The sequence below is a fragment of the Flavivirga aquatica genome (assembly GCF_001747085.1).
In the GTDB taxonomy this organism is placed as follows: Bacteria; Bacteroidota; Bacteroidia; order Flavobacteriales; family Flavobacteriaceae; genus Algibacter_C; species Algibacter_C aquatica.
Genome location: NZ_MDJD01000034.1, coordinates 230,686 through 692,058 on the forward strand (window position 1 = coordinate 230,686; position 461,373 = coordinate 692,058).

General features: G+C 29.7%; 378 protein-coding genes, 1 tRNA gene, 2 other RNA genes and 8 pseudogenes (2 of these 389 cut by a window edge). 187 read left to right on the plus strand and 202 right to left on the minus strand.

The features are described 5' to 3' along the window. Positions 1-33: the 5' portion of a type VI secretion system amidase effector protein Tae4 gene (locus tag A8C32_RS07275; RefSeq protein WP_083253282.1), read on the minus strand. 378 nt of this gene lie to the left of the window's left edge; 33 of the gene's 411 nt are visible here — the first part of the coding sequence; its start codon is at positions 31-33; its stop codon lies beyond the left edge, outside the window. 355 nt (positions 34-388) lie between these two features. Here A8C32_RS07275 and A8C32_RS20555 point away from each other — a divergent pair, with 355 nt between their 5' ends. Then, entirely contained in the window at positions 389-565 is a 177-nt protein-coding gene (locus tag A8C32_RS20555; RefSeq protein WP_165605806.1) for a hypothetical protein, read from the plus strand. A 79-nt stretch (positions 566-644) separates the two neighbouring features. On the opposite strand, the gene A8C32_RS07280 is transcribed toward A8C32_RS20555, so the two are convergent. From A8C32_RS07280 to A8C32_RS07290, 3 genes are all read right to left on the minus strand, one after another. Continuing rightward, a complete protein-coding gene (locus A8C32_RS07280; protein ID WP_069829777.1) occupies positions 645-1,508 on the minus strand; it encodes a hypothetical protein in 864 nt (287 codons plus the stop codon). Positions 1,509-1,516: 8 nt separating this feature from the next. Next, the gene (locus A8C32_RS07285; protein WP_069829778.1) at positions 1,517-2,227 is read right to left on the minus strand and encodes a hypothetical protein; all 711 of its coding nucleotides are present in this window, start codon (positions 2,225-2,227) and stop codon (positions 1,517-1,519) included. Positions 2,228-2,594: 367 nt separating this feature from the next. Then, positions 2,595-8,324, minus strand: a complete 5,730-nt coding sequence (locus tag A8C32_RS07290; protein WP_069829779.1) for a cellulose binding domain-containing protein — start codon at positions 8,322-8,324, stop codon at positions 2,595-2,597. A 440-nt stretch (positions 8,325-8,764) separates the two neighbouring features. Between A8C32_RS07290 and A8C32_RS07295 the strand changes: the two genes are divergently transcribed. The 7 genes and pseudogenes from A8C32_RS07295 to A8C32_RS21060 all read left to right on the plus strand — a co-directional run. Next, positions 8,765-9,388: a GntR family transcriptional regulator gene (locus A8C32_RS07295; protein ID WP_069829780.1), complete on the plus strand. Its 624-nt coding sequence runs from the start codon at positions 8,765-8,767 to the stop codon at positions 9,386-9,388. Positions 9,389-9,406: 18 nt separating this feature from the next. Next, positions 9,407-10,453: an isocitrate/isopropylmalate dehydrogenase family protein gene (locus A8C32_RS07300; RefSeq protein WP_069829781.1), complete on the plus strand. Its 1,047-nt coding sequence runs from the start codon at positions 9,407-9,409 to the stop codon at positions 10,451-10,453. Between the two features lie 6 nt (positions 10,454-10,459). Then, positions 10,460-11,092, plus strand: a complete 633-nt coding sequence (locus A8C32_RS07305) for a cyclase family protein (RefSeq protein ID WP_069829782.1) — start codon at positions 10,460-10,462, stop codon at positions 11,090-11,092. Between the two features lie 2 nt (positions 11,093-11,094). Continuing rightward, positions 11,095-12,495 carry a four-carbon acid sugar kinase family protein gene (locus A8C32_RS07310; protein ID WP_069829783.1) on the plus strand — a complete coding sequence of 467 codons (1,401 nt, stop codon included), beginning with the start codon at positions 11,095-11,097 and terminating at the stop codon, positions 12,493-12,495. A gap of 1 nt (position 12,496) precedes the next feature. Further along, on the plus strand, positions 12,497-13,753 hold the full coding sequence (locus A8C32_RS07315; RefSeq protein WP_069829784.1) for an MFS transporter: 1,257 nt from the start codon (positions 12,497-12,499) through the stop codon (positions 13,751-13,753). A gap of 7 nt (positions 13,754-13,760) precedes the next feature. Further along, the gene (locus A8C32_RS07320) at positions 13,761-14,786 is read left to right on the plus strand and encodes a Gfo/Idh/MocA family protein (protein WP_069829785.1); all 1,026 of its coding nucleotides are present in this window, start codon (positions 13,761-13,763) and stop codon (positions 14,784-14,786) included. A gap of 72 nt (positions 14,787-14,858) precedes the next feature. After that, positions 14,859-15,103 (plus strand): annotated as a pseudogene (locus A8C32_RS21060) (IS1595 family transposase); the annotation flags it as partial. A 216-nt stretch (positions 15,104-15,319) separates the two neighbouring features. On the opposite strand, the gene A8C32_RS07325 reads toward A8C32_RS21060, so the two are convergent. Next, on the minus strand, positions 15,320-16,015 hold the full coding sequence (locus tag A8C32_RS07325) for an HAD family hydrolase (RefSeq protein ID WP_069829786.1): 696 nt from the start codon (positions 16,013-16,015) through the stop codon (positions 15,320-15,322). 162 nt (positions 16,016-16,177) lie between these two features. On the opposite strand from A8C32_RS07325, the gene A8C32_RS07330 reads away from it, so the two are divergent. Further along, positions 16,178-16,978, plus strand: coding sequence for a nuclear transport factor 2 family protein (locus A8C32_RS07330; protein WP_069829787.1), 801 nt, complete (start codon positions 16,178-16,180; stop codon positions 16,976-16,978). Between the two features lie 194 nt (positions 16,979-17,172). Here A8C32_RS07330 and dmpI read toward each other — a convergent pair whose 3' ends face one another. From dmpI to A8C32_RS07370, 8 genes are all read right to left on the minus strand, one after another. Further along, on the minus strand, positions 17,173-17,370 hold the full coding sequence (gene dmpI / locus A8C32_RS07335) for a 4-oxalocrotonate tautomerase DmpI (protein ID WP_069829788.1): 198 nt from the start codon (positions 17,368-17,370) through the stop codon (positions 17,173-17,175). Positions 17,371-17,781: 411 nt separating this feature from the next. Then, positions 17,782-19,260: an FAD-binding protein gene (locus tag A8C32_RS07340; protein WP_069829789.1), complete on the minus strand. Its 1,479-nt coding sequence runs from the start codon at positions 19,258-19,260 to the stop codon at positions 17,782-17,784. After that, a complete protein-coding gene (locus tag A8C32_RS07345) occupies positions 19,257-20,090 on the minus strand; it encodes a TauD/TfdA dioxygenase family protein (RefSeq protein WP_069829790.1) in 834 nt (277 codons plus the stop codon). The genes A8C32_RS07340 and A8C32_RS07345 overlap by 4 nt, the downstream gene beginning before the upstream one ends. A gap of 10 nt (positions 20,091-20,100) precedes the next feature. Next, positions 20,101-21,024 carry an L-tyrosine/L-tryptophan isonitrile synthase family protein gene (locus A8C32_RS07350; protein WP_205635380.1) on the minus strand — a complete coding sequence of 308 codons (924 nt, stop codon included), beginning with the start codon at positions 21,022-21,024 and terminating at the stop codon, positions 20,101-20,103. A gap of 200 nt (positions 21,025-21,224) precedes the next feature. After that, positions 21,225-21,626 carry a hypothetical protein gene (locus A8C32_RS07355; RefSeq protein WP_069829792.1) on the minus strand — a complete coding sequence of 134 codons (402 nt, stop codon included), beginning with the start codon at positions 21,624-21,626 and terminating at the stop codon, positions 21,225-21,227. Between the two features lie 596 nt (positions 21,627-22,222). Then, the gene (locus A8C32_RS07360) at positions 22,223-22,693 is read right to left on the minus strand and encodes a Crp/Fnr family transcriptional regulator (protein ID WP_069829793.1); all 471 of its coding nucleotides are present in this window, start codon (positions 22,691-22,693) and stop codon (positions 22,223-22,225) included. A 545-nt stretch (positions 22,694-23,238) separates the two neighbouring features. Continuing rightward, complete coding sequence (locus A8C32_RS07365) at positions 23,239-23,664, minus strand: VOC family protein (RefSeq protein WP_069829794.1); 426 nt, start codon at positions 23,662-23,664, stop codon at positions 23,239-23,241. Between the two features lie 61 nt (positions 23,665-23,725). Beyond that, the gene (locus A8C32_RS07370; protein WP_240491708.1) at positions 23,726-24,679 is read right to left on the minus strand and encodes a DNA alkylation repair protein; all 954 of its coding nucleotides are present in this window, start codon (positions 24,677-24,679) and stop codon (positions 23,726-23,728) included. Between the two features lie 1,484 nt (positions 24,680-26,163). Here A8C32_RS07370 and A8C32_RS19885 point away from each other — a divergent pair. Next, a complete protein-coding gene (locus A8C32_RS19885; RefSeq protein WP_083253284.1) occupies positions 26,164-26,430 on the plus strand; it encodes an integrase core domain-containing protein in 267 nt (88 codons plus the stop codon). A gap of 139 nt (positions 26,431-26,569) precedes the next feature. Here A8C32_RS19885 and A8C32_RS07380 read toward each other — a convergent pair whose 3' ends face one another. Continuing rightward, entirely contained in the window at positions 26,570-31,642 is a 5,073-nt protein-coding gene (locus tag A8C32_RS07380) for a glycoside hydrolase family 48 protein (RefSeq protein WP_069829795.1), read from the minus strand. 791 nt (positions 31,643-32,433) lie between these two features. On the opposite strand from A8C32_RS07380, the gene A8C32_RS21450 reads away from it, so the two are divergent. Next, complete coding sequence (locus tag A8C32_RS21450; RefSeq protein ID WP_123803372.1) at positions 32,434-32,553, plus strand: phosphoadenosine phosphosulfate reductase domain-containing protein; 120 nt, start codon at positions 32,434-32,436, stop codon at positions 32,551-32,553. Positions 32,554-32,837: 284 nt separating this feature from the next. On the opposite strand, the gene A8C32_RS07385 is transcribed toward A8C32_RS21450, so the two are convergent. The 4 genes from A8C32_RS07385 to A8C32_RS07400 all read right to left on the minus strand — a co-directional run bounded on the left by A8C32_RS07385 (position 32,838) and on the right by A8C32_RS07400 (position 40,115). Further along, the gene (locus A8C32_RS07385; RefSeq protein ID WP_165605807.1) at positions 32,838-34,196 is read right to left on the minus strand and encodes an FG-GAP repeat domain-containing protein; all 1,359 of its coding nucleotides are present in this window, start codon (positions 34,194-34,196) and stop codon (positions 32,838-32,840) included. Positions 34,197-34,258: 62 nt separating this feature from the next. Continuing rightward, entirely contained in the window at positions 34,259-36,304 is a 2,046-nt protein-coding gene (locus tag A8C32_RS07390; protein ID WP_069829797.1) for a glycoside hydrolase family 127 protein, read from the minus strand. A 52-nt stretch (positions 36,305-36,356) separates the two neighbouring features. Further along, complete coding sequence (locus A8C32_RS07395) at positions 36,357-38,915, minus strand: glycoside hydrolase family 2 TIM barrel-domain containing protein (RefSeq protein WP_069829798.1); 2,559 nt, start codon at positions 38,913-38,915, stop codon at positions 36,357-36,359. A gap of 6 nt (positions 38,916-38,921) precedes the next feature. Beyond that, positions 38,922-40,115 carry a glycoside hydrolase family 88 protein gene (locus tag A8C32_RS07400; RefSeq protein ID WP_069829799.1) on the minus strand — a complete coding sequence of 398 codons (1,194 nt, stop codon included), beginning with the start codon at positions 40,113-40,115 and terminating at the stop codon, positions 38,922-38,924. A 384-nt stretch (positions 40,116-40,499) separates the two neighbouring features. Here A8C32_RS07400 and A8C32_RS07405 point away from each other — a divergent pair, with 384 nt between their 5' ends. Further along, positions 40,500-41,651, plus strand: coding sequence for a hypothetical protein (locus A8C32_RS07405; RefSeq protein WP_069829800.1), 1,152 nt, complete (start codon positions 40,500-40,502; stop codon positions 41,649-41,651). A gap of 250 nt (positions 41,652-41,901) precedes the next feature. Here the strand turns inward: A8C32_RS07405 and A8C32_RS07410 are convergent. Further along, a tRNA-Ser gene (locus tag A8C32_RS07410) sits at positions 41,902-41,986 on the minus strand. Between the two features lie 218 nt (positions 41,987-42,204). On the opposite strand from A8C32_RS07410, the gene A8C32_RS07415 reads away from it, so the two are divergent. Next, a complete protein-coding gene (locus A8C32_RS07415) occupies positions 42,205-42,834 on the plus strand; it encodes an NAD(P)H-dependent oxidoreductase (protein ID WP_069829801.1) in 630 nt (209 codons plus the stop codon). A gap of 193 nt (positions 42,835-43,027) precedes the next feature. Continuing rightward, positions 43,028-44,221: a DegT/DnrJ/EryC1/StrS family aminotransferase gene (locus tag A8C32_RS07420; protein WP_069829802.1), complete on the plus strand. Its 1,194-nt coding sequence runs from the start codon at positions 43,028-43,030 to the stop codon at positions 44,219-44,221. Positions 44,222-44,303: 82 nt separating this feature from the next. Here A8C32_RS07420 and ribB read toward each other — a convergent pair whose 3' ends face one another. From ribB to tpx, 6 genes are all read right to left on the minus strand, one after another. Then, positions 44,304-45,470 (minus strand): 3,4-dihydroxy-2-butanone-4-phosphate synthase, encoded by a 1,167-nt coding sequence (gene ribB, locus A8C32_RS07425; RefSeq protein ID WP_240491709.1) that lies wholly within the window; start codon positions 45,468-45,470, stop codon positions 44,304-44,306. 16 nt (positions 45,471-45,486) lie between these two features. Then, positions 45,487-47,496, minus strand: coding sequence for an LptF/LptG family permease (locus tag A8C32_RS07430; protein WP_349267233.1), 2,010 nt, complete (start codon positions 47,494-47,496; stop codon positions 45,487-45,489). A 155-nt stretch (positions 47,497-47,651) separates the two neighbouring features. After that, on the minus strand, positions 47,652-48,293 hold the full coding sequence (gene lolA1, locus A8C32_RS07435) for an outer membrane lipoprotein periplasmic chaperone LolA1 (protein ID WP_093455610.1): 642 nt from the start codon (positions 48,291-48,293) through the stop codon (positions 47,652-47,654). Between the two features lie 18 nt (positions 48,294-48,311). Then, the gene (locus A8C32_RS07440) at positions 48,312-50,705 is read right to left on the minus strand and encodes an FtsK/SpoIIIE family DNA translocase (RefSeq protein WP_069830184.1); all 2,394 of its coding nucleotides are present in this window, start codon (positions 50,703-50,705) and stop codon (positions 48,312-48,314) included. A gap of 208 nt (positions 50,706-50,913) precedes the next feature. Next, positions 50,914-51,282, minus strand: a complete 369-nt coding sequence (locus tag A8C32_RS07445; protein WP_069829804.1) for a diacylglycerol kinase — start codon at positions 51,280-51,282, stop codon at positions 50,914-50,916. A gap of 26 nt (positions 51,283-51,308) precedes the next feature. Then, entirely contained in the window at positions 51,309-51,812 is a 504-nt protein-coding gene (gene tpx / locus A8C32_RS07450) for a thiol peroxidase (protein WP_069830186.1), read from the minus strand. Positions 51,813-52,033: 221 nt separating this feature from the next. Between tpx and katG the strand changes: the two genes are divergently transcribed. Continuing rightward, positions 52,034-54,232: a catalase/peroxidase HPI gene (gene katG, locus A8C32_RS07455; RefSeq protein ID WP_069829805.1), complete on the plus strand. Its 2,199-nt coding sequence runs from the start codon at positions 52,034-52,036 to the stop codon at positions 54,230-54,232. 140 nt (positions 54,233-54,372) lie between these two features. Further along, on the plus strand, positions 54,373-54,846 hold the full coding sequence (locus A8C32_RS07460; RefSeq protein WP_069829806.1) for an ankyrin repeat domain-containing protein: 474 nt from the start codon (positions 54,373-54,375) through the stop codon (positions 54,844-54,846). 106 nt (positions 54,847-54,952) lie between these two features. Here the strand turns inward: A8C32_RS07460 and A8C32_RS07465 are convergent, their stop codons facing one another. From A8C32_RS07465 to nhaC, 4 genes are all read right to left on the minus strand, one after another. Further along, the gene (locus A8C32_RS07465) at positions 54,953-55,210 is read right to left on the minus strand and encodes a DUF6952 family protein (RefSeq protein ID WP_069829807.1); all 258 of its coding nucleotides are present in this window, start codon (positions 55,208-55,210) and stop codon (positions 54,953-54,955) included. Between the two features lie 69 nt (positions 55,211-55,279). Further along, positions 55,280-55,588 carry a thioredoxin family protein gene (locus A8C32_RS07470; protein WP_069829808.1) on the minus strand — a complete coding sequence of 103 codons (309 nt, stop codon included), beginning with the start codon at positions 55,586-55,588 and terminating at the stop codon, positions 55,280-55,282. A 10-nt stretch (positions 55,589-55,598) separates the two neighbouring features. Then, positions 55,599-56,243 (minus strand): peroxiredoxin, encoded by a 645-nt coding sequence (locus A8C32_RS07475; RefSeq protein ID WP_069829809.1) that lies wholly within the window; start codon positions 56,241-56,243, stop codon positions 55,599-55,601. 145 nt (positions 56,244-56,388) lie between these two features. Next, positions 56,389-57,882: a Na+/H+ antiporter NhaC gene (gene nhaC / locus A8C32_RS07480; protein WP_069829810.1), complete on the minus strand. Its 1,494-nt coding sequence runs from the start codon at positions 57,880-57,882 to the stop codon at positions 56,389-56,391. A gap of 195 nt (positions 57,883-58,077) precedes the next feature. Between nhaC and A8C32_RS07485 the strand changes: the two genes are divergently transcribed. Together A8C32_RS07485 and A8C32_RS07490 are read left to right on the plus strand one after the other, a co-directional pair. Further along, positions 58,078-58,527 (plus strand): hypothetical protein, encoded by a 450-nt coding sequence (locus tag A8C32_RS07485; protein ID WP_069829811.1) that lies wholly within the window; start codon positions 58,078-58,080, stop codon positions 58,525-58,527. 105 nt (positions 58,528-58,632) lie between these two features. Then, positions 58,633-59,577, plus strand: coding sequence for a metal-dependent hydrolase (locus A8C32_RS07490; RefSeq protein ID WP_240491710.1), 945 nt, complete (start codon positions 58,633-58,635; stop codon positions 59,575-59,577). 171 nt (positions 59,578-59,748) lie between these two features. Here A8C32_RS07490 and A8C32_RS07495 read toward each other — a convergent pair whose 3' ends face one another. Then, positions 59,749-60,978: an aminotransferase class I/II-fold pyridoxal phosphate-dependent enzyme gene (locus tag A8C32_RS07495; RefSeq protein ID WP_069829812.1), complete on the minus strand. Its 1,230-nt coding sequence runs from the start codon at positions 60,976-60,978 to the stop codon at positions 59,749-59,751. A 188-nt stretch (positions 60,979-61,166) separates the two neighbouring features. Between A8C32_RS07495 and A8C32_RS07500 the strand changes: the two genes are divergently transcribed. The 5 genes from A8C32_RS07500 to A8C32_RS07520 all read left to right on the plus strand — a co-directional run bounded on the left by A8C32_RS07500 (position 61,167) and on the right by A8C32_RS07520 (position 64,495). Then, on the plus strand, positions 61,167-61,625 hold the full coding sequence (locus A8C32_RS07500; RefSeq protein ID WP_069830187.1) for an Lrp/AsnC family transcriptional regulator: 459 nt from the start codon (positions 61,167-61,169) through the stop codon (positions 61,623-61,625). A gap of 48 nt (positions 61,626-61,673) precedes the next feature. Next, the gene (locus tag A8C32_RS07505; protein ID WP_240491711.1) at positions 61,674-62,303 is read left to right on the plus strand and encodes a CPBP family intramembrane glutamic endopeptidase; all 630 of its coding nucleotides are present in this window, start codon (positions 61,674-61,676) and stop codon (positions 62,301-62,303) included. A 102-nt stretch (positions 62,304-62,405) separates the two neighbouring features. After that, positions 62,406-62,954: a hypothetical protein gene (locus tag A8C32_RS07510; protein ID WP_069829814.1), complete on the plus strand. Its 549-nt coding sequence runs from the start codon at positions 62,406-62,408 to the stop codon at positions 62,952-62,954. A gap of 45 nt (positions 62,955-62,999) precedes the next feature. Then, positions 63,000-63,704, plus strand: a complete 705-nt coding sequence (locus tag A8C32_RS07515; RefSeq protein ID WP_069829815.1) for a hypothetical protein — start codon at positions 63,000-63,002, stop codon at positions 63,702-63,704. Continuing rightward, on the plus strand, positions 63,680-64,495 hold the full coding sequence (locus tag A8C32_RS07520; RefSeq protein ID WP_069829816.1) for a sensor histidine kinase: 816 nt from the start codon (positions 63,680-63,682) through the stop codon (positions 64,493-64,495). The genes A8C32_RS07515 and A8C32_RS07520 overlap by 25 nt, the downstream gene beginning before the upstream one ends. 154 nt (positions 64,496-64,649) lie before the next feature. Here A8C32_RS07520 and A8C32_RS07525 read toward each other — a convergent pair whose 3' ends face one another. Continuing rightward, positions 64,650-65,354: an RluA family pseudouridine synthase gene (locus tag A8C32_RS07525; protein ID WP_069829817.1), complete on the minus strand. Its 705-nt coding sequence runs from the start codon at positions 65,352-65,354 to the stop codon at positions 64,650-64,652. Between the two features lie 61 nt (positions 65,355-65,415). Further along, positions 65,416-66,234 (minus strand): 3-methyl-2-oxobutanoate hydroxymethyltransferase, encoded by an 819-nt coding sequence (panB, locus tag A8C32_RS07530; RefSeq protein ID WP_069829818.1) that lies wholly within the window; start codon positions 66,232-66,234, stop codon positions 65,416-65,418. A gap of 266 nt (positions 66,235-66,500) precedes the next feature. Here panB and A8C32_RS07535 point away from each other — a divergent pair, with 266 nt between their 5' ends. From A8C32_RS07535 to A8C32_RS07550, 4 genes are all read left to right on the plus strand, one after another. After that, positions 66,501-66,959, plus strand: a complete 459-nt coding sequence (locus tag A8C32_RS07535) for a nuclear transport factor 2 family protein (protein WP_069829819.1) — start codon at positions 66,501-66,503, stop codon at positions 66,957-66,959. 478 nt (positions 66,960-67,437) lie between these two features. Then, positions 67,438-69,342, plus strand: a complete 1,905-nt coding sequence (gene dnaK, locus A8C32_RS07540; protein WP_069829820.1) for a molecular chaperone DnaK — start codon at positions 67,438-67,440, stop codon at positions 69,340-69,342. Positions 69,343-69,523: 181 nt separating this feature from the next. Beyond that, positions 69,524-70,753, plus strand: a complete 1,230-nt coding sequence (locus A8C32_RS07545; RefSeq protein ID WP_069829821.1) for a class I SAM-dependent rRNA methyltransferase — start codon at positions 69,524-69,526, stop codon at positions 70,751-70,753. Positions 70,754-70,944: 191 nt separating this feature from the next. Next, positions 70,945-71,892: an NAD(P)H-dependent flavin oxidoreductase gene (locus A8C32_RS07550; RefSeq protein WP_069829822.1), complete on the plus strand. Its 948-nt coding sequence runs from the start codon at positions 70,945-70,947 to the stop codon at positions 71,890-71,892. Here the strand turns inward: A8C32_RS07550 and A8C32_RS07555 are convergent. Further along, complete coding sequence (locus A8C32_RS07555; protein ID WP_069829823.1) at positions 71,885-72,226, minus strand: hypothetical protein; 342 nt, start codon at positions 72,224-72,226, stop codon at positions 71,885-71,887. The two genes, A8C32_RS07550 and A8C32_RS07555, sit on opposite strands and share 8 nt — an antisense overlap. 105 nt (positions 72,227-72,331) lie before the next feature. Here A8C32_RS07555 and A8C32_RS07560 point away from each other — a divergent pair, with 105 nt between their 5' ends. Next, positions 72,332-72,937 (plus strand): MSMEG_1061 family FMN-dependent PPOX-type flavoprotein, encoded by a 606-nt coding sequence (locus A8C32_RS07560; protein ID WP_069829824.1) that lies wholly within the window; start codon positions 72,332-72,334, stop codon positions 72,935-72,937. 155 nt (positions 72,938-73,092) lie between these two features. Here A8C32_RS07560 and A8C32_RS07565 read toward each other — a convergent pair whose 3' ends face one another. Beyond that, positions 73,093-73,728, minus strand: coding sequence for an alpha/beta hydrolase (locus A8C32_RS07565; RefSeq protein WP_069829825.1), 636 nt, complete (start codon positions 73,726-73,728; stop codon positions 73,093-73,095). A 52-nt stretch (positions 73,729-73,780) separates the two neighbouring features. Between A8C32_RS07565 and A8C32_RS07570 the strand changes: the two genes are divergently transcribed. The 5 genes from A8C32_RS07570 (at position 73,781) to A8C32_RS07590 (ending at position 78,789) form a co-directional block, all read left to right on the plus strand. Further along, the gene (locus A8C32_RS07570; RefSeq protein WP_069829826.1) at positions 73,781-74,206 is read left to right on the plus strand and encodes a PaaI family thioesterase; all 426 of its coding nucleotides are present in this window, start codon (positions 73,781-73,783) and stop codon (positions 74,204-74,206) included. After that, on the plus strand, positions 74,206-75,321 hold the full coding sequence (locus tag A8C32_RS07575; RefSeq protein ID WP_069829827.1) for a chorismate-binding protein: 1,116 nt from the start codon (positions 74,206-74,208) through the stop codon (positions 75,319-75,321). The genes A8C32_RS07570 and A8C32_RS07575 overlap by 1 nt, the downstream gene beginning before the upstream one ends. 60 nt (positions 75,322-75,381) lie before the next feature. After that, positions 75,382-77,139: a 2-succinyl-5-enolpyruvyl-6-hydroxy-3-cyclohexene-1-carboxylic-acid synthase gene (gene menD, locus A8C32_RS07580; protein WP_069829828.1), complete on the plus strand. Its 1,758-nt coding sequence runs from the start codon at positions 75,382-75,384 to the stop codon at positions 77,137-77,139. Between the two features lie 86 nt (positions 77,140-77,225). Then, positions 77,226-77,564: a DUF2853 family protein gene (locus A8C32_RS07585; protein WP_069829829.1), complete on the plus strand. Its 339-nt coding sequence runs from the start codon at positions 77,226-77,228 to the stop codon at positions 77,562-77,564. A gap of 394 nt (positions 77,565-77,958) precedes the next feature. After that, positions 77,959-78,789: a CvfB family protein gene (locus A8C32_RS07590; protein ID WP_069829830.1), complete on the plus strand. Its 831-nt coding sequence runs from the start codon at positions 77,959-77,961 to the stop codon at positions 78,787-78,789. Here A8C32_RS07590 and A8C32_RS07595 read toward each other — a convergent pair. After that, on the minus strand, positions 78,766-79,209 hold the full coding sequence (locus A8C32_RS07595; protein ID WP_069829831.1) for a hypothetical protein: 444 nt from the start codon (positions 79,207-79,209) through the stop codon (positions 78,766-78,768). The two genes, A8C32_RS07590 and A8C32_RS07595, sit on opposite strands and share 24 nt — an antisense overlap. Before the next feature lie 383 nt (positions 79,210-79,592). Here A8C32_RS07595 and mnmE point away from each other — a divergent pair, with 383 nt between their 5' ends. After that, on the plus strand, positions 79,593-80,981 hold the full coding sequence (gene mnmE / locus A8C32_RS07600) for a tRNA uridine-5-carboxymethylaminomethyl(34) synthesis GTPase MnmE (protein WP_069829832.1): 1,389 nt from the start codon (positions 79,593-79,595) through the stop codon (positions 80,979-80,981). A gap of 70 nt (positions 80,982-81,051) precedes the next feature. Here the strand turns inward: mnmE and A8C32_RS07605 are convergent, their stop codons facing one another. Continuing rightward, a complete protein-coding gene (locus A8C32_RS07605) occupies positions 81,052-81,429 on the minus strand; it encodes a Fur family transcriptional regulator (RefSeq protein WP_069829833.1) in 378 nt (125 codons plus the stop codon). 79 nt (positions 81,430-81,508) lie between these two features. On the opposite strand from A8C32_RS07605, the gene A8C32_RS07610 reads away from it, so the two are divergent. The 6 genes from A8C32_RS07610 (at position 81,509) to A8C32_RS07635 (ending at position 88,415) form a co-directional block, all read left to right on the plus strand. Then, a complete protein-coding gene (locus A8C32_RS07610; RefSeq protein WP_069829834.1) occupies positions 81,509-81,919 on the plus strand; it encodes a MerC domain-containing protein in 411 nt (136 codons plus the stop codon). Continuing rightward, on the plus strand, positions 81,919-82,254 hold the full coding sequence (locus A8C32_RS07615) for a hypothetical protein (RefSeq protein ID WP_069829835.1): 336 nt from the start codon (positions 81,919-81,921) through the stop codon (positions 82,252-82,254). Before A8C32_RS07610 ends, A8C32_RS07615 begins: the two co-directional genes overlap by 1 nt. A gap of 143 nt (positions 82,255-82,397) precedes the next feature. Then, positions 82,398-83,090 carry an ABC transporter ATP-binding protein gene (locus A8C32_RS07620; protein WP_069829836.1) on the plus strand — a complete coding sequence of 231 codons (693 nt, stop codon included), beginning with the start codon at positions 82,398-82,400 and terminating at the stop codon, positions 83,088-83,090. A gap of 23 nt (positions 83,091-83,113) precedes the next feature. Beyond that, a complete protein-coding gene (locus tag A8C32_RS07625; RefSeq protein WP_069829837.1) occupies positions 83,114-85,615 on the plus strand; it encodes a TonB-dependent receptor in 2,502 nt (833 codons plus the stop codon). A 5-nt stretch (positions 85,616-85,620) separates the two neighbouring features. After that, entirely contained in the window at positions 85,621-87,066 is a 1,446-nt protein-coding gene (locus tag A8C32_RS07630; protein WP_069829838.1) for an ABC transporter permease, read from the plus strand. Between the two features lie 2 nt (positions 87,067-87,068). After that, positions 87,069-88,415: a DUF3526 domain-containing protein gene (locus A8C32_RS07635; RefSeq protein WP_069829839.1), complete on the plus strand. Its 1,347-nt coding sequence runs from the start codon at positions 87,069-87,071 to the stop codon at positions 88,413-88,415. A gap of 42 nt (positions 88,416-88,457) precedes the next feature. On the opposite strand, the gene A8C32_RS21265 is transcribed toward A8C32_RS07635, so the two are convergent. Further along, on the minus strand, positions 88,458-88,583 hold the full coding sequence (locus A8C32_RS21265; protein ID WP_276205019.1) for a hypothetical protein: 126 nt from the start codon (positions 88,581-88,583) through the stop codon (positions 88,458-88,460). An 812-nt stretch (positions 88,584-89,395) separates the two neighbouring features. Here A8C32_RS21265 and A8C32_RS07640 point away from each other — a divergent pair. From A8C32_RS07640 to A8C32_RS07695, 13 genes and pseudogenes are all read left to right on the plus strand, one after another. Further along, a complete protein-coding gene (locus tag A8C32_RS07640; RefSeq protein WP_349267234.1) occupies positions 89,396-89,836 on the plus strand; it encodes a hypothetical protein in 441 nt (146 codons plus the stop codon). Positions 89,837-90,753: 917 nt separating this feature from the next. Then, positions 90,754-92,073, plus strand: coding sequence for a hypothetical protein (locus A8C32_RS07645; RefSeq protein ID WP_069829841.1), 1,320 nt, complete (start codon positions 90,754-90,756; stop codon positions 92,071-92,073). 282 nt (positions 92,074-92,355) lie between these two features. Further along, positions 92,356-93,807 (plus strand): T9SS type B sorting domain-containing protein, encoded by a 1,452-nt coding sequence (locus tag A8C32_RS07650; RefSeq protein ID WP_069829842.1) that lies wholly within the window; start codon positions 92,356-92,358, stop codon positions 93,805-93,807. A 43-nt stretch (positions 93,808-93,850) separates the two neighbouring features. Continuing rightward, entirely contained in the window at positions 93,851-95,086 is a 1,236-nt protein-coding gene (locus tag A8C32_RS21065) for a PorP/SprF family type IX secretion system membrane protein (protein ID WP_240491712.1), read from the plus strand. Continuing rightward, complete coding sequence (locus tag A8C32_RS21070; RefSeq protein WP_069829844.1) at positions 95,031-95,990, plus strand: coiled-coil domain-containing protein; 960 nt, start codon at positions 95,031-95,033, stop codon at positions 95,988-95,990. The genes A8C32_RS21065 and A8C32_RS21070 overlap by 56 nt, the downstream gene beginning before the upstream one ends. Before the next feature lie 59 nt (positions 95,991-96,049). Further along, positions 96,050-109,213 (plus strand): T9SS type B sorting domain-containing protein, encoded by a 13,164-nt coding sequence (locus tag A8C32_RS07665; protein ID WP_069829845.1) that lies wholly within the window; start codon positions 96,050-96,052, stop codon positions 109,211-109,213. A 47-nt stretch (positions 109,214-109,260) separates the two neighbouring features. Then, a complete protein-coding gene (locus A8C32_RS07670; RefSeq protein WP_069829846.1) occupies positions 109,261-110,247 on the plus strand; it encodes a PorP/SprF family type IX secretion system membrane protein in 987 nt (328 codons plus the stop codon). 100 nt (positions 110,248-110,347) lie between these two features. Beyond that, positions 110,348-110,785: pseudogene (tnpA, locus tag A8C32_RS19895) on the plus strand (IS200/IS605 family transposase). Positions 110,786-111,685: 900 nt separating this feature from the next. Further along, the gene (locus tag A8C32_RS07675; RefSeq protein WP_069829847.1) at positions 111,686-114,490 is read left to right on the plus strand and encodes a M16 family metallopeptidase; all 2,805 of its coding nucleotides are present in this window, start codon (positions 111,686-111,688) and stop codon (positions 114,488-114,490) included. 354 nt (positions 114,491-114,844) lie between these two features. After that, on the plus strand, positions 114,845-115,291 hold the full coding sequence (locus A8C32_RS07680) for a protein-disulfide reductase DsbD domain-containing protein (RefSeq protein WP_069829848.1): 447 nt from the start codon (positions 114,845-114,847) through the stop codon (positions 115,289-115,291). A gap of 22 nt (positions 115,292-115,313) precedes the next feature. Next, a complete protein-coding gene (locus A8C32_RS07685) occupies positions 115,314-117,296 on the plus strand; it encodes a protein-disulfide reductase DsbD family protein (RefSeq protein ID WP_069829849.1) in 1,983 nt (660 codons plus the stop codon). A gap of 18 nt (positions 117,297-117,314) precedes the next feature. Then, positions 117,315-118,316 (plus strand): TlpA family protein disulfide reductase, encoded by a 1,002-nt coding sequence (locus A8C32_RS07690; protein ID WP_069829850.1) that lies wholly within the window; start codon positions 117,315-117,317, stop codon positions 118,314-118,316. Positions 118,317-118,359: 43 nt separating this feature from the next. Next, a complete protein-coding gene (locus tag A8C32_RS07695; RefSeq protein ID WP_069829851.1) occupies positions 118,360-119,871 on the plus strand; it encodes an aminotransferase class V-fold PLP-dependent enzyme in 1,512 nt (503 codons plus the stop codon). 107 nt (positions 119,872-119,978) lie between these two features. Here A8C32_RS07695 and A8C32_RS07700 read toward each other — a convergent pair whose 3' ends face one another. After that, the gene (locus tag A8C32_RS07700; protein WP_069829852.1) at positions 119,979-121,019 is read right to left on the minus strand and encodes a glutaminyl-peptide cyclotransferase; all 1,041 of its coding nucleotides are present in this window, start codon (positions 121,017-121,019) and stop codon (positions 119,979-119,981) included. An 87-nt stretch (positions 121,020-121,106) separates the two neighbouring features. Here A8C32_RS07700 and ffs point away from each other — a divergent pair. Both ffs and A8C32_RS07710 read left to right on the plus strand, forming a co-directional pair. Next, positions 121,107-121,205, plus strand: an RNA gene (gene ffs, locus A8C32_RS07705) — signal recognition particle sRNA small type. A gap of 149 nt (positions 121,206-121,354) precedes the next feature. Next, on the plus strand, positions 121,355-122,158 hold the full coding sequence (locus A8C32_RS07710; protein WP_069829853.1) for an SDR family oxidoreductase: 804 nt from the start codon (positions 121,355-121,357) through the stop codon (positions 122,156-122,158). A gap of 114 nt (positions 122,159-122,272) precedes the next feature. On the opposite strand, the gene A8C32_RS21345 is transcribed toward A8C32_RS07710, so the two are convergent. From A8C32_RS21345 to A8C32_RS07730, 6 genes are all read right to left on the minus strand, one after another. Then, complete coding sequence (locus A8C32_RS21345; RefSeq protein ID WP_349267238.1) at positions 122,273-122,533, minus strand: PepSY domain-containing protein; 261 nt, start codon at positions 122,531-122,533, stop codon at positions 122,273-122,275. After that, positions 122,505-122,666, minus strand: coding sequence for a hypothetical protein (locus A8C32_RS20560; protein WP_165605808.1), 162 nt, complete (start codon positions 122,664-122,666; stop codon positions 122,505-122,507). The genes A8C32_RS21345 and A8C32_RS20560 overlap by 29 nt, the downstream gene beginning before the upstream one ends. Next, positions 122,647-122,976: a hypothetical protein gene (locus A8C32_RS07715; RefSeq protein WP_123803352.1), complete on the minus strand. Its 330-nt coding sequence runs from the start codon at positions 122,974-122,976 to the stop codon at positions 122,647-122,649. The genes A8C32_RS20560 and A8C32_RS07715 overlap by 20 nt, the downstream gene beginning before the upstream one ends. Continuing rightward, entirely contained in the window at positions 122,973-123,191 is a 219-nt protein-coding gene (locus A8C32_RS07720) for a zinc metalloprotease (RefSeq protein WP_069829855.1), read from the minus strand. Before A8C32_RS07720 ends, A8C32_RS07715 begins: the two co-directional genes overlap by 4 nt. A gap of 155 nt (positions 123,192-123,346) precedes the next feature. Then, positions 123,347-123,919, minus strand: coding sequence for a hypothetical protein (locus A8C32_RS07725; RefSeq protein ID WP_069829856.1), 573 nt, complete (start codon positions 123,917-123,919; stop codon positions 123,347-123,349). A 25-nt stretch (positions 123,920-123,944) separates the two neighbouring features. Continuing rightward, on the minus strand, positions 123,945-124,454 hold the full coding sequence (locus A8C32_RS07730) for a hypothetical protein (protein ID WP_069829857.1): 510 nt from the start codon (positions 124,452-124,454) through the stop codon (positions 123,945-123,947). Between the two features lie 542 nt (positions 124,455-124,996). Between A8C32_RS07730 and tnpA (A8C32_RS21455) the strand changes: the two are divergent. Both tnpA (A8C32_RS21455) and A8C32_RS07745 read left to right on the plus strand, forming a co-directional pair. After that, positions 124,997-125,283: pseudogene (gene tnpA, locus A8C32_RS21455) on the plus strand (IS200/IS605 family transposase); the annotation flags it as partial. A 42-nt stretch (positions 125,284-125,325) separates the two neighbouring features. Beyond that, positions 125,326-126,491 (plus strand): IS3 family transposase gene (locus A8C32_RS07745; RefSeq protein ID WP_093455612.1). Its coding sequence is split into 2 segments (ribosomal slippage): positions 125,326-125,569 and positions 125,569-126,491, totalling 1,167 coding nucleotides; the frame shifts between segments, so codons are not numbered across the junction. A 407-nt stretch (positions 126,492-126,898) separates the two neighbouring features. Here the strand turns inward: A8C32_RS07745 and A8C32_RS07750 are convergent. Beyond that, positions 126,899-128,320: a TlpA family protein disulfide reductase gene (locus A8C32_RS07750; protein ID WP_083253286.1), complete on the minus strand. Its 1,422-nt coding sequence runs from the start codon at positions 128,318-128,320 to the stop codon at positions 126,899-126,901. Between the two features lie 198 nt (positions 128,321-128,518). On the opposite strand from A8C32_RS07750, the gene A8C32_RS07755 reads away from it, so the two are divergent. Beyond that, positions 128,519-130,144, plus strand: coding sequence for an ABC-F family ATP-binding cassette domain-containing protein (locus tag A8C32_RS07755; RefSeq protein ID WP_069829859.1), 1,626 nt, complete (start codon positions 128,519-128,521; stop codon positions 130,142-130,144). 85 nt (positions 130,145-130,229) lie between these two features. Here the strand turns inward: A8C32_RS07755 and A8C32_RS07760 are convergent, their stop codons facing one another. Continuing rightward, the gene (locus tag A8C32_RS07760) at positions 130,230-131,639 is read right to left on the minus strand and encodes a T9SS type A sorting domain-containing protein (RefSeq protein WP_069829860.1); all 1,410 of its coding nucleotides are present in this window, start codon (positions 131,637-131,639) and stop codon (positions 130,230-130,232) included. 448 nt (positions 131,640-132,087) lie between these two features. Between A8C32_RS07760 and A8C32_RS07765 the strand changes: the two genes are divergently transcribed. Beyond that, on the plus strand, positions 132,088-136,179 hold the full coding sequence (locus tag A8C32_RS07765) for a hybrid sensor histidine kinase/response regulator transcription factor (protein ID WP_069829861.1): 4,092 nt from the start codon (positions 132,088-132,090) through the stop codon (positions 136,177-136,179). Positions 136,180-136,203: 24 nt separating this feature from the next. Here A8C32_RS07765 and A8C32_RS07770 read toward each other — a convergent pair whose 3' ends face one another. The 9 genes from A8C32_RS07770 to A8C32_RS07810 form a co-directional block, all read right to left on the minus strand. After that, positions 136,204-136,440, minus strand: coding sequence for a putative signal transducing protein (locus A8C32_RS07770; protein WP_069829862.1), 237 nt, complete (start codon positions 136,438-136,440; stop codon positions 136,204-136,206). A 194-nt stretch (positions 136,441-136,634) separates the two neighbouring features. Then, positions 136,635-138,518 carry a T9SS type A sorting domain-containing protein gene (locus A8C32_RS07775; protein ID WP_069829863.1) on the minus strand — a complete coding sequence of 628 codons (1,884 nt, stop codon included), beginning with the start codon at positions 138,516-138,518 and terminating at the stop codon, positions 136,635-136,637. Between the two features lie 682 nt (positions 138,519-139,200). Beyond that, a complete protein-coding gene (locus A8C32_RS07780) occupies positions 139,201-140,052 on the minus strand; it encodes a phosphatase PAP2 family protein (protein ID WP_069829864.1) in 852 nt (283 codons plus the stop codon). A 5-nt stretch (positions 140,053-140,057) separates the two neighbouring features. Next, positions 140,058-142,484, minus strand: a complete 2,427-nt coding sequence (gene pheT / locus A8C32_RS07785; protein WP_069829865.1) for a phenylalanine--tRNA ligase subunit beta — start codon at positions 142,482-142,484, stop codon at positions 140,058-140,060. A 121-nt stretch (positions 142,485-142,605) separates the two neighbouring features. Continuing rightward, positions 142,606-143,013 carry an RDD family protein gene (locus A8C32_RS07790; RefSeq protein WP_069829866.1) on the minus strand — a complete coding sequence of 136 codons (408 nt, stop codon included), beginning with the start codon at positions 143,011-143,013 and terminating at the stop codon, positions 142,606-142,608. Between the two features lie 10 nt (positions 143,014-143,023). Further along, on the minus strand, positions 143,024-143,494 hold the full coding sequence (locus tag A8C32_RS07795) for a hypothetical protein (protein WP_069829867.1): 471 nt from the start codon (positions 143,492-143,494) through the stop codon (positions 143,024-143,026). Between the two features lie 80 nt (positions 143,495-143,574). Continuing rightward, positions 143,575-145,986 carry an alpha-ketoacid dehydrogenase subunit alpha/beta gene (locus tag A8C32_RS07800; protein ID WP_069829868.1) on the minus strand — a complete coding sequence of 804 codons (2,412 nt, stop codon included), beginning with the start codon at positions 145,984-145,986 and terminating at the stop codon, positions 143,575-143,577. A gap of 168 nt (positions 145,987-146,154) precedes the next feature. Further along, entirely contained in the window at positions 146,155-148,986 is a 2,832-nt protein-coding gene (locus tag A8C32_RS07805) for a gluzincin family metallopeptidase (protein WP_069829869.1), read from the minus strand. A gap of 119 nt (positions 148,987-149,105) precedes the next feature. Further along, positions 149,106-149,795, minus strand: a complete 690-nt coding sequence (locus tag A8C32_RS07810) for an LOG family protein (RefSeq protein ID WP_069829870.1) — start codon at positions 149,793-149,795, stop codon at positions 149,106-149,108. Positions 149,796-150,077: 282 nt separating this feature from the next. Between A8C32_RS07810 and A8C32_RS07815 the strand changes: the two genes are divergently transcribed. Continuing rightward, positions 150,078-150,581, plus strand: a complete 504-nt coding sequence (locus tag A8C32_RS07815) for a hypothetical protein (protein WP_069829871.1) — start codon at positions 150,078-150,080, stop codon at positions 150,579-150,581. Positions 150,582-150,586: 5 nt separating this feature from the next. Here A8C32_RS07815 and uvrA (A8C32_RS07820) read toward each other — a convergent pair whose 3' ends face one another. Beyond that, entirely contained in the window at positions 150,587-153,418 is a 2,832-nt protein-coding gene (gene uvrA, locus A8C32_RS07820; protein WP_069829872.1) for an excinuclease ABC subunit UvrA, read from the minus strand. A gap of 251 nt (positions 153,419-153,669) precedes the next feature. On the opposite strand from uvrA (A8C32_RS07820), the gene A8C32_RS07825 reads away from it, so the two are divergent. After that, entirely contained in the window at positions 153,670-154,194 is a 525-nt protein-coding gene (locus tag A8C32_RS07825; RefSeq protein ID WP_069829873.1) for a DUF8685 domain-containing protein, read from the plus strand. Between the two features lie 110 nt (positions 154,195-154,304). Here A8C32_RS07825 and A8C32_RS07830 read toward each other — a convergent pair whose 3' ends face one another. From A8C32_RS07830 to A8C32_RS07840, 3 genes are all read right to left on the minus strand, one after another. Further along, positions 154,305-155,027: a hypothetical protein gene (locus tag A8C32_RS07830; RefSeq protein ID WP_069829874.1), complete on the minus strand. Its 723-nt coding sequence runs from the start codon at positions 155,025-155,027 to the stop codon at positions 154,305-154,307. Positions 155,028-155,101: 74 nt separating this feature from the next. After that, on the minus strand, positions 155,102-156,808 hold the full coding sequence (ggt, locus tag A8C32_RS07835) for a gamma-glutamyltransferase (RefSeq protein WP_069829875.1): 1,707 nt from the start codon (positions 156,806-156,808) through the stop codon (positions 155,102-155,104). After that, the gene (locus A8C32_RS07840) at positions 156,805-157,401 is read right to left on the minus strand and encodes an acyl carrier protein phosphodiesterase (RefSeq protein WP_069829876.1); all 597 of its coding nucleotides are present in this window, start codon (positions 157,399-157,401) and stop codon (positions 156,805-156,807) included. The genes ggt and A8C32_RS07840 overlap by 4 nt, the downstream gene beginning before the upstream one ends. Before the next feature lie 78 nt (positions 157,402-157,479). Between A8C32_RS07840 and glmM the strand changes: the two genes are divergently transcribed. Together glmM and A8C32_RS07850 are read left to right on the plus strand one after the other, a co-directional pair. Continuing rightward, a complete protein-coding gene (gene glmM, locus A8C32_RS07845; protein ID WP_069829877.1) occupies positions 157,480-158,868 on the plus strand; it encodes a phosphoglucosamine mutase in 1,389 nt (462 codons plus the stop codon). Positions 158,869-158,983: 115 nt separating this feature from the next. Next, positions 158,984-160,436 (plus strand): annotated as a pseudogene (locus A8C32_RS07850) (IS1182 family transposase). A 185-nt stretch (positions 160,437-160,621) separates the two neighbouring features. On the opposite strand, the gene A8C32_RS07855 reads toward A8C32_RS07850, so the two are convergent. Further along, the gene (locus A8C32_RS07855) at positions 160,622-161,503 is read right to left on the minus strand and encodes a lysophospholipid acyltransferase family protein (protein WP_069829878.1); all 882 of its coding nucleotides are present in this window, start codon (positions 161,501-161,503) and stop codon (positions 160,622-160,624) included. Positions 161,504-161,565: 62 nt separating this feature from the next. Here A8C32_RS07855 and A8C32_RS07860 point away from each other — a divergent pair, with 62 nt between their 5' ends. Beyond that, entirely contained in the window at positions 161,566-162,201 is a 636-nt protein-coding gene (locus tag A8C32_RS07860) for a rhomboid family intramembrane serine protease (protein WP_069829879.1), read from the plus strand. 73 nt (positions 162,202-162,274) lie between these two features. Here A8C32_RS07860 and A8C32_RS07865 read toward each other — a convergent pair whose 3' ends face one another. After that, complete coding sequence (locus tag A8C32_RS07865; RefSeq protein ID WP_069829880.1) at positions 162,275-163,015, minus strand: hypothetical protein; 741 nt, start codon at positions 163,013-163,015, stop codon at positions 162,275-162,277. A gap of 246 nt (positions 163,016-163,261) precedes the next feature. On the opposite strand from A8C32_RS07865, the gene lon reads away from it, so the two are divergent. From lon to A8C32_RS07885, 4 genes are all read left to right on the plus strand, one after another. Then, positions 163,262-165,712: an endopeptidase La gene (gene lon, locus A8C32_RS07870; RefSeq protein ID WP_069829881.1), complete on the plus strand. Its 2,451-nt coding sequence runs from the start codon at positions 163,262-163,264 to the stop codon at positions 165,710-165,712. A 100-nt stretch (positions 165,713-165,812) separates the two neighbouring features. Next, on the plus strand, positions 165,813-166,832 hold the full coding sequence (gene porQ / locus A8C32_RS07875; protein WP_069829882.1) for a type IX secretion system protein PorQ: 1,020 nt from the start codon (positions 165,813-165,815) through the stop codon (positions 166,830-166,832). Between the two features lie 120 nt (positions 166,833-166,952). Continuing rightward, complete coding sequence (cmk, locus tag A8C32_RS07880; RefSeq protein WP_069829883.1) at positions 166,953-167,648, plus strand: (d)CMP kinase; 696 nt, start codon at positions 166,953-166,955, stop codon at positions 167,646-167,648. Positions 167,649-167,794: 146 nt separating this feature from the next. After that, on the plus strand, positions 167,795-168,499 hold the full coding sequence (locus A8C32_RS07885) for a DUF547 domain-containing protein (protein ID WP_083253288.1): 705 nt from the start codon (positions 167,795-167,797) through the stop codon (positions 168,497-168,499). A 67-nt stretch (positions 168,500-168,566) separates the two neighbouring features. Here the strand turns inward: A8C32_RS07885 and A8C32_RS07890 are convergent, their stop codons facing one another. Further along, positions 168,567-168,947: a LysM peptidoglycan-binding domain-containing protein gene (locus tag A8C32_RS07890; protein WP_069829885.1), complete on the minus strand. Its 381-nt coding sequence runs from the start codon at positions 168,945-168,947 to the stop codon at positions 168,567-168,569. 344 nt (positions 168,948-169,291) lie between these two features. On the opposite strand from A8C32_RS07890, the gene rpsA reads away from it, so the two are divergent. Beyond that, positions 169,292-171,124, plus strand: a complete 1,833-nt coding sequence (gene rpsA / locus A8C32_RS07895; protein ID WP_069829886.1) for a 30S ribosomal protein S1 — start codon at positions 169,292-169,294, stop codon at positions 171,122-171,124. 137 nt (positions 171,125-171,261) lie between these two features. Here the strand turns inward: rpsA and A8C32_RS07900 are convergent, their stop codons facing one another. After that, entirely contained in the window at positions 171,262-171,861 is a 600-nt protein-coding gene (locus tag A8C32_RS07900) for a TMEM175 family protein (protein WP_069829887.1), read from the minus strand. Positions 171,862-172,482: 621 nt separating this feature from the next. Here A8C32_RS07900 and pyrR point away from each other — a divergent pair. From pyrR to A8C32_RS07925, 5 genes are all read left to right on the plus strand, one after another. Then, positions 172,483-173,022, plus strand: coding sequence for a bifunctional pyr operon transcriptional regulator/uracil phosphoribosyltransferase PyrR (gene pyrR, locus A8C32_RS07905; protein ID WP_069829888.1), 540 nt, complete (start codon positions 172,483-172,485; stop codon positions 173,020-173,022). 94 nt (positions 173,023-173,116) lie between these two features. After that, the gene (locus A8C32_RS07910; protein WP_069829889.1) at positions 173,117-174,046 is read left to right on the plus strand and encodes an aspartate carbamoyltransferase catalytic subunit; all 930 of its coding nucleotides are present in this window, start codon (positions 173,117-173,119) and stop codon (positions 174,044-174,046) included. Positions 174,047-174,049: 3 nt separating this feature from the next. Then, positions 174,050-174,382, plus strand: a complete 333-nt coding sequence (locus A8C32_RS07915; protein ID WP_069829890.1) for a ribonuclease Z — start codon at positions 174,050-174,052, stop codon at positions 174,380-174,382. Between the two features lie 2 nt (positions 174,383-174,384). Continuing rightward, positions 174,385-174,855 (plus strand): DUF3291 domain-containing protein, encoded by a 471-nt coding sequence (locus A8C32_RS07920; RefSeq protein WP_069829891.1) that lies wholly within the window; start codon positions 174,385-174,387, stop codon positions 174,853-174,855. A 4-nt stretch (positions 174,856-174,859) separates the two neighbouring features. After that, complete coding sequence (locus A8C32_RS07925) at positions 174,860-175,768, plus strand: ribonuclease Z (RefSeq protein ID WP_069829892.1); 909 nt, start codon at positions 174,860-174,862, stop codon at positions 175,766-175,768. Here the strand turns inward: A8C32_RS07925 and A8C32_RS07930 are convergent. After that, positions 175,755-176,174 (minus strand): hypothetical protein, encoded by a 420-nt coding sequence (locus A8C32_RS07930; protein WP_123803358.1) that lies wholly within the window; start codon positions 176,172-176,174, stop codon positions 175,755-175,757. The two genes, A8C32_RS07925 and A8C32_RS07930, sit on opposite strands and share 14 nt — an antisense overlap. A 157-nt stretch (positions 176,175-176,331) precedes the next feature. Continuing rightward, complete coding sequence (locus tag A8C32_RS07935; RefSeq protein WP_069829894.1) at positions 176,332-176,736, minus strand: hypothetical protein; 405 nt, start codon at positions 176,734-176,736, stop codon at positions 176,332-176,334. An 86-nt stretch (positions 176,737-176,822) separates the two neighbouring features. Here A8C32_RS07935 and pdxH point away from each other — a divergent pair, with 86 nt between their 5' ends. Both pdxH and A8C32_RS07945 read left to right on the plus strand, forming a co-directional pair. Further along, on the plus strand, positions 176,823-177,470 hold the full coding sequence (pdxH, locus tag A8C32_RS07940; RefSeq protein ID WP_069829895.1) for a pyridoxamine 5'-phosphate oxidase: 648 nt from the start codon (positions 176,823-176,825) through the stop codon (positions 177,468-177,470). A gap of 168 nt (positions 177,471-177,638) precedes the next feature. Then, entirely contained in the window at positions 177,639-178,133 is a 495-nt protein-coding gene (locus A8C32_RS07945; RefSeq protein ID WP_069830189.1) for a CAP domain-containing protein, read from the plus strand. Between the two features lie 62 nt (positions 178,134-178,195). Here the strand turns inward: A8C32_RS07945 and A8C32_RS07950 are convergent, their stop codons facing one another. Genes A8C32_RS07950 through A8C32_RS07965 form a run of 4 tightly spaced genes read right to left on the minus strand, consistent with a single transcriptional unit; the run spans position 178,196 to position 188,925 of the window. Beyond that, on the minus strand, positions 178,196-180,130 hold the full coding sequence (locus A8C32_RS07950; RefSeq protein WP_069829896.1) for an OmpA family protein: 1,935 nt from the start codon (positions 180,128-180,130) through the stop codon (positions 178,196-178,198). A 43-nt stretch (positions 180,131-180,173) separates the two neighbouring features. Continuing rightward, on the minus strand, positions 180,174-182,090 hold the full coding sequence (locus A8C32_RS07955) for an OmpA family protein (protein ID WP_069829897.1): 1,917 nt from the start codon (positions 182,088-182,090) through the stop codon (positions 180,174-180,176). A 12-nt stretch (positions 182,091-182,102) separates the two neighbouring features. Beyond that, a complete protein-coding gene (locus A8C32_RS07960) occupies positions 182,103-183,029 on the minus strand; it encodes a PorP/SprF family type IX secretion system membrane protein (RefSeq protein ID WP_069829898.1) in 927 nt (308 codons plus the stop codon). Between the two features lie 19 nt (positions 183,030-183,048). Further along, positions 183,049-188,925 carry a T9SS type B sorting domain-containing protein gene (locus A8C32_RS07965; RefSeq protein WP_083253289.1) on the minus strand — a complete coding sequence of 1,959 codons (5,877 nt, stop codon included), beginning with the start codon at positions 188,923-188,925 and terminating at the stop codon, positions 183,049-183,051. Positions 188,926-189,401: 476 nt separating this feature from the next. Between A8C32_RS07965 and A8C32_RS07970 the strand changes: the two genes are divergently transcribed. The 4 genes from A8C32_RS07970 (at position 189,402) to A8C32_RS07985 (ending at position 193,750) form a co-directional block, all read left to right on the plus strand. After that, a complete protein-coding gene (locus tag A8C32_RS07970; RefSeq protein ID WP_069829900.1) occupies positions 189,402-189,887 on the plus strand; it encodes a SixA phosphatase family protein in 486 nt (161 codons plus the stop codon). A 177-nt stretch (positions 189,888-190,064) separates the two neighbouring features. Then, on the plus strand, positions 190,065-192,128 hold the full coding sequence (gene ppk1, locus A8C32_RS07975; protein ID WP_069829901.1) for a polyphosphate kinase 1: 2,064 nt from the start codon (positions 190,065-190,067) through the stop codon (positions 192,126-192,128). 1 nt (position 192,129) lies between these two features. Further along, positions 192,130-193,035 carry a Ppx/GppA phosphatase family protein gene (locus tag A8C32_RS07980; protein WP_069829902.1) on the plus strand — a complete coding sequence of 302 codons (906 nt, stop codon included), beginning with the start codon at positions 192,130-192,132 and terminating at the stop codon, positions 193,033-193,035. A 187-nt stretch (positions 193,036-193,222) separates the two neighbouring features. Further along, positions 193,223-193,750, plus strand: coding sequence for a porin family protein (locus A8C32_RS07985; protein ID WP_069829903.1), 528 nt, complete (start codon positions 193,223-193,225; stop codon positions 193,748-193,750). Here the strand turns inward: A8C32_RS07985 and A8C32_RS07990 are convergent. From A8C32_RS07990 to dnaX, 3 genes are read right to left on the minus strand one after another with little or no spacing between them, the layout of a single operon-like run. After that, complete coding sequence (locus tag A8C32_RS07990) at positions 193,747-194,328, minus strand: MiaE family protein (protein ID WP_069829904.1); 582 nt, start codon at positions 194,326-194,328, stop codon at positions 193,747-193,749. The two genes, A8C32_RS07985 and A8C32_RS07990, sit on opposite strands and share 4 nt — an antisense overlap. A gap of 1 nt (position 194,329) precedes the next feature. Further along, entirely contained in the window at positions 194,330-194,884 is a 555-nt protein-coding gene (locus A8C32_RS07995) for a DUF4738 domain-containing protein (RefSeq protein ID WP_069829905.1), read from the minus strand. Positions 194,885-194,909: 25 nt separating this feature from the next. Beyond that, a complete protein-coding gene (gene dnaX, locus A8C32_RS08000; RefSeq protein ID WP_069829906.1) occupies positions 194,910-196,622 on the minus strand; it encodes a DNA polymerase III subunit gamma/tau in 1,713 nt (570 codons plus the stop codon). A gap of 338 nt (positions 196,623-196,960) precedes the next feature. Here dnaX and A8C32_RS08005 point away from each other — a divergent pair, with 338 nt between their 5' ends. The 5 genes from A8C32_RS08005 (at position 196,961) to rnpB (ending at position 201,978) form a co-directional block, all read left to right on the plus strand. Next, on the plus strand, positions 196,961-198,607 hold the full coding sequence (locus A8C32_RS08005; protein ID WP_083253291.1) for an amino acid adenylation domain-containing protein: 1,647 nt from the start codon (positions 196,961-196,963) through the stop codon (positions 198,605-198,607). Further along, a complete protein-coding gene (locus A8C32_RS08010) occupies positions 198,591-199,991 on the plus strand; it encodes a hypothetical protein (RefSeq protein ID WP_205635381.1) in 1,401 nt (466 codons plus the stop codon). Before A8C32_RS08005 ends, A8C32_RS08010 begins: the two co-directional genes overlap by 17 nt. A 28-nt stretch (positions 199,992-200,019) precedes the next feature. Further along, positions 200,020-200,805 carry an enoyl-CoA hydratase-related protein gene (locus tag A8C32_RS08015; protein WP_069829907.1) on the plus strand — a complete coding sequence of 262 codons (786 nt, stop codon included), beginning with the start codon at positions 200,020-200,022 and terminating at the stop codon, positions 200,803-200,805. 22 nt (positions 200,806-200,827) lie between these two features. After that, entirely contained in the window at positions 200,828-201,556 is a 729-nt protein-coding gene (locus tag A8C32_RS08020) for a DUF6733 family protein (protein ID WP_069829908.1), read from the plus strand. A 70-nt stretch (positions 201,557-201,626) separates the two neighbouring features. Next, an RNA gene (rnpB, locus tag A8C32_RS08025) (RNase P RNA component class A) lies at positions 201,627-201,978 on the plus strand. 68 nt (positions 201,979-202,046) lie between these two features. Here the strand turns inward: rnpB and rsmD are convergent. The 3 genes from rsmD to A8C32_RS08040 are packed head-to-tail and all read right to left on the minus strand — an operon-like array spanning position 202,047 to position 204,158. Next, the gene (gene rsmD / locus A8C32_RS08030) at positions 202,047-202,604 is read right to left on the minus strand and encodes a 16S rRNA (guanine(966)-N(2))-methyltransferase RsmD (protein ID WP_069829909.1); all 558 of its coding nucleotides are present in this window, start codon (positions 202,602-202,604) and stop codon (positions 202,047-202,049) included. Beyond that, entirely contained in the window at positions 202,604-203,437 is an 834-nt protein-coding gene (locus tag A8C32_RS08035) for a DUF3822 family protein (RefSeq protein WP_069829910.1), read from the minus strand. The genes rsmD and A8C32_RS08035 overlap by 1 nt, the downstream gene beginning before the upstream one ends. Next, complete coding sequence (locus A8C32_RS08040; RefSeq protein ID WP_205635382.1) at positions 203,418-204,158, minus strand: hypothetical protein; 741 nt, start codon at positions 204,156-204,158, stop codon at positions 203,418-203,420. The genes A8C32_RS08035 and A8C32_RS08040 overlap by 20 nt, the downstream gene beginning before the upstream one ends. A 129-nt stretch (positions 204,159-204,287) precedes the next feature. Between A8C32_RS08040 and A8C32_RS08045 the strand changes: the two genes are divergently transcribed. From A8C32_RS08045 to A8C32_RS08070, 6 genes and pseudogenes are all read left to right on the plus strand, one after another. Then, on the plus strand, positions 204,288-205,715 hold the full coding sequence (locus tag A8C32_RS08045) for an ATP-dependent DNA helicase (RefSeq protein WP_069829911.1): 1,428 nt from the start codon (positions 204,288-204,290) through the stop codon (positions 205,713-205,715). 257 nt (positions 205,716-205,972) lie between these two features. Then, a complete protein-coding gene (gene kdsB, locus A8C32_RS08050) occupies positions 205,973-206,701 on the plus strand; it encodes a 3-deoxy-manno-octulosonate cytidylyltransferase (RefSeq protein ID WP_069829912.1) in 729 nt (242 codons plus the stop codon). Positions 206,702-206,733: 32 nt separating this feature from the next. Further along, the gene (locus A8C32_RS08055) at positions 206,734-207,438 is read left to right on the plus strand and encodes an HAD family hydrolase (protein WP_069829913.1); all 705 of its coding nucleotides are present in this window, start codon (positions 206,734-206,736) and stop codon (positions 207,436-207,438) included. A gap of 1 nt (position 207,439) precedes the next feature. Continuing rightward, a pseudogene (locus tag A8C32_RS08060) lies at positions 207,440-208,069 on the plus strand (CatA-like O-acetyltransferase). A 36-nt stretch (positions 208,070-208,105) separates the two neighbouring features. After that, complete coding sequence (locus A8C32_RS08065) at positions 208,106-209,188, plus strand: iron-containing alcohol dehydrogenase family protein (RefSeq protein ID WP_069829914.1); 1,083 nt, start codon at positions 208,106-208,108, stop codon at positions 209,186-209,188. A 1-nt stretch (position 209,189) separates the two neighbouring features. Beyond that, positions 209,190-209,738: a 1-acyl-sn-glycerol-3-phosphate acyltransferase gene (locus A8C32_RS08070; RefSeq protein WP_069829915.1), complete on the plus strand. Its 549-nt coding sequence runs from the start codon at positions 209,190-209,192 to the stop codon at positions 209,736-209,738. Positions 209,739-209,909: 171 nt separating this feature from the next. On the opposite strand, the gene A8C32_RS08075 is transcribed toward A8C32_RS08070, so the two are convergent. Next, positions 209,910-212,504, minus strand: a complete 2,595-nt coding sequence (locus A8C32_RS08075; RefSeq protein WP_069829916.1) for a zinc-dependent metalloprotease — start codon at positions 212,502-212,504, stop codon at positions 209,910-209,912. A gap of 179 nt (positions 212,505-212,683) precedes the next feature. Here A8C32_RS08075 and A8C32_RS08080 point away from each other — a divergent pair, with 179 nt between their 5' ends. Next, complete coding sequence (locus A8C32_RS08080) at positions 212,684-213,424, plus strand: NYN domain-containing protein (RefSeq protein WP_069829917.1); 741 nt, start codon at positions 212,684-212,686, stop codon at positions 213,422-213,424. Positions 213,425-213,505: 81 nt separating this feature from the next. On the opposite strand, the gene A8C32_RS20565 is transcribed toward A8C32_RS08080, so the two are convergent. After that, entirely contained in the window at positions 213,506-213,670 is a 165-nt protein-coding gene (locus A8C32_RS20565) for a hypothetical protein (protein ID WP_165605810.1), read from the minus strand. Continuing rightward, positions 213,670-213,800 (minus strand): annotated as a pseudogene (locus A8C32_RS20285) (ISAs1-like element ISPto5 family transposase); the annotation flags it as partial. The pseudogene A8C32_RS20285 and the gene A8C32_RS20565, both read right to left, overlap by 1 nt. Positions 213,801-214,186: 386 nt before the next feature. Between A8C32_RS20285 and A8C32_RS08085 the strand changes: the two are divergent. Beyond that, on the plus strand, positions 214,187-215,068 hold the full coding sequence (locus A8C32_RS08085; RefSeq protein WP_123803360.1) for a transporter: 882 nt from the start codon (positions 214,187-214,189) through the stop codon (positions 215,066-215,068). Positions 215,069-215,528: 460 nt separating this feature from the next. On the opposite strand, the gene A8C32_RS08090 is transcribed toward A8C32_RS08085, so the two are convergent. The 10 genes from A8C32_RS08090 to thrA form a co-directional block, all read right to left on the minus strand. Beyond that, positions 215,529-216,503, minus strand: a complete 975-nt coding sequence (locus A8C32_RS08090) for a Gfo/Idh/MocA family protein (RefSeq protein WP_069829919.1) — start codon at positions 216,501-216,503, stop codon at positions 215,529-215,531. A 74-nt stretch (positions 216,504-216,577) separates the two neighbouring features. Further along, entirely contained in the window at positions 216,578-217,294 is a 717-nt protein-coding gene (locus A8C32_RS08095) for a YebC/PmpR family DNA-binding transcriptional regulator (protein WP_069829920.1), read from the minus strand. Between the two features lie 95 nt (positions 217,295-217,389). Then, positions 217,390-217,683: a 4a-hydroxytetrahydrobiopterin dehydratase gene (locus A8C32_RS08100; protein WP_069829921.1), complete on the minus strand. Its 294-nt coding sequence runs from the start codon at positions 217,681-217,683 to the stop codon at positions 217,390-217,392. A 65-nt stretch (positions 217,684-217,748) separates the two neighbouring features. Continuing rightward, positions 217,749-218,588 carry a sugar nucleotide-binding protein gene (locus tag A8C32_RS08105; RefSeq protein ID WP_069829922.1) on the minus strand — a complete coding sequence of 280 codons (840 nt, stop codon included), beginning with the start codon at positions 218,586-218,588 and terminating at the stop codon, positions 217,749-217,751. 16 nt (positions 218,589-218,604) lie between these two features. After that, a complete protein-coding gene (gene gcvT, locus A8C32_RS08110) occupies positions 218,605-219,687 on the minus strand; it encodes a glycine cleavage system aminomethyltransferase GcvT (protein ID WP_069829923.1) in 1,083 nt (360 codons plus the stop codon). A gap of 175 nt (positions 219,688-219,862) precedes the next feature. Beyond that, entirely contained in the window at positions 219,863-220,573 is a 711-nt protein-coding gene (locus tag A8C32_RS08115; RefSeq protein WP_069829924.1) for a T9SS type A sorting domain-containing protein, read from the minus strand. Between the two features lie 413 nt (positions 220,574-220,986). Next, positions 220,987-221,550, minus strand: a complete 564-nt coding sequence (locus A8C32_RS08120; protein WP_069829925.1) for a DUF922 domain-containing protein — start codon at positions 221,548-221,550, stop codon at positions 220,987-220,989. An 8-nt stretch (positions 221,551-221,558) separates the two neighbouring features. Beyond that, entirely contained in the window at positions 221,559-222,851 is a 1,293-nt protein-coding gene (gene thrC, locus A8C32_RS08125; protein ID WP_069829926.1) for a threonine synthase, read from the minus strand. A gap of 113 nt (positions 222,852-222,964) precedes the next feature. Then, positions 222,965-223,891 (minus strand): homoserine kinase, encoded by a 927-nt coding sequence (locus A8C32_RS08130; RefSeq protein ID WP_069829927.1) that lies wholly within the window; start codon positions 223,889-223,891, stop codon positions 222,965-222,967. A gap of 64 nt (positions 223,892-223,955) precedes the next feature. Next, the gene (gene thrA / locus A8C32_RS08135; protein ID WP_069829928.1) at positions 223,956-226,400 is read right to left on the minus strand and encodes a bifunctional aspartate kinase/homoserine dehydrogenase I; all 2,445 of its coding nucleotides are present in this window, start codon (positions 226,398-226,400) and stop codon (positions 223,956-223,958) included. Between the two features lie 350 nt (positions 226,401-226,750). Here thrA and A8C32_RS08140 point away from each other — a divergent pair, with 350 nt between their 5' ends. Next, positions 226,751-228,313: a bifunctional ADP-dependent NAD(P)H-hydrate dehydratase/NAD(P)H-hydrate epimerase gene (locus tag A8C32_RS08140; protein ID WP_069829929.1), complete on the plus strand. Its 1,563-nt coding sequence runs from the start codon at positions 226,751-226,753 to the stop codon at positions 228,311-228,313. Between the two features lie 50 nt (positions 228,314-228,363). Here the strand turns inward: A8C32_RS08140 and A8C32_RS08145 are convergent, their stop codons facing one another. From A8C32_RS08145 to A8C32_RS08165, 5 genes are all read right to left on the minus strand, one after another. Beyond that, on the minus strand, positions 228,364-229,737 hold the full coding sequence (locus A8C32_RS08145) for a TlpA family protein disulfide reductase (RefSeq protein ID WP_069829930.1): 1,374 nt from the start codon (positions 229,735-229,737) through the stop codon (positions 228,364-228,366). 69 nt (positions 229,738-229,806) lie between these two features. Further along, complete coding sequence (locus A8C32_RS08150; RefSeq protein ID WP_069829931.1) at positions 229,807-230,661, minus strand: substrate-binding domain-containing protein; 855 nt, start codon at positions 230,659-230,661, stop codon at positions 229,807-229,809. 12 nt (positions 230,662-230,673) lie between these two features. Next, on the minus strand, positions 230,674-231,543 hold the full coding sequence (locus A8C32_RS08155; protein ID WP_069829932.1) for a nucleoside phosphorylase: 870 nt from the start codon (positions 231,541-231,543) through the stop codon (positions 230,674-230,676). A 30-nt stretch (positions 231,544-231,573) separates the two neighbouring features. Continuing rightward, entirely contained in the window at positions 231,574-231,903 is a 330-nt protein-coding gene (locus tag A8C32_RS08160; protein ID WP_069829933.1) for a translation initiation factor, read from the minus strand. Between the two features lie 71 nt (positions 231,904-231,974). Beyond that, complete coding sequence (locus A8C32_RS08165) at positions 231,975-232,925, minus strand: isopenicillin N synthase family dioxygenase (protein ID WP_069829934.1); 951 nt, start codon at positions 232,923-232,925, stop codon at positions 231,975-231,977. A gap of 134 nt (positions 232,926-233,059) precedes the next feature. Between A8C32_RS08165 and A8C32_RS08170 the strand changes: the two genes are divergently transcribed. Further along, positions 233,060-235,063, plus strand: coding sequence for an alpha-ketoacid dehydrogenase subunit alpha/beta (locus A8C32_RS08170; RefSeq protein WP_069830193.1), 2,004 nt, complete (start codon positions 233,060-233,062; stop codon positions 235,061-235,063). Positions 235,064-235,166: 103 nt separating this feature from the next. Here the strand turns inward: A8C32_RS08170 and A8C32_RS08175 are convergent, their stop codons facing one another. Beyond that, a complete protein-coding gene (locus tag A8C32_RS08175) occupies positions 235,167-235,724 on the minus strand; it encodes an ExbD/TolR family protein (RefSeq protein ID WP_069829935.1) in 558 nt (185 codons plus the stop codon). Positions 235,725-236,054: 330 nt separating this feature from the next. Between A8C32_RS08175 and A8C32_RS08180 the strand changes: the two genes are divergently transcribed. After that, positions 236,055-236,732 (plus strand): hypothetical protein, encoded by a 678-nt coding sequence (locus tag A8C32_RS08180; protein ID WP_069829936.1) that lies wholly within the window; start codon positions 236,055-236,057, stop codon positions 236,730-236,732. Between the two features lie 217 nt (positions 236,733-236,949). Here A8C32_RS08180 and mgrA read toward each other — a convergent pair whose 3' ends face one another. From mgrA to A8C32_RS08195, 3 genes are all read right to left on the minus strand, one after another. Beyond that, complete coding sequence (gene mgrA, locus A8C32_RS08185) at positions 236,950-237,963, minus strand: L-glyceraldehyde 3-phosphate reductase (protein ID WP_069829937.1); 1,014 nt, start codon at positions 237,961-237,963, stop codon at positions 236,950-236,952. A 143-nt stretch (positions 237,964-238,106) separates the two neighbouring features. Then, the gene (locus A8C32_RS08190) at positions 238,107-240,386 is read right to left on the minus strand and encodes a S9 family peptidase (protein WP_083253292.1); all 2,280 of its coding nucleotides are present in this window, start codon (positions 240,384-240,386) and stop codon (positions 238,107-238,109) included. 163 nt (positions 240,387-240,549) lie between these two features. Beyond that, positions 240,550-241,866, minus strand: coding sequence for a sulfatase-like hydrolase/transferase (locus A8C32_RS08195; RefSeq protein WP_069829938.1), 1,317 nt, complete (start codon positions 241,864-241,866; stop codon positions 240,550-240,552). Between the two features lie 140 nt (positions 241,867-242,006). Here A8C32_RS08195 and A8C32_RS08200 point away from each other — a divergent pair, with 140 nt between their 5' ends. Both A8C32_RS08200 and A8C32_RS08205 read left to right on the plus strand, forming a co-directional pair. Then, complete coding sequence (locus tag A8C32_RS08200) at positions 242,007-243,560, plus strand: DEAD/DEAH box helicase (RefSeq protein WP_069829939.1); 1,554 nt, start codon at positions 242,007-242,009, stop codon at positions 243,558-243,560. Positions 243,561-243,665: 105 nt separating this feature from the next. Then, the gene (locus tag A8C32_RS08205; protein ID WP_069829940.1) at positions 243,666-244,118 is read left to right on the plus strand and encodes a cold-shock protein; all 453 of its coding nucleotides are present in this window, start codon (positions 243,666-243,668) and stop codon (positions 244,116-244,118) included. 308 nt (positions 244,119-244,426) lie between these two features. On the opposite strand, the gene A8C32_RS08210 is transcribed toward A8C32_RS08205, so the two are convergent. Then, complete coding sequence (locus A8C32_RS08210) at positions 244,427-246,244, minus strand: OmpA family protein (RefSeq protein ID WP_069829941.1); 1,818 nt, start codon at positions 246,242-246,244, stop codon at positions 244,427-244,429. A 17-nt stretch (positions 246,245-246,261) separates the two neighbouring features. After that, positions 246,262-247,188: a PorP/SprF family type IX secretion system membrane protein gene (locus A8C32_RS08215; RefSeq protein ID WP_069829942.1), complete on the minus strand. Its 927-nt coding sequence runs from the start codon at positions 247,186-247,188 to the stop codon at positions 246,262-246,264. Positions 247,189-247,701: 513 nt separating this feature from the next. Here A8C32_RS08215 and A8C32_RS08220 point away from each other — a divergent pair. The 5 genes from A8C32_RS08220 to A8C32_RS08240 all read left to right on the plus strand — a co-directional run bounded on the left by A8C32_RS08220 (position 247,702) and on the right by A8C32_RS08240 (position 252,850). Then, on the plus strand, positions 247,702-248,670 hold the full coding sequence (locus tag A8C32_RS08220; RefSeq protein WP_069829943.1) for a T9SS type A sorting domain-containing protein: 969 nt from the start codon (positions 247,702-247,704) through the stop codon (positions 248,668-248,670). A 924-nt stretch (positions 248,671-249,594) separates the two neighbouring features. Beyond that, positions 249,595-250,455: a helix-turn-helix domain-containing protein gene (locus A8C32_RS08225; protein ID WP_069829944.1), complete on the plus strand. Its 861-nt coding sequence runs from the start codon at positions 249,595-249,597 to the stop codon at positions 250,453-250,455. Positions 250,456-250,554: 99 nt separating this feature from the next. Then, positions 250,555-251,211 (plus strand): peroxiredoxin-like family protein, encoded by a 657-nt coding sequence (locus tag A8C32_RS08230; protein ID WP_069829945.1) that lies wholly within the window; start codon positions 250,555-250,557, stop codon positions 251,209-251,211. A 6-nt stretch (positions 251,212-251,217) separates the two neighbouring features. Further along, on the plus strand, positions 251,218-251,613 hold the full coding sequence (locus A8C32_RS08235) for a DoxX family protein (RefSeq protein ID WP_069829946.1): 396 nt from the start codon (positions 251,218-251,220) through the stop codon (positions 251,611-251,613). Between the two features lie 610 nt (positions 251,614-252,223). Next, complete coding sequence (locus A8C32_RS08240) at positions 252,224-252,850, plus strand: hypothetical protein (RefSeq protein ID WP_069829947.1); 627 nt, start codon at positions 252,224-252,226, stop codon at positions 252,848-252,850. On the opposite strand, the gene A8C32_RS08245 is transcribed toward A8C32_RS08240, so the two are convergent. Beyond that, positions 252,847-253,728 (minus strand): AraC family transcriptional regulator, encoded by an 882-nt coding sequence (locus A8C32_RS08245; protein ID WP_069829948.1) that lies wholly within the window; start codon positions 253,726-253,728, stop codon positions 252,847-252,849. The genes A8C32_RS08240 and A8C32_RS08245 overlap by 4 nt on opposite strands. Positions 253,729-253,952: 224 nt before the next feature. Between A8C32_RS08245 and A8C32_RS08250 the strand changes: the two genes are divergently transcribed. After that, positions 253,953-254,627, plus strand: coding sequence for an NAD(P)H-dependent oxidoreductase (locus A8C32_RS08250; protein ID WP_069829949.1), 675 nt, complete (start codon positions 253,953-253,955; stop codon positions 254,625-254,627). A 129-nt stretch (positions 254,628-254,756) separates the two neighbouring features. On the opposite strand, the gene A8C32_RS08255 is transcribed toward A8C32_RS08250, so the two are convergent. The 3 genes from A8C32_RS08255 to A8C32_RS08265 form a co-directional block, all read right to left on the minus strand. Beyond that, a complete protein-coding gene (locus A8C32_RS08255; RefSeq protein WP_069829950.1) occupies positions 254,757-256,376 on the minus strand; it encodes a DUF1501 domain-containing protein in 1,620 nt (539 codons plus the stop codon). A gap of 9 nt (positions 256,377-256,385) precedes the next feature. Beyond that, positions 256,386-257,837, minus strand: coding sequence for a DUF1800 domain-containing protein (locus A8C32_RS08260; RefSeq protein ID WP_069829951.1), 1,452 nt, complete (start codon positions 257,835-257,837; stop codon positions 256,386-256,388). Positions 257,838-258,174: 337 nt separating this feature from the next. After that, positions 258,175-259,080 carry an STAG domain-containing protein gene (locus A8C32_RS08265; protein ID WP_069829952.1) on the minus strand — a complete coding sequence of 302 codons (906 nt, stop codon included), beginning with the start codon at positions 259,078-259,080 and terminating at the stop codon, positions 258,175-258,177. A gap of 205 nt (positions 259,081-259,285) precedes the next feature. On the opposite strand from A8C32_RS08265, the gene A8C32_RS08270 reads away from it, so the two are divergent. Then, a complete protein-coding gene (locus A8C32_RS08270) occupies positions 259,286-262,750 on the plus strand; it encodes an Ig-like domain-containing protein (RefSeq protein WP_069829953.1) in 3,465 nt (1,154 codons plus the stop codon). 113 nt (positions 262,751-262,863) lie between these two features. Here the strand turns inward: A8C32_RS08270 and A8C32_RS08275 are convergent, their stop codons facing one another. From A8C32_RS08275 to A8C32_RS08380, 22 genes are all read right to left on the minus strand, one after another. Continuing rightward, positions 262,864-263,610: a slipin family protein gene (locus tag A8C32_RS08275; protein ID WP_069829954.1), complete on the minus strand. Its 747-nt coding sequence runs from the start codon at positions 263,608-263,610 to the stop codon at positions 262,864-262,866. Positions 263,611-263,802: 192 nt separating this feature from the next. Continuing rightward, entirely contained in the window at positions 263,803-264,189 is a 387-nt protein-coding gene (locus A8C32_RS08280) for a group III truncated hemoglobin (protein ID WP_069829955.1), read from the minus strand. 8 nt (positions 264,190-264,197) lie between these two features. Continuing rightward, complete coding sequence (locus A8C32_RS08285) at positions 264,198-266,426, minus strand: nitric-oxide reductase large subunit (RefSeq protein WP_069829956.1); 2,229 nt, start codon at positions 266,424-266,426, stop codon at positions 264,198-264,200. Positions 266,427-266,763: 337 nt separating this feature from the next. After that, the gene (locus tag A8C32_RS08290) at positions 266,764-266,946 is read right to left on the minus strand and encodes a hypothetical protein (RefSeq protein ID WP_069829957.1); all 183 of its coding nucleotides are present in this window, start codon (positions 266,944-266,946) and stop codon (positions 266,764-266,766) included. Between the two features lie 87 nt (positions 266,947-267,033). After that, positions 267,034-267,468, minus strand: a complete 435-nt coding sequence (locus tag A8C32_RS08295; RefSeq protein WP_069829958.1) for an RrF2 family transcriptional regulator — start codon at positions 267,466-267,468, stop codon at positions 267,034-267,036. A gap of 288 nt (positions 267,469-267,756) precedes the next feature. Beyond that, positions 267,757-270,336: a peptidase associated/transthyretin-like domain-containing protein gene (locus A8C32_RS08300; protein WP_069829959.1), complete on the minus strand. Its 2,580-nt coding sequence runs from the start codon at positions 270,334-270,336 to the stop codon at positions 267,757-267,759. Then, the gene (locus tag A8C32_RS08305; RefSeq protein ID WP_123803361.1) at positions 270,320-271,090 is read right to left on the minus strand and encodes an HTTM domain-containing protein; all 771 of its coding nucleotides are present in this window, start codon (positions 271,088-271,090) and stop codon (positions 270,320-270,322) included. The genes A8C32_RS08300 and A8C32_RS08305 overlap by 17 nt, the downstream gene beginning before the upstream one ends. Positions 271,091-271,187: 97 nt before the next feature. Next, entirely contained in the window at positions 271,188-271,799 is a 612-nt protein-coding gene (locus A8C32_RS08310; RefSeq protein ID WP_123803363.1) for a hypothetical protein, read from the minus strand. A 49-nt stretch (positions 271,800-271,848) separates the two neighbouring features. Then, entirely contained in the window at positions 271,849-272,625 is a 777-nt protein-coding gene (locus A8C32_RS08315; RefSeq protein ID WP_165605811.1) for a GLPGLI family protein, read from the minus strand. Positions 272,626-272,701: 76 nt separating this feature from the next. After that, the gene (locus tag A8C32_RS08320) at positions 272,702-272,944 is read right to left on the minus strand and encodes a hypothetical protein (protein WP_069829963.1); all 243 of its coding nucleotides are present in this window, start codon (positions 272,942-272,944) and stop codon (positions 272,702-272,704) included. A 589-nt stretch (positions 272,945-273,533) separates the two neighbouring features. Further along, the gene (locus tag A8C32_RS08325) at positions 273,534-274,259 is read right to left on the minus strand and encodes a DUF2334 domain-containing protein (protein ID WP_069829964.1); all 726 of its coding nucleotides are present in this window, start codon (positions 274,257-274,259) and stop codon (positions 273,534-273,536) included. Next, positions 274,256-275,350: a glycosyltransferase gene (locus A8C32_RS08330; protein WP_069829965.1), complete on the minus strand. Its 1,095-nt coding sequence runs from the start codon at positions 275,348-275,350 to the stop codon at positions 274,256-274,258. Before A8C32_RS08330 ends, A8C32_RS08325 begins: the two co-directional genes overlap by 4 nt. Beyond that, entirely contained in the window at positions 275,347-276,228 is an 882-nt protein-coding gene (locus A8C32_RS08335) for a glycosyltransferase family 2 protein (RefSeq protein WP_069829966.1), read from the minus strand. Before A8C32_RS08335 ends, A8C32_RS08330 begins: the two co-directional genes overlap by 4 nt. Before the next feature lie 7 nt (positions 276,229-276,235). Further along, positions 276,236-277,255, minus strand: coding sequence for an EpsG family protein (locus A8C32_RS08340; RefSeq protein ID WP_240491713.1), 1,020 nt, complete (start codon positions 277,253-277,255; stop codon positions 276,236-276,238). 92 nt (positions 277,256-277,347) lie between these two features. Continuing rightward, entirely contained in the window at positions 277,348-277,926 is a 579-nt protein-coding gene (locus A8C32_RS08345) for a serine O-acetyltransferase (protein WP_069829968.1), read from the minus strand. Continuing rightward, positions 277,926-279,050 carry a glycosyltransferase family 4 protein gene (locus tag A8C32_RS08350; protein ID WP_069829969.1) on the minus strand — a complete coding sequence of 375 codons (1,125 nt, stop codon included), beginning with the start codon at positions 279,048-279,050 and terminating at the stop codon, positions 277,926-277,928. Before A8C32_RS08350 ends, A8C32_RS08345 begins: the two co-directional genes overlap by 1 nt. Then, complete coding sequence (locus tag A8C32_RS08355; protein ID WP_069829970.1) at positions 279,050-280,174, minus strand: glycosyltransferase family 4 protein; 1,125 nt, start codon at positions 280,172-280,174, stop codon at positions 279,050-279,052. Before A8C32_RS08355 ends, A8C32_RS08350 begins: the two co-directional genes overlap by 1 nt. Continuing rightward, positions 280,164-281,141 carry a polysaccharide pyruvyl transferase family protein gene (locus tag A8C32_RS08360; protein ID WP_069829971.1) on the minus strand — a complete coding sequence of 326 codons (978 nt, stop codon included), beginning with the start codon at positions 281,139-281,141 and terminating at the stop codon, positions 280,164-280,166. The genes A8C32_RS08355 and A8C32_RS08360 overlap by 11 nt, the downstream gene beginning before the upstream one ends. 2 nt (positions 281,142-281,143) lie before the next feature. Then, positions 281,144-282,424, minus strand: coding sequence for a hypothetical protein (locus A8C32_RS08365; protein ID WP_069829972.1), 1,281 nt, complete (start codon positions 282,422-282,424; stop codon positions 281,144-281,146). Next, positions 282,424-283,956 carry a lipopolysaccharide biosynthesis protein gene (locus A8C32_RS08370; protein WP_069829973.1) on the minus strand — a complete coding sequence of 511 codons (1,533 nt, stop codon included), beginning with the start codon at positions 283,954-283,956 and terminating at the stop codon, positions 282,424-282,426. Before A8C32_RS08370 ends, A8C32_RS08365 begins: the two co-directional genes overlap by 1 nt. Before the next feature lie 45 nt (positions 283,957-284,001). Further along, positions 284,002-285,282 carry a nucleotide sugar dehydrogenase gene (locus tag A8C32_RS08375; RefSeq protein WP_069829974.1) on the minus strand — a complete coding sequence of 427 codons (1,281 nt, stop codon included), beginning with the start codon at positions 285,280-285,282 and terminating at the stop codon, positions 284,002-284,004. Positions 285,283-285,306: 24 nt separating this feature from the next. Continuing rightward, positions 285,307-286,305, minus strand: a complete 999-nt coding sequence (locus A8C32_RS08380) for an SDR family oxidoreductase (RefSeq protein WP_069829975.1) — start codon at positions 286,303-286,305, stop codon at positions 285,307-285,309. Positions 286,306-286,981: 676 nt separating this feature from the next. Between A8C32_RS08380 and A8C32_RS08385 the strand changes: the two genes are divergently transcribed. The 4 genes from A8C32_RS08385 to A8C32_RS08400 are packed head-to-tail and all read left to right on the plus strand — an operon-like array spanning position 286,982 to position 293,269. After that, the gene (locus A8C32_RS08385; RefSeq protein WP_069829976.1) at positions 286,982-288,112 is read left to right on the plus strand and encodes a DegT/DnrJ/EryC1/StrS family aminotransferase; all 1,131 of its coding nucleotides are present in this window, start codon (positions 286,982-286,984) and stop codon (positions 288,110-288,112) included. Next, complete coding sequence (locus tag A8C32_RS08390; RefSeq protein ID WP_069829977.1) at positions 288,109-290,058, plus strand: polysaccharide biosynthesis protein; 1,950 nt, start codon at positions 288,109-288,111, stop codon at positions 290,056-290,058. Before A8C32_RS08385 ends, A8C32_RS08390 begins: the two co-directional genes overlap by 4 nt. Before the next feature lie 47 nt (positions 290,059-290,105). Then, positions 290,106-290,882: a polysaccharide biosynthesis/export family protein gene (locus A8C32_RS08395; protein ID WP_069829978.1), complete on the plus strand. Its 777-nt coding sequence runs from the start codon at positions 290,106-290,108 to the stop codon at positions 290,880-290,882. 8 nt (positions 290,883-290,890) lie between these two features. Continuing rightward, the gene (locus A8C32_RS08400) at positions 290,891-293,269 is read left to right on the plus strand and encodes a GumC family protein (protein WP_069829979.1); all 2,379 of its coding nucleotides are present in this window, start codon (positions 290,891-290,893) and stop codon (positions 293,267-293,269) included. Between the two features lie 88 nt (positions 293,270-293,357). On the opposite strand, the gene aroB is transcribed toward A8C32_RS08400, so the two are convergent. After that, on the minus strand, positions 293,358-294,425 hold the full coding sequence (gene aroB / locus A8C32_RS08405) for a 3-dehydroquinate synthase (RefSeq protein WP_069829980.1): 1,068 nt from the start codon (positions 294,423-294,425) through the stop codon (positions 293,358-293,360). A 96-nt stretch (positions 294,426-294,521) separates the two neighbouring features. On the opposite strand from aroB, the gene A8C32_RS08410 reads away from it, so the two are divergent. After that, positions 294,522-295,700: a proline dehydrogenase family protein gene (locus A8C32_RS08410; protein WP_069829981.1), complete on the plus strand. Its 1,179-nt coding sequence runs from the start codon at positions 294,522-294,524 to the stop codon at positions 295,698-295,700. Here the strand turns inward: A8C32_RS08410 and A8C32_RS08415 are convergent. The 4 genes from A8C32_RS08415 to A8C32_RS08430 form a co-directional block, all read right to left on the minus strand. Continuing rightward, positions 295,695-296,765 carry a polysaccharide biosynthesis protein gene (locus tag A8C32_RS08415; RefSeq protein WP_069829982.1) on the minus strand — a complete coding sequence of 357 codons (1,071 nt, stop codon included), beginning with the start codon at positions 296,763-296,765 and terminating at the stop codon, positions 295,695-295,697. The genes A8C32_RS08410 and A8C32_RS08415 overlap by 6 nt on opposite strands. Before the next feature lie 110 nt (positions 296,766-296,875). Then, positions 296,876-297,469 carry a sugar transferase gene (locus A8C32_RS08420; RefSeq protein ID WP_069829983.1) on the minus strand — a complete coding sequence of 198 codons (594 nt, stop codon included), beginning with the start codon at positions 297,467-297,469 and terminating at the stop codon, positions 296,876-296,878. Positions 297,470-297,474: 5 nt separating this feature from the next. Continuing rightward, positions 297,475-297,846: a hypothetical protein gene (locus tag A8C32_RS08425; RefSeq protein ID WP_069829984.1), complete on the minus strand. Its 372-nt coding sequence runs from the start codon at positions 297,844-297,846 to the stop codon at positions 297,475-297,477. A gap of 37 nt (positions 297,847-297,883) precedes the next feature. Continuing rightward, complete coding sequence (locus A8C32_RS08430) at positions 297,884-299,083, minus strand: alanine dehydrogenase (protein WP_069829985.1); 1,200 nt, start codon at positions 299,081-299,083, stop codon at positions 297,884-297,886. Positions 299,084-299,271: 188 nt separating this feature from the next. Between A8C32_RS08430 and A8C32_RS08435 the strand changes: the two genes are divergently transcribed. Continuing rightward, on the plus strand, positions 299,272-301,695 hold the full coding sequence (locus tag A8C32_RS08435) for a TonB-dependent receptor domain-containing protein (protein ID WP_069829986.1): 2,424 nt from the start codon (positions 299,272-299,274) through the stop codon (positions 301,693-301,695). Between the two features lie 663 nt (positions 301,696-302,358). On the opposite strand, the gene A8C32_RS08440 is transcribed toward A8C32_RS08435, so the two are convergent. The 4 genes from A8C32_RS08440 to porX all read right to left on the minus strand — a co-directional run bounded on the left by A8C32_RS08440 (position 302,359) and on the right by porX (position 305,229). Next, positions 302,359-302,787, minus strand: a complete 429-nt coding sequence (locus tag A8C32_RS08440; protein WP_240491714.1) for a hypothetical protein — start codon at positions 302,785-302,787, stop codon at positions 302,359-302,361. Between the two features lie 52 nt (positions 302,788-302,839). Continuing rightward, on the minus strand, positions 302,840-302,983 hold the full coding sequence (locus tag A8C32_RS20570) for a hypothetical protein (RefSeq protein ID WP_165605812.1): 144 nt from the start codon (positions 302,981-302,983) through the stop codon (positions 302,840-302,842). 190 nt (positions 302,984-303,173) lie between these two features. Continuing rightward, a complete protein-coding gene (gene tsaE / locus A8C32_RS08445) occupies positions 303,174-303,584 on the minus strand; it encodes a tRNA (adenosine(37)-N6)-threonylcarbamoyltransferase complex ATPase subunit type 1 TsaE (protein ID WP_069829988.1) in 411 nt (136 codons plus the stop codon). Positions 303,585-303,675: 91 nt separating this feature from the next. Beyond that, the gene (gene porX, locus A8C32_RS08450) at positions 303,676-305,229 is read right to left on the minus strand and encodes a T9SS response regulator signal transducer PorX (RefSeq protein WP_069829989.1); all 1,554 of its coding nucleotides are present in this window, start codon (positions 305,227-305,229) and stop codon (positions 303,676-303,678) included. Positions 305,230-305,332: 103 nt separating this feature from the next. Here porX and A8C32_RS08455 point away from each other — a divergent pair, with 103 nt between their 5' ends. The 25 genes from A8C32_RS08455 to A8C32_RS08575 all read left to right on the plus strand — a co-directional run bounded on the left by A8C32_RS08455 (position 305,333) and on the right by A8C32_RS08575 (position 331,680). Then, complete coding sequence (locus A8C32_RS08455) at positions 305,333-306,553, plus strand: HD domain-containing protein (protein WP_069829990.1); 1,221 nt, start codon at positions 305,333-305,335, stop codon at positions 306,551-306,553. 144 nt (positions 306,554-306,697) lie between these two features. Beyond that, positions 306,698-307,720, plus strand: a complete 1,023-nt coding sequence (gene lpxD, locus A8C32_RS08460; protein WP_069829991.1) for a UDP-3-O-(3-hydroxymyristoyl)glucosamine N-acyltransferase — start codon at positions 306,698-306,700, stop codon at positions 307,718-307,720. Then, positions 307,711-309,117 carry a bifunctional UDP-3-O-[3-hydroxymyristoyl] N-acetylglucosamine deacetylase/3-hydroxyacyl-ACP dehydratase gene (locus tag A8C32_RS08465; protein ID WP_069829992.1) on the plus strand — a complete coding sequence of 469 codons (1,407 nt, stop codon included), beginning with the start codon at positions 307,711-307,713 and terminating at the stop codon, positions 309,115-309,117. The genes lpxD and A8C32_RS08465 overlap by 10 nt, the downstream gene beginning before the upstream one ends. Before the next feature lie 2 nt (positions 309,118-309,119). After that, positions 309,120-309,905 (plus strand): acyl-ACP--UDP-N-acetylglucosamine O-acyltransferase, encoded by a 786-nt coding sequence (lpxA, locus tag A8C32_RS08470; protein WP_069829993.1) that lies wholly within the window; start codon positions 309,120-309,122, stop codon positions 309,903-309,905. 49 nt (positions 309,906-309,954) lie between these two features. Then, positions 309,955-310,521 carry an elongation factor P gene (gene efp / locus A8C32_RS08475; RefSeq protein WP_069829994.1) on the plus strand — a complete coding sequence of 189 codons (567 nt, stop codon included), beginning with the start codon at positions 309,955-309,957 and terminating at the stop codon, positions 310,519-310,521. Positions 310,522-310,527: 6 nt separating this feature from the next. Next, complete coding sequence (locus tag A8C32_RS08480) at positions 310,528-311,472, plus strand: UDP-3-O-(3-hydroxymyristoyl)glucosamine N-acyltransferase (protein ID WP_069829995.1); 945 nt, start codon at positions 310,528-310,530, stop codon at positions 311,470-311,472. Positions 311,473-311,576: 104 nt separating this feature from the next. Beyond that, positions 311,577-312,449, plus strand: a complete 873-nt coding sequence (gene sucD / locus A8C32_RS08485; protein ID WP_069829996.1) for a succinate--CoA ligase subunit alpha — start codon at positions 311,577-311,579, stop codon at positions 312,447-312,449. A 105-nt stretch (positions 312,450-312,554) separates the two neighbouring features. Then, positions 312,555-315,536, plus strand: coding sequence for a M16 family metallopeptidase (locus tag A8C32_RS08490; protein ID WP_069829997.1), 2,982 nt, complete (start codon positions 312,555-312,557; stop codon positions 315,534-315,536). 149 nt (positions 315,537-315,685) lie between these two features. Further along, a complete protein-coding gene (locus A8C32_RS08495; RefSeq protein WP_069829998.1) occupies positions 315,686-316,270 on the plus strand; it encodes a DUF4082 domain-containing protein in 585 nt (194 codons plus the stop codon). A gap of 123 nt (positions 316,271-316,393) precedes the next feature. Beyond that, positions 316,394-317,140 carry a 3-oxoacyl-[acyl-carrier-protein] reductase gene (fabG, locus tag A8C32_RS08500; RefSeq protein WP_069829999.1) on the plus strand — a complete coding sequence of 249 codons (747 nt, stop codon included), beginning with the start codon at positions 316,394-316,396 and terminating at the stop codon, positions 317,138-317,140. A gap of 58 nt (positions 317,141-317,198) precedes the next feature. Then, positions 317,199-319,232: a hypothetical protein gene (locus A8C32_RS08505; protein WP_069830000.1), complete on the plus strand. Its 2,034-nt coding sequence runs from the start codon at positions 317,199-317,201 to the stop codon at positions 319,230-319,232. A gap of 11 nt (positions 319,233-319,243) precedes the next feature. Beyond that, the gene (locus tag A8C32_RS08510; protein ID WP_069830001.1) at positions 319,244-320,062 is read left to right on the plus strand and encodes a prohibitin family protein; all 819 of its coding nucleotides are present in this window, start codon (positions 319,244-319,246) and stop codon (positions 320,060-320,062) included. 322 nt (positions 320,063-320,384) lie between these two features. Next, the gene (gene hisG, locus A8C32_RS08515) at positions 320,385-321,242 is read left to right on the plus strand and encodes an ATP phosphoribosyltransferase (RefSeq protein ID WP_069830002.1); all 858 of its coding nucleotides are present in this window, start codon (positions 320,385-320,387) and stop codon (positions 321,240-321,242) included. 15 nt (positions 321,243-321,257) lie between these two features. Beyond that, positions 321,258-322,544, plus strand: a complete 1,287-nt coding sequence (gene hisD, locus A8C32_RS08520; RefSeq protein ID WP_069830003.1) for a histidinol dehydrogenase — start codon at positions 321,258-321,260, stop codon at positions 322,542-322,544. Continuing rightward, positions 322,541-323,593, plus strand: coding sequence for a histidinol-phosphate transaminase (gene hisC, locus A8C32_RS08525; protein ID WP_093455615.1), 1,053 nt, complete (start codon positions 322,541-322,543; stop codon positions 323,591-323,593). The genes hisD and hisC overlap by 4 nt, the downstream gene beginning before the upstream one ends. Positions 323,594-323,595: 2 nt before the next feature. Then, positions 323,596-324,732 (plus strand): bifunctional histidinol-phosphatase/imidazoleglycerol-phosphate dehydratase HisB, encoded by a 1,137-nt coding sequence (gene hisB / locus A8C32_RS08530; RefSeq protein ID WP_069830005.1) that lies wholly within the window; start codon positions 323,596-323,598, stop codon positions 324,730-324,732. 67 nt (positions 324,733-324,799) lie between these two features. Next, complete coding sequence (hisH, locus tag A8C32_RS08535) at positions 324,800-325,381, plus strand: imidazole glycerol phosphate synthase subunit HisH (RefSeq protein ID WP_069830006.1); 582 nt, start codon at positions 324,800-324,802, stop codon at positions 325,379-325,381. Positions 325,382-325,383: 2 nt separating this feature from the next. Then, positions 325,384-325,710, plus strand: coding sequence for a cupin domain-containing protein (locus A8C32_RS08540; RefSeq protein WP_069830007.1), 327 nt, complete (start codon positions 325,384-325,386; stop codon positions 325,708-325,710). Between the two features lie 11 nt (positions 325,711-325,721). Further along, positions 325,722-326,450, plus strand: coding sequence for a 1-(5-phosphoribosyl)-5-[(5-phosphoribosylamino)methylideneamino]imidazole-4-carboxamide isomerase (gene hisA, locus A8C32_RS08545; protein ID WP_069830008.1), 729 nt, complete (start codon positions 325,722-325,724; stop codon positions 326,448-326,450). 18 nt (positions 326,451-326,468) lie between these two features. Continuing rightward, complete coding sequence (locus A8C32_RS08550) at positions 326,469-326,978, plus strand: DinB family protein (RefSeq protein WP_069830009.1); 510 nt, start codon at positions 326,469-326,471, stop codon at positions 326,976-326,978. Between the two features lie 5 nt (positions 326,979-326,983). Then, complete coding sequence (gene hisF, locus A8C32_RS08555; protein ID WP_069830010.1) at positions 326,984-327,739, plus strand: imidazole glycerol phosphate synthase subunit HisF; 756 nt, start codon at positions 326,984-326,986, stop codon at positions 327,737-327,739. 33 nt (positions 327,740-327,772) lie between these two features. Further along, positions 327,773-328,369 (plus strand): bifunctional phosphoribosyl-AMP cyclohydrolase/phosphoribosyl-ATP diphosphatase HisIE, encoded by a 597-nt coding sequence (gene hisIE / locus A8C32_RS08560; RefSeq protein ID WP_276205024.1) that lies wholly within the window; start codon positions 327,773-327,775, stop codon positions 328,367-328,369. Between the two features lie 57 nt (positions 328,370-328,426). Further along, positions 328,427-329,839: a right-handed parallel beta-helix repeat-containing protein gene (locus tag A8C32_RS08565; RefSeq protein ID WP_069830012.1), complete on the plus strand. Its 1,413-nt coding sequence runs from the start codon at positions 328,427-328,429 to the stop codon at positions 329,837-329,839. A gap of 343 nt (positions 329,840-330,182) precedes the next feature. Then, positions 330,183-330,959, plus strand: a complete 777-nt coding sequence (locus A8C32_RS08570; RefSeq protein ID WP_069830013.1) for a tRNA pseudouridine synthase A — start codon at positions 330,183-330,185, stop codon at positions 330,957-330,959. A 43-nt stretch (positions 330,960-331,002) separates the two neighbouring features. After that, entirely contained in the window at positions 331,003-331,680 is a 678-nt protein-coding gene (locus A8C32_RS08575; RefSeq protein ID WP_069830014.1) for a DUF2461 domain-containing protein, read from the plus strand. 84 nt (positions 331,681-331,764) lie between these two features. Here the strand turns inward: A8C32_RS08575 and A8C32_RS08580 are convergent, their stop codons facing one another. Further along, a complete protein-coding gene (locus tag A8C32_RS08580; RefSeq protein WP_069830015.1) occupies positions 331,765-332,181 on the minus strand; it encodes a glyoxalase in 417 nt (138 codons plus the stop codon). 429 nt (positions 332,182-332,610) lie between these two features. On the opposite strand from A8C32_RS08580, the gene A8C32_RS08585 reads away from it, so the two are divergent. The 8 genes and pseudogenes from A8C32_RS08585 (at position 332,611) to A8C32_RS08615 (ending at position 340,437) form a co-directional block, all read left to right on the plus strand. Continuing rightward, entirely contained in the window at positions 332,611-333,498 is an 888-nt protein-coding gene (locus A8C32_RS08585; protein WP_069830016.1) for a DUF72 domain-containing protein, read from the plus strand. A 19-nt stretch (positions 333,499-333,517) separates the two neighbouring features. Further along, positions 333,518-333,904, plus strand: coding sequence for an acyl-CoA thioesterase (locus A8C32_RS08590; RefSeq protein ID WP_069830017.1), 387 nt, complete (start codon positions 333,518-333,520; stop codon positions 333,902-333,904). A gap of 231 nt (positions 333,905-334,135) precedes the next feature. After that, positions 334,136-335,530 (plus strand): 3-isopropylmalate dehydratase large subunit, encoded by a 1,395-nt coding sequence (gene leuC, locus A8C32_RS08595; RefSeq protein WP_069830018.1) that lies wholly within the window; start codon positions 334,136-334,138, stop codon positions 335,528-335,530. Between the two features lie 19 nt (positions 335,531-335,549). After that, entirely contained in the window at positions 335,550-336,146 is a 597-nt protein-coding gene (gene leuD, locus A8C32_RS08600; protein ID WP_069830019.1) for a 3-isopropylmalate dehydratase small subunit, read from the plus strand. Positions 336,147-336,149: 3 nt separating this feature from the next. Beyond that, a complete protein-coding gene (locus A8C32_RS08605) occupies positions 336,150-337,670 on the plus strand; it encodes an alpha-isopropylmalate synthase regulatory domain-containing protein (RefSeq protein ID WP_069830020.1) in 1,521 nt (506 codons plus the stop codon). A 190-nt stretch (positions 337,671-337,860) separates the two neighbouring features. Next, on the plus strand, positions 337,861-338,919 hold the full coding sequence (gene leuB, locus A8C32_RS08610; RefSeq protein ID WP_069830021.1) for a 3-isopropylmalate dehydrogenase: 1,059 nt from the start codon (positions 337,861-337,863) through the stop codon (positions 338,917-338,919). Between the two features lie 197 nt (positions 338,920-339,116). Further along, positions 339,117-339,302, plus strand: a pseudogene (locus A8C32_RS21460) (transposase); the annotation flags it as partial. A 331-nt stretch (positions 339,303-339,633) separates the two neighbouring features. Beyond that, the gene (locus tag A8C32_RS08615; RefSeq protein ID WP_069830022.1) at positions 339,634-340,437 is read left to right on the plus strand and encodes a T9SS type A sorting domain-containing protein; all 804 of its coding nucleotides are present in this window, start codon (positions 339,634-339,636) and stop codon (positions 340,435-340,437) included. Between the two features lie 468 nt (positions 340,438-340,905). On the opposite strand, the gene A8C32_RS08625 is transcribed toward A8C32_RS08615, so the two are convergent. The 6 genes from A8C32_RS08625 to A8C32_RS08650 form a co-directional block, all read right to left on the minus strand. Further along, positions 340,906-342,150, minus strand: a complete 1,245-nt coding sequence (locus A8C32_RS08625; protein WP_240491715.1) for a mechanosensitive ion channel family protein — start codon at positions 342,148-342,150, stop codon at positions 340,906-340,908. 4 nt (positions 342,151-342,154) lie between these two features. After that, positions 342,155-342,439 (minus strand): DUF3817 domain-containing protein, encoded by a 285-nt coding sequence (locus A8C32_RS08630; RefSeq protein ID WP_069830025.1) that lies wholly within the window; start codon positions 342,437-342,439, stop codon positions 342,155-342,157. Positions 342,440-342,505: 66 nt separating this feature from the next. Beyond that, positions 342,506-343,123 (minus strand): YqaA family protein, encoded by a 618-nt coding sequence (locus A8C32_RS08635; protein WP_069830026.1) that lies wholly within the window; start codon positions 343,121-343,123, stop codon positions 342,506-342,508. Positions 343,124-344,076: 953 nt separating this feature from the next. After that, entirely contained in the window at positions 344,077-345,351 is a 1,275-nt protein-coding gene (locus A8C32_RS08640; protein WP_069830027.1) for a purine-cytosine permease family protein, read from the minus strand. A gap of 5 nt (positions 345,352-345,356) precedes the next feature. Continuing rightward, positions 345,357-346,397: a 2,5-dihydroxypyridine 5,6-dioxygenase NicX family protein gene (locus A8C32_RS08645; protein WP_123803365.1), complete on the minus strand. Its 1,041-nt coding sequence runs from the start codon at positions 346,395-346,397 to the stop codon at positions 345,357-345,359. Between the two features lie 82 nt (positions 346,398-346,479). After that, positions 346,480-348,837, minus strand: coding sequence for a TonB-dependent receptor (locus tag A8C32_RS08650; RefSeq protein WP_069830029.1), 2,358 nt, complete (start codon positions 348,835-348,837; stop codon positions 346,480-346,482). 122 nt (positions 348,838-348,959) lie between these two features. Between A8C32_RS08650 and A8C32_RS08655 the strand changes: the two genes are divergently transcribed. Continuing rightward, complete coding sequence (locus tag A8C32_RS08655) at positions 348,960-350,186, plus strand: hypothetical protein (RefSeq protein ID WP_069830030.1); 1,227 nt, start codon at positions 348,960-348,962, stop codon at positions 350,184-350,186. Between the two features lie 57 nt (positions 350,187-350,243). Here the strand turns inward: A8C32_RS08655 and A8C32_RS08660 are convergent, their stop codons facing one another. Both A8C32_RS08660 and A8C32_RS08665 read right to left on the minus strand, forming a co-directional pair. Then, positions 350,244-351,353: an alanine racemase gene (locus A8C32_RS08660; protein WP_069830031.1), complete on the minus strand. Its 1,110-nt coding sequence runs from the start codon at positions 351,351-351,353 to the stop codon at positions 350,244-350,246. Positions 351,354-351,360: 7 nt separating this feature from the next. Further along, positions 351,361-352,854, minus strand: coding sequence for a serine hydrolase domain-containing protein (locus A8C32_RS08665; protein ID WP_069830032.1), 1,494 nt, complete (start codon positions 352,852-352,854; stop codon positions 351,361-351,363). Positions 352,855-352,961: 107 nt separating this feature from the next. On the opposite strand from A8C32_RS08665, the gene A8C32_RS08670 reads away from it, so the two are divergent. From A8C32_RS08670 to A8C32_RS19905, 3 genes and pseudogenes are all read left to right on the plus strand, one after another. Continuing rightward, positions 352,962-353,465, plus strand: a complete 504-nt coding sequence (locus A8C32_RS08670; protein ID WP_069830033.1) for a MarR family winged helix-turn-helix transcriptional regulator — start codon at positions 352,962-352,964, stop codon at positions 353,463-353,465. Between the two features lie 715 nt (positions 353,466-354,180). After that, positions 354,181-357,423, plus strand: coding sequence for a S8 family serine peptidase (locus A8C32_RS08675; RefSeq protein ID WP_069830034.1), 3,243 nt, complete (start codon positions 354,181-354,183; stop codon positions 357,421-357,423). Between the two features lie 235 nt (positions 357,424-357,658). After that, a pseudogene (locus A8C32_RS19905) lies at positions 357,659-358,605 on the plus strand (integrase core domain-containing protein). Between the two features lie 402 nt (positions 358,606-359,007). Here A8C32_RS19905 and A8C32_RS21465 read toward each other — a convergent pair. Further along, complete coding sequence (locus tag A8C32_RS21465; protein WP_083253294.1) at positions 359,008-359,232, minus strand: transposase; 225 nt, start codon at positions 359,230-359,232, stop codon at positions 359,008-359,010. 165 nt (positions 359,233-359,397) lie between these two features. Continuing rightward, a complete protein-coding gene (locus tag A8C32_RS08690; protein WP_083253295.1) occupies positions 359,398-361,359 on the minus strand; it encodes a right-handed parallel beta-helix repeat-containing protein in 1,962 nt (653 codons plus the stop codon). A gap of 677 nt (positions 361,360-362,036) precedes the next feature. Here A8C32_RS08690 and A8C32_RS08695 point away from each other — a divergent pair. The 18 genes from A8C32_RS08695 (at position 362,037) to A8C32_RS19915 (ending at position 383,473) form a co-directional block, all read left to right on the plus strand. Then, positions 362,037-363,293 carry an MBOAT family O-acyltransferase gene (locus A8C32_RS08695; RefSeq protein ID WP_240491716.1) on the plus strand — a complete coding sequence of 419 codons (1,257 nt, stop codon included), beginning with the start codon at positions 362,037-362,039 and terminating at the stop codon, positions 363,291-363,293. A gap of 10 nt (positions 363,294-363,303) precedes the next feature. After that, positions 363,304-364,248 (plus strand): hypothetical protein, encoded by a 945-nt coding sequence (locus A8C32_RS08700; RefSeq protein ID WP_069830039.1) that lies wholly within the window; start codon positions 363,304-363,306, stop codon positions 364,246-364,248. Continuing rightward, positions 364,248-365,261 (plus strand): GNAT family N-acetyltransferase, encoded by a 1,014-nt coding sequence (locus tag A8C32_RS08705; protein WP_069830040.1) that lies wholly within the window; start codon positions 364,248-364,250, stop codon positions 365,259-365,261. The genes A8C32_RS08700 and A8C32_RS08705 overlap by 1 nt, the downstream gene beginning before the upstream one ends. 33 nt (positions 365,262-365,294) lie before the next feature. Further along, on the plus strand, positions 365,295-366,239 hold the full coding sequence (locus tag A8C32_RS08710; protein ID WP_069830041.1) for a GNAT family N-acetyltransferase: 945 nt from the start codon (positions 365,295-365,297) through the stop codon (positions 366,237-366,239). Between the two features lie 4 nt (positions 366,240-366,243). Beyond that, positions 366,244-367,437, plus strand: coding sequence for a GNAT family N-acetyltransferase (locus tag A8C32_RS08715; RefSeq protein ID WP_069830042.1), 1,194 nt, complete (start codon positions 366,244-366,246; stop codon positions 367,435-367,437). Positions 367,438-367,439: 2 nt separating this feature from the next. Then, on the plus strand, positions 367,440-368,621 hold the full coding sequence (locus tag A8C32_RS08720) for a GNAT family N-acetyltransferase (RefSeq protein WP_069830043.1): 1,182 nt from the start codon (positions 367,440-367,442) through the stop codon (positions 368,619-368,621). A 30-nt stretch (positions 368,622-368,651) separates the two neighbouring features. Then, positions 368,652-369,857: a GNAT family N-acetyltransferase gene (locus tag A8C32_RS08725; protein WP_069830044.1), complete on the plus strand. Its 1,206-nt coding sequence runs from the start codon at positions 368,652-368,654 to the stop codon at positions 369,855-369,857. Between the two features lie 23 nt (positions 369,858-369,880). Next, entirely contained in the window at positions 369,881-371,011 is a 1,131-nt protein-coding gene (locus A8C32_RS08730) for a GNAT family N-acetyltransferase (protein ID WP_069830045.1), read from the plus strand. A gap of 143 nt (positions 371,012-371,154) precedes the next feature. Next, entirely contained in the window at positions 371,155-372,312 is a 1,158-nt protein-coding gene (locus tag A8C32_RS08735) for a glycosyltransferase family 4 protein (protein WP_069830046.1), read from the plus strand. Positions 372,313-372,372: 60 nt separating this feature from the next. Then, positions 372,373-373,416 (plus strand): sugar-transfer associated ATP-grasp domain-containing protein, encoded by a 1,044-nt coding sequence (locus tag A8C32_RS08740; RefSeq protein WP_069830047.1) that lies wholly within the window; start codon positions 372,373-372,375, stop codon positions 373,414-373,416. 1 nt (position 373,417) lies between these two features. Then, on the plus strand, positions 373,418-374,722 hold the full coding sequence (locus A8C32_RS08745) for an acyl-CoA synthetase family protein (RefSeq protein ID WP_069830048.1): 1,305 nt from the start codon (positions 373,418-373,420) through the stop codon (positions 374,720-374,722). A 157-nt stretch (positions 374,723-374,879) separates the two neighbouring features. After that, positions 374,880-375,977 (plus strand): hypothetical protein, encoded by a 1,098-nt coding sequence (locus tag A8C32_RS08750; protein ID WP_069830049.1) that lies wholly within the window; start codon positions 374,880-374,882, stop codon positions 375,975-375,977. Positions 375,978-375,991: 14 nt separating this feature from the next. Then, complete coding sequence (locus tag A8C32_RS08755) at positions 375,992-377,485, plus strand: AMP-binding protein (protein ID WP_069830050.1); 1,494 nt, start codon at positions 375,992-375,994, stop codon at positions 377,483-377,485. 5 nt (positions 377,486-377,490) lie between these two features. After that, positions 377,491-377,733 (plus strand): acyl carrier protein, encoded by a 243-nt coding sequence (locus tag A8C32_RS08760; RefSeq protein ID WP_069830051.1) that lies wholly within the window; start codon positions 377,491-377,493, stop codon positions 377,731-377,733. A gap of 21 nt (positions 377,734-377,754) precedes the next feature. After that, positions 377,755-378,387 (plus strand): sugar transferase, encoded by a 633-nt coding sequence (locus A8C32_RS08765; RefSeq protein WP_069830052.1) that lies wholly within the window; start codon positions 377,755-377,757, stop codon positions 378,385-378,387. A gap of 22 nt (positions 378,388-378,409) precedes the next feature. Then, complete coding sequence (locus A8C32_RS08770) at positions 378,410-379,075, plus strand: acetyltransferase (protein WP_069830053.1); 666 nt, start codon at positions 378,410-378,412, stop codon at positions 379,073-379,075. A 52-nt stretch (positions 379,076-379,127) separates the two neighbouring features. Next, the gene (locus A8C32_RS08775; RefSeq protein ID WP_083253297.1) at positions 379,128-379,775 is read left to right on the plus strand and encodes an acetyltransferase; all 648 of its coding nucleotides are present in this window, start codon (positions 379,128-379,130) and stop codon (positions 379,773-379,775) included. 8 nt (positions 379,776-379,783) lie between these two features. After that, entirely contained in the window at positions 379,784-383,473 is a 3,690-nt protein-coding gene (locus A8C32_RS19915; protein ID WP_083253298.1) for a GNAT family N-acetyltransferase, read from the plus strand. Here the strand turns inward: A8C32_RS19915 and A8C32_RS08785 are convergent. Beyond that, positions 383,470-384,438, minus strand: a complete 969-nt coding sequence (locus A8C32_RS08785) for a hypothetical protein (RefSeq protein WP_069830054.1) — start codon at positions 384,436-384,438, stop codon at positions 383,470-383,472. The two genes, A8C32_RS19915 and A8C32_RS08785, sit on opposite strands and share 4 nt — an antisense overlap. Positions 384,439-384,443: 5 nt before the next feature. Then, positions 384,444-385,736, minus strand: a complete 1,293-nt coding sequence (locus A8C32_RS08790) for an MBOAT family O-acyltransferase (RefSeq protein WP_349267236.1) — start codon at positions 385,734-385,736, stop codon at positions 384,444-384,446. Between the two features lie 527 nt (positions 385,737-386,263). On the opposite strand from A8C32_RS08790, the gene A8C32_RS08795 reads away from it, so the two are divergent. Continuing rightward, positions 386,264-387,382, plus strand: a complete 1,119-nt coding sequence (locus A8C32_RS08795) for a carboxylate--amine ligase (RefSeq protein ID WP_069830056.1) — start codon at positions 386,264-386,266, stop codon at positions 387,380-387,382. 74 nt (positions 387,383-387,456) lie between these two features. Here the strand turns inward: A8C32_RS08795 and A8C32_RS08800 are convergent, their stop codons facing one another. The 3 genes from A8C32_RS08800 to A8C32_RS08810 all read right to left on the minus strand — a co-directional run bounded on the left by A8C32_RS08800 (position 387,457) and on the right by A8C32_RS08810 (position 390,280). Next, positions 387,457-388,347 carry a transposase gene (locus A8C32_RS08800; RefSeq protein WP_349267239.1) on the minus strand — a complete coding sequence of 297 codons (891 nt, stop codon included), beginning with the start codon at positions 388,345-388,347 and terminating at the stop codon, positions 387,457-387,459. Positions 388,348-388,578: 231 nt separating this feature from the next. Next, positions 388,579-389,058, minus strand: a complete 480-nt coding sequence (locus tag A8C32_RS08805) for an Lrp/AsnC family transcriptional regulator (protein WP_069830057.1) — start codon at positions 389,056-389,058, stop codon at positions 388,579-388,581. 70 nt (positions 389,059-389,128) lie between these two features. Further along, the gene (locus tag A8C32_RS08810) at positions 389,129-390,280 is read right to left on the minus strand and encodes a M14 family metallopeptidase (protein WP_069830197.1); all 1,152 of its coding nucleotides are present in this window, start codon (positions 390,278-390,280) and stop codon (positions 389,129-389,131) included. Positions 390,281-390,952: 672 nt separating this feature from the next. Here A8C32_RS08810 and A8C32_RS08815 point away from each other — a divergent pair. Both A8C32_RS08815 and A8C32_RS08820 read left to right on the plus strand, forming a co-directional pair. Then, positions 390,953-391,348 (plus strand): helix-turn-helix domain-containing protein, encoded by a 396-nt coding sequence (locus A8C32_RS08815; protein ID WP_069830058.1) that lies wholly within the window; start codon positions 390,953-390,955, stop codon positions 391,346-391,348. A 39-nt stretch (positions 391,349-391,387) separates the two neighbouring features. Then, positions 391,388-391,756, plus strand: coding sequence for a DNA topoisomerase IV (locus A8C32_RS08820; RefSeq protein WP_069830059.1), 369 nt, complete (start codon positions 391,388-391,390; stop codon positions 391,754-391,756). Between the two features lie 15 nt (positions 391,757-391,771). Here the strand turns inward: A8C32_RS08820 and A8C32_RS08825 are convergent, their stop codons facing one another. Further along, positions 391,772-392,275 carry a hydrolase gene (locus tag A8C32_RS08825; protein ID WP_069830060.1) on the minus strand — a complete coding sequence of 168 codons (504 nt, stop codon included), beginning with the start codon at positions 392,273-392,275 and terminating at the stop codon, positions 391,772-391,774. Between the two features lie 11 nt (positions 392,276-392,286). After that, on the minus strand, positions 392,287-393,048 hold the full coding sequence (locus tag A8C32_RS08830; RefSeq protein WP_069830198.1) for an MBL fold metallo-hydrolase: 762 nt from the start codon (positions 393,046-393,048) through the stop codon (positions 392,287-392,289). Between the two features lie 93 nt (positions 393,049-393,141). Between A8C32_RS08830 and A8C32_RS08835 the strand changes: the two genes are divergently transcribed. Beyond that, complete coding sequence (locus A8C32_RS08835) at positions 393,142-394,605, plus strand: nicotinate-nucleotide adenylyltransferase (protein ID WP_069830061.1); 1,464 nt, start codon at positions 393,142-393,144, stop codon at positions 394,603-394,605. A 59-nt stretch (positions 394,606-394,664) separates the two neighbouring features. On the opposite strand, the gene bcp is transcribed toward A8C32_RS08835, so the two are convergent. Beyond that, positions 394,665-395,117, minus strand: coding sequence for a thioredoxin-dependent thiol peroxidase (gene bcp / locus A8C32_RS08840; RefSeq protein ID WP_069830062.1), 453 nt, complete (start codon positions 395,115-395,117; stop codon positions 394,665-394,667). 129 nt (positions 395,118-395,246) lie between these two features. Between bcp and A8C32_RS08845 the strand changes: the two genes are divergently transcribed. Beyond that, positions 395,247-395,906 (plus strand): endonuclease III domain-containing protein, encoded by a 660-nt coding sequence (locus A8C32_RS08845; RefSeq protein ID WP_069830063.1) that lies wholly within the window; start codon positions 395,247-395,249, stop codon positions 395,904-395,906. A gap of 27 nt (positions 395,907-395,933) precedes the next feature. Here the strand turns inward: A8C32_RS08845 and A8C32_RS20575 are convergent, their stop codons facing one another. After that, entirely contained in the window at positions 395,934-396,083 is a 150-nt protein-coding gene (locus A8C32_RS20575; RefSeq protein ID WP_165605813.1) for a hypothetical protein, read from the minus strand. Positions 396,084-396,143: 60 nt separating this feature from the next. After that, positions 396,144-396,728 (minus strand): RNA polymerase sigma factor, encoded by a 585-nt coding sequence (locus A8C32_RS08850; RefSeq protein WP_069830064.1) that lies wholly within the window; start codon positions 396,726-396,728, stop codon positions 396,144-396,146. A gap of 245 nt (positions 396,729-396,973) precedes the next feature. Between A8C32_RS08850 and uvrA (A8C32_RS08855) the strand changes: the two genes are divergently transcribed. The 3 genes from uvrA (A8C32_RS08855) to A8C32_RS08865 all read left to right on the plus strand — a co-directional run bounded on the left by uvrA (A8C32_RS08855) (position 396,974) and on the right by A8C32_RS08865 (position 401,820). After that, a complete protein-coding gene (uvrA, locus tag A8C32_RS08855) occupies positions 396,974-399,757 on the plus strand; it encodes an excinuclease ABC subunit UvrA (protein ID WP_069830065.1) in 2,784 nt (927 codons plus the stop codon). Positions 399,758-399,987: 230 nt separating this feature from the next. Next, positions 399,988-400,677, plus strand: coding sequence for a hypothetical protein (locus A8C32_RS08860; RefSeq protein WP_069830066.1), 690 nt, complete (start codon positions 399,988-399,990; stop codon positions 400,675-400,677). A gap of 234 nt (positions 400,678-400,911) precedes the next feature. Then, on the plus strand, positions 400,912-401,820 hold the full coding sequence (locus A8C32_RS08865) for an IS1595-like element ISAlg2 family transposase (protein WP_069828596.1): 909 nt from the start codon (positions 400,912-400,914) through the stop codon (positions 401,818-401,820). Between the two features lie 252 nt (positions 401,821-402,072). Here the strand turns inward: A8C32_RS08865 and A8C32_RS21075 are convergent, their stop codons facing one another. The 19 genes from A8C32_RS21075 to tssD all read right to left on the minus strand — a co-directional run bounded on the left by A8C32_RS21075 (position 402,073) and on the right by tssD (position 420,951). After that, a complete protein-coding gene (locus tag A8C32_RS21075; RefSeq protein WP_069830067.1) occupies positions 402,073-402,618 on the minus strand; it encodes a hypothetical protein in 546 nt (181 codons plus the stop codon). A gap of 239 nt (positions 402,619-402,857) precedes the next feature. Then, positions 402,858-403,451: a hypothetical protein gene (locus tag A8C32_RS08875; RefSeq protein WP_069830068.1), complete on the minus strand. Its 594-nt coding sequence runs from the start codon at positions 403,449-403,451 to the stop codon at positions 402,858-402,860. Continuing rightward, positions 403,448-403,855, minus strand: coding sequence for a hypothetical protein (locus tag A8C32_RS08880; RefSeq protein ID WP_069830069.1), 408 nt, complete (start codon positions 403,853-403,855; stop codon positions 403,448-403,450). The genes A8C32_RS08875 and A8C32_RS08880 overlap by 4 nt, the downstream gene beginning before the upstream one ends. Then, positions 403,840-404,079, minus strand: a complete 240-nt coding sequence (locus A8C32_RS20915; protein WP_069830070.1) for a hypothetical protein — start codon at positions 404,077-404,079, stop codon at positions 403,840-403,842. The genes A8C32_RS08880 and A8C32_RS20915 overlap by 16 nt, the downstream gene beginning before the upstream one ends. Before the next feature lie 264 nt (positions 404,080-404,343). After that, on the minus strand, positions 404,344-405,204 hold the full coding sequence (locus A8C32_RS08890; protein WP_069830071.1) for a tetratricopeptide repeat protein: 861 nt from the start codon (positions 405,202-405,204) through the stop codon (positions 404,344-404,346). Between the two features lie 181 nt (positions 405,205-405,385). Continuing rightward, positions 405,386-406,294 (minus strand): IS1595-like element ISAlg2 family transposase, encoded by a 909-nt coding sequence (locus A8C32_RS08895; protein ID WP_069828596.1) that lies wholly within the window; start codon positions 406,292-406,294, stop codon positions 405,386-405,388. A gap of 605 nt (positions 406,295-406,899) precedes the next feature. Then, entirely contained in the window at positions 406,900-407,712 is an 813-nt protein-coding gene (locus tag A8C32_RS08905; protein WP_069830073.1) for an SH3 domain-containing protein, read from the minus strand. Between the two features lie 122 nt (positions 407,713-407,834). Beyond that, on the minus strand, positions 407,835-408,482 hold the full coding sequence (locus A8C32_RS08910; RefSeq protein WP_069830074.1) for a hypothetical protein: 648 nt from the start codon (positions 408,480-408,482) through the stop codon (positions 407,835-407,837). A gap of 147 nt (positions 408,483-408,629) precedes the next feature. Continuing rightward, positions 408,630-410,102, minus strand: coding sequence for an SH3 domain-containing protein (locus A8C32_RS08915; RefSeq protein ID WP_069830075.1), 1,473 nt, complete (start codon positions 410,100-410,102; stop codon positions 408,630-408,632). After that, positions 410,089-412,428, minus strand: coding sequence for a DUF5675 family protein (locus tag A8C32_RS08920; protein WP_069830076.1), 2,340 nt, complete (start codon positions 412,426-412,428; stop codon positions 410,089-410,091). The genes A8C32_RS08915 and A8C32_RS08920 overlap by 14 nt, the downstream gene beginning before the upstream one ends. A 12-nt stretch (positions 412,429-412,440) precedes the next feature. Next, a complete protein-coding gene (locus A8C32_RS08925) occupies positions 412,441-412,701 on the minus strand; it encodes a hypothetical protein (RefSeq protein WP_069830077.1) in 261 nt (86 codons plus the stop codon). A 30-nt stretch (positions 412,702-412,731) separates the two neighbouring features. Next, the gene (locus tag A8C32_RS08930; RefSeq protein ID WP_069830078.1) at positions 412,732-413,589 is read right to left on the minus strand and encodes an N-acetylmuramoyl-L-alanine amidase; all 858 of its coding nucleotides are present in this window, start codon (positions 413,587-413,589) and stop codon (positions 412,732-412,734) included. A 117-nt stretch (positions 413,590-413,706) separates the two neighbouring features. Beyond that, positions 413,707-414,234 carry a hypothetical protein gene (locus A8C32_RS08935; RefSeq protein WP_069830079.1) on the minus strand — a complete coding sequence of 176 codons (528 nt, stop codon included), beginning with the start codon at positions 414,232-414,234 and terminating at the stop codon, positions 413,707-413,709. 467 nt (positions 414,235-414,701) lie between these two features. After that, a complete protein-coding gene (locus A8C32_RS08940) occupies positions 414,702-415,256 on the minus strand; it encodes a hypothetical protein (protein ID WP_123803367.1) in 555 nt (184 codons plus the stop codon). 4 nt (positions 415,257-415,260) lie between these two features. Continuing rightward, positions 415,261-417,177, minus strand: a complete 1,917-nt coding sequence (locus tag A8C32_RS08945) for a DUF3289 family protein (RefSeq protein ID WP_069830081.1) — start codon at positions 417,175-417,177, stop codon at positions 415,261-415,263. Positions 417,178-417,186: 9 nt separating this feature from the next. Continuing rightward, the gene (locus tag A8C32_RS08950; protein ID WP_069830082.1) at positions 417,187-417,660 is read right to left on the minus strand and encodes a DUF4280 domain-containing protein; all 474 of its coding nucleotides are present in this window, start codon (positions 417,658-417,660) and stop codon (positions 417,187-417,189) included. A gap of 5 nt (positions 417,661-417,665) precedes the next feature. Beyond that, complete coding sequence (locus A8C32_RS08955; RefSeq protein WP_069830083.1) at positions 417,666-418,526, minus strand: hypothetical protein; 861 nt, start codon at positions 418,524-418,526, stop codon at positions 417,666-417,668. A gap of 4 nt (positions 418,527-418,530) precedes the next feature. Then, positions 418,531-420,360 carry a type VI secretion system Vgr family protein gene (locus tag A8C32_RS08960; RefSeq protein ID WP_069830084.1) on the minus strand — a complete coding sequence of 610 codons (1,830 nt, stop codon included), beginning with the start codon at positions 420,358-420,360 and terminating at the stop codon, positions 418,531-418,533. A gap of 192 nt (positions 420,361-420,552) precedes the next feature. Further along, entirely contained in the window at positions 420,553-420,951 is a 399-nt protein-coding gene (gene tssD / locus A8C32_RS08965; protein WP_069830085.1) for a type VI secretion system tube protein TssD, read from the minus strand. A gap of 537 nt (positions 420,952-421,488) precedes the next feature. Between tssD and A8C32_RS08970 the strand changes: the two genes are divergently transcribed. Next, the gene (locus tag A8C32_RS08970) at positions 421,489-422,688 is read left to right on the plus strand and encodes a hypothetical protein (RefSeq protein WP_069830086.1); all 1,200 of its coding nucleotides are present in this window, start codon (positions 421,489-421,491) and stop codon (positions 422,686-422,688) included. Positions 422,689-422,824: 136 nt separating this feature from the next. On the opposite strand, the gene A8C32_RS08975 is transcribed toward A8C32_RS08970, so the two are convergent. The 4 genes from A8C32_RS08975 to A8C32_RS08990 form a co-directional block, all read right to left on the minus strand. Next, positions 422,825-424,282: a lipopolysaccharide biosynthesis protein gene (locus tag A8C32_RS08975; protein WP_069830087.1), complete on the minus strand. Its 1,458-nt coding sequence runs from the start codon at positions 424,280-424,282 to the stop codon at positions 422,825-422,827. Continuing rightward, positions 424,282-425,562, minus strand: coding sequence for a glycosyltransferase (locus A8C32_RS08980; RefSeq protein ID WP_069830088.1), 1,281 nt, complete (start codon positions 425,560-425,562; stop codon positions 424,282-424,284). Before A8C32_RS08980 ends, A8C32_RS08975 begins: the two co-directional genes overlap by 1 nt. A gap of 53 nt (positions 425,563-425,615) precedes the next feature. Beyond that, the gene (locus tag A8C32_RS08985; protein ID WP_069830089.1) at positions 425,616-428,039 is read right to left on the minus strand and encodes a YfhO family protein; all 2,424 of its coding nucleotides are present in this window, start codon (positions 428,037-428,039) and stop codon (positions 425,616-425,618) included. A gap of 145 nt (positions 428,040-428,184) precedes the next feature. Next, positions 428,185-428,460 carry a DUF4834 family protein gene (locus A8C32_RS08990; protein ID WP_069830090.1) on the minus strand — a complete coding sequence of 92 codons (276 nt, stop codon included), beginning with the start codon at positions 428,458-428,460 and terminating at the stop codon, positions 428,185-428,187. A gap of 133 nt (positions 428,461-428,593) precedes the next feature. Between A8C32_RS08990 and A8C32_RS08995 the strand changes: the two genes are divergently transcribed. Together A8C32_RS08995 and A8C32_RS09000 are read left to right on the plus strand one after the other, a co-directional pair. Continuing rightward, positions 428,594-429,619 (plus strand): transporter, encoded by a 1,026-nt coding sequence (locus tag A8C32_RS08995; protein ID WP_069830199.1) that lies wholly within the window; start codon positions 428,594-428,596, stop codon positions 429,617-429,619. Between the two features lie 28 nt (positions 429,620-429,647). Then, positions 429,648-430,769, plus strand: a complete 1,122-nt coding sequence (locus A8C32_RS09000; protein ID WP_069830091.1) for a GNAT family N-acetyltransferase — start codon at positions 429,648-429,650, stop codon at positions 430,767-430,769. A gap of 53 nt (positions 430,770-430,822) precedes the next feature. Here A8C32_RS09000 and capB read toward each other — a convergent pair whose 3' ends face one another. The 3 genes from capB to A8C32_RS09015 form a co-directional block, all read right to left on the minus strand. Then, the gene (capB, locus tag A8C32_RS09005; RefSeq protein WP_069830092.1) at positions 430,823-432,082 is read right to left on the minus strand and encodes a cysteate-C-fatty acyltransferase; all 1,260 of its coding nucleotides are present in this window, start codon (positions 432,080-432,082) and stop codon (positions 430,823-430,825) included. A gap of 395 nt (positions 432,083-432,477) precedes the next feature. Continuing rightward, complete coding sequence (gene capA / locus A8C32_RS09010) at positions 432,478-433,518, minus strand: cysteate synthase (protein ID WP_069830093.1); 1,041 nt, start codon at positions 433,516-433,518, stop codon at positions 432,478-432,480. Positions 433,519-433,597: 79 nt separating this feature from the next. Beyond that, positions 433,598-435,736, minus strand: a complete 2,139-nt coding sequence (locus A8C32_RS09015; protein ID WP_083253299.1) for a S9 family peptidase — start codon at positions 435,734-435,736, stop codon at positions 433,598-433,600. A 69-nt stretch (positions 435,737-435,805) separates the two neighbouring features. Between A8C32_RS09015 and A8C32_RS09020 the strand changes: the two genes are divergently transcribed. Continuing rightward, positions 435,806-436,129 carry a YbaB/EbfC family nucleoid-associated protein gene (locus tag A8C32_RS09020; RefSeq protein WP_069830094.1) on the plus strand — a complete coding sequence of 108 codons (324 nt, stop codon included), beginning with the start codon at positions 435,806-435,808 and terminating at the stop codon, positions 436,127-436,129. Positions 436,130-436,174: 45 nt separating this feature from the next. On the opposite strand, the gene A8C32_RS09025 is transcribed toward A8C32_RS09020, so the two are convergent. The 4 genes from A8C32_RS09025 to A8C32_RS09040 are packed head-to-tail and all read right to left on the minus strand — an operon-like array spanning position 436,175 to position 439,888. Next, a complete protein-coding gene (locus tag A8C32_RS09025; RefSeq protein WP_069830095.1) occupies positions 436,175-437,191 on the minus strand; it encodes a threonine aldolase family protein in 1,017 nt (338 codons plus the stop codon). A gap of 29 nt (positions 437,192-437,220) precedes the next feature. After that, entirely contained in the window at positions 437,221-437,892 is a 672-nt protein-coding gene (locus A8C32_RS09030) for an HAD family hydrolase (RefSeq protein WP_069830096.1), read from the minus strand. Continuing rightward, complete coding sequence (locus tag A8C32_RS09035) at positions 437,876-438,844, minus strand: ATP-grasp domain-containing protein (RefSeq protein ID WP_069830097.1); 969 nt, start codon at positions 438,842-438,844, stop codon at positions 437,876-437,878. Before A8C32_RS09035 ends, A8C32_RS09030 begins: the two co-directional genes overlap by 17 nt. Positions 438,845-438,865: 21 nt before the next feature. Then, positions 438,866-439,888 carry a glycosyltransferase gene (locus A8C32_RS09040; protein ID WP_069830098.1) on the minus strand — a complete coding sequence of 341 codons (1,023 nt, stop codon included), beginning with the start codon at positions 439,886-439,888 and terminating at the stop codon, positions 438,866-438,868. A gap of 379 nt (positions 439,889-440,267) precedes the next feature. On the opposite strand from A8C32_RS09040, the gene A8C32_RS09045 reads away from it, so the two are divergent. Then, on the plus strand, positions 440,268-440,828 hold the full coding sequence (locus A8C32_RS09045; protein ID WP_069830099.1) for a DUF8692 domain-containing protein: 561 nt from the start codon (positions 440,268-440,270) through the stop codon (positions 440,826-440,828). Here the strand turns inward: A8C32_RS09045 and A8C32_RS09050 are convergent. The 3 genes from A8C32_RS09050 to A8C32_RS09060 are packed head-to-tail and all read right to left on the minus strand — an operon-like array spanning position 440,809 to position 443,023. Further along, positions 440,809-441,534: a hypothetical protein gene (locus A8C32_RS09050; RefSeq protein ID WP_069830100.1), complete on the minus strand. Its 726-nt coding sequence runs from the start codon at positions 441,532-441,534 to the stop codon at positions 440,809-440,811. The two genes, A8C32_RS09045 and A8C32_RS09050, sit on opposite strands and share 20 nt — an antisense overlap. Positions 441,535-441,567: 33 nt before the next feature. Further along, a complete protein-coding gene (locus A8C32_RS09055; protein ID WP_069830101.1) occupies positions 441,568-442,275 on the minus strand; it encodes a hypothetical protein in 708 nt (235 codons plus the stop codon). A 31-nt stretch (positions 442,276-442,306) separates the two neighbouring features. After that, entirely contained in the window at positions 442,307-443,023 is a 717-nt protein-coding gene (locus A8C32_RS09060; protein WP_123803369.1) for a hypothetical protein, read from the minus strand. Between the two features lie 139 nt (positions 443,024-443,162). Between A8C32_RS09060 and A8C32_RS09065 the strand changes: the two genes are divergently transcribed. Then, positions 443,163-444,197 (plus strand): glycosyltransferase family 2 protein, encoded by a 1,035-nt coding sequence (locus A8C32_RS09065; RefSeq protein ID WP_069830103.1) that lies wholly within the window; start codon positions 443,163-443,165, stop codon positions 444,195-444,197. A 24-nt stretch (positions 444,198-444,221) separates the two neighbouring features. Here A8C32_RS09065 and A8C32_RS09070 read toward each other — a convergent pair whose 3' ends face one another. After that, a complete protein-coding gene (locus A8C32_RS09070; RefSeq protein ID WP_069830104.1) occupies positions 444,222-445,232 on the minus strand; it encodes a glycosyltransferase in 1,011 nt (336 codons plus the stop codon). A 183-nt stretch (positions 445,233-445,415) separates the two neighbouring features. Between A8C32_RS09070 and prfB the strand changes: the two genes are divergently transcribed. The 4 genes from prfB to A8C32_RS09090 all read left to right on the plus strand — a co-directional run bounded on the left by prfB (position 445,416) and on the right by A8C32_RS09090 (position 450,192). Then, a protein-coding gene (gene prfB / locus A8C32_RS09075) for a peptide chain release factor 2 (protein WP_123803371.1) occupies positions 445,416-446,526 on the plus strand; the annotation gives its coding sequence in 2 pieces (ribosomal slippage) (positions 445,416-445,478 and positions 445,480-446,526; 1,110 coding nt in all). After that, a complete protein-coding gene (locus tag A8C32_RS09080; RefSeq protein WP_069830106.1) occupies positions 446,523-447,140 on the plus strand; it encodes an HAD family hydrolase in 618 nt (205 codons plus the stop codon). The genes prfB and A8C32_RS09080 overlap by 4 nt, the downstream gene beginning before the upstream one ends. Next, a complete protein-coding gene (gene arsC / locus A8C32_RS09085; RefSeq protein WP_069830107.1) occupies positions 447,140-447,481 on the plus strand; it encodes an arsenate reductase (glutaredoxin) in 342 nt (113 codons plus the stop codon). Before A8C32_RS09080 ends, arsC begins: the two co-directional genes overlap by 1 nt. 290 nt (positions 447,482-447,771) lie before the next feature. Next, positions 447,772-450,192: a TonB-dependent receptor gene (locus A8C32_RS09090; protein WP_069830108.1), complete on the plus strand. Its 2,421-nt coding sequence runs from the start codon at positions 447,772-447,774 to the stop codon at positions 450,190-450,192. A gap of 112 nt (positions 450,193-450,304) precedes the next feature. Here the strand turns inward: A8C32_RS09090 and A8C32_RS20580 are convergent, their stop codons facing one another. Then, a complete protein-coding gene (locus tag A8C32_RS20580; protein WP_165605814.1) occupies positions 450,305-450,478 on the minus strand; it encodes a hypothetical protein in 174 nt (57 codons plus the stop codon). Positions 450,479-450,572: 94 nt separating this feature from the next. Further along, positions 450,573-451,214 carry a peroxiredoxin gene (locus A8C32_RS09095; RefSeq protein ID WP_069830109.1) on the minus strand — a complete coding sequence of 214 codons (642 nt, stop codon included), beginning with the start codon at positions 451,212-451,214 and terminating at the stop codon, positions 450,573-450,575. Positions 451,215-451,421: 207 nt separating this feature from the next. On the opposite strand from A8C32_RS09095, the gene fumC reads away from it, so the two are divergent. Beyond that, on the plus strand, positions 451,422-452,819 hold the full coding sequence (gene fumC, locus A8C32_RS09100) for a class II fumarate hydratase (protein ID WP_069830110.1): 1,398 nt from the start codon (positions 451,422-451,424) through the stop codon (positions 452,817-452,819). A gap of 316 nt (positions 452,820-453,135) precedes the next feature. Here fumC and A8C32_RS09105 read toward each other — a convergent pair whose 3' ends face one another. Continuing rightward, entirely contained in the window at positions 453,136-454,023 is an 888-nt protein-coding gene (locus tag A8C32_RS09105; RefSeq protein ID WP_069830111.1) for a DUF8428 domain-containing protein, read from the minus strand. A 122-nt stretch (positions 454,024-454,145) separates the two neighbouring features. Here A8C32_RS09105 and A8C32_RS09110 point away from each other — a divergent pair, with 122 nt between their 5' ends. Beyond that, positions 454,146-455,156 carry a formimidoylglutamase gene (locus A8C32_RS09110; RefSeq protein ID WP_069830112.1) on the plus strand — a complete coding sequence of 337 codons (1,011 nt, stop codon included), beginning with the start codon at positions 454,146-454,148 and terminating at the stop codon, positions 455,154-455,156. A gap of 63 nt (positions 455,157-455,219) precedes the next feature. Then, positions 455,220-456,173, plus strand: coding sequence for a bifunctional helix-turn-helix transcriptional regulator/GNAT family N-acetyltransferase (locus A8C32_RS21350; protein ID WP_349267237.1), 954 nt, complete (start codon positions 455,220-455,222; stop codon positions 456,171-456,173). Between the two features lie 30 nt (positions 456,174-456,203). Here A8C32_RS21350 and A8C32_RS09120 read toward each other — a convergent pair whose 3' ends face one another. The 10 genes from A8C32_RS09120 to A8C32_RS09165 all read right to left on the minus strand — a co-directional run. Next, complete coding sequence (locus A8C32_RS09120) at positions 456,204-456,665, minus strand: hypothetical protein (RefSeq protein ID WP_069830113.1); 462 nt, start codon at positions 456,663-456,665, stop codon at positions 456,204-456,206. After that, positions 456,658-456,966, minus strand: coding sequence for a hypothetical protein (locus A8C32_RS09125; protein WP_069830114.1), 309 nt, complete (start codon positions 456,964-456,966; stop codon positions 456,658-456,660). The genes A8C32_RS09120 and A8C32_RS09125 overlap by 8 nt, the downstream gene beginning before the upstream one ends. A gap of 43 nt (positions 456,967-457,009) precedes the next feature. Then, positions 457,010-457,582: a hypothetical protein gene (locus tag A8C32_RS09130; RefSeq protein WP_069830115.1), complete on the minus strand. Its 573-nt coding sequence runs from the start codon at positions 457,580-457,582 to the stop codon at positions 457,010-457,012. Between the two features lie 42 nt (positions 457,583-457,624). After that, the gene (locus A8C32_RS09135) at positions 457,625-458,533 is read right to left on the minus strand and encodes an IS1595-like element ISAlg2 family transposase (protein ID WP_069828596.1); all 909 of its coding nucleotides are present in this window, start codon (positions 458,531-458,533) and stop codon (positions 457,625-457,627) included. 47 nt (positions 458,534-458,580) lie between these two features. Next, positions 458,581-458,889, minus strand: a complete 309-nt coding sequence (locus tag A8C32_RS09140) for a hypothetical protein (protein ID WP_069830116.1) — start codon at positions 458,887-458,889, stop codon at positions 458,581-458,583. Between the two features lie 42 nt (positions 458,890-458,931). Further along, positions 458,932-459,522 (minus strand): hypothetical protein, encoded by a 591-nt coding sequence (locus A8C32_RS09145; RefSeq protein WP_069830117.1) that lies wholly within the window; start codon positions 459,520-459,522, stop codon positions 458,932-458,934. 158 nt (positions 459,523-459,680) lie between these two features. Further along, positions 459,681-460,253: a hypothetical protein gene (locus A8C32_RS09150; RefSeq protein ID WP_069830118.1), complete on the minus strand. Its 573-nt coding sequence runs from the start codon at positions 460,251-460,253 to the stop codon at positions 459,681-459,683. Then, complete coding sequence (locus A8C32_RS09155) at positions 460,246-460,563, minus strand: hypothetical protein (protein WP_069830119.1); 318 nt, start codon at positions 460,561-460,563, stop codon at positions 460,246-460,248. The genes A8C32_RS09150 and A8C32_RS09155 overlap by 8 nt, the downstream gene beginning before the upstream one ends. Positions 460,564-460,651: 88 nt before the next feature. Beyond that, positions 460,652-461,209 (minus strand): hypothetical protein, encoded by a 558-nt coding sequence (locus A8C32_RS09160; RefSeq protein ID WP_069830120.1) that lies wholly within the window; start codon positions 461,207-461,209, stop codon positions 460,652-460,654. Then, positions 461,202-461,373, minus strand: the 3' portion of a protein-coding gene (locus A8C32_RS09165; RefSeq protein WP_069830121.1) for a hypothetical protein. It continues 134 nt past the right edge of the window; the window shows 172 of its 306 coding nt (coding positions 135-306); its start codon lies beyond the right edge, outside the window; it ends in the stop codon at positions 461,202-461,204. The genes A8C32_RS09160 and A8C32_RS09165 overlap by 8 nt, the downstream gene beginning before the upstream one ends.

Below are 461,373 nucleotides of genomic sequence, written 5' to 3' on the forward strand. Positions count from 1 at the left end.
ATGATTGTTCCAAACTGTAATAAAATTCACCATAGTTTTAATTGTTTTTTTCGTTAATATATTTTTTATCTGTTTAAAAATTCGATTCCACAAACTTGGTCATCAATGAATGCCAACGATAGCAGTATGAATAGTGACACCCATAAGGTGTTATTATTTATACTGCGTGTTATGTTTAGTTTATTTGTTCAAATCTAAGAAATTTTATCATCCATCCAATGGAACAAAGAAACGGTGTTTTAAAAAGCGCTCAAAATAAACCCCGCCAAAAGACTTATAATTGTCAGTGTTAGCTATTGCTTATATATTTAATATGGGGAGTCGATAACAATGGGACTGAGTGGTGAAAAATGCAAATATCTCGTCAGCTTTTTATACAGTACTATCAATGAGTGAATTACATTATGTGTTCCGTTTCCTGAATAAGCGACTTGCAAAATGGGTACGCAACAAATATCGGAGATTTAGGCGTAAACATTGGTTTGCAGCTTACAAATGGTTACAGGAAACTGCTAAGCAGTACCCAAATATGTTTGTACATTGGCAATATGGATTTACACCTTGACTTGACTTGTTAAGAAGAGCCGTATGATGGGAGACTATCACGTACGGTTCTGTGAGAGGTTTAGGGGTGAGATTCCCCTTTACCTACTCGACTTTTTTATGTCATACTTAAACTGTAATACTCTTAAACTCCATAAAGTTAAAGTTTGTATCGCTGTTATTCTTTCATTTTCAGAGCTGACAACCAGTTTATCCTTAAATGACATAATGAATTTAGTCCACAAGTTTCCTTTAGAATCTTTTAATAAAAAGTAAAAACCACTATCTCCAATTTTTCTACCTGATGAATTTAAAATGAGTTCGCCATTTTCTCCAACGATTGGATTTAAAATAACTGTTGCGTTTCCGTTTGGTAAAGGGAAAATAGCTTTTATACAACTTTGTCCTTTTGGGATTGTACAAGCTTCATAAATTCCAGAATAAACAACTTGTTTAGATTTTTTAAAAGTCCTTAACCATATAGTTCGTTTAACTTCTTTGGTGTTTTCGTTTACTAAATGAATTATTTCACTGTTTAAAGCAGTGGAATCTTTACTATTATTCATCGGAATATTTAATTGTTCAATGCGATTACTAAATAATATTTTTAATAAAATTCCAAATACTTTAAATAGGGGATTCCATTTTACCTTTAAGTCAAAATCATAATTACTTGTGTTTTCGTAAAAGTCAATTACATTTTTAGACAATTTGTTAAGCTCTTTTTCTGTTAAGTTTAATTGGTTAATTGAATTCAATAAACCTTTATTAGTCTGCTTTTTGTCTATTATTAACTGTTCTTTTTTTGCTAACTGCTCTATGAATTTTAAGCCAATTCCGTTAGTTTTTCCAAAAGGACCTAATAACCATTGGTTATCATTAGGAAGGATTTTTTTTCCGAATATTATAACCCATTGTTGAGTTACCCAATCTTGAAATTTTTGTCTTAAAGATGCAATTCCCATTTATCTAGCTAATTGCGTTTAAGGTTTGGGATGAAGTTTTCTTGTCCGTTCCAAAATCCAAATTCAGAAATAGGTTTAAAACGTAGAGTCGTGAATTCAAAATGAAAGCTTTTTCGTTCTCTTTCCTTCATTGCATTTGAATGTCTTTTCGGTTTTGACATATCACTATGTCCGTGAACCATATTAGTCATTTCTTTCTCAGTTTTCCATATAGAAAACGTGGATACCGTATTGGGTAATCTAATCGAAGCTAATGAAAGTAGCGTTCCGGAATGGTCTCTTACTAACTTTTCAACAGGTCTTCCCCAACGTAAGAATCTTGGAATAGCAAAAGGCTTCATTCTCGCGATTGTAACGGCAACAACTGGAGATGATTCGTTTTCTAATATTGCTTTTTGTTTAGGAATTTTATATCCACTTATTTTTCCCCACTCCCTGATAAATTCTAATCGAACGTGCCAACCTTTAGCTAAAATTTTACCAAATTTTTCTTCTCTTAAGTAGTTTTCTAGAGCGTATTCATTTTCCCATTGTGCAAAAATTGCGACTTGTTTTATTAGAAATCTAGAAGACGATATTATTGGAGAGCCTAATGTCATTGCTGTCATATATTCAGAATGTATGAGACCTTTTGTTTTTTTGTTAATCGAGTCAGAGAACAATCCTTTTATCGCCAAATTATATGGTATTTTGACAAGATGATATGAGAATATGTTCATTATATATTGATGATTTTTGTTGTGCTCCGAAATTACATACAACGATAGCAGTATGAATAGTGACACCCATAAGGTGTTATTATTTATACTGCGTGTTATGTTTAGTTTATTTGTTCAAATCTAAGAAATTTTATCATCCATCCAATGGAACAAAGAAACGGTGTTTTAAAAAGCGCTCAAAATAAACCCCGCCAAAAGACTTATAATTGTCAGTGTTAGCTATTGCTTATATATTTAATATATGATTAACCAATATAGTAAATATCTTATGTTTCACACGTAAAATCTTATTTAATATTTTTCCGTCTATTTATATAAATAACTTGTTTGTAGTCTTTAATATTAGTTTATGGAATATATCAATATTCTAATCACAAATTACAATTTTCTTTGATTTTATCCCTTTAGCTGTATGGTGGTATACTAGATAGATGCCAGCATTTAGATGAGATACATCTATAATTGTTTTTTTAGAATTAAGCATAAAGTTTTTTACAATGCGACCATTTAAATCACTTATAAAAAAAGGTTTCGATAATTTAGTTAATGAGCTATTGTTAGTAACAGTAAGGGAATTATTAAAACATTCATATTGAATTTTTAATCTTATAGATTCATTTTCATTAACAGAAAGTGAAAACGAATTATTTTCAAGTTGTATAGGCTCAATGCCCCAAACTAATGTTCCAGACTTATAAAGTGTTATTTTAGGGTTGAGACCTAATGATTTTTGTTTTTCTATAAATGAATAATCATTTGACTGGTCAAAGGGTTTGTAGTTTGTTAAATGGGAACGTGTTTGGATAATCCCTGTTTTTGAATTTGGCGGAATAGAACCAGAGGCATCCGTAAAATTTAATTCTAAATAACTATTATTTCCTGTTTCTACAAAAGTACCTTGAACACCTGGAATTTGCGAATAATTAAGATTAAACTTCATACTTCTTGATGTTTCAGGTGTAAACCAATATTTTATAGTAAAGTTTTTTAGTAATTCTGTATTGTCGGTCGCATTTTCTATTTGAAAAACAGGGTTCATTGAAGATCCAGAACTATTAGGAGAGTTGTTAGAATAATGAATTTTATGTTTAGAATTAACAATTTGATCGATATCCTTAATGACTGTTATAGATATTTCCGATTCGTCTCCAAATTCATTTCCAGTAGCATCTAATAGCTTGATTTTTAGAGTATGATTACCTTCATCTAAAGATGTAACAGGAATAGGGGCTAAAGAGGTGTATGTGCCTTGAGATTCATTATCAATAAAAAACTCTACGGCGTTACCATCTTTTAATTCAAACTTCAATAATGAAAATATAAGATCAAAATCTTGTCCAACTAAGTTTCCATTTGTAGGATATTTAAAAATAGCACTTGGGTCTTTTGGTAGCGCAGCACTAGTCACTTTTATAGTTATAGTTTCTCCAAGATTGGTAATTGATCCGTCTGTTCTTTCCATTTGTAGGGTAAGCTTATGTTCTCCATCAGAAAGGTTTGTTCTATCTATAAATTTGCCTTCGGAGCTTACAAAACCTCTATCATTATTATCTATTAAAAAACGTAACCTGTATGAGTTAGAAGGTATATTCCATCCTAATGTTGTAAAATCTATTTCTATTGGTAAATTTATTAAGTCACCATCTAAAGGTTGTTTAAAAAAAGTATCAGGTAAAGGAAATATGGGGGTATTTGCATTACCGCCATGTAGGGTCCATATTACTGCTGCCTCGAAAAGTTTCCAACCTTCTTCACTTACTAAATGTACGAATTGATCGCGCAGGGGAAAGGCTAATCGCCTAGAAAGTATTTGATCATGACCAGCTTCGTACCCAAAAATTATGGGTTTTCCATCAGTTTCAGCAAAAATTAAAGCTTCAGTTTCGGGTACTCCAAATGGTAAGGTTAAATTTAGGTTATATATGTTAGCAGTATTCCCAAGGTTAGAAGATATTGGATGCTCTGGAAGGTTTAGAGTAACTAGGTTTGTTGCATTTTGGGTAAAACCATAGCCTTCATTAAAAGATCCTTTTACCATTTTTAGTTTTCCGTACATAAATGGATCCCATGTTATTAAAGGTACTCTGGAGGCTTCAAGATCATTTCCAAGTATTTCTGGATCTACTGTAGACGATATAAGTACGATATTAAATGGATTTGCAATACTGGGTCTTGTGGCATCATCATCGCTAATTAATGTTGTTTTAAAACCTATCTTTTGCTCTAATCTAGACTTTATTTGTAAATCATCTGCCGATAAATTGTTTTTATCTCCAACTACAAATAGTGCTTTAACGGTGCTTTTAAATTTAAAGTTTACCTGTGGTGTTACCGAGGCAGTATGACCGTTATTATAATAAACTTTAGCCCGTATTTTATAGTCTTTCCAAATGATGGGTTTCCATACATCTTCGAAAGGTGCTGTTGTAACTTCAGAAAACAATTCGTTATCTATAAAATATTGAATCTTGGTAATTCCATTAATATTAGTTTTTACGGATAAAGGAATGTCTTGATCTTTGGTTACATGTTGATTGTTTTTAGGGGAATTCATTTCTAGTTCCATGGTATTGGTAAACCCTTGTTCGTTATGATCCAGTTGAAGAAGGTATGCTTCTAAATCTGAAATTTGCTTTGAGCTTAATCTCGATAACGTATGTGAATTGGAGGCATTTTTTGCTGTAAATATTTCGGCTATAGTTTTTGCAGAACCATCATGTAAATAAGGAGCTGAATTCCATAAACCTTTTAAAGAAGGAACATCTATTCCTATGAGTTCTTTTCGTAATCTATTTCCACTGCTACTTGTAATGGTACCTACATCGTGCATTCTATCAAGAGCACTATCTGTAAAGTCTTTTCCGCCATGACATGATGCGCATTTAAGCGTTTCAAACAGTGCTTTTCCAGTGTTGCCATTGGTGGTTAGGGATTCATTAGCATCTCTAAAAGGACTGGTTTCGTAATTTTCCAACGAAGTTACGTAAGCAGCTAATGCATCTAAATCTAACGATTTTCCTGCCTTATTAAGACCTAAAGTTAAGGCTCTAGTACTTTCGTTAAAATCGGAATTGCTTAGAAACCCTTGTCCTTTAAAATGAAATCTAATATCGTTTTCAAAATCTTGAACTTCATCAAAATTAGCCGACCAATGTAAATTTCCATGTCCAGTACCTTTTCTGCCAATTAATGTAATGGTATTTCTTAATCCTTCGCCTCTATCTGTAAAATCCCAAACTCTACCATCTTGTTCGCCGTCAATATGGCAAGTAGCACAACTAGTATAACCATCGGATCCCATTCTAATATCTGAGGCATCATAAAAAATTTGTTTTCCTTTTAAAATTTCGGAAGTTAATTTTTCAGATGAAACTGTAGATATTGTTTTTATTAAATTAAGTGTATTACTTCCATTAGTAATCATATCCTGAGCATCAAAAACAGAAACAGATCTATCCATAAAGTTCTTAACAAAAACATGATTATTACTAGTATCTATAGCGATCCCTTGAGGAGCTTTGCCTACTTGTTGTTTTTGAATCTCTTCACCTGTGTATGGGTTTATAACTATAAGTTCGTTATTCCCTTGCATGGTTATAAAAACATAATTTCCATTTGGGGAATATAATGCAGACGATGGTTGTGAGTGGTTATCTATATCTATACGATTGCTAAAAAGTTCTGTATTAGTGCTAATATCTATTTTTGATATTGCTGTCCGTACAGTATTATCAAAGGTTAATGCTTTTCCATCTCTATTTAATCCTCTTAAAATGTTATCTTTTTTGGCGACACTCCAAGCTATGTTTTCTGTAGGGTGTATGGTAATACCTGAAACATAATTAGGAAGCCCTCTGGCTTGATTTCCATTGTCTGAAGTTGTGGTATCTAGATCTAATTCTATAGTATTATTAAGGGTGAAATTATCTACGTTTATATGCCATACTTCTCCATGACTAGCAGAAGAAATGAACTTGGTTACTAAAAGTTGTTTACCATTAGCTGTAATAGCCAATGCTCTAGGAGTGCTTCCTATTTTTAAAGTGTTTTTAACAGACTGTGTATTTACATCTAAATTTACGATGTTATTATAGCCATAATTAGAAACAAAAGCTTTATCCTTTTTTGGTGTAAAAACGATTCCGTAGGGTTGTGATCCTTTTTTTAACTGAATTTTTTTGAGAAGTGTACCTGTTGGTGAGATAATTGAAATGTTGTCGTCACCTCTTAAGGTAACCCAAGCATTTCCTAGTTTATCTATGGCTATATTAATAGGGTTTTTACCAACAGCTATTTCTTTTTTTACTTTAAGCGTTGTATTATCAATTTGTGTTACTGTGTTATTATCTGGGTTGGCAACCCAAACTGTATTGCGTGTTTCGTCAATGGCTATGGGTTCAGACTGTGTTGGCAGGTCTGTTATTGCCTTATTAATCACAATTATAGATTTAGAAAACACAGAAAAACCACCGTTTCCATCTGAAACTTGAACTTGAATGCTATAATTTCCTGGTTTTGAAAATGTATGTAGTGTTGTATTTGAATTATTAAAAGGTATATCATTACTACCATCGTTAAAACGCCAGCGGTATTTTAACGAATTCCCTTCGGGGTCTAATGCTATTGCTTTAAAAGTAACAGAACTACCTTTAACAATAGGGGATGGTGTACTAATTTCTAAATCTGAAATTTCTGGAGATTTATTTGTTGCATCGCCACCAGTTGTAAAATAAAAAATAGATTCTTTAATGCCGTTACCAACTGCATCTTTAATACCTCCTTCAATAAATTTCACCTGATAAGTCGTATTAGGTAATAAAAGTTGCTTAGGAGCGTAATTAATAACTTGATAAGAGCTAGAAGATACATCCCCTTCAATAGGACTTCCTCCTAAGGGGCTTACCTCAATGGTTTTATCGTTTAGAGTTAAATCATCTAAAGTTTCATTAATTACAAATCCAATGGTACTGGTTATAGGTAAATTAATTTCATCTGCTTTAGGAAAATGATGACTTACATAGGGTGGGTTAGTGTCCAATCCATCTTGGTGTGCAAAAATGGATGTTTTATTATCACCACTGGCTACTAAAATATGACCTATTGGCATCCATTGATTATCTATAAACTGAACTATTTCATCTCCAGAAGGTGGTGAAAATTCATGTTCAATTTCCATTTTTTCAAAATTATATTTAACACCTCTATCAAAGCGTCCTGTAAAACCAAATTCATCTTGAAAAATCATATACCTACCCAATGTAATATCATCTGAATGTAATGAAAAGCTTTCTTTTACATTAGTTGGATCGCTAATATCAAAACCTACTAAGTTGCTAGGACCATTATTTCCCGACATAAAAACTAAATTATTTCGCCATACTTGGAAGCCTGTACTATACTGCTCATGAGGTACATTTTCTCCAAAAGCACCTAAAAACTTAATATTCTGCGGGTTTCCAAAATCGAAAACACTAATTTTTCCTGTTTGTGGCGCATAAAAAACGTAATTTCCCATTCTTAATACCACATCAGGGGTCGAAATATCAATAGGTATTTCACCAACTTCCTCACCAGATCTCATATCGAAAACCCTTTTCCCCACAATGGTATGTGGAAAGGTTTCTAGGTTATCGTAATGTGCATTTCCTTCTTCAACAGTATATAAAACATCCGAATCTGTTATGGGTTTTGGATCAAGCATATCGGATAAATCCAAATATTTATACCCTGTGCCTTGTACTTCTGGAACCGAATATTCACGATAGTATAGATCGTTAATTTTCCACCATCTGTGTCCATTATTTGCGGCATCTCTATCTTGAATTTTTTTTGGAGCGGTAGGGTTGGAGATATCCCAAATTCCTGTTCCTGCTTGTCCAGATATCATCATCCAATTCCGGTGGTAAGTATTTATACGATCTCCCTCTGGGAAGTTTGATAAAAAAGTGCCTGCAGGCCATGTCTGTGTAGTCATTTCTGGACCCTTTTTACCATCAAAAAATAGTACTTTAAATTTTATAAAAGCTACAAATGTAAAGGAGCATAAAAGTATGGTTATTAATATGCCAATTCTCTTTTTTAATATTAGTGCCTCCATTTTATTTAGTTATTAGTTTTAATTATAAAAAACCATAAATATAAGAAAAAACCTTCTTAAACAATACGTAAAATGTTATTTTTTAATATTTTATGAGAGTGTTAAGTGATTTTAACCAAGTGGTTATATTATTTAAGATATTTTTTGAAGACAAATTCATTATTAAATATAATCCATGATTATAAAGGTTAGAGTTATATAAAAATAAACTTCAAAATGATTGGTATGTTGTTGTTTTTACCTTTAGTGGTAGGTTTACAGAAAATGTAAGCAAGAAAAAAATCTTGTTTTGGGAATGTTTTAACTTACAAGACTATTTTATATCTATAAATAATTAACCTATAGTAGGTTATAATAAGTATCAAAAACAAAATATAATTGTGTATTTAATATAAAAGTCTATTTTTGTATTTTGTATACAAAATGTAATGTGTGTAAATATGATAGAATACAAGAATCTTAATGAACCTATTTATTTGAAATTGAAAGAAATGATTCTTAACGGAGAACTTAAACAAGGTGAAAAAATAATACAGGAAAAAATAGCAGAAACACTTGGTGTAAGTAGAACACCTTTAATGAAGGCTTTATTAGCATTAGAAAACGAATATTTGGTAGAAAGTATACCAAGAAGAGGCATGTATGTACGTGCTTTAGGTAAGAAAGAAATCATTGATATTTATGTGTGTAGAGAAGCCTTAGAGGGTATGGCTGCACGTTTATTAGCATTGTCTAAAGATACTAAAGTTATAGAAGCCCTTAAAGCATGTTTTTATCCATTTTCATCACATAAAAAAATAAATATAGATGCGTACTCTAAAGCAGATGAAAAATTTCATTCATTATTAATAAAACTTACAGGAAACGAACCTTTAGATAAGATATATTTCTTTGGTAATATTCATGAAAAAGTAATAGGACACGGTTTGGTAAGGCCTCCAGAAGAAACTTTGGAAGAACATTTTAAAATTATTAATGCCATAGAAGAAGAGGATCCAGATAGGGCAGAACAATATGCTAGGGAGCATATTAAAAAGTCAAGAGCATTATTATTAGATCAATAAATATTTAAAACAATAAAAGTGAAGAATTATAACATTGCAGTAGTACCAGGAGATGGTATAGGAAATGAAATTGTACCAGAAGGATATAGAGTTTTAGAGGCAGTTGCTAAAAAACATAATTTTAATATAACTTCAAAAACCTTCGATTGGGGTGCTGGCTATTATTTAAAAAACGAACAGTTTTTACCAGAAGATGGGTTAGAAACACTAAAAGAATTTGATGCTATATATTTTGGATCTGTAGGTTTACCTGCTGTCGATGATACGCTTCCTGCTAAAGATTATACTTTTAAAGTACGTACAAGTTTCGATCAATATGTAAATTATAGACCCGTAAGAACCTATGCTGGAGTACAAAGGCCTTTAAGAACAGAAAAGCACATAGATTTTGTTATTGTTAGAGAAAATACAGAAGGAGAGTTTGTGCAAATGGGTGGACAGTACTTACCAGATGAAGCAAATGGTATGGGCTTAGATACAAGTATTTTTACTAGAAAAGGAATAGAAAGAGTTGCTCATTATGCCTTTAAATTGGCTAGAAAAAGACGAAACAAAGTAACACATATAACAAAATCTAATACTTTAATTAATAGTTTGTCTTATTGGGATCGTGTTATTAAAGAAGTAGCAACTCAATATCCAGATGTAGTACATGACCAAATGTATATTGATAATTCTACAGCTAGTTTTGTTTTAAAACCAGAGGTTTTTGATGTGGTACTAACAACAAATCTTTTTGGAGATATTTTAAGTGACTTAGGCGGAGCGATAATGGGAAGTCTAGGTCTTGGAGGTAGTGGTAATATTAATCCAGAAAAAGATTTTCCTTCTATGTTCGAACCTATTCATGGTTCTGCTCCAGATATTGCTGGGCAAAATATAGCAAATCCTTATGGACAAATATGGTCTGCTGCTATTATGTTAGAGCATTTAGATGAATTTGAAGCTGCTAATAACATTATGGAAGCTATTGATAAGAGTACTTTAGAAGGCGCGCTTACTAAAGATTTGGGAGGTAATGCAAGTACTTCAGATGTTGCAGATGCAGTAATTAAAAACCTATAGATTTAAATGGATACTATTATTGATCTTACATTAACTTATACTAATGGTTTTACGGGTTTTTCAAAAAAGATTAGTAATACCATTAGCACACATGGATGGAATGCGAGTACATTAACGCTTTATTCGCATTGTGGTACGCATATGGATGCCCCTATTCATTTTAATGTAAGCAATCAAACAATAGATGAAATTCCGGTTTCAGACTTTGTGGGTAGAGCATGGGTTATAGATGTACGCCATATAGGAGCAAAGGGATTGATTAATCCAGAACATATTCCACAAGCTATTCAAGACAAATTTACTTCTGGTGATAGCCTTATTTTTTGGACAGATTGGTCTCAATATATAAATACGTCCAAATATAGAGATGAATTACCAAGAGTAAGTGAAACACTTGCTTTATGGTGTCTCGAAAATGGCGTGAAAATGATAGGTGTAGAGCCGCCATCTGTAGCAGATGTTAATAATATAGATGAAGTCACTAAAATTCATCAAATCTTGCTAAAAGGGGTCGTTATTATTGAAGGACTTACCAATATTGATAAGCTTAAATCTAATTGTGTCAAATTAATAGCATTGCCCTTAAAAGTAGGAGCAGGAGATGGGGCGCCAGCTAGAGTTATAGCCATAGAAAAATAACCATGAGCATACTTTTATCTAATATATTAAATGAACTTCCTAAAGAAGATACTTTTAACTATAGAAGTTCAAATCGTATTCTTTTTAAAGAATTAAATAGAACTTGTGTGGTTATTGATGATGATCCAACAGGTAATCAAACGGTTTATGATGTTCCGCTTCTAACGCAGTGGGATTTGGATGCTATAATTAATGAGTTTAAAAGCGAAACACCTGTATTTTTTTTACTTACAAATTCAAGAAGTTTACCCGAAGAAGAATCATTAAATATTTATAAAGAAGTTATAGAAAATATTTCGAAAGCTTCAAAGCTTGTTAACCGAGAGTTTACAATTATTAGTAGAAGCGATTCAACATTACGGGGTCATTTTTCAGAAATAGAAAAAGTTAAACAAACAGGGGATTTTGATGAAGCTATTACCGTTTTTATTCCAGTTATGTTCGAAGGCGGTAGAGTAACAATTAATGATACACATTATGTTGCTAATGAAGATGTATTAACCCCTGTAAATGAAACACCATTTTCTAGAGATCATACTTTTGGATATTCTAAAGCAAATTTAAAAGAATGGATAGAAGAAAAAACAGAAGGAAGAATAAAAGCTTCAGAAGTTTTTTCATTACCAATAGAAGTTATTAGAAGTCAAAATGTACTAACGCTTTGTAATGAAATCATGACTTTACAGGCTAGATCATTTTGTATTTCAAACACATTAAATTATAATGATTTAGATAAAGTATCGCACGCTTTATTATTAGCTGAGAAATTAGGAAAAACTATTATTTATAGAACATCAAGTTCGTTTGTGCCATCTTACATTGGCTTAAAATCTAAACCATTACTAACTTTAAAAAACTTAATAAATGTAAGTGATAAGGGGGGAGGTTTAACTATTGTAGGTTCTTATGTCCATAAATCTTCAGTACAACTCAATTACGCTTTAGCGAGTTATAATGAAAACGGTATTATTAAAGTAGATGTAGAACGCGTATTAGGAAAAGAATCAAGTTTATATTTAATATCCATTATTTCTAAAATAAATGAAAGTTTACAGAAGGGAATTGATGTTATTGTTTACACTAGTCGTAAAATAGTAACTGGAGAAGATGCATACTCTAATATAAATATAGCATCAAAAGTATCCAATGCCTTGGTCACTTTAGTTCAAGGTTTACAAGTACGTCCTAAATATTTATTAGCAAAGGGAGGTATTACGTCTCATGATTTAGCTATAAAGGGATTAGGTATGAAACGCTCTAAAGTTTTAGGCCAAATAGAAGCGGGTATCCCTGTTTGGGAAATGGGAGAAGAAACAAAGTTTCCTAAATTGTTATATATCGTATTTCCAGGAAATGTAGGGCATGGAAAATCACTTTTAACATTAATACAAAAACTAATATAATATGAGTATAGGCATCCCATCCAGAAGATATGGTTTCTTCGCAGGTTCTTTTTTTATTACATTGTTATTGTACATTGACCGTGTATGTATTTCGTCTGCAAAGGATTCCATTACAGGTGATTTAAATCTTACCGATATTCAAATGGGGTGGGTGTTAAGTGCTTTTGCATTAGGTTATGCATTATTTCAAGTACCTGGAGGTGCTTTGGGAGATAAATATGGTGTGCGTAAAGTTATGACCACAATAATGGTGCTATGGTCTATTTTTACGGCTTTAACTGGGGTAGCATGGAATTATATTTCTATGCTTTTTTTCAGGTTTGTTTTTGGAGCTGGTGAAGCTGGTGCATTTCCTAATATTTCTAGAGCGGCATATTCTTGGGTGCCTTTAAAAGAACGCGGTATTTTTCAAGGTATAAATTTTTCTGGTTCTAGGCTTGGTGCTGCATTTGCTCTTCCTTTGGTTGCTTATTTGATTGATGCTTGGGGGTGGAGGACTATTTTCTATTTCTTTGGAGCCATAGGTATATTATGTTCTATATTGTTTTTTATTCTTTTTAGAAATAAACCAGAAGATCATAATGGTATATCTAATGTTGAAAAAAATTATATAGTAAAAAACCGTCAGCAAAAAGAAGAAAGTACAATAGTAGAATTGCCTTTAAGCCAAATTTTAAAATCTAAAAATGTGATTTTGGCAATGATTCAATATGTTGGAAGTAATTTTATTTTCTTTTTTATGTTAACTTGGTTATTCCCATATATTAAAACAAAATATAATTTAAATTTAGTAACAACGGGATTTTATGCTATGCTTCCATTATTAGCAGGAGCAGTAGGGAATTGGGTATCTGGTTTTACTGTTGATGTAATTTATAAAAAAGGCAAGTGGAAACTTTCAAGACAGACTCCAGCAATAACAGGTTTTAGTCTTGTAGTAATTGGAATTTTATCAAGTTTATATATGGAAACTGCTTTAAGTGCTGTTTTATGTTTATCGGTGGCTATATTTGGAGCAGATATGACATTGAGTCCTTCATGGTCATTCTGTATTGATATAGGAAAAGAGAACTCAGGAAAGGTTTCTGGAATGATGAATATGGCTGGTAATTTGGGGTCTTTTTCTACAGCATTAGCATTTCCGTACTTAATGGAATGGACAGGATCTGAAGAGCCATTCTTTTATGTTGCTGCACTTTTAGGAGGTATTGCTATAGTATGTTGGTTATTTATGGATTCTACTAAAGAAATAAGTTAAGGAGTTTATGAAGAAAAAATTAAAAGGAGTAGCTATAGGAGCTGGTTATTTTAGCTTGTTTCAATATGAAGCTTGGACACGCATTCCTGAAGTAGAAATTACTGCGCTTTGCAATTTAAATTTGGAAAGAGCTAAAGGTATTATGGAATCTTATAGTGTGAAAAAACATTATACGGATTATAAAGAAATGATCCTTAAAGAAAAACCAGATTTTGTAGATATTATAACGCCTCCAGAAACTCATTTTGAAATGTGTGCTTTTGCCGCAGATCATGGTGTACATATTATTTGTCAGAAACCATTAGCTCCAACTTTTAAAGAATCTCAAAAAATAGTAGACTATGTATCTAAAAAAGACGTACGGTTTGTAGTTCATGAGAATTTCAGGTTTCAGCCTTGGCATAGAGAAATAAAAAACATTATAAATGATGGTGTTATTGGAGATTTATTTAGTTTAAATTTTAGATCCCGTATGGGAGATGGCTGGGGAGAAGATGCTTATTTAGCAAGACAGCCTTATTTTAGAGATTACAAAAAGTTACTCATTTATGAAACAGGTGTTCATTTTATAGATACATTTCGTTATCATGCAGGAGAAGTGAAAAGTGTTTATGCGATGCTTAAAAGACTAAACCCTGTTATAAAAGGTGAAGATTCTGGACTGATGATACTTAATTTCGAGAATAATGCGCATGCTATTTGGGATGCCAATCGTTATAACGAAAATAATTTTAAAACTAAAAGATATACGTTTGGTGAGTATTTAATAGATGGTTCTAAAGGCTCTATTCGTTTACATCCTGGAGGACAAATTACGATTCAAAAACTAGGTGAGTTAGAAACCCAACATAATTATATCCATAATGATATTGGGTTTGCTGGGGACTGTTGTTATATTTTTCAACGTGATGTTATTAACCAATTAATATCTGGAGATCCTTTTGAAACTAGTGGTGAAGATTATTTAAAAACATTAATAACACAAGAAGCTGTTTATAAATCTGCGGAGCTTAATTTACCTGTTGTTTTATAGGATACAATATTGAGGTATTTTATACAAAAAGTTATAAAAGCAATGGAAATTAGCCAGCAATATCATTATATTAGAGTTATTACAGATAAATCGAGAGAATATCACCTCTTAAAAGCAAAATATAGTATTGAACAAGAGTTGAGTAGTTAAAGAAAAAACTTTAAAGAATTGCACATTGAATAATACAACTCAAATATTGGTTAAGAGTTATACTAACACATGTTAGTAAGTGGCATATCCAAGCTTGTTTTAATGAGTTTTATTTTAGAATAAACAGGTCTCAGTTTAAACAAAGTATTTTTTATAAAGCTATATAAAGAATCGTCAGAGCCAAAACTATATATTGTAAGGATATAAAACAGAAGCTAAGCGTATAACTCAATAAAATTATTTGAAGTAACATTCTTAATTATATTTATTATTAAGAATGTTACTTCAATACTAAAACGAATCAATGGGAGAAGAGACTCGAGTTATGAGGATATATTTTAATTTTTTGAATTTATTTAAATATAATTTACTGGCATTCAATATTATTTAAGATTCAATTCTTGATTCGCATTATTAGTCAAAAAAGCAGTTTTTAAATCACTTGGAGTGTTTATTATATAATTAGGAGATAGGGTAATCAAATCTTCTTCATTTCTAAAACCCCAAGTAACGGCTATGCTATCAATACCTGCATTTTTGGCAGTTATTATATCTACTTCTGTATCACCAACCAATATCAATCGATCTAAGGGAACTTTGAGCGAATGTGAAATATCCAAAACTCCTTTTGGATCAGGTTTTTTGTGCATATCTGATTGACCTATAATATGGTTAAACTTAATATTTGAGAAAAAATGCTTAGCACATTTGTGCGTTAAATCATGAAATTTATTAGATAACAAACCTAATTGTATCTTAGCTGATTGTAACTCTTCTAAAAGATCTAAAATACCTGTATATATTTCAGAATATTGAGTATACATGTTTTCATACATCAAACAAAATTCACTCAGTAAATTTTCTATAACTTTTTCATTTCTATGTTTTACTGGAATTGATTGTGTTATAAGATTTTTAGTTCCATTTCCAATAAACTCACGATAACTGTTTATTGTATGAGTTGGAAAATTATTTTTTTTCATAAGCTCATTCATGATATGAGTGTATATCCCTAAAGTATTTAAGAGCGTTCCATCCAAATCAAAAATTATTCCTTCGTATTTTTTTTTTATCAACATAAACTATTCTTTTTACTATCCAAAGATAGATACTTTTGTCTATGTGAAATTATACTTTTGATGTTAAATTGTTAGTTTTAACAAAGTATGATTTTATTTCTAAATTTTTAAATAATTAGCTTTATTTTACTGTTTAAAATAGTAATTTTACTACATAAAAAGATGATATTTATAAAGGAAAAGAAAATGAATAATAAAGAAAAAGCTAAAGCATATCATACTGCTGTTAGCGAGTATAATGAATCAACTATTAAGAAAATGGTTCATGAAAACTATATCCAACACAATCCAAAAGTTCCGTCGGGAAGAACTGCTTTTATTTCTATGCTACCTAAGCTGAAAATGCATGGTAGTAAGATTGAAAATATTCGTATGTTAGAAGATGGTCAGTACATAATCATGCATCATAAATGGACAAATGCAGTTCCTTTTGGTTTTGATGAAACGGCTGCTTTTCACATCATTCGTTTTGATAAGAATGGTTTAATTGCCGAGCACTGGAATGTTATGACAAAAATGGCTTCTTCTAATATATCTGGTAGGTCTTTACTTAGCGGTGAGACTGAGGTAAAAGATTTAAATAAAACGGAAAGTAATAAGTCTAAAATCAATACGTTATTTAATAAGCTAATTAATGAAGGTGTAGAAAAAATAGTAGATACCCTACCACAATTTTTTCATGCTGATTTTCACCAACATAATGTACTATTAACAGACGGGATTAAAGGTCTTATTCAAGCTATTCCAGATGATTCACTTTTTCCTCGTTATAAAAAACAGCATGCTGTTTTTGGAGAAGGAAATTTTGTGCTTTCTATTAGTGAAGGGCTACTCTCAGGAAAAAACTCTGTGCTATATGATCTATTTAGATTAGAAGAAGGAAAAATTGCAGCACATTGGAATATTTATGAAGATATCCCAACACAAAACCTCGCTAATAATAATACAATGTTTAACTTTTAATAAGCTTGTTCTATATGGATATGGCTCCTTGTTTTTTGTATTATTTTTTTTGGAAAGATGAATTGTAATAAGCAAGATATGTAAAAACATAATTCATAAAAACCCTTGAAACTATAAAATTTTCAAGGGTTTTATGAATAATGCTAATTTTAAACTTGTACTATATTATTAATTTTTCATATCCTAATTTGAGTTTATTTTTTTTCTTTCTTCATTTCTGTTACAGTTTTTCCTCCAATAGCTATATCATCATCTGGAAGTTCATTTATTGAAATAAAAAAGAACTCTTTAGGAATACCTGTAATATCTGCTGATGTTTCTGTTAATTTCTCAATTAGTTTTTGTTTAACTTCTTTTTCAAGTTTACTTGTTTCAAATAAAATGTATGGCATATTATTTATATTTTATTAAGTTTTTAGTTATATTCTTCGATTTCATTATATGAACTTATCTTGACTTTTTTATTTCCTAAAAAATGTCTGAAATTTTGCTGATATTTCATTACTTTTTTTAAACGTAGCGATGTTGTTTTCAAAAAGTGCTTAATCTGAACAAACTTCAATTCATTTTCAGTTAAAAACAAAAAGTCAAGATGAGTTATATGTTTTGTATAATATTTATATTTCAATCAAAACTGTTTCTTTCTAATTTATTCTTTTTTTGAAAGTAAAAACAGTACGCTGTTCCTTCTGGAATATAACTTTATTCTCTATTATATGATCTGTTAAAATTAGAAGAGGATAAAGTTATATTCTTTTTGAGCTTTTACTAAACCCCAATACACGTTTTTTTAATAAAAATGCCTAACTAAGATTAACTTCTACTTCTGGTTTAGAATACTTAGAAAGAAAGTCTTTAATTAAGGAGTCTGTTTCGCTTAGTGGTCCTAAAGATTCGATATAAGAATCTGGTCTAACTAAAACGATTTGATTCTTGTAGTGTTCACTTTCAGTCCAAAGTTCATGTTTCGAGTCATTTGAGTGAATTTGTATTAACTTTACAAAATCGGGTAACTCCAAATCTATTTTTTGATCACTAAAATAAAGAAGCGTGAACTTAGTATAATCAAGAAGCGTATAAAGTCTATTTTTCTCTTTTCCTTTGTTCACTTTGATATCATAAACTCTTGTTCCTGCTAATCCTTTCTCGCTATAGCGAATTCCCATACCTGTAATATTTCCAGCTCTCTTCTCAACAATTTCAACATAATCTTTAGCGTGAGTTCCTGATTTTGAGTACTTTGTAGATCGTACAAGCTCTCCGGAACTCTGAATTACACTTAAAGCAATTGGTTTTCTTTCATTTTCATACGAGTTAAGCAGGCTTTTATTAGCACCGTAATTTTTTATCATACTTAATTTCCAAATTAAGTTAAATGAATCAGCTAACCCTGTATTTAAACCTTGACCTCCATTTACCGAGTGAATATGGCAAGCATCTCCAGCCAGAATGACGCGATCTTGAATGAGAAATTTCTCTGCAACAGATTCTTTTACAGAAAATTGAGAAAACCAAACAAGTTCTTTTATCTTGACTATATATGGAGACATTGCGATGTTAACCCTTTCCATAGCGTCTTCTATGGTAAAATCTTTTCGATCCATTCTAACATAAAATCTATCAATATTGCCTTCTCTTGGAATCCAAGCAACATCTGACGTTTCTGCTTGGAAAACAATGATTTCTGGTACCTTTGTAAAATCAGTATCCAATACAGCATCGATTACTGCCCATACAATTTGAGGACGTGTAATTTCAAAAGGTACATTAAAGTGTTTTCGAACAAAAGAATGAGAACCATCTGATCCAATAAGATAATCAGATTTTATTACATCTCCATTGGAAAGTATACTAATACATCCTTCATCTGTAACTAGAATATCTTCTAATGTTGTTTGTCTTAATACAGAAGCATTAAGTGCGTTAAGTTTTTCATCTAAGAGTTTCTCTACAAATGATTGACCCAACATCAAAAAATGTTTATGAAAACAACCTTCGAGTTCATCCCACCAAGAAGATTGACGAGACACAAATTTTCCATTTTCCCATATTGAACTTGTATTACAAGGCAAACCTAAAGGATACAGTTCTTCGAAAAGATTAGCAACTTCAAGTAATTGGAGTGTTCTTCCATTAAGAGCATCTGCTCTTCCTACTTTTAGCGGGCCTTCAGATTTATCTATAATAATTGTTTTTAATCCTGAAAGTTCAGCTAGATAAGCACAAGCTAGTCCAACAGGACCAGCTCCTACAATAAAAATATCAGTTTCTTTTGTTATCATTTGGTATATATTAAATGAGGATTATCCAGCGGCGTTTTTCCTAGTATATGTACGCGTCTGAGATGTCTAGGAGCTCCTTTAGTAAAAGGCTCTCGACCATGTAATAACGTGTAATTATCGGTAAATACGATATCACCAGTTTTCCATTGATGCGTGTATAAATTTTCAGGGCTATAAAGTGCATTATTTAGATTTTTAATAAAATCACCAGCCTCCTGTTTAGGAATGCCCTTGAGTTCGAAACTAGGATGATTAATAAAGCCGTCATCTTGGCTAGGTGTTTCGCAGTAACGAATTACAGAGAAATCTTTTTCAGGGTGTTTATTAATAATTGGAGCAATAGTTTTACTATCATAATATTCCATTTTTCGCGAATAAATACAAGTTACTTTATCCCAATATTCTCGAACATTTTTTGGAATTCTCTCCAAAACCATTTTTGTATTGGTAAAAGTTGTTCCTCCTCCATTAGAAATACCAGGAGCGCTTACACAATGAAACACTTGGATTTCAGGAATTTGTTTTCGATACATACCGTCCCAGTGGAGAGGCATATAGGTATTGTCATAAACATGGTCTTTGGGGTTGTCATGCTCAACAAGCTCTAAAACTTTTCCAAAAGGCCATAAACTAATTTCTCCAAATTTCTCGCAATATTCAGAAAAGTCCTCGGCACTATCAAAGCTTTTAAACCCTCTCAAAGAAATTATATGTTCATTAGATAAGATATCTTTTAATTCATCTGTATCTAAATCTCGAATATCCTCTTTTCCATTAACGGGTTCTATTAATAGACCGAATGGATTTAATTTTGTTATTTTAAAATTCATATTCTATTCTTTAATTCTGTGAAATAAGTTCATAGTGACTTGAACGTCCATTTTCATCTTGTACTAATTTTGTGTTCAATTTTTTAGCTTCTTTGTTCTTCATTAGTATAAATTCTTTACCCGTATTTACTGCTACTGCATGCCAAGGAGTTGTCCATGTCTCAATACCTAGGAGCTGGATTCCAATTTTTTGTGAACCACAGATCTGTGGATGAATGGATAAACGAATGGCTTCAGGAAATTTTTCGGCAATCAAATCTGTCCAAGCATTACTTCTTATAATTGCTAAATAGGCTTTTTCTTTACATTCTTTTTGAATAGAACTTTTAGACCTTGTTTGTTCAGGGTGCATTAAATCTTCTACTAGAAAACGTGTAAGACCACAATACATACGATTAGCCTCTACCTCTTCTGGACTGTTTGATCCTGTTCCTCCTTTTTTTACTCTATCTTTTAAACCGTCCAAATCTTGACCGTAACTATCTACAAGTTCGATACGGGCTTGATCAAAGTTATTGTTAACATTTACATCATCGAGGTTAAAAGTAGAAAGAGCTGTTAGATCTAATTCTTTAATAATATCATCTATTTCAGCTTGATAAGCCGTTACATGTTTTTCAGAAATCCCTACTACATCGCTAAAAACTCTACCGTCTGAGCATATAATGACAGCTGCTCCTGGTTCGTAAATTTCTTGAATTTGTTTGCAGAGATTATTTAAAAATTTGAGGGCTTGTCTTTCTGCCATATCGGGAAGGTATCCTAAAACTTTTGCTGGGTTAGGAGATTTTCCTGGAAATGCAGGTAAGACAAATGTAATTTTCTTTTTTTGCATAATCGCCTTAGAAACTTTATCTATATGGGGCTTATGACATTTTGGACAAGTTGCAGAATCACAGCTATTTTCAGGATTTACCATTCTCCGAAATTTCAAAACTTTAGTCAGAATATCTCTAGCTAGACTTAAAGTTTCATCAAAATCAATAGGTTTACTTTGTTTGTTGTTTAAAATTTTCATAATAATTTATTTGGGGTTTTTATTAACATGGAAAACTTAGGTGAACTCTATTTACCTTTGGATTAACATTAACATCTTTTATAATTACCATTTGATAGTTTGAACCTTGTATGAATTCAACTATTTTCATGTAATGTTAGTAAAGAATAAGAACGAGTGTTATCTATAATTTTATTAGCTCGAGATTGCAATGTAGAATTGTATGTTAAGCTATGTAATATAAAGTTAAAGGCTTGATAATTTAGTAGAGTTACAAGCGTTGTTAACCATAATTTTTTAATTGATTTTTTCTCTTTCTGATTTGTTTTAAAAAGATTTACCATTGTTATTATAGATAATAAATCAATTAAAGACAGAAATTGTGAAGATGTATAAGACAAACATTTTTGAATTGCTATACTAGATAATTTATGTAAATAAGGAATGAATGCTATACTTACAAGTAGATAAGCAAAAGTAATTGCTGTTACAAAAGTAGGAAGGGAAATATAGGCAGATGCTTGCTTTTTTGTTATCATAATTAATTTGATAAATAATATTTTATAATGTTATTTCTAAATAAAAGAAGCTAATAAGCATGAAACATTAATTTCTGAGTTTCTAACTTATAGGTTTTTTCCTATGTCTTAAGATTTTTTTTAATTAGAAAATAAAAATCTGAATAAAGAATCAATTAAGAGTAAGGAGTGTTACCATCAAATATTTGTCATGTGGATAGGTTATTTTATATTATGGTTCTAATCCCATAGTCGATATTAAAATTGTTATCCCTTTTATAGTTTTTAGTTGAATCATAAAATTTATTTTTTTATTTAAGACAAAGGTTTAGTTTTTTGTTTTCCTACGCATTGATGTAGGTCAATAATTACTTTTTTTGATGAAAAAACTATAAATGATTTATAACCACATGAATACTTTAAATGAATAATTATTCTACTTTGAAGAAGATTTTTTGTTTCTCGGAAAACAAGGTGAAATGAAAAAATTATCAAAATTGCATCAAAAAAAGAATGAAGAAATATATTCGTATGCTCCTGATGCTGTTAAAAACAAAAATTAATTAACGTATAACATGTTTAAAATCAAATTGATATAATTTAATATAGTGATGTTGTTACTTAGTTTGTGATATTTTATGCCTAACTCTACTTAGTGCTTCTGGAGTAATTCCTAAATAAGAGGCCACCATTTTTTGAGTAGTACGGAGAACAATATTTGGATAAGTTTCTTGAAAATGTATATAACGCTCTAAAGCTGAAGAACTCATTAGCATAATGATTCTATTTTGTAGTACTTTCATTCTATTTTTTAACTTAACCTCGTCAACAAAACTAATCTGTGGGTCTTTTTGAATAACAGTTATTTCAGAATTTTCTAAAGCATCAATAAAGAGTTGGCAAGGTTCTGTTGGAGACGATAAATCTGCAATTATCCATTTTTCAGGTGCGAACTGATAAATATATTCTTTGCCTTTATCATCAATTGTATAACTTCTTAGTAAACCAGTATTTACAAAATAAATCTTAGTATTTAAATCACCACTTCTCTGTATTATTTCTCCTTTGCTAACTTTTATGATATTCATTTTGTTATTTAATTCGAGTTTTATTTTTTAGATTAAATACCAAACTAATTAAATAGTAAACTTTATTATAGATAGAAGGTGAAACTTTCATTTATAGCTAAATTCTTATATTTTATGAGCAAAAATAAGAATTTAGCTACTTATTAAAAAGTTTTAATTTGTTAAAACATGATGATCCAATGGTTATGACAGATTAAATATTTTTTAATTTTTAAGAAGCAATGGTTTTTACTTCTTCCTAGGTAAAAGAAAAGCTATTAATTAAATGTCTATATTGTTTTTACATATTCAATAAAATATGTGGTTCAAGTTTTTTTAATATATTTTATGTACTGTTTGTTTATTGAGTATTGTCTATAGATAATGATACAATATTACTAATTGAGTATATAGAGACGTAAAAATTTAACAAATTAAAACGGAATAAAAGATTCTTGCAGATTTTTGTGACTAAGCTAATGACTTTGAAATAATAATTGAATCAATTTAGATGGTTTATGTTTTGGAGTTAAAAAAGAATGCTAATTTAGATAGGTATAAATTTTTTATTCATCAAGAATATTGCCTTTTTCATCTAAAGAAAGAAATGGATTAAAAGCGATTTCCCAAAGGTTATTATCTGGGTCACTTACATAACTACTATAACCACCCCAAAATGCTTCTTGAGGTCTTTTTATAATTTTTACTCCTTTATTTTCTAAGGTTTCAATCATTATATCGACTTCTTCTTTTGTTCTGGTGTTATAAGCTAAAGAAAAGGCATTAAATCCATTTCCTTTAGAGCTAATACCAGCATCTTCTGCTAATTTTTCACGTGGGTATAGTGATAAGAGTATACCATTTAATTGAAAAAAGGAGATGGATTCATTACTGGCTTTAGTCTTTTTCCAACCAAACTTGTTTTCGTAAAATGCTGTTAGTTGTTTTAAATTTGATACGCCTAAACCTATAATTGTTAATCGTTGTTCCATGATAATTGATATTTATATTAAAAATGATGCCTATAAGATAGCTTAAGAATCAAAATTGTATTTAATTTTTTATTAATTCAAAATCTAATATTTCAAATTCTTTTCCATTTATTATTATGGATAATTGATGTTTGCCTAAATGAAATTTCCGTGTCGTTATAATTTTAAAAGGTTGTTTTCTATTAATCGATGTTGTCGAATTTTTTGAATATTCTTTTTCGCTTATTTTGAATACTTTTTTAGATAATGTACTATTTGCTTTTTGGTAATACAAACCATATTCAAGTCTTATTTTTGAACTTAAGTTACTTAGATTATTAAGTTTAAATTCTAAAAAAGCTCCAAGCTTAACTTTAGGAGTAATTATTTTAAAGTAGGTTATATTTATTTTATCAATAGAACCAAAACCAAAAAGAGGCATTAATTCTTGGTTTCCTTGTTTTAAAAGCGTTCTGCAAGCATGTTTAACAAGTTTATCTGTCTCTCTTGTTTTTCCTAGCCATTTTTTTGCAATATTAATAACTGTTTTAGGGTTGTCCTTAGAAATATCATTTAAATTATTAGCTACACTTCTTCTTACATATTCAGATGGATCATTTTTTAGATTTTCTAGAATGGGTAGGATAGGAGTTGGATCTGCTTTTAACATTGGAATAGCCATTGCCCAAGGCAACCTAGGTCTGCAACCCTCAGAAGCTAATCTTCTTACTGTTGAATAATTGTGCTTTGACCACTTTTTCATTTCTTCAATCATTTTATCTTGATATTTAATAATAAAAGGTCTCACTGCAAATTCACAGCTTGTAAACTGTGTTATTTGTTCGAATGCTTTTATTGATATATCGTAGTCCTTTATGCCATAGACTTCAATAAAATCTGGAAAAAACATAAACTCAAGCCTATCTTCTTTAAATTTAATTTTTTGTAATTGTTGAATAATTTGCAATATTAAATTAGCCTTCTTACTATAATTACCAGATAGGCATTTGTTAAGCACAATTGATATATGTCGCATGCGTTGTTTTAACTCTTTGTTATTCCATTCATCATTATATATTTCGGTTAAAAATAATGTCGAATTAAAGTTTGGTATAATCTCTTTAACGGAAGTTATAAATTTATTAAAAAAGGTTTAGTTATATACGTTTTTGAATAATTCTGCCATAATATATTATTATAGTTGCTTAAAACCCTTTTCAAGTATTATAATTGATATTATTAAAAAAGAGATTTAATTATTTTATCTTTCTGTATCTATTTCGATATTGAAACGATCAAATTTTATGGTGCTTTGATTTATCATTTTAAAGTACACTTTCCTTAGATTATTTTTAATATATGATTGCTGATTTTTTTGCATTTTGTATACTTGTCCAATATACTAAATCCATCCATTGATTATCTTTTGTAGAGTTAGTTTTTTTGAAATATATCTACTATAATTTTTCTTTGAAATAGGTTTTTTCTTATTATTATACTATGTATATCGAGAATCTTGATAAGATCTAGTATTTCAATGTGTACGTTACCATATAATTTTATCACTTAACCAAGTATTTTCTGTTTTTATAAGAAATAAATAATCGTACCCCTTTTTATTTAAAGCCCAACCCATTTGAATTTTTACAATGGTTATTCTTTCTTGAAAATCAATAATTTTGGTATTATTTCATAATCAGGCATTATGTTTTGCTTATTATATTTAATGATCCATTGTTTGATTTCGTCAATACCTACACGGTAGACATATCCACCCAATTGTTGGAATTGTAATTGAACAAAAATTCAGTTTTGGTTACTTGCTTTGAAAAAAACGATCGATTAAGTTAATATCCCAATTAGCAAAAACTCAGATCCCAAGTAATCGATATGTTTAAATCAAATTATAGAGAAAGTATATCATCGACCTGTGAGTTACTTGGGATTAGTAGGCAGGTGCACTACAGAGCTATTCGTTCTAGAGATAAACGACAGTCTACAGCAGACAACGTCATTGAACTGGTTAGAGAGGTGCGTATGGAGATGCCCAGAATAGGCGCTCGCAAGTTGTACCATCTTTTAAAGGTACCTCTAAGAGAGTTAGGAGTTGGAAGGGATAGGTATCTTTGCTATTCTAAAAGCCAACCATATGCTTATAAAACCTAAGAAGAGCTATCACCTGACCACCAATTCCCATCATCGTTTTAGAAAGCACAAGAACCAGATAGAGGATATTGATATCGTCAGACCGGAACAGGTATGGGTATCAGACATCACATATATAGGGACTAGACAAAATCCGATGTATTTATCATTGATTACAGATGCTTATTCTAAAAAGATTTTAGGATATTATGTTATCCAATACCCTAGAAACAAATAGTTCTATTAAGGCTTTAAAACAAGCTATAAATAATAGAAGCTATCCTAAAGAAGCATTGATACATCATTCCGATAGAGGGCTACAGTTGTAGTAATGATTATCAAAAACAACTTAGTAAAATCAAATTTAACTGTAGCATGACGGAGCAATATGATCCTTATCAGAATGCCATAGCAGAACGCATTAATGGTATCTTAAAACATGAATTTTTAATGAATACGGATAAGGTTGATATAAATATGATGAGGAAAATAGTAGCTCAAAGTATTAAAATATACAATACTAAAAGACCGCATCTATCCTGTAATTTGCTAACACCAGAACAAATGCATAAACAGAATGAAATCAGACCAAGATCATATAAAAGAAAAAACACTGAAGAGTTGCAACTCTGCAGTTTTTAAATTATTTTTAAACTAATCTAAAAACTGTAACGCTATTTCAGGACTAGTCAACTAATAGAAATAAAGAGAGAGGTATTTTATATACCTCTCTCTTTTAGACTTAAAATTCAAATAAAATTTTAAATAAATTGTTTATTCGTTATTCAATAACGATTTTTTGGATATGTTTTTCACCTATTTTAGTTGTTACAGTTACGATATACATCCCTGTAGGTAATGCGTCAACTGATAACTGGTATTTTGAATTTTTTGTATCAACAGTTATAGATTTTACAGTTCTACCAACTAAACTAACTACATTAATGTGGGCTCCTTTTAAACTAGAATCACTCTCAATAGTTACCGTAGTTTTTTTAGATTGATTTACAGGATTTGGATATAGTCTTATAGTATTATTTTTAGTTTCAGTTTGAACTTTTTCAGAAGATTTGGCTGAATCTTCCCCAAAAAAGAAGCCATACTCTGCATTAGCTAATGCAACTTCTATTTGTGCCCAACTTCTGTGGTAGTTTTGTGTAAAAGCTTCTCCAGCATCGTATGCTGCTTTTAATCTAGCATATTCTGGATCATCCTTGTATTTAGAACGAATATCGAGGAAACTAACTCCTGGTTGAATAAGGTCTCCATTTGCCATAACACCAGAGTATCCAGCTGGAATGTATACTTCTTGATCAAACATTCTGTTGAAATCTTCTCTAATTTCTGTTGAAGATACACCTTTGGAATCTCTATATTTAATCCACATTCTATCTAGAATTTCTTTTGCTAATGTTTTTGCTCCATTATCAAGAGTTCCATATTTTTCAGTAGCTGCAGCATAATAAATTAAAGTTTTTGCTGTTGAGGCCGCTATACCAAGATCTGTATTGTATGATGTTACTGTTACACTAAGGTTGTTATTAGCACCAGGACTTGCGGGATTCCAGGTATCTGGTTCTCCAGTCCATTCTAATCCAGCAGGAATTAGGAAATCATCTGTACCAACAAGTTGAACGATTCCTTCAACCCAAGTTGACCATTTATCCATTAGTGTTTTTGCAGTAGGGTCGTTGGTAATATAATAGTATTCAGCTACACGTTCCATAGACCAAGCTTGCCATCCAAACCATGTTCCACTTCCTGGATCAAGATAAACAGGGTTAGTATCGAATGCCATATCATAGAAAGTAGACTTTCCAGAAGGGTAAGTGCTATAATCACCATTCCAACTATTTGTAGCTCCACCTGCTATAGCACCTTCTTTAGATTGTAGGTATTGGTAGAATTCCATTTGTCTTTCTAAACTATCTCCCCAATCACGTTTTCCATTTGTTGATTTTGGTGCGAATTCATTTAGTTGAGACATCGCATAGGCTGCAACTGGATTTTGATATCCAAAATGACAATGACTTGAACTAATTCTAAAAGCCCAAGGTGCAGAAGTATCGGTGGCTCCTCCCCAAGAAACATACCAAGACATTAGGTAATGTGCACTATCGTAACCTGTTCCAGCCCCAGAAGTAGCACTTTGAACGCCCATAGGTTTAAAATACTTGTCAAACATGGATAATCTTAAATAATCACCCATTTTTGTGGCTTTATTTAATAATGTTCCATCGATAGTTGTACCCTGTTCTTTGGCATATTCTACAGCCCAATACATAGCTTGTACAGCTCTTGCATCTGCATCTGGAGCACTTGTGTAACGCCATTGTTTTGCGTAGTTATTATCATCTATAAATATAGGTAAGAACCCATTTGTTCCTCCCCAATTAAAGCCTTCCCATGATGGGTGCGGTACTGTTTCGAAAACAGATTCTTGTGGTCCTCTTTGAAAGGTATTAATATATGATGGGGTACTAACACCATCTCCACGATTTCCATAACCGTAGAAGTTATCATTATCTAATAACCAGTGCATTTGATAAATATCTTCACCATATGCTGCTGTAAGTTCTGGAGACACAGGGTCTATACCAACTGGAGCGCTTAGGTTAAGTAGAGCAGGGTAGTTCTGTGGTAAAGGAAGTTCGCCAGCATATCCTGCTGGTGAACTAGGATTGTAAGCACTATTTGTTGGTTGATCTGCTTTAGTAGGAATAATTAATTCCTCTATTTTATCCCATACGTTAGCAACAGGAGACCAGTCGTTAGTAACACGACCATTCATGACTTCTAACCATAACCAATACGAATATAACTCAGATGTAGACTCATGACCATAGTCTGGAGCTTCTACTATTAATGTCTCTATAGAATGGTGAGGTGATCCGTCTGGACTAAAATAACCATTAGCAGGATCTAAGAATTTGCTACGCATTTCTACGAAACGATCAATATATTCATTGTTTGTAGGTGGTGGAGGTGTAATACTACCAGTAGAAGTGATAGATACAGAAGCGGTATCTGTACCACCATTACCATCACTTACAGTTACAGTAGCAGTAAAAGTATTTGCCGTAGTATATGTGTGGCTAGTAGATGCACCTGTACCAGAAGTACCATCACCATAGTCAATAGCATAAGTAAGCGTATCTCCATTGGCGTCTGTACCAGAAGCTGTGAAGTTTACTGCCAAAGGAACTGTACCAGAAGTAGGTGTTGCTGTTAAGGTTGCAACAGGCGGTGTATTTGTTGTCGAACCACCACAATCTGGAGCTGTAGCAGAATCACTAAAATAAATACTGTGACTCCCTGTTTTAGATACGATAGCAAAATTGCTACCATCTTTTGTAACCCAATAATTACCATCAAGTCCACTAATTCCAGAGCCACTTATTGTAAGCTCAGGTTGCGCAGAATTAAGGTTTTTAGTGATTTTAGGTAATAAATTTACATACCAACTAGGTTGCCCGTTGTTGGTATTAAACGAGAATTGGTATAAACCATTGTTATTTAAGTTCCAATTAATAGTAAATCTGTGAACGTTATCAAGATTAGGACCACCGCTACCAAGTACGTGAATATGATTATATGATTGTTTGATAGTACTAAGCGAAGTTGCTAATGGTGTACCAAAAGTACAGTCACCTCCTGGAGGATTTGTACTACCAATTGTATTAATAAATACCGAAGCAGTATCTGTACCACCATTACCATCACTTACAGTTACTATTGCAGTATAAGTTCCAGTTGTAGTATACGTATGACTAGAAGTGGCTCCTGTACCAGAGGTACCATCTCCATAATTAATTGTATAGTTAAGTGTATCTCCATCGGCATCTGTTCCAGAAGCGGTAAAAGTTACTGAAAGAGGAGCTATTCCATTAGTTGTTGATGCTGTAAGAGATGCTACAGGAGCGTTGTTTGTAGGGACTTGTGTGCCATCTGACTCATTTCCAAAAACTAATACACCATCATCATATACTGGAATATTAATACTCTCTACATCTGAAGAATTATTAAGTCCAGCCGCAGACCAATCGTTAGATATGTCGTATGGCGTACCATTTTTCACTCTAATATTCAGTTGCGCTTCTCTTCTAAACTGAGGATCTCCAACTGGTGCTATTTGCTCACCAAGCATAGATACTTCTGCATAATATACAGAACCATTCCATTGATTTATTGTTAGAGAACTACTTCCTTGTACCGAGTTTAGTTGAATGTCGTAATCTGCAATAGTTTTTCCTGCAGCTATACCTTCAGAAATATCAAAGAAATATCTAAAAGATAATTTATCTGTAATACGTGCTGGCCAAGCAGTTCTATTTTGAACTAAAACCCTAATAGTACTTCCATATTGGTTATTATTATTGAATTTTGCTATGGTACGAACCTCAGATCGTGTTGGAGTTTCTTGAATAGGGAAGTTAGATAATGGAGCACCTCCGTATTGAGAATACATTTTAGCTAAAGCACCTGTAAGTCCTGCATTATAATCGCAAGCAACTTCATTAGCTTTAAAATCACCTCTGTCATCAACGAATTGATCATTAGGTGCTGCAGGACCACCAGCTAATGCGCCATATAATATATGACTTGGTAGTACTGGTCGATCAATTAAAGTATTTGCCCATGGACCATGTGCCGATCTGTGGTGTACATTATTAGCTGGATTGTTACCAAAACCAACCATGTAACTTCTGTTAATAGGATTGTCTCCTAATGCATAATTAATTTGTTTAACAGCAAAATCATGATACTTTGTTTTATTAGCAGCAGAAGTGTTTACTTTATCACTATATATAAAAGCTAAAAAAGCTGTATTGGATGAGTGACGTAAAGAACCCCATTCTGTTAAGTGAGCTTGTCCACCTGGACTATAAGAAATTCTCTGTCCATTGTATCCACTAGTCCAATAATCTAGATGACGCTCTGCATCTGTCATGTATTGTGCATCTCCAACAAGTTGAGACATTAGTACGTAGCAACCATAAGATTTGTCGTCCCATGCGATTCCCCATTTATATGCTTTTACATTCTCACCTTGTTGATTACTAAGGTTAGCATATTCAGTTTCTGCCTTGGTAAGGTAAGAAGGTGTATTAGTGGCTCTATATAACCATGCAGCTCCCCAAACTAATTCATCTTGGTAACCACTAAAAGACCTATAATATCCTCCTACATCTGTAATAGCATCAGAATACTTTCCTCTATAAGAGTCTGCAAAATTATAAAGTTCAATAGCATGCCTTTTAAGTAAATTGCTATATGCTGGATCATCTTCAAAAACAATACTAGCGGCTGCTAAGGCTGCTGCTGTTTCTCCAGCCAAATCTGAACCTGGAGCGGAGGTATCAATTTTGTAAGCGGGTCTTGCTGGAGGATAAACTTCTGGAGCTCCCCAATAGGCATGATCTAAGCCTCCATTTCCTACTTGACCCCATAGTTCATTTGGAGCTGTATGACATTTTACAAAGTAATCGCATACAAAACGTAAATTTCGTTTTGCTATATCAAGTTGTCCACTTTGAATATAAGCATCCTTATATTCAATGATTCCCCAAGCTAGCATAGTAGTGGAAAATGCCATTGGAAAATTAAATTTAACATGATCTCCAGCATCGTACCATCCGCCAGTTAAATCGTGTCCTACATTACTGCCGTCTTTAAGGGCAGAATTTCCTCGCCATTTTACGCGGTTCCAACTGGGTAATTCACCAGATTGCTGGGCTTCATAAAAGAACCACGATTTTTGTAGTGCTTCTCCATAATTAAAATTTTGAGCAGTTAGCTGATTAATGTTAATTGCTATTAATAGCAAAAATAGTTTTAATGGGTTGTGTCTCATCTCATTTAAAATTTAGATTTGTTAAATACACTTAGTACTAAGTGTATAATTATTCATTTTTAGGTAGAATTAATAAAAGTTTATGTTAGATCATTGTTGGTTAAACAGTATTTTTTTAACATTAATATGATTCATTTTTTAACTTAAGAGTTAAAAAATGAATCATATTAATAGCAAAAATACCTTATATTCAAAAGAATGAATAATACTATACTTACAAAAAGTTAGCTTTTTTTTACGATAATTGAGAATTAGCTTGGTAGAAGTAAAAGCATATAGAGAAAATTAAATGTTATTTATAAGTAAGTAAATTATATGGTAATAATATTGTGGTAATTGATGTTTGATATGATATTTTTTTAGGAAGAATACTGTAAAAAAGAGTAGATTTACTAATATTAGTGAAGGAACTAGAAAAAAGAGGATGAATTTGATTATAATAAAGGTGCAGACATGTTTGTTTATCCTGCGAGATATAAGATTATCAAAATTTTATGCAAAAACCAAATATTACATAGGCACCAGATTATGCATAGACTATAGAGAAGACCAGAAAGATTAGTTTTATTACCAATAATACCTTGTTGCAGGAAAATGGAGTAGTGGTATTTTCTATATCATGGTAGAATAAATAATAAAAAATCAAACAGACTATGTTATTGCGGAGTAACGAAGCAACCTCAATAAATATTAATAAATAAAAACATGCCCAAAAACTATTTACACAAAAATGTCTATACCGCAACTAGAAAACGTTTGCAAGACATTTTAATACGTTTCCAAAAACATACATAGCCTTTAGTGGAGGAAAAGACAGTACAGTTATGATGCATTTGGCACTTAAAGTAGCAAAATCAGAAAATTGTTTGCCTTTTAATGGCGTTACCGAATTAGATGAAGCAAATGGATAGTGTCTTAACTAATTATAAATTTATAAGAGTAGGGCGAGATGATGGAAAAGCATTAGGAGAGTATTCTGCATTTTTTATAAAAAATATAAATTTTAAGGCACTAGAAATAACTACATTTTGATTTTCAGAAACACTAAACAAAGTCTCCATGGGTTGGGCTTATGCTTTATTTGAAGAAATAAAAACTAAAAATAAATTCTGAGTATTTAATACCCATTTTGACCATGTTGGTAAGCCGTCAAGGTAGGAAAGCCCTAAAATTTTTCAGTATAAAAACAGAAAAATCATTGATTTATAAAAGGCATTTTTTCACTATCTTTAATTCTTTCACTCTTAAAAAAAACTGTAGGATTTTCTTTTGAGCGTATTTGCTCTATCCAATAAACACCATCAAAAGGGTGACTGTTACCGCGTGTATATACAAAATCTAAATCTCCATCTTTATCCATATCATAAGCGATAAATTTATCATACATTCCCCTTTTTCTTCTCACGATAGGGTGAAAAATCCATTTTTTTGATAGATTAGTAGGTTGCTCAAACCAAGCAAGACTTCCTAAATGATCATTAACTGTTACATTTCCATCTTTTGTTCTTGCACCTTTGCTATAACTACCTACAATGATATCCATTAACTGATTACCATTAATGTCAGCAGTAACAAAACCAACTAAAATATCAGGTGATATTGAACCTATATTATGAGGAATCCATTCTTTAGAGAATATGGGTGGCTGTTCAAGCCAAATCAAATTTTCTTGATTATCCTTTATAATGATGTCTAATAAAGTATCTTTATTTATATCATAAAAGTCAAGGTTAAAACCTGAAACCTCAACGTTAGGTAAGTTTAAATTGGCTATTTTAGAAATATTAATATTATGTGCTTGGAATTGTATGGAATCTTGACTAATATTTTCCATTAAAACAATTCGATTCTCACCTCTAGACCCAACTAATATGTCTAAATCCCCATCATTGTCAATATCTATTGGTTGAGCGTTAATTGGAACCAATACATTTAATAAAACCGTTTCTTTCCAAGAGCTATTATTTAAAGGATTACCTATTATCTCAAAGTAAGAAATAGGTTTAGGAGTGGCACCTTTAGCATATCCAGCCTGACTCCCTTTATTAGCAGTAATAATTTCTGATTGTCCATCTTTATTCAAATCTGCTGTAAATACTCGAATAAAGGAACCTCTGTTTTTAGTGATTTCAGGTATAAGTCTTTTCCAATAATGTGTTCTTATATTTTTGCCAGGATTTTCAAAATAGGTGATATGCGATAATTCACAAGCAGCTATGATATCTAAAAACCCGTCTTTATTAAGATCTACAACGGCTACATCTTCTATTCCTCCAACTTCCTGACCTTCTCCAATAGTTGTTAAATAAAAAATATCTGGATCATTACTGCCAAATGCGATTCTTAAATGCCCTCTTGGAATTCCATCATATTTCCAGTCTGATTCGTGAACAGAAATAATATCTTCAAACCCATCCATATCAATATCAGCCATTACCAACCCATCTCCACCACTAATCTTATTTCCGCTTAATTCATAGTCATCAATTGTATGCTCTTTCCAACTTATATAATTTGATTCTGATGATTCTTTTTTGTAAGAATTACAATTCAAAATAGAAAAGCTAATTATTAAAATAAATATAAGTAGTATAGGTTGTTTCAAAATAATAAACTTTATTCCCATATAATTGGTAACCAAACAGTCATTTCACTTAATCCTCTATTTGCCCATGAAAAATAAGGTATAAATTTAGTCTTTACAGTTTCCCACTCTGGTTTTTTTACTTCATAATACATACCGTTGGTTTTTTCTTTACGTAGCTTAATATCTCCTGAAATAGTTGTAACACCGCCTAATAAATTAGGAATATAATTTGCTTTTAATTCTGATGATTGCGGTAAATAAATATCTAAAATTTTTGAATACTTAGGAAGGTCTGTTGATTCAGCACAATAAACAATAGGGCCGCGTTTGATGGCTACTTGATTGCGTACTTCTTCAATTTCTGAATGTCCTCCAATTAATTTGATATCCATTGGCATATCTAGAGAAACTGAATCTCCTTTTTTCCATTTTCGATTAATAACAGTAAATTTACCAGGTGTTATCTTAGAGACAGTCTCCATTCCATTTACGGTTATCTTAGATCCAGTAGCCCATTCCGGAATTCGAAGCATTAAATCAAATGGTTCTTTCTTACACTTGTTTATTGTAATATTAATTTTTCCTTTCCAGGGATATTGTGTGCTTTGTGATAATTTAAGTTCTGAGCCATCTAGCATTTTTGTATTAAGTTTATTCCCTCCATATAAATTTACAGCTACGCCATTTTTAGATAGACTATAAGCCCACCCAGAAACTTTTGCGATAGTACGTACAATGTTTGGTGGACAACAAAAACAATCTAAATATGCTTGACGTTGATGATCTTGTTTATGTATTTGATGCGCTTGTTTATCATTTTCATCTACAGTTGTTTTTCCAGAAATTGCTCGTAGTGGGTTTTGATAGAAGTAGTTCTTCCCATCCACACTTATACCTGAAAGTGCACTATTTAACATTACTAATTCCATAATATCTGCATATTTAGACTCTCCTTTTAAACCTAACATTCGCCAATTGAACATAGCATTTCCAATATTAGCACAGGTTTCACAATAAGCACTTGCATTTGGCATTGCATAATCAGCATCAAAGGCTTCATGAACCATATCTCCATACCCATAAGCACCATGGTCTACTTGACCGCAGGCACCAGTTATATACATCTTTTTATCTACCACACTAGCTCTTATCTTCTCTAAAGCATCTAATAAAGCTTTCTCTCCCGTTTCAGCATAAACATCTGCAGCTCCTGAATATAGGTATAAAGCTAATACTGCATGTCCCACTGCTTCCGTTTCTTCACGTAGAGGGGTTCTATCTTGAAAAGCATCTCCGACAAACCAAAATGGCACAGAAGAATGATCTGTTCCCCATTTCATTTTTTCTTTCCCTCTATTATTAATAAAGATCTCAGACAATTCTAAATATCTTTTATCTTTAGTTGTTCGGTACAATTCTACTAATCCCATAATTTGAGACGGATTAAATCCAAAATGGACTAATTCTTCAGATGGAGACTGAAAAATATTATACAAATTATCAGCGTGTTTAATAGCTATATTTAGAAAATTAGTTTTACCCGTAATGCGATTATGAATACACGCACTGGTTAATAAATGTCCACTATTATATAATTCATGATTTGTGATTTTTGAAAATGGCTCTATTTTTCTAATTTGTATATGTGTAGATAGGTAACCGTTATCTTCCTGTGCTTTGGCTATAACTTCAATAATTTCATCAAGCTCATTATTTATTTTTTCATCTTTGTTTTGAGCATAGACATACATAGCAGATTCCATCCATTTGTAAAAATCGCCATCGTGCCAAAGCTTTCCTTTTGCTTCTCCTTCTTTTAATCCAGCAGCAATTTTAAAGTTATTGTATGCATGACCAGTATCACCTTTTAAAATAGTTCCCATATGAGGAACCATGGTAGATGAACAGACATTAAATTTATCAGCCCAAAAACCTTCAGTCCATACGCAATCTCCAATGTTAATACTTTTTAGCTTTACATTGGGACTATCTGAGTTATTTGCTATTCCATGTAATTGAGCATGTGAATAACCAATCGTAAGAAGTGTAGAGATTATTGTTATTAGATTTTTCATGTGGTTCTAATTTATTTAGTTTTCATTGCTTTATATAATTAACAAGCACGTTTTATTCTATGTTAAATAATAATTTCTTAGATTCTTTTATATCATTACTGGTTGCTGTAATAGTTAAGGAGGATTCCATTTTTGTTGCTTGTAACACAAGCAAGCATTTACCAAATTCAGTTGTAACTGTTTTATTTTTAAAGTTGTTTATTTTGGCTGAGTTTCCACAGTCTGTGCCTAAAAATCTATATAAACCTTCTATTTCAAAAGTTATGTTTTTATCTACATTTTTAACTTCACGTCCGTTTTTATCAATCAATTGTGCAATTACATGTAAGACATCAGTATTATTAGCAGTCATATTTTTTCTATCAGGACTTAGACGAATTGCTACAGGATTACCAACTGATTCTAAGTAAGTTTGTACCTTTAATTTTCCTTTGACTCCTTTAGCAACAAGTTTTCCTTTTTTATAATCTACAGCCCATTTAAAAGTACGATCATCTTGGTCTTTTAAATATTGTTTTCCCAATGATTTTCCATTTTGAAATAATTCTACAACTTCACAATTTGAATACACTTCAACTATTGTAGCTTCACCATTTTTATAATTCCAGTAAGGATTCACATCTTGCCAGGTACGTGGCGCAAGTTTCCAATAGTCTTTTTCCTTTTCAATTACACCACGTTTTTTATCATTTCTATAAATGGATTTTTCTTCAGTTTGTGAGTAAATAGATATTACTGCTTCATCATTTTTCCATAAAGATTTAAACATATAGTATGATGCCCGAGGGAATCCTGCTAAATCTAAAGGTCCATCAACAGTTGCTTTAAGTGGCCAATGACTAGATCTACGTTCGCCTATATAATCAATTCCTGTCCATAAAAATAACCCAGGAATAAAATCACGATCAATAACTGCTTTCCATTCATACCAACGAGGTACATTTTCAGTTCCCATCATTGGTTTATCTGGATAGGTTTCTTTGAAATAATCATACTTATGGGGTTTATAACTAAGCCCAATAACATCTAAAGCATCCGTATATCCATTTTCAAAGCTAGAAGTTGGCAATATACAATTAGCCGTTACAGGGCGACTTACATCCATCTCCCTTGTCCATTGAGCTAATTTTTGAGCTGTATTTTGAATATAAAAAGTTTGTTTTGGGAAATTCTCCCAGTATTCTCGAACCTGTTTGGGTGTATGTGGTGGAACTACAGTTCGCCAAAGTGTCCAATCTATTTTGTCATCTTTGTTTGTTTCTTTGAATATACCTGTTGCACCACGGTTTCCAGGATACGTCCATTCTATTTCATTTCCAATACTCCACTGAAAAACACTAGGGTGGTTGCGACTAGAAAGCATAGTATTTTTTAAATCTTTTTCAGCCCACAATTGAAAATGCTCCGAATGTCCACGTGTAATATAATCAACCTCTTTATCGTGCATATTATATCGTTTGTCTTTTGGTAAATCCCACTCATCATAAAACTCATTTTGTACTAAAATCCCAAGTTCATCACATAAATCTAAAAACTCATCAGAAGCTGGATTATGTGCTGTTCGTATAGCATTACAGCCTCCATCTTTTAATTTTTGCAAGCGTCTTTTCCATACATCTTTAGGAACAGCTGTTCCAACCAGTCCAGCATCATGATGCAAGCAAACACCTTTAATTTTCATATTCTCATCATTCAAGAAAAAGCCTTTATTTTTATCGAATCGGATGGATCGTATACCAAATCTTGTTGTTCGCTTTTTAGATGCCTTATTGTTTGCTATAATGTAAGTTTTAGCAGTATATAAATGTGGAGATTCCAGTTTCCACATTATGGGTTTTGAAATTTGTACGTTTTGAGTAACAACTGAATCCTTATTTTCATTTAAAGAAAAAGGATTACGTATTGTTGTTACTTTAGTATTTTGCATATCAAATATTTCACTGATAATTGCCCCCTTTTTAATAGTTGAGGTGTCATTTTTTAGCGAGACCTTGATTTCCACAGATGCACTTTCGTTTGATACTTTTGGTGTTGTAATAAAAGTGCCCCAAACAGGGATATGCAATTTATCAGTAATTAAAACATGTACGTTTCGGTAAATACCTGAACCCGTATACCAACGCGAGTCGGCATATCTGCTGTGATCAACACGAACCGAAATCCTATTCTTTTTTCCCTTTGGAGCAAGTAGGTTTGTTAAATCATAATAAACTGGGGCATATCCGTAAGGGTGATTTCCAATTCGTATTCCATTTATCCAGAATTCGGCATTGTTATATATCCCATCAAATATTATATAAAACTTCTGATTTTTATTGATTTTGGTATTAAACATTTTACTATACCAGCCAATTCCACCTGGTGTAAACCCGGTACAACCTTCTAAATCTTGCGAAAAACCTTGTTCAATTGTCCAGTCATGTGGCACATCAATTTTTTGCCAATTTTTCGGTTGATAGTTTGTTAGACTATATTCTACTGAGTCGGATAAAGTAAAAATCCAGTCATTATTAAAATTTTCAAGACCATTGTTTTGGGCTGTTCCGTTAAAAACTACAGTAAAAAAAAAGACTTGAATAAAAAGAGTTTTAATTTGTTTAAATAATACCATAATTTTTTATTGCTTATTTTTAAACATTTTAATTTGCAGTTTTTTTAAGCGTATAAGTGCCTCAATAAAATAGTAATCGGCATAATTAATATTTACATTAACTTCTGAATTTATTGGTTTGTATCCAACGCTATGCAATAAAACACATGAATAATTGTCTGTTTTCGCTAAGTACTTGTCCGATGCGAGCTCATTTAAGATACTTATTGCTTGGTTATAATACATTTTCTTTTCTGTAAGTTCGAATAATTCTAAGCAGGCTGAAGCTACAATAGCCGCTGAAGAGGCATCACGGGGTTCGTTAGGTATATTAGGCGCATTAAAATCCCAATAAGCAATATTATCAATGGGTAAGCTTTCAAAGTATGTTTTTGCTAGATTTTCTGAGGTTTTTAGATATTTTTTAATGGCTGTTTCACGATACATCATTATAAATCCATAAATGCCCCAAGCTTGCCCTCTTGACCACATAGAATCATCAGCAAAACCTTGAACAGTGGATTTATTTTGAACTTTGCCTGTGTTAGGGTTATATTCTACTAAATGATAGGAGCTGAAGTCTTTTCTAAAATGATTTTTTAAAGTAGTATTTGCATGATTACGTGAAATTTTATCAAATTTTTTACTTCCTCCATTTTTAGATGCCCATTCCAACATTTCAAGGTTCATCATATTATCTATAATTACCTTATGTGTTTTTGGGTTTTTCTCATTAATATCTCCCCAAGAGAGTATTGTTTTTGTTGTTGGGCGATATCGAGTAGCTAGTGTATTAGATGTTTGTAAAATAATTTCCTTATAGTTTTTATTTTGTGTTAAACGATATCCATTTCCGTAACTACAATAAACCATAAAACCAATATCATGGTGCTTATTAAAAAGCTTTAGGGGTTCTAAAGGTGCCGTCCATTTTTGAGCAGCTTTTAACCATTTTTCATTTTTACTATTTTCATATAAATACCATAATGTACCTGGGAAAAAACCGCTAGTCCAATCTTCAATAGGTTTTTGATTCCAACTTCCATCAGAATGACCGTTTCTTGGCATCCCGTTTTCAATTTTTAATTGATTTATAGCCTTTTCATACTGAGATTCTGCAAATAATAGGACTTCATCTGGGTCGAATTTCAATAAAACTTGAGATTCAATTGTATGAGAAAAACAATAAAGGATGATTAATAGAGCTTTTTTTCTGTACATTATAATTTTATAGTTTAAATAGTATAGAATATGCTGAACTGAGATTGTTTAAAGCATACCTTATGTTTTATGTAAATATGATGAATCTATCGACAAATGAAAGTAAATAAATCCTTAAAACACTACTGAAACTATAGTTAGACGGTAGGCTTAACGGTTAATAATTAAAAACAATTCTCTGGAATTCAGTTTCTTATATTTTTAGTGTGATTTTAGGTTTTTTCTCATTTAAAAAGATAAACTTGCCTATATTCTTTATATTTGTTTGCTTTTTCAACTTGATTTTAATATCTAATTTCTTTTTCAAAAAAAATCAGTATAAAAATTATTTGTGATATGAAGAGGGGTATTAGAAATTAACTTATAATTATGTAATTTTATCAAATGAAATTATCTTCTGAAAAGAAACAAGTACTTTTTGCTGAATTAATAAAAAGCAAAGCATTTTCTAAACCAACAACAAGTACATCTTTATTGAAATACCTTTTTGATGCTACAGAAAAAGGCACTAACTTAAAAGAGAGCGTAATTGAGCTTGAATTTTTTAAAAATGAAATAAAAGATGATAAAAACACGACTAAAGTTCGTGTTCATGTCTATAACCTTAGAAAGAAACTTCTAAATCATTATCAAAAAGAAGGAAAAAATTCTGAATATCAGCTTATTATTGAAAAGGGGCAATATGAAGTCAAATTTATAAAACCAAATTCAACTAAATTATCTCTTAATAAAATAAGCATTTCTAATTATATACTATTTTTTTTACTTTGTGTAACTACTTTATTTTTAATAATTTCCATTTGGCCAGCAAAAAAGCCTGGTTTATGGAGTTCATTTCTGGATAAAGAGCAAAAAACAACATTATATATTGGTGATTTTTTTGGGTTTTCTGGTCCCACGATTACAGGTAGCCTAGGTTGGACTAGAGATTATAGTATTAATTCTATTGAAGAGTTTTATGCGAAAAGTGAAGAATTGCCAGAATTGAAGAAATTTCATAGGCCCGCCAAATATTCATATGCTACAGGTATGGCAGCTGGAGCAACACAAAATTTACATGCACTTTTTCAAAATCATAAACAGTCGTTTGATATTCGTTTGTCTTCCAAAACTTCTATTTCTGAAATAAAAAGTGGTAATTCAATTTACGTTGGACCTCTAAGGAACTATAATCCATTTATTCATTTTTTTAATGAGGGGAATCCATACTTTGAAATAAATGAACAGACTTTAAAGTTTCATAAACACCCAGTACTTAAAGATACTATCTTTCAATTAAATTCTACAGGCTTAAAATATGAATACTCCATAGTCTCTAAAATTTCAGGACCAGATAATACGGATCAGTTTATTTTTTTTTCGAATCATGATATAGGAATTGAAGCTACTATAAAATATTTCACTAGATTTAATACGTGTGAGGAGTTTTCAGATTATCACTTAAATAATCATGAATATTTTACTTCAATATTCTATGCTAGTGGGGTAGATAGAACAAATACTAGTTTAAAAGAAATATTTACAGTAAGTTTTTGAAGGCATCTAGTCTCAAAAGAAGCACAAATGCTTTAGCGGAAGCTTTCAATGCTAAAGTTAAAGCATTTAGAGCTCAGTTTAGAGCTGTTAAAAATGTAGAATTCTTTCTATTTAGGGTAGAACTAGTTTTACCTAAACACAACATTTAGGAATGATCCCAATTTTTGCTATTATTTAGTAATTGATAAAATTAAAAAAGCCCATAAACATAATGTTTACGGGCTTTTAGTAGAATTTAGTAAATTCTCAGCGGAGAAAGAGGGATTCGAACCCCCGGAGGTGTGACCCTCAACAGTTTTCAAGACTGCCGCATTCGACCACTCTGCCATTTCTCCAAGTGTCTCATCAAGTATTCCCTGAATGCGGGTGCAAATATAGAACCCTTTTTCAATTCTATCAAATAAAAAACTACTTTTTTTTATACTTTTTTTTTATAGTATTGTTTTTGAGTTTAATAGCTAATAATTAATTTAAAAGGATAATTTATTTTATTTAATAAGATAGTGAAAAACACATTTCAAACCTTATTTTTGCAGGTAATAGAATATTAAGCATGGATACTATAAAACAATTGCAATGGCGTTATGCCACAAAAAAGTTTAATAATAACAAGAAACTATCTAATGCTAAATTAGATGTTTTAAAAGAAGCATTTAATTTAACAGCGACTTCTTTTGGTCTTCAAACTATAAAGTTAATTGTAATTGAAGATAAAACATTAAGAAAGTCATTAGTTGAATTATCATATAATCAAAAGCAAGTAGAAGAAGCATCACATTTATTGGTTATATGTATTCAAAAAAATATTATAACAGAAGATGTTAATAATTACTATGATAATATAAAAGACATAAGAAAAACTTCAGAATCTATACTAAAACCATTTAGAGAAGACCTTACTCAAATGATGAGCAAAAAATCTGTTAACGAGCGTCAAGAATGGTCTAAAAAGCAAGCTTACATAGCATTAGGTAATTTAATGACTGTCTGTGCTATAGAAGGTATAGATTCATGCCCAATGGAGGGGTTCTTGCCAGAAAAATATGATGAGATTCTTAAATTAGGAGATAAAGAATTAAAATCGGTACTATTATTACCAGTAGGTTATCGTGCAGACGATGATATATTTGCAGATTTTAAAAAAGTTAGAAAACCCATAGAAGAAGCCGTTATAGAATTATAAAGAATATTAAATATTTGGACGTTACCACAAGGAGCGGGCTTTATTCGTAATTTAATATTTAGAATTATTGAACTTATGAATATAAATATTTCAACAGTCGCTTTTTTTAGAAATACAAAAAAGAGCTTCAGTAAAGTCTCAATCCTTAATGCAAAAACTATCCAAAAACAACTTTAAAAAATAAAAATAGTATATGCCAGGATTCGAATTATTTGGAGATTTAGAACGAAAAGAAGTTAATGATGTATTAGACAATGGTGTCCTAATGCGTTATGGGTTCGACGGTATGCGAAATGGTCATTGGAAAGCCAAAGCATTAGAAGAAGAGCTAGGAAGTTTTTTTAAAACAAAACATGTACAATTAGTATCAAGCGGTACGGCAGCAGTTTCTGTAGCACTTGCGGCAGCAGGAGTAGGAGCTGGGGATGAAGTTATCATGCCTACTTTTACATTTGTAGCCAGTTTTGAAGCGATTATGATGTTAGGAGCCATACCTGTGTTAGTAGATATAGATGATACATTGGCATTAGATCCTAAAGCTGTAGAAGCGGCAATTACGCGAAAAACAAAAGCCGTTATGTTGGTGCAGATGTGCGGTAGTATGGGAGACATGGAAGCGCTACAAGCAATTTGTGATACACATAATTTGTTATTGGTAGAAGATGCTTGTCAAGCCATAGGAGGTAGTTATAAAGGAAAAGCACTTGGTAGTATTGGAGATTTAGGTTGTTTTTCGTTTGATTTCGTTAAAACAATAACTTGTGGAGAAGGTGGAGCAGTTATAACTAACAATAATGACTATTATACAAATGCAGATCATTACAGCGATCATGGGCATGATCATGTAGGTAACGATAGAGGTGCAGAAACACATCCTTTTTTAGGTTATAACTTTAGGATTTCGGAATTACATGCAGCTGTAGGTTTAGCTCAAATAAAGCGTTTACCAGACTTTTTAGGTATTCAGAAGAGAAACTATACCATATTAAGAGAAGCGTTAGCAGAAATCCCAGAAGTCACTTTTAGAACAGTTCCAGAAGGTGGTGAAGAAAGTTATGCTTTTTTAAACTTCTTTTTGCCAGATTTAGAAATTGCTCGTAAAGTTTCTGGAGAATTTAAAGAAAATGGAATAGACGTATGTTTCCATTATTACGATAATACCTGGCACTATATACGTAAATGGGATCATTTAAAGGATTTAAAATCCCTATTTCCTATTTCTACCGAAGTTAAAGAAGGATTAAAATATCTTGAAACAAAAACATTTAATCAATCTGATAGTTATATTGCTAGAAATATATCTTGTTTAATAAAATTGTCTTGGACAGAAGAACAGGTTAAGGCAAGAGCGAATAAAATGGTTGAAACCATTAAAGCTTCCCTATAATTATAAAAACCTCCAAGATTTTAAATCTTGGAGGTTTTTATAAATTAATTTGTACTTATTCTACTAAAAGACAAAAATATTTTTAATACTTAACATATTCTAAAATCTCTAAACCATAACCAATTAAACCAACACGTTTAGTTTGTTCTGTATTAGAAATTAAACGAAGCTTATGTATGTTTAAATCATGTAGTATTTGAGCACCAATACCAAAATCTCTAGAATCCATATTTATTTTAGGTGCCTTAATTATAGTATTTTCTTTTTGATTGTTACTTAAAAAAGACAAACGTTTTAATATATTCATAGATTGAGATTCTTGATTAATAAAGATAATAGCGCCCTTACCAGCTTCATTAACAAGTCTAAACATATTGTCTAACTGCTTATCTACATTATTTGTAAGTGTACCTAAAATATCGTTATTAATTAAGGTTGAATTTATTCTTGTAAGAATAGCTTCGTTGTCTTTCCATTGTCCTTTGGTTAAAGCAATGTGAACTTGGTTATTTGTAGTTTGCTTATAAGCTCTTAATCTAAAACTTCCAAACCTAGTTTCAATTTGAAAATCCTCTTTTTTATCAATCAAAGAATCATGCTGCATTCTATATGCTACTAAATCTTCAATAGATACAATTTTTAAATCAAGTTTTTTGGCTACTTTAATAAGTTGAGGTAACCTAGCCATTGTGCCATCCTCATTCATAATCTCTACGATCACACCAGCAGGATTTAAACCCGCTAATCTTGCAAAATCTATAGCAGCCTCGGTATGTCCAGTTCTACGTAAAACACCACCTTCTTTAGCTACCAAAGGAAAAATATGTCCAGGTCGTGCTAAATCAAGAGGTTTAGTATCATTACTAATTAAAGCTTTAACTGTTTTAGATCTGTCACTTGCAGAAATTCCTGTAGTAACACCATTACCCCTTAAATCTACTGATACAGTAAAGGCAGTCTCCATAGGATCTGTGTTATTACGAACCATCAGATTAAGTTCCAATTCTTTACACCTAGTTTCAGTTAAAGGTGTGCATATAAGACCTCTACCATGTGTAGCCATAAAGTTTATCATTTCTGGAGTTACTTTATCGGCAGCAGCTAAAAAATCACCTTCATTTTCACGATTTTCATCATCAACAACTATAATAACTTTTCCATTTCTTATATCGTCAATAGCCTCATGTATCGTATTTAGCTTAAACTTTGGATCATTTTTTTGTGTCATGCTATCTGTATCTGCTATCATTATGCAAAGATATTGCTTATTTTAAAGATTCTAAACAATTTTGTTTTAAGTCTTCTTTTATTTTAACATTTAAAAACATATAAGTTATCATATGTAAAGGAATTCCTAATATTAAAAGTAATAGCTTAGGTTTTTTCTCTTGCATATTTATATGCTTATAGAATTTGAATGTATTAACTAATGATTTTATATAGTAAATTATAAATAAGAGAAATGAACCAATACTAATTTTTATAGAAACATCAGCTACAGATGGTAGTTTGTTATTTTTACAAACAAAGAAAAGTACCAATAAAACAATAGCAATACCATATAAAACAACAGCAAACTTGGAGTATTTTTTATAACCCTTAGCTAAAGCTTGAGATATCTCATAACCTTTATCGATTGTTATGCCTTTTTCACGTAATTGATCTATTGAAACACCATTAGTATTTAAAATATTAAGAGCTTCATATCTGGTTCCTTCTCCATGTCCAAGCGTTTTATAGTTTTGAATAAGGTCTATTAATGCTTCATGCTTATATGATGATAAGAATTTATAGTCTACACTGTCTTTTTCTTTTATCTTAAATATTTTCTTTAGAGGTACAGTAATAGAACCAAAAGATACTAAACCTTTATCGGCGGTAGCTCTCTTTGTTAAAAAGACACCCAGAGGTAACATAATAAGGGTAGAAAACCAACTGGCGAGTATAGGATTGAAGCTTCCGTTTTTAGCACTATTAATAGCAAAAATACCAATAAAGTGATAGCTTAAAAATAAAATTATGGCTATAACCATGGGTAATCCAATGCCCCCTTTGCGTATTAGAGCACCTAATGGAGCACCTACAAAAAACAAAATTATACAAGCAAAACCTAATGCAAATTTTTCGTGAAGTGAAATAATATGTCTATTCAACCATGCTTTTTGTGTTTTTCTAGTGTTTTCTTTAGATGTGATAACTTGTTTTGAACTCTTCATGGCTTTTGCTACGGCATCAACTAATTCTAATTTGTCTTTAGTACTAAAAATATCTAAAAGATATTTTGGAGCAATAATAGAGTCATTAACAATTTCTTTTTTATCTACAGGCTTTAAAAGTCCAGATCTTAGATGTAAATTTTTAGAAAATGATTCATAATCAGACTCACTTTTTATAATAAGAGAGTCAATAGTTTTAGTCAAACCAATAACATCTAACATGTTGTATTTATCGGTTTTCGATTGTTCATCAAAATCGACTTTATTAAGCTGAGATAAATCTATATTAATAATCTTTTTTTCGAATGCACTTTTTATAAAAGGTTTTCTCTTTTTAGCTTTTGAATCTTTTGGATATTCATCTCTATAAAAATAGCCATCGAGTAAAATAAGTTTTAAAACATCTGAGTTTTTTTCACTAAAAAGCTCTCCTTTTTTAGATATTATCGTCGTCTGGTTTCTTCTTCCATCTACAGATTTAAGATGGATAATTACATCCTCTAAATATTGCCCTCGGTCACCACTTTTCTTTTTTACTTTTATGTTATAGGGGGTAGATTCTATTTGATTAAATTGCCCCTCGGCAATAGCCATACTAGGTTTTACTTTTGCTATATTTCTACGTAAGTTATAAGAGTTTAGTTCAGCCCAAGGAATCACATTATTTGAAAAGAAAAATGTAGTAGTTGCTAAAATGACAATAAAAATACTGAGACCAGACATAGCACGTTGTAAAGAAATCCCTGTAGATTTCATGGCTGCGAATTCATAGTTTTCTGCAAAGCTACCAAATACCATAATAGAAGATAATAGTATAGTAAGAGGTAATACCAGCGGTATTAATTTGGGCATAAAGTAGACTAAAAACTTTACTATAATCATAATATCAAGTTCCTTGCCAGCAAGTTCTTTTATATACAACCAAATAGTTTGTAAAATAAATATCAGCATGAGTATAAGAAACACGCTGATAAAAGTTTTAAGGTATGAGGTAATTATGTAACGGTCTAATATTTTCATCTGATCAAACTTATTGTTTTTTATAGTAAGATTCAGCATTTATATGATAATCCTTGTAGGTGATTAAATTTTTAGTCATAAATGTTTTAAACATATAAATTTTACTAATAAATTGTTTAACAAGCTAATTCAAAAAAATTAAGAGCACATGCATAAACAGCATTCTTATTTTTTTTATAAAGTTTGTTAAATACCTAATCTAATTTGTTGATGTAATAATCTTTATATTTATTAGCATCAAAGGTAAATAAGGTTTTTGATAAAGGCGTATTCGTTTTAAAAGAATTAACAGTAAGTGTGGTTTTTGTACCGTTTTTACCAACTTGAATTAAATTATAGATGTGTTTAGTTTGCGCATCAATACCCAAAAGAATATTCTTAATTTCAGAATTAGAATCAATTGGTGTAAGCTTTACATATTGAATTTTTCTGCCTTTTATATTTTGTTCAATATCTAAGTTATACATATAACCATCTTCATAAAAAGAGAGCATCTTACTTGGTGTTATAGCATCATTTTCATCATTAATTAGAGAAGAAATCGTTACTTCTTCGTCTTCAGGACTAATTGAATAAAGTGCTTTTCCGTCGAATAAGCGTGTCACTCCAAGAATATTTAATCTGTACTTATCACCTTGCATTACAACATCTCCCTTAGTTTCTTGTTTGATGTTCTCTGCAACATTCTCTAATGTATATTTAAAATCTAAAGAAATATTATCATAGCTTTTTACTTTTTTTGAAACTTCATTTAGTAAGGCTTTTCCTTTATTTTGAGAAAATCCAGTTAAGCTAATAGTAATACATAATATGGTTATAAAGTTTTTAATCGTCATAGTGTTGTTCTAAATAAGTTATATTTCGTTTTCTAAATGTTGATCTAAAGCTATTAAATCTGGAACTAAAACTTGTCTTGCTTTACTACCTTCAAAAGGTCCAACTATTCCTGCGGCTTCTAATTGATCAATTAATCTACCAGCTCTATTATAACCTAATTTTAATTTTCGTTGTAATAATGAAGCAGAACCTTGTTGAGCTGTTACAATAACAATAGCAGCGTCTTTAAATAGTTTATCTCTATCGGAGATGTCTATATCAAGACTTGTGCCACTTTCTTCTCCAACATACTCAGGAAGTAAATAAGCTTCAGGATATGCCTTTTGAGAACCAATAAAATCTGTAATTTTTTCAACCTCGGGTGTGTCTACAAAGGCACATTGTACACGAATTAGATCATTTCCTTGTGTATATAGCATATCACCTCGACCAATAAGTTGATCTGCTCCAGAACCGTCTAAAATAGTACGTGAATCAATTTTTGAAGTTACTCTAAAAGCAATACGAGCAGGGAAATTTGCTTTTATAATACCAGTAATTACATTTACAGATGGACGTTGTGTAGCAATAATAAGATGAATACCAATGGCACGAGCTAATTGAGCTAAACGCGCAATAGGTGTTTCAACTTCCTTTCCAGCAGTCATTATTAAATCTGCAAACTCATCAACAACTAAAACTATATATGGTAAAAATTGATGGCCATCATTGGGGTTTAATTTACGAGCTTTAAATTTTGCGTTATATTCGGCTAAATTTCTACATAGTGCATTTTTAAGTAGCTCATAACGGTTATCCATTTCAATACACAAAGAGTTTAATGTATTGATAACTTTAGTGTTATCTGTGATAATGGCATCTTCGCTATCTGGTAATTTTGCTAAGTAATGACGCTCAATTTTATTAAAAAGTGTTAGTTCTACTTTTTTAGGATCTACTAAAACAAATTTAACTTCTGCAGGATGTTTTTTATAAAGTAATGATGTTAAAACAGCATTTAATCCAACAGATTTTCCTTGTCCTGTAGCACCAGCCATAAGTAAGTGAGGCATTTTAGCTAAATCTACTACGAAGGTTTCATTGCTAATTGTTTTTCCTAAAGCAATAGGAAGTAACATGTCTGATGTTTGAAACTTTTTTGAAGCAATTACAGAGCGCATAGATACAATGGTAGAGTTATTATTTGGTACTTCAATACCAATAGTACCCTTACCTGGTATAGGCGCTATAATACGAATACCAAGAGCAGAAAGAGACAATGCAATATCGTCCTCTAAATTTTTAATTTTTGAAATTCTAACACCTGCTTCTGGTACAATTTCATATAATGTAACTGTTGGTCCTATGGTTGCTTTAATGCTAGAAATACCTATTTTATAGTTGTTTAAAGTTTCAACAATTTTATTTTTATTCTCTTCAAGTTCTTCTTGATTTATAGTGATACCTTCTGTATCGTATTTTTTTAATAAATCTAATGTTGGAAATTGGAATTTTGCTAATTCTAGAGTTGGGTCGAATTGTCCAAAATCTTCTACCAATTTATTAGCTAAATTATCAGTTTCAGATTGTTCTTCTGGAACTTCTTTTACTTCCATTTCTAAAATAGATAAATCTTCTTCCTCTTCTTGTGCTACTTTTACCTCTAGAGTCGCTATGCTTACATCAGCTTTAACTTTTACTTCCTTTTTTACTGGAGTCTTATTATTCTCTAAAGGTACTTCAATAGTGGACTTAATGGCTTCAGCTTCTTCAGATAAATTGTTATCTATAGGGACAACAAGATCGTTTTTTAATTCTGAAAATTCATTTTTTATATCCTTTTTAGCTGATTTAAAAATATTTTTAAAACTTTCAAAAGTAAATTTAAAACGAATAGCCAGATAGGTTATTAACCCAAATAAGAGCAAGAGAGAAGTTCCTATTTTTCCTATATAATCTTGTAGGTAAGTATTTAATTCATAACCAACAGTACCTCCTAAAATATCATTCTTTTTGCTAAAAAATCCTAAAAGAATAGATGCCCAAATAATAATAAATATACCCCAGAACCAGTGTTTTCTTAGTTTGGCTTTATTAATATCCATTAAAACATATACACCAGATAAGAAAATTAATCCAGAATATATAAAAGAAGCAATACCAAAGCCACGTTGAATAAAAAAGTGACTTAACCATGCTCCAAATTGACTAATCCAGTTTTGGGTTTCAGATTTTCTAGAAGGAAGAGAATTTATAACGCTTTGATCTGCTTTTCCTGTAAAAAAGAAAGAGATAAAAGCAATACAAAGTATAATACCTAAAATTATGAGAAAGCTACCTAAAACCAGTTTTTGCTGACTAGACAGCTTAAGATTAGGTTTTTTAAATTTTTTTCTAGGTGCTTTTTTAGCTTTGGGTTTGCTTTTCGCCATTAATGGTATATTGTTTTCAAATTTAAATCCTGAAATAATTTCAGGGTTGAATTGTTTTTCACAATGCAACAAAAATACAAATTACTAACGTTAACGAAACTTTATTTTAAAAAATTGCAGAGCGATAATTTCAAAACAGGAGTCAAGTCTACTATTTCTTTAAATACGAGGAAACAGCTTAATTAGTTCTATATGTATATACAGTAGTTTAAAAAATCTTGGGAATATAAATAATTAATCCAATTATTGTAGCAAAAACAGCAGCTATAAAAACGGCACCAGCAGCTATATCTTTTATTAAGCCTATTTTATTATGACGCTCTGGGTGAATAAAATTAGCAACTTCTTCAATGGCAGTATTAACACCTTCAATACTCATAACCAAACCAATGGCTAACATTTGTATAATCCATTCGTTTGAAGAAATATTAAAAAAGAATCCTGTTCCTGTAACCAGTAGTGCAATTACAAATTGAATTTTAATACTAGATTCTGTTTTTAGTAATAAAACAGCACCTTTAAAAGCGTATCCTACGCTTTTAAGGCGGTTAACTAAGAAGGATTCTTTTTTAGACATTTTTGTGAGGCTAAACTAATAAAATGTTATGAATATAAAGCTTCTAATGCAGCTTTGTAGTTTGGTTCATCAACAATTTCTGGAACTTGCTCTGTGTATAATATAGTACCGTTCTCGTCTAAAACTATAACAGATCTAGAGTGTAATGTTTCTAAAGGACCATCAATAAAATCTAAACCATAAGCTTTACCAAATTCTCCAGTTTTATAGTCAGATAAGCTAATGACATTATCTAAACCTTCAGCACCACAAAAACGTGCATGAGCAAATGGTAAATCGTGAGAAATACAAAGCACTTTAGTGTTTTCTAATTCGCTAGCTTCTGTATTAAATTGTCTAACAGACTGCGCACATGTTCCAGTGTCTATACTAGGAAAAATGTTTAATACCACTTTACTACCAGAAAAATCACTTAAACTTTTAGATGATAAATCGTTTGCTGTTAATGTAAAGTCTGGAGCTTTAGTTCCAACTTTTGGTAAGTTTCCTGATGTATTTATTGCATTTCCTTTTAAAGTAACTGTTGCCATTTTTTCGGTTTTATATTGAAAGTTAAAAATAGACATTATACTTATAAGTTATCTAATTAATAAAGCACAAATTTCCTTTATTAAAATAATAAATATTTATTGATTTTTTTTTTACTATAGCAAAAACTTATAATAAAATAAGGACAATCAATTTTTTATACGTTGAGTTGGCTTCATAATTTATTAATTTTAAGGAATAAATAAATTAAAAAACTAAAACTATGGATAATAACAGTCATATGAGTGGTGATGCTAATAAATGCCCGTTTATGGGAGGTACTCAAAAAAAAAGTGCAGGAAATGGTACAAGAAATAGAGATTGGTGGCCAAATGAGCTAAAACTAAATATACTTCGTCAAAATGCAATAAAGTCTAACCCTATGGGAGAGGATTTTAATTATGTTAAAGCATTTAATAGTATTGATTTTCCTAGACTAAAACAAGAAGTTATAGATTTAATGACAGACTCCCAAGATTGGTGGCCTGCAGATTATGGAAATTATGGACCATTAATGATTCGTATGGCTTGGCATAGCGCAGGTACATATCGTGTTGGTGATGGTCGTGGTGGAGCAAGTTCTGGAACACAACGTTTTGCTCCTCTAAACAGTTGGCCAGATAATGGGAATTTAGATAAAGCACGTTTATTATTGTGGCCAATTAAAAAGAAGTATGGGAAAAAACTGTCTTGGGCAGATTTAATGATTTTGGCAGGAAATTGTGCATTGGAATCTATGGGATTTAAAACATTTGGCTTTGCAGGTGGTCGAGTAGATGTTTGGGAACCAGAACAAGATATTTATTGGGGTGCAGAAACAGAATGGCTAGGTAATAAAGTACGTTATGAAGATGGTGAACTGGAAGGTCATTTAGGAGCTACTCACATGGGATTAATTTACGTGAATCCAGAGGGACCTAACGGAAAGCCTGATCCATTAGAATCTGCTCGCCATATGAGAGAAACATTTAGACGTATGGCTATGAACGATGAAGAAACTGTAGCGCTTACAGCTGGAGGTCATACTTTCGGTAAAGCTCATGGAGCTGCAAATCCTGATGAATATGTTGGTGCAGAACCGCATGGAGCTTCTATAGAAGAAATGAGTACAGGATGGAAGAATAGTTTTGGAACAGGAGTACTTGATGATACAGTTACAAGTGGGCTTGAGGGTGCTTGGACACCTAATCCGATACAATGGGATCATGATTTTTTTAACGTTTTATTAAATTATGATTGGGAGTTAACAAAAAGTCCTGCAGGGGCAAGTCAATGGACGCCAACAAAAGAATCTCAAGCTAGAATGGCTCCAATGGCTGGCGATGCATCAAAAAAACAAGCATTAATGATGACTGATGCAGATATGGCATTAAAATTAGATCCAGAATATTTAAAAATATCTAAGCACTTTCAAGAAAATCCAAAAGAGTTAGAAGAAGCTTTTGCTCGTGCTTGGTATAAATTAACACATCGAGATATGGGACCTATATCTCGTTATTTAGGACCAGAAGTTCCTAAAGAAGAATTATTATGGCAGGATCCTGTTCCTGTTGTTGATTATAAGCTAAGTGATGCTGATATTATATCATTAAAGAATATGATTTTTGCTTCTGGCTTAAATGTATCACAATTGGTAACTACTGCTTGGGCTTCTGCGTCTACATATAGAGGCTCAGATATGCGAGGAGGAGCTAATGGTGGTCGTATTCGTTTAGCACCTCAAAAAGATTGGACAGTTAATAACCCTAAAGCATTAGAAAAAGTTCTAGATGTTTATTATGGTATTCAAAAAGACTTTAGTGGAACAATCTCAATTGCAGATTTAATAGTTTTAGGAGGTTCTGTTGGTATTGAGCAAGCTGCTAAAAAGGCAGGAAGTGATATAAATGTACCTTTTGTAGGAGGCAGAGGAGATGCTTCTCAAGAACAAACGGATGTAGAATCTTTTACTCATTTAGAGCCTCTTGCAGATGGTTTTAGAAACTATATAAAATCGAACATAAAAATTGCTGCCGAAGATTTACTTATAGATCGTGCAAATTTATTAACGCTTTCTATTCCAGAAATGACAGTCCTTATAGGTGGTTTGCGTGTGTTGGAAACTAATTATGATGGTTCTAAACATGGTGTGCTTACAGATAATGTAGGAAGTCTTACAAATGATTTTTTTAGCAATATTCTAGATTTCACTTATACGTGGAAAGCGACAACAGCTGATGATACTGTATTTGAAGGTAGGGATCGAAGAACAGGAGTCGTTAAGTTTACGGGGACTCGTGCAGATTTAATTTTTGGTTCGAATACAGAGTTAAGAGCAATTGCTGAAGTTTATGGAGCTGATGATGCTCAAGAAAAGTTTATAAGTGACTTTGTTGCTGCATGGACTAAAGTGATGAACTTAGATCGTTTTGATCTTAATTAATTTTATATTATTTAATGTTATAGAAAATAATGAGCTAGTTGAAATTGAGATAAGTATGTTTTTATACTTGTCTCAATTTTTTATTAGTATGAAATTATTTTTAAAAATATTAGATTTAATTGGTACGAAAGAATAAAAGTATGAATAAAATAGACCGTTTTTTTGATGCTATTCGTTCAAATGAAAATGAACAGGTAGCACTTATGTTAAAATCAAACCCGGAATTAATAAACTCAAAAGATTCTAGAGGTTTTACTCCTTTAATTTTTGCTTCTTATTTTGATAAAGATACTATAGTGGAAACATTGTTAGAAAATAATGCATTAATTGATGCTAGGGATGCATCTGGAAATACAGCGCTAATAGGGGTTTCTTTTAAAGGGAATAGCTTATTAGCTAGACGTTTTATAGAAAACGGTGCAGATATTAATGCTAAAAATGGTAGCAGTGTAACGCCTATTACATTTGCATCTATGTATAATCAAAAAACTATTGTAGAATTATTACTTGATCATAACGCTGATAAGACTATTAAAGATAGTCAAGGTAAAACAGCTATAGATTATGCTAGAGAAAAAGGATTTGATACTATTGTTACTTTATTAAATGATTAGTTTTCATTTCAAGTATTTTTGTGTAATAAATGTCAGGACGAGACAATTTTAAAATAGAAAAACCACTTCAATTGAAGTGGTTTTTTATCATACTATTATTTCTTTTCTATTTATCTATAGAACCCATGACACGTTTCATAAAACTATTTAAAGCTTCTTTTTGCGGTGTACCTTCTTTAATCGTTTTATTGACTTCAATGGCACCATACATATTAGAGATTAATTCTCCAATAACGTCAAGTTCTTCATCTTTAAGAGAAGGTATTTCGGTTAAAGCTTCTAAAGTTTCAATAGTTTCAACAATGTAATCTTCATCATTTTTTGCTATAAACTGTGTTAAGTGTTTTATTACTGGTAATTTCATAGAAATTTTTTTTAATTTCCGTTCTTATATATTCTTTTTTAGAATAAACTTTATAAGGAAACTTCTAGTTTATAATACTTCGTCAACTAATTCTTTTAAAACGTCAAATTTGTTAGTCTGTACTTGATTAACAAAAGCACCGTCTTTAAAAGTAGCAAAAGTTGGTAAATTGTCAACTGTAGCTAATTGTCTCGATTCAGGAAATTTTTCCGCGTCAGCGATAATAAAAGTTATGTTTTCTAACTCTGAAGCTAATTTTTTAACTTTAGGTTTCATAATACGACAGTTACCACACCATGTTGCAGAATATTGTACTACAACAGTTTTGTTATTGGAAACGAATTCACTTAAATTATCTTGACTTAATTCTTGTATCATGATTTTAAGACTAGTTTACGTGAGCAGCTAAATATTCAGCAGTTCCTTTTGCATTAGGAGCCATAGCTGTTTTTCCTTCTTCCCAGTTGGCAGGACAAACCTCACCGTTTTCTTGTACATGCGTTAAAGCATCAACTAAACGAATGTATTCATTTACATTTCTACCTAATGGCATATTGTTAATACTTTCGTGTTGTACAATACCGTTTTCATCTATAATATAAGTCGCTCTATAAGTTACGTTGTCTCCTTCTACTTGAACAGTACCAGTTTCTTCATCAAAAGTTTCATTGGTAATATCTAAAATACCTAAGATGCTAGATAAGTTTCTGTTGCTATCAGCAAGAAGTGGGTAAGTAACACCTTCTATACCACCATTATCTTTTCCAGCACTTAACCATGCAAAGTGAACTTCTGGTGTATCACAAGATGCACCAATTACAATAGTATTACGTTTTTCAAATTCTGGTAATGCTGCTTGAAATGCGTGTAATTCTGTAGGGCAAACAAATGTAAAATCTTTAGGGTACCAAAAAAGTACTACTTTTTTCTTGTTTTTTACTGCTTCTTCTAGAACGTTTACTTTAAAAGTATCGCCCATTTCATTCATTGCGTCTACGTTTAAATCTGGAAATTTTTTTCCTACTAATGCCATTTGTGTTTTCTTTTATAATTAATGATTAAATTTTCGAAAGCACAAAAATACATACTAAACTAAAGGTTTTAATAGGAATAAAATCTTTAATTCTTATTGAATAATAGATTTAAACTATGTGATCTGATTTTTAGATAATTAGATCTTATTTTGAAGATTTTAATTGTTTGATTTTAATATTTAAACCAGCAAAAAGAAGTGTCATAAAAGGACTTAAAATACTAAAAAACAGATAAGGTATATATGCAGTTGCTCCTGCATAACCAAATAATACTTTAGAATGATATGCGCCGCAAGTATTCCAAGGAATTAAAACTGAGGTCACTGTGCCAGAGTCTTCAAGAGTTCTGCTTAAATTTTCAGGAGCTAAGCCTTTATCTTGGTAGGCTTGTTTAAACATTTTTCCAGGAACAACTAAAGCTAAATATTGATCTGAAGCAGTAAGGTTTAATGCTAAGCAGCTAGCTACTGTACTTGCAAATAAGCCAAATGTAGTTGTTGCTAAATTTAATAAGGATTTTGTAATTCTAGATAATGCACCTATAGCATCCATGACACCTCCAAAAACCATTGCACATACTATCAACCAAATGGTGCCTAGCATACCTTTCATTCCTCCCGCGGTAAATAAATCGTTTAATTCTGGACTAGTAGTTTTAACAACTGTATCTACAGTTAGAGCATTCATAATGCCTTGGTATCCAGATTGAAATGTTAATGAATCTGCTCCAGCAATTTTTACAACAATATCAGGTTGTGCAATTAATGCAGCGGTTCCTCCAAGTAAAGATCCTGTTAATAAGGCGATTAACGGCGGAGTTTTCTTTACAATCATTATAATAACTAAAGCGGGAACGATAAATAGCCAAGGACTTATATTAAAAGCACCTTTTATAGCAGATAGTTTATCATCTATTTGTGGCGTACCAGTTGTATCTATGTTTAGTCCTATTATAATAAAAATAATAAGCGTTATTGCTATTGTAGGTATTGTGGTTAATGACATGTATTTAATATGGCTGAATAATTCACCACCAGCCATAGCAGGGGCTAGGTTTGTTGTATCACTAAGAGGTGACATTTTATCTCCAAAGTAAGCCCCAGATAAAACAGCTCCAGCTGTCATGCCAACCGATATACCCAATGTTTCTCCAATACCTACAAGAGCAATACCAACAGTAGCAGAAGTTGTCCAAGAACTACCTGTCGCTATTGATATTATAGAACATATAATTACACATGCTGCTAAAAATATAGTTGGATTTAATATCTGTAAACCATAATAAATCATAGTTGGTATAATACCACTAATTAACCAAGTTCCAGCTAATGAGCCTACCATTAAGAGTATTAATAATGCACCAGTTGTAGATTTTATATTTTCTGCAACTTCTTCAAGCATTCTATCGTAAGATACTTTATTCCTAAAGCCAACAATTGCAGCAACTGCAGCTCCTAGTAACAAGACAAATTGATTACTACCACTTAAGGCATCATCTCCATAAACGTATATGTTATAAGCTAACATACTAACTAAAGCAAATACAGGAATTAATGCTTCCCAAATATTTAGCTCTTTATTATCAATAATTTTTTGATTTTCTATATTTATTTCAGAGATATTGCTTTTGTCTTGCATTTATTTTTAATTTAATCCTGTAATGTTACGATAATCTTATTTTTTGAACAAATAAGAGGCGTATCTTTTTTGTGTTAAAAAAAATGCCTTTAGTCGAAAAATTGTTAAATTATATAAAATAATGTGACTTTTTATACTTAATTATGTGTCATAGGGGTAATCAAACCATATTTATCAATTTTACCCTAAAACAAAATGACATATTTTATTTATTTAAATCTTTTTGAAATTTTTATTTTTTCACTAACAAGTTTTGCGTATCGTTTTAATACTAATGGAATGGTATTAAACTTTAAACCTATTAAAAACACCATGATAAAACCATTAATATTTGATAATTTCAATTATATGGAGGGCGCATTTATGCCTAGGAAAACCAATAATTTTAATAGGCATAAGGAGAAAATAAAGCTTGAAGATATAGAGATTATTTTGAAACTTAAAAAGTATAATGAACAACTGATTTGGAGTTTAAAAACTCTGGAATATATTTCATTTATAGAAGTTAATTCGGTAACTAAAGATAATCTAGATCAGTTATTTGAAATTTTAAATTTAAAAACTAATATCCAGCGTGATGTGATTGAAATTACGAAAAAAGTAAGTTATTATAAATCATTTCAAAATAAAATAAGACGTACTTAGTATTAGTTGTATTTTTATCCATTATATATGGATTCATTAACTCAGATTGTTTTAGGAGCTGCTTGTGGAGAAGCAGTTTTAGGAAATAAAATAGGTAATTGAGCTTTGTTGTTTGCAGCTATTGGGGGAACTGTGCCAGATTTAGATGTCTATTTTGGAAGTTTACTTTATAATAACGAAATTGATGCAATGCTTTTTCATAGAGGCTTTATGCATTCTATTTTATTTTCTGTTTTAGGAGCATTTCTTTTTGGTTGGTTAGTACATAAATTATATAATTCAGGTAAACGTTTGCATTCCACTACTCAAAAGGATTGGATAAGTTTATTTTTCTGGTCACTATTTACGCATCCTATTTTAGATTGTTTTACACCTTATGGAACGCAATTATTTGCGCCTTTTAGTAGTTATAGAGTGGCTATAAATAATATAGCGGTTGCAGACCCTATATACACACTTCCTTTTCTTATTTGTATGATTGTTTTGATGTTTTTTAATAGAGCATCAAATAAAAGACGTTTTTGGTTGAATTTGGGGTTAGGAATAAGTTCTGCTTATATGCTATTTACTTTAGGGAATAAGCTATATGTTGATACTATTTTTAAGAAGTCTTTGGTGGAAAATAATATTCAGTTTAAAAGATATAGTAGTCAGCCATCTATTTTGAATAATATATTATGGTTTGGTGTTGCTGAAACCGATACATCATATGCGGTAACTAATTATTCCTTATTTGATACTAAAAATAGATTTTTAAATTTTAAACTAATCTCTAAACAGCGAGATTTAAAGCCTTCGGAATTTAAGGATATTGAAGAGTTATCATCGTTTAGTAATGGTTATTATAGTGTTTACAAGATTACTGAAAATGAATATGAGTATAATGATTTGCGTTATCCGCTTTTAGATGGAGAAAATTCAAATACGTCTATATTTAGTTTGTCTTTGTATAAGGAAGAAAAAAGACTTAACATGAAGCCTTTCGAACCAAATTTTGATGATTTTGGAGAGGTTATATCTAGACTTTGGAAGCGTTTAAAAGGAATTTAGAATGCTTGGTTTATAAAAACAGTGTTTTATTTATTTTGAAATAGAAGAAACTGTATAATAAGTATGATTTATTAGGAAAGTGAGATGTTTTAATTACAATCCAATTTTAACATGACTAGAAAGGAGGACATCTAGTCATGTTGATATAGGGAAAAACAATAATAGTATTTGTTAATTACATTCTTTTTCGATTTGATTAAGATGTAAAATTCCAATTTTAACCATACATTCTTTCATCATTTGGTAAGTACGTTTAATATCTGCATCCAGACCAATAGAAAAACGAATTAAGCCATCACTTAAGCCCATTACTTTTTGTTCTTCTTCGGGTATTTCTGATGATGTCGAAGACCCAGGTGCACTAAATAATGTTTTGTAAAAACCTAAGCTAACTGCTAAATATCCTAAATTTTTATCTTGCATCATTTCCATAAGTTCATTAGCTTTTTCTAAAGAACCAGCATCGATAGTTAGCATACCTCCAAAACCATATTGTTTGTTCATCATGCTTTTAAAGAGATTATGAGAAGGATGCGATTTTAGCCCTGGATATACCGTTTTTAAACCATCGTTTTCAAATTTTTCGGCTAAAAACATGGCATTTTTGCTATGTTTTTGCATCCTAATGTGTAATGTTCTTAAGTTTTTTAAAATAGATGAAGCTCTTAAGCTATCCATAGTCGACCCTAAAAGCATACAAGCTCCGTTGTTTACATTACGTAAATCGTTTATAAATTCTTGAGTACCGCAAACGACGCCACCAACAGTATCACTTGATCCATTTATAAATTTTGTTAAACTATGTATAACAATATCTGCTCCTAAAATAGCAGGTGAAATGGACAATGGTGAAAACGTATTATCTACTACTAATTTTAAATCATGTTTTTTTGCTATATCTGCTAAACCTTTAATATCTGCTATTTCTAATAATGGGTTGCTTACAGACTCACAGTACAGTACTTTAGTGTTTTCTGTAATAGCAGCTTCGACAGCATCAAGTTTTGTAATATCTACGAAAGATGTTTTAATGTTAAACCTAGGGGTGAAATTTTTTAAAAAGGCATAAGTTCCACCGTAAATAGTTCTACTAGATACAATATGATCATTGGCATCACAAAGCTGTAAAAGAACAGGGGTAATAGCTCCCATACCAGAAGCAGATACATTTGCCGTTTCTGTACCTTCCATAGCGGCTAAAGCCTCACCAAGATATAAATTAGAAGGTGTAGTATGACGAGAATATAGGTAACACCCGTCTGCATTACCTTCAAAAGTATCGAACATGGTTTTTGCAGATAAAAAGGTATAGGTAGATGAATCTGATATAGAAGGATTCACGCCTCCAAATTCTCCAAAGTATTGCAAGTCTTGTATATTGTTTGCGGGTTCTAAAGCCATAATTATTGTTTTTTTAATATTAAACCTGCCCCATTTTTAGGATGTGGTTAAACAAAATTCAGAATAACTAGATTAAAAAACAATTGATATAATTATATGTAGAAAATAAAACTATTTATGTGTATTTTTTTAGATTTTTTTATGTATATTTTATGAAAAGCATATGTTTTAATGAAAAATTTTCAATTATGATATTTGATAAAACAGACAAGAAGTTATTAGAATATCTTCAAAAGGACAGTAAACAAACTAATAAAGAATTGTCTAATAAACTTAATCTTTCTGTTACAGCAGTTTATGAGCGAATTAAAAAACTTGAAAAGGAAGGGTTTATTAATGGCTATACAGTATTAGTTAATAAAGAAAAAATTGATAGGAATTTTGTGGTTTTTTGTCATATTAAACTAGTAAAACATAGTCAAGACTATGTAGTTAGTTTTGAAAAAGAAGTAACAAAATTAAATGAAGTACTAGAATGTTATCATATTAGTGGAGATTACGACTATTTACTAAAAGTTTTAGTGAAAGATATAGCCGCTTTTAGAGAATTTATGGTAAAAAAGTTAACCACAATTAATCATATTGGTAGTACGCATAGTATGTTTGTAATTAATGAAGTAAAGCATACACATATTATAGGGTTTTAAATAGAGGTTGCTAATAAAAAAGGAATATATTTATAAATTATTAAAGACATGATGGAATCCACAGCTTATAAATTAACAGAGTTCTTTATAATTTTCATCATAATACCTATTAGTTTTACTATAAATTATTCTCCTTGGCTAAAATTGGCTATTGGTTTTATAGGGTTCATTTATATTGTTTATGTGTTATTAAAAGTTGAAAAAGAAAAAATAAAAATAGCTCCAAATTTAAATTGGAAATTTTTCTGGAAAGAAACCATGATTAAGTTATTAGTTATTGTTATTCTTACAGTTTTTTTTGTTTTTATAACAGATAAACCTGCGCTTTTTAATGTTTTATTAAATAAACCCAAATTATGGGTGCTTATACTATTTATATATAGCTTCTTTTCAGTTTATCCTCAAGAGTTAATTTATAGGACTTTATATTTTAAGCGTTACAGAAGTCTATTTAAAGATAACACACTCTTTATTTTTGTAAATGCTATAGTATTTGCCTTAGCTCATTTGTTTTTTAGAAACACTTTAGTACTTGCATTAACTTTTTTAGGAGGAGTGTTATTTGCAGTAACCTTTAATAAAACAAAATCTACACTTTTAGTATCTATTGAACATGCTATTTATGGTTGTTGGTTATTTACTGTGGGTATGGGAGAAATGCTAGGTTTTCCTGCATAAATACCTGACGAAATTTGTGTAAAACATATAAAATCTTACGTGAGTTAAATATTTTCTCTATTTTTGATCGCTATTATTTATTAACCTAAACTAACAAAAGGGATGAAAAAATTAATTTACATTATTTTAGGGATTATTATTGGTGCGTTAGGTATGCATTATTTTAGTCCAAAAGAATTTGAATTAGATGATTATAAAACTGAATTTGGCGATTTTGAGAAAGGCACTAAAAAACCAAGAGGAGTCATTAAAAAAGAATATGCCGAGGCGTTAAGTAAAAACTGGACCAAGTATAGAAAACCAGCAGTGGACTCTTGTGCTGCAATGGGAGGACACAAACAAGACGATCGTTCTGTGTGGTGGTCTGCTAAAGAAATTAGAAACTATTTAAGATATTCTAGAAAACAAGCCGATAGCTTAAATTATAAAATTACAGGATACCGCGTATATTTAGGTGTTTATGGAGAAGAAGCTGGCTCTGCAAAATGTGATTTAACAACGATGTTTATGGTGCCAACTGGTATTAAAAAGAAAAATGGAAAACAAGATATTATGACTAATAATTTTGCTCCATTAACCATGCAAAATCGCCGAGATTTACCTATAGGTCCTTTGAATGATGGTTCTGGAGGACAAGGCTCGTATCCTTGATTAAAATAATCGAGTGTTTTTATTTTTAGGAGTTATTATTATTTTATGAATGATTTTTTATTACAATATAATAGATTAATTACTTCTTGTATTGAAGCTTTTGCAGCCATAGTTGGTTTGTTTGTATTAAAAAAATATGTAAATACGCCTGCTAAATATTTTATTTATTTTTTAGTTTACCTTTTAATTTGTGATTTTATTGGTAACTACGTAAAATATATTGATAATGATGGTTTATTTGGTTTTTTAAAAGGAACCAAACTAGTAAAAAACTTTTGGTGGTCTACATTGTTTTGGAAAATAGGTGCTATAATATTTTTTGTGTTTTATTATCATAAGGTTATACAAACAGATTTATTTAAAGCAATAATTAAATATTCAGGCTATAGTTTTCTTGTATTTTCATTTACCTATATTACCTTACATTGGGAAGAGTATTTTATTCGTTTTTTTCCTATTATTAGCATTTTAGGAGCAGTAATTATATTTTTATGTACAGTATTTTATTTTATTGAAATATTACAGAGTGAAAGGATATTAACTTTTTATAGATCTTTAAATTTCTATATTAGTTTTGCGGTGTTTATTTGGTGGCTTATAATAACACCTTTAGTGTTCTATGATATTTATAATTCCCATAAAGATTTATATTTTATTTTTTTAAAATGGGAAATTTATTTATTTGCTAATATCTTCATGTATTCAACTTTTACATTTGCTTTAATATGGTGCAGACCTCAGAACGATTAGCTAGCACAGCTGCAGAACGGTATTTACTAGTATATATGATAGCTGTATTGGTTATTGTTACCTCGTTAGTTATTGTGTTTTTTGTAGTGTTTTTAAAACGTAAAAATAAAATACTTTTAGATAAAGTAAAGCAACAACAGGCTTTTGAGGCTGAAATTGCTCAAGCACAAACAGAAACTCAAGAACAGACCTTAAAGAATATTGGCTGGGAGTTACATGATAATGTAGGTCAATTATTGTCTTTTGCAAGTATGCAATTAAGTATATTAAAAATGCAGGTGGCAGACGATGTTAAAGATAAGTTTAAAGATACTTCTGATGCGCTTAAAGATAGTTTATCTGAAGTGCGCTCACTTTCAAGAACCTTAAATAACGAAGTGGTTTTAAATATTGGTTTTGAAAAATCAATTACCAATGAGTTAAACAGATTAAAAAAGATGAAATTTACATCTGCAGAACTTAAAATTATTGGCGAAAAAGTAGATTTTAAGGATAAGAAACATGAAATTATTATTTTTAGAATTCTTCAAGAGTTTTTATCAAATTCTGTTAAATATTCTGAAGCAAAAAATTTAAATATTATTTTAGATTATCAACCAGAAAATTTGGTTATTACAGCAAAAGACGATGGTAAGGGATTTAATGTAAATGAAATAGAAAAAGGTTCTGGTTTAATTAATATGAAAAGTAGAGCAACTCTAGTTAATGCTACTTTAAATTTAGCTTCTAAGCCTAACGAAGGTGTTGAGTTGACACTTTGTTATCCTCTTTATTCTTTTTTAGAGAAATAGTTTCTGTATCATTTCGAGAATATTAAGAAGTATTTTTCGTTTTTTGTCATTTCTGCGTTAGAAGAAATCACATAAGAGTAAGTTTTTTGCATTGACTCTTGTTGTGATTTGATGTATCAATCGTACCTAATTTCGATCTAAGTTAGAAGAAAAATTAAGTATAATTTATACATGCATTCCAAATAGTATCGTTAGGTAATGGGGCTTCAATATTTATAGGTTCCTTTTTTACAGGGTGTATAAACGAAATATAACGCGCATGTAAGCTTATACTAGAATCTTTATTACTTCTATCGAAACCATATTTTAAATCTCCTTTAATAGGGCTACCAATATTAGATAGTTGAGATCTTATCTGGTGATGCCTACCTGTTTCTAAATTAATTTCGAGTAAATAGTAATTATCTAATGTTTTTATTAATTTATAATGAAGAATGGCTTTTTTACTGTCTTTTATTTCTTTAGAATATGCTGAAGATTTATTGTTTTTAGGATTCTTTTTTAACCAATTGATTAAAGTATCTTCTTTTTTTGTAGGAGCATTTTTTACAAGTGCCCAATAGGTTTTTTTTATTTCTTTGGAGAGGAATAATTTGTTAAGTCTAGGTAATACCTTACTAGTTTTTGCAAAAATAACAAGACCTGTTGTTGGTCTGTCTAGCCTGTGTACAGTTCCTAAATAAACATTGCCTGGTTTATTGTATTTGTTTTTAATATATTCTTTAACAACGTCACTTAAGGGTTTGTCTCCTGTTTTATCACCTTGTACTATATCACCTGCGCGTTTATTTACGACAATAATGTGATTGTCTTCGAAAAGAACTTGTAAGTTGTTTTTATTGGAGAAGGTTTTCGACATTTTATTTTTTGAGACGAATTTTTACCTTTTACTTAAGAAAATATTCGTAGGACAATGAGGATTAATACTGTTCGTTATCATTAGGGAAATCTTGACTTTTTACATCACAAACATATTGGGAAATGGCATTAGTCATATCTTCATATAAATTTAGATATCTACGTAGAAAACGTGGATTAAATTCGTGTGTCATACCAAGCATATCATGTAATACTAATACTTGTCCATCTACGCCGTTACCAGCTCCAATACCAATAATTGGTATGTTTACGCTTTCGGCTACTTGTTTTGCTAGTTTTGCAGGAATTTTTTCAAGTACAATAGCAAAACAACCAACACGTTCAAGCATTTTAGCATCTTGTATAAGTCGTATAGCTTCTTCTTCTTCTTTAGCTCTTACGGTATAGGTTCCAAACTTATATATAGATTGTGGTGTTAAGCCTAAATGTCCCATTACTGGGATACCTGCATTTAAAATACGCTTAATAGATTCTTTTATTTCTTTACCACCTTCTAATTTTACAGAATGTGCTCCACTTTCTTTCATTATTCTAATAGCAGAACGCAAAGCTTCTTTAGGGTCGCTTTGGTAGCTTCCAAAAGGTAAATCTACAACTATTAAAGCTCTATCTATTGCCCGTATTACCGAAGAGGCATGATATATCATTTGGTCTAAAGTAATAGGTAGTGTTGTTTCATGTCCAGCCATTACATTACTAGCAGAATCACCGACAAGAATAACATCTATACCCGCACCATCAACAATTTTCGCCATGGTATAGTCGTAAGCTGTTAACATAGAAATTTTCTCTCCAGAAGCTTTCATATCTACTAATGATTTAACAGTGACGCGCTTATACTCTTTTTTAGCTAGAGACATATCTTTTTTTTATTTAAAATAGTATGTAAAAGTACTAAATTATACCAGATTTGTTTTTATAATATTATATAAATTAATTTTAACTAGTTAGATACTTAATGCTTAACTAGTATTTGATTTAAAGATGCAGAAGCAGTAAAAAGTAATGTAGACTTTATGTTGCATTTTAAGAAGATAGGCGTGATTAAATAGATTTTGTTAAATTTTTCTTTAAGTGTTAAAAAGAATGAATTGTATAATCTATTTTAGTTAAAAATCTTTGAATTATGGTACGTATTATATTGTTTTTAGTAATTATTGTAACTTCATCTATTGAGGCTCAAATTGATGAAAAAGCAGAAGTGAAAGCTGCTGTAGATACTTTTTTTGAGGGCTTTCATAAAGGAGATACTTTAATAATGAAATCTGTTATGATGGATAATATATTGTTGCAAACCGCTTATAGAAATAAAGAAGGAAAAGATATTCTGGTGACCGATGACCTTAAAAAATTATTTGATGCTATTGCTACTAGAACTAAAGACCAGAAATGGGATGAACGCTTGTTAGATTATAATATTCAGGTTGATGGCAATATGGCAAATGCTTGGACGCCTTATGAATTTTGGTTTAATGATATGTTTAGTCATTGTGGAGTGAATTCATTTCAGTTGTTTAAGGATGGAGATCAATGGAAAATTATTTACTTAATTGATACGAGACGTAAGTCTACTTGTGGGAAGTGATTTTTTGTTACGCAGAAATTATATTGTATACTTTATTACTGAATATTATAGACTGTATGATGTTTACTTTAGGATTGTGAAAGATTAAGATAGTTGTGTTAACTGAGCTAGTGACTGAAAGCTAAATATATTTAGAAAAGTTGCAAGAACTCATTTTTTTAAATTTTAGAGCAGGTAATTTTCTTATTGAAAAAAGGAAAATTGCTTATTGAGTCTTTATTTGCGCAAGGGATTGAACGGTATGTTTGAGCTCACCGACGTAGGAGGAAGCGAGTAGTGAAAGCCCGACCCTGAAGGGATGCGCCACAATTATTATTCACGATTTAATATTTTTATTGATTTTTTTGTGAAACTGTTTATTATAATTACTTATTCTAACTGATATCTGACACTGTGTCAGATATTTTTAGTTGGCATAATGATTGACTTAAATAAATCGAAATAAAAAATGAACATTCAACGCTATAAATAAAATATTATGAGTAAAATTATTGGAATCGATTTAGGAACAACCAACTCTTGCGTTTCAGTGATGGAAGGTAACGAACCAGTTGTAATTCCAAATGCTGAGGGTAAACGTACAACACCATCGGTTATCGCTTTTGTAGAAGGTGGTGAGATTAAAGTTGGTGATCCAGCAAAAAGACAAGCTGTTACTAACCCAACTAAAACAGTTTATTCTATTAAACGTTTTATGGGTAATAAATATTCTGAATCTAGTAAGGAGGCAGAACGTGTACCATATAAAGTAGTAAAAGGTGATAATGATACACCTAGAGTTGATATTGATGGTCGTTTATATACGCCTCAAGAATTATCTGCTATGATTCTTCAAAAAATGAAGAAAACTGCTGAAGATTATTTAGGTCAAGATGTTAGTGAGGCTGTTATTACTGTTCCAGCTTATTTTAACGATAGCCAACGTCAAGCTACTAAGGAAGCTGGTGAGATTGCAGGTTTAAAAGTTCGTAGAATTATTAACGAACCTACAGCTGCAGCTTTAGCTTATGGTATGGACAAAAAAGGTACAGACCAAAAAATCGTTGTTTTTGATTTTGGTGGTGGTACACATGATGTATCTATCTTAGAATTAGGTGATGGTGTATTTGAAGTATTATCTACAGATGGTGATACACACTTAGGTGGTGATGATGTTGATGAAAAAATTATTAACTGGTTAGCTGATGAGTTTCAAGCTGAAGAAAGCATGGATTTAAGACAAGATCCTATGTCTCTTCAACGTTTAAAAGAGGCTGCAGAAAAGGCTAAGATTGAATTATCGTCTTCTGAGCAAACAGAAATTAATTTACCATATATTACTGCTACTGCTAGTGGACCAAAACACTTAGTACGCACATTAACACGTTCTAAATTTGAGCAATTAATTGACGATTTAGTAAAACGTACTATCGAGCCTTGCCAATCTGCATTAAAAGCAGCTGGTTTAAGCAAAAGTGATATTGATGAAGTGATTTTAGTAGGTGGTTCTACACGTATTCCAGCTGTACAAAAAGCAGTTGAAGCATTTTTTGGAAAAACGCCAAGTAAAGGAGTTAACCCTGATGAAGTTGTATCTTTAGGTGCAGGTATTCAAGGTGGTGTTTTAACAGGAGATGTTAAGGATGTATTACTTTTAGATGTAACACCATTATCTCTTGGTATTGAAACTATGGGTAATGTATTTACTAAGCTTATTGAAGCGAATACAACGATTCCTACTAAGAAATCTCAAGTATTCTCTACTGCGGCAGATAATCAGCCTTCTGTAGAAATTCATGTTTTACAAGGAGAACGTGCTATGGCAGCAGATAATAAAACGATTGGTCGTTTTCATTTAGATGGTATTCCACCAGCACAACGTGGTACGCCACAAATTGAAGTAACGTTCGATATTGATGCTAATGGTATTATTAAAGTATCTGCTACAGATAAAGCTACAAATAAAACACAAGATATTCGTATTGAAGCATCTTCTGGTTTAACTGAAGAGGAAATCGAAAAAATGAAAGCAGATGCTGAAGCTAATGCTGAAGCAGATGCTAAAGCTGCTGAAAGTGCTAAAACTTTAAATGAAGCAGATTCAATGATTTTCCAAACGGAAAAACAATTGGCAGAGTTTGGTGATAAATTATCTGATGATAAAAAGCAACCAGTTGTTGATGCTTTAGAAGAACTTAAAAAAGCTTACGAAACTAAAGATTTAGAAGTTATAACGCCTGCTTTAGAAAAAATAAACGAAGCTTGGAAAGTAGCCTCTGAAGAAATGTACAAAGCACAAGCAGAAGCTCAAGGTGGAGCAGCAGGACCAGAAGCTGGAAATGCAGAACCTCAAGCAGAAGAAGCTAGTGATGTTGAAGATGTAGATTTCGAGGAAGTGAAATAAGTTGAAGGATACATAAAGCATGAAGTTGGAAGGCTTTAGCTAAAAATAAAAAAACGCAATCAGAAATGATTGCGTTTTTTGTATGATAAGGTCGAATTTTGTCATTTAAGAGAAGGAGTTTAAAAATACAGTTTTTTTATCCTTATAAAACCTATACTTTTACCATAAATTTCACTAAAACATGTCCTTTTCAGCTCAAATAAAATCGAATTATAAACCTAAAAACTTAGCAGTAAAACTAAATGCAAAAGGAGAACAATTTGTTATTCAGGGACATCCTTGGGTATTTTCCAATAATATTACTAAAATAAACGATAATGCACGCTCTGGAGATTTAGCAATTATTTTTGGTAAAAATAAAAATCGAGTTATAGGCTTAGGGTTTTACGATGCTAATTCCCCCATACGTATTAAAATGTTACATCATGGTACTAAAAAAGTAACCATTGATGAACAGTACTTTGAAAATAAAATACAAGAAGCCTATACTAAAAGGTCACGTTTACTAAAAACAAATACTAATAGTTACCGTTTGTTATTTGGAGAAAATGATGGTTTTCCAGGATTAATAGCAGATGTTTATGCGGCTGTTTTAGTAGTGAAAATTTATTCTGAAATCTGGTTACCTTATTTAGATAGTATTATTCCAATTTTACAAGAGGTAAGTCATATAGAAACTGTTGTAGTACGTTTAAGCAGAGCTTTAGAGCAATCTAAATTACATAATATAAAAAACGGTGAAGTGGTTTATGGAACGCTTGAAAACGAAGTTGTACAATTTGTAGAACATGATGTAAAGTTTTCGGCAAATGTTATTAAAGGGCATAAAACAGGTTATTTTTTAGATCATCGTGCTAACAGAAAACAGGTAGGAGAGTGGAGTAGAGGTAAAACCGTTTTAGATGTGTTCTCTTATGCCGGTGGATTTTCGGTACATGCACTTTATAATGGAGCTAAAGAAGTTACAAGTTTAGATATAAGTAAACAGGCGTTGAAAATAGCTGTTCAAAATGGAAAGTTAAATAATTATGTAGGAATCCATAAAACTATAGCAGGTGATGCTTTTGAGGAACTTAAAGAACTCATTAAAAATAACATTTCTTTCGATGTTGTAGTTATAGACCCTCCAAGTTTTGCAAAACAAGCTTCAGAAATTGATTTGGCTAAAAAAAAATATGCACAGTTAGCTCAACTTGGTGAGAAACTAACATCTAAGAATGGCTTATTGGTTTTAGCATCTTGTTCTTCTAGAATTGTTTCCCAAACTTTTTTTGACATTAATAGCCAACTTTTATCTTCTTGTAATCGAGCATATAAAGTTATTTTAAAAACAGATCATGATACAGATCATCCCATTGGTTTTGAAGAAGGTGCTTATTTAAAATGTGGATATTATAGGTTTTTAGACTGATTGATTTATAGTAAAATATTTTTTAATACAATGATAATCATTGTGTTATTTTTTTTGTAAGAATAAAAGAAAGATTGTAATTAAAATTTATTATTATGCGTGCATAATAATTTATTATATTTGGCTATAAATACAAAAGGAAAAGTTATTGTTTAATTAATAAGTTTCCTGCCTTTGTAGGAATAGTACATATGAAAACGAAACTCACAGAACTTCTAAATATAAAATATCCTATTATTCAAGCACCAATGTTTTTGGTATCAAATGTAGATATGGTTAAAGAAGCTATGCGAAGTGGTATAGCAGGGTGTATTCCTGCATTAAACTACAGAATGATTGATGAGTTAAAAGTAGCTTTAAGAGAATTGAAAGCAGCTAAAGTTGAAGGAGGTTCTTTTGGATTTAATTTAATTGTAAACAAATCGAATTTAAAGTATAGAGGGCAGTTAGAAGTCATTTGCGATATCGGGTGTGATTTTATAATAACATCTTTAGGAAGTCCAGAAGAAACTATAAAGGAAGCTCATAAAGTAGGTATAAAAGTATTTTGTGATGTTACCGATTTAAAGTTTGCTAAAAAAGTTGAAGCTTTAGGAGCAGATGCTATTATTGCTGTGAATAATGAAGCTGGCGGACATAGAGGGAATAAATCGCCAGAAGAACTAATTAAAGAGCTCAATGAGAAATGTAGTATTCCAATAATTTCGGCAGGAGGTGTAGGATGTAAGTCTGATATTGATAAAATGATAAGTTATGGAGCTCAAGGGGTTTCTGTAGGGAGTCCGTTTATAGCTTCAATAGAAGCAGGAGTTATTGAAGAATATAAACAAGCTTGTGTTGATTATGGTGCAAAAGATATTGTAATGACAGAGCGTATTTCTGGAACACCCTGTACTGTTATTAATACGCCTTATGTACAAAAAATAGGTACTAAACAGACTTGGTTAGAGTCTATCTTAAACAAAAATCGAAATCTGAAAAAATGGGTAAAAATGATTCGTTTTTCGATAGGTATGAATGCTACAAAAAATGCAGCAACTAAAGCGACTTATAAAACTGTTTGGGTTGCAGGTCCAAGTATAGAACATACTAATAAAATATTGCCAACTAAGGAAATAATTAGACGTTTAATTAATTAACTAAGGCAACTCTTTTTTTCTTTTTTCCAACAAACAAATTAATGGTTGTACTTGCTGTTAAACCTCCTATGGTTGTTGCTACTATTTCACCAGTATCAAAACGTTCATTTTCACTAACATCAATAAGCTCTTTGGTAACTCCAGCCAGAACAGAAGTACCTAAACTCATCCAAAATGCCTTTTTTTTGTTTTTTGTAGCTGTATAAACTACGATATAAGTTGTAGCAGAAATTAAAGCTCCAGCTCCTAGATGTAGTTTATCATCTGCAGATACAAATTGAGCGCTACATATATTACTTAAAAAGAGTATTAGAGTTGTTGTAATTATTTTCATTTTAGAAGGTTGATCTTTGGTTATTTTAATGTAATTTTAATCAATATTTGTAATACGACTTATAAATACCTGATGAAATACTCTTTTATTTGATTATATGGCATTATGAAAATTAATAACCTATCTCAACTTCTTGATTTATACGGTTTTCCAAACGGAAGGGCCAAGGATAAAGTTTTATCTAGTTTAGAAAAGCATGCCATTAATTTTATTGAAATGGCTCCATTTTTGGTGCTGTCTACATCTAGTTCTGAAGGGAAATTGGACGCTTCTCCAAGAGGTGGTGTTCCAGGGTTTGTACAAGTGACTAGCGCCACAGAAATAGTTATTCCAGATGCTAAAGGGAATAATATTGTGGATAGTATCTCAAATATTGTAGAAACAGGTAATGTAGGTTTATTATTTTTAATTCCTGGGATTGATGAAACCTTGCGTTTAAATGGAAGTGCTTATGTGAGTATAGATAAATCGTATTTAGACTTATTTACTTTTGAGAAGACTCCACCAAAAGCTTGCATAGTCGTTACAGTTAAAGAGGTGTTTTTACATTGTGCTAAAGCTTTTATGCGTTCTAAATTATGGGACGAATCTGTAAAAATAAATCAAGATACGTTTCCTAGTATGGGGCAGATGTTAAAAGATCAATTGGGATCTAATAAAGTTCCAGAACCTCGTAAAGAAATGATAGAGCGCTATAAGAGAGATTTGTAGAGTTTATTCTTTACTATTTAAATGATTCTTTTTTATGTATTGTAAAGGCTTTTTCTTTTTAGATAACCATTCTTTTTAAAAATCCTGAAATATATAAGACATTTTATGTTTTGACTAAATAAAGAGAGGTATTCAAAAAATAAAGTAGAAATGTTTTAAGCCAATTCATTAATAGCCTTAATATTTACCTCATGCATACCATCAAATATTATAGTATTCAAATGAGTTTTAAATAATTTTTTAGCTTTATCAATTTCTAATGTTAACCTTTCCTTTGTTATATACTTATCTTTGGTTCCGCAAATTAAATGTGCTTTTCCAGTGTAAAATGCTAAATCTTCAACATTCAATTCTTTAGGTATTCCTCCAGAATGCAAAATAAGTTGTTGACATTGTATTTGTCTCGAAGAGACATAACGCATAGCTACGCTAACGCCTTGTGAATATCCAAATACTATAAGATTAACTGTTTTTGGTAAGTTTTCGTTTTGAAAAACAGTATCAAAATATTTCATAATGTTTTCCGTTTCAATTTTAGTATTTTCTTTAGTTAGCCAGCTAGCACCAACATGTCTAAAATTTGAGTTTATATAATATTTACTTGCAGCTTGCGGAGCAATAATATAATTTGTTTTTGGATCTAATCCTTTAAAATATTTTAAGAAGTATCTACTTAAATAGCCCATACCGTGGCAAACAAACCATACATTTTTAGTTGTTTCTGTAAGTGTATTTAAAGTAGAATAGGAATTGGTTATAGTATATAATATTTCTTTTTCTTGAGATTTCATTTACACTTATCTTTTGTATTTTTGTTAACGAGATTAAAAATACACTATTTCTATGACCTTATCTAAAGAAGCTGTTTTGGAACAAGCCAATTCAGCCTGTAAAAATACCTTAATGGAAACTTTAAACATTGAAGTTGTAGATTTTGGCGATGACTTTTTAATAGCAAAGATGCCTGTGAATTCAAGAGTACATCAACCTGATGGTGTATTACACGGAGGAGCTACAGCAGCTTTAGCAGAAAGTGTAGGTAGTTTTGCATCTCATATTTTTGTTGATACCGAAAAATTCTTTATTCGAGGTTTAGAAATAACAGCCAATCATTTAAAAAGTGTTAAAGAAGGATTTGTTTATGCTAAGGCTACTTTTTTACATAAAGGAAGAACTACGCAATTATTAGATATACGTGTAACTGATGACGTTGATAATTTAATTTCAATATGTAGGCTATCTACCATTTCGTTGCCAAAAAATAAATAATGATTTCGGAAGATTTTTTTAAGCGTATTGATGCGCAATATAAGTCGCAATATCCTTTTGTAGTTTATAGAAAACCAAATAGTATTAAAGTTAATGGTTTACTTCAAAACAATGATAATCTCTTTTTTACTGAAGACTTTATAGAAAAAGGTTTTGTGTTTTCGCCTTTTGATGATGAAAAGAAAACAGTATTAATTCCTGTAGAAGTTTCAGAAAGTATATCTACACGCTTTGATTTGTCAATAAGTATTGAAAACTCTCAATTAGAAACTTCAATAAATAAAGAAGAAAAAGAATTTCATATCAATCTCGTAAAAAAAGGAGTTGATGAAATTAAAAATTCAATATTTAAAAAAGTAGTTTTGTCAAGGAAGGAAATAGTGAGTATTTCGGGTACGAACCCTTTTACTATTTTTAAAAAACTTTTAAATAATTACACTTCCGCATTTGTATATTGTTGGTATCACCCAAAAGTAGGCTTATGGTTAGGAGCAACTCCAGAGACCTTAATTAAAATAGAAGGGAATCGATTTTCTATTATGGCATTGGCGGGTACCCAAGATTATAAAGGATCGTTAAATGTATTTTGGAAAGAAAAAGAAAAGCAAGAACAACAATTTGTAACCGATTTTATATTAGAAAATTTAAAACCATCGGTTGAGAATTTTAAAGTATCAGATGTTGAGACAGTTAAGGCAGGTAATTTGGTGCATTTAAAAACTATGATTTCAGCACAATTAAGACAGAATACTAATTTAAGGGAAATAATAACAGCTTTACATCCAACACCAGCTGTTTGCGGATTACCAAAATTGCCTGCAAAGCAATTTATTTTAAAAAATGAAGGTTATAATCGTGAGTTTTATACAGGTTTTTTGGGCGAATTAAATATAGAAACAATAGTTGCTCCGAGGTCTGGTAGGCGTAATATTGAAAATAGAGCATATGCTGTGACTAAAAAAAGCACGCAATTATATGTAAACTTACGCTGTATGCAAGTTAAAGAAGAAGATGCTATCATTTATGTAGGAGGAGGAATTACAAAAAGTTCGAACGCAGAAAGTGAATGGAAGGAAACAATTAGTAAAGCTTTAGTTATTAAAAAGGTTTTATAGGTATTAGGTTTGAGGTTAGTGTCCTAATTTGTTACTTTTGGTACTCATTATATCCAGTACATGATTTATCCAAAAATTCCACTTGCACAAACTGTAATTCAACTGTGTGAGGCTAAGGGCATAAAACATATTATTCTCTCTCCAGGTAGTAGAAATGCACCTTTAACTATTGGTTTTACAAATAACGCTTATTTTAAGTGTTATAGTATTGTTGACGAGCGTTGCGCAGCTTTTTTTGCATTAGGTATTGCACAACAATTACAAGAACCAACAGCAGTAGTTTGTACTTCTGGAAGTGCTCTTTTAAATTATTATCCAGCTATTGCAGAGGCGTTTTATAGTAATATCCCTTTAGTTGTATTATCTGCAGATAGACCTAAGCATTTAATTGGAGTAGGAGATGGACAAACGATTAATCAAAAAAATGTATTTGAAAATCACATTTTATATTCGACTAATCTAAAATTAGATTTAAAAGAAACCGACGGTGAAATAGAGGAGGAGTTGCCTATTTTTAAAAATATTGAAAATAAACTAGAAAATTTATTGGGGTTAAAACAGGGCATTCAAGAATTTAATGAATTAGAGATAAATAAAGCAATTAATGTATCGGTATTAAAACAAGGTCCTGTTCATATTAACATTCCTTTTGATGAACCATTATATGAAACGGTAGATGAATTGTATGTTAACCCTAAAGTTATAGAGGTAGATAGTCCTTTTATAGGTATTGAACCTAGTGTTTTTGACGCATGTATAGAATCATGGAATGCTTCATCTAAAAAAATGATTCTAGTTGGTGTTAATTATCCAAATCAAATCAATGAAGAATGGTTAAATGTTTTAGCTAAAGATGAAAGTATTGTTGTGTTTACAGAAACCACATCAAATTTACATCACGATAGTTTTTTTCCTAGTATAGATCAAATTATAGCACCATTAACTATTGAAGAACAACAAGATTTACAACCTGATATTCTTATTACATTTGGAGGCTTAATAGTTTCTAAAAAAATAAAAATACTGTTAAGAAAATATAAGCCTAATCAGCATTGGCATATCGATAAAAATAAAGCAAACGATACTTTTTTTAGCTTAAAACATCATATTAAATCTACACCAAATCAATTTTTTGAAGCCTTTTTTCTAAAAGTACCAAACGCTATAAAAAGTAATTATAAATCGACTTGGAGCAGTGTAAAGGCAAAGAGAATACATAAACATCAAGACTATATAAATCAAATCCCTTTTTCAGATTTTGTAGTTTTTAATAGTCTTTTAAAATCTATTCCTAATAATTATACTTTGCAAGTTTCTAATAGCTCTGCAATTCGTTATACACAATTGTTTAGCTTAAATAATACTCTTAAAGTATTTTGTAATAGAGGAACAAGCGGTATTGATGGAAGTACTTCTACAGCTATTGGAAGTGCTGTAGTTAATACTAAACCCACTTTATTGATTACGGGAGATTTAAGTTTTTTATATGATAGTAATGCACTTTGGAATAATCATTTACCAAAAAGTTTTAGAATAATTGTTATAAATAATCAAGGAGGCGGGATATTTAGAATATTACCAGGACATAAAAACACCGAAAATTTTGATACTTATTTTGAAACTAACCATAATTATACAGCAGAACATTTATGTAAAATGTATAATTTTAAGTATGAATGTGTTTCTAATGGAAATGAATTAGATGAAACTTTACAATCATTTTATGTAAAAGGTGATCAACCAAAGCTTTTAGAAGTCTTTACTCCAAAAGAAGTAAACGATGAAGTACTTTTAAATTATTTTAAATTTATAAAGTAAATATGTGACTACAAAAGATTTATTGTGTCTAAATAATAGTTAACTTTAAAACAGATATTAATTAAACAATTAAAAAGTAAATAATTATGAGTAAAAGAGATGAACTTATTGTAAAATATGCAGCCGATTTAAAAGATAAATGTGGTGTTATACCAGACATGGATTTATTGACTAAGGTAACTATTGGTTGTGGACCATCAATTTATAATGCCGATGCTTCGACAGTTTCTGGATCTGATGAATCTGAATTAGCAACAGTGAAAAATAATTTTTTAATTAAGAAATTAGGATTAAGTGACAGCTCAGATTTAGATAAAGGTATAGAGATGGTTATTGAGCAATATGGAAAATCTAATCGTAATAAATATAGAGTAGTTGTATATTATTTACTAGCAAAACATTTTGGAAAAGAATCTATTTATTAAAATATAAATTTATTGAGTTGTCCTAAAAAGGGTGACAATTTTAATAAAATTAAATCAAACCTGCGGAGGCTAACTTCACAGGTTTTTTTATTGTGCATAAAGTTAGGTGTTTTCTTATTAAGGTTTTAATGAGATGTTTTATTTAGATGAAGTTTTAAGAAGAAAGTAACCTTTCTGAGATTTCGATATTTCAAAATTTTTAAGAGTAAGTCTTGAATATGGAAAATATACGCTTTAATGAAAATAGCATTTTAGTATATAATTACTATATGTTTTTTAAATTAAGTACTTTTTAACACTTTTCGTTACGTTTGATTTTCTAATTTTAAAAAAAGGACTATTAGTTTTATATTTATTAATAAAGCTTCTCCTTCTAATATATTACCTTTGCAGAATGATACATTTAGGACAAGTAAATACATTAGAAATACTCCGTGAAACAGATCATGGCGTATATTTAATTGATAATGAAGATAACGAGGTATTGTTACCAAATAGATATGTTCCGCAAACATTTAAAATTTGGGATAAGATTGATGTTTTCGTGTATTTAGATAACGAAGAACGTCCAGTTGCTACTACAGATATGCCATATATCAAGCTCAATGATTTTGCTTTGTTACGATGTAACCAAGTGACTGATTATGGTGCTTTTTTAGATTGGGGATTGGTTAAAGAATTATTTTGCCCTTTTAAAGAGCAAGCCTTTAAAATGAAACCAGGAGGTTGGTATTTAGTACATTGCTATTTAGATGAAAGAACAAATAGATTAGTAGCATCAAGTAAAACGAATAGTTTTTTAGATAACAAAGATCTTACGGTTAGTGAATTTGACGAAGTTGATTTAATTGTATCACACCCCTCAGACATAGGTATGAATGTTATTGTAAACAAAATACATATGGGGTTAATTTATAAAGACAGTATTTATAAAGATATTAGTGTTGGAGATAAGCTAAAAGGTATTGTTAAAAAAGTGCGGCCTGGGAATAAATTAGATATTGTTTTAGGACAAATTGGTTATAGAAATATAGAACCTAATGCAGAGCGTATTATGCATGAGTTACATGATAATAGTGGATATTTAAATCTTACAGATAAATCTAACCCTGAAACTATTAAAGAGACCCTTCAAATGAGTAAGAAAAACTTCAAGAAAGCTATAGGTACGCTATATAAACAGAGGCAGATAGAAATTAAATCAGATGGTATTTATTTGGTCTAAAATAGATACCTCTTTTTTCTTAACTTTAGTGTAAACTATATTGATAGCTTCATATAGATTATCATAATTAATTTTACAACCTACGCAAAAATTATTTTCTATTTCTGCATTCATCCTACTTGCAGTATTATGACCAATCACAGCGTAAGCAGATAAATTATTTAGTTTTTTTCTAAATAGTCTCATGTCCATTAATTTTACAGAGTATGAGTTAACCCTGTTTGCTATAACACCAAATGGCTTTGATATTCCATAATAATCTTTTAATTCATTAAAAATGACTGAAGAGTTATTTATATCTATATCTACACCTTCATTAAACTCTATTATAGCTATTTGCTTTAGAAAAAAGATATTTCCTAATTCTTTTTCTACAGATTTTTGAATATGTTTTGAAAAATCAGATTCAATAATTTTCATACTTATATAACTTTTTTATTAATGAATTTGGGATTATGAAGCTATAATTTTTTTGTTTTAAACCTGGTTATGATTATAAGAACAGAATACAAAGATACTATGTCTCGATATTAAATTTAATCAAAAAATTGATCACTAAAATTATTATGATATATGTTATTTAAAGTTCTGAGGTTTAAAATATTCGTTTTTTTTTAATATCAATTTTATTAAATGTATGAGTTGAATGTTTTTTTGTTGAATTATTGTAATCTATACATAGTATATACTTACATATTGAGTAGGTAATATTTTCTTTTTTAAGGCGAGTAATATTTTGAAATCACTTTTTTTGTATTAAAAATTTATTGGTGCTAGCATTTCAAATTTAGTATTTTTGCTATATGATTAATCAAGATACCATAATTGCTTTAGCTACACCATCAGGGGCTGGAGCTATAGCTATTATAAGACTATCTGGAAAAGATGCAATAGGTTTAGTAGAGAGCCATTTTAGATCTATTTCTGGTAAGACTTTAGTAAAGCAAAAAACACATACAATACATTTAGGGCATATTATAGATAAAAATAGAACTATTGATGAAGTATTAATATCTATTTTTAAAAACCCAAATTCGTATACAGGTGAGGATGTAATTGAAATTTCGTGCCATGGTTCTAATTATATACAACAAGAAATTATACAATTATTTTTAAGAAAGGGCTGTCGTATGGCTACAGCTGGGGAGTTTACATTACGCGCTTTTTTAAATGGTAAGCTAGATTTGTCTCAGGCCGAGGCAGTAGCAGATTTAATCTCTAGCGATAATGAAGCATCACATCAGATTGCGATGCAACAAATGCGAGGTGGTTTTTCATCTGAAATAGCTAAACTCCGTGAAGAACTTTTAAATTTTGCATCTCTTATAGAGTTAGAACTTGATTTTGCTGAAGAGGATGTGGAGTTTGCAGATAGAATTCAGTTTAAAGATTTAATAGAACGTATTGTATTTGTTTTAAAACGATTAATAGATTCTTTTGCTGTTGGAAATGTTATTAAAAATGGTATTCCAGTGGCTATAGTTGGAGAGCCTAATGTTGGAAAATCAACACTTTTAAATGCGCTTTTAAATGAAGAACGTGCTATTGTTTCAGACATTGCAGGAACAACAAGAGATACTATTGAGGATGAAATTTCAATAGGAGGTATGGGGTTTCGATTTATAGATACAGCAGGTATTCGTGATACGAAAGATGTAGTTGAAAGCATAGGTATAAAAAAAACTTTCGAAAAAATTGATCAAGCTCAAGTTGTTATATATTTATTTGATGCATTGGATTTTAAAGTATCAAGCTCTAGATTTCAAGTTGAAATAGAAAAAATAAAAAATAAATACCCACAAAAGCCACTTTTAGTTATTGCTAATAAAATTGATAAGTTATCAGAGGAAGAAATTTTTAGTCTAAAATCTAAAATTTCATATGTAGAATTATTATCAGCAAAAACAAATATTGGTGTTGATACTTTACAAGAAAAGCTACTCAGTTTTGTAAATACTGGAGCATTGAGGAATAATGATACAATAGTTACTAACTCACGTCATTATGATTCTTTATTAAAGGCATTTGAAGGTATAGAAAAAGTAAAAGAAGGATTAGAGTTTGGTTTGTCTGGAGATTTATTAGCGATAGACATTAGACAAGCACTATATCATTTTGGTGAAATTACTGGCGAGATTACTAATGATGATTTACTTGGTAATATTTTTGCTAATTTCTGTATCGGTAAATAAGGGTATATCTATGATAATTAACTATTTATAATGTTAATAGCTTAGACCCTTTTGGAGATATTAAGTCAATTTACAAGCAGTTACTACATACGCCTACAATAAACAAACTTGCAGATTCAACCATATAACCATTTATGGGAGGTAGCGTAAAGCTTACCGATAGACATTCAACCTCACCACATGTTTTACATTGGAAGTGCGGATGCACGTCATTATGTGTTTCGCAAGAGCAGTCCTGACATTTCGCATACCACTTAAGACCTCCTTTACCAACAAAAGAATGCACAACACCATCATCCATAAGTTTATCCAATATACGATAAACAGTGGTTTTGTTCATTTGTGCTTCCAATAATTTAATTAAATCTACAACGGAAATTGCTTTTTCATTATTATCGAAAATATTAAGCAAGGTTTTAACCTGTTTTGTTTGTCTCGTGATACCCATAATACAAATATAACGCAACTTAGTTGCATTATGAAATAATATATTGTACTATTGCATCTCAGTTGCATTAAAATTAATTATGGCATTATTTATTACTAAATCAGATTCCATTGGGGTGCTATCTAGCGGTCTATGTTTATTACATTGTCTAGCTACACCATTTTTGTTTGTTTCGCAAACGCATATTTCACAATGTTTTGAAACAAAGCCTATTTGGTGGTCGAGCATTGATTTTATATTTATAATAGTTTCTGCTGTAGCAATATATAGAACGGTAAAAACCACGACAAGACAATGGATAAAAATTGCACTTTGGATAAATTGGTTTATAGTATTGGTTCTTATAATAAATGAAAAAATGGGATGGTTACACTTATCCGAAAGTTTTATTTATTTTCCAGCAGGTGGTTTAATATTTTTTCATATTTATAATAGTAAATACTGTCAATGTAAAAATGGAGAATGCTGCGTAAATAAAGTTTTTGAGTAATGAAAAAAATTAAAAGATTTTCTAGTTTTCTTTTAGTGGTGTTCATCTTTATGAATCACCTCATTTCATTTATTCATGCATTTGAACATCAGAATGATACTATAATAACTATTTCTTCAAATGAATTAGAGTATGACCAAAATTCTGATGTTAATGAACGTTGTTGTTTTTGTGATATATATTTTAACCTAAAGTATTCTCAACTTCAGCCTTTATCATATTCGTTAATTGTTCCTAATTATATTTCTTATCATATTATAGATAAGCAAAAGGGCATAAAAGGCATTGTTTTATTTAGGAAAAAATCAAGGTCTCCACCTTTTTCTATTACCTAGAAATTTGAGCACCTAACATATTCTGGTAGCTATATTGAAAATAGTTTGCTATGAACCTGTTTAGTTTTTTATTTATTTAGATGCTCGTTTGCCCTTTCCTTTATTAAGGCAATTCCATATATCAATTCTTTTTAATATTTACTATGCTACAAGCAAAAAACCTTAGTATGCGCTATGAAGGCAAATTAGCGCTCAAAAATCTAAGTTTTACGGTAGCTCCTGGAGAAATTTTTTGTCTATTAGGGCAAAACGGAGCTGGTAAAACTACCACAATTAATATTTTTTTAGGATTAATAGAGCCAACTTCTGGTGAGGCCTTAATAGGTAATTCTTCTATAATAAAAAACAAATCGTCAAGAAGTGCTATTGCTTATATCCCAGAAATAGTACAATTATATGGCAACTTATCTGGTTTAGAGAATTTAGAATTTTTCAGTCGATTAGCAGGGTTTGTCTATAGCCAAGAAGAACTTGCTAGTTTTTTGCAATGTGCTAATCTACAAGAGGAAGCACATAAAAAACGATTGTCAACCTATTCTAAAGGTATGCGTCAAAAAGTAGGTATAGCAATTGCCTTAGCTAAAAATGCAAACTACATTTTAATGGATGAACCTACCTCTGGTTTAGACCCCAAAGCTTCGGTGGAATTTGCAAAAATATGTAAAGAATTATCGACCAATGGCGTTGCTATTCTTATGGCTACGCATGACATTTTCAATGCCGTTAATATAGGCTCAAAAATAGGAATAATGCGAGAAGGTACTTTGGTTCATACTACCGAAACCTCAAAAATATCTGCTCAAGAACTTCAAGATTTATATATAAAAACAATTTAATCAAACTTAAATAAAAACTAAAAATGAACTTTAAAAACATCGTATTTGTAATTATTCTTTTAGCTATACAAATAGGTTTTTCACAATCTAAGGTCAGTGGAAAGATTGTAGACGAAAAGAATGCTCCAATACCAGGAGCCAATATAATTATTACAAATAAAGCTTCTGAAAAAAAAGGAGCTTCCACAGATTTTGAAGGAAATTTTAGCCTTCAACTAGATGAAAGTGGAACGTACAATTTAAAAGTAACTTTCATTGGTTTTAAAACGTATAAAATCTCAATTGAAGCCATAGCAAATCAGAATATAAACTTAGGAGTCATAACACTTAATGAGTCTCTTGAATCTTTACAATCTGTTGAAATTATTGGAAGAAAACGTAAAGATTATAATAGCGATTATTCCTTTTCGGCTACAAAAACAGCTATTAAAAATAAAGAGCTTCCGCAAGCAGTTGCAACTGTAACAAAAGAACTTCTTTCAGATCGTTTAGCCTTTCAACTACCAGATGCTGTAAAAACAGTAAGTAGCGTATCGGCTACGGGTTTATATAATCATTATAATATTAGAGGTATAACTCAAGGTGATGATGGACAAGTGCTTAATGGAATGCGTACACGACAGTATTACTTTTTACAACCCATTACCTCACACTTAGAACGTGTAGAAGTTATTAAAGGTCCAGCTTCGGTAACGTTTTCTAGTGCCGATCCTGGAGGAACTGTAAACATGGTAACTAAAAAGCCATTAGCAGAAAAAAGAAGTTCAATAGGTTTTACTACAGGGAGTTTTGGTACTCTTAGAGCGACTACAGATTTTACAGGACCATTAAATGATTCTAAAACTCTTTTATACCGTTTCAATGCAGCGTTTCAAGAAGCAGATTCTTTTAGAGATGTTGTAAATAACAATGCTATTTTAATTTCACCATCTTTTAGTTATGTGCCAAACGAGAACACATCGCTTAACGTTGAAATGATTTACAATGATGCTGAAGGAAATTTAGATAGAGGTCAGCCAATTTTTGGAGCCATTAATGGTGAGTTTGATTTGAATAGTACACCAATTACAAGGAATGTTGGTGCTTCAAACGACCATTACAAAACTAAAGAGGTTATATTTATGGCTAAATTTAATCAAAAGTTTACTGAAAACTTTGGTTTTAATGCTCAGTTTATGAAACAAACTTGGGATGAAGATTTAGCCGAGCATAGAGTGGATGGAACAGCAGTTAATATTGATGGCGATGTGATTCCTACACTTGCAAGAATGCGATACGATAGAAGACAACAATTTTGGGAAACAGATAACTTTAGTACTTATTTTAATTATGACATCAAAAAAGGCAACATTACCAATAAACTATTAGTTGGATATGATGCTACGCGATGGGAAAGGCAAATTGGAGCTGGATTTCTTCGAGCTAGGAGATATTTAACCGTTAGCGGTAGACAGTCTAATTTTGATGCAAGTAATCCAGATAATTTTCAACAAATGGTTGTAGATGGTGTAGTTATGCCAGTACCAGCTGTTCCGCATTTTAATTTAGAAAATCCTTTCAACGGCGCTAGAAATACAGATAGTTATAACCTTGCTGAATTAACAATACCAGCAAATTTAAATACTTCAAATGGTATATATATTCAAAATCAATTCAAAGTTGGGAAATTTTCAGCTTTAGTAAACTTAAGATATGAATGGTTTACAGACATATTTGATTATAAAGGTAATGAAGAAGAATTTAAGACTAGTGCTTTTGTTCCTAGACTTGGTTTAACCTGTGAAATAACAGATGAGATCAGTGCCTATGCAACTTATTTAGTTGGTTTTCAGCCGCATACTAACACCGTATCGTTATCACCTACAGCAGAAGGATTTTTCTGGGCAGCTTCACCAGGGAGATTTGATCCTTTAGAAAGTACCTTAACAGAAGTAGGTGCTAAAGGCGAATTTTTAAATGGTAAAATATTTGCCAACTTCGCAATTTTTGAAGTTACACAAAAAAATATATTACTTGGAGATACTTATAATTTAGATAACTTAACCACAAGAGGTGAGCAAAGAAGTAGAGGTTTTGAAACTGATATTTCAGGTTATGTATTACCTAATTTACAATTAACAATTTCCTATGGGTACACAGATGCTACCATTGAAGAAGATGCTGTTGAAGAATTTATAGGTGAACGCATAGGTGGAGCCCCAAAACATAATGCAAATTTTTGGGGTAGATACGATTTTAATTCAAACTCTATGTTAAAAGGAATAGGAATTGGTTTAGGCGCTCAATATGTAGACGATAAATATACTTGGTATAATCCAACATATGCTACTGCTAGAATATTATTACCCGAATATACAGTATTTGAAGGCGCTATATATTACAAGCCAAATAATACAAATATGCAGTTAACCATTAAAATAAACAATTTATTTAATAAAACGCATTGGTTAGGTGGTCTTAATCCTTCTAGATTAGGACCGGGTGTACCAAGAAATGTTTTACTAAATGCAACCTATAATTTTTAGTTTTCATGAAGAATACTATTGTTGTTTTATTAGGGAGGCAGTTTTTCAAGAAGACCTTTTTCACTAAAGGTCTTTTTGTACTGTTGTTGCTATTTTTAATAGTTTTAACTTATGTAACCATAAATGGTTGGAATGCTTTTGAAATGCATCACGATAGTGTAGAGCATCATCAAGAAGAATCAAGGGATAGTTGGGAGTCTAATCCCGATAAGCATCCACATAGAATGGCACATTTTGGTTCTTTTGTTTTTCGTATACAACACCCGTTGAGTATTTTCGACTCTGGTCTAGAAAGTTATACTGGAAATTCTATTTATTTAGAAGCGCATAAACAAAATACTGCAAATTTTTCTGAAGCAGCCTTGTCTACTGGTTTAGTGCGTTTTGGCGATTTAAATATTGCGTTATTATTGCAACTAATTTTGCCGTTAATTATCTTTTTTATTGGTTATGCGTCTATCACTTCAGAAAAAGAAAATAGGACATTAAAAATAATTTACCTTCAAGGCGCATCGATGAAACATATACTTTTAGGTAAAGCTTTAGGTTTGTTTTTGGTATCGACATTGTTTTTTGTGCCAGCTCTAATCGCTTTATGGGGGATCACTATTATAGAAAACCATAATATACATAGCGAAATTATTATGCGAGTATTTTTAATTACGGTTAGTTATGTGCTGTTTTTTATGGTGCTATGTTTTATAACGGTAATCATTTCTGCCAAAAGTGAAAACTCTAATAAATCTTTATTGAGTTTATTGGGGGGATGGTTGTTATTCTTTATAATTATCCCCAAAACAGCTCAAGTAGTTGGTAACTACCTACATCCAAATTTATCTAAAATTGAATTTAGGGAAGTGATTGAAACCGAAGTTGCTAAACAAGGAGATAGTCATAATCCAGACGATCCATATTTTAATAAAATACGTGATTCAATTTTAAAGGTGAATAATGTTACCAATGTAAAAGACTTACCATTTAATTACAGTGGATTTTTAATGAGCAAAGGCGAAGAACAAACGGCTAAAATTTATGCAAATCAGCATGACAAATTAATTAAAACCTATGAAAATCAAAATAGTATTACTACTAGTTTAGTGCTGTTTAATCCTTATCTAGCCATCAAAAATTTATCTATGGGGTTGTCAGGAACAGACTTTCATACATATACCAATTTTTTATCGCAAACAGAGCGTTATAGGTATGAACAATCACAATATATGAATAACCTTCAAATGAAATTTATTAGTAATAAAGCTAAAAGTAGCGAAGGAAAAGTACACGTTGTGGATAAAAGTTATTGGAAAGCTGCACCAAAGTTTAATTATGAATTTTTAGCTATTTCTGAAATTATGAAACATCAAGTTTTTTCAATATTAGCCTTGGGTATTTGGTTATTACTTACTATCGTTATTATGACAAATTTTTCTAACCGTTTTAAAATTATTTAATAATGTATATCTTATTGATTAAACAATTTTTCAGGTCGAAAACGGTATGGTTAGCATTCGGGATACTAATGATTTTGGGTGTTTTAAGCATTAGCACCGGAAAACGATTTTTATCTCAAAAAGAAGTAGCAATTACTAAGACCATTGCACAGCAGCAAAAACATCTTGAAACACAACAGCGTTTTCATAAAGACGATATTGGTTTACTGTCTTATTATCTAAAGTTTTCGTTTATAAATCCAATAAACCCTTTGGCAGGAATTTCAATTGGACAAAGTGATTTAAATTCGCATATACAAAGTGTAGGTATTGTGGCACTTGAAGGGCAAAAACATAATACTGATTTGGTAAACCCAATGCAACAACAAGTTGGAAATTTAGATATTAGCTTTCTTATTATTTTTCTTTTCCCATTGGTTGTTATTGCTTTAAATTTTAATCTGCTCTCAGATGAAGAAGAAAAAGGTACTTGGAAAATGATTACCATTCAGTCTAAATCTTCTTTTAGATTTTTACTAACCAAATTTTCTATTCGGTTAATGTTTGTTTTTCTCGTTTTAGGATTATTATTTATTGGCGCTAAAATTGTTTTGAATATTCCGTTTTCTAGCTATTTTTTCGCTATTGTGAGTATGAGTAGCTTATATCTTTTGTTCTGGTTTGCACTTTGCTTTTTTGTGATACTTTTACGAAAATCTTCAAATACCAATGCCATTGTATTATTGGCTAGCTGGTTATTACTAGTAGTTTTTCTACCTGTATTTGCGAGTAATTATATTAACAATAAATATCCTATTGATGAAGCATTTACTATGGTTATAAAACAAAGAGACGCTTACCATAAAAAATGGGACACCGATAAAAAGGAAACTTTAGAACGCTTTTATAAACATTACCCAAAATTGCGGAAATACGGATTTAAAACCGAAGGATTTTCATGGTTGTGGTATTTTGCAATGCAACAAATGGGAGATGACGACTCTAAAACCGAGAGAGATGCTCTGTATAATAAGATTAAGCAACGAGAGAAATTAAGCTATAAAATAAGCCGCTTCTTTCCGCCGTTACAGTTGCAACTTTCTATGAACGAGATAGCCAAAACCAGTTTGTCTAATCATGTAGATTTTTTAAATGCTACTACCGAGTTTCATGAAGCTATTCGCTTAGATTTATATCCTAAAATTTTTGAAGAGCACCATCCAGATACGATAGATTTTGAAAAATATAAACCTGAATTTTTCATACCTAAATCTAATTTTAGTTGGATAAAAAACATATTGCCAATGACTTTAATAACGATAATTATAGCTGGTTTTGCAGTTTTTAGAAACTTAAAGTATTTTAGATGATATGAAATCGAAAATAACCCTAGTTTTAAAATATCTGGACTATCATTCTATGTTATTTGTTTGAAGATCTTCTAAAGGGATAGATTCTGCCATAATATCTGCATTTTGTTTTCCTACTGCCCAATGACATCTTGCTCCATTGGATTTCTCTAACTCTGAGGACGCCATAGTAAAATACCCTAGTTTAGTTCTATCATACCTTCAAAGGCATAGTTGTTATCTCTATTAACCATGATCTTTCTTAAGTTGTTAATATTTTTATTTTAAGAAATAGATATCTACGGTTTCAAATTCCTAAGTCTGTATATTTTTTATTATATGGTATATAAGATGTAACTGTGTTATTGGATATAGATTTAACTAAATTAAATATTATAAATAAGGTTGGAACTTTTGGAGAAATAGTTATACCTAGATATAAAATAGGAAAGAAGGGATACTATAATAAAAATAAATAATATATTTGTAATAAAATAATATTTAAATGAAGGAATAAGTAACTTCGATTTAACTTGTCTTGAGTTTTTCATTTCTATTTAGACAAGCTAGACATATACTTATTATCTATTTTCTATGAAGAAACTAGATATTGAAAAGAATAAAATTTTGATTATAATGACTAAGCTTTTAATCTATGGATATTCCTTAAATATATAATTAAGTGTTATTTAAATTTAGAAAATATATTTATTCGATGAAATGCATATTAAAAATTATTAAAATTAAAAACTATAATAAATAACCTTGTATAAATAACTTTCCTGAATCTAGGTTGTCTTAATTCACTGTATTTCAGTAATTTATTTTGGCACGAGTTTTGTTTAGTTAACTAATGTAATTATAAATAATATTAATCAAGATTGGGTAAAACAAACCTTTATAATAGAAATTAATTATTAAAAATATTGAAATAAAATTGTATATTACAATAAATTGTATAGTTTTGTTACTCCAAATCATTAAAATTTAACCGTATGAAAATGAAAATTATTTTTTTAAGCTTTAGCCTTTTTTTAATAACAGGTATTAGTTTTGGTCAAAAGGGAAAAGAACCTAAAAGCATTATTACTAGAGGTAATTCAATTAAAAAATACCATAATAAGGAAGATCTTGAACGTATGAAAAAAGGTCAGCTCTTGGTATTATATAATGAGCGTATAGAAACACTTATTAGAACTTTACCTTATATTGCATTTGCAACTAAGCCAGGAGTTACAATGGTTACTTTAGGTATTCCAAATACTGATGATAATGTTAAAGCATTAGATAATCAGTTCGAAGCAACAGATAGTTTTATTGAAACGAACATGGAATTTCAAGGAAGATTATTACCGTATTCAGATAAAAGCGATTTAATGGCAGCTATTTTATTTTACGAAGAAATAATGAAATCATTACATGAATATAGTGAATATCATTAAAAACTAATTTATTAGTGATTTTGATTTGGTAAAATAAATTATCATTTTAAGTTAATTTGTTTTAAATAAAGTTATTTATCTTAAAATACATGAATTTATAATAATATAAGAAACACAAACCAATAGTTTGTGTTTCTTTGTTTTATATTATTTTTGTTAGGCTTTAAATTAAGTTAGTTAACGATTATATTTTGTAATTAATTTATTATATACAAAATATTTTTTTAGATTGTATTAATTATATTTAATTTTAAACATAAATCGTAGTTACTTTTTTGATTTATTTGTGTAATTATTTCCTTGATTTAGGTTTGCGACAAATTTTTAGTAGTGAATTCTCATTTTGGCTTTTTCGTTTTTAACCGAAAATGAGTTGAAATTTGTTCAGATTACGAATAGCATCACTATGTGTAAAAAGTAATAAAATATGAACGAATTTTAGACGTTTTTTATGAAATAGAAAAAGTCAATATAGCTTCATTATATATAAAGGTGTAAAATATTATTTATAGAGTTTTCTTATGTTTAAAAGATAATATATAAAATTGATTTTGCTTTTAACTTTGTTTTTGATATTACAACCTTGATTATGAAATAATAAAAATATTACAACAATTTTTTCTTTGTAATAATATTTTTAATTTTTTACGTTCTATCATTAATATAAAATGGAGAAATCCTTTCTTTTATATAAAAAAAATAAAACATAAAACTCTTTGAGAATATCCCTTATAATAAGCTGCTTTACAGTGGTTTGTTGTTTAAAATATATTGATAACTATGTGTCTTTAAAAATAAAACTCATTGTTTTTTTTGTGTATTTTGTCGAAATTATTGGTATTTCATGGATTTTTTTATATTTTTGAACATTATTAAGAATAAACCCTTATTTACTTTTAACAATAAATTACTTAACTATGAAAAACTTTACTAGAACAATATGGGTATTCCTTTTAGCAATAGGAACTGCTTTTGGTCAACAAGAAAAAGGAATAATAGGAGCCAATAACTGGTTAAATAACTGGACAGAATTTAATCCTAGTAAAAAAGAGTATAGCGAAGCTACGCAAATATTGACAGGTAATATAACAGAGGACACAAAGTTATATAAAAAGCACGTCTATTTATTATTAGGAAGTGTTTTTGTAACAAACAATGCTGTTCTTTCAATAGAGCCTGGTACTGTAATTATGGGAGATTTTGAATCTAAAGCATCTCTTACTATTACTAGAGGAGCTTCTATAGATGCACATGGCTTAGAAACAGATCCTATAGTGTTTACTTCAAATAGAAGTGTTAAAAGAGCTGGTGACTGGGGAGGTATAATAATATTAGGAGAAGCACCTATTAATAAATTTGGAGATGGCTCAGTAGCATCTTTTTATTCACAACTTGATCCTGCGTCTTATCAAAACACAAATTACGGAGGTACTAATGTTAATAGTAATTCAGGTATCTTAAGATATGTTAGGATTGAATATGCAGGAAAAAAAGTAAAAACTGCAGGTAATTTAAATGGTTTATTGTTAGCAGGTGTAGGGTATGCAACTATGCTGGAAAATATTATGGTGAGTTATTCAGAAGGAAATTCATTTGAGATTTTAGGCGGTAAAGTAGGTTTAGAGAAACTTGTTTCGTACAAATCAAGTGGTAATGATTTTAGATTTAACTTAGGGACACAATCTAAAATAAAAAATTCATTAGCTGTACGTTCACCTTATGTTTCTGGTCGTAATGGATCAAGATGTTTACAAGTTGTATCGTATGATAAGAAAGAAGGTATAGATTTTTCTAAAAGTGGAACATCAGTAGTTGCTAGAAACTTAACATTAGTAAATTATAGTGATAATATTAAGGATGATATTAAACAAGGTTTAGTTAAAGAAGCTATCTTTATAGGAGAAAATACTAAACTTGATATAAATAAAAGTGTTATTTCTGGTTTTAATCCAGCTGTATTGTTAGATGATAAAATTTGGATTAATCAAGAGAATTTAGATAGAATAAAATTTACCGACATGTATTTCAATAATTGTAATGGAAATATATTTACAGAATACAACTCTAATAATGAGGATTTAGAAAATTGGTATGGTAATAGTGCCTTTTTCAATGTTTATCATTCTAATGCAGATAATTCTGAAACGTTTATTGATTTAAATAATGATAGAAGACCAGATTTTAGGTTAAGAATTAACAAAATAATAGCATTAAACGATGTTAACTCAGAGGATTAATTATAAATAAAATGGTATATAAGAATAATTGATATTAAATTAATACAAAAAAACAACCAAAAAAACAAACCCCAAAAACTCTAACTCTCTAGAATCTTTATAACTTTCCTGTTATTATTCCTCCACTATAAAATAAATTTTCAGGAATTCCTTTTTGATTAAAAAATTTAGCAAATTAATGTTTTAATTTAAATACTATAAAACTTATAGTTTTATAGTATTTAAATGAGAAGAATAATTGTTTTATTATAGGAGTTTTGTTTTGTAAAGAAACAATATCTAATGAGAAAATTCACTGTAATATGCATTGCTGCTTTTGTTTTTATATCTCTAACAGGAAGTATGAATGCACAAATAGTAATTGATAGGCCTGTCATGGAGACTGTTAATGTTTGTGCTAGTGAAATTTTTAATAGCTATAAAGTTGAATTCGGTATTACTCCATCAGACTTTAATGCTAATAATCAATTTATTATAGAACTTTCAGATGCTTCGGGGAGTTTTGCTACACCTACTACAATATATACATCAAAAGAAGGGGAGTTTACAGAAGAAGATGTTGTTTTATATTTTTCGGTACCAAAAACTATAGGAGGCGTAGCTTATAAAATAAGAGTAAAAAGCACATCTCCAGCAGTTTTTAGTCAAAATTCAAGAGCTTTTTCTGCATATTTTAAAATTCATGACGAGCCCTTCACTATTAATAATTTTATTTCAACAGCCGTTTATTGTGCAGGAGGTAGTTATGTATTAACTATAGATGAATCTGGACCTGATAATAATTCGCCTTTAGATTATCCTGGTCTAACGTATAATTGGTATAGAGAAATAACTCTAACGACATCAGATTTTATCTCTACAGGGGAAACCTTAACAGTTAATGAACCAGGAACTTATTTTGTTGAAACCAATTATGGATCATGTACTTCAAGGTCTTTATCAAAATCAACTAGAGTAACCGTTAGTGAAGCAACTACAGCTACGGTTAGCTCTATAAATTCTAGTTTAGGAAATCCTTTTTGTTTAGGAGACGGTTCTACAACATTAAGTACAACTGCAGGTGATACTTATCAATGGTTTAAAGATGGCACTCCAATTTCAGGAGCAACAAACCAAACACATGTAACGAATGAATCAGGTGTATATTCTGTAAATATTAATTTTGGAGGCTGTTCGGCAAGTGCGACTATAGATTTAAATAGTAATGAATTTACAAGTAGTATTGATGTAGATACATCAGAGCCTAATATTGTTGAAGCAGGAGAAAGTCTGATTGCTACGGTTATAACTACAGCAAATAGCCCTGAGTATGAGTGGTATTTAAATGGTTCTATAATTTCGGGAGCAACTAATAATAGTTTTGAGGCGACAGAAGAAGGTAATTATAAAGCTGTAGTAACTCAAACGGTAGGATGTATATCATCAAGTGAATTTATTTTTGAAATAACAGAAGCTATAGATCCATTTCCAGATGTAGCTAACATACCAAATTTGATAAGTCCTAATAATGATGGAGTCAATGATACTTGGGTTATACCTAAAGAATATATAAGTGGAACTAACACAGAAATAATGATATTAACTCCTCAAGGAGAAATAGTTTTTCAAACAAATGATTACCAAAATAATTGGCCTGAAGATTTAGATTTTAAAGAAATAAATCCAGTGTATTACTATATAATAATGCCACAGGATCAAAAAATAAAAAAAGGCACTATAACCATAATTAAGTAAAGTGAAAAAATATTTGTTACATATTGTTCTATTTTTCTGCTTGGTGCAGATCTCTCACTCTCAAGAAGAACAAGATGGTGTTATTGCTTTTTCCTTACCTGTAAGAAATTCATTAAAGTTTAATAGATATGCTATCAATCCTACTTTTAGCTTTGTAAGAGAGCAAAATAAATATATTAGTATATATAATAAAAGAGAATGGACTCCATTTGATGATGCTCCGCAGACTTATTTATTTAGTTATGCAGGAAGATTTAGAGAAAATATAGGTGTTGGCGTTGCATTATTTCAGCAAAACTATGGTCTATTAACAACTTTTGGAGGTATATTAAATTTCGCTTATAATGCTGTTTTAGAAAGAGAAAGTAATTTGACTTTTGGAGTCAATTTAGGTGTTTATAATAGTGGAATAAATGAAGGTAAAATTATTGTGAATGATGTTAACGATCCATCACTGCAAAATATCCCTTCAAATTTATTACTTACGGCAAACCCAGGAATAAATTACGGAACAGATTTTTTCGATTTTGGTATATCTGTAAATAACCTCGTTTTATATAATATTAACACATCTACACTTATAGAAGATAACCCAGAACAAAATGTTCAAGCTCATGTAATGTACACAGGGTATGTTAATAGCAGAGGCTTTTTTGACGAAAGTAAATTTACTGGATTAGTAAGATCTGAATTTAAAAAAGATATAACAGTTATATCGGGAGGTATGATGTTAACAGTTCCAAAGGGTATTTGGGGACAAGCAGGATATAATACTTTATATGGTATATCAGCAGGCGTAGGTTTCAATATTAGTTCTCAAATTGCTGTAGAATATAATTATGAAAAGGCTGTTGGTGACTTAACAGCTTTTGGTAATTCTCATGAAATTACTTTAGCATATAAATTTAAAAATAGATATAGATATAATTATAGTGGTGATGATGAAGAAGAAGGAATTATAATTCCTACTAAAAGAAAAAGAAAGGTTAATGCAGTAAGACAGAGTGTTTCTTCAGCGTCTAAAGTAGATAGAAAAGCTATAGCAGAAGCTAAAGCTAAAGAAAGAGCAGCAGCAGCAGCAAGATTGAAAGCTAAGTCGGAAACTAGAGCTAAATTAGCAGCAGCAGCTAAAGAAAGAAACGAAGCAAAAATAAATCAAGATAAAGCAGAACAAGATGCTAAGGCAGCCGCAGAAGAAGCAGCAAGATTAAAAGCAGAGCAAGATGCTAAGGGCAGCCGCAGAAGAAGCAGCAAGATTGAAAGCAGAACAAGATGCTAAGGCTAATAAATTACGTAGTGTACCAGTACCAACAGATCAGGTAACAGTAGAAATGAATAACATAACAAGATTAACTGAAGGTGCTAAAACGAGACAGAAAGATTTATTAATTAGGTTACAGGAAACAGTAGCAAGTAAAGAGAAAGATCTTAAAGATTTAAAAGAGGAAAATGATTTAAGCGAAAGAGGTATCGTTAAAGGTCCTAAACCATTTAGAAGTGTAACAGCAGAAAAACGAGTTCTTGAAGCCTTAAAAGTAGAAATTGATGAAGCTATTAAATCTCAAAATGAACAGGTTAGAGAATTAGAGGGATTATATAAAGAAAGGCTTGAAAAGGTATCTAGTCCAACAGACGAAACCAATATTTTTTATAAAGCAAAGATTCAAGAATTAAAGACTGAACAATTTCAGACTATAAAATTAAAATTAGACTTAATTTCTAAATTAGACGAAATTAAAGTAGAGACTGAAATAGAAAGAAAAAGAAGAATTAAAAAAGCTTCTTTCGATAATGAACAGGACAAATATTTAAAGGATAGAGCTACTTTAAATAAAATAAAACAAAATACAGCTATAAGTAGTACACCTTTAACATCTAAAGATTTTGATTTTGGTCAAAAGCAAAGTGGAAACATTCAAATTATTAAAAATGTTAAAAATGTAGAAAGCGGTTATTATTTAGTAATTGCTGTACATAGTAATGTAACAAAAAGAGATGACTTTTTAAGAAAAACGGTAGCATCAGGACAAGCTAACATAAACTTTTTCTATGATGTTACAACAAGTAAATATTTCATCTATTATGATAAATTTGATAACCTAAGTCAGGCTCAAAAAGCTATGATATCGAAAGGTAGTAAACCATACAATAGTGAAATGTCTATGGTTAAAATTGAAAATTAGAAATAAAATTAAAAAAGAGATAAGCTAAACATTTTTTATCAATACCCAATAGAAAAAAAATGGAAAATAAAAAACCGCCAGCCATGAAAAAACCTACTTTTTTAAACAATTGGATAGTTGTTTTAGGATTACTGTTTACTGTACAATCATTTGCTCAGAATTTTGTGCCTTTTGGTGCACCTACATTTGATAAAGATTTAAGGGGAGATATCCTTTTAATAGGTAATAATATTTTAGGTGAAAATAATAATAACTTTAATGATAATGTGACGACAAATGATGATGTTAATATGCAGTATATTGATATTGATGGTGATCCAACAACATTCAGTTCAAGTAGTTCAAATCTGGTTATTCCCCCTGCATCATCATCATGTTATAAAATAGCCTATGCTGGTTTATATTGGAGTGCTGTTACTAAGGGAACGGCGCCTTTTAGAAATGTTAAATTTAAGGGACCTAGTGGAGGATATAATGATATTACAGGAACAGTAATTTACGATGCAGGTAGCGTGACTGCAGATACGGGTAATAGTTTTCCTTATGTTTGTTATGCAGATGTAACAAGTATAGTACAAGGTTTAACGCTTAATTCAGGAACATATACAGTGGCAAATGTATCAAGTGCACTAGGTCAAACAAATAACTTTAGACCACGAAATTATACAGGATACTCGGCAGGCTGGTCCCTTTTTATAGTATATGAAGATCCTAATTTAACTGGTAAATCTATTACTACTTTTGATGGTTTTAGTGCTATTAGTGCTGCTGCTAACCCAACGTTAGATATTCCTCTTTCTGGATTTAGAACCATACCAACAGGTCCTGTTCGAGCAAAATTTGCATTTGCGGCATTAGAAGGAGATAAACCACTTGCTGGAGATTATTTAAGGATTAATGGAACAAATTTATTTAATGGTACACAACGTCCATCAAATAATTTCTTTAATAGTAATATAACCCAAAGTGGTAGTAGAATACCAAATAGTAGTAATACTTTAGGTTTCGACACAGGTATAATAACTGTGCCAAATCCATCAAATAATGTTATTGCAAATAATGATACTTCTGCAACAATTAGGTTAGGAACGAATCAAGATACTTATTTTGAATATTTTGTGGCTTTTGCAGTAGATATTATTGAACCTAATATTGTTCTTACTAAAATAGTTGAGGACGAGTTTGGGAATGATATTGGTGGTGATGTAGTTAACTTAGGCCAAGAATTAAATTATGTTATTGGGTTTAAAAATACAGGTAACGATGATGCAAGAGGTTTAACAATAAGAGATGTACTTCCTGTAAATGTGGATTTTGATTATCCTGCAGATTTAGATGTATTACCTCCAGGTGTTACCGTACAAAGTTATAATGCATCAACAAGAGAGATTGTTTTTAGAGTAAACAACTCAGTTGTAGAAATTAATGATCCGACACTTGAAATACGTTTTAAAGTGAATGTTGTAACATCTTGTAGTGAGTTGAGTGATGTATGTTCTAACCTCGTCGATAATCAAGCTTTTGCTACTTATAGAGGGACGCAGAATCCAGATTTTTTAATTTCAGACGATCCAAGTTTTGATACAAATACAGGGTGTTTGTTAACTCCAAAAGCTACCAATATTTTAGCAGATATAGATGCATGTTCATTTGTTGAGAATGTATCTCTTTGTGGGGCAAGTACAATTTTAGAAGCTGCCGAAGGATATACGACGTATTCATGGTCAACTAACCCTTCTGGGACATCACCAATTGGAAATGAAAGAGAATTGACAATTACAAGTCCGGGAACATATTATGTTCACAATACAGCACCAGCGCCTTGTTTATCTATTGTTCAAGAATTCAGGGTAACAATTTTTGGATCTGGTGTAATAAATCCTATAGAAGCTTTTGCTGACGAAGTTGCTATATGTCCAGATGGTGGAGCGCGTTTGCCTTATATATTTTTATGTGGGGCTAGTGATTCTAGGTTTATTCAAACAGGTATTACGGATACTTCAGATATAGTATGGGACAGATTAAATGAAGGTTCATGTACGGCAGTAACAGATATAAGATGTGCTAATGTTAGTGATTCTTGTACATGGATTCGAGAAGCTACAGGGCCAGATTTTACAGCAGATACTGCAGGTCAATACAGGTTAACTTTAAGGTACTTAGGGAGTTGTGTTAGTGAGTTTTATTTTAATGTATATGAAAACATATTAGAACCTACATTTACATCAAGAGACATTGTTTGTACAACACCAGGGCAAATAGTTGTAGGTGATGTACCCAGTGGTTATGAATATAGCCTTGATGGAGTTACTTACCAATCAAGTAATACATTTTCTGTTACTACACCAAATAATTATACTGTTTATATAAGACAAACAGGAATTTTAGCAAACCCTTGTATATTTACAATACCAAGTGTTCAAATAAGACAAAGAAACTTTACTGTTTCAACAACAATAATACAGCCTTTATGTAGTGGAGATACTGGTAGTGTAGTAGTAGCGGCAAATGATGTTGAGCCACAATATTCTTTTGCAATATATGATGACACCTCAACATTGGTAAATAGTGTAGGCCCTATTACTCCTAGTAGTTATACGTTTCCAAGTTTAAATCCAGGAATATATGAAGTAAGAGTATCTACGGAAGATGGTTGTACACATAGTGAGTCTATTGAAATTGAAGATCCAGATCCTCTAACTGTGACTTCCGCACTTACAACACCATTAACATGTACAGATGGAGAAATTACAATATATCCTGTTGGAGGAACAGCACCGTATTTTTATTATATTAATAGTCCAACTGTTTTTCAAGGGACACCTGAGTATGTTGTGACAACTCCTGGAGTATATAATATTAGAGTCGTTGATAGTAATAACTGTGAAGCAACTACATCTATAACGGTAGATGCAACTTTACCACCAGATTTTAACGTTATAAAAACAGATATTCTATGTTCAGGTTCTGGTAATACAGGAATAATAAATGTAAATGTTAATAATGCCAATGGTAATACATTACAATATAGTATTAATAATGGGGTTACATTTTCTAATGCTCCGCTTTTCCCAAACCTTTCAGCAGGAAATTATGAAGTAGTTGTACAGTATACTACAGGAACTAGCACCTGTGTAACACCACCACAAACAATACGAATTGATGCAATTTCTGCTGTAACAGGAACAGCAACATTAACTACGCCTTATACATGTGATAATGATGGTGTTATAACAGTTTCTGGAGTCACTGGAGGTACAGGATCTTATACATATAGTATAGATGGTGTGACATTTCAATCTGGAAATACATTTGCAGGTTTAACAGATGGTACTTACACGGTAACGATAGCAGATAGTAATAACTGTGCGTTTACAGTAAGCCCAGCTATAGTTATAGATCCGTTAAATCCTCCAACAGATTTAACTTTCGCTAATACTGCTTTAACTTGTCCAACAAATACAACTACAGTTACCATAACACCAACAGGAGGTACTGGAACATTAGAATATAGAATTACAGCCCCATCAGGAGCAGCAACAGTATTCCAAAACTCAAATACTTTTCCAGGATTAGTACCAAATGTTTATACTTTTGAAGTTAGAGACGAAAATAATTGTATCTATAGTGAATCTTATAATATTGTAGCTTTACCTACTATAACTGCTGTAGGACAATTAATAAATAATATTAGTTGTTTAACGTCATCAGATGGAGCAGTACGTTTTACTATATCAGGATCAACAAATTATAGTTATGTATTTGATTCAGATCCAATAGTAACAGGACACTCAGCATCAGTGATTCCATTTACAGGGTTAACTGCTGGAGATCATACTATTACCATAACAGATGATGATACAAATTGTACTGTCACAGAAACAGTACGAGTAGAAGAACCAGCATTATCATTAAGTGTCTCAGCTGTAGCATCACCAATAACATGTAATGTAGATGGCAGTGTAGAAATAACAGCTGTAGGCGGATGGGGAGGTTATGAGTATAGTTTAACCCAACCCGATGCAACAGTTTTAGCATTCCAAGCAAGTAATACATTTACAGGATTAATTCAAACAGGATCTTATACAGTAACAGTTAGAGACACAAATGGATGTGAAGAAACAACAACATTTACTTTAGCAACACCAATAGCTCCAACAGCAAATATAGATGGCGCATCAAATTTATGTTATGATCCATCAACTAGCGGAGCAACATTAGTTGTTTCAGCAATGGGGGGGCAACCACCATATGACTATAATATAAATGGCGGTGCCTTTAATTCTAATAATACGTTTACAGGATTAACACCAGGAAGTTATACAATAATAGTAAGAGATGCTTATGGTTGTACATTTACTTTACCAGCACAAACCATAGCACCAGAACTAACATTAAGTACAGTATTAACAAAAGACTTAGACTGTACAGTATCACCAGATGCAGTAATAACAGGAACAATTACAGGAGGAACAGCACCGTATACCTTGGAATTATCTACAGGAGGAGGAGCTTATGCAGCAATAACACCACCAACAGGATTAAGTTTTACAGATACACAAACTACAGATAATACGTATCAATATAGAATTACAGACGCTAATGGTTGTCAAGTAGAATCTGGAGTTGTAACAATTAATGCATTGGTTCCTGTAGCAGTTACAGTAACACCAGTAGATCCAACATGTAATGGAGCAGCAGATGGTTCAGTGCAGCTTGTCGCTACAGGAGGAGAAGGCTCTTATACATATAGTTTTAATGGTAGTGCTTTTACAACAACATCATTATATAATGGTTTAAGTGCAGGAGTATCATATTCATATGAAGTAAGAGATAGTGAGAATTGTTCGTTTACAGGAACAATAACATTAACAGAGCCAACAGTATTATTAACAACAGCAACAATAACGACTCCTTTTAGTTGCGATGTGAGTAATGTAAATCAACCAGCTACAATAACAGTAACTGCAAGTCAAGGTACGGCACCATATCAATATAATTTTAATGCATCAGGTTATAGTACGACTAATACATTAACAATTAATGATACAGGAGTAGATCAAACAATTTCATACTCAGTAAGAGATGCACAGGGTTGTATAACAAATAACAGCATAATAGTACCTGCATTAAATCCACCAACAGATTTATCTTTTACGCCATCAGGTTCAGTTACATGTGCAATTACAACAACAGATATAACATTAGTAGCAACAAATGGTGTAGGATCGTTAACTTATGAAATTACATCACCTGTAGCTTCAGCAGTATCAAATACAACAGGTAATTTTACAGGATTAACACCAAACACTTATATTTTTAGAGTAACAGATGCCAACGGATGTTATTACGAAGAGTCTTATAGAGTAGAACCAGTAACAAATATTACAGTATCAGGATCTTTAGGAAGTAATATATCTTGTATAGGAAGTTCGGATGGATCTGTAAACTTTACCGTAGGAGATTTTTCAGGAACTTACAGTTATGTATTTGATGGTAATCCTAGTGTAACAGGACAAACAGGACTCATTATACCAACTTTTACAGGGTTATCTGCAGGAAATCATACTATTACAATAACTGATGAAGTTACAGGTTGTACAGCGACAGCTACAGTACGTGTAGAAGCACCAGCCGTAGCTTTAAGTGTAACAACGATTGCATCACCAATAACCTGTGATGCTTCAGGAAGTGTAGAAATTACAGCTTTAGGAGGTTGGGGAGGCTATGAGTACAGTTTAACACAGCCAGATGCAAGTGTTCTAGCTTTTCAAACAAGTAATACGTTTACAGGATTAACTCAAACAGGCTCTTATACAGTAACAGTTAGAGACACAAATGGATGTGAAGAAACAACAACATTTACTTTAGCAACACCAATAGCTCCAACAGCAAGTATAGATGCCGCATCAAATTTATGTTATGATCCATCAACTAGTGGCGCAACATTAGTTGTTTCAGCAACAGGGGGGCAACCACCATATGACTATAATATAAATGGAGGGGCATTTAATTCAAGTAATACATTTACAGCCTTAACACCAGGAAGTTATACAATAATAGTAAGAGATGCTTATGGTTGTACATTTACTTTACCAGCACAAACCATAGCACCAGAACTAACATTAAGTACAGTATTAACAAAAGACTTAGACTGTACAGTATCACCAGATGCAGTAATAACAGGAACAATTACAGGAGGAACAGCACCGTATACCTTGGAATTATCTACAGGAGGAGGAGCTTATGCAGCAATAACACCACCAACAGGATTAAGTTTTACAGATACACAAACTACAGATAATACGTATCAATATAGAATTACAGACGCTAATGGTTGTCAAGTAGAATCATCTGTGATAACTATTAATCCATTAATAAGCCCATTAACAGCAACAACTACGCTAGTAAATCCAACATGTAATGGAGATTCAGATGGTTCAATAAGATTAGATGCTACTACAGGAGAGTTACCTTTTACTTACAGCATAGATGGCGGTACAACATTTGTATCTTCAAATGTATTTGGAGGTTTAACAGCAGGTAGTTATAATTATGTCGTAAGAGATAGTAAAAGTTGTGAAGCAACAGGAACTGTTACTCTAATAGATCCTGCACCTATAGATGTTACTATAACTTCAACTCCAATAGTATGTAATGTAAATACACTAGGTAGTTTTGATGCTGTAATAACATCAGGAGGTCAAGCTCCGTTTACCTATACACTTTATGATAGAAGTTTTAACCAATTGTCAACATCTGGAGCAACACCAGCAACATCTTTTAATTTTCCTGGGTTAACTTTTGGAGATTACTATATTACAGTAGTGGATAATTTAGGATGTGAATTTAACAGTGGTATACAAAGAATAGAGACGCCACCAATTTTAACTTTAACAGGTTTTGTAGATTCTAATAATTGTGCTACAGGAGTAGATTATACAGTGTCAACATCAGGAGGAGCAAGTCCATTTGTATTCTCTATTTTTGGACAACCTGGAACAGCATCTCCAGCACAAGTAAGTCCTATTTATACTTTTACAGGCTTGATGCATAATACAACTTACTTTTTACAAGTACAGGATGTAAATAATTGTATTTCAATTTTAGAAATAACAACACCATCAGCGCCATCATCTATAGAAATTACAGGAACTACAGCTACAAATGTAACTTGTAATGGCGCTTCAAATGGTAGATTAGATTTTACAGTTCAAAACTATGATGGAACGGTTACAGATATAAATTATCAAATTTTAGATGCTCTTTCTTTAGTCCCAATAGCACCAGCTATTAATGGAACATTAACAGGTGTAGCAGGAGGTCCAGTTTCAGGAAGCATTACAACACTACCTGCAGGAAGTTATGTGTTAAATGTTACAGAAGTTGGAGGAACGGCTTGTTCTGATAATTTTAGCTTTATAATAACTCAACCTATAGAACCTGTTACTGCAACAGTTACAGCTAATGTAAATGCAAATTGTAATTCAGGAGCTCAAGTAACAGTAAGAGCGATAGGAGGTACAGGTCCATATTTATACGAAGCAGGTTCAGTAGGATTTATTACAGGAACAGGAGAGGTGACTCCTACTAATAATAATGTGTTAATTTTAGATCCAGTTACTAGAACAAACTGGGAAATATTAGTTACCGATAGTAATGGTTGTACATTTAGATTTAATGAGTCTGTTACAAGTGACCCAAGTCCTATACTTGATGCTATACCAGCACAATGTTACACTGGTAGCCCTTTAACATATACTTTATCATCATCATCACCAATAGTAGGTACACCAACGTATTCAGTAGGAAATGGTTTTCAAGCTAGTCCAACTTTTACGATAAGTGCGCCAGGAACTTATACATTTACAATAAGAGATGGTAATGGATGTAGAGATTCGGAAACAATAACAATTAATCCAGCCTTAGATGTTATTTCTTTAATAACAACATTGCCATCATGTAGTGATGACGATGGTGTATTTGAAGTAACAGGAGCAGGAGGTTCAGGATCTTATACATATTCTATACTACCAAGTCCAGGAACAGTTACTTTAACAGGAAATACTTTTAGTGGTGTACCATCAGGAAGTTATACAGTAACCATAGAAGATACAGTTACAAGTTGTACAGATACAGTAGTTGTAGATTTAGAGTCTGCAACACCAGTAACATTTACAGCTACACCAAGTGATGTAAGTTGTAATGGCGGTAATGATGGAGTAATAACGGTAGATTTGCCAGCAAGTAATGATAATCCATTATATAGTTATGCTATTACCGCAGGTCCATCTACAGTAGCAGCACAAGGTTCAAATATATTTACAGGATTAGCAGCTGGATCTTACACAGTTGAAGTCACTTCAGGAAGAGGTTGTGTTTCAACACAAGCTGTGGTTGTAGGAGAGCCAATTCTTTTAAATGCAACAGCAGCAGTAAGTACAGCGTTTAGTTGTAGTGTAACCAATGCAAGTGTATCAGGAGAAATAACAGTAACGGTAACAGCAGGAACAGGAACAGCACCTTATCAATACAGTATAAATGGTTCAGGCTTTAGCGGAAGTAATACTTTAACATTAAATGATACAGGAGTAGATCAAATTATTCCATATTCAGTATTAGATACAAATGGATGTACATTTAATGATACAGTTACAATATTAGCATTAGATCCACCAACAGATTTAGATTTTTCAGCATCAGGTCCAATTACATGTTTAGCATTAACGACTGATGTTACATTAACAGCAACGGACGGTATAGGCACTTTAACTTATGAAATTACATCACCAGCATCAGCAGTAACATCTAATGCTACAGGTATTTTTACAGGGTTAACTCCAAATAATTATATATTTAGAGTCACTGATGCCAATGGATGTTATTATGAAGAATCATATATAATAGATTCAGTAACTAATATAACAGTGTCAGGTTCATTAGTAAATGATGTAAATTGTAATGGAGCAGGAGATGGAGCTGTAAGTTTTACAGTTGGAGATTTTGCAGGAACTTACAGTTATGTATTTGATGGAAACCCTGCAGTAACAGCACAATCTGCGACAACAATTTCATTTGGAAGTTTAACACCAGGAAACCATACAATAACAATAACGGATGAAGCGACAGGCTGTACAGCTACAGAAACAATAAATGTATCCGAACCAGCAGCAGCTTTATCGTATACAACGGTAGCTACTAATGTATTTTGTAGTAATGATGAATCACTTATAACAGTAACAACATCAGGAGGTACACCAAACTATAGATATGCAGTAGTTATATCAGGAAGTGCAGCTCCAGGGTTAGTAGCTTATGGTAATAGTAATGTACTAACAGTAGATACTAATTCAGCAACAAACTTAGCATGGGATGTTTATGTAATAGATGCTAATGAATGTCTTGAAATGCAAACAGTTACTATAATTAATGATCCATTACCAACAGTAACGGTTCCAGCATTGGCTTCTAATCAATGTGATTTAACAGGCGTACCATATGAGTTTACAGTAACAGCAAGTACAGGAGTGGGACCTTTTACCTACTCAATAGATGGCGTAAATTTCCAATCAAGTGATACTTTTACAGTATCAACACCAGGAAATTATACAGTAACTATTAAAGATGTTCATGGCTGTACAGCAGTTAGTCCAACATCAGTAACAATTTATCCAGCCTTAGATGTAACACCAACGATTACGACATTACCATCATGTAATGATGATGACGGAGAGTTTACAGTAACAGGCTCAGGAGGATCAGGAGCAGGGAATTATACATATTCTATACTTCCAAGACCAGGCCCAGTAACAGACACGGCAACAGGTTTTGCAGGCGTACCATCGGGAAGCTACACAGTAACTATTACGGATACAGTTACAGGATGTACCGATACAGTTGTAGTAAATTTAGAATCAGCAACTCGAGTAACATTTACAGCTACACCAAGTGATGTAAGTTGTAATGGCGGATCAGATGGTGTTATCACAGTTAATTTACCAGTAAGTAATGATAATCCAATATACAGTTATGCTATTACAGCAGGACCAATAACACGAGGATCACAAAACTCAAATATATTTACAGGGTTATTAGCAGGATCTTATACCGTTGAAGTGACCTCAGGAAGAGGCTGTATTTTAACAGATGTTGTAATTGTAGGAGAGCCAAACCCATTAATAATAGACGATGCTAGTGCTACTCCTTTTGGATGTACACCAGATAATTCTGTGAACACCTCTTTACTTACAATTACAGCTAGCGGAGGAACAGCTCCATATACATATAGTATAGACGGAGTAAATTATTTCACTACGAATACTTTTGATATTATTGATACAGGAGCCGTTCAAAGTATTATAGCATATGTAAAAGATGCAAATAATTGTACTGAACCAAGTGCTATTCCTGTTATAATAGCGCCGTTACCAGAATTAACAGCAGCAGTAGCAGCTATTGCAACACCTATAGATTGTAATAACACAGGTTCTGTAGTTATAAATGTAATGGGAGGATCTGGTAATTTTACTTATAGAATGTTACCAGGAGGGACAGCACAACCAGGAAATACATTTAGTATTCCTGGATCTGGAACTTACCATTTTGAAGTGATTGACGGAGATACAGGGTGTACTATAGAGACATTGCCTTTTGAGGTATTACCTTTTGATACTATTGATGTTGTAGCAACCCCAACATCGGGAGTTACTTGTTTTGGAGACACTAATGGTGCTTTTGAAATTAATGTTACAGGTTATACGGGGGGGTATGATTATGAAGTGTTTGATGGATCTGGTACATCTGTAAGAGTTGTTACTGGAGCCAATACCATAACAAATCCATTATCAATAAATGGGCTTTCTGGAGGTAATTATACAGTTGTAGTTAGAGAAACTGATAGTCCTTTCTGTGATACAGCATCTAATGTAATTACAATAGAATCTCCTTCAGAAGTTCTAGATTTAGCACATTTTGAAACCTCTGTGACTTGTGATAATAATGCAGGTACAATTACAGCTATTCCTAGCGGTGGTTGGGGAAGTTATGAGTATCAATTAGTAGGAGCAATAACAGGTTTAAATAGAGCATTTTCTTCAAACCCAGTTTTTACAGACTTGGAGGCAGATGATTATACTCTTACTGTTAGAGATTTAAGAGGATGTCAAGAGTTTACAAGTATTTTAATGAGTATTCCTACTGCAATAAATGCAACAGTAATGCCAGATATAACATTGTTAACATGTTTTGGTGATACTAATGCAACGATAACGGCAAGTAGCGTAACTGGAGGTCAAGGAAGTAATTATACTTACACACTAAATACCTTCAATGCTTTAGGTGCTTTAGTAAGTTCATCTGGACCTCAAACAGATCCAAATTTTAGTGGATTAGGAGCAGGTACTTATAATATAGTTATTACAGATGGGTATAATTGTACATTTACTTCAGCGGATATTGTTATATCTGAGCCAACAGAAGTACAAGTAAGCTTAGTAAAAGAAACTTCACAAACGTGTTTAACAGACGCTCAACTTACATTAAGTGCTATTGGAGGTACACCGCCATATGAATATAGTACTGACGCATCATTTACAACAGTTTTTGGTTCTTTTACAACATCGACAACATTTCCTGTAGCTATTGGAAACTATACTTACTATGTTAGAGATGCTAATAATTGTGTATCTAATGTATCTAATCAAATAAATATAGATCCGTTACCAACATTGGTAGTTGAGATTGATGTAGATGCAAGTGATATTGTTATTAACTGTGCAGGAGAAACTACAGGAGTTATTGTAGCGACTGCTCAAGGTGGTTTAGGTAATTATGTTTATACATTACAAAATGGATCTGGAGTTGATATAACTCCAATTCCTACTCAAGTTTCTCCAGGTGTCTTTACAGATTTACCAGCTGGCGTTTATCAAGTAAGAGTAGATAGTGACGATTGTATTGCATCATCTAATTCAGTTTCTATAATAGAGCCACTTACACAATTTACAGCAAGTTTCACAGAGACAGATGTAACATGTAATGGTGCTGACAATGGAAGGTTAGAGATTTCAGCTCAAGGAGGAACAGGTATCATAAAGTATGCGATATCTCCACAATTAAATCAGTTTTTCGATACACCAGTATTTGAAGATTTAGAAGTAGGTACTTATCAAGCTATAGCTCAAGATGAGTCTGGTTGTTTTGTCCTTTATGACTTTACAATTGGAGAACCAACACCTATCATTGTAGGAGTTGTTACTGGATCAATTGTTCCAGAAGTATGTAGTGGAGACAATGATGGTATGTTTAGTGTTACCATTTCAGGAGGATTTGCACCATACCGTGTAAGTCTAGATGGTATTAATTTTACTAATGGAACTCCAACACAAACACAATTTGATTTTACAGGATTAAGTGGTGGTGATAAAACAATTTATGTTTTTGATGCTCTAGGTTGTGATTATGAAAGCGGTATTCCTTTCCCTGTATCTGTAACTATTAACCCAGAGGTTACTATTGACTATGGTTGTGTAAATAATACTTCTATTAATACGGTTACAGTTACTGTAGATGATAGTATAACTAATCTTACAGATTTAGATTATTCATTAAATGGAGCACCTTATCAAGCTAGTAATGAATTTACAAACGTAGTATCAGGACTTAATTTTATTGATGTAAGACATACTGACGGATGTATTCAAAGAACATTAGAGTTTAATGTAGATCAAATAGATCCATTGCAGTTAGTTTTAACAGGTGGCGAGTTAAACGAGATTTTAGCTACTGCCGATGGTGGTGTAGAGCCTTATGAATATACATTTATACTTGAAAATGGTGAACCATTATACACAGGTAGAGAGAATACGTTTATTATTCGTGAATCTGGAGAATATACTGTTATTGTAACAGATAGAAATGGTTGTGAATTTAGTGCAACAAGGTTCTTTGAATTTGTGGATGTATGTATTCCAAATTACTTTACTCCAAATGGAGATGGTGTTTTAGATCAATGGGGGCCTGGTTGTACAACAAATTATAAAGACCTTACGTTTGCTATTTTTGATAGATATGGACGTAAGATAGTAGACTATCGTTTTGGACAGAAGTGGGATGGTACATATAATGGAGCAGAATTACCTACAGGAGACTACTGGTATACATTAAAACTGAATGATCCAAGGGATGATCGTGAATTTGTAGGGAATTTTACACTTTACAGATAATAACTAGAATAAATAGTTAAAACTCTCAAAAATAAAAAACTATTAATATGCAGAAACTAATAAAATATATATTCATCTTGGCTATAACTACAAGTTATAGTCAAGAACTGAATTTACCTGTATTTACCCAATATTTGGCGGATAATAACTTTGTGGTTTCTCCAACTTATGCTGGAATTGGTGATAATTTAAGAGTTAGAGTTAATGGTTTATCACAATGGGTTGGTGTAAAGGATGCTCCAGAAAACCAAGCACTTTACGCAGATGTTAGAATTGCTGATCGTACAGGAGTAGGAGTATCTTTATATAATGATAGCAATGGTTTTACGCTTCAAAAAGGAGCTAAAATTTCTTTTGCTCATCACCTTATTTTAGATTATTATTCTAAACAATATTTATCTTTTGGTATCTCTTATAATCATAACAGTTTTAAAATTGATATTAATAAATTTGAAGGGTTAGATCCAGAAAGCGGTATTGAGATACCAGTAGATCAAGCTGTGACTAATGATAGAGCTAATTCAAATAACAATTTTGATGCAGGTTTTTTATATAGAAACAGAGGTTTATTTTTTAGTTTTAATGCTAACAATATTTTAAAAAAGAAAATTGATAGTGATATTAGAAAATTGGAACCTAACTTGATTTTAAATTATCAAATATTTTCTGGAATTACATTTCGTGGGAGATATAATAGAAGAATAGAATTAGAGCCATCTGTTTACTATCAATTATTTAGTAGTGACAACCGTTCAAGTACAGATGTAAACTTTAAGTTTAGAAAGTTTAATAGGTACGAAGATTATTATTGGATGGGAATATCCTACCGTTTTCTAAACGATCAGTTTTTTAGACCTTTAAATATAGGTCCTATGGCTGGTTTTAAGAAACGAGATTTCTATTTTGGTTATGCATATCAAATTACAACTAATGACCTATCAGGCTTTAATTCTGGAACGCATATGCTTACATTAGGGTTCGACTTTTTAGAAAGTATTAGTAATTGTCCATGTACACAAAGTCCTATTCACTAATCATGTTATAAAATCAAGTTTTATTGGTCTCAAAAATAGTTAAAACTATGCACTTTAGTGCATTTAGCTTTAGCTTCTAAAAATCTTTACTTTTGTTTTTATGACAGAAGAAAGATCAAATGATCATAGTGTTTCTTTTTTGACAGAGCATATAGTTTGGAGTACATAATATTGCTATTACGTTTTAAGAGGAGATATTCACACACGACACCGTTACTTACTGATGGAAGATGTTCAGGTTTTAAAAGGAGTGATATCTAAAGATCATGTCCATATGCCCTCTTAAAAAGTGAGTGATTTGGTTAAGAAATTGAAGGGAAGAAGTTCAAGAATTTCCTGAATTACAAAAGAAATATTGGGTAGGCATTTTTGGGGAATAAGATATGGTTGTTTTAGTACTGGTAATATTACCGATAAAATGATTAATGAGTATTTGGAGCATTATCGAAGGCCAGATGATGATGATACAACGAATTTAATAATTGAGAAATGGCCATGGGGAGACTTTAAATCACCAGCCCGAACCTATGGACTTTGATCCATAGTGGTTCAGTTAAATTATTTGTATTAATATAAAACCATACTGAATTCAGGATGTTTTTTTGCTTTTTAATATGTTAATATAATGTTTAAATTGTAATAAAAAGATTATGAATATTTTCAGTTTTACAGCAAATTTTGATAGTGAAGATGCATACGTCAGTTATTAAATAAAAATAAAGCCTTTAAAAAAGAATTGTTAGAGATGACTTTTAATAAAGCAGAAAATTATTTATATTCTTCAGATTATCAAAGCATAGTAGCTAAAAACATTCAACAGAAAGTTTATAATTTTTATCAAAAAACTCATTACCTTATTTAGAAGCCCAAGCAAAAGCTATTTCAGAAATAAAAATAAAATTATTAGAAATGTGGGCTATTTAAAGGAATTTTAATGAGCATAGCAATGTCTATAGATAAAGACTTAAGTAATTTTTTAAATGCATCTTCCAATGAAAAACATAAAGCAAGTGTTAAAGCATTGTACGAATCATTAAAGGTTTTAGATTAAGGGACAACCTTCACCTAATCCTTGTAAGTATGAAATACCATTTGTACAGAAAGTTGAAAAAACAATACTATAACAAAAATATACATTTTGTAAGCCTATCTGTAGGTAAACAAAAGTATCGAAGAGAAAGGTTTAGGTGGTATTTAATTTATTACAGATAATGACTTTAATACATCATTAGTAAGTTGTTATAATATTATGAGAATTTCTCAATTTATTCTTTTAGATCCAAAAAAGACGTATAGTAAAAGCAAATGTATCTCTAGACCCTCAGATGAAAAGTTGATTGAATTATTTAAAGAATTAAATATTTAACATTTTATTAATAGTGGTAAATAGCATTTTTATATTCTTAACTCATAAACAATAACTAATTAATTTAAAAAAATGATAATAAAAGCATCTTTAAAAACAATTGTTTTTTTAGTATTTATAGCAGCTTTAAATGTTAATGCTCAATATATTACTAAAAAATTTACAAAAGTTCAAGAATTATCTGGTATTCAAGAATATTTATACGAACCAAATGGAATGAATATACTGTTAGTTCAAGATAATTCAGCTCCAGTAGTAACCGTTCAAGTTGTTTATCGAGTGGGATCTAAGCATGAAGTTCCAGGTAATACAGGTTCAACACATTTATTAGAGCATTTAAACTTTAAAGGAACGCCTACTTTTAACAAAAAAAATGGAAATGCCATTTTTAATGTTTTGCAGGGTATGGGGGCTCAAATGAATGCGACTACTTGGAATGATAGAACTAATTATTATGAAACCATTCCTAGCGATAAAATAGAAACAGCACTTCATATAGAGTCTGATAGAATGCGTAATTCTTTGCTTTTAAAAGAAGATAAAGATGCAGAAATGACTGTTGTTAGGAATGAATTTGAGCGTGGGGATAATAATCCAAACACTTTATTAAGTAAAGAAATGTGGGCTACAGCTTATATGGCACACCCATATCACCATTCTACTATTGGATGGCGATCTGATATTGAAAATATGCCAATTGAAACGTTACGTAAATTCTATAACACTTATTATTGGCCTAATAATGCAACTTTAACAATTATTGGTGATTTTCAAAAAGATTCTCTTTTTAAATTAATAGATAAGTATTTTGGCAAAATAACAAAGGCTCCGCATAGTTTGCCTCAACCATATACTAAAGAACCAAAACAATCAGGACCTAGAAGGATTGTAATAAAAAAACCAGGGCAACAAGGCATAGTTTCCATAGGTTATAAAATACCAGGTAGATTACATGAAGATTTACCAGCCTTAAATGTTTTAAGTCAAATTATAGGATCAGGAACATCTTCAATAATCAATAAAACATTTGTAGATACAGGTGTAGCTATTTTTGGCTTATCAAGAGCGTCAAACTTTAAAGAGGTAGGCATATTTGAAATATCATTAGGATTTAGTCCAGATAAAGACCATGAAGAGATTAATGATCAAATGATTGAGATGATTAATAAAATAAAAAATGAAGGTGTTTCTCAAGAAGATGTTAATCGTATTGTAGCAAAACTTAATACGCAAACCATTTTGTCTAGAGATGGTTCTGGTAGCATTGCAAGTCAATTAAATGAAGCTATAGCTGGTGGAGATTGGAAAGATTATATTAATGGAAGTGATAGGCTAAGTAAAGTTACTGCAGAAGATGTAAAACGAGTAGCAAATAAGTATTTACAGGAAGACCAAAGTACAACAGGTTATTTTGTACCAAAAATTGCAGGAGGAAATAATCCGTCATCACGAAAAGCTGCTAATTATATAGAAAATAATAACAACAAGTATTTTTATAGAAACCCAGAACATAAAGATGAGAATCATTATAATTCAAATATAGTTTCTCAAAAAGCACTTATAGAAACAGCTTCAGCTTACGAAACAATTAAAGTAACTAACAAAGGTGAAAAATTCACTAGAGAACAAGTTGCAAATATAGACGTAATTACAGCAAAAACTGGTGCTAAAGATTTTTTAACGGTAACCGCTAGTTTTCCAATAGGCGATTATTTAAATACAAAAGGAAACGAAATGGTACCCTCTTTAGCAGTACAAATGCTTAGCAAAGGAACTGTAAGTAATAATAAATTTCAATTTTCTCAAAAGTTAGAAAAACTTGGAGTTTATTTAATAGTTAATGCAGAAACACATAAAGTTAGTATTAAATTTAAATGTCTTAAAAAAGATTTAAATACGGTTATTAATTTGTTAGCAGAAGAATTGCGTAATCCTTTATTTGACGAAAAAGAATTTGAATTATTAAAACAGCAAAATACAGGTAATATGAAACGCGGGTTAACAGACCCTGAAACTCAGGGGGCTATTGCGCTTTCGCAGACTATATACCCTAAAGGGCATCCTAATTATGTTACAGATATTCAAAGCTCTATAGATGATTTAAAGAAAGTGACTTTAAAAGATTTAAAAGCATTTCATAAAAGATATTTCGGATCAGAAGGTATGCATTTAGTTGCTGTAGGAGATGTTGATACTAAAGCTTTGTATTCAGCACTTAAAAAAGCCTTCAAAGGATGGAAAGGTGGTATAAAGACTAAAGCTCAATTTGAAAAACCAAATAAAGTAAACGCTTTAACTAAAGTTGTAACAATACCTCAAAAGCCAAGTGCTGAAATGTATATTGGTCAATACACAGGAATCCAGAGAATGGATAATGATTACTTACCTTTTTATATGGGAACTAGCATTTTAGGTGGTGGTTTTTCTGATAGGTTAATGCAAACTGTTAGAGATAATGATGGGTTAACATATAATATAAGTGCTAGTCATTCTGGACACACATATGCTGGAGGTTATTGGTCTATAAAGGCATCCTTTAATCCAAACCTTTTTCAAAAAGGCTTAGACGCAACGATGGTACAAATTAAAAAATGGGTTGATGGAGGTATTACCAAAGATGAGTTGGCAGCTAAGAAAACAAATATAACAGGAAGTTTTAAAGTTAGTCTTTCAACTACAGGAGGTTTAGCAAGAACTATTTTAAGTTTTGTTGAACGAGGCTTAGAGCCTAGTTATATTGATCAATATTCTAAAGATATAGAAGCTGTAACAGTAAGTCAAGTTAATACAGTTATTAAAAAATATATAGATATAGACAAATTAATCATTATAAAATCTGGTTCGTTGGATGAGAACGGAGCGCTTTTAAAACAATAAATATAAAACTATCTTTCTATAGTATACATCGGCTTTTAGTGTTTTTGAGTTAGTCACTTACTAAACATAATAGAAAGGTAATTGGAAGGGCTGTTTAAAATGGCCCTTCTAATTTATACAAGCTGGTTAATGTTATTAAAAAATTAAAATAAGTAAATATACTTTTAGTTAGGGAACTCTGTTAGTTTCAAATAGAAGGAATTATCTCATATTTATTGAAGTAATTATAATAAATAATAGCATTATTTAAATATTTAAGAAGGATTTAACAGTTTGAAATTAAGGGGAAGTTAGATTTGCAACGTCTTAGTATAAAATGTTACTGTTCATTACATTTATTAAAATTGAAATAAAATGAAGTATATTATAAGGTTATTAATTATTTTATGGGGTATCAACTCATTTTCTCAAATTCTAGAGCCAGTAAAATGGTCTACTGAAGTTAAGAAAATATCTGATGCAGAATATAATTTAATTGCAAAAGCGACTATAGAACCAGGATGGCATTTATACTCTCAAAATGTTCCAGAAGACGGACCTATACCAACAAGTTTTATTTTTGCAGGAAATGCTAATTATTTAAAAAAAGGAAATACAAAAGAAGAGGAAGGACATACTATAGACGATCCAATTTTTGGTATGAGAATTAAGTATTTTGAAAAAAGAGCCTCTTTTAAACAACACGTAAAGTTAAAAACAAAACCGCCATTCAAAGTTAATGCAACAGTCGAGTTTATGGTATGTGATGATTCTAGATGTTTACCTCCAACAGAAGAAGAATTAACATTTGAATTGGAATAATTTATAACCAACAACTATTATAATGAGAAAAAAGTTTATTTTTCTAATAGCTTTAATGGCTTTTACATTAGGCAATTCACAAGTTTTAGAACCCGTTAAGTGGATAACTTCTATTGAAAAAATATCTGAGACAGAGTATAATTTAATTGCAAAAGCTTCTATAGAGACAGGATGGCATCTATACTCTCAAAACGTTCCAGAAGATGGACCTATTCCAACAACATTTACATTTGATGATGCCGAAGGTGCTATTAAAATAGTTGGTAACACTAGTGAGGAAGAAGGTCATACAGTTAAAGATCCTGTTTTTGAGATGGAAATAACTTTTTTTGAAAACAATGCAACTTTTAAACAAAAAGTAAAAGTTTTAGGAGATAAAACACAAGTTAATGCTATAGTAGAGTTTATGGTATGTGACGATACTAGATGTTTGCCACCAACTGAAGTAGATTTGGTGTTTAATTTATCAACTAATAAAAATGCTAATTCTGAAAATAAAAAAGAAGCTTCTGCAGTAACGATTGAAGAAGATACCACAGGTAATTCTTCTTCAAATAATTCTAAAAAAGGACTTTGGGGGATATTTTTTATAGCATTTTTATCTGGTTTTGCAGCTTTATTAACGCCATGCGTTTTCCCAATGATACCAATGACTGTCAGCTTCTTTACAAAACAAAGTAAAAGTAAAGCAGCAGGAATAAGAAATGCCATTATTTATGGGATATCTATTATTGTAATTTATGTAGTATTAGGGATTCTAGTTAGTTTACTATTTGGTGCAGATGCATTAAATGCATTATCAACTAATGTATGGTTTAACATAGCATTCTTTATACTACTAATAGTTTTTGCAGCTTCGTTTTTAGGTGCTTTTGAAATTATGTTACCTAATTCTTGGGCAAATAAAGTAGATTCTCAAGCAGATAGAGGAGGTTTAATAGGAATCTTTTTTATGGCATTAGCCTTGGCAATAGTATCTTTCTCTTGTACAGGACCTATTGTAGGAACGTTACTTGTAGAAGCAGCTTCAGGAGGAAGCCAAATAGGACCAATTGTTGGTATGTTAGGGTTTTCTTTAGCAATAGCTTTACCGTTTGCTTTATTCGCAGCTTTTCCAGGTTGGTTAAATTCACTACCAAAATCTGGTGGATGGTTAAATACTGTCAAAGTAGTATTGGGTTTTTTAGAATTAGCTTTAGCTTTTAAATTCTTATCGAATGCCGATTTAGTATTACAGATGCATTTATTAGAGAGAGAAGTATTTATAGCTATTTGGATTGCTGTTTTTGGAGCGCTAGCTTTTTACCTTTTCGGAAAAATACAATTACCACATGATTCTCCTTTAACGCATATTTCGGTGGGACGCTTAGGTCTTGGTTTATTAGTATTATCTTTTACAATATATATGATTCCGGGGCTTTGGGGGGCACCTTTAAATTTAATTAGTGCTTTTCCGCCACCACAACATTATAGTGAATCTCCTTATGGTGTAGGGTTTACACAATTAGGTTCTGGTTCGGCTTCAACTAATCATGATAACCTTCCAGAGGGAGCTCATTTAATGCCTCCACATGATATTTTAGCTTTTAATGATTACAATAAAGGGTTGGCTTATGCTAAAAAAATAGGTAAACCTGTAATGATAGATTTTACAGGACATGCTTGTGTTAATTGTAGAAAAATGGAGCAAAATGTTTGGGTGAAACCTGAAATTTTAGAAAAGTTAAAAAACGATGTTGTACTCATTTCTTTATATGTAGATGATAAGCGTAAATTGGAAGATAATGAAGTTGTAGATTCAAAATTGAAACCAGGTAAAAAATTAAAATACATTGGACAAAAATGGAGTGAATTACAAACCATTAAATATAAAGCAAATACACAACCCATGTATGTGCTTATGGATCATAATGAAGAAAATCTTATTGATCCAGTAGCTTACACACCAGATGTTCAAGAATATAATACTTGGTTAAAAAATGGTATTAAAAACTTTAAGAAATAACTTTAAAATAATTGCCTCATGAAAAAAATAATATACATATTATCAATTGCCTTAGCGTTTGTATCTTGTAAAAAAGAAGTAACTAAAGATTATGTAACACTATCTGGAACTATAATAAATCAAAATTCAGATTCTTTAGTAGTTGCGCAACGTGGTATAATAAAAACGCTTAAAGTAAATGCAGATGGAACATTTTTAGATACTTTAAAAGTAGAAGCAGGAAGCTATATTCTATTTGATGGCGTAGAGCAAGCCAAATTATATTTAAAGAATGGCTATGATTTGAAAGTAAGTATTGATACTAAAGCTTTTGATGAAACTTTAAAGTTTACAGGAAATGGATCTGAAGCTAATAATTACTTAGCAAAAAAAGGTTTACTATCAGAAAAAATAGTTGATTACGCTGGGATATTAAAGATGGATAAGTTAAGCTTTAATAAAAGAATTGAATCAAATAAAGAAGAGTTCTTAACTTTATTAAAAACTACTAAAAATTTAGATTCAACATTTATCAAAGAAGAAGAAAAACAAGTAGAGATTATTACAAAACAGCTAGGTATGATGTATAGTGAAAAAGAGGCTATATTGGCTTTAAAAGGAAAGGCATCACCTAAGTTTGTTGATTATGAAAATCATGCAGGTGGACTAACTTCTTTAGATGATTTAAAGGAGAAATATGTTTATATAGATTTATGGGCAACATGGTGTGGTCCTTGTAAGGCTGAAATACCTTTTTTGAAAAAAGTAGAAAAAGAATACCATGGAAAAAATATTGAATTTGTAAGTATTTCTATTGACAGAGAAAATGCTTATGAAACTTGGAGAAAAATGGTTACCGATAAAGAATTAACAGGTATTCAATTATATGCTAAAGGAGATAAAACCTTTACAGAAGCCTATAAAGTTACAGGTATTCCTCGATTTATTTTAATAGATCCACAAGGAAATATTGTATCTGCAGATGCGCCAAGACCATCTGATTCTGAATTAATAGACTTATTTAAGGAATTAAGTATTTAATTAATTTATTGAACAAATATGGTTCAATATAATATCATATCATATGAGCGTTAAAAGTCTTTTTAATTTTAACCCTAAAGAAGAAGTATCACATTTAGAACGTTATTTTGAATCATTTCGTAACAACATTGTAGGTGCTGATCAATATTTTACATCACCGTATGGGAGAAAAAAGGTAATTTATGCAGACTGGACAGCTAGCGGAAGACTTTATAGACCTATTGAAGAAAAATTACTTAATGAAATAGGTCCCTATGTAGCTAATACGCATACAGAAACCTCTATAACAGGTTCTGCAATGACCTTAGCTTACCATGATGCTAGAAGTATCATTAAAAAACATGTTAATGCCTCAGCAGATGATGTACTTATTACTGTAGGTACTGGAATGACAGGAGCCATTAATAAGTTTCAAAGGATATTAGGTTTAAAGGTTAATGAAAGCTTGAAGGATTATACAAAAGTTCCTGAAGCTTTAAGACCTATCATTTTTGTTTCTCATATGGAGCACCATTCTAATCAAACATCTTGGTTAGAGACTATTGCTAGAGTTAAGGTGATTCCTTCTAATGAAGAAGGGCTACCATGTATAAAAAAATTAGAAAACTTAATTGAAGAGCACAAAGATTGTCCCATAAAAATTGCAGCAATAACAGGCTGTTCTAATGTAACAGGTATTAGGACTAATTACCAGGAAGTAGCAAGAGTAATGCATAAGAATAATGGGTTATGTTTTGTAGATTTCGCATGTTCGGCACCTTATATAGACATAAATATGCATCCAGAAAGCGAAGATGAATATTTGGATGCCATCACCTTTTCTCCTCATAAGTTTTTGGGTGGACCAGGTTCATCTGGTGTTTTAATTTTTAATAAAAAATTATATAAAAATTTAGTTCCAGATAATCCAGGAGGAGGTACTGTAAGTTATACGAACCCTTGGGGAGATCATGATTATATTGATGATATTGAGACTCGTGAAGATGGTGGAACTCCAGGGTTTTTGCAGGCCATTAGAATAGCATTAGCTATTCAATTGAAAGAGGAAATGGGGGTTCAAAATATTTTAGATAGAGAGCATGAACTTAATAAGGTTGTCTTTGATAGATTGTCTGCAATAGATAATTTACGTATTTTAGCACCAAAGCATACAGATAGGCTAGGGGTCTATTCTTTTTATATTGAAAATGCACATTATAATTTAGTAGTAAAGCTTTTAAATGACCGTTTTGGAGTGCAAACAAGAGGAGGTTGTTCTTGTGCTGGAACCTATGGACATTATTTATTAAATGTAGACCAACCAACATCTAAATCTATTGAAAAGAAAATACTTGAAGGCTGCTTAATTGAGCGTCCAGGTTGGGTACGTATGTCTATTCATCCAACAATAACAAATAATGAAATTAAACTAATTTGTGATGCTATAGAAGCCGTTGCAAAAAATTTTAAAGCTTGGGCTAAAGATTATGAATATAACGCTATTAAAAATGAGTTTATTCATAAAGGAAACCATGATATAGCAAAAGAAATAACTCAAAAATGGTTTAAGTTGTAAAGTTAAAACCATTTTTGAAGTGTTGATTAGTTGTAAAAAACCACCGCGATAGGCGGTGGTTTTTGTTTTAATAGCTTTGGAAAATATAATTATTATTAGAAAATATTTTATTTCTCAATAATTTCCACTTCAAATAATTTATCCCAACGTTTTCCTGTTACAAAAATAGTATTGGTTTTTGGGTTAAACGCTATACCATTTAGAACTTCATCGTTTTCCTTTAAAGGTTTTTCAATTCTTGCTTTTAAAGGAGAGAAATCAATAACACCTACAACAGCACCATTTTTTGGATTTATAATTGCTACTCCGTTTTTTTGATAACGATTTGCATATATTTTTCCATCTATCCATTCCATTTCATTAATACCAACAATTTTACCTTTATTGGTATATACTTGAATAAATTCTTGTTCAGCTAAAGTTTCAGGGTTTAAAAGCCATATTTTTTCAGTACCGTCACTTTTATATATAGTGTTCTCATTATTACATAAACCCCATCCTTCTTTACTATTTCCATATTTAAAACTACTTAGTTTATCAAAAGTATTAACATCATATACAAAACCAGTTCCCTTTTGCCATGTAAGTTGATAAATCTTGTTATTTAAAATAGTAAGCCCTTCACCAAAATATTCATTTGCTAAATCGATGTTTTTAAGAACGGTTCCAGTTTTATAATCAATTTTTCTAAGCTTTGATTCTTTATATTGACCTGTACTTTCATAAAGTGTATCATTAAAAAATTCTATGCCTTGTGTATATGATGTAACATCATGTGGGTACTCATTAATAATTTTATAAGTATAAACTTTAGGAGTTGCATTATTTAGTATAGTTATTGAAGAAGTTGCTATTTGTTTTTCATTATTATAAAATACATTGGCTTCAATAGTATGTTTTCCTAATTTAAAGTTATTTAATTCAGAATTTTCTTTAATAGGATTTCCGTCTAGAGTATAAACAACAGAGTCTATAATGTGGTTTTTTTTGCTTTCTATATTAAGTTTTAAAGCCTCATTATTGGAAATATTGCCCTTTATAGCATTAGTTTTAATAGTGAAATCATTTTTTTTCTTGCTAGAGTTAGAACCGCAAGAAAAAAATAATCCACTTAAAAATATGACTGTTAGATATTTAAATATATTCATGTTAGTTTTTTAATTTAAAGCAAGATATTTATTTAAAATCAGTTTAAAAAATCATTGTGTACATTTTAAAAGATTGTATCTTTGCAGTGGCAAGTCCTACACAACCAGCTCCTGTTGAATCCTCCAGGTCGGGAACGAAGCAAAGGTAAATGGTCGTAGCGGTGTGATGTAGGTAGCTTGCCTTTTTTGAGAAAAACTCAATCCTTTTATAAATAGAAAAGGATTTTAAATATAGAAAAAGATTTGTTGGTATAATTTACACGCAAATCTTTTTTGTTTTATAAGGTTTCACTAAATTCATTATTAATTTTATATTCTAATTATTAAAATATAATATGTCTAAAATTGTATTAATAACTGGAGGTTCTTCTGGTATAGGTAAATCTATTGGTGAGTTTTTAAATGAAAAGGGTTTTATTGTTTATGGTACTAGTAGGAATCCTGATAATTATAAAGAAAGCAAATTTCCCATTTTAGCTTTAGACGTTAAAGATGTTGAATCAATAAACAATACTGTTCATGCTATTATAGAAAAAGAAGCTAGATTAGATATTCTAATAAATAATGCCGGAGCAGGTATAACAGGTCCCATAGAAGAAATACCAGATGTAGAAATTAAAAACAATTTTGAAACAAATTTTTTTGGTCCTATTAATGTGATTAAATCTGTATTACCACAAATGCGTAAACAGCAATCTGGTTTAATTATAAATGTAACTTCTATTGCTGGGTATATGGGATTACCTTATAGAGGTATTTATAGCGCTAGTAAAGGGGCTTTAGAACTGCTTACAGAGGCTTTTAGAATGGAATTAAAGGGCTTTAACATTAAAATGACTAATGTTGCGCCAGGAGATTTTGCTACCAATATCGCAGCAGGGAGATATCATGCTCCACTTCTAGATAATTCAGCTTATAAAAAGCCTTATGGAGATACTTTATCACTTATGGATACTCATGTAGACAATGGCAGCGATCCTAATATTATGGCTGAAGCAATTTATAAAATTATAAATACTAAAAATCCTAAAGGTCATTATAAAGTAGGGGAGTTTATGCAGAAATTTTCTATTGTTTTAAAACGGATATTACCAGATAAAATGTATGAAATGCTTTTGATGAATCACTACAAATTATAAAGTTATAGGCTATTTATTCATGCTTTTTTTGTTTTCAGATGTTGTACGCCTTGCTTTATATGAATAAGCATTGTAATAAAAGTAAAATATAGTAAAGGCATAGTGTATTTATAATTAGTCATACTCAACTGCTGTTCTTCTTATTTTTCGCCTGTAGTCTTTTAATATTTCACCAGTTTCTGCATCTATTATAATATAGCGTTCACCTTTATCTTTTCCTTCTCCGCCTTGCTCATACAAATAATCGTAATAGCTATCTAAGGTTTCTTTACCATCAGGGATTAATTTTATAGACCATTTTGGTTTATTATTTTCTATATATCCCGATAAATTAAAATCGGTAATATTAAAACGTTCTATTTCTTTTTGCTTTATGTTTGGCTATAACTAATGCTTCTTTCCAACAGATGTTATAGTTATTATATATAGTATCTTTTATAATTGATCCTTGTTTGTTGTATTCGATATGTTTATAAATATTGTCTCCATTAACATAAAAAAACTTCATATATTTTATCCCCCCCTTCTTCATAATAACGTATTAGTTTCCTTATTTTTATTATTTTATCATTTATATGTACTCCATCATAAACATATTGATATGTGTATATGTCAGTCTCTTTTATTAATTCTTTATATTTAGATTGGTTCACACTATCTATGATTTTTTGAGACAAAAACCTTTCATTGTTTTTCATTCTAAATATTTCATCATCAAAACAATTGGAATTATAGTTAGAAGCATAGCCCATAAAATTTTTATAGCTTGTACAAGACTCTATTATTAAAAATAGTAGCAGTATAATTAAGTTTTTCATTTTGTATAAGGACTTTTATGTAGCTCTTCCCATTGCCATTTTTCGGTATGATACTTTTCACCTTTATGCTCCCTATAGTCCATATAATTATTGGTTGTTCCTTTTTTATATACTATAGGTTCTGCTGTTTTAAAGGTATGTTCTAACCCTATGCCATGTAATACTTCATGTGCAATGTTTTCTGAGCGTATTTTACCTTCTTGATTTAAAGGCATATATGCTTTACCCTTTTTACTAGGTGATAAACCGGCAGGGTATTTAAAGCTTTCTCCAGTTTTAATACCTGTACCTAATGGTAAATTCCCAAGGTTTACAAAATAGATATCTATGTTATTTGTACTTAATTTACTAAGTTTGTCTTCGTTTTCAGCTAAAATAAAAACGTTTTTATATTACGATTTTGTGCTCTTACGGTTTTTTCTTTGGGTAAGTATATCGCATGGTATTTTACATTTTGAACTTCTAATATATCACTAGTTTTAGCAAAAAAATTATGTTTTAATAAATTTTTCTTTTTGTTTTGTATATCTACAACTTCTGCTATTTTATTAACCATTGTTACATCAATTAATGCTGGATTTAGTGAATGTTCCAAAGATTTTAATATTTTAGAGGCTTCTATTTTAGGAGTTTCATCTCTTAGAAAAAATTTATCATCTCCAAAAATCTCAACAAATACCCACTTTATATGTGCTATTTTAGGCTTTGGGTAAAAAACATTTATAGCGCCTAGAATATCTTTATTGTCGCCTTTTACCAATAATTGTATACCATTAATATTTGTACCAGCATCGTTAATACAAGTTATTTCTACTTCTTTTTGTCCTTTTAAGTTAGTAAGATTAAACGAAAAGTCGGGATGATTATTGAAAACTATTGCCGAATAATTTTCATCTTTTCCAGACCAAATAAGTTTTAACTTTATCGTTTGGCCTTTACGCATGCTTAACCAATGTGGTTCGTAATCTTTACCCTGTAATTTTATCTTTTAATACTTTATGTATGCTTTTAAGTGTGCCTAATTGGTTTTTGTCTACTAATTTTCGTTCTGGGGTTATTTTATGAAACCCAAATTCTCCTTTTCTCCATTTTTCTTTGTCTATGATGTCAAAATCTAATCGGCATTCTTTTTTCTTGGAACCTTCTACTTCTTGAACAGGAGCATGGTATCCTTCTTCTTTATACTCAGAATGATGCCATCTGTATACATTTAAGGCTTTTTTATTTATGCGTTGTATTGCAGATAATATTTTCATTTCCATAAACAGGCTGGTTTCACGTCCGCCTTTATGGTCTTGAAATGTTTTAAAACATTCTCTACTAAATTTTACATGAGTATCTATTAGCTCAACATATCTTATTAAATATCCTGAGGCATCATAAACTTTTAAGGTAAAGAACTTGTATACATCTGTAGGTAATGGGTTTTCTTTACTTCGGTCTTTAAACTGCTCGTCTACCCTTATCATTTCTTCCATAAAGCTAAGCCCAGCTGCATCACTTGGTATTTTAAAGGTTAAACCATTAAAAAAGATATCTGAGGCTGGCTAGCCATTCTTTCTTGTGTCCATTTCGAATTCATAGGATGCTTGAGTAATTTCTGTAGTAAAGCCTAAGTATGTTATTTCGCTTCTCATTTTAGTTCTTGGGGATAGTGAAGAAGTATCTAAATCTATTAATTTTAATTTAAAACTTTGTTTAATAATACATTATTTTGATTGGAAAAGTGTTTTTTATAAAATACCTAAGAGTTTTAATAGTTGTTTTAAATATTTGATTGAAAACTAGGTTTCTGGGGCTTGTATATTCCGTGTAAAAAGACTATGTTTTTGTCATACAAATCTAACAAATAAATATTGGTATTTCTAAATTAATTTCAAATTCGGGGAATGGGAGAAAATCCCTTGCCTTTAGGCGAAGACTTTAGTTTGATTATCTTTGTGATATGTAGCATTATCGTAAAACATTTCATACTGTTTATGATATAAAATATCATTTAGTCTAGAAAACAAAATACCGTAAAAGATTATTAACAGGAGTATTGGCAGAGCGAGTACGTTCCCTTATCCGAGAGGTTTGTAAAGCAAATGAAGTAGAAATAATAAAGGGACATATTTCATCAGATCACGTTCATTTGTTTCTGTTCCTACCCATATTTCAGTAAGTAAGTTGATGAAGTATATAAAAGGGAAAAGTTCAAGGGAAGTGATGTCAGATTTTAACGGGGTATCAAAGATGTATTGGGGGTGTTATTTTTGGGCACGAGGATATTTTGTAGTAAGTTCAGGGACAATATGGAATGTCTAGTTTTGTTGGTACGAATTTATGCGATTGAATTAGATTTGTATTCTGGGAAAAAAGCTTTATGACCAAGAGTTTAAAAAAACTATTGTCGACTTATTAGAATCAGGAAAAACACCTAAAGAACTATTGACTGAATATGGAGTTAGTTTAGCTTCAATAAATAGATGGAGAAACGAATTTAGTAGCACTACAAATAATCGCGAAGATTTATCTGTATTAGAAACTGAAAAGCAAAAAGTTAAAGCTTTAGAAAAAGAGTTGAAAGAAATGAAGTTAGAACGTGATATATTAAAAAAGGCGGTAAGCATCTTTTCCAAGAGCGACAGGTAAGGTATAGTTTTATAAAAACTCATACAGGAGTATTTCCAGTTGAAAAGATGTGTAGTATTATGAATGTTAGTAAAAACTCTTATTATACATGGGTTAGGACTGATAACAAACAAAAAGACTCTTTAATTTATTTAAAGCAAAGAATAACAGGTATTTATAATGATAGCAATCAAGTATATGGAAGCTTACGTGTTCAAAAAATGTTAGAAAGAGAGAATTTGTTTTATAGTAGATCCTATATAGCCTTTTTAATGAAAGAATTAGGTTTAAAAAGTGTGTTAAGTAAAAAGTATAAAGTAATGACTACTAATTCTAATCACGATTTTCCAATAGCGGAAAATATATTAAATAGGGGTTTTACTAGTAGTCAATTAGGCGAAAAATGGGTCTCAGATATTACTTATATTAAAGTAGGAAGCGGGTGGAATTACCTAACAACTATTTTAGATTTAGCGGATAGAAAAATAGTAGCTTGGACTTTAAGTGCAGACATGACTACGAAAAACATGGTTTATAAAGCTTGGGTATTAGCTAGAGAAAAAAGAAAAATAACTAATAACCATATTTTTCATTCAGATAGAGGTGTGCAATATGCATCTAATAAGATGGTTAGTTTATTAAACCTAAGCTCTAAAATAACACAGAGTATGAGTAGGAAAGGAAATTGTTGGGATAATGCTGTATCTGAGTCCTTTTTTAAAACTATAAAATATGAATGTACTAATAGATATAATTTTAAGTCCTATTTACATACTTATCACATTATTAATCAATATATAAACTGGTATAACAATAGCAGAATACATTCTGCCTTAGATTATAAAACTCCAGCAGAAAAAGAACTAGAATTAAGAATTATAAACAATAAAAAAGTAGCATAAAAAATAGTACCAAATTTATTGGGTAGTCCAATAACGGATGAAATGATAATTGAGTATATAGAAAACAAGATGTAGAGGATAAGGATTTTAAAATATCGAGAGAGTAACTTTAACCGCCTTAAGGCGGAATCAAATCTACCGGCTTAAAGACGGTAGTAGTTTAATAAAGATGGTTAAAAAGTGGGTTAGCACTGTAGATTATAAGAAAAAATTAAATACTTAATTTATTAATCGAGGCGAAGTACAATTGTTTTCGAAAAAAAATAAAAAGTCTTTTTTGAGAGTTGTTTGAAATGGATACGGGTGTGCTTTTTTTTAGGTTAACCAATACTCTTTTTTGATGCTAATCCTTTTTCATCTAATCAGAAAGGCGCTAAAGCTGTATTTCTAATATTTGAAATAGAAACTTATTTATTTATTACCCCAAGAAGTTGATTTTCAAAATGAACTGAAAAAATATTTGCATTACTATTCATTATCTTTTTGTTACCATCAATAATAATAGCTTTAGTTATAGGGTGAATAGCAAAAACAGCGATACCTTTTTCTGATGATTTAAATTGATATTCATTAGTAATATCAAATCGATGGCTGTTCATCATCTTTTTTGATTTATCTAAGCCACAACCATCTGTATTTATTATTATAAATTCAATTTCAGGGTACTTTTCCTTTAATTCATTTATTTTATTGTGACTATCTTTAAAATGATCATAATAGTCATGAGACCAAAAACTAACAACTGTAGGTTTATTTATTAGTGAATTAATAGCGAATTCTGTATCGTTATAATTGACAAGTTTAACATTAGGTAACTTTAGACCTTTTCTTAAATTATTTAATGATTTTGTATAGCTAGTCACCTGTTTTTTATCATCTTCATCATTACTTTTATTTAAAAAAGATTTTAAAATAGCATTGTTCTTTTTTTGACTCTTACCATTAGAAAGGTAATTAATAGTGAAGTGATAAAGTAAATGATTTTTAATAGTAACATTTGTTACTAAACTATCTATTAATTTAAGTCTATCTAAATTATAACATAAAGAGTTTCTATTAAAAGCTTCTTGATTAGAATGTACATTATGCCTTTTAAGAGATAAATTACTAAAATTATGTCTTAAAAATGTATTATAATTATAATAGTTGCTTAAAAAAGCATCGTTATAATTGATGTCTTTTCTATAATCATAAAAATCATCTGGTAACGACTTTAAAATATCCGCTTTATTTTTATCATAACGAAAGAATGGATAGACTTCTTTATTTGAGTAGTAACTATAATCTATATTTAGTTGAGCAATTTTTTTAAATAGAGTTGAAGTTTCATATTTTTCTTTAAAAGTTTCAAATATTTTTGTTTTAACATTTTTTAAAGAATCAATATGCTTTTGATATTCAATAGGGTTTAATTGACAAAGTTTTACAATGTATTTTTCTTCCTTTTCATTTGCCAAAAAATCATTAATTAAATAGTTGTTCTTTTTATCACCTTGACCAGTAAATACTAATGAACCATCAAAGTCTAAAGTATTTAATCTGAAAAGAATACTATCTTTTTGTTCAAGTAAAATCATTTGATATTCGCCAGCATGTCTAAATTTATAAATACCCTCTTGCAAATTATCTATTTTATAAAGAAACCTATTTCTTCCATCTAGTTTTATTGTATCAAGAATTGTTTCACCCTTGGATAGTACAACAAAGTTTGTTCCAGGATTAATTATTTCACCTCCTATGTATGCATAATTGATAGCGTTTTTGCTACTATCCTTTTTACAACTAAAAAATGATATAAGAATTAATATAAATGAAAAACAATACTTCATAAATCTCTAAATGTATATTATACAAAAATATATGTTGTATTTATAAAGTGCTGTTAATGCGTTGTTAAATATTATAATTTACTAAGAATGATATATAATGTACTGTTTTGGAGTTATTAAAATGCTTAAAAATAGGTAAACTAAGTTTCGTCTTACCGATTGAATTTTCTACTTTTGCAAAAATTAAAAATATCCTTTATGCTATCAGTTTCAAATCTTTCAGTTCAATTTGGTAAACGTATTCTTTTTGATGAAGTAAATACAACCTTTAATAATGGTAATTGCTATGGTATTATTGGTGCTAATGGTTCTGGGAAGTCCACATTTTTAAAGATTATTTCTGGTAAACAAGAAGCTACTTCTGGACATGTGTCTTTAGAAGCAGGTAAACGTATGTCTGTATTAGAACAGAATCATAATTTGTATGATGAGCATACTGTTTTAGAAACTATCTTAATGGGAAATAAGCCATTATTTGAGATTAAATCTGAAATGGATGCACTTTATGCTGATTATTCCGATGAAAATGCAGATAGAATAGGGGAGCTTCAAGTACAATTTGAAGAAATGAATGGTTGGAATGCAGATAGTGATGCAGCATCCATGTTATCCAATTTAGGCATAAAAGAAGAGCTTCATTATACTTTAATGAAAGATTTAGATGGAAAGCAAAAGGTACGTGTGCTTCTTGCTCAAGCTTTATTTGGTAATCCAGACGTACTCATTATGGATGAGCCTACCAATGATTTAGATTATGAAACTATTTCATGGCTAGAAAACTTTTTAGCTAATTATGATAACTGTGTTATAGTAGTGTCTCATGATCGTCACTTTTTAGATGCTGTTTGTACGCATATTTCTGATATCGATTTTGGAAAAATTAATCATTTTTCAGGGAATTATACTTTTTGGTATGAATCCTCTCAATTAGCAGCAAGACAACATGCCCAACAGAATAAAAAAGCTGAAGAGAAAAAGAAAGAATTAGAAGAATTTATACGTCGTTTTTCTGCCAATGTAGCTAAAAGTAAACAAGCTACTAGTAGAAAGAAAATGATTGATAAATTAAATATTGCAGATATTAGAAGAACAAGTCGTCGTTACCCTGCTATTATTTTTGAGCGTGATAGAGAGGCTGGTGATCAAATATTAAATGTACAGGGATTAGCAGCATCTATAGACGGGGAGGTTTTATTTAAGAATATTGATCTTAATTTAAATAAAGGGGATAAAGTTGTTGTTTTTTCAAGAGATTCTAGAGCAACTAGTGCGTTCTATCAGATATTAAATAATAACGAAAAGGCTGATGCAGGCAAATTTGCATGGGGAGTAACAACAACGCAATCATATTTACCACTAGATAATAGTGCGTTTTTTAATAATGATTTAACCTTGATAGATTGGTTAAGACAATGGGCGCAAACAGAAGAGGAGCGTGAAGAAGTTAATATTCGAGGGTTTTTAGGTAAAATGATTTTTAGTGGAGAAGAAGCTTTTAAGAAATCTTCTGTTTTGTCTGGAGGAGAAAAAGTACGTTGTATGTTATCTCGAATGATGATGACTAGAGCTAATGTTTTACTATTAGATGAGCCAACTAACCATTTAGATCTAGAAAGTATTACGGCTTTTAATAATTCATTAAAAAACTTTAAAGGAACTGTATTATTCACAACTCATGATCATGAGTTTGCGCAAACAGTTGCTAATAGAGTCGTAGAATTAACACCTAATGGTGTAATAGATAGACACACTACTTTCGATGAGTATATGCAAGATTCAAAAGTTAAAGAGTTACGTAATAAAATGTACAATGTAAAGGTTTAAATTATTATTATATTACATATTATATAAAATTTAAAAGCCCTGTGATTGACAGGGCTTTTTGATTATGAGAGGATGTAATTAATATTTACAAGGATATTTTTTTAGTTATTCCTGAAACTTCATTTGATATTTTAACTATATATATGCCTTTAGGTAAACTACTAATGTTTAAGTTAGTTCTATCTTGAAATTCTTGATCAAGTACTTTTGCTCCTAGTAAGTTATACATAGATATTTTAGTTATTCCATCTGACTCAATGTTTAAAATATTTTTAGTTGAATTATGGCTCATTTCTATATTAGCTGAAGGTCCCCAACCAATAATATTGTTAACTTCGTCTCCAATAGGGCCGTTTCCAATAAAATCTGAACTGTTATTGTTTTCAGCGCCATTATTTTTAGTTTGGTCGTTTTTAGATGTAGATCTATTACTAGTACAGTTTCCTAAATCTTTCCATCTACCACAAGCTCCAGGTGTACAGTTGCCTCTTTTCTTAGCTTTCCATCTCCATTTTTTTCCATTATGAGATACTATTGCTTTTAGAGCATATTTAGCGTTAGGGTTCCAAGTAGCACCACAGTTAGTACCACCGCTATTATTTCCACCATTGTTATTTCCGCCGCCGCCGCCAGCTCTTTTCCATGTTCTAACATATTGTACTTCCATAGTAGAAGGAAAACCAGATGGACGTGCGTTTGTTTCTGTAGCTATTCTACCTCCGTTAACATATTCATAGTAAGGCTCACGTAGCCCTAATGAAATAACTAAACGTTGCTTATGTTTTTGAAATCTAGATTCAGAAGCATCTGCAGTTCCTACTAAGTTTCCATCAATATAGAATTTAATGCTGTTTTCTTCCCATAAACATCCATATACATGGAACGCGTTTCTTGGGTCAAAATTAGGTGCTCCATTTGGACCTCCAGTACTTACTCTTCTAGTTGTTCTTTTTTGAGGTCTAGCATCATCTGCTCTAATAATGTTCCAATCTATTATGTTTACGTTTCTTCGACGTTGTTGTATTTCTGGAAAATCTATTTCGTTATACTTTACACGCTGTCCGTTAATAACCATAGTAGATTGCCCTATGCTATAAGTCCAGAAAGCAGGACAAGCACCAGGATGTCTAGGGTTACCTTTCATTTTTATTTCAAAATATCCATACTTAATATCTTTTCTACTACGTATAATACCGGAAGTAAAATAAAGTTGTTTACCAGCTCTTGTGTGTTTATCCCAGTCTATGGTTAAATTTAGGTTTCCACCTCTAACTTTAGTATGTCTAGGTTCCCATGACCAAGGTCCCCAATCGTTTGGATTATGATCCCATTTAGCGGTATCGAGTCCTCCGCTAAATTCATCAGAAAAATCAGGTTGTAATGTCCAGTTTCCAGATATTCCTACAGGATTTTGAGCATAAATTTGAAGTGACAATCCAATAATTAAGAGTATTAAAAATTGAACCTTGTTAATGCCTTGTTTGTTTTTTTTCATTTTTAGTGATTTAGTTGTTAATAAATAAAAGTCCCTCAACTTTATTTTATTTAAGTCTAGCAATAGATTGTTTAGTTAGTTCCAAAAGTAAATGGATCGACTAAAATCAGTTTGTCTTATAGTCTGAAAATAATATCTCTAAGTCTGGTTGGCTGTATAGCAAGGGTTTTGAAGGTTTTTTTTGTCGAAAACACTAAAAAAATCTTTCTTAACAATGTGATTTAATTAAAAAAAAGGGTTTATTTTTGATAATATTGTAGTTTTATCATGAAAAAATAATAGTTTTTTTATGGGAAAACCATATTTGTAAAGTTTATTCGTAATGAAAAATTTGACCTTGTTTTAGTTCGAAAAATTTAAGTATAAGGGTAATTTTCTCATGCGTTTAGTTTTTTAATGCCTATATAAAACCAAATTTTTTCAAATATGTATATTAAAAATGTTTTACATGACTAAAATTAAATACCTCTTTATATTATTATTTACAATTAATTCATTTCAATCTATAAGCCAAGAATGTTTTTTTAAACCTATTAAACAATTTTCTACTATAGATAATTTATCTCATAATGGAGTAACAACAGTTTTTGAAGATAGCTATGGTTTTGTTTGGGTAGGTACTTATGATGGTTTAAATAAATATGATGGGTATTCTTTTAAAAAGTATAGAAATACATTAAAAAATAGTTTATTATTAAGTAACCGTATTTTATCCTTAAATGAAGATACCAATAAAAAATTGTGGATTGGTACCGAAAATGGTGTAAACATATTGGATTTAACTACAGAGAAAATTTCTACTATTTATACTAATAAAGATAGTAGCGAAAAAGTACCTATGGTAAAAAAAATAATACTTGGTTCCAATAGTACTGTCCTTTGTATGTTAGAAAATCACACTTTATTACATTTTAACAATAATTATAAATTAATAGGGACTTATCAACCTAATGAAGTATTATTAGATCAAATGCTCTTTAGAGATATTATAAAACTATCTGCTACAAAATACGCTATAACAACATCTAGAGGCCTTTTAATATTTGATTTTGTATCTAAAATGTTTAAATTAACATTAGCTAATGATATAGAATCATGTTTCAATTTACTTAGAGTTGATAATGAAAATTTATATGTTGTAAAATCACATGGTATAGCACATTTACATTTTGACGAAGAGATTGAATATGTATCTACTTTATTTAAAGATAAAAGATTTAAGTACATGTCATTAGATGATAATAATACATTATGGTTAGGTGCTGTATCTGGCGTGAGTAAAATATTTAATTTTACACCTAATACTCCTGAGGGAAATATAGAATTATGTCATCTTAAGACATTTTCTAACGAAATTTATGTTAGTTCTATAGTCAGTAATATTAAGAATAGGTGCTGGGTTACTACATATAACAAAGGAATTTTTCAATTTGATATATTAAATAACCCTTTTCATAGTTATAATAAAAATTATGGAAAGCCCTATGGTATAGAAACTAATACAGTAGTTAGTTTAGCTCCTTATAAAGAAAATCAAATATTTGTGTCTACTTATTTTGGTAAAATCTCATTGTTTGATGTTGCTAAGAAGAAATTTTTACCACTCCCTTTTAATAAGCCACCAACTAACATAGAGTACAAAGGAATTATTTTTACAGATTCAAAAAATAATATATGGTTTTCTCCTAGAGGAATACAAATGGGGTTGTACCTTAAAAAAGCGCATGAAAAAGATTTTAAAAAAATTAATGCAGAGAAAATTAATTCTTTTAATAATGCTGAAATTAAATTAATAACAGAAGACAAATATGGAGCCATATGGGCAGCAGATCGTGAAGATGTGTACCGTATAGAATTAAAAGAAAATGATGAAGAATATATTATAGAAAGTTTGAATGAGAAGACCTTATTTACTCCTAAATTTTCTTTTATTAGATATATATATTGCGATCCATTACATGATTTTATTTGGTTAGGTTCTGGCACCAATGGCTTATATCGAATTAATATTGAATGTAATACTGAATTAGACAAAGCAGATATCCAAAATTATCAGTATACAAAAAAAGATTATGCTATTTCTAGTAATTATATATCACATATTATTAGAGATGCAGAAAATAGTTTATGGATAGCTACAGATCAAGGAGGAATATGTAATGTAGTTAATGAGACTAGTATATCACCTAAATTTATAACATATTCAGAAAAAGATGGTTTAATAAATAATGGAGTAAAACGTATTGAGTATGATGGAGATAATAATTTATGGCTTTCAACTAATGCTGGGATAAATAAATTCATTACAAAAACTAAAGAATTTAGAAAATATCAAAAAGATGACGGATTACCTTTTCTTCAATTTGAATTTTCATCAACAAAACTTTCAGACGGAACTATGGTTTTTGGCGGAAGAGAGGGCTTTATTTATTTTGATCCAAAGGATATAAAGAAAACTAATGAGGTTCCTAATATAGTGTTTGGAGAATTTAAACTTTTCAATAAAACAATTGCTCCAGGAGATACTACACAAGGTAAAATTATTTTAAATAAAAATATTTCACTTTTAGATGATATTGAATTAGAATACGATCAAAATGTATTTTCAATTGAGGTTATTTCGTTACATTTTAAAAGTCCTAAAAATCATTTTATTAAGCATAAATTATTTCCTATTGATAAAGATTGGGTTGTTAATCCTTCCTCAAATAAAACCATTCACTATAGTGGACTACCAGCAGGAGATTATATGTTTGAAGTTATGTCATCTAACAGTGATAATATGTGGAGTCAACATAAAAAAATTAAAATACACATCTCTCCTCATTTTCTAAAAACTAATCTAGCGTATATTATATATACTATATTAATAATAGCCATAATAACATTAATTATAGTTACAGCATTACGATTTTATAAATTAGAATATGATTTAGAAATTGAACAGTTAGAAAAAAAACAAGAAAATAAAATAAGTGATGCTAAATTGCAGTTTTTTACTAATATTTCTCACGAATTTAGAACGCCATTAACTTTGATTAATGGTCCATTAGAATTGTTTCTTGAAAAGTTTAAAAAAGAAAAATTTATTGTAGACTATTTAAAGCTAGTCAAACGTCAATCGAAAAAAATATTACAATTAGTAGAGCAAGCTCATGATTTTAGAAAAGCAGAAAAAGATTTATTAAAATTAAATAGTACAAAATTTAATTTTTCAAGGTTTATTAAAGAGCTCACTATAGATTTTGAATATTTAGCTTCAAAAAGTGATAAGAAATTGTTTTTAAAAGCTTTTAGTGACGAGGTATATATAGTTGCAGATAAAGGTAAAGTCGAGAAAGTACTAAATAACTTAATAAACAATGCTTTCAAATTTACAGATAAAGGAGATCATATTACCTTGTCTTATAAAGTTGAGGATTCAAAATTGATTTGTAGTGTAATAGATACAGGTAGAGGTATAAACAAAGAAGATTTACCTCATGTTTTTCAGCGTTTTTATCAATCAAAAAATGATTATTTAGAGCATTCTGGAGGTTCAGGAATAGGACTGGCTTTTTCTAAAAAATTAGTAACATTACATGAAGGACAAATATATGTACAGAGTGAAAAGGGAGTAGGAGCATCTTTTACATTTGAAATACCAATAGGTAATTTAAAGAATGCTGAATTTAAAGATGAAAAAATAGAAGAGATAATTGCCGAAGAATTAGCTAATGATAGTTCGCTATCATTAGTTAATGAAGAGTTCAATACAAAAGAATTTGAAATTGAGGAATCATTAAAGAAATCAAATGTTTTTATTGTTGAAGATAATGATGAAATGCGATTATTTTTAGAAGATATTTTTGCTAAATATTTTAAAGTAACTTCTTTTTCAAATGGTAAAGAATGTTCTAGTGTTTTAGAAAGGGAATGGCCAGATTTAATAATTAGTGATGTTATGATGCCAGTAATGAATGGTATTGAACTATGCGAGTATGTCAAGTCCGATATGAAAACTAGCCATATACCAATGATTTTGTTAACAGCAGTCTCTACTATGGAAAATAAATTACAAGGACTTGGTGTGGGGGCAGATGCCTATATAAATAAACCATTTCAAGTTAAACATTTGGTATTACAATCTATAATGCTATTAAAAAACAGAAAAAGGCTTAGAGAGCGTTTTCAAATTGATTTTCCTTATGGTATCGAAAAACACTATGAAAACGAAAACGATACTGCATTTATAGAGAGAATGTTTGATATAGTAGATAAAAACCTACATGACTCTGAACTTGATATTGATTATCTATCTAAAGAAATGTGCATAAGTAGATCACATTTTTTTCAAAAAGTAAAGGCTCTAACAAATCAGACACCATATGAGTTATTAAAAACATATAGGCTTAAAAAAGCAGCAGAAATGTTAGTTCAAAATAATATACAAGTGTCAGATGTTTTTTCTAACGTAGGTTTTAAAAATATCTCTCATTTTAGTAGAGTATTTAAGAAAAAGTATGGCGTATCTCCAGGGAAATATAAAAAAAAAGGATAATTTATAGTTTAATAAGAACTAAGGTTAGACTTTGAATTCTGATATTACGTTTCCAACAGCTAAAATAGCTTCATCAAATTCATCTTTGTTAACATAAATTTCCTGTTGGCCTTGTATAGATGCACCAAAACCTGCTAATCTACCAGATTCAGATTCATCTTTTATAACAGCGCTGATATTTATATTTTTGAGAACACTTACAATACGTTGAACAGTAATAAAATTACCCGTGTATATTTTTATATAATTTGAATGATTCATAACATTATTGTTTTAATAGCTATTCTTGAATATACAAAAAAATGAATAAAAAAGCCAGAAATCGCTGGCTTTTTTATTCATTTTTAACCAGGAGAATTTCTCGAGGTTCTTCTGCGGTTTTCATTTGGTTTTTTGGTAAACCCCTACACGAAAAGTGTAAGGGTTTTAAATTAAGGGTAACTAATTATAAATTTTTATTTAATGATTTTCATCATTTTAATTTGCCCTTCAATATTAGTTAAGTTTAGAAAATAAATACCTTTACTCAAATGATTAAGAGATTCTATCTTTAATTGATTAGTGTTTTTAGATAGTTTCTTAGAGTAAACTATTTGACCATGTATATTCATGATGTTAACTTTTTGTACGCTTCCTTTGTTAAAACGGATGTTAAGTTCATCATTAAAAGGAGTTGGATAAATAGAAGCATCAAGGTTCTTTATTTCAGCTTTTGTATTTAGTACTTTGGAGCTTGTTCCTGATGATTCGTAAGTAATCTCTAGTTGAGGAGCAGTAGTAGTACCTTCTTTAGAGGAAAAGGCAACATCATTACCGTCAATTTGAGTTATAATTAAACTCAATTTTCCTCCTGTAGTTAATGCATTGGCATCTAAAGTCCAGGTATATGTAGTTCCTACAGAATAGGTAGAATTTTTAGTTGCTAGTGTAGACGTTGAACTTGGCTTGTTACTAGATGATAAATTACTCTCAGTCCAGCTGTTACTGTTACCTAAGGCTATGTTTATTGTACCATTTCCTTTATCCCCGTTACATTTTAACTTCAATTTTGCACTAGTAATAGTACCTGAGATACCACTCAAATCATATTGTAAGTATCCAACTCGTTTACCAGCCTCTACTCTTATTAATGCATTATCGTTTCTTGATGTTCCTTGTAGATAGGCATCATGGATCGGTGAAAATGTTGTTGTAGCTGTTGTACCGCTACCACCTCCAGCTGTTACTGTTATCACACTTGTAGCTGTCTTATTACCATCATTAGTCTTCACAGTAATTGTTGCTATTCCTGCTGACACAGCTTTAACCAGTCCATTGTTGCTTACTGTAGCAACAGAAGTATTGCTTGAACTCCAAGTTACCGATTTGTTTGTAGCATTGCTAGGTGAAATAGTCTTGTTTAGTTTTTTTGTACCATTTACTGCTATTGAAGCTGAAGTTGAATTAACAGAAATTCCCGTAACAGAGATGTCATTGGTACCGTTTAAATACAATTTAAAATCATCAATTCTTACATGACCAGTCTCGCGAATTGTGTTTGGCCCACCATTATAATAGTTGAACCAATAAGCATATATTTTTAGATCTTTAGTTCTTCTAAAATTGATATCTGTAAATTCATTAGCCAGTTTTCCATTTACCCATACACGCAGTATACCATTGTTTTGACCAGGTGTATTTAATTTAATGTACTGCTTCACACTATACCATTGATTAAATTGCATATCTCCTTTATTACCCCAGCTTAAACCAGATCCCCAGGTTTTTGTACTTGCATGGGGTTGAGATTTAGGGTTAGATACATCATATGGAAAGGGGTTACAACTTCTGTAGTTGGTGCTTCCTGGACAGTTAGATGCATCATAATTTGTATAAGTATGATATACGTACCATGAGTTTTTTGTGTAAGGTTGATTGTCACAATTTACACCACCTCTGGCAGACCATCCAGCCTTTCCATAACCTGGTTCGTTACCCCATCCAGCTTTATCATAAGTTCCTGAAAACCCTGGTCCTTTACCTCCGTATGTTTTCATATCTCCATCGTACATTACTCGATACTCTGCATAAAGTTCTTCTGGTTCATATCCTAAGTTTTCCATTAACATGTAACGCATAGATCCCCCATGGTGGCTACCTTTATTGATAGTGATTTCTACACAACCGCTGCCGTCAGAGCTGCCTGTTGGTAAATATTTGAAATTACTAGGGTGAGATATGTCATAGTTCTTTTGCCAATTTGAGGCACTAAAATCATCTTCCCATAATACTTGACCATTTATACTTTCTGGTATAAGTGATATTAAAAAAATGCCTAATAATAATAGTTTGTTTTTCATGATAATTGTTTTGAGTTTATATGTTTAGTTATACGTAATAACTACAAAAATAGATTATATTTCACTTACTAAAGGGTAGTAATTATCTTATTTAAAGGGGTATATTATTTAAAACTAAACATTCCAAGGTGTTATTATCTGACTATTTTCTAATGTAGAAGAGACTATATAATAACATTAATTATTTGGTTTTGTTTATTAATTCGTAGTATAAAAATTAATAATAGCTAAATTTCAGACGGGCTCAATATAAGGAGCTATTTTTAAGCTTCAATGTGTTATAATGTTTACTATTATTGAATATATTTTTATAGCCATTTAGTTTATAAGTAAATTTTATATTAGTTATAGTTAAAGTTGTATAAGAAAATAAACTGATTTTTACTTTAGATTAAAAAGAAAAATAAGGTCTAGTTGAAACTATGGTTTTTATTTTGATGTAATTAGAAGAAAAGATGCATTTTGTTGAATAAACTTAAATAAAGAAGTGTAACTAATCTATAAAATTATAGGTTAGTCATAAAAATCACGAAAAATAGAAGCCTCATTAGCTTTATTATCGATGAGATTTAGAAGAAAATAATACGTGTTATTATTAAAGAAATAGTTTGTTTATTATAGTCATTTTTAAATTATAAATGTATAACCATTAAGATGTAATTTATTAAATAGATATAAAGAGTTAAAATGTTCCGATAACACCAATTTGGTTACCTGTAAAGCTTAGGTTCCAGCTTATACGTTTTTCTTTTTTATATTTATAGGCCTTGGTTTGGAACATAAATTTATCAATACCGTCAACTACAACAATGCTTAATACAGCTGCTAAACCAACATCTGTAGGCCAATGTGCTCCAGAAAAAAGTCTTGAAATTGGTGCTACAGATCCTAAAGCATAAACCCCTATTTTTGACCAGATATTATTAAATTGTTTAGCAATAGCGTGAGCCATGGTTACAGATAATACTGTATGTCCAGAGGGAAATGAGTGAAAACCTGGCTCGTTAGACCAAAACCTGAATTCTGTACTTTTAAACCCATTACCAGGTCGAGCTCTACCAAAAGTTGTTTTACTTAAACTTTGTATTAAGCCAGTGGTAAATGAAGATGATATAATAAGAATACTAGTTTTTCTTATTTTTTCATTTTTAGTGAATAACCCAAACCCATACAATCCAGCATTGGCTATGAAATATACTTGAGGACTTCCAAAGCGTGTTCCTGCTTCTTGAAAGACATTTGGAACATCTGGTTCTTGGCGTATAAAAAAGGCACTACCTTCATCGTCTATTGTAGAGAGAGCTAAGGCACCAACAAGAACAGTGCCTAAAGTCATGAAATCTTTCTTTTTCCAGTGTAAAGGTCTAGAGAAAGAATGACCAACATTTTTAATACCTTGTTTTAAATCATATAATGCTAAATTACCTATAGATGTAGAGTCTGATATTTTTTCAGACTCTACAAAATGTTGTGCATTTAATTTAGAAATATAAAAAAGTATGAAAATTGAAATTAAGAGTTTTTGCGATTTCATAAAAATTATCTTAATTCTGCTCCAAGTTGTTTTTCAAAATTAACTTGAAGTTTTTTCATTATTTTGTCTATTTGCTTATCATTAAGTGTTTTGTTTTCGTCTTGTAACATAAAACTAACAGCATAACTTTTTTTACCTTTTGCTAAGTTTTTACCTTGATAAACATCAAATAGATTTACACTTTTAAGTAATTTTTTTTCGCTTTGTTTTGCAATTTTATAAATAGACTCGAAAGTAACATTTTCATCTAATAATAGAGCAAAATCACGACGTACTTCAGGGTATTTAGGTATGGCTTTAAATTTAATTTTATTATGTTTTACTAGATCTAAAATGGCATCCCAATTAAAGTCTGCAAATAATACTTCTTGATTAATATCAAAATGTTTTAGAATTGTTTTTTTTACTAAACCAAAATCTATAAGTTTTGTTTTTCCTAAGCTTAGAGTTAAACCTTCAGCAAATAAATCGTTATTTACAGGAGTTTCATTAAATCTAGATATGCTCAATCGTTCTAGTATAGCAATTAAAATTCCTTTCATTAAAAAGAAATCACTCTTTTTGCTATTATCATGCCAATTCTCAGAGGATTGATTACCTGTTAAAAAAAGAGATAAGTGTTTAAATTCTTCTCTTTTATCATTATAGCCATGATAAGTTTTACCAAATTCGAATAATTTTAAGTCTGAGCGTTTTCTATTAATATTAAAAGAAACAGCTTCTAATCCAGAAAATAATAATGATTGTCTTAATACGGACAAATCACTACTTAAAGGATTAAGCATACTAATATTGTGTTCTTCTTTTAATTGTTCGCTTAAACCAACATAGTTAGCAGTTGTTAGCGAGTTTGAAAGTATTTCAAAAAAGCCTTGAGAAGCTAATTGGTTTCCAATAATATTTTGAATTTTATAGTCTTCAAAACGTGATGTTGTAGAAATAGAAGCATTTAATTTTTCTGTGGTCTTAATGTTATTATAACCATATACTCTTAAAATCTCTTCAATTATATCAGCTTCACGCTGTACGTCATTGCGATAAGCAGGTACAGTTAATCCTAAACCAGTTTCTGTGACATTATTTACTTTTATGTCTAAAGAAGTTAAAATGCGCTTAATAACTTCTTTTGGTATTTCTTCACCTATTAGTTTTTTTGCATTGTCAAAACTTAGTCTAACTTCGAAATCTTTAATTTTGTTTGAGTATACATCTGTTATTTCACTAGTAATTTCACCACCAGCAATTTCTTGAATTAATAAAACTGCTCGTTTTAGTGCATATTCTGTGATGTTAGGATCTATACCACGTTCAAATCTAAATGATGCATCTGTATTTAAGCCATGGCGTTTGGCTGTTTTTCTAATGCTTATAGGATTAAAATATGCGCTCTCTAGAAAAATACTTGTTGTACTTTCTGAAACTCCAGAATGCATTCCACCAAAAACTCCAGCAATACACATTGGTACTTCTTCATCGCATATCATTAAGTCATCTTCATGTAGTTCTCTTTCTATGCCATCTAAAGTCACAAATTTTGTTCCAGCAGCTAGGGTTTTAACTTCTATTTTATTTCCTGAAATTTTAGCAGCATCAAATGCATGAAGAGGTTGTCCTAAATCATGTAATACATAATTAGTAGCGTCTACAATATTGTTTATTGGGGTTAAGCCAATAGCCTTTAAACGGTGTTGCAACCATGAAGGAGATTCTTTTACTTTTAACCCAGAAATTGTAACACCACAATAGCGAGGTGCTAAATCTTTATTTTTTACATCGACATCAATCTTTAATGTACGATTATCTACATGAAAAGCACTTATAGAAGGTGTAATAAGCTCTAAATTAATATCTTTTTGTATTAAACCAGCTTTTAAATCTCGAGCAGTACCTAAATGACTCATAGCATCGGCTCTGTTTGGTGTTAAACCTATTTCAAAAACTTGATCATTTTCAATATTAAAAATATCAGAAGCTAGAGCACCAATTTCAATAGTATTATCTAAAACCATGATACCGTCGTGAGATTTACCCAAACCTAATTCATCTTCTGCACAAATCATTCCGTGGCTTTCCTCGCCACGAATTTTACCTTTTTTAATGGTCCATGCTTCACCTTCTTCAGTATATAAAGTTGTTCCAATAGTAGCTACAGGTACTTTTTGTCCAGCAGCAACATTTGGTGCACCACAAACAATTTGTATAGGATTGTCTAGACCAATATTAACTGTTGTTACTTTTAATTTATCTGCATTAGGGTGTTTTTCGCAGGTTAATACCTCTCCAACAACAACACCTTCTAATCCACCTTTTATGGATTGATATGGTTCAAGTCCTTCAACTTCAAGTCCTAAATCTGTAAGTAATTCGCTAGTTTGTTCTGGTGTCCAATCTGTATTTAAAAACTGTTTTAACCAGTTATATGAAATCTTCATAAATCATTTGCTATTTAAGACTGCAAACCTACATATTTTTTTTCATTTTTCCTTTTAGAAGATTGAACTAAAGTAGGAGGTAAAGTGTTCTATTTTTAAGAATGAAATGTTAGGTAAATGATTATTCTTTAATTTTACGATATGGTAAAACTACAGATTTAGCAATATAATCGTGAATAGCTTTCTTTTTATCATTTCCATTTACAATAATAAGTGAAATCCAACCTAATAAAGATTTGGTTATAAATCTAGCTACAGCAAAAACTATGTTAATATTTTTTGTTTCATCATTTTCTTGCTTTACAACAATATCATTAAAAAAATGACCTACGGTAGCACCGTATAAAGAAATAAGAATAGGTTCATAAAGAAGAAATAGAGCAAAAAATATAATTATTCTTATATAATCTGGAGTGTTTTCAATAAGATTAAAAATTTCGGATGCAGAATACATTAATATTATAAGTACAATTGTATCTATTACTAATGCTTTTATTCTAGTTGATATGGGAGCGTATTGATTTTCCATAAATTATTTACTATAATTCATTTATTAAAAGGTTGTAATCGTATTGTAAATCTTCATGTAAAGCATTAATAGTCTTTTTAACTAATATTAGCTGTCTATTGTACATGTTTTGCAATTGTACGCTATTTTTAATGCTAGGAGTGAAATTTTTTAATTTACTACAGAAATAAATAAGTAATTCGACTTCTGTTTCTTTTTTTTGAGAATAACGAATATACTTTTTTATATTTCTCAATATTTTACGAGTACTTTTTCTAATGTAAAAATAACTATCTCTATTTACGAGTTCAAATTCCTCGTCTATATAGCCTTTTACACTTTCTATATAACCACTTTCATTATGAGATTCGAATAGTAAATAGGTGAGCAGCTCTTTATTTTCTTTTTTAAACCTTGATAAGCGGAGACAGAGTTCTTGTATTTCTTGGGGTGAAAGCGTATTTAATTCTTGTTTTATTTCTCTTAAAGCTACAGCTTTCATTAAAAATTTGATTTAATTAATAAATATAAAAAAACCATTACAATTGTAATGGTTAAAATAGTATTTTGTTAAAGGTTATATTATCTTAATTTAGGAAAAGTATTTGGGTTCGACTCGTGCATAACATCATAAATAGCCTCAAAAATATCTTCAGCCGATGGTTTAGAAAAATAATCCCCATCATTGCCATAAGCAGGTCTATGCGCTTTTGCTGTTAGTGTTTTTGGTTGGCTATCTAGATATTGAAAAGCATTTTGATTATTTAAAACTTCATTTAAAATATATGCTGAAGCTCCCCCGGGAACATCTTCATCAATAATCATTAAACGATTTGTTTTTGCTACACTTTTTACTATATCATGATTTATATCGAATGGAATTAATGATTGTACATCAATAACTTCTGCACTAATACCAATAGTTAAGAGATCTTTAGCTGTTTGCTCAACAATACGTAATGTAGAGCCATAAGAAACTAAAGTAATATCTGTACCATCTTTTACTGTTTCAACAACACCAATGGGTGTTTTTATATTACTTAAATTATTAGGCATCTTTTCCTTTAGTCGATAGCCATTTAAACATTCTACAACTATAGCTGGGTCATCACTTAATAAAAGTGTGTTGTAAAATCCAGCAGCTTTAGTCATGTTTCTTGGTACTAATAAATTTACGCCTTTTATTAAATTTAAAATGCCACCCATTTGAGAACCGGAATGCCATATGCCTTCAAGCCTATGTCCTCTAGTTCTTATTATTAATGGTGCTTTTTGCTTGCCTTTAGTTCTATAATGTGTGGTTGCTAAATCATCACTTATAATTTGTAATGCGTATAATATATAATCTAAGTATTGAATTTCTGCAATAGGTCTCAAACCACGCAAAGCCATTCCAATACCTTGACCTATAATGGTAGCTTCTCTAATGCCTACATCGGCAACACGAAGTTCTCCATATTTTTCTTGTAAGCCTTCAAGCCCTTGGTTTACGTCTCCAATATTACCTGTGTCTTCTCCAAATACCAAAGTTTTAGGATAATTGCTAAAAATGGTATCAAAATTATCACGTAATATGATACGGCCATCTACTAGTTCTGCATCATCATTATAAGTTGGTTTTATTTCAGGTATGCGTATACTAGACTTTTCGGTTTCTGAGTATAAGTGAGAGCTAAATTTAGGTTGGATAAGTTCGAAATAAGAATTAATCCAGTCATTAAGAATTTGCTTTTCATTAGTGTCTTCTCCAATAGTATGTCTTAAAGCTTTTCTAGCATGAGATAAAATATCTCTTCTTGTAGGCTCTTCTATGGCTTTTAAATTTTCTTTTAATTTTGATATAAAAACACCATTAGCACTAGTTGTAGCAACTTGTTTTAGAATAGTTATTAATTCTAAATGCTCTTTTTTTATAGGTCTAACAAAAGTATTCCAAGCATTGTTTTTTGCTTCTCTTACCTCTCTTTTTATTGTTCTTTCTATTTCAATGAGACCTTCATTTGTAGCAATGCCACTTTCTATAATCCATTGACGCATTTTTTTATTGCAATCATGATTAGATTCCCATTCTAAGCGTTCTGCATTTTTGTAACGTTCGTGTGAACCTGAAGTAGAATGACCTTGAGGTTGTGTGAGTTCTAATACATGAATTAAAACAGGAACATGTTCTTCTCTAGCAATAGAAGCAGCTTCTTGATATGTTTCTACAAGGTTAGCATAATCCCAGCCTTTTACGCGTAGAATTTCGAATCCTTTTTGTTCTTTATCTCGTTGAAATCCTTTTAAAATTTCAGAAATATTTTCTTTTGTTGTTTGATGTTTTGCATGTACTGAAATACCATATTCATCATCCCAAACACTTATTACCATAGGAACTTGTAATACACCAGCTGCATTTATGGTTTCGAAAAATAAGCCTTCACTAGTACTAGCGTTCCCAATGGTTCCCCAAGCAATTTCATTGCCATTTTTTGAAAATTTTTCGGTATTTATACCTTTTACTTCTCTAAATATTTTTGATGCTTGAGCTAAACCTAATAATCGAGGCATTTGCCCTGCAGTAGGGGATATGTCTGCACTAGAATTGTATTGATTTGTAAGGTCTTTCCAACTACCGTTATCATTTAAACTATGAGTTACAAAATGTCCACCCATTTGACGACCAGCAGACATCGGTTCGAACTCTAAATTAGTATTGGCATATAAACCAGCAAAAAATTGTTCCATAGTTAGTTCTCCAATAGCCATCATAAAAGTTTGATCTCGGTAATAACCAGATCTCCAATCGCCTTTTAAAAAGGCTTTGGCCATTGCTAATTGAGGAATTTCTTTTCCATCACCAAAAATCCCAAATTTGGCTTTACCAGTTAAAACTTCACGTCGTCCTAATAAACTACATTCACGACTAATTACAGCAATTTTGTAGTCATTTATAACTTCTGCTTTAAAGTCCTTGAATGATAAGTTGTTTTTCAAATCAGGTATTGTTTGCATAGAAAAATGCTTTTAGGTTTTGCAAAAATAGTTAAAAATTACCTTTTTTGCAATTATATGGACTTGTAAAAAAATACGAATTATATAAAAAAATAAAAGGTGTTTTATGTTATTTTTATTTTTTTGACAAAAAAAAGATAAATTAGCAATAATTATTTAATTTTTACTTTAAAACCACCTTCTTCTAAATAAACCTAAAAGTGCTTGTGGATCTACTGTAAATTTGAATCTTATTTTCTGGTCATAATTTGGTTGTCCAATTTCCCAGCCAAGATTCGAGTATATAGGAAGGTAAATTTCAAAATAATCTGTTACTAAATTAACTCTTATACCAGAATCATATACGAATTTAGGAGAGCGAAGCTTATTTTTTATGAAACCAATATCTCCATATGCTAATATATATCTCCAAAGTGTTGTACTTGTGTTAAGTGTAGTAATCCACTGATTTGCATATGGTTCTTCTAATTTAGATTTAAAACCTCCCTCTGCATCAATATATTGTTGACTAAAAATACCTGTAGATTCAGAACGCCCTAAATATGAATAATCAAATAAATAGTCTGTAGGCCTGTCTAGTGCGAAGCTAAAAAAATCTGAATTGATGTCTGTACTGTTTTTCAAAAAAGTACCAGCAAACAGACGTACATTTAATTGTCTATTACTTTCAAATAAGCGTCTATATTCATAATTAAATGCTAATTTGCTGAATTTTTTTCCTATTTGAAAATCTGCATACCACTTATTAAAATTTATAAGATTGTCATTTGAATATATGTAGCGCATATTAAAAACGCTATAGTTTGGTTCGTTTGTGGTTAAGATATTGTTAAGATCTTCATCTCTATGAATATCTACATATCTAAAAGATAATGATTTAATTTTGTTTGAGCGTAAATCGTCTTTTTCTCTAAATTGTAATTTTAATGATGGTGTTATTTTTCTAACAAATAGATCTTCTGCATATGATGTATAACTACTTACGATACCATAATTGATGAAATAGAGGTTGTTGTTTTCTAAATAATGTGTTTTAGATATTGATGCAGAACCTGTTAGTGATTTTGATTTGAATGCATATTGAGGAGCTATTTTATAATTAAAGAGTTTTCTTAAAATAGTTTTATTATAAGCTCGCATGCCTAGAGTAAATCCATCATATATATTATTGAATTCTGCGATAGGCATAAAAAATACTTGGCTGTAGTTGGGGTTTTCAAGATCTTTAAAAAGCTTGAACTGTAAGGGTTTATTATTAAAAAAGAAGCCTTTTAGTGATTTCCAATTATCTCTTAAATTAATTTCAGGGATGACACTGTTATAGTTTAAAACGAGTTTGTTAGCATTGTTTCTTGGTAAGGTAACTGTTTTGCTTCCATTTATGTTTTCAATCCATGTTTTTGATATTATACTGTCATTATTTAAAGAATACAATGAAATAGGCATATTATTATCACGTTTATTTTTTATAGTAAGCGTAATAGAGTCTTTTGTTTTTGTAACTTTTTTAATTTTAAAATCTATTTTTTTTCTAGTAGTTAGATAGTCATTAAAAAACCAATTGATATCCTTGTTAGTTTTAGACTTTAGAAAGGATTCAAACTCTTTAGAAGTGGTTGGTTTTAATTTATTTTCACTTAAAAAAGCCTCAATACTATTTTCAATTATGTTACTATTTACGAAGTCATCAAGATATTTAAAGCCAATACCAGCCTTATATTTATTAGCTATATTTTTATTAAATTTTAATAAAGAATCTTTTTGCATTGATAAGGGCTGGTCTTTATTAGTTCTTGCCATTAACATGAATGCTAAAATGTATTTATCATTAAACTTCATATCTGCTGCATGAAAAGAACGAACTCCCCAGATATTAGCTATAGAGCCCAAAAACTTCATATTAGGGTAGTGCTCATCAACATAACTCATTAGATAATATATTTGAATACCATCTATTAGCCATTGTTCTTTTCTTGGGTTTATTAGAAGTGTATTTTCTAGATAATTGTGTAATGCTGTTTTTAGAAGTTTTAACTCGTATTGAAAATGACGAGGATACGGTTTTATAAATTTCGGTAAAAAATTTAAGCCATAAATAGGCGCTTTATCGTAATCAATTTGAGTTAATAATAATCTTTTATGAGGGTATTCTCCAAAGTTATCAAAAATAAATTTTGTGATTTTTTCAGTAATTAAAACTTTATCTATAACTTGAATGCCTCCATCTTTTATGTTAGAAACAATTGAAAAATTATCAGATTGCAGTGTGTTAAAATTTGAGTTTTTAGTTAAGAATAACTTGTTATTTATTCTGTTTTTCCCTTCTAATTTTACTATTTGTTTGTTTGTTAATTGGAATATTTCGTTTGTATCTAATTCTGAAATTAATGTGAATCCATTTGGATGTTCGATTTCAAGAGTAATATCAGATTTAGGAATAAATAAATCATCTAAATTTTTATTACTATAATATTGCCATTTGCCATTATAGACAACAGGAGTTATATACCAATATCTTAAATTGATATCACCATCATTTGTCAAACCATAGCTGGTGAATTTAGAATTTGGAATTTGTACTGTGTATTCTAAATGTATTGTGTAAGAATTATTAGGTTTTAAAGGTGTTATAAGGTCTACTTTAATGATGTCAACTTGATCTTTAAGTTGTTCAAATATTAAATTTTGATTATTTTGTTTTATTGAAGCTATTGTAGAATATCCTCTATCCTTATTTTTTGCTAAGTGAAAGTCATTATTATATTCATCGGCAATACGAATAGCTAATGGTGTTTTTTTTGATGAATAGCTATTATTCCAATCGTTTAAATAAATAGTTTGTAGTTCATGCTGTGTCTCATTATAGTATTTAATAGTTTGAGATATTTTTATTTGCTTATTTTCTGTGTCGAAAATAGCTTTAACATCAATTTTATTTTGACTAAAACTAGCAAAACATATTAAAAAGAATAAAATACAATTAAGAAGACGTAATTTCAATTTTTATAGCATTAAACGGTTTGTAAAGTGTGTTTATGGAGTGTTAAATATTAATGGCTTAAAAATTAGTGTGTTAAAAAATGAAAACTTACAATTATTAAGCCAAAAATACTTTCATACTAGAAATTAGGACTTAAGCCTGATTCTTTATAGAAGTTATCTAATATATTTATCACTTCGTCTTCTGTGTCTACTAAGTGTATTAAATCTAAGTCTTTAGGACTTATATTTTGAAAAGTATCTAACAAAGTTTGTTTTATCCAATCGAGTAAACCTTTCCAAAAGTCTGTTCCAACAAGAATAATAGGAAATTTTTCAATTTTATATGTTTGTATTAGTGTAATGGCTTCAAATAATTCATCTAGTGTACCAAAACCACCTGGCATAACTACAAATCCTTGAGAATATTTTACAAACATAACTTTTCTAACAAAAAAGTAATCAAAATCTAAGCTTTTGTCATGGTCTATGTATGGATTATCATGTTGTTCAAAGGGTAAATCAATATTAAGGCCTACAGAGGTTCCTCCACCTAAGTGTGCTCCTTTATTACCGGCTTCCATAATTCCTGGACCTCCACCTGTTATAACACCGTAACCAGCTTCTACAATTGTTTTTGCAATGCTTTCTGATAGCTTATAATATTTGTTATCTGGTTTTGTTCTTGCAGATCCAAAAATAGAAACACAAGGTCCTATTTTACTCATTTTTTCAAACCCATTGACAAATTCGCCCATGATTTTAAAAATAGCCCAAGAATCGTTAGTTTTTATTTCATTCCAACCTTTGTGATGTTGTTCTTTTCTCATGTAATTCTCTTTATTTTATACGTCTTGAAAGATAATATTTTAAATTATCTTATTAAACATCAAGAACGAATTTTAACGGTAATTGTTGTTAGTCGTGCATTTCTAAATTTAATAACATAGAAATACGATAAACCTTACGTGAACTAGGGTGTTTTTCCTTTCGTATTAATTAGTTCATTTCCTCTTGACTTACAGTTTGTTATTTGCTTTTTTTGTATTCACAGTACTTGGTTTTAGTGTTAAGCTTAAGGGTATTGTTAATTATAATAAAATATTTGAATTATGGAAAGTATGATTTACTACACATCTGTTAAGGGGCTTTCTAATTGTAATTTGGTTGGATTTAAGCAAGGTATAGCTAAAGAATCTGATGTTTTTATTTTAGATGCATTAAAAAAAACACATCATGCTTTTTTTAAAAGAAGATGTAGTGTAAATGAGCAAATTGAATTATTGCTTGTTTTTAGTAGAAATAAGAATGATTCTGTCTCTATTAAGGATTCCGCGAAGCTACATGAAAATTTATCTATAAACAGTGTAGCGTTAGAGTGTCCAAAATCGGATACTATTAACATTTTGAAAAACGAAACTAAGGAAGTTGTGTTTAGAATATATACAACAGATGAGGATTATTTAGATATTACTTTAATAGTTACTAATAATAATTTTAGATATTCTAAATGTATTACTAGCATCCAAAATGGATTATACACTAAAAAAGATGTTACTAAAAGCATCTACGTATATAAAATTCCTGTTTATTATAAATTAGTTAGTGGCTTTTAAGTTATTTATTCTAGTTCTTTTTTTAGAAATTTAGCGGTGTAGCTCTTTTTATGTTTTGCAACAACTTCTGGAGTACCTTCTACAATAACTTGTCCGCCACCTTTACCGCCCTCATAACCAATATCAATAATATGATCTACGGTTTTTATAACATCTAAATTATGTTCAATGATTAGTACCGTATTTCCTTTATCCGCTAATTTGTTAAGCACAATCATGAGAACACGTATGTCTTCAAAATGTAAACCCGTAGTTGGTTCGTCTAAGATATAAAAAGTATTACCTGTATCTCGTTTACTTAATTCTGTAGCTAATTTAATACGTTGTGCTTCTCCTCCAGATAAGGTAGTGCTTTGTTGTCCTAGAGTAATATAACCTAAACCTACATCTTTTATAGTTTTAAGTTTTTTATGAATTTTTGGAATGTGCTCAAAGAAATTAACAGCTTCATTAATCGTCATGTTTAGTACATCACTAATACTTTTGCCTTTATAGCGAATTTCTAAAGTTTCACGATTAAAACGTTTTCCTTGACAGGTTTCACATTCGACATATACATCTGGAAGAAAATTCATTTCAATAACGCGTAAGCCTCCACCTTGGCAGGTTTCGCAACGCCCTCCTTTTACATTAAAACTAAATCGCCCTGCTTTATAACCACGAATCATAGCTTCGGGAATTTTTGCAAATAGCGCTCTAATTTCACTAAATGTGCCAGTATAAGTTACTGGGTTACTTCGTGGCGTTCTTCCAATGGGAGATTGATTGATATCTATTATTTTATCAATGTGCTCTAAACCTTTTATGCTTTTATAAGGCATAGGTTTTTTAACACCATTAAAATAGTGCGCATTTAAAATTGGGTATAAGGTTTCATTAATTAGAGTAGATTTCCCACTACCAGATACTCCTGTAACTCCAATCATTTTTCCTAGAGGAAATTTAACCGATATATTTTTTAAATTATTACCAGTACATCCTTTTAATATTAAGGTGTTACCATTACCTTTTCTACGTTTTTTAGGAACTTCAATTTCTTTATTACCGTTAAGGTAGTCTGCAGTTAAGGTGTTTTGTGTTTTAAGTTCGTCGGGGTTTCCTATACTTATAATGTCTCCTCCATGTTTCCCTGCTTTTGGTCCGATATCAATTACGTAATCGGCACGTTCTATCATGTCTTTGTCATGCTCAACTACAATGACTGAGTTGCCAATATCTCGAAGTGAAACTAATGAGTTTATGAGTTTCTCATTATCTCTCTGGTGTAGACCAATACTTGGTTCATCTAAAATATATAAAACACCCACTAATTGTGAGCCAATTTGTGTTGCTAAGCGAATTCGTTGTGCTTCGCCTCCAGATAGCGATTTAGAACTTCTGTTTAATGATAAGTAATCTAGTCCAACATCTAATAAAAATTGAAGTCGCGATTTTATTTCTTTTACAACTTCTTCAGCTATTTTTAATTGTTTGTCTGATAGTTTATCATTTAAATTATTAAACCAATCTGCTAATTCAACAATATCAGTATTAGCAAGTTCTGCTATGTTTTTATTATTTATTTTAAAGTAAAGTGATTCTTTTTTTAAACGAGAACCTTCACATATAGGGCATTTAACTTTGTCCATGTAATCTTTTGCCCAACGTTTAAGAGAGGTAGATTCTGCTGTTTTGTATTGGTTTTCAATAAAATTTGCAACACCTTCAAAATCTATTTTATAATCTCTGGTAACTCCTAATGTTTTACTTTCAATAGAAAATTTTTCATTCCCACCATACAAAATCATTTGTTTAGCTTCTTTAGGGATGTCTTTGTAGGCATCTGTTAATTCAAAGTTGAAGCGTTGAGCAATGGTTTCAAATTGTTTAAATATCCAGCTGTTTTTCTCTGTGCCATGTGGAGCTAGTGCTCCATTTTTTATAGAAAGTGTATCGTCTGGAATAATTTTATCTTCATTGATTTGATAAAGCATTCCTATACCATTACAATTATCGCAAGCTCCTTTAGGTGAGTTGAATGAAAAATTATTTGGTTCGGGATTAGGGTATGATATACCTGAAGAGGGACACATTAAACTTCTACTAAAATAACGTGCCTCATTAGTATCTTGATCTATAATTAATAATACATCTTCACCGTGATACATGGCGGTATTAATGGTTTCGGTAAGTCGTTTGTCATTGTCCGCCGAACCATCAATAACTAATCTGTCAATTACAATTTCAATATCGTGTGTTTTGTAGCGGTCTAATTTCATACCTTTTACAATATCACGAATTTCACCATCGGTTCTTACTTTTACAAAACCTTGTTTTGCAATTTGTTCGAATAATTCGCGATAGTGTCCTTTTCTAGAGCGAATTACTGGAGCTAAAATATTGATACGCTTCCCTTTAAAATCGGTATTAATAAGCTCCTTGATTTGCTCGTCGCTATAGCTAATCATTTTATCGCCAGTATTGTAGCTGTATGCATCACTAGCACGAGCAAATAATAAGCGCATAAAATCGTAAATTTCTGTAATGGTACCAACGGTAGATCTAGGAGATTTACTAGTTGTTTTTTGTTCTATAGCAATAACAGGGGAGAGACCGTCAATTTTATCGACATCTGGACGTTCTAAACCACCTAAAAATTGTCTAGCGTAGGCTGAAAATGTTTCAATATACCTTCGTTGTCCTTCAGCATAAATAGTATCGAAAGCCAGAGATGATTTTCCGCTACCAGATAACCCTGTAATAACTACAAGTTTATCTCTAGGGATAGATACATCAATGTTTTTCAGGTTATGTACTCTGGCTCCTTTTACTTCAATAAAATCGTTGAATTGGCTCATAAAATCGTAAAAAGGCAAATGTACAATATTAGTTATTAAATTATTGTGAAGTTTATTCAAGATTTGTAGGATTGTTACCAGTTAGATTTAAAGTTATAAATCTTTATGTATTGATATATAAATTTTAGGTTTTTGACTTTATATTGAATCTATTTTATATATTTATTTTCGATAAAATTTTGTTTAACAATTAACAGAACCCTACAATAATTTATCTTGAATGATAATTTTATGGTGGGAATATAATATTTATGAAATTATTAGGAATAGGATCTAGAATTAATCACACAGAATATGGAAAAGGAGTTGTTACTAATGTAACTTCTGAGCATTATTGGGTTACTTTTATTGAAAACGGATTAGAAACCATCGATTTAGATAGTGATTTTGAAGTTATTGAAGCAGCGGAGAATGATGTTGATACAGTTAGTTTTTTTGATATTGAAAGTAGTTTAGTTTCTATTTTAAAGAAATGGAGTGATGTTACAGAAGTGGTTCCTATTTCTGATAAATATAAAGGAGGGAAACTTATATTGGAACCAGCGGATACTAATTTAAAATCTTATGAATTACCTATCGATAAATTTTTTCATAAAATAATTATGGTTAGAGATCGTCTGCGTGTTATGGAACAACGTATTAATTCAAGTGATTTAGACGAGCAAGGTAAAATAGATTTACAACAATATATTACAAGAATTTATGGGAGTTTAACTAGTTTTAATGTATTGTTTAAGTCTAAGAATCATAATTTTGTAGGACAGAAGAGAAAGTAGTTATTTATTGATTTTTATAGAAAATCTGTGCTGATTTTAGTATTTGAGAAATTAGAAAATTTAAATAAGTCTAAAAATTCATACCTATTTTTATTCTAAAACCAAACGTACTACTCCGTCCCTTTAATCTCATCAATATCTAAAGCAAAAAATATAAGCTTATGGAAGTTTGGTAATTGTGCACCACTTTCTGTGGTTATCCAGTTAGCCCAAGAGGCTTCTATACCATCAATAGGTAGGAGGGAAGTCCACATTTTAAATGCTTTAGGCTTATTGCTTTTATCAAGTAACCATAAATACGAATCGCCTGGAGTAGTACCTCCAGTAGTATGCGTGACAAGTAAGGCTTCTTCATTATTTTCTAGAGTAACTAACCTGCGTTCAACACCATCATCAAAAACTTTATACGGAGCTACAAGCCAAAAAGAATCATTATTAAAATATTTCAAAGCCTTATTTATTAACTCTGTTTGAATCTCTCCATCTGTATTGAAACTATGGATATAAGCTTTACTCTGTGTATTATCATTTAAATCTAATTTTACTCTATATTCTTTCCAGTAGACTTCACAGCTATTATTAGCTTTATTCCACCTGTAGTGATGTCGTTTTTTAAACGTCCACTCAATATAATCAGTATTTTTAAAAGCTTCATAATTTAAAGCATCTAACATTTTGTGTGCTAAAATATCTGCTTTTTCCCCTTTAACTCCATAAGGTAACTCTTCATTATATTTAAAGTACAGGAAAGTAAAAAATAATAAGCTTGGTAAGGTTATAAATATGATACTTCCTATTATTATTTTAAAAGTTTTTTTAGGTCTTTTTTTCATGAGAGTTGTAGTCTAGTTTTGAATAGATTATTATCTAAGTTACTAAAAACTATGGTTCTATATAAACATAAAACTCAAAAACCGACAGCCGTATCATCTCCTCGATGATCTGCACCACCCTCATACGATTTATCATCTAAAACAAGTATTCCATCGACTTTACCAATAACGGGAGAATTCTTTTCATTAATTGAATAGCCTAGTTTTTCGAGTTGTTCTATTATAGATGTATTAAACGTATTTGGTTCCATTAATATTTCATCTGGTAACCATTGATGATGAAATCGAGGGGCGTCTACTGCCTCTTGCATGGTCATTTTAAATTCATGAACATTTAAAATGGTTTGTAAAACAGAAGTCATAATAGTGGAACCTCCTGGTGTACCTAAAGACATGAATAATTCTCCATTTTTTTCAACAATAGTAGGTGTCATAGAGCTGAGCATGCGTTTTTCTGGCGCAATACTATTTGCCTCTCCGCCAATAAGTCCAAACATATTAGGTTGTCCTGGTTTACTACTAAAATCGTCCATTTCATTATTTAGAAAAAAACCTAATTCAGAGCAGTATAGTTTTGATCCATAAGCGCCATTTAAAGTTGTAGTTACTGAAATTGCATTACCAAATTGATCGATTATAGAGTAGTGCGTAGTCTCATTACTTTCAATTATTTGTATATTACCATGGGAAATATTATTTGATGAAGTAGCATTTTTTAACGTAAAATCGGACATTCTTTCGCTTAAATATGTTTCACTTATAAGTGTATTTATTGGCACTTCTACAAAATCGGGATCACCTAAATAAAAACTTCTATCTGCGTAGGCGCGACGTTCAGCTTCAGTAATTGTTTGAATTGCTTTAAGAGAGTTGTGACCATATTCATCAAGATGGTATGGTTCTATCATTTTCATCATTTGTGCTAAGCAAACTCCACCACTTGAAGGCGGAGACATAGAGATTACTTTTAAATCATCATAAGTAAAGGTTATTGGAATCCTCCATTTAGCTTCATATTTAGCCAAATCTTCTTCAGTAATAATACCTCCGTTATCTTTTATAAATTTCACAAGTATTTTTGATGTCTCGCCTTTGTAAAATTCATCTTTCCCATATTTTAAAATACGTTCTAAGGTTTTTGCAAGTTTTGGGTATTTTATAGTATCGTTGGCTTTCCAATCTTTATCAAATAGTATAGAGTCTTTATTAACTTTTGTAAAAAGAGGCTGATATTTTTTAATTCTATGCTCTTGTTTTTTAGTAACAACTACACCTTTATTAGCCAAAGCTATAACAGGTTTAAGAATATTTTCGATAGGAAGCGATCCTAATTTTTCATGAACAGCAAATACACCAGCAATTGTGCCAGGAACTCCAACAGCCATAGCTCCTAAAGTGCTTTTTTCTGGTATGGTATTTTTGTTATCATCTAAAAACATGTCTTTTGTGGCAGAAAGTGGTGCTTTTTCTCTATAATCAATAGCTCCAATTTCTCCATTTGTTTTTCGATAAACCATAAAACCACCACCACCAAGATTACCAGCATAAGGATAAGATACAGCCAAAGCTAATTCGGTAGCTACCATAGCATCAAATGCATTGCCTCCTTTTTTAAGGATATCGTTTCCTATTTTAGAAGCTTCAGCACGAGCTGAAACTACCATAGCATGTTTGGTAATTAATCCTCGTTTGCTAGTTGTGTTATTACATGAGTTATTTGTTTCTTTACATGAAATTATTAGCATTAAAAATAAGGCTAAATATACAAGGTGTTTTATCATTTAATTAGGTTTAATTCAATTAACTTTTCTTTCGAAGATATAATTAATTCATCAAAAAAAATAGAGAATTCTCTTTCAAATTCCTTATAAAACTCTTCCAGCTCATATATTGCTTCGTTCATATTCGATCTATTTTTAGTTCGTCTATTCATACCTTCTAAAACTTTTGATATACCTTTGGTAGATGCATAACTAAGAAGCCAATTATCTGCTATCATGTATGGCATTATTTTTTGAATACGTATAGGAAGTAAATCGTAATGATTTTCTAAAGAATCGTAAAAAGTGTCTATATATTTTTCTAAAGGAATATTACTATAGTTTTTCCAGTTTTTAGCAAGAAAATGATCGTAAAGAATATCTACTATAACTCCAGAATAATGTCCATATTTTTTATGCAAACGCTTTGTACTTTGTCTTACTGTTTGGTGAGCGTCTGTATATGTATCGATATGTCTATGTAGTAATATGCCAATCTGTATGTCTTTTGAGTATTTTTTGTAATCTTTTCCTTTAATACCATCTGCAATAAAATTACCAATGGTAATTAAATTGTTTTCGCCAGATAAATATATGTGAGCTAAGTAATTCATTCGTGAAATTTACGAATTACGTTTTAAGAATTCCAATTTTGAAATACTATATTTGTGTTTTAATTTGAAAACTATACTATGACACTTATAAAATCAATTTCAGGAATTAGAGGAACTATTGGAGGATCTGTTGGGGAGAACCTAACACCTGTAGATGCAGTAAAATTTGCTGCTGCATATGGCGTTTGGTTAAAACAACAACGTGAAAAAGAAAATTACCGTGTAGTAGTAGGTAGAGATGCGCGTATTTCAGGAAAGATGATTCAAAATTTGGTAATGAATACGCTTATTGGCTTAGGTATAGATGTGATTGATGTAGGACTATCTACAACCCCAACAGTTGAACTAGCGGTACCTATGGAGCATGCAGATGGCGGTATTATTTTAACGGCAAGCCATAATCCAAAACAATGGAATGCTTTAAAATTATTAAATGAAAAAGGGGAATTTTTAGATGCTGTTGAAGGTGCTAAAATTTTAGACATTGCAGAAAGTGATAATATGAGTTTTGCAGATGTAGATAGCTTAGGTAAGATAACAAAAAATAAGGCATATATAGATTTACATATTATTGAAGTACTAGATTTACCTTTAGTAACAGTAAAACCAATTGAAGAAGCCCGTTTCAAGGTGGTAGTAGATGGTGTTAATTCTACAGGAGGTATTGCTATTCCATTGCTTTTAGAACGTTTAGGTGTAGAAGTTGTTAAATTATATTGTGAGCCAAATGGGCAATTCCCTCATAATCCAGAACCTTTAAAAGAACATTTAGGTGATTTATCTGCAGAGGTAAAAAAGCATAATGCTGATTTTGGTATTGTAGTTGATCCAGATGTAGATCGATTAGCCTTTATGGATGAAAATGGAGATATGTTTGGAGAGGAATATACATTGGTAGCTTGCGCAGATTATGTGTTAAGTAAAACACCTGGTAATACAGTAAGTAATATGAGTTCTACAAGAGCATTAAGAGATGTCACAGAAAAGCATGGTGGTACTTATGAGGCTAGTGCTGTAGGAGAGGTTAATGTAGTAAATTTAATGAAAAAAAATAAAGTAGTTATTGGAGGAGAAGGTAATGGAGGTATTATTTACCCAGATTCGCATTATGGTCGTGATGCATTGGTAGGCATAGCATTATTTTTAAGCTTGTTAGCGGAAAATAAAATGAGTGTAAGTGAACTTAGAAAAACTTATCCAAACTATTTTATGAGTAAAAAGAAAATTCAATTAACACCAGGTTTAGATGTTGATGGTATTTTAAGAACCATGGAAGATCGTTATAAAAATGAAGAACTAACGACTATTGATGGTGTTAAAATTGATTTTTCAGAAAGTTGGGTGCATTTACGTAAAAGTAATACAGAACCAATTATTAGAATTTATACTGAAGCGAAGTCTCAAAAAGAAGCAGATGAATTAGCAGATAAATTTATAGAAGAAATTGGAGTAATAGCCAATAGCTAAGCTAAAAAAAATGTAAAAAAAAGCACCTATTATTTAGAGGCCCCTGAAAAAGTAGCACAATATTATTAAAATCGGTAAGTATTTGAAAACACTTACCGATTTTGTATTTTGAGGTATGATAGTCCAACAGGAATCTCTTCGGTTAAGCGAGTACAGTTCTTTATATGATTTAATTGTTCCTAACACTAATTTGTTAAGGCGTATCAATGATTTAATAGATTTTAATTTCATCTATGAAGAACTTCAATCAAAATATTCTAAAACTCAAGGCAGAAAAGCAGAAAGTCCCATAAGACTATTCAAATATCTTCTGCTAAAAGTAATTTATACCATTTCAGATGTATATGTAGTTGAGCGTTCACGCTATGACATGTCCTTCAAATACTTTTTAGAGATGTTACCAGAAGAAGATGATTGCCCCAAGTACTTTAACAAAGTTTCGTAGGCAACATTTAAAGGACACCAATTTGCTGGATATGCTTATCAATAGAACAGTTAGCATTGCTGTTGAACAAGGCATCATAAAATCCAGATCAATTATTGTAGATGCTACCTATAGTTTATCAAAATCGAACCCCATTTTAGCTATAGACGTTTTACGGGAACGTTCAAAACAACTTCGCAAATCAGTTTATGCTTACCAAGAAGATTGGACCTGTAAGATGCCGGTCAAGAATCAGGGCAATGATTTAGAAAAAGAACTAGCTTACTGCAAGGAATTAGGAACCTTATTAGATGGCACTCCTACACTTAGCGAAGTTCCAGCAATAAAAGAAAAATTGAACTTACTTAAAGAATCTGTTGATGATATTGAACACGCGGCTCAAGATGTTGTTTCAAAAGATAAGGATGCAAAGATTGGCCACAAATCACAGGACAGCCCATTTTTTGGTTACAAAACCCATTTGGCAATGACTGAAGAGAGAATTATCACAGGAGCAGTTGTTACTTCAGGAGAAAAAGGAGATGGTCCAATTTTACCAGAATTAATAACACAAAGTGAACAACATGGGATTGATGTGGATACTGTTATAGGGGATGCTGCCTATTCGGGCAAAAAGAATTTGGAACTGGCCAAAGAAAAAGATATTAAAATTGTAGCTAGATTAAATCCAGCTATCAGCCAAGGTTTTAGAAAAAAAGAAGATGAATTTGATTATAATAAAGATGCCGACATGTTTGTTTGTCCAGCAGGTCATTTAGCTATAAGAAAAGCGAAACAAGGCAAAAAGAATGTTGCTAAAAATCAAGTAATCACTTATTATTTTGATGTTGAAAAATGCAAAAGCTGTCCTTTAAAAGAGGGGTGTTATAAAGAAGGAGCAAAAACAAAATCGTACTCCATTACTTTAAAGTCAGACATCCATAAAGAACAGATGGAGTTTGAAACTTCTGATCGTTTTAAAGAGAAATACAAACAGCGTTATAAAATCGAAGCCAAAAACGGAGAATTAAAAAACGCTCATGGCTATGGAAGAGCTATATCTTATGGTATAGAAAATATGCAAATGCAGAGTGCTTTAACCATATTTACTGTGAATTTGAAAAGAATTCTAAAATTAAGCTAGTCAAAATAAAGAAAATAAGACCAAGGAAGCAATAAGCATTATTTGAGCCAAAATAGAGAGTATAAAAGTGCAAATTGAATTATAAAAAGCTTAAAATCAAAAAGAGATTTCACAAAATTAATTCGTGAAATCTCTTATAATGAAGTTCGCGTTTTCAAAATACGATTACTTTTTCAGTAGCCTCATTATTTAGGTGCTTTTTTTTGATGCTTCCATCGTTTATGAGTCCAGAAATAGTATTCGGGAGCTTCATAAATTTGTTTTTCAACTTCATGTAAAAACATATCAGTTAGCTCGTAATCTTTATATTGATTAGAATCTTCTGCAAGTACCATAATTTCTGCTTCATAATAACCTCGTTTTAATTTTGTTACTTTTAAAAAAGCAGTAGTTAAATCTAATTTTTTTGCTAAGCGTTCAGCTCCTGTAAAACAAGGTGTTTTAATTCCCATAAACTCACTCCAATAAGCATCTTTGCTGGCTTTTGGAGATTGATCGCTTAAAAAACCTGTAATGCTTTTAACACCTAAAGCTTCATTTTTATTTATAATGTTTATAGTTTCTTTTGTGCTAATTAAAGTCGTTTTAAATTTAGATCGAATATCTCTAACTAGTTTATCAAAATGTTTGTTAGCTAGTTTTTTATAAACAGCTAACCCTTTAAAATTTATGTTGTTTTGAAGTACAATAGACCATTCCCAACTAGCATAATGTCCAAACATTAGAATGATACTTTTGTTAAGACTTTCTAAGCGTTTAAACTCTTCTGGGTTTTTAATCTTAAAACGTTTTTTTAATGATTTTTCTGAAATAGACATCGTTTTTGCCATTTCTAAAAACATATCACATAAATGTTTATAGAATTTTTTTCTAATAGTAGCAATTTCTTTTTCTGTTTTATTAGGGAAAACAAGTGTTAAATTGCTAGTAACCACTTTTTTTCTATAACCTACAATGTAGTAGAGTAATATGTATAATCCATCAGAAATCAGGTATAATAATTTAAAAGGTAATATAGAAATAAACCATAAAAAAGGATAAACCAGAATATAAATTAGAAATTGCATTAATTAATTTTAGATTTGTAGCAGCAAATATATGCTAATTTGACCTTAAACATTTACACCTAATGGGTAATTTAGATTTAATCACTATTATAATAATAGCAGCAAACGTTATCATATCTTATAAAGGATTTGATGATTATAGTTTTTTCGACAAGTATAAGTTTCACATTGGAGGAGTTCAAAGAGGCGAGCAAATGCGACTGTTTAGTGCTGGTTTTTTGCATGTTGATCAGCAACATCTTCTGTTTAATATGATAACCTTATACTTTTTTTCTAGTAGAGTTATTTTCGAACTTGGCAATATGGGGTTTTTAATGATTTATGTGGGGAGTTTACTTTTTGGAAATTTATTGTCTTTATATTTTCATAAAAATGAATATAACTACAGTGCAGTTGGAGCAAGTGGAGCAGTTATGGGCGTTATTTATTCTGCTATTTTATTTGACCCTTGGATGAAGATTAATTTTTTTATTCCTGGTTTTGTTTTTGGAATAGGTTATTTACTATATTCTATTTACGGAATGAAAAAAAGAGTAGGAAACATTGGTCATGATGCTCATTTTGGAGGTGCCATTGGTGGTTATGTTATTACGCTTATTTTGTCTCCTTGGTTATTTGAAGCTGATTTATTAATAGTTGGCTTATTAGCAGTTCCAATAGTAATATTATTTCTTTTGAAGAAAATGGGGAAAATGTAGTATTAGTTCTTTTTTAATTAAACAAGGAGCCATACGGGTTTTTAATATAACTCCTTGTTTTGTTTATAAACAACTAGTAAAAATATTCTTTACTGGATTCGAACTTACCATCATTATAGCATTCTACTATTTTTGGATAATCATTTTTATAAGTATATTCGTATACTTTTGTCGTAGTAAAACCATTCTCTATATCGGTTTTTTTAGTTGTATTGTTACTATAACTTTCTAACCCTCCAAAATCTAGACTTAAAAGGTTAATGATTCCTATTGAATGAATGTTTCTATAAGGCCCATTTTTATCATCATATTCATATGATAGTTCATAATCAGTCTCGACTTCTTTTAATATGTTTTGTCCTTTGTAAGTCATTGTGTAACTTCTGTTTAAAGTTGTTTGTGAGTTTAAATCGCCAATGTATACTTCAACAGAAACGGTGTTATCTACATTTTTTTGGAAATCATACCTAAAGGTATTGTCACCTATTATGTGGAGGATATAACTAGCAATTCCACCGTTTTCATTATAGGTTAATATTGTGTAAGCGTTTTGTTCTCCATCTCTGTAACTATCTACTCTTGTTAATTTATTATTATCGTAAGTGTATTCAGTTTTATAATCATCAGAAGATATGATACTTAAAAGTTTATTTCCATCGTAGTTGTAATTTGTAGTAATAACTTCATCATCAATATCAGTTTCAATAATTTTTTTTAATAAGGTGTTGTTGTCTTGTGGATTTTTAGAATCATCACTAGAACATGAGAAAATAGCAATGCTTAATGTGAAAAATAAGAAAAAGTTTAATTTCATTTTATATGATTTAAGTTTATCGTGCGAATATATGTATAATTAGAAAAGATGAATCTTTATTTATTTAAGTTTGCTTAAAATTTTTGGAATAATAAATTTACTTATGGCATAGCTATTGAATTTATAATAAAGATGAATATATTTGATAGGTTGTAATCTATTGATATATAGATCTTTAAAATGATTAATGTAAATTATAATGAATGATCGATCTTGTTTTAATGACAGATTGACCTAAATATATATATGAAGAAATCTAATTTTATTACCCTTGACAGTTTGTCATTGCAGGAATTTGATGAAAATTCAGAATTAATTCCTTTAATGACTCCTGAGGATGAAGAAGCAATAAATAATGAAGAGTTACCAGAAACACTTCCTATTTTATCATTAAGAAATACTGTATTATTTCCAGGTGTTGTTATACCAATAACTGCTGGTAGAGATAAATCTATTAAGTTGATAAATGACGCTAATAAAGGCAGAAAAATAATAGGAGTAGTGGCTCAAAAAGACGAATCTATTGAAGATCCGTCTGCTAAAGAAATAAATGAAACAGGAACGGTTGCTACGATATTACGAGTTTTAAAAATGCCTGATGGAAATGTAACAGTTATTATTCAAGGTAAAAAACGCTTTAAAGTAGCAGAAGTTCTTACAGAAGAACCATACATGAATGCTACTGTAAGAGAGATTCCTGAGGCCAAACCTGTTGTTAATGATAAAGAGTTCTCAGCTATAATTGATTCTATTAAAGAACTAGCTTTAGATATTATTAAGGAAAGTCCAAACATTCCTAGCGAAGCTTCTTTTGCTATAAAAAATATTGAAAGTAATTCTTTTTTAGTAAACTTTGTGTCTTCTAATATGAACCTTTCGGTTTCAGAAAAACAATCTCTTTTAGAAATTAATGATTTGCAACAACGGGCTTTAGCTACATTAAAGTATATGAATGTTGAATTTCAAAAGTTAGAGCTAAAGAATGATATTCAGTCTAAGGTTCAAATGGATATGAGTCAACAACAGCGTGAATATTTCTTGCATCAACAAATGAAAACCATCCAAGAAGAGTTAGGTGGTGTTAGTCATGATGAAGAAATTGAAGAAATGAAAGCTAAGGCAGTTGAAAAACAATGGGACGAAAAGATTGCTAAGCATTTCGATAAAGAAATAGCTAAAATGCAACGTATGAATCCGCAAGTAGCAGAATACTCTATTCAACGTAATTATTTAGAATTGTTTTTAGATTTACCTTGGAATGAATTTAGCGAAGATAAGTTTGATTTAAAGCGCGCTATGAAAATTCTTGATAGAGATCATTTTGGATTGGAAGATGTAAAACGCAGAATTATTGAATATTTGGCAGTTTTAAAACTTCGTAACGACATGAAGTCACCTATTCTGTGTTTATATGGACCTCCAGGTGTTGGTAAAACATCATTAGGGAAATCTATAGCTGAAGCCTTAGGAAGAGAATATGTACGTATCTCGTTAGGCGGTTTACGTGATGAGGCAGAAATACGTGGACATAGAAAGACTTATATAGGAGCTATGCCAGGACGTATTATACAAAGCTTGAAAAAAGCGGGTACATCTAACCCCGTTTTTGTTTTAGATGAAATAGATAAATTATCTAATTCGCATCAAGGAGATCCTTCTTCAGCTATGCTGGAAGTTTTAGACCCTGAACAAAATAATGAGTTTTATGATAACTTTTTAGAAATGGGTTATGACTTATCTAAAGTCATGTTTGTAGCTACTTCAAATAGCTTAGCAACTATTCAACCTGCATTGTTAGATAGAATGGAGATTATAAATGTATCTGGCTATACTATTGAAGAAAAAGTCGAGATAGCAAAGCGTCATTTATTACCAAAACAATTAAAAGAACACGGTTTAACAGAAACTAATTTAAAAATTGGAAAAGCCCAATTAGAGAAGATAGTAGAAGGGTATACTCGTGAGTCTGGTGTTCGTGGTTTAGAGAAACAAATAGCAAAAATGGTGCGATACGCAGCAAAAAATATTGCTATGGAAGAAGATTATGATGTTAAAGTTTCTAATGATGATGTCATTGAAGTTTTAGGAGGACCAAAATTAGAACGTGATAAATATGAAAACAATAATGTAGCAGGAGTAGTTACAGGCTTAGCATGGACACGTGTTGGCGGAGATATTTTATTTATAGAATCTATTTTATCAAAAGGAAAAGGAACCCTTAGTATTACAGGAAACCTTGGTAAAGTGATGAAAGAATCTGCAACTATTGCTATGGAATATATCAAATCTAATGCTGATGAGTTTGGAATTGATACTGCTGTTTTTGATAAGCATAATGTACATATTCATGTTCCTGAAGGAGCAACACCAAAGGATGGTCCAAGTGCAGGTGTAACCATGTTAACTTCTTTAGTTTCTTTATTTACTCAGAAAAAAGTTAAAAAGAGTTTAGCAATGACTGGAGAAATTACGCTTCGAGGAAAAGTACTTCCTGTAGGAGGAATAAAAGAAAAGATTTTAGCAGCTAAACGAGCTAAAATTAAAGAAATTTTATTGTGTGAAGATAACCGTCGAGATATTGAAGAAATAAAAGAAGAATATTTAAAAGGGTTAACCTTTCATTATGTAACAGATATGAGTGATGTTGTGAAAATAGCAATCACAAGTCAAAAAGTGAAAAACCCTAAAAAAATATAATTATATATCGTAAAAAGCCTCTATTTATATAGAGGTTTTTTTGTTATATAAAATAAAAGATATATGTCTTCGTTTTAAGCTTATCCTGTCTTTATAAAATATGTTAAGAAAAATTATAACGTTTTTTTGTTTGCCTATTTGTGCTCTATCTTTTGCGCAAGTTGGGGGAGAAACTACATATCAATTTTTAAATTTAGTATCATCACCACGTCAAGCATCACTTGGTGGTAAAGTTCTAACAAATGTTGATTATGATGTTACCCAAGCTCTTTTTAATCCAGCCACTATAAATGTAGAAATGGATAATCAATTAGCTGTAAATTATACAAGTTATTTAGGGGGTATCGGTTATGGTACTGCTGCTTATGCTTATACTGTAGATAGACGTACACAAACATTTCATGCAGGAATTACTTATATAAATTATGGATCGTTTGATGGTTATGATGAAAATGGAAATGCCACAGGATCTTTTAGAGGAAATGAAGCTGCTTTGTCTTTGGGTTATGCATTACAAATAGGGTATACAGATTTTTATTTTGGAGCTAATGTTAAACTTATAACATCTAAATTAGAACAATATAACTCTCTTGGGGCTGCTGTAGATTTAGGATTAATATATATAAATGAAGATATAGATTTTAATGTAGCTCTAGCTGTTAGGAATTTGGGAACCCAAATAACTACCTATGCAGGACTTAATGAGCGCTTACCTTTTGAGGTCGATTTTGGTATGTCGCAACGTTTAGAAAATGTTCCAATTCGTTGGCACCTTACTTTAGAAAACTTACAAGAATGGCCTATCGCAAGACCAAACCCAGCTAGGTCTGTTAACGATTTAGGAGGTGGGCAAACAGATGAGAAGATAGGTTTTATAGGTCAAATAGTTAGGCATGCTATTATTGGTGCCGAGATATTTCCAGAAGGAGGCTTTAATATTCGTTTAGGATATAATTTTCGTAGAGCTGAAGAATTAAGAATTATAGAACAACGTAACTTTTCTGGTTTATCTGGTGGTATTTCAATAAAAATGAATAAAATGCGCTTCAGTTATACGCATGCTAAATACACAAGTGCCGCTAATGCAAACTTTTTTGGATTGCAAATAGATTTGCAATAAGAAATATTTTAATAAATTAAATTTAAGATTTTCTAGTAAAATAAGTAATTAAATTAAAAGTGTTTTACTTTTTGTGCGTTATACATTTTAAGTATTTTTGATACTTAAAACAAAATCTTTATGACTAAAATTACCATTGCAATAGATGGTTTTTCCTCTACAGGTAAAAGCACTGTTGCTAAACAATTAGCAAAGCACCTAGGTTATGTATATGTAGATACAGGAGCTATGTATAGAGCAGTAACATATTATGCTATTCAAAATGGACTTATAAATAAAGAAGATTTTAATAAAGAAACACTAGTATATCAATTACAAAATATTCAGGTAAATTTTAAGTTTAATGAGACTCTTGGTTTTGCTGAAGTTTATTTAAATGGGGTGAATATTGAAAACGAGATTCGAACCCTAGAAGTATCTAGTTTTGTTAGTAAAGTTGCTGCTATTACAGAAGTTAGACGCAAGCTTGTCGAGCAGCAGCAAGAAATGGGGAAAAATAAGGGTGTGGTTATGGATGGTCGAGATATTGGAACTGTAGTTTTCCCAAAGGCTAATCTTAAATTATTCATGACAGCCTCTGCAGAAACACGAGGAAAAAGACGTTACGATGAGCTTATTAGTAGAGGAGATCGGGTTAAATATGAAGATGTCTTAAAAAATGTTCAAGATCGTGATTATTTAGATTCTAATAGAGAAGATTCTCCATTAGTTAAAGCTAAAGATGCTATTGAAATAGATAATTCCAATATGACTTTAGATGAACAGTTTGACAAAATTTTGAATTTAGTTAAAATGGCACTTAAGGAAATAGAATAAAAATAACTTCTAGATAATGTTTTTTATATTTTATAGAATTACTAAATAGGTTAGTAACTGCAAAATATTTATCATTATAGTTAAGTGTGTTAGTTTTTAATAAAATGACGACTTAATGTTTCATATTAACCAAAACAATAATTATAATGAAAAGTATTTTGTCCCTATTACTACTTGTTTGTTTAAGTGGATTTTCGCAAACAATCGATTTAACAGCATATGATAAATTTTTAAAAGATCATGTGTCATCTAAAGGTGTTGTGGATTTCGATAAAGTTTTAGAAAATATAGATGAGTTACATGAAATTACTCGTAGTTTTTCTAAAATATCTCCAAATAATGGATGGAGCATAAGTGAAAAAAAAGCATATTGGATTAATTTTTATAATGCTAATGTAATAAAACTGTTAGCTAAACATTACCCTATTAAAAGTATTAATTATGTACAAAATGCTTTTAGTATAAAAGATATTGATTATGCAGGAAGTAAGATATCTCTGGATGATGTGGAACATGATATTTTACGAAAATTAGAAGACCCTAGAATACATTTTGCTTTATATTCAACAGCAATGTCATCTCCTATATTAAAAAGAACGGCATACGAAAATGACTCTGTAGAACGAGATTTAGGATTAGCAACTAGTAATTTTTTAAATGATCCTACAAAGAATAAAATTGGATCGAGTTTAAGTAAGTTGTCAAAAATTTTTCAATGGTATAGCGATGATTTTGCTAATTTAAAGGACATGATAAGTTTTATTAATAAACATTCAGGAGGTGCCAAAATTAATGCAAAAACTAAAGTGCTATATATGGATTATGATTGGAATTTACATCGTAAAATATAATGTAGAAGTAAAAAAGACTATTAGGTAACTAATAGTCTTTTTTGTTTTATTTGTAAATTATTAAGATTTATAAATTTGGGATAATTAATTCTTGATCTGGATGAATTACATCTGGATTTTTTAGAATATTAGAATTAGCTTTAAAAATTTCTTGATATTTTGAAGCATTTCCGTAGTATTGTTTAGCTATTTTACCCAAAGTTTCTCCACTTTTAACAGTATGTCTATGAAAAATACTATCATCAGCTACTTCAATGTTAGCCATAATATCTGAAGGGTTTTCACCACCTATTTCTTTAATTTTATCCCAAAGAAGATTTTTCTCATAAGGAGTACTAGCAGTTCCTTTAATTTTTAGAACACCATTTTCTTCTTTAACGTCACCGTTTTGAATATTAAGTGATTCTCCTAGATCTAATACTTTTTGGTATTTTGCTTTCATAATGATTTATAAGTTTTAATGATTAATTGTATTGAACAATATAGCAATTATTTTATTTTTTTATACTAAAATAATGTTTAAGATATTGTTTCTATTTAATAAGACACAAGAAAAGTAAAAAGTCACACTAATTATAATTACTCATTTTTAGGTAATTATCTCAATAATGTTTATTTTTGCACTCCTTTTAGCGAATTATCGGAAAGATAAGAGGAATGAAATCATAAAATAATTTAACGCTTCTGTGTGTTAATCGCTCAAATCTTCCGAAAGCATGCAGAATACAAAACGTAATATAATTAAGTTTCTCAAACGTGGAAATTTTAAATTATAATTACACAATATTTTAAATGGCTGAAAAAGCAAAACAAGCTGAAGTTGAAGCAACAGAAGCTCCAGCAGTACAAGCTCCAGTAATTTCTGAAGCAAAAGCTAATCCTGAAAAATTCTTAAAAGAGTTCAACTGGCACAATTACCAAGAAGGTATTGATGAAGTTGACGATTTACAACTTAAAGAATTTGAAAAATTAGTAGCAGAAAATTTCGTTGATACTTTAAATGACGAAGTTGTTGAAGGTACAGTAGTACACATTTCTGATAGAGATGCTATTATTGACATCAACGCAAAATCTGAGGGTGTTATTTCTTTAAACGAATTCCGTTACAACCCTAACTTATCAGTTGGTGATAAAGTAGAAGTATTAATTGATGTACGTGAAGATGCAACAGGACAATTAGTATTATCTCACAGAAAAGCACGTGTAATAAAAGCATGGGATCGTGTTAATGCGGCTCATGATACTGGAGAAATCGTTAATGGTTTTGTTAAATGCAGAACTAAAGGTGGTATGATTGTAGATGTTTTTGGAATTGAAGCATTCTTACCAGGTTCTCAAATTGATGTTAAACCAATTAGAGATTACGATCAATATGTAAATAAAACTATGGAATTCAAAGTTGTTAAAATCAACCACGAATTTAAGAATGTAGTAGTTTCTCATAAAGCACTTATTGAGGCTGATATTGAAGAACAAAAGAAAGAAATTATTGGTCAATTAGAAAAAGGTCAAGTATTAGAAGGTGTTGTTAAAAACATTACTTCTTATGGTGTATTTATTGATCTTGGTGGTGTTGACGGATTAGTTCACATTACAGATTTATCTTGGTCAAGAATCAATCATCCAAATGAGATTGTTGAATTAGATCAAAAACTTAATGTTGTAATCCTTGACTTTGATGAAAACAAATCAAGAATCCAATTAGGATTAAAACAATTAAGCAAACATCCATGGGAAGCTCTTGCAGAAGAGGTGAAAGTTGGTGATAAAGTAAAAGGTAAAGTAGTTGTCATTGCAGATTACGGTGCATTTATTGAAGTAGCTGATGGTGTTGAAGGATTAATTCACGTATCTGAAATGTCTTGGTCTACACATTTACGCTCTGCTCAAGATTTCGTTTCTGTAGGAGATGAAGTTGAAGCAGTAATCTTAACTTTAGATAGAGAAGATCGTAAAATGTCACTTGGTATCAAACAATTAACTCCAGATCCATGGACAGATATTACAGGTAAATACCCATTAGGGTCTAAACATACTGGTGTTGTACGTAACTTTACAAACTTTGGTGTTTTTGTTGAATTAGAAGAAGGTATTGACGGATTAATTTATATCTCAGATTTATCTTGGACTAAGAAAATCAAGCATCCAAGTGAGTTCTGCGCAGTTGGTGATAAATTAGACATTAATGTATTAGAATTAGATGTTGAAGGACGTAAATTAAGTTTAGGTCACAAACAAACTACAGAAAATCCTTGGGATAAGTATGAAACTGAATTCGCTTTAGAAACAGTTCATACAGCTGTATTAGCTGAAATAGTTGATAAAGGAGCTACTGTAGAGTTTAATGAAGATATCGTTGCATTTGTACCAACTCGTCATCTTGAAAAAGAAGATGGTAACAAACTTAAAAAGGGAGATACTGCAGAATTTAAAATCATTGAGTTTAACAAAGATTTTAAACGTGTTGTAGCATCTCATACAGCAATCTTTAAAGAAGAAGAGATTAAAAATGTAAAAGCAGCAGCTAAAAAAGCAGCTACTGCAGCAGCTGAGGCTAAACCAACTTTAGGTGATGCTAATGATGCTTTACAAGCTCTTAAAGATAAAATGGATGGAAAAGCATAATTTTCTAAACATTATATAATATGAAAGCCTTCAATTTCTTGAAGGCTTTTTTTTATTTGTAAATCTCGTATCAAAATAGTACTAAGACCAAGTATGGCTTAAAAGTATTAAAACTAGTAATGAGTTTGAATATAAGGTTATATACTAGGCTGTACAGTAGGTTGTATTTTCTTTGATATAGAATTTAATTCAGAGGCTTTAAGTATGCCAACTATTATAAATAATACCATAGATATAAATGTGTGATGATTTGCAAGCCATAAACCAATAATATATATAAATACACAAATAAAACCCATTTTATTTTTATTTAAATAGATTGATGTTTTTGAGGTCGTTCCGTGAAGTTTAATAATAGAATTTCTTAGAAACATAAATGACAATTGACTCATAAGAAGTACAAAACCGTACAATACAACAGGAACTATATCTGTATGGTGATCACCATCTCCAATCCAATTAGTAGTAAACGGAATTACAGATAACCAAAACAGAAAGTTTAAATTTGCCCATAAAATTTTATTGTTTATTTTTTCTGTAATCTTAAATAATTGATGATGTTCAAGCCAATAAATACTGACATAAAAAAAGCTAACAAAATAACTAATAAACGTTGGAATTATTTCAAAAAAAGCTTTTAAGGTATATTCTTTAGGGGCTTCTAATTCTAAAACCATGATAGTAATAATGATTGCTATTACACCATCACTAAATGCTTCTAACCTTTCTGATGTCATTTTTTAGGATTTATAAATTAATAGTTATAATTAATCAATACTTAAACTTTAAATTGTATGAATTTGCTTTCAAATTTAATTTTATTATTTATAACATCAAAAAATAAATATCTTATTTTTTGATGTTTAGGAAGTTATTAATTTATTTCCATTTTGATATATAGTTACAAGTTCAAGTATGTCCAGCTTTTATGCAAAAGTGTTTTGGTGTAGATTTGTATACATATTTAAGTACGAGGGGAAAATGGACATCCAACGATGATGATAGTAATTTATTGATAATTTAAGGTATACAAATGGTGAATATTAATCAGAATATCTACCAACAAATTATTTTAAGGAGCTATTTTATTAAAGTAGTTTCAACTTCTGGAAGTGAGTATAAAGCCTTTATTTAAAAATAACTTTTTATAATGGATAGTTTTAGTTGAATACTATCTAAATATTTCATGTAAGTGCGCAAGGAATAGAAATGAAAAGCCCACAGCGAGGTACGTAGCGAGGACTTGTAATGTATAGCCCGACCCGATAGGGATGTGCTATAATAAAGTTTGGTATTAATGGTTTTTACTTCTAAAATTTTGCCTTACCTTTGTTTACCACAATATGTTTGGATAGTATATGAGTCAAAAAGTTTTACTTAACGCAAAAGAGGTAAACATCATTCTTCATAGATTGGCTTGTCAGCTTATTGAGAAACACAACGATTTTTCTAATACGGTTTTAATAGGATTACAACCACGAGGTGTTTTTTTAGCAGATAGATTAGCTAAAATATTAGAGGAAGATTATAAAATAAAGAATATTCAATTAGGGCATTTAGATATCACTTTTTATAGAGATGATTTTCGTAGAGGTGAAAAAACGCTTGAAGCCAATACCACAAAAATTAATTTTATTGTTGAAGATAAAAATATTGTTTTTATTGACGATGTACTTTATACGGGTAGAAGTATTCGAGCAGCGTTAACTGCGATACAATCTTTTGGAAGGCCTAATGAAATAGAATTACTAACGTTAATAGATAGACGTTTTAGTAGACATTTACCTATTCAGCCTGATTATAGAGGTAGACAAGTAGATGTTATAAATAATGAAAAAGTAAAGGTAAACTGGAAGGAACATGATAATGAGGATTCTGTTTACTTGATTGAGAAGTAATAGTTTTACTAGAGAGTATAAAGTTAGGCGTATCCAGACCTAAATGAATTAAATAACAGGCATTAATAATTGCCATTAGAATATTAAAAAAAACATGAGTGAGTTAAGTGTCAATCACTTATTAGGAATTAAATATCTTAAAGAGGAAGATATTCAACTTATTTTTGAAACTGCAGATCATTTTAAAGAAGTGATTAACAGACCTATTAAAAAAGTGCCTTCGCTTAGAGATATAACCATTGCAAATTTATTTTTTGAGAATTCAACAAGAACGAAATTGTCTTTTGAACTTGCAGAGAAACGTTTGTCTGCAGATGTTATTAATTTTTCTTCGGCGCAATCTTCAGTAAAAAAAGGAGAATCTTTAATAGATACTGTAAACAACATTTTATCTATGAAAGTAGATATGGTTGTTATGCGTCACCCAAATCCTGGAGCAGGTGTATTTTTATCTAAACATGTAAATGCAAGTATTGTTAATGCTGGTGATGGAGCCCACGAACACCCTACACAAGCTTTATTAGATTCTTATTCTATAAGAGAAAGGCTAGGGGATGTTAAAGGGAAAAAGGTAGTTATTGTTGGTGATATATTACATAGTCGGGTAGCGCTATCAAATATTTATGCATTACAACTTCAAGGCGCTCAGGTTATGGTATGTGGGCCAAAGACTTTGATACCAAAATATATAGATAAATTAGGTGTAAAAGTAGAAACAAATTTACGAAAAGCTCTTAATTGGTGTGATGTAGCAAATATGCTTCGTGTACAAAATGAACGTATGGATATTAGTTATTTTCCTTCAACTAGAGAATATACACAACAATTTGGGGTTAGTAAAGATTTGTTAAATTCTTTAGATAAAGAGATTACAATAATGCACCCTGGGCCAATTAATAGAGGTGTTGAGATTACTAGTGATGTTGCAGATTCTAAGCAATCTATTATATTGGATCAAGTTCAAAATGGAGTTGCTGTTAGAATGGCAGTTATTTATTTGTTAGCTTCAAAAATAAAACAATAAATTATGATTATAGATCAAAACGGAAATACAGCTATAATAACGCAAGAAAAGGCAACTGTTATAGAATTGATTAAAAAGCTGCAAACGCTGTACCCTAAATTTAAAAATAATAATATTATCATTACTCTGTCTTCATTAAAAGAAGTATTATTGGAAGATATTGTGGAGTTTTTAAATATATCTAATACGCATAGAAATGCAAAACATTCTTTTGTAATTGTTTCTGATAAAATCGACTTAAATATAGTTCCAGATGAAATTATTGTAGTTCCTACTGTGCAGGAAGCTTACGATATTATAGAAATGGAAGATATAGAAAGGGATTTAGGATTTTAATTATGACCAATTTTTACCTAACTCAAGTAAATGTTGCTAAGAGATTAGCTCCTATGGACGATCCTATTATGCAAGATTTTGTTAATAATTTGGATAGAATTAATGCTATAGCAGATGATAGTGAGGGTTTTATTTGGAGATTAAAAGACGAGGTTAAAGAAGAGGCTGTTCAAGTTTTTAAAGATGACGAACTAATTATAAATATGTCTACATGGGAGAATTTAGAAGCTCTTTTTAATTACACTTATAAGTCTGGACATATAGAAGTTTTTAAACGAAAAAAAGAGTGGTTTAGTAAAATAAAGATGATGCATATGGCATTTTGGTATGTACCTAAGGGATATGAACCTACTTTTCAAGATGCTAAAGATCGCTTAGATTATATAAATAAATATGGAGATACACCATATGCCTTTTCTTTTAAAAGTAAATTCACAGCTTTAGATTCACTGAATTATAAACGTCTTATATAAAATAATGAAGCTTTCTATTTTAGGCTGTTATAGTGCCACCCCAAGAACCTTAAATAATACAACATCTCAAGTATTAGAAATTGGTAACCATATGTTTTTAATAGACTGTGGAGAAGGGACTCAGGTACAATTACGTAAACATAAAATAAAATTTAACCGTATTAAGCATATTTTCATTTCGCATTTACATGGCGATCATTTTTTTGGTTTAGTAGGTTTAATTTCAACATTTAGGTTGTTAACTCGCGAAACAGATTTACATATCCATGGTCCCAAAGGGATTAAAGAAATAATTACACTTCAAATGAAGTTGGCAGATTCATGGACTAATTATAATTTGATTTTTCATGAATTAACTTCAAAAAAATCTGAATTAATTTTTGAGGATAATAAAGTTGAAGTATTTACCATCCCGTTAAATCATAGAATTTACACAAATGGGTTTTTATTTAAAGAGAAAGAAAAGGATCGTAAATTAAATATAAGCGCTGTTGAAGATGCTAATATTAATATAGCTTATTATAGAAAACTTGTTCAAGGTTTTGATGTTGTAAATGAAGATGGTGAAACTATAAAAAATGAAAAAGTAACTTGGCCTGGACTAAAACCTAAGAGTTACGCTTTTTGTAGTGATACTATGTATAAAAAGGATATAGTACCTATAATTGAAAATACAGATGTATTATATCATGAATCTACTTTTCTAGATAAGCATGCAGATTTAGCGGTTAAAACAAAGCATTCCACAGCAAAAGAAGCTGCTTATATAGCAAAACAAGCAAAAGTTGGGAAATTGTTATTAGGACATTATTCAACACGTTATGATGGCTTAAATGCTTTTAAAGAAGAAGCTCTTGAAGTTTTTGATAATGTAGAACTTTGTGAAGATGGTAAAACATTTAATTTCGATTAAGTTCTTTAATTCGCATGACCCATTTTATAGATTCGTCTAAAGATTGAAACTGTTTAACTTCTTTAGGGCAAATAAAATTTTCGATATTAGCATTCATTAATGAACTAAGATTATAATAAACAATAGCGCCAGCTATGACAATATCATACGTATTGAGAGCTTTAACCCATTCTTGAGGATTTGATGAGTAAGAGTTTATTCGATTTGAAATATAACATATTTTTGCATTGACTCCATAAAAATCTACAACAGTATTCATTATTTTCCATATTTTATCTTTATCGAGGTGTACACCTTCATAAATTTCTGTAACTACAAAATCGTCAAATAGATAAATATCTCCAAAAGAGAATTGTAATTTTGAGAGGTTTAATATATTATAATATTTACTGTTTTTAATTTTCATATATCTTATAGCAATACTCAATGTAATGATTTTGAATTAAATATCAAATAAATAAATTTTTGAAAAATAATAACTCATGTTGTAGATTCTTTATAAAAAGTTGCAACTAATATTTAATGAGTATATACTCTAAGAACAAGAGTATTAGCAAATTAAATTATTTTGGATTTTCTATCCATTTTATAGCTTCTTTTAATGATGTACAGTTCTTTATTCTTTTTTTAAAAAACTGTTGCTCAATTTTAGCATTCATTGAAGTTATAGGAGTATAGCTAACTATAGCGCTAGCTATAACTATATCATATTTATTTTCGACTTTCGACCATGAATGCGGATCTGATGAATAAGAGTTAACTCGATTGGATATACATCCTAATTTTGGGCTTTCACCGTAAAAAAATATAATCTGCTTTATTAATTCTTCTACTTGTTCCCGTCCAAAATGTACACCCTCATTTAATTCTGCAATAAAAAAGAACTCACACAAATAAAAATTTCCAAAATGTAGGTTTAATTTAAAATAATCTAAACTTTTTGAATAATCAGAGTTTTCAAACTTCATGTTGTTTCTTTAGGGTTTACTAATTTAAAAAGTTTATATATATATTACTGTTTAAAGAAAAATAATTTTTTGTTATTTTGTAGTCTATGGAAAAGGATTTAAGTAATTACAGGAGATCTTACGAAAAAGGAGAACTACTTTTAAAAGAAGTACCTAATAACCCTATGGAATTATTTCAAAAATGGTTTCAAGAGGTTGACGCGTTTTTTGTAGAAGAAGAAACTAATGCTATGACAGTTTCAACGGTAGGTTTAGATGGGTATCCAAAGAGTAGGGTGGTACTATTAAAAAAATATACTAATGAAGGCTTTATTTTTTATACGAATTATAATAGTGAAAAAGGACAGGCCATAGCTAATAATTCTAATGTTTGCTTATCTTTTTTCTGGAATGGTGCTGAAAAACAAATTATAATAAAAGGAAATGTAAAAAAAACTTCAGAAAGTTTAAGTGATGACTATTTTAGATCTAGACCTAGAGGAAGTCAATTAGGTGCTATTGCTTCAAAACAAAGTGAAGTTATAAAAGATAGAGTATTACTTGAAGAAAAGCTTTCTAATTTAGAAAAGGAATATAAAGGTAAAGAAATATCAAGACCAGATAATTGGGGAGGATATATAGTAGAACCTATTGAAATTGAATTCTGGCAAGGGCGTGCAAATAGATTGCATGACAGAATTAGATATGTTAAACAATCTGATTCTAGTTGGTTAATCGATCGATTATCTCCTTGAAAAATCAGATCAAATACTTGGTTTTTTCTTACTATATGGTATTTCATCGATTAAAAACATTAATTATCGTTAAACTGCGTGTTTTTAATCGATTTTAACATTTTTTTAACATTTGATTCAGGTTATGCTACTTATTTTGGTAATTCCAAAAAACTAAATCTACCTGCAATGAAATTATTAAAACTCCCTCTATTAGCAGTATTAGCTATTTTAATATGCTTTTCTTGTTCAACTGATAGTGTTGATGATAAAGAGAATACTATAGTATTGAGTAATGATAATATTGAAGCAAAAGCAATAGAAACGGAGATACTTGTACTTATTAATGATCATAGATCAGCTTTAGGATTAAATTCATTACAAGAAATGAAGATTGTTAAATCTGTGGCATTTAGTCATACAGATTATATGGTTGATAATGAAAAAATATCTCATGATAATTTTTATACGAGAAGTGATTACTTAAAGTCAAATGCTAATGCTAAAAAAGTATCTGAAAATGTAGCTTATGGTTATAGTTCTGCTAAATCTGTGGTAGACGCATGGTTAAGAAGTGAAGGACATAAGGCTAATATTGAAGGGGACTATACAAATTTTGATATATCTGCAGAGAAAAGTGAGGATGGTAGATGGTATTATACTAACATCTTTATAAAAAAATAATCGCTTTTATTAAAAACGATTATTTTTATTACTGTTTTATCTAGAGTATTTAGTTAAAAAATTTAATCCATTCTTACAACGATCAATTGTGTACGTCTATTTAATTGATGTTGCTCTTCTGTACATGTTGATGTATCATCACAATCATTAACCAGATTTTGTTCTCCATAACCTTTGTGTTCAATAATTCTTTCAGGGTTTAGACCTTTACTTAACAAATACTTATAAGTGTTTGTTGCTCTTTTAATTGATAAATTGTTATTGTATGAAGCTGAGCCTCTAGAATCTGTATGAGATTCAATTTTTATTAGCATATTAGGGTATTTAGTCTGCATTAAATGGATAACTTTATCTAATTCAATACTACTATTAGTATTAATATTAGACTTGTTATAATCAAAATATATTGGTGATGGTTTTGTCATTGAAATCAATTCTTCCTCTTCTTCGATTTTATCAGGATCTAAAACAAAATTTGTGGTAATGCTGGTTATATTTCTTTCTATGTTTTTAGAATTAACCATTTTAGATTCTGTTGTATAACTATCCTTTTTAACATCTACTTTATAATAAGAATCTCTATCAATATTTATTTCATAATACCCATCCTTGTCTGTTTTTAAAGTTGCAATTTTTTTATTATTACCGTCTAATAATGTAACGATAACATTAACTAGGGGAGTGTTAAGAATAGCGTCTTTTACTGTTCCTTCTATTTTTAATTGTGGAATTCTATCGTAAGCATAAATATCATCTCCACCAATGCCTCCATTTCTATTTGAAGCAAAATATCCAGATAAACCATCATTATTCATGAAAAAAGAAAAATCATCTTTACTGGAGTTTACAGGCACTCCAAGATTTATAACGCTAATAATATTATTGTTTTTATCGGCTACAGTTCCAAAAATATCAAATAATCCTAGTCCAGGATGTCCGTCTGACGAAAAGAATAATGAACCTTCACTATTAATAAAAGGGAATCTTTCATTTTTAGTTGTGTTTATTATTTCTCCCAAATTTTGAGGAGATCCAAAAGTGCCATCTTTGTTTATTTCTACATAGTAAATATCAGACCCACCTATTCCTCCAGGCATGTTAGATGTGAAATATAATTTGTTTTCATCTTCATTTAAAGCTGGGTGACCATTAGAATAATCGTTATTATTAAATGGTAATTCTTTAATATTTATCCATTTACCTTTTACTAAACTGGCTTGGTATATTTTAAGATTAGTGAAGCCTTTTTTATCTTTACCTAAAATGTTTTTGTTGAAATTATTTCTTGAAAAGTATATGGTTTTACCGTCTTTAGTCATGGTAATTGGACCATCATGATACATAGAATTTATATCTCCCTTTAGTTTAGATTTATAGGTTACATTGTTATTCGTTTCATTTTTTTTAGCAGCATATATATCTAGAAAGGGTTCTTTATTCCATCCATAAGTATGTTTTATTGAAACCCCTTTATTTCTTGATGATACAAAATAAATATTTCCATCATGCTCATAAGCTCCAAAATCACTGTATTTTGAATTAAAATTAACTTCAGTTAAAAAGTACTGTGGTTTTGCATTGAAAATAGATGTAATAAAATCGCTGTCTTTAGTAAATCTATCTGTTTTTATAATTCCGCCAGCATTTTTAAATTTTTCAAGCCAAACTCTTGATTCTTTATAGTTTTTAATACCCCTTAAGGCTTGAGCATAATTATAATAATATTCAATAGGAATATTATCTTGCTGTACGGCTTTTTTATAATATATAACTGCATCTTCTGGGTTTCGCATATATGCATAACTGTCTGCTAGTTGCCTTGTAGCATAATTTATGTTATATTCATTATTAATGAGTTCATGATATACTTTGGCAGCATTAACAAAAGAAAATTTGTTGAATAAATTATCGGCTCTTTTTTGTGTGCCAGATTGAGCAAAAAGAGAAATACTTATTAGTAAAAAAAAGTTTATTATGATATAGTTTTTTGGTTTCATATGGTCTTTTTAAATTACAAAAATCCAGTATTGTATATGTTGTTTACTCCATTTTAACTACAATAAATTGTGTACGTCTATTTAATTGATGGTCTTCTTCTTCACAGTTTTCACCATCTTCACAACCATTTGTTAATCTACGTTCTCCAAACCCTTCATGTTCAGTTATTCTTGCTGGCGTAATACCTTTACTTATTAAGTAGTCGTATGTGGCATTGGCTCTATCTATAGATAATTTATCATTATATGATAGGGCACCTCTGGAATCTGTATGAGATTCAATACGTATTATCATATCTGGGTAATCGTTTTGCATTAAACTCACAATTTTATCTAATTCTAATGCTGCATCTTCTCTAATATTATGTTTATCATAATCAAAATAGATCGTGTTTAATTCGGCAAGTTTTACAACATCTTGTACTGGATTTAATAATAAATTTGCAGTAATGGTTGTTAGCTCTGTTTGCAAATTCTTTGATGTAAATGTGCGGTAATCATCGATGTACTTTTTCTGACTACCTACAATTTTATAATCTTTGTTTCTGTCAATATTGATTTGATAATATCCATTTTCATCGGTTTCCATATAAGCAATTTGCTTATTATTTTCATCAAACAGGGTGATTACAGAATTGGCAACTGGATTAGTATTAATGGCATCGGTTACAACACCTTCTACATGTAGTATAGGAACTCTATGATACGCATAAATATCATCACTACCACGACCACCTGCTCTATTAGAAGCAAAATAGCCCGTAATCCCGTTAGGATTCATAGAAAAAGAGAAATCGTCTTTACTAGAGTTTACAGGAACACCTAAATTGATAACATTTTCAATGTTTCCGTTTTCCCCTTTAATAGTACCAAATATATCTAATAGACCTAATCCTGTATGTCCATCTGAAGAGAAAAATAACACTCCTTCATTGTTAATAAATGGAAAACCTTCTGCGTTTTCAGTATTTACAACGTTTCCAACGTTTTTAAGATCTCTTAAAGTTCCATCTGGATATATGTTTACTACATATATATCTGAGCCGCCAAATCCTCCAGGTCTATCTGAAGTAAAATATAATTTACTATCATCAATATTTAGAGCAGCGTGTTGTGTTGAAAAATTATCTCCATTTATAGGTAGATCTTCAATGTTTGTCCATAGGCCATTTTGTAAAGTGGCTCTATAGATTTTCATATTGGTTAATCCTTTCTTGCCTTTTGTTTCAAGGTCTTTATTAAAATTATTTCTAGAGAAATACATGGTTTTACCATCTTTTGTAATGGTTACTGGTCCATCATGGTAAATAGAATTAATATCACCTTTTATTTTAGCGGTATGATCTACATTTTTTCTAGTTCCAACGTCTGTAACGTAAACATCTAAAAAAGGTTGTTCATTCCAACCATATAGACGTTTTATAGACACACCTTCATCTCTAGAAGAGGTGAAATAAACTTTACCATCATGCTCAAAAGCTCCAAAATCACTATATTTTGAATTAAAGCGTACTTTATCTAAAAAATATTGTTGTTTTGCTCCAAATACGCTTGTTATAAAATTTACATCTTTAGAGAAGTCATTTGTATTTACTACACCTCCAGAATCTTTATAACGTTTTAACCAAACTTGAGATTCTTTATATTTTTTCATCCCTCTAAGAGATTGTGCGTAATTATAATAATACTGTATTGGCACATTTTTTTGCTGTACTACTTTTTTATAGTATCTAGAAGCATTTTTTGGATCTCTTAAATAGGTATAACAATCTGCTAACTGTCTTGTAGCGTAGTCTTTGTTATAGTTATTTTGAATAAGTTCTCTATATACTTTGGAGGCTTTTACAAATGAAAACTTATTGAACAATGTATCAGCTCTTTTTTGCTTTCCTTGTTGTGAGAATGCAGAAAAACTTATTGTAAATATGATACAGACTAATATGTAATTTTTAATATTCATAGCAAACTAGTATTAGAAATATCTTGGAGACTTTAATTTTGAACTTAAGAATTTGAACTCATAAATTAATAGTATTTCATGGGTTCCTGTCGTGTAATCTGCAATTTCTGAAATGGGTTTTTCATAAGCATACCCTACACGTAATTGTCTTGAAACTTGAAAATCGGCAATACCACCTATGGCAGCAGTTTGCTCATTAATTCTATATGAACCTCCTAACCAAAATTTCTCATTAAATAAGAAATTAGCAGTTAAGTCTATTGAAATAGGTGCACCATTAGTAGCTTTTAATAAAGCAGCAGGTTTAAATTTGAAGCTTTTACTTAAATCAATAACTCCACCAGCAGTAACATAGTAACTAACACGGTCTAGTGCTTCAAAGTCATTTTTATTATTAATATCATTATTTAGTATTCTTGGAGCAGATACACTAAAGTATACTCTATTTGTATGCCAATAGACTCCGGCTCCTATATTAGGACTCCATCTATCTTCTGTACCAAAAATTAAGGGATCATTTTGATTTGCTTGGTCTAGACGAAAATCTGTATCAAAACTAAATTGAGTAAAACCAGCTTTAACACCAAAAGCTAATTTGCCAAATCTTCCCGTTGGAATAGTATATGAAAAATCTCCATATAGGTATGAAAAGTTTTGAGGACCTAAATCATCTTCTATAAAAGATAAACCTAAACCTATTCTATCGTTCCTAAGTGGTGTATGTATAGAAAGGGTTTGTGTTATTGGGCCTCCTTTAAAACCAACCCATTGGCTTCTGTGTAATCCAACAACACTTAATGCTTCTCTACTTCCTGCATATGCTGGGTTTATAGAGATTGTATTGTACATATATTGAGTAAACTGTGGTAATTGTTGCGCAATTCCAATTGAACAACTTAACAGAGCAATAGCTATGATGTTATGTTTAGTAAGTTTCATAATAAATTAGGTTAATATATTATTTGGTTCCTAAGTAAACAGGTCCTGTTATAGGACTTAATCCACTATCTCTTAAATTAATTATATAGTAATATGTTCCATTAGGTAATTTACCAGCATTACCAACAGATGTTTTAGAGGATCCATCCCAATCTCCTAAGTTTCCAGAAGTTTTTAAACTACCAAGTGTGTAATTATTTGACTCGTAAACTAAAGCTCCCCAGCGGTTAAAAATTTTAACTTCGGCAGTAAAGCCACATAAATCAATGCCTTCAATATCGAAAGTTTCATTAAAACCGTCTCCATTTGGTGTTATAGATTTTGATATAACAATATCATTTTGTCCACAAGGTAATACAACACAATAAATGACTTTCATGGTGATTTCTGTAGTAGTAATACATCCACCTTCTAAAGAGGTATGTCTAAATTTATAATCTTTACCATTTAAAACAAAATCTCTAGTAATCGTTATGCCTGAAGGGTCGAAAAGACTTTCGCTTAGAGTTGCAGATAAATCGCCTTCTAATATTTCCCAAGTACCTTCTATATCATCAAATAGTAGATTGTTAAGGTTTAAAACACCTTCATCAAGACATCTATCTTCGGCTACTATTTCTGTGAATACTTCATCTAATGCAACTTGTACTGTTTGTGTGTAAACTTCTTGATTATTACATTCATCTGTAACTGTCCATGTTCTAACAATTTCGTAATCTTCTAATACATCTTCATTAAAAGAATTAGTTTCATTGAAAACAACAGTTATATTGGTTGAACAATTGTCTGTAAACTCTAAGTTTGGTGTTTCTGGTATATCTGTACAACTAGCATTTAATGTTATATCAAAAGTTGTGGTAGGCACAGGTGCAGTAGTATCTTGAACTGTTATGGTTTGTGTGTGTGTTGTTGTTAAGTTACATTCATCTGTAGCAGTCCATGTACGGGCTATTGTATAATTTGAAGGACAATCTCCGTTTGTTATAACATCATTAACAGTTACTATAGCATTTCCACAATTATCTGTAGCTGTAAATGTTTCTGCTACCTGAATATTATCACATTCTACTGTAATGTCACCAGGTAATGTTTCTACAAAGGTAGGAGGTGTCGTGTCTTGAACTGTTATTATTTGTGTATGTGTAGTTGTTAAGTTACATTGATCTGTAGCTGTCCATGTACGTGTTATAAAATAGTTATTTATACAATCCCCATTAGTTCTAACATCGTTTACTGTAACAGTAGCAGAACCACATGTATCTGTAGCTGTTAATGTTTCGGCAGTTGGTAAAGCATCACACTCGACAGTTAACCTATTAACAGGAAGTGTTTCTACAAAAGTAGGAGGTGTCGTGTCTTGTACAGTTATTATTTGGATATGTGTATTTGTTAAACCACAATCATCGGTCGCTGTATATGTTCTTTCTATTTCATAATTAGCAGGACAATTACCGTCTTTTCTAACATCATTAACAGTTACTATAGCATTTCCACAATTATCTGTTGCAGTTAACATTTCAACTTCTGGTACATTATTACATTCTACTGTTATATTTTGAGGAAGTGTAACTTGATCAAAAGTTGGAGCAGTAGTGTCTGATGTTGAAATTATTTGATTTGCAGTTGCTATATTACCACATGCATCTGTAGCTGTCCAAGTTCTAGTAATTCTAAAAGTTCCAGAACACATGCCATCAGTTCTAACATCACTAAAAGTGATTATTGGATTAGAGTCGCAGTTATCTGTTGCAGTAGCAGTTCCAAAAGCAATAGGTGACAGGTCATCACTACACTCCGCTGTTGCATTTGCTGGCAAAGATAATACAGGAGGCGTTGTATCTATAACTGTAATGGTTTGTGTATGGGATATTGAAATACCACAAATATTAGTAGCTGTCCATGTTCTTAAAAGTGAATATCTACTTGGACAATCTCCATCTGTTCTATCTTCTGTGTAAAGAATATTTATATTACCACATGTATTTGAAGCTGTTAGTGTTTGAGCAGGAGTTATTGCATCGCATTCTACTGTTTCATCTGTTGGTAAATTAGTTTCATTAAATACAGGATCTGTAGGTTTGGTAAACGTATACGTAGCAGTACGATTAGTTGTTTCACATAAATCTACTATATCCCAAGTAATGGTGATTGATCCTCCTGTACAGAAGTCAATAGATTGATTAGTAAAGTTATTTCCAACTACAGGAGAACAACCTCCAGTAATACTGTTATTAATAGTCATTGTTTGGTCATTAACCCATGCAGCAATATCATTATCTAAATCGGATTGTGCAGTCGTTATATCTAAGATACTAAAATTACAAGCATCTGTAGTCTTATTTTTTGTATTACTGTAGGTTATTCCTTTCGAAATGTTAACCATGAAACTAGCAGTATCTTGACCGTTTTCACAAAGATCTGTTACATTATAAGTTACATTAACTGTACCACCATTACATAATAAAGGTGCAGTTAAGCTGCTAAGATCTGTAGCTTGCGGGTTATTACCCCCGGTAACGCTAAATCCATTAATCCAGTTATTAAAAGCTGTATTAAGTTCGTCTTGATTTGCATAGGTACAAGAATTAACAGTTAAGTCTTGTACATCACTAATAACAAGAGGGTTTGTAGATTGTACAGTAAATGTAGCAACGTCTTGACCGTTTTCACAAAGATCTGTTGCATTATAAATAACATTAACAGATCCTCCACATAAAAGGGGAGCAGTATATGTTTGATCAAATTGACCTGTTGGATTACAACCTCCAGTTACAGAGAAGTTAGTTAACCATAGAGCAAAAGCAGCATCTAAATCTGCTTGATCTGTGTAAGTTCCAGCAGGAATTGTTTCGTTAGTAATATTGCTAACTACTAATGGGTTAGGTATATTGACTGTAAAGGCAGCTGTATCTTGACCGTTTTCACAAAGATCTGTTACATTATAAGTTACATTAACTGTACCACCATTACATAATAAAGGTGCAGTTAAGCTGCTAAGATCTGTAGCTTGCGGGTTATTACCACCGGTAACGCTAAATCCATTAATCCAGTTATTAAAAGCTGTATTAAGTTCGTCTTGATTTGCATAGGTACAAGAATTAACTGTTAAGTCTTGTACATCACTAATAACAAGAGGGTTTGTAGATTGTACAGTAAATGTAGCAATGTCTTGACCGTTTTCACAAAGATCTGTTGCATTATAAATAACATTAACAGAGCCTCCACATAAAAGGGGAGCAGTATATGTTTGATCAAATTGACCTGTTGGATTACAACCTCCAGTTACAGAGAAGTTAGTTAACCATAAAGCAAAAGCAGCATCTAAATCTGCTTGATCTGTATAAGTTCCAGCAGGAATTGTTTCGTTAGTAACATTGCTAACTACTAATGGGTTAGGTATATTGACTGTAAAGGCAGCTGTATCTTGACCGTTTTCACAAAGATCTGTTACATTATAAGTTATATTAACTGTACCACCATTACATAATAAAGGCGCAGTTAAGCTGCTAAGATCTGTAGCTTGTGGGTTATTACCACCGGTAACGCTAAATCCATTAATCCAGTTATCAAAAGCGGTATTAAGTTCGTCTTGATTTGCATAGGTACAAGAATTAACAGTTAAGTCTTGTACATCACTAATAACAAGAGGGCTTATAGGTTGCACAGTAAATGTAGCAACGTCTTGACCATTTTCACAAAGATCTGTTGCATTATAAATAACATTAACAGAGCCTCCACATAAGGTAGGAGCAGTATATGTTTGATCAAACTGCCCTGTTGGATTACAACCTCCAGTTACAGAAAAGTTAGTTAACCATAAAGCAAAAGCTGTATCTAAGTCAGTTTGATTTGTATAAGTTCCAGTAGCAACGGTTTCGTTAATTACATCGCTAATTATTAAAGGTATAGGTGTTATTGTAATGGTTTGAGTGACATTAATTGTATTATCACAATCATCTGTAACACTATATATTCTAGTAATGATTTCTGGACACGAATTATTATCAGAAGTATCAGAAACAAATGCTACAATAGGTGTAATACCAGAGTTGTCTGCTTCATCGGTTACCACATCAATGTTAGGAGTAGGTATGTCGTCTTTACAATTGATGTTTATTGGATCTGGATTGCTAGCAGTAGGAGCTTCATTTATATAATCTAAATAATCTATAGGAATGGTATTTGGCGCTAAAATAGGTTCACCTATACATGAGCCAGTAGACTCATAACCTTGAATTAACTGAAAGTCAAATGGTATGTTAGATGTTGCTCCAATACCGCTTACAGTTCCATTAACAGAAACATTAGGGTCAAAAGAAGGATTACTTAATATAGAGCAATTCGTAGTAACTGTAAATTTAAAAGAAATATCTGCTAATACGGTATCTGGATTTGCTGGTAAAGGAAGCGTTCCTATATTCCAAACAATAGCTCCATTAGTTCCTATTGTAGGATTAAAAATAGGAGCAGAATGATTTATTAGAGGTGTATAGTTTGTATTAGTGGTTATGTCTAAGCCTAAATTAATAGGGTTTACAGAAGCTGGTAAGGGAATAGTAAGTATTGTATTTGTGATGGCTTCTGTTCCTGTATTTTTAATTTCTATTTTATAATTAGCATCATCATTTGGATTTATAGTTGAACCTGGAGGGTTACCATTTACAGATATACTAGTTAAAACACCTTCAGATTCTGGAACATAAGCATCTACAGCAAAGGTTACATTAAAAATACTATAACTATCTCCAGCTGTTCCATATCTAAAAGTTGTTGAAGTCTGTCCATTATTTATTATACTATTATCATCTGTTGGATCTGCATTATTATTTCCATTATCAATATCAAACATTACAATATCGATTCCAGCATTATTCTTAATAGAAGGGTTTCTAACATTTCCTCCTGTTAATATTGTTGAGTTAAAAAAGTTTCCTGTTGAATTTTCACTATGATTTAATGGCTCATAATCTCCTGAATTTCTTTTTTCTATTTCAAAGTAATCACCACTATAAGCTACTTCACCTTCACCAGCCATAAGTCCTAATTTTAAATTAATGTCTCCATTTACCGAAGCATTAAATCCATTAGCTGTAATAGTATAAATATCTGTTGATGCACCATCAACATAAGCAAAACCATCAAAAACAGTAATATCTCTCCATTGCATTTTAGAGTTTTCATAAACAACTACCATACCCCAACCTCCAGAGAAACCTGTAATATCTTGATGACCTTCAACTAGTGGCATATCTGCTACAAAATAATTTCCTATACCATTTAGCTTAACATAATCTGTAATTTCTGTATAAGCTGCAAAAAGGTTTCTATCTACGCCTCCAGTAGGGAATGCTAAATTGTTAGGGGGAGTTGCTAAAACTTCAGTATATGTTGTAGCTAATGGTCCTTTTAATAGTACTTTACGTTTATCAAAGTTTTTAGTTACACCATTTTTAGTTACTTGAAATGTATTAGGGTTGTTATCTCCATCTAAATTTGGATCGGATCCTGTATCAGCTCTACCTGCCCAATATAGACCTGCATAAAGAATTTTTGAACAATCTGGTAAAGCTCCATTTTCTGTAGAAAAAGTTAAGTTAGATGATGATGAATTAAATGTGTTTGGATCTCCATCAATATCTATATACTCCATGTCCCTATTGTTGTCTGCAGTATCACTATAATTTACTAATTGTAAGTTAGCATTACCTATCATAGTAAAATCACCCTTAACGTGGTATACCGTTTGTGTTGGAGTAGCGCTTGATGCTCTAGGAGCAAAAGGGATTCTAACTTGACTATAACTTTTAGTAATACTTACGACAAGTAAAAGAACAAATGCCATCAATTTAATTGATTTGCTATTTGTAAATGCGTTATAAGTGTATAGTTTGTTCATTGTTTAAATCTTTAAAATTGATTTATTGTATTTGTTGTAATAGCTATGTTTTTTTGAGACTAATTAGTTAACATTAGTCTCAAATGAGAGACCTAAATTTAATTATTAACAAACAAGTTTTGGAGGGATAAAACTGAGAGGGCATAAGCATTGTTTTTTAATGCTTTAATTGTATGTAATATTAGATTTAGGCTCATAATCTTAAATTTTGTAGGATAAGACAAAAAAACAGATATGTGATTGAGCATTCAAATATTAATGGTAAATCACTAATAAATTCGTTTAAGGGGTTTTCGAAAACATTTAATCGGTTTAATAAGTTTTTTGTCGTAAGGTTAATGAATGACTTAGATTTATTATGGTTTTAAGAGATTCATTCATTTAATATTATTAATTTTAAGGAAAATAATAAGTGGATTTTTAGAGGATAAAATGATACTTGATAAGTAATAAGAATTAGTATTTAATTGAGTTTTATGAAGAAAATAATTTTAATAAGACATGCAAAGTCTTCTTGGAAATATGATGTTATTGACCATGAAAGACCTCTTAATAAAAGAGGGTATAATGATGCAGAGTTAGTTTCAAACTATTTTATAGATAATAGTTTAGAAATTAATATGGTTATGTCAAGTGATGCTGTACGTGCAAAAACTACAGCAAAAATTTTTATTAATAATTTAAATATAAATGAGGATATTGTTCATTATGATCATAAACTATATGATTTTGCAGGTAATGATCTTATTGAAGTCATTAAATCATGTGACAATTCAATTGATAACTTAATGATTTTTGGGCATAATCATGCCATTACAGCTTTTGTAAATACATATGGAAGTCAATATATAGAAAATGTGCCTACTTGTGGAATAGTAATTATACAATTTGATATTAAAAAATGGAACGATTTAATTCTTGGAAAAACTATTAAAACCATATTTCCTAGTAGTTTAAAGTAGTAGTTTTAAAAAATAGACCTTTTTGAATATATTCTTTTTTTAGTTATTTAGACTCTCTTAATATTTTTTTGATATTATTTTATTTAAATAATTAGCAATTTCATATCATCTTTTTCAGTGTCTTTTTAGACTAAATAGAATATATTTGTTTTCATAAATACAATTAAAAATTATTTGATGACCAAATCAGAAACTCACACTAATAGTTATATAAATAGAGAAATAAGCTGGCTTCAGTTTAATGCTAGAGTTTTACAAGAAGCAGAAGACGAAACAGTTCCTTTAATTGAACGATTACGTTTTTTAGGTATTTTTTCAAATAATTTAGATGAGTTTTTTAAAGTTAGGTATGCTACTGTAAAGCGTATCGTTGAAGCAGGAAAAGGAGGGAAGAGTGAGCTTGGAGGTATTAAAGCAAAAGAATTACTTGAAATAATAACTCAAATTGTTATTAAGCAGCAAAGTGAGAGCTTAAAGATTTTAGAAACTATAGGTCAGAAATTACAAGAAGAGAATATTTATATTATTAATGAAAAACAAATAGATTCAAGTCAACATGATTATATAAGAAACTATTTTATTAGAACTGTAAGCCCTGCTTTAGTAACTATAATTCTTAATGATGCTGTAGTGCTGCCTAATTTAAAGGATAGTGGTGCATATTTGGCAGTAAGAATGTTAATGCCTGATAATAAAAAAGAGTATGCGTTAATCGAAATTCCAAAATCAATTAATCGTTTTATTGAATTACCTAAGCAAGGAGATAAGAGTTTTATTATCATGTTAGATGATTTATTACGTCATTGCTTAAGTGATATTTTTAACATTTTTGATTATGAAAGTATATCTGCTCACATGATTAAAATAACTAGAGATGGTGAATTAGATTTTGAAAGTGATTTAAGTAAAAGCTTTATAGAAAAGATATCAGATAGTGTTAAACATAGACAAGTAGGTGAGCCTGTTAGATTTGTTTATGACAAAACGATACATCAAGAAACTTTGGAATATCTTATGTCTAAAATGGGTATCGATGGAACAGATAGTGTAATTCCTGGAGGACGTTATCATAATAGAAGAGATTATATGAGATTTCCTAGTTTAGGAAGAACAGACCTATTATATAATAAAATAGATCCTTTGCCAATAAAAGGGCTTAGCTTACAAGATAGTATATTTGCAGCCATAGAGAAAAAAGATTATTTATTACATGCGCCTTACCAAACATTCTCTTATGTTGTTAAGTTTTTAAGAGAGGCTGCATTAGATCCTAAAGTAAAAACAATAAAAATAACAATCTATCGTCTCGCAGAAATATCGCATATAGCAAGTTCTTTAATTAATGCAGCGATTAATGGCAAATCGGTTACTGTATCAATAGAGTTGCGAGCTAGGTTTGACGAACAAGCAAATATCGATTATGCACAACAGATGGAAAATGAAGGTGTCAACTTAATATTTGGTGTTACTGGTCTTAAAGTGCATAGTAAAATGTGTGTAATTGAACGAGAAGAAGGCAAAAAATTAAAACGTTTTGGATTTATAAGTACAGGTAATTTTAACGAATCTACAGCTAAAATATATACAGACTATACGCTTTTCACTTCAGATCAGTTAATTTTGAAAGATGTAAATAAGATTTTTAACTTCTTTGAAACTAATTATAAAATATATAGTTACAAACACTTAATAGTATCACCACATTATACCCAAAAATCTATTTTTAAATTAATAGATAATGAAATAGAACATGTAAAGAATGGCAAACAAGGCTATATTAGATTAAAAATGAATAGTATATCGAGCTATACCATGGTAGATAAACTCTATGAAGCTAGTAATGCTGGAGTAAAAATACAGATGATTGTTAGAGGGATTTGCTGTTTAATTCCTGGGATAAAAGGAATGAGTGAAAATATTGAAGTTATTAGTGTTGTAGATAAATTTTTAGAGCATTCTAGAATTTATATTTTTGGAAGTGGCGATGCTACTAAATTGTATATATCTTCGGCAGATTGGATGTCTAGAAATATAGATAATAGAGTGGAAGTTAGTTGTCCAATTTATGATAAAGATATAAGAAACGAGATTATTGATACTTTTAATATTAGTTGGAATGATAATGTTAAAGCAAGGGTATTAAGTGATTCTGAAGAAAATAAATATAGAATAAATGATAAAGAAAAACTAAGATCCCAATTTGCTGTTTATGATTATTATGTTCAAAAATTAGAAGATTAGTATGTTTTCAATAAAAAAATATGCTGCTATAGATATTGGTTCCAATGCAGTAAGATTACTTATTTCAAATATTATTGAACAAAAAGGAAAACCTGTACAGTTTAAAAAAAACTCATTGGTTCGTGTGCCTATTCGTTTGGGGGCAGATGTATTTTTAAATAATAATATTTCTAAAGAAAATACAGAACGTATTTTAGATACCATGCTTGCATTTAAACTGCTAATGAAATCTCATAAAGTTGTAAAATATAAAGCCTGTGCAACATCTGCAATGCGAGAATCAGAAAATGGTAAAGAGGTCGTAGACTTAGTTTTAAAAAATTCGGGAATAAGTATTGATGTCATTGAAGGTGAAGAAGAAGCAGCAATAATTGCAGCTACAGATTTACATAAATATATAGATACAAACAAAACGTATTTATATGTTGATGTTGGTGGAGGAAGTACTGAATTTACTGTAATAGATAGAGGAAATCAAGTTACATCTAAATCTTTTAAAATAGGGACAGTAAGGTTACTTAACGATATTGTTAAAAAAGAAACCTGGAGTGAGCTAGAAACCTGGATAAATACGAATGTTAAATCGTACCATAAGTTAGATGTTATTGGATCTGGTGGTAATATTAATAAAATATTTAAAATATCAGGAAAAGCTATGGGTAAGCCATTGTCTTATTTTTATTTAACTTCATACTATAACATGCTTCAAAGCCATTCTTATGAAGAGCGTATTACAGAACTAGGTTTAAATCAAGATAGAGCAGATGTTATTATACCTGCAATGCGCATATACCTTTCATCAATGAAATGGAGTGGCGCAAAAAATATTTATGTTCCCAAAATCGGGTTAGCAGATGGTATAATTAAAAGTATCTATTATGATACAGTTTCAAGTAATACACAGTAAAATTCTGCACTTTACCTTTTATAATTGCTCTTTTTTAATTTTATAATAATATTCGTATGTATATAATTATTTTAATTAAAACCCCAATCTGTTAATTATGAAATGAGCCTTAATAATTTATGTTGATTCCAACCTAAGTTTATTTTTGCAAGTTCCATTAGGATAGATTTAATAAAAACAGCAATAAATGAAAAAAATACTACTATTTACAATACTATTGGGTATTACGGGTTATGGATTTTCACAAGATGTAAAGTATGGCATAAGAGGAGGTTTAAATATTTCAAATTTAGATTTTGAAGAATCTTATACTTTAGATAATGAACACAGGAATAGTATGTATATTGGTTTTTTTGCATATATAGGCATATCAAAAACGGTAGCTATAGCACCAGAAATACAATTTTCTGCCGAAGGAGCTAAAATAGAAGTACTTAATTTAGATTATATACAAACTCCTATTTTGTTACAGTTTAGATTAAGTGAAAAATTACATGTAGGAGCTGGTCCTCAAATAGGTTTAAAAGTACATAAAGAAGATGATGGTATTAGAAATTTTGCTTATTCTGCTATAGCTGGAATCGAATACAAAATAAACTATGCCATATTTGTTGATGCTAGATATACTTATGGAATAAGTAATATTTTTGATGATGAATTAGGAATCACAGCAAAAAATAGAAACATACAAATTGGGGTTGGTTATAAATTTTAACCATGTATAGCCTCCGATGTCCCTAAATTACTAATAATTTTAGATTCATATTCAAGAAGTTGTTGCCATTTGGTATCAACTTCTTTTTTTTCACCATACTGTCTTGCAAAACCTAAAAACATAGTATAATGGTTTGCTTCACTAACCATTAAATTTTTGTAAAAAGTAGCTAGCTCTTGATCCTCTAATTCTTCAGAAAGTAATCTAAAGCGCTCACAACTTCTAGCTTCAATTAAAGCAGCATATAGTAACCTGTGTACTAATTGAGTTGTTCTACTACCTCCTTTTGGAAAGAATTTTAAGAGTTGAATAACATAATCATCGCGCCTGTCACGTCCTAAAGTCCAACCTCTTTTAATAATGATATCATGTACCATTTTAAAATGACTTATTTCTTCTTTCACTAAAGCAATCATTTCTTGAACCAAATCTGTATATTCTGGAAAACTTACAATAAGGGAAATAGCTGTGCTAGTTGCTTTTTGCTCACAAAAAGCATGATCTGTAAGTATTTCTTCAATGTTTTTTTCAACGATATTAACCCAACGTGGATCTGTTGGAAGTTTTAGTCCAAGCATTTTATATAGAATTTGCTAAAAGTTGTTTTTCTGTAATTTTAATAACACCTTGTTTGTTAATTTCAAGAGTAAAATCTTTACATCTATCTGTATTTGGTAGACAAAAAGAGGTGTTTAAATATAACATGTTCTCGTTGGAAGCATAATGGTCTATCCAAATGAATTGCATAATAGCATTAGCCCAAAAAGAAGGTGTTTCAAATTCTTTAAAAACCTTTTTATCAATGATACTTTTATTAATTTGATTACCGTTTTTAAAAACTTGAAGATTAGCTTCAAAGTTTTTGTAATAAACTTTTATTATGGTATCATTTTTAGTTTTTATGGTTTTTAAAACTATATTATTCTTAGTAGAGTTGTATTTTATCTTAATTTCAAAACCGTTATTCAAAATAGTATCAGTATTAATCTCAATGTGTTGTTCTGGTACAAACTTGACCTGTTCACTAAAAGCGCTTAAAAGATTGGATTCCCTTAAAATATCTTGATTACTTTTATAAGCCCTATTTCTGCCATCACAACTTATTAAAGAGGTAGCTAGTAATAAGAATATCATGATTGACCTATTTGTGTACAGTATTTTAAACATTTAAATCGAAAGTTTTTCTTAATAAGTCAATATTAGGGTTTTTTTCTTTTAATCTTTCAAATTTATCCTGATCTGTAAAAGCATATTGTTTTTCTTTAACTTCATTTATGGTTATAGATAAACTAATATCATAATTACTCAAGGATTTTCTAATAAAGTTCATTAACCCAAATTGTTGCCTTTCAACTTCTAGTTTATTAGTCGAATTAGGAAATTCTATATGTGCAACAGTACCTTTTATTTTTGGAGTATCAATAGATAAAATAGATGCTAAATTATGTTTTCCATCACGCCTTAACTTTTCTATATAGGCAAGCCAAACTTCTATAAATTCTTTTTCTGTAAAGGGCTCTTTTGGTAAATCTTCTTCTTCAACAACAACATCCATTTGTTTAATAAGATGTTCCTTTTTTGCTCTAATACTACTAAGTGAAAGGCCAGAAGTACGTTTGCTTCCTTGTTTTAAGATAATTTTAGGCGGTGTTTTTACTTGAAAATCAGAAGTATTCGTTTTTACAGCTTGAGGTTTATTACTAGTAACCAAATTACTTTCTTTGTCCTTAGGAGCTTTTACAGGAATAGGCGTAATGCCCTTTTGTTTAAAGTATGAAGCTGGAATTATGTAATGTCTGCTATTTTTTTTTTCTCCATCAAAAGTGATAGAGGCAAGTTGCATAAGGCATAATTCAACAAGTAAGCGTTGATTTTTACTTGTTTTGTATTTGAGATCGCAATCGTTAGCTAAACCAATACCTTGCATGAGGAATTCTTGTGAAGCTTTTTTTGATTGTTCTAAATATTTTGTTTTGGTTTGCTCTCCAACCTCGAGTAATTCTATAGTTTGAGGCGTTTTTGCTACAAGTAAATCTCTAAAATGAGATGCTAAACCAGCAATATAATGATGACCATCAAATCCTTTTGATAGCGTATTATTAAATTGAAGTAATAGTTCTGGTATTTTATTTTCTAAAATAAGGTCTGTACTATTAAAATAGGTTTCGTAGTCCAGTACATTTAAATTTTCGGTAACAGCTTGTCTGGTTAAATTTTTACCTGAAAAACTAACGACTCTATCAAAAATAGAAAGTGCATCACGCATGGCACCGTCTGCCTTTTGTGCAATAATATGTAAGGCATCATCATCAGCATTAATTCCTTGTTCTTCCGCAATATATTTTAAATATTCCTTAGCATCTTTTACTGTAATTCGTTTAAAATCAAAAATCTGACAACGAGATAATATTGTTGGAATGATTTTATGTTTTTCAGTAGTAGCTAAAATAAATATACAATGCTTTGGAGGCTCTTCTAATGTTTTAAGAAAAGCATTAAAAGCAGCTTGAGATAACATATGTACCTCATCAATAATATAGACTTTATATTTACCTATTTGAGGAGGAATTCTAACTTGATCGGTTAAACTTCTAATATCATCAACCGAGTTGTTAGAAGCAGCATCCAATTCAAAAATATTAAAAGCAAAATCTTCATCACCAACTTCAGAACCTTCACTATTAATCATTTTGGCTAAAATACGAGCACAAGTTGTTTTACCAACACCACGAGGACCAGTAAATAATAAGGCTTGAGCTAAATGATTGTTTTCAATAGCATTTAATAATGTGTTTGTAATAGCTTGTTGACCAACAACATCTTTAAACGTTTGTGGTCTGTATTTTCTAGCTGATACTACAAAGTGTTCCATTGATTAAATATTGAATAGTAATATATAACAAATTTAAAAATTCAGTTTAAAACTTAAGACTATAACCAGATTAAATTAATAATGAGTTATTAACAATGTTTTTTTACATGAAGCATATTCTTTACTCAAATTTCGAATAATTTGATTTCGTTTTATGTTGATTAAGAGTACAGTTTTTTAGTTTTTATCTACAAAAAAAGAAAATCTTTTTTAGTCGAAAAAAAGAAAAAACCTTACAAAATACAATTTTAAAAAATTGAAAAATGTAAGGTATTTAACATATATAGCTGTTTTTTGACCCTAGTTTTATCGAATAATAATTTTAAACTAAAAGACTAATGAGAACTAATGATGAAAAAAACAAACCTGTCTATTTAAAAAGTAAAGCAGAGAAAAGAATTAAACATGAAGACACCTCTAGTTTGTATTTAGACAATAGACTACAAAATTTAACCCCTAGAGAACAAATTTTTTTTAAACGATTTGGTTTTGGAGCTAAAGTAGAACTTCGTTTTAATTGTATTCATCATGCATTTGAGTCTTATGCAAAAGCTATACCAGAAAGTATTGCGGTATCGCATCAGGGAGAAACAATTACTTATAAACAACTTAATTACGAAGCCAATAAATTGGCGAAAGTTTTAACGAGAAATGGTGTTAGAAATGGAGATAACGTTGGGCTATTTATAAAACGATCTATACCTATGGTTATAGGTATTTTAGCTATTCTTAAAGTTGGAGCTGCGTATGTTCCTAAACATATAAGTGTCGTTCCAGAAGAGCAACTAAAGCACATTATTAGGACAGCTTCTATAAAGATTGTTTTAACAGTTTCTGATTATAAAAAGCAGATCCCTATTGTTAATTCAAGCAAAAATATTTTTATAGATCAGATTAAGGAACAATTTTATGATACAGGTACATTATTTATTCCTGAAAGACCTATAAAACCAGAAGACAAAGCGTTTATCATTTTTACTTCGGGAACAACAGGTCTTGCCAATGGTGTTCAAGTATCTCATCGTAATATTTGTAATATACTTTTAACAAGCCCAGGTAATTTAGGAATGCGCCCAGGGTTAAAAGTAGCACAAATATTAAATATAGCTTTCGATATGGCAGTCTGGGAAGTACTAGGTTGTCTTGCTAATGGAGCAAGTTTAGTGATTAGAGGTAAAAACATTCAAGAAACTGCAGAGCAAGTTGATGTTATTATTTCTACACCAACAATTCTTAGTACGCTGGATGTAAATAAATGCAAGAATGTAAAAGTAGTTGCTGTAGCAGGAGAACCTTGTCCTGAATATTTAGCAAATAAGTGGGGAAAGTTTTGTGCATTTTATAATTCGTGTGGACCAACAGAAACTACTATTGTAAATACTGCACAACGTTATTACCCATCCGATGAGTTTTTAACTATTGGAAGACCTACCCCAAATAATACAGTTTACATATTAGATAAAAATAGAGAGCCATCTGCTATTGGAGAAATAGGTGAGATGTGGGCAGGAGGCGATTGTGTATCCTTGGGATACGTTAATAATGAGAAATTAAATAGGGAACGTTATGTTCCAGATCCTTTTTTAGGAAAAGGAAGAAAGATGTTTAGAACTAGAGATTTAGGACGATGGACTGTAAATGGAGAATTAGAGCATTTTGGAAGAGTCGACGATCAGGTTAAAATTAAAGGGTTTAGAGTTGAATTAGATTCTGTATCGAATGTCTTGGAAAGTATTCCCGTGTGTAAACGTGCGGTAACTTTAAAATACGATTCTAAAACTCTTGTTGCATTTGTAAGTCCTGAGATTATAACTGAAGACCAAGCAAAAGAAACAGTATCAAAGGCTTTACCATATTACTGTATACCAGAAAGGATCATTGCATTAAAGGAGCTCCCAAAAACGAATAGAGGTAAAATAAACAAACGCCTTTTAATGGAAATTGCAAAGAATCAACTTGAAAAAAAATATGATGGAAACAATTAATAAAGAAATAGTTAAAAAGATAACCAAAGATGATAAGAGAATGGATAATTATGTAAATTATGATGATGTGGTATTACCACAGAAACAACCATATTATAAACGAATATGGAAACACCCGTTATTAATGCAGTACAATAGATTGATAATGCTAATATTCATAATAAATATTAGTCTTTTAATATATGGAATTAATACCGGTGATTGGTGGAATACTAATGAAGTTGCATTGAAAACAATTTCAAATATTACTATTATTAATATAGCAGCAGCGATTTTAATTAGGCAACAGTATGTTGTTAACTTATTATTTAAAATAGCTACAAGTGTTCCCAAATCATGGCCTTTAACGATTAGATGGGCAGCAGCAAAGATATATCATTTTGGAGGTATCCATATGGGAGGTAACATAGCAGGTACCATTTGGTATATTATTTTTGTAGCTTCAGTAATATACTCATGGAGTAATAATTTATCAGGAGTTTCTTTGGGGTTGGTAGTAGTTACTAATAGTATTCTTTTAATACTTGTTGTCATGGTAATTATGGCCTTACCTAAAAACAGATCTAAAAAACATAATAGGTTTGAATTAACACATCGTTTTGGAGGATGGACTGCATTGATTTTATTTTGGGTTCAAATATTATTGTTTGTAGGGTTGCAAAAAGGTGAGCAAAGTTACAGTGAAGCACTTATATCTTCTTTAGGGTTTTGGTTATTAATAGCTATAACAATAAGTATAGCTATTCCCTGGTTGTATCTTAAAAAAGTAGAGATACAAGTCGTAAATCCATCATCACATGTGGTTTTAGTAAATTTTAATTATGGCGTAACTCCGTTTGCAGGATCATCTACTGCAATTAGTAGAAGTCCACTTAAAGAATGGCACTCATTTGCTAATGTTCCATCTCCAGGTAAAGAAGGGTTTCGATTAACTATTTCTAGAGCAGGTGATTGGACAGGTACTTTAATAGATGATTTACCCTCACATGTTTGGATTAAAGGCATTCCAACAGCAGGTGTAGGAAATATCGAAAAACTATTTAAACGTGTTGTTTGGATTGCTACAGGAAGTGGTATAGGACCTTGTATACCTCATTTATTATCTAATGAAGTGCCGTCAATTTTAGTTTGGGCAACTAGAAATCCTAGAAAAACTTATGGAGACGATTTGGTAGATGAAATTCTAGACGTACAACCCAATGCTATTATTTGGAATACCGACTCTCATGGTAAACCAGATATGTTAAAACTCGCATATAAAGCTTACAAAGAATTTGATGCAGAAGCAGTGATTTGTATTTCTAACAAAAAACTCACATGGCAAGTGGTACATGGTATGGAAATTCATGGAATTCCAGCCTATGGAGCTATTTGGGATTCGTAAACACTATTAACTTTTATAAAAATATACTATGGACATAATAGATAAACATTATGGAGGAGTTGTTGTACTTCAACTTAACCGTCCTAAAAACCTAAATGCGTTAAACACAAATATAATGCATGATATAGTAAGTATTATGAGTAAATATGATAAAGAGCCAGAAGTAGGCTGTTTTGTAATTACTGGAAATGAAAAAGCATTTGCAGCAGGAGCAGATATTAAAGAGATGGTTGACAAGTCATATTTAGAAATGTTAGATGAAGATTTCTTTGCGGGTTGGGAACAGTTTGTAAATATTAAAACACCAAAAATAGCAGCAGTATCTGGATATGCTTTAGGCGGAGGTTGTGAATTGGCTATGATGTGTGATATGGTTTTCGCAGCTGAAAATGCAAAATTTGGCCAACCTGAAATAAAATTAGGTGTAATACCAGGTATTGGAGGCTCACAACGCTTAACAAAACTTATAGGAAGAGTTAAAGCTATGGATATGATTCTTACAGGAAAATTTATTGACGCGAAAGAAGCAAAACAAGCAGGTTTGGTATCTAGAATATTTCCTGTTGAAACTTTATTGGAAGAAACTATAAAGGTGGCTAAAATCATTTCAAATTACAGTAAGCCAACAACTCAAAAAGCAAAAGAAGTTGTGAATAGAGCAGAAGAAATAGGTTTAAAAGAAGGTGTTTTATTTGAACGAAGTATGTTTCATAGTTTGTTTGCAACTCAAGATCAAAAAGAAGGTATGAAAGCCTTTATAGAAAAACGAGATCCAGATTTTAAAGGATTTAAAACATTAAAAAAAACGAATTAAAATTAAATTAAATATTAAAATTATGAAAAAGTTAGCAATTATTATCTTAACATTAATCATACAAATCACTTACGCTCAAGAAATAAAAAGCGATGAAAAAGAAAAGAAAAAGACAAGCTTTGTAATTATGCCCATACATAATAGTGTAGCAGGTTTTTCCAATGTTTTTTTAGGAAATTACAAGTTGGATGATAAAAAGAATTTAACCTTTTATAGTGTATTTTGGAACAACCCTAGTTTTGGGGGACTTACAGGTAGTGATTTGTTTTTAGAAACAGGTATTGGATTAGGCTTTAAATTTGATAAATGGTATGTTAACCCTACTTTAGGTTTTGGTCATGGGAAATTTATGTCTAATAGTACTGAAACTACAATTGGAGAAGCTATTATTCCTAGTGTTTTGGTATTATATAACTCAAAGCGTTTTGAGTTAGATAGTTACTTAGCTTTATATAAATCTTTTAGAAAAGGAAATGGAGATGCAACTAGAGATTTAGTTTTAAATTGGATTGTACCTGGATATAAAGTTAGTGACCATTTTTCTTTTGGAGCATTTTACGAGAGCTTTTCTCAAGTGAGAACAGAAAATGGAATGAATGAAAAACATATTTACCAGTGGTTAGGAGGCTACATAAAAGCAACTATGAATAATGGCATTTGGTTTAGGTTTGCTGCAGGACCAAATTTAGCAACAGATCTAGGAACAAGCAAAGAGTTTTATAAAATACAAGCTTTTATTCCTCTAAAATAAATTTGAAATTTTATACAAAAATCGTCTAGAAACTACATCTAGACGATTTTTTTTGTTATACTTTTGCCAATAAGCAGATCGCCTTATCGCTTTTGTATTGATTTTTTTAATACTAGAGAGGAAAGTCCGGACACCATAGTGCAATATAGTGGTTAACAGCCACCAGTCGTGAGGCTAGGAAAAGTGCAACAGAAAGTATGTACAGGTAATGCTGTAGTGAAATCAGGTAAACTCTATTAGGTGCAATGTCATGTATACTAACGTTTGAGCGTGCACGCGCGATTGTTAGAGGGTAGACAGCTAGAGTATATTAGTAATAATATACGTAGATAAATGATAAGGATATTTTATATTTTAATTTGGATAAATCCAGAAACAAGATTTAAGATATACAGAATCCGGCTTATAGAACTACTTAGAAATAAAAAGTCCTTCTTTTAAAAGAAGGACTTTTTTTGTTTAAATTTTTATTACTTAGTTATCTTAAATATTATGGGTGTAGGTCTTTATCAGGATGTTCGAAAAAACTAAAAACATTACCACCATAACTTTTTGAGTAACTATAATTAGATAACTCAGATAGATTAGTGTGTTTTGAATGCTCAACAATAAGCAAACCATCATTTAACAGTATATTGTTTTGAAATACTAGTTCAGGAATTTTTTGAAATTGTTCATCTGTAAAATCATAAGGAGGGTCTGCAAATATTATATTAGCTTGCATAGTTGACTCTCCCAAAAATTTAAACACATCACTTTTTATAGTTTGTATAGACATTTTGAAAGTATCCGACGTTTGATTAATAAATTTAATGCAACCAAAATTTTGATCTACACAAGTTATATTCTCAGTACCTCTAGATGCAAATTCATAACTTATATTGCCAGTTCCTGCAAATAAATCTAATACAGAAACCTCATCAAAATAATAATGGTTATTAATAATGTTAAATAATGACTCCTTTGCCATATCTGTAGTTGGACGTACAGGTAAGTTTTTAGGAGCTATAATCTTCCTACTTTTATATAATCCTGATATAATACGCATTAAAAGCTTTTTATTAGTGTGAAATTTGAATGATTGGTACTAGGTGATTCATTAAACTTAAAGACATCGTGTCGATTACCAAAACTGATATTTCTTATGTATTTATATGTAATACTGTAAACTTCACTATCATTAGTAATATCACCAATAAAAACTAAATCTAATATTTCTGGATTAAGCTTTAATTGCTCAATAGTGAATAAAATATAATAAATGAAATCTTCTTTTGTGTTGTAGATAAAGCTATTGTAAAGTAATAATTTTGACTTTTTGACAATTATTATTTCGAAATGTGTTTTACTTACATTAACATAGACTTTAGTAGTATCTGCGTTTTTTTCAATATTTAAAATTTCACTAATTAGAACTGTAGATACGTGTTTGAAGGTAAAAGAACCAAATTGATCATAAATAAAATTATTAATGTTTATATATGGCACATAAACATTTACACTATCATTAAGCAAAATACTATCATAAGTAATAAAATCTGATTTAAGTATTTTAGAGTTGAATTTTAAATAATCAGCTAAACAGTTTTCGTCAAATAGAGGTGTAGGTATTAAAGTAGATAAATCGTTATCATGTATTACACATACATTGCTAAACGATAAATTTTCAAGAATATTTTCATTCTCAAATTGTAGTTTTAAATGATCCAAAACTTCTAAAGGATTTAGTCTTTTATCAAAGAAAATATCCTTTAGAGTGGTAATAGTATTTAAATATCGATCTAGTATACAAAAAGAAAGTCCACTCAAGCTTATTTGAATGGACAATTCTATATTTGTTAATTCGTCGTTAGACGAAATATTATTTTTTGGTAACGCCATATGTTTTTGGCCAATTTCCGATTGTTTTTACTTCATCCATAGATCCAACTATTAAGGCATCTCCATTAACACCGTCAACAGATACTATTTGATTTTCTTGCATAACCAAATCCTTTTCTTGGTCATGTAAAATAACTTCCTTTTTTACAGAAGCTTCAAATACAGGTATATTTATATCGTTTTGTTCAATAAAACCAGATTGCAAATTAAATTTAACATTTTCAACACCTGGCACATTCATCATTGTTTTGTAACGGTCTGAATTTTTAAATAAAGAATCTTTTACAGGTTTGAAACCTAAAGTATCAATAATTACAGTATCTTTCATAGTTTCTACTCCACCATATCGGGCAGTTAATTCCTCGTCAATAATTTGGCTATCAGTTCGTTGGGTGATTGTGAATTTAGCCGTATCTATAAACTTAACTAGATTATCAAAATTATCTGTAAACCTTCCAGTAACCTGTCTATGAGCCAATTGTGCATCCCTAATATCCATTAAACTTTTAATTACAACTTCGTAACGTTTATTTTTAATCTTATTAAATTTAATAGGACCAGTAACAGAGTTCCAAGTTTGATAACCTAAAAATACTATTAATGCCCAAAGCAATATATTTAAAACAGGTTTGAGTTTTGTAGGTATAAATTTATCAATTAGCTTAACCAAGCCAATTGTAACTAGTATCACTGCAACTGCACTAAGAATAAATGTTAACATAGTATGTTTTTAATTAAAAAGTTTATTAATGGTATTTAGCAAATCTACAATTTTTTTTTAATCGTAAAAACCTATGAGAGTAAAAATCATTTCTATCTTTGAATAATTTATTAACTCGTAAAGCTCTAAATGACCTCATCTCAATTTTATTCCCTTATAAAACAGCAGTTTCCGTTTGAACCAACGCTAAAACAGAATATTGTTTTACAACAGTTATCTGCATTTATTTTTGAAACAGCTCCTAATGTCCTTTATTTACTTAAAGGTTATGCAGGAACTGGTAAAACAACTATTGTAGGAGCTATAGTAACAAATTTATGGAAAGCTAAAAAAAGTGCAGTATTGATGGCTCCTACAGGTAGAGCAGCTAAAGTTATTTCTAATTATTCAGGTAATCAAGCGTTCACAATTCATAAAAAGATATATTTTCCTAAAAAAGAAAAAACAGGAGGTATTAAATTTGTTTTACAGCCTAATAAACACAAAAACACTATTTTCATTGTAGATGAAGCGTCTATGATACCAGATACACCTGGAGATTCAAAACTATTTGATAATGGCTCTTTATTAGATGATTTAATACAATATGTGTATTCTGGACATCAATGTAAATTACTTTTAATTGGAGATACAGCACAATTGCCTCCAGTTAAATTAGATTTAAGCCCAGCTTTAGATGAAGGAAAATTAGGTTTAAATTATAATAAAGAGGTTACGAAAATGGAATTGGACGAAGTAGTACGTCAAGAACAAGATTCAGGTATACTTGTAAATGCCACAGTTTTGAGAGATGCTTTGACTTACAATATGCATGATTCATTTAAATTTGATTTAGCCAATTTTAAAGATATTATAAGACTTATAGATGGTCATGAAATTATGGATGCTATTAATGATGCTTATGGTGACCATGGAAAAGAAGAAACAGCTATTATAGTTAGAAGTAACAAACGAGCTAACCTATATAACCAACAAATACGAAATAGAATTTTATTTAATGAAAATGAATTAACTGCTGGAGATTATTTAATGGTAGTTAAGAATAATTATTTCTGGATAAAACCAACTACAGAAGCAGGATTTATAGCTAATGGTGATATTATAGAAGTATTAGAAATCTTTAGAATTGAAGAACTCTATGGTTTTCGCTTCGCAGAAGTTAAGGTACGTATGGTAGATTACCCTAAAATGATGCCATTTGAAACAGCATTAGTTTTAGATACTATAAATGCCGAAACACCTTCTTTATCTTACGACGATTCTAATAAACTATATCAAGAAGTCATAAAGGATTTTGAAAATGAGACTAGTAATTACAGAAAGTTTCTAAAAGTAAAAGCAAGCAAACACTTTAATGCGTTACAAGTGAAGTTTTCTTACGCAATTACCTGTCATAAATCTCAAGGTGGGCAATGGGATACGGTTTTTGTAGAACAACCATATTTACCTAATGGCATAGATAAAGAATATTTACGTTGGTTATATACAGCAGTTACAAGAGCTAAAAATAAATTATACCTAATTGGATTTAAAGATGAGTTTTTTGAAGAAAATTAACTATAATCAATTTTGATAGGTTCTAAATTTTAGTTTTAAAAATTAAAAACGTTAAACAATAATTTCAATTACAAATAGTTGATTAGCTTTTCTCAGCTATAGATCTTTACAATAGTTGTAATCTTTTATTTTTTACAAAAACTATATTTACTATTAAATTTGTCGATAATCTCAATTTATATGAAAAGTTTAATCTATTCAAACTAGAAAACCTCTAATATTTGTACTATTTTTGAAATAGATTTGACTTATACTATATGAAAATAATTTCAATGATTCCGGCACGATATAGTGCATCACGATTCCCTGGTAAGCTTATGCAAGATCTTGGAGGAAAAACAGTAATTCTGAGAACTTACGAAGCTACAGTTGCTACAAATTTGTTCGATGATGTTTTTGTAGTTACAGATAGTGATATTATTTATAATGAAATTGTAAATAATGGAGGAAAAGCAATAATGAGTATAAAGGAACATGATTGCGGAAGTGATAGGATAGCAGAAGCTGTTGAATCTATGGATGTTGATATCGTTATTAATGTTCAAGGAGATGAACCTTTTACAGATAAAGAGTCACTAGCTAAACTTATTGAAGTATTTAAAAAGGATCATGATAGAAATGTAGATTTAGCATCTTTAATGGTACATATTACAAATCTTGATGAGATTAATAATCCAAATACAGTTAAAGTGATTATAGATCAATCAAATTTTGCATTATATTTTTCACGAAGTCCTATTCCTTATCCAAGAGAGAATAATGTTGGAGTAAAATATTACAAACACAAAGGCGTTTATGCTTTTAGAAAAGCCGCTATTTTGGATTTTTATAGGCTACCTATGCTGCCTTTAGAAGCTTCAGAAAAAATTGAATGTATTCGTTATCTAGAATATGGTAAACGCATTAAAATGGTAAAAACAGACGTTCAGGGAGTTGAAATAGATACTCCTGAAGATCTAGAGCGAGCAAAAAAAATGTGGAAATAATTTTTAGTAATAATAATTTTAAATAGATTTTTTTGATTAAAGATTACGAAAATATTAAAGTAATAGGTTTTGATGCAGATGATACCTTATGGGTAAATGAAACGTATTTTAGAGAAGCAGAAGTTAAGTTTGGTAAGTTATTATCTGAATATGAAACTTTAAATAGAATAGATCAAGAGCTTTTTAAAAAAGAAATAGGCAATTTGCCTTTGTATGGTTATGGTGTTAAAGCTTTTGTGCTTTCAATGGTAGAATGCGCATTAGAATTATCTAATTATAATGTATCAACAAAAACCATAGAAGCTATTATGAATATTGGTAAAGAGATGCTTAATAAACCAGTAGAGCTACTTGATGGTGTTGAAGATGTTTTAAAAAAACTATCACAAAACTATCGCTTAATATTAGCAACTAAAGGGGATTTATTAGACCAAGAACGCAAATTAGAAAATTCAGGATTAACAAGTTATTTCCATCATATAGAGGTTTTAAGCTATAAAAGAGAAGTTAATTATTCTAAATTATTAAATCATTTAGATATAAACCCCTCTGAATTTTTAATGATTGGAAATTCATTAAAGTCTGATGTTTTACCACTAGTTAATATTAAAGCTCATGCTATTCATGTACCATTTCATACTACTTGGGCACACGAACAAGTAAGTGAAAAAGAAAAAAATGGTAAAACATATAAAACTTTAAACTCAATTAGTGAACTTTTAAAGTTATTGGATTAATTTGAGAATTATCGATATAAACACCTGGAATAGAAAACAACATTATATGCATTTCTCTGCACTAGAAAATCCGTATTTTGGAGTAACTATTCCTTTTAATGTTACTAACGCATATAAAAACTCAAAGGAAAGTAATATTAACTTTTTTGCAAGATATTTACATGATAGCATGCGAGCAATTAATAGTATTGAAAATTTAAAGTATCGAATATAAAATAACAATGTTGTTGAATATAACATTATACATGCATCTCTAACATTAATGAGAGATGATAACACATTTGGATTTTCATTTGTTGAATATGATGAAAATTTGAATATATTTATTAAAAATTTAGAAGTTGAAAAAGAGAGAGTTAACAATACAAAAGATTTATATCCGCTAAAAAATGGTTTAGATTGTATACATTGTTCTGCACTTCCCTGGATTGAATTTTCTGGTCATAAAGAACCTGTTTCTGGAATTAAGGACTCTATTCCAAAAATAGCTTTTAGTAAGGTTAGTAATGTCAATAATGAATTAATGATGAATGTATCTATTAATGTTAATCATGCTTTGGTTGATGGTTATCATGTTGGCGTTTTTTCTGAAAAATTTCAGCGATTTTTAAACCAGAAAAATTTAAAATAATAGTATTTTTGACTTTTGTAAAAGAAAATAAATTAAATGACTTATAAAAACTTTCCAATGGTACCAAGAGTTATTTTTGGTAGAGGTAGTTTCAATCAATTAAATGAAATTTTAGCCCCAAAGCGCTTAAACATGAATGCACCTTTTATTTTTCTGGTGGATGATGTTTTTAAGAATAATGTATGGCTAACATCTAGGATATCATTATCTTATGATGATAAAATTGTTTTTATATCTACTAAGGAAGAGCCTAAAACATCCCAAGTAGACGAGTTGGTAGAAGATATTATTTTAATGTCTAAAGAAAGACCATCTGGTATTATTGGAATTGGAGGAGGAGCATTATTAGATTTAGCGAAAGCTGTATCTATTATGATAACTAATGAAGGAGAAGCTAAAGATTATCAAGGTTGGGATTTGGTTAAAAATCCAGCAATATATCATGTTGGAATTCCAACAATATCGGGAACAGGTGCAGAGGTTTCAAGAACTACAGTACTTACAGGACCAGACAGAAAGTTAGGAATAAATTCAGATTACACACCTTTTGATCAAGTTATTTTAGATTCAGAACTTACAAAAGATGTTCCTAAAAATCAATGGTTTTATACAGGAATGGATTGTTATATTCATTGTATAGAATCGTTAACAGGTACATATCTTAATGCGTTTAGCGAAAGTTATGGAGAGATGGCTTTAGATTTATGTAAACAAATATTTTTAGAAGATAATCTTTCTACTATTGATGCTCAAGAAAAGCTTATGATGGCTTCATGGCATGGAGGTATGAGTATAGCATATTCTCAAGTAGGAGTTGCACATGCTATGAGTTATGGTTTATCTTATTTATTAGGAATAAAGCATGGAGTAGGGAATTGTATTGTTTTTGATCATTTGGAAGAGTTTTACCCTGAAGGTGTTGAAGTTTTCAAACAAATGAAAATTAAACATAATATAACATTACCACAAGGAATCTGTTCTAGTTTGAGTGACAAAGAATTTGATATTATGATTGATGTTGCTTTAAGTCTTGAACCGCTTTGGGAAAATGCTATTGGTAATAATTGGAAAAAAACGATTACTAGAGAAAAATTACGAGATCTTTATCAAAAAATGTAATATGCAATGGTTAGCCAAACTTATTTATTATAAAATTTTAGGTTGGCAGGTTGTTGGAAATACAAATATTTCCAAAGATACTATAAAAAAAGCTGTTATTATTGCTGTACCACATACAAGTTGGCACGATTTCTATATTGGTATTTTATTGCGTAAAGTGGTAAATATTAATATAAATTTTATTGGCAAAAAAGAATTATTTGTATTTCCATTAGGATGGTTTTTTAAAGCTTTAGGAGGATCTCCTATTGATAGGAAATCTAATGAGAATAAAGTAGCTGCAATAGCTAAATTATTTGAAAAACATGATGAATTTAGAATGACTATAGCTCCAGAAGGCACTCGAAAAAAAGTAAAACAATGGCGTTCTGGATTTTATTATATAGCAAAACAAGCTAATGTACCTATAATAATGATTACGTTCGATTTTGAGAACAAACAGAACAATATTTCCGAACCTTTTTATCCTACAAACAACATATCAAAAGATTTAGAATTTATGCATGCCTTTTTTAAGGGTGTAAATGGTAAAATTTCTGAATACTCTTAATCGTTTTATTTCTAAATGTAGTATGGCATAAATTTTGATTTAAATAATGTAACACATGAAACATAAAGTAAACAATTAAATTTGTTCTTAAAAAGAAACATGCGTTAATCCAAAAATAAAAGCTACTTCTAGATTACAAGAAGTAGCTTTTTATTATAAAGTAGTTCCTTTTTATTTAACTTCTTTTATAGCATTATCAATTAGTGTTCTTAAATGTTGTTTATGAGCTCTTGATGATAGATTTCCAGTCGCAGAAATCATATTTCTTATAGATTTTAAATTATATAAAGCCATAGACTTTGAATTATGAGTATACCTATTGTTTTGTTTACCTATAAGCATATTTATAAGCATGTTTGTATATTCTAATTGAAGGTTTTGTCTAAACGAATTTACACTACTATAAATATCAGACTTAAAAATGGCATTATTTAAATCTGTCATGAATAATGATAATGTATATTTATTTCCATATAATTCCGAATCAGTAATACGTTGAAGCGTATTGAAATGCAGTAAATGGCGTAAAACATTTTTTTGATAACCAAGAACTTGACTATGAATTTTTGGATCTTCAGTAGTTTTAAAATTGAATCCTCTACGTTGCATTGCTAAATAATTATATAAATCATTAGGAGCATCAAAAGAATTAGGAGCAAAAACATATGTTTTCAATGCATTCATAGCTCTTTTTTGATCTTTAAGACTTACTGGAGTGTAAGGTTGCGTTTCTCCTTCTTGTCCAGCCATAGCTCGATCAACATAAACCCCACCGATATATCTAGAAATAATATCTGCAGCGCCTGCTTTCTGTCCACTTAATAAATAATAAACTCGCCTAAGTTCTTGGTATGATTTTCCATTTTTAATAAATCTACTTTTTGCTGTTTTCATTAAATCATTAACTAATTTTATACGATCCACGGAATATTTTATAGCATCATTAGATTGATCGTCTATCATCACTCTAGGATCTATGGCTTTACCTGGTGTTCTCATATCATCTGCATCGTTACCAAAAATAAGTTCGGGTCTTGTAGAAAGATTTAATAAATCTGATTTATCTTTTCCTGTTTTAAAAGGTGTGTAACCAAATTGAATAGCCCAAATATCGTATGGACCAACTGTTACATCATCATATTGTCCTTGTTTACTTCTATCTCTAGTTATATTTAAAGTAGCATAATCCATTACAGAAGCAGTTAAGCATTTTCCTTTAATAAATTCAGGATTAGCTAATTGTTCTGGAGAGAACAATTGACTAGCTTTCATGTTATGATTAAGACCTAAAGTATGCCCAACTTCATGCATGATTAAAGCTAACATCGATTCTTTTTTAATGCGTTCCATTTCTAAATCTGACGCTCCAGTTGCAGATGCTACAGTATTTGCAAACATGATGTCTTCATGCATTTGGTGTCCTAAAGAACAAAACAAACCATCATTTTTATTAAACGCTGAATAATCTTTAGTTTCATTTAGCTTAGCCAACTCATAAACTTTATCGTAAAAAACTCTATTAGTAAAATGTGCATACTCCAGCATAATATCTGCACCTAATATTTCCCCTGTTTTTGGGTTTACAAAACTAGGACCATAACCACCAAAAGGAGGCTTGGGAGATGAAGTCCAACGAAGTACATTATACCTTATATCACCAGCATCCCAAGTAGCATCATCTGGTTGTATTTTAACTTCCATGGCGTTTTTAAATCCAGCTTTTTCAAAGGCTTTATTCCATTGTAAGACACCATTTTTTATAGTTTCTCTCCATTCTATTGGGGTTGAGTTTTCAATCCACCATGTTATAGGTTTTACAGGTTCAGAGATAGCCAAGTCAGGATTTTTCTTTTTCAAATTCCATCGATGTACTAAATCACGAAAAGGTGTAGAACTTGTTGATGTTTGATCATTAACTTGAGTTGTAAAATAACCTACTCTAGGATCATCGTATCTAATTTCATAATCATTGTCAGGCATTGCAATTAAACTATGGTGTATTTTAATACTAACATTTCGTGCATCTGAAACAGCATTAGAACCCGCATTTAATACAGAAGGCGAGGAGTATACATATTCAATAGTTAAATTTGTATTCTTAGTATAGTTCTTAATGGCGTTTATTTTGGTTTTAGTTTTGCTTAAACTCCCTAATTTGAATGCTGTTGGAGGTTGTCCTGGTGTTCTTGGACTTTTAATTTGTGATAAAATTTCACTCAAAAATAAACTATTGGCATCTATTAAATAATGTCCATTTTTTTTATCATGGGCTTTAATTTTTATACTTGCCATGTTTCCATTACTTACATTAGCACTTTTAGATTTTGAAAGTGGGCTTTCAGGATCAAAATAAAAAGAAGTGTTTTGGGTTACAAATTCTATTTTATTAAAATATTTTTCAATTTTGAATACTTTAGAACCTCTATAAATACCTCTATTTATTCTACTATCCATAACACCATCTGCAACTTGACTAAAATAAATAAAGTCTTTATTTATTTGATTATCAGTAATTATCATTTGTAAAGACCCTGTAATTGTATCTTGATAGATGGTAAATAGTCCTTCTATTTTCTTACAAGACTTGGTTAAACTTTTTATAGTTTTTTCTTTAAGTTTAGGTCTTTTATTTAATAGAGTTTCAGAGGTTTCATCTTTTTTCTTTTTCTTTCTATTTTGCGCATTCATATCATTTGGCAAAATAAAAAGCACTAAACATAAAGCAATACATATTTTAGTATATGTTTTTAATTTACTTAATTTCATGTTAATTAAATGATTTTTAAGGATGTGAAATCCAGTTTAATTTATTTATAAAAGTTAGCCACTATAAAATTAGATATAAAGTGAGGGTTATTGTCTTATAAATATGTTAAAAGACAATTCGGATTTATATTATATAATAAAGTTGATATTAAATAGTTAAATTATATATCTTTATATGCATGATAAAAGACGTTAAAATTGCAGTTTTAGTTGATGGTGATAATATTCCTTCTAAGTATATTAAAGAAATGATGGAAGAGATTGCTAAGTATGGAACACCTACAATTAAAAGAATTTATGGAGATTGGACGAAGCCTCATTTATCTAAATGGAAAAATATATTGTTGGAACATGCGATAAGTCCCATACAACAATATGCTTATACCACAGGAAAAAATGCTACAGATTCTGCAATGATTATAGATGCTATGGATATTCTATATTCTGGTCATGTGGATGCTTTTTGTTTAGTTTCATCAGATAGTGATTTTACAAAACTAGCTACTCGTTTACGAGAAGCTGGTAAACATGTTTATGGGATAGGAGAGAAGAAAACACCAGAGCCGTTTATTGTAGCTTGCGATAAGTTTATTTATTTAGAGATTTTAAATAAAGATACAGAAAAGCAAGAGGATGGTACAAAAACTAAAAAGAAGAATTTATATAATATAACGCCTAAAGTAATACGTTTGCTTAAAAACTCTGTTGCAGATGCTGCCGATGATGATGGTTGGGCTTTTCTTGGAGACGTTGGGTCTTTAATTATAAAAAAACAGCCAAATTTTGATTCGAGGAATTTTGGTTTCGATAAGTTAACTCCACTTTTTAAATCTCTAGACCATTTTGAAATGGAACAACGCGACCAAAGTAATGGACGATTTAAATTGATTTATGTTAGAAATATTTCAATAGCCAAGTAAAAAAAACTCAATAGCTATTATTTATATTTCCCCTAAAATTTTATCCATAACCCAACTGGTATGTATAGCAGTTAAACTTGTTTAGGGGTAAGCATCTTTTTTACCTGTTAAATAATCTCGCATCTTTTGTAGATGATGAATTTGAATATGCTTTGGGTTTTCAATTGAGCAAGTTTCGTTTTTTGATTCACTTTTTAAAATAATTGGATTATCATGGAATACAGAAAATTCTAACGGCAAACACATTAAACTTTCATTAGATTAAGTACCTCAATAAGGTAAAGATTGTCCCATCCAGCTTTGAGTCTCTTATTTTTAACCCAAATTTTACTTGATTTTTCATTTTTAATAGATTCAAAGCTATTTTGTTTAGTAAAGTTTAATGCTTTCTATGTAATGAGACAGTACGTTGCAAAACAAATTAAAACTAATCATTAATGGTTAAAAAAACCACATCAATTTAAAAAGTTTTTCTTTAAAAAATTAAAAATGAGGGTTTTGTGTTTGGAATTCATGAATTTTCGCAATAAAATCATTAAAACTAATATTAATCCTTCCTTAGTGTAAGTGTTTTATTATTTTTCTACAATGTTAGTTAACTAACATTGTAGAAAAAATCTTATTATTTAATTTACACAATCAATAACTTATAAAACATAAAAAAATCAGTAAATGTACAATCTTGTATTTAACCTTTGATTCGCATATTTATTAGTTTTCGATGTAAGATTCAGTTATTTTGAATATTATAAAACAATGATCATGAAAAAAAATCACATTACAATCAAACACAAATTATTAATAGCTTTAATTCTGTTCAGTTGCAATAATATGGTGTTTTCACAAGGCTTATTAGATGGATTTACAGCAGTAAAAGGAGACGTTTCTATAACAGGCTCTTATACTTATAGTTATTTTAAGGCATTATATGCAGGGAAAAAGAAAAAAGAAAATATTGGTAAGTCAACCCAAAATATAGGAAGTATTTATGCAAAGTATGGTTTAACGTCAAGATTGTTGTTAGTAGGTAATCTGGCTTACATAAAAGCAGAACGACCAAAAAAATCACAAAAAGTATCAGGCTTACAAGATTTTTCTGTAGCATTAAAATTTAACACTTATAAACATAATTTTAAACATAGTAATTTAAATATAATTACAGCATTAGGAGCAACTATTCCTGCTAGTGATTATGAAGTAGATAAATTTATATCTATTGGAAATGGAGCTGCTTCTGCAAATTTTACAGCAGGGTTGCATTTTAAAACAAATTCAGGTGTTTTTGTAACAATATTAGACACTTATAGTGTTAAAGGGGATGCTGATAATGATGGTGTAGGAGAAGATTATGATGTACCTAATACAAATTATATTGTAGGTAAATTTGGTTATGCTAGTTCGTTAATTTATTTAGAAGGATGGATTGATTATACGAATTCTATTGATGGACCAGACTTAGGAAGTGAAGGTTATAGATCTGGTGGGTATTCTGAAAATGAAGTTGATTTTACTAGAATTGGAGTTACAGCATATAAAAATATCATTCCTAGCTTAGGAGTAAGTATAGGTTATAGTACAGTAATTGAAGGTCGTAATATGGCTGATTCAACTTCATTTTCAATTGGTTTAACGACCAATTTATAAGGCATAATATATTTTATCTATATTTTCAAATAGGGTTTGTGTATATCGCAAGCCTTATTTTTTGTTGATATCCCTACTATTTTCTGAACACTTTTTTAAAGACAATTTTTTAAGCTGCTAATTTGAGGTTTTGATAAAATTGATTTTCTATTTGTATAGGTGTTTTATATCCCAGTTTACCATCGACTCTAAATGCATGACATGATCTTGATCAGATAGATTTTAATTGTACGGAGCCGTTTCAAAAGTCTGATCGTATTGATTCTTGATTAGATTTGGTATAATAAATAATTTCAGGCTTTTGACCGGGATATTATACCAATTCTATCACAAAATGCAACACATAATCTGTTTATTTAATATTTCTTCATTATAAAAAAACATTCTAAAACTTTGATTTTCATACTCTAAATTAAAAAAAAACTAATTCAAATTATTTATAGAATTGGTATAAAAATTTTTAGATTTCCCCTAAGATTTTATCCATAACCCAACTTGTATGAATGGCAGTTAAACCTGTTGAAGGATGAGATTTTTTTTTACCTGCTAAATAATCTCGTATATTCTCTACATGGTGAATTTGAATATGTTTAGGATTTTCAATAGTTAAAGTTTCATTTTTTGATTCACTTTTTAAAATAATAGGGTTTTCATGAAACACAGAAAATTCAATAGTCCCTTTGCTGCCATAAACTTTTACAACATCTTCACGGTTAGCACAACCAAAATTCCATGCGCCTGTTCCTGTTATTCCATTTTTATGCATCCAACTAGCCGTTATAGCATCTTTAGAGGTATAGAGGTTTTGTTGATTAAGACTAATACCTTGAGCATTTGTTATATCTCCTAGTAAATAAGTAAAAAGATCTAAACCATGACTTGCTAAATCATCAAAGTAACCTCCTGTAGCAACTTTTGAATCTGTACGCCAATTGTATTGTAACGATTTATCTAAATTGCTGGTAGGCTTACTTAAAAACCAACTAATATGTCTAACATCTCCAATATATTTATTCGCTAACCAATCTTTTATTTTGTTAAACCTAGGCAGAGATCGTCTATAATATGCAACAAATAAGGGTATATTCTTTTTTTTAAATGTATTGGAAATACTTAAAGCATCATTATAATTTGGAGCTATAGGTTTTTCAATACAACAAATTTTACCTGCAGCTGCTACTTTTAAGGCATAATATTTATGAGTATCTGGAGGTGTTGCTATGTATACAGCATCAATAGTATTATCATTAATTAAAGCATCGGCATTTGTATAAATAGTTTTAATATTATGGCGTTTAGCATAATCTTTAAGTTTATCAATGTCACGACGCATTACTGCTGCAATATTAAAACCGTTTGTTAATTTATATGCAGGACCACTTTTAACTTCTGTTACATTACCGCAGCCAATAATTCCCCAATTTATAATTTTCATAAAGCTTTGGTTCTAGAATAAATTTAAGGTTAAATTAAAAAGAGAGCTTTAAAAGCTCTCTTAGTATTATATTATTATGTTGTTTCTTGCATGGTGTGGTAAACATTTTGGACGTCGTCGTCTTCTTCAATTTTTTCCAAAAGCTTTTCTACATCAGCAACCTGTTCTGGTGTTAATGGCTTTGTTACTTGAGGTATACGCTCAAATCCAGAAGATAAAATTTCTATTTCTCTAGATTCTAATTCGGCTTGTATGGCTCCAAAACTTTCAAACGGCGCATATATTAAAATACCATCTTCGTCTGCAAAGACTTCTTCGGCACCAAAATCAATAAATTCTAATTCTAACTCTTCAGGATCTAGGCCTTCTGCATTAATTCTAAAATTACATGTATGGTCGAACATAAAAACAACAGATCCAGAAGTACCTAAACTACCATCACATTTATTAAAATAGCTACGTACATTGGCAACAGTACGCGTATTATTATCTGTAGCAGTTTCTACTAAAACGGCAATACCGTGTGGTGCATAACCTTCAAAAATAACTTCTTTATAATCGCCTTGACCTTTTTCACTTGCTTTTTTTATGGCACGTTCTACATTGTCCTTAGGCATGTTTACAGACTTCGCATTTTGTATAACAGCTCTTAAACGCGAGTTACTTGCTGGGTCTGGTCCACCTTCTTTTACAGCCATGACAATATCTTTACCTATACGAGTAAAGGCTTTACTCATAGCAGACCAACGTTTCATTTTTCTTGCTTTTCTAAATTCAAAAGCTCTTCCCATAATACTGATATTTAATTTGTCATTCCCTCGAAGGAGGAAATTTATATTATTTTTTTTAACCTCACAAAGTTAAAAACCTAGATGCCAAAAACAAATTATTCTTCATCTGGTTCAACAATATCTTCAATGGCTTGTGCTAATTTAAAATCTTTATTTGTAACGCCATTAGCATCATGGGTAGATAATGATATTGTGAGTATGTTGTATGTGTTTGACCAATCTGGGTGATGATTTAAAGCTTCACATTCGAATGCTATTCTACTCATTGCACTAAAGCAATCTTTAAAATTTTCAAATTCAAATTCTCCATGAATGGCATTGTCATAATAATCCCAATCTGGAAATTGTAATAATTTTTTTTCTATATCTTGATCTGATAATTTACTCATAATTAAAAATGTTTTTATTGAATAGTATATAGAACTAATGTAATCATTTTAAGATTTAAATTCAATTATATTTCTAAATCGGTTAATATTTCTTTACTTGAAGATTGTAAATTTTTTGGAAGCAAATTATGTTTTGGTAATACGGCTAAATACCTATCATCATTAGTGGTATAAACATTTTTATAAATAGCTTTGATTTTAAGGTTAAGAGAATCAATAATTTCTTTAATAAAATCATCATGGTGAACTAAATCACTACTACCTAAGTGAAAAATACCAGATTTATCTCTATTTATAATATAATGAATTTGTTGGGTTAGCTTTGAGCTTGTTGTAACATTCATTATTAAATTAGGAAACACTTCTATAGGTTGTTTATCTCTAACATATTGAAGAATCTCCTGCATTCTTGGAGACTGAGCTCCAAAAACCATAGGTAACCTTAAAATAGCTACTTGTTTTTTAGGTAAGCGCAATAGCATATTTTCAATTTTAATCTTAAAATGACCATAAATACTATTACTTAATGTTTTATCTTGTTCGTAACTAGGGTATTTACTATATGCGTCAAAAACATTGGCAGAGGATAAAAATATGCACTTTATTTTTTTTGAAATCATATATTCTGCTAGATGTTGGTGTGCTATTAATTGTGCAGAAAAATCACCTCTAAGAGTCGAAATAACAATTGTAGGTTTTACAACTTCAAGAATTTCATAAATATCATCTTCTTCAATATTATATTGAAAAAAATGATTATTTTTTTCATGTAGAATATTAGGTGCGTTATATGTTCCGAAAGTTTTAAAATAGGAGCAGAGTTCTTTATAGACAGCTCCTCCTAAAAAACCGCTAGCTCCTAATATCAAAATTTTATGCTTACTTTCTTTCGTCTTCTCCTTCATTTTGACAAAATATATTTTATCCTTTATAAAAAGGGAGCTTAACAATTGTCGCTGGAACTGCTTTTTTACGAATTTGAATTTGGATTTTACTATTTACATCAGAGAATACTGTAGGGACATAACCTAAACCAATACCTTTACCTAATGAAGGGGACATTGTTCCTGAGGTTACTATACCAATCTTTTTTCCAGAACTGTCTACAATATCATAGCCTTGGCGTGGAATACCTCTCTCATCCAATTCAAAAGCAATTAATTTACGGTTAGTACCATGTTCTTTTTCTGCTTTAAGTGCTTTATAATTTGTAAAATCTTTATTAAATTTTGTAACCCAACCTAACCCAGCTTCAATAGGGGATGTGGTATCATCAATATCGTTTCCATATAGACAATAGCCCATTTCTAAACGTAATGTATCTCTAGCGGCTAAGCCTACAGGTTTAATTCCAAAACTAGCTCCCGCATCTAAAACTTTATCCCAGATTTGTTTAACCTCGTTATTTTTACAATATATTTCAAATCCACCGCTACCTGTGTAGCCAGTTGCTGAAATAATTACATGTTCAATACCTGCAAAATCTCCTACTATAAAATTATAAAACTTGATAGCAGATAAATCATGGCTTGTTAAGCTTTGCATAGCTTCAATAGACTTAGGACCTTGAATAGCTAGTAAAGAATAGTCTTCGCTTAAGTCTCGCATATTAGCCCCAATATTGTTTTTAGATTGAATCCAATTCCAATCTTTTTCAATATTACTAGCGTTTACTACTAATAAATACGTTTCTTCTTTTATTTTGTATATAATCAAATCATCAACAATACCTCCATCATCATTAGGTAAACAGCTATATTGTGCTTTTCCAATGGTAAGTTTTGAAGCATCATTACTTGATACTTTCTGTATGAGTTCTAGAGCATATTCTCCTTCAATTAAAAATTCCCCCATATGAGAGACATCAAATACACCAACAGCATTTCTAACAGTTTCATGTTCTATATTAATACCTTCATACTGAACAGGCATATTATAGCCAGCGAACGGTACCATTTTAGCACCCAGAGATTCATGAGTTTGGGTTAAGGCAGTGTTTTTCATTTATGTTTAGTTAAAATAATTTACGATGTAAATGTATTGAAAAAAAATATAAATGAGTTTTTATGAAAAGTTAAAGATTGGTGAAGATATATTACGAGTAATTTATAAATAAAAAATTATTTAAAGCATAATCAAAAAGGAGCCTTTTTGATTATGCTTTAAGATTATAGAGTAGTTATTTTTTTACGAATTTTGCCATTCCTTTATCAGTAACTAAAAAGTAAATACCATTTGTTAAATCTGAAATATTTAATTTACCTTCAGCTTTCACTTCTTTTACAATATTACCTAATATATTAACTATTTTATATGTATCTGTTGTTATAGAACTATTAATAGTAATGATACCTGACGAGGGATTAGGGAAAATTGAAATAATAGTATTTTTATTAAAATCATTGATTTCTAAAGGAGTATCAGTAATAATTATTTCTGCGATGTTTGATTCTAGATTTGGTCCAAACCTTCTTACTAATAAATCATATGATTGACCAATATCTCCAGAAACTAATGGATTAGGTGATGCGTTAGTCCCTCCATCACCAGGTAAAGAAGCAACTTGCCAAGTACGAGTTACAGCGCCACCAACACTTCCAGGACTTTCTATAGCATCATCTTTTTTAAGTGTTATATTTTTTCTTCTAGCAGGGTTTTTTTTATCTAAAGAAGAATCATTAAAAACAGAAAGGTATATATCTCCATCATTTGGAGCGTCAGTATGCACTACAGTTATCGATTTTGGTGTGTTCCCTTCATAAAATACACCATTTAGATCTATGTGATTAACGTCATTAAGTGTTATGGTTATGGACGGGGTTTGAGCATGTATTTCTAATCCTAGAAGAGTAATAAGTAAACATAATGTTTTGCGTAATTGATTTTTCATAATTAATTATAATTTAGAGAGTTAAACATCTAAGTATAAAATTATATGAAAGAAAGCAAGGTTTGTAGTTGTCAGTTATTTTTTTGAAGTTATGGGTATAATCCTCAATTAATTTTTAATAATATAAAAAGCTGAAGCGGCATTGATTCATTTTACGAACCTTGAAATAACATAAAAGAAGCTATTTAATTATGATTTTCTATATTTCATATAGCTAAACATTATTTTTCAATAAAAAAAGAGCAAAGAGATATTAAACTCATCTTGACTTTTTCTATTTCCTAAAAAATGTCCAAAATTGAACCACATTTCCAGTTATCTTCTCATGCGTAACGATGCTATTCTTTTTAAAAATAACTTTATCTGAACAAATTTTGATTCATTTTCGGTTAAAAATAAAAAGTAAAGGAGTTCTATTTTAAATAACTTAAATCCAAGGAAACATTTGGGTTTGAAAAATCACTAACCTGTTCAAGTAAAAATTTAGCTTTAGTATTCCATTCTTTTTGAATTTCTTCATTTATAGAATGGTTAGTGTCTGCATCGTATTCTGCATGCATTTTTTTAGATAATTTAAAATACTTACGTTTTAACATACGCATTGTACTACGAATTTTACTAAATGATTCAAATTTATAGGTAGATAGTTCTTTTCTAAAAAGGCGCGCATGATATTCTGTAATATCAAAATGTATTTGTTCGTGTTTAATAAGGTATTCAGAAGGTCTACCTTTTACACGAGATTTAGACATGTTAAATTCAGCTACAATTTTTGAATGTAGAAAATATCTATCAAATGTAAATTTAGATTTTATTTTTAGATGAGAGTTAGCATCGTATTTAGAATATTTATTGAGAGAAGCTTTGAAAGATTCTGGCTCTAAAATTTTAGTTCCCCATATTATTACTTTTTCTTGGCTATAGACAGAACATGAAATCGTAACAAATAATAAAATAGTTTTGATGTATAAATTCATATATAGTTTTAGGTTAACAAGTAACTCTTCAACCCTGCATAGTTGTTAACTATTATAGAAACCTTCTTCTTATCCATAATAGCTTCAATTTGTTCTGGGAGCGGTTGTTTGTTTTTTATAACTTCCTCAACCACATCTAAAAATTTAGTAGGGTGAGCAGTTTCTAAAAATACGCAATGAGCATTTGGGTTCTCTTTTAAATGAGCTTTACAGCCTAAGTAGCCAACCGCTCCATGAGGATCTGCAACATAGTTACAATCGTTATAAATTTCTAACATGGCTTCTTTAGTTTCTTCATCCGAAAAACTGTAAGAGGACATATTTTCTTTTAAAGTTTTAAATTCGTTTTTATATATTTCTTGAATACGTATAAAATTACTTGGAGCACCAACATCCATAGCATTACTAATGGTTTGTACAGATGGTTTTGGTTCGTATAATTCTGAAATTAAATATCTAGTAACAACATTATTGGCATTATTAGATGCAACAAAGTGTTTTACAGGTAAACCTAGTTTTTGAGCCATCATACCTGCACATATATTGCCAAAATTTCCACTAGGTATTGAAAAGACAATATCTTTATATGTATTATGTAATTGTTTATAAGCAAACATAAAATAAAATAGTTGAGGTAGCCAACGAGCAACATTAATAGAGTTTGCAGATGTTAATTGCATTTTACTAGTCAATTCTTTATCTAAAAAAGCAGTTTTAACCATAGTTTGGCAATCATCAAACGTTCCATTAACTTCTAGAGCAGTAATATTTTGCCCTAAAGTAGTTAATTGTTTTTCTTGAATATCACTTACTTTCCCACTAGGATAAAGTATAACAACTTTAACACCTTTTACACCTAAAAAACCATTAGCAACGGCTCCTCCTGTATCTCCAGAAGTAGCAACTAAAACGGTGACTTCTTCATTATTATCTTTATTAAAATAACCTAAGCAACGTGCCATGAAGCGCGCACCAACGTCCTTAAAAGCCATTGTTGGGCCGTGAAATAACTCTAATGTTGATATATTGTTATTTAGTTTAACTACAGGAAAATCAAAAGATAACGTTTCATTAACAATAGTTTTTAAAATATCTTCGGGTATTTCGGGAGAAATAAATTGCTTAATAGCTTGGAAAGCAATTTCTGAATATGATAAATTATCAATCTTCTCAAAAAAATCTTTTCCTAAAGGCGTAATACTTTCAGGGAAATATAATCCTTTATCTGGTGCTAATCCTTTTATAACAGCATCTTTAAAGGATGTGTTTGGAGCTTGTTTATTTAACGAGTAGTAATTCATCTTCTTGTTATTTCTGCAAAAAAGCAAAAAATATTTTATTTTAATTGGCAATTATAACGCTTTATTTTTTATTTCTCAATGACATTCGAAATAACATTGGTTATAATTATTATTTAGTTTATTTTTTTTACACCTTCTGTATTAATTTCAGAAATATGCATATCAAATTCAATGCCAGTTTTAGAATATACTTCTTCAATAGCATTTTTAATATTTTGAGCAGTTTCTACCCCTTTGCTTAGAGAGAAAATGGAAGGACCAGAACCAGAAATACCACATCCTAATGCTCCAGCTTTTATAGCTACAGTTTTTACATCGTTATAATGCGGAATTAATTTACTTCTGTGAGGTTCAACTATAACATCATGTAATGATTTACTAATTAAATCATAATTATTAGTATGTAAAGCATGAATTAAACTACCTAAATTACTCCATTGCGTGATTGCATCGCTTAAAATAATTTTCTTCGGAAGAATAGCCCTAGATTCTGATGTTTTAATCTCTATTTGCGGATGTATTATAGTTGCATATAAGTTATCAGGCGTAGGTATTTCTAAAATTTCTAAAGGAGAGATACTTTTTACTAAAGTAAAACCTCCAAAAAGGGCAGGAGCTAAGTTGTCTGCATGTTCACATTTACTAGCTAAAGCTTCTCCTTTTATAGCAAATTGAGTAAGTTGTGTTTTATTATAGGGTCTTCCTAATAATTCATTCATTCCAAAAACACTACCAACTGCACTAGCTGCACTACTGCCTATACCACTACCAGGTTTAATGTTTTTATATATTTCTATTTCAAAACCACAGTCTGGTTGTGTAGCTTCGTACATAGCTAGAGCTGATACACCTGCAACATTTAATTCTGTTTCATAAGGTAAATCAAAGCCTTCAATTTTTGTTATATGAATGCCTTTTTTGTCTGTTTTTCTAATAACCATGTCATCACCAACACTATCCAAACAGAATCCTAGAACATCGAAACCACAGGCTACATTAGCTACGGTTGCTGGTGAAAATATTTTTATTTCGTTCTTCATATTTTATAAAAAGAGAAAACATATAGAGAGCAACAAATGTATTGCCTCTATATGCTTATTTTTTTTAATCATTACCAATTCTAATAATATCTGCAAAAAGTCCAGAAGCTGTTACATCTGCACCTGCACCAGCACCTTTAATAATCATAGGTTGCTCAGGGTAACGTTGTGTATAAAACATCACAATATTATCTTTTCCTTCAAGATTGTAAAATGGGTGTCCTTCTGGAATTTCTTGTAAACCAACGTTAGCTTTTCCTTCATTAAACTGAGCAACGTATTTTAATTGACAATTATTCGTTTTTGCGGAAGCAAATAAATTTTGATAATGATTTTCATCATCAATTAATGTTTGATAAAAATCATCTACAGAATTACTTTTTAGTCCAGAATCTGATAAAAATGACGCATTAGAAATATCTTCTAAATTCATTTTAACTCCACTTTCTCTAGCTAAAATTAAAATTTTTCTAGCAACATCTACACCACTCAAATCAATTCTTGGATCTGGTTCTGTGTAGCCTTCTGCTGCGGCTTGTTTAACAACATCGTAAAACTTTGTAGAATCATTAAAATTGTTAAATACAAAGTTTAAACTTCCAGATAAAACAGCCTGTATAGAGGTTATTTTATCTCCAGAAGCTATTAGATTGTTTAATGTATCAATAATAGGTAAACCAGCACCAACATTAGTCTCAAATAAATATGGCGCATTGTATTTTAAAGAAAGTCGTTTTAGTAATTTATAATTTTCATAATCACTAGAACAAGCAATTTTATTACAAGCTACAACACCAATGCTTTGGCGCAAATAATTGGCATATAAGCCAGCTACGTCTTTATTTGCAGTAACATCAACAAAAATGCTATTACGTAAATTAAGTGATTTCGTTTTTTCAAAAAAGCCTTCTAAAGTTGCCTTTTCTCCATTAGCGACTTGTTCTTTCCAGTTTTTTAAATCGATACCATCTTCATTAAAAACCATAGTTCTAGAATTCGCTAATCCTATTACACGTAAATTAATTTTAAGATTCTCCTTTAAATATTTACGTTGTTGCTTTATTTGTTCAACAAGACGTTCTCCAACATTTCCAACACCTGTAATAAATACATTAAGTTGTTTTGTTTTAGATTCAAAAAATTGTTCGTGTAATGTGTTTAATGCTTTCTTTACATCACTTTCGGCTATAACTGCAGAAATATTTTTTTCTGAAGCTCCTTGAGCAATTGCTCTAATATTAATATTATTTTTTCCTAAAGTACTAAACATTTTCCCGCTAATACCTTGATGATTTTTCATGTTATCGCCAACTAATGCAATTATTGAAAGATTTGATTCAATAATAATAGGGTCAATTTTATTTAATGCTATTTCATTTTCAAAAGCGGTATCAACAGCAGATTTAGCCATCTCAGCGTCTTTTTGTTCAACTCCTAAACAAATAGAATGTTCAGATGAAGCTTGAGTAATTAAAATAATATTGATTTTTTCTTGCGATAACGTTTCAAATAAACGTTTAGAAAACCCTGGAATACCTATCATACCACTTCCTTGAAGTGTTAATAATGAAATATTGCCAATATTACTAATACCTTTAACTGGAGATGTAGAATTTGTTTTATCATTTGAAATAACAGTACCTACAGCATCAGGTTTCATTGTATTCTTAATATGTATAGGAATATCTAAATCTAAAACAGGTTGAACTGTAGGAGGATATAATACTTTAGCTCCGAAATGCGATAATTCCATAGCCTCTTGATAAGATATTTTATCAATGGGGTAGGCTTGCTTTACCAATTTAGGATTAGTAGTAAACATACCGCTTACATCTGTCCATATTTCTAGTTGTTCTACTTTTAAAGCAGCAGCAATAATAGCAGCTGTAAAATCACTTCCACCACGACCTAGTGTAGTTTGTTCTCCAGATTGAGAATTAGAAATAAATCCAGGAAGAATTGTTACTTTGTGATTAGCTGTTTTAAAATAAGATTCGATATTAGTATTAGTAATACTATAATTTACTTCAGCTTTTGTAAAATCTGAATTTGTAATTATTATATCTTGTGAATTTTTACGCTCAGCTGAAAGTTTTCTATTTTTCATAGTTTCAGCAATAATAAAAGAGGATAATAACTCTCCAAAACTCACTAATTTATCCGATGTTTTTGGTGATAATTCATTTATTAAATAGATACCATTTAATAAGTTTTCTAACTCACTTAATTTAGTTTCAACATATTCTAAAATAGAATTATTATTGTCTGGATTTAATTCATTGATAATATCAAAATGAATATTTTTAATAGTATTAAATGTATCTTTAAAATTAACATCTTTGTTTTGAGCTAATTTCCCAGCTAAAAGTAATTTATCGGTAATGCCACCAATAGCCGAAACAACGCAAGCAATAGTATCTTTTTGTGCATACTTGTTTAAAATGTTAATAACTTTATTTATGTTTTTTGCAGAACCAACAGAAGTTCCGCCAAATTTTAAAACCTTCATTTTTTAATGAATTAATAATTTAAAATAATATTGAAAAATATTGTAATTATTAAAATTACAAAGATAGTCTGAAGAATATATAGTTAGTAACCCCAAAGGGTTGTAATATTTGTAGTTGTTCCAAAAATAGAAGCTATTCCTTTTGTTAAAAAAGGGATTAAAGAATATATATTTTGGCTTAAATGATTCATTATATTTAATATAATACTAGTCAAAAGTATTACTTTTAACCTAATAAAAAAACAAAAAGATTTTTTTTATAGTATTCTTATATTAGATCTGTTTTCTTAAAAGATAATAGATGAATATAAATTTGAATTGAAAAATTAATAATTAATTAAAAAAATAGAATGAAGGTATTTTCTAAAGAACAGATTTATGAAGGGGATAAAATAACTGCGGAGCGACAACAAATCTCATCTACAGATTTAATGGAGCGAGCTGGAACACAAATTTTTAATTGGATGCATATGCGTATGCAAGGTGCTCAAGTACCTATTCATATTTTTTGTGGTATTGGTAATAATGGAGGAGATGGTTTAGTGTTGGCTAGACATTTAATAACTCATGGTTATAATGTAAATACTTATGTGATTAATTGTAGTGACAAACGTTCTAAAGATTTTTTGATTAATTATGATAAAATAAAAAATGTTACTAAAAATTGGCCTACGCTTTTAAGTTGCACCGAAGATTTTCCAGAAATACAATCTGAGGATATTATTGTTGATGCTGTTTTTGGTATTGGTTTAAATAGACCAATTGATGAATGGGTTAAAGCTTTATTTATGCATTTTAAAGCAACAAAAGCATTTACATTATCTATTGATATTCCATCTGGTTTATATCCAGACAAACCTATTAAAGATGAAGATGCTGTAGTTTGGGCAGGATTTACATTAAGTTTCGCTTCTCCTAAATTGGTGTTCTTTTTACCTGAAACAGCTAAATACACTGTACAATGGGAAGTACTTGACATAGGTCTTGATCAAGAGTTCTTATTTACTGCGGTTACAGATGTAGAGTTGATAGGAAAGCATGAAGTATTACCTAATTATATACCTCGAGACAAGTTTTCCCATAAAGGACAACTTGGACATAGTTTAATTATAGGAGGTAGTTATGGGAAAATTGGAGCTGTAACTTTAGCTAGTAGAGCTACATTATCTGTAGGAGCTGGTTTAGTATCTGCTTATGTCCCTAAATGCGGTTACATACCATTACAAACATCATTTCCTGAAGCTATGGTGATTACAGATATAGATGAAGAAAAAATCACCCAAATTAAATTGGATATAACTCCTACGGTTATTGGATTAGGTATGGGAGCAGGAGTAGATAAGAAAACAATTGATGCTTTTGAAGAGTTCTTAAAGGATAATAAAGTTCCTATGGTTATTGATGCCGATGGTATTAATATCTTATCTAAGAACAAAGTTTTATTAGAATTACTTCCATCTCAGACTATTTTGACTCCGCATCCTAAAGAATTAGAACGTTTAATTGGTAATTGGAAAGATGATTTTGATAAATTAGAAAAAACAAAAGCCTTTGCTAAAAAACATGATATCATTATAGTTATAAAAGGAGCAAATACAATAATAGTATTTGATAATAAACTTTATGTGAATACAACAGGGAATCCAGGGTTATCTACAGCAGGTAGCGGAGATGTTTTAACAGGTATTATTACAGGTTTAATTTCTCAAGGTTATAATCCTTTAGTTGCTACAATATTTGGTGTTTATTTACATGGTAAATCTGCAGATATTGCTGTTGAAAATTATGGTTATCAAAGTTTAATAGCAAGCCATATTATTGATTATTTGGGTGCAGCTTATTTAGATCTATTTAAGCAACCAGAACAACCGCAAGTAGAGGAAGTTGATAGTGATCCTAAAGAGAATAAATAATTAAAAAAGCCGCAATATGCGGCTTTTTTAATTTTAATATATAAAGCATTTTAGATATTAAGGGATGTAAACAATTCAATAAGTTTAGGGTCTGAAGGTCTAGGTGCGTTTGCTTCAACAATATTACCTTCAGTATCAATTAAAATAAAACGAGGAATGCCTTTAATTTGGTAGTCCTTAATAAATGATGAGTTCCAATCGTTATCAGCAAGTAATTGCATACCTCCTAATTTTTCATCATCAACCATAGTTTTCCATTTGTTGTAGTTTTCCTTTTTATCAATGGAAACACTAACAAATTCAATATTTTTATTATGATATTTTTGTTCAACTTCTTTTAAAAACGGAATTTGCTGTTTGCATGGTCCACACCAAGTAGCCCAAACATCAATGTAAATATATTTTCCTTTTAAATCTTCTAAAGACGTTAGGCCTCCTTTATGATTTTCGTAGTTAATGAATTTAGGAGAAGGCTTTCCTTTAGACAAAGCTGTTAACTTATCGTATATTTTAGTTATTGTGATATTGTTTTTTTCATCTGTAGAATTAGAAATAAATGTTTTATAAAAAGTTTCAATATCTTTAGAATAATTCATTGTGTTATTAGCAAAATCAAATAACAAACTGTTTTTTATGTTTTTATTTGAAACTTTACTCACAGTTTTTAAATAAGCTATATCATTTAAAAGCCCTTCTTTTTCGGCCAATTCTTTAGCTTGAATACTATAATGACTACTTACGAGTCTTTTATAATTATTAGAAAATTGGTAATCTTCTACATTAGAATAATCTAACTCTTTTAGTTCTTCTAAGAAACCTTCAGATACTTTAAAGTCTGTTTTTTTAGTATAGTGTTTATACGCATTTTCATATTCAAACAGTCTATTTAGGTAGAAGTAATTAATATTTCTTTCTTCCTTACCTTTTAGGTCACTTGCAATGCCTTTAAAGCTATTTAATAGTTTTACTTGAGCTTTTTTGATGTCTGCAAATTTTGCTTTAAAATCAACCTCGTTAAGTATGTATAGACTTTGGTAGTTTGTTAACGCTTCTTTTTCTAATTTACGCTTTTCTATAAAGTAATTATTAATTTCAGATCCATTACCTGTTATAGTTAATGAGTTTTCAAAATCTTTAATATCATAATTTATAGAGAGATTATAACCTGCTTCTAGGTGAAGAAAAACAGGGTTTTTACCATCGTATAATATATAATCTTTTATATCTATTGAAAGTGTATCTATAAATGCCCCTTCATTAGATATTTTTAAGTTTTTTTTAAAGGTTCTATCTGAGCTATTTATTGAGATGGCATCTGTAGTTTTATTTGTTAAAACTCCTGAAATAATTGCATAATTAGGTTTAGCTTCATCTTTACAAGCTACTAAGGATAATCCTAAGGTTAAAAAAAGTATTTTTTTCATTTCTATTATTTTAGTCAAAAAAATTATAAGCCTATGGGTTTATATAGATTTAGTTATGTTGTTGAAATATTATAGTTTATAAGTTAAAGTCTCATAATCGGCAATTTCGGGTATAATATTTAAAGCAAATAATTCTTTTTGGGTTTTCATAATCGTTTCTTTATCAATTAAATCTTGAGACCATTCGGTAATACCTAACCATTCTTGAACATCTTCAAGTTGTTGTTCGTATCTATTAGCTATAGATTTATCAATACTAGGGATGTCTTTAAAATCTTTAGTGGTATTATTGATTATTTTTAGTATAGCCTCTAAGTCTTCACGATTAGATTCAATAAAATCTTCTCTTACTGCAATTACAAAACAAGGCCAAGGTGAAGGGCAATCGTCAATACGCCTAAATGTTCTTTCATCGACCAAAGGTTTGGTTGTGAATTTTTCCCATAAAAAATAGTCGGCAGTTCCCTGTATTAGTCCCTTAACAGCGCCTTCTAAATCTTTAATAACTTTAAAATCAAGATCTTTTTCTAAATCCCAATTGTTATTTTCGGCATTTATGTATGCCATAAGATGAGATCCAGAGCCATATCTACTTATAGCAGCCTTTGTTCCTTTTAAGTCATTGATAGTTTTATAAGGAGAGTCGTGAGCGACATGAACTCCCCAAACTAAAGGAGTTTGAACAAAGGTTTGTACTATTTTGCTAGGGTTGCCATCGATAATATCTTTTATTATTCCTTCTGTAAGTATAACAGCTATATCAATTTCTTTATTACGCAAAGCTTTACACATGGCACCTGTACCTCCTGGATAATCGTGCCATCTTAAATTAAGATCTTTTTCTTTGTACTCTCCATTTTTTAGTGTTAAGTACCAGGCTAAATTAAAATGTTCTGGCACACCACCAATATTTACTTGCTTCATTAATCAAACAGTTTATTCTACAATTTTGTTTAGTGTATATATAATAAGATCTTCTATAACTTTAGATGGGTTACAACTAAAAGTTCCAGACGCTCTATTAGCAATTATAGCATTTAGCGATATTGCTCGATGTCCTAATAATTTTGCTAATCCATAAATGGCGGACGTTTCCATTTCTAGATTTGTAATACGTATTCCGTTAAAGTTAAAAGCATCCATTTTAGAATTTAAATAAGGGTCTTGAATAGGTAATCTCAAAATGCGTCCTTGTGGACCATAAAAACCTCCAGCTGTAGCTGTTAATCCTTTATAAATTGTTTTGTCTTTAAATTTTCTTTCTAAGAATTTACTACTTTTTATAATAATAGGGTTGGCTTTATTTGGGTGCCAATTGGTTTGCTCTATAAAAGCTTTTTCTAAATTGGAAGTATTAATCAAATCTGTGTTATAAGCCTGAAGCATTCCATTAAGATCTAAACTGTAAGTGCTTAATAGAAAAGAGTTTACTGGAATGTTTTTTTGTAATGATCCAGAAGTCCCTATTCTTATTATATCAATACTTGTGAGTTTTTCTTTAGGTTGTTTAGTGAATAAATCAATATTAAAAAGTGCATCTAATTCGTTTAGAACAATATCTATATTATCTGCACCAATACCTGTTGAAATAACTGTTATACGTTTACCTTTATAAATTCCAGTTTGCGTTTTGAATTCTCGTTTTTGAGTTTCAAATTCAATGCTATCGAAATGTTTAGTGACTTTACTAACTCTATCTTGGTCACCTACAAAAATAACGGTACTTGCGACATGTTCAGGTTTTAAATTTAAATGATAAATGCTACCATCAGGGTTTAAAATAAGCTCAGATTCCTTAATAGGCATTTATAATAAGTTTAATGATTCTTGCATAATTTATCCTCCAACACGTTTTACAGTAAAACCTTTGTTTTTAAGCATCTGCATGATCTTATCTCTATAATCACCTTGAATGATAATTTTATCATCTTTAAAACTACCACCAACACTTAATGTTGTTTTTATTTCTTTTGCTAAAATTTTAAAATCTGAATTAGCTCCTGTATAGCCTTCAATAATAGTAATTGGTTTACCTTTACGTTTTTCGTATTTGCAAATTATAGGGTCGTCCTGCATCCATACATTAGATGATTCATCTTCTTTAGAAGTTTTTTCTTCTTCAATATGATCTGGAAATAAGTTTTTTAATTGATCTTGTAAATCCATTTTTAATTTTTTAGCACTTAGTCTAAGTGAACATTAATTTTCTAACTGTTTTATTGTGACTAACCATGCTTTTATTTTTTTATAAGCCCTAATTCGATTAAGCGTTCTGTTAAAAACTCTCCAGCAGTTGTATCCTTAAATGCTTTTGGGGTGTTATCATCTATACAACCTTCTAAAACATTTAATTTCATATCACTTACGGGGTGCATAAAAAATGGTATAGAATAACGTGATGTTCCCCAAAGTTCTTTTGGAGGATTAACAACGCGGTGTATAGTAGATTTTAATTTATTATTTGTATGTCTTGATAACATGTCTCCAACATTAATCATTAATTCATCTGGTTGCGCAATAGCATCAATCCATTCTCCTTTATTATTTTGAACCTGTAAGCCTTTACCTTGGGCTCCCATTAATAGAGTAATTAGATTGATATCACCATGTGCTGCAGCACGAACTGCTTCTTTTGGCTCTTCTTTAATTGGAGGATAATGTATAGGTCTTAAAATAGAATTCCCGTTATAGATATATGAATCGAAATAAGTTTCTTCTAATCCTAAATATAATGCTAATGCTCTTAATACATATTTAGCTGTCTTTTCAAGCATTAGATAAGCTTCTTTTCCTATTTTATTGAATTCAGGAAGCTCTTCAACGTTAACATTTTTGGGATATTCATTTTCCAGTTGCTTATTATTTTGAACATATTGCCCAAAATGCCAAAACTCTTTTAAATCACCTTCTTTCTTTCCTTTAGCACTTTCTTTCCCAAAAGAAACATATCCACGTTGTCCACCAATATTAGGGATTTCATATTTCTGCTTTATTTCTGTTGGTAAACTAAAAAAACTTTTAATTTCTTTATATAAATTTTCAACTAAAGTGTTATCCAAAAAATGACCTTTTAGTGCTACAAAACCAATTTCTTCGTAAGCTTTTCCAATGGCGTCAACAAAATTTTGTTTTCTAACAGAATTGTTAGAAATAAAATCACTTAAGTTGACACTAGGTATGGTATTCATTATATTAATTTTTAAAATATACGCTTCACAAATGTACAAAAACATTGTAAAGTTATATATATTGAGTTATGCATAAAATATTAATTAATAAATACTTTTTATAGTATATTTGATAACGAAATATGAATATTTTTATGAAAACCATAAAAGATTTAATTAGCATAGCATACAATATTGAAAATATTGATAGTGATAAATTAGTGACACTATACAAAAATATCTTAAAACCAAGATTTATAGAGGAGAAAATGCTTATTCTATTACGTCAAGGTAAAATAAGTAAATGGTTTTCAGGTATAGGGCAAGAAGCTATTTCTGTTGGAGTTACTATGTCGTTACATGACGATGAGTATATATTACCTATGCACAGAAATTTAGGCGTGTTTACTAGTAGAAACATTCCTTTATATAGGTTGTTTTCGCAATGGCAAGGTAAGGCTTTTGGCTTTACAAAAGGTAGGGATAGGTCTTTTCATTTTGGAACGCAACAATATAAAATTGTAGGTATGATTTCACATTTAGGACCACAATTGGGTGTAGCAGACGGGATTGCTTTAGCTTATAAATTAAAAAACAAGAAGCAAGTAACAGCTGTATTTACAGGAGAAGGTGGTACTAGTGAAGGTGATTTTCACGAAGCTTTAAATGTGGCTTCTGTATGGAAATTGCCTGTTCTGTTTTGTGTTGAAAATAATGGTTATGGGTTATCTACGCCTACAAGTGAACAATACAACTGTAAAGATATAGCAGATAGAGGTTTGGGTTATGGAATGGAATCGCATATTATAGATGGGAATAATATTATTGAAGTTTACACCAAGGTTAGTAAAATAGCAGATAGCGTTCGTGAAAATCCCAGACCGGTTTTATTAGAGTTTAAAACGTTTAGAATGCGTGGACACGAGGAGGCGAGTGGTACAAAATATGTACCTAAAGAACTCTTGACTACTTGGGAGGATAAAGACCCTGTTTTAAATTTTGAAGTTTTTCTTAAGGCGGAAGGTGTTTTAAATGATTCAAATATTACATCTATAAAAGAAAGTATTGCTGATGAAATTAATGAACATTTAGAGATTGCTTTTAATGAGTCGGATATTATTTCTAATGAAACTAATGAATTAAATGATGTTTATGAACTATTTAATTATCAGGGTTTAAATAATAATTCGAAAACAAAAGAAATTCGTTTCATTGATGCTGTATCAGAGAGTTTAAAACAAAGTATGATTAAACATAAAGATTTGATTATAATGGGGCAAGACATTGCTGAGTATGGAGGTGCTTTTAAAATAACAGAAGGGTTTGTTGATCAATTTGGAAAAGATCGGGTACGTAATACACCTATATGTGAATCTGCTATTATTGAAACAGCTATGGGATTATCTATAGCAGGGATAAAAAGTATAGTTGAAATGCAATTTGCAGATTTCGTATCTTCTGGTTTTAATCCTGTTGTTAACTATTTAGCAAAATCTTATTATAGATGGAGTCAAAATGCAGATATTGTTATAAGAATGCCTTGTGGTGGTGGTGTAACTGCTGGACCATTTCATTCACAAACTAATGAAGCCTGGTTTACAAAAACACCAGGGTTAAAAGTTGTATACCCAGCTTTTCCATATGATGCAAAAGGTTTATTAGCAACTGCTATTAACGATCCTAATCCAGTATTGTTTTTTGAACATAAAGGACTATATAGAAGTATTCGTCAAGATGTTCCAACAGAATATTTTACATTACCTTTAGGTAAAGCAGTATTAATAAAAGAAGGTAGTGATATTACAATAATAAGCTATGGCGCAGCTGTACATTGGGCATTAGAAACTTTAGATAAAAATGTAGGTATTTCGGCAGATTTAATCGATTTAAGAACTTTACAACCATTGGATGTTGAAACTGTTTATGCTTCTGTAAAAAAGACAGGAAAGGCTATTGTTTTACAAGAAGATTCTTTATTTGGAGGGATTGCAAGTGATATTTCTGCGCTTATTATGGAGCATTGTTTTGAGTATTTAGATGCTCCTGTAAAACGTGTTGCTAGTTTAGAAACGCCTATTCCTTTTGCTAGTCAATTGGAGAAGCAATATCTTCCAAAGAAACGGTTTGAAAAGACTTTAAAAGATTTATTAGATTATTAAAGAATAAAACCCTAAGCTAAGGGATTAGCTTAGGGTTTTAAAAAGGTATCTTTACGTACGTGTACTATATTGCCGTTTATAATACATTAAAATGTAGCTTGTTTTATTTTGTTTCAGCTTCCGATAATATAAACGGATAAGCATCCCTAACTTGTTTTAATTCTTCTTTAGATAATTTATCTGAAGGCTTTCCAAAAACATTCATAGCATAAGCGTGTCGTAATTCATAATAGGCTTTGGTTAATTCGTTTTGTACAGCAATATACTTTTTGTATGTTGTCTGTTTATCATTTGATAACGATACGACTGCTTCTTTTGGATTATCAGAAGCGTTTAAAGTATTTAGACCATTACAATAACTGCAGCTTTTATCTCCGTTGTTATCTATAAAATTTTTAGAGATTGTTTTTAAATCATTAAGTTTTACAATCTCATTTTCAATCATGATTTCATCATAGTTATTAATTTTTATTCGTAAAATATTACGTTCATGAATTGTACTGTTACAATCCATTCTAGGAGGACATTCTTTGGGGAGCATTCTGTTAATTCCAGCATCAGAAGAAATAGTAGCGGTGACTAAAAAGAAAATGAGTAATAAAAAGGCAATGTCTGCCATTGAGCCTGCATTTACTTCAGGCATTAGTTTTGAATGTCTCATAATTATAGTATTTAAATGTTAATGTAATTGAGTTTTACAAAAACAATACCATAACTATTAAGATGCTTAGATTAATGGATATATCGTTTGATGCTTTTCCAGATAATAGGTAGACGATACTATATAAGAATTTTTTCAGTTCTATTTTTCAACAATTAAACAGCTTAAAATAGGGATAAATTCCCATATTTTTCCGTAATTAGTTATTTTAGGAACGGTTGTTGTATTAATTCAGCTAAATATTTATTAATATAAGCCTATATTATAAGATAAAAAAATATCTTTGATGTATCTAGGTCTTAAGTCCAATTAAAAAGTATATTAAGATTCATGAAACTTTATATTTCGTTTTTTGTAATAATAGCCTTTTCTCTAACAGTACTAGGGCAAGTTGATAATAGAAAAAAATCAATTTCTATTCCAGCTGTTAAAAGTAATAATGATTTTTCAGAATCTAAATCATTGTTTCCTTCTAAGCCTATTAACAATAGCTCTTTAAAGAATATTAAAATCCCCAAAAGGTCTACAAGTCTTAACTTACCCAAAAAAGAATTTTCAATGTTTCCTGAAGAGGAATTTGGGAATCCTGGGGAGCTTTATGAAAAACAGATTAACAAAAACCTAGACAATTTAAAGCTTAGTGAAAAAGAATTAGCTTTAAAAAATGGTAGTACAACTGACCAATATTTTGGTGATTTTAAAAGTAATGGAAAATTTGTTAATGTTGTTTATAGAGATCATGGTTACGTTGATGGTGATATGATTAGGGTTCTTGTAAATGATGATGTTATTAAATCAAGTGTGTTTTTATCTGGTGGTTACAAAGGGTTGAAAATTGATTTACAAAAAGGGTTTAATAAAATTGATTTTTTGGCATTAAACCAAGGAGAATCGGGTCCTAATACAGCAGAATTTCAGGTTACGGATGACAAAGGAAATATTGTTTCTTCAAACCGTTGGAATCTTGCTACGGGTGTAAAAGCTACTGTTATTATTGTTAAGGAATAAATTTTATTGGCTTTATTAAATAATTAATATTGATAACTTCTTAAATATAAATGTTTAGATTATAAATTGAATAACTACATTGATTATCTAAAATTCAATAATGCATTATTTACTAATAATACTATACATCTAAAGTTGCTATAAATACTACAATAGTATAGTATATTCATTATTTTTAATACTATTATAAAACTAGAAAATTTATAAAGCAATAAAACTAAGAAACGATTTCATCAATTAATTTTAGTTCTTCATTGTTAAACTTTAAATTATCTAATGCCTTAATATTTTCTTTTAATTGATTAGAGGAACTTGCCCCAATTAATACAGAAGCTACTTGAGGTTGTCTTAAAATCCAAGCAATAGCCATTTGGGAGAGTTTTTGTCCACGTTCTTGCGCTAGTATATTTAGATGTTGGACTTTTTCAATATTATTAGAAACTGTTTCTGTATTTAAATATGTTAGATCTTTAGCAGCTCTAGAGTTTTTAGGAATACCTTTTAAGTATTTATCTGTAAGCATACCTTGAGCAAGGGGAGAAAATGCAATACAGCCTACACCATTTTGTTCTAAGGTACTCAAAAGTTCTTCTTCGATCCAACGATCTAACATTGAGTATCTTGCTTGGTGCAATACAAAAGGCACATTTAAGCTTTTAAGTATTTCTGCTGCTTTTTGGGTTTCTTTTGACTTGTAATTAGAAATCCCTATATATAATGCTTTTCCTTGACGAACAATATCTGCTAAAGCGCCCATAGTTTCTTCTAAAGGTGTATCTGGGTCTGGTCTATGGTGATAAAAAATATCAACATAATCTAATCCCAAACGTTTTAAGCTTTGATCTAAACTTGATATCAAATATTTTCTAGATCCATAATTACCATAAGGTCCAGGCCACATATCGTACCCTGCTTTTGTAGCTATAAATAATTCATCTCTATATTGCTTAAAGTCTTTTTTGAAAATAGTTCCAAAATTTTCTTCGGCAGAACCATAAGGAGGACCATAATTATTAGCTAAATCAAAATGAGTAATCCCTAGATCGAACGCTGTTTTTAAAATTTCTCTACCATTTTGAATATTATCTACAAATCCAAAATTATGCCATAATCCTAAAGAAATAGCAGGCAGTAGTATACCACTTTTTCCAGATCTATTATAAGTCATTGCATCGTATCTTTCATTTGATGCTTGATATGTTTTGGTATTGGATTTATCGTTAATTTGCATATTATAAATAATTATGGAAAGGGTAAAAGTATAAAATTAGTTTTCAAAATTATACTATAAATAAAAAAAAGCCTTTTGATAAAGTTTAAAAGGCTTTTTTTAAGGTTAGTAGCATTTTAATTTTTAAAAGGCTGCTTAATTTCTTAATTTAAATGTTTTGCATAAAAACCCATCATAGCTTTATAAAGTTCTATTCTATTTTTTTCTTTTGTAAACCCATGACCTTCATCATATTTTACCATATAGGGTACATCGTAACCTTTGGCTCTTAAAGCTTCAACAATTTGATCGGATTCATCAATATTTACTCTAGGATCGTTTGCTCCTTGAACTACAAATAGTGGTTTTTTTATTTTATCTATTTGATAGACAGGAGAAACTTCTTCCATGATTACTTTTTCTTCAGGAACATCTTCATCATACCAAATTTCTTTAATTATTTTTAAATAAGGTTTCCAATATGGCGGAATGGTTTTCATAAAAGAGAATAGGTTAGATACACCAACATAATCAACACCACAAGCGTATAAATCTGGAGTTTTAGTTAAACCACGTAAAACAGCATATCCACCATGACTACCCCCATAAATAGCTGTTTTATTTTTATCTACCCAACCTTTATCTATTACATATTGTAAACCATCTTCTACATCATCCATAGCTTTTCTTCCAATTTGTTTAAATCCAGATTCTAAAAATGCTTTACCATAACCTCCAGAAATTCTAAAGTTTATTTGCAGAGTAGCATAACCACGACTAGCAAAAAGTTGTGCTTCTGGGTTGAAACCCCAAGAGTCTCTAATGCCTTGTGGTCCTCCATGAGGGTTTATAATTACAGGAACTCTATTTCCATTTAAAGCAGCTTTTGGCAAAGTAATATAACCATGGATGGTTTTACCATCTCTACTTTTAAAAGTTATTGGACGCATTTCTGCCATATCACTTTCTAGAAGGTTTGGCATTAAATTGTAGAGTAGCTCAAATTTTTCTTTAGCAGAGTCATAAGAATAATAAATACCATATAATTTATCACTTTGAAGAAATATTAAATATTTACTTTCATCATCAGTAACATCAGCTATAGAATAATTATAATCAGGAAATTTACTTGTAATTTTTTTGTGAAGTTTTTTATAATACTTGCTTACAGGAACAATTTCTTTTTTTTCTCCTTGAAATGAAAAATAATCTAATTCGTAGTTTCTTTTTCGAGATAAAGACACTCCTGAAACATCATAATTCTTGTTAGAAAACAGCTTTTCGACTATTTTGTCTTTTTTAAGATCGTATAAATAGATTTGATTTTTATCACTATCAAGATTCGATACAACATAGGCTTCATGAGGGTTTTTAGATGTATAATTAAAGGCAGCAATATTAAAATTATCTTTCCAGCTTAATTTTTTCTTTAAGTTATAATTTTTATCATCTATAGTGTAATATAAATCAATATTTACACCATCTCGCATTTTGGTAAATCCACGTAATTTCCCATCTTTATCAAATACATAAGAATTAATGGGATTAGCTAGATCTTCATTTTTGTATAATTGCTCTAGATTTCCTGTATCTATATTAATTTTATAAGGTTCAAAAATTTGACGATTATTTTTATTCATAGAAATAATCATATGGTTTTTATCCTCTTTTAATATTTCTATAATATTTACTTTAACTCCATTAAATGGTGTTAATTCCTTTTGATTTGTACCATCAATATTTACTGCAAATAAATGGTAATTTTCATTACCTCCTTTATCCATAATATATATCAATCTATTGTCGTTTGCCCAACCAAAGCCTCTTATTAGCTCTTCTTTTTCTTCTATAACCCTTTTAACCTCATTTGTTTCAAGATTTTTTACATATACATGATTTTTAGCATTCTCATCTTTTTCTCTATAAGATAAGTAGGTTCCGTTTGCAGAAAAACTAAAAGAGCTTGCTTTTGGTTTTGCAAAGTAATCGTCAACGTTATATTTATAATTGCTTATTTTCCAGTTGGAAAGTTTAGCTAATTCTTCATTAGAAGTAGGTAATGCTATATTACCAGGAAGTGTTTTTACAGTTTTCGATAATGATAATGGTAATTTCATGCCGCCTTGATAGAAGGTACCAGTAATTATATTTTCTTTTAATTTACCAGTATATTTTATTCCTCCTTGATTAAATTTAATTGTAATAGTATTATCTATAAAAGTTGTTTCATCCATGGGGATACCTGTAGCTCCTTGTGAGGGACTATCCATAGTGGATGTGTATGTGTTATCTTCACTTTTAATACTAAATAGTAAAGGCGTCTCTGTGCCTTGTATGTATAGTTTGCCTTCCCAAGTACCAACTATGTCTTGAGCATGTAATTGTTTTGCCATGCTCAAAAATAAGAATAAAGCAGAGCTTAATTTTAAAATTGTAGTCTTCATTTTCATGATATGGATTAAAAAGTTCATTTTACTTCATATTCTTTAATACAACTTATAATAAAGTTATACTAAAGAATATGATTTTGGTACTATACCAAAATTTAACAATAGATTAGAAGTAAAAAAAAGTTTTTTGTTACAATATCACTAAAGAATTTTCTGATTAATTTCTTATTTTTTGAACTTCAGAAATCAATTCATCTTTTATAGTACTATTTGCGGTACTTAATGGTAGTTGATTTGCATTTAGCAAGTTGAGGGTTTCTAAAGGGGATTCACTCAAATTGTATAGGGCTTCAGAACCATTTTCAAAATAAATATATTTATGTGTATTATTTCTTATGGTATAATCTTCGTTTTCAGTATATATATAATTCCTTTTATTACCATTGGCATCAGTAAATAAGCTTTTAAAACTTTTACTATCGTTTATTTCTGTTGTGCCTGTACCTGCTATATCTGCAATAGTAGCATATAAATCTGTTGTATTTATTAAAGCATTTTCGATTTCATTTACTCTAGAAACGTCTTTACCAGAAACAATCATAGGAACGTTTACACCTCCTTGGTATATACTCCCTTTTGCTCTACGCATGTTATATTCTTGAACAACTTGGTTTGGTGTACCATTATCTCCAACAAAAATGATAACCGTATTGTCTTTTTCTTCTTGAGATAATGAATTAATTAATCTGCCCATTTCTGTGTCCATAGCTTCTAGAGCGGCCATATAATATGGTAAAGGATTAGCGTCTATACTAGCTTGATCTGATGCCAAGGTACCTTGAGAGTGTAAATTATTTGGAGGTAAATGAAATGGAGTGTGGGGTGCATTATAAGCTACCCATAAAAACCATGGTTGAGTTTGATCATCAACCCAATTTATAGCTAAATCTGTTAGTTTTGTAGTAATATATTCTGAAGATGAACTAGTATTGCCATTAATATTTAATGTCCAATTAGTATAGGAACGTACACCACCTCCTAAAGTTCCTGCATAATAATCAATACCCATATTATTGGGATGACTATTATCTTTAGATAAATGCCACTTTCCAATAACGGCATGAGTATATAAAGAGCTAGTATTTAAATCTAAGAACTTTTGTAATGATATTTCCGAAGTAGATAATTCATCATCCACTTTAGTTACACCAGTTCTAAAACCATATTTACCTGTTATTATACCTGCTCGAGTAGGTGTGCAAGTGGGGTTTGACCAGACATTGTTAAATTGTAATCCATTATTAATTAAATTTTGAAGGTGAGGCATATTTGGTTTTATTGTACCTATATTATAGCTAGGGCATGCATCTAAACCCATATCATCTGCAATGACAAGCAGGATATTTGGTTTACTATTTAGTCCCATAAGAGAGGAGATTTCTTCTTGATTTAATTCATCATCATTGTTACTACAAGATATTATAAGAAGTGAGAACAAAAATAAATACACAAAACGGTAGAATGAAAAACTCATAGAATTGTTTTTATAGTTTGGTTTACAGATTATTAGACTTCTTAAAAACGATTTAGTTTAAATATATATAAATTTTCATAATAAAGATTCGTGAAATACCCTTTAAAGATGTTATTTTTGCACGTTACAAATTTTCATATATGTCCATTTCCACAACAGAATTAGAAGAAAGAAAAGCTGGTAAAGATTTATATAGTTACCAAAAAGGTGCCATAGATAAAGTTTTCAAAAGCTTTGAAGAATCTCCCAAAGATTATCATTTGTTATATCAACTTCCTACAGGAGGTGGTAAAACTGTAATTTTTTCTGAAATCGTAAGACAATATTTAAAGCTTCATAAAAAGAAGGTGTTAGTAATGACACACCGTATCGAGCTATGCAGACAAACCTCAAATGTACTTACGGAGTTTGGTGTTGGAAATAAAGTTGTTGATAGTAAGGCTGATTTAAGTGATCAAGCAGACTACAGTTGTTTTGTTGCTATGGTTGAGACTTTAAATAATAGATTAAATGATGATAAATTAGATATTTCTGATATAGGTTTAGTTATTATTGATGAAGCTCACTATAATTCGTTTACAAAACTATTCAAGTTTTTTAATCAAGCATTCATTTTAGGTGTTACAGCAACTCCTTTGAGCTCAAGTATTGAATTACCAATGACTGATAATTATGATGAGTTGATTGTTGGAGAAAGTATTGAATCGCTTATAGAAAATGGTTTTTTAGCACGTGCCGAAATGTTTACTTATAATGTTGGATTAACATCTTTAGTTGTTGGTGCTAACGGTGATTATACAGTAAAGTCCTCTGAAGATTTATATACAGACAATGATATGCTTACTAAGTTGTTGCAAGCTTACGAAGAGCGTTGTAAAGGTAAGAAGACTTTGATTTTTAATAATGGTATAAATACATCATTACATGTTTACGATACCTTTAGAAGAGCAGGTTATCCTGTTGCACACTTAGATAATACTAATTCTAAAAAAGAACGTGCGCAAATATTAAAATGGTTTAAGGAGACTCCTGATGCTGTTTTGACCTCAGTAAGTATTTTAACTACAGGTTTTGATGAGCCTACTGTAGATAGCATTATTTTAAACAGAGCGACAAAGTCATTAACTCTTTATTACCAAATGATTGGCCGTGGTTCTCGTATTTTAAAAGATAAGAAAACATTTTCTGTAATTGATTTAGGAAACAATTTTCATCGATTTGGACCTTGGGGAGAAGATTTAGATTGGCAACGTATATTTAGATCTCCTAACTATTATTTAGATTCTATTTTAACTGATGATGAGTTAGAGAGTAGTTTTAGATATGAAATGCCAGATGAGTTACGTGCTAAATTTTCTAAGTCGAAAGTTGTATATTTCGATATTCAAAAGACTTATATTGATTCGGTGAGAAGTGGTGAGTCTTCAAAAGTTGTTTTAGAACGTTCTATTGAGCAACATGCTAAAATTTGCATAGAAAACAGTGAAGATGTATATGATGCTCTTGGATTAGCTAAAATGTTAGGTGATGATATTGATTTTAGAATTCAACGTTATACAAAATGTATTAGTAAAAGTACCTTTAATTTTGTTGAATGGTTGAAAGGGGATTATAAGAAAAAATTAAATGCTTATTTACGTTCAAATTTCGATGAAGTTTTTGAGCAAATTCATGGATATCCACCTGAAGATTAAAACTTGTATTTATTTTAAACCCATATAATTATAATATCTTTTAAAAATAAGACGTACCTTTGTTCTAAATTTATTAACATTAAAACAGATACGATATTTTAAACTATGGCAAAATCGCAAGTAACATTTAACAAAATAGAAAAAGAAAAAAAGCGCTTAAAGAAAAGAGAAGAAAAGCAAAAAAAGAAAGAAGCTCGTAAAGCTGAAGCTAAAGAAAATCCACAAGGAATTCAATTTGCATATGTTGATTTCAATGGGAATTTAACAGATACTCCTCCAGATCCAACAATGAGGGAAAAGGTAGAGGCGGAAAGTATTGAATTAGGTATTCCTAAAAAAGAAGATAGAGAAGAGGCAGAACCAGCAAATAAAGAAGGGAAAGTTTCTTTTTTCGATCATTCTAAAGGATTTGGTTTTATAATTGATAGCGTTAATCAAGAAAAATATTTTGTTCATGTTAGTGGGTTGCTTGAGCCTATTGAAGAAAATAATAAAGTTACTTATGAACTTGAAAGAGGTCAAAAAGGTATGAATGCAGTTCGAGTTAAAAAGATCTAAAGTATATTTATATACCTTTATAGTTTTTTATAAATTAAAAAAAGCTATAACTAAAAAGCTAAATAAGTAAAGCATATTGATATACTTTACTTATTTAGCTTTTTTTCTATACTTTTTAAAATTTTGAAGAGTATTTAATTACCAATTTTAACTATAAAATTTAATATTCTCTAGAAATTGACTTCATTCATCTTGTTAATTATAGAACTCTTTAAAACACTGATGTTTTTAATATGACAATGTAAAATAGTATTAAAATAAAAAAGGACTATGAATATTTATAGTCCTTTTTGGTTGATTGGTTAGATCTAGTTATTAAGCGTTGTACTTAAATCAAACTCACATCGCCTTTCTTTAGCAGTCGCTTTTTTACAATCTTCTCCTTTGTTGCAATCAATTACCACTTTTGTTTTTCCATAAGCTTTAGATTGAATTCTTGAAGATTCAAGACCTTTATCCTTAAGATAGTTTATAACAGATTTTGCACGTTTTTCCGAAAGTTCTAAGTTGTATATATCAGGACCAAAAGCATCTGTGAATGTACTTAATTTAACTATTCTATTTGGATATTCAGACATTTTTTGAACAATACTATTTAAATGTTCGTAGTACTCTGGTTTTATATCATGTTTATCAAAATCAAAGTAAATAGGAGAGAAGTTAAAATTTTCAACAACTTTTTCTTGATCTAAATAAATATCCTTATCTATATTATCTTTTGTTACAGTTAAATTAACTGAGAATGGTGTATAATTTTGTTTGTTTACGCTAATAGTGTATGACTTACCTCTATCGGCTTCAAAAGAATATTTGGCATCTTCACCAACAGTTACAACAGTACTAGAAACTTCATTTAAGTCAATAATTTTAACTTCAGTACCAGGAAGAATTTCAGATGTATTAGCATCCTTTACTATACCTGCTATAAATAAATCTTGGGCAATTTCAAACTTGTAAATGTTATCAGATAAGCCCGAACCTCTGTTTGAAGCAAAATAACCCAATTCATTTTCATCATTAATAATAAAAGAAAAATCGTCTTCATTACTATTAATAGGTTCTCCTAAGTTTTTGGCATTAGAAAAAGCACCAGACACTTTTTCAGATTTAAATATATCTAAACCACCATAGCCTTCATATCTATCAGATGAAAAATATAATGTATTATCAGAACTAATATGAGGGAACAATTCTAAAGATTCTGAATTTACTTCATTTCCTAATTTTTTAGGTGTTCCTAATTTCCCATTAGTTATATCTACAACATAAATATCAAAAGAACCAGACATATCTGAAGAGAAATATAGTTGCTTTTCGTCATTACTCAAAGCTGGATGCATTACAGAATAGTTTTTATCGTTAAATGGTAATTCTTTAATATTTTCCCATTCACCATTAGCAAATTCTGCTTTATAAATTTTCATGTGAGTAATTTTACTTTTACCTTTAGATGATCCATTTCTAGTAAAATACATTGTTTTACCATCTTTAGTGAAAGCTGCATTTGCTTCGTGTAATTTTGAATTTATACTATTTGAAAAGGCTTCTGCACTAACAATATCACCTTCTTCATTAACATTTCCTGAGTATAAATCTAAGTAAGCTTGATTAGTCCATTTATAAATATCACCACCTTCACCACGAGCAGAAGCAAAAACAACTTTATCGCCATAATAAGAAGGCCCAAAATCTGATGCCGAAGAGTTAGCAGAAATAGCTTGAATTTCATATACAACAGCATCTTCTTTCAAAGATTCTAGATAAGCATCTGTACTTATGTTTTTTCCTGAGTATTTTTGATACCAAATGTCTGCTTCACTATAATTACCAGTTCCTTTAAGAGACTTAGCATATTTATATAGGTAGGCTTTATCTACTTTATTTTCATGTTTTTCAACTAGAGTTTTATACCATTTCGTAGCTTCAGACATATTCTTAGTATAGTAATAGCAATCACCTAGCTTTTCTAAAACTTCTTGAGATTGATTCTTTTCTTTTAAAAGAAGTTCTGAAGCTTCTTTATAAGATTTCTGCTCTAATAATCGATCAACCTTTTTTAAGTTTTGAGCAACTAGTACTTGTGAAGTCACTAGGATGGTAAAAATAAATATTGTAATTTTTTTCATTTTTTGAATGTTTTTTATTAAAAGAACCTAGGTGATTTTTCGTAGCCTTTTTTGAATAATAATCCTAAATCATATAAAAGGATAAATTCATGAGAAGCATTTGTGAAAACATTTATATCGCTTGTCACATGATCGTATGCATATCCAATTCTAAGTGATGGAGTAACTCTTATGTTAATCAATCCGCTAATAGACTCATCTAAGCGGTAACCTACACCTAATTCTAAACGATCGTTATAAAGTACATTTCCTGTAACATCAAGAGATAAGGGAGCACCTTCAACATATTGTGTCATGAATGCTGGTTTTAATTTAAATTTATCACTTAATTTAAAAACATATCCAGACGTTAAATATGTATGAATTTCTTGTTTACCTGTAACAGTTTCATCATCATTAATATCTGATCCTAAAAAATTAGGTACAGACAGTCCTAAATAAAATTTATCTGTGTTATAATATACTCCAGCACCTAAATTAAAAAAGGTTTTATCTATAGCGTCAAAAGCAGGATCTCTTCTTTCTTCTCTTGGTGTTTCTAGTATAATACCAGAAGGATCAAAATCGTAAAAATTTACACCAGCTTTCATCCCAAAAGAAAGAACCCTGCTATTATTCATATTAATTTTATAAGCAAAATCTGCACTGGCAAAATTATTACTTAAAAAATTATTGAATTGATCTCTTGTATATGACAAACCTAATTCAATTTTTTCGTTTATAGCCTTATGAGCAAATACAGAACTTGTTTCAGGACCTTTAAAACCAGTCCATTGTATTCTATGAATAAGTCCTAAGCTTAATACATCAACATCACTTGTTGTATAAGCGGGATTTATTACGTTCATATTATACATGTATTGAGTAAATTGTGGGTTTTGTTGTGCACTAATTTTTGTGGTAATACAAATGAATGCTAATAGAAGAATTAGTTTTTGTGTCATTTTAAGTTTATTAAATGAATTTTTTTGTTAGTTTTTTGTAATAAGAGCCTAAAAAATAATACAACCGTAGATAGTTGTATTTTGGAGGTTAAGAGCTTATTTTGTTTCTTTAAATCATGTTTCTTTTTAATATGATAATAGTTAATTTCAATACAATAATAGTTAATTTTTATTTAAGACAATTAAACTTTACTGAACCCTTATCTAAAATGTGTTTTTTAATTATCATTTTTATAAATACTCTTAAATAAGTAAGAAAATTAAAGTTTAATTATTTTAGTTTTATATCAAAAATAAATACATTACTACACATAACTGAGATTGTAATCTTGTTTTAGGTAAAATCTTTTTGAGTAAGATTATCAAAATATTAAAAAATCAATAAATATTTATTTAGATAATAATTTAGATGATTAAAATTAATTTTTCATTAAAAAACTTACGTTTTTACATAAAAAGTAAGGGTTTGTTTACTTTTTGTTATCTCATTAGTATTAATAAAAACATCAAATCATGAGAAATAATTATTTAAAGACTTCAATTTTATTATTAATAACCATTTTGAGTACAAATATTAATGCTCAAACCACTTTAACTGCTGGAGATATAGCTTTTGTAGGAATTAATACAAAAAGCGATGATTTTGCTTTTGTTTTTCTTAAAAACATAACAGCTTTAACTTCTATTTCTTTTAATAATAAAGGTTGGAAAGAAGGAGGAGGTTGGTTTTCAACATCAACAGGGAGACCCTTAAGAAGTGATAAAACTGTAATATGGACAGCAGACAAGTCTTATAGTGTTGGGGATGTTATTAGAATTAGTAGAACAAATTCTTTTAATGGTGATGGTTCATTAGGAACAGGAAGTGTAGCAGGTGACGTTATTGTATTAAAAACCAATGGAGACACTATGTATGCTTATCAAGGATTAGAGCCTGTTGACGAGGCTAATGTTGATCAATTTATAACAGCTATTAATGTTAATGGGAAATTTAATGCTACAAACTCTACTAACAATGCTTCTGATGGTGATGTGCCTAGTAGTTTAACATTAGGTGTAAATTGTTTGGAAATATCTCCAGAAAGAGATAATGCTGTATATACAGGATCTATAAAAAACACAGCTGTAGTTTTAAGAACTCTAATTAATGATGCTACAAATTGGGATAGAGCAAATGGTGTTAATTTATATGATTTAAAGCTAAAATCTCATGGTGGTGATATTGGAGATGGGAGCTTGGGAGTTAACAATATAGATACAGAAAGATCTATTGTTATATCTCCAAACCCAGTAGTAGAAACTTTAAATATAAAAATCAATAGAGCTGATTTAGTGAAAATTAAATTAATTAATGTTACAGGTAAATTAATAAATACATATTATGTTGATAAAATAGATTTGACAAACATTCCAAGTGGAATGTATTTTTTAAGTATTGAAACTGATCGAGCTACTGTTATTAAGAAAATCTTAAAGTTGTAATTATTTGTTGTTATTATAGGTATTAATACTCAATCAACAGCAGAATATCTTTTACATTTACTACAGATACTTAAGGATTCGAATTACGGTATTAGAATGACAACAGTACAAGCTATTTCTGCAGGTACAGATGGTGTACTACTACTTACTCTTAGTGGTGTGGAAAAAACCAAGATTTGATTATAAAGGCACCGTTATTAATACTGACACCTATAAAAATTACAGTTATTTTAAAAAACTCATCTGTTTCAACGCAAATATAGGTTTAGAGTAAGGTGAGACATCTTGGTACAATATTACAATTACAACTAATGACACAGATTTTAAAACATATGTTTTAGATATTTTTCAAGATGCAAATACAGATAAATGGGTTAGAGATGTACTTTTTGAAACCCAAATAAGAAAAGGTGTTAATGAAGTTACAGGTTTTATAGAAATAGATACAATGACATTTGATACTATTTTAGGTACTAGTGAGGTTTTAAAGAATGATTCAAATATTCAACTTTACCCAAATCCAGCCAGCCATTAATGAATTAAAAGTTAATACAAATAAAGTTATAGGTAAAAAATATTAGTTAATCAAGGTAGTAATAATTTAGATATTAGCATTTTAGCAAAAGGAGTACACTTAGCTAAAATATTTCAAGAAGGAAATATAGTATCCTCTAAAAAATTTGTTAAAAACTAATTATTGTGTAAAATAAGGATAGATACTTGATTATGATGCAGGGATTAAATTTTCTGGATTTTTTTGTTTATGACACTCCTTATATCATTAAAAAATAGAGTAATCTCAAAATTTTTAAGTATATAATGGAAATTATAATTGAAAAAACAATTTTATTTGAAATGATGATGAAAAATTGAATTACTTTAAAATAGTATCTTTGAAAAATTATAAATAATAGAACAATTTAATTGTCAGACTCTATAGAAAATATAATTTTTTCTACGGTTGCAAAACAGCCTATTCCTTTTGAGATTCTTTCAATTGAAGTGCTTTATAAACGATTTAAAAATAGTACTATAGATTTATTTTCTTCACACAGGATCCAGTTTAATGCGCTTATTATAATTACAGAAGGAACAAGTATTCATAATGTAGATTTTAATGAGTACATATTATCCCCAGGAACATTAATCCCTTTAGTAAAAAACCAAGTCCATTTTTTTAAAAAAGAACTTTTAGTGAAGGGCTATATTATTTCATTTAATGAAGCTTTTATTACTAAAAATATTAGTAATAAAAATTTATTTCACTTTCTTCATTTATATCACACCTCTAATTTACTAATAGGTAAAGAAAATTTAAGACTACTTTTTCCTTTTATTGAACTATTAAAACAAGTTCAAGAAAGTAGTAACAATAATTTAAAATCAGACTTTGTTAAAACAATTTTTTTATCACTACTTATTCAGATTAAACGACTTACCATATATCAACACGAAGTTTATGAAAGTAAACGATTTAAAGACTTTATTGAATTCAAAATATTGGTAAGTCAAAATTATAATAAAAACCATAATGCCAAATATTATTCAAGTTTATTAGGAGTTTCTTATAAATACTTAAATGACATCTGTAAAGAGATGAGTCAGAAAACGGCAAAAGGATTTATTGATAATTGGTTACTTATAGAGATTAAACGTAATATTTCTGAAAAAAAATATACAACCCAAGAGATTGCATATAAAATGGGATTTAAAGAACCTTCTAACTTCATTCGATTTTTTAAAAAATACACAAAAACAACACCTACCAAGTTTCAAGAAAAGTAAAAAACATTGCGGGTTACATATTGACTATTTATAATCACATATAGATTACATTAAAACCTTGTAGCTAATCTACTTTTGTTCTATCAAAATAGAATAAGTATGAATTTAAGTGAACAATTAAGTCAAATGCGTAATAATACTTTAAAAAGAATGCCTCAGCATATATTGAAGGTATTCATAGAGAGTATAGAAAGTATTAAGCAAAATAAAGTAAAAGAAAAAGTACTTCAGAAAAGAGATGTTATTCCTAATATTTACCTTAAAAACTTAGATGATAATAGTTTAGGGTTAAACGAATTAGATTTTTCAGATTTTTTAATTCTTAATTTTTATAGAGGAGGTTGGTGCCCATACTGTAATATGGAATTAAGGGAGTATGAAAGGCTAAAAAATAAATTTACTGAAATTGGAGTAAGTATAGTGGCTATTAGTGCTGAAATACCAGAATTGGCAGCTCAAACCAGTATTAAGAATGGTATTTCATTTCCCATTTTAACAGATGTTGATGCTAAACTAATGAAGACGATAGGTATCGTGTTTGAATTAGATGAGAATTCTAAAAGAGAATATGGAAATTTTGGATTAGATCTTACTAAAATTCATGGAAATGATAATTATGAACTTCCTGTACCAGCTATTTATGTTGTCGATAAAAATATGAAAATCGTTTTTATTCATTTTGAAGAAAATTATATGACACGATTAGAGCCACAAGATTTATTAAATACTTTAAAAAAAATTACTATAAAACATTAATTTATTATGAAAACAAACAAAATTATTTACTGGATTGTTACTAGCTTATTATGCGCCTTATTTTTAGCAAGCGCAATGATGTACATCTTTAATTATCCAAGAGCAGAAGGTTTTTTTATTAGTTTGGGATTTCCAACATGGATTATTTATCCATTAGCAATACTTAAACTAATAGGAGTTATAACTATTTTAACAAAATGGTCAAAGTTTTTAAAAGAATTGGCTTATGCTGGATTTTTGTATGATGCTATTTTGGCTTTATCAGCACACTCAGTAGTGGGTGATGGAGAATATATACCTGTAATAATTTCGATAATACTTATTATAGTTTCTTGGGTTTATGATCGTAAAGTTTTTAATCTTAATAAAGAGAAATCAATACAGAAAATAAATATGAATTAGAGGTAAAGCAAACTATAGAAAACCTTATTCAGGTAGCAACGATCTTTGATATAGATGAATTAGAATTGATTTATCATAAAAACCTAAAAATAATAATGATAGATGATAAGGGAGATAATGAAAGTAGATTAAAGACGCTTTTAAGGATTTATTTCAAGAAAAACAGGATATTGGAGATCAAGGATTAAAGACTTGGGCTGATTTTTAATAATATCCAAGCAAATACTCAAAAAGATCATGTTTTAATTACTAGAAAAGTGAATTTAACAGGAAAGGAAATTAGTTCTAAGTATTGACTTGATTAATGAAGATAACCGTTAGCTGATAACTCGCGAAGTTATTTTTTATCGACAAATAGCAGAGTAGAATATTAAATCCATTAATGGATTGAGTATATGTAACAAAAACAGTCTATGCATACAGAAATAGACTGCTTTTTTATAAATAATACTTACAATTTATAAAAGGGAGTTCTGTAATATTTGGTGTTCAATATTGATGATTTTAAGTTTTTTTTCATTTCATCGTTAAAATGTATAGTTCATGAGGTTTTTTATTATTAGTTATTTTAATTATTTAGTTTTAAACAAATTAAATAATCAAAACCCTCATGAAAAAGTTAGTTATCCTTTTTTGTTTATTCTTTATTATAAGTTTAAATTATACCCCGTTATTTGCACAAGAATCTGCGGAACTTACAGATGATATTCCTACTAATTACAAAAAGCGTAATCCTATATATGATTATTCAGAATACCAATTAAATAATACAGATACTATTCCTGATTTTGAAGAAAAAGTAGAAAAAATCAAGATTAGCGGAACTATTTTTAAAAGTGATGGTGTAACACCTGCTAGTAATGTTATTCTCTATATAAATCAGCCTGATGAGAACGGAAATTATAAACTGAAAAGAAAAAACCGTAAGCGTTATATATACCATAGAGGTTGGATAAAAACTAATCTAGATGGTAAATATACGTTCTATACATTTGTGCCAGGGAAATTTATTCGAGGAAAAGATCTAAAACATATACATGCAGCTATTAAAGAGCCAGGAAAACCTGAATATGATATTAATGGATTTCTTTTTGATGATGATCCTGTATTGACGGAAGCTTGTCGTTTAAGATTAAAAAAAGAAGGTATTAATAATATTCTTAAGCCTGTTAAAAAGGATAATATATATATTGCTACAAGAGATATAATACTTGATAAGAAAGCATTGATATATTAATTAATAAATTTATCTCGTTTTAAAAGTATATATTCTTTATTGTTTTTAAATTCTTTAATAGAAATTCCTGTATATCGTTTAAATGTTTTTGACAAGTGACTTACATCGGTAAATCCCAGATCGTCTGCAATTTCAGTAAGTGTATAGTCAGAATTCAATAAACGAATTTCAACCAATTTTAGTTTGGATTTTATAATATATTCTTTTAAAGGTATATTAGTTTGTTTTCTAAAAAACTCGCTCACGTAGTTTGGCGACATCGCAAATACTTCAGATAAATAATTTATTTTTAAATAGTTAGGTCTTTCCAAATGTTCATTTATATACGTTAGCATTTTAGTAATCTTAGTATTGTTGTTTAGAGAAGCCTCAAGAAAACTTACTTTTTTTATATTTCTAATAAGTATTTCTAATATGCTAGTCATTAAGCTTTTAATAAGAGAAATAGAATTTTCACCATAATTTCGAAACTCCTCAAGTATCATGAAAATTAGCTTGTTTATATAATTTTCATCTATATTATTTTTAACGATATTCCCAGGTAATTGATTATAATTGGAAAGAATATAAGAAGCTTCTTTAAACCATTCATGTCTGTCTATAGCATTTTTATTAGTATTTTTAAAGAAAGAATCAGTAAATTTCAAGAAGATAAACTTAGAAGGTGATTTTATGTTAAATGAATGACATTTTAATGGAGGAAGTAGAAATATACTTCCTTTTTTATAAGCATGCTCATTATAATTAATACACTGTGTTCCTTCTCCTTCTTTTATTAAAACTAATTCAAAAAAACTGTTCTTAACGGTACGTTGTTTCCATTCTGATAATGTCACTTCTTGTATTTCAAAAGGTTTATAAGCCTCAATTATTTCCATAACAGTTTTTTTTGGTAAAATTATATAAAAAGAGTCAAAAAAGAACTTTAGGGTAGGTAAAAACCTTTAAAAATACATGAATACCCTTTTTTAATACATGTATAAGGCAATTGTGAAGGTATACCTTTGTAACAAAGAAAAACAATTTACAGTAGCAAATTTTTTTATAAAATAAAAAAGATCAATAAATACAATACTCTTTAATTTAAAATAAAGATAAAAAAATGAACATAACAAACATTTCGAAAGAAGATATTATTAATGCTTTTCAATCTAGGCATGCAACTAAAGAATTTGATGTAACAAAAATAGTATCAGACGAGGATATAAATTTTATTCTTGAAACGGCACATCTATCACCAAGTTCATTTGGTTTTGAACCTTGGCATTTTATTATAGTTCAAGATAAAGAATTAAGAGAGTTATTAAAACCTTTAGCTTGGGGTGCACCAGTAAAGTTAGATACTGCAAGTCATTTTGTTTTAGGTTTAAGTATGAAAGCTCCAATGACTAAATGGGATTCTGATTATATTATGACTATGATGAAAGATGTAAAACAATTCCCAAAAGATGTTATTGAAATGTATTCGAAGTTCTATAGAGAATTTCAAGAAAGTGATTTTGATTTAGATACAGATAAAAAACTATTTGATTGGGCTTCAAAACAATCTTATATCGCTTTAGGTAATATGATGACTTCTGCAGCATTAATAGGTGTAGATAGCTGTCCTATAGAAGGGTTTCATCAAGAAAAAACAGAAGCTTTATTAAAAGAGAAATTTGGAGTAGATACAGATAAATATGGCTTATCTTATATGGTTGCATTTGGTTATAGAAAATCAGATCCAGCACATGCAAAATCTAGAAGGAGTAAAGAAGATATTTTTACTTGGAAGTAATTGTTAATAGATTACCATTTTGATATAACAAGATTTAAAATAATTAATAAAAATCTTTATTAAAAATAAATTCCCCTTAACATTAATATGTGATAAGGGGAATTTACATAAAAAAGATAATATATTAAACTAAGTAATGATAAGTAGTTTACTATAATTTTGATTCCCCCCGTTTCTTACTATTCTGTAAAAATAATGACCTGCTGCTAAGTTAGTGTTAGCAGCTTGTTTGATATCAATTATATGCTTACCTTCTATAAACATTTCATTCTTAAGAATAGCTAATCTTTGACCAGCAACATTGTATAATGAGATGTTTATATGTCCCTCATTGGGGTTCAAAATATGAAGGTACGGTTGGTTATTTGTATATATTATTGAATGATTGAATCCTGCTAATTCATCTACAACAGTAGGTGGGTTGTTAGAATTAAGATTATTACAACTAAAACCTAAGTCTAATAAATCATAATCTTCACCTAAAAGAGCTTCATTAACAACATTTTTGTCAACACATAACCAATCTTTCATTACAGAAGCATAGACTTGTCTATAGTCTGTAGTATTAATTAAATTTCCATTAGAGTCTAAATTGGATAAGTCTGGGTGCTTTCCAATAAATCCATTACCTTCTAAACCAGAACCAAATAGCATTATAGGAGCAGCAGCACCATGATCTGTACCAGAAGAACCATTCTCTTTAACTCTACGACCAAATTCTGAAATACTCATTGAAAGTACTTTATCGCTCCAATCTGCAGCTTCTAGATCTTCATAAAAATGTGATATAGTATCGGAAAATTGCGACATTAAATTAGAATGTCTGCTTAATTGATTACCATGAGTATCAAAGCCATCTAAAGTAACTAAATAGACTTTGGTTCCTAGATTTCCTTTAATTAATCTGGATACCATACTAAGTTGTTTAGCTAGTTTATTGTTGGGATAATCATTAAAGTCAGTAGAATTATCAAAAGCTTCTTTTATAACACCTGCATAGTTAAACGTTGCATTGGCAATAATTTTTAAAAATTTAACTTTATCACCATGTGTGCAATCTGGTATTTTGTTAAGATCGTGTAAAGAACCACTCCTGGTAATTTCATAAAGTTTATTTGGATCTGCCACAGAAAAACCAAAATTAGCATCTTGACCTTCAAACATTAGGTTACCACTACTACCAATTTGCATAGCAGCAGGTTTTTCTGGTGGACTAAAGAGATAGTCTGGATATTCATTATCAAAATAGCGTCCCATCCATCCCGAATTGGTATTACCAGTTCTATCTGCACTAGCCCATATATCTGATCCTCTAAAATGGGATAAAGAGCTATTATTATAACCAACTCCGTGAATAACTTTCATTTGTCCTTCTCCCCATAAACGTTCTAATTTATTAGTATAATTAGGCATTCCATACTCATTTGATAGTTTAAAAAGTTTGTTTTGTTCTATTTTTAATGAAGGACGTGCATTGGCATAAGTATCATATTGATTTAAAGGAATAATAGTATTTAATCCATCGTTTCCACCTTTAAGTCTAATAAGGACAAGTACTCTATCTGTTTCACTATCATTAAGTGCTATTGATAGAGGGGATGGTAAAGATGCAGCTAACATAGAGTTACCAAAAGCTATTGTTCCTCCAGCTACAATTCCAATTGATTTTAAAAAAGATCGGCGATCCCAATTACTGTGATCTTCTTTATTACAGTTATTTAGATTATTATTAATATTTTTTTTGTGCATGATGAAAGGTTATTTAAGTTGGAATTCTGGAGTTTTGATAATAAACTGAAGTAGTGCATGAACTTGCTTAGGAACAGAGATCCAATTAAGATCCCAAGTACCATCTTCAAAATAATTTACAGGAACTTCATCCTTGAAAATTACAAGTGCTTGTTCATAATCCATAGAATTTGCTAATTTTTGAGGGAAAAAGGTATCCATAATAGTATTCGTAACGAGTACTACATCATTAGAGTTTCCACCCATTAAATTGATTACGAAGTTTTTATATTGAACTAATTCTACTTGAGTTAAGAAATAACTTAATTCTTCCCACCTTAATAGAAATGAATTAGTATCTATCCAATATTCGTCTCCTGGCCATCCAGCAACATCAACAGGTTCTAACAGCTCTTGTTTTAATTCAATAGCTCTATTTCGTATTCTTTGAGGAAAAGCAAAACTATCTGGGTAGGTAAATTGAGTTTCCTTAAAAAAACTAATGTATAAGTCTATAGGGCTTTTAATAATTGCTCCTTGACTTTTTATATCAAAAAAATGTTCACTTTTAAATAACCTCCTAAGAACAGGAGCTAATTCAAAATTATTTGATCTAAATGTTTCGGCTAATTGTTTAACAATACCTTCGCTAACTGTAGGACTAACAAAGTATTTGTATAGCTTGGTAACAATAAATTCTGAGATTTGTACAGGTTTTTCTTCAAATAAAATATCTATAACATCTTTATATTCCCAGTTTCCCTTTCTACCAAAAATGGTCTTTTCGGTATGATCAAACCTTTTTGGATCAAAACTATAAGGACCCCATGCAATTTCTCTTTTGTTCCATCCCGTTAAAGCTCTTGAAGTTTCTTCAATGTCTTTTTGAGTATAGCCGTTATTCACTCCTAGAGTAAAAAGTTCATATAATTCACGAGAATAGTTCTCGTTAGGTTTTCTTACCGTACTAATATTACCATTAAGATATCCAAGCATAGCAGGAGATATTCCAATATCATGTGTAAAAGTTTTAAAATTACCAATACTATGACGTTGTAACAAATTGTAATACTGAAATGCATAAGACGGTATTTCGTATTCACTTAATTGTGTTACAAAATGGTTACTCCAAAAAAGAGTTAGTCGTTCTCTAAGGCTATTAGCTAAAAGGTCGTTTATCATCCAAATTTGTAAATCAATTCTATATTGACGTAAACGTTTACCTAACTTCTGAAAATCGTCTTTAACCCAGTAACCCCATATTGGTACTGTTCTAGGAGCTAAATTGATAGCTTCATCAACCAATTGGTCGATAAGTTCTGTTGGATTTTGATTTAAAGCGGCATTAAGAATTTCTGGAGGAGCACCAAAACCAAGTCTTCGATATACATGATTTGCTTTTTGTCTATCCCAAGGGTTTGTAGGTGACGGGATATAAGGATCCAATGACGATTGGTTACAATTGTCTAAAGATGTTTGCATTATTTTTAGATTAAGGGATTATTAAATTTGGGTAGTTTTTATTTTATAGGATTATGTATGTTAACGATTAAAACAAAAATTTAGTATGGTTTTAATTGCTTTTACAAGTAGGAATGTAAAAGGAGAAATTTTAAATTCAAATATGTAAAATTATTCTGGTAGAAGGTATTTGTTTTAATCGTTTTTATATGGGAATAAGCGTGATAAAAAACTGATTTATAAATGTATGCTTATGTTAAAACTATTATGTTCATTTAGTTACAAATAGTTTTAGTAATATATATTCTAGGTATTGGATTGTTGTTTTCTAGAAGAAAGATTATAAGATTTCTAATGATTAAACATGATTAATTTTTACTTTTTTATTACTTATTAAATCCATGAAACTCACACCTTCTGTTTTTACTAATTGTTGCGAATTACCTAAAAGTAAAACAAAAAGAGGAATTAGTCCGTGAGGCATTCGATATAGCATTTCAGGTATCCATTGATTTAAATTTTGCCAAGGAAAATCTACATAAAAATTAGCAGTAACTCTTGCAATTGCAGTTAAAAGTCCCCAAATTAAAGCGTACCATATACAACTTCTCCAAATGACTGGAATAAAAATAGCGATACCAATTATAACATCTATAAAACCAACTACTTTTAGAAAAATTCTTGCTGAAGGTTCAGGTAAAAATAAGCTTCGAATAACCATATCTACAAAGTTCCCTGGTTGCGGGTAATAGCCAATAGCATATAAACCATGACAAATAAAAGTAAGTGCGACTGCTGTTTTACTAAAGTATAATAATTGCTTATCTGTAGATTTAGTATAAACAAGAAGGTAAAGTAATATAGGAGTTGTAATTTGAGTCGTGTATTCTAATAATTGACCTAAATGAAAGAACTTTTCCTTATAATATAAAAGAGCAAGAAGCATTAAAAGAAATGAGGAAGTCACAAATATTTTTCCAACCCATTTTCTTTTTTCATTAACAAAAAAGCATAAAAAAGCACAAAAAGTATAAAAAATACCTAAAACCACTTTTCCTGCTTGAATATATACATCTTGTATTTTGCTAGTTGCATACTCTTGCCATGACATATTAGTTAACCAAGTAACAATACCTTCCATAAGCTCTTGATCCCATAAAAAAGACCGGATAGGGATATCCCATACTAAGTGCTGCCAAGATCTACCTCCAAAAAGACAAAAACAAGCTATTTTGAGTGTTAATATTAGATAATCTTTTATCATATGTTTAAATGCTTTTAAACAAAAATATCATAATCTTTTTACTACATTTTAAACATAGCATTAATAATTTATTATCATAATGTTACAGGTAATGTTTATTACAGAATAAAATATTAATATTCTAATAACAATGATGTAAAGACTTACAATGATAAACCTATTTACTTTGTAATAAGATTGTTTAACTTATATCATCAACTTAATTATGAAAAAAAGATTACCTCTTATTTTATTATTTATAGTATTTACTATGACGGTTAATGCAGATACTAATAAGTATAGATTATCACTTAGAGATAATCCAGCTACATCCATTGTTATTGGCTGGAATCAGGTATCTGGTAGTGATGCAACTGTATATTATGGTACTAAAGATTTAGGAACGAATTGGAATGCTTACTCTAACAGTAAAACAGTAGATCGTGCAGTAAATTACAAAGGCATGAACAATAGGTTCGCTCGTCTAACTGGACTATTACCAAATACAAATTATTATTTTGTACTTCGCGATTCGCAAGGAACAAGTGGTCAGTTTTGGTTTAAAACAGGTTCTAACAATCCCTCTGATAGACTATCATTTATAGCAGGAGGAGATTCTAGAAATAATAGAACTCCAAGAATAAACGCTAATAAATTAGTTGCTAAATTAAAACCAGACGCCGTATTATTTGGAGGTGATATGACTAGTGGAGATAGTAGCTCTGAATGGAATACATGGTTTGATGATTGGCAAAATACTATAGCAAGCGATGGAAGAATGTTTCCTATAGTGGCAACAAGAGGAAACCATGAAGGTTCTAATAATTCTATTTATAACTTATTTGATGTGCCGTCTTCTAGCGTATATTACGCCATAACATTTGGAGGTTCTTTAGTTCGATCTTATACTTTAAATACAGAAATATCAATTTCTGGAAGTCAAACAAGTTGGTTGGCTTCAGATTTGCAATCAAACAATACTACATGGAAAATAGCACAATATCATAAACCAATGCGTCCCCATGTAAGTACAAAGTCCGAAGGAAATAGTCAATATAATAATTGGGCATCTTTGTTTTATAATAATGGTGTAAAACTAGCTATAGAATGTGATGCACATACTGTAAAAACAACATGGCCAGTAAGACCATCAACAAGAAGTGGTAGTGATGAAGGCTTTATAAGAGATAATAATAATGGTACTGTTTATGCAGGAGAAGGGTGCTGGGGAGCTCCACTACGTACTAATAATGATAGCAAAGCATGGACGAGAAATAGTGGTAAGTTTAATCAATTTAAATGGATTTTTGTAGACCAAGGAAAAATTGAAGTAAGAACCATTAGAGTTGATAATGCTAGTCAAGTAGGAGAGGTAAACAATAACAATCGTTTTGCTATCCCTTCTAATCTTGATGTTTGGAACCCAAGTAATGGATCTGTCGTTACTATAACAGGAAATTTAAGCTCTCCAATATGCAGCATTACAAACCCAACAAATGGTCAATCTTATACTACTCAACAAAACATTACAATTAATGCAAATGCATCAGATTCCGATGGGAATGTTATAAAAGTAGAATTTTTTGTAAATGGGAATTCTATTGGTGTAGATACAACGACTCCTTATTCTAAAAATTATGCAATTCCAACAGATGGAGCTTACACTTTAACAGCAGTAGCTACAGATAATGATGGAATTACTACAACGGCAAATGCTGTAAATATTGCTGTAGGTGTAGTTAATCAAACTATTAATAAAAGAATAGCAAGTAGTATAGATGATGTGGAAGAAAGTGGAACAAATGGTAGTATTTATACAGATAGCTCAGATCTTGAATTAGTTAACGATGGTTTAAGAGGAGATCAAATAATTGGGCTTCGATTTACAGGAATTAATATTCCACAAGGCGCTACAATTACAAATGCATATATTCAATTTACAACAGATGAAACCTCTTCTTCGGGAGTTAATTTAACTATTAAAGGAGAAGCTGTTAATGATGCATCTCCTTTTATTAAATCTACAAACAATGTTTCAAGTAGAGCTACCACATCTACTTCTGTTAATTGGACACCTTCTGCTTGGAATAATGTTGAAGCTGCGGGAACAAGTCAAAGAACACCTAATATAAAATCTATTCTACAGGAAATTATTAATAGATCTGGATGGAATTTAGGTAATGATATGACATTAATAATTACGGGAACAGGTAGAAGGACTGCAGAATCTTATGATGGTGTTCCTACAAGTTCTCCATTAATACATATTGAATATACAATAGGTGGAAATGGCACACCTACCAATACCACTCAAATAGTAGACAAAAGAATTGCTAATAGTATGGATGATGTAGAACAAAATGGAGTAGATGGTAGTATGTATACTAATAGTTCGGATATTGAATTGGTTAACGATGGTTCAAGAGAAAACCAAATAATAGGGCTTCGATTTACTGGACTTGATATTCCGCAATCTGCTACAATAACTAATGCGTATATTCAATTTACAACAGATGAAACTTCATCTGAAACAACTAATCTAACTATTAAAGGACAAGATGTTAACGATGCTATTCCATTTAGTAATTCGGTAAACAATGTGTCAAGTAGAATAACAACTTCTGCTTTTGTTAATTGGAATCCATTAGCTTGGAATAGAGGAGGAGCAACAGGAGCAGATCAAAGAACACCCAATATAAAATCAATAGTACAAGAAATTGTAAATAGATCGGGATGGAGCGCAGGAAACGATATGGTTATGATTATTACAGGAACAGGTAAAAGAACTGCGCTTTCTTATGATAGCTCACCTAATAGTGCCGCATTAATTCATATTGAATATACAATAGATGGAAATAGTACGCCTACCAATCCAGAAAGTGGATCATGTGATGAAACTCAAATTGATTTTAATAATTTTGAAGTTGGCTATGGAATTTGGAATGACGGAGGAACAGATTGTATTAGGACTTCAAATACTGCATATGCTAAAAGTGGATCTTATACTATACAATTAAGAGATGATTCTTCTTCTTCATTTACAAATACAGATAGTATTGATTTATCTAGTTTTGATGAGGTTACTGTTAGCTTTTCATATATGTGTAATAGTATGGATAGTAGTAATGAAGATTTCTTATTGCAAATCTCTAAAAATGGAGGAAGTACTTATACTACTATTGAGGAATGGAATAGGGAAGACGAGTTTGAAAACAATATTCGCTATAATGATACTGTAATTATTCAAGGCCCATTCACTTCTAGTGTTAGATTTCGTTTTGTTTGCGATGCGACATCTAATGGTGATCAAGTTTATTTAGATGATATATCTATTTCAGCTTGCTCAATAAACTCAAATAAGGCGTTTAAAAGTTCTAAATCTTTAATAACTGATGATGAATCTATTAATAATATAGAAACAGATGAGGTAGATTCTGTTGACTTAGAAGATATTACAGTATCTCCTAATCCTTTTAAAAATAGCTTAATGATTGAGTCTTCAAGCTTTGGAGTATTAAAAGTAAATATTAAGATATACGACATAAATGGAAAATTGATTATTGATAATTTATTTAATGCATTAGGAAACGTACTTGAAATTAAAACAGATCAATTACAAAATGGGCTTTATGTACTGAAAATTGAAATTGGAAGTGAAGTTTTATTGAAAAAAATAATAAAGACAGAATAATCTATTTTTTATCCTAAAAAAACACCTATCGGTTTAACTGATAGGTGTTTTTTTTTAAAGAAAGTTATATTTTGAATGTTATACACTTGTAAAAGTATATTTCTAAATAAGAATTATTTTTTTTTATTACGGTTTCTTTTATACAATGCCTCTTCAGGAAAAGGAAAAAGAATAGTAGAATTCTTCTCTGCTGCAATGTTAGATAATGTTTGATAAAGCCTTAATTTAATAGCAGAAGGAGATTGATCTATTAATTTCCCTGCCTCAAGCAATTTTCCTGCAGCTTGCTCTTCGGCCAAGGCTAATATAATTTTTGCACGTCTAGAACGTTCTGCTTCTGCTTGGTTAGCCATCATACGTCGCATATTTTCTGGTAATTGAATATCTTTAATTTTTACATCATTAATATAGATACCCCATTCTTTGGTTTCTATTTCTACAATGCTTTTTATATTTTTACCCATCTCTTCCCGTTTAGATAAAATAGTATCCAGCTCTACTTTACCACAAACGTCTCTTAAAGCAGCTTGAGCAAGTTGAGTGATAGCAAATTTATACTCTTCAACTTCTAATACAGCCCGCTCAGGATCATCAATTTTAAAAAACAATACTCCATCAATACTACAAGGAACATTATCTTCTGTCATTACTTCTTGAGAAACAATATTAATAGTAATTACACGTATGTCTACTATTTGAATTGTTTCAACAATTGGAATAATCCATCTAAAACCAGGTTTTAAAGTTTTAATATATTTACCAAACCTAAACTTAGGAGCTCGTTTATATTCGTAAACAATGCGTATTCCTGCTAAAAAGAAAACAATGAGTACGATACTTAATACTTGTATTGGATTCATGATTATTAATTTTAGTAAATAGGATTAATATGTAATTAAAATACAGTCAAGAGAAAAGGGGATTTAAATATTTATAGAAAATTATAATAGTTATAAAATAACATTTTAATTTACGTGAAAAATAGAACATTTAAAAATAATAAGAGCTATTAGTTAAATCTATATTTATTGATAATGAGATAGTTAATAAAATCAAGTTCTAAAACTACTAATAATATTGAATTGGTTATGAGCCATTTTTTCTGCGGCTTTCTTTGCTCTACTTGCATATATACCTATAAATAAAGAATCGACCGTATTATGCCACAAAAACACCCATTGCTCAAAATGATGTTGAGCAATGGTGTGATTTAAATTTTTATCTACAGTCTTGTGAGCTATGGTTGGATTTCCTTTAAAACAACTAACTCCAAAAAGAGCAGTCACCCAAAAATCTGTTAACTTATTTAAGTGAATCGGCCATTGTTCTTCTTTAATATGCATATTAAAAATTGGACCTAATAATTCATCTTTTCTTATACTATCGTAAAAGGTATTTACTAATAAACTAACATCTTCTCTATGTTCTATGTCTTTCATTGTGTAGATTAACTATTATTCTTTTTTCTCTTGTAGCTATAGATCGTTTCAGAAATGGTAAACCAACAGAAATAATATATACCAACAGAAAAAATAATATCTCCAATCATTCTAAGCCACTTTAATGTTTGTACCGTTGGAGAATACAATAAATCTGCATCTCTAGCAAAAGAATATCCTTTAGTGATAGAGGTGTACGCTTGGATTATTCCTATAGGAAGTAAACTAAAAAGTACCATGGCTACTAAGCCTATATTTAAAAACCAAAACGCTCTTTTTAGCTTTTTGCTTTCCCAAATTCTATTAGAATAAAATCTTAAACAAATTAAAATAAATCCCATACCTAGCATACCGTATACACCAAATAGAGCGGTATGAGCATGAACAGCAGTAGTGTTTAGTCCTTGCACATAGTATAAAGCTATTGGAGGGTTAATAAGGAAGCCAAAGACTCCAGCTCCAATAAAATTCCAAAACGATACAGCAATAAAGAAAAATATTGGCCATTTGTATTTTTGCATCCATTGTCTACTTTTTAATAGGCTCCAGGTTTCTTTAATTTCAAAGCCCATTAATGTTAATGGAACAACTTCTAAAGCACTAAATGTAGCACCCAATGCTATAGCTTGTAAAGGCGTACCAGAATAATATAAGTGGTGTAATGTACCTATTATACCTCCAGCTAAAAATATGGTTGCAGAGGCTACCGAAACTCTTCCTGCGGTTTTAGATGATATTATTTTCATTTTAGAAAAAATAAATGCTATAACCACAGTAGCAAAAACTTCAAAAAAGCCTTCAACCCATAAATGTACTAGCCACCATCTCCAATAGTTAATAACAGGTAAGCTACTATTTTCTCCATACATTAATCCAGAGAAAAAGAACATACCAATGGCTACAACAGATACTAATAAAATGATTAATAATTGCTTTGAAGAGTCATTTTTGCGAATAGCATGTAAAATATGTCTTCCAACGATGAATACCCATAAAACTAAACCAATGCCAAGCAATATTTGCCAAAACCGTCCTAGGTCCATATATTCATAACCTTGGTGCCCAAAGAAAAAGTTAGTGGTAAGTTCTAAAAATTGATGAATCCCTAACCATTCTCCAAGCATAGACCCTAAAACAATAACAAGTAATGCTATAAATAAGAAATTAATGCCAAAAATTTGATATTTCATTTCTTTACCAGAAATCATGGGAGCTAAAAATAAACCTGTGGCTAACCATGTTGCAGCAATCCAGAATATTGCTAATTGTGTATGCCAAGTTCTAGTAACAGAATAAGGTAAATACTTTGATAAATCAAACCCAAAAAAGGCTTGTCCTTCAACAGTATAATGTACGGTTATTATACCTAAAACAACTTGTAACCCAATTAAAAGAGAAATAACAATAAAATATTTTAGTACTGCTTTTTGCGAACTAACAAATGTCATTTTTGTTAATGGATCTTTATCAGGCTTAGCTATAACCTCACCTTTTTCATGATTTCGCAAATAGTAAAAAGTAAGGATTCCAATAAATAGAAGTAATAAGACAATTGATAATCCAGACCATATAATCGAACTTTTTGTAATTACATTATCAATTAAAGGTTCATGTGGCCAATTTGAGGTATATGTATACTCTTTATTAGGTCTGTTGGTACTTGCAGCCCAAGAGGTCCAAAATAAAAAAGCATTTAACTGTTCTAATTTAACAGGATCTACTAATGCGCCTTTGGGAATTGCATATTCTTCTTTTCCTTCAGAAAAAATAGAAGTATAATGCTTGATATTTGCCTTAATAGCCTCCAATCGTTCTTTAGATATAGTAATGGTATTGGAGGTTTTATTAAATGTATTGGTTTTAATATCGTTAATTAGGCGTGCTTTAATTGCTGCCTGTCTTTCTGCATTTAAGTTGTTGTATGGGGTTTTAAAATCTTTGTTAGCCCAATATTCTAGTAAAAAACGAGCTTCTTTATGTATCCAATCGGCTGTCCAATCTGGAGCAACATAACTACCATGTCCCCAAATAGAACCTACTTCCATTCCTCCAATAGATTCCCAGATATTTTGACCTATTTGAATATCTTCTTTTGTGTAAACAATATCTCCGGAATCTTTTACAATAACTTTATTTGGTATAGGTGGCTGTGTTTGATAAACTTCTGTCCCTACCCAAATTAAAGCTATAAACGATAAGGTTATAACGCTAATAAATGCTATCCAAGTTTTTTTCATTTTTCAGTTAATTTAAGTTTTGTAATAATTGCTTTAATTGAATCTCTTTTTTAATAGGATATTGTTTTCCAAATGGAGGTGTTTATGTAAGTTTTTTTCAAACTCTTTTAATAAAGAAAATGTTATCTTATTTTCTGCAGTAATATTGCCTATTGGAGTTTTATTGTTAATATTCATAGTATTTTAGTTATCATTTTGTATTTCAAAAGTTATATTATTAATTTTTTCATCTAGCATAATTTGACATGATAAGCGACTATTTATGCCTATATCGTATAGTTTTTAAGTGTTTCTTTTTCAGTAATTTATATAACCTCTTTAATCTTTACATATGTTTTTACATGGCATGTACCGCATAAACTACGACCTTTGCATGCTCCAATTCTTCAGGATAATTATTAGCTATTAAAAACCTTAAGTTTGAATATTGATGTTTTGTAAAGAATAAATCAAAAACATCGTTATATAAATCGGTAATAGTTACCCTTAAGGTTTTCTTTTCTTTTATGTTATTTTGCATTTGTTTTTTTAATTGTAAGTCTTTAAGATGATTTTATTTGCTTTATAAGCTATATGTGGATCTTTTTATCCTTTATAAAATTAAATTTTAACCTTTTAAATGAAATATATCTGTACTCATATCACTTACCATCATTTTTAAAGTTGTATTCTCTAACATGTTTTTAAGCTGATTTCTAACTTCTATAAACTTAAAATGTAAGGGACAAGGTGCGTTATCGTTACATTTATCTAAACCTAAACCACAACTGGTATAAATAGAATCGCCATCTAATATTTTTACTACATGACTAAGCTTAATGCTATTCATTTTATCATTTTCAATTATAAAACCACCGTATGGTCCTTTAATAGATTTTACAATATTATTACGTGTAAGTTGTTGCAAAACTTTAGCAGTAAATGCTTGAGGAGAATTTATAGCTTCAGATATGGTAGATAAACTTACCTTTACATCTTGAGCACTTTGTTGCGCAATGTATATTATTGCTCTAAGTCCATATTCACACGATTTAGAAAACATATTTAATTGTATTAGAAAGCAAATTTATAACATAACTTTATACGAGACAAATTTATCCGTTATAAATACAAACCTTTTTTATGCCTTTGTTAATCATTTTACTAAAATTATTGATCTGCGTATTTTAATTAATACAGATTTAATTATGAAATGACGTATTAAAGCCGATTATTGTTTTAAGAACTAAAACGCTGTGATTTGCTTGTATAATATAGTTGCGGAATTATTGTATAGACCTTTATCATGTTGTTAAATCCCTCATGTTTAATCAAGTATTTATGTATGAGACTAAAGCTTAATTGTAGCATTTAATAAAAGGAAACCAAGATTGTTATTATTGAATGTTTGTGTTACGACATTGCCATTAGATAATGTATTTACCGAATTGAAATTATTAATTTTAAAAAGTGATAGTATGGATTGACCTTTTAAACTAAGTTTAAACTTATCTGATACTTCATAACCAAATAATAAATTAAGATCTAGAACACCAAAATTATCCTGTTGAACATTATAGAATTGATAGTCAAAATCTACAGACCAATTAATTTCTTGTCTGCCTCCTTCAATAGTAAGCCTATTATTAAAAATAGTTTGCCTATTAGTTTCTACATCTCCAACACGAAAAATCTGAGGTCTATATTTTGATACATTTGTTATTTCTCGAATGAAAATTTTTCTTGGAACATAAGTGATAGCAATTGAAGGTTCCCATGAAGTAATATTAGCATCAGTCTCAAGTCCACTAAAAATTGTAGGATAATCGGTGAAACTAAACTTCAAACCTCCGCTTAAATCTAATCGGTTTAGTTTGGAGCCTAAATAGAATCCCTTTTTTATTCCAAGATTTATATTGTGTGTATGTTTGTCATCAAATACTCTATTGGAATAGAAAAATATATTATTAGAAACAGAATCCAAGGTACTTTGAAGAAAGTTATTTTCCTTTGAATAATTATATATAAAAAATGTACTTTTTGATTTTGCAACGTTGTTATTAAACCAACTAAAGGAAGCTATATCTTTCACCGAAAAACCATCATTTCTTTTTATATCACTTACAACAATGTTATTAACAGATTTTATAATTGTATCAAACATCATGGTAAGGTCTTGAAAATAGAAACGCCTTCTAAATCCAATACTTATTTTTTTTTGGGTTTCAAAGTTATAAACCAACGTATGAGACATTTTTGAAATAGTGCTATTATTTGATTTTTCTGAGTAGATAAGTGTAGGGGTAAAAGAAAAATTATAATCAAGCTTACCTACATATCCTTTATATAACGCCAAAAGCTCTGAAATTACAAGATGTCTTTTTCTTTTATTTTCTCCAAATAAGTTACCCTGATTATTTAAGATAGCCTTCTCCCTTCTGCTTATTAAATTTCCTCCAAGATTTAATGAAGCATTTTTAAGCTTGAATTTAAAGTTCGGATTAAATGAAAAGTGTTGTTTAGAAAAGTCTTCCTTTTGAATAACTTTAGGAGTAGTCGAATTTATAAGTTGAGTATCTAAATTGTTTGAAATATTTTCTTGATAAAAATCTAAATTAATATTAAATGAAGTATGGTAATTAAGTAAGCTTGTCACTTTCAAAGAATTTACTACAGAAAAATTACTTGGTTTTATTTTTGTCCGTTCCAAAAAAAACGAAAGGTTCGGACTAAATAGACTATCCAAGGACATGTTATTATTCTCTTTTGTGGTTATTACCGAACTAAAGATATTCTGTAAGACTGTTTTTGAACTAAGTTTTTGAACATGGTTTATTGTTGCAGATACAAAATGTCCTTCTTCCCTTAAATCTAAATGACTTTTTCTTATTAAGGTGTCACCTATAAATATATTTTGACTTCTTAACACCTCATTACTAGTAGCACCGTAGTACAAAACGATACCGCTTTTACTGTTTTTCTTCTCTTTTCTTAATGTTATACTGCTACTGCTTATAAAACTCTTCCTAGCTCGTTGATTTGTTTCAAAAAAGGGGGATAATAAACCTCTTAATGCAGGAGAAGCATATTGTTGAATAGGGGTAGAAATGTCTTTTTGACTAAATTCTTTCTTTCCAAAATTATTAGAATTACTGGTAAGGAAGGCATTGATTTTATCAGAAAAAAAGAAACCTTTTCCTCCAAACAAATAATTTTTTTTATGACCGTAACCTAAATCAATTTCTGCCTTTAAAACACCTTTAAACTCAGATTTTGTCTCAATATTTATTACAGGGCTACGAATTCTATCAAAATCCAGAGAAAACTTATCTTTATAATTATTGATAACTTGAACCCCTTTCATTATGTCATATGTAATATTATCTAATGCTACCTTGTTTTGATTGACAAAAACTTCCTTTCCATTAACCAGAACCCTATTGATTTGTTTCCCTTGATATGAGATACTGCCATCTTCGCTTAATATTACTCCTCCAGTTTTTTCTAGCATTTTTCTTAAGTTATCATCCTTTGAAAGGTTCATATTCTTAATATCTAGCTTTAGAGTGTCTCTCAATTGACGAGCTTCTATAACCACTTCTTTAAGTTTGGTTACACTTGTTTCAATGTTGATTTCTAGATATTTATTTGATTTAGAGTGGTAGCTTACCGATTTTTCTACATATCCAATGCATGTTATATTCAAAAAAACGATTTCTAGATTTTCAGAAATATCAATTCTAAACTCTCCTTTATTATCACTATACCCATAAGTTATAGTCTTGGAAGGTGAAGCATTATCATTTACAATAATATTGGCAAAAGGTATGGGCACTCCATAACTATCCAGAATTCTTCCTCTAATTTGATTTTCTTGTCCATAGGTTATAATAAGAAAGAAAAAAGAAAGAATACTAAAGTGCCACTTCATTTTTAGTCTTGGTCTTAGTATTTAAATTGATTTCTCCAAAAGCACTTAAGTTCCATATAATCATAATTGCTGAAAAAGCGAATAAATCCATTGTAATTGCAATACCTATATGCATTGAAACTATAGCAAAAAGAGTATATTTTCGAGTAGGTTTAAACCAAACCAAAAAAGGATATAAAAACTCAAGTAAAACTGTAGAAATCCCTAGCAGCACTAAAATTATTGAAGGCGTAGAATAAAACTCATTATCAACAGAAGCAATCGCTTTCCAAATGGATTTTCCATTCCACCATCCTAAATCCGTAGCTTTAGCTATTCCAGAGAAAAAATATGCAATCATCAGATGTATTTGTAATATACGTCTGTAATTAAAGTCTATTTTTTCATTAATCTTGAATAATACAGTATCTAGGGAGTATGACTTTCCAATAGGAAATAGGACACAATAAAAGAGAGACATCGTCATAAAATTATCAAACCCATAATTTAGTTTTGCAAAACTTTTATAGATGAACAGTTGAAGTATTAATGATAGAATAGCCATGGGTCTGGTAAAAAGTCCTAAAATTACGAACAGCAGGGTAACACCATACATAATAAGAATTCCTGGGTTAATAAAATCTGTAAGACCAGCTTCTCCAAGATAATTGTAAATAGGTTGAAGGTATTTAAAATAAGGAGATTGTATATAAAAAAGTTGCTGAGGAAAGAGTTTTGGATTTTCTGAAAAGAATAAATCTAAATCTGTGGACATAGAAGTTAGTTCTAATAAAGCCACAATCCCTACCATAACTCTGAAAAAAAACAGAAAAGCTGGGAGTTCACTAACTACTCTAAAAAAAAATAGTATTCTACTGTATAGGGAAAGTATATTCTTGAATTGCATACAATTTTGGTTTTTCGTTATTAGCTCCTTTCTCCATCATGTCTACTGGAACAATCGATATTAATTCAACCTTATAAGACTCACAATTCTTTATTTTTTTAGCGTTGTTCATTCCAATCCATTTAAAAGACTTTTTAATATAGTTTTGCCTAAACTCGAGTACCTTCTTAAAGGATTCATCAACGTTTGTTTTTTCTTTTAACTTTTCTGTATCAGAAATATAATTCCCTAAAAAGGAAGCATAACTCTTAAATCTGGTTCTTCCATTAAGTGTTTGAAATCCGTGGTGTCTATTGCTAGCTAAAACGTTACCAGCAGAGTTTAAATACGTTGTTCTTAAGTATTTTTCTGTAGCCGTCTGGATACCATAGAATCCATAACCAGTGTTTGTTCCCGAGAAGATATAATATGGCTCAATATTTTCATTTTGCTTGAACAAATCTAAAATAGGAATACTTAATGTTTTGTCTAATCTAACTGTCCAATAAACATCTAATGTGGACCAAAACGCTTGGAAAAATATTAAGGATAAGTGGAAAAGTACGAAGAGGAGGACTAAACTTTTCTTAATCTTCATCCATAAACTATTTTTATTGTCTTTAAGGAATAGGGCTATTTTTTCTTCATTAAAAGCGTTTTCCATGAATCATATTGTAGATTTGGTTTGCGGCATCAGATTTCTTAACAATTAAAAGAGGTTCTTTTTCGTAGTGTTTTATATTCTCTTTACTATTGAAAATATCATTTCGTTTAGCATATAACTTTTCAAATTGCTCTACGTTATTAGAGTAAGAAACTTCTATTATCTCGGTTGTTCTGAAAAAATCTTCAACCCAAACTACTAAACCAGGAAGTCCTTGATAAATAGAAGGGCCATTTGATACGGGAATCTCTTTTGTATACCATGCGGTTAACATCCACTCACGTTCCTTTGCTTTCGCTTTGAAACATTTTAAACCATTAATTGTTTTTTGCTCGTTTGTAAGTTCCCATTCAATATCACCAACTTTTCCTTCTGAAAAGAATACTTGATTCAGCACCCATTCATTTTTAAATGTTTTGTTTTCAGAAGATTTAAAGGTGAATTCTATTTTATCAGCAAGACTTACTCCCACACCCTTTGGAATGTCTTTTTTTGTTGAATCCAAGACATATATTGAAGACCTATCTTTCAAATTTATATAAAGGCTATAATAATCCTTTATATTATTGAGAATATCCTGATGTGAAGTTGAGGAACCATTACTTCTTCTGCCTTCATCAGAAAGATTATATTGACTTAATGGGATACTTTGATACCTAAGTTTAAGAATTTTATTTTTAGCTTGAAATTGTGCTAATGAAGATTGAGTAAAAAAAAATAAAAAAAACACTAAATAAGAGGCATTTCTTAAAATAACCATATTTGTAAATTTATAAACATAATAAAAAATAAGGGCGTACATCTAAAATACACAGATTGCCGCCCTTTTAATAATATTAAAGACTATTTAAAGCCTTTACTTCTCCATCAGCAAGACCAAGTTCTTTAATTGAAGAAATTTTATAACATCTAGTAAAACCAGAAATGGTCTCATTTAATTCATTACATCCAGCAGCCCTAAAATCTTCCTCGCTAGGTATCATATCATTTGTAACATCGTTGTTCTTGTCTACCGGTGCAAATGCAAAAAGAGTTAAGGTCAGGGCAATAGCTGCCATTGAAGAAATCAATTTTTTCATAATTTTTAAATTTTTGCTTTAAAATAATAAAGCGATTAGACGAATAATAATTTATTTTTATAGGTATAAACCTACAAAATAAAAATATAAAAAGCTATATTTTTAAGTTAAAAATCTAAATAAGAGCTATTTGATTATCATTTTAGCGATTTTAATCAAATTTTTATAAAAACTAATGGGCTTACAAAAAGCATATACAAGTTTTGTATGATGGCTTTGGATTTGTTTAAGGAGGAAAAGATTGTCCTGTATGATATTAATACTAATTATAAGCTAAAATGAACTTAAAAGACTTGCTCATACTTTTTTGTAATGCTACGGTCTACTATGAAAAATAATCGTATCGTCATACTAAAAAGAAAGCAATTTCGTTTTCAAGTCCATTTTAGTATAGCAGCAGCTAAAAGGTTCGTTTACGATTCTGAAAGGAGGTAATTATTTATGTTTTTGAAATCAACCTCTTTCTTAAAAGAAGTTGATTTCAAACTTGTAAGATTTACAATTTCTTATTCAATAAGCATATATGGGTAACGTGGAGTGGTTTTTAACCTTTCAATTAACACTCAAAATATTTAGAAGATATATCAAACTACCTAAAAACCTTTCTAAACAGAAAATATAAAGAAGAAAACAGTTTATCTAGTATAGATTTAGACTTTAGATTACTAAGATCTAAATCACTAAAAGAGGTGAATTCATTTTTATGTTGTTTTAAAAAGCTTTCTAAATGATTAAAAGCGGCATCATTCATAGTATTAGGATGATAACAAAAGGTGTAAACTCCTGGGAACTTAATAGCTCTTACTGAACCTACTTGCTGCGGAATAAAAATGAAATCATTCATTTTATAGGGTTTAGCAGCCATGGTGTCACTAATTATATTAATAGTGCTTTCCGATTTTAAAGCTTCTATAGTATTCCAATCGAAGGTGTGACTTGGAGCAACAAATATTCTAGGGTTAAACCCCATAGCTATTAGTTTATTGAAACCTTTTTTTATTTTATCCTTTTGTTCTTCTAAAGATAGACCTGCAAATTCAGATCTTTTATGTATAGGATTAATACCTCCTTCGTTAGTTTTATATACATGATCGTTACCATGCAAACCTATTTCCCAACCCTTTTTATCTAAAACTTTTAACCATGACCAAAAATCCTCATTATATGCATCAATTTTTTGCATATCATCTTCATTATTTGGTATTACAGCAATTAGAGGTTTTACATTATATTTAAAAAGTAAAGCTTCCATTCTAAGCCATTTATTTAAATCCATGGTTTCGCAAGCGTCATCTAACCTAATTAAGTATTTCATTTTTCTAACAATGATTTATATAAATTTATTTCTTTAGTTATGGTTTTATCAATACTGTAATCATTAGCTCTTTTAAGACACTTAGTTACAGTTTCTTGATAATGTTCACTATTTTCTAGCAACTTTGATATTTCTTTAGCCAAAGATGAATCGTCATTTATAGGAAATAAGATGCCTGCATTTCTAACTATATCACCTAAACCTGGTGCATCTGAGGCGATAAAAGGTTTTTCTGAAGCCATACCTTCAACCGAAGATAATGAAAGCCCTTCATGATGAGATGATAAAATAATGATATCTGATGCTTTTAGTATATTAATAACATCCATTCTAATGCCAAGAAAAAATACTCTTTTAGATAGATTTAATTCCTCAACTAGTACTTCACATTCATTGCGTAAAGGACCGTCTCCAATTAAGACTAAAACCACATTGTCATTTAGTTTTTTTAGAGATTTTATAACCGTTTTTTGATCTTTAGGATATCTAAATGAGGATACTTGAGTAAGTATATAGGAATCATTTTCTAAATTTGGAAGTAACTCTTTTTTAGATATTGGTTTTTCATTTTTAATAGTATCTAAATTTATTCCATTTTGTACCAAAACAAATTTATCATTATTATATTTTAAATGCGCTTTTATATTGGTATCCACTTCTGGAGAAATGGTAATTATTTTAGAATAAAATGAATATATAAATTTATCTAAAATTTTGAAAATAAATCGTTTTCTTCTGTTGTTAGATGTGCTATGCTCTGTATAAACCAGTTTAACTTTAGAAAAACTAAGCATTTTAGCTAATGCCACCCAATACAAACTAGGAAAGATATGTACATGTACAATATCATAGTTTTTTAAAAGAGGCCTGATTTTAAAAATTAAAAAAGGGTTATAAACGCTTTTATTCCCTAAAGAAAAAATAGAGCAGCAATTAAGCTTTTTTAGAATTTTTAAAAAAGGGTAGTCAAAACCATTCAAAACAGCCAAATCTGTTTGAACATTTCGTTTGTTAAATAATGGAATGGTTTCTAGAATAAGTTTTTCTGCTCCACCTGTATCTAGGCTATTTATTATTTGTAGAATTTTCATTTTCTAATTTTAAATAGAATATATGCATGAAATAAAAAGCCAAAAGGTAATGCTAAAAATGTAATCGCCTTTTTTGGGTTTTCTTTAGTGAAAAACCATTTTTTTATAAATATACAAGATGAAATGTAATGCATTGCTCTAGAAAAAGTATATGAGAAACTTTTAGAATACTTCATTTCTATTATTCTAGAATATAAAAAGCCATTTGGACTTTTTTTATATTGTTTTAAGATATTTCTTGATGAGCCATCTTCTAAGTATTCAATAGTACAAAATACCTCGTTAGAACAAATGTATTGATACTTTTGATCGATCATTAAATATAATGTTCCTAATGGTACTAAACGCTCTTCTTTGGTAATAGGGTAGGGTGGAAACTCTTTTACAACATCGGTTCTTAAAACTACTTTTTTATCCCCTTTTATTTTGTTTTCGACCTCAAGTTCAGATAATGTAGCATACTTAAATCGTTCTGGTATTTTTTCTACAATTGTACCATCTTTAAAAGCATCTAAACCAATAATACCTGCTAGGTTTTTATTACGATTCCTTTTATTCCAAATATTTAGTATAATTTCCACTGCATCATCTGGCATAAAATCATCAGAATCAATACATACATTTAATTCTGTATCTATTAAGCTATAAGCAGCGTTATGCCCGCCATGCATACCTTGATTCTCCTGATAGTGATATATTATTTCAATTTTATCTTCTTGAATCCAGGAATTAACAAGTTCTTTGGTGTCATCTTGAGATCCATCATCTATGATGAGCCATTTAAAATCCTTATTTGTTTGTCTTACAAAGCTATCGTAGCAGTTACTAAGGCAAAAGGCTCTATTGTAGGTTGGTGTAAAAACCGTGAGTGTTTTCATAATTTATTTAAACATAAAATACTAAATACATTAAATAGGTAAACATAAAATAGGCAAATACAACTTTGCCTATCATAATATGTTGGTTCTTAAAAAATTTTTGTTTTAAAAGTGGGTAAATAACAACAATAGCCATCATAAACCATGATAAATAAGCAAATCTATTTGAGAAATTTGCTTTTATAACTAAAATCCAAAAGCCATTGCAAATTAAATAAGTATTTAATAGCCTAAAATAAAACTCGTCATGGAACTGTTTTTTATATATAAAATACCACCCTGAAAAAACGGCAAAGGCACTGTGAAATAAAAAATCCCAACGAAAGCCTGTACTAGAAAATGTTCCTTCTTCAGCTTCGGAGGTTAAATATCCTGAAAGTCTATCGTCTCCAAAACCAAGACTGGCAAAAAGTGTTATCCAAACAGCTCCCATAGTTAGTGAAAGTGGTATACATGCTAACCAGCCCTTAAAAAATATTTTAGGGTCGTTATAATATCCTGTTATTAAATAAGCTGCTATTGGTAATATTGCTGTTTTATGAAACATCATGGCAAATAAGAAAAAAACAAACATTATAGGTTTGCTTTTATGATATGATATCCCCCAAAGAAACAAGGATAGAGCCGCTCCATTTCTAACACCATTTACAGCATAGGTGTAAAAGGAAAATGATACAACGAACATTATAAAGGAGTAGTACCAATACTTTCCAAAAAATTCTTTAGAAATACGATATAAAGGAAAAATATAAATAAACGTACAAATAGTAAAAAAAACATGTATAGATACTATTTGAGACATAAATTGCATAAAAACATGCCAATAATAATCGGCTTCATCTCCAATACTACCTCCGAGACTATATTTAATATATGCTTTATTGTAATTTACAGTATCTCCAAAAATTCCATTTATTGGTCGCATTCCCAAATAAATAATCAATGAAATTAGTAAAGTATAACCAACGACATTAATAAATATAATATTCTTACTGTCGTCTAATTTTAATACATAAGTATGCAACATTGTAAATAAAACTAGGGCTAAGCATAGATTTAAATATATATTATAGTAATGCTGAATGGGAACAAAGTCAAACATTTACTTGATATTAAAAATTAATTTTCAATTCGTTTACCATCTTGCTTTATTATTTTAGATGGGTTGCCAACAACAACACAGTTGTCAGGAATACTTTTAACGACAACAGCTCCAGCACCAATGCTACAATTATCACCTATAGTTATATCTCCAATAACTATGGCTCCAGTGTATATAGATACATTATTTCCTATAGTAGGACGTTTTCCATTTACTTCTCCAATAGTTACTAAATGGTTTACATAAAAATTACTTCCAATAGATTCTGCATTTAAAATAGTAGAATAGGGGTGACCTGTTAGAATACCTCCAGCTAATTTAGTAGTAATATCTATAGTGAAATTTGACTCCTTTTTACAGTATATATTAAGAAAATGTGTTATTATACTTTGTATACGAAAATAAAAAATGGTTCTAAAATCGGATGAATTTGTTAGAAAATGCAAAAGTAATTTGTTATAACTTCCTTCTATGTTTTTTGCTTTAGACCAGCGATTTAGATCTTGATTGATAATAGCTTTATTGGCACTTTTCTTATATAGTATAAGATGTGGTATCAATAATAGTTTATATAAAGAGAATAAAATTTTTCTCATTATTTAGAGTGTTTTAGTTTATCAAACATTTGTAACCAGATATTCATAACTTTTTCTACGCTATAATTTGCAGCATTTGCTCTAGCGTTTTTTCCTAGGGGAATTCTAAGGTCTTGATTTGAAATAGTTTTTAATATCGCTTCAGCAAAACCTTTTGTATCTTCCATATCTATTAGTTTTCCGTTCTTATTACTAATAATATTTCTAGGACCATTAGGACAATCAAAAGAAATTATTGGTAATCCGCAGGCTTGAGCTTCCAATAAAACCAAAGGAAAGCATTCGTTTTCAGAAGTCATTACAAAAAGTGATGAATTAAGCATTTTTTCCTTTATAAGGCTTGTAGCTCCTTTTAGAAAGACATGTTTTTCTAGTTTTTTGTCAATTATCTTTTTCTGTAAAGTATCTAAATAATGACTTTCACCAGTTCCATAAATATGTAATTCCCATGATGTATTTGATTGGTGTACTAACTCCCAGATGTCTATTAATATGTCGTAACGTTTAACAGGCGCTATTCTTCCTGCAGAAATAACAATATTGGTGTCTAAATTTGAAGTTTTATCTGGATAAAAAGTAAGCGGATTGGGTATGGTAATTGTATTATTTGATTTAAAATAATTAGCTTCGTCTGGGTTTAAAACTACTAACTTATCATATTTAGTTTCCACATAATCTGCAAATTTAAAAAACAACTTTTTAAATAGTGTTGACGCATTTTTACGTTTATCTATTTCTATAAATTTTGAATAATGAAATTCTTTTATTTTAGGAATCTTCTTGTTTACAAAAGGCATGAAATAGGTATCGGCACTATGGCTGCAAACAACCACTATATCTGGATTTATTTTTTTTAATTCAGACTTAACTTTCGATATATGGTTTGGTAATTTTAGTAAATTTTTAGGATGAAAATAAGACTTGTTTTTATGGTAATTAATACTTAAGTCTTTAAAAGTAATTTTAGAATTAAAGTCATAACATGCTTTTTCATCACCTTGCTCTGTAGTTAATATGTGTATGTCATTAGTTTTTATAGTAGATAGATAATTAGCTTTTATTGAAAGTACACGTTCTATACCACCATGTCTATATACTTGATCTATTATAAAAACTATTTTCATTATAAAGTCTTATTAATTAAATCCTTAAATAGATTATCCCATTGAGGAACTATAACTTTAGGAGCGTAACGTAATACATTTTGTCTAGCGTTAGTTCCCATTTGTTTTCTAAGTGATTCATCTTTAATTAATGTCATTATTTTGTCGCTTAGAATATTTGTATCTCCATTTGGAGCTAAATAACCATCTGTAGTATCTTTTATAATATCCGATGGTCCAAAGGGGCAGTCGAAAGATACGCAAGGTACACCATAGGCCATAGCTTCTATTAAAACCATACCAAAGCCTTCGTATCTTGATGACATAACATAAATTGAAGCGCTTTGATATTTTTCTCCAATATTCTTTTCTGGAGGAAAAAATGTCACACTTTTATTAATATTAAGCTTTTCGGCTAAATTTGCTAAGCCTTCATTTTTATCAATAGTTCCATAAATTTCTAATTTCCAGTCAGGATAACTATTTGAAATTAATTTCCAACTTTCTAATAATCTATCATACCCTTTTTGGTGACAATGTTTGCCAACTGCAATTACTTTTTTATTTTCTAAAGAAGACACTTCATTGGGGTAGAAGGAAAGTGGGTTTGAAATAACTTGCAAATTTTTTAAATTCCATTCAGCTAAATTTCCATTGGTTAATACAACAAACTTATTATATCGTTTTGCACCAAAATTCATTAGTCCAAATATAAATTTAAGCTTTATTTTTTGAAATAAGGAAATACTATCTGCTTTTATTTCAATGTTTTTAGAGACATGCCTTTCATATACCATTGGACATGGTTTTTTTATAAACCACGGTACAAAAAAGCCTTTTAAACCATCATCACATACAGATATTATGTCTGGTTTTACATGGTTTACCACTTTTTTTAAACCTTTAGTGTATGCTTTAAAATAATTAAAAGAATTGCCTGTTGCACTAATGTCATGATATATTAGTGCTTTACTGAAATTGTAAAATAAAGGTTTATCTCCTTGGTTTAATGTAACAATATGAACCTCATAATTTAAGTGATCTGATAAATAGCTAGCCTTTATAGATAAAACACGCTCTAGACCACCAGATCCACATATTTGATTAGTGATGTATAATAACTTAGTAATATTATTACTTGGCATTATTAATAAAGTTTTTACATTTTTCTTTTAAAGGTTCTGCTAGCTTATGGTGAAGCCCTAAATTGGTTACAGTTGTTTTTAAATCAATTTGGCCATCTAAATTAAAGTTAGAGGTATATTCTCCAGTTTCATGATTAACATCTATTCTGTTAAATAATTCTAAAATGCCATCAAAACGGCAAGAATCTACAAAACTATCGAAACCATTTATAAAAATAACAGGGGTACCTAAGGCTAAACAGGGTAAAGCACAATGTATTCTAGAGGTAATTACTAATTTAGCTTTAGCATATTTCTTTAAAAGAGATTCTGCCATTTCAAATTTTTCTTCATCAGAATAGGTGTTTGAAGGTGGCTCTTGATTTACGTGTATTGCTGAATCTAAAACCTCTTTACTTATAAATTTTTTAATATGCTTTTGTCTTTTACCTAGTTTAAAAATCTTTCCGTTTAAAGTATTTCTAATAATGGCTTTAAAATCGAAAAACACCTTTAATGATCTAGGGTAATTATACAGCGGATCTACAATATAAATTTCATCATTTCTTAAAGAATCATCTACTTTATAACTATCTAAAGTTAAAGTTAAGCAACCAGTAAAATGAGCATCAATTCCTTTTGCTTTTAACGTGTCTGCTGTAAATTTATCTCTACATCCAATTGGTTCATGTTTTTTAAGGTACGTGATTCCTTTTTCACTGAGCATATATGGTGCAGCAGTATTATTCATATGAAATGAAACAAATAAAGGGTCAATATCATCAGAAGGCACCCAATTATGAATATTATGTGTAAACCACCCATTCATAATTAGTTTACTTTTATCTCCTTTGTAATCTGCCAGCTTTTCTCTATTTAATAAGACATCTGTTTTAGGGAGAAATTGTTTGGCTGCTAAGCTTTGAATGTTGTCTCCAACATTAAAAAAGCGTTTGTTCTCGTCATATTTAAGTAATCCGTATTTCATAATTATGAGTATCTTATTTTTTTATATAAATTATAAATCCCTGAAAAACGATTTCTCAAAATAAATTTTATTTTTTCAGTAAATCTTTTAGGGTTATTAATTTTCTTTTCGAGTAATTGATGTATTTCTCCAGATCTAATTCTATCTAATTGAATTTTTTCTTTAGATTCATCTGTAAAAGTGAAAATGGACTTGCTACTTTTGGCTTTTTCCATAAGTTCCCACCAAAAATATTGCATGCCTTTACTTGCACTTCCATTATTTAAGTTTTTAAAAATATTAGAATAAACATTTTCATCTACATTAAAACCATAGTTATTAGGGTTTTCTCCATTTAAAATAATCCCTAAAATAGTTCTATAACATTTTTCGCATTTACTACAGTTAAACTCACTTCTTAGCTCCGAATAACAAACTCTAAGCTTAAAATTAGTGTTTTTAGCGCTAGAAAATGTTGTAATTAAATCAACTTTATCTTGTCTCTTTAGCTCATACCCATCATGAAATACTCTAGAGGAAGCCCAAGAAATTTTTTCATCTATTTTGGGAGTTGATCCCCAGGCAATATCAATTTGTTCCGTATAAGAAGAGGCTATATAAATATTTTTATAGGATTTAATATATGAAATAGGAGCTAAGGCACCTATAAGCGATAGGCCATGTTGCACTTTTCCCCACCAACCAATATCTTTTAGTAATAGCTCTACTTGATATGTGTAAAAAGTTCGTACGTTAGTTTCTATATATTGCTTTTCATTATTTTTTAATAATTCTTCATCTTCTATAAAACCTGTAAAACTTTGCCATTGCGAATGGTCGTCTATTTCAATATCTGCACCTAATATGGTTACAAGATCTGGTGTTTGGTCATAAATTCTAATGTATGTCGCATAAGCATCAACACCTCCACTAAATAGCATGACAGCTTTATCTCCGTCAATTTTATTTTTAGTAACCTTGTTAACTATTAAATTTCCTGTTAGGTTATAATCTGAAAATTGTTTTTCAAATTCAATTTTTACTAATTTTAGAGCATCGAAAAAGTCTTCATCTACTTCTGGAACTTCAACATCAAACCCAGCAAACCAAGCAATAGGCATTATGCTTGATAGAAAAGGAATTACTAAAATACTATTAGGAACATCACTTACATTTTCATCATACTTAGCATAATAAAGGTCTTTTAAGTTGAAATACTTTTGAATATTATTACCAGTAATAGCATAGTCAAAAAGAACTTTTTTACCATCATCTTTAGTGGTTATATTTTTAAGTTTAAGCATTACCTTGATAGTTTTGTTAATTTTAAAAGCGGATTTAGTGTTTTTTTAAATAAATCTTTTTCAAAATCGATTAATCCAATATTATAAGCTAAAACGGAGAAAACAATAGAATAAATAGTTGATTTGATTATAAAATTAATCCAATCTGTTCCAGGTATTAAATTAATTACATAACCTACAGCAAAGGCTAAAATTATAGCAAAAATGGTTTTATTAAATAGTTCTTTAAAAAATCTAATAATGTTAAGTCCTATTTCTTTATGGTAATAAAAATTCATGACATTTTGTACTATAATCCATGCCACTACAGACCCCGTTATCATACCTATTGCTTCATATTTATAAGCTAATATAGCTCCTAGAACAGTTCCTAATATCATAAAGGAAAGGTACAAAACGGCTTTAAATCTTAATTTGTTTTTTGCTTCCAAAATTGAGTTTCCAAAACCTTGTACAAGAGGTAGAGTATAAGCTACCATAATCATTAATGCTATTAACCAAGATTGAAAACTACCATCTTCACCTAATTCGCTACCTACCCATAAGTAAACAAACTGTCTACCAAAAAGTATAAAAGCTGTTAAAATAAACATGAGTACAATAAAAGATAATCGTCCTATTTTTATCATCATATCTGTTAATTCTTCTCCAGATCGATTATCTACAGACATTTTTGTTGCTCTTGGTAGAAAAACACTAGATATAGCTGTAGAAAAAGCACCGTAATATGTTCCTAAAACAATACCTATTCCATAAACACTTAATACTCCTGGCGTACATATTCTTCCTAATACCCAATGACCTGCTTTCCATTGAAACAGGGATACTAAGGCAAATACAAATATCCATGTTGAATAACTAAATATTTGTTTAATAAATTTACTTGAAAAGGAATGTAGTTTTATTTTAACTTTTAGTTTTCCAAAAACGTAATATCCTGTAATTATTATAATTAAAATATTAAAGATAGAATCAACAATTACAAGTGCAATAGCTTTACCTCCAAGAAGTAAGACTGCTGCAACAGATAAAGATCTTAAAACATATCTTATGATATTGAGTGTTTTTGGGAAAACAAATTTTTCATAGCCATAACATATTCCTGTTAATGAACCGCCAGGTAAACTAATTGCTAGGTTAAAAATAAATATAGTAAAAATAACTTTGGCTATTTCTAGCTCTTCAGGATTCATTTTAGTAAAATAAGTATCGATATATCCATAGAAAATAACACCAATTATAATTACTAATGTAGAAATCCCAAGGTAGATAAGCATAGTGGTCGCAAGAAAGTTTTCTTGACCTACTTTATCTTTTTCTGCCTTATATTTTGCAACAAAACGTACTATAGTATTGTTGAGACCAAAATCTAATAAAGAAATAGTTCCTACTAACGCACCTATTGTTAGATAAATCCCGTATTCAGACTTGCCTAAATGATTAAGAATTAAAGGAGTCATTAACAACCCAATTATATTAGTTAATATAATAGTTGCATAATTTAAAAAAGCTCCTTTTTTTAATTGGCTCAAATTAGTAGGTTTTTGTTATGATTATTTATAGATTATAAATAATGTCTATAATCTTCCGTTTACTTCTTCTTTTAGAATACCTTTAACATCGTATAAAATTCCATCCGGGGTTAATAAAGATCTTAAATCTTCTTGAAGGAATTCATTGTGAGCTACTGTTAAAACAATAGCATCAAATTTACCTTCAGGTTTTTTCTGAACAGTTTCTAAATTATATTCGTGGTGAACTTCTTCAGGATTTGCCCAAGGATCGTATATAGTAACTTCTGTTCCAAAACTTTTTAGTTGGTTTATAACATCAACAGCTTTAGTATTTCTAACATCTGGACAATTCTCTTTAAAAGTTATTCCTAATGCTAATATGTTTGCACCCTTAATACGAATATCGTTTTGTACCATTAGTTTGATGACTTCGGAAGCAACATATTGTCCCATACTATCATTTACACGTCTTCCTGCTAATATGATTTCTGGATGGTAACCAACTTCTTGTGCTTTTTGAGCTAAATAATAAGGATCAACTCCAATACAATGCCCGCCTACAAGACCTGGTTTGAAAGGTAAAAAGTTCCATTTTGTACCAGCAGCTTCTAAAACGGCATGTGTATCAATATCCATTAAATTGAAAATCTTAGCTAGCTCATTTACAAAAGCAATATTAATATCTCTCTGCGAATTTTCTATAACTTTAGCTGCCTCTGCTACTTTAATAGTAGGCGCTAAATGTGTACCAGCAGTTATCACACTTGCATATAGCTCATCAACTTTTTTACCAACTTCTGGAGTGGATCCTGCTGTAACTTTTAAAATTTTATCTACAGTGTGTAATTTGTCTCCTGGATTTATTCTTTCTGGAGAGTAACCTGCATAAAAATCTTTATTAAATTCAAGTCCACTAATTTTTTCAAGAACAGGAACACATTCATCTTCTGTAACTCCGGGATATACTGTAGATTCATAAATAACAATATCATCTTTTTTTAACACCTTAGCTACTGTTTCACTCGATTTGTAAAGTGGTGTTAAATCTGGTCTATTATTTTTATCTATAGGAGTAGGGACTGTAACAACATAATAATTACAATCTTTAATATCTTCTAATGCTGAAGAACAAAATAGCCCTATATTATTACTTGGAGCATTCTTTAAAACAGATTGTAAAACATCTGCTTCAACTTCTAAAGTAGAATCGTTTCCTTGTAATAATTCATTAATTCTTTTTTGATTAATATCAAACCCTACAACATCATATTTTGTTGCAAATAATCTTGCTAAAGGTAAACCTACATAGCCTAATCCAATAACAGCAATTTTAATATCCTTCATTTTTTTATTTTGATAAAGTAATGTTTATTTTAAATTTTCCCAATACCAAGTAACAGCTTCTTTTATACCACTACTAATGTCAAATTTAGGATTATAATTTAATAATTCCTTTGCTTTTTCAATAGAAGCTAAAGAATGAGGAATATCTCCAATTCTATTATCTCTATGTTTAATTTCGATATTACTTATTGAATTATCAAATTCGGATAAATACTTTTTTAATAATGTAGCTAATTCAACTAGAGTAGTTCTTTCTCCGTAAGCAACATTATAAACGGTATTTAAAGCTTTTTGATTATCTGTAGTTAGTGCATTAATATTCATTTGTACTACATTATCAATATAGGTAAAGTCACGAGAATAGCTTCCGTCACCATTAATAACAGGGGATTCATGACTTATAAATTGTTGCACAAATTTAGGTATTACAGCAGCATAAGCACCATTAGGGTCTTGTCTTTTACCAAAAACATTAAAATAACGTAAACCGATAGTATCTAACTTATATGTTGTATAAAAAATATCGGCATATAATTCGTTTACATATTTAGTAATAGCATATGGAGATAGTGGTTTGCCAATAGTATCCTCAACTTTAGGTAAAGCTTCATGATCTCCATAGGTAGATGAACTTGCAGCATATATAAAGCGTTTAACACCAGAGTCTCTAGAAGCTACTAACATATTTAAAAACCCTGATACATTAACATCATTAGTGGTAATAGGATCGTTTATAGATCTAGGTACAGAACCTAAAGCTGCTTGATGAAGAACGTAGTCTGCATTTTCACAAGCCTTTTTGCAATCTTCAAGATTTCTTATGTCTCCTTCAATTAATTTAAAATTAGGGTTTTTAGTGAATGGTTCAATGTTTTTATGCTTTCCTGTGGAAAAATTATCTAAACAAACAACAAAAATGTCATTATCTAGTAAAACTTCACATAAATTAGAACCAATAAATCCTGCGCCTCCAGTTATTAGAACTTGTTTACCTTTTAAGATGTTTAATTGCTCTTGGGTCATTTAATTTGGGTTTATTTATTGATGGCAAATATCAAAAAAATAAATTTAACAGTTTCACTAATTTATACCAAGGACCTGTTTTTCCCGATGAAATTCAGAAATGTGTCAAAATATCAGATTAAATAAAATAAATCCAATAAAATTGAAAAAGTATTTGTATGATTAGTTCTGAAAACACACACTTTTTTCTAAAAAAAACAAGAAATATAATTTACTTCTTACGATTTTTTTTAAAAAATAAAAACAAAAAATCGATAATCTGCATACTTCTCCTTTTATTTAAAGCACTTAGCGTAGTTAACCGATTTTTATCACTCTTTTAGCGAATTAACTTAAATCTGCTCTTGTTACTTTAAAACAATTACTAAATTTACACCGTAAAACACAAAATTGAATTGATTAATAGCATATTGATTTAATTGTATTAAAAGATGGATTTAAGATATTTTCAAACTCTCGAATTTAGTCTATTATAAAAATAATAGATTTTAATATTTAAAAAAAATCATTTAACACTAATTAAGTTTAAACTATTAAAATTGAATTGATTTTGTTTTTCATGTGCAAGAGGGAAAAGTCCATAAGAATATTATTGCTATTTAACATCATGGTTAAACAAACTATGGATAGAAACTTATGCTCTAAATTTAATCATAAAAACTAAATATTTTTTGAAATGCTGACAAAAACAAAAATATATTTATCATCGCCACATATGGGAGTATCAGAACAAAAATTTGTTGCTGATGCATTTTCGACTAATTGGATAGCTCCATTAGGACCTAATGTTAATGGTTTTGAAAATGATTTAAAAGAATATTTAGGAGATAATAAGTATGTTGCAGCGTTAAGTTCGGGAACAGCTTCAATTCATTTAGCTTTAGAATTATTAAATGTATCTAAAGGAGATGAAGTTTTATGTCAAAGTTTTACATTTTCTGCTTCAGCAAATCCAATCATTTATCAAGGCGCTACTCCCGTTTTTATTGATAGTGAGACTGATACATGGAATATGTCTCCAGAATTACTTGAAATAGCAATTAAAGATAGAATTGAAAAATATAAAAAGCCTAAAGCAATAATAGCAGTTCATTTATATGGAATGCCATATATGGCAAATGAAATTAATGCTATAGCAAAGAAATATGATATTCCTGTAGTAGAAGATAGTGCTGAAGCTTTAGGGAGTAGATACCATAATCAGGCTTGTGGAACACTTTCAGATATTGGTATTTTATCATTTAACGGTAATAAAATAATAACCACTTCTGGTGGAGGAGCTTTAATAACTGGAAGTAAAAGTTTAAAAGATAAAGCTATTTTCTTATCTACTCAAGCTAGAGATAATGCGCCACATTATGAGCATTCATCTGTAGGTTTTAATTATAGAATGAGTAATGTTTTAGCAGGCATTGGAAGAGGACAGATGGAAGTTATAGATGATAGAGTAGAAGCTAGAAGACAAAACTTTAACTTTTATAAATCAAATTTATCGGAATATAATTCAATCAAATTTTTAGAAGAACCTAATGGATTTTATTCTAATAGATGGATTACATGTATTAAAACAGATTCATATAACCAAAGAGAGGAAATAAGACTAGCGTTGCAGAAAGACGATGTTGAATCAAGACCTCTATGGAAACCAATGCATATGCAACCTGTTTTTAAACATTGTTTACATTTTACTAATGGTGTTTCAGAAGACCTCTTTAATAAAGGTCTTTGTTTACCAAGTGGCTCTAATTTAAGTCAAGATGATTTAGATAGAGTACTTAACATAATCTCAAAAACCCCAAACTTATGATTAATAATTACTTTAACTATTTTACTCACCTTTCTCAAAAATATGCCTCAAAGTGGCTTGTTTTTGGTATTGATTTAGCAATTGTGCTATTAACTTTCTTTTCGGCTTATTTCATTAGGTTTAATTTTACTTTAGATTTTGATTTAAATCAATTTTTTATTCAATTACCTTTTGTTTTAGTTGTAAGTGCTATTAGTTTTTCAATTGTTGGATCATTTAAAAGTGTTATAAGACATACAGGTTTTACAGATGTAGTAAACTTATTTAAGTCTATAGTATTAATGTCTTTAGCTTCTGTAATTTTTGTGTTATTTAACAGGTTAACAAATTTAATTTCAGGATTTACAATACCTCTTTCTATAATAGTTATTCATGCTTTGTTAAGTTTTGTAGCTCTTAGTTCAAGTAGGTTGCTTTTTAAAATGATTTATAAACATTTAAAATGTAAACTAATGGCATCTAAAAGAGTTCTTATTTACGGGACTGGAGATTCAGGAATTGTTACTTATAATGCCTTAATTAGTAATGTGAAATCAAAGTTTCATATTGTTGGATTTATAGATGATAATTTAAAAAAGAATGGAAAATCAATAAATGGTATTTCTATTATTTCGAAAAACAAAATCACGAAGGAATATGTAAGTTCTAATAATATTGATGAAATTATTGTTGCTTCTCAAAACATCAACAATGATAACCTACTAAATTTAGTTGAATTAGATACAAAAATAACTAAGGTTCCACCTATTGAGCAATGGATTAATGGAGAACTAAACGTTAAACAGATTAAGCAAGTACAAATTGAAGACTTGTTAGGTCGTCCACCAATTGAAATAGACAATCCAAATCTTTTAAATGAATTTAGAGGAGAAACAGTTATAGTTACTGGTGCTGCTGGATCTATTGGTAGCGAATTGGTAAAGCAATTAGCAAACCATGATGTAAAAGAATTGATTTTAGTTGATCAAGCAGAATCTGCATTGTATGATCTACAGCAAGATTTAAAACAAAACGGTAAATATAACTTTACGGCTATTGTTGCAGATATTAGAGATGGCTTAAGAATAGATACAATTTTCCAAAACCATAAACCTACTATGGTATTTCATGCAGCTGCTTATAAGCATGTACCTTTAATGGAAAAATCACCATACGAAGCTATTAAAATTAATGTTAACGGTACCAAACTTTTGGCAGATACAGCATCGCGTTATAATGTTAAGAAATTTGTTTTTGTATCTACAGATAAGGCAGTAAACCCAACTAGTGTTATGGGAGCTACTAAGAGAATGGCAGAAATGTATATTAGTTGCCTTCAAAAAGAAAGTAAAACTAAATTTATTACAACAAGATTTGGTAATGTTTTAGGTTCGAACGGATCTGTGATTCCTTTATTTAAAAAGCAAATTGAAAAAGGAGGACCATTAACATTGACTCATAAAGATATAACTAGATATTTCATGACTATACCTGAAGCTTCTCAATTAGTACTTGAAGCAGGAACAATGGGGAAAGGTGGTGAAATATTCATATTTGACATGGGAGAATCTGTTAAAATTTACGACCTTGCTAAAAATATGATTAAGCTTTCTGGCCTTAGATTTCCTGATGATATTGACATTAAAATAACTGGATTAAGACCAGGAGAAAAACTATATGAAGAGTTATTAGCTAATGGAGAAAACACATTATCTACTTATCATAAAAAGATATTAATTAGTAAGACTAGAGAATTAGATTATAGTAAAATAAAAGCAGCAATAGAAGAGCTATGTATTACTAATCGTTTCCAAAATAATAATATTGTTATGAAAATGAAACGTTTAATTCCTGAATACAAATCTAATAATTCAGATTACGAAAGATTTGATAAAAGAGTTCAAATTTATAAAAAAGCAAAAGGTTTAAATCAAGATAAATCAGATAAATCTTACAGAAATATTTAAATAAGTACTTAAATTTTAGTATTTTCCCAAATCTAAATAGTGATAAAATGAATTTACCTCTTGTAAGAAACAAATTATTAGTTGTAGGTATTTTAGTTAGTATATTTATGAGTTCTTGTACTTCTAAACAAGATGTAGTATATTTTCAAAATGCTAAAAGTTTTGAAACGATAGTAGACACTGATACTTTTAAAGCAAAACTAAAAATTGGTGATATTGTTAGCGTTTATATTTCAACACTTGATTTAGCAGTAACAAGACCTTATAACTTAGTTAGAGCTACAGGAGAACGTGGAGGAGATTTAATTGATTATTTAATTGATTCTGAAGGAAATATAGACTATCCTGTTTTGGGGAAAATTAAGCTACTTGGGTTAACTATTGAAGAAGCCAAAGCATTATTCAAGAAAAAATTTTCTGAAGGTAAATTACTAAAAGATCCTGTTGTTATTATTAGAGTAATGAACTTTAGAATAACGGTTTCTGGTGAAGTTAGAAGCCCTGGTGTATACCCTGTTTCTGGCGAAAGAATATCAATTTTAGAAGCCTTAGGAATGGCAGGCGACTTAACTATAAAAGGAAGACGAGATAATATTTTAGTTGTTAGAGATTTTAATGGTACTAAAACATATACTAGAATAGATTTAACGAATAAAGAAGTTTTTAATTCACCTGTATATTATTTAACACAGAACGATTACGTATATGTAGAGCCCAATAATTCTGCAATAAGTGCTGCTTCTGGAGACTTAAGAATAGGAACTATAATAAGTATAACTTCTTTTATTTTAACTACTGCCCTTATATTTGTAACTAGAAACTAAATATTAAAATGATTTCAAGCGACAATACCAATATACCCAATAACACTTCTGAAGATTTCAATTTTAAGAAAATGATTTCTGTTTATCTCAAGCAATGGAAATGGTTTGTGTTTAGTTGTATAGTATCTCTTGGTATAGCCTATGTTAATTTAAGATATACAGCACCTCAATATTTAGCAGTAGCAAAAATAATGCTACTTGATGATAAAGATAATTCTTCAACAGGAGCATTAAAAGACTTGTCTCTTTTCTCAGAGAAAGAAGATGCTATGGTAGAAGATGAGATCCAAGTTATTAAATCAAGAAGCTTTCATAGAAATATTGTAAAAAAACTAAAGCTAAATATTAGATACTCTACAAAGGGAAGAGTATATGAATCTGAATTATATAAAAACTCACCAATTGTTGTCAATTTTATTGAGTCTGATTCAATTATTAACAATACTAGTTTTACCTTTTATACAGAAATATTATCGGTTACAGATTTTAATTATCGTATAAATGAAGACGATAAGCCAAAGAAATATGCCTTTGGAGAAACCATTCCTACTTTTTTTGGAGGAATAATTGTTACACCAAAAGATAAGAATATATCAAATTCATTAGGAAGTAAAATTAAAGTTAAGATTATTCCTGTAGAATATATAGCTGAGTCTCTTAAAAATAGAGTAGCCATATTTCCAACAGCTAAATCTTCTAAGGTTGTTCAAGTTAGTATGACAGATCCTGTTATACAAAAAGCAAAGGATATAGTAAATACATTAATTGATGAGTATAACAGATCAACTATTCAAAAGAAAAATCAAATATCTAAAAACACAGCAAATTTTATAAATGAACGTGTTGAGTTGATAGCTTCAGATTTGGTAAATGTTGATGATAGTATTGTAAAATTTAAAACAGGTAATAAAGTTACAGATGTTTCATCAGAAGCAGGTCAATTTCTAAATTCAAGTGCATTAAATGAGCAACAATTAGATGCTTCTAGGATGCAGTATAGTCAATTAAGCTATATGAAAGATGCATTAGGAGATCAATCATCTAAATTTGACCCCATTCCAGCTAATTTAGGTATGGGAGATGCAGCAATTAGTCAATTATCCTCAAGATATAATGAACTTTTACAAAGAAGAAGAACGCTTTTAAAAAGTGCAGGAGAACAAAACCCTGTAGTTTTGGAATTAGATCAAACATTAGCTGGAGTAAGACAAAATCTTCAACAAAGTATTAATAATTCTACTAAATCAATTGGTATTCAAATAAGAAGTTTAGAAAATCAATCTAAAAGAATCAATTCAAAAATATACTCTGTCCCAGGTCAAGAAAGAAAATTAAGATCTATTGAACGAAAACAAGGGATAAAAGAATCTCTGTATTTATATTTATTAGAAAAAAGAGAAGAGGCAACCATATCTCTTACTGCAACTTCACCAAGTGCCAAAATAATTGATGAAGCATATAATAGTAATGGAGGCCCTGTTTCTCCTAATAAAAAAATAGCATATATAGCAGCCTTGTTCTTAGGTTTAATTATACCCTTTTTGATTTTATATATCAAAAATTTACTAGATACTAAAATTCATAATAAAGAAGATTTATATAAAGAAATTAAAAACATTACTATTCTTGGAGAAATTCCAAGAATTAAAAGTGGTGAAAAAAGCTTAGTAGAGCAGAATGACAGATCTATTTTATCTGAGTCTTTTAGAATAATAAGAACAAATTTTGATTTTGTTAAGCGAGGAAGAAATAATAGTGATTATAATAATGTTATATTTGTCACTTCTACTATAAATGGAGAAGGAAAATCTTTTTTTAGTTTAAATATGGCGCTTACTTTATCTAATACAGGTAAAAAAGTATTGCTAATAGGGGCAGATGTAAGAAATCCTCAAATCTATTCTGCAATTAAAAACAAAGAAAGTAAAGATCGTGCAGAAAAAGGTTTAACTGAGTTTTTGGCCGATGACTCCGTATCTATTGAAGACACTATTAACCCATATACAATTAACAATATTGGTGTTGATATATTACTCTCTGGCAAAGTTCCTCCAAACCCAGCAGAACTATTAATGAGTGATAGAGTTAAAGTTTTGTTTGATTCTGTTTCAGATCAATACGATTATGTAATCGTAGATACAGCTCCAGCCATGCTTGTTACAGACACATTATTAATTAGTGATTATGCAGGACATACTATTTATATAACAAGAGCAAATTATACAGAAAGACGAATTTTGAATTTTACAAAAGAATTGCATTTAGATAAAAAACTGAATGGAATGTTGCTTGTAGTTAATGATGTTAAGCAATCTAATTTTGGATATGGAGCTAAATATGGATATTATGGAGCTCCTGTAAAGAAACGTTTATTTAAAAGGAAATAGTAGTAATATCCAAATTGTATTCAACAAAAAAGCTTAAAATATATTATTTATATTTTAAGCTTTTTTTATAAATTATATTTTGTACTAATTAACTAGCGTAAAATTCAAAAGCATCAATAATAATACTATCATCAACTTGACAATCTATTTTACACTTACCAATTGATTCTAAGAGTACAAAATTAATATTACCATGATTATTCTTTTTGTCATACTTTAATAATTCAATTATAGAAGCATATTCACTTTTATCAATATTCACTTTACCATAGTAATTAATAAATAATTTTTTTATGTTTAAAGTTGTTTGTTTAGGAAATCCGGATAACTCAGTAGATATATAAGCAGCTAAAATCATTCCAACAACAATAGCTTCACCATGTAGTAGAGTCGTTTTATTTTGGTTACTTAAAAAATAAGATTCAATAGCATGACCAAGTGTATGACCAAAATTTAATGTTTTTCGTAAACCATCCTCCTTAGGGTCTTCTTCAACAACATGCTTCTTAATTATTACAGATTCGTAAATTAATTCATCTAAATTGTCTACAGTTAATTTAGATAAATCTTGAAATTTATTCCAATAACCTTCATCACTAATCAATCCATGTTTTAGCATTTCTGCTAATCCAGAGCGCATTTGGTTGGTTGGTAATGTATTTAAGTACTGCGTATCTATAAGTACAAGATTGGCACTACTTATAACTCCAATTTGGTTTTTTAAATGACCTAAATCAACCCCTGTTTTTCCTCCAACAGAAGCATCAACCATTGATAAAAGTGTTGTAGGTACATTAATATATGCAATACCTCTTTTAAATGTGCAAGCAGCAAAACCACCTAAATCTGTTATTACGCCACCACCAATATTAATTAGTAAACTTTTTCTGTCTGCATCTAATTCAGAAAGTGTATTCCAAACACCAACGCAAGTATCTATAGTTTTGTTTATCTCACCAGATTCAATTTCTATAATTTCAATAACGACGTCTGTTTCTAGTCTTTCCAAAAAATATGGTAAGCAATATTGATGCGTATTTTCATCAACTAAAATAAAAATTTTAGAAAAATTATTTTCTTTAAGATGTTCGTTTATAGATGAATAGCACTCTTTGTTAAAATGAATAATGCTATTGTTTGCTGTAATAGAATCCATAGAATAGATGTTGTTTTTTGAGGCTGTGAAATTAAGGAGATTTTATATAAAATGATAACTTAGAGTTAATTATATTTGCGCTAAATTTTGAATATAATGCAAAGAAACAAACAAATTTTTGATAATACCGAAATAGCTTTTTCTTTAAAAAGTGATTCTCAATTGGAAAGAGCTTACTTTTTATTTAAAATGATCTCCATAGAACCTCTGGTGAGAATTGGTACTGCTGCAACTAATTTTGCTATTAAAGCACATTTACCAATTGAAGGTCTTATTAGATCTACAGTATTTGATCATTTTTGTGGAGGAGTTAATGAGGAAGATTGTTTATCTGTTATTGACAAAATGTATCAAAAAGGTGTGAGTTCTGTTTTAGATTATTCTGTTGAAGGAAAAGAAAATGAAGAGGAATTTGCTTCGGCTACAAATAAAGTACTAAAAATTATTGATTTTGCTAAGGAAATTGATGCTATTCCTATAGCTGTTTTTAAGCCAACTGCTTTTGGACGATTTCATTTATACGAAAAAATAAGCGTTGGAGATACGTTAGCTGAAAAGGAGCAAAAAGAATGGAATAAGGTTGTGAACAGGTTTGATAAAGTTTGCAATAAAGCAAAAGAGAATAATGTTGCTGTTTTAATTGATGCTGAAGAGAGTTGGATCCAAGATGCAGCTGATATGTTGGTTACTCAAATGATGCGTAAATATAATACAGAAAAACCTATTGTTTACAATACATTGCAAATGTACAGACATGATAGATTGGATTTTTTAGAGAAAGAACATCAAAAAGCAAAAGAAGGAAAGTATTTTCTTGGTTTTAAGTTGGTGAGAGGGGCATATATGGAAAAAGAAAATGAGAGAGCAGAAGAAAATGGATATAAATCACCTATTTGTGAGAGTAAAAAAGCAACTGATGAAAATTTTAATAGAGGCTTGAATTATATGATTGATAATTTAGATTGCATATCTTTATTTTCAGGAACACATAATGAAGAAAGCTCTTACTTATTAATGCAGTTAATGGAGAGTAAAGGATTAAAAAAGAATGATGATCGTATATGGTTTGGTCAATTATATGGTATGAGTGATCATATTAGTTTTAATTTGGCAGATAGAGGTTACAATGTAGCAAAATACATTCCTTTTGGACCAGTGAAAGATGTGATGCCTTATTTAATAAGGAGAGCAGAAGAGAATACGTCTGTAGCTGGGCAAACAGGAAGAGAATTATCTCTTTTAACAAAAGAAAAAAAGCGCAGAAAAACATTATAAATAACTTTCTAATACAGATTTAATCTCTTTAATAGGAATACTTGGAGTGATATCAAATAGGGGAGTGAAGTCCACTTTTTTTGATACTGTTTTATTTTTTTCTTTAACTAAAAAGACATCTTCACTTTCAGTTGGAATTAGCTTTTCGCTATCCGCAATAATATCTTCATGACGTTTTTCTCCTGGACGCAACCCTGTTGTTTTTATTTCAATGGTTTCTTCTAAATCTTGATATAACGAAATCAATCTTTCTGCGATGTCTATAATTCTAATAGGATTCCCCATATTAAAAGTAAAAATATTACTTTCGACATTATTATAGTTTGCAATTTTTAAAATTAAATAACATGCTTTATGTTTGCTAATAAAGTACCTAGAAATGGTTTTATCTGTTATAGTTAGTGGTTTACCTAATTCAATCTGTTTTTTAAATAAAGGGACTACTGAACCATTTGAGCCTAATATATTACCAAAACGTGTAGTTAAAAACACTGTATTACAGTTTTCGGCCAAATTCACTAAATAATCTTCTGCAATACGTTTAGATATACCCATGACGCTTATAGGTTTTACAGCTTTATCTGTAGAAATAAAAACGAATTTTTTAACCTGATATTTAACAGATAAATCAGCCAATAATTTAGTGCCTAATATGTTAAGCTTGACAGCTTCATAAGGATTAGATTCCATTAAGGGAACATGTTTGTATGCTGCTGTATGAATAACAATAGATGGTTTGTGCGTTTCAAAGAGTCTGTTTAATGATTCTTTTTCGGTAATATTGAGAATTATAAAATCGATATTACTAACATTTTCAAACTCTAAATCTTTGATAAGGCTATATAGTGGTGATTCTGCTACATCAATGAGAATAAGTTTTTTGTAGTTACCAATTGATAATTGTCTTGAAAGCTCACTGCCAATAGAACCAGCTGCACCAGTAATTAAAATAGTTTCGTTAGAAAAATCAAAACTATGCGTATTTTTTTTAGGTTTTCTTTTAAATGGAAATAAGTCAGAATCAAGTAATAATTGGTCTATATAATTGGATGTAGATATGTTCATTAAGGATCTAACTTCTCTTAAATATGTGCATTATAGATGAATTATATATGCAAAGTAGGGATAATTATGATTTAGTCCAAATAGATATTAAAAAGAATAAGTGGTATAATCTACTTAACTATAACTTTAATAACAGTAATAAGTATAAGTTTTAAATCGAAAAAGAAATTCCTTTTTTTTATATATGCTTTGTTATATTTTAATTTATCAGGAATAACGGTATTTATAAAAAATTCTTCAGGGTTTTTGGCTGCTTTTAATAATTCAACCTCGTTTCTGTATTTCAATGAAGCCAGACCAGTTATTCCTGGCCTAACTTGAAATATTTTTATATCATCTTCATTATAAAAATTGACATAATAACGAAGTTCTGGTCTTGGACCAACAAAGCTCATGTCTCCTTTTAAAATATTTATTAATTGAGGAAATTCATCAATTTTATAGCGTCTTAAAAAATAACCTATTTTGGTAATTCTAGAATCATTATTACCAAGTGTTAACAATCCTTTAGTTTCAGATTGTATACGCATAGTTCGAAATTTAAAAATATTGAAATCTTTATTGTTTTTTCCCACCCGACCTTGAATAAATAGAATTGGGCCTCTAGAGTCCAACTTGATTAGCGTAGCTATTATAAGCAAAAAAGGGCTAAGTACTAATAGTCCAATTATAGAAAAAACAAGATCAAAACTACGCTTTATCATTGTTTTTATTCTATTTTAAGATTAGTTATAGTTGCTATACTATCACAATTTTCGACAGTTAAAACAATTTCTTTTTCATTAAGTTCACCTTCGATACTATATATTCCACAAGGTTTTTTTCTAGTATTACTTTTTGAAAAGTTAATATCTCCTTTTTTTAAAATAGTATGTATTCCTACAGAATCAATAGTTTTATTTGTTATATAAATAACAACATCATCACTATATTTAATTTTTTTTGTGCTGATGTTTTTTAAAACCCTTGCATCAAGTCCATAACTACAAGATGTTTTTTTTCCATTTAGGAAGAAAGCTAAAATTATTAATCCAATAGAGAATCCTCCAAGATAATAACCAATACGCTGAATAATTTTCATTTAAAATATTTTGAGGGTAATTAAATAGATGTTTTAATTAAAAAATAAGGAGATTGATGTCACTATAGTTTAAATCAAACCATTCACCTACAGATTTACTTGTTAAAATTCCATGGTAAAAATACAATCCATTTTTTAAACCTCTATCAAATCGCAAAGAATTTTCTATACCACCATCTTCTGCAATTTTTAAAAGATAAGGTGTAAATATGTTACTTATAGAAACTGATGATGTACGAGGGTATCTAGCAGGAATATTAGGAACACAATAATGGACAACATCATGTTTAATAAAGGTAGGGTGTTTGTGCGTAGTAACTTCACTAGTTTCAAAACAGCCACCCATATCTATACTTACGTCTATAATTATAGCCCCTTTTTTCATAAACTCAACCATCGTTTCTGAAACAACAATAGGCGCTCTATTCATCCCTCTTACGGCACCTATAACAACATCGCAGCGTTTTAATGCTTTAGCTAAATTTTTAGGTTGAATTGTAGAAGTAAAAAGAGTACGCCCTAAATGTGTTTGAATACGTCTCAGCTTTGTAATTGAATTATCAAATACCTTAACATTTGCACCTAAACCTATAGAACTTCTTGCTGCAAATTCGCCTACTGTTCCAGCTCCTAATATAACAACTTCCAAAGGAGGTACACCGCTAATGTTACCAAACATTAACCCATTTCCGCCTTTAGTATCTGATAATAGTTCTGAAGCTATTAATACAGAAGCAGTTCCAGCAATTTCACTCAACGATTTTACTGCAGGATAAGTGCCATCTGTATCCATAATAAACTCAAAAGCAAGTGCAGTGATACGCTTAGAAGCCAAAGCTTCAAAGTATTTTTTAGTTTGTGTTTTTATCTGTAGAGCAGAAATTAATATGGTTTGCGGATTTATAAGTTTTATTTGATCTTGGCTTGGGGGTTCAACTTTAAGTATCATTGGACACGAAAATACTTTTGCTGTATCTTTTGTTATTTCCGCACCAGCTTCACTATAATCTTTGTCGCTAAAATTAGCACCATTTCCTGCACCAGATTCAAGTAATACTTTATGTCCATTAGTAACTAATGCAGATACAGCGTCTGGTGTTAAGCAAACACGTTTTTCTTGAAAAGCAGTTTCCTTTGGTATACCAATAAATAGTTCTCCTTTTTTCTTAAATATTTCAAGAGTTTCTTCTTGAGGCAAAAGTTGTTGTCTTGTAAAAGGTGAAAGTGACTTTGACATAGTAAATAAATTAAAAAATCAAATTACAAAATTTTTTATAAATGTAATGTAAACTAAATAATAATTGATTGATATTATAAGTATAGATCTAACATCTTAATTAATAAAAAAAATAAATGATCAAAATACTTCTTTTCGTACAATATATTTTAAATTAATTATCCTAATTTTGTATAACAGGTTAAAATATGATTAAAAAATTTTTATATTTATATATTTCTTTATTTTCATTAGTATGTATCTCTCAAGAGTTTGGCATAAAGGGAAATTTAAAAGATATTAATAATCAACCAATAGTTTACGCTAATACTACCTTAATAAATACAGAAAATTCCTTACCTATTGCAGGGACAACTACCAACGAATCAGGAGATTTTGTAATAGACAAAATTAAAACAGGAAATTACCTTTTAAAGATTAGTTTTCTTGGGTTTAAAACTTTTACTAAACAAGTCAGGTTAGATAGAAATATTAATTTTAACACCATCATACTAGAAGAAAATTTACACGAGCTTAAAGGAGTGACTATAGTTGCTAAAAAACCTACAATAGAACGGATGGTTGATAGATTAGTATTTAATGTGGAAAACTCAACATTATCAAACAACAATGTTTTAGATGTACTGAAACATACACCAGGGGTATTGCTACATAATAATGCAATTACAATAAAACAATCAATACCAACTGTTTATATTAATGATAGAAGAATTCATTTATCCCCTAATGAAGTACAGCAACTTTTAGAGAATACTCCTGCAAACAATATAAAATCTATAGAAGTAATGACCAATCCTCCTGCTAAATATGAAGCAGAAGGAGGAAGTGTTCTTAATATTATAACAAGTAAAAATATAATTGCTGGTTATAATGGAAGTGTTTTTGGAAATTATAAGCAAGGCTCTAAATTCCCTAAATATTCATTTGGCACGAGTCATTTTTTCAAAACCAAAAAGCTTAACACTTACTTAAGCTATAATATCAACCCTAAAAAAGAATATAGAGATAATGAGGAGTTTGTCAATTTCATTAATGATGGTAAAATTAGATCAAGCTGGGAAACAGATTATAAAAAAATCCGTAAGTCATCTAACCAAAATATTAATGCCAATATTGATTATGAATTAAATGATAGTAATATTCTGGGTTTTTCAACCAGTATGTTAATTATCCCTAGAAATAACACGAAAACAGGAATAAACTCATCTACTAAAGCTTATAGTGTAAATAAAACCTTAGACTCAATATTTAATACAGTTAATAAGTCTGTAAATGAAACTTTTAATTTAGCTTTTACATTAGATTATATACACAAATTTAAAAATAAAGGAGAGAAGCTATCTGCTAGCCTACATCATACAAATTATGATTTTTCAAACTTTCAAGATGTAAAAACAGGCTATTTTCTACCCAACATTGATACAACGTTTAGAAATAATGAATTTCAAACCTTCTCGAGTCAGGAAATAAAATTATATACAGGGCAAGCAGATTATGAGCTCCCAATTAATAAATCATCACAGTTTGAAGCAGGTCTTAAAATATCTAATATAAAATCTAAAAGTATTTTAAATCAGTTTATTTTTGAGAACGATATTAAATTAGAAGATTTAGATAATTCAGATGTTTTTTTATATCATGAAACTAATTACGCTGCTTATTTAAGTTATTCCAAAAATTGGAATAAATGGAGTTTAAAATCAGGATTAAGATTTGAATTGACAAATATTAAAAGTAATTCACTATCAACTAGTCAAATAAATAACAATGATTATTTGAAAGTTTTCCCGTCAATACATGTCTTAAATAGAATAAACGAAAACAATGAAATATATTTTAGTTATAATAAGCGGATTCATCGCCCTAGGTATAGTCAATTAAATCCTTATAAGTTTTTTTTAAATGACTATACTTATACAATAGGAGACCCTAATTTGAAACCCCAAGTAGATGATGTTTTTACTTTAGGTTATACCTTTAATGAAATATACACATTTGAGTTCTATTATCGATATGAAAAAGATCCTGCAATACAAGTAGCATTTCAGGATAATAATAATAATTTATTAAAATATATAAGTACTAATATAAACAAGAGTTTTTCATATGGTTTAGATTTTTCCACTAATGCAAGAATTACTAATCGATGGAATTTGAATATATTATCTTCAGTGTTCAATTATGATAACCATTTTATAGCTTTAGAAAGTAATAATACTTTAGAGAAGAACAGCAAATGGTCTTTATATACACAAATAACAAATAATATAAACTTCTTAAAAAATAAGAGTTTAATAATGGATATATCATACCTATACATTTCACCATATGCAGAAGGCCCTACTATTGTTGGTACTAGGTCTCAGTTAGATATAAGCTTACTTAAGACTTTATGGAAGTCTAGGGCATCTATAAGTATTGGGGTAACAGATGTTTTTAATATTAATAAATTAACCAATACTAATAAATATTTAAATCAAGATGTATTTTTTAAATCTAAAGAAGAAACAAGATTGCTTGTTTTTGGGTTTAATTATAAATTTGGTAATTCAAAATTAAAGAATAACAAAAAAGAAATCGATTCAAATGAGCGGGATAGGCTTTCAGATTAAATATAGTTAAATCAAAATATAAAACGTCATAATTTTACATATAAAAAAAGTTCATCAGTAGTACAATTAAATTTTCTTCTTATGCTTTTAGCTTGTACTCATTTCTTTTCAATTAGATTTAAACCAGAGCTATAATGGAGATAGAAACTCAACTATTCTATAACTTTTCATTGTATCGTCCCTTTTGTGAAAAGTTGTATTATCAAGTACTATAACAGCATTCTTTGGGATGCTTTGTAGTAGTTCTTGAGTAAGTCAAGCATAAAATATATTTGCATTGATGTAAATTTTGAACAAACAAATATTAAACAATTTAAAATCGCTTATTCCACCAATATTATTTATTTTACCTCTAGCATGCCAATCTTTACTTGCATAACATCGTTGCCCTTTTTTGCAATAACCTCTATCTCTTGAAGCATCCACTGCTAAACCACTTCCTCTTTAACATTATTGTACAAAGATTCCATATCTATCTTTGTAAAGAGCTTGTTGCGTTTAATCTTTGGCTCAATACGCTTTTCTACCTAAAAAGAGTTCTAATAAGGGATAGGATAGATAACTTAATTCTTGAAAGATAAGGTTATCTTTTTGCTTTACTTTTAAATACTTGTCGTTCGGAAATTATAATAAATATTACAAATTATAATGATTTAACTATAGTTAAAAATATTCTTTTATTTTACCCCAAAAGTTTTTTGGAGTCAGCTTGAATTCTTCCTCTAATTCTTCAAAAGATTTGTTTTCAGAATTAATTTTATTAAAAATCTGTGCTCGTATTAAATAAATTGAAGGTATTGTTATAGCCATTATTGGAATTAAATAAACCAATTGATTTGAATCTATAGACTCTATATCTTTATTTAAAATAACATATGTTTGGTATATATACATTGCTATAGGGACTAACAAAGCATGATACCACCAATGTTTACATGTAAAAAACCACAAAAAGAAAAGATAAAGAGGTATCATTTTCCCTGTTAAAACCCACATAGCAACATTAGCACTTTCAAAAAAACCGCTATTGTATATAAAGAAGAAAGTGTTCCAAGTTTTGGTATCTGGAACACTTTCATGTAAATAAAACAAATAAGGGGTTATCGCTATTAAAGTAGCAATAACACTACCTATTAATAGGTTTCTATTTATTTGGGTTTTTAATTTTCTTTTTTGGAGGTGCTTCTTCTGTTTGTTGATCATCTTGATTTACTGCGTTGGCTGCATATGTTGTAAAAAACATACCACAAACAATAGCTAACGTAATTAAGTGCTTTTTTGTTCTCATTTTTATAGGGATTTAAATTAATTAATATCCCAAATTTAGAGAAAGACTGTATTGAAGAATCAGGTAAAATGTTAAAAAAATGTTAAAAACATTGTTTTTTAAAAATCATGTTGTGGGTTTCCCGTAAAACTTCAAAAATTAGTACTTTTTACTGTATGCTAGCACTTTAAATTAGCTATTTTTGATTGATTTAACTATGATTCATTTTTAAAATTCTATTGTCTTTATTATTTAGTTCTATGGTTATTTTGTCATAATCATTATATAAGATAGATTCTATTTTTTCCGGCCATTCTATTAATTTCCAGTTATTTGAGTCCAAGTAATCTTCAATTCCAAAATTATAAGCTTCTTCAACATCACTTATTCTATACAAATCGAAATGATATATTTTTTGATCATCCAGTTTGTATTCATTTACAATTGAAAAAGTAGGACTACTAACTTCGTCAGAACTGCCCAAAACATTTACTATTGTTTTTATAAGTGTGGTTTTACCAACCCCCATATCACCATAAAATAATAAGGTTTTTGTTTTTGCATTTTTTATGAGTTGCTTCGCAACTTGCTTAACCTCATTTAGTTCGTAACTTATCTCCAAGCTATAATGAATTTATATTTAATAATAGTAAAACTAGTTAAAAAAAATGACAAAAAATACACTTTGTCGATGTTTTTTGTGTTTAAAGGAGTTATTTAGGATTAAATACAACAAAAGGTATAACCATTTCTTCAAGCGATACCCCTCCATGCTGGTAAGTATTACGGAAATAACTTACATAATGATTGTAATTATTAGGATATGCAAAAAATAAATCATTTTTCGCAAAAATATAAGAGCTACTCATATTTATAGATGGTAAATGCACTTCTTTTGGGTCTTTAGCCACAAGAACATCTTTGTTTTCGTAAGTTAAGCTTCTTCCTGTTTTGTAACGTAAGTTTAAACTTGTATCTCTATCTCCAATAACCTTCGAAGGGTTTTTTACATTAATAGTTCCATGATCTGTAGTCAAAATTAATTTAAAATCTAATTGTTGTGCATGTTGAATCATTTCTAAAAGTGGTGAATTCTTAAACCAACTTAAAGTTAAAGATCTGTAGGCTTTATCATTTGAAGCTAATTCTTTAACAACTTCCATTTCTGTTTTCGAATGAGAAAGCATATCAACGAAATTATAAACAATCACGGTTAAATCGTTGTTTTTTAAAGATTTGAAATTATCTGCTAATTTTTTACCTGTTTTTAGATTAGTTATCTTATGGTAGTCATGATTTAGATTATCTAGACCTAATCGTTTCATTTGGGCTTTTAAAAAATCAGCTTCATGTAAATTTTTACCACCTTCATCTGTATCATTCTTCCAGTATTCTGGATACAATTTCTCCATATCACTAGGCATTAATCCAGAAAAAATAGCATTACGAGCATATTGCGTTGCAGTAGGTAAGATGCTACAAAACACTTCTTCTTTTTCTTTTTTATAATAATTATTAATTATAGGTTCAAAAACCTTCCATTGGTCGTAACGCAAATTATCAATAACTATCAAAACTGTTGGTTGTTCTTTATTAATCTCAGGTACTATTTTCTCTTTAAATAAAGTATGAGACATTATAGGAGATTCTGTATGTGGCTTAAACCAATCTGCATAATTTTTCTCGATAAACTTTCCAAACTGTGTATTAGCCTCATTTTTTTGTGATTCTAAGATCTCGAACATACCAGCATCCTCAATATCTTCTAGCTGAATTTCCCAATATACCAGCTTTTGATATAGACTAAACCATTCTTCATAACTATTTACCATAGATAAATCCATCGCAATTTTTCTAAATTCTTGCTGATAGTTTGAAGTCGTTTTTTCTGAAACCAATCTAGAATTATCTAAATTCTTTTTTAAACTTAATAAGATTTGATTTGGGTTTACAGGTTTTATTAAATAGTCCGCTATTTTATTACCAATAGCTTCTTCCATAATATATTCTTCTTCACTTTTTGTAATCATTACAACAGGAAGATTATCTTGTTTCTCTTTAATTTCATTTAAAGTTTCAAGGCCTGTAAGTCCAGGCATGTTTTCATCTAAGAATACAATATCAAAGTTTTTTTCATCTAAAATATCAATAGCTTCAGTACCACTTTTACATGTAGTTACTTTATAATTCTTTTTTTTAAGAAATAAAATGTGAGGTTTTAATAAGTCAATTTCATCATCTACCCAAAGTATTTGTATTATATTCATTTAAAGTATTTTTACAACCGTTATTGTTAATTTATTTAATATTGCGCTCTTGTAAACGACATATAATTATATTTGTGTTTACTAAAACCTTAACTTTTAAAGTTTGAACAAACTTAAAATATTAAACGACCCAATTTACGGATTTATTACTATTCCTAGTTCTCTCATTTTTGATTTAATTCAACATAAATATTTTCAGCGATTACGAAGAATTACACAAATGGGCATGTCCTATTTGGTATATCCTGGAGCGCATCACACAAGATTTCATCATGCAATAGGATGTGTTCATTTAATGCAACAAGCTATTAATGTACTTCGTTTTAAAGGTGTTACAATATCTGAAGAGGAAGAAACAGGACTTCATATAGCTATTTTACTACATGATATTGGTCACGGTCCATTCTCTCATGCTATGGAGCATAGCATAGTAAATAATGTCTCTCATGAAGAGATTTCATTACTTTTTATGGAACGTTTAAATAAAGAATTTAACGGAACTTTAACGCTTGCCATTCAGATTTTTAAAGGAGACTACCCAAGAAAGTTTATGTACCAACTTATTTCAGGACAATTGGATATGGATAGAGCCGATTATTTAAAACGTGATAGTTTTTACACTGGTGTAGCAGAAGGCAATATAAATAGTGAGCGCTTAATTACTATGCTAAATGTAGTCGATGATGATTTAGTAGTGGAAGAAAAAGGAATATATAGTGTCGAAAAATTTATTATAGCTAGACGCTTAATGTATTGGCAAGTCTATTTACATAAAACAGGTTTAGTCGCAGAACAGTTATTAATTAGAGTTTTAAAAAGAGCTAAGGAGCTATTCGATAATGGACATGAATTACAAGCTAGCGATGCGCTTCTATATTTTTTGAAAAATAAAATATCTCTTGATCATTTTAATGATGACACTCTCGATGTTTTTGCTCAATTAGATGATTATGATATTGTATCTGCTATGAAATATTGGCAATATCAAGATGACTTTGTACTTAGAAATTTAAGTAAAATGATAATTAATAGAAATTTACTTAAAATAAAATTGAAAAATAAATCAATAAAAGAATCAAGTTTAAAAAAGCATACTACTACTTTAATGAATACACATAAAATCACTAAAGCAGAAGCCGAATATTTTGTATTTACGGGTAGTATTTCAAATCAAGCTTATCAGTTAAAAACCAAACGTATAAATATATTACATAAGTCAGGAAAAGTTGAAGATATTGTTAAAGCTTCAGATCAATTAAACCTTAAAGCTTTATCTAAAACAGTTACTAAATATTATATATGTTACCCAAAGGAAACATTATAATGCCATTTTTTTCAACATTAATATAATAGTAGTTTAAGTTACTACAAACTGTTCTTAAAAACAATAAGCATGAGTACATGAAAAACTTTAGTACATTTTTCCTATTTTTGCCTGAATCAAACAAAAAACAACAAATTTTTAAGTGTGAAATTTACAGCACAACAAATAGCAGGAATCTTAGATGGTGATGTAGTAGGAAACCCTGATGTTGAAGTTTCAAAACTTTCTAAAATCGAAGAAGGTTTCGAAGGGTCTTTAACATTTTTAGCAAATCCTAAATACACACCTCACATATATAAAACTGAGGCATCCATTACTATAGTAAATAAAACCTTTGTTCCTGAAAATAACATAAGAACAACATTAATTAAAGTTGAAGACGCTTATTTAGCCTTTTCAAAAATTTTAGAATATTATAACTCAGTTAAGTTTATAAAGGTAGGAGTAGAACAACCTTCATTTGTTTCAGAGTCTACTATACATGGCGAAAATCTATATATAGGTGCATTTAGTTATATTGGAGACAATGTCACTTTAGGAGATAATGTTAAAATATTTCCTAATGCATATATAGGTGATAATGTAGTACTTGGTAATAATACTATTATCTTTTCTGGAGCTAAAGTTTATTCAGATACACTTATTGGTGAAAACTGTGTGATAAACTCTGGTGCTATAATTGGTGCAGATGGGTTTGGTTTTGCTCCTAATGATGAAGGTGGTTATAGTAAAATCCCGCAAATAGGAAATGTTATTATTGAGGATTATGTTGATATAGGAGCCGCTACCACTATAGATAGAGCTACAATGGGGTCTACTATAATAAGAGCGGGCGTGAAGTTAGATAATCAAATTCAAATAGCACATAACGTAGAAATTGGTAAGAATACAGTAATCGCTGCCCAATCTGGAGTAGCAGGTTCTACAAGAATTGGAGAAAACTGCCAAATAGGAGGACAAGTTGGTATTGCAGGACATATTACTATTGGTGATAATGTTAGAATACAAGCTCAATCGGGTATAGGCAGAAATGTAAAAGATAATGAAATGCTACAAGGCTCCCCTGCAATAAAACTAAGTGATTATAATAAGGCGTATGTTCATTTTAAAAACCTACCCCAAATTGTTAAAAACATCAACGATTTAGAAAAAAATAAATGGGAATAGTTAATACTCAAATTAAACAAAAAACCATTAAAGAAGAAATTTCTTTAAAAGGTGTTGGGCTACATACTGGTAAAGACGTAACCTTAACTTTCAAACCCTCTACGGCTAATTCTGGATTTGCTTTTAAACGAGTAGATTTAGAAGGAGAACCATTAATTGAAGCAGATGCAAATTATGTAACTAACACTCAACGCGGTACTTGTTTAGAGAAAAATGGAGTTGTAATACAGACTTCAGAACATGTGCTTGCTGCATTAGTGGGGTTAGATGTTGATAATGTTATTATTGAACTAAATGCCTCTGAGCCTCCAATTATGGATGGATCTTCTAAGTTTTTTGTTGAAGCTATTGAAAAAGCAGGAGTTGTAGAACTTGATGTATATAGAGAAGAGTTTGTTATTACAGATATAGTTTCATACACAGATGAAGAATCTGGGAGTGAAATTTTAGTAATGCCATCTAAAGAGTATCAAATTACTACTATGGTAGATTTTGGTACTAAAGTTTTGGGTACTCAAAATGCAACGCTAAATCATGTTTCAGATTTCAAAAAAGACATAGCAGATTCACGTACATTTAGTTTTTTGCATGAAATTGAAATGCTTTTAGAGCATGGTTTAATAAAAGGAGGTGATTTAAATAATGCCATTGTTTATGTTGATAAAGCATTATCTCCAGAGACTATGGAAAAATTAAGAGTTGCTTTTAATAAAGACTCTATAGCGGTTAAGCCAAATGGTATATTAGATAATTTAACACTACACCACCCAAATGAAGCTGCTAGACATAAATTACTGGATGTTTTAGGCGATTTGGCGCTTATAAGAACACGAATTCGTGGAAAAGTTATAGCTAACAAACCAGGGCATTTTGTAAATACGCAGTTTGCAAAAAAACTATCTAAAATAATAAAGAATGCACGTCGTAACCATGTGCCAAGTATAAATTTGAATGAAGCACCCTTAATGGATGTTAATCAAATTATGGCTATGCTACCTCATAGACAACCATTTTTACTTATAGATAAGGTTTTTGAACTAAGTGAAAACCATGTCATTGCTACCAAGAATGTCACGATGAATGAAGAGTTCTTTAAAGGTCATTTTCCAGGTGCTCCAGTTATGCCAGGAGTTTTAATTGTTGAAGCAATGGCACAAACAGGAGGTATCTTAGTTTTAAATACTGTTCCGGATCCAGAGAATTATTTAACATTTTTTATGAAAATGGATAATGTTAAGTTTAAACAGAAAGTTGTTCCTGGAGACACTTTAATATTCAAATGTTCGTTAATTACACCAATTCGTCGTGGTATTTGCCACATGCAAGGTTATGCTTATGCTAATGGAAAACTTTGTGCAGAAGCAGAATTAATGGCTCAAATCTCAAAAGTAAAATAAATATGAACCAACCGTTGGCATACGTGCACCCTGGTGCAAAAATTGCAAAAAATGTAGTTATAGAACCATTTGCTACTATACATAACAATGTGATAATAGGAGAAGGTTCTTGGATAGGAAGCAATGTAACCATTATGGAAGGTGCTCGTATTGGAAAGAATTGTAATATTTTTCCAGGATCAGTCATTTCTGCAGTTCCTCAAGATTTAAAATACAATGATGAAGATACAACTGTAGAAATTGGAGATAATGTAACCATTAGAGAATGTGTTACTATCAATAGAGGAACAGTAGATAGAATGAAAACTGTTATTGGAAATAATTGTTTAATAATGGCTTATTGTCATGTTGCACATGATTGTATAGTAGGAAACAATTGTATTTTTTCAAATAACAGTACACTTGCGGGACATATAACTATAGGAGATTATGTCGTATTAGCTGGTATGACAGCTGTACATCAATTTGTATCTATAGGGAATCATGCCTTTGTAACTGGAGGATCTTTGGTTAGAAAAGATGTACCTCCTTATGTAAAAGCAGCTAGAGAACCTTTATCTTATGTTGGCATTAATTCAGTGGGATTAAGAAGACGAGGATATACAACCGAAAAAATAAGAGAAATTCAAAATATTTTCAGAATACTCTATCAAAAAAATTATAATAATACTCAAGCTTCAGAAATTATTGAAGCAGAAATGGAAGCAACACATGAGCGTGATGAAATTCTTCAATTCATAAAGAATTCGCATCGAGGTATTATGAAAGGATATTTTAAATCTAATTAAAAATAAGAATTTTATTTATAAAATAAGAATCTTTACAATTAACAAAACTATGGCAAGTACATCAGATATTAGAAATGGATTATGTATTAAATATAATCACGATATTTATAAAATTATTGAGTTTTTACATGTAAAACCAGGTAAAGGTCCTGCGTTTGTAAGAACCAAATTAAAAAGTGTAACAAATGGAAAAGTAATTGATAATACGTTTTCTGCGGGGCATAAATTGGAAGATGTACGTGTAGAAACACATAAATTTCAGTTTTTGTATAATGATGGTGATTACTATCATTTCATGAATACAGAAGATTATACTCAAATCCAATTAGTAGAAGCAGCACTTGATAACCCTGGATTAATGAAAGAAGGTGAAGTTGTTACGGTTATAATTAACTCTGAAGATAATATGCCACTTTCTGTTGAAATGCCTGCAAGTGTTATTTTAGAAGTTACCGCTACAGAACCTGGTGTTAAAGGAAATACAGCAACTAATGCTACAAAACCAGCTACTGTAGAAACTGGAGCAACTGTAAATGTCCCTTTATTTATTAATGAAGGAGATAAAATAAAAGTTGAAACAGAAAAAGGAACGTATAAAGAACGTATTAAAGAATAATTTCTATTGAAATTTCCAAAACCATATACTTTAAATGAAATTGCACAATTAATTGATTGCAATTTTGTTGGTGATGATAATTTTCCAGTTTTAGGTATAAATGAAATTCATGTTGTAGAGTCAGGAGACATCGTATTTGTCGATCACCCTAAATATTATGATAAGGCTTTAGAATCAGCAGCTACTATTATTTTAATTAATAAGAAAGTAGAATGCCCTAAAGGAAAAGCGCTTCTTATTAGTGACGACCCTTTTAGAGATTTTAACAAACTTACTAATCATTTTAAGCCGTTTAAACCTGCTAATAATCAAATTTCAGAGACAGCCAAAATAGGAGTGAATACTATAATTCAGCCTAATTCATTTATAGGTCATAATGTTATTATAGGAGATAATTGTATCATTCATTCTAATGTTAGTATTTATGATGATGCCATTATTGGAAATAATGTTACTATTCACTCTGGTAGTGTATTAGGGGCTAATGCTTTTTATTATAAAAAAAGGGCAGAAGGCTATGATCGATTAAAATCTTGTGGGCGTGTTGTTCTTGAAGATCATGTAGATATTGGTGCTTCATGTACTATAGATAGAGGGGTTACAGCGAATACTAGGATTAAAGAAGGAACAAAAATAGATAACCAAGTTCAAATTGGGCATGATACAGTAATTGGTAAGAAATGCTTAATAGCATCTCAGGTAGGTATTGCTGGTTGTGTAATTATTGAAGATGAAGTTACTATTTGGGGTCAGGTAGGTGTAACTAGTGGAATTACTATTGGAGAAAAAGCAGTTATTTCTGCAAAAGCAGGAGTAAGTAAATCGTTAGAAGGAGGAAAAAGTTATTTTGGTATTCCTGCTGACGATTTTCGTACAAAATATAAAGAAATCGCTTCAATAAGAAAGATTCCTGAAATATTAGAAAAATTAAAACAAAGTGAAAAATTATAGTGTTGATTTTTTATTAAAATAAAACAATTTTTTACTTTAAAAATATAATACAAAAAATTACTTTTGTTAAGTAAAGTAATATAAACAAAGACAAATAATCTTCTATGAGCGTTTTAGTAAACAAAGATTCAAAAATAATAGTTCAAGGTTTTACAGGTAGTGAAGGTACTTTTCACGCAAGTCAAATGATTGAATATGGAACAAATGTAGTTGGAGGTGTTACACCTGGTAAAGGTGGGCAAACTCACTTAGACAAACCTGTTTTTAACACAGTATTAGAGGCTGTCAATGAAGTGGATGCAGATACGACTATTATTTTTGTACCACCAGCATTTGCTGCTGATGCTATTATGGAAGCTGCTGATGCAGGTATAAAAGTTATCATTACAATAACAGAAGGTATTCCTGTTGCAGACATGATTACAGCTTCAAGTTATATTAAAGATAAAGATTGTCGTTTAATAGGACCTAATTGCCCAGGAGTGATTACACCAGGAGAGGCAAAAGTTGGTATTATGCCAGGTTTTGTTTTTAAACAAGGTAAAGTAGGTATTGTTTCTAAATCGGGGACACTAACTTACGAGGCAGCTGATCAAGTTGTAAAACAAGGGTTAGGAATCACTACTGCTATTGGTATTGGTGGAGATCCAATTATTGGAACAACAACAAAAGAAGCGGTTGAATTATTAATTAATGATCCAGAAACAGAAGCAGTTGTTATGATTGGTGAAATTGGAGGTCAATTAGAAGCAGACGCTGCTAACTGGTATAAATCTAGTGGAAGCACAAAACCTGTAGTTGGTTTTATTGCAGGAGAAACTGCACCGGCAGGTCGTACAATGGGACATGCAGGAGCTATTGTTGGAGGTAGTGATGATACTGCACAAGCAAAAAAGAAAATAATGAAAGCTTGTGGTATTCATGTAGTAGATTCACCTGCTGAGATAGGTAAGAAAATAGCAGAAGTATTAGCTTAATACATTTTACCAGTTAAAGACTGTTAAAATATATATAACAAATAAACATTATAAGTTCGTTGGCTTTAAATTAGCTAGCGAACTTTTTTTTATAAAAAAATAAAAATGAAACATCTAAAATTATTTGTAACACTTATGCTTGTGGCATTCGTTTACAATTGCAAAAAAAATAGTGACACTAAAACTGATGCTCCTGTTACTTACAAAACAGAAAGTGAAACAGATGCTAATGGTTTTAAATATGAAACTGTGACTAACGACCCAACAGGGCTACGTTTGTATACATTAAATAATGGCTTAAAAGTTTATTTAAGCAAAAATACAGACGAACCAAAAATACAAACATTTATAGCTGTAAGAGCAGGATCTAACTACGACCCTAAAGAATCTACAGGTTTAGCTCACTATTTGGAACATATGGTATTTAAAGGTACAGACAAAATAGGATCTATAAATTGGGCAAAAGAGAAGGTGTACTTAGATCAAATTTCTGATTTATATGAACAACATAGAGCAGAACAAGATCCAGATAAAAAAATAGCACTTTATAGAAAAATAGATGAAGTATCTCTTGAAGCTTCTAAATATTCTGTAGCTAATGAATATGATAAAATGACAAGTTCTTTAGGTGCTACAGGCACCAATGCTCATACTTGGTTTGAAGAAACAGTATACAAAAATAAAATACCAGCTAACGAACTAAGTAAATGGTTAGCTTTAGAAGAAGAGCGTTTTAGTAAGTTAGTATTGCGTTTATTTCACACAGAATTAGAAGCTGTATTTGAAGAGTTTAATAGAGGACAAGATAATGATAGAAGAAAAAGTTATGCTGCAATGCTAGAAGGCTTATTTCCTAATCATCCTTATGGACAACAAAAAACAATAGGTAAAGCAGAGCATTTAAAAAATCCATCTTTAGTAGATATAAATAATTATTTCGATAAATATTATGTGCCAAACAATATGGCTATGGTATTGGTTGGAGATTTTAACTTTGAAGCAACAATAAAAGAAGTTAATGCTACTTTTGGAAAGTTAAAACAAAAAGAAGTAACACATCCTATATTACCTAAAGAAGATCCAATAACATCTGTTATTACAAAAGAAGTATTTGGCCCTACTGCAGAAGGAATTTCATTAGCTTATCGCTCTAAAGGTGTTAATACTAAAGAACAAAAATTGGTAACTCTTTGTGATATGGTTTTAGCAAATGGAAATGCAGGGTTAATCGATTTAAATCTTAATCAACAACAAGTCGTACAAAATGCAGGGTCTTCGGCTATGTTTTTAAATGACTATGGTTTACATAGCTTTTATGGATCCCCAAAAGAAGGACAAAGCTTAGATGAAGTAAAACAATTATTATTGCAACAAATAGAATTGCTTAAAAAAGGGCGATTTGATGATTGGATGATTGAAGCTGTAGTTAATGATCTTAAAAAAACACAATTACAACAATATGAGAATAGCACATCTTTAGCTTCAGCTTATTATAATGCTTTTATACACCATGAGAAATGGATAGATAAAATAAAATTCTTAGAAGATTTAAAAGCAATTTCAAAAAAAGAATTAGTAGATTTTGCTAATAAATTTTATCAGAACAATTATGTCGTTACATATAAACGTAAGGGAGAAGATAAAAATATAGTTAAAGTATCTAATCCTGGAATTACACCTGTAAACCTTAATAGAGGTAAGGCTTCAGAGTACATGACAAATTTCAATAAAATAGAATCAAAACCATTAAAACCTGTATATGTTGATTATGCTTCTGCTATAAAAGAAACAAAAACAAACAATGGACTAAATGTATCTTATATTGAAAATAATACTAATGATTTATTTAATTTAAATATCATTTTCGACATGGGAAGTGATAATAATAAAAAATTAGGAATTGCAGTTAATTATTTAGCATACTTAGGGACAGATAAATATTCAGCAGAAGACTTAAAAAAGGAGTTTTATAAATTAGGTATAAATTATTCTGTTAATGCAGGAGCTGAGCAAACACTTGTTGGTTTAAGTGGACTTAAAGAAAATTTACCAGAGGGACTAAAATTATTAGAACACTTATGGGAGAATGCAGTACCGGACCAAGAATCCTATAGTAAATATGTAGAATCAATAGCGAAAGGAAGACAAAATAATAAGACAAGTAAAGAAAATATCTTGAAAAATGGATTATTGAGTTTTGCGAAATATGGTGAAAACTCAAGGCTACGTAATGTATTATCTATAAAAGAGTTAAATAACATTAACCCTCAAGAATTAGTAGATCTAACTAAAAAAATTAAAAACTATAAACATCGTTTGTTTTACTATGGAAAAGATGTGAATTCGGCAGTAGCAGCAATTAATAATTTCCATAAATTGCCTAAAAATTTAAATGAATATCCAGAAGCAGTAACTTATATTGAAAAGGAAACTGGAGGGAATGTATATTTTGTTGATTACGATATGGTACAATCTGAAATGATGTTTTTAGCAAAAGGAGAACCTTTTAAAGTAGAAAACATGGCTGCTTCAACATTATTCAACACTTATTTTGGTAGTGGATTATCTTCTATTGTATTTCAAGAAATAAGAGAATCGAAATCTTTAGCTTATTCTGCATGGTCAAATTACTCAACAGCTCTCAAAAGTGACAATGCTAACTATGTCATGGCTTATATAGGAACTCAAGCTAATAAAATGCCTCAAGCCATTAATGCTATGATGAAATTAATGAGTGATATGCCAGAAGCAATAGATCAATTTGAAGCTGCGAAAGAAGCTACACTCAAAAAAATAGCAGCACAACGTATTACCAAATCTAATATCTTTTGGAATTATGAAAGGTTAAAAAAATTAGGTATAAATAACGATAACAGAGAAGCAATGTACAATGCCATTAAGAATATGGAAATTGAAGATCTTCGCCAATTTTTTAATAAAAACATTAAAGGAGAGAACTATAATGTGATGGTAATAGGTAATAAAAAAGATATTAGTTTTAAAGCATTACAGAAATTAGGAAAAATTCAAGAAATGGATATTGATTATTTATTTAACTACGAAAAATCAGGGAAAGTAAAATTGTAATTTAATAAAACATCTATTTTAATAAAACCGTTGACTTACATGCTAAGTCAACGGTTTTATTATACTTTTTTATTATATACTAGAAAATTAAGGGTACCAAAAACTGAGTTGAATTGATATACTAGCATAAAACAGAAAAACTAGAAATCATGAAAATGCAAAAATTAATTCTGGGACTAATATTTTTAGGGATACTATTTATTAGTTGCTCTAAAAACGATGATGAAATCTCTATTATAGAAGAAGAAGAGTTAGCACCTCAATACCCAATGAAATCAGTAATAGAGAGTGGGCACATGCAAGTAAATTATCAAAAAGTAGATGGGGCAAGTACATTTGAGATTGGTTATAAATTTAAATCATTTAAAAATGGAAAAATAACAGCATTAGGCATTCGTGTTCCAAATAATGATGTATATAGAGTAACTCTGTGGAACGTAGAAACAGAAACTATTTTAACAACAGCAAATATCACTTCCAGTTCTGGACTTTTATCTTTTAAAGATATAGAGCCTATAAATATTAACTCCGGAATAACATATTTTGTTTCAGTTAATACTAACGATTATTATCAATTTACAAATTCTGGAAATGATTTGTTTCCTGTTGAATCCGAGGATATTATAATTCTGGCTTATGGTTCTAATTTTGGGACTAGCCAAACATTACCAGTCATGTTTTCGAAAGTATCCTATCTTGGTGTTGTAGATGTTAAATTTATACCTTCTAATTAATACTTAAAATCACTTAAAAAAATGATAAACCTTGTAAAATATTACAAGTTTTTTTATTTGATGAGTTAGGATTTCCTATATTTGAATCTAATAAATTAAAGAAATTAATAACTAATATTACAAATGAAATTACTAGAAGGAAAAACAGCCATAATTACTGGTGCTAGCAGAGGGATTGGTAAAGGAATTGCTCAAGTTTTTGCGCAACAAGGTGCTAATGTAGCGTTTACTTATAGTTCTTCTGTAGAAGCAGCAAATAATTTAGAAAAAGAATTGATTGCTTTAGGTGTAAAAGCTAAAGGATATCAAAGTAATGCGGCTAGTTTTGATGACGCTCAAAAATTGGCAGGTGAAGTGGTAGCAGAATTTGGAAGTATTGATGTTTTAGTTAATAACGCCGGAATTACAAAAGATAATTTATTGATGCGTATTAGTGAAGAAGATTTTGATACCGTTATAGAAGTAAACTTAAAGTCTGTTTTTAATATGACTAAAGCTGTACAAAGAACCATGCTTAAACAACGTAAAGGTTCTATTATCAATATGAGCTCTGTTGTTGGAGTTAAAGGTAATGCAGGGCAAACAAATTATGCTGCTTCAAAAGCAGGTATCATAGGTTTTTCAAAATCGGTAGCTTTAGAGCTAGGGTCAAGAAATATAAGAAGTAACGTAGTTGCTCCTGGTTTTATTGAAACCGAAATGACAGCAAAACTAGATGAAGAAGTTGTTAAAGGTTGGAGAGCAGGAATTCCTTTAAAACGTGGAGGAACACCAGAAGATATTGCAAATGTTTGCGTATTTTTGGGTAGTGATATGAGTGCTTATGTTACAGGACAAACACTTAATGTAGATGGTGGAATGTTAACATAAAAAGTATAAAAAACAATACACGTTTTTTTGAATTTTAAAGTTAATCAATATCAAATAATTGACAACAGAAATTTTATTATACATCATATTAGCTGGAATAACAGCCCTTTTTTTAGCTGTTTTTCAGTATAAAAACAAAAAGAAAAGCATGTCTAAATTAAACATGCTTTTCGCTTTTTTAAGATTTATTAGTGTGTTTTCAATATTACTACTACTAATTAATCCTAGTTTTGAACAAATTAAACTATTTACAGAAAAACCAAACTTGGTTATTCTAACAGATAATTCTAGCTCTATAAAACACCTTAAACAAGATCAACAAGCATTAAGTTTAATTAAAAACATTACAAGTAATAAAAAGTTAAACGATAAATTTAATTTAGAGTTTTACACCTTTGCAGAAACCTTAAAAGCTTCCGATTCCGTTTTTTTTAACGAAAAACAAACCAATATTTCAAACGCATTTAATAAACTTACCCAAGTTAATAAAGAAAGAACCTCTCCAACATTATTAATTACAGATGGTAACCAAACCTATGGTAGCGATTATCAATTTGTATCCAGTTTTTATAAGCAGCCTATTTATCCAATAATATTGGGAGATACCATAACTTATACAGATTTAAAAATCCAACAATTAAACGTAAATAAATATGCTTATCTAAAAAACAGATTTCCTGTTGAAGCTATTCTGGTATACAATGGTCATAATACTGTTAACTCTCGGTTTGTGGTAACCAAAGGAAATACTACTGTTTATTCAGAAACCATAAACTTCTCAAAAACTAACAATTCTAAAGTTATTAATTTTACGTTACCAACAAATAATGTAGGTGTTAGTAATTATAAAGCCACACTAGTTCCTTTAAAAAGTGAAAAAAATAGTATTAATAACACTAAAAATTTTGCTATAGAAGTTATTAATCAGAAAACAAAAATAGCCATAGTTAGTGATTTTTCACATCCAGATTTAGGAGCTCTAAAGAAAAGTATAGAGAGTAATGAACAACGCTCTGTCTTATTTTTAAATACAAAAGAAATAATTAATCAAGTAAATGATTTTCAATTAGTTATATTATATCAGCCAAATTATAAATTTAAGTCTATTTATAATTTGTTAGATGCACAAAATAAAAATCGTTTTACAGTTACAGGTACTAAAACAGATTTAAATTTCTTAAATAGAATAGCTCAACCTTATTCACATGTTGTAACGAATCAAAGAGAAGAATATCAAGCAGAGTTAAACATTAACTATTCTCCTTTCATAATTGATGATTTAAATTTCGAATCTTTTCCTCCCTTAAATTCAAACTATGGAGAATTAACATTCTCTATTCCTTTTGAAACTATTTTAAGAAAAACAGTAAGAGGTGTTTCAACAAAAGATCCTTTATTAGCAACTTTTGAAATTAATAATAGGAGAGAAGCTCTTTTATTAGGAGAAAACATTTGGCGATGGAGGGCTCAAAGTTATATTAATAATAAATCCTTTAATCAATTTGATGATTTTATAGGTAAACTTATTCAATATCTTGCTTCAAACAAGAAAAAAAACAGGCTAAATGTAGAGTACGAATCATTCTATGATGGCAATAGTAATATTGTAATTAAGGCAGAGTTTTTTGATAAGAACTATGTTTTTGATACTCGGGAATCACTTAATATTACTGTAATAAATAATGAAACAAAGGAGAAAAAGATATTTCCACTGATACTTAAAAGCAACAAATATCAAGTCGACTTAAGTAATTTACCTGCATCTAAATATAATTTTACAATAAAAACAACCAATGAAAACATATCAAAATCTGGTAGTTTTCAAATTTTAGAATACAATGTAGAGCAACAATTTTTGAATGCTAATGTAACAAAGTTAGAGCAATTGGCTATTAACAGTAAAGGTATAAGTTATTTTATTGATGATACTCATGATTTGGTAAATAATTTATTAAATGATAATAGATATGTCCCTATTCAAAAAAGTATTAAAAATACCATACCTTTGATAGAATGGAAATTCCTACTTGCTATAATAGCTTTAAGCTTAGCAATTGAATGGTTTCTAAGAAAATATAATGGATTAATCTAAACTAACATATAATGGACAAATTACCAAAAATTGGATTACCAATCATAATAGCAATAGTTATTATAGTTGTACTTTTAGCTAAATCATCAGTAAATATAGGCTATGGAGAAGCTGGTGTTTTATTTAAAACCTTTGGAGGAGGAGTAGTAACAGATGAGCCAGCATTAGGAGAAGGCTTTCAAATTATTGCCCCTTGGAACAAAGTATATATTTATAACACGAAGCAACAGGAAGTTTTTGAAAAGAAAATGCAAGTGCTTTCTTCAAACGGTCTTGAAATATCATTAGATGTATCTGTACTTTATCAGCCACAATTAGCAAATTTAGGATTATTACACCAAACTAAAGGTGAAAACTACCTAGACATTGTTATTGTACCAGAAATACGTGCCGTTGCGCGTAGCGTTGTTGGAAGGTATACTCCAGAACAATTATACTCTACAAAACGTGATGCTATTCAAAATGAAATTTATGAGGAAACAAAACGAAAAGTTGAACCTCAATACATTCAATTAAACTCTGTTTTGGTACGTGATGTTACTCTTCCACCTACTATCAAACAAGCTATTGAACGTAAATTAAAACAAGAGCAAGAATCTTTAGAATACGAATTTAGATTAGTTACAGCAGCAAAAGAAGCTCAAAAAGTAATTATTGAAGCTCAAGGTAAAGCAGATGCAAATAAAATATTAAGCGCATCCCTTACAGATAAAATTCTTCAAGATAAAGGTATTGAAGCTACTGTCAAACTATCTGAATCAGCAAATAGTAAGGTTATTGTTATTGGATCTGGAGATAGCGGAATGCCTATTATTTTAGGAAATCAATAAAGATCAGCTTAAATAATTCAGTATTTTACTTGATATATTTAAATTTTGACAACTATTTATTATAAAAAATATATAATATCAAATTTTTATAATAAATATGTTTATTATTTGGAAGTATAAATATAAAATACTGATATTTGCATAAATAAAACAAGACATGACTTTTATTCAATCACATCATCATCATTTTCAAATTTGCAATCAAGCGAACTGAGGATGTATTGAATAAAATCAACATATTTTTTAAACCCGTTTGAGACAATCAAGCGGGTTTTTTAATTTAAATTCAATTAGATTGTTTCAAAGTCATAAAAACAACAAAATGAGTAAATTAAGAATTGCAGTACAGAAATCGGGACGTTTAAACGAAGACTCGATGAGAATTTTAAAAGACATTGGTATTTCTATCGATAATGGGAAAGACCAACTAAAAGCTTCAGCAAAAAATTTCCCAGTAGAGGTTTTTTATTTAAGAAATGGAGATATTCCTCAATATTTAAAAGATGGAGTTGTAGATGCCGCTATAATTGGAGAAAATGTTTTAATAGAAAAAGGCAGAGACATTAATATTGTTGAAAAATTAGGGTTTTCTACATGCAAAGTATGTATTGCTGTTCCTAAAGCAGATAATTACTCAAATATAAAAGACTTAGAAGGTAAACGTATTGCAACATCATACCCAAATACAGTTCAAGGCTTTTTAGATGAAAACGGAGTTAAAGCAAACCTTCACATCATTAATGGATCTGTAGAAATTGCACCGAATATTGGATTAGCAGATGCTATTGTAGATATCGTTTCTAGTGGAAGTACCTTATTTAAAAACAACTTAAAAGAGGTAGAAACTATTTTAAAATCTGAAGCTGTATTAGCAGTTTCTCCTGTTTTAAATGAAGAGAAACAAGCTATTTTAGATAAGATTCAATTTAGAATTCAATCCGTTTTAAAAGGACGTCAATCTAAATATATTCTATTAAATGCACCTAACGATAGGGTTCAAGATATTATTAATGTGTTACCAGGTATGAAAAGTCCAACCGTATTACCATTAGCACAAGAAGGATGGAGTTCTATACACTCAGTAATTAGTAAAAACGAATTTTGGGACGTTATCGATGCTTTAAAAGATAATGGAGCACAAGGTATTTTAGTATGTCCAATTGAAAAAATGGTGCTTTAATTAAAGAGGTTCAAAATGCAAATAATAAACAATCCAGAAAAGAATGAATGGAGCACTATTTTAGAGCGTCCAACTCAAACTGTTAACGATATTGAAGCCATTGTTACCGAAGTTTTTAAAGATGTTAAAACAAATGGTGATGCAACTATCAAAAAATATACAGCTAAATTTGATGGGGTAGCACTAGAATCTAATATCGTAACTAAAGAAGAGCTTGAAAATGCAAATCTTTTAGTTTCTGAAGACCTTCAAAATGCTATAAAAGCAGCTAAAAATAACATAGAAGCTTTTCATGCCATACAAAAAACGGCTAAAGTAGAAATAGAAACAACTAGTGGTGTAAAATGTTGGCAAGAAAAAAGACCTATTCAAAAAGTAGGTTTATACATTCCTGGAGGAACAGCTCCTTTGTTTTCAACAGTATTAATGTTAGCCATACCAGCGAATATAGCAGGATGTAAAGAGATTGTTTTATGCACGCCACCAAATAAAGAAGGTAAAATAGCTGCAGAAATCATGTATGCTGCAAATTTATGTGGTGTTACAAAAATTATAAAAGTAGGAGGTATTCAAGCAATTGCAGGTTTAACTTTTGGTACAGAAACCATTCCGCAAGTTTATAAAATTTTTGGTCCAGGAAATCAATTTGTAACAGTGGCAAAACAACTGTCTACAAAATATGGTGTTGCTATCGATATGCCAGCCGGTCCAAGTGAGTTATTAGTTGTTGCAGACGAGACTGCTAATGCTAGTTTTATAGCATCAGATTTATTGAGTCAAGCTGAACACGGCACAGACAGTCAAGTTATTTTAGTATCAACCTCTAAGCCCCTATTAAGTTCTGTTTCAAATGAAATAGAAACACAAATAGCTGTGCTTCCGCGTAAAGCGATTGCAGAAAAAGCCATAGCTAATTCTAAGTTAATATATGTTGAAAATGATGATTTAGCTTTAGATATGATTAATGAATATGGCCCAGAACATTTTATTGTTTGTACTAAAAATGAAGAATTCTATGTAGATGGTATTCTTAATGCAGGCTCAGTATTTATAGGTAATTATACACCAGAAAGTGCTGGAGATTATGCATCGGGAACAAACCATACCTTACCAACAAATGGTTTTACAAAAGCCTATTCTGGCGTGAATTTAGATAGTTTTTTAAAGAATATGACTTTTCAAAAAATATCTAAAGCAGGTCTCCTAAACATAGGAGAAACTATTGAACTCATGGCAGAGGCAGAAGGCTTACAAGCACACAAAAATGCCGTATCAATTAGATTAAAAGAATTAAAATCATGAATATTCAAGATTTAATAAGACCAACGATAAAAGCTTTAAAACCTTATTCGTCTGCACGCGATGAATTTCAAGGCGTTACAGATGATATGGTTTTTTTGGATGCCAATGAAAATCCTTTTGAAAACGGTGTAAATCGTTATCCAGATCCGCAACAGAATAAAGTAAAAGTATTATTATCAAAAATTAAAAGTGTTCCAACAAAGAATATTCTTTTAGGTAATGGAAGTGATGAAGTTTTAGATTTAATTTTTAGAGCTTTTTGCGAACCCAATAAAGATAATGTAATAACACTTCCGCCAACCTATGGCATGTACGAAGTATTAGCAAACATAAACGCTATAAATATTATTAAAGTTGAGTTATCTAGTAGTTTTGAACCGCAAGTAAACAAAATATTAGAAGCTGTAAATAGTGATAGTAAAATTTTATTTTTATGCTCGCCTAATAATCCGTCAGGAAATAGTTTTAAAGTAGAATCAATAGAAACACTTTTAAATAAATTTAAAGGTTTAGTCGTTATTGATGAAGCTTATATCGATTTTTCAAACGAAAAAAGCTGGCTTGAAAGACTAAGCGAGTTTCCTAATTTAATAGTTACTCAAACCTTATCTAAAGCCTATGGAATGGCAGGAATTAGACTTGGTGTTTGCTATGCTTCCGAAGAAATTATTTCGATATTTAACGCTATAAAACCACCTTATAATGTTAACGAATTAACACAACAACATGCTATAAAGCGTCTAGAGAAGGAAGATGAAGTAACTAATGAAATTAATAAAATTAAAGTACAACGAAAATTGTTAATTTCAGAATTAGAAAAGATTGATTTTATTTCTAAAATCTATCCAACAGATGCCAATTTTGTACTTGTTAAAGTTGATGATGCTAATAAGCGTTACGACGAATTAATTCAAAAAGGGATAGTAATAAGAAATAGAACAACACAACCTTTATGTGAAAACACGTTGCGTTTAACTGTTGGGACTAAAAAAGAGAATGAGATATTAATTAAGGCATTAACAGATCTTTCAGGTCTTACAAAACAATAAAGATGAAGAAAGTATTATTCATAGATAGAGACGGCACATTAGTATTAGAGCCACCAGTAGACTATCAATTAGACAGTTTAGAGAAATTAGAATTTTACCCAAAAGTATTTCAATACATGGCTAAAATAGCTAATGAGCTAGATTATGAATTAGTTATGGTTACCAATCAAGATGGTTTAGGAACAGATTCTTTTCCTGAAGATACCTTTTGGCCAGCACAAAATAAAGTTATAGATGCCTTTGCTAAAGAAGGCGTTACCTTTACTGCAATACATATAGATAAAACATTTCCTCATGAAAATGCAGAAACACGTAAACCAAGAACAGGTTTATTAACGCAATACTTTTCTGAAGATTACGATTTAGCAAATTCTTTTGTATTAGGAGATAGAATTACCGATATGGAATTAGCTAAAAACTTAGGAGCTAAAGGTATTTATTTATCTGAAAATCCAGAATTAGGAGCAGACGAGATCGAAACATCGAAACAAGATATTTTAGACTGTATTGCTTTAACAAGTACAGACTGGTCTAAAATATATGAGTTTTTAAAATTAGAAGATCGTGTAGAAGAAATTACACGTAACACTAACGAAACACAGATATACATAAAATTAAACCTAGACGGGTCTGGTAAAAATGATATAAATACTGGTTTATCCTTTTTTGATCATATGTTAGATCAAATTGGTAGACACGGTGCTATGGATTTAACCATTAAAGTAGATGGCGATTTAGAAGTAGATGAACATCATACCATTGAAGATACCATGATTGCCCTAGGTGAACTATTCAATAAAGCCTTAGGAAACAAATTAGGCATAGAACGTTATGGCTTTTGTTTACCTATGGATGATTGTTTAGCGCAAGTAGCCGTAGATTTTGGAGGAAGAAACTGGCTAGAATGGGATGCAGAGTTTAAACGTGAAAAAATAGGAGATATGCCTACAGAAATGTTTTTTCATTTATTTAAATCGTTTACAGATGGAGCCAAATGTAATTTAAATGTTAAAGCGGAAGGTCAAAACGAACATCATAAAATAGAAGGTATTTTTAAAGCCTTTGCTAAAGCAATGAAAATGGCTGTAAAAAGAGATGCCAATAAAATGTTTTTGCCATCAACAAAAGGTATGTTGTAAATAGCTTTAAGTTCTTTATGCTTAGTTTATAACTAAATGCTCCAGAACAGAAGCAAAAAGTTTAAAAATGAAATTAGTTATAATAAATTACGGAGCAGGAAATATTAAAAGCATTCAGTTTGCTTTTAAACGTTTAGGTGTTGATGCTATATTATCAAATGATCCAGATGAAATTGTTGCTGCAGATAAAATTATATTTCCAGGAGTTGGAGAAGCCAGTAGTGCCATGAAAATGCTGCGAGAAAGTGGTTTAGATGTATTAATACCAACATTAAAACAACCCGTTTTAGGAATCTGTTTAGGTATGCAATTACTTTGTAAATCTACAGAAGAAGGAAACACTAAGGGAATTGGTATTTTCCAAACCGATGTGAAACGTTTTTCTAATGATGTTAAAGTTCCGCAAATGGGATGGAATGTTATTAAAGATTTAAAGTCCGATTTATTTAAAGGTATCAAAGAAAACGAATACATGTATTTAGTACATAGCTATTATGCAGAACACTGTAATGAAACTATAGCTAAAACAGATTATGGAATTAATTATGCATCAGCATTACAGCATAATAATTTTTATGGTGTTCAATTTCACCCAGAAAAAAGTAGTACGGCAGGTGCTAAAATATTACAGAATTTTTTAAAATTGTAATTATGGAAAAACTAGATAGCATTGATTTAACTAAGAATATTACTGAAAAATGGAAAAACTTCCCAATAAGTAATATTAATGATCATGTTGTTCGATTAAGTGTTTTAGAACAAGATTTTCATTGGCATAAACACACCAAAAGTGACGAATTATTTTATGTGATTGAAGGCGAATTATTTGTAGACTTTGAAGATAAGACAGAAATACTGAAGGAAAAACAAATGATTAAAGTTCCTAAAAATGTTATACATAGAACACGTTCTAATGTAAGAACAACAATATTGTGTTTTGAAACAAAAGATAATGACGTCTCTGGAGAGATTGATTAAAGAAATAAAAAATGAGAATAATACCAGCAATAGATATTATAGACGGCAAATGTGTTCGTCTTTCAAAAGGCAATTATAATACAAAAAAAATCTATAACGAGCATCCTTTAGAAATTGCTAAACAATACGAAGCGCATGGTATAGAGCACCTGCATTTAGTAGATTTAGACGGTGCAAAGGCAAGTCATATAGTAAACCATAAAGTATTAGAAGAAATAGCTACAAAAACAAACTTAAAAATTGATTTTGGTGGTGGTTTAAAAACAGATGAAGATTTACGTATAGCTTTCGAGTCTGGAGCAGGTCAAATAACTGGAGGAAGTATTGCCGTAAAAAAACCTGAAGTATTCAAAAACTGGTTATCTAAATTTGGAGCAGATAAAATTATTTTAGGAGCCGATGCTAATAACGAAAAAATAGCCATTAGCGGCTGGTTAGAAGAATCTGACGAAGAGTTAATTCCATTTGTAAAAAATTATATCACAGAAGGTGTTTCTTATGTAATATGTACAGATATAGCTAAAGACGGCATGCTAGAAGGGCCTTCTTTTGATTTATACGAAAAAATGTTAGAAGCACTTCCTGACGTTAAATTAATAGCCAGTGGCGGTATTTCTAAATTTGATGAATTACCAAAATTAGCAGAATTAGGTTGCGAAGGTACTATTATAGGAAAAGCAATTTACGAAAACAGAATTAGCCTAAAACAGTTAGAAGGTTATATAGTATCCAGTAATTAAAAATATCTATAGAAAAAGATGAGCGAAGACATACTTAAAGAATTCAAAGAACAAATCGTCTATAGATTAGATGAAAGTACACGAATGATTTCTATAAGTTTTGATAAGCTATCTGAAGAAGATATCTGGAAACGTATTAATGACTCTTCAAACAGTATAGGTAATTTAATTATTCACCTTTGCGGAAACATGACACAATATGTTATCGCTTCCTTAGGAAATAAAGATGATAACCGAGATAGAGACGAAGAATTCGCAATGCAAAGTGGATTTAATAAAAAGCAATTATTAGAAAAACTGCAGATTACAGTAAAAGAAGTTAAAACAATAATCTTAAATCTTTCTGAAATAGAATACTTAAAGCAAAGAGACGTTCAAGGCTTTAATTTTTCTGGAATAGGTATCGCAATTCATATTACAGAACATTACTCGTACCATACTGGGCAAATTGCGTTTTGGACAAAACAAATAAACAATAAAGACTTAGGTTTTTATGACGGAATGGATTTAAATATTAAAAACAAATAAAAATAATGCTTACAAAACGAATCATACCATGCCTAGATATTAAAAACGGACGTACCGTAAAAGGTGTGAACTTTGTAGACTTGCGAGATGCTGGAGATCCAGTTGAATTAGCTAAGCAATATGCAGAAGTAGGTGCAGATGAATTGGTTTTTTTAGACATATCGGCTACACTAGAAGGTAGAGGCACGACTTTAGATATGGTAATGCGTGTTGCCGAGCAAGTTAACATTCCTTTTACTGTAGGTGGCGGTATTTCAAGTATAGAGCATGTTGATGCCTTATTACAATGTGGCGCAGATAAAGTTTCAATTAATTCTTCGGCAGTTAAACGTCCAGAATTAGTGAATGAACTTTCAAACAAATTTGGAAGCCAATGCGTTGTTGTTGCTATAGATGCCAAACAAATTAATGGACAATGGAAAGTGCATTTAGCAGGAGGAAGTATACCTACAGAAATAGATTTATTTGAATGGGCAAAAGAGGTTGAAAACCGTGGAGCAGGTGAAATTTTATTCACATCTATGGATCATGATGGGACAAAAAATGGATTTGCAAATAAGGCCTTAGCCAAATTATCAGATACATTAAACATTCCAATAATAGCTTCTGGTGGAGCAGGTAGTGTACAACATTTTAAAGACACCTTTATAGAAGGTAAATCAGATGCCGCTTTAGCTGCTAGCGTGTTTCACTTTGGCGAAATTCCAATTCCAGAACTAAAAAAAGAGTTAAAAGAAAATAATATAGAAGTAAGACTTTAAGTCTTCAAACTTGTTTCAACATATAAAGAAATTATTATGACCATTAAATACGATACCAACGGATTAGTGCCTGCAATTATACAAGACGCAACAACAAAAAACGTCTTAATGTTGGGCTATATGAATAAAGAAGCATACAAAAAAACATTAGACACAAAACAAGTTACCTTTTTTAGTAGAAGTAAGCAACGTCTTTGGACAAAAGGAGAAGAAAGTGGTCATTTTTTAAACCTCGTTGATATTAAAAACGATTGTGATAATGATACGCTTCTTATACAAGTAAACCCTGCTGGCCCAACTTGCCATAAAGGAACTGATAATTGTTGGGGAGAAAACAATACATCATCATATGGTTTTTTCTCAACTTTAGAAAATGTTATAAAAGAGCGTGTTGCAAATAAAGACACAGATAAATCTTATGTAGCAAGCTTATTTTCAAAAGGCATCAATAAAGTCGCTCAAAAAGTAGGAGAGGAAGCTGTAGAAACTGTAATTGAAGCTATGGATAATAATGATGAATTATTTTTATACGAATCTGCAGATTTAATGTTTCATTATTTAATGTTATTACAAGCTAAAGGTTTTACTCTAAAAGATATAGAAAAGGAATTAATGTCAAGAAAGAAATAAAAATGTAATCTTTTTTCTTTTTTTACTCGTAAAATAGTTAAACCAAATCCCAAAAAAATGACCAACCTATTTACACTAAAAAAACAAGCCTTACTTGTACTTTTAGTTTGCTCTGTATTTTCTTGTTTTGAAGATTCAGACGATTTAAGATTTCAATCTGTTGATAAGCCATTAAGTCTTACAGACCCAAATAACCCCAACCCATTTTCTGGAGTTATGAGTGCTGTAGAAACAATGCCATACAATGAAATTCCTTCTAAAAAATATATTATAGAATTAGATAGATGGGATATTCCAAACAATAGAACAGAGCCAATTAAAACAACTGATAATATTCAAAGTGCAATTGATTGGGCTGTAAGTGAAGGTTATGGACAAATTTGTTTACCAGAAGGTCATTATTTAATTGGTAAATATGGTAATGATATATACCAAGCAGGTCTTGAACTTAAGGGCAATATGGCTTTTCTATTAAATGAAAATGCCGTTATTGAAATGGCTCCAAATAATAAATGGAATTATTGTGCTATTTCAATAAGCAACAAATCTCATGTGGTGCTATCTGGAGGAACTATTTTAGGAGAAAGATATAATCATGAATACACACCAAGACCAAGCGATGGTGCCGTTACGCATGACGAAGGTCATTTAATTTGTTTAGAGGGAGAAAGTGAAAATGTAACCATAGAAAATATGGTACTAGGAAAAGCAAATGGAGATGGTGTTTTAATTGTTGGAAGTAAACAAGGCGAAGAGCAAAAGCTTAAAAATATTGTAATTAAACGTAATAATTTTTCAGACAATCGTAGACAAGGTATTTCTATAGTAGGAGGCGCAGATATTTTAATAGAAAATAATGAAATTCATCACACAATAGGAACATCTCCTCAATTTGGAATAGATTTAGAAGGCGCAGGACGAATTAATGAAAACGTAATTATAAAAAATAATTATTTTCATCATAATAGAGGTGGAGATATTGTTAATACAGACGGTAAAAATGTTTTAATTGAAAATAATATTTTACTACAAGGCGAAGAAGGCAAGTATATTGATGGTCCCATAGTATATTGGAAAAAAGGAGATTTAACCATTAGAAATAATAACATTACAATGACCTCTGTTTCTGTTAATAATTGGAATGGCATTATTATGTACTCTAATGATGCTCCAAAAACAAACCCAGCAACCACTTATATTTATGAGAATACCTGTAATAATTGTGGTTTCTACATGTATAAAGGAGCAGATTTAGTAGTTAGAGATAATTATTTAAATAATGGACATTTAGTTTTCTGGAAAATGTCTAACCTTACTATTGAAAACAATAAAGTAGAACACCCAAATAAATGCTGGGCTTATCGTTTTCTTGAAGTTTCAGGAAGCGCTAACGGAAACACTTACAATAATGAAAATTTTGATATTCCATTACAACCAAATACCACTTGGGACGGTTGTTGGATAAACTAAAAAAAAAGGCATTAGATAAATTTCTAATGCCTTTATAAATTGGTTAGGATAGTTAGTTCTTTAATTTTTTTCAAACATATCAAAATACAAATCAAAGCCTTAACCAACCACTATTAACATGTATTTTGATATAATTGATTACTACAATATAAGATTTTTTTATTAAAAACCATATATACGACTGGTTTTCAGCTTAATTATACGTGTTAAACAAAAGGTTATTCGTACACTATCTTCATAAAACATCTAATCTTAAACATAAATATTACTTTTATTTATGCATTTATTTTTTTTGCTTTAAATTTTAAATAACCTATATTTTCAGCATCAATTTTATTAAAAAATGAAAAAATATTTTTACGTATTCACCATTCAATATTTAGGTTATCGTTTTCATGGTTGGCAAAAACAACCCAATGTAAAGACCTTACATTTAATGGTAGATCGCACGCTCAACTTTATACTAGAAGGAAAAACATTTAAAAGCTTAAGTTCCGGTAGAACAGATGCTATGGTTTCGGCAGAATGTGCTGCTTTTGAGTTATTTTTACAAGAACCAATAAAAGATCAAGCTGCATTTTTAGAATTATTTAATTATAATTTACCCCAAGATATTAGAGCCTTAGATATTAGAGAAGTTGATGATAAATTTAATATTATAAATCATTCTAAAATAAAAGAATATTTATATCTGTTTACTTATGGTGAAAAATGCCATCCATTTTGTGCGCCCATTATGACTACTATTCTTGATGATTTAGATTTAGATATTATGAAACAAGGCGCTAAACTTTTTGAAGGTGAACATTACGTAAGGTCGTACTGCTATAAACCGACAGATAACGGTATATACACACGAGAAATTTTAACCTGCGAACTTGTTGAAAATACTATTTATACAGCCAATTATTTTCCTAGTAAATCTTATATATTAAGGGTGAGAGGAAAAGGGTTTATGCGCAACCAAATACGATTAATAATGGGAACATTAATAGATTTAGGAAAAGGTAAATTAACTCTAGATTATATTAAAGAAAGTTTAAAACCCGGCAGTACTATTAAAATGAATTATATTGCTCCAGCTTCTGGGCTAATTCTTAACAGTATTGAGTTTGAATAATCATAATCCTTTTGTAATTTACAAGCATAAAAAATAATGTATAATGAGTAATACCATATCAAAAGACGTTTTTAAATTCTTCAAAAAGCTAGAAAAAAATAACAATCGTGATTGGTTTAATGAAAATAAACCTGAATTTAAAGCTCTTGAAAAGGATTTAAAAGCTTTTTATAACACTGTATTAGAAGGTTTAAATACTCATGATGAAATAGATAAGCTAAAAATTTTTAGAATTTATAGAGATGTTCGTTTTTCAAAAAACAAACTCCCATATAAAACTCATTTTGGAGGCTCTTTTCATAGAACGAAACCAAGATTAAGAGGTGGTTATTATATTCATTTAGAACCTAACAACAAGAGTTTTATAGCTACTGGTTTTTGGGAACCAGCTCCAGCAGATTTACTTAGAATTCGTAAAGAAATAGAAATGGATGATGAGGAAATTAGAGAAATTATAGAAAACAAAGCCTTTAAAACTGTTTGGGGTAATATTGTTGGAGATGAAGTTAAAACAGCTCCTAAAGGTTTTAGTAAAGACCATAAAGCAATCGACTTAATAAAAAAGAAGCAACATATTTTTACTAAAAAATATACAGATGCAGAAGTTTTAGGTTCTAAATTTATAGACGATGTTAATACGTCCTTTAAAACTATAAGACCTTATTTTGATTATATGAGCGATGTACTTACTACAGATTTAAATGGCGTGTCTTTAATTTAAACCGCACAAACTAAAATAAAAAATAATGACATAAAATGCTAGCTACATTCTATGTCATTATTTATTTTATACAATTGAGAAAAGCTAAACAGCCTTTAAAAATTCAGGCTTTTCAAAAAGCTGAATATTACTCAATAAGCGTTCCTTAACAATATTCATCATACGTTTATTTAAAGCAGACGAGTTTTCGGTATATATGGTGTATTCTTCAATAGTAAAAAGTCCTATAATCATACCTTTTAAAGAATTACGGAACTTCATATCTTTTTGAATAGCGTTTTCAATATAATCAATTCGCTTTTCTAAAGATAAATCGTAGAATACAAATTTATGCTTAGCAGCATAATTTTTAAAAACAGAAATTAATAAATCATTCTGAAATTTTATTATTGGACGTAATACTAAATTCTGAAAACGTTCATCACTACTCATACTATCATTAATTGTAGTACTTAAAATTTCTGGACGAATACTTTTAAGATTGAATTGTCTTGAGTTCATAATTTATGAGTTTTTAATAAAAATATAGATTATTAAACCTCATATTTTTCAAATCATTTATAATTATTAACTAGGTTATTAACAAAAGGCTAAAACGATTGTTTTTTAGCCTTTTTACATGATATATTTAGATAACTAAATCTGACTTAAACCTCCATCAACTTCTATTTCAATACCATTAACAAAAGATGAATCATCTGATTGATCCCTATTAAACAAAATATTTTTAAATTTAGACTCATTTTATGAAAAAATTTATACGATTATTATAGCTATGTTTATGAAAACCACTAAATATTAGACTGTAAAATGTGAATTTTGTAAGTCAGAGTATTGCTAAATACGAGTTCTATGATTATAAAATCTTACTTTAAATAAAAGCAAAAATTAGATTCTAAATTTTTACTTTTGAATAAACTCTCGTAAAACATGAAATTTGGAAGTGTAGACAACCCTCAAGATATCGATTTTACCCTACCTATAGATCACCCAGATACCTATAAGGTTTTAAACAAAGTGAAAGATGATAATATTCCTGAAATATATGTAGGTTGTGCAAAATGGAATAGGGCAGACCTTAAAGGGTTTTATCCAAGAGGTACAAAAGATGAGTTAATTTATTATTCGTCACAATTTAATGCTATAGAATTAAACGCAACGTTTTATCGAATTTTCCCTTCTTCACAATTTGAAACTTGGTACAACAAAACACCTAAAGGCTTTAAATTCTTTCCTAAATTAAATCAGGAAATTAGTCATTGGAAAAGATTACAAGACACTAATGCTATAGTAGATCACTATTTGTATAATGCTTCCAATTTAAAAGAAAAATTAGGTACAGTATTTTTACAAATGCACAATAATTTTTCACCAAAAGATTTTGATAGAGTGATATTTTTTATCGAAAATTGGCCAAAAGAAATACCACTTGCTGTTGAGTTTAGACATACCAATTGGTATAATGATACCTCGGTAGCAAACGATTTATATCAACTTTTAGAAACCAATAATATATCTAATATTATAGTAGATACAGCAGGGAGACGTGATTTAATGCACATGCGTTTAACAAATGCAACAGCTTTTGTACGCTACGTTGGTGCTAACCACCCTTCAGACTATACTAGGTTAGATGATTGGATTAAACGCTTAAGATTATGGAAAACTCAAGGTGTTAAAGAAGTTAATTTTTTTATCCATCAAAACATTGAAAAAGAATCCCCATTATTATCTGCTTATTTTATTCAAAAACTAAATACAAAACTAGGCTACGCTCTAACAATACCTAATGGGAATAAACAACAAGAATTATTTTAACAAATACAAATATTAAAACATGAGATTTCATACCCGAAAATGGATAAAACCTGAAGATTTAAATGCAAACGGAACTCTTTTTGGAGGCCGGTTATTAGACTGGATTGATGAAGAAGCAGCGCTTTATACCATTATTCAATTAGAAAACCATAAAGTAGTAACCAAATATATAAGTGAAATAGATTTTAAAGCATCTGCAAAACAAGGAGATATTATAGAAATTGGAATTCAAGCTGTGAAATTTGGAAAAGCCTCAATTACATTGAGTTGCGAAGTTAGAAATAAAATGACTAGAGAAACTATTATTACCATTTCTAATATTGTTATGGTTAATATTGGACCCGATGGAAAGGCCTTACCTCATGGGAAAACACAAATAGAATTTGTATCAGATAGGTTAGGATAAGAGTTATTTTCTTCTTTTAAAATTATAATCAAATTAAATGATTTATTGAATTTAATGCAATTAATACTATATCTGCTAGTTATTTTATAAAAATTCAATAATGAAGTATCTTATTTATTAAAATAGATGCAATAAAAAAACAGTTTTTATAACTTTGTAGATCCTATGGCTACTTCTTTTGAATAAATAAGTAGTATTAGTATTTTAAAATACAAAAAAAATAAGATTTTTATGAGTAAAACATTGTTTGACAAAGTGTGGGATTCACATGTTGTGAGAAAAATAGAAGATGGACCAGATGTGTTTTTTATAGACCGCCACTTAATTCATGAAGTTACGAGTCCTGTGGCTTTTGTTGGTTTAAAAAGTAGAGGATTAAGTGTATTATATCCTGAGCGTACATTTGCTGTAGCAGATCATAACACACCTACAATCAATCAACATTTACCAGTACAAGATCCATTGTCTGCTAATCAATTAAAAACATTAGAAGATAATGCCAATGAATATGGTATAAGTCACTGGGGACTAGGACACCAAAATAATGGTATTGTACATGTTGTAGGACCTGAAAATGGAATTACATTACCTGGTGCTACAATTGTTTGTGGAGATTCTCATACATCTACACACGGTGCTTTTGGAGCTATTGCTTTTGGTATTGGTACTTCTGAAGTAGAAATGGTATTAACAACCCAGTGTATCATGCAGCCTAAGCCTAAGAAAATGCGTATTAGCATTAATGGGCCATTAAGCAAAGGAGTTACTCCAAAAGATGTTGGATTATATATTATATCTCAATTAACAACCTCTGGTGCTACAGGTTATTTTGTTGAGTATGCAGGTGATGTTTTTGAAAACATGACTATGGAAGGTCGTATGACGGTTTGTAACTTATCTATTGAGATGGGTGCCCGTGGTGGTATGATCGCTCCAGATGAAAAAACATTTGAATATATTAAAGGTCGTGCAAAAACTCCAAAAGGAGCCGATTGGGATAAGGCCATGATCTACTGGAAAACATTAAAAACGGATGATGATGCTTCTTTCGATAAAGAATTAACTTTTAGTGCTAGTGATATCGAACCTATGATTACATATGGTACAAATCCTGGTATGGGTATGGGTATTTCAAAAAATATTCCATCTGCAGAATCTGTTGAAGGCGGAAAAGCGACTTATGACAAGTCTTTAGCTTACATGGGGTATGCTGAAAATGAGCAAATGATTGGTAAAAAGATCGATTTTGTGTTTATTGGTAGTTGTACTAATGGACGTATTGAAGATTTTCGTGCTTTTGCCTCTATAGTTAAAGGAAGAAAAAAAGCAGATAATGTAACAGCTTGGTTAGTTCCGGGATCGCATATTGTTGAAGCAAAAATAAAAGAAGAAGGCTTATTAGATATTTTTGAAGATGCTGGATTTGTTTTAAGAGAACCTGGTTGTTCTGCTTGTTTAGCAATGAATGATGATAAAGTACCCGCAGGCAAATATGCAGTAAGTACCTCTAACAGAAACTTTGAAGGTCGTCAAGGACCAGGATCAAGAACGTTATTAGCTAGTCCATTAGTTGCTGCTGCTGCTGCAGTTACAGGTGTAGTTACGGATCCAAGAGAATTACTATAATAATTTAGAATACGAAAAAATGGCTTACGATAAATTTACAACATTAACGAGTACTGCAGTTCCATTGCCAATTGAAAATGTAGATACAGATCAAATTATACCTGCACGTTTTTTAAAAGCTACAAAACGTGAAGGTTTTGGAGATAATTTATTCCGTGATTGGAGATATAATGGTGATGATACACCTAAAGAAGATTTTATATTAAACAATCCTATTTATACAGGAAAAATTCTAGTAGGAGGTATGAACTTTGGTTCTGGATCTTCTAGAGAGCATGCTGCTTGGGCAGTTTACGATTATGGATTTCGTTGTGTAGTATCTAGTTTTTTTGCAGATATTTTTAAGAATAACTGTTTAAATATTGGTGTGTTACCAGTACAAATAAGTCCAGAATTTTCAGCAGAAATTTTTGAAGCGATTTATGCAGACCCTAAAACAGAATTAGAGATTAATTTAGAAGATCAAACCATCACATTACTTTCATCAGGAACGAAAGAATCTTTTGACATCAATGGTTACAAAAAAGGAAACATGTTAAATGGTTTTGATGATATTGATTATTTACAAAACATGAAAAGTGAGATCGAAACATTTACAGAATCTCGCCCTTTCTAAAGCATGAGTATTAGAAAAATAGAAATAATGGATACGACATTGCGCGATGGTGAACAAACCTCGAGTGTGTCGTTTTCTGCTTCTGAAAAGCTAACAATAGCAAAGCTTTTGTTAGAAGAATTAAAGGTTGATCGCATTGAAATTGCATCTGCAAGAGTATCTGAAGGTGAACTACAAGCTGTTAAAGATGTTACTGAATGGGCGTCTGAAAACAATTACTTAAATGCTGTAGAAGTATTAACTTTTGTCGATAAAGATGTATCCATTAATTGGATGCTTGATGCCGGAGCAAAGGTTCAAAACCTATTAACAAAAGGTTCATTAAACCACTTAACTCACCAGCTTAAAAAAACTCCAAATCAACACTTTAAAGAAATAGAAGAAAATATACTTCTTGCTCAAAAAAACAATATAGAGACTAATGTTTATCTAGAAGATTGGAGTAACGGGATGCGTAATTCTAAAACTTATGTTTTTGAATTTATAGCGTTTCTTTCAAATCTACCAGTTAAGCGTATCATGCTCCCTGATACTTTGGGCGTATTAACACCTAAAGAGTCCTTTGATTTTGTAAAAGAAATTAAAGATAAATACCCAAGTTTACATTTTGATTTTCATGCTCATAATGATTACGATTTAGGGGTTTCCAATGTTATGGAAGGCATAAAAGCTGGAGCAGATGGTTTACATTTAACAGTAAATGGTATGGGTGAGCGTGCAGGTAATGCACCAATGGCAAGTACTATAGCTGTTATCAATGATTTTATGCACAATATAGAAATTGGAGTAAATGAAACATATTTACATACCATAAGTAAATTAGTTGAAACATTTTCAGGAGTTATGATTCCTGAAAACAAACCAGTTGTTGGAGCTAATGTTTTTACACAAACTGCTGGAATACATGCAGATGGTGATAATAAAAACAATCTTTATTTTAGTAAGTTAATGCCTGAGCGTTTTGGTAGAACCCGAAAATATGCATTAGGAAAATCTTCTGGAAAGGCTAATATTCAAAAGAATTTGCAAGAATTAGGACTTCAACTTAATGATGAAGATCTAAAAAAAGTAACGCAGCGTATTATTGAGTTAGGAGACAAAAAACAAGTTGTAACCAAGGAAGATTTGCCTTACATTATTTCTGATGTTTTAGATCGCAATTACGAAGAGAAAGTTAAGATTAACTCTTATGTGTTAACACACTCTAAAGGACTAAAACCATCAACAACAGTTTCTGTGACTATAGAAAAGGAAGCATTTGAGGAAAGTGCTCAAGGTGATGGACAATTTGATGCTTTTATGAATGCTATTAAACAAGCTTTTAAAAAGAGAAAAATCACACTTCCAAAATTAATTGATTACGCTGTTAGAATACCACCTGGAAGTAATTCTGATGCCCTATGCGAAACAATTATTACATGGAAAAACGACGAAAAAGAATTTAAAACTCGTGGTCTAGATTCAGATCAAACAGTTTCTGCAATTAAAGCCACCGAAAAAATGCTAAACATTATTATTAATTAAAGTGTAGCTATATTTGAATATTGAAATGAATTCTAAAGTTGATATATACTCCAAAATTGCGTTAGGGGTTGCAGTGGAAAGCCCACAACGAGGTACGAGTGAGGACTTGTAACGAAAAACCCGACCCGATAGGGTAATGACCAAAGAATTATAATTATATAGATAATAAAAAGAATAAAATAAATAAACAATGAAATTTAATATAGCCCTTTTAGCCGGAGACGGTATAGGACCAGAAGTTATAGAACAAGCAGTAAAAGTTAGTGATGCTGTGGCTAAAAAGTTTGGACATGAAATTACATGGAAACCAGCATTAACAGGTGCTGCAGCTATTGATGCTGTTGGAGAACCTTACCCAGATGAAACTCATGATATTTGCATGGCTTCTGATGCTGTATTATTTGGTGCTATTGGTCATCCTCGTTTTGATAATGATCCTTCTGCAAAGGTTCGTCCTGAGCAAGGTTTATTAAAAATGCGTAAAAAATTAGGTTTATTTGCTAATGTTAGACCTACATTTACATTTCCTTCTTTATTAGATAAATCACCTTTAAAACAAGAGCGTATCGAAGGCACAGATTTAGTTTTCTTAAGAGAATTAACAGGAGGTATATACTTTGGAGAAAAAGGCAGAAGAGACGAAGGTGAAACGGCTTTTGATAATTGTGTTTATACAAGAGCAGAAGTACAACGTTTAGCTAAAAAAGGTTTTGAATTAGCGATGACACGTACTAAGAAATTATGTTGTGTAGATAAAGCCAATGTATTAGAAACTTCTAGACTTTGGAGAGAAACTGTTCAAGCAATGGAAAAAGATTACCCAGAGGTTGAAGTAAGTTATGAGTTTGTTGATGCTGTTGCTATGCGTTTAGTACAATGGCCAAATAGCTATGATGTATTAATTACCGAAAATTTATTTGGTGATATTTTAACAGATGAAGCTTCTGTGATTTCTGGGTCTATGGGATTAATGCCTTCTGCATCTATGGGAACTGATATTGCTTTATTTGAGCCTATTCATGGATCTTACCCACAAGCAACAGGATTGAATATTGCTAACCCTATGGCAACTATTTTATCTGCAGCAATGATGTTTGAAACAGCATTTAATTTACCTGAAGAAGGAAAAGCTATTAGAGATGCTATAAATAAAGCTTTAACCGAAGGTATTGTAACTGAAGATTTAGCAGATGGAGGAAAAGCTTATGGAACTAAAGAAGTAGGTGATTGGTTGGTCTCAAATATATAGAATTTTTAATAACAAAAAAAAGCCTTGTATAATCATTAATATACAAGGCTTTTTTTGTTATTACATTAAAACAAAATAAAGAGCGATATTAATAAGTATCAATACATATAAACCTGATTTTGATTAATATTTAGTAAATTAAAGTGTTGAAATCCAATTTTTGAATCTAAAAATCTATCCATTTGGTAGCATTATCAGATAAAACACTTCTTAGAAAACGTTCTGTGACTGAAACTTTAAATGATGAACTCAAAAATATACACCAAATAGAACATTCAAGATACAGAAGTTTAGGAAATTCCCTAAGAATATCATAGCTGTACTTATTGCCATGGTTTTTTACTTAAAAAACAAAAAATACTAACCAAATTTATCTGTTTTAATAATTAAACTTTGGTTATTCCCTTTTTAGTAACAATCTTAAACTATTTATATCTGCCCATTTTAATACTATTCATTAAAATAGATTCTGTAAGTTGATTTTTTAAGGCTAACAGATTTTTTGTTATAATAAAGCTATAAATAATTATGTTAAAAAATTGCATATAATATATATATTTATTTTTTAAATATATATTTAACACAAATACATAAGCATTTGTAATTCAAATACTTAATCCATGTGTTTTTATAAAACAAAATAAATAAGATAATATAGAATAGTTTTGGGGTAAATTTTGACGTTTTTTAAATAGAATATTAATCTAATTTTATATGAAATTAATTAAAATTAAAATAATGATGAAAAAATTACTTAAAAGTTCTTTATTAATACTAACTGTATTTATAGCAGGAACAATTCAAATGAATGCTCAAGCGGATATTGAATTTACTTTTGATGGAACAACATTTGAAGATTGGAATGGTCAAGGAGGAGACGGAGCTTTCGTTTCTGTTTTTGCTAACAGCAATCCTGGTGGAGCTTTAAATATTTCATGGCCAACTGTAGGAGCATCTACTAGAAACGTAATATTGTATGGAGCTCCATCTGTACAAACCATGAATGCTGATGATCGTAAATTTATGCGAGTAAGACTTAGCAATACAGATCCTCAAATTGACGTACTTAGAATTAGAGGTAGAGTATCTGGAGGGTCATTTCTTAATTTTATTGATGTACCAATTGGTCTAGATACTGTAGGTAATTTCTCAACGTATTCTTTTGAAATTACTGACTCTGCTTTTGCTGGTGCATTAGATAGATTCCAAATTATTTTTAAAAATTCTTCTAATAATGTTCTTACAGCAAATGCTAATGCTAATGCTATATTAGTTGATAATATTTTAGTATCAGCTAACACAACACTATCTACTAATAGTTTTAATAAAAACGAGTTATCAGTTCGTGTATTTGATGGAAAACTAAACGCACCAGAAGCTTCTGATTATAAAATTTATAACATTACAGGAGCTATAGCTAAAGAAGGAGAAGGAGCTAAAACTATAGATATTTCTAATTTAGCATCAGGATTATATATTTATAAGACTTCTAAAGGTTTTGCTAAATTTATAAAATAAATATTAGAGCTCATAAAAAGTAAACATTTTAAAAAAGGATTTAGTATAAAATACTAAATCCTTTTTTTTGTTGAATAAATTTATGATTAGAAAATAAAATAAATTTACTTCCTAAAGGATTAAGAGTTTATTAATAATAGCTTCTGTCCTAAATAAATTTAGTTATTATATGATTGATTTTTTTGACACTAAAATAAAAACAACCTAGAAAATCACACATCATTATTATTTAGAAGCTTTTATACGTATTATGAATCCGTAAATTATATTAAAATTTCAAAAGATAACTCCTTGTATATATTGATTTGGAGGAGGTTGTTTTTTTAGAAATCGTAGTAGCATCCAAAAAAAATCTTTAATGAGAATATTAACTAATTTTTTGAATTTTGATTTATCTAGTTTATTGATTATTTGAGAAAAAACAAAGTTATATTTAATATCAGAGAAGGTAACTTTGAGGAACAAATTTTAACTTTTAAAACTTGAACTACTTGGGAGTTCAAATACTTCCAAATCAAAATAGGGAAGGGCAGCTATTAAATGATCGAAAAGGTCGGACATTATATACTCATAATTTTCCCAACGTTTATCACTACTAAACGCATATATTTCTAATGGTATACCTTGAGTCGTTGGCGCTAATTGACGAGCCATAATCATCATATCTTTATTGATCGCAGAATGATTGTTTAAATAAACATCAATATATTTTCTAAAAACCCCAATATTAGTAAGATTTCTACCATTCAACAGGTGGTTTTTATCAATATTATTAGAGGTATTATAAGCTTTAATATCGTTTTGCTTAGTTTCTAAATATGTCTTAATAAGCTGAATTTCTTTGAGTTTTTCTACCTCATTATCACTTAGATATTTAACACCTTCTTGTTTAATTAATAGTGCTCTTTTAATACGTCTACCATCTGAACTAGTCATGCCTCTCCAGTTCTTAAAAGAATCTGAAATAAGCGCGTATGTGGGAATGGTAGTTATCGTTTTATCAAAGTTTTGAACCTTAACAGTTGATAAATTTATTTCAATAACATCTCCGTCTGCTCCATATTTTTCAAAAGTAATCCAATCTCCAATACGTACCATATCGTTAATAGACACCTGAATACTAGCAACAAAACCAAGGATGGTATCTTTAAAAACTAAAATAATAACTGCAGATATAGCTCCTAATCCTGTTACAAATTTTAAGAACGGAATACCTGTTATTATTGCAATGGCAGACATAGAACCCGCAAACCAAGCAAATATCATAAATACTTGAATGTAACTATCTACAGGTTTATCTTTTAAACGTGGTAATGTTTTCAAGTAGTCTTTTAATGTGTTTAAAAAGCTCCTAACAATCCAAAGCGTTAATACAATAGCAAATACCTGAAGACCTTTTTCAACAATGTTTTCAAAATATTGAAAATCAAAGAACACTGTTGGAATAAACTCTAAGGCTATTAATAAAGGAATTATATGTGCAATATTTCTTGGAACTTTATTTGAGACTAATAAATCATCAAAATTAGATTTTGATACTGATGCAAATTGATTAAAAGCCTTAACCAATAATTTTCTAATTATAAAATCTACAATAAACACTATAATTAGCAAAACTAGTAGTAAAGCTAACATGTTCAAATATTTAGCCATAGCCTCTGAAGCATTTATTGATAATAAATAATCGTAAAATAAGTGTTTAAAAGACATCATTATGTTAACTTTTTAAATATTTTCTATCAATATAAAAAGTACCAAAAGGAATAACAGATGCTATAAGAACAGTAAAAAACATTTTGTTAGTCCAATTAAAATCTTTCTTAATTATGAATGCAAAAGCTATGTAAACGATAAATAATAGTCCATGTGGCATTCCTAAAAGCTTTACATATTGCGGATCGTTTGCTAAGTACTTTATAGGTGTTGCTATAAACAGCAATAAGAGATATGAAATACCTTCTAAAAGTGCTACAATTCTAAAAATATTTATAAAAGAAAACATGTTTAATTATTTTTAAATGTAAAAGTAGAACAGAAAGTATTAATAGTATAATTTTTAATACTTTTTTTACAATACATTAAAGATAATAAGTCCATAAATAACAAAACGTAATAATCTTAAAGACCCGTAAAGCATCACATTTTTAAAAGAAAACTTAATGATACCAGCTGCAATACAAGAAATTGAAAAGGGTAGTGGCAATAAAGCTCCAACAACTATTAAAAAACCTCCCCATTTTTTAGAGTTTTTAAGTTGCTTTTCCATTTTAACCTCTAGGTAATTATGAACAGAAGGTATTTTTGTAATAAATCTTCCGATCCAATACGATATAAGTCCACCAAAATATGATAAAAAAGCTAAAAACCCTAAGTAAAACCAAGGGTTATCCATTTTTCCTGACCACGCGATAAACATTTCTGGAGGCACGAGACCTAATAGTGTCTCTGAAACAAAAAAGAAGCTCAAAACACCATAAACAGGTAATCTCTCCGTAAGCTTTATGAGCGCATCATTAATATTAAAAAAATGATTTACAACGTAAAGAGCTATAACAGCTATTATTATATAAGGTATTGCTTTTTTAACAGCCTGCCATACAAAAGAATAAAACCCAGTATAGCCATAATACTGATGCAAGAGCTGCAAACGTGTTTTTTCTTGTTTAGATTTAGGACTAGGTTTCATGTTTATTTAAGGGATATTATAAAATGCAAATATAATACTTGATTTTTTTTAAGAAAAGCAATCTAGATAGAATTAAATCATATTTAACAATAAGTAGGAAAACAAACAAATTTATTATTATAGTTATTGATTTTAAAATACTCTATTTTACATAATATTAATTATAGTACAAATGTATTGTTTAGTTAATAAGAGTTGTTTATCCATTCGTAAGCTATAATTCCATATTATGTAAAATATCCCAGAATGCGTTCGTTTCTATTTGATGTGTAGTACTTGGGTCATTAAACATTCGTGTTTTGCTTTTCGTTTAATTTTGATATTCTGTACAAATCGTTCATATTTTTTTAAATAAGCTATTCTCAAGAAACTTCACGTTTACACATTATGAACTATAATTAGTCGTTATGTAAAATAGCCGCTACCAAGCGCTCGATTGCTTTTTAAAAATAATTATGCTGTCGCAATAATTTTTTTAAACACAATTATCCATCGCTTGCCAACGCCAAAAAAAAGCTAGCTTTTAGATTCGTTTTAAACTTTTCGTTGGCAAGGATATTCTCGTTATATTTTTTTCACAAGCTTTTCGTTAAGTTGTCACAAGAGTATAAAATTTTCCCTCGCTCAAATCCACACTTTAAAATCTCTATACACTTGTTATATGTATAGCTCCGATTATACTTTTTTTGTTTAATACTTCTAAGATTATGTCAAATACGACAGAAATTTTAGAGATTAAATATCTCTGAAATTTTGTGCGAGTTGGTGCGCTGGCATCGACTACTAGATGTTTATTAAAGGTTTCATTATATCTTTTTTTCTTGATATTTTAGGAAACGGGCTAACTCTTAAAGACTGTTTTTAGGTACATTTGAAATTAGAATTCCTAAGATTATGTATTATACTAGCCCCTAAAATATAAACGCTCCACTCTCCTATTTTTATCCAAAATTTTATGAAGTCGTTTTAAAAAATGAAATGGTTTTTCTTTTTAAAAACAGATATACTATAGCTCCTAATAAAAAAGAATCTATAAAATACGCATGTGTTAATTGAAAAACTTCTAAATAAGTAAAAACTGTAATGACTGAGCTTATTATCCAACTTATTAAAGATGAAAATTCCCATTTATTTATTTCATCTAGGTTATAGTTTTGTTTTTTAATGAAAAAGAAATGGATGAAATATATGGAAGAAATGGATGGTGCTAGAATACCTAAAAATTCAAGAAAATTAAAAAGATAAGTTGCAAAACCTAATAAGGCTAATATAGTCCCGAATATACTTGCAGTAATAGTCACTTTTTTAAAAGTCCAATTTTTATTTATAGTCGTAAATGTTAAGCTCGCAGAGTATAGATTTGTAGCGTTTGTACTCCATGTTGCGATAAACAATAACAAAAAAGCAGGGATCACCAATTTGTATTGTTCCATTATCTTAATAATATCTACTTCTCCTGTTCGAATAGAGGGCACAGCACTAAGTATATAAGCCAAAGGCGTACCAATGGTTAACCCCAATACGGAAAACAAACTTTGTTTATCGGTTTTTACGAATCTGGAAAAATCCGCCATTAATACAGGAAATAAGACAGCTGCCCCTATTAATATAGATGTGGCTTCAAAAAGCGTCATTGTACTTTCTTTTGGTGCATAATCAAAAAGTTGTGATATACTTTCTAAATCTGATACGGAAAGATAAAAGACATAAGCCAAGAAAGCAGTTAAAATTGGTATGGATATGTTGGCAAGTTTTTCAATACTTCTTATACCATAAACGGTTGTAATTGTTATAAATAAGCTGGTTGTAATAATGATAAGTTCCTTTGACACAACAACATTAAAAGTACTAATTGAGGTATCGTAAATGGCTACTGCTAATAATTCTATAGCTACAGCAAACCAACCTATTAGGGTAATACCAAAGATAAAATTTACAATCTTTGCTCCATACTTGCCAAAGCTAAAATGTAATATCATGTATGTTGATAACCGTGAACGATTACCAATTAATGTGGTTGCCATACACATTATGGTTAAAACAAATGTAGATATACCAAATGCTATTAGCGCTTGCTTAAAACCTATTTTGAGTGCTATGTCCGAGCCTAGAAATAGTGTAGAAACTGATAATCCTGTGCTGGCAATAATGAAACCAACAACCCAACCAGAGACAAAGTCTTTTGGTTGAACTTTTGTTCTTGCGTATTGATTTCCTCCTTCAGCCATGTATACTAGTTATTTAATAATTTGTCTGCTAAAGGTCTTAAGTCTTTATGACAAACGTGTCCATTATCTGTAATTTTAATCGCATCAAAATAAATACTGGTATTAGAAACTATACCATCAAAATGTGATTTTGCTATTTGTCCTAATGGCGGCATATCCATTGGACTTGTGTAGCCAAATCCAAAATCTACGCCTCCCCATATACGTTCGTCTTCAACCAATTCGTGTGTTAACTCTCTAACCTTTGGATTAAAACCCAGCATATTATGCGAAATCTTATACATATTTTCATCTTCGAATGATGATATATAGGTTTTAAATTTATTAGCATCTTCTCCTCCACTAATATCAACAATGTTACTATTTTTCACAACAAATTTTACCTTACTAGTATTATTTGTATGCTGTAAATGATCGAACACTATGATGCCATTCATACTATTTAGTTTTGGAACTATATTTACAAAACCTGGTGCTGTGCCGAATTTTGGTATTGAAAAATCACCATCATCAAAATCAAAAGCGTAGTTTAAATCTATATCGTAAGACACATCTGTACCATTTTCGCTAGTAATACGAACAGTTTTGGAAACCTTTACCATTTCTATAACTTTACTTAGTAACAGTTTTAAGCTTTGCACGTCAAAACCTGTAAAAACTCTGTGCAGCGATCCTATAGAGCTATCTGCAATAATAAGATAACGTAGGTTCTTGTTATCTCGCATTGCGGTTTCCCATATATCGGAATATAGCAAGACAACAGAGTTAGCTTCTATCCAAACATCAGCTTTACAAAGTGCAGCGGTTAGCGCTTCAGAAGGCCAATCTTTCATTCCTGCTTGACTATCTTTTTTTGCCTTCGGAATCCACATTAGCAAAGGTAATCCGCCAATATCTTGGGTTGCTTTTGCTAAAGCTTCTACGATGTAGCGTTTAGAGCCTAAATCTACTGTTATGGCTACGGTCTCACCTTTTTTAACCTGAAACATCTCTTCTATTAATGTTTTAGAAAAATCTAAAGCCAATACTTGTTGTTCTTTTGTCATAAAATTAGTTTGCGAAAAAGAGAACCAATATTTGCTCCCTTTTATCAATCAATCAACTCTAATAATTAATATAAAATTAATTTCAAAACTTTACTGAAATTGAAGTTCCTATGGTTAATGGTTGTCCTCTCCAAGCTACATCGTCAGGACTTCCAACAAACTTTCCGGGCGAAAACTCTTGATAATACTGTTTATCTGTAAGGTTTCTACCCCAAATATCCAGTTTCCAGTTTTTGTATGTAAATGCAATACGTGCATCCAGTAATGAATAGGCATCTGTGGTATGAATATCTAAATTGCTTTCATGATAATACGTTTTACCTGTTGTATCGAGGTTTAAAAATCCATTAAACTTCACACTATCTGTAAGGTTGAATGAAGACTCTAAGCCAATACTAAAAGTACTTACAGGTACGAATGGTACTTTGTTTCCATTATAATTTGAATTATTGGTTGTTGTACCATCAGCACCACCTGTTGTTCCTCCTTCTAATATCTCAGCATCTGCTAATCCAAAATTTGCAAATACATCAAAGTATTTGGATAATCTCGCACGAGATTCTAGCTCAAATCCAAAGACTTTAGTTTCATCATAGTTATAAACACCTGCTATAAACGTCGTAAGGTCTAAAATATATTGTTGTTGGTTTCTTATTCTAGAACTAAAAACAGAACCATTAAAGATTAGACGGTCATTCCAAGTCGTTGTTTTAAAACCTACTTCATAATTGTCTGATATTTCGTCGTCAAAACTTTTGTCAAAAAAATCGGTAGCACCTGCATTAAAACCTCCATTTCTATAACCTCTGCCATAATTTGCATATAAAAGTGCTTTTTTCGATACTTGATAAGATAATGACACTTTGGGTTGAAACTCGTTATTATCTCTATCTGAATTTGTTACAAATAAAAAATCTTCTTGAGTAAAATTATCTATATCATATCTAAAACCAGCAGAAACCGTTAATTTACTAGTTAGTTGATAATCTCCAAACCCAAATAAAGCTATAGTTTTGGTTTCATTAACATAATCCGCTGTATCATAAAAATCTGGTGCTCCATCAAAATCCACTCCAGTAGTTCCGTTTTGATAGACATCCTTTTTGATGTTCTGATAAAAACCACCTAAACTCCAATCGAATTTTGTATCTGTGTTTGTATTATTGATTCTTAACTCTTGGTTAAATGTTTTCGTTGTTATTTCCTCACCTTGTGTTAATCCATCAAGGCTTAAAAAATCTAAATCGCCATTTGTAGATCGTTCTACTCTATTAAAGGATGTAATACTCTGAATTTTTACAGTACCTAAATTATAGTCCATTTTGAAATTGCCATAATTATTTTTCATATCCGAACGTCCTAAAATATTTGCAACGATAACATTATTGCCATCAGTAGGATTTGGATCTAAAACACCACCTGGAAACTGCCCATCAAAACCTGTTGGATTCACCGAATAATATGTTGCTCCTCCATCTATATTAAAATGTTGAAAGGCTCCTGAGATTGTGAACTTGTCAGATAATCTAGCTTTAACCTGTCCTCTAATGTTAAAATCTTCAGAGAAATCTACTTTTTTATCAAGAAATTCATTTGTCAACAAACCATCAAAAGTCTTGTATTGTGTAGAAAAACGATAAAAAACCTTGTCTTTAGAAATCGCTCCAGAAGACACAAATTGTCCTTGTAAGTTCCCGCCATTACCAACGCCAAGCGTTATTTTGTTAGACATCTTATTGGTAGGTTCTTTGGTGTAAATATTAATTGCTCCACCAATAGCGTTTTTCCCATATAAAGCTCCTTGTGGACCCTTTACGACTTCAACCAATGCCAAATCGTATAACTCCTGACTTAATAAACTTGGGTCTGGAATTGTAACGCCATCAATTACAAAAGCCAATGGAGCATCTCCTCCTCTTACTTGTGGTATACCTCTAACCGTGATGAAATTCAGTCCTACGGCTTGTGCCGAATTAAATTTGAGGTTTGGCACTAAGGCTGAAAAAGAACTAATGTCTGTAACACCTGCTTTTTCTATACCTTCCGAATTTAGTGCTGTTACAGATTCTGGAGTTGTTTGAATGGACTCGGTTCGTTTTCTAGACTTACCAATAACGCCAGCAAATCCTTTAATGGAAACTTCTCCTAAAGATTCTTGGGACTCTTTTAACTCTATATCTATACGAGCGGAACCGCTTACTGTGACCTCCTGAGTTTCATAACCTAAATAGGAAAATACCAAAATTGTGTTATCAGAGGAAACAGTAATTTCGTAATTACCGTTAAAATCGGAAACCACACCTGTAAATGTTCCTTTTTCAAGAATATTGGCCCCCGGAAGTGGTTCACCAAGCGCGTCCGTAACATTACCTGTGATTGCAACTTGCGAAAAGGTTAATGTAGTTACAAATAAGAATATTAATAAAATACGTTGTTTCATGATTAGTTGAGTTAAATATGAATACTTTATTTTGAATATAAATTTAGTGCATCAAATATTAATTATTATTAATTCTACTTATTAAAAATATTTTTAATAATTTTATCTTTAAAATAGGAATTTTGAAAACCTCCTCATTATCAATAGTACTAACTTCTGATTATTTTAAAATATTATTAGAAAAAGTACACGAAACCTTTATGAATAAGCATAGGCTAGTCAAGCTTCCTAAAGCATTGCAGTTATATGGTTATGGTACGTTTAATGATGATAAGCCATCTCTAAAAAAAGATTTTGAAGCTATTGGTTCTGAATTTATTAACGGAAAATACTTATATGATAAATCGAGAGCTTTTGAAAAAGGTCAACCAATAATTAAAATTAATCAACATTATAAAGACATCATATTGCATTATATAGGATATGATGATTTTAAACATTTTCTTGAAGACCATAAGGTATCTAGTATTGAATATGAAAAACAATATGACTTAATTTACAGCGGTGAAGAGGATAAAACTTATTATTACCTGAATTACTATTTTGGAGAGCATAACAAGATTTTAAAAGGACAGACTATAATATCAAATAATTGGAAAACCATTCAACATATTTTTATTTATCCTCTAGAAGATGGCACTTATAGAGAGCACTATAGTAATGGTAGTATTAAGCGTCAAGGAGATACTATAACAATAAAGACCAGTACACTTTCTGGAGGAAGGTATATTGATGGAGCTAGTGAGATATATTATATCGGACATAAATCACCTTCGCATTTAAACTATCTTATAGGAACTTATTGCACTTTCGATATTTACACGAATACGGTAGCTGGACGTTCGATTCTTGAAAAATGCGAAAGCAAAAAGGTTATGGAAGAACAATCTAAAACAGCTTTTATACCTCCATATATTGCTTTGGAAATTAGAAATAAACGTATTGTTAACAATAGATTTGTTCCTAGAAATGCTTTGGAATTATCAGACCATAGCCCTTATGCATCTTTATATGGTAAATTACCTGGTACCTATGAGTTAATTTTTAGATTTGATGAGGGTTTTAAAGAAACTTTAAAATTTAAAATTTTAGAAACCGATTATCAGGTTGTTACTTTAACTGAAAATGTTTATATCGAGAAAGATAAGTTGGAATTACTAAACAAAGGCTCAATAGTTAATTTTAGGTTTAGCTTTTCGGGCATTATAGCTCTTGATAGCGTGAGTATTTTTTTTAAAACCTACTTTCTGAGAAATGAAAATGAAAAGCAAGAAGGTGTATTTAGTGGTATTGATAATGAAAATAGACTAATTAATGGAACTTTGGTTGTAAACTATGCCCCTAATTAATTATGCCTTTCCGCACATTATTTTGACCAAAGTTTTCTGAGGCCAAGTTTCCATACTTTAAAAAGTAATTTTTCTTTTCCTCGCAGTAATATCCCAACTATCTACTTTCTTTCCTTTTGAAATTACAGATACATCATCATGTAAATTTATTGTTGAACAAATATGATATGGAATTCCATAGTAAACATCACCAACCTTTATCTTTTCCCAATTTTTCACTTGTAAAATTCCGTGCTCTTCACTTTGAGAAATTAATTCATAGTTTTTTAAATTCAAAAATTTAACTCTTTGGTTAATAAGGTTTTCTGAACCTACAGATTTGTGTCCTAGGTCAATAGTTATGATGCCTCTTTTAGGCTTTGAAATAACGCGACATATTAATAAAGCTGCATATTTATACTCCTGTTCCTTTAGTTTTTCGCTATACCCCCAATCCCAAAGCACACAAGTTCCTGGACTAGTAATTCGATGCTCCTCAGTTATATGTGATGTGAATGATGGTGTGCCTCCGCATATTAATTTTATATCTGGATACGCTTGCTTTAGTGTATCAAATAAAACTTTGATAGGCCTAAATTCACTTTCTATGTAACTTTTTCTTTTTTGAAAATCAGTAGCTCTTAAATGCCCATCATATACATGTATACCTCCGAAATTAAGTGAAGTAAATTTTGGTATTTCTTGAATGAGTTTATCCAATTCAAAACCTATTTCAACGCCAGAACGATGCATTCCGCTATTAATATCAATATAGATATCTATTTTCAGAATCTGCTTCCTTGCTTCTTTATTCAACTTTTCAATTGAATCGATATTATCAACGATTGTAGAAAAAGTAGTATTAGAAAAATGTCGAAATAGAGAACAAAAACGTTCAATTTTTGGACCGACTAATTGATGTGCTATTAAAATACTATCTGCTCCTTCACTAGCAGCAATTTCTGCTTCAGAAATGGTAGCCGCTTTAAATTTTTTAATACCTAAGGAAATCATAGCACTTATTACTTTCGGCATTTTGTTTGTTTTGATATGCGGCATAAGCAATGAAGTATCTCCGTTTACCATAGAAACTATTTTATGAAGATTGTACATCAAGTTTTCTTCATATAAGATAATAGAAGGAGAATCAACCTTTTCAATATCTTCTATTTCATACCAATCTTTCATACTTATTTTAGTTTTCTATTTTTAAATCACTACTAAATTCAAATAAAGGTAGACCTTCTGATGGTTTGGTAATATTTGGACTTTTATAATACATCGTTTTACCAGAAATAACACCATTATCTAATGAGATTTCTGTATACAATATCCCGTGAGGATGTATTAATGCATATTTATTTTCTCTTTGCATATAGATGAGCTTATAGGTTATCTCATTTTCTATAATAAGATGGTCATTTTTACCATCTAATATAAGGGTTCCATGCTTTTTGATCTTTTCTCCATTACTATTTATAGTAATATTTAATTTAGTAACACCTCTAGGTTGAACTGAAGGAGAAGGTAATGTCAAAAACGGCAAAGCAAGCATATGTGCAGTTTCTTCTATACGCCTAGGCCTTTTTGCATTTCCCATAATAGAAATAGTTAATTTCTGATTTGGAAAGAGACATATTATGCTACGAGCACCGCCCATACCACCGGCGTGTTCATATACTTTTCGATTGTCCATATCCCAATTTTGACGCCAGCCTATTCCCACACCAGTTTCCTCTCCAGAATTTAGCTTTTGTGTTTCGAACATCATATCAATAATATCTTTTTTAATAAACCCATTCATATAAGAATTCGCCATTCTTACTAAATCTGTCGGTGTGGAAATTAATCCTCCACCAGCCCATTTGTAGCTTGGGTCTTCAGGATTGTTGATTTTTATAGGAAGTCCTTTATTCATTCCTTTTTCATTAAAACTATATAGTTCTGTCATTTCTACACCAGGATTTTTACGCATATCAGGACCCGTAGATACCATACCTAAAGAATTAAATAAATCATCCTCTAAAAGACTAAGAAAATCTTTATTGGATGCTTTTTCCATAACTCTTGATAATAAGGTATAACTATGAGTACTATACTTGTATTTATCGCCAGGTTTATGTAATAGTTGCGTATGAGAAAAAACCCCTAAAGCATCTTCAACAGTAGCGTAATGACGATTTTCAATTTTATCATTACCTGAATAATGAGGAATTCCGGATAGGTGTCCTGATAATTGTTTAATGGTTACAGAGTCTTTTGTTTGAGGATATGTTGGAATATATTTATTTACTAAATCATTAAAATTTAGTTTTTCATCTTCCACCAATTTTGCCAATGCCGTTGCTGTTATTATTTTAGATACGGATGCTGCTCTAAATTGTGTTTTGGGAGTAACTGGCTTTTTTGTTTCTAAATTTGAATATCCATATCCTTCTGAAAAGATAATTTCGTTTTTAAGACCAACAGCAACTGACATTCCTGGTGGTATATCTCGTAATTTCATAAGCTCTTCTACCATTGCTATTACTAATCTCTCGGGTTTATCAATAGAACCTTGTTCATAAACTTTAGAGTGTTTTTCGTCTTTATTTCCTGATTTTGAAACACAATTTTGTACGCAAAGCACTATGAGTATTATACTCAATAGTTTTACAGAAATAGTTAAATAATTCCCTTCTTCTTTCATAAAATTGTAATTGATTTACTTTTTAAACTATCTTTACATCAAGATAACTTAAGCAATGATACAAAATATATCTTGATATCAAGATATATTTATTAATTTTTATTTAAATGATAGCAAACGAAAAGGATTTATTAGATAATTTAATTATTGATTGGAAAGAAGAAAGACCAGATTTAGATGCTTCAGCAATGTTAATAGTTGGTAGAATATTGAAATTAGGAAAAATTTTAGAAAAAAGTGCCAGTATAGCGTTACAGGACAATAACATTAACTATACAGATCTAGACGTTTTAGCAACTTTAAGACGTTCTGGGAAGCCTTTCGAACTTACTCCTAAACAATTAATGAAAGATGTATTAATTACATCTGGTGCTATGACAGCTTTATTAGATAGGTTGGAAAAATTAGATTTAATATACCGTTCTCCTGATGCAAATGATGGCAGGATTAAAAATGCTAGTTTGACAAAAAAAGGGATAAAATTGATTGATAAGGCTATTGAAATTAGATTTAATGAAGCAGACGAATCTATAAGTATGTTAAATAAAATTGAAAAGGAAAACCTTTCAGTCTTATTAAAAAAAATGACATTGTATTTCGATAGTAAATAGTACTATGGTTTACCACTCCTACTAACATCATAATTCGAAAAAAAATTATAGTCAAACGTTAATTATAAAAGAACTCATCTTGACTTTTTATTTTTAACCAAAAATGAGCCAAAATTTGTTCAGATAAAGTTGTTTATAAAGTATCTGGAAAAGCCGAAAGAGACCTTTCCAAAAGGTACGAATATGGAATCGAAACATTTAGATTAAAACAGGCATAATACATGTTTATTAGAAATGCATATGCTTTTTCAAGTATTAGCTAATAATACTAACCTTGGACGTCATGCATCAGAATTTAGATTATAATTAAAACGATTTTTATATAAATATCATACTATTTTTTATTTAGCTTCAAACATTAATATTGAATCTTCTTGATTTTTTCTATTTCCTAAAAAATGTACAAAATTCGCCCATATTTCAGTTATCTTCTAATCCGTAATGATACCCATCAGCTTGCATACCTTTTTCCTCTTTTTTAATAAATAATCGTTTTATTTAACCTATTTATTTAATTCTTTCAATATAAAAGATAGAATTTAAGTATAATTTATTTGTAAGAATTTATTTGTAAAAAACTTACAGTGATTACATTTTTTTTCATACTTTTGACTCAAATGGTTATAATTTTATAACAAAAAACACTATTTACAAATTATTTTGCAAAATTTATAAGTATACATTAAATTTCCATCAACCCTTAAATCATTTAAAAATGAAAAAAACTATAAGCTTAACTTTAACAATACTTTGCTTATTTATCACATCAACATTTTTTGCTCAAACAAGACTTGAGATTAGTAAAATTAAAAAGGAGTATAATATTCAAAAATTAAAACAATTAGAAACGAATCTTAAAAAAAAGGCAGCTTCTGAAAAAGAAAAAGCAATAGAATTTGCTAAGCAAAACAATATACCTACAAAAATGACTACCAAAGATGGTAGAATATTAGAACTACAAAGAATAGTTAACGAAAACCCCATTTATTACACTACTTTTAATATTGATGCAGCCGTTTCTACCAGAACAAATCATCTACAAAGTGGAGGATCTTTAGGATTAAACCTAATGGGGCAAAATATGACTGCTTATGTCTGGGATGGAGGTGTTGCTAATAGAGCGCATCAAGAATATGATGGAAGTGGAGGTAATAATAGATTTTCTATTGGAGACGGTACATCTTCCCTTAATTTTCATGCAGAGCATGTTACAGGAACAATTATAGCTTCTGGTTTAGTAGCTAATGCAGAAGGAATGGCTCCTCAAGCCCAAGCTATTGGGTATGATTGGAATAATGACAAAGCTGAGGCTGCATCGGCAACGGCTAATGGCATGTTGATATCTAACCATTCTTATGGCTTTGCCTTTAGAAACTCTCTAGGACAAGTACAATTACCTCAATATTATTTTGGAGGCTATATTGACGAGTCTCGAGACTGGGATAACATTATGTTTAATGCTCCCAATTATTTAATGGTAGTTGCCGCAGGAAATGACGGTGATGATAATACGGCGAATAATAACCCTACAGGAGGTTCTGGTTGGGATAAACTAACTGGACACTCTACTTCAAAAAATAATTTAGTGGTTGCAAATGCTAACGATGCCAATATTGATGCTAATGGTAACTTAATATCTGTATCAATTAATAGTTCAAGTAGTGAGGGACCAACAGACGACATGCGTATAAAACCAGATATTACTGGTAATGGAACACAATTGTACTCTTCATTTAATTTTGCGAGTTATGATACTTTTGTCGGAACTAATTTTGCAGATGGAAATATTACTGATGATTATGCAAGCATTACAGGCACTTCAATGGCTTCTCCAAATGTTACTGGTTCCTTATTATTATTACAACAACATAATAATAATTTACACAGATCTTATATGAAAGCTGCAACTCTTAAAGGGTTAGCCCTTCATACAGCTGATGACGCAGGTGCTTCGGGACCTGATGCCGTATACGGGTGGGGGTTATTAAATGTGAAAGCTGCAGCCGAAATTATAACAGAGAAAGATACTGAAAGTAAGATTCAAGAATTAACATTAACATCGGGGCAAACGTATTCAATTACAGTAAAATCTGATGGAGTTAACCCATTATTAGCTTCAATTTCATGGACAGACAGAGCAGGGACAGCTGTTACTAGAGTAAACTCAACTACTCCTGTACTTGTTAATGATCTGGATGTTAGAGTTACTCAAGGAAATAGCACCTATTTTCCTTATAAATTAACAGGTCCTACAACAAGCTCAAAACAAGACAATAATGTAGATCCTTACGAGAGAGTAGATATTACTGGAGCATCAGGAACTTACACCATTACGGTAACACATAAAGGTTCTTTAATTGGAGGAAGTCAAAATTTTTCTTTAATTATTTCAGGATTATCCGACACTCCTACAGTTTGTAACGCAACTATTCCTACAGGAGTCAATTCATCAAATGTTTCAGATACAAATGCGACTATTTCTTGGACTGCAGTATCGGGAGCAACTTATGATGTACGCTATAGAGTTGCTGGGACTTCTGCATGGATTACTAATGCTATAACTGGTACATCTATAACTTTAAACAACCTAAATACATCAACAGATTACGAAGCTCAAGTTCGCAGTAAATGTACTTCAACAAATTCTGAGTATAGTTCATCTATTAATTTCTCAACAACTAGCGGTTCATCAACTTCATGTATTTCTACAGTAGATGCTTTTCCTTATAGTGAAAGTTTTGAGTCTGGAGATGGATGGATACAAGCAACGGGAGATGATGGCAATTGGATAAATGATGCATCTGGAACACCATCTAGTAATACAGGTCCAAGCTCGGGAGCAGACGGTTCTTTTTATATGTTCATAGAAGCTTCATCAAATGGAAGCACAGGAGCAATAGGTTCAAATGCAACAGCTATTTTAGAAAGTCCTTGTTTTGATTTATCTGCAGAATCCAGTGCAATGTTTACTTTTCAAAACCATATGTATGGAACAGCTGTTGGATCATTAGAATTAGAAATTTCTACAAATGCGGGCGCTTCTTGGGCACCTCTATGGTCTTTATCAGGAAATCAAGGAAATCAATGGAATTCTATATCCATAGATTTAAATTCATATTTAGGACAAACTATTAGCTTGCGCTTTGTTGGTACAACTGGCTCAAATTGGTCAAGTGATATTGCTATTGACGATTTAGGGCTAACAACTGGATCTACTGCAAATGAGTGTGATACATTAAATTTCAATGATTACTCAATATCTTCATTCTCTAATCAAGATAATGATGGTACATTTTCTGTTGCAAACGGTGGCACATCTTTAACATTAACAAATAATACATGGAAGTTTATAAATTTCCCTTATGAAATAACTGCTAATACTGTTATTGAATTAGAATTTAATAGTACCTCAGAAGGTGAAATTCACGGTATTGGGTTTGAAAATGATAATTCATTAACACCTTCTAACTATTTTAAACTCTATGGCACACAAAATTATGGGATAACTAATTATGATAATTATTCTAGTGGTACTACCACGTATGTAATTCCAGTTGGAGATTCTTATACAGGGACAATGGATAAATTAGTTTTTATTAATGATAACGATGTTAGTTCTGGCAATACTTCTGTATTCTCTAATATTAAAGTTTATGAAACTTCTTGTGTAAATTCTACATCTAAGGTTGTATTTGGAGAAAGAACAGATATTTTTGGAAGTGAGGATGAATTTTCACTTACAGTCTACCCTAGTCCAGTTAAAGAGGGCACATTATTTGTTAAAACTAATCAGAGTATTCAATTAACCTATCAGGTAATTAATATGCTTGGACAGACAGTTAAAACTGGGCAGCTTAAAAACAAATTAATAACGGTATCTGATTTAGAATCAGGAATATATATGTTAAAAATTAATAATAACGACCAAACAATCCATAAAAAGTTTATTATAGAGTAATAATTTTATAAAACTTTAATAAAAGAATAAGGGTTTGGAATTTTCTAAACCCTTATTTACATTATATATACTTAATCTCCTCTCCATTAAATTAGAAATAAACACTTTATACTATTAATTATATTTAAAGGACTTTAAGCAAATTCTAGAAATTTTAAATCATCTAAAAATAATAGTATTATTGGAATGTCTACTTTAGTTGGTACAAATTTATATGATAAATTAAATTTGGAATATGCCAAGAAACAATTACGACAAGGAATTTAAAACTACAATTGTAGAATTACTAAATACAGGTAAAACAGTTCAATCTTTATCTGATGAATATAGAGTCAGTTCAGCTTCTATAAACAGGTGGAAAAAAGAATTTGATCCAAAGCATAAGACTGTACCTAAAGAGTCCAACGAGAGCTTACTAAAGATTAGCGCTTTAGAAAAAGAGTTGAAAGAAATAAAGTTAGAGCGTGATATCTTAAAAAAGGCGGTAAGCATCTTTTCCAAGAGCGACAGTTAAGATATAAGTTTATAAAAAAACACAAGAGTATATTTCCTGTTGAGAAGATGTGTAAGTGTATGAAGGTTAGCAAAAATGCATACTATTCATGGCTTAGAACTCTAAAGAATAAAAGTGTTAATTCTAAATTAGAATTTATAAAACAACGTATTCAGAGTATTTATAAAAATAGTAATGAAATATATGGGAGTTTGCGTATTCAGAAAGTATTAGAAAGAGAAGGGCTTAGTTACAGTAGGTCTTACATAGCATACCTGATGAAGGAAATGGGACTTAAAAGCATTTTAAGTAAAAAGTTTAGGGTAACTAGGTTAATGGCTAGGAAGAAAAGAGAAATTACCGATAATCATATTTTTCATTCAGATAGAGGGGCTCAGTACGCTTCTAATAAAATGGTAACTATTTTAAAATCAAACCCTAAAATAAAGCAGAGTATGAGTAGAAAAGGCAATTGTTGGGATAATGCAGTAGCTGAAAGTTTCTTCAAAACTTTAAAATATGAATGCACAAATAGATATAAGTTTTCGTCTTTTTTACAGGCTTTTAACATTATTAATGATTACATAAACTGGTATAACAACGTAAGAATTCATTCCGCCATAAATTATAAAACGCCAGCAAAAAAAGAATTAGAATTGAAAATTAAAAAAATGAATAATGTAGCATAAAAAATAGTACCAAATTTATTAGGTAGTCCATATCTAACGAAATATTTAGTGATACTCAAGGAGTGGTTTATCAAATTGTTGGCATTGGGGTTAAAAATCAAGTACCATTTTTCTTTCTATAGATTTCCAAAAAGACAAGGATAGTATTACTAGGTAACATTTTCTTAATTTCATCCCTTCCAAATGCTTAAATTTTGAGATTAATTTGTCTCCAATGAACTACTCAACGCAGAGCGTACGAGGCATCAAAATAAACGTAACTGATTCTTGTGAACAATTTTGTACTTAGACTCATTTACTCCTTGATTTTGCAAATATTTCTTTATTATACAATTTACGAATTTATATTAGACATAAAAACTTCTAAATACTACCGAAAAATCTCTTTTGCTGTTAATGCTTTTAACAGTATTCGATATTTTCTTTACTGAAAACCATTGTAACACTCTGAATTAGAAAATGACTATGATTATCATCCAATCCTATTTCTAGAAAATGAATTTCATATCGATTTTCTATTTCTTGACAAATCTTTTTCAAAGTCGTATAGACATCATTTATTAAAACATCTCTTCGATATTTGATAGGAAAAACAAAAATGATATAACAACAAACTTTTGTTATCACTTTTTAAAATATGCTCACTCATATTTTCGAAAATACATATCTTTATGCTACACCCGACACAGAGTGCCGGGGAATTCTATTGATTAAAAACAAAAAAAACTCTAAAAGCTGTAAATCTTTTAGAGGTTTTATAATTTAAGTTCTATTAATTAATAGAATATAAACCTAATTTGCTGCTTGTCCTGAACAATCATTTTTATCTATAAAAATATTTACAGAACCTAATGGTTGATAGACACAATTGTTATTCCCAGTCACTGAAATCACATTTTCACTAATATCAATATCCCTACATCCACTTAATATTTCAATAGCATGGTTTCCGTCTCCATCTATAGTATTCTTATATAAGTTTATTAATTGAGCGTCTAGCAAACTTATTTTTTTGGAAGTATTATTTATAAAATCAACATTTTTTGTTCTACTAATTGTTATCGAAGATTGTTTAAAATCATTATTATCGATAATAACTTTATTATTACTTTCTTCTACTTCATTATTCACCATTACCATTTTAATACCTTCCCTACCAGTTTTAACAAAGTTGTTTTCATAAATTTTCACATTATCCATTGAGGTAATATTTCCAAAAATTCCAACACTATTACTTAAATTACTTTCAAAAGTATTTTTATAGATATTAATATCTTTCACGTTTTTAGGCTGAACTCCTGTAACAAAATTTATTATTTTATTATTATAAATTTCATTTTCTCTAGTGTATACTGCTATACCAACTGTATATCCATTAATTGTATTACCAGAAATAATGTTATTTGAAGCTGTTGTAGAGTCTGGATGACCTGTAATGATACCTGCTCCAGCTGTATCACCAGGCTTTGCAGTAATTTCATTATTCAATATTTTAACTCCAGAACCATCAGCAATGTTAATTGAGTTTTCAGTAGTATTATTTTCTATAGTAACATCTTCTCCTATAGCAACGATAAACGCTCCGTATTTACTACCTTTTTCTATATTATTACTTAACGTAATATTATAGGCTTTTTCATATAAAATAAATTCACCATTGGTATCTCTTCTTCTTACAGCTTCAACATCTAATCCAAAACCAGGAGCTACACCTTTAGAGTTAGGCAAATCAATTCCTGCATTTAAGAAATTATTACTATCGATTAAAATATTAAATCCATCTGTTATAGATATATTATTCCTTCTATTACTATCTAAAGTATTATTAGTTACTCTAATATTATTAGATGGTATATATCCTGCTTCAAAAGTAAAACCTATACTATTAATATTAAGACCATCACCTGTACCATTAATCATTCTAACATTATCTATATCTATATTATTCGATCCATGAATCATTATTACATGACCAGAGTTACCTACCCCCTTACTATCATCATGATTTAATCTATCTCCATGTAAATTACCTCCTTCTACTCTCGCGTTAGAAACATCTCTTAACGCTAATAAAGCATAATCACTACTACTATTAGGTTGAACTCTAAGGTGTACATTTTCCCCCATACTAAGTGTGAAATTAGATGGTACATTAACAGCTTCTTCACTAGGATAAAAATTTCTATTTGTAGTTGTACTAGTAACTTTACTAACTTCAAAATAAGCATCCATTTTATCTATTTGAAATGTAGTTACTCCTAATTCTTTTGCCATCTTCATTGATGACTCCAAAATATCATTATTTTTTTGTGCATTTTCAGAAGTCGTAACTCCTTCAACTATCCCCCACCTTTTAGGGTTAAATTTAAATACAGGATCTTTTAAATGAGGACTATTTCCTGTGATTGTTAAATTAGAACTTAAAAGGTTACCATCTATAACATTATTACCTTCAGAAAAATTAATAGTTCCATTAATAATATCTCCTCCTTTTCCTTCAATAGTTACATTAGCAGGAAGATTAACTGTTTGTCCTTTTAAATCTAAAAGGCAATCAATTATAATAGTTGAATTAGGTTCTACATTATCTAATGTAAAATTACAAGGTAAGTTTGTATCAGTTTCCTCATCAGGATCTTCTTTGGGGTCTACAACTTCTAAAGTTGGTTCTGCAAATAATTCTTCTTTATTACATGACAGCATTGATATCATTAACATTAGAGCTAATAACATGTTCTTAAAAATCTTTTTCATGGTAATTGTAATTTTGAGAGTGATTATATTTTTTAAATATCAAAAATTATTCTTGAATCATCGTTTAAAAGAGTGTTTTTTTCGATAAAACGCACCGTATAGGCAAAAAAAATATCGATAAAAAACGATTTTAAACGATAAAACGACAAAATTATTCTTGTTTAGTTTACATATACGTTGAAAAAAACGATCTGGATCTTAATTAAAAAAAATAATAATTAAATAATAAAACCTTAACATTCAACAAATTAAATATTAACAACTCCCTATGTCATTATATATCTGCAATTATATAACAAAAAGCTAAAAAAACCTACAATTATATTCACTTCATCGATAAAGTTATTAACGATGATATGCATAAGTATTCGTTAACATAACAAGGAAAAGATGTTAAACCATTTTATTTTCATTTTGGCTTATTTTTAAAAAAATATAACCAAATTGATTTATGTTTGTTTATGTGCCAATGATTTTTTAAACTATTTATGCTATTTAACTCATTCGAATTCCTTCTCTTTTTTCCAATTATGATCATTGGATTTTATGTTATACCCCATAAGTATAGATGGCTATGGCTTTTACTTGGAAGTTATTTTTTTTACATGGCTCATCAACCTGAACTTATAATTTTACTATGTATCTCTACCTTGGTCGATTATTATTGTGGTATAAAGATGTTTAAAACAAACAATGCTAAAATTAAAAAGATATTTTTAACATTTAGTATAATAACTAATGTTGGAATTCTTTTTCTTTTTAAATACTTCCTTTTTTTTACATCCAGTCTTGATGCTCTCATAGGTTTCTTTGGTGCAGAAATGTCACTAGAAGAAACAGCTAACTCTTATAACTTTAATAACATATTATTACCAATAGGTATTAGCTTTTACACTTTTCAAACAATGAGCTACTCTATTGAAGTTTATAGAGGCAGTATTAAACCTGAAAAGCATTTAGGAAAATTCGCTTTATATATTGCATTCTTCCCTCAACTAGTTGCTGGTCCTATTGAGCGCGCCTCAAGACTTATCCCTCAATTAAAACAAAAAGTTCAAATTAACATACCTAATATAAAAAAAGGTTTAATACTTATGGCTTGGGGCTTTTTCCTAAAAGTTATTGTTGCAGATAGATTAGGTATATATGTAGATCAGGCTTTTAACAATCCTGAATCACCTCATAATATATCACTAATTTTAGGTGGTTTTTTCTTTTCGTTTCAAATTTACTACGATTTTTCTGCTTATACATCTATAGCTATTGGGGCTGCAAAAACTATGGGTTATGATTTAATTCAAAATTTTAACAAACCTATATTTTCAACTTCTTTTTCTCAATTTTGGAAACGCTGGCATATTTCCTTTATGCAATGGCTTAGAGACTTTTTATACAGACCACTAGTAAGAGATCAAAAAACAAATAGACTAACAGCTGTAATTATTGTTTTTTTTATAAATGGTCTTTGGCATGGTGCAAATTGGACTTTTATAGTCTGGAGTCTATTAAATGCTTTGATACTTATTATAGAAATTGCGACAATTCCTATTAGAAAAAGAATTTTTAAAATGATGAGAATTCCTAAAAGAACAATACGTATACTTGGCTGGTTTACAGTTATTAATTACCTAACATTCACTTTAATTTTTTTCCGTTCTCCATCCCTATCTCAAGCCTTTTTATATATTAAAAACATGTTCTCCTTTGGTAGTTTACATATTGATATTTTAGGTAATTATTTTGAACTTTTTCTTTGCATAATTTTAATTTTAATTGTTCAGATAATTCATTACTATAAGGGTAACAACAAAGTATATGAAATCGTAACACAACGCCCTAACCATATAAGATATAGCATGTATTTAGCATACATACTAATCATCGTTTTATTTGCTATAAATAGGCAAAATACTTTTATTTATTTTCAATTTTAAAGTGTTTAAAATGAGGTTTTTAATTAAATTTTCTGTTTTCTGTTTACTATTAGCAACTACATATTTCATACTTATTCATAAGCTATCAAAAGGTTATGTAGATGAATATTACAATAAGTTTACACAAGAAGCTGGTAGTTTAATAATAGGAGCCTCTAGAGCACAACAAGGAATTTCTCCTACTATTTTAGAAAATGAATTAAAAGAACACAACTTTAACAAGCCTGTAATAAATTTTGCTTTTGACGGTTTTCAATCTCCTTATGGGGAAGTTTACTTTAATGCTATTAAAAAAAAATCTAGCAACATTATTAACAATGGACTATTCATCTTATCGGTATCTCCAGCAAGCTTTACTGCTTTTACTAAAGACGTAGAAATGGTATTAAATATGGATAAAAAAATGCGGATTGGTAAAGTGGACAACTTTTCCTCTAACCCAAATTATAATTATATAATGAAATGCTATGAAAGTCCTTTATATAACTCTTTCCTACCTACTAATACATGGAAACATGCTTTATGTCATACAAATGGATGGAATGAAATAAAAATAAAAAAAGGAAAACATATTATAAATGAAGCTGATATTAAACAATGGAAAAAACAAACACTAGATGGTTATAACAAGAAACTAGAAACAGAAGTTGACTCAAAATATCGCCTTAATAGCTTTTTAAATACTATCAAATTTTTAAAAAACAAAGGAACAGTTGTAATAATTAGAATTCCAGCGGATTCAGATTTTATTGCAATGGAGAATAATTTATGGAAAAACTTTAACAGCCAAATAGATAGTATAGCTAAAAAACACGAAGTTCCTTATTTTAATTACTCAAATGAAGTAGGTTTTAAAACTTACGATGGTTCTCATTTAGAATCTGAAAGTGCAAAAAAACTAACAAAACTTTTAAGCAAGAGTATTAAATCTTATCTTAATAACGATTTTAAGTAATGAAACGTAACCCATTTTTATCTAAAACCTTTAAATCTGTATGGTTAAAGCATTTTAACCATAGTAAAAAATGTACTTTTTTTAGTTTTATTCCAGAATTACCATTCGTAAAAAATAAGTTTTTACCACTTTATTATAATATAGGAAAAAATAACACCAAGGGCGTTAACTATATTTTATCAAAAAATATCGCTCCAGATTACAAAGGTCGTGTTTTTATCGTTTACGATGTTCCAGATTACACTCCAACAGACACCTTTTTAAACAACCTAGGTGTTCATAAAATCACTCAATATCATGGATTTAAATGTAATTTAAAAAACTACAATAGCCTAAACGATTACTTATTAAAAGTTATTAGTAAAAAAAGCAGATCTAAATTTAAGGGGTATTTAAGAAAAATAAAAGATGCACTTAATATTACGCATAAAGTATACTACGGTACTATAAGCTCTGAAGAATATAATTCTATCTTTAACACTTTTGAAATTTTATTAAAAAAACGTTTTTTTAACAAAAAAACAAACAACAACAACTTGAATCCTAAAGAATGGGCGTTTTTCACAGAAGTCACCTTACCAATGATTAGAAATAAAAAAGCAGCACTTTTCGTAACTTATGACAACACAAAGCCTATTGCCATTACACTTACCAATTTTTCTGATACAGTAATGTATGATGTTATTCGAGTTTTTGATATTGATTACTCAAAATACAGACCTGGCATTGTAGGTGTTATGAAACAAATTGAATGGTGTCTAGAAAATAAATTTGAAGCTTTAGATTTCTCTAAAGGTTATTATGAATATAAAAAGAGATGGGCTAATGAGCCTTATTGGTTTGAATATCATATTTATTATGACAAAAAATCATTTTTAGCTTGCTACATCGCATTAATATACAAGCTATTTTATTCACTAAAACTCTTTCTAAGAAAAAACGATTTAATAAATTATGCTCACAAATTATTGTTTCTAAGAAACAAAAAGAAAATACAATTACTAAACAATTGAATTTTTGATTAATTAAAATAAATAAGTCACCTGATGATATTTAACAAACTCTTTAATTCTTATTTGTTTGTTTTTGATTTATACTTGGAGCACCAAATAAGTCCTTTTTATACTCCAAATATTTCAAATACCATATCACGTAATAAACTTATTATTTCAAAAAAAACGTCTCAAAAAAAATTAAATCAAATATTTATATCTCGAGACATACCTGGATACCTAAACCTCAATGTAAATCACAAACATTTCAAAAAAGTTAAACAATACAAAGGCTACCTATTAAACCTATCTGGATACAATAATGCAGACGACTATATAATTAAAAACTTAAGCAGTCGAAATAAAAAAAATCTAAATTCAAAAAAGAACAAGCTTTTTAGAAATCATAAAATTTCTTCCAATTTTTATTTTGGAACCATCAATAAAGAGCACTACAATACACTTTTTAAAGTTTTTTATACATTACTAAATAACAGGTTTGATGAAAAAAAAACACACAACAGGTATCTAACTAATTGGAGTGATTTAAAAACATCAACTTTTCAGAAAATTTTAGACAAAAAAGCCTCTTTACATGTTATTTATGATAACTTAAAACCCATAACTTTTACTTTAAATTTTCATTTAAACGACACTGTTTTTAGTCATATTCAAACTTACGATGTAAATTATTCAAAATACAACATGGGAGACATTAGTATGCTATACCATTTAGAGTGGCTAACAGAAAATAGTGTAGCAATATTTGATCTATCCATGGGAAAAACATATTATAAACAAAAGTGGTCCAACCATGAATACGACTACATATATCATGTTTTCTATAATAAAAAATCCATAATATCAAGTATATATTCAAACATTATAATACAAGAATTAAAGTTTATTCAGTTTTTAAGAGATCGAAATATTATAGGAAGATTATTTATGCTTGACAAACTCATATACTCCTATAAAAAACAGATAATAAAACAATAACTTGATGTTAAAAAAAATTAAACCAGATAATCTAGATGTTTTAAGCGCTTCTTTAGAAAAAAAAGAAGCTCTACCTATTTATAATAGTATAATAAACAGTATTTCTGGTTCTGTATTTTATAAAGACACTAAACATATTGACATAGAAAATAATAGATACTTATACTGCATTTACGATTTCCCTAGTTACTTAAAAGGAGTTATTACAAACAAAAACTGGAAACTAAAAAGCATAAACACATACAAAGGCTCTTTAATCCTTTTAAAAAACTATAAAAACGCAGACGATTATCTTAAAAATAAATTTAGCCCTAATAGAAGATCTAAATTTAAAACCTATAAAAGGAGGCTAGAAACCTGTTTCAATATTGAATATATAAGCTATTATGGCTCTATTACCAAAGATAAATACGACTATCTCTTTGAAGAATTTCACATAATGATAAAAAAACGCTTTTTAGAAAAAGAAGCAAAAAACTACGATTTATCTCGTTGGGAAATTTACCATGAAATAGCATACTCTTTAATAAATAACAAAGAAGCTGTTTTATTTGTTATTTACAACAACGATAAACCTATTAGTATTTGTTTAAACCTTATTAGAAACAAAACTATTTATGGCTATATAAGGTCTTATGATATCGATTACTCAAAATTCTATATTGGTTTTACAGATTTTATACAACAAATCCATTGGTGTTACAATAATGGTATTCAGATTTTTGACTTATTAAAAGGGAATTACCCATACAAAACAAAACTAATTGATTCTCAATATGACTTCCAAAAACATGTCCTATACAACTCGAGTTCTTTATTAACTTTTTTGTCGGCCAAAATTATAATCTACAAAACATTAGCATTTTATGACTTAGTAAGATTTTTAAAAAAATTCAACATAAATATTTTATATCATAAAATCCTAAAATATAGACATAAAAATAGCGAATCAAAAAAAACTAAAGAACACTTAAAAAGCATAGTTATCACTAATAATGTAAAAATTGAATCTTACCCTAAACTAACTAAAATCGATTCAAACAACAAATCGTTAAGTTATTTAAAAAGGCCTCTTTATAATTTTCTATATACAAGCCAAGAATCTATAAATACGGTTGAGATATTCAGTATTAATGATTCATTAGACACATATCTTATAAAGGGTAAAAACTTAACACAACAAATACATTTTCAATAATTTTGAGACACATTAAGCACATAACTTTTTTAAAAGCACTTTTATCTAATAATAGCTTACCTCTTATTTATAAAGCGATTACAAATAATACTAATCTATTTTATAATACTAAAACAGATTCAATTCTAAATTTAAAAAACCATGTTCTTATAGTAAAAGACATCCCTAACTATCTAAACATAACAATAGAAAAACACCTCAATAAAACCTTTATTAATAAAATAAAAACCTTAAAAGGGCATTTAATAGAGCTTCATAATTATCAAAGTATTTCAGACTATTTAAATCATAATTTCAGCACAAAAAGTAGATCGAATTTAAGACGCTATAAAAACAGATTAGAAACATGCTTCAATATAAAATATGTATCATACTACGGAAATATTGAAAAACAAGAATACGATAGATTATTTATTGTTTTAAAAGATTTATTAGAACGAAGATTTAACGAAAAAGGAGAAATCAACTATGAATTACAGTATTTAAATGAGTTTAATAACATCGTATACGAGCAAATACTAAACAAGAAGGCTAATTTATTTGTAATATATGATGGAAATAAACCTATAAGTATTAGAATAAATATGCTGAAAGACAAACTCAATTTCTATATTCTTAGTGGTTATGATATTGATTATTCAAAATTTCACATAGGAAGTCTTGATATGCTAAAAAATATAGAATGGAGCATCCAAAATAACATTAAAAGTTATGACCTTTTAAAGGGATATGATTATTACAAAAAAAAGTGGGCAACTAAATCATATTACTACAGCAATCATATTATTTACAACTCCAATAGCATTAAAATATTCATAATCGGGAAACTCACATATATTAAATATACACTTAAATACAAGACTTATAATCTACTTAAAAATAAATACATAGATATAATATATAGAAAATTCAAAAAAGGCTTTTTTAGCAAAAACAATCTTTACCAAAAAAAAGATAAAACATTTATTTTATCAAATTCAAACACAAAAAATTCAAACAAAATCACTAAAATAAATATTGAGCAAAATAATGAATATCAGTTTCTTAGAAAGCCCGTTTACGATTTTCTGTTTTTAAATAATGAATCCATAAATAACATAACAGTTAACAAATTCACAGATTCGACACAGAAATTTCAAATTCAATCAAAAAATAAAATACATTTATTAACAGTAATAAATTAAAAATAACACCTGTATAAAAAAAAAAAAAAAATGAAACTAACTAAAAAGCAAATAAATAAAAGCTTTTTCTTAGATCTTTTCTTTAAAGACAAAGCCTTCCCTCCTTTTTATAAAAAAATAACCAATTTGCTCTCCAAAAATGTTAGTTATAATTGCAACTCTAATTCAAAATACAATCCACCTCATATATATACCATAATTGATATACCTAGTTATTACTCAATTGAATTCAGTAAAGACTATACATATTTAAAATCGCTCACTACACCTCTTTACTCTGGATACTTAATAAACCTAACAGCATACAACAACCTTGAAGACTATCTTAACAACAAATTAGGGAAAGCAAGAAAATCACAATTAAAACGCTACAGAAAACGATTAGACCTATGTATATCTCCTATTTATAAAATATTTTATGGCGATATTACAAAAGAAGAATACACATTTCTTTTTAAAGAGCTGGTAATAATGACTAAACGTCGTTTTACTCAAAAAGAGGAATCAAATTTCGAATTACCTTTTCTAAAACTATACGAAAATATGATGTACAAGTTGATATTAGAAAAGAAAGCTAGCATATTTACCATTTACGACAATGATAAACCCATAAACATAAGTTTAAATTTCACAGACCAAGATACCGTTTTTCACTGGAATAGCTGCTATAATATCGATTACCAAATGTTTAACCTAGGTCATATAAATATGGTAAACCATCTAGAATGGGCTTATAAAAATGAATTTAAATTATTCGACATGAGTAGAGGTGATTTTTTTCACAAAAGGAAATACGTAAACGAAAGCTATACGTATAATGCAAACATCATATACAATCCTAGCAAATTATCTAATTCTTTTAAAGCTAATTTACAATTTTTAAAACTAAAAATACGCTATGCAATAATTCAATTACTTAAAAAATATAATTTACATTTATGGTACAGTAAATACCTAAAGTATAAATACAGGTTAACTAGCTCAAAAAACAACATATCATTACAAAACAACATTAAAATAGACAATATTATTTCAGAAATACCTAATTTTAATAAACAAATTCAAATTAACTTAAATAAAAATAAATATGCTTTCTTAATTAGGTCCTTAAATTATTTTTTACATAAAAACCAAGAACAAATTAAAAACGTTACAATTTATAATGATTTTAAACATAAACAAACTTACTATTTTAAAGGTGCCAAAACCCATCAAAAAATAACAATTATAGACTAGTCATAATTTAAGCATTTCTTTAAATGAGCATAAAAAACAAAATACCAATATTCCCAATATTATTTAGAAATGCCGATATCCAGCAACTATACAAAAGCATTGAATACTTTAATTTAAAAGTTTACAATAACAATCATAACTCTAAGACAAACAGCACTTACTCCCATAAATTAGTTCCAGAATATTTTAAACTAAAGCTTAGAGATACCTCTTTTAAAAGAAAAATAATACCTCAATTTAATTGGGGATATTCTATTTTATTAAATCACTCAGACTCTATTGAAGATTATATCCAGCGCCAATTCAACTCCAAAAAAAGAAACATTTTACTTAGATACAAAAAACGTTTAGAAACATGCTTTAATATAAAATATAAAATGTTTTATGGAGAAATATCTAAAGCTCAATATAGATTTATTATGGAATCGCTTCGTAACATGATAGTTCGCAGATTTAAAGAACGTAATGAAGCTCACAAAAATTTATATGAATGGGATTACCTTCTTGAAAACACATATTTAGAAATTATAAACCAAAACGCCTCTTTTTTCGTAATATACAATGAAGATAAACCTATTGAAATTTCTTTAAACTACCATTTTGACAAAGTATTATTTAGTTTTATATCTTCTTACGATATTGATTATTCAAAATTTGGCTTAGGTCATGTAGAAATTTACAAACAAGTAGAATGGTGTGCCAATAATAACTACATACTTTTTGAAATGGGTGTTGGAGGCATGGATTATAAACGAAGATGGAGTAATAATATTTATAGATATAATCATTACATCGTTTATAAAACCATGTCTACCAAACTAAAACTAACACTTATTAAAATACAGTTGAAAGAGTATTTAAAAGCAAAAAAAATAAATGAAATACCACCAAGAATAAACCGGTATTTAACAAAAAAAACATTGAAACAAAATTTAGTTATCTGCTCTAAAATAAACACTATTGAAGAAATAAATATAAATAACTATAAAGAAGTTAACCATACCTCTAAAAATTATAATATCCTTAAAAGACATATTAATGATTTCTTATACCTAACTTCAAGCCATTATAATACTATAACACTATACAAAAAAGACAACTCTTTCATAATTAAAGGAATAAATAACTATCAAAAACTATCACTCCCACAATAACACTACTATTTTAAATCACAAAAAAATAAAATAAACCGTTCATCCCAAAACCTAGTAATAGAAAGAGAAAATCCAATGAAAACTAATTACTTTTATATATTTGCCATCTTATTTATTAATTGGCTAATCCAACCCTTTGTTTTATGAAAAAGAAAATTATCAGAATTACAACAGTCCCTCTATCACTTAGCGGTTTATTACAAGGCCAATTAAAGTTTATGTCAAACTATTTTGATATCCTAGCGGTATCATCAAAAGGAAAAGATAATGCACTTGCAAGAGTATCAAAATACGAAAGTGTACCAACTACTCCTATAGAAATGACTAGAAAAATAACTCCAATAAAAGACCTTATTGCAGTATGGCAACTTTATAAATTATTTAGAAAAGAAAAACCTTTTATTGTACATTCACACACCCCTAAAGCAGGAACCTTATCTATGCTAGCATCAAAACTTGCAGGTGTACCACATCGACTACACACCATAGCTGGTCTCCCTCTAGTTGAAGCTACAGGTTTTAAACGAGTTATCCTTAATATAGTAGAAAAAACAACTTATAAATGTGCTACAAAAATATATCCAAACTCTTATGGTTTAGTAGATATTATACTTGAGCATAAATTTACAAATAAAGACAAGCTAAAAGTTATAGCCAACGGTAGTTCAAACGGTATAGACACCTCCTATTTTAATCCTGCAATCTTTGATGACAATACTAAAAAATTAGAATTTAGAACAAGTTTAAACATTACTAAAGACGATTTTGTATTTGTATACACAGGAAGGTTAGTTTCAGATAAAGGCATAAACGAATTACTTATTGCTTACGATAAAATAAATAAACAGCACAAAAAAACAAAGCTATTACTTGTAGGTACATACGAAAATGAATTAGATCCACTCCTACCTAAATCTATGGAAATAATTCAAAACAACAAAAATATTATTTCTACAGGATGGGTAGACGATGTTAGACCTTATTTTGCTATCGCTAATACCCTTGTTTTCCCTAGTTATCGTGAAGGATTCCCTAATGTTGTTATGCAATCTGGAGCCATGGAACTTCCAAGCATAGTTACTAATATTAACGGGTGTAATGAAATAATTAAAGATAAAGAACACGGTATTATTATACCCGTAAAAGATGATAACGCTATATACCGAGCTATGAATTACATTATAGCCAATCAAGAAGAAGCAGCTAAAATGGGTATAAAATCTAGAGAGAATATTGTTAAAAAATTTGAAAGAAAAAGAGTATGGGATGCATTACTATCTGAGTATGAATGTTTAAAATAACTACTAAGACGTAATTAAACACTTATTTATTTTTAACTTTACAGTCTAAAATAAATATTCATGCTCTCAAGAATAAAATACATTAAAGTTTTTTTTAATGATCCAGACAAAAAAAATTATTTAAAAATATTAATAGAATTACTCCATTTTGCTTGGATAAAAAAAGAGATTCCTTCAGATTATTTTAGAAAATTTTTATACAGAACAGATGTTCTTGATTACAAAAACTACCTAAGCTTAAATCAATACTACAAAATTATTAGTCATCCAGAAATACGTCTTCCCGAAATAGCTTCTATTTTAAATAACAAATTAAGTTTTGCTCACTATTCAGAAAACAACAATCTACCCACTCCTACTGTAATAAGCTATAACTTAAGAAATAATTTCTTCTTCAATAATGAAATTACTACCATTTTTACAAAAGAGGATATCGTTCTTTTTTTTGAAAAAATATTTAAAAAAACTAATAACGACAAACTATTTCTTAAGCTCTTAGAAGGCTACGGTGGTCATGGTTATATTTTATTAGATGAAAGTAAGCTAATAGATCAAATAAAAACATATGGCAATTCAATGCTAAAAACAAGCTACATACATCAAGAACTAGTAATACAACACCCAGACATTAATAAAATATATTCTAACTCAATAAACACGCTAAGAATTGATACTTATATTGATAAAAAACTAGAAGCACATGTACTATCTGCTTTAATACGCTTTGGCTCTGGAAATAGTCATGTAGACAATACTTCTGGTGGAGGCTATTCAATATCTATTAATGCAGATAGTGGCAAATTACAAGGGAAACTAAGACAAGATGTAACCAAGGGAGGACGTGTCCATACTAAACACCCAGACTCGAATGTAATTCTAGAAGATTATAAAATACCTTTTTTCGAAGAAGCATGTCTTTTAGCAAAACAAGCATCTAAAAATTTACCAAATAGAATTATTGGATGGGATATAGCTATTACTAAAAATGGTCCTGTAATTATTGAAGGAAATGAAGGTCCATCACTTCATATGACAGATGTAGCTTATGGAGGATACTGTAAGCACCCAATAATCCAAGAACTTTTACTTGAAACAAATAAATAACATGAAATTACTCACTTATACACTTGAAAACTTAAGAAACAACAGCTACTGGTTTTTAGATTTTATAAAAAATAGTCCCATAAAAAAACATACAAACGATATATCTTTTATTTTAGAAAACTTCTCTAATAAGAAATCTGAAGATTTAAGAAAAAATAAATTAGAAAAAATAGTAAATCACGCAAGAGAAACAACTCCTTTTTATAAGGAATATAAAAAATTTGAAGACCTACCCATTGTAAATAAAAATACAATTAGAAATAGTCGTGAAGCATTTCAATCTAACGCTTTTAATAAAGAACAATTAAGAACAGTATCAACCAGTGGATCTACTAGTATTGCTTTAGAAATAGATCAAAACCCTAATAAAATAAAAAGAAATACAGCCGACTCAATATATTTTGGTAAACTAGCTGGATTTAGAATAGGATACAAACTCCTATACTTAAGAAACTGGGATAAACATCTTAAAAAATCTTCAGTCACTAAATTTTTACAAAATATTGATGAATTTGAAGTTGTAGATATTAATGATAAATATATCAAACAAATAATAGACAGCATTAAAAATGATGCTTCTAGAAAAGGCTGGCTAGGTTATCCTTCTGCTTACGAATTAGTATGTAAATACTTAGACAAAACAAATGCCAAACCCATAAATTGCAATATAAAATCAATTATTACGATGTCTGAAGGTGTTAATAAATACACCAAGGAATCTATGAGCAAATATTTTAAAGCGCCTCTAGTATCTAGGTATTCAAATATGGAAAATGGTATTATAGCTCAACAAGCAATAAACCAAGATTACTACATTATAAACTGGGCGAGTTATTACGTTGAAATATTTGATTTAAACGATGACACCCCTGCTGAACTTGGAGAACCTGGCAGAATTATAGTTACAGATTTATACAACTACGCCAATCCTTTTTTAAGATACGACACAGGAGATATAGGCATGATAGATTATTCGGTAACCCCTCCTATTTTAAAACATGTTGAAGGTAGAAAAACAGACGTTATTTTTAACACAAAAGGCGATATTGTTTCATCTTTTATAATAACAAATATTGTAGATTATAAAGGCGTAATACAAGGGCAATTAATTCAAGAAAAACAAAAAGAATACACTATAAAACTTAATACAACAAAAGAGTTTAATCAAGAAAAAGAGGTTTTATCTGAGTTTACAGGCTATTTAGGTAGTGATGCAATTATACAAATAGATTATGTAAAGGAAATTCCTTTACTAACATCTGGAAAAAGAAAAGCAACAGTAAATAACTATTCCGTATCACAATAAAATAAGCACCTTACCGATAAAACGATAAGATAGAACGGAAATTTGAAATTCAAAACTAAAAGTTTTGCATATAGTTATATATTTGATCTAAATCAGTGTATAAATAACTATAATATTCATTTTATTTAGTCAAAAAACTGCCCTATTATATATTTAAATGAGTGAGGATTTAGAAATAATTGGTTTATCAAAAAACATGCTTCGTGGCATGGTTGAAGCAAATACTTTATGGAAAAAAGATTTAGCTCCAATGCCAAAAAGTAAAGCTTCATGGTTAATTTCTAACGAAAGAATCCTTGAAGATGACTATTGCGGCGTTATAGCCTACGAAAACAAACAAATGATTGCTTTCATTTACATGTTACCAGATTTAATTAACACTAAAGATGGCAAAGGTAGTAAAGCATACTGGATGATCGATTGGTGGGTTACAGACAAGTACAAAGACTCTATATTAGGCACTTACATCTATAACCACGCTATAAAACTAGCCAACAAACAAGTTCTTATTAAAGGATATACAGAAAATGTTGAAGAATTTTATCAAAAACAGCCATTTACCGTTATAACATCAAGATTAAGACACACTCTATTTTTTAGCCTAGACTCATCAATGCTAATTGGTAAATTTAATTTTTTAAAACCTGTTAAATTTATAATAGATGGTATTGATGCTATAATTAGCAAAACAATACGCTTCATAAACAAATACAAACTAAATAAAAAAACTAGCGAAATTAAATATGATTTCATAAATCATTTAGACAACGAAACCTGGAATTTCATTGAACCTTTATGTAAAAATGATTTGATATATAAAACTAAAGAATACGTGAATTGGCAAATTAACAATAGCCAGTATTTACAAATACCATTAGCTAATAAAAAGGCTTACAGTAATTTACAAACGGGATCAAGTGACAATATTAAAATTCACAATGTAAAAATATTATTGGATGATAAAATTATAGGTTTCTTATCTTACGTAATAAATTATAATGAATTTAATGTAAAGTATTTTTTAGTAAAAGATGACAATCATTACGATTTATGTATCGACGCATTAATTGAGAATTTAATTAAATCTAAAAGAAATTTTATTTTCACAGACGATACCAGACTATCAGACACTATAAATAAGCGCTACTTTACTATATTCACGCATAAAGTATTAAAAAAAGGCTTAGCTCACAATGATACTAAACTGGACAACAATAATGTTACAATGTTGAATAGAGACGGACATTTCTACTAATTTATAAAAGTAAAATGAAATATATAGGTAATTTACATAAATCCATTGAAAAGCATTTAAAAAATAATGCCTTTTATATAGATAATACTTTTTTTACTTATAAAGATTTTGCTATTAGGATATCTAAAATCAGACATACTATTACTGGTACAGTAAATAACTCTGTAAAATTAATAGGACTAATCACTAATGATGACATAGATACATATGCTGCTATTGTCGCTTTTTGGCTAGAAGGAAAAGCCTATGTACCTATTAATCCAGACCACCCTATCGATCGAAATGTAGACATACTAAACTCACTAGGTACTAGCTATGTTTTTGATTCATCAAAAAAAACAGATTTTCCAAATTTTATACTTTTAAAACCATCTGAACCTGAAATAACAGCCATAAATCTTAAACCTAAAAAAGTGTCTGATAAAGATTTGGCATATATTTTATTTACATCAGGCTCTACAGGTGCTCCAAAAGGTGTTCCAATAACCTATAACAATTTAAATGAATTTATAGAAGGCATCAATTACGATAACGAATTTAAACTTAATTCATCAGATAAGTGCCTACAAATGTTTGAGCTTACATTTGATTTTTCTGTAGTATCATATATTTTCCCTTTACTTGAAGGCGCTTGCATATATACTGTTCCAAGAGAATCAATCAAGTATTTTTACATATATAAACTCATAAAAACCCATAATTTAACAGTATTATCCTTAGTACCATCGATAATACATTATTTAAGACCCTATTTTAATGAAATTCATGCTCCAGAAGTACGATACTGTAGCTTTGGTGGCGGTGCGTTATATAATGATATTATAGAAGATTGGAGCAAATGTATACCTAACAGTAAAACATTTAATTACTATGGCCCAACAGAAAACACGATTTATAGTAGTTATTATAAATTAAATAAAAATAGCAGCTTAAATAAAACTCATAATGGAGTTATTACTATAGGTCAACCATTAAACAATGTTCTTTATACTATAGTTGACAAAAGCAATCAAGAAATTCCTATAGGTGAATCTGGAGAATTAGTTCTAGCAAGCGGACAACTAACTCCGGGATATTGGAAAAATGAAAAAAAAAATAAAGAGTCTTTTTTTACTAAAACCGAAAATGGTAAAACTATACGCTATTATAAAACAGGAGATTTATGTTTTAAAGACTCCGAAAACAATTATATGTACTTGGGAAGAATTGATTTTCAAGTAAAAATAAGAGGATTTAGAATAGAATTATCTGAAGTAGAATTTCATGCAAAAGCTAAATGTCATGAAAAAATCAATATGGTTGCTATAGACATCTTTAATGATCTGGGTAATGCAGAACTAGCTTTAGCAATTGAATCCGAAGCTTTTAATACAAATAATATAGTGAACCATATGAAAGCAAAAATGCCAGACTATATGGTTCCTGCTCACATAAAATTTATAAAAGAATTCCCATATAACAATAATGGAAAAATTGATAGAAAAAAATTAAGAACCTATTTTAAATAAATTTAATGAAAAAAGAAGAAATTTTTGAAAAAATCACCCCCATATTTGCTAAAGTTTTAGAGCACAATAACTTTAACTTAACAGAAACAACCACAACAAATGATGTTGATGGCTGGGGATCGCTAACTCATATGATAATAATTGAAGAAATTGAAAAAGAATTCAATATAAAATTCAAATTATTAGACCTAATGAACATGGATAATGTTGGTGACTTGGTAAAAGCCATTACATCTAGTATATCTTGAATTTAAAAATAACCCCCTAAAATGTATAAATCTACTTTAAAACCTTTATTTGATTATACCATTGCTCTAACAGCAATTGTAATATTATCACCAATAATAATAATAACTACCATATTGCTATATTTTGCAAATAATGGTAAGCCATTCTTTTTTCAAGTAAGACCGGGCAAAAATGAAGCGCTTTTTAGCATCATAAAGTTTAAAACAATGAACGATAAAGTTGACGCAGAAGGAAAATTACTTCCCGATACTTTCCGTTTAACTCCTGTGGGGAAATTTGTTAGGAAAACCTCTATAGATGAATTACCACAGTTATTCAACATATTAAAAGGAGATATGTCACTAATTGGTCCAAGACCATTACTACCCCAATACCTACCCTACTATACTACAAACGAAAAAAAAAGACACACTGTTAAACCTGGCATAACAGGACTAGCTCAGGTTAACGGAAGAAATCATATAGATTGGGATACTAAATTAAAATTTGATGCTGATTACGTTGATAACTTATCCTTTAAAATGGATTTTAATATTTTATTAAAAACAGTATACAAAGTAATTGCTTCAAAAGACGTAGCTATTGATAATACCAATGTTGAAACGCTACTTAATGTATTAAGGCAAAATAATGTTAAAAAAACATCTAAGTAATTAGATACATCCCTCAATTAAAATGAAAAATATATTAATTATTGGTGCTTCAGGGCATTCAAAAATGATTATAGATATTATTAAAAAAAATGATAAATATAATATAGTTGGACTAATAGATTCATTCAAAACTATTGGTCAACAAGTTTATGGATATGAAATTATAGGAAATGAAAAAGATATTCCTAACTTAACAGAAAAACATAACATTATCGGTGCTGTAATTGGTATTGGAGATAACTGGACAAGAAAACAATTGAAAGAAAGTATACAAATAAAAAACCCTAATTTATTTTTCCCTGCAATAGTGCACCCTAGTGCAATACTTGCAGATGACATATCTATTCCCAATGGAACCGTTATCATGCCTGGAGCTATAATTAATGCCAACTCAAAAATTGGTGAATTTTGTATTATAAATTCTAATTCGTCGCTAGGTCATGACTCAAAAATGGATGACTTTTCGAGCTTAGCCTCTGGAGTTACCATAGGTGGAAATGTTAAAATTGGTTTTTGTACAGCTATTTCTTTAGGAGCGTCTGTCATCCAAAATATTAATATAGGAAGACACACACTCATAGGTGCCGGAGCTTTAGTTATAAAAGACATAGAAGATTATAAAAAAGCATTAGGTGTACCTATAAATAAAATTAAAAACAGGTCTTCTAATGAAAAATACTTATCTTAAAAGGAAGTAAAAAGGAAACAATAAAATATTACGAATTTTTTCTTAAATAAAAATGGAAAAAACTAAAGAAAATAATAAAAATATTAGAATTTATGGAGCTGGCGGTCACTCGCAAGTTATCAAAGAAGTTCTTAAACAAAATGGATATGCCATTAGTGACACCTTTGATGATAAACCCGAAGGTAGCCATTATGCATCTAAAAATGTAACAACAGGGGCTAGAAAAGACTTAACTAGCTTCCCTCATGCAGGGGATCCTGTGATAATTGCTGTGGGTACAAATGCGCATCGTGCAGAAATTGCCCAATTTCTTAATTGCAAATACGAAAAAGCCATTCACGCTTCAGCTATTATATCACCAACATCAAAAGTTGGAGAAGGTACTGTTGTTTTTGCAGGCGCAATAATACAACCAAATACAACTATAGGAAAACATGTCATTATTAATACAGGAGCAAGTGTCGACCATGATAATATTATAGGAGACTTTGCTCACATCTCTCCTAAAGCTGCTTTGTGTGGGCATGTTGAGGTTGGAGAAGGTAGTCATGTAGGGGTTGGAGCCGTTGTAATTCCAAAAGTCAAAATTGGAAAATGGTGTACAATTGGAGCTGGCACAATTGTTATAAAAGACATTCCTGATTACTCAACTGTTGTTGGTAATCCTGGTAGAATAATTAAAACTAACAACCCTCTTTAAAAGTGAATATGCAGAATACAACATCTAATATTACATTTATTGGCTCAGGAATTTCAACATCCTTCAGCATTTTAAATTTTTTAGACCTCATTGATTATGAAACCCGTCTAAATAATAAAATATCAATAAATATAATTGAAAAGTATTCTGAATTTAATCTAGGAATCCCTTATGGTTCAAGATCAGGGTTTTCTACGCTTTTAATAACATCATTAGAGAATTTTTTAATAGAGCCTGAGTTAACTTTATTTATTGACTGGCTTAATAAGAATAAAACATGGCTTTTAGATAAATTTAAAAAAGAAGGTGGTAGCCTATCTAAAAAATGGCTTACAAATAACGAAGAAGCTATACGTAATAACAAATGGAAAAAACTCTTTATCCCAAGACGTTTTTTTGGTTGTTACATTAATTCAAAAATTAATGATAAAATAAAAAAACTCACAGACAAGGGGTTAATTACAGCCAACTTTATTCAAGGAGAAGTTATAGATTTAGAAGAAATTAATGATTCATATAAGGTAATCTTAAGCGATGGCTCTAAAATTAATTCTAAAAAAGTAGTTTTATCTACAGGCTCTTTACCTGTTAACCAACTATGGAAAAATGAAGAACTCATAGAGAAAGAAAACTTAATGTTTATAAACAACCCCTATAAACCTGAGTTAGGAATTGTTTTAAACAAAATTAATAAATACCTTGATAAAAGAATTAATAAAACAACAAACATCCTCATAGTTGGTGCCAATGCTAGTGCCCTAGAGTTAATTTATAAAATTAATGATTTTGCTAAAAAAAACTATAGCAACACTAATTTTACTTTTCTATCTTCTCAAGGTAGAATCCCTGATGCTGTAATTGATGAAGAACGAAAAAAGAATTTTGTACCTAAACATTTAGAAGCACTAAACAAAGAAGAAAAATTAACCGCTAAATTAATTAACGAAGCGACTATCAAAGACATTGATGTTGCAGATAAAATTAAATTAGGTCCAGCATCGACAGTTAATATTATTTCAAAATCTTTTGGAGTATTACTTAATAAACTTGACACTAAAGAACTTGAAATATTTGCTTATAAATATGGAAACGAAATAGGCAAAAGACAACGTTGTGCAGGAGAACATTACACAAATAATGTAAACCAATTAGAAGCCGAAAATAGATTTGAGCATATTTCTGGACGCTTTAGCAATATGCAATGTGATAATTCAGAAAACTACAGCTTACTATATTTAGATTCATTAGCTAAAAAAGAAAAACTTCACAATAAACACTTTCATATAGTTATTAATTGTGTTGGAAGCAAAAATTTAAATCATGAAGATATACCCCAACTTCATAAAAACTTAATTAAAAAGAAGTATTGCGTACCAAATAAATCAAAAATTGGATTTTATGTAAACGAAGCACTAGAAACTAGAAAAAATTTACATATAATGGGACCATTGCTTGCTGGTAATGTTATAGAAAATAGAGCTGTATGGCATATTGAGCATTGCGGAAGAATTATCTGGCTTTCAAAAGTGTTATCAAAAATCATATTTAATGATTTAAAAGAAGTTAAAATGTTCATTCAAAAAGATTACACATTAGAAGTCAATGACCTAGGCAATGAATCTGATATCAAAAAATACAATACGCTATTAGAAAAAAATTGGGATAATAATATTTATTATGCTTATGATCACTTAAAGTATTTTAAAAAAGATTTAAATTTATTAAAATATTTTTTATTAAAAATTAATGGTACTCCAAAAGTTTTAATGCCAATTGTTTTAATGCCAATTGTTTTAAATGAAAAAAAATTAGATTATTACGATGCCATTACCCCTTATGGGTATAGTGGCCCTTTACATAACAGTGATTTAATTACTGAGCTAGATTTAAAAAAATTCTGGAAAGCTGTTGATACTTGGTATAAAAATAATAATGTAATTACTGAATTTACAAGATTTAGTTTAAATAATAACCAATTAGGATATTCCGGTTTATTATTAACTTCACTTTTAAATGTAAAAGGCGTACTTAGTGATAATTTCGAGGATCAATGGAATGCTTTCTTACCTAAAGTTAGAAACAATTATCGTAAAGCAACATCGTATAACCTAAGTATTAAAATTTTCTGTAGAGAAATGATAACCAATGATGCCATTCAAATATTTTTTGATATTTACACAAAAACGATGGTACGAAATAATGCAAAAACTATATACTATTTCTCATTGGATTATTTTAAAAGTCTGATTAAAAACAATATAAATCAATTCTTAATAGCCATAGTTTACCTTGGAGAAACTCCTATTTCAACAGAATTAATAATAAAAAACAATAATACATTATTCGCTTTTTTAGGAGGTACTGACGCTGATTATTTTTATTCTAGACCTAATGATTACTTAAGAGTAAGAATTATTAAATGGGCTGTAGTAAATAACTTCAAATATTATATATTAGGGGGCGGCTTAAAAGATGGAGATGGACTGTATAAAAGCAAGAAATCATTTTTTCCTAAAGATATTGATATTCCGTTTTTTACAGGAAGAAAAATTATAAATAATAAAGTTTATAATGATTTAATTAAGCAAGTAAAATATAAATGTAGCCATATTGATAATTTAATGAAAGACACAAATACTTTTTTTCCTGTATATAGACTCAATAATGAAAAAAAAAAGACTTCCTCATTTGATGTAATATCATCAAAAGAAGATTGGGTAGAAGCTCTTGACAGTGTAAAAAACTACGATTTCTACCATACCTATGATTATCATAATTTATCAAAGGAAAAGGATGAAAAAGCTGTTTTATTAAAATATATAGAAGAAGACAAAATAATTTGCTTACCAATAATTATAAGAAAAATTGAAGGTACCGAATATTGTGACATAACATCTGTTTATGGATATTCAGGACCTATACAAAAAAACATTGATCCTTCTTTTGATAACACAAACTTACTTAAGGAATTAAATGCTTTTTTTGAAGAGCATAAAATAGTATCTGTTTTCTCTAGGCTAAACCCTTTTATTAATAATCAAGAAAACATACTAAATAACCTTGGAGAAGTTGTAACAATTGGAAACGTAGTTAATGTAGATGTTACCAAAGACTTAGATGCTCAACGTACAGATTTTTCTAAAACTACAAAAAGGTATTTAAATAAAGCAAATAAACATTTAGAGATAAAAATAAGTAGAGACAAAAAAGATATTGTTGAATTTATAAATCTATATTATGAAAATATGGATCGAGTAAATGCAGAAGAAAAATATTATTTCACAGAAGAATATTTTCATAAATTAATTAATAGTACAGATTATGAAACAGATGTTTTATTTGCAATAAATAAAGAAACCAATAAAATAATATCTGCAGCAATGATGATCAAAACTAATAACATCATTCAATATCATCTTTCTGGAACTAAATCTTCTTTCTTAAACCTATCACCAATACGCTTACTTATTGACGAAATGCGTATTCGAGGTACAAAAGAAAACTATACTTATTTTAATTTAGGAGGAGGGCTTGGTAATAATAATGATGAATTATTTAGGTTTAAATCTTCTTTCTCTAAAGATTTTAAATCGTTTAAAATATGGAGACATATAGTAAATCAATCCGTTTATGACAAACTAGTAAAAGAAAAAACTAAAAATCAAGAATCTACCTTTTTCCCGCTGTATAGAGGTTAATCAGTTTTCGTTTTTTCATCTTTTATATAGTTATAAATAACACCTGCAACCAAATTTCTACCATGGTTATTCCAATGCCTATCGTAAATTAATGTCGTAGGTTTTTTTGATTCATTAAAACTTTGAGAAAAATCTATATATTTAAAATTATTATCATCCAAATAATTTAAAAATACTTGGGGAGTAATTCCCTTATCTATAAGAAGCATAAATCGCTCTTTATCAAAACCATATATATCTATTAGATTTTGAAAATTTTTAATATAAGTTGCATGCTTGATTTCAAGATCTTGTTTAGTTTCTTTTTTTTGATGCACATAAGGCTTTTTCTTTTTTCCTATTGAAGCCAAACGTCCTGCTAATTTCCATAAAGGCGCTAATACTCCTATGTTTTGAGCATAAACTAATAACTTTATTCGACGTGCTTTTTTGTACAATGGAGATTCTAAGTGCATTCTATCTTGTACAACATGATACTCTCCCCTATTTAAGTCATTTTTAAATTTTAAACCCAAAACAACATGGTCTATTAAATCAAATGTTTCTTTATACGCATAAATTAAATGTAATTGATCCGCTAAATCATATCCTGCATATCCATATTCATAAACCTCGGTGTCGACTAATTTATCTTCTATTTTTTTACCTATCGAATTATAATAATTTTGATGAAAACCTTCAATAAATGAATCTCCTACTAATGCTAATTCAATTTTATCCTTAGATGGTGTAAACTCCCTATAAGAATTATATCCAAAACTGTTTATATAAAACTTTGAGAAATTTTGACGCCTATTTCCTGTAACAGAATATCCTTCTTGATTGGGTATCCATTTTTCAACTTTATATTCGTCAACAAATCGTGATGGATTATCCTTATTTAAGTGGAAGACACGCACAATAAATTCTAATGAAATTAAAATCAAAATGATATACAAAGCACTTTTTATAATTATCTTTTTCATCTTTCTTAAAATTGAAAATAAATAAATGACCTATCAATATTACTATCATAAAACAAAAGCATTCCAAGAATTACTATAGTATAAATAATAAATCTAACTATTTTAGACTTAAACTTAAATGGAGAGCGCTCATCCTTTCTAATACGATATTCGTATAAAACAAAAACTATAATAAGAATATAATAATCAATCATGCGATACCCCATAGGATGACAGTATGATTTATAAGAAAAATCACTTAAAATTCTTTTTATAAACCCAAAAGCATCAGTAATCGATTCAGATCTAAAAAATATTCTTGAAAAAGTTACTATTGAAAAAGTAAATAGCATCTGCCCTACTTCTATTAATGAAGGAAAATAAGAGTTCTCACCTACTACACTATTTTTATATATAGTATTTCTTCCCATTAAAAATACAGGAATAAATACTAAAGCATGAAAAGCTCCCCAAAAAATAAAAGTCCAATTCGCACCATGCCAAAAACCACTAACTAAGAAAATAATAATAATATTTCTAACAGATTTCAACTTACTAACTCTTGAGCCTCCTAATGGAATATAAATATAATGTCTAAACCATGTTGAAAGTGATACATGCCAACGCTGCCAATACTCCGCTACATTTCTAGAAAAAACTGGAAATTTAAAATTTGACATTAATTCTATTCCAAATAATTTTGCTGTACCTATAGCTATATCTGAATATCCACTAAAATCACCATACACCTGAAAACTAAACAATGTTACTCCTAAAATAAGACTAGAAGCTGGGTAGGATGTATAATTAGAAAAAATATCATCTACTATTGGAGCTAAAGCATCAGCTATAACTACCTTCTTGAATAAACCCCAAAGTATTAATTTTAAACCACCAACAGATTGATCATAATTAAATATTCTTTTTTTATTAATTTGAGGCAGTAAATTAGATGCCCGTTCAATAGGACCAGCTACTAATTGGGGAAAGAAACTAACAAATGTTGCAAAAGATAAAAAATCTCTAGTAGGCTTAAGTCTTCTATAATAGATATCAAAAGAATAAGACATAGTTTGAAATGTGTAAAAAGAAATACCAACAGGAAGAATAATCTTTAATGTCCATACACTATTCATATTATATCCAATCGCAGAAAACATATCTACCCAGGAGTCAACAAAAAAATTATAATATTTAAAAAAACCTAAAAGACCTACATTAAATAAAACGCTTACCCAAAGCCATTGTTTTCTTTTAAACGTTGTCTCATTGGAATCTATCATTATTCCAACAAAATAATCTACAATTGTACTCAACATTATTAAAGAAAGAAACCTCCAATCCCACCAGCCATAAAATACGTAACTTGAAATAAGTAAAAGGATATTTTGAGACTTAACATATTTCTTAAAAAAAAACCAATAAAATATAAAAATAGTTATAAGAAAAATGAAGAACTCTAAAGAATTAAATACCATAACAGACTTAATAAGTGATTTTTATTCTAAAATTTAGTTTAAATATGCTACATATAATAACACTAAAAAAATAAAATCTTTAAACTCACCTTTAATCACTTTAATCAACATAAAATACAAAAAATCACTTCATTTTTTTTCTTCAAAAAATCATTTTTAAACACTTTTATACGCTTTAAATGATTTAATAATTTTTCATTTTACAACTTAATAAACCCTTTTTTATCATCAATTGTGCTTTTAAAAGAAGAAGTTAGCTAGTTAAAAGACTTTTTTTGATCATTTAAACTTTATTATAGATATTTCAAAAAATCAGCCCTTAATAAAATAAAAAAAATCCTACATTATGAATACGTAAACATTAAATAATGATAGATAGAAAAATATCCATTTTAATCCCTGATGGTGAAGCACCTGTTTTAATGATAGTATTAAATTGCTTATCAGAAGCAAGAGGAATTAAAATTCATGTTATGTCCAATGATAAGGACATTCCTATGAAGCATTCTAAGAATGTTGATAAATTTTCTTATTACCCAAAAACAGATTCTGAAACAGATTTAATAGATAATATAAATAAAGAGGTAGAAAAGTACAATATAGACTTAATATTACCAATTTTCGAAGATAGTATTGGTATAATTTTAAAGCACAAAAACTTAATTAATTCAATTGATAAACTAGCATTATTACCATCTTACGCTAATTTCAATATAGCAAATAATAAAGGTAACTTAACAAAACTCTTAGAAAAAAACAATTTACCTTATCCTAAAAGTAAAATAATAGAAAAAAATATTCCTTTTGATATAAAGGAAATTAGATACCCTGTACTTGTAAAGCCAGTAGAAGGTATTGGTGGCGGGCTTGGTATATATGTATATAAAGATGAAAAAGAGTTTACAGAATTCCTTAATTCAGATAAATTTAACTGTACATATCTTGCACAAGATTATGTAGAAGGTTATGATATTGATTGTAGTGTTCTATGTAAAAATGGAGAAATAAAAGCTTATACTATACAAAAAGCCAATATGCACGGCGTTAGTAAATTTGAGCCACAATATGGTATAGAATTTTTAAAAGAAGATGTTTTATATGGAATTATTAAGCAACTCATGAAAACATTAAATTGGTCTGGAGTAGCTCATATTGATATGAGATATGATAAAAACACTAATGAGTTTAAAATTATTGAAGTAAACCCTAGGTTTTGGGGATCTGTAGAAGCTTCTTTACTTGCTGGAGTAAATTTCCCATATTTATATTGTGCCGCTAGCTTGAATTATAATTTTGATATCCCTAAATATAATTTTATAAAATATTTAAATATGAAGGGCTTAATAAAAAGTATCAAAAACAATAAAAGTAATCTATTCAAGTTTAATTTTATTTTGAAAAACACACCTTTAAAATACTCAATAAAGGATCCAATGCCAACACTTTATAGGTTTAACCGTTTTATTTTAAGAAAAATTAAGTCTTAATTTTTTCTTAAAATTACAATATTAAAAAAGCCCTTATATGAGCAGTCATGGTCGGAAGAAATTCCGACCATTTTTTAAGTCTCAAAATGGTTTAAGTTTCCATCACAATCTACAACAATCATAGCAATAGCTAAATTTCTGAGTTCCATTTTAAATCTTCTTTTAGCAGTTTTATAACCTATTTGGTTGGCTTTTTTATAGATTAAGATTAACATGGCCACGATTAAGGTCATGTATAGCATAACCTCTATTCCATTTTTATTTAATGACACTAAATGATTTACATTGATTTCTTGCTTTATAAAACGAAAAAAGACCTCAATATCCCAACGCCTTCTATAAGCTTGGGCTACTTGTTTAGCAGATAAATCAAAATCATTGGTAATGAACCAAAATTCTTTTGGATCGTCTGTTATTGTTTTCGCTATAATTAAACGAAAAGGGGTTTCTATCAACTCTTCTCTGTAATGAATATTTCCTTTTTTGTTATGGATGGCTTTTCCTGTGTAAAGTTGCACTTTACTATCTTTGATAAGAGTTAATTCTCCTAAATCTGAATCTTGAGCTTGCCTGACTAAAGATTGTAACTCTACATGTTTTCGGTTTTCCTTTGCTCTGGCAATAAAAGTAACAGCATCATCAGTAAATGAGTTCATTGTTCTTGTAGATTGAAGTCCTCTATCAATGACATAGATATTCTGATGATGTGTTTCTTGCTTTACATGATTCATTATAGCCTCGGGCAGAGCCATATCTTCACTGGAATACTCCGCCCTGGTGAACACCTCTGAATGGCAAGGTAACAAACCATCAAAAGCCATACTGTATTTAACAGATTTCTTCCCATTTTTATGGTCAGAACCAAATAGAACATTTTTTTGCCATGAAGAACCTTGGTGTAGTAATCGACTTTTGTAGTTAATGATAATTTGGACAAAAGCGCCTCTGGTATAACACCTAATAATTGACTTACAGAAATTTTGTGATCTTTAAATACTGACATGATATATTGATTATCAGATAATAAGATACGAAAAATACATCACAAAAACAAAGTAATTAACTGATAATCAAATAATTAAAACTAAAATATTGCCCAACATAAAATAAAAAGTCGGAAGAAAAAATCTTCCGACCATGACTGCTTATATGAGGGCTTTTTTAATATTGTAAAATGAATTACTGTACTTACTACACTACATGTCACTAAATATGGAATGCATTAAGCGTTTTTTATCATTAATACTTTCTTCAAGAGAAATCATTGTTTCAGTTCTATAAACTCCCTCTATGTCATCTAATAAAAAGATTACCTCTTTAGCATGTTCTGTACTTCTTGCTCTAATTTTACAAAAAATGTTAAATTTTCCAGTTGTAATATGAGCAACTGTAACATAAGGTATTTCATTAATGCGCTCTAATACAAACTTTGTCTGAGAGGTATTATTCAAATACACACCAACGTATGCAATAAATGAATAACCAAGCTTTTTGTAGTCTAACATTAGTGAAGACCCTTTTATAATTCCTGACTCTTCCATTTTTTTAACACGTACATGAACTGTACCGGCAGAAATCAACAATTTTTTTGCTATATCTGTAAATGGAATTCTTGTGTTATCAATCAACATATCAAGAATTTGATGATCGATTTCGTCTAATTTTATTTTTCCCATAATTAACTATTCTTAAATAAAGCCCAAAATTAATACATTTTCGTCAATAATAATAAACAATCGATACGTTTTATTTCGATAATAATGATATTTCATTATTATTTAACATCACGAAAACGTTTTCGCTACCAACTTTCAAACATTGTTTATTAGCATCAAAGATTTCAAAACCATTAGCTTCTATTTCTTTATGGCCATAAAACCCATTTAAATTTTCAATTTTGTTAATTTTTGGAATAAATTCAATTTTACCATCGACTAACCGTTCCTCGTATAAAATACCTATATCTATCTTAGAATAATCTTTAGTTTTAGCATTTCTTATAATAATATCAAAAAAACATTTACCATTTTCTGGTATTTTAAAATAAGATTCATATTTACTGCCATCAATAATAGATGTATTAGCAATATAATTTAAAGATGTTATGTATGATATATATATAAGCTCACGAGTATTTTCACGCTCATAATCATTATAAGAATGACCAGCTTCAAATAAAATTGTTGGTACATTTTCGCTCTGAAACGTATCTCCTACGCAGTTTAAATTAAACGCATCATCATATACCCCTACTTGATTAGGTATAATAGACTGCAAAGCATCGTTCATTACCCCAATAACCTCCATAGCCACCTTTCTAGTAGGCGTTATTGTACAATCCTTATCCTGAGCAGGTGCCAAAAATGATACTGTAGCAATTTTTCTCGTATTTCCTGCGCTAAAAATAGTACGTTGTCCGTGTAAATTATAACAAAAATGAGGTTTAAAACTTTCAAAAACAGTTCTTAAAACCTTGCTTTCTGGTTGAGATAAATTTTGCGCGTCCCTATTTAAATCAACTTTATTAGCATTTATACGTGTATAAGCCTGTGCTCCATCTGGGTTTAATATAGGTATAATATAAAGCGTACAACTGCTTAATATATCTTTTGTCTCTGTACTTTTATCTAAAAGTGTATTTAAGAGATCAAACAAAGCCTTGGTAGTTGTAGATTCATTTCCATGCATTTGAGACCATATTAAAATTCTTTTATCTCCGTTTCCAATTTTTAGTCCATAAATAGAATCTTTTAAAACAGATTTTCCTATAGTTTCTATCGTAAGGTGTTTACTTAAATTATTTAATAATGGTTTTATATGCTTATTAGTTATATAACGATGAAATAAGCTAGTCTCTTTATGTTTTAAAAAAAGGGATTTTAATTCTTCTATTTGCATTGTTTTTTTATTATATAGTTTACATTTGTAAACAATTAAAAAATCCATACGTAAGTAGCTATTTTTATAAGAATATCTTAAGGAAAGATTTTATAAGTGTACTTAGTTAGCAAACATACGATATTTAGTCTAAAAAGTAGCTATGTATAGTCAAATAAGTGTTGTGTAAAAGTATTTAAAAGCTTGTAGTAGTTATAAAAGAGACTATAAAGCTATATGCTTTTAAAATAAATTAAAGGTTGTTGACAAACTGTTACATATGTAAACAATATGTATAATATACAAGTTACTTCTTTACAGTACTCTAAAGAAATTAATCACGATTTCGGAGCCTGTTTTAATAACTGTCTTTCTAATTTCTTATAGTATCTGAAATATTTATGGAAAAACATCTTATGTTTACAACGGTAATAAGCTTATTGTTTACATTAAAAATACCTAACAATAGATTTAATCTATCATTCTTTATCAAAATTCAATAAATTATAAATTTAATATATAAATAACTATAAACTAATTAATTATGTGTTATTAATTAAAGTGTTTATTTGATTAAAAATAGTATAAACGACTATAATTTACTTTAAATAACTCTATATATACAGCATGTGATTAGTTTTTATTCAATTTATTGCCTAAGTTTACAATTCACAACAATAACACTTGTTTACAATGTTAAACATTGACGATTTTACTAAAAGACTGCAAAAAGTAATGGATTACTATGAGGAATCAGCTTCTTCTTTTGCTGAAAAAATTGGTGTACAACGCTCAAGTATTTCTCATATCTTATCAGGAAGAAACAAACCTAGTTTAGACTTTGTTTTAAAAATACTTTCAACATATCCAGATGTTAACCTCTATTGGCTTTTTAATGGTAAAGGAGAATTTCCTTCTAAGCAAAAATCTCTTGAAAAAGATAAAATAAAAGAAGAAACAAAACAGGAATTGCAACTTCCTTTCCCTGTCATGAATGAAAAAATAAATACTAAAATTAAAAATAACAAAACTATCGAACAGATCGTTATTTTTTATTCTGACGGAAGTTTTAAAAATTATCAGAATTAATTATATTCTTTAGTAGCTTTGTCGTTTAATAATGTATTTATGAAACTTATATATTTATTACCCTTTTTAGTTTTTTTTAATTGTTACGAAATAACTCGTAATTGTAAAGATTATAAAACAGGAAACTTTTATAGTGAAGTAACTATAAATGACCAATTATTTAAAACAACTTTTAAACGAAGTGAAAAATTACAAATTGAAACCTATAATAATAAAATAGATTCATCTCAATTAAGATGGATAAATGATTGTGAAGTTATTTTTAAAACGATTAACCCTAAAAATATGGCAGAACAAAAAGATATTCATTTGAAAATACTAACCACAACAGATTCTTCATACTCTTATGAATATTCATATATAGGCGAAATAAAAAAACAAAAGGGAATTGCTTATAAAATCAAATAATTATATAAACACACACTACTTGGCAAGAGGATATAAGAAATATTCTTTTAATTTAAATTTCAATTCTTTATTTTCTGTTATTTCATAAGTTAAAAAAATCTCTCCCCAGAATTCACCATCAGAGAAATCTGCTATAATCCATTTATGATTTAACATTTTCACAGTATTAATCAGCATTTTTCTACCTTCACTAGAAGCATAAGGGATCATTGGATGTTCGCCTTTAATTTCATTTAACTTATAAAGTTCATCTTTTATAAAAGGCATCAGCTCATCAATTTTATAACCATCTTTTTCAAAATAACTAATGGCATCTTCATTTCTATTTAAATTAAAATGAGAAACTTCTAATATATCATCTTGTAATACTTCTACAGAATCTTTATATTTTTTTAATTGGACTTTATATCCTACCAATTTATTATCCATATCTTCAAATACTCTCTTCGCATTCACATACTGGAATAAAACCAACAATATTGAAAACACAAATAAGTACATAAAAATTCTTTGCTTCATTTTTTTTTAATTTATACTATTATCTGTAAACCATCGTAGGCCAAAAATACATTTTTTGGTAACATTTTCTCTACTTCTTCATGAAATCCTAATAAATGGCTAATATGTGTTAGGTAAGCCATATCTGGATTTACTTTGTTAATAAACTGTAATGCTTCTTCTAAATTAAAATGCGAACGATGTTCTTTCATTCGTAATGCATTAACAACCAACACCTTAACACCTTTTAGTTTTTCTACCTCTTTCTTTTTAACAGTTTTCATATCTGTTAAATATGCAAAATCATTGAACCTAAACCCAAAAACTTGCAATTCATCATGTAATCCCTTTATTGGAATAACTTCCATGTTATTTAACTTAAAAGGTTTATTCTTTATTATATTCTCAATTACTGTTGGAGCTCCAGGATATTTATTCTCGGTCGCAAAAACATAATCAAATCTTTTATGTAATGATTTTAAAACACGTTTATGTGCGTAAATGGAAATGTCACCCTGTTTAAAATAGAAAGGTCTTATATCATCTAACCCTAAAACATGGTCTGAATGTTCATGAGTAAACAAAATACCGTTGATTTTCTCACATTTAGCTCTTAGCATTTGGTATCTAAAATCTGGTCCACAATCAATTACATAAGTATAATCTTTCCATTCTACCAGAATAGAAACACGTAATCGTTTATCTCTAAAATCTTTACTTAAACAAACAGGATGATTACTTCCTATAACCGGAATACCTTGAGATGTGCCTGTACCAAGAAAAGTAACTTTCAATAGCCTTAATTTTTCAACAAAAATAAGCTTATTTTTTTGTTTACTATACTTATTTAATACCTTTGTAAACATAAGACATAACCTATTATTAGTATGAATATTACCATTAAAGGTGACAAAAAATTTGATGATATCCCATCATTAAAATCTAAAGCGCTTCGTATAAACTTAAACGAGAATATTTACGGAACGTTTGCTGAAATTGGTGCAGGCCAAGAAACTTGTAGACATTTTTTTAGAGCTGGTGGTGCTTCTGGTACAATTGCCAAGGCAATGTCAGCGTACGACAAAGACTTTAGTGATGCCATTTATGGAACAGAAGATGATGGACGCTATGTAACTGAAGCTCGTTTACGAAAAATGCTTATTCATGAAATGAACCTCATGGAGAATAGGTTAACACGTGAAAAAAACCCAAATAAAATATTTTTCACCTACGCCAATACTGTTGCTACTATTGATTTTGCAAAACAGTTTAAAGGTCATGGATGGGTTGGAATAAAATATCAAGTAGAAGCAACAGGCGATTATAATGAAATTATTTTACACGTACGCTTCAAAGAAACCGATGCTCGTTTACAACAAGAAACACTAGGTGCTTTAGGTACCAATTTAATTTACGGTGCTTTTTATAAATATAATAAACCTAAAAAACTATTAAGGTATCTATACGATCACTTAGATAATGATCAAATAGAAATTGATACTATAAATTTTTCTGGTCCAGTTTTTAAAAATGTAGACAACAGATTAATGAGTTTACAATTGGTTAAAAACGGTATGACAGATGCTGTAATATTTGGTCCAGATGGCACCAATATATTACCTGCAAAGTTTCTTTACAAAAAAAACATTCTAGCGCTTCGCGGTAGCTTTAGACCTGTTACCAAAGTAAACATGGCTATGTATGAGAAATCATATGACATGTTTATAAAAGAAAACAAGGTAGACCCAGATAAAACTGTTGTTGTATTTGAAATAACATTATCTAACCTAAGAGCAGAGGGCGAAATTGATGAACAAGATTTTATAGATAGAGCTGATTTATTATGTTCCCTTGGACATTCAGTAATGATATCTAACTACCAAGAATATTATAAGGTTGTTGAATATTTCTCCAATTACACTAAAGCCAGAATGGGATTAGCTATGGGAGTTAGCAATCTGGTAGATATTTTTGACGAAAAATATTATCGCCACATAAGTGGAGGTATTTTAGAAGCTTTTGGGAAATTATTCTTCAAAGATTTAAAAGTATACTTATACCCTATGCTTGATCCTAAAACTGGAGAATTAATCACAAGCGAGAATTTAAAAGTTTATCCGCGTATGAAAGAGTTATATAAATTCTTTAAATATAACGGAAAAGTAATTGATATTGAAGATTACGATAAAAGCATCATGAACATCTTCTCAAGAGAAATATTAAATATGATTTCTAACGGAGACCACGGTTGGGAAGAAATGGTACCTGAAGGAACCTCAGATTTAATTAAAGATTATCGTTTATTTGGATATACCAGAAAACCATTAACTTTAAGCAGAAATAAAAAATAAACACATAAAATTTTACATAAAAAAGAGGCTATTTACAACACAATAGCCTCTTTTTTTTATTATTCTAATATCTGAGCAGCATGATCTTTTGTTTTTACTTTATCAATTACACGTATAACGATACCATTTTCATCTATTAAAAAAGTCTTTCTGTGAATACCATCATACTCTCTACCCATAAACTTTTTTAATCCCCATACACCAAAAGCATTAATTACCCTTTTATCTTCATCTGCTAAAAGAGGAAAAGGGAATTCATATTTCTTTTTAAAATTAGCCTGCTTTTTCTCTGAGTCTGCACTTACACCCAACAGCTCATACCCTTCAGATTGTAAGATTTCATAATTATCTCTTAAATTACAAGCTTCTGTAGTACAGCCAGGTGTATTTGCTTTAGGATAAAAAAACACCACTAGCTTCTTACCTTTATAATCACTTAAAGAAATAATATTCCCTTGTTCATCTTTAGAAGAAAAATTAGGCACAGCATCGCCTTGTTTTAATGTATTCATTTGTTTATTTTATTTTAAAAGTTAATCAAATGTAATTTGCGTAATAAATAATCTTATAGTCCTTAAAAAAATATTAGCTATGCTCATTTCATAATCTTAACTTTGATTTTTCCACCAAAAGTACAATTTATGACTAAAACAGAGAAAGTTAATTTTGTTATAAACACCTTAAAAGAACTTTACCCTACTATCCCTATTCCATTAGATCACAAAGACCCATACACATTACTCGTCGCTGTACTATTATCTGCTCAATGTACAGATGTTCGTGTAAACAAAATTACACCTTTGCTTTTTGCTAAAGCTGATAACCCGTATGATATGGTAAAATTATCTGTCGAAGAAATAAAAGAAATTATAAGGCCTTGTGGTTTATCACCTATGAAAAGCAAGGGAATTTATGGGCTATCTAAAATACTTATTGAAAAGCACAACGGTGAAGTTCCTCAAAGTTTTGAATTATTAGAAGAACTACCAGCTGTAGGACATAAAACTGCTAGTGTTGTTATGTCTCAAGCTTTTGGGGTTCCTGCATTCCCTGTAGATACTCATATACACAGATTAATGTATCGATGGAATTTAAGTAATGGAAAAAATGTAACTCAAACAGAAAAGGATGCTAAACGATTATTTCCTAAATATTTATGGAATGATTTACATCTACAAATTATTTGGTATGGAAGGGAGTATTCTCCTGCTCGAAGCTGGGACTTAAATAAAGATATTATTACACGAACTATTGGCAGACAAACCATAATTAATGAATATAAAAAACAAAAAAAGTCCTAATAAAATTTATTAGGACTTTTTAGAAACTTAATTTAGAAGCGCTTCAAACTTCATTTTATTACAATTAATAACACTTAAAGCCTTAGAATAATTTAGAAGAAATTTAACCGTTTCTTCTTTCGGTTCTAGATCTTTCACTTTTTTATTGGATTTTTTTTCGGAGTAAATTTTTGCCATATTTTATTACGTTATAATTTAGTATTAATTCAATAACGCAGCAAAAATAGCTTTATTGCACTAGTTTGTTAAAACAATATTATGTTTATCAATTATCTTTCTTAAATTAATTAACGCATAACGCATTCTTCCCAAAGCCGTATTAATACTAACTCCAGTTCTATCTGATATCTCTTTAAAACTCATATCATTATAAATACGCATTAACAAAACTTCTTTTTGATCTTCTGGTAACTCATCTACCAAACGTCTTACATCATTTTCGACTTGTTCCTTAATAATGCTTTTTTCTGCATTTAAACTATCATCACTTAATACTGAGAAAATACTAAACTCTCCAGCATTATCAAACTTAGGCATTCTATTGTTTTTCCTAAAGTAATCAATAACTAAGTTATGAGAAATACGCATAACCCATGGTAAAAATTTACCTTCCTCATTATAACTACCACGCTTAAGCGTACGTATAACTTTAATAAAGGTGTCCTGAAAAATATCTTCAGCGACATCTCTATCGTAAACTTTAGAATAAATAAAACTGTAAACTTTTTGTTTGTGCCTAACTATAAGTGTCTCTAAGGCACTCTCTTCACCTTTTATATAACTACTAACTAATGTAGCATCTGAAATAATATCATATTGCATAATAATTACTTTTAACGCGCAGAAGTATACTTCCTTGCTTTGTTGGGGGTTAAATGTTTAAAAGTAATGTTATGCTATAGGCTCTAATTATTTAATGTATTGTTATTTAATAGTTCAAATATAACAACAAACGTTCCTAAAAAACAACAACAAGTACGATTTTTTAACATTTTATTCACTTAAAATGTGTTTCTTAAGCTCAATTACTTATAGTATCTTTGCTAAATTATTCTTTTTAAAAGCCTATGAATACTACTATTTCCGAAGTAAACCCGAAAGAAAATATCATCATAAAAGGTGCTAAACTGCATAATCTAAAAAACATCGATGTAATCATTCCTAGAAATAAATTAGTAGTTATTACGGGTTTATCTGGTTCTGGAAAGTCTAGTTTAGCTTTCGATACACTTTATGCAGAAGGCCAAAGACGTTATGTAGAAAGCCTATCAAGTTATGCTAGACAGTTTTTAGGAAGACTCAATAAACCAAAAGTCGATTACATTAAAGGCATAGCTCCAGCTATTGCTATAGAACAAAAGGTTAATTCTACCAATCCAAGATCTACTGTTGGTACTACTACAGAAATATATGATTATTTAAAATTATTATTTGCTAGAATTGGTAAAACCTACTCGCCTATTTCTAACAATGAAGTAAAGAAAGATACCGTTACAGATGTTTTAGATTATTTAAAAACATTTCCAGAACGAGAAAAACTATTGCTTCTCGCTCCTATCTATTTAGAAGAAGGCAGAACTATAGAAGACAAATTAAAAGCTTTACAACAGCAAGGTTACGCTAGGGTTAAAGTTAATGATACTGTTTTTAGAATAGATGAAATAGATACAATTAATAATAACGATACTATTCTCTTAGTAGTAGACAGAATTATTATTAAACATGATGAAGATTTTTTAAATCGATTAGCAGATGCCGTACAAACAGCTTTTTTTGAAGGTAAAGGAGAATGTTTTACCGAAAATTTAAACACAAGTAAAGTACGTCATTTTAGTAATAAATTTGAATTAGATAATATTACTTTCTTAGAACCCAATATTCACTTATTCAGCTTTAATAATCCATACGGTGCTTGCCCAAAATGTGAAGGTTATGGCGATATTATTGGAATTGATGACGATTTAGTAATCCCAAATACTGGACTTTCTATTTACGAGAATGCTATTTTCCCTTGGCGAGGAGAAAGTATGAGCTGGTATAAAGACCAATTAGTTAACAACTCGCATAAATTTGATTTCCCTATTCATAAACCTTATTTTGAATTAAGTAGTGCTCAAAAACAACTTATATGGAATGGAAATAAGCATTTTGAAGGATTAAATTCCTTTTTCGCAGAATTAGAAGCCAAAGCCTATAAAATTCAGAATAGAGTTATGCTATCCAGATATCGCGGTAAAACAACATGTAAAACTTGCGATGGTAAACGCTTAAGAATTGAGGCTAACTATGTGAAAATTGCAGGTGCAACCATTACAGATTTAGTTGAAATGCCTTTAGACCAACTAACTGATTTCTTTAAAACATTAAAACTGAATGATTACGATACCCAAATAGCTAATAGATTATTAAAAGAAATAAATAATAGACTTTCTTTTTTAGCAAACGTAGGACTTGATTATTTAACTTTAAATAGAAAATCAAACACCTTATCTGGTGGAGAAAGTCAACGTATCAATTTAGCAACCTCTCTAGGGAGTAGCTTAGTAGGCTCAATGTATATTCTAGACGAACCCAGTATTGGCCTTCACCCAAAAGACACAGAGCGTTTAATATCTGTTTTACAATCTTTAAGAGACTTAGGCAATACAGTTATTGTAGTAGAACATGATGAAGACATTATGAAAGCTGCAGATAGTATTATCGATATTGGACCAGAAGCAGGAACTTTTGGAGGTCATGTAGTTGCACAAGGAACTTATACAGATATATTAGCATCAGATTCTCTAACTGCTCAATATTTAAATGAGACCTTAAAAATCGAAATACCCAAAACACGTAGAACTTCAAAATACCATATAGATATTACCGGAGCTCGCGAGAATAATTTAAAAAATATTGATGTTAGATTCCCTCTAGGTATGCTAACTGTAATTACCGGTGTTTCTGGAAGTGGAAAAAGTACCTTAGTAAAAAAGATTTTATTTCCTGCTTTACAAAAAAAATTAACAGGTTTTGGAGACAAACCAGGGCAATTTACCGAATTAGGAGGTAATTTTAGTAACATCAAACATATTGAGTTTGTTGATCAAAACCCTATAGGTAGATCCTCACGCTCAAATCCCGTAACATACATAAAAGCTTACGATGATATTAGATCACTTTTCGCTAGTCAAAAACTTAGTAAAATAAGAAATTATCAAGCTAAACATTTCTCATTTAATGTCGATGGTGGACGCTGCGAAACCTGTAAAGGCGAAGGTGAAGTGACTATTGAAATGCAATTCATGGCAGATGTGCATCTGGAATGCGAAACCTGCAAAGGCAAACGCTTTAAAAAAGAAGTGCTCGAAGTTACTTTTGCTGGTAAAAACATTGATGATATTTTAAATTCAACTATCGACGACGCTATTAGTTTTTTCGAAGCTAATAATGAAACTAGAATAAAAAACAAACTACAACCACTACAAGATGTTGGCTTAGGGTATGTAACACTAGGACAAAGCTCTTCTACTCTATCTGGTGGTGAAGCACAACGTATTAAACTAGCAACTTTTTTAGGAAAAGGAAACAATAAAGACAAAGCTCTTTTTATTTTTGATGAACCTACTACTGGTCTTCATTTTCATGATATTCAAAAATTATTAAAATCGTTTAACGCCTTAATAGAAAAAGGACACTCTATAATAGTTGTAGAACATAATTTAGACCTTATTAAGTGCGCCGATCATATTATAGACTTAGGACCTACTGGAGGCGAAAAAGGCGGTAATTTAGTAGCTACTGGTACTCCAGAAGAGATCGTTAAAGTTAAAGCCTCAGAAACAGGGAAATATTTAGCTGATAAAATATAGACGGACTAAAAATAAAATACCTAATAGTGTGAAATAAAAGATACATTTCACACTATTCCACCTCTATAATGCACTAAGAAATTCTATAAATCCTCTTTACACCCAACTAAAAAACACCACAATACACTACAGTATAGATAATTACATTTTTGGCACGCAAATTGAAAACATTTTCAGTAATAGCGTAAGCCGAAAAGCTAAAGAGTAGGCAAAATGTAAAATCCTATATTATGAAAAGAATAATACTTTTATTTGCAGGTTTGTTAATAGGGTTAACAACTGCATCAGCAACAGAATTAAATAATCAAAAAACAAAAAATAATACAGACACCACTAATCGTTATCGTTATGCTCAACCCATTATGTTTATTGAGAGAGGTATAGAATTTTTAATTTTTCCTGACGGAAGTTTTGATTTTAACACCAATATAAACGATAATCTTTATGATGATGTATATTATAGACGTCAATCTAGACGAGGTCACATAAATAAAACTCATAAATCTAAAAATAAAAGAATTCAATATAATAACTATCACTCTAATAAAGGTATTTCAATATTTCGTGATAGATATGGAAAAGTAAGACGCATTGGTAATGTATACTTAAACTACGATAGATCAGGAAAGATTAAACGAGCAGGATCAGTATACATAAATTACAATAGAGGACGTCACAAGACTTTAAACCAAGTTGGTGGATTAAAAGTTTATTATAACCATTGGGGTGAAATTATAAAAACCTATGGAGAAGTAAAAAGACATAGTACTTATTGTAATTTTTGTGGAGCACAATCTTGTACTGTAAATCATTTTCATAAAAATAGGCATCATAACGATTCATCTCACAACAATGACGATAATTACTATTATTACAAACAGAATGGAAAAATTAAAAAGCATAAAAAAAATAAAAAATAGTTTTTAATAAGTTCATTAAAATGAAAAAACTCGAAGTTTTTAAAAACTTCGAGTTTTTTCGTATGCTTTTCTTGTAAGTTTCCCAGATCTAAACTCCTTTATATAATTCTTATGTAGCTCCTCCTAAAGGAATTGAAACAACCAACAGAGTTCCCCCTCTCTGATAACTAAATTTGAATATCCGTAATTACTAATAATTGATTAAAAATGCTTATTTTGTTAAAAAAACAAGTCATGAATATTTTTAGTTTTACCGCCCATTTTGATAGTGAAGAAGCTTGTCGTACTCATTTTAAGCAAGAAAGAGATAAGATAGGAGTTAAATGCCAGCGTTGTGGTCATACTCATCACTATTGGATAAAGGCTGTTTGGAGCTATGAGTGCAAATCTTGTAGAGCCCGTACATCTTTGAGAAGTGGTACTATTATGCAAAATTCTAATCTATCTTTTATGATATGGTATAAGACAATGTTTTTGATGACTACTACCAAGAAAGGATTTTCTTCTAAAGAAATCCAGAAACAGCTTGGTTTAAAAAGGTATGAACCTGTCTGGGCGATGGTTCATAAACTTCGTAAAGCAATGGGTAACAGAGATGCCCGCTATACTTTAGAAGGTATGATTGAAATGGATGAAGGTTATTTTACGGTCGAATCTTCTGAAATAGAGCAACAAAAAGGAAAAAGAGGTCGTGGTGCAGTAGGAAAGCAAAACGTAATGATAATGGCAGAATCCACTCCCTTAGAAGACCCGAAAACCAACAAGAAGGATCGCCAATGTCGCTACTTTAAAGCCAAAGTGCTGACAGATCATAAGGCTGATGGTGTAAATGATACTGTTAAAGAGTCTTTAGACGAACAAAGCATTGTTTTTACTGATAAAAGTACTTCATATGTTGATATTGCTGATTTTGTAGAACTACATATTAGTGAAAAATCAGATAAACAAACTACTAAAGAGACCTTGAAATGGGTACATATTACCATAAGCAATGCCAAACGAAACTTACTTGGAAATTATCACAAAATTAAAGGCAAATACCTACAACTCTACCTAAACGAATTTGTTTACAAACTCAATCGAAGATATTTTGAGGAAAAACTATTCGATAGACTAGTAATAGCTGGAATTACTGGATTATGAGTAAAAACGGATATTCAAATAACTAAAAAAGGAAGATATATAAAACGTTTTAAAACATTATTTTTTTCAATAATAAAAACAACACTATACGCACCTGCACCATCTCCATTTAACATCCAAATAATATACTTCTCCTCCTTTTTAAAAACTTTAGTATAAATCTAAACTAGGTTGAAATAAGTTTTTACACCAATATTAGTTATATAATGCCGTATATGTTTTGTATATTTATGTATGGGAAAGAAAGCATATTTAGAGGTTACGCTCACACTCAAATTGTAAACTTTCTTCAAACTTCTCACATATATAGTCATAAATTTTCACTAACCTAAAATCCTTATTATTGATATTTGTATCCAAAATAATCTTGTTAAAATTGACTATTAAGATACTGAAGATTAACAACTTAAACAGATTCAATGTATTGAAATTCAATAGTTTAGACTTGTTTTTTGTATAATATCTACCCTTGATTCGCATTAATAAATAGTATTCATTTTCATACTCTTTTACATTAATTAAAGTACGTTTTGAATCTAGTAAATAAGTTACACGGTTTTCATCATAAGGAATTCCTTTGTTGTTTATAACAAAAAAAACTTTATTATTTCTTAATTCAACTTTTACAGTGTCTTTTTTTCTTTTTTTTACACTAAAATCTCTATGCGTTGATTTAGTATCATCAAATTCTGATGCACTAATTAACAACTCTTTTACTATATGATTTGTTCCATTTTGAGACTTAATTTGACAAGAATATATTATAAATAAACCTAACAAAAACATTAACTTTTTCATCTTTTTTTTCTTTGTGATTTCGTTTTCATATAGATTTCAGGGACATTGCTAAATTAATAACTAGCAAATATATTCTCTCAACTTTTCGTCCAGTCTAATGTAGTAATTCCAGACTGATTATCATAACTGTTATAAAAACAACTTTTTTCTTCAGTAGAAAATAGATGTGTTATAAGTATAACAAAGACTATAGTTATAATTCCAACAAGTATTTTACTGTTCTTTTTCATTATACTGCTTTATTCTAAAGACACTATTTTTCCCATGTTATCAATTTTATACTTACTCCAATTTTCAACATTTATACCATCCTCATCTTCATTAAATTTTAATACCCATAAATAATTATCTTTTAAATAAAAGTATTCATTTTTTTGAGCTAAAGCTTCAATATAATTCTCATAACTATATACTCTTATTGAATCCGTTATTACATTATTTTTTTTCAAGATTAAATTTTTAATAGTGAAATCATCAGCATCTGATGCTTTACTAGAACTATTAATGATGTAATCTATATCTCCGAAATTTTGAATAACTTTATTCTCAATAGGGTTTAATTCTTCATAAGAAAATTTAATTTCATAATAAGCACATTTTTTTTTATAATTTTTAATTTCTGCATCTGTTCTCCCATAGTAACCATTAGTGATTAAACATGTTGAATCAATCTTTTCTATAAAGTGTTTATCTGATATTAAGGAATCCCCGGTAAGTAATACACTACTTTGGGTATTTTCGATAAAATTCTTACGGGCATTATGAGACGTGTTCTTACACGAAAGAACGCTCATAAACATAATTAATAAGATTTTAGTGTTAGTATGAATCATCTATTTACAATTTTAATTTTACCGTCATCAAATAATCCAGAATGTAAATGAGTGTTATGCAAACTTCCTCCATCTGAAGAGTTTTTAAAACCGTTAAAATATTTTTTATTTCCAACGAGTCTTTCTGTAAAATGAAATTTTTTCATTGCATTAATTATTTTTTGATCTTCCGTTTTTATCCATTTGTAAATAGTATCTACGCTTACCCCATTTACATGTTCAGAACTAGGAAAGCAAGAACCCTCCTTAAAACAACTCCCTGTTGTTTTTATTTCTTTACCATAATTAGCTAAAGCACCTATAAAACCTGCAAGAGGTCCTGGGCTCGTATATCTTCTTTTAGTATTTGAAAACACATATTTTATAACAACATCGTCTTTAGAATAGTTTAAACTATCTGGCATTTTTCCTTATATTTCAAACACAACTCCTTCTCTATACTCAAATTAGCCTTTTGCTTAAAAGAAAAAATTAAGCCTTCTAATTTTATGCTATTTATAGAAAATGAAAAATCAATAGGTAATTTTAGCAAAGAAACTCCCTCTATTTGATTTGATTTTTTTGTTTTACAAGAAACTGAAATTAACATTAAAAGAACTAATAAAGATTGAAATGTTAATTTTTTCATTTTCTAATTATTTTATTATTATCTAATTTCCCAACATGTAAATGATGATGGTGGTACGCTTTTTTTTCAGTATTATTCATTTTTTTCCATTTGAATCTATCCAAGTCACAACAGATATATTTATATAACCCCTTAAAAATAAAAAGACTAAAAAGGAAGATATATAAAACGTTTTAAAACATTGTTTTTTTCTATAATAAAAAACAATACTTACTTATATATATAATCAACAAAAAAACAAAAAGTGATTTTCTATCTCTTTATTTACAATCTATCAAAGACACGTTTAGGAATTTTACTTTCTTTTTCTTTGGATTTCATTAGCTCAAAATATTTTTTATAAGCATTTTTAGCTTTTTTATTATCTCCTATACTCCAATATGCATCTCCTAAATTTATATAAGCTACTAAACGATTTGGAAATTTTACAATTATTTTTTTTAATAAAAAAATTGCAGCACCACAAGCTTTTGATTGTTCTAAATAATAAGCAATATCATTATACATAGAGACATTAGATTCATTAATTGCTACAATATCAATTATATGAGAAACTACTAAAGTATCTGCCCATAAACTTAATTCTTCGTAATTCTTGTTCTTAAATAGAAAAGTAATATTATCAAAATATTCATTTATTGTTGGTGTGAGTTCTTCCTTAAACCCACTAAAACTGTAGATGTTAACTGTTTTTACATTAGGTTCTACTCCTGTATAATCATTTATTTCGTTCTCTAGTATTGCTCCAAAAAGATTTACTCCATTCCTGCTAGATTCAAATCGATATATTTTTGATAATAGTAATTTATTATCTTTTTTATCTAAAATATGAGACGTTTGAATATATTGATTTCCAATTTTTTCATAATACTTAATAATAATTTTGTCATTTACACAATCAATCTTTACATCACTTAACTCATTCATTATAAAGTTAAGCTCCTCAATATTTAACACCTTATTAGTATTATCATATTTTAAATAAATTTGATTTTCTTTATAGTTAACACTACAAATCAAAGAGTCTGTTAATTCTATATTTGTAACTTTATTAACGGATTGACTCCTCTCGTTTTTCTTACAACTTGTAGTACACAATAATATAATATATAATAGTAATTTCATTAAGCTCTATCTTTTATTTTTATAAATTCAATCTCCAAATCTGACTGTTTATTATTACAATTCTGCTACTCTATTGTAAAGTAGTTATTTTTGTTTACAACAGTAATAAATCCATCAGACATACAAATTTTATTTTCTTTTTTCTTTCTTATTATATTTTTATTTGAATATCCGTTTTTACTCATAATCCAGTAATTCCAGCTATTACTAGTCTATCGAATAGTTTTTCCTCAAAATATCTTCGATTGAGTTTGTAAACAAATTCGTTTAGGTAGAGTTGTAGGTATTTGCCTTTAATTTTGTGATAATTTCCAAGTAAGTTTCGTTTGGCATTGCTTATGGTAATATGTACCCATTTCAAGGTCTCTTTAGTAGTTTGTTTATCTGATTTTTCACTAATATGTAGTTCTACAAAATCAGCAATATCAACATATGAAGTACTTTTATCAGTAAAAACAATGCTTTGTTCGTCTAAAGACTCTTTAACAGTATCATTTACACCATCAGCCTTATGATCTGTCAGCACTTTGGCTTTAAAGTAGCGACATTGGCGATCCTTCTTGTTGGTTTTCGGGTCTTCTAAGGGAGTGGATTCTGCCATTATCATTACGTTTTGCTTTCCTACTGCACCACGACCTCTTTTTCCTTTTTGTTGCTCTATTTCAGAAGATTCGACCGTAAAATAACCTTCATCCATTTCAATCATACCTTCTAAAGTATAGCGGGCATCTCTGTTACCCATTGCTTTACGAAGTTTATGAACCATCGCCCAGACAGGTTCATACCTTTTTAAACCAAGCTGTTTCTGGATTTCTTTAGAAGAAAATCCTTTCTTGGTAGTAGTCATCAAAAACATTGTCTTATACCATATCATAAAAGATAGATTAGAATTTTGCATAATAGTACCACTTCTCAAAGATGTACGGGCTCTACAAGATTTGCACTCATAGCTCCAAACAGCCTTTATCCAATAGTGATGAGTATGACCACAACGCTGGCATTTAACTCCTATCTTATCTCTTTCTTGCTTAAAATGAGTACGACAAGCTTCTTCACTATCAAAATGGGCGGTAAAACTAAAAATATTCATGACTTGTTTTTTTAACAAAATAAGCATTTTTAATCAATTATTAGTAATTACGGATATTCAATATTTTTATTTGAAATAACCTCATTACTTTGAGGTTTAAGACTAATATTTCTTTTTCTATTATCTCAATAAAATCATTTGAAAATTTAAGAATTATAGAATCATTTTTACTAGCAACTCGCTTTGATATTGATAATGTTACACCGTTTTCATCATAAGGAATTCCTTTGTTGTTTATAAAAAATATAATTTTATTATTTCTTAATTTAACTTTTTCATTCTTTTTTTTCTTTATAATTTGGTTTATATGATTGTATATGTAAACGATCATTATTCTTATCATTTTTACAATGATTTAAGAGTTTATCTTTCTTTTCTCCATACTTTTGAGACAACATACTTTTCCATCCGAATTTAAATAGTGCATCATTCAATTTATTCTGTCTGACTGAATCAATTCCTTTCCATCCAACACTTTATTATTTTTAAACAAATCTGTCTTACCTATCATCATTTAAAAACTCTTTTTCATGATTCTTATCCGTGCTTTTACAAGTAATTTTTAAAAGCAACTTAGCTACCTTATCCTCTTCAAACTTGCCTTTTTATTCTTTAATAAATTCATTACTCACATAACCGTAAATTCCGTTTAAATAAATAATTGACCATTCCCCTAGATCTCCCAAAACAAAGAGCTTGTCATTACTATAGGCTTTACTAATTATTTCAGAGTCTTGTGTATTTGGTGCAGATCTAATATTCAAATAAGTTTCTGTTATAGGAAAAGCTTCTTTAACCAGCATATTTTCACCCTCATATACATCGTCATAAATATTCAAAAGTTTATTATTAATTCCTTTTGATATTAAAGTAAAATTATCCTTGTTTTTTTTAAGAGAATAAGAGAACTCTTTACCTTCTTTCACTGTATCATAAGAGTATATTTCTAATGTTTCCGCTACTCCTTCGTGAGATAGTTTGATTAATTCATATACATTAAACTCTTCAGAAGAAGAATACATTGCCATAATATAATCCTTATCACATTTAAAAAGAATAATATCATTTTCTTCTATTTCACGGGTAAATCTATATTCAGTTATAATGGGTGGATTGTCTTTCCAAAGGAGGTATGTGTATTCATGCTCAAAAAATGTCGTTAATTTTATTTGGATATCTTTAGTTGATATCATTATATGCCTAATCGAATTGGTTTCCTCAATACTTCTATCAAAATCAATATTCTCACATAAAAAACTAAAAGAACTATCTAATTTATTTTTCTTGACTAATGTATCATTTAAGTTTTCAGATATATTATTAATTATTTCATTATTAGCAATTTTATCATTATTCTTTCTTACTTTATTAGTACAAGAAAATATTATAATAATAAAAAATAAAATGAGTTTTTTCATAGTTTTATTTATTTTTTATATTACCCTTTTAGATAAATAAAAATCTATTACACGCAGATAATTTTCAAACTACTATGACAAGAAGAGTATTTTAATTTACTTAACTATATGTATTGTGACAACTATTTTTCTATAAATATTCCATCTTTATTTATTTCGTATAAACTCATTTTAAGTTTAGCTTGTGGATACACAATACTGGGTTCTTCTATGTTTTCAGGTTCATCAAAAACTTCTCCAATAGGTTCATAATAAATATAATTATAAATCTTTATGCTCAAGTCTTTCTCTATGGTAAAACTTCTGAAAATTGATTCTTGTCCTTCCATATCTAAATAGTCTAAATAAACATTTAAAACATCTAGAACTTGATTGTTTTTTATGGATACTAAAGTTAGATATTCATTATATTGTGTTGTAACCAAAAATAAATCAAAATTATTATTTATGTCAATTTTATGTGTTTTAGAATATTCAAATGAATTAAAATAAAGCTGGCATTTTTCCTTATATTTTAAACACAACTCCTTCTCTATAATCAAATTAGCCTTTTGCTTAAAAGAAAAAGTTTCTTCTATTTTTTTGTTTAACTCCTCTTTTTCGTTAGAAAAAATTAAGCCTTCTAATTTTATGCTATTTATAGAAAATGAAAAATCAATAGGTAATTTTAGCAAAGAAACTCCCTCTATTTGATTTGATTTTTTTGTTTTACAAGAAACTGAAATTAACATTAAAAGAACTAATAAAGATTGAAATGTTAATTTTTTCATTTTCTAATTATTTTATTATTATCTAATTTCCCAGCATGTAAATGATGATGGTGGTACGCTTTTTTTTCAGTATTATTCATTTTTTTCCATTTGAATCTATCCAAGTCACAACAGATATATTTATATAACCCCTTAAAAATAAAAAGACTAAAAAGGAAGATATATAAAACGTTTTAAAACATTGTTTTTTTCTATAATAAAAACAACATTATATGCACCTGCACCATTTCCATTTAACATCCAAACAATATATTTCTCTTCCTTTTTAAAAACTTTAATATAATCTAAATTAGGTTGAAATAAGTTTTGAGTTTCATTTTTTGAAATGACTTTATTATTAATAGCTATATTACTAACATAATATTTAGGAATATTATTTTCAACTCCCCAAGGCTTTTCTCCATTTATTAAAGAAATAAAATCATCTTCATACTCAATTTTACTGTTTTTTGCTTTAAACAATCCTTTTGATATTTTAATCTTTGATTTGTTATCTAAAAAGATAATTAAACTGTCATTTAGATGCTTCCCTTCTATTTTTTTATAATTGAAATCGTTAATCAAAAATGTTGCAGAATCAGTAAATGATGATATATTGATAATTGTATCCTTAGTGCTTTCCATATCATGATCAAATATGGAAACTGAAATTAATTCATCATTTTGTATATCTTTTATTCTACTATTATGAACATACCCTTCTTCTTTTTTTAATGTTTTAACATTACTCCATTCCACCCCCTCAACAGGAGCGTAAAAAAAATACTCCTTATCTATAATTTTACTTACAACTTCAGATTTAGAATTAGGCTCTTTTCGAAGATTAGTATATCCGTCAGAATCATTAATTATCGCTATTTTATATTTTTCAATAGTGTATTTTAGATTCTCTTGATAACTTTCTACATCTAAACGATAGGACTCCCATCCTTGACTGTAATATTTTGGATTAGGCGAAAATTCAGAAGCTCCTATATCTAAATCACCTGAGCATGGAATTCTATATTGCCCCCATGCTGTTAAAACTTCTTTTTCTGTTTCATAATTAGTCCAAGAACCGAAAAATTGACAATTAGAATAGCTTGAATAATAATCTAATGTATCATCATAATTTGTCTTGTTTAACGTATCTACATACCATGACACAAGTACTTTTCCTTTATAAACCCCTGTGTTTTGCAACTTGTTATCTTCTTTTAATTCATAATTTAATACTGAAAAACCTTGTTTTAGAATTTCATCAGTATAAGATATATCTTCATCTAATTTTTCAGAAAACTCATACTGCTTGTCTAATAAAAAATCTCCTTTAAAAAACTTTGATTTTTCAGAATAAATTTTTGTTTTCCCTTCAACAAAATAACGGAGAGGGTTTCTAGGGTCTCTTTCAATATAAGTAATATAAAAATCTATTTTCTTTTTACTTTCTCCTATAAAACCTAAATAAGTTACTTGATTATATTCAAAGACACTGGTCAAATCAACATTATCTTTATCAATAGAATAAGATATATCTGTGTTTAAAAAACTATCAAGAACGCTATCTTTTTCACAAACATGCTGGCTGTTTGATGAACAAGAAATTAAAAAAACTAAAAGAATTAAATTAATCAATTTCATCTGTAATAACTATTTTAATATTATTAATTCCTTTTTCTTCAATTTTACCAAGAATATCGTATAAAGTTTCAACAGATTCTTTCATATCAATATTTTTTGTGTTTTTTGTTCTATCCAAAGTTTTTCCGGGTAAAATACAACCTTCTGACCAGCGACCATCTGTCCCCGCATGCATCAAAATAGCTCTTGACTTAGACACCTTTTCATTATACAAACAAATAAAACCTTTGCTTAATTCATCAAAATCTAGATTGAATTTTTTTCCATACTTACTATTTTTTGTATATTTTTTCTTATTATATTTTGTTGTAACGTGCCATTTAATATTATATTTCCCAACAGGAATTCTTTTATCTAAACCACTCTTAGTTGTTTCTTCTCCATAAGGCTCGCAAATATAACCTGATAAATCATCAAATGTAAACTCTCCAAAAGTTGCACTTTTTGAATTTTTACTAACCCATTTTTCCCATTTTCTAACAATATAAATTATATTTGGGTCTTTACTATTTTTCACCTCAAACTCCTCACCATCTAAAAATTCTTTTTTATGCGTTTTATCATTTCCAGTACACTCTATTTTTAAAAATAGTTTAGATATTATAAGGCTACCTTCTTTTACCAATGTATAGTCATTAGGGCAATTTTTTATTAACTGATCATCTGAGCACAACTCTTCTTCTTGACCTGTATTGTTGTTACTATAAATATTCTTTACTTTAAACTTATCTTTTTGCTTTTCATAATCTTCATCACTCTTTTTTCGTAGTTTTACTTTTATTTTTGCTTTACCCGTATCGTCTATGATAATATTTTCTAGCTTGGTCACTTCGGTATCGTCTTTTAGTACTGTAATAGCTGTATCTCTATTATTGGCTAGTAATCTCTCATTATCAAACACCTCAATGTTTACTTTTTTACCATGTAGGTTAGCAGTCTCAACTACTATGTATACTTCGCTACCTAGGTTAGCCGTATCTATACGCTCGTAAACTGTTTCTTGTTGTACTTCTTGAGGTTGAGCTTCTTCTTGCGAGGCACTAGTACTAGTATTTTGTTCGGGTATTACAGCATTACTAGGTAGTTTTAATACCTGACCTACAGTAAGTGCCCAAGGAGCATTTATATTATTATGGGCTGCTAGGTCTTTTTTCCAATGTATGCTATATTTTGGAGCTATAAGAGATAGAGTTTCGTTACGCTGTACAGTATGCGTTTTTGGCTTTTCAGCTTTAGGCTTTACTGTACCATCTTTTATAATTTTTCGCTTTATTTGTTTTGCAAAGTAAGCATCGTTTATGCCTTCTTTAGTAGTTAAATACAGTAATTGCCCAAACTTGGGCTTATAACCAGTAATTTCTTTTTCATTAGGTATTTTAAAATAAAGTTCTAAAGGATCTGTTTCCCAGATACCTTCACGTTGTTTTTTGTATTCTTCGGTATTTTGGTCTGGTATTTCTAGCTTTTTGTAACTAAGGCGCTCTGTAAGTTTCCACTCTATGTTTTCATTCATACATATAGTTTCATCATTACTATTGGTACTTCCCATAAAAGTTATACCTTCTTCCCATAGTGCTGTAGTAACTATACGTCCTGCCATACCTAAAGTTTTTAGACACATATACACCGTGTCTTTATAGCCTACTGTTTTATTGGTTATTTCTTCTCGCTTATCGTTTACCCAATAGCCTTTTATTATTTCTGGTTTTGCTTTTACTGTAGTAGCTACTGTAGCTCCACTAGCTTTTTTCTTTACATCTGGATTACGGCGATAGGCTTCAATATGTACTTTATATCCATCTAACCATTTGGAGAATTTTACGGTGAGTTTTGTTTTTTGTTTTTTTTCATCTCCTTCAATCTTTATATAAGTAATACCATGGCGCATTATGGCTTCAGTACGTTTCTTAGGGTCGGCAATGTCCATAAAATCGGTTTTACTGTCTTCCTGTATTTTTGCTTGCCCTCCAACCCCATTACTAAGCTCAAAATAGTTTAAAAGATTGTTTTTTATTTCAACATCTGGCATATGGAATATCCACTTTAGTTGAGTTTTGTCTTTTTTGAGGTCTTCCTCGTTTTCTTCTTTCCCTCTGTATAGTAAAAAATCTGTCACTTCATAGACAGCTCCCTTGTAGGCTTCTATTTCTGTAGCCCCCTCTACTTTATTTGGATAATAACTGCCTTTTTTCTTTTTTTCACTACTCCCATCGTTTGCTATTACTGTAGATGTTGCTTGCCCAATACGCGCTTGCCTTCTTAGAAGCGCATTATAGTCTGCATAATTACGTAATCCTGTATTGATTACTTTTATTTTAAATGCCATAAAATTAAATTGTTATAGTGAGAAAAGTTTGTTGTTAACAAACTCATCATATCTATCTAGTTTTTCTTGTTCTTGCTTTGTAAGAGCTTCATAACGTTCCCAATCTTCATCATTAATCCTAAAATACCAATGTATACTTGGTTTGTGTTTTATAAACCAATATTTATCACTAAACTCAGTGTCTTGATACACTCCAGTAAAAAACCAAAAGAAAAGACTAAATACAAGTATTGAAATTGCATATATCTTTGTCTTATTTTTTTTATTAGCCATGATTCTTTTAATTTAAAAATTTTATCAATTTTACCATTTTGGTCCTGGTGGCAAAGGATGTATTGCGTTATCATATTGACGCTTTTGAGCAGATGTAAGTGGTTTTTCTTCTTCACCATGTCCTGCTTCTTTGGGGGATAAAAATATAGGTAAATTGGTAGTATTATCTTTTAAAACATTCCTCAAGCCTTTTACATATTCCATGCCGTGATCTCCTGGACAAAATCTAGCCGAATTGTGTTTCCATTCTTTATGTCCTCCTAAGGCTACAATATTAGTAAATTGTTCTTTTAATGCAATAATAAGTAACATAGCTGAACGTATGGCATCGCGTGTCATATTATCGTCAGGTTCATACCATTGATGATCAAAATCACCTAAAAAGACAATACCTATAACACCTGTATTATATTTGGATAGATGAGAACCTTTTACTCCAATGGGACGGCCTTCATATACCTTTCCATCTAACCCAATTGCAAAATGATAACCAATATCTGCCCGATCTTTTTCATCTATATGAAGGTTTTGTACTTCTAAGGGTGTTTTATAACCCGTATTTCCGGCATGATGTAATGCTATTCCAAAAAATGTAGACTGGAGTTGTGGTATGGTGGTATTATCATTATCTTCTTGAGCAAATTTAGGATCTATCTCTAAATAAGGTTCAAAGGAACGCCCTTTTTCAATTACAGGGCAACGTGCTTTCCAATCTTCACGTTTTATATATTTTTCACCTACATTTTTAGAGTAATCACCTCCTTGAGAAGCATTGGGATTAAAACGATAATATTTTGCTAAACAATCTACTAAGCAAAGGTTAGTACTTGCTTCAGTGTCATGTGCAGAAATTAAAATTTCAAGTTCCTTTATTAATGTTACACTCATTTTCTGTTTTTTTAGTTTTTCTTCTTTACTTTTCCTATGCTTAAGTCTACTTTAAAATCACATTCAAAGGTTATCTTTCTCTTTAAATGTTGTAATATGAGCTAACCACTACCTGTTTCACATATCTAATAGATTTACTTTCTTTATATTTGGATCACAATAAATAGTATCGTGGTATTGTTTACCCCAAAGATTTTGATATAATATCCACATATTAGGATTCTCTTCATTTCTTTTATAATAAAAGTCATATTCTGTGTCATCTTCACATTCTTCATAAATTACAGATCGTGAAACCCCTGTATAATCATTTTTTTTATTAATATATTTCTCCGAACATAATGTTTTTTTATAAAATCGCGTATGATATAATGTAATATCATCTTCTAATTTGCATATTTTATTATTCTTTTTAAAAAAATTATATTCTAAATCATATCTTTCTTTATTAAATCCCTTTTTTTCATCTTCTGGTAAATTATCTATTAGATAACTTTCTACATATAAATATATATGTTTATTATTCTTATATGATGAAGTTGTTTTTCCACTATGTTTTTCTAAAAACATAAAGTGAATAGGTTTTTCTTTAGTTTTACAACTAAAAACTATAATTAATAATATAAAAATTAATATTGCTCTCATAAATACTACCATTTTGGTACTGAAGGCAACGAGTTCGTTGCTTTAATCCTAGTTATTTACTTTTCTCTTTGTTTTTAGTTATATTATTTCACCTTTATGTGGATAATATCTGTTTGATATAAATTATGCTTTTTACCATAAAAAATGAGATTACCTATAATTTATAATTATTCTTGAGTTTTTTCATCAATTGTAGCGTAAAATATAGCTATCCTATCTTTTTTATAATTGTCTAATTCATAACGAAACTAATCTTCTGAGTCTTCTTTATGATTTATAAAATATGAAGTGTTTTTATTTTTAATATAGAAATCTCTAAAAAAATAAAACTCCTAAACAAATTTGGTTGTATCATTCTCACATTTAACTATTATATACGTTGCTATTTCTTTTTATCTAACTTTTCCTCGATTTTCTAAAACATTCCTCTCTACCATCGGTTATTATATCTTTAAACACTTTTTTAATTAATTATGTGGCATATCTGGTAACTTTACTTTCTTTCTACCTGATATGCAATAGATTGTATCTGAATACTTTTCTCCCCAATACTTTGTAATTTCATTATTTGTCCACATATTAGGGTTCTTTTTGTTACGTTCGTAATTAAAGACAAACTCAATATCATCTTCACAATCACTAAATGTAGTTTGAGATATACCTGTACGGTCTTCATAATTATCAATAAAGTATTCGGTACAAGGAGAGCGTCTATAAAACCCCATAATATAACTATTAATATCATCCTCCAACAGACAGATTTCATTATTATTTTTAAAAAAATTTAACTGTATATTATATACATTATCATCTATAAATACATCTTTATTCCTTTTCGGTAAATTATCAACTAGATAAGTTTCTATGTATATGTATATGTCTTTTACTTTTCCATCTACAACTTTATATGTTATAGGAGTTTTACCGCTGTGTTTTTCTAATAACATAAAATTAATGGGGTCTTGTTTCGTTTTACAGCCCAAAACTATGCTTAATAGCATTAAAATTAATAGTTTTCTCATAAATTTACCATTTAGACCCTGAAGGTAATGGGCTAGTTGCTTTATTCCAATCACGCTTTTGTGCTGGTGTTAGCTCTTCCTCTTTAATTTTTTGTTTCTTTAATCGTTCTTCTCTTCCTTCCTTGATATTACCTTTAAATTCTTTTTCAAAAGTAATTTTTGTCACAAATGGTTTGTACCCATATATATGTTGTAAAACAAACCAAGCTCTAAAACCAGCGCCATGATAAAAGAATTTTTGCATATCGGGTTTATCTAATCCAAAATTATCCCAAAGAGTTACCTGGTATTTTACAGTATAATTTTCTTCTTTATTTCTAAGTTCTTTTAAAATAACTTCGGTTGCCCAAATATCGTTGATTGCTAAAGTCCTACCTTCTAGTAAATTGTTATTGTTTTTATAAGTAAAGCTAGGACGTGTAAAAGAAACAGGTAACTTAAGTTTGTCGCTTATAATATTTTTTCCTTTTATTTTATCTTTTTTTCTCCTCAAACTATTTTTTTCATCTTTTTCTTCAAAATCAGGTTCTTTATCTTCTATTTTTGTTATATTTTGAAAGGTTTCTTGTTTAATCTTTTCGGCAATGTAATTCTCAACATACCTACAGTAATTTTTGGTGCTTGGATTATTTTTTACGGAATTTGTCAATGTCATATTTTCAAAAATACCGCCTGTATTACTTCTAAATTTTGCTATCATTTGGTCTAATACACTACTCAATTTACCCCAAACCATTAAGCCTTCCATAATTTTAAAATCTAGCCATAGATACGACTCTCCAGTATTAACAGTCACCTTCATCATATCTCCTAAATTTTCAATTTCTTCTTTAGTATATTTTGCTTTTAAATTTCTAGTAGCTTGTTGTGCAGTGTATTCTGATTGCCTATAATAATCGTCTGCTTTGGAAGTCTTTACATATGTTTTATCTATTTTTGCTCTAGTAGTTTCTTCAATAATTACAGAAAATCTGTTAGGAGATACTTCTGTCACTTCACCTTGATCCTCATTTGTTTTTTTTAATACAGACTCCACAACGGGTAAGTCTTTTTTATTGGTAAATAACGCATGTTTTTCTTCGTCAAACCCATTACTTTCATATTCTACTTTAAACTTTGGCACTTGTCCGTTATCGTATATTTTACAAGCTACAAATTTATCATCTTCATTTTCGCATAATCTAGGCTTACCTGTACCATAACTTAAATCATTTGCGATGTCTGTACCACTACCATTAAGTCCGGGCATTTTATAACGATCAATAACCAATGTCCCTACCACTAAGTAATCATTTGAATTATAAGGTAATTCAACATTTTCTTTATTATAACTACATCTAAAATAGAGTTCTATCTGTTTATCAACATCTTCATCAATAGAACTTTCAAAATTATCCAGAATAATAGATTTTATAATTTTCCCTCTGTTTACTATTTTGTATTTAGAAGGCTCCTTTGTAACTGTACTTACTAAAGCTTGATGCTCATCTTTGTCACCTCTCCCAGTTTCTTCTTTTTCGTTATTATCATCTTCATAGAGTTCAACATAAACTTGTTCTCCATCAGAAATGGTAGTTTCTATATGAAAATACACATGCATACCTGGCACGGCTCTTGTAATAGGTTGTTCGCCAGCTTCATCTATGGACCACCAACCTTTTTTAAAATAACCAGAGTCTTCTATGGATGTAATAACTTTTTGATCATGTTCTATTTCATTATTAAGCTCTAGTAACACAAAAGCTTTTCCGTCTTTATTTACAGTTGTTTGCGTTATCACTGGGTCTGCATTATTATCACTTTTATCATCTATTGTAAAAGTAACGACTTCGCCAGGTAGCATGTTAAGCGTAGTTGCCTCTAGCCAAACTTTGTTGTTAAAAACTTCCTCTTCTATAATTTCATTTGGTGTATCTTTCATATAAATAATTTAAATACAACTATCCGTTTTTTCTTCAACCTTACCTGAATTAGTCTTAGTCTTATTATCTTTAGTTAAGACTTCAACAACCTGTGGTGTACTAACTACTATAACAGGAGCCATAATGGGTAATAATTGTATAGGCGCATTCACTTGTAAGTGGTCGGTTATCTTTATAGGAACACCTCCATAAACACACATTATAGTTGACGCTTCTGTCAAAGCCTGAGCATCTTGTATGATGGTATCTGAAGTATCTTTCCATTCCTCAGTTTTTATAACAGAAATACATGGTGAAGCTTGCCAAGGACTTTTTTTACAATTGCCTTGAAATATTAAATTAGTCTTTTCCTTATCTTTAGCATTGGCAAATAATTTGTCTTGTACTTTGATTTGATTTGAAGTTACCATTAGCTTACCTTCAGGTTTTGTACATAATTGGCATTCTATTTTTGCTCCATTCGATACATATGCTTTACCCATAATATTTAATTTAGTTTTTTTAACCTATACTCCACATTACGCTGATATCCTCTCCCGTTAGTTAATTTTAATGATATATCAGCACTTTCCGTCCAAGCTGTATATTTATTGACTTTGTATACTCCCGAATACTCTTCAAGATATACACTACTACCCTTCATATTAAAATGTTTTAAATATGCTTTTATACGTTCCTCTTCTATCTTATCTAATGGATTCAAATTTCCTGTCACCTTATAATCAAGTAAGTTTGTTTCTTTACCTTCCTTTATAAGTTTTATTTTTTCATTAATACTTATAGGAATACTTCTAATGGCTTGATCAAATGTCCGTTGCCTAACCTTACCCCTTTTATCATCAAAAGGAATATCTAAAAGATTATTGAACAACAAACCAAATAACCTGTACTGTTTCAAATTTTTAATAAAGAATGCCTTATCCTTTAAATTGCTTTCAATTTGTTTTAAATAAGCATCGACTATAGCTCCTTTATTATTTTGTTTTATTCGAGTTTTTAGTATATCCCACTTTTCTAATATCTCTCTATAATTAGAAACATCAACAATATCTCCAAAACTATTTACTAAAACATCAGTATTTCGGGTTAATGTGGCTAATTGCTCGATAAAATTCTTTTGATATGTTATCTTTTTATCTACATCATATTTTTCATTCGATACTTTTATTCGAAATTGAAATCCCTTATTCTCTCCATGAAAATCTACTTCAATATTTTGCGTAAATTTATTTTCTATGCTATCATTAGCACTTTCTCTAGTATAGTCTTTAATAGTTAACTCATAATTTACAGAGGTTTTTAATCTTTTATACCTATATGGATAAGCTTTCTCTTCTACTGTCAACATAATTTTACCCTTTACTTACTTTTACATCCTGTCCGCCTTGTACAGTAGCTATTCCAGCACCTTGAATGTTAATATCTCCATTTTCTGCTACAATTTCAGCTTCAGAGCTACTCATAGCTAAACTACTCTTTATATCCACCGTTTTATTTCCCTCAATAGTCTCAGTATGTTCTGTAGTACTTAATTCATAACTACTCTCAGCAATGATTTCCAGATTATTGCCTACGCCTACAACTTTATCTTCACCAACTTGAGTTTCCATATGCTGTGCTTGTATGTATATCTTCTCTTCTGCACGCATATTAATGTTCTTTGCCTCAATATCTATGGTCTCTGGCGCTGAGATTTTAATATTCTTGTTCGCCGTATCGATAAAGATGATGTTCTTGCTCTTGTCAGTTATTGTGATAGATTCAGCTTTTTCTGTATCATCAAACTCTATAACATGTCCCGAGCGGGTAATAATACTTTTTTTTGTATTATCTATACCACCACCAGCACCATTATTACCATGAAAGAGACTACCTAAAACAAAGGGTCTTTGTGGATCCGAATATCTAAAGCCCACCATAACTTGATCACCAACCTCGGGAATAAATACATGTCCTCTATTTTGTTCATGGTTACTACTGCTACCTGAATCGCCAGAAAGCACTCGTATCCAAGAGGTGGTGTCTTGATGTTTTTGCCAGCCCATTTGTACTTTAACGCGCCCCATACCTTTAGGGTCTTCGTTACTTATTACGGTAGCTACCTGTGCATTTGCTTTGGGTGGGGCTACTTTGGGTTCGGGGAGAATAATAATACCACTTGGAATCGCCTTGAAATGACAATGATACGTACCTTCGCCTGTGGCTTTATGTTTTATTTCTATAATCTTGTATTCGCCATAATTTTTTACATCAAAACCGCCTAAACTACCTTGGTTTAATGCCGATTTTACATTAATTATACGACCTAGTTTTAAGCCTTGTACATTACAATCGGCTTCAAGTATGTGTAAATCTGCAGCGGCCGAGGCTTGTTTTTTAGCGATATAGTCGTCGACTTCACTCTTGTCTTTTGTACGCGCTTCTGTATGAGCTATGGCTGAGCCTGGATACATTTCTAATGATGTATTTAAGCTGGACATGGATAACTCATTTAGTCCTTCAATATTATTTTTTGCCTTAGATTCGTTTAGGGCGTCTTCTTCGGCATTGTAACTGTATACCGCATGGTTAACGGCTCGTATTTTAACACCCAATTTAATATTAGAGAGTTCTCTACCGTATTCTAACTCCAAGGGAGTTTCAAAGGGTTTGGGGCCAAAAACTAATTTAACGCCATCATACTCTAATGGTTCTGAGTATATTTTAGATAGTCTTTTTATAAAATCCCAGTTAGATTCTTGGTATTTTACCATATATTCAATACTACCTTTGTATTGGGGTTTTATCTCTGCTTCTATACCTGTTTCTTCAATAACATCTTTTACAATATTTTCTAGCGATTTATTAAGCCAAGAACGGTTAGAGGGTAAACCGCTTAGTTTTATACTTTTGGAGGCGCCTTTTATTCTAAAAATACCTTCATGGCCTTGTTTGTTTTTTATAGAGATGTCTACTACTAAAAAAAGGAGGTCTATATCCTTATTTTCTTCAAAAGAGACTAATAAAGGTCTTCCTAATAAATCCTTTACGGCATCTATAGTATGCGAACCTCTGGGTTGGAGTTGGGCGATATCTATATCTAGGACACACTTGGCGTGCTCATTTATACTTTCTTTTATTTTTAATTTTTGAAAATTCTTTAATCGCTTCCCATCTAAGGATATGGAGGTGACGTTGTTCATGGGTTAGGTTGTTTATATGAAAGTTCCTTTTGAGGGTGGGGAGATTTAGGTTATTTGTTGTTATAATTAATATAAAAAAACGGTTTCTAAAAGACCTCTAGGTATTCTGGAAACCGCTTTTTATATACTCATAAAAAATCTAATGGTTCTTTATATTAAAAACTTTTCTTTTTTTATAAGCGGTTACTTGTATTAGGCTTTTGGCCAACGGTTATCTATAGAGGCGTTTCCTATTAGGATTTGCTCTGCAGATACTGTAAAACGTAACTTCATTGGTACGTCTCCGTTTACATCTAAAATTTCTTTGTAGTATACTAAGTAAGAGTTTTTAAATTCTATTTCTTTCATCTTAGCGTCTTCTTCTGTTTTCTTGTAAACGATTTTTCCGTCTACAGATTTAAACTGTGAGTTTAACATAGCTTCGATTACTGAGGTATCTTCTGTTGATTCAATTTCTAAGGTTACACGACCACCGTATACGTTAGAGGATACTTTTCCTTTTTTGTCTGTGTCTCTACTAAATGCGTATTCTGAATATAATACGTCAAACTCTTTTCCACCTAATTCTAGGCTTGCTCTAAATGATCCCATGTTTTTGGATTTTTAATTTTAATTTTACAATATTTTGTTTTAAACTTCTAGAAGGTGTTTTAACTAGTATAAAAAACAGCTTCAAAAAACTTAGCTATTAAGTAAATATTGCTCTTTGGAAGATAATTGAAAAAGGTTCTTGATAGAAGTGAAATTTCACTTTTTAACATAAGAATGTTTAACAACTATTGAAAGAGAATAAATATACCCAATCGCTAAATTACCAGACTAATGTAGTATAATTTTTCAAATAAAAAAGAGACGTAAGATTTTTTATCAAAAAAGAAGTACTCTTTCTTTAAAATTTGCTTTTAATCGGTTTTATTTTGTTTCAAAAATAAAGTTCCATTTAATTCTTTTTTCTGAATTCACACATTAAAACAATTCATTACTTAAAATATGGTTAAAAAACAACCAATAATATATCTCTAATAATCAATCACTTAAACATAAAACTGATTTTTGGCACACTGTTTGCATTTTCACTAATTGTTCACAGCATATTGAAATTGTTTCAGTATTTAAAAACAAATTATTATGAGAAAGTATATATTTTTATTAGCAAGTTTAATTTTTGGTGGTTTTATGGTTAACGCAAGTACAACCTTTGAGAAATCAAATACAACTACTTACTCTAAAGGCTACGGTAATTCTTTTATATTCATTGAAAATGGTATTGAGTTTTCAGTATTTCCAGATGGACAATTTGATTTTAATATTCAACGTCATACCTCTAATATAAACATCTCCATTGGTACTCCTAACGTAAACTTTAGTTTCAACTCAGGTTACGATTACAATTCATATGTGCAATATGATGAGTTTGGAGCTATTATTCAAATAGAAAATATCCCTATTTATTATGATTATTATGGGCGTATTAGCCAAGCAGGAAACGTCAATATAAACTATAACAATTACGGATATGTAAACCGCGTTGGTGGCTTGTGCGTCTTCTATGATAGATATAATAGATTTTCTCATTATTCTGGATATATAAACATATACAACAGACGCTATGTTAATAGACCATGGCACAGGTATTATAGTGTTCCTTCATACAATCACTGCGTGGTATATAATAGACCATATAGACAATATTACAAACCTGTACGTTACACATATAGAAGACCTTTTTACAACAACTACAGACCTAGAACATCTATTGCTAACAGACGTGGTAATACAATATCAAGAAATAGAAATTATGCTACCGTAAATAGAAGCACTCGAAATGTAACAAAAATTAATAGAAATGCTAACTCTAGAAGAAGTTCTATAACACAAACAAACACTATTAAACGTAATAATAGTATTAATAGAGGCCCAAAAAGAAACTCTACAACAATTAATAGAACTGTAACCAAACGAACTTCTATCAACAATAGAACTCCTAGATCTAGTTCATCTAACTTAAATAAAGTAGTTGAAAGAAGGAACAACTTAAACAATTCTAATATTCGTAGAAATACGACTAAACCAAATACTAAAATAAATAATATTAGAAAAACACAAAAAAATAGAGTTACTCAAAATCCAAAAAGAAATAATACTCGTACATATAAAAGTAATACAAATACTAGAAATACTCGAGTAATAAGACATACTGCCAGTAAGCCAAGAACAACGCAACAACGTGTTGTAAAAAGGTCTACACAAAGCAGCAGACCAAAAGTTATGCAAAGTAGAACTAGTTCAAGATATAATACAAGATCAACTTCAAGAAGAAGATCTTAAAAATTTGGTTAGTTAGTTTAGAGAACCCTTCTATATGTTGCCCCAAGCAATATCGAGGGGTTTTCTTTTTCTTATTACCTAAATAATTTGTACAATTACTCCTGTTACATTACATAATATAGCATATAGTTTATACTTATTTGAGTTTTAAATAACGTTTAATAAGTAACGAGATGTCTTCTGAAAAATTAAACCTATAAACCACAAAAATATAAATTACAGTAACTAAAGTTGATTTTAAAGTTATATTAATTATTGGATAAAATGAAAAGTCCCAAAAATAAAACAACAACACACTTCCCCCTATTAGTCCTCCTATTTTTAATGTATACATAGTAAAAGGGAAAATTTTAAATTTTATATAAACAAAATACAACTTAATTGAATTATATATAAAAATAGCCAAAAACGTAGCTATAGCAGCGCCATTAATACCTAACAAAGGAATAAAAACAATATTAAGCAGTAACATTAAAATTACCAAGACAACTCCTAAAACCAATACCATTCTATAATAATCACTATTAAAAAGTATTGCGTTATTACTTCCTAATAGCGAATCATACAGTTTAACAACACTAATTAACAATACCACATAAAGTCCTACTTTGTATTCTTCAGGGATAATGTTATATAATTCATTAATATTTAGTATAATCAATAAAAAAATAAGTCCTCCGACTATAAATAAATTTAAAGAACTCTTTTTGTATAAATCTTCTAAAGACGTATAATCTTTATCATTTAAATATTTAGCTGACAACGGTAATAATATTTGATGCATAGAACGTTGAGGTACAGCTATGACTATAGCTATAAAAATAGCTACATTGTAATAGGCTATTTGTTTTATATCAACATAATGCCCAAGCATAACTTTATCAACATCTAGAAGAACAGTAGCTATAGATCCTGCTATAATTATTAAAAATGAATATTTTAAAATATCACTTACCCCATTCACTCTTTTAAAAGTAATTACAGGTAGCTTAGTACTAAAAGCATACACCAGCATAACAAGCATTCTTAATATATATATAATCACTAAACCTACCATAAACTGCTCGACATCTACTAACCTAAAATACAATGAGAATAACAATAACATTGTGCCTGTTCTATGAAAAACCTCTTTCATAAAATTCCCAAAAACAGTTTGCATTTGCACTTTAGCCCAAGCAAAAAACACTTCAAAATAAGCAAGCGAAATAGCAACCACAACGGTATGCCATAAATAATCTTTAATAATAGGGTTTTTATTAGAAAGAAAATTCGTTAAATTATCATAACACAAATAAGTAATTAAACTTAAAGGTATAATAAGAAGTATTGGTAAAAATAACATTAGTGTTAAGAAGCTATTTAAAGATACTCGTGTTTTAAATGATGAATAAAATTTTACCAGCGTATTATGGACTCCAAAAGACATTAAAGGCATTATTACATACGCTAAAGACAGCATATAACCAACCATACCATAATACTCATCACTTAGAAATTCCGTATAAAGAAACAGCGTATTAATAGCTCCTATAAAAAAACCTAAATAGGTAGATACTATATTTTTAAAGGATTGTAAAGCAACTATTCCCATTATAATAATTTAGATAAAGATTTTGTAAGCTCTTTTCTATGATACTTCTGCAAACCTATTGGATGCGATTGCAATGTTTTGTTCTGAAAAGAATGAAAGTGTTCTAATATAATTATTTTTAAAGATTTGTAATCACTATAACTAAAATAATTACCTGTGTTAGTTTCCTTAATAATCTTTTCAACATCAGATGCTTTTGGACCTATAGCAATAATAGGTCTATTAGAAACCATGTACTCAAACAACTTCCCTGGAATAATGCATTTTGTGTCTTCAGAATCTATTTCAATCAATAATAGTATTTGAGATTTTCGCTGAAACATAACAGCCTCTTTATGCGAAACATAACCTACATTATTAATATAATTACTTAAGTTATTTTTTTTGATAGATTCTAAAACCTCTTCGCTAACAGCTCCTACAAAATTAAGTTTAAATTCTTTTGAAAAACTAGTATTTTCTACCACCAAATCACTCAATACCTTCCATAATATTTCCGGGTTCCTTTTTGATAATAGTGATCCAATATGAGATATTGTGAACATAGAATCCATCTCAAAAGCTTTAACAGACTCCTTGTCGTAACCATTAGTAATTACCTCAATAGGTCGGGCTGTTATTTGTTCAAATTCTTTTTTAGTAACAAAACTTGTTACAATAATTTGATCGGCAATATTTAAAACCTGCTTTTCTAGATTTTTATGTCTTTCTTCCGAACTCTTCATAAGCTTTAACTGCTTATGATAACCAATTGTTGTCCATGGATCTCTAAAATCTGCTAACCATTTAAGCTTAAACTTTTTCTTTAAATTCAACCCTATAAGGTGTAAACTATGAGGAGGTCCTGAAGTAATAATAGTTTGAATGTTTTCTTTTTTAATATATTCAGAAAGATATTCTACAGAAGGTTTTACCCATCCTATTCTAGCATCAGGAATAAAAAAATTACCACGCACATAAAGCATTAATTTCTCTACAAAAGACTGTTTTTTATTATCTGATATAATCCCTTTACTAATCGTTTTCGATGATTTTTTTGAAAATACCCTTGCCAATTTATAAGGCTCCTTTATGGGGTGTCTTAACACAGTAAGTTTATCTGATACTTCAGAAACCAAACTTTCATCTATTAAAGGATAATTAGGGTTTTCTGGAATATAAACAACGGGCTCAATATTGAATTCTGTCAAATACTTTACAAATTTCAACCAACGCTGAACTCCTGGTCCTCCCGCGGGTGGCCAATAATACGTTATAATAAGTACTTTTTTATTATTCATCTTTAGTCTCTAAAAAAGAAAACTTATTATTAATTCAGTTTTAAACAACAATATTACTTCTTCTTAAACTCAAAAAATAAGCCTACAATCAATAAGACACCTAACAAAACAGAACTCCCTAATGCAATGCTACTACCTGTTTTCACAACATCGGGATCGAATTTAAATTCAATAGTATGGTTTCCTGCTGGAATTTGCATACCTCGCAATGTATAATTCACACGCATATGATTTGATTCCTCCCCATCAATAAAAGTTTTCCAACCATTACTGTAATAAATTTCAGAAAAAACAGAAAAGCCTTCATTTGAATTACTTGATTCATACTTTAAATAATTAGGCTTCACTTCCACTAATTTAATAAATGCTAGAGAATCAACAACATAACTTGTTTTTACACTACCAATCTTCTCTACGCCTTTATGCTTTGAATAAATAGCCTTGTATTTGTTATTTAAACTATCTAAAGCTTTAATTTCCTCATTCGCAGAGTCAACTTTTTCCAAAGCACTAATAAACCAAGCATTCCCATTAGCTTCTCCATTCTTATAAGGAAATATAACCCCTTTTTCATCTTCAGCTATAATATACTTAGTATTTAACATATTAAGCACATTTATATTGTTTCTTGATACGTAAAATTCAAAAACCTCACTATAACGCCTTAATTCTGCTGCATTATAGCCATTTAATGAATTATGGAAGTACGATGGTTTAGATCGCCCTGAAACTAAATCAAAAACCCTGAAATGGTCTTTGTCTTTTAAAATTTCTTTATCGACTGCATTTGCCTGAAACGGTTTATACATTTTAACCCTAGAAACAAAATCATCATTATTAACATAACGCCTATCAACACCAACTAAATCAAAAAGAATAAGTATGCAAAAAGCAATTATTACCCACTTTTCTTTAAGTTTATTTTTTAAAAACATAAAAACAATACCAGCAGACAACAATACAAACAACAATGTCCTTAAAGCATCTTGAGTAAAAATTGCTTCTCTATCTTGTCTAATTGCATCAACAAAATCTGGTCCTAAATTTTGTCTATACATCCCATCATTTACACCTACAAAATCAAAAAAAGTAGATTTAAACAGTAAAAAAACAACAGCAAGTCCACCAGTTATAATTGTAGTATATTTTAAAGCCTTTAATTTATCTTCTTCTTTTTCAAAATCATTAAACAATCGAACTAAACTAAAAATAGCCATAGCAGGTACGCATAGTTCTAAAATAACCTGAATAGAGCTTACTGCTCTAAATTTATTATAAAGCGGCACATAATCAATAAAAAAGTCAGTTAGAAATCCTAAATTTTTCCCATAAGATAACAATAGAGAAAACACAGTACCTCCAACAAGCCACCATTTTAACCTTCCTTTTACTAAAAATAAAGCAAATACAAATAAAAACACCACCACTGCCCCTACATAAGCTGGAGCTTCTACAATAGGCTGATCTCCCCAATACATTGGAGCATGCTTAGATTGCTCTGCTGCTTGTACCGTTGACATACCTAATTTTCTAAAAGCTTCATAAGTCGCCGAATCTTTGCCAACATCTTCTCCATTTCCTCCTCCAAAAAAACGCGGAATAAATAAATTAAACGTTTCAGCAAGTCCATAGCTATATTGTGTAATATAATCTCTACTTAAACCAGATAATGCTTCTTTCGGAGAACCGTCTAGGTTTATTGTTAGCTCACTTTTACCACGCTTACTTTCTTTTACATACTCACTAGTAGCCAATACATTTGTTGCATTCAACGCTATTGAAAGAATTACTGCTGCGGCCATAATGCCAACCGACTTAAAATAATGCGTCAAAATTTTCTTTTTATACGCATCAATCAAATACACCACTCCTAAAATAATGACTAAAAACATTAAATAATAAGTCATTTGAAAATGGTTCGCTACAAGCTCTAACCCCATAGCAATTGTAGTCAATAAAAAACCTGAAATGTATTTTTTTTGAAAAACAAGCAAAACACCACTTACAACTAATGGCATGTAGGCTATAGCATGTGCTTTACTATTATGCCCAACTCCTAGAATAATAATCAAATAGGTTGAAAAACCAAAAGCTATAGCTCCCAAAGCCGCAAGCTTAAAATCTACTTTTAAAATTAATAAAAGCACATAGAAACCAAGTAAATATAAAAACAGATAATCTGCTGGTCGTGGCAAAAAACGAAGTGCTAAATCTAACTTTTTAATATAATTATGTGGATATTTTGCTCCCAATTGATACGTTGGCATCCCACCAAAAGCACTATTAGTCCAATAAGTTTCTTCTCCTGTAGCTGCTTTAAAATCTTTTTGCTGCTTACTCATTCCAACATATTGAACAATATCACTTTGATATATCACTTCTCCTTTCAATACAGGATTAAAATACACCAAAGAAAGTATTATAAACCCTATTAAAATCAGTAAATGAGGTAGTAGTTTTTTTATTGAAAATTGCATAAATTATGGTCGTAAAATAATGATTTCGAAAAATAGTTATAATTTTTGAAAGCAAGAGAATTAATATTGAAAATAAGCATAAGCTTACAAAACTTGATTGTATATGTTCTTTTTAAGTTTTCATTTAATGACAATTAAACAAAAACTAATCAATCTCTTCGAAATCAACATAGTCACCAACATTTTTACTTGAAGTTTTAGTGTTTGGAACTTTATCAATGGTTACCTCTCCTTCTTTTTTTGGGGTATTTTGTTGTGGTCTCCCTTGAAATTGCCCTCCAAAACGTTGTTCTGCTTTTTTAGCAACATATTTAATAAGAAAAGGCGCAAATAAACGTGCAATAATTTTTATGCCAAAGTAAATTAGTAAAATAATAAGTATCATCTTAACCAAACCAGTAGCAGATGCAAAATGTAACATAACTATATTTTTAAACAAAAATACAATTCTAAACACTTAAAAAACGTTCAATAATGATAAAAAAAGTATAAAATATCTATATTTGAACTGCTTTTAATAAATAATTACTGAAAGCATAAGTAAACACATGATTATGAGTCCATTTAAATCTATCCTATTTTTTTTGCTATGCATTATAAGTTTTAAAAGTTATAGCCAATACACAGACGTTATAAATTCTAACAGACCTGGTGTTTCACGTAGTGCTTTTTCTGTTGGTACCAATGTTGCTCAACTTGAAGTTGGACCATACATTGTAAAAGAAGAAAGAACTCCTGCTGCTGCTTATAAAGTTTCTGGGTTTGGTATTGATTTTGCTGCTCGCTATGGTTTATTATTTGAAGAGTTAGAATTAAATATTGAAGGATCTTATCAAAATGATACTAAAACCTTTGCTTCAGATTTTACAGTAGATGAAAAGCGATCTAACTTTAAATTCATAACTTTAGGCGGTAAATACTTAATTTACGACCCTTACAAAAAAGCTGATGAAGAGAAGCCAGATTTGTATAGTTGGAAAGCAAACCACAGCTTTAAATGGAAACATTTAATTCCTGCTGTTTCAGCTTACTTAGGTGTTAATTTTGATTCAAAAACAAATCCATACACAGCCCCTACAGTAAAAGGTATTAGTCCAAAAATTATGATTGCCACTCAAAACAACTTCTCTGGAGGCTGGGTTTTTGTAATAAATTTAATAAAAGATAGAATAGGTAGTGATCAATCTGATTTTCAGTACATATTAACCTTAACCCATTCCCTCAACCCCAACTGGGTTATATTTGGTGAAGCTCAAGGCATTAAAAGTGACTTTTATGCTGATAACCTTTTTAGATTTGGAGGTGCTTATTTATGGAATAAAAATTTTCAATTAGATACAGCATTAACCTTTAATACAAAAGATACACCTTCAGTTTTTAGTGTGAATTTTGGAGCATCTTATAGATTAGATTTCCATAAAGACAAAAAGCCTAAAAATAAGGATATTGATAATAGTGATGATGCCAAAGAAGAAGGCAAAAAAAGATCTAGACGTAAAGGTAAGAAAGATAAAAATGAAGACGATACTGACGAACCTATTAAAAAAAGAAAAAAAGACGATATAGATTTTGATGAATAACTAACAATCAAAGACGTATCAATGTAATATGATAACATTAAAAGAAGTACATACAAAAAAAGACTTAAAAGCGTTTATAAAATTCCCTTTCAAGCTTTACAAAGACTCAGAACAATGGGTACCTCCTATTATTAGTCAAGAAATTAAAACTTTTAGCAAAAAAGAAAATCCTGTATTTAACGATGCAGATGCTAGATTATTTTTAGCCTATAAAAACAACGAAATAGTAGGGCGAATTGCAGCAATAATAAATTGGCTTGAAGTAAAAGAACAAAACCAAAAAAAGATGCGCTTTGGTTGGTTTGATTTTATTGATGACATAGAAGTATCTAAAGCTCTTTTAAACGAAGTAGAAAAAATAGGAAAATCTTATAACTTAGAATATACTGAAGGCCCTGTAGGTTTTTCCAATTTAGACAAAGTAGGTGTTATGACAGAAGGCTTTGATTCCATTTCTCCAATGGTAACTTGGTACAACCACCCATATTATATCAAACACTACGAAGCTGCTAATTTTCAAGTAGAAAAAGCGTATTCTGAGAGTAAATTTCCTTTTAAAAATGTTAAACCAGAAACTTTTTTTAAAGCTCAAGAACTCATTAAAAGACGTTATCAACTTAAGGCCTTGAAGTTTACTAAAACTGAAGAGGTTATGCTTTATGCTGATAAAATGTTCGATCTATTTAATGAAAGCTATGCTTCACTAGCTTCTTTTGTAGCTATTAACGATGTTCAGAAAGAATATTTTAAAAAGAAATTCATAAGTTTTGTAAATCCTGAATACATAAAGTTTGTTGTAGATAAAGATGATGAATTAGTTGGATTCGCCATTGTTATGCCTGCTTTTTCTAAAGCATTGCAAAAAATGAATGGTAAATTATTCCCATTAGGTTTCAGGCATATTTTGCATGCAAAAAAGAACAGTAAAGATGTTGTATTCTATTTAATAGGTATTCATCCTGATTACCAAAACAAAGGTGTTCATGCTGTTATTTTTAATGAGTATTATAATATTTTTAAAGAAAAAGGTATAGAAACCTGTTTTAGAACTCCAGAGTTAGAAGATAACACGGCTATACATCAAATATGGAAACATTTTAATCCAGTAGTTTACAAACGTAGAAAAACGTACAGAAAAAATATTGCATAAAAAAAATCCGATTCTTAATTGAATCGGATTTTTTTTATTTCATTTAAAACCTACTACTCACCCATTGCCGCCATTACAGCTGCAGATAAACGTTTGTATGTTCCATTTTCTAGTCGATCTCTAATAGCATCAAAAGCATCTAACGTTTCTGTTACATCTTCTAAAGTATGTGTTGCTGTTGGTATTAGTCTTAATAAAATAAGTCCTTTAGGGATTACAGGATAAACCACTATAGAACAAAATATTCCATAGTTCTCACGTAAATCTCTAACCAGCGCCATAGCTTCAGGAATACTACCTTTAAGATATACAGGCGTTACACAACTTTGCGTTGTACCAATATCGAATCCACGTGTCTTTAAGCCAGATTGTAATGCGTTAACATTTTCCCATAACTTATTTTTTAACTCAGGCATAGTTCTAAGCATATCTAAACGCTTAAGAGCACCAACAACCAATTGCATTTGCAGTGATTTTGCAAACATTTGAGAACGTAAATTATATTTTAAATAATCAATTATTTCTTGATCACCTGCAATAAATGCTCCTGTACTTGCTAATGATTTTGCAAATGTTGCAAAGTACACATCAATATCATCTTGAACGCCTTGCTCTTCTCCTGCTCCTGCTCCAGTTGCTCCTAATGTACCAAAACCATGTGCGTCATCAACAAACAATCTAAAATTATATTTTTTCTTAAGCGCTACTATTTCTTTTAAACGACCTTGCTCACCTCGCATCCCAAAAACTCCTTCAGAAATAACTAAAATACCTCCTCCAGTTTGTTCTGCCATTTTTGTAGCTCTCTCTAGATTCTTTTCTAGACTATTTACATCATTATGTTTGTACGTAAAACGTTTCCCCATATGTAAACGTACACCATCAATAATACAGGCATGTGCATCAACATCATAAACAATAATATCATCTTTAGATACTAATGCATCTATCGTAGAGACCATACCTTGGTAACCAAAATTTAAAAGATAAGCAGCTTCTTTTTTAACAAAAGATGCTAACTCATTCTGAAGTTTTTCATGTAAATCTGTATGACCAGACATCATTCTAGCTCCCATTGGATATGCAGACCCGTATTGCGCCGCAGCTTCAGAATCAACTTTTCTTACTTCTGGGTGATTTGCTAAGCCCAAGTAATCATTAATACTCCAAGTAATAACATCTTTTCCTTGAAACTTCATACGGTTAGAAATCTCACCTTCCAATTTAGGGAATACAAAATACCCTTCGGCTTGAGATGCCCATTTTCCTAATGGCCCTTTATCTTTATAAATTTTTTCGAATAAATCTTTCATTTATTATAAATCTTATTGCTATTATATTTAGACATAACTATAAATAGGGAATTCCTTTTTTTAGAGAAACATAAACATTGTAAATGTTTAAGGAAATTTTAAAGAAGCCTTTAATTTTTAGTTAGTTCTTGCAAAATTAAATATTTATATGGTTTGAACATAATTTTTACTGCTCAATTATTTGAAATACTAATTAAACTTTATAATGAAACATGTAATTCTCTCCTTTTTTTAATTATCCTGAATTAAAAACTAAGACTATACTTACGTGATTCTAGTTCTACAAGTAAAAAACAATTTGGTTAACTGTTTTTTTAATTTAATTGACAAAAAAATAGAGATAATATTTTACTTTATAAGTAAAATATTATCTCTATTTAAAAAAATTATATGTACTATTTTATATATTCAATATTTTGAATTGCAGCTTCATTAATACTATCAAAAAAGCCTTGTTCGTTCATCCATTTATCACTATACACCTTACTCATGTAACGTGAGCCATGATCTGGAAATATAACAACTACATTATCTCCTTCTTTAAATCTTCCTTCATCACCTAATTGCTTAATTCCTTGCATTACTGCACCAGACGTATATCCTACAAACATACCTTCTGTTTTTGCTATTAATCTAGCTGTATGAGCACTTTCCTCATCAGTTACCTTAACAAATTCATCTATAACATCAAAATTTGTTGCTCCTGGTATTAAGTTTTTACCTAAGCCTTCAATTCTGTATGGATATATTTCTTTTTTATCAAACTCTCTAGTTTCGTGATATTTTTTAATAACAGAACCAAATGCATCAACTCCAATAACTTTAATATTTGGGTTTTGTTCTTTTAAATATTTTGCAGTTCCTGAAATAGTTCCTCCGGTACCACTACATGCTACAAGGTGTGTTATTTTACCTTCTGTTTGCTCCCATATTTCTGGACCTGTAGATTTATAATGAGCATCAATATTTAATTCATTAAAATATTGATTAATATAAACTGATCCTTTCATCTCTTCATGCAAACGTTTTGCTACTTGATAATACGATCTAGGATCATCTGCACTAACATGTGCAGGACAAACGTATACTTTAGCTCCCATCGTTTTCAACATATCTATTTTGTCTGCTGAAGATTTTGAGCTTACTGCAAGTACACAATCATAACCCTTAATAATACTTACCATAGCAATACTAAAACCTGTATTACCTGAAGTTGTCTCTATAATAGTGTCTCCTGGAGAAAGAATTCCTTTTTTTTCTGCTTGCTCAATAATATATAAAGCAATTCTATCTTTTGATGATTGTCCAGGGTTAAAAGATTCTACTTTTGCATAAAAGTTACCTTTAAACTCTGAAGCTATTTTATTAAGTTTAATAAGTGGTGTATTACCTACTAAATCTAATACATTATCAAAAACTTGATTTTTGTGTTTCATAAAAGCTTATTACAAACTGTGCTATTTTTATAAATAAATTCAGTTTTAAAACCGAACAAAAGTAAAACTTTTTTTTTTATTATCCACGTATCCCTTCTAAATCTAGTAAAAAGGCGTATTCTAAAGCTACTTCTTTTAGACTTTCAAAACGTCCTGAAGCCCCGCCATGACCAGAATCCATGTCTGTATGTAATAACAATTTATTTGAATCTGTTTTTAATTCTCTCAATTTTGCTACCCACTTAGCTGGCTCCCAATATTGTACTTGAGAATCATGCAATCCTGTTGTTACCAACATGTTTGGATATTCTTTAGCCTCTACATTATCGTATGGCGAATACGACTTCATATAATTATAATATTCTGGATCATTAGGATTTCCCCACTCATCATACTCTCCTGTTGTTAAAGGAATGGTATCATCTAACATGGTTGTTACTACATCTACAAAAGGAACTGCTGCTAAGACTCCGTGGTATAATTCTGGATTCATATTAATAACAGCTCCCATTAACAAACCTCCTGCAGAACCTCCATAAGCATACAAATGTTTATTTGATGTATAATTTTGCGCTATTAAATACTTTGAACAATCAATAAAATCGTGAAATGTATTAAGTTTTGTTAATAGTTTACCATTTTCATACCAATTTCGACCTAAATATTCTCCTCCTCTAATATGTGCAATAGCATAAATAAATCCCCTATCTAATAAACTTAAACGAATACTTGAAAATGATGGATCTGTAGTAGATCCATAAGAACCATAAGCATACTGCAATAAAGGATTGGTTCCATCTAATTTTATTCCTTTTTTATAAACTAAAGATATAGGTACTTTTACGCCATCTCTTACTGTTGCCCAAACACGTTTAGATTCATAATTTTCTTTGCTAAAATTACCTCCTAAAACTTCTTGTTCTTTCTTTATCTCTTTTTGTTTGGTCTTAAAATTATAATCAATTACAGAACTTGGAGATGTTAATGAATTATAACCATATCGCATTACTTGACTATCGAAATCTGGATTATTACCTATATAAGCTGTATATGTTTCAGAATTAAAAGGTAAATAATAGTCTTCTTCACCATTCCAACTCATTACACGTAATTTATTAAGCCCATTTTCTCGCTCATTAACAACCAAATAATCTTTAAAAATTTCAATATCTTCAAGCAACACTTCTTTTCTGTGTGGTAAAACAGTTTCCCAATATTTTTTCCCTGTATTATTCTCGTTTGTCTTAAGTAACTTAAAATTAGTTGCGCCATCTAAATTTGTTATAATGTAAAAGGCATCTTTATAATGTGCTATGCTGTATTCTAAATCTTTTTCTCGTTCTTGAAAAATTTTAAAATCATTATCGGGAGCATCTGCACTTATAAATCTATATTCTGATGATAATGTACTAGAAGATCCAATTACAATATACTTTTTAGATTTTGTTTTGTAAACAAAAGCATTAAAGGTTTCGTCTGCTTCATGAAAAACCTCAATATCTTTGATTGTATCTGAATGTAACTTATGCTTAAAAATTTTATGAGATCGTAAAGTGACTTCATCTTTCATTGAATAAAACATGGTTTTATTATCATTTGCCCATGTAGCACTTCCTGTGGTATTTAATATTTTATCTGAATAGATTTCACCAGTAATTAAATTCTTTACTTGAATTGTATATTGACGTCTACCAACAGTATCTGTAGAAAAGACCGCCAAAGTATTATCTGGACTTATAGCAATGCCACCTAAATTGAAATAAGAATGTTCTTTTGCCATTTCATTGCAATCGAACATAACTTCTTCTGGCGCTTCTAAAGATTCCTTTTTACGCACATAAACAGGGTAATCGCTACCTTTTTCATAACGTGTTATATACCAATAGCCATTAAGTTTATAAGGTACGGTATTGTCTTCTTCTTTTATTCTGCCTTTCATTTCTTCAAATAGATTTTTCTGAAAAGCTTCGGTATGCTGCATTACTCCTTTTGTATAATCATTTTCAGCATTTAAATAATCAATAACATCAGGGTTCTCTCTATCATTCAACCAATAATAATTATCAATTCTATCATCATCATGAATACTAAGCTTCTTATATATTTTATTTACTACTGGAAACTTAGAAAGCTCTATTTTTTCTATCATCTGTTGATTTTTTTTACAGGAATAAGCAAAAATAATACTTAGCATCAAAATAATAGCTTGATTTTTCATTTTATATAATTCATTATTGTAAATAACCTTATTATTTTAATAATTTTGTATTAAATAAAATACAAAAATATGTTTGGAGATATGATGAATATGATGGGTAAACTAAAAGATACCCAAAAGAAAGTTGAAGAGACTAAAGTACGTTTAAATACTGTTTTAATTGATGAGTCTAGTAATGATAATAAACTTAAAATCTCTTTAACTGCTAATAGAACTATAAAGTCTATAGAAATTGATGATGAATTGCTTAAAGATAAAGAGCAACTTGAAGATTACCTTATTTTAACACTTAATAAAGCTATTGAAAAAGCTACAAGTGTAAATGAAGCTGAATTAGCTGCTGTTGCAAAAGAAGGTATGCCGAATATTCCAGGAATGGATATGTTTAAATAATTAAATTTTAGATTTATAGATACTAAGTACTGATAGGTTAAGTTTTTAAATTTTTAAGAGTGTATATAATAATCTTTCATGCATAGTATCTGTATAATCTAAGTGTGTAACCATTCTCAATTTACCACCACCCATACTAATAATATAAATATTTTTATTTGCTAGATTTTGTACAAAATGGGTTTCACTAACATCATTATTTAATTCGAAAATTACAATATTAGTCTCAATAAGCTCTACGTTTTTAACTATTGCTAATTTAGCTAACACGTTGCCTATTTCTTTAGCTTTTTTATGATCCTCTTTTAATCTTTCAACATGATTATCTAAAGCATATAATCCAGCTGCTGCCAAATACCCAGCTTGACGCATATTACCACCAAATATTTTTCTAATTCTAATCGCGTTTTCCATTATTTGAGTATTACCAACTAATACAGACCCTATAGGACATCCTAAACTTTTACTTAAACAAACAGAAATAGTGTCAAAAACTTCCCCGTATTGTTTTGTTGTTTCTTGCTTAGCTACTAGAGTATTCCATAGTCTTGCACCATCTAAATGAAACCCCAGTTTATTAGTATCACAAACATTTTTTATTTTTAGAATTTCATTAAAATCCCAACAAGCACCACCTCCTTTATTAGTCGTGTTTTCAATTTCAACTAAACTCGTTTTACTATAATAATAAGCGTCAGGGTTTATAGCTTCTAATACTTGATCGGCTTTAAACATACCTCTATTACCATCAATCAGCTTACATGATATACCACTATTAAAAGACGCTCCTCCAGATTCGTAATTATAAATATGAGCATATTTATCGCAAATAACTTGATCTCCAGGGTTTGTATGTAATTTTAAAGCGGTTTGGTTAGCCATTGTACCACTTGGAAAAAACAACGCACTATCCTTATCAAACATAGTTGCAATACGCGACTCTAATTCATTAACAGTTGGATCTTCTCTAAATACATCGTCTCCCACATTAGCTTGCATCATAACTTCCAGCATAGCTTTAGTTGGCTTTGTTACGGTATCGCTCCTAAGGTCTATTATCATTTCTAATTAAACATTTTTATTTATGAATATTATAATTGAATTATATTCATAATTTCTTTTAGACTATTTATTTTATGGTTTGGCAGATATTCAAATGGTATATTGAAATTTTGTGAATGAATATTCAAACCTTTATTTAGCAAACAAACTGTCGTCCATCCTAGTTTATTTGGTGTAATAAAATCTTTTTTTAAATTATCTCCAATATAAAAATATTTACCTTCTTTAAAGGTTTTTTCAAAATATTTATAATTTTCAATATTTGGTTTTTCACTACCAAACTCTTCTGAAATTATAATTTCAGAAAAATAAACATCGAGTTTCATTGCTTTTATTTTGTTTCTTTGCTCAATGCTTCTACCATCTGTTAAAAGTCCTAGAGAAACCTTATTCTTTTTTAAATAATCTAAAACTTGTGTATTCTCTGGTTTTAAAAACAACTCAGGTTTATGAGTTCTATATAAATTTAATAATTGGTCAACACTAAATGGACAATGATATTTTTCAATTATAAGTTTAAAAACATTTTTTCTAGCTATATAAAAATCTAGCATATCATTATAAATAGCCGTTTGATCTCCATGGATCTGAGCTGAAAGCTTAAAAGAAATGTCTTTAAAAGCTGATTTTAAAAAATCAACTTCATTATATAATGTATCATCTAAATCGAAAATAACAACTTTATTAGTCTCTGTAGTCATGAACTAAAATTTCATCGTCGTAACGTAGCATTAATAAATTATTTTCCCAATCATCATAATATGGTATTTCTTCTCCTAACAGGTATTCTTGGATAATCCATTTAGGATAATTACCTCCTGCTAAATATGATAAAGGAAACCCTCCTCCAAACCTTGGGTTTATTTCTATTCCAATAATTCTATCTGTTTTTCTATGCATAAAACATTGAATTGTAATACACCCTCTCATACCTTCATAACGAGAAGCATTATTCTTAAAAAAGTCTACTAATTTGTTTTTTTTAGTTATTCCTTTACTAACCTCTCCTGCTCTTATTTCTATTCGTTTTCTAGGTATTATACATTTTAAAGAGCCTGATTTATCATAATACGCATCACATGTATACTCGTCATGATGGTTCTTATCTATATATCTAAAAAACAGTAATTTAATATTGTTTAAATGATAATTCGAAATTTGTGAAGCTTTCTTTAACACATAATTATCATTACTGCCACTACCATTTACTGGCTTAACAAATATTGGTAATTTAAAATTATCTTTAGAGTATAACTTAGGCGTATTAAGATGCATCTTTTTAAATACTTTTTTAGATTTCATCTTATTTTCGCATGCCCTAATTATATTTCTGTTTGATATTATTATTTGTATCCCTAATTTGTTAAACTCATTCACTTTTCTAGAAAGAATGTTTAGCTCTGTATCTATTGTTGGTACAATAAGCTTTACATTATTTTCTATACATATTTTTATTAACTGATCTAAATAATCTTTATCTGTTACCTTACAGACCTTAAATGCATTATCTGCTATTTGAGCAGCTGCAGATAATTCCAGCGAAGCATCAACAACAATTACTTTACCTTCCTTGAAAATTTTCTTCAACTCCTTTTTAAAAGCCCTAACTAAAGAAACCCTTCTTCCTCCCGATGTAATTAAAATGTTACTCATTCAAAATTTTCTTTATTTAGATTATTTTTTAAATCTTAAAAATGGGTTGCATATAATAAATAGTATAAAATATGCACGTTTAATATTTAATACCTTGGTTATAAGCCTATATACAATTCCATTATAATCATTACCAATAAATGAATTCAATGGATATGCTCCTATTTTAGTTAGATTTTTTAAAATTAATTTCACGTTTTTTAACTTGATAACAGACTTCATTATTCTTATCATCATAAAAAAAACAAATGATTGTTGTCTAGCTTTCAACCTAGTTATGCATTTTTTTGACTGTGGAGTGTCTTCTTTTATTCTTTCAATAAGTTTTGCATATTCTACTGCTGCATTTTCATTATCGTAAATAACTTTTAAATAATGTTCTGGCTCTTTACTTGTCATTGCAGAGCCTTCTACTTTTACATGTCTATGTGCATCCAATGGTAAATAAGCAACTTTACCAGCTTCTATTAATAATGAAACTGTAAAAATAGCGTCTTCCATCCACCTCCCGTGAATAAAGCAAACTCCAGATGTAACTAAAAATTCTCTATTAATAATGTACCACCAAACTTCATTTTTAAATCCTCTATCTGCAATGTATTCAATACCGTTTTTTGATATTTTTGCTTTTAAAGAAGAGGTATTGTCTGTATTTGAATTATTTATATTAAAAAATGTTGTTTTACAAGACATAAATGTTACAATATCCACCTTATGCCAATCTGCACAGTCCAATATGGTTTTCAAAACATTTGAAGCTAAATAATCATCTGGATCTATAAAATAAATATAATCACCTTTTGCTAGTTTCACACCTTTATTTCTTGCTGCACCAACACCTTGATTTTCTTGACTATAAACTAAAACATTCTTATACTTTTTAGCATAGCTATTGGCTATAGAAATGCTATTATCTTTAGAGCCATCATTTATTATTAAAATTTCATAATTATGAGTTCCTAAATTTTGATTTATAAGGCTATCTATACATCCTGAAATATATTTTTCTACGTTAAAAACCGGAACTATAATACTTAACCTCAATATAGATGTATTAAATTTTAAAAAACATATTACTTATCATAAGACGAACAAAAACCTAGTCAAGCTTACCTTAAAATATGATAAAAAGCCTTTCCCTATAAAAAAATATACTACAAATATTGTGTAAAAAAAATATTACACCAAATTATTTCTCAATATTATCGATTTATAATGTTTATTATCCGATAAATAGATTTAAATCAATCTAGATTGTTATTTTAGTTGAGTAATAATTTTCTTATAACTCAATATAACAAACTATATGTTAGTTAATAGGTTTAAAAATTATATTCTTGATTTATTCAGTTTTCATAAAACTAGTCTATATCTTCTTTTTTTATTAATTATTGTTGATTTTGCTTTTATAATACTTCACTGCATGAATATGTATGGCGTGATTGAAAGAAATAATCTGTATTTTATTGAAGACGATAATAGTTACTCTGAAGTTTTTCAGTATATAAAAGAATTATGGATATTTCTTATTCTTATATTTATAGCTGTGAAAAAAAAAATATTCCCGTATGTAATATGGTCCTTATTATTTTTGTATTTATTATTTGATGATTCTTTAAGTTTACATGAAAACATTGGCGAATATTTATCCAATTATTTTGAAATACAGTCGGGTTTAGGAATACGTTCTGTAGATTTTGGGGAACTAATAGTCTCCTTTTCCGTGGGTATAAGTTTTACGTTTTTTCTTGTTTTAGGATACTTAAAATCTAATAAAACCATAAAAAAGGTTTTTCAACATCTTTCTATATTTATCCTACTTTTAGCTTTCTTTGGTGTTTTTATAGACATTTTGCATGTATTTTTTAATGATAATAATAAGTTAGGGCTATTTGAAGATGGAGGAGAAATGATAGTTATGAGTATTATATTAGCTTATGTTTTTAATTTATTGGACAAAAATTTTAATTTACAATTGGTATAAAAACATCCTTTTTCAACATTTTACTGTTTAACCATAAATATATAAAAGAGCTTATCGCTATTAATAATTCGATGAGTTCTGATGATTCTTGTAAAATTAAATCTGCTCTATTCCCTACGCTAACAATATCTGCATAAAAATCTATACTCCCATGAAAAATAATAACTATAAACCATGGTAAAAGGATTATTGGTACATAAACATCTTTAAATTTATAAAAACGATAAAACCAAATTCCAATTAACCCACTTACCCCATAAATTAATCGAAGAATTTCTGTATTCCCTTGAATTCCATCGATATTATGAATTGTAGTCTCATTACGAAGGTTAATTTCTTTCCATGAATCTGGTGTTTCAAAATGAAAAAACCATTGTCCCCATGCAATTTCTTCCATAGCTAGAAAAATTAAACAAAAAGAAAATATAAAATATAACAACGCTGGGAAAAGTTTCTTAAACTTAAAAAGCTTAATACTAAGGTTTAATCCATAAAACCCTGCGAGGATAAATACAATAAATGTAAGTATTTCAATAGGTTTATTCTCATCTAATAACCAAAAACCCATTTTACTTGTAGAAGGAATTAATAAAACTACCATCATTAAAGCAGTTATTACTACTGGAGTGATAACTATAATTTTAACCGTGTTCTTGGTTATTCCATATTTTTCATAAAAAAAATCTACTGTAAATATCTTTTTCATAGTAATTGTTTTATTTAATCAAATCATTTATTCTTATTTATTAAATTTTAGCATTCTAAAATTTAACAATAAATATAAAAAAGCGCTTCCTACAATAAGTAATTCTATGAGTTCTGTCATTTCGTATGACGCATTTAGTACTCCAGAATCTAAAGTCAATCTATCTGTCAAAACATCGAGTTTCGTCCAAAGCATAAATATTATAAACCAAGAGATTAAACAAAAAGGAGCGTTTATTTTGTTTAACCTATTAAAATACTTTAAAAGCACACCAAAGAAACCTCCTAAACCAAATCCAAATCGGAGATAACCATTCTCTCCTTGAATTCCTTTTAAATTATGCAATGTTGTTTCCCCTTGTACATTAATTTTCGCCCAATTTTCCGGGGTTTCAAAATGGAAAAACCACTGCCCCCAAGCAATTTCTTCCATGGCTATAAGAATTAAAAAAAATGAAAATATGCTATAAAAAATTATCGCTCCTACTCCTAAAATTTTGTGATTTTTCAGAATAAAAAATATACCATAAACGCCTCCAATCATACTAATAATAAAAGTCAACATTTCTACTGGACCATTTTCTTCTAATAACCAAAACCCATAACTTCTTGTTAAAGGGACTAATAAAATACCTGCAACAACAAAAATTAAAACAAATGGAGCTATAAAAATAACTTTGGTACTTTTCCTAGTTATTTTATACTGATTACTTGAATAAATAAGATTAAATATTTTTTCCATTTAATAGTAATTGAAAGCTCTAAAACTAATTTTAATTATTACTGGGGTTCATTTTCAAGACTCTAAAATTCAATAATAAATATAAAAATGCACTTCCTGCAATTAATAATTCAATAACCTCTGTTATAGCATAAATGGCATGTAAAACTCCTGAATCTATAACTATATTATCTGTTATTATATCTAATGCAGCGTAACATGCAATTATTAAAAACCATGAAAACAAAACAAAATGTACATTTATTTGGGGTAATACTTTATAATATCTAAATAGTATTCCTGTTAGGCCTCCCATACCAAAAATAAAACGAAGCGTATCATTTTGCCCTTGTATTGCCGAGATATTATGAAGCGTTGTTTCACCTTGAACGTTTATATCTTGCCAATCTTTTGGAGTTTCAAAATGAAAAAACCATTGTCCCCACGCAATCTCTTCCATAGCTATGAGAATTAAAAAAAATGAAAATATAAGATAAAATAATGTTGGTCCAATCCCTAATACTTTCGAGAATTTAATTGCTTTAACAACACCATAAATACCTCCTATAAAAAAAACTAAAAAAGTTAATATTTCTATAGGGTTATTTTCATCAAGCAACCAAAAACCAAAACTTCTTGTTGAAGGAATAATAAATATAAAAATAATAAAAGCAGTTATTATTATTGGTGAAATGAAAATAATTTTAGCTAATTTTCGATTAATTTTATAGGGTTCATCTAAAAAAAGTAAATCATTTTTTTTAACCATAATCATTTATTTTTCAGCAATTTAAAAAATAAAACAAGAAAAACCTTACTTTACAAAGATTAATTTAGGTTTTAAACTATTAATTATGCTACCAAATAATTAATAGTATTAGCTTAGTTATAAATAAATTAAATGTACTATGAAGTTAAGCATTGTTGTCCCCTGTTATAATGCAGAAGAACATATAGGCAGATGTCTAAATAGCTTGATTAATCAAAGTTTAAATCAAGCCGATTATGAAATAATTGTAATAAATGATGGATCTACAGATAATAGCATAAAACTAATTGAAGAATTTAAAAAACCTTACAAGAATGTAACTATATATAGCCAACAAAATAAAGGACTTGGAGCTGTTAGAAATAAAGGTATGAAACTAGCTAAGGGTGATTATATTTATTTTATTGATTCTGACGATTATCTTGCTTATAACACTTTAAATATCGTGTTAGATCATTTAATCAAGTTCAATTTAGATCTTTTAGGTTTTAAAACAAACGAAACCGAAAAATTAAATTTATTTTCATCTTCAACCAAAAACATTCCTAAAGTTACCGTAACAAAAGGAGTGGATTTTATGCTTAATAACAAGCAACATAGGTATGAGGCCTGGTGGTATATTATAAAAAATGAATATTTACAAAAAACTGGATTTCAATTTGAAGAAGGCAAATTTTTAGAAGACGTTATTTTTACTTTTAGAATATTAATGAATGCTAAACGATTTGCATTTTTACCAATTGACGTACATAGGTATGTTAAAAACCCTAATTCTATAATGAATAATGAATCGCAACCACATTTAAGGAAGTTAATAGCCGGTTACGTTAGCTTAGTACATAGATTAAACAACCTTACTAATGATGTTTTAGAAATAAAAGACTCAGAATATCTAAAAATTATAGAGAACATAAAATATACCTCTTCCCTAAATACTTATTTTATGTTTTATAAATTAATACGCTCGGATATTTCAATTAAAAATATTAATAAAATATTAAATAACCTTAACAAGATAAACGCGTATCCTTTTAAAAGAAAATCAATAGCAGAAGTCTATTCTCATTATAAAGTAAAAATATCTGCTATCATATTTAATAATAGATGGCTTTTTTATGTATTACTTTACCCAATCAGGCTTCTTTATAAAAAACAATTAATAAGACTTCCTTGATTTTATAAACAGGAATAAATTATGCTAAAATTTATTTCTCAAAGCAATCAAGTTTAATAAAACTGGTTTATTATTTACAAGCCTATTTAAAAACCTAAATTTCAATGTATTATATTCTTCTAATGTAAAATAATTTATAGGGTAAGCTTTAACATCTATAAATTCACTTAGTCTTTCACTAACATCTTTTTTTCTATACTTTTCTCTTATCATGTTTATAATATTAAAAAAAGTAAACACATCTCTTCTATATTTTAAATTACTAATAATAATCTCCCGATCTTTAATACCCTCATTTTCAATAGTATTAATTAAACGACTATAACTAAGTATCATTAAATACATAGAATCTATTAGTTTTCTCTTTTTTTCAACGCTTTTATCACGCATCACCGAGGTTGTAGTTTGCACATACCTATGTATCTGTATTGACTTATAAGCCATTCTACTTGACTTTAATAGTGCTTTTAATGTAAAAATAACATCAGCATTATTCCCACTTTCATCAAAACTTATATTATTATTAATTAATAATTTTCTTTTTACAAAATACCACCAAACTTCATGTCGTAAATGCTTGTTTTCTTTAATATAATCTAGCCCCCTCATTGTTAGTGTTTGATTATTAACAGCATCACCTTTCTTTAATTTAAACGCTTTTAAATTTGAAGTTTCTAAAGTATCAAACCCTATCAAGTCTAAATCGTTTTTTGAAGCATATTCTAATATTCCACCTAATGAGTTGTAAACAAGATAATCATCGGCATCCAAAAAATAAACATAATCACCCTTAGCTAACTTTAATAGCTTATTTCTTGTTGAGTCCGATCCAACATTACGCTCAACATACAAAGAAATATGCTCATGTTTTTCTAAATAATCTTTAACAATGTCTTTACAATTATCTTTAGAGCCATCATCCATAATTATTATTTCATAATCTTTTTTGGATAAATCTTGATTTATTAGACTTTCAAGACAGTTAGCAATATAAAGATTGGCATTATACATAGGAATTAAAACACTCAATTTCATAAAATTATAGTTATTTTTTAGGAAATAGAAAAAGTCAAAATCAGTTCAATATTAAAATTAGCATTATCAAGTTAAATTAATAAATAAATTCGATGTCATTCTTAATTTTCACATATAAATACATTTATCATATTCCTAGTAATAATAATTAACCCTATTTTTGTTCAAAATAAAATCAAATTTATGATAACATCCGATCAAATTAAAGATCTTAATACCCGCCTTGACAAACTAAGGCACTATCTTTGACATAGATGCCAAACTTATAGAAATACACAACGAAGAAGAACAAACCTTCGACCCTAATTTTTGGAACGATCCAAAAGCTGCAGAAGCGATTATGAAAACGCTACGAGTAAAGAAAAAATGGGTAAAAGATTATAATACTGCAAAAACACTTATTGAAGATTTAGACATACTTTATGAGTTTCATAAAGAAGGAGAATCTACAGCAGAAGAAGTTCAAGAACAGTATAATAACACAGCTACTCTACTTGAAGATATCGAGTTTAGAAACATGTTATCTGAAGAAGGTGATGGTCTTAGTGCTGTACTACAAATTACTGCAGGTGCTGGTGGTACTGAGTCTTGCGATTGGGCAAGTATGCTTATGCGTATGTACTTAATGTATGCTGAAAAAAGTGGCTTTAAAGTTAAAGAACTTAACTTTCAAGAAGGTGATGTTGCTGGTATAAAAACTGTTACTCTAGAAATTGAAGGTGACTTTGCTTTTGGCTGGTTAAAAGGAGAAAACGGCGTACACCGATTGGTGAGAATATCGCCTTTTGATAGTAATGCTAAACGCCATACTAGTTTTGCTTCTGTTTATGTATACCCACTTGTTGATGATACTATAGAAATTGAAATTAACCCTGCAGATATTGAAATTACTACAGCTCGTTCTAGTGGAGCTGGTGGTCAAAATGTAAATAAGGTTGAAACTAAAGTTCAATTAACCCATAAACCAACAGGGATTCAAATTTCATGTTCAGAAACACGTTCTCAACACGACAATAGATCTAGAGCTATGCAAATGCTTAAATCTCAATTATATGAAATTGAACTTCAAAAACAATTAGCGCAACGAGAAGATATTGAAGCTGGCAAAATGAAAATTGAATGGGGAAGTCAAATCCGTAATTACGTAATGCACCCATACAAGCTTGTTAAAGATGTAAGAACCACCCATGAAACTGGTAATGTTGATTCTGTAATGGATGGAAATATAGACGAATTCTTAAAATCTTATTTAATGATGATGGGACAAAAAGTAGAAGACGACAACCAATTATGAATAAAATAGATACTATAATATTTGACCTTGGAGGTGTACTTATCGATTGGAATCCAGAATACGTTTTTCTAAATGAATTCAATGGAGATCGAGAAAAAATGCAGTGGTTTTTTGATTATGTTTGCACTAGCGATTGGAATGAAAATCAAGATGCAGGATATTCCATGGCTCAAGCTACTGAAGATAGAATAGCGCTTTTTCCTGAGTACGAAAAGTTGATAAGAATGTTTTATGGTAGATGGGTAGAAATGCTTGGAGGTGCTATAGAAGGTACTGTTAAAATTTTAGAGACATTTATTAAACATGAAAATTATAAAGTCGTAGCCTTAACAAACTGGAGTGCAGAAACCTTCCCTATTGCTTTAAATAGGTTTGATTTTTTACATTGGTTTGAAGGTATTGTAGTTTCTGGTGAAGAAAAAACTAGAAAACCTTTTGATGACATATACAATATCACCCTAGACAGATTCAATATTACTGCTGAGAATGCTATTTTTATTGATGATAATTTAAGAAATATAGAAGCTGCTAATAATCTAGGCATAAATGGTATTCATTTTAAATCTCCTGAAGCACTTATTGATCAATTGAAAAATTATAATATAAACTTATAATGATTAAAATATATCACAACAATAGATGTAGCAAATCACGCTGCGGACTTGAAATCCTCGAAGAATCTGGAAAAGAATTTGAAGTCGTTAAATATCTTGATAATACTCTTAATAAAGAGGAATTAACAGATATAATTAAACTTCTTGGTATTAGTCCCATAGACTTAGTTAGAAAAAATGAAGCTATTTGGAAAACTAATTTCAAAAATAAAAATTTAAGCGATGCTCAAGTTATAACTGCAATGGTTGAAAACCCTAAGCTTATAGAACGTCCAATAATTATAAATGGAAATAAAGCCGTTATTGGTAGACCTCCAGAATTGATATTAAACATTATTTAATCAAAAAAAATACTTTTATTTCTTTTGTATAACCTAAAAGACCTAAACCTATTTTAGGTTATACATTCGCTTTTAAACACTGTTACTAGTATAATTTACTGTTGTTTTCAATTGAGCTTCCTTCATCATAAATAATTATAGATAACAAATCTATATCTAAGGTTTAAATTTTGAGTAATATTTATAACCAAAGCATTCCAAACATCACATATTTAGTTTAACAAACATTTAACGGTTAAAGATTAAACCTCCACTTAATTTTACCGTCAAAAAATTCTAAAATCAACTCCATGCGGAAATACTTAATTTCTTTTATTCTTCTTAGCTTATTTTCTTACACCCTAATAGCTCAAAGACCAGAACGAAAAGAAGTCTTAATAACAGGAACAGTAATAGACAAGGCAACTAAACAGCCTTTAGAATACGCTACCATAGCTTTCTTTAGTAAACGTCAAAACAAAATAGTTACAGGTGGTATTACCGATCAAAAAGGAAATTTTAGCATTCCTGTATTAACAGGAATGTATGATGTAACTATAGAGTACATCGCCTTTAAAACAATCACTATTCCAGACAAAAAAATTAGACAACCTGAAACTATTGGAATAATAGCTCTTGAAGAAGATTTTGAATCTTTAGGCGAGGTAGAAATTATTGCAGAACGTACAACAGTTGAAGTGCGTTTAGATAAAAAGATATACAACGTTGGTAAAGACCTCACTGTTAGTGGTGGTAACGTAAGCGATGTATTAGATAATGTACCTTCTGTTTCTGTAGATGCCGAAGGTAATGTCGCTTTAAGAGGAAATGATAATGTTAGAATTCTTATCAACGGTAAACCATCGGGGCTCGTCGGACTTAATTCTACAGATGCTTTACGCCAACTTCCTGCTGACGCTATTGAAAAAGTAGAAGTGATTACGTCTCCTTCTGCTAGATATGAATCTGAAGGAACTGCTGGCATCTTAAATATTATTTTAAGGCGAAGTAAATTACAAGGTCTCAATGGTTCTATAACAGCTAATGTTGGTTATCCAGATGCCGCTGGTATTTCTGGTAATGTTAATTATAGAACAGGAGACATTAATTTTTTTAACACAACATCCTACAGATACAACGAGTCCATTGGTCATTGGTATAATGATGTAAAATACAATGATATAAATACTCCAGATTTAGATGAAAAAAGAGACTGGACAGATATAAGAAAAGGAATTACAACAAACACAGGCTTAGAATGGTATATAAACGATTCTGCTTCATTAACTTCTGCTTTTATTTATCGTAATAATGATAATAAGAATAACTCAATTAACAATCTTGTTTCATTAGATAAAATTACAGGAGAAACAAGTAGAAATATAAGATTAGACCCAGAAAAAAGTGATAATACAACTTTGCAATATTCATTAAATTTTATCAAGAACTTTGAAAAAAGTGGACATAAATTAACTTTCGATTTTCAATATGAAGATTCAGATGAAGATGAAAATTCATTAATAAATGTTGATGGTACAAATACAGATAAAGTAGCAACCATAGAAGGACAAAGAAAAATTTTATTACAATCTGATTATGTACTACCTATTGGCAAAAATAGCCAATTTGAAATAGGATATCGTGGCGATTTTAGTGATAGAACTACAGATTACATAGTTGAATTATTAAATACTAATTCGGGTAGTTTTGAAATAGATAATAACCTTACTAATACATTTAATTTTAGACAATATATCACAGCTACTTATCTTCAATTTGGTAGCAAAATTGGTGAATTTTCATATTTATTAGGCTTACGTTTAGAAAATACAAGAACCACTTTAGACCAACCAACAAGTGGTGATTTTAAAAAGAAGAGCCTTACGGGTTTATTTCCTACTGTGAACTTAAATTATGAAATAAGTGATGATCAAAACTTGTCTTTAGGATACAATCGTAGATTGAGAAGACCTCGAGGTTTTATGCTAAACCCCTTCCCTTCTAGATCTAGTCTAACTAATGTTTTTCAAGGTAATCCAGATTTAGATCCAACTTATACCGATAAATTTGAACTTGGTTATTTAAACCGTTTTAATCATTTTACTTTAAGTACCGCTGTGTATTATTCACATTCAACAAACGTTATTTCTTTTGTTAGTAGAAGAACTGGTGAAACAGTTATTATAGATAATGAAACGTTTCCAGTAATCCTTAGAGGTCCTGTTAATATTGCAACTAATAATCGTTACGGCTTAGAATTTAATTTAAATTATAGTCCATCACGAAAATGGAGAGTTAATACCGATTTTAATATTTTCAAGCAAGAAATAGAAGGTGCTTTTAATGGTATTGATTTAGGTTCGGATAATTTAACGTGGTCTGCTCGTTTAACTAATAAGCTCACATTACCATACAGTATAGATTGGCAAACTAACATGAACTATAGAGGTCCTGTATCTGATGCTCAAAATGATAGAAAAGGGAGATTTTCTACAAACTTAGCTTTTAGCAAAGATTTATTTAAAGACAAAGCTTCTATTGCTTTTAATGTTAGAGATCTATTTAATAGTAGAATTTCTAAAAATCATATTATAGCAGAAAACTTTACTACAGATCAAGAAATTCAATTTAGAGGTGGTCGTACTTATAACTTATCATTTACCTACAGGTTTAATCAAAAGAAAAAAATGGAGCGTAATGGAGGCTCGCATGGTGGAGATGACGAAATGTAACAATAAATAAATTTCAAAATGGCTGAAATAAATTAGCCATAATACTATAAAAACATAATGTATAAAAAAAGGAAGCTAAATTAGCTTCCTTTTTCATATTTTATATTTATCATTAAGCTTGACGCTTAGCTTTTTTCTCTTCTTTTATTTCTTTAAATCTTTCAATTAAAGAACCTCCTATCCAGTAAGGAATAACAAAAGTTAATAAAAATATCATTAACCAAAATCCTATAGTTAAAATGGTTAAAAAAGCTAAAAATCCTAAATATTGATCAAAATCAAACATAATTGTAATTGTCTTTAAAAAAATCTGTAGCAAAGATACTGCAAAGGTATGTGTTATACAATATCAAATTAAAATTTATTAACAGTCTTTTTTATTAATCTAAATTTGGCTGTGGCGTTAACCTTAAATAAGGCTTCACTTCTTTAAATCCTTTTGGAAATATACTTGGAATATCTTCTGTTGCTACCGCAGGAACAACAACACAATCATCACCATTATTCCAATTAGCTGGTGTAGCCACTTTGTGATATGCTGTTAGCTGTAAAGAATCTATCACACGTAATAATTCATCAAAATTTCTCCCAGTAGATGCAGGATATGTTATCATTAATTTCACCTTTTTATCTGCTCCAATAATAAATACAGAACGTACAGTAAAATTACTATCTGCATTTGGGTGAATCATATCATAAAGCTCAGATACTTTTCTATCTTCATCTGCTATAATTGGAAAATTAACTGTTGTTCCTTGAGTTTCATTAATATCTTTAACCCAACCAATATGAGAATCTAATCCATCCACGCTTAGTGCTACCACTTTTACATTACGTTTATCAAAATCTGCTTTATACTTAGCTACAGTTCCTAATTCTGTAGTACAAACAGGAGTATAATCTGCTGGATGCGAGAATAAAACTCCCCAACTATCTCCTAACCAATCATGAAAATTTATAGTACCTTCTGTTGATTGCGCTGTAAAATTTGGTGCTTCGTCTCCTAATCTAATTGTTGCCATAATATTTTTATTTAATAATTTTTATAATTAAATCTAATTAATATTTTAATATATCTGTAATTAGCTAAGATACTTGTTTTTCAAATAATTTTAAAGCTATGCGTGTTATATAATTCTTAAAAAACTCTATAAAAAACTAACAAAAATCATAATAAAAAACATGCTAAAAGAATTAACTTAGCGGTTTAAAATTAAATCACAACTAAAATGAGTTATAGAATAGAAAAAGATACTATGGGTGAGGTAAAAGTACCTGCCGATAAACTTTGGGGAGCACAAACAGAACGCTCTAGAAACAACTTTAAAATTGGCCCTTCAGCTTCTATGCCATTAGAAGTTGTATATGGTTTCGCTTATTTAAAAAAATCTGCTGCCTACACAAACTGTGAGCTTGGAGTTTTAGATATTGAGAAACGTGATTTAATAGCACAAGTTTGTGACGAAATATTAGAAGGTAAGCATGATAATCAGTTTCCTTTAGTAATTTGGCAAACAGGTTCTGGTACGCAAAGTAATATGAATGTTAATGAAGTAATCGCTAATAGAGCTCACCAATTAGCTGGACAAACAATAGGAAAAGGAGAAAAAACTGTTCAGCCAAATGACGATGTGAATAAATCACAATCTTCAAATGACACCTTCCCTACTGGTATGCATATAGCTGCTTATAAAAAAGTAGTTGAAACGACTATTCCTGGTGTTAAACAATTACGTGATACATTAAAGAAAAAATCCAAAGATTTTAAAAATGTTGTAAAAATTGGTCGTACACATTTAATGGATGCAACACCTTTAACGCTTGGTCAAGAACTTTCTGGATATGTAGCACAATTAGATTATGGCATAAAAGCTTTAGAAAATACATTACCACATTTAAGTGAATTAGCACTTGGAGGTACCGCTGTTGGTACTGGTTTAAATACGCCAAAAGGCTATAGCAAGCGTGTTGCCGAATATATTGCAGAATTTACAGGACTTCCATTTGTAACAGCTCCTAATAAGTTTGAAGCATTAGCTGCTCACGATGCCATAGTTGAAACTCATGGTGCCTTAAAACAGTTAGCTGTTTCTTTAAATAAAATTTCTAATGATATTAGATTAATGGCTTCTGGACCAAGAAGTGGTATTGGAGAGCTTATAATTCCTGCTAATGAACCTGGGAGTTCAATAATGCCAGGAAAAGTAAACCCTACTCAATGTGAAGCGTTAACAATGGTTTGCGCACAAGTTATAGGTAATGATGTTGCTATTGCTGTTGGTGGTATGCAAGGACATTATGAATTAAATGTATTTAAACCTGTAATGGCAGCAAATATTTTACAATCTGCTCAATTAATTGGTGATGCTTGTGTTAGTTTTGACGAAAATTGTGCTGTTGGTATCGAACCAAATAATGAAGTTATTACAAAATTATTAAATAATTCCTTAATGCTTGTAACTGCTTTAAATACCAAAATAGGCTATTATAAAGCTGCTGAAATAGCAAATACTGCCCACAAAAATGGCACAACGTTAAAAGAAGAAGCTATTAACTTAGGTTATGTTACGGAGAAAGAATATGATGCTTGGGTAAAACCTGAAGATATGGTTGGTAGCTTAAAATAAGTACAAACTACATAATAAAATAAAAAACAGGTAATTAATAAAATTACCTGTTTTTTTTGGTTGTTTAGTTAATCAATCTTATAAATCATCTGATTTAAAAAGAAATCAAGTCAAATATATAATTTAACATAATATTAGCAATAAAAAATGTTAATTTTTTTAACAATAATTTCACGTTTAAAAAAATGATTCTAATCAATTTGGCTAAAACACTCTTATTTGTTACTCTTTCTTGATGAAATTATAGAATAAAAAAACCTCAAACTTTAAAGTTTGAGGTTTTAACTGTTAAGAGTTATATCTCTGTATTGCTTGCTTATTTTAAAGTAAATTCTGAGCTAGATACTAAATCTTTTTCATTAAATACATTAACAACATAACGTCCTTTTTCAAATTTATCTTTTCCTTTTGAAGCTACAAACTCACATATGTTAAGGTTTGCATTTTCGTAGTTAAATTTACTAATTATACTATAATTAAAAACTTGACCTCCAACAAACTGAGCTTGTTCATTTAAACCTAATGTCGTGTTTTTAGGATCTATAACTTGAACATATAATTCATGATCTCCAGCTTGTACTAAAGTGTTTTTTGCTACAGTAAAACATACTCTAATTTTATCTACTCTACTAGCTCTTTCTGTTGGTATTAATTTACCTGAAGTTCTTTCAATTGCTCCATAACCTTTTAAACCAATTGTATTTAAAACAGCTGCATTTTCTACAACTTCTGCTAAAGCATTGTTTTGTACTAATAAAGAGTCTGTAAAAATACTGCGCTCTTCTAAACGTACTCTTGTACTATCTAAAGATGTTGCTAAATAAGAATTCTCTACTCTTAAAGAATCATTTTGAGCTAATAATTTATTCATCTCTTTTTGAAGTGATGCATATTTTCTTTTATACCTCCATAAGCTCTTTACATTTGTTTCAGAAATCTTTAAAGAGTCAATTAACCCTTGAATACGTGATCTAGCATCAATTAAGTTTTTATTTGCTATATCATTCTCTCCAATAGCTTCATCGTACTGCTTAGCCATAGCATTTAAATCATTCATCACTAACTGCTTTTGTTCAGTTAGTTCTTTTTTTTCACTGCTAGATTGCTTATAAAGGTTCATGCTATAAAAGGCTGTTCCTAAAAATAAAACTAATGCAACTCCTAATGCTATCTTAAGCCCCATACTCTTTTTGTTGTTTTCCATAATTACTTGTTTTTAATGTTATTAAAAAATATCAACTTGTTTAATTTTAATACTTTATTTTTATCAGAATTATAAATAAATAATAATTTATTTTTAAAATTCTAAAAATTTATTTACCCACAATGGATAAGCTCATTTTATTCGACAATACTACTAAAAATAAACTATTAAACAAACGCTCTGGTGAATCTAAATTTGGGGAACATATTAAATCATTATCCAGCATTTCAAATATATACGACCAACTTAGAAATTTAGATCTTACCCATGTAATAATCGGTTTACCAGAAGACGTAGGTGTGTTCTCAAATCATGGTAAAACAGGCACTTACAAAGCATGGAACGCTACACTGAAAGTTTTACTAAATATCCAGAATAATGAATTAATACATGCTAATCAGGTTTTAATTTTAGGGCATTTAGACTTTTCATCTGAGTTATTAGAGGTTTCTAAACTAAATATTTCTCTAAAAAAAGATGTTTTGAAGGCTAGAAAGCTCGTTGAGACCATCGATACTTATGTTTCTCACATCATTTTTCAAATTATTTCGGCTGGAAAAAAACCGATAATTATTGGAGGTGGTCATAACAATGCATACGGAAATATTAAAGGGACTTCTCTAGCATTAGGAGCATCTATTAATGCTGTTAATTTTGATGCGCACTCCGATTTTAGAGCAGAAGAAGGTCGTCACAGTGGTAATGGTTTTAGTTACGCTTTAGCAGAAGGTTTTTTAAGAAATTATTACATCTTTGGCTTGCATGAAAATTATACTTCAGATAAAATTTTTAATACATTAAATAAATCCGAAGCTATAGCATATAACACCTTTGAAGCTATTGAGGTTAGAAACGAGTTAAAGTTTAAAAAAGCCCTAGAAAACGCTTCTAAACATGTTTCTGAAACCCCTTTTGGAATTGAAATAGATTGTGATGCTATTGAGAATATACCTAGTAGTGCCATGACACCTAGTGGTTTTAGTGTTAACAAAACCAGAAAATTTTTAAACTACTTTGCAAAACACGAAAATGTACAATATTTGCATATTTGTGAAGCGGCACCTACTAAGAAAACAGCTAGTCAAGTAGGTAAACTTATCACCTATTTAATTACAGACTTTATTAAAGCATAAAATAACTTACTAAATTTAAATAATTTATATATTTGCATAAGTACTTATATAAATAACAATATTATGGATGCGTTACGAGGTTATGGTGAATTAGGTCTAGGTTCAAGATTAAAGCGAGTAAGTGAATATTTAATGAAAGAAACTCAATTAGTTTACAATCATTTTAATATAGATTTCGACCCTTACCTATTCCCTATTTTTAAAATAATTGTGAATAAAAACGGGGTCACAAATTCAGAAATACAAAATTCACTTCAATTTACCCAACCAGCAATAACACAAGCTATTAATAAATTAAATGATAAAGGATTAATCGTATATAAATCTGAAGCTTTAGATAAGCGTAAAAAAATAATATATGTATCAGAGAAAGGAAAAAAAGAGCTTTTAAGGTTAAAACCTCTATGGAAAACAATAGATAAGGTTATAAAGCAATACACCTTAGAAAGTTCATCTTCCTTAATAGAGCATTTAAATATTTTAGAAAACAAACTTAATACAACAAGTTTTAGCAAGAGTATTATTAATGATGTAGAAATACTAACTACACAACCAAATATTGATATAATTTTATATAAAAATGAATACGCTAAACACTTCTATAATTTAAATATTGAATGGCTTAAAACTTATTTTTATGTAGAGCCTTACGACGAAGAGGTTTTAAGTAACCCAGAAACACATATTATTAATAAAGGTGGACATATATTTTTTGCACGCTTAAATAATACTATTGTTGGCACAGTAGCCTTAATGCCTATTGGTAGTAATGGGCTTTTTGAATTAACTAAAATGGCAGTTTCGCCAAATTATCGTGGGCAAAAAATTGATCAGTATCTTATGGAATATTGTATCAATTATGCTAAAAAAATAGAATTACCCAAACTTATACTATACTCAAATAGAATACTTGAAAATGCGATCTATATATATAGAAAATATGGTTTTATTGAGCTACCGCTTGAGACTGAAACACCTTATGCTCGTAGTGATATAAAAATGGAATTAGTTTTTTAATCATCTTTATACAAAAATTCATCTAAATCATTATGAAACTGTACCTATATGTAGAGTATCTTTATGTTCTGCTAGCAATTTTTCATTATAAGATTGAAATTGATTTGTAAAAAAAGTGCTTTCATCTATATAATGAACGGTATACAATATATATTTTTCAGCTTTTTTTGATAAAATATTCTTTTTTTTGTTATTAGAAATTTTTTCTAAAACCTCATTTTTGTTTTTGTATAACTTAATGAAATTCCCTATTGGAGTAGATATTGAATTATATTTATAATTTATTTTTATAAACGACTTCTCACTTGAAGAAATATTTTCAATTTTAATTTCTTTTGGAAAACACACTCTAACAATTCTATTAGTATCATTACTTAATATTGCATATACAGGAAAATTGGTTTCTTGTAGAGCTATTTTTACAGTCTCTTTTTTTATTTTGCCACAGGCTATAAATAAAAATAAGAATATTATTTTTAAATAATTACTCATTGATAAATATGGTTTCTATTATATAAACAACTTCATTTCTATTAGTATTGGTAATTTCTCTATATAATACAAAGGGAAGATTTCCTGATAAATCTTTTTCGATGTTAAATTCATAAAATTCATCAAAAGTATCAAAATCGCCTTGTAACAATTTATTAGCTGTTTCAATTGAAATAGGTAATAAATCCCAAGTAAAAAGATCATGATGCCACGAATTAATAACCATTCTTACAGCTTCTAACCCTTCTAATTTAGCTAAATCTATTTCTTCTTGTACATCTTCTTCTAGCCACATATCCATTTCGGCTTTTTGTTGCTGTACCAATACGCCTGTTATATATCATTTACCATTTAGCGGGAACAGTTATTTTTTCTCCAAATTTATCTTCATCAAAAAATTGAATAGATATACTATCGTTTTTGGTTAGTTTCTCAAATAACTCTTTATGCTTTTGTTTAAACTTTGAAACTGTACCTATATGTAGAGTATCTTGTTTTAAACTGAGTATTTTTTCTATATAAGGTTTAAAAAAAAGTCTATTATATTTTGTTGTATCTACAAAATGCTTTGATCTAACTAGATATTCCTTAGAACTTTTAGCCTCAATATATTTTATTTTTGAAATACTTTGTTTTAATAACCTTTCTTCTTCTATTAAATACATTTTCATAGCTTTACCTTTTAATTCACTGCCATACATATATTTATAATTTAAAAAAGCATTGTCTTCAGAAAATGTATTTATAATTTCCACATTAAAAGGCAAGCTAATAGCCCAAATAGCATTCATTTTTTTACTATAAAATAAAATAATATCTTGGTTAGATTCATGAACTTCAACTTTTATAGATTCTTTTGTTGAACTACAATTAACTAAACAAAACGTAATTATAATTAATACTAATATTTGTTTCATTTAATTATTTATAAATATTGATTTTTGAATATCCGTTTTTACTCATAATCCAGTAATTCCAGCTATTACTAGTCTATCGAATAGTTTTTCCTCAAAATATCTTCGATTGAGTTTGTAAACAAATTCGTTTAGGTAGAGTTGTAGGTATTTGCCTTTAATTTTGTGATAATTTCCAAGTAAGTTTCGTTTGGCATTGCTTATGGTAATATGTACCCATTTCAAGGTCTCTTTAGTAGTTTGTTTATCTGATTTTTCACTAATATGTAGTTCTACAAAATCAGCAATATCAACATATGAAGTACTTTTATCAGTAAAAACAATGCTTTGTTCGTCTAAAGACTCTTTAACAGTATCATTTACACCATCAGCCTTATGATCTGTCAGCACTTTGGCTTTAAAGTAGCGACATTGGCGATCCTTCTTGTTGGTTTTCGGGTCTTCTAAGGGAGTGGATTCTGCCATTATCATTACGTTTTGCTTTCCTACTGCACCACGACCTCTTTTTCCTTTTTGTTGCTCTATTTCAGAAGATTCGACCGTAAAATAACCTTCATCCATTTCAATCATACCTTCTAAAGTATAGCGGGCATCTCTGTTACCCATTGCTTTACGAAGTTTATGAACCATCGCCCAGACAGGTTCATACCTTTTTAAACCAAGCTGTTTCTGGATTTCTTTAGAAGAAAATCCTTTCTTGGTAGTAGTCATCAAAAACATTGTCTTATACCATATCATAAAAGATAGATTAGAATTTTGCATAATAGTACCACTTCTCAAAGATGTACGGGCTCTACAAGATTTGCACTCATAGCTCCAAACAGCCTTTATCCAATAGTGATGAGTATGACCACAACGCTGGCATTTAACTCCTATCTTATCTCTTTCTTGCTTAAAATGAGTACGACAAGCTTCTTCACTATCAAAATGGGCGGTAAAACTAAAAATATTCATGACTTGTTTTTTTAACAAAATAAGCATTTTTAATCAATTATTAGTAATTACGGATATTCAAATATTGATTCAATAATTTCAACTGGAATTTCTTTATTTTCATTTTTTAACCTTCTAAATAATATTGTAATGTTTTCATTATAGCTTTCAATACTAGAATCGTAATTTAAGAGGTCATCAAAAGTATTAAAATCTCCTTGTAACAATTTATTAGCAGTTTCATTTGAGATTTTCTCTAAATCCCAAGTAAAAAGATCATGATGCCACGAATTAATAACCATTCTTACAGCTTCTAACCCTTCTAATTTAGCTAAATCTATTTCTTCTTGCATGTCTTCTTCTAGCCACATATCCATTTCGGCTTTTTGTTGCTGTACTAATACACCTGCTAAATCTCGTTACCACTTAACAGGTACAGTTATTCTCTCTCCTAATTTACCATCATCTAAAAATTGAATAGATATACTATCGTTATTTGTTAATTTTTCAAATAATTCTTTATGTTTTATTTTAAACTCTTTTACCGTACCTATATGTAAAGTGTCTTTATTTTCTGCTAACATTCTTTTTATATAAGGTTTGAATTGTTGTTGGGTAGTTTTCGTTGAATCTAGAAAATGTCTAGTGTAAATAATAAAGCTTTGGTTCTTTTTTGATAAAATACTTTTCTTACTACTATTAGATATCTTTTTTAAATTATTTTCAATTTCCTGAAAGAGTCCAATTCTATAATCTCTACCAATAGGTATATTTTCATATATATACCTAATTTGGTTAAAAGATTTTTCATAAAATGAATTATTTTTAATTACAACTTTATTAGGAAATTGAATATTTATTATATCCCTTTTGTTATCCTTAGCCGATTTTATAATTATATTATAATTTGTTTTATATTGATTAATTATTACATTTTCTCTTGTGCTACTACAATTAAACATTGTAAAAATTAAAAACCAATAAAATAATACTTTAAATATTTTATTCATTAATAAATATTGTTTCAATAACATAATTGGTTTGTCTGACTTTAATTGTTTTACAGAAAAAAAAAATCTTGTTGTTTACAACAACATAATATTAAGAATATAATCGGATAAAAAAATAATTTATTCATCTATAAAAAACACTTCAATTACAAATAACTTTACCATTTAACAGGAACAGTTATTCTTTCCCCTAATTTATCATCATCTAAAAATTGAATAGATATGCTATCGTTATTTGTTAGTTTCTCAAATAATTCCTTATGTTTTATTTTAAACTCTTTTACCGTACCTATATGTAAAGTATCCTTTTTTTCTACTAGCATTTTTTCTATGTATAATTTAAACTCTTTTTGAGTAACTTCTAAAGTATCTAGCCTAAACCAAGAGTAAATTAGGTAATCAATACAGTTGTATGGGGCAATTGTTTTCTTTTCATTATTTTTAATTTTAATACTCTCTTCTCCTTGCAACCTGTAAACATCTTCACCTATTCCTTTTGAGTATGGATTGTACTCATAATCTATTTTTATAAAAGATTTTTTCTCAATAGAATTATTTTTTACTTTTATTTTAATAGGAATATTTACCCTGAAAATCTTTTTAAATTTTTTATTAATTCTTATAATAACATGTTCATCACTATTATAAGTTGTAATCGTTGTTTTATCACTTTTACAGCTAATTACAAGGATTAATAAAAATACACTTAAAACTTTAGTTTTATTATTCATCTATAAAAAGTGTTTCAATTATGCAAATTAATTTATCATTACTAGTGTCTTTAATTTCTCTATAAAGAATTTCTATATTATTAAAACCTGTATCATCAATATCTCTTCTACTAAACTCTTCTAACTCCTTAAAAGTTTTAAAATCACCTTGTAACAATTTATTAGCAGTTGCATTTGAGATTTCCATTAATTGCCAATTAAGGCTTTCATTATGATTCCAAGTGTTAATCGCTTTTCTTGTAGCTTCTAGACCTTGTAATTTGGCGAGGTCTATTTCCTCTTGTACATCTTCTTCTAGCCACATATACATTTCGGCTTTTTGTTGTTGTACTAATACACCTGCTAAATATGCAATAGGTGAAAGTGGCTCAAAATCTAATTTATTGGTGAATTAACAATTAATAATTAACTGGAATTTTTATATTTTCTATTTTCTTGTCGTATTTTATTCTAATATGAAGTGAATCTCCTATTGTCATTTTATTTATTAAAGCACTATTTTCTTTATTAAAATCTTTAATATTTCCAATATTTATCTTATTTCTTATATTATCTTTTTTTATATATTTTTCAAATAATTGTTGCACAGCTTTGGTTGAATCTATAGCTTGTTGAGTATACAATATGTATATATCATTATCTAAAGACTTAATTTGTTTGTATTCTGTTTTACTTATTTCTATTAAAGCGTTCTTTTCTTTTTTATAAAGTAAAGAAGCTTTAAAGCTTTTTATATCATTTTCCCAGTAAGCTATAGATGAAAATGATATGTTTTTATTTGAAACATTTTTTAAATCAATACCAAAAGGATAATCAATACTTATCACTTTTCCTTTGTTTAGTCTTATAAATACATCTTCATTGATTTCTTTACAGCTTACTTCAATTTTCTTTTTTGAAGAATAACAACTTGTTAACAGTAAAGATATTACTATTATATATAATATTTTATTCATTAATAAAAATGCTTTCAATTATGTTAATATCAGTTTCTTTGTTTTTATCAAACATAATTCTGTATAATATTTCAACAGACTTGATTGGATAATCAAAATCGTGCTTTTCTAACTCTTTAAAAGTCTTAAAATTCCCTTGTAACAATTTATTAGCAGTTTCATTT

Bases quoted from the DNA above. Each gene is read 5' to 3' on its own strand.
- A8C32_RS20555 (WP_165605806.1), top strand. From the start codon at position 389: ATGAGTGAATTACATTATGTGTTCCGTTTCCTGAATAAGCGACTTGCA.
- A8C32_RS07280 (WP_069829777.1), bottom strand. From the start codon at position 1,508: ATGGGAATTGCATCTTTAAGACAAAAATTTCAAGATTGGGTAACTCAA.
- A8C32_RS07285 (WP_069829778.1), bottom strand. From the start codon at position 2,227: ATGAACATATTCTCATATCATCTTGTCAAAATACCATATAATTTGGCG.
- A8C32_RS07290 (WP_069829779.1), bottom strand. From the start codon at position 8,324: ATGGAGGCACTAATATTAAAAAAGAGAATTGGCATATTAATAACCATA.
- A8C32_RS07295 (WP_069829780.1), top strand. From the start codon at position 8,765: ATGATAGAATACAAGAATCTTAATGAACCTATTTATTTGAAATTGAAA.
- A8C32_RS07305 (WP_069829782.1), top strand. From the start codon at position 10,460: ATGGATACTATTATTGATCTTACATTAACTTATACTAATGGTTTTACG.
- A8C32_RS07310 (WP_069829783.1), top strand. From the start codon at position 11,095: ATGAGCATACTTTTATCTAATATATTAAATGAACTTCCTAAAGAAGAT.
- A8C32_RS07315 (WP_069829784.1), top strand. From the start codon at position 12,497: ATGAGTATAGGCATCCCATCCAGAAGATATGGTTTCTTCGCAGGTTCT.
- A8C32_RS07320 (WP_069829785.1), top strand. From the start codon at position 13,761: ATGAAGAAAAAATTAAAAGGAGTAGCTATAGGAGCTGGTTATTTTAGC.
- A8C32_RS07325 (WP_069829786.1), bottom strand. From the start codon at position 16,015: ATGTTGATAAAAAAAAAATACGAAGGAATAATTTTTGATTTGGATGGA.
- A8C32_RS07330 (WP_069829787.1), top strand. From the start codon at position 16,178: ATGATATTTATAAAGGAAAAGAAAATGAATAATAAAGAAAAAGCTAAA.
- dmpI (WP_069829788.1), bottom strand. From the start codon at position 17,370: ATGCCATACATTTTATTTGAAACAAGTAAACTTGAAAAAGAAGTTAAA.
- A8C32_RS07340 (WP_069829789.1), bottom strand. From the start codon at position 19,260: ATGATAACAAAAGAAACTGATATTTTTATTGTAGGAGCTGGTCCTGTT.
- A8C32_RS07345 (WP_069829790.1), bottom strand. From the start codon at position 20,090: ATGAATTTTAAAATAACAAAATTAAATCCATTCGGTCTATTAATAGAA.
- A8C32_RS07355 (WP_069829792.1), bottom strand. From the start codon at position 21,626: ATGATAACAAAAAAGCAAGCATCTGCCTATATTTCCCTTCCTACTTTT.
- A8C32_RS07360 (WP_069829793.1), bottom strand. From the start codon at position 22,693: ATGAATATCATAAAAGTTAGCAAAGGAGAAATAATACAGAGAAGTGGT.
- A8C32_RS07365 (WP_069829794.1), bottom strand. From the start codon at position 23,664: ATGGAACAACGATTAACAATTATAGGTTTAGGCGTATCAAATTTAAAA.
- A8C32_RS07370 (WP_240491708.1), bottom strand. From the start codon at position 24,679: ATGCGACATATATCAATTGTGCTTAACAAATGCCTATCTGGTAATTAT.
- A8C32_RS19885 (WP_083253284.1), top strand. From the start codon at position 26,164: ATGACGGAGCAATATGATCCTTATCAGAATGCCATAGCAGAACGCATT.
- A8C32_RS07380 (WP_069829795.1), bottom strand. From the start codon at position 31,642: ATGAGACACAACCCATTAAAACTATTTTTGCTATTAATAGCAATTAAC.
- A8C32_RS07390 (WP_069829797.1), bottom strand. From the start codon at position 36,304: ATGAAAAATCTAATAACAATAATCTCTACACTTCTTACGATTGGTTAT.
- A8C32_RS07395 (WP_069829798.1), bottom strand. From the start codon at position 38,915: ATGGTATTATTTAAACAAATTAAAACTCTTTTTATTCAAGTCTTTTTT.
- A8C32_RS07400 (WP_069829799.1), bottom strand. From the start codon at position 40,115: ATGTACAGAAAAAAAGCTCTATTAATCATCCTTTATTGTTTTTCTCAT.
- A8C32_RS07405 (WP_069829800.1), top strand. From the start codon at position 40,500: ATGAAATTATCTTCTGAAAAGAAACAAGTACTTTTTGCTGAATTAATA.
- A8C32_RS07415 (WP_069829801.1), top strand. From the start codon at position 42,205: ATGGATACTATAAAACAATTGCAATGGCGTTATGCCACAAAAAAGTTT.
- A8C32_RS07420 (WP_069829802.1), top strand. From the start codon at position 43,028: ATGCCAGGATTCGAATTATTTGGAGATTTAGAACGAAAAGAAGTTAAT.
- ribB (WP_240491709.1), bottom strand. From the start codon at position 45,470: ATGATAGCAGATACAGATAGCATGACACAAAAAAATGATCCAAAGTTT.
- A8C32_RS07430 (WP_349267233.1), bottom strand. From the start codon at position 47,496: ATGCTGAATCTTACTATAAAAAACAATAAGTTTGATCAGATGAAAATA.
- lolA1 (WP_093455610.1), bottom strand. From the start codon at position 48,293: ATGACGATTAAAAACTTTATAACCATATTATGTATTACTATTAGCTTA.
- A8C32_RS07440 (WP_069830184.1), bottom strand. From the start codon at position 50,705: ATGGCGAAAAGCAAACCCAAAGCTAAAAAAGCACCTAGAAAAAAATTT.
- A8C32_RS07445 (WP_069829804.1), bottom strand. From the start codon at position 51,282: ATGTCTAAAAAAGAATCCTTCTTAGTTAACCGCCTTAAAAGCGTAGGA.
- tpx (WP_069830186.1), bottom strand. From the start codon at position 51,812: ATGGCAACAGTTACTTTAAAAGGAAATGCAATAAATACATCAGGAAAC.
- katG (WP_069829805.1), top strand. From the start codon at position 52,034: ATGGATAATAACAGTCATATGAGTGGTGATGCTAATAAATGCCCGTTT.
- A8C32_RS07460 (WP_069829806.1), top strand. From the start codon at position 54,373: ATGAATAAAATAGACCGTTTTTTTGATGCTATTCGTTCAAATGAAAAT.
- A8C32_RS07465 (WP_069829807.1), bottom strand. From the start codon at position 55,210: ATGAAATTACCAGTAATAAAACACTTAACACAGTTTATAGCAAAAAAT.
- A8C32_RS07470 (WP_069829808.1), bottom strand. From the start codon at position 55,588: ATGATACAAGAATTAAGTCAAGATAATTTAAGTGAATTCGTTTCCAAT.
- A8C32_RS07475 (WP_069829809.1), bottom strand. From the start codon at position 56,243: ATGGCATTAGTAGGAAAAAAATTTCCAGATTTAAACGTAGACGCAATG.
- nhaC (WP_069829810.1), bottom strand. From the start codon at position 57,882: ATGCAAGACAAAAGCAATATCTCTGAAATAAATATAGAAAATCAAAAA.
- A8C32_RS07485 (WP_069829811.1), top strand. From the start codon at position 58,078: ATGACATATTTTATTTATTTAAATCTTTTTGAAATTTTTATTTTTTCA.
- A8C32_RS07495 (WP_069829812.1), bottom strand. From the start codon at position 60,978: ATGGCTTTAGAACCCGCAAACAATATACAAGACTTGCAATACTTTGGA.
- A8C32_RS07500 (WP_069830187.1), top strand. From the start codon at position 61,167: ATGATATTTGATAAAACAGACAAGAAGTTATTAGAATATCTTCAAAAG.
- A8C32_RS07505 (WP_240491711.1), top strand. From the start codon at position 61,674: ATGATGGAATCCACAGCTTATAAATTAACAGAGTTCTTTATAATTTTC.
- A8C32_RS07510 (WP_069829814.1), top strand. From the start codon at position 62,406: ATGAAAAAATTAATTTACATTATTTTAGGGATTATTATTGGTGCGTTA.
- A8C32_RS07515 (WP_069829815.1), top strand. From the start codon at position 63,000: ATGAATGATTTTTTATTACAATATAATAGATTAATTACTTCTTGTATT.
- A8C32_RS07520 (WP_069829816.1), top strand. From the start codon at position 63,680: ATGGTGCAGACCTCAGAACGATTAGCTAGCACAGCTGCAGAACGGTAT.
- A8C32_RS07525 (WP_069829817.1), bottom strand. From the start codon at position 65,354: ATGTCGAAAACCTTCTCCAATAAAAACAACTTACAAGTTCTTTTCGAA.
- panB (WP_069829818.1), bottom strand. From the start codon at position 66,234: ATGTCTCTAGCTAAAAAAGAGTATAAGCGCGTCACTGTTAAATCATTA.
- A8C32_RS07535 (WP_069829819.1), top strand. From the start codon at position 66,501: ATGGTACGTATTATATTGTTTTTAGTAATTATTGTAACTTCATCTATT.
- dnaK (WP_069829820.1), top strand. From the start codon at position 67,438: ATGAGTAAAATTATTGGAATCGATTTAGGAACAACCAACTCTTGCGTT.
- A8C32_RS07545 (WP_069829821.1), top strand. From the start codon at position 69,524: ATGTCCTTTTCAGCTCAAATAAAATCGAATTATAAACCTAAAAACTTA.
- A8C32_RS07550 (WP_069829822.1), top strand. From the start codon at position 70,945: ATGAAAACGAAACTCACAGAACTTCTAAATATAAAATATCCTATTATT.
- A8C32_RS07555 (WP_069829823.1), bottom strand. From the start codon at position 72,226: ATGAAAATAATTACAACAACTCTAATACTCTTTTTAAGTAATATATGT.
- A8C32_RS07560 (WP_069829824.1), top strand. From the start codon at position 72,332: ATGAAAATTAATAACCTATCTCAACTTCTTGATTTATACGGTTTTCCA.
- A8C32_RS07565 (WP_069829825.1), bottom strand. From the start codon at position 73,728: ATGAAATCTCAAGAAAAAGAAATATTATATACTATAACCAATTCCTAT.
- A8C32_RS07570 (WP_069829826.1), top strand. From the start codon at position 73,781: ATGACCTTATCTAAAGAAGCTGTTTTGGAACAAGCCAATTCAGCCTGT.
- A8C32_RS07575 (WP_069829827.1), top strand. From the start codon at position 74,206: ATGATTTCGGAAGATTTTTTTAAGCGTATTGATGCGCAATATAAGTCG.
- menD (WP_069829828.1), top strand. From the start codon at position 75,382: ATGATTTATCCAAAAATTCCACTTGCACAAACTGTAATTCAACTGTGT.
- A8C32_RS07585 (WP_069829829.1), top strand. From the start codon at position 77,226: ATGAGTAAAAGAGATGAACTTATTGTAAAATATGCAGCCGATTTAAAA.
- A8C32_RS07590 (WP_069829830.1), top strand. From the start codon at position 77,959: ATGATACATTTAGGACAAGTAAATACATTAGAAATACTCCGTGAAACA.
- A8C32_RS07595 (WP_069829831.1), bottom strand. From the start codon at position 79,209: ATGAAAATTATTGAATCTGATTTTTCAAAACATATTCAAAAATCTGTA.
- mnmE (WP_069829832.1), top strand. From the start codon at position 79,593: ATGATTAATCAAGATACCATAATTGCTTTAGCTACACCATCAGGGGCT.
- A8C32_RS07605 (WP_069829833.1), bottom strand. From the start codon at position 81,429: ATGGGTATCACGAGACAAACAAAACAGGTTAAAACCTTGCTTAATATT.
- A8C32_RS07610 (WP_069829834.1), top strand. From the start codon at position 81,509: ATGGCATTATTTATTACTAAATCAGATTCCATTGGGGTGCTATCTAGC.
- A8C32_RS07615 (WP_069829835.1), top strand. From the start codon at position 81,919: ATGAAAAAAATTAAAAGATTTTCTAGTTTTCTTTTAGTGGTGTTCATC.
- A8C32_RS07620 (WP_069829836.1), top strand. From the start codon at position 82,398: ATGCTACAAGCAAAAAACCTTAGTATGCGCTATGAAGGCAAATTAGCG.
- A8C32_RS07625 (WP_069829837.1), top strand. From the start codon at position 83,114: ATGAACTTTAAAAACATCGTATTTGTAATTATTCTTTTAGCTATACAA.
- A8C32_RS07630 (WP_069829838.1), top strand. From the start codon at position 85,621: ATGAAGAATACTATTGTTGTTTTATTAGGGAGGCAGTTTTTCAAGAAG.
- A8C32_RS07635 (WP_069829839.1), top strand. From the start codon at position 87,069: ATGTATATCTTATTGATTAAACAATTTTTCAGGTCGAAAACGGTATGG.
- A8C32_RS21265 (WP_276205019.1), bottom strand. From the start codon at position 88,583: ATGGCGTCCTCAGAGTTAGAGAAATCCAATGGAGCAAGATGTCATTGG.
- A8C32_RS07640 (WP_349267234.1), top strand. From the start codon at position 89,396: ATGAAAATTATTTTTTTAAGCTTTAGCCTTTTTTTAATAACAGGTATT.
- A8C32_RS07645 (WP_069829841.1), top strand. From the start codon at position 90,754: ATGAAAAACTTTACTAGAACAATATGGGTATTCCTTTTAGCAATAGGA.
- A8C32_RS07650 (WP_069829842.1), top strand. From the start codon at position 92,356: ATGAGAAAATTCACTGTAATATGCATTGCTGCTTTTGTTTTTATATCT.
- A8C32_RS21070 (WP_069829844.1), top strand. From the start codon at position 95,031: ATGCTAAGGGCAGCCGCAGAAGAAGCAGCAAGATTGAAAGCAGAACAA.
- A8C32_RS07665 (WP_069829845.1), top strand. From the start codon at position 96,050: ATGGAAAATAAAAAACCGCCAGCCATGAAAAAACCTACTTTTTTAAAC.
- A8C32_RS07670 (WP_069829846.1), top strand. From the start codon at position 109,261: ATGCAGAAACTAATAAAATATATATTCATCTTGGCTATAACTACAAGT.
- A8C32_RS07675 (WP_069829847.1), top strand. From the start codon at position 111,686: ATGATAATAAAAGCATCTTTAAAAACAATTGTTTTTTTAGTATTTATA.
- A8C32_RS07680 (WP_069829848.1), top strand. From the start codon at position 114,845: ATGAAGTATATTATAAGGTTATTAATTATTTTATGGGGTATCAACTCA.
- A8C32_RS07685 (WP_069829849.1), top strand. From the start codon at position 115,314: ATGAGAAAAAAGTTTATTTTTCTAATAGCTTTAATGGCTTTTACATTA.
- A8C32_RS07690 (WP_069829850.1), top strand. From the start codon at position 117,315: ATGAAAAAAATAATATACATATTATCAATTGCCTTAGCGTTTGTATCT.
- A8C32_RS07695 (WP_069829851.1), top strand. From the start codon at position 118,360: ATGAGCGTTAAAAGTCTTTTTAATTTTAACCCTAAAGAAGAAGTATCA.
- A8C32_RS07700 (WP_069829852.1), bottom strand. From the start codon at position 121,019: ATGAATATATTTAAATATCTAACAGTCATATTTTTAAGTGGATTATTT.
- A8C32_RS07710 (WP_069829853.1), top strand. From the start codon at position 121,355: ATGTCTAAAATTGTATTAATAACTGGAGGTTCTTCTGGTATAGGTAAA.
- A8C32_RS20560 (WP_165605808.1), bottom strand. From the start codon at position 122,666: ATGAAGTTTTTTTATGTTAATGGAGACAATATTTATAAACATATCGAA.
- A8C32_RS07715 (WP_123803352.1), bottom strand. From the start codon at position 122,976: ATGAAAAACTTAATTATACTGCTACTATTTTTAATAATAGAGTCTTGT.
- A8C32_RS07720 (WP_069829855.1), bottom strand. From the start codon at position 123,191: ATGCCTTTAAATCAAGAAGGTAAAATACGCTCAGAAAACATTGCACAT.
- A8C32_RS07725 (WP_069829856.1), bottom strand. From the start codon at position 123,919: ATGCGTAAAGGCCAAACGATAAAGTTAAAACTTATTTGGTCTGGAAAA.
- A8C32_RS07730 (WP_069829857.1), bottom strand. From the start codon at position 124,454: ATGGAAGAAATGATAAGGGTAGACGAGCAGTTTAAAGACCGAAGTAAA.
- A8C32_RS07750 (WP_083253286.1), bottom strand. From the start codon at position 128,320: ATGAAGTATTGTTTTTCATTTATATTAATTCTTATATCATTTTTTAGT.
- A8C32_RS07755 (WP_069829859.1), top strand. From the start codon at position 128,519: ATGCTATCAGTTTCAAATCTTTCAGTTCAATTTGGTAAACGTATTCTT.
- A8C32_RS07760 (WP_069829860.1), bottom strand. From the start codon at position 131,639: ATGAAAAAAAACAAACAAGGCATTAACAAGGTTCAATTTTTAATACTC.
- A8C32_RS07765 (WP_069829861.1), top strand. From the start codon at position 132,088: ATGACTAAAATTAAATACCTCTTTATATTATTATTTACAATTAATTCA.
- A8C32_RS07770 (WP_069829862.1), bottom strand. From the start codon at position 136,440: ATGAATCATTCAAATTATATAAAAATATACACGGGTAATTTTATTACT.
- A8C32_RS07775 (WP_069829863.1), bottom strand. From the start codon at position 138,518: ATGAAAAACAAACTATTATTATTAGGCATTTTTTTAATATCACTTATA.
- A8C32_RS07780 (WP_069829864.1), bottom strand. From the start codon at position 140,052: ATGAAATCGCAAAAACTCTTAATTTCAATTTTCATACTTTTTTATATT.
- pheT (WP_069829865.1), bottom strand. From the start codon at position 142,484: ATGAAGATTTCATATAACTGGTTAAAACAGTTTTTAAATACAGATTGG.
- A8C32_RS07790 (WP_069829866.1), bottom strand. From the start codon at position 143,013: ATGGAAAATCAATACGCTCCCATATCAACTAGAATAAAAGCATTAGTA.
- A8C32_RS07795 (WP_069829867.1), bottom strand. From the start codon at position 143,494: ATGAAAGCTGTAGCTTTAAGAGAAATAAAACAAGAATTAAATACGCTT.
- A8C32_RS07800 (WP_069829868.1), bottom strand. From the start codon at position 145,986: ATGCAAACAATACCTGATTTGAAAAACAACTTATCATTCAAGGACTTT.
- A8C32_RS07810 (WP_069829870.1), bottom strand. From the start codon at position 149,795: ATGAGAAAAGAACAACATCACAAAGGTTGGAATGAAATAAAAACTAAC.
- A8C32_RS07815 (WP_069829871.1), top strand. From the start codon at position 150,078: ATGGAAAGTATGATTTACTACACATCTGTTAAGGGGCTTTCTAATTGT.
- uvrA (WP_069829872.1), bottom strand. From the start codon at position 153,418: ATGAGCCAATTCAACGATTTTATTGAAGTAAAAGGAGCCAGAGTACAT.
- A8C32_RS07825 (WP_069829873.1), top strand. From the start codon at position 153,670: ATGAAATTATTAGGAATAGGATCTAGAATTAATCACACAGAATATGGA.
- A8C32_RS07830 (WP_069829874.1), bottom strand. From the start codon at position 155,027: ATGAAAAAAAGACCTAAAAAAACTTTTAAAATAATAATAGGAAGTATC.
- ggt (WP_069829875.1), bottom strand. From the start codon at position 156,808: ATGATAAAACACCTTGTATATTTAGCCTTATTTTTAATGCTAATAATT.
- A8C32_RS07840 (WP_069829876.1), bottom strand. From the start codon at position 157,401: ATGAATTACTTAGCTCACATATATTTATCTGGCGAAAACAATTTAATT.
- glmM (WP_069829877.1), top strand. From the start codon at position 157,480: ATGACACTTATAAAATCAATTTCAGGAATTAGAGGAACTATTGGAGGA.
- A8C32_RS07855 (WP_069829878.1), bottom strand. From the start codon at position 161,503: ATGCAATTTCTAATTTATATTCTGGTTTATCCTTTTTTATGGTTTATT.
- A8C32_RS07860 (WP_069829879.1), top strand. From the start codon at position 161,566: ATGGGTAATTTAGATTTAATCACTATTATAATAATAGCAGCAAACGTT.
- A8C32_RS07865 (WP_069829880.1), bottom strand. From the start codon at position 163,015: ATGAAATTAAACTTTTTCTTATTTTTCACATTAAGCATTGCTATTTTC.
- lon (WP_069829881.1), top strand. From the start codon at position 163,262: ATGAAGAAATCTAATTTTATTACCCTTGACAGTTTGTCATTGCAGGAA.
- porQ (WP_069829882.1), top strand. From the start codon at position 165,813: ATGTTAAGAAAAATTATAACGTTTTTTTGTTTGCCTATTTGTGCTCTA.
- cmk (WP_069829883.1), top strand. From the start codon at position 166,953: ATGACTAAAATTACCATTGCAATAGATGGTTTTTCCTCTACAGGTAAA.
- A8C32_RS07885 (WP_083253288.1), top strand. From the start codon at position 167,795: ATGAAAAGTATTTTGTCCCTATTACTACTTGTTTGTTTAAGTGGATTT.
- rpsA (WP_069829886.1), top strand. From the start codon at position 169,292: ATGGCTGAAAAAGCAAAACAAGCTGAAGTTGAAGCAACAGAAGCTCCA.
- A8C32_RS07900 (WP_069829887.1), bottom strand. From the start codon at position 171,861: ATGACATCAGAAAGGTTAGAAGCATTTAGTGATGGTGTAATAGCAATC.
- pyrR (WP_069829888.1), top strand. From the start codon at position 172,483: ATGAGTCAAAAAGTTTTACTTAACGCAAAAGAGGTAAACATCATTCTT.
- A8C32_RS07910 (WP_069829889.1), top strand. From the start codon at position 173,117: ATGAGTGAGTTAAGTGTCAATCACTTATTAGGAATTAAATATCTTAAA.
- A8C32_RS07915 (WP_069829890.1), top strand. From the start codon at position 174,050: ATGATTATAGATCAAAACGGAAATACAGCTATAATAACGCAAGAAAAG.
- A8C32_RS07920 (WP_069829891.1), top strand. From the start codon at position 174,385: ATGACCAATTTTTACCTAACTCAAGTAAATGTTGCTAAGAGATTAGCT.
- A8C32_RS07925 (WP_069829892.1), top strand. From the start codon at position 174,860: ATGAAGCTTTCTATTTTAGGCTGTTATAGTGCCACCCCAAGAACCTTA.
- A8C32_RS07930 (WP_123803358.1), bottom strand. From the start codon at position 176,174: ATGAAAATTAAAAACAGTAAATATTATAATATATTAAACCTCTCAAAA.
- A8C32_RS07935 (WP_069829894.1), bottom strand. From the start codon at position 176,736: ATGAAGTTTGAAAACTCTGATTATTCAAAAAGTTTAGATTATTTTAAA.
- pdxH (WP_069829895.1), top strand. From the start codon at position 176,823: ATGGAAAAGGATTTAAGTAATTACAGGAGATCTTACGAAAAAGGAGAA.
- A8C32_RS07945 (WP_069830189.1), top strand. From the start codon at position 177,639: ATGAAATTATTAAAACTCCCTCTATTAGCAGTATTAGCTATTTTAATA.
- A8C32_RS07950 (WP_069829896.1), bottom strand. From the start codon at position 180,130: ATGAAACCAAAAAACTATATCATAATAAACTTTTTTTTACTAATAAGT.
- A8C32_RS07955 (WP_069829897.1), bottom strand. From the start codon at position 182,090: ATGAATATTAAAAATTACATATTAGTCTGTATCATATTTACAATAAGT.
- A8C32_RS07960 (WP_069829898.1), bottom strand. From the start codon at position 183,029: ATGAAACTTACTAAACATAACATCATAGCTATTGCTCTGTTAAGTTGT.
- A8C32_RS07965 (WP_083253289.1), bottom strand. From the start codon at position 188,925: ATGAACAAACTATACACTTATAACGCATTTACAAATAGCAAATCAATT.
- A8C32_RS07970 (WP_069829900.1), top strand. From the start codon at position 189,402: ATGAAGAAAATAATTTTAATAAGACATGCAAAGTCTTCTTGGAAATAT.
- ppk1 (WP_069829901.1), top strand. From the start codon at position 190,065: ATGACCAAATCAGAAACTCACACTAATAGTTATATAAATAGAGAAATA.
- A8C32_RS07980 (WP_069829902.1), top strand. From the start codon at position 192,130: ATGTTTTCAATAAAAAAATATGCTGCTATAGATATTGGTTCCAATGCA.
- A8C32_RS07985 (WP_069829903.1), top strand. From the start codon at position 193,223: ATGAAAAAAATACTACTATTTACAATACTATTGGGTATTACGGGTTAT.
- A8C32_RS07990 (WP_069829904.1), bottom strand. From the start codon at position 194,328: ATGCTTGGACTAAAACTTCCAACAGATCCACGTTGGGTTAATATCGTT.
- A8C32_RS07995 (WP_069829905.1), bottom strand. From the start codon at position 194,884: ATGATATTCTTATTACTAGCTACCTCTTTAATAAGTTGTGATGGCAGA.
- dnaX (WP_069829906.1), bottom strand. From the start codon at position 196,622: ATGGAACACTTTGTAGTATCAGCTAGAAAATACAGACCACAAACGTTT.
- A8C32_RS08005 (WP_083253291.1), top strand. From the start codon at position 196,961: ATGAGAACTAATGATGAAAAAAACAAACCTGTCTATTTAAAAAGTAAA.
- A8C32_RS08010 (WP_205635381.1), top strand. From the start codon at position 198,591: ATGATGGAAACAATTAATAAAGAAATAGTTAAAAAGATAACCAAAGAT.
- A8C32_RS08015 (WP_069829907.1), top strand. From the start codon at position 200,020: ATGGACATAATAGATAAACATTATGGAGGAGTTGTTGTACTTCAACTT.
- A8C32_RS08020 (WP_069829908.1), top strand. From the start codon at position 200,828: ATGAAAAAGTTAGCAATTATTATCTTAACATTAATCATACAAATCACT.
- rsmD (WP_069829909.1), bottom strand. From the start codon at position 202,604: ATGCGTATTATATCAGGATTATATAAAAGTAGGAAGATTATAGCTCCT.
- A8C32_RS08035 (WP_069829910.1), bottom strand. From the start codon at position 203,437: ATGGCGTTACCAAAAAATAATATTTCGTCTAACGACGAATTAACAAAT.
- A8C32_RS08040 (WP_205635382.1), bottom strand. From the start codon at position 204,158: ATGTTAACATTTATTCTTAGTGCAGTTGCAGTGATACTAGTTACAATT.
- A8C32_RS08045 (WP_069829911.1), top strand. From the start codon at position 204,288: ATGACCTCATCTCAATTTTATTCCCTTATAAAACAGCAGTTTCCGTTT.
- kdsB (WP_069829912.1), top strand. From the start codon at position 205,973: ATGAAAATAATTTCAATGATTCCGGCACGATATAGTGCATCACGATTC.
- A8C32_RS08065 (WP_069829914.1), top strand. From the start codon at position 208,106: ATGACTTATAAAAACTTTCCAATGGTACCAAGAGTTATTTTTGGTAGA.
- A8C32_RS08070 (WP_069829915.1), top strand. From the start codon at position 209,190: ATGCAATGGTTAGCCAAACTTATTTATTATAAAATTTTAGGTTGGCAG.
- A8C32_RS08075 (WP_069829916.1), bottom strand. From the start codon at position 212,504: ATGAAATTAAGTAAATTAAAAACATATACTAAAATATGTATTGCTTTA.
- A8C32_RS08080 (WP_069829917.1), top strand. From the start codon at position 212,684: ATGATAAAAGACGTTAAAATTGCAGTTTTAGTTGATGGTGATAATATT.
- A8C32_RS20565 (WP_165605810.1), bottom strand. From the start codon at position 213,670: ATGTGTTTGCCGTTAGAATTTTCTGTATTCCATGATAATCCAATTATT.
- A8C32_RS08085 (WP_123803360.1), top strand. From the start codon at position 214,187: ATGAAAAAAAATCACATTACAATCAAACACAAATTATTAATAGCTTTA.
- A8C32_RS08090 (WP_069829919.1), bottom strand. From the start codon at position 216,503: ATGAAAATTATAAATTGGGGAATTATTGGCTGCGGTAATGTAACAGAA.
- A8C32_RS08095 (WP_069829920.1), bottom strand. From the start codon at position 217,294: ATGGGAAGAGCTTTTGAATTTAGAAAAGCAAGAAAAATGAAACGTTGG.
- A8C32_RS08100 (WP_069829921.1), bottom strand. From the start codon at position 217,683: ATGAGTAAATTATCAGATCAAGATATAGAAAAAAAATTATTACAATTT.
- A8C32_RS08105 (WP_069829922.1), bottom strand. From the start codon at position 218,588: ATGAAGGAGAAGACGAAAGAAAGTAAGCATAAAATTTTGATATTAGGA.
- gcvT (WP_069829923.1), bottom strand. From the start codon at position 219,687: ATGAAAAACACTGCCTTAACCCAAACTCATGAATCTCTGGGTGCTAAA.
- A8C32_RS08115 (WP_069829924.1), bottom strand. From the start codon at position 220,573: ATGAAAAATCAATTACGCAAAACATTATGTTTACTTATTACTCTTCTA.
- A8C32_RS08120 (WP_069829925.1), bottom strand. From the start codon at position 221,550: ATGAATTTATACATCAAAACTATTTTATTATTTGTTACGATTTCATGT.
- thrC (WP_069829926.1), bottom strand. From the start codon at position 222,851: ATGAATTACTACTCGTTAAATAAACAAGCTCCAAACACATCCTTTAAA.
- A8C32_RS08130 (WP_069829927.1), bottom strand. From the start codon at position 223,891: ATGAAGAACGAAATAAAAATATTTTCACCAGCAACCGTAGCTAATGTA.
- thrA (WP_069829928.1), bottom strand. From the start codon at position 226,400: ATGAAGGTTTTAAAATTTGGCGGAACTTCTGTTGGTTCTGCAAAAAAC.
- A8C32_RS08140 (WP_069829929.1), top strand. From the start codon at position 226,751: ATGAAGGTATTTTCTAAAGAACAGATTTATGAAGGGGATAAAATAACT.
- A8C32_RS08145 (WP_069829930.1), bottom strand. From the start codon at position 229,737: ATGAAAAAAATACTTTTTTTAACCTTAGGATTATCCTTAGTAGCTTGT.
- A8C32_RS08150 (WP_069829931.1), bottom strand. From the start codon at position 230,661: ATGAAGCAAGTAAATATTGGTGGTGTGCCAGAACATTTTAATTTAGCC.
- A8C32_RS08155 (WP_069829932.1), bottom strand. From the start codon at position 231,543: ATGCCTATTAAGGAATCTGAGCTTATTTTAAACCCTGATGGTAGCATT.
- A8C32_RS08160 (WP_069829933.1), bottom strand. From the start codon at position 231,903: ATGGATTTACAAGATCAATTAAAAAACTTATTTCCAGATCATATTGAA.
- A8C32_RS08165 (WP_069829934.1), bottom strand. From the start codon at position 232,925: ATGAATACCATACCTAGTGTCAACTTAAGTGATTTTATTTCTAACAAT.
- A8C32_RS08170 (WP_069830193.1), top strand. From the start codon at position 233,060: ATGAAAACCATAAAAGATTTAATTAGCATAGCATACAATATTGAAAAT.
- A8C32_RS08175 (WP_069829935.1), bottom strand. From the start codon at position 235,724: ATGAGACATTCAAAACTAATGCCTGAAGTAAATGCAGGCTCAATGGCA.
- A8C32_RS08180 (WP_069829936.1), top strand. From the start codon at position 236,055: ATGAAACTTTATATTTCGTTTTTTGTAATAATAGCCTTTTCTCTAACA.
- mgrA (WP_069829937.1), bottom strand. From the start codon at position 237,963: ATGCAAATTAACGATAAATCCAATACCAAAACATATCAAGCATCAAAT.
- A8C32_RS08190 (WP_083253292.1), bottom strand. From the start codon at position 240,386: ATGAAGACTACAATTTTAAAATTAAGCTCTGCTTTATTCTTATTTTTG.
- A8C32_RS08195 (WP_069829938.1), bottom strand. From the start codon at position 241,866: ATGAGTTTTTCATTCTACCGTTTTGTGTATTTATTTTTGTTCTCACTT.
- A8C32_RS08200 (WP_069829939.1), top strand. From the start codon at position 242,007: ATGTCCATTTCCACAACAGAATTAGAAGAAAGAAAAGCTGGTAAAGAT.
- A8C32_RS08205 (WP_069829940.1), top strand. From the start codon at position 243,666: ATGGCAAAATCGCAAGTAACATTTAACAAAATAGAAAAAGAAAAAAAG.
- A8C32_RS08210 (WP_069829941.1), bottom strand. From the start codon at position 246,244: ATGAAAAAAATTACAATATTTATTTTTACCATCCTAGTGACTTCACAA.
- A8C32_RS08215 (WP_069829942.1), bottom strand. From the start codon at position 247,188: ATGACACAAAAACTAATTCTTCTATTAGCATTCATTTGTATTACCACA.
- A8C32_RS08220 (WP_069829943.1), top strand. From the start codon at position 247,702: ATGAGAAATAATTATTTAAAGACTTCAATTTTATTATTAATAACCATT.
- A8C32_RS08230 (WP_069829945.1), top strand. From the start codon at position 250,555: ATGAATTTAAGTGAACAATTAAGTCAAATGCGTAATAATACTTTAAAA.
- A8C32_RS08235 (WP_069829946.1), top strand. From the start codon at position 251,218: ATGAAAACAAACAAAATTATTTACTGGATTGTTACTAGCTTATTATGC.
- A8C32_RS08240 (WP_069829947.1), top strand. From the start codon at position 252,224: ATGAAAAAGTTAGTTATCCTTTTTTGTTTATTCTTTATTATAAGTTTA.
- A8C32_RS08245 (WP_069829948.1), bottom strand. From the start codon at position 253,728: ATGGAAATAATTGAGGCTTATAAACCTTTTGAAATACAAGAAGTGACA.
- A8C32_RS08250 (WP_069829949.1), top strand. From the start codon at position 253,953: ATGAACATAACAAACATTTCGAAAGAAGATATTATTAATGCTTTTCAA.
- A8C32_RS08255 (WP_069829950.1), bottom strand. From the start codon at position 256,376: ATGCACAAAAAAAATATTAATAATAATCTAAATAACTGTAATAAAGAA.
- A8C32_RS08260 (WP_069829951.1), bottom strand. From the start codon at position 257,837: ATGCAAACATCTTTAGACAATTGTAACCAATCGTCATTGGATCCTTAT.
- A8C32_RS08265 (WP_069829952.1), bottom strand. From the start codon at position 259,080: ATGATAAAAGATTATCTAATATTAACACTCAAAATAGCTTGTTTTTGT.
- A8C32_RS08270 (WP_069829953.1), top strand. From the start codon at position 259,286: ATGAAAAAAAGATTACCTCTTATTTTATTATTTATAGTATTTACTATG.
- A8C32_RS08275 (WP_069829954.1), bottom strand. From the start codon at position 263,610: ATGAATCCAATACAAGTATTAAGTATCGTACTCATTGTTTTCTTTTTA.
- A8C32_RS08280 (WP_069829955.1), bottom strand. From the start codon at position 264,189: ATGAAAGACATAGAACATAGAGAAGATGTTAGTTTATTAGTAAATACC.
- A8C32_RS08285 (WP_069829956.1), bottom strand. From the start codon at position 266,426: ATGAAAAAAACTTGGATAGCATTTATTAGCGTTATAACCTTATCGTTT.
- A8C32_RS08290 (WP_069829957.1), bottom strand. From the start codon at position 266,946: ATGCAAAATAACATAAAAGAAAAGAAAACCTTAAGGGTAACTATTACC.
- A8C32_RS08295 (WP_069829958.1), bottom strand. From the start codon at position 267,468: ATGTTTTCTAAATCGTGTGAATATGGACTTAGAGCAATAATATACATT.
- A8C32_RS08300 (WP_069829959.1), bottom strand. From the start codon at position 270,336: ATGAAGTGGCACTTTAGTATTCTTTCTTTTTTCTTTCTTATTATAACC.
- A8C32_RS08305 (WP_123803361.1), bottom strand. From the start codon at position 271,090: ATGTCCACAGATTTAGATTTATTCTTTTCAGAAAATCCAAAACTCTTT.
- A8C32_RS08310 (WP_123803363.1), bottom strand. From the start codon at position 271,799: ATGAAGATTAAGAAAAGTTTAGTCCTCCTCTTCGTACTTTTCCACTTA.
- A8C32_RS08315 (WP_165605811.1), bottom strand. From the start codon at position 272,625: ATGGTTATTTTAAGAAATGCCTCTTATTTAGTGTTTTTTTTATTTTTT.
- A8C32_RS08320 (WP_069829963.1), bottom strand. From the start codon at position 272,944: ATGAAAAAATTGATTTCTTCAATGGCAGCTATTGCCCTGACCTTAACT.
- A8C32_RS08325 (WP_069829964.1), bottom strand. From the start codon at position 274,259: ATGAAATACTTAATTAGGTTAGATGACGCTTGCGAAACCATGGATTTA.
- A8C32_RS08330 (WP_069829965.1), bottom strand. From the start codon at position 275,350: ATGAAAATTCTACAAATAATAAATAGCCTAGATACAGGTGGAGCAGAA.
- A8C32_RS08335 (WP_069829966.1), bottom strand. From the start codon at position 276,228: ATGAAAACACTCACGGTTTTTACACCAACCTACAATAGAGCCTTTTGC.
- A8C32_RS08340 (WP_240491713.1), bottom strand. From the start codon at position 277,255: ATGTTGCATACTTATGTATTAAAATTAGACGACAGTAAGAATATTATA.
- A8C32_RS08345 (WP_069829968.1), bottom strand. From the start codon at position 277,926: ATGAGAAAAATTTTATTCTCTTTATATAAACTATTATTGATACCACAT.
- A8C32_RS08350 (WP_069829969.1), bottom strand. From the start codon at position 279,050: ATGAAAATAGTTTTTATAATAGATCAAGTATATAGACATGGTGGTATA.
- A8C32_RS08355 (WP_069829970.1), bottom strand. From the start codon at position 280,174: ATGCCAAGTAATAATATTACTAAGTTATTATACATCACTAATCAAATA.
- A8C32_RS08360 (WP_069829971.1), bottom strand. From the start codon at position 281,141: ATGAAATACGGATTACTTAAATATGACGAGAACAAACGCTTTTTTAAT.
- A8C32_RS08365 (WP_069829972.1), bottom strand. From the start codon at position 282,424: ATGCTTAAACTTAAAAATATAACCACTAAAGATGATGGTAAAAAAGTT.
- A8C32_RS08375 (WP_069829974.1), bottom strand. From the start codon at position 285,282: ATGAAGGATATTAAAATTGCTGTTATTGGATTAGGCTATGTAGGTTTA.
- A8C32_RS08380 (WP_069829975.1), bottom strand. From the start codon at position 286,305: ATGACCCAAGAGCAATTAAACATCTTAAAAGGTAAACAAGTTCTAATA.
- A8C32_RS08385 (WP_069829976.1), top strand. From the start codon at position 286,982: ATGCTGACAAAAACAAAAATATATTTATCATCGCCACATATGGGAGTA.
- A8C32_RS08390 (WP_069829977.1), top strand. From the start codon at position 288,109: ATGATTAATAATTACTTTAACTATTTTACTCACCTTTCTCAAAAATAT.
- A8C32_RS08395 (WP_069829978.1), top strand. From the start codon at position 290,106: ATGAATTTACCTCTTGTAAGAAACAAATTATTAGTTGTAGGTATTTTA.
- A8C32_RS08400 (WP_069829979.1), top strand. From the start codon at position 290,891: ATGATTTCAAGCGACAATACCAATATACCCAATAACACTTCTGAAGAT.
- aroB (WP_069829980.1), bottom strand. From the start codon at position 294,425: ATGGATTCTATTACAGCAAACAATAGCATTATTCATTTTAACAAAGAG.
- A8C32_RS08410 (WP_069829981.1), top strand. From the start codon at position 294,522: ATGCAAAGAAACAAACAAATTTTTGATAATACCGAAATAGCTTTTTCT.
- A8C32_RS08415 (WP_069829982.1), bottom strand. From the start codon at position 296,765: ATGAACATATCTACATCCAATTATATAGACCAATTATTACTTGATTCT.
- A8C32_RS08420 (WP_069829983.1), bottom strand. From the start codon at position 297,469: ATGATAAAGCGTAGTTTTGATCTTGTTTTTTCTATAATTGGACTATTA.
- A8C32_RS08425 (WP_069829984.1), bottom strand. From the start codon at position 297,846: ATGAAAATTATTCAGCGTATTGGTTATTATCTTGGAGGATTCTCTATT.
- A8C32_RS08430 (WP_069829985.1), bottom strand. From the start codon at position 299,083: ATGTCAAAGTCACTTTCACCTTTTACAAGACAACAACTTTTGCCTCAA.
- A8C32_RS08435 (WP_069829986.1), top strand. From the start codon at position 299,272: ATGATTAAAAAATTTTTATATTTATATATTTCTTTATTTTCATTAGTA.
- A8C32_RS20570 (WP_165605812.1), bottom strand. From the start codon at position 302,983: ATGAGAACAAAAAAGCACTTAATTACGTTAGCTATTGTTTGTGGTATG.
- porX (WP_069829989.1), bottom strand. From the start codon at position 305,229: ATGAATATAATACAAATACTTTGGGTAGATGATGAAATTGACTTATTA.
- A8C32_RS08465 (WP_069829992.1), top strand. From the start codon at position 307,711: ATGGGAATAGTTAATACTCAAATTAAACAAAAAACCATTAAAGAAGAA.
- lpxA (WP_069829993.1), top strand. From the start codon at position 309,120: ATGAACCAACCGTTGGCATACGTGCACCCTGGTGCAAAAATTGCAAAA.
- efp (WP_069829994.1), top strand. From the start codon at position 309,955: ATGGCAAGTACATCAGATATTAGAAATGGATTATGTATTAAATATAAT.
- sucD (WP_069829996.1), top strand. From the start codon at position 311,577: ATGAGCGTTTTAGTAAACAAAGATTCAAAAATAATAGTTCAAGGTTTT.
- A8C32_RS08490 (WP_069829997.1), top strand. From the start codon at position 312,555: ATGAAACATCTAAAATTATTTGTAACACTTATGCTTGTGGCATTCGTT.
- A8C32_RS08495 (WP_069829998.1), top strand. From the start codon at position 315,686: ATGAAAATGCAAAAATTAATTCTGGGACTAATATTTTTAGGGATACTA.
- fabG (WP_069829999.1), top strand. From the start codon at position 316,394: ATGAAATTACTAGAAGGAAAAACAGCCATAATTACTGGTGCTAGCAGA.
- A8C32_RS08510 (WP_069830001.1), top strand. From the start codon at position 319,244: ATGGACAAATTACCAAAAATTGGATTACCAATCATAATAGCAATAGTT.
- hisG (WP_069830002.1), top strand. From the start codon at position 320,385: ATGAGTAAATTAAGAATTGCAGTACAGAAATCGGGACGTTTAAACGAA.
- hisD (WP_069830003.1), top strand. From the start codon at position 321,258: ATGCAAATAATAAACAATCCAGAAAAGAATGAATGGAGCACTATTTTA.
- hisC (WP_093455615.1), top strand. From the start codon at position 322,541: ATGAATATTCAAGATTTAATAAGACCAACGATAAAAGCTTTAAAACCT.
- hisB (WP_069830005.1), top strand. From the start codon at position 323,596: ATGAAGAAAGTATTATTCATAGATAGAGACGGCACATTAGTATTAGAG.
- hisH (WP_069830006.1), top strand. From the start codon at position 324,800: ATGAAATTAGTTATAATAAATTACGGAGCAGGAAATATTAAAAGCATT.
- A8C32_RS08540 (WP_069830007.1), top strand. From the start codon at position 325,384: ATGGAAAAACTAGATAGCATTGATTTAACTAAGAATATTACTGAAAAA.
- hisA (WP_069830008.1), top strand. From the start codon at position 325,722: ATGAGAATAATACCAGCAATAGATATTATAGACGGCAAATGTGTTCGT.
- A8C32_RS08550 (WP_069830009.1), top strand. From the start codon at position 326,469: ATGAGCGAAGACATACTTAAAGAATTCAAAGAACAAATCGTCTATAGA.
- hisF (WP_069830010.1), top strand. From the start codon at position 326,984: ATGCTTACAAAACGAATCATACCATGCCTAGATATTAAAAACGGACGT.
- A8C32_RS08565 (WP_069830012.1), top strand. From the start codon at position 328,427: ATGACCAACCTATTTACACTAAAAAAACAAGCCTTACTTGTACTTTTA.
- A8C32_RS08570 (WP_069830013.1), top strand. From the start codon at position 330,183: ATGAAAAAATATTTTTACGTATTCACCATTCAATATTTAGGTTATCGT.
- A8C32_RS08575 (WP_069830014.1), top strand. From the start codon at position 331,003: ATGAGTAATACCATATCAAAAGACGTTTTTAAATTCTTCAAAAAGCTA.
- A8C32_RS08580 (WP_069830015.1), bottom strand. From the start codon at position 332,181: ATGAACTCAAGACAATTCAATCTTAAAAGTATTCGTCCAGAAATTTTA.
- A8C32_RS08585 (WP_069830016.1), top strand. From the start codon at position 332,611: ATGAAATTTGGAAGTGTAGACAACCCTCAAGATATCGATTTTACCCTA.
- A8C32_RS08590 (WP_069830017.1), top strand. From the start codon at position 333,518: ATGAGATTTCATACCCGAAAATGGATAAAACCTGAAGATTTAAATGCA.
- leuC (WP_069830018.1), top strand. From the start codon at position 334,136: ATGAGTAAAACATTGTTTGACAAAGTGTGGGATTCACATGTTGTGAGA.
- leuD (WP_069830019.1), top strand. From the start codon at position 335,550: ATGGCTTACGATAAATTTACAACATTAACGAGTACTGCAGTTCCATTG.
- A8C32_RS08605 (WP_069830020.1), top strand. From the start codon at position 336,150: ATGAGTATTAGAAAAATAGAAATAATGGATACGACATTGCGCGATGGT.
- leuB (WP_069830021.1), top strand. From the start codon at position 337,861: ATGAAATTTAATATAGCCCTTTTAGCCGGAGACGGTATAGGACCAGAA.
- A8C32_RS08615 (WP_069830022.1), top strand. From the start codon at position 339,634: ATGAAATTAATTAAAATTAAAATAATGATGAAAAAATTACTTAAAAGT.
- A8C32_RS08625 (WP_240491715.1), bottom strand. From the start codon at position 342,150: ATGATGTCTTTTAAACACTTATTTTACGATTATTTATTATCAATAAAT.
- A8C32_RS08630 (WP_069830025.1), bottom strand. From the start codon at position 342,439: ATGTTTTCTTTTATAAATATTTTTAGAATTGTAGCACTTTTAGAAGGT.
- A8C32_RS08635 (WP_069830026.1), bottom strand. From the start codon at position 343,123: ATGAAACCTAGTCCTAAATCTAAACAAGAAAAAACACGTTTGCAGCTC.
- A8C32_RS08640 (WP_069830027.1), bottom strand. From the start codon at position 345,351: ATGGCTGAAGGAGGAAATCAATACGCAAGAACAAAAGTTCAACCAAAA.
- A8C32_RS08645 (WP_123803365.1), bottom strand. From the start codon at position 346,397: ATGACAAAAGAACAACAAGTATTGGCTTTAGATTTTTCTAAAACATTA.
- A8C32_RS08650 (WP_069830029.1), bottom strand. From the start codon at position 348,837: ATGAAACAACGTATTTTATTAATATTCTTATTTGTAACTACATTAACC.
- A8C32_RS08660 (WP_069830031.1), bottom strand. From the start codon at position 351,353: ATGAAAGATTGGTATGAAATAGAAGATATTGAAAAGGTTGATTCTCCT.
- A8C32_RS08665 (WP_069830032.1), bottom strand. From the start codon at position 352,854: ATGAAAGAAGAAGGGAATTATTTAACTATTTCTGTAAAACTATTGAGT.
- A8C32_RS08670 (WP_069830033.1), top strand. From the start codon at position 352,962: ATGATAGCAAACGAAAAGGATTTATTAGATAATTTAATTATTGATTGG.
- A8C32_RS08675 (WP_069830034.1), top strand. From the start codon at position 354,181: ATGAAAAAAACTATAAGCTTAACTTTAACAATACTTTGCTTATTTATC.
- A8C32_RS08690 (WP_083253295.1), bottom strand. From the start codon at position 361,359: ATGAAAAAGATTTTTAAGAACATGTTATTAGCTCTAATGTTAATGATA.
- A8C32_RS08695 (WP_240491716.1), top strand. From the start codon at position 362,037: ATGTTTAAAACAAACAATGCTAAAATTAAAAAGATATTTTTAACATTT.
- A8C32_RS08700 (WP_069830039.1), top strand. From the start codon at position 363,304: ATGAGGTTTTTAATTAAATTTTCTGTTTTCTGTTTACTATTAGCAACT.
- A8C32_RS08705 (WP_069830040.1), top strand. From the start codon at position 364,248: ATGAAACGTAACCCATTTTTATCTAAAACCTTTAAATCTGTATGGTTA.
- A8C32_RS08710 (WP_069830041.1), top strand. From the start codon at position 365,295: ATGATATTTAACAAACTCTTTAATTCTTATTTGTTTGTTTTTGATTTA.
- A8C32_RS08715 (WP_069830042.1), top strand. From the start codon at position 366,244: ATGTTAAAAAAAATTAAACCAGATAATCTAGATGTTTTAAGCGCTTCT.
- A8C32_RS08725 (WP_069830044.1), top strand. From the start codon at position 368,652: ATGAAACTAACTAAAAAGCAAATAAATAAAAGCTTTTTCTTAGATCTT.
- A8C32_RS08730 (WP_069830045.1), top strand. From the start codon at position 369,881: ATGAGCATAAAAAACAAAATACCAATATTCCCAATATTATTTAGAAAT.
- A8C32_RS08735 (WP_069830046.1), top strand. From the start codon at position 371,155: ATGAAAAAGAAAATTATCAGAATTACAACAGTCCCTCTATCACTTAGC.
- A8C32_RS08740 (WP_069830047.1), top strand. From the start codon at position 372,373: ATGCTCTCAAGAATAAAATACATTAAAGTTTTTTTTAATGATCCAGAC.
- A8C32_RS08745 (WP_069830048.1), top strand. From the start codon at position 373,418: ATGAAATTACTCACTTATACACTTGAAAACTTAAGAAACAACAGCTAC.
- A8C32_RS08750 (WP_069830049.1), top strand. From the start codon at position 374,880: ATGAGTGAGGATTTAGAAATAATTGGTTTATCAAAAAACATGCTTCGT.
- A8C32_RS08755 (WP_069830050.1), top strand. From the start codon at position 375,992: ATGAAATATATAGGTAATTTACATAAATCCATTGAAAAGCATTTAAAA.
- A8C32_RS08760 (WP_069830051.1), top strand. From the start codon at position 377,491: ATGAAAAAAGAAGAAATTTTTGAAAAAATCACCCCCATATTTGCTAAA.
- A8C32_RS08765 (WP_069830052.1), top strand. From the start codon at position 377,755: ATGTATAAATCTACTTTAAAACCTTTATTTGATTATACCATTGCTCTA.
- A8C32_RS08770 (WP_069830053.1), top strand. From the start codon at position 378,410: ATGAAAAATATATTAATTATTGGTGCTTCAGGGCATTCAAAAATGATT.
- A8C32_RS08775 (WP_083253297.1), top strand. From the start codon at position 379,128: ATGGAAAAAACTAAAGAAAATAATAAAAATATTAGAATTTATGGAGCT.
- A8C32_RS19915 (WP_083253298.1), top strand. From the start codon at position 379,784: ATGCAGAATACAACATCTAATATTACATTTATTGGCTCAGGAATTTCA.
- A8C32_RS08785 (WP_069830054.1), bottom strand. From the start codon at position 384,438: ATGAAAAAGATAATTATAAAAAGTGCTTTGTATATCATTTTGATTTTA.
- A8C32_RS08790 (WP_349267236.1), bottom strand. From the start codon at position 385,736: ATGTTGAGTACAATTGTAGATTATTTTGTTGGAATAATGATAGATTCC.
- A8C32_RS08795 (WP_069830056.1), top strand. From the start codon at position 386,264: ATGATAGATAGAAAAATATCCATTTTAATCCCTGATGGTGAAGCACCT.
- A8C32_RS08805 (WP_069830057.1), bottom strand. From the start codon at position 389,058: ATGGGAAAAATAAAATTAGACGAAATCGATCATCAAATTCTTGATATG.
- A8C32_RS08810 (WP_069830197.1), bottom strand. From the start codon at position 390,280: ATGCAAATAGAAGAATTAAAATCCCTTTTTTTAAAACATAAAGAGACT.
- A8C32_RS08815 (WP_069830058.1), top strand. From the start codon at position 390,953: ATGTTAAACATTGACGATTTTACTAAAAGACTGCAAAAAGTAATGGAT.
- A8C32_RS08820 (WP_069830059.1), top strand. From the start codon at position 391,388: ATGAAACTTATATATTTATTACCCTTTTTAGTTTTTTTTAATTGTTAC.
- A8C32_RS08825 (WP_069830060.1), bottom strand. From the start codon at position 392,275: ATGAAGCAAAGAATTTTTATGTACTTATTTGTGTTTTCAATATTGTTG.
- A8C32_RS08835 (WP_069830061.1), top strand. From the start codon at position 393,142: ATGAATATTACCATTAAAGGTGACAAAAAATTTGATGATATCCCATCA.
- bcp (WP_069830062.1), bottom strand. From the start codon at position 395,117: ATGAATACATTAAAACAAGGCGATGCTGTGCCTAATTTTTCTTCTAAA.
- A8C32_RS08845 (WP_069830063.1), top strand. From the start codon at position 395,247: ATGACTAAAACAGAGAAAGTTAATTTTGTTATAAACACCTTAAAAGAA.
- A8C32_RS20575 (WP_165605813.1), bottom strand. From the start codon at position 396,083: ATGGCAAAAATTTACTCCGAAAAAAAATCCAATAAAAAAGTGAAAGAT.
- A8C32_RS08850 (WP_069830064.1), bottom strand. From the start codon at position 396,728: ATGCAATATGATATTATTTCAGATGCTACATTAGTTAGTAGTTATATA.
- uvrA (WP_069830065.1), top strand. From the start codon at position 396,974: ATGAATACTACTATTTCCGAAGTAAACCCGAAAGAAAATATCATCATA.
- A8C32_RS08860 (WP_069830066.1), top strand. From the start codon at position 399,988: ATGAAAAGAATAATACTTTTATTTGCAGGTTTGTTAATAGGGTTAACA.
- A8C32_RS08865 (WP_069828596.1), top strand. From the start codon at position 400,912: ATGAATATTTTTAGTTTTACCGCCCATTTTGATAGTGAAGAAGCTTGT.
- A8C32_RS21075 (WP_069830067.1), bottom strand. From the start codon at position 402,618: ATGAAAAAGTTAATGTTTTTGTTAGGTTTATTTATAATATATTCTTGT.
- A8C32_RS08875 (WP_069830068.1), bottom strand. From the start codon at position 403,451: ATGATTCATACTAACACTAAAATCTTATTAATTATGTTTATGAGCGTT.
- A8C32_RS08880 (WP_069830069.1), bottom strand. From the start codon at position 403,855: ATGCCAGATAGTTTAAACTATTCTAAAGACGATGTTGTTATAAAATAT.
- A8C32_RS20915 (WP_069830070.1), bottom strand. From the start codon at position 404,079: ATGAAAAAATTAACATTTCAATCTTTATTAGTTCTTTTAATGTTAATT.
- A8C32_RS08890 (WP_069830071.1), bottom strand. From the start codon at position 405,204: ATGAAATTACTATTATATATTATATTATTGTGTACTACAAGTTGTAAG.
- A8C32_RS08895 (WP_069828596.1), bottom strand. From the start codon at position 406,294: ATGAATATTTTTAGTTTTACCGCCCATTTTGATAGTGAAGAAGCTTGT.
- A8C32_RS08905 (WP_069830073.1), bottom strand. From the start codon at position 407,712: ATGAAAAAACTCATTTTATTTTTTATTATTATAATATTTTCTTGTACT.
- A8C32_RS08910 (WP_069830074.1), bottom strand. From the start codon at position 408,482: ATGAAAAAATTAACATTTCAATCTTTATTAGTTCTTTTAATGTTAATT.
- A8C32_RS08915 (WP_069830075.1), bottom strand. From the start codon at position 410,102: ATGAAATTGATTAATTTAATTCTTTTAGTTTTTTTAATTTCTTGTTCA.
- A8C32_RS08920 (WP_069830076.1), bottom strand. From the start codon at position 412,428: ATGGCATTTAAAATAAAAGTAATCAATACAGGATTACGTAATTATGCA.
- A8C32_RS08925 (WP_069830077.1), bottom strand. From the start codon at position 412,701: ATGGCTAATAAAAAAAATAAGACAAAGATATATGCAATTTCAATACTT.
- A8C32_RS08930 (WP_069830078.1), bottom strand. From the start codon at position 413,589: ATGAGTGTAACATTAATAAAGGAACTTGAAATTTTAATTTCTGCACAT.
- A8C32_RS08935 (WP_069830079.1), bottom strand. From the start codon at position 414,234: ATGAGAGCAATATTAATTTTTATATTATTAATTATAGTTTTTAGTTGT.
- A8C32_RS08940 (WP_123803367.1), bottom strand. From the start codon at position 415,256: ATGAGAAAACTATTAATTTTAATGCTATTAAGCATAGTTTTGGGCTGT.
- A8C32_RS08945 (WP_069830081.1), bottom strand. From the start codon at position 417,177: ATGAAAGATACACCAAATGAAATTATAGAAGAGGAAGTTTTTAACAAC.
- A8C32_RS08950 (WP_069830082.1), bottom strand. From the start codon at position 417,660: ATGGGTAAAGCATATGTATCGAATGGAGCAAAAATAGAATGCCAATTA.
- A8C32_RS08955 (WP_069830083.1), bottom strand. From the start codon at position 418,526: ATGTTGACAGTAGAAGAGAAAGCTTATCCATATAGGTATAAAAGATTA.
- A8C32_RS08960 (WP_069830084.1), bottom strand. From the start codon at position 420,360: ATGAACAACGTCACCTCCATATCCTTAGATGGGAAGCGATTAAAGAAT.
- tssD (WP_069830085.1), bottom strand. From the start codon at position 420,951: ATGGGATCATTTAGAGCAAGCCTAGAATTAGGTGGAAAAGAGTTTGAC.
- A8C32_RS08970 (WP_069830086.1), top strand. From the start codon at position 421,489: ATGAGAAAGTATATATTTTTATTAGCAAGTTTAATTTTTGGTGGTTTT.
- A8C32_RS08975 (WP_069830087.1), bottom strand. From the start codon at position 424,282: ATGGGAATAGTTGCTTTACAATCCTTTAAAAATATAGTATCTACCTAT.
- A8C32_RS08980 (WP_069830088.1), bottom strand. From the start codon at position 425,562: ATGAATAATAAAAAAGTACTTATTATAACGTATTATTGGCCACCCGCG.
- A8C32_RS08985 (WP_069830089.1), bottom strand. From the start codon at position 428,039: ATGCAATTTTCAATAAAAAAACTACTACCTCATTTACTGATTTTAATA.
- A8C32_RS08990 (WP_069830090.1), bottom strand. From the start codon at position 428,460: ATGTTACATTTTGCATCTGCTACTGGTTTGGTTAAGATGATACTTATT.
- A8C32_RS08995 (WP_069830199.1), top strand. From the start codon at position 428,594: ATGAGTCCATTTAAATCTATCCTATTTTTTTTGCTATGCATTATAAGT.
- A8C32_RS09000 (WP_069830091.1), top strand. From the start codon at position 429,648: ATGATAACATTAAAAGAAGTACATACAAAAAAAGACTTAAAAGCGTTT.
- capB (WP_069830092.1), bottom strand. From the start codon at position 432,082: ATGAAAGATTTATTCGAAAAAATTTATAAAGATAAAGGGCCATTAGGA.
- capA (WP_069830093.1), bottom strand. From the start codon at position 433,518: ATGAAACACAAAAATCAAGTTTTTGATAATGTATTAGATTTAGTAGGT.
- A8C32_RS09015 (WP_083253299.1), bottom strand. From the start codon at position 435,736: ATGAAAAATCAAGCTATTATTTTGATGCTAAGTATTATTTTTGCTTAT.
- A8C32_RS09020 (WP_069830094.1), top strand. From the start codon at position 435,806: ATGTTTGGAGATATGATGAATATGATGGGTAAACTAAAAGATACCCAA.
- A8C32_RS09025 (WP_069830095.1), bottom strand. From the start codon at position 437,191: ATGATAATAGACCTTAGGAGCGATACCGTAACAAAGCCAACTAAAGCT.
- A8C32_RS09030 (WP_069830096.1), bottom strand. From the start codon at position 437,892: ATGACTACAGAGACTAATAAAGTTGTTATTTTCGATTTAGATGATACA.
- A8C32_RS09035 (WP_069830097.1), bottom strand. From the start codon at position 438,844: ATGAGTAACATTTTAATTACATCGGGAGGAAGAAGGGTTTCTTTAGTT.
- A8C32_RS09045 (WP_069830099.1), top strand. From the start codon at position 440,268: ATGAATATGTATGGCGTGATTGAAAGAAATAATCTGTATTTTATTGAA.
- A8C32_RS09050 (WP_069830100.1), bottom strand. From the start codon at position 441,534: ATGAAAAAGATATTTACAGTAGATTTTTTTTATGAAAAATATGGAATA.
- A8C32_RS09055 (WP_069830101.1), bottom strand. From the start codon at position 442,275: ATGGAAAAAATATTTAATCTTATTTATTCAAGTAATCAGTATAAAATA.
- A8C32_RS09060 (WP_123803369.1), bottom strand. From the start codon at position 443,023: ATGGTTAAAAAAAATGATTTACTTTTTTTAGATGAACCCTATAAAATT.
- A8C32_RS09065 (WP_069830103.1), top strand. From the start codon at position 443,163: ATGAAGTTAAGCATTGTTGTCCCCTGTTATAATGCAGAAGAACATATA.
- A8C32_RS09070 (WP_069830104.1), bottom strand. From the start codon at position 445,232: ATGAAATTGAGTGTTTTAATTCCTATGTATAATGCCAATCTTTATATT.
- A8C32_RS09080 (WP_069830106.1), top strand. From the start codon at position 446,523: ATGAATAAAATAGATACTATAATATTTGACCTTGGAGGTGTACTTATC.
- arsC (WP_069830107.1), top strand. From the start codon at position 447,140: ATGATTAAAATATATCACAACAATAGATGTAGCAAATCACGCTGCGGA.
- A8C32_RS09090 (WP_069830108.1), top strand. From the start codon at position 447,772: ATGCGGAAATACTTAATTTCTTTTATTCTTCTTAGCTTATTTTCTTAC.
- A8C32_RS20580 (WP_165605814.1), bottom strand. From the start codon at position 450,478: ATGTTTGATTTTGATCAATATTTAGGATTTTTAGCTTTTTTAACCATT.
- A8C32_RS09095 (WP_069830109.1), bottom strand. From the start codon at position 451,214: ATGGCAACAATTAGATTAGGAGACGAAGCACCAAATTTTACAGCGCAA.
- fumC (WP_069830110.1), top strand. From the start codon at position 451,422: ATGAGTTATAGAATAGAAAAAGATACTATGGGTGAGGTAAAAGTACCT.
- A8C32_RS09105 (WP_069830111.1), bottom strand. From the start codon at position 454,023: ATGGAAAACAACAAAAAGAGTATGGGGCTTAAGATAGCATTAGGAGTT.
- A8C32_RS09110 (WP_069830112.1), top strand. From the start codon at position 454,146: ATGGATAAGCTCATTTTATTCGACAATACTACTAAAAATAAACTATTA.
- A8C32_RS21350 (WP_349267237.1), top strand. From the start codon at position 455,220: ATGGATGCGTTACGAGGTTATGGTGAATTAGGTCTAGGTTCAAGATTA.
- A8C32_RS09120 (WP_069830113.1), bottom strand. From the start codon at position 456,665: ATGAGTAATTATTTAAAAATAATATTCTTATTTTTATTTATAGCCTGT.
- A8C32_RS09125 (WP_069830114.1), bottom strand. From the start codon at position 456,966: ATGGATATGTGGCTAGAAGAAGATGTACAAGAAGAAATAGATTTAGCT.
- A8C32_RS09130 (WP_069830115.1), bottom strand. From the start codon at position 457,582: ATGAAACAAATATTAGTATTAATTATAATTACGTTTTGTTTAGTTAAT.
- A8C32_RS09135 (WP_069828596.1), bottom strand. From the start codon at position 458,533: ATGAATATTTTTAGTTTTACCGCCCATTTTGATAGTGAAGAAGCTTGT.
- A8C32_RS09140 (WP_069830116.1), bottom strand. From the start codon at position 458,889: ATGGATATGTGGCTAGAAGAAGACATGCAAGAAGAAATAGATTTAGCT.
- A8C32_RS09145 (WP_069830117.1), bottom strand. From the start codon at position 459,522: ATGAATAAAATATTTAAAGTATTATTTTATTGGTTTTTAATTTTTACA.
- A8C32_RS09150 (WP_069830118.1), bottom strand. From the start codon at position 460,253: ATGAATAATAAAACTAAAGTTTTAAGTGTATTTTTATTAATCCTTGTA.
- A8C32_RS09155 (WP_069830119.1), bottom strand. From the start codon at position 460,563: ATGTATATGTGGCTAGAAGAAGATGTACAAGAGGAAATAGACCTCGCC.
- A8C32_RS09160 (WP_069830120.1), bottom strand. From the start codon at position 461,209: ATGAATAAAATATTATATATAATAGTAATATCTTTACTGTTAACAAGT.